Genomic DNA, 457,430 nt, shown 5'->3' on the forward strand with positions numbered 1-457,430 from the left:
ACGGCCAGCAAAAGCTGGTGGACATCGCCATGGCTTTCATGGCCGAACCGGATCTGGTGCTGCTTGATGAGCCGTGTGCCGGCGTCAATCCCAGCCTGGTGGGCGGCATTTCGTCGCTGCTCCGGGATCTGAACCAAAACCCCAAATTTGGCCGCAAGGCGTCGTTTGTGGTGATCGAGCACAACATGGATTTTGTGATGGGCCTGTGCCACCGCATCATGGTGATGGTCGAAGGCAAGGTGCTGGCCATTGGAACGCCGGCGGAAATTCGGGCCAATAAAGAGGTATTGGACGCATATCTTGGTAATTAGAGCCCCCTGTCTCGGCTCACTTTGTGTAGCCGGAATCCCCCTCAGGGGGACAACCGCTGCGGCCCGGCGGAGCCGGTTCCGCGCCGTTGCTTGGAAAGAGGTCAACTGAGGCTTCATGGAGATTGATATGACAAGTGACATCTGTATTGAATTTGACGATGTGGTGGCGGGTTACAAGGACTTCATGATCCTGAACAACCTGTCATTCAAGGTGCGTACGGGTTCCATCACGCTGCTGTTGGGCCCCAATGGTGCGGGCAAGTCCACGGTTTTGAAAGCGCTGTTTGGCCTGCTCAAACCGCGCCAGGGCCGCATCCTGTTGAACGGCGAGGACATTTCGGGCGTCAGCCAGAAAGAATTGCTGGCCAAAGGAATCGTGTTTGTGCCCCAGGGGCGCAACCTGTTTGGCCAGCTCACCGTGTGGCAGAACCTGGAGCTGGGCGGCATCACGTTGGGTACGAAAACCACACACGAGCGTATTCCCGAGGTGCTGGAGTTTTTCCCGCGCGTCAAGGAACGCCTGCATTCCCAGGCGTCAGCGCTTTCGGGTGGTGAACAGAAGCAACTTGAAATCGGCCGGGCTTTGCTGCTGCGCCCCAAGGTTATCCTGATTGACGAACCCTCGATCGGGCTATCACCCATGGTGGTGCAGGACGTGTTCAAGCTGTTGCAGAAGCTGGCGGCGCAGGGCACCACGGTATTGATGGTTGAGCAAAACGTCAAAAGTGCGCTGAAAATTTCCGATGACGCCATCGCGCTTGAGTCGGGGCAACTGGTGCTGCACAAGCCGGCGGCCGAGCTGCTGGCAGACCCCAACATCGAACGCCTTTTCCTCGGCGGCGGCCATGTGCCGGGCGCAACCGTGGCGCCCGCCATGGCAACTTCCTGAATCTGCTGCAACCTCTCACCGGAGACACACCATGAGCACCTTTGCACAGGCACCAACCGCAGACCGGGAAGCCATTCCCGAAGTTGCCAACCCCCTGGGGCTGGACGGCATTGAGTTCATTGAATACACCACTGCCAAGCCGCAGGCGTTGGGACAGGTGCTGGAAACGATGGGTTTCCGTCCGGTTGCCCGCCACCGCTCGCGCGAGGTATTGCTGTACCGGCAAGGCAGCATGAACGTGATTGTCAATGCCCACATTCCCGCCATGCCGGATGGCGCCGCGCCGACCGACAAGCCGGTGATTGCCGCTGTGGCCTTGCGCGTGCGGGACGCGGCAGACGCTTACCACCGTGCGCTGGAGCGGGGCGCCTGGGCCGTGCCGTCGCGCGTCGAGGTGATGGAGCTGAACATCCCGGCCATCCATGGCGTGGGAAAGAGCCGCATTTATTTTGTAGACCGTTACGACAAGTTTTCGATCTATGACGTTGACTTTGTCCCCATTCCCACGGTGGAGCAGCATCCGCCGGCGGTGGCGGGACTGCATTTCTTTGGTGTCGTGCAATACATCGGCAATGACCGTACTGAAGACTGGGCCGAGTTTTACCGCGAGCTGTTTGGCTTTACCGACCTGCCCGACGAACAGCGCTTCGGCATCCTGCCCAAGGGACGCATCCTTCGCAGCCCGTGCCCGCCTTCGTCGCGCTTTTACCTTCAGCTGATCGAACCTGAAGCCAGCGTGCTCGACGTGGAAGGGGATGAAAGCCTGCAGCGCATTGGCCTGGGCAGCGCAGACGTGCTGGTCACCGTTGCCGAGCTGCGCAAGCGCGGCGTGGAATTCCTCGAGTCACCCGGGGTCCATACCGAGGACCGCGGCGCGCTGACCAAGAGCTGGATGGGCAGCGTGAGTTTTGAGCTGGTCCATGACGTACGCTAAACAGGCGCCAGGCATGAGCCACTACAGCGGCAACATCGACGATTTCGGGATGGACACCATCTCGCTGGCAGGTCCGCTGGAAGCCAAGCTCAAAGCCGTGCGCGAGGCTGGCTTTACGCAGATCATGCTCGCGGCCAAAGACCTGGTAGGCCACCCAGACGGCATGGAAGCCGCCGTCGCTGCGGTGCGTGCAAGCGGTTTGCGCGTCACCGGGTTCCAGGTGTTGCGTGATTTTGAGGGGCTGTCCGGGCACCTGCACGACTACAAGATGGACATCGCCAAATCGATGCTGGAAATGTGCCATGCGCTGGGCTGCCGCCTGCTGCTGATCTGTTCGTCAACCTCGGTGCACGCCACGGGTGAAACCCAGGCGCTGGTCAGGGACTTGCGCAAGCTGGCCATGCTGGCGATTCCGATGAATATCAAGATCGCCTACGAAGCCTTGTCGTGGGGCCGCACCGTCAATGAGTTCCCGCAGGCCTGGGACATTATTTGTGAAGCCGACATGCCCAACCTGGGTTTGGGCTTTGACTCCTTTCATATGTTTGCGACAAAGACCTCGCTGGATGAGCTGGACATACTGGATCCGGACAAAATTTTTCTGGTGCAGCTGGCCGACTTCATGTGGACGGAAATCAAGTCGGTCGAGGAACGTATTGCCACCGCCCGGCATTTCCGCGTGTTTCCAGGTGAGGGTGTGCACAGCGAAGCGCTGGCCACACTGGTCACCAAGCTGCATGGCCTGGGCTACCGTGGCGATTACAGCTTTGAAGTGTTCAACGACGACTACCAGCAAATGCCTTTGCCCACAGTAGCCCAGCGCGCATGGCGCTCTGCACTGTGGCTGGGGGAGGATGTGCTGCGTCGTTCCGTGCCGCTGCCTAACCAGATCCGCTTGAGAAAATGAAGCTCCCACGCTCGTCACTTCGTGCCTGCGGTGCGCTGCCCCATTCTTCCGCGTATGGGGCGCATTTCCCCTTGGCGCGGCCCGGTGGAAAAACATCAGCCATTGTTTTTTGAGAGTTCACGGCATGAGCAGTATTTTTGAAGGTTTTTTGTCCACGCCGGAAATTCTGGAGGCCTTCAGCGAGCGTAACTTCCTGGATGCCATGTTGCGCTTTGAGGCTTCGCTGGCACAGGCGCAGGCCGAGGCCGGTCTGATTCCCGAGGCGGCGGCCCGTTCCATCGCCGGCACCTGCAAGGTCGAGCTGTTTGATGTGGCCAAGATCGTTCGCGAAAGCGGGCGCGCCGGCAGCATCGCCATTCCACTGGTCAAAGCCCTCAAGGAAACCGTAGGACTCTTCAACAAGGAGGCTGCCGGTTTTGTCCATTTCGGCTCGACCTCCCAGGACGTGATCGACACCGCGCTGGCGCTGGTGACCCGCAATGCGTTGGACCTGATTGAGGCCGACATCCGCAAGGCAGTGGCGGCGTTGCTGGTGCTGGCCCGCCGCCATGCCGCAGCCCCTGTGCTGGCCCGCACGCTGATGCAGCCGGCATCGGTCACCAGCTTTGGTTTCAAATGCGCGGGTTGGGCCGCGCCGCTGGCGCGCAGCCTGCAGCGCCTGCAGGTGGCCCGCCACAATGCGCTGGCCGTGCAGCTGGGCGGGGCCGTGGGAACACTGGCGCAGATGAACGGCAAGGGCCCGCAAATCATGGCGCATATGGCGGCCGACCTGAAGCTCAAGCCCGCTGCATTTGCCTGGCACACCCAGCGCGATGAGTGGGTGGCGCTGGGCTGCGAGCTGGGCCTGCTGGTAGGCAGCCTCGGGAAGATCGCCAAAGATATCTCGCTGATGGGCCAGTACGAAGTGGGCGAACTGGCGGAGCCGACCGAGCCGGGCCGCGGCGGTTCATCCGCCATGCCGCACAAGCGCAATCCGGTCGCCTGCATGGTGGGACTGGCTGCAGCGCAGCGCGCGCCGCAGCGCGTGGCCGCCCTGTTGGCGGCCATGGCGCAGGAGCATGAGCGCGCCCTGGGGAACTGGCAGGCCGAATTGGCCGAATGGCCGGGGCTTCTGATGTCGGCGCACGGATCCGTCCGCGCCATGGCCCAGGCCCTGCCGGGCCTGCAGGTGGACACCCAGCGCATGAGTGCCAACCTGGAGGCGCTGCGTTCCGTGCTGCCCGCTGATGCCGCCGACGAGTGGTTTAACCCGGCGCTGGTGCGGCATGCGTCAACACTCGCGCATGCCCAAGCCGACGCTGTTGAAGCACTGGTGGGGCAAACGCACACTGACAGCCATCGCACCAAGACCGCAAAAAGGTAAAACATGAACGACCATGACAAGGGAATGATCAACCGCAGGCGCGTGCTCGGTGATGCCTGGGTGGACCGTTCCATCGCCAAAAGCAATGCCTTCAACGGCGAGTTCCAGGACCTGATCACGCGTTATGCGTGGAATGAAGTCTGGGGCCGGCCGGCGTTCGGCGACAAGACGCGCCGCCTGATGGTCCTGTCGACCATGATTGCGCTCAAGGCGTACGAAGAATTTGCCATGCATGTACGCGCCGCACTCGACGGCCCGCCGGAGTCGCGGCTCACGCCGGACGATATCAAGGAAGTGATTCTGCAGGCCGCCATTTACTGCGGTGTTCCCGCCGCCAACCATGCGTTCTCTGTGGCGGGTGACATCCTTCGCGAAAAAGGCCTGCTCGCCGACTGACAGGGCACGCATCTGCGGCTCCCAAGCAATACATCATTGAAAGACGCATGAAAGAACCTCATCTGCACTGGATCAGTGAAGGCCAGGGGCCTGTCGTCGTGCTCAGCCATGCATTGGGCTGTGACCTCACGATGTGGGACGGCGTGACGGCCATCCTGAAGAATCGTTACACCGTGCTGCGCTATGACCACCGCGGCCACGGCCAATCGGAAGCGGTACCAGGCCCTTACACACTCGACCTGCTGGCCGATGATGTGGTGGGCCTTATTAATGGGCAGGGCGGTGGCCCGGTGCATTTTGTCGGGCTCAGCATGGGCGGCATGACGGCGCAGGCGCTGGCAGCGCGGCATCCGCAGCTGCTCAAAAGCATCGTCATTGCCAACGCCGCCATGTTTTACGACGACGCGGCGCGTGCCATGTGGCAGGCGCGCGTTCACACCGTACAGGCCCAGGGCGTGGCGGCGATATCAGACGGTGCGATGCAGCGCTGGTTTACGCCGGAATTCAGGGCGGACGAGGCGGGCGGCGGTGCGCGCAAGGTAGCCGCGCTACGCAAGGTGCTTGAAACCACCGATGCCACCGCTTATGCGGCCAGCTGCGAGGCGGTTTCCCGCATCGACTTCCGAATCAGTAACGGCGCGATCCAGTGCCCGGCCCTGGTGATTGCCGGCACGCGCGACGAGGCAACGCCCGTGGCCATGTCTGAAGCGATTTGCGCCAGCATCAAGGGCGCGCAATTGCGCACCTTGCCAGCGGCTCATTTGAGCGCGGTGGAGCAACCAGATGCATTTGCCGACTTGCTGGAACGCTTTTTCGAAAGCCTGCGCTAGGGCGCTGCCGGCGGCCTGATCGGGCAGGTGCGGGAGCGGGGGGGCAGGGTGCTTCGGTGATGGGGCGGCGGCGTCGATAATCGGCCCAGGCTAATAGCCAAGCCCCACCCACCCGAACATCCGGAAAGCCCCGCTTCATGAAAACAATCCTTGTCCTGAATGGCCCCAACCTCAACTTGCTGGGAACGCGTGAGCCGGCCGTGTACGGCTCTCAGACCCTGGCCGATGTGGAAGCGCTGTGCACCAAGGCCTGCGCAACCCACGGTTTCAGGCTCGACTTTCGCCAAAGCAACCACGAAGGCGTGATGATTGACGCCATCCATGAAGCCGGGCGCGCCCAGGCGGCTGGCACGCTGGCAGGCATCGTGCTGAATGCCGGTGCTTACACCCACACCAGCGTGGCCCTGCACGATGCCATCAAGGGCGCGGGCGTCACGGTGATCGAGCTGCACATCAGCAATGTGCATGCACGCGAGGCTTTCCGGCATCACTCTTATATTTCACCGGCTGCCAAGGCGGTGATGGCCGGCTTCGGCGTCAAGGGCTACGCCCTGGCCATCGCGGGCCTGGCCGAGCTGGCGGCCTGATCCGGTTGCGGCTGACCCATGGCTGCGCCACCGAAATTTCCCGTTGACGAACGTGAGGTGGAGTTCAGTGCCATCCGCGCTCAGGGTGCGGGCGGGCAAAACGTCAACAAGGTCTCCAGCGCGATTCACCTGCGCTTTGACATTGCGGCCTCGTCACTGCCTGATGCCGTCAAGGAGCGGCTGCTGGCAACCAGTGACAATCGCATCACGCAGGAGGGCGTGCTGGTGCTCAAGGCCCAGCAGCACCGCACCCAGGAAATGAACCGCAGCGATGCCATGGCGCGCCTGCAGGAGATTGTTGACAGCGTCTCCACACCGCCCCGGGCGCGGCGCGCGACGAAACCCACCTACGGCTCGAAGCAGCGCCGGCTGGCCGGCAAAAGCCAGCGCTCGGAAATCAAGTCGTCGCGGGGCAAGGTGGGCGGCGACTGAGTCCTGCCGGCAGTCCACCAGGTACCGTTCAGGTCACCATATAGCGCCCGGGTTTGTGGTTGACCCAGAGGAAAAGGCTCATCAGTACGGCGGCCATGACGGAATACGCCACGCGCTCAGGGGGCACGACTGCCAGCGCCATCAACACCACGGCCGAATCAATGGCCATCTGTATCTTGCCGGCGCGCCAGCCGTGCTTTTCCTGAAGATAGAGGGTCACGATGGTGGCGCCGCCCAGGCTGGCCCGGTGCCGGGCCAGGAAGAGGCAGCCGGTCCCCAGCAGCAGGCCGCCCACCAGCGCGGCGTACAGCGGGTGGATGTCTGCGATGTCGAGCACTCGGGGCGACCAGTCCGCCAGCAGCGACAGCAATGCAATGGACAGGAAGGTCTTGATGGTGAACTCGCGGCCCATGCGGCTCCAGGAGAACCAGTAAAAGGGCAGATTGACCAGAAAGAACAGCTTGCCGAAACTCATGCCCGTGGCGTAGTGCAGCACAAAGGCCACGCCGGCCGTACCGCCCGTCAACAGGCCTGCCTGGTTGAAGATCACCATCGCCAGCGACACAAACAGCGTGCCCGTGAAGATGCCTTGCGCATCGTCAAAAAGGGTGTGGCGCTCGGGGGGAGGAAATGGGGCCATGGGGACGCTGGGATATTTGGCTGCGGGCAGGTTGCAGCAGCTGTGCATGATTTGTGCCAGTGCTGGCGGCACGCTCGTCCGCGCAAAAGGCGATGCGCCCGTGTTCCCCGCAAGCCAGGATTGCGCTTTCCAGGCGCTAAATATGCATGATTTAGGGCTCCAGGCCAATAGGAGTATGCGCGAGCAGCTATCAAAACAGTAGCGCTATGCGCGGCGCTGGTTTCCTTGCTGCAGCCTGTCTCGCACCTGCGCGGTGATTTCCAGGGAGTGCCGGGCGATGGCGGGGTCGTAAATGTGAGTGGTCACCATCAGTTCATCGGCCCGGGTGTCCTCGATGAAGCGCTGAAGCTGGTTTTCAACCGTTGCCGCCGAACCTGCGACGGCATAGCGCAGCATACGCTGCGCGCCGGCTTTCTCGGCCGGTGACCAGTAGCTTTCGATGTTGTCGATAGGCGGCGGCATCGGCCCCGGCGTGCCGCGCAACAGGTTGGTCATGGCCTGCTGCACGGAGGTGAGCTGGTAGTGTGCCGCTTCGTCCGTTTCGGCCGCGACGACATTGGCCACCACCATGGCATAAGGTTTGGCGAGCTGCGCGGAAGGCCTGAAGCCGCTGCGGTACAGGTCCAGCGCCTGCATAAGCATGTCGGGTGCGAAATGCGATGCGAAGGCAAAGGGCAGACCCAGCATGGCAGCGAGCTGGGCACCGAAGAGGCTGGAGCCCAGCAGCCACAGTGGTACCTTGAGGCCCGCGCCCGGCACGGCGCGGATTTTCTGGCCGGGCTCTAGCGGTTCAAAATAGGCCTGCAGTTCCTCGACGTCCTGCGCAAAGGTGTCGGCGTTGTTCTGGTTGTCACGCCGCAGCGCGCGTGCGGTGAGCTGGTCGGTGCCCGGTGCGCGTCCCAGCCCGAGGTCGATACGGCCAGGGTACAGCGAAGCCAGCGTGCCGAACTGCTCGGCGATCACCAGCGGCGAATGGTTGGGCAGCATCACCCCGCCGGATCCCACGCGGATGGTTTGCGTGCCGCCCGCCACGTGGCCGATGACCACCGCGGTGGCGGCGCTGGCGATGCCGGGGTTGTTGTGATGCTCGGCCAGCCAGAAGCGCTTGAAACCCAGTTGTTCGGCATGCCGGGCCAGGGCCAGGGTGTTGCGAAAGGCATCGGCGGCAGTGGCGCCCGTGACGATGGGGGATAGATCGAGGACTGAAAAGGGGATCATGTTTTTGCGCCCTCTCCCCGAAGGAGTGGGAGTGAAGAGGAAGCGAGCCAGCCTGAATTCATGGATGTTGTTGTAAGGGTGCCGGGCCAGTTTAGGAGCTTGGCGATGGCCGCATGAGGGGCAGGGTATAAGAACCTGTTTACGGTCTAAACGAGGCCGCGCAAGCCCCTTCTCGGGATGGGATGCAAGGCGCGGTGCGACACCCATAGCACAGCTATGGGTTAGCATCGCAACGCCGCAGACTGCCCGAGAAGGGGCTTGCCCTTCGGGTTGGGGTGACGCAAACGCGGTCGCGTTTGCATCCCCATTGGGGCAGCTGCACGACGCCCAGCCGGCCGGCTGGGCGGTCGGGCGATTGAGCCACCCAGGCCCTTGCATGGGCATTAGCCCATGCGGCGGTCCCGGTCGGCCCACTCATCCCGATTGCACCCCAACGCGGCTCCGTTTAGACCGTAAATAGGTTCTATCTCCCATGACAGATTCGGCAAACATTGAGCTGCCCTCCGAAGCGCTTGCGATGCTGCGCACGGCCAGCCGTTTTGAAACCCCTTGCGGCGACGGCACCATGGTCTGGCACACGTGGGGCCAGGCCACGCGCCGGCCCGGGCTCGCGCCCCTGGTGCTGCTGCACGGCGGCAGCGGCAGCTGGATGCACTGGCTGCGCAACATCCCCGCGCTGGCCGCGTCGGGCCGCTGGGTGCTGGTGCCCGACCTTCCCGGTTTTGGCGATTCGGCCGCGCCTTTACGGGGCACCGATGCCGACGTGCTGCCCGAACCGGTCGAGCAAGGGCTGGCCCTGCTGGCGGGCGAGGCGGCCTGCGACCTCGTGGGATTTTCCTTTGGCGGCATGGTGGCCGGCTTTGTGGCGGAGCGCTTCCCCGCCCGGGCGGCGCGTGTGGTGCTGGTGGGTGCGCCCGGCCTGGGTGTCGCGCCCGAAAAAGCCATACGCCTGCGCGCATGGCGGCATATCACCGATGCGGGCCAGCGCGACGAGATCCATCGCCACAACCTCGCGGCGCTGATGCTGTACCGCGCGGACGCGATCAACGAACTGGCCTTGCGCCTGCACATCGCCAACGTGCTGCGCGACCGCATGAAGGGCCGCAGCCTGGCGCGCACCGGCGCGCTGGCTCAGTCACTGGCGCGGCTGCGCTGCCCGGTGTGGGCGATTTACGGGGAAGAGGATGCGCTGTACCGCGGCAAGCTTGATGGGCTGCGGGCAGCCCTGGAGCGAGCTGCGGACTTCAGGGGCCTGGCCCTGGTCGAAGGCGCCGGCCACTGGCTGCAGTTCGAGCGCGCGGAGGCCTTCGACAAAGCCCTCCTCACGACGCTCGAAGCGCCTCTTTAGCTTTTACTTTTCAATCGCGAGCAGTTCGATGTCGAAGGTCAGCGTGGCATTGGGTGGCACCACGCCGCCGGCGCCGCGGTCGCCATAGGCCGTGGCGGGTGGACAGGTCAGTGTGGCCTTGCCGCCGACCTTGATCTTCTGCACGCCTTCGGTCCAGCATGGCACCACGCGGTTCAGCGGGAAGGTGGCGGGCGCGCCGCGCTTGTAAGAGCTGTCAAATTCCTTGCCGTCGGCCAGCGTGCCGCGGTAGTGCACCTTGACGGTGTCCGTCGCTTTGGGCTGCGCGCCGGTGCCGTCGGTGCTGTGCACGATCTTCACGCCGCTGGGCAGGGTCTCGGCCGGGGCGGCGGCAAGGGCGGTGCTGGACAGGGCAATGGAGGCCAGGGCGATGAGCGCGGCGGTCAATGTCTTCATGGAGGTCATGCTTTCGTGGCTATGGGGTAATCGGAGAGGGTGACCTGGATTATCGTCCTGGCTCTCGCCTTGCCTCAGTGGTGCCGGCTCGCCTATCTCAGGTTGTCAGGTCGCTGAGCTGGATCCTGAGGGGGCGGAAGGTATGAGTGGTACTCCAGCCAATCAAAATTGGCTCAAATTGGTAACGTCAGCGTGAAAAATTTTGCATTGGCCTTACCAGTTCGAACCATAACCCCATAGCAAAAACCGCCGTCGCATAAACTGCACTTCACGCGGAGGATTCATGCTGGACCAACTCAAACAGGTCGACAACCGTCGGCTCTACCAACAAATTGCCGAGCAGATTCGCGCCTTCATTGACAAGGGCAACTACACCGCGGGTGCGCGGTTGCCGCCGGAGCGCGATCTGGCCCTGCAGCTGGGCGTCTCACGCCCCTCGGTGCGCGAGGCACTGATTGCACTGGAAATTGAGGGCAGCGTGGAAGTGCGCATGGGCGCTGGCGTGTACGTCTGCAGCGCGGCCCAGCGCAAGCCGCAGTCCCTGGCCACCATGGGCGAAAGTCCGATCGAGCTGATGCAGGCACGCGCCGCCATCGAGGGCACCATCGTGCTGCAGGCCTGCGCCAAAGCCACGCCCGAAGCACTGTTGGCGCTGCGACAGATTCTGGACAACATGCTGTCCGCCATGGCGCAAAACCGTTCGCCCCTGGCCTTTGACCGGCAGTTTCACCAGACGATTGCAGCCATGACAGGCAACTCCGTGCTGGAGCGGCTGGTGGGCGAGCTGTTTGACGAGCGCCATAGCCCGATTGCCGCGCGCCTGAGCGCGCACTCCGAATCCGGCCAAAGCTGGGCCGTTGCGCTACAGGAGCATGAGGCCATCCTGCGCGCCCTGGAGAACCGGGACGTACTGGCCGCGCAGAACGCCATGCGCATGCATCTGCAAGCCTCCGAACAGCGCTGGGTCGAGAACCGCCGCGAATGGTCATGAGCCCAAGCTCTGCACCTCGTGGCCAGGCCTGTGCAATTGCGCAGATTTTGTTTCGTTTTTTCACACAGATTTTGACGCTGGATCACGGGTAAGCACCAATACCCACGCGCTTCCTGGTAAGGCCAAATACGGCAGATTGTGTCAGGTGGCCTTACCAATTTGCAAAACATGCAAATTGGTCCCTCCCGGTTCCCTGACCCGCCAAAGAGGAGTTCGCATTGCTGTCATCCGTGTCCGATCCCGTCTGTCCCGACGCGCCCAGCCCCGTTGAGGCTGGCGTACTGTTGCGCCTGGAAGGGATTACCAAACGCTTCCCGGGAGTGCTGGCACTGGATGGTGTGAGCTTTGAGGTGCGAAGTGGGGAGGTACACGCGGTGTGCGGCGAAAACGGCGCGGGCAAATCGACGCTGATGAAGGTGATCAGCGGCCAGTACCAGCCCGATGCGGGGGCCCTGTACTACCGCGGCGAAGCCTGCCAGTTCCAATCCACCGCCGACTCCGAGGCTGTCGGCATTGCCATCATTCACCAGGAGCTGAACCTGGCTCCACACCTCACGGTGGCCGAAAACATTTACCTGGCCCGCGAGCCACGCAAAGGCTGGCTGATCGACCGGGCAGCACTGCGCCGCCAGGCAAAGCAATGCCTGGACCGGTTGGGGCAGGACATCTCACCGGACGCTCTGGTCAAAACCCTCTCGGTAGCCCAGCAGCAGATGGTGGAAATTGCCAAGGCGCTGTCGCTCAACGCCCAGGTGCTCATCATGGACGAACCCACCTCGTCCCTCACGGAGTCGGAGACCGAGAAGCTGTTTGCCATCATCCACGAGCTCAAGCGTACGGGGGTGGGTATTGTCTACATCTCCCACCGCCTCGACGAACTGGCCCTCATCGTGGACCGGGTCACCGTCTTGCGCGACGGACGCTACGTGTCCACCGAACGCCTGGCCGACACCAGTGTGGAAGGGATCGTGGCCAAAATGGTGGGGCGCTCGCTGGACGATGTATTCCCAAAGAGAACGTCCGTGCCCACGACCGACGTGTTGTTGCGCGTGCAGGGCCTGACACGCCAGGGTGTGTTTCACGACGTAAACTTTGAGCTGCGCCGTGGCGAAATTCTGGGCTTTGCAGGGCTCATGGGGGCCGGCCGAACCGAAGTGGCTCGCGCCGTTTTTGGTGCCGATCCCATCGACGCGGGCGAGGTGTTTCTGGCCGGGCAGCGTCTCACCATTCACTCGCCGCGGGATGCCGTGCGCCAGGGGCTGGCCTACCTGTCAGAGGACCGCAAGCACGACGGACTGGCATTGAAGATGAATGTGGCACAGAACATCACGCTGGCCAACATGGAAGCCGTGTCCAACCGTGCGGGCATGATCCAGTTTGCGAAGGAGCAGGATGCCGCACGCCATTACATCGGCGCTCTCGACATTCGCACGCCCAGCAGCAGCCAGATCGTGCGCCTGCTCTCGGGGGGCAACCAGCAGAAGCTCGTGATCAGCAAATGGCTGTTCCGTCAATCACGCGTGCTGTTCTTTGACGAGCCCACACGCGGCATTGATGTGGGCGCCAAGTACGCGATCTACCAGTTGCTGGACCAGCTCGCAGGCCAGGGTATTGGCGTCGTGATGATCAGCTCCGAGCTGCCCGAAATCATGGGGATGACCGACCGTGTCGCGATCTTCCATGAAGGCCGCCTGGTCACCATCCTCCCCACCCGCGAGACCCACCAGGAGGAGGTCATGCACTACGCCTCCGGCCGCAGCGTGCCGCCCCTGCAAGCCGACCAGCTGACCCACTGAACCCTCCAGGACTTCTTTCCCGAACCACACCATGACCGAACAACAACAAGACCTGTTTCAGAAATTTGCCGCGCTGGCCAGCCTGCTGGGACTCATCGCCATCTTCTCGTTCACCAGCAACGCCTTCTTCAGCGTGGGCAATGGCATGACCGTGGCGCTGCAGGTGACATCCATTGCCTACCTCGGCATCGCAGCAACCTGCGTGATCATCACGGGGGGTATTGATCTCTCGGTAGGTGCCATCCTGGCACTGTCCGGCGTCGTGGCCGCCATGCTGGTCAAGGCGGGCGCGCCCGTGCCGCTGGGCATGTTTGCCGGCCTGCTGGTCGGTGCCCTGTGCGGGCTGATCAACGGCCTGTGTGTGACGGTGCTCAAACTGCCGCCCTTTATTGCCACCCTGGGAATGATGCTGGTGGCACGCGGCGTGGCCTTGCAGCTGACCGATGCCCGCGCCATCAGCGGCCTGGGCGACAGCTTTGCGGAACTGGGCAACGGAGCCTTGTTCCGCATCGTCAATATCGGTGCGGACGGCTTCCCCGATGTGGTGTTCGTCGGCATTCCCTATCCCGTGGTGCTCATGATCGTGCTGGCGCTGGCCGTCTCCGTCCTGCTTAACCGTGCCACGCTGGGCCGCCATCTGTACGCCATCGGCTCCAACCTGGAAGCCGCCCGGCTCTCGGGCGTGAACGTCAACGGCGTGACGCTGTTTGCCTATGTGCTTTCCGGTTTGCTGGCCGGGCTGACCGGTTGCGTGCTGATGTCACGCCTGGTCACGGCCCAGCCCAGCGAGGGCCTGATGTACGAACTTGATGCCATTGCCGCCGCGGTGATAGGCGGGACCTCGCTCACGGGTGGTGTGGGCACGGTGTCGGGCACCGTCATTGGTGCGTTCGTGATTGGCATCCTGCGCAACGGTTTGAACATGAGCGGCGTGTCCGCTTTCACTCAACAAATTCTGATTGGCGTCGTCATCCTGCTGGCCGTATGGATCGACCAGATGCGCCATCGCAAGTGATCCCTACCGGTAGGGCTTACCGGGACTTCGAGAGACAACCTCCACAACCACTACCCATGAGGAAAGAAATGAAAAAATTTGTCCACACACTGATCGCAGCCGCCCTGGTCGCTGCGTCGTCGATGGCTATGGCCGCCGACAAGGAAATTGCCGTCATCGTGAAGACCGCCAACTCGGACTTCTGGCAAAACGTGAAGAAGGGCGCCAACGCTGCCGTGGGAAATCTCAAGGGCTACACCGCCACCTTCCAGGGCGCAGCATCCGACACCGACCTGGCCGGGCAGGTGGCCCTGGTGGAAAACGCCGTGAACCGCAAGGTCGCCGGCATCGTGCTGGCCCCGTCGGATCCGGATGCCTTGATCCCCGCCATGAAAAAAGCCTGGGAAGCCAAGATTCCTGTGGTGTTGATTGACTCCGCCGCATCGGATTCCGGCAAGGCTTACTACCAGTCCTTCCTGGCCACCGACAACAAGACTGCCGGAGAAATGTCCGCCAAGACGCTGATCGAGAAAGTCGGTACCACCGGCAAAATTGCCGTCATGTCCTACACCGCGGGCTCGGGCTCCGAAATCGGCCGCGTGGGAGGTTTCACCGACTACATCAAGAAGCATTCCAAGCTGCAGATCGTGGGCCCCTTCTACTCCAACTCGCAGATGGGTACCGCACTGAACCAGACCACCGACGTGCTGGCCGCCAACCCCGACCTCAAGGGCATCTTCGGCGCCAACGAACCCACCGCTATCGGCATGGGCCGCGCACTGGTTCAGTCGGGCAAAGCCGGCAAGGTGGTCGCCATTGGCTTTGACGGAAACTCCGACCTGCAAGGCTTTGTGAAAGACGGCACCATCGAGGCGATTGCCGTGCAAAGCGCCTTTGAGATGGGCAACCTCGGCGTAAAGACGGTGGCGGAAATCGTGGCAGGCAAGAAAGTGCCCGCCTTCCGCGATACCGGTGTGTTGATGGTGACCAAGAAAAACATCGACACGCCCGCAGCCAAGAACGTTCTCTACTAAACCGTTCCAACCCAAGGACCCTCCGGCACCGGCTGCCGGAGGATGGGCATATGCACACCACGGATCTGAAACTCCTTCCCCGCGTGGACCTGCGGCTGACAGCCCTGGGCCTGGGCTGTTCGCAAATGGGGGGCCTGTACCGTGCCACCAGCGCCCGCGAGGTAGAGGAGGTCTTTGCGAACGCCTGGGCGGCCGGCGTGCGCTATTTCGACACGGCACCCTACTACGGCTACACCCGCTCCGAGCACCGCCTGGGCGCCCAGCTGGCCGACTGCCCCCGGCACGAATATGTAGTCAGCACCAAAGTGGGCCGCCTGCTGCGTCCTGATGCCAGTGTGACTGCTGGCGATGGCGGATGGGCCAACCCCTACCCGTTTCGCCCGCAGTATGACTACAGCTACAGCGGCGTGATGCGCTCATTCGAGGACAGCCAGCAACGGTTGGGTCTGGCCCACATCGACATCCTGTACGTACACGACATCGGCCGCGACACCCACGGCGAACAGCATGCGCATTACTGGCAACAATTGACCACGGGGGGCGGCTTCCGCGCGCTGGACGAATTGCGCGCAAGCGGTGCCACCAAGGCAGTGGGCCTGGGCGTGAACGAATGGCAGGTGGTGATGGACAGCATGCAGGAGTTCGACCTGGACTGCACCATGCTGGCCGGGCGCTACACCCTGCTGGAGCAGGACTGCATCACCCCCTTTCTGGGCGACTGCATGCGCCGCGGCAACGCCATCGTGGTGGCCGCGCCGTTCAACTCCGGCGTCCTGGCGGGCAACACCAAATTCAATTATGCGGAAGCCCCGCCCGCCGTGGTGGCGCGCGTGCAAGCCTTGGCGCTGGCTTGCGAGGAATTCGGCGTGCCCCTGCAGGCCGCCGCACTGCAGTTTCCACTGGCGCACCCTGCGGTGGTGAGCTGCGTCACCGGCACCCGCACCGCAACCCAGCTGCAACAGAACGTCGCCTGGCTGGAGACGCCCATTCCCGCCACGCTGTGGCAGGCCCTGCGCAGCCGCGGCCTGCTGCATCCCGATGCGCCGGTACCAGTCTGAGGAAGCCCCATGCTGATCGACGCGCACCCGCATTTCTGGAATCTGGCAAACCGCACTGGCCACTGGCCGTCATCTTTGGCGGCAATGCGCGCCGCCTGTACCACCTTGGCCAACATATAGACGGAAATTGACATGCAACGAATGGGATGGGTCATTGGTATCGACCCCCGGCACATCGCCGAGTACAAGCGGCTGCACGCGGCCGTCTGGCCCGCTGTGCTGCAGCGCATTCACCAATCGCAGGTGCGCAACTACAGCATTTTTCTGCGAGAGCCGGAAAACCTGCTGTTCGGCTACTGGGAATACCACGGCCGGGACTTTGACGCGGACATGGCCGCTATCGCCGCTGATGCTGAGACGCAGCGTTGGTGGACCCTCTGCGGCCCCTGCCAACGCCCCCTTCAAACCCGCGGCCCAGGCGAGCACTGGGCCGCCATGGAATCCGTATTCCACATTGACTAACCACTTCCACCCAAGGACATCTATGCTGACAGTCATTTGCGAAACTCCCGGCGTGCTGCGCACGGTCGAAGGGGCCATGCCCATCCGCAATGAAGGCGATGTGCTGCTGCGCATCCGCCGCGTGGGGGTGTGCGGCACAGATCTGCACATCTTCACCGGCAAGCAACCCTTCCTGGCCTATCCACGCGTCATGGGCCACGAGATCGCGGGTACCGTAGAGGAAGCTCCAGCGGACGGCCCCCTTCAGGCCGGCGACAGCGTCTTCGTCATGCCTTACCTGTCGTGCGGCCGGTGTGTAGCCTGCCGCCAGGGCAAGACCAACTGCTGCGTCCACATCCAGGTGCTGGGCGTGCACCGCGACGGCGCCTTCACAGAGTATCTCAACGTACCCGCGCAGTTTGTGCGCAAGGCAGAGGGTGTCTCACTGGACCAGGCCGCCATGCTGGAATTTCTGGCTATTGGTGCCCACGCTGTACGTCGCGCCGACGTGCAGCCCGGCCAGCGTGTACTGGTGGTAGGGACGGGCCCCATCGGCATGGCTGCCTTGCTATTCGCCGGCCTGCGTGGTGGTCAGGTCACAGCGCTGGACACGCGAAAGGAGCGGGTGGAATTCTGCAAACAACACCTGGGGGCGCATGCGGGTGTTGTGATAGGTGACAACGACCTGGACGAGCTGCGCGCACTGACCGATGGAGATTTTTACGATGTCGTTTTTGACGCCACGGGCAACGCAAGGGCCATGGAGCGCGGCTTCCAGTTCATTGCCCATGGCGGCAAGTATGTGTTGGTGTCGATAGTGCTGGACAATATTACGTTCGCCGATCCGGAGTTTCATAAACGCGAAGCGACGCTGCTGGGCAGCCGCAATGCCACCATGGAAGACTTCGAAACGGTGCTTGAGGCGATGCGGGGCGGCAAAATCCCCACCGCAGCACTCAACACTCATCGCATGGCCCTGGCCGATGTACCCGCCCAGTTCGCCACCCTGCTGGACCCCACGCAGGGCGTCGTCAAGGCGCTGATCGAATGCTGACCGGAGTCTCCACGTGAGCACGCCCATCCTCCAGTTTGGCACCGGGCGCTTTCTGCAGGCGCATGCGGACCTGTTTGTGTCCGAGGCCCTGGCCCAGGGCCAGGCGCTGGGCGGCATAACCGTGGTGCAGAGCACAGACAGCCCGCAGAGCAGCGCGCGCGCCGCGGCACTGGCACATGGCTACCGCGTCGAATTGCGCGGCATGCAACATGGCCGGCGTATCGAGGAAACCGTGCAAGTGAACGCAGTACAGGCCGTCTGGCATGCCCGCCGCGACTGGACACTGTTGCGCGATGCCATGGCTACCACCGTGCAGGTCATCATCTCCAACACCGCGGACATGGGCTATGCACTGGACGACTCCGACACCGCGGCGCTGCTGCGTAGCCCGACGACGACGCCGCCGCCGCGCAGCTACCCGGCCAAGCTGGTGGCGCTTCTGCACCACCGCTGGCAGCAGCAGCCGGAGGCTCCCCTGACGCTGTACCCCTGCGAACTGGTCAACCGCAACGGGGACACGCTGCGCAACCTGGTATCCACGCTGGCACAGAGCTGGGGCGTTACGCCCGCCTTCCTTCGCTATGTGCGGGAGCACTGCGTGTGGGTCAATTCACTGGTGGACCGCATCGTGTCGTCTCCGCTGGAACCCGCCGGTGCAGTGGCCGAGCCCTATGCGCTGTGGGCCATCGAACGCCAGCCGCGCATGGTGCTTCCTTGCAGCCACCCGGCCATGGTGGTGACGGATGCACTGGCCCCCTTCGAGCAACGCAAGCTCTGGCTGCTGAACCTGGGCCACACGATATTGGCCGAACGCTGGCAGCTGCTGGGCGGTGCTGCTGACATGACCGTGATGCAGGCCATGCACACCCCGGCGCTGCGCACCCCGCTGGAGGCCGTGTGGGCCGACGAGGTGCTGCCGGTATTTGACGCCGAGGGCACAGGCCCCGAGGCCCACGCCTACCTGGTGGAATTGCGCGACCGCCTGCTCAACCCGTTTCTGGAACACCGTCTGGCCGACATTGCCAAGGACCACGCGCAGAAGAAGCTGCGCCGCCTGGCACCCGTGCTAGAGCGCGCCGTGGCGCTGCAACTGCCCATCGCACAGACCCAGCTGCGCAATGCGTTAGCTGAAACCGGAAGCACCCTGGGCACTGGTGCCTGAACCACCGGCTGGTCACCTGCGTTTGATGACATGCTGCGGCGCAACATCCGACGCCGCGAGCCCTCATGCCAGGGGCCAGTCCCTCAGCGCCCGGGCGTGGAACGGAAATTCGCCGCAATTGCGCCTCCGGGGTTACGATGCGTAAACCATTCACTCCGTCGGTGGTTCCATGGTGGCACTTGCCGCACAATTCGATTCGCCCCGCCGGCTGCATCAAAGAGCCAGCGACCGGCCGCAGGACTGGCTTGGCACAACGCCCCTGCTGGACCTGGACGACACCAAGCTGCGCCTGAAGGCTCGCTCGATTGTCCAGCTGTGCCGCACCGACCGGGACAAGGCACTGGCTATCTATCGCTTCGTCAAGCGCCTGCCTTATACCAAGCGGATCAAGCTGCAGTACCCGACCGCCCGCGACGTACTTGAGGCGCGCGGAGGCGACGGTGACGACAAGGTGACGCTGCTGATCGCGCTGATGCGCTCCGCCGGCATCCCGGCCCGTGTGCGCTACATGGAGATGCGCGGCGAGATGCTTCGCGGCCTGATCCCGCGGGCCACGCCGGCGGCGCGGCCGCTGGCGGAGTTCTGGCTGGGCCGTTGGGTGCGCACCGACACCTACATCTTCGATGCCGAATACGTGGCTGCGGCGCTCGAACGCCTGAAAGCGAACGGCTGGGAGTGCGGCTGGGGTATCCACATCAATGCCCAGCTTCTGTGGGACGGAAAGAACGACGCCTTCCTCGGCGGTGTGCCTACCGAGCAGGACCCCATGCTCACGCGGCTTCTGTGCGTGGTGAGCGATCCTCTGGAACTGGTGTCGGCATCCCTCGGGGGCAGCGGGCTGCGTTACCGTCGATCACTGCGGGCCTTGCAATGGAATGCGCTGGCTCCGACCATGATTCGGGCCATTCGTGAGCTGCGGGCCGGCTCGCGTTTTTATTGAAATGACAGGCCCTAGCCCATCCGCCGCAGCAACTCCGGCACGGATGACACCAGCATCGCCACGCCGGAGCAGGTCAGCAGGCTCAGCACCAGTCTGCGAAAGGCCAGGTCGCTGATGCCCGTGTAAACACGCCCGCCCAGCCAGGCGCAAATGAGCGCAGCAGGCGCCACGATGGCCAGCATGGGCAGCGTTTCGCGCGTGACCAGGCCGGCGGCAACATAGCTGGCCATGGTGACGGTCAGCACGGCCAGATTGAAGTTCTGGATGACGGCGCGCTGGGCACTCTTTTCGTAGCCGCGCAGGGTGCACCACAGTGTCGGAATCACACCGCTGAAACCACCCAAGGCCCCCATGAAACCACCGGCAACGCCAATCGTGCCGTCGGCGACGCGGCCCCCATGGTGAATGCGCGGGAGCTTGCCCGAAAAAAGCATGGCCGGGCACCATAGCGCCAGCAGCATGCCGAGAAACAGCTTGAAGAGCTGGACGTCAAGTTGCGGCAACAACAGCAAACCCAGCGGGAGCCCCAGCAGGCCGCCGGCCAGAAACGGCAGCAGGCGCTTCCAGTCAGTTGTGCGGCTGACCGTAAAGGCCGCCATGACCTGGCCCGTCAGGCCGCCGAACACCGCCATGACAGCCGCCAGCTTCGGGTCTATAGCCCAGGCCCAGAAAGACATGGCGACAAGGCTGAAGCCAAAACCCGACAGGCCCTGGACAAACCCCGCTGCCGCCGCCCCCGCGACGATCAGGATGATGTGAGCGTCCAACTCAGGCGTAATCACTCACGGGCACGCAGCTGCAAAAAAGGTTGCGGTCGCCGTAAACGTTGTCGACGCGGCCCACCGGCGGCCAGTATTTGACCTGCTTGAGCGAGGCCAATGGGAAGGCGCCGGTTTCGCGGGAGTAAGGGCGGTCCCAGTCAGCGCCCATCAGGCTGGCCGCGGTGTGCGGCGCATGCTTGAGCGGGTTGTTGTCTTGCGGCCATTGGCCAGCTTCGATTTTTCGGATCTCTTCGCGGATGGCGATCATCGCGTCGATGAAACGGTCCAGCTCGGCCAGGGTTTCGCTTTCGGTCGGCTCGACCATCAGGGTGCCGGGCACAGGGAAGCTCAATGTGGGCGCGTGAAAGCCGTAGTCCATCAGGCGCTTGGCCACGTCTTCGGCGGTGACGCCGCTGGTTTCCTTGAGCGGGCGCAGATCGAGAATGCATTCATGCGCGACATGGCCATTCTCGCTGGCGTATAGCGTGGGGTAGTGGTCCTTGAGGCGCGAGCTGATGTAGTTGGCGCTCAGGATGGCGACTTCAGTCGCCTGCGTCAACCCTTCTGGTCCCATCATGCGGCAGTACATCCAGCTGATGGGCAACACCGCTGCGTTACCCAGGGGGGCCGCAGAAACCGCCCCCACGCCGTTGACGGGAATGCCGGCCGTGGCATGGCCGGGCAGGTAAGGCACCAGGTCAGCCACCACGCACACCGGGCCAACGCCCGGGCCGCCGCCGCCGTGCGGGATGCAAAAGGTTTTGTGCAGGTTCAGGTGGCTCACGTCGCCGCCGAACTCGCCCGGCGCGGCCACGCCCACCAGTGCGTTCATGTTGGCGCCGTCCACGTAAACGCGTCCGCCGTGGCTGTGCACCATGGCGCAGAGCTCTTTTACCTGGGTTTCGAACACGCCATGCGTGCTGGGGTAGGTGATCATCACGCAGGCGAGGTTGGCGCTGTGCTGTTCGCACTTGGCCTTGAGGTCGGCCATGTCGACATTGCCCAGCGCGTCGCAGGCGGTCACGACGACGGTCATGCCCACCATCTGGGCGCTGGCCGGGTTGGTGCCGTGAGCCGACGAAGGGATCAGGCAGATGTTGCGATGACCCTGGCCTTTGGCTTCATGAAAGGCCTTGATGACCAGCAGGCCCGCGTACTCGCCTTGCGAGCCGGCGTTAGGCTGCAGGCTGATGCCTGCATAACCCGTGGCTTGGCACAGCCAGTCGCGCAACTGCTTGTCGAGTTCCGCATAGCCCTGCAGCTGGTCTGCGGGTGCGAAGGGGTGAATGTTGGCGAACTCCGGCCAGGTGATGGGAATCATCTCGCTGGTGGCATTGAGCTTCATGGTGCAGCTGCCCAGCGGAATCATGCTGCGATCCAGTGCGAGATCTTTGTCGCTCAGCATGCGGATGTAGCGCAGCATGCCGGTTTCGGAGTGGTGGGTGTTGAACACCGGGTGCGACAGGAAGGCGCTGGTGCGGCGCAGGCCGGCGGGGATCAGCGACTCGATGCCCTTTTCGAAAGCGCTGACCACGGGTACGGTCTGGCCGGGCCTGGCGAAGAAGGACCAGAGCAGTTCGATGTCCTTGCGGCTGGTGGTCTCGTCCAGCGACACGCCCAGGTGATTATTCAAGCGAAAACGCAGGTTGGCGCCCGCCGAACGTGCGCGGTCAGCTATCAAATTGGTAGCGTCACCCGTCTTCACCGTGACGGAATCGAAGGCGCCTGTGTTGGTGATTTCATAGCCCAGCTCTTTGAGACCCTGCACGAAGATGGCCGTATAGGCCGCCACACGCTCGGCGATGCGCTTGAGGCCTTGCGGGCCGTGGTAGACCGCGTACATGCTGGCGATGACGGCTGGCAGCACCTGCGCGGTGCAGATGTTGGAGGTGGCTTTCTCGCGGCGGATGTGTTGCTCACGGGTTTGCAGCGCCAGGCGGTAGGTCGGGTTGCCGTGGCTGTCGATGGTCACGCCGACCAGGCGGCCGGGCAGCGAGCGCTTGAATTCGTCGCGGCAGGCAAGGTAAGCCGCGTGCGGCCCCCCGTTGCCCATGGGCATGCCGAAGCGCTGGGTGTTGCCGAGCACGATGTCGGCATCCCATTCACCGGGCGGGGCCAGCAGCGTGAGCGCCAGCAGGTCGGCCGCAACGCAGAGGGCTGCGCCATCGACATGCGCCTGGCCGGCCAGCGGGCGCAGGTCATGGATGCTACCTGTGGTGGCGGGGTATTGCGCCAGCACGCCGAAGTAATTGCCTTCGGCCATCAGTTGCGGCACCGTGACGGCTGCCGTGCTGACCTTCACCTCGATGCCCAAGGGCTTTGCGCGGGTCTGGATCACCTCAATTGTTTGCGGGTGGCAGTCGCCTGCGACGATGAAGACATTGCTTTTGCTTTTCACGCTGCGCTTGGCCAGGGTCATGGCTTCGGCGGCGGCGGTGGCTTCGTCGAGCATGGAGGCGTTGGCGATCGGCATGCCGGTCAGGTCGCAGACCATGGTCTGGAAGTTGATCAGCGCTTCCATGCGGCCCTGCGAAATCTCAGCCTGGTAGGGCGTGTAGGCCGTGTACCAGGCGGGGTTCTCGAGGATGTTGCGCAGGATCACGCCCGGCGTGTAGGTGCCGTAGTAGCCTTGGCCAATGAAGTTCTTGAACACCTGGTTCTTGGCCGCGATGGCTTTGAGCTGCTTGAGCGCGGCCGCCTCCGTGACGGGGGCCGGGATGGCCATGGCGGTGCTGCGTGCAATCGAGCGTGGAACAATGCCTTCCACCAGCGCGCGGCGCGAGGCCGAGCCCACGATGCTGAGCATGTGGACTTCGTCGGCGTCATCGATGCCGATGTGGCGGGCGATGAATTCGGCAGGGTTTTCAAGATCGCCCAAGGGCTTGGCGGATTGCATCAACATGTCGGGTCCCGTGTCAGGCTTGGCAGCCAGGAGTCAGAAAAAAGAATCGGTCAGAAAATCAGGCAGCGAAGGCGGTGTAGCGGGTTTCGTCCATCAGCGCGTCAAGCTGCGTTGGGTCGGACAGCTTGACTTTGAAAAACCAGCCGGCGCCCATCGGGTCGCTGTTAGCGAGAGATGGGTCGTCTCTTAGGGCTTCGTTGATTTCGGTGACTTCGCCACTCAAGGGCATATACACGTCGGCCGCGGCCTTGACGGATTCGACAACACCGGCGGTTTCTTTCTGGGCGAAGGTGGTGCCGACAGCCGGCAGGTCCACAAACACCACATCGCCCAGCGCATCCTGCGCATGCACGGTGATGCCGACGGTGGCGACGTTGCCTTCAATCTTGACCCATTCGTGGTCTTCGGTGTATTTGACGGTCATGAGGTTCTCCAGGGGTTGAGTGGGGTGAATAAAACGGGGAGCTTGATCTGGTGCTTAACCGCGGTAGTAGCGGGCGGGAACGAAAGGCATGGCGGCCACTTCCATGGGCACCGGCTTGCCGCGCACGATGGCGTTCACGCGTGTGCCCAGCGCAGCGAACTCAGGTTTGATGTAACCCATGGCGACGGGCTGGTTGATGGTGGGGCCCAACAAACCGCTGGTGACTTCGCCGATAGCCATGCCGTCGGTGCTTTGCAGTTCGGTGTGGTCGCGTACAGGGACGCGCTCCAGCGCCACCAGGCCGATACGCTTGCGGGTGAGTAGGGCGGGGTCTGCCAGTTGGGCCAGGATTTTGTCCGCACCCGGAAAGCCGCCGGCACGTGCGCCGCCGGTGCGGCGGATCTTTTGCATGGCCCAGTTGAGGTTGGCCTCCACCGGCGTGGTGGTGGTGTCAATGTCGTTGCCATAGAGGCACAGGCCCGCTTCCAGCCGCAGCGAATTGCGCGCGCCCAGGCCGATGGGTTTGACTTCAGGTTGCGCGAGCAGCGCGCGTGCGAGTGCGTCAGCTTGCGAAGCAGGCACCGAGACTTCAAAGCCATCTTCACCGGTGTAGCCGCTGCGGGTGATGAAGCAGTCGCAGCCGGCCACGCTGAAGCGGCCGCCGGTCATGAATACGAGTTTTTCGACACCGGGCGCCAGGCGCTGCAAGGCAGTGACGGCCTGTGGGCCCTGCAGCGCCATCAGCGCCATTTCCGGCATGGGGATGACTTCGCAGCGCGAGCCGATCTTTGCCTGGATGTGTGCAATGTCGCCGACCTTGCAGGCGCCGTTGACGATGACAAAGAGGTCGCCGCCGTTGGCGTAGTCGCGGTTGAAGAACATCAGGTCGTCGATGATGCCGCCGTCGTCGTTCAACAGCAGGCCGTAGCGCTGCTTGCCGGCGGGCAGGTCGATCACATCAACGGGTATCAGGGATTCCAGCGCGACTGCGGCATCAGCACCCACCAGGCGTAGCTGGCCCATGTGGGACACGTCAAAAAGGCCGGCAGCCTGGCGTGTGTGGTGGTGTTCCGCCATCAGGCCCGCGGGGTACTGCACCGGCATCGAATAGCCCGCAAAAGGCACCATGCGCGCGCCAAGCTCCACATGCAGGTCATGCAGGGGCGTTTTCAACAAGGTTTCGGGGGCGGCGGAAGAGGTGGACGAATCGGACAAGGCATTCTCCAGGGGGCAAACACGGTCATGGCAAGAACTTGTTCTCAATCCATGGGCTGCCCCTGCTGTCCACTTTACCTGAGAGATTCACCCGGCGATGCAGGCTTGCTCCTTCGGTGGGCTGCCCGTGAAAGGCGGCCTCTCTCCAGTAGGGAACGCCTTGCCGCGTGGTGCGCCGCAGGGCGGTTGCCAGTCCTTTTGCCTGAGCGTTCAGTGCTACTCAAGGGGGGTGCCCCCAGGGTGCTCGTGCGCCTTCGGCGGTTTTCGCGAGGAAAACTCTCTCCTGACACCGCTGAGTGTAACGGAAGCCGCTGTCGGCTCGATCAGGCGGCCTGGTGCTGCGGCAGCAGCATGGCGATGCGCTCGCTGATGGAGTCGGCGCGCTCGTGGCCCGCGATTTTTTCGATTTCCTCGATCATTTCGCGCGAGGCGCCGAGCATTGTCTCGCGGTCTTTGGCATTGCGCAGCGCTTCGCGAAAGCGCTCGGCCATCTCCGGGTTGCGCCGGGCGAACATGCGTTCGCAGATGTCGAACAGGAACATCCGGGTTGTGGCAAGCGAGCGCTTGCCTTCAAATTGATCGGCAGAGACCTGAATGGCCTGGGTGGTTTCGGGGCTGGGAAAGTTCTGTAGCTGCGCCGGCGTGAGTGTGTGGGCGGGTGCAGGCGCGGGGTTTTTTGCCGGTGCGGACGTCTTGCCGGGATGGGCTTCCAGAAAGCCGTCGCGCAAAAGACGCAGGGCAATCGCTTCGCCGTCGCCCTCAAACAGCGGGCGGAAGTCCTGGGCCGACTTGCTGCCGTCGGCCATCAGCAGCAGGGTGCGCTCGCGCTGGCCTAGCGTTCTCACGCCGGGCTTGAGCTCGGCACGGGCGCGGTCGGTTTTGTGGAGCTGCATGGATTTCATCCTGAAATGAAACCCCGAGCATGGCTGCTGAAAATGACAGCCTCGTGAATCCCGTCCGAAAAGCTATTTTGCGTAGACGAGATCCCGCAGAGCCAGCGACAGCTGCGGGACGTAAGTGACCACCATCAGGCAAGCCAGGATGACGAGCACAAAGGGGATCAGGTGGGTCACGATGCGGTCCAGCGATATCCTGGCGACGGTGCAGGCCGCGAACAGGTTCACGCCGAAAGGCGGTGTGATCATGCCCAGGGCAAGATTGACCACCATCACCAGCCCGAAGTGCACCGGATCGATGCCGAAATGCACAGCCACTGGCGCCAGGATGGGTGCCAGAACAATGATGGCGGCGCTGGTTTCAATGAACATGCCGATGATGAACAGCGCCGCGTTAACGCCGAGCAGGAAGAGGGCGGGCGATTGCAGCACTGCTTCCAGCCAATGGCCTATGGCGTCCGGCACGCCGGCCCGGGTGATCAGAAAGGCGAACAGCCCGGCATTGGCGATGATGAACATGATCACGGCGCTGGAGAGCACCGATTTGCGCAGGATGACGTACAGGTCGGCCGGCTTGATTTCGCGGTAGATCACGGTGCCGACGACCAGCGCATAAAACACCGCCACCGCCGACGCCTCGGTCGGCGTGAAAATCCCGCCGTAAATGCCGCCCAGAATAATCACCGGCATCAGCAGCGCCCAGCCGGCCTGCCAGGTCGCCTTGCCAAAGCTCAGGCGGCCGTCGCCGTCGTGCTTGCCCCAGCCCTTCCAGCGGCAGTACAGGTGCACGAACAGCATCAGCGCGCAGCCGATCAAAAGCCCCGGGCCGAAGCCGGCGATGAAGAGTTCTCCGATCGAGACCTCGGCGCTCACGCCGTAAAGAATCATGGGGATGGATGGCGGAATGATCACGCCCAGTTCTGCGCTGGTGGCCTGCAGGGCTGCGGCGTAGGCGGTGGGGTAGCCGTGCTTGATGAGCGCCGGGATCAGGATGGCGCCTATGGCGAAAGTAGTGGCCACAGAAGAGCCCGACACGGCCGCAAAAATCATGCAGGTCAGCACGCAGGTCATGGGCAGGCCGCCCTGGACGCCGCCCACAATGCTTTTGGCGAACTCGACCAGGCGGCGCGAGATGCCGCCGGTTTCCATCAGGTTGCCGGCCAGGATGAAGAAGGGGATCGCGGCCAGCGGAAACTTGTTGATCGAGGAGAACATCTCCTTGACTGAAATCAGCATGTTGGCGTTGGACGCCTGGATACCGAAGATGGACGCCAGGCCGATGGAAACGGCCACGGAAACGGTGAGTGCAAAGCACAGCACCATGGTGGAAATCATTACCGCGGTCATACTTGGCCCCCACGCTTTTCACTTCGTGTAATGCGCGAGGCCTTGCAGGCCGCGGCTCGCGAGACGCTTCGCCTCTGTCGCCCGTCCAAGCCTGCGCAGGCAGGCTTGGAGCCGCGGGCTCCAGCCCCTCTGGGGCCGCGCCTGCGGCCCGGCAAAGCCGGTTCCGCGGCCCCTGCTTGAAGGTGAAATCCAGTTTTTGTTCTCATTGTGCGGTTTCCAATTCATTCCGCTGTGGGTCGATCAGGTTGCCGATGATGCCGATCACGCAGAACATGCCGCCGACAGGCATGGCCACATAGCCCCAAAACATGGAAATGGATTCAAGGCCGGCCATGGACTGCACACGCCCGCGAAGGGAATAGTCCCAGCCCCACCAGACGATGACTGCGACGAGGAACAGGGCGGCGAGGCAGACCAGCCAGTCCAGCACCCGCCGGATGCGAGGTGGGTTCCAGCGATAGAGCACATCCACGCTGACCATGGCGCCCTGGCGGAAAGCCGTGGGAATTCCCATAAAGACCATCCAGATCAGGCTGAGGCGGATCAGAATTTCACTCCACTCTGCAGGCTGCTCGAAGACAAAACGCGTCAGGATCTGGAACACGCCGAGCCCCGATGCGATGACCAGCATCACGCAGGCCACCAGCATGGAGAAGCCGGTGGTCCACCGTTCAAGTTGGAGAAATACTTGTTTCATGGATGCGCCGATACATGAGGAGAATTGAAAATTTCAATGAAAACGCCCGCAGACCAATGGTGGCGGGCGCAAGTAGCTACAAAAAAAGTAGCAAAATAGCTGCGGTACGGTTTACTTGTAGTTCCTGATCGCGTCGATGTTGGCTTTGCCGAACTGCTTTTCAAATTCGGCGTTGACTGGCGCCAGCGTTGCCACGAACTTCGCCTTGTCGACGTTTTCGATCACGGTCATGCCTTTGCTGCGCAGCTCGGCTACACCGTTGGCATCGTCCTGGTCCACGCGGGCCCGGTTCGCCTTGGTCGCTTCCTTGGCAGCGTCAATGAATGCCGTCTTGTCGCCAGCACTGAGCTTGTCGAAAGCTGCCTTGTTCATGACAAAAATACAGGGTGAATAAACGTGACCGGTCAGTGAAAGGTGCTTTTGCACCTGGTCGAACTTGGCGGACATGATCACAGACAGGGGATTTTCCTGGCCGTCGACCGTGCCTTGCTGCAGCGCCGTGAACACTTCGGGAAAGGCCATGGGCGTGGTGATGATGCCAAGGCCTTTGTAGGCGGCGATGTGCACCGGATTTTCCATGGTGCGCATCTTCAGTCCCTTCAGGTCCTCCGGAACTTTCACATCCCGCTTGCTGTTGGTCATGTGGCGAAAGCCGTTCTCGGCCCAGGCCAGCGCCTTAAAGCCCTTGGCATCGAATTTGGTCAGGAGATTCTGGCCGATGGGGCCGTCCAGCACGGCGCGTGCGTGCGCCTTGTCCCGGAACAGGAAGGGAACGTCGAGGATCTTGGTCTCGGGGACAAAGTTGGGTACGGGGCCGGTGGAGGAGAGGGCCAGCTCCTGGGTGCCCAGCTGCACGGCCTCGATGGATTCGCGTTCGCCGCCCAGGGCTCCGTTGTAGAAGGTCTGGACTCTGTAGCGGCCTGCTGTGCGTTTCTCGACTTCTTTGGCAAAGGTGTCGATGGCAATGCCCTGATGCGAATTCTGGGCCGTGGAAATGCTGATCTTCATGGTGGTCTGTGCATTTGCAGACGCCATGAATCCCGCTGCGAGCGTCATACCGATAATCAGTTTTGAAAGCTTCATGTTGTTTGTCTCCGTTGGGTGATCGGGCCGGGAATCCTGTGGACGACTGGGGCCGGTCCCGCATCAGGATTTTCCGACCATAAGCACACGCATTATTGCCGCGATGCACCAGCGGTTGTGCTCGGGTTTTCGCTTAAGTACGCCGCGATGATGCTTTCAAAATCACTGTCAGGCACCAGGCCCAGCGACCGCGCGCGTGCTGCGTCGATATTGGCCGGCCAGTTGCCCACGATTCCTGCGATGACGGGGTCGTACACCCAGTCGATCAAATCCGCCACGTTCTTTCCTGCCACCCGTGCCAGGGCTTGCGCCATTTCGCCGACCGTGGTCTTGAGGGCCGGCAGATTGACGGCTGTGCGGGCACCCCATTCGGTGTCGCTGGCTTGCGCAGCGCGAATCAATCCCTCAACCGTACGGCCGGGTGACGCAAGAGCCACGGCCGTTTCGGGCGGCACAGGGCACTGCGCCCTGATCCCCGCCAGGGGTTCCCGGATCATGCCGCTGAGAAAGCTCGATGCCGCACCGTTGGGTTTTCCGGGCCGTACGCTCACGGTCATCAGGCGTACGTTGCGCCCGCGTATGAAACCCTTGCGCGCGTAATCAGCCACCAGTTGCTCGCCGATAAATTTCTGGATGCCGTAGCTGTTCTGTGGTGTGGGCAGCGTTCTGTCATCGATGACCGCCGGGAGTGGTTGCTCGGGTGAATTGCCAAACACTGCAAGCGAACTGGCGAATACGACGGTGGGCGATGTATTCAGGGCACGGCACGCCTGCAGCAGCGCACGCGTGGCGTCGACATTGCTGCGCATCCCAAGGTCGAAATCCGCTTCGCATTCACCGCTGACCGCCGCCGCCAGATGGAATATCAGCGTGTCTTTTTCTGTCACCACGAGTGCTTGCGGATGACCGTCTTCCAGCAGCCGGTTCAGATCGCCGGTGATGGTTCGAATGCGGTTGTCCGCGGCCAGCGCGGCCGGGGGCGCCACCCTGTCAACCAGTGTCACTGTCCGGATGGTTTGCGGTGCGCTGCCCGCAAGAGCCAATTGCCCCGCGTCCAGAAGTTGCCGGGCCAGCCTGGCCCCGAGAAATCCGGCGCCACCGGTGATGACGATATTCATGGGTATGTTGTCTCCATTTTTTGTAGGTTACTCGCCTGCATGCCCGCACCGATCCGGTTGCCTGCGGTATGTCAGGCAGTTTAGTTCGAAGGAGGAGTCGTTCCATGCAGCCGACAGATGGTGCCGGTTTGGATGGTGCTTGGAGAAAAAGACATCGTGCAACTCCCGGGGGGGCACGGCTCCTGCTCCGACATTCGAGCCGTTCAGGATTCGCCGCGGCGGCACAGTCACTGATTGGGGCGCCAGGACGCCGCCAGTGATGAGCGGCTTGGCGCCAGAATGAAATGGGCCGCTGGCTCGAGCCCCGATCCTTCAGGCTGCTACCACGGGCTTCGGATTGGTTTTCGGCTTGCCCGGCACAGTTCCCAGCAGCCACAGATTCAGGCCTGCGTGCCGGCTGATGAGCAGCGCGGATACGACAGGACCAGCAATCCCGGCGACGAGTCCCAGCGTCATCAGGACATAGGTGTCCGTGATACCCAGTTTCCTGAAGGCGATACGGCTCGCTGCCGTAAAAAAAACATGCAGCAGGTAAATCGCAAATGAGAAAGATCCAATGTAGGCCAGGGGCGCGAAACTCCAGCCACTCCGCAAAAGAAGAAAGGCACTTGAGACACCGAGCGCCAGTGCGGCGACAGAACTTCCTTGCTCGGAAAATTGCGGAAAAAGCATGGCCCCGGTAGCGGCGCAAATAAATACTGCCGCTGCCACAAGCCGGGCCTTTGGCGTTCCGATGTCAAATCGTTTGCAGGCAAGCCCGGCCAGGAAAAAAGGCAGAAGGTAAACAGCGCCGCGGGCGGCGAAATAGTTGGGGGGGCTGAAGTAGTCAAACAGCACCGCGCTGAGCGCCCAGGCGACCGCAAATCCGGCCGCAGTAGAAAGTGCGTTGAGGTGTTCCAGCAGCAGAACGACCAGGAAGACAATAAAAAGCGCTTCAAGAAACCAGAAGTGCCCCACGGGCTCAATGTGCAACAGCCACCACTGGTTGACCGATGAGTTGGCGCCTGGCGTGAAGGCCTGCACGACGGCAAAAATAGTTCCCACCGTAATCAGGGGGAGCAGCAGCCGCCGGACCTTGCCTTTAATGAATTCAGCAGCATTGCCTTCATAGGGGCGAAATGCATACACATAGCCTGAGATGAAAGAGAAGAGCGGCATGCGGATATAGGCCAGCCCTTCATTGAACATCTGCAACCAGTGCCCCTCCGGAACCTTCAGGCCCACTGAGGGCGTATCCCCTACTACATGAAACAGAACCAGCAAGATGCAGGCGATGCCTCTTACCGTATCCACTTCCATGCTGCGCTTCATTTTCTTGCCGGTCATCAGCCTTGCGTTCCTCTTCTTGTTTCTTTGCTGTCTTGCTCACTGCAACTGCGTGCACAAATTATGTGCGCAGCGTAGCCAATAGCTGCCACGGCTGTGCGCCAAAAGAAAGCAAACTGTTGCAAGCCGTATCGTTTTGCGAAGCAACTGCCATCAAGCGCACAGCTGTTACGTAGTTGCAACCAATACGCGCGGGGTCTGACACCTCAATTGCATGCCTGCCACCCTACACTGAGTCGTCTTGTTCCTACATCAACTGTGCCGTCTTTGGTATTGCGACTTATACCAAGCTAGACGATTCTCAGTGGGCCCCTTCTGCCACGCCTGCACACGCAGGCAGGGGGCAGAACAAAACACAGGAAGTGATATCAAGGCATGAAATCTCACGCTCCGCTTTTTAGCGAAGATCCTGCGCACTATACGGCGCTGATAACGCAGGCTACGGCCATCACCCGGCACGCCGACCTGCTCGAATGGTTGCGCGGTGACGTCCAGTATTCCCTTCCACATGACATCCTGATGGTGGGCTGGGGCGACTTTCAGGAAGGTGCTATCCAGCACGACATTCTTTCTGAATTGCCTGGCGTACGTTCTTATGCAGACGGTACAGACGGCGTGCCCTTTTTGCTTGGCCGGCTTCATGACCACTGGGTGGCGGCCGGTGGGCAGCCCTGCCTCCTCAATTTCAGCCAGTTCGAATATTTGCTCGGCAATGCGAGCTTGCCGGGCTCCTTCACCCGTACCCTGGCGGGGATGCGCTCGGTGCTCGTTCACGCGATGCATGACGAAAGGGCGCACCAGGACTGTCTGTATGCGTTTTTCCGTGCATATGAGATTCCCAGGGAGTCTGGGCTGAAGGCCATGAGGATGCTGATGCCTGCCATTGATAACGCGCTGCGGCAGATGGCGCTGTTGCCACAGCAGCACCCGCAAGCTGTCGTTACGGTGCGCAACGGAGCCGACGACGCGTCCGGCCTGAGCGAACGTGAAACGCAAATCATGGCCTGGGTCGCCATGGGAAAAACCAATGCCGAGATTGGAACCATCCTCAACATCAGTGGCTATACGGTGAAGAATCACATGCAGCGCATATTCCAGAAGCTCAACGTATTTAACCGGGCCCAGGCTGTCTCCAGGATTACGCGGGTGAGCTTGCATGGATGATGTCAACCCGCTCAATTCAGCCTCGGCATGGCTTAACCGGCGCGAACCCCGCTCCATGGGGTTGGGTCGAAGTCATCTTTTCACCGCAGTGGAGGCCGCGCTGGACCCTCTGGTTCTGGTGTTCTCGCTCTGGGGACTGGCTTTGTTCTTTGAAGGGTCGGTGCGTCCTGCCTATCTAATTTTGTCGGTCATCGTGTTTTCGCTGACGTTTCCCGGTACCTCCCAATTGCGTTTGCCCGTGTGGAAGGTGTTCTCGAAGATTGCATTTCACTGGATATGGATTGCCGGCTTGTTGTTGCTGACGGGTTTTGCCACCGAATATTTCTATAAATTTTCCATGACGGTATTGGTTAACTGGCTATGGGTCGCGCCGGTTGCCCAGGCGGGTGCGCATGTGGCTCTGCGTGCTGCCGCTCCGCAGTTGCTGAAATTGCAGGGGGCGGTTCGGGGTGCTGTCATCGTCGGTATGAACGAGCAAGGCGTTTCTCTGGCCCGGCACATCACAGGCTCGGCGTATTCGGGCATTGATTTGAAGGGTTTTTTCGACGACCGCGGGGAGGACCGCAGGGAGTCACAGGATGACTACCAACTGGTGGGAAAAATTGACGACCTTCCGGCTTACGTCAAGCAGCACCGTATCCAGTTTATTTATCTGTCCTTGCCCATGGCATCGCGGCCGCGCATCCTGCAGGTGCTTGATGGCCTGAAGGACACCACAGCGTCGATTTATTTTGTCCCCGACATGTTCATTACCGACCTGATACAGGGCCGCAGCGATTCGGTCTGCGGGGTCACGGTGATATCTGTCTGTGATACGCCGTTCCGGGGTGTCAGCGGCGTACTGAAGCGGGCCAGCGACGTCGCGCTGTCACTGCTGATCCTGTTCCTGATTTTTCCGGTCATGCTGGTGATCGGGATCATGGTCAAGCTTGACTCTCCCGGGCCGGTTATTTTCAAGCAGCGGCGCTATGGCCTGGACGGTGAGCAGATTCTGGTCTACAAGTTCCGGTCCATGGCTGTTACCGAAGACGGTGGCACGATTCAACAGGCTCGCAAGAATGACATGCGGATCACCCGCCTGGGCGCTTTCCTGCGCAAAACCTCACTCGACGAATTACCGCAATTCATCAACGTATTGCAAGGGCGCATGAGCATCGTCGGGCCGCGCCCGCACGCCGTGGCACACAACGAAATGTATCGCTCTCTCATCAAGGGCTACATGGTTCGCCACAAGGTCAGGCCCGGCATTACCGGCTGGGCTCAGGTGAATGGGCAGCGCGGCGAAACCGACACGCTCGACAAGATGCAGTCGCGTATCGATTGCGACCTGGATTACCTGCGCAACTGGTCGCTGCAGCTCGATTTTTTCATCATTCTGAAAACGATCCGCCTGGTCTTCAAGGACAGTGCGGCTTACTAAAAGCAAAAAAAGGACAGCTGATGCCTCACCGCGACCTCCTTCCCATTCCGCTCTTGTTGCTGAGCCTGATTCCCCTGGCGGTGCGTGCCGATGAGCTTGACACCCTTCAGTTCAAGGCTGGGCAGTCCGTCACGCACGACAGCAATGTCTTCCGGTTGTCCGATACAGCGAATGCCCAGGCATTGATAGGAACCACGGACCGCGCGGACACAGTTTCGGTGACGACAGCAGGTTTTAAGATAAACAAGCCTTTCGGGCTTCAGAGATTTGAGCTCGACGCTGGGGTCGAAGACCATCATTACAGCCGCTTTTCCAATCTTGATTTCACCGCGGTGAACTATGCGGCCGCCTGGCGCTGGAGTTTTACGCCGGCCTTGCATGGCAACCTGACCTCCGATCGGCGGGAATTTGTCGACAACACGGCCGACGTCCAGAATTCAGGTCAACTCAATCGCCGGACCAACCGCTCGACCGTGTTTGATGCGGAATACGAGCTCGATGGTGCGTGGCGGCTGGTTGGCGGACTTTTCGAACGCACCAGCACCAGCAGCCAGCCCTTCACCTTTGAAGGCGACTCACGAATTCGGGGAGCCGAGGGCGGCGTACGCTATGTCTTCCCCTCGAACACTTCCATGGCTTATCGCTATAAGCGGGGCAACGGCGACTATCCGGGCCGGGTGCCGTCGCCAACGTTTGCGGGGAGCTTTACGGATACTGAGCACGAGGTTCGGCTGGACTGGGCGCCGACCGGAAAAACCACCCTGCGGGCACGCTTGTCCCACCTCGACCGCGAGCACGACGGATTGGCTGCGCGGGATTTTTCGGGTTTTACCGGCCAGCTTGATGCGACCTGGAACATCACGGCAAAGACAAGTCTTGCCGGAGGCCTGGTGCGGGAACTGGGCAGCTATCAGACTTCTACAGCCAGCTATTACGAAGGCTATCGCTTCTTTATCGCGCCGACCTGGAAGCCCAGCGAGAAGACGGCAGTTCGCCTGCGCTACGACCACGGCGCACGCGACTTCCGGGGGCCTTTGCCGGGCTTTGCCGCAACGGATCGCCACGACACCAGCAATCTGGTTTCCCTGGCACTTGAGTGGCAGGCGCTGCGTGCCCTCAAGTTGATAGCTTCAGTGCAGCGCGACAGGCGCAAATCCACTGAGCCGGGTTTTGACTACACCAGCAATGCCTTTGGTCTTTCAGCACAAGCGAGCTTTTGATGGAATCCTTCAACCAACCCCGCTTTCAGGCGCCGGCGTGGCCCCAGCCTGCGGCGTCCTTTACAGACATTTTGCTTTCCGAAAAGGCGACAACAAGATGAAATTCATGATTCGTAACTTTCCTCCGGTCTTATTGGCCTTGCTTCTGGCGATGACGGTTCCCGCGTTCGCCCAGCCGGCCGCACCAAGTCAGTCTGCTGCAGTGACGGCTCCGGTTGCGCCTGTTGCACCGGCTGCTGCCGGTGCTGCGGCTGTGCCGACCAACCAGGACTATCGCCTGGGCGCCGGCGATTCCATTGGCGTGCAGGTGTACCAGAGTCCGGATCTCTCGGTCGACGCACGGGTATCTGAAAGCGGCGTGATCAGCTATCCCCTGATTGGCAGCGTTCAGCTGGGTGGCCTGACGATTGGAGAGGCCGAGAAGAAAATTGCAGATGCCTTGCGCACCGGCGGTTTCGTCAAGGTACCGCAGGTCAACATCGTCCTGCGGCAGGTACGGGGCAATCAGGTCGCCGTGCTGGGGCAGGTAAGCCGCCCAGGCCGTTTCCCCCTGGAAACATTCAACACCCGTGTCAGCGACATGCTGGCTGCTGCCGGCGGTGTGACCCCTACGGGTGACGATGTACTGATCCTGACCGGCCAGCGTGAAGGCAAGCCGTTTCGGAAAGTGATTGATATCCCGGCACTCTTTCTGAACGAGAAATCAGATGAAGATATTGTGCTGGCGGGCGGAGACACGCTGTATGTCAACAAGGCGCCGATGTTTTATATCTACGGCGAGGCACAGCGCCCCGGACCGTATCGCATTGAGCGGGGCATGACCGTGATGCAAGCGCTTGCCCAGGGCGGCGGACCCACGGTGCGCGGCAGCGAAAACCGGCTGCGCCTGCATCGCCGCGACGCGGCGGGGAAGGTCGTGGAAACAACCCCCCGGCTCACCGACCCCGTTCGCGCCGAGGATGTGATCTATGTTCGTGAAAGCCTCTTTTAAATCATGACACTCCATCAATTCCTGCTGATCCTGCGGGCCCGTTATCGGGTTGTTGTGCTCGTCATGCTGGTGGCCATATTGGCCGCGCTGGCCGTCAGCCTCGCGCTTCCCCGCAAGTACACCGCCCAGGCCGCCGTACTGGTTGACGTGCGCTCACCTGATCCGGTTGCCGGCGGCGCGGCCTTGCCCGGCCTGGTCGCACCCAGCTATATGGCGACCCAGGTGGACATCATCGGTGGTGACCGTGTGGCCCAGCGCGTGGTGAAAATGCTCAAGCTGGATGAAGACCCACGCACCAAAGCCCGTTGGCTTGAGGCCACCGACGGACGCGGGTCGCTTGAGAGCTGGCTGGCCGAGTCCCTGCAGAAGGGCCTGGATGTGCGGCCCGCGCGCGAAAGCAACGTGATCAACATCACCTACAAGGGCAGCGATCCGGATGTCGCCGCCACTACGGCCAATACTTTTGCCCAGGCCTATCTCGATACCAACCTGTCGCTAAAGACGGAACCTGCCAAGATCTACGCCGAATGGTTTGATGACCAGACCAAGGCATCTCGCGCGAAGCTCGAAGAGGCCCAGGCGCGCCTGTCGGAGTACCAGCAGAAGGCCGGTATTGTCAGCAGCGACGAGCGTGTGGACTACGAGACCGCGAAGCTTGGGGAAATTTCCTCCCAGCTGACGACTGTGCAGGGCGAGACTACCGACAGCCAGAGCAAACGCAGCTCCCGTGGAGATACCGTCGCTGAAGTCATGCAGAGTCCGCTGATCAATGGCCTGAAGGCCGATCTTTCGCGGCTGGAGGCCAAGGTACAGGAAATCAGCGTGCGCCTCGGGGCTAACCACCCTGAGCGGCAACGCGCTGAATCCGAACTGGCCGCCGTGAAAAGCCGGCTGGCAACCGAGACAGCGCGCATCACGGCGTCTATCGAAACAACCTACCGTGTGGGCAAAGACCGGGAGCGTGAACTGCAGGCCGCGGTGGGCGCACAGAAAGCGCGTGTCCTCGAACTGAACAAGCAGCGGGATGAGCTTAATGTGTATCGCCGTGATGTGGAGTCAGCGCAACGTGCTTTTGAGGCCGTCAGCCAAAGTGCATCGCAGACACGCCTCCAGAGCCTGAGCAATCAGACCAATGTTGTGCGGCTGAACATGGCAACGCCTCCCGTCAATCCTTCGAGCCCGAAACTGTTGGTGAATCTGCTGGTCGCTGCTTTTGGCGGGACTTTGTTCGGCATTGCATGCGGATTGCTGCTGGAACTGGCCAACCGCCGGGTACGCTCTGCCGAAGACCTGGTGCAGATATTGGGCCTGCCTGTGCTGGCAAGCATTTCTTCGGATGGAGGAAGCGGCAGGCTTCCCGGTTCGCGTCGCCTGATGCTAGGCAATGGAGGGACAGCATGAATAGAAACAACGCTCCGACGATACGATCGGTTCCCCTGACAGTTCCCAGCAAACCGGCCACGGGTGCCGGCCGCTCCATGGGGACAATCCTGGTGGACGCAGGTCGGCTGTCGCCGCCGGATGCCGAACGTATTCTCCATTTTCAGCGGGACCGTGGCTTGCGCTTTGGCGATTCCGGCAAAGCCTTGGGCCTGTTGAATGACGACGATGTGCGTTTTGCCCTCTCGGTCCAGTTTGATTACCCCTACCTTGCCAATGAAACCAAGCTCAGCCGGGAGCTTGTGGCGGCTTACCAGCCGGGTAGCCAGCCGGTTGAACAGTTGCGTGCGCTGCGCAGCCAGTTGATGCTGCGCTGGTTTGACACCGGGGCCGAGCGCCGGGGATTGGCGATTGTCAGCGCCGGAGCGAAAGAAGGACGCAGCTATATCGCGGCTAACCTGGCTATCGTGTTTTCACAGCTGGGGGAACGTACTTTGCTGGTCGACGCGGACATGCGGACGCCACGGCAGCACCAGCTTTTTAACCTTGGGGCGACTGCGGGCCTGTCTGACATGCTCGCTGGCCGCGCCGGGCCGGAAGCGGTCATCAGCATACCGGCCCTGCAGGATCTGTCGGTGCTGCCTGCGGGGGTCATTCCGCCTAATCCACAGGAGCTGCTCGGGCGGCAGGAGTTTTCCAAACTGTTGCAATCATTGGGCGAAGACTTTGACGTCATCATCATCGATACACCGCCGGCCAGCGAATGCGCCGATGCGCATACGGTGGCCGTACGCGCAGGAGCTGCTCTGGTTGTGGCGAGGCAGAACATGAGTTCCATGCCGCAAATGACCCGCTTCACCCACAGCCTGCGGGAGTTCGGGGTGGCTTTGGTAGGCTCCGTGCTTAACGATGCTTGAAGAATCGGCCAGCCCCCAGCCTGTAGGCGGCCTCATGTGCGGCGGCTCCCAGAAGCCCGCCTGCGGCGTCTGCTGCCAGGTCAGACCAGCTGGCTGTCCGGCCCGGCAGGAAAGCCTGATGCAACTCATCCATGGCACCTACCATGATGGCGCTGGCTACGCAGCAAAGCGCCATGCGCCAGCCGCGCGTGCCGCTTGCAATACCGGCAGCCACGCCCACCATGCCAAAGACAAGCAGATGCGCCAGTTTGTCCCAAGGCGAAGGGAACAGCCCAACGGCAACGGGCTGTGCGCCAAGAATGTAAAGCGCTGTGGCCGTCAGGACGACGGTAATGCCCGCCAGGATGCGAAGGGTACGCAGGGGACTGCCGGTGGTTACGGTGTTCAACATGACCACGATTTTGTCATGCCGCAGGCTGAATGGGTGAGGCCGTGCTGAGTTCTTCCTTTGACGGCCCCGCTGACTGGCGCCAGCGCTGGTCGCTGCTGGTGGAAAAGATTGAGCGGGTGCAAAGCCCTGTCGACAGCCAGGTGCTGCTGGCATCCCTTAGCCATCCTGCCAGGCCGCTGGTACTGGCTTTTGCCAATGCTCATGCGATGAATTCCATGGTGGCATCGGTTCCTTTTTTTGAGGCAATGCGGTCGGCCGACCTGGTGCTCAGGGACGGCTCCGGCATGGCAACGCTGTTTAAATTGCTACGGATGCAGCCCGGTCTCAATCTCAATGGGACGGACTTCATTCCGCAATTGATCCGGGCGTTTGACGGCCGCCGCATTGCGTTGTTCGGGACACGTGATCCCTATCTGGCCAAGGGCCGGCTGCGTGTGCAGCAAGAACTGGCTCCCCACAGCCAGCTCATTGCCGCCGATGGTTTCCTGGATGTAGAGGCATACGCGCTGCTGGCAGTTCAGCATCAACCGGCGCTGATCGTGCTCGGCATGGGTATGCCCCGGCAGGAGGAAGTGGCGGCCAGGCTGCGCGCTTTGCTGGATTTCCCCTGCCTTATCGTTTGCGGCGGAGCCATCATTGACTTTCTGGGTGGAAAAACACCGCGCGCACCGATGTGGATGCAAAGGGCCGGTCTGGAGTGGTTGTTTCGCCTGGCGCTGGAGCCGCGCCGGTTGTTTCAGCGCTACGTGATAGGCAATCCGCTATTCTTAACGCGGGCCTTGCGCCTGGCCTCGCTGAACCGACGCTGATGCGGCATTCACTGCGAGCGATTGACGTTGCGGCCGCAAGTGCTGGCTTTCTTCGTCTACGGCTACCGGTGCGTAACGGTTGTCTACATCCGGTGTGCAGTTGGCTTTAACAATCTGACCGGGGTTGCCCATCACTACGCTGTAGGGGGGAACGTTCTCAAAGACATACGCTCCGCCGGCAATCCTGCTGCCTTTCCCCACGGTCACACCGCCCACCACAATCGCGTGCGGACCGATCCACACATCGTCTTCAATGACCGGGTAAACGGTGTTCCGCCGGCCCTCACTGTCAATGTAATCCCGCTGCCCGATCGTTACGCCATGAAACAGCGTGACGTTGCTGCCGATACGTGCGTTCGCATTGACGACGATGCCGCGGCCATGGGTGAGTGCAAGCCCGGGCGCAATGGCGGTTCGCCAGGGTATTTCGATTCCTGCCAGCTGGCTCGTCAGGCGGTACAGCAGTTTTGCGGGAATCATCGCGAGCCAGCGCCATGCAGGCGGAAGTTGCTGGGCTGTCTGGCAAAGACGCAAGGTGACCACCACACGAAATGCCGGATCCAGAAGGGCGCCTTTCAATGCCAGATGCCTGTCGGATCGTCCAAATTTCCGGTGAATATCGGCTTTCAGGGAAGGCATGCTATTTTTTCCATGGTTTGGCTGCTGGTTGATGCCCCGGTACAGAACCACCGGGCCGAGTCATGCACGCCGGTGCGATAAGGTGTCCACGCCAATCCCAATTGTTCCGTTGCTGCCTGCGAGTCGAGTTGAATGTGCTGTGACCACAGACGGAGTAATCCCGGTGGCAACGCATCGGGTAGCCGCCAGCCGGTGATGCCAAGCAATTTCAAAGCCCGCTCAGCTGCCTTGAGTGGCGGGCCACCTACCCAGGAGTCCACGCTCAGCTGGCGCCCGCCGATGCGTTTCACCGGCGTTGCCCTGATTTCGATAGCCAGGTCGACAAAGTAGTCGTTCCAGCGAGGACTGTCCGGCGCAGCCAGATTGAAAGCCGGCAACTCGCCTGGAGCCACCGGCAGCTGCAGTGCAACCAGCAGAGCCTGGCAAACGTCGTCCACGTGGACAAGATTGGACCAACCATCGCCTGCGATGCCAAGGTCGCCAAGACGCCCGGACTGAAGCCATCGGCCGATGCGTCCGACCCAGAGTTCACTGCCAGGACCAAAAACACAGCCTGGCCGCAGCATCACGGCTGTACCGCCGCGACGAGCAAATTCCTCCAGACTGGTTTCCGCTTCGCACTTGGCACGGCCGTACCAACCCAGGCTGGGATCACGTGGCGCACCCTCACGGATAAGGCCTTCTGCAGGGCCATAAATCGACATGGTGCTCAAATGAACAATGCGCGGACAGTTTGCCTTGAGCGCGGCGTCGACCAGGACGTGCATGCCTTCAGAAATCGACGCTGCATCGCCCGCCACGCAGTTAACAACCGCATCGAAGTTTTTTAGTGCCACCGCAAGTTGCCCGGCGTCTCGGGTATCTAGTTCCAGCCATTCGGCCCGCAACTTTTCCGTGCCGTTCGAAAGATTCTTCTGTCTGGACGCGCCCGTGGGGATCGCCCACGAAGTGCTGTGCAGCATTTCCAGCAGGCGCCTGCCGATGTGGCCTGACCCTCCCAATACCAGTACCTTCATGCGGCCTCCTTCAACTGGATCGGTGCCCGCTCTGCACGCAAGCGATGCGACAGCGTGTCGCCCAGCCGGAGCGACATGGCAATCAGGGTCAAAGTCGGATTGGCCTGGCTTGACGTAGGGAAAACGGCGCTTCCGGCTACAAACAGGTTGTGCACCGAGTGAACCTGGCAGTCGGCATTGACCACGCTGGTGCGCACGTCATTGCCCATTCGTGCGGTGCCGATGTGGTGTCCCCCGTAGGCACCGAAGCGCACGAGGTCGTCCTCAAGGGTCTGGCGGTTGTAGTCGAAGTGGGCCTTTCCGCTGCGCGCGAATTCTTCAGCCATCACGTCCAGGGTTTTGCGGACGGAGTCGATATCAGCCTGGCTGTAGCGCCAATCCACCTTCAGGCGAGGCATGCCCAGCGCATCGACAGCGCCGGCAAGTGTGACGCGGCTGTGGGCCTGGGGTATTTGCTCACCATGAACTTCAAGGCTGAAGCGGTTGGTGCGGTTGCGCAGAATCACTGACGGGAATTTGCGTTCAGCGAAGGAGCGCCTGGCCAACCAATGGGCCAGGAAAGCCGTGGTGTCCAGAGGGTCGGCCACCACATTGAGGAGATGGCGGGCGTAAGTCCCTGCCGTGGGGGCATGGCCATCGTTGAGCCGCTTTCCGTATTCGTAGCTGATCAGCTTGCGGGCCAGGAACAGCCCCGACAACACCCCGTTGCGATGCACCGGATCGGTGATGCGCGGGAAATGCAGGCGGGCGACTGCGTTGGCAAGGCCCAGGCGCCTTTGCTCGTGGGCGGCCACAGACAGCCTGCGCCTGCAATAGATGCCTTCCGGGGAAATTTCATAGCCGTGCCGCACATTGCTGACGGGCCCATGAACGGTCAGGGTGCCGACATTCCCGGCGATGTGGCACATGTAGTAGCGTCCCACCACATCATGCTGGTTGCCGACGCCTTGCGGAACGACATCCCGCGACGCCAGTAACAAACGCGCCGTTTCGAGCCCGCCCATGGCCAGTACCGTGGTATTCGGAGTCACCCAAAAGTGTGTTCCTGCCAGGGTGCGTACCTCGAGTTCCCGGATGGCCCTTCCGTCGGCGTGCAGCCGCACTGCGGTGCAGTTGGCTCCCAGCAGCACCTGGATATTGGGCGCCAGCTCAAGCCGCCGTGCATAGCGATTGCCGAAATGCGTGGGACAGGAAAACCGCTCCAGCCCATTGGTCAGCACGCGCGAACTGTCGAACCCTGCAATCATCGGACCGATTTCCGGCTCCAGGGCTTCACCCGCGTCATAAATGAACCGCCCGGCTTCCGCGAGGGCATTGGCACGCGGGTAGTAGGGCAGCAGGTCTTCGTAAGACAGTGGCCAACCGCTGTGCGGAATGTAGCTGCGGGTCTCGAAGTCAATGGGATCGAAGGGCATGCAGCGTCCGCCCCAGATCGCGGTGGATCCCCCCAGGCGCCGCTGGCGATATTTGCCGGGTGGGCTGTGCAGCCGCTCATCCGCGACTTCTCCCTCGCAGAGCGACTGGGTGGGAGCGTGCGCCTGCAGCTGCCCCGACTCCAGCAGAAGCACGGAATGCCCTTGCTCCGACAAGGTGAGCGCCAATGCAATGCCCGCAGGGCCGCCACCCACTACGCAGACGTCCGCCTGAAGGCGGCTGCCGGCCTGAATGTCATTGGCCTGCGTGATCATAGGTGGGTGTCCGGGACAGATTTGGCGGTGGTGCGCAGCGGTTGGGCTGCTACGCCGAAATTGCGCTGGTGGATGCGCGCAACGCTGGCAAAGAAACGGGCAAGGGAAAAGTTCTGTTCGTAAAGTGCCCGGCCGTTGCGCTCCAGTGAAGTCCTCAGCGCAGGCTCGTTCAGCACCCGCTGCAGGCCCCTGGCAATACCGGCTGCGTCGCCAGCCTGCACAAAGCACGCATTGACCCCATCGGTCAACACGGAAGGTATTTCGCCTACCGGGCTGCAGACCACCGCAACGCCGTTGGCCATGGCCTCCAGGATGACCAGTGGCAGGCCCTCGTCGTAAGAAGGCAATACCAGGACATCGGCGCGAGCCATCAGGCGTGCGACCTGCTGCTGGTCGGACCAGCCGGCAAAATCAAGCAGTGCTTCGATGCCCAGTTGCTTTGCCTTTATCCGGTAGGCTTCGATATCGCCGCCGCCGGCCAGAATCACTTCGGTTCGTGAGGCATCAAATCCCGGGAGCGCCAGCGCCTGCAAAAGATCCGATACCCCCTTGCGCTCCGACAGGTTTCCCAAAAAGAGCACGCGCTGCACGATTTGTTCCGAGGCTATGCGCCGTGCATGGGTAGGTTCGGGAACACCGTTGATAACGATCTCCACGCGATTGGCCGGCACGCCGAGTTCTTCGACCACAAAACGCCGTGCGGATGATCCCAGCACCACACAACTGGCCGGCAGCGAAAATACCCAGCGCGTCAGCATCTGCAGCGGACGGGGCAACGACCGGTAGAAATGATGCAGCTGCGCAGCGTGCAAATGAAGCACCACCGGAATACCGAGGGCGCGGCAGACAATGATGATCACGCTCTTGCGAAAGAGGCTCAACCGCTCGGCCATGTTCACATGGACACCCGCCAGCCGGCCGTTGAGTTTTCCGCGCACTATTCTGGCCATGGCAGTTGCCAGCACCCAAAGTGAATACAGCGCGTTGGCGCCGCCGCGGGTGTCAAGCGGACGGAGTTCCGCCGCATCGGCAGGGGCGGAAAACGCCTGGGCCTGAATCAGGTAGTCCGCGACCTTGAACATGCCGCCGCCTTTGGGCGTCCAGGGACACGCAAGGTAGATATAGCGCCCTTCGCGTTCTCGTGCGGCCGAATGCGGCAGCGATTCACTTCTCATAATTACTTTCCTGTACCTTGATAAGAAAGACCGGGCTTTCTAAAGAGTGCGCGCTTGAAGAAGGTGGTCATGGGACGCTCCAGCCACACGTACGAGATGCAGCCTGCAACCACCACGGCCGTGCCCACAGCAAGCACGATGGCCAGGCTGTCCTGCACGCCCAGTTTTTTCAGCGCCAGCACACCGGCCGGTACCACGAAGGTGTGCGAGAGATAGATGGAATAGGAAGCGTCACCCAGGAAAGACAGGCGGGAAGCCAGTGGCGCACGCAAGGTCCATGGCTCGAGCCAGATTGACCCGAGGACGACCAGCGCAGCACCGCAGCCCCATGTGGCGAAACGGTCGGCCGAGTGCCCCCAGTCAGGGATAAACATGAACATCACGCCAGCGGCGATGACGATTAGGCCGACTCCTGGCGATGCATGCCGGAAATGCAAAAAGGCATAGGCAATGCAGACCCCAAGAATGAACTCAAAAACAATGCTCTGGGCGTAGAAACCCAGCACCAGCGAGTCCGGTACATACCGCCCAGCCGTGAAAATCAGCAGAAAAACCAGCAAACAAAACCGGATGCGTGGTGCGCCCAGCGCAATGGCTGCCGCAAAAACCGCATAAAAAAGCATTTCAAAATTCAATGTCCAGCCGACGGGCAGCGCGGGCAATACGAGGCCCCACGGGCTCACGGCAGGGATGAACAAAAGGGAGGCGGCCAGATGCCCGGGCTCGACGGACGCGCGGGACGCGAGGGTCGGCAAAGCCAGCAAGAGGACGACCTTCAACAAGGTATAGAACCAGTAGAGCGGCGCGATCCTCAGCAAGCGCCTTCGCATGAACACCCAGGCGGCATTGACCCGGGACGCAGCGTCGGAAGGCAATGCCGACGTTGACATGGCCATGACAAAACCGCTGATGACGAAGAAGATGTCCACTCCTGCGGAGCCGTCTGCCCAATAGTGGGTTGGCCCGGTTCCGCCGATGTGGATGGAGATCGCCTGGGTAATGTGCATGACCACGACAAGCATGGCCGCGGCAAATCTCAGAATCTGTATGCCCGTGAATTGCTGCGTCGCCCGTTGCTTCTGCAGGCTTCCATCTGGGCCGCTCAATGCGCGCTCCCCTGAATTACCTGGCGAGGCGCCATTGAGAAGTCCTTGAGTACCCGGCTCGCGATGGCCTCGCCAGCCGGGCGTTGCCGGCGAAGCAGGCCGCGTATGAGGCCTGCGGCATTGAAGCACCATGAGATCACCGAATACAGCGCCTTGGTGACAGACCGTTTTCGCCAGGTCATCAGCAACACCGGCGCCGTGACGATGATGCAAAAGAATGCCATGCGCAGGGGAGCCGACACCGGCCAGAATACCAGGCTGGCCATGACCGCCCACCAGCCCAGGACGGCCAGGTACAGGCGCAGTTCCCGCAGGCCCTGCAGCGCCAGATGCAGTCGGGGCTGGCCGGCGGCAGCGCGGACCAGTTCGCCCAGCCCGCAGATATAGCGGGTGCTCCAGCGCCGCATCAACAAGCGATAGGGTGGTGCATCGTGGCCAAAGTGATTGGCGGCATCCACCGGCAGGCGCCACAGGTGCCAGCCGAGAGCGCGCAGCCTGATGGCCAGGTCAAACTCTTCATAGCTGTGCAGGTTACGGTCGGAAAGATAGCCCGCGGCCTCAATGGCTGTGCGACGGTAAAGGCCTCCGCCGTCGAGCCGGTCGACCTTGCCAGGCAGCAGGTGCGGCGAGGCGCGTTCTCCACGCGACAGGTATTCCAGGCTCTCGGTGTTTTGCTCCACCACGCGTCCGCCGACGCCTGCGACGTCCTCATGGGCATCCAGAAAATCGAGTGCTTTCTCAAGAAAGCCTTCCTGCATCTGCATGTCGCCATCGAGGATATAAATAAAGTCGCCATGCGAATGCTGGTAGCCCAGTTGCGGGCCCACGCCGCAGCAGCGCTCGTTGGGATTGGCCAGCTGGACGATACGGATGGGGTAAGTACATGCCAGTTCCACTGTGCTGTCGGTCGAGCAGGAGTCCGCAAGAATGACCTCTCCGCCCACGGCGGAAACAGCGCGCAGCGCACTCTCGATGGTCGCCCGGATGCGTTTTTCCTCATTCAGTGCCTTGATGACCACGGAGACCCGGCAGGAATGCCAGAGAGGGATGATTTTGCGGGGTGATTTGGGGTTCATTTTTTATCCTGCTTCGGCCGGACTGCCGGTGTGAACCGTCCGGCGCGTGCGCCAAAGCTGCCAGTTTTTTACCACCTGGCCCGGCATGAAAAGCATGGCCGCCGTCAGCCACCACCGTCTTCCGGTAGCCGCGCGGTGGGCGCGCACCAGCCAGTCGAAGCCCTCACGGCGGCTTCCGGATGCCAGTGCCTGCCGTGCCAGCGTCAACTCGTGTTGCGCCACAAGCCACAGTGCAGACCGGCGTTGCATGATGGTCATGGTCCCTGAAAGTGCACGTTCCCGCATGCGTTCCAGAAACGGTGGCATGGCCAGGTCGGGGTGATATGTTGTCAGGCCGCCTTCCACCGCCAGCCGATACGCCATCAAGGGCGACCGGACTAGCGCAACGGGGGTCTTCTCAGCCAGACGGAACCATAGATCCAGGTCTTCGCCGTGCGACTCTCCCGAAGGAAAGCATGGCTGCATTTGCCGCAAGCGCGTGCTTCGCACGGACACCGCGCTGGTGCACAGCGACGGCGCGCTCATCCAGCGCCGCGGCAGATCGGTGATGAGTTCCACTTCCGGTTGATCTGCCAGCACTGGCCAGTTCGGCGGCCACATGGTGTGGGTATCGGGAACCGGCAGGAAGTCGGTGGCCACCGTGTCGACCTGCGGGTAACGCGCCTGCGTCCACAGAAGGGTTTCCAGGTACTGGGGATGGTGCCAGTCATCGGCGTCGAGAAAGGAAACCCATTCGCCTTTTGCCAGCGAAATTCCCAGGTTCCGGGCGGCGGAAACACCGGCATTGGCCTGGCGCACCAGGCGCAACCGCGGGTCAGGTATGAACGTTACCAGTTCCGCACCGCCGTCGGTGGAACCGTCGTCCACCACAATGACCTCAAAATCCGAGAAGGTTTGTGCCAGCACCGACGCGATGGTGTCGTTGATGTACGGTGCCTTGTTGTAAAGCGGAATGACAATCGAAAATTTCATGGTCGGGCTCGAGAGGTAGCCGGGGACGGATGGAAGTTCCCGGCGAAGCGGGGCATGGCGCCTTCCGGCAAGCTTGCCGGCTGCGCTCTGCGGGCATGGGCTTCGCGCGCTGCAGCGGCCAGTGTCATCAGCAAAAGCACGTGGGTAGTGAGCTCGGGGCCGTAACCGAAGAGCAGCAGCGGCACTTCACTGATGGCGCGCAGTGCCAGCGCCACGAACAACGCCAGTGAAAGGCCGCCGCTGGCACGTGCATAGCGGATGGACAGGACCAGCAGCACCAGTGCGTACAACACCAATGCAGCGGCACCCACCGTGCCGGAGCGCGATAACGTGTCCATAAACTGGTTGTGCGCGTGGGTCGCATTGGGCATACCGATGCTTTCACGGAAACTGACATCCCACAGGGTGGGTCCGTAGCCGAACGCAGGGTTGCGCTGCCATTCGTCGTAGGCAATTGCCCAGATCTGATCACGGCCGGTCATGGACGCGAGTTGCGCGCCCTGGGCGCTGTCAAAGAAGCTGGACAGACGCGCATCGATATCGCCAAACATCAGCACCAACGTGACGCCGGCCACCGCAACCATGAACCCCACCAACGAGACGATGCCGAATTCCGGCCGCACCGGGTCAGTGGCGCGGCGCAGAAACGCGGGCCCCTGGCGTACAGCAAGAATGCAGGCGGAGCACAGGGTAAAAGAAATCCAGGCTGTTTTGGATTGAGCGAGAAAAAGGACAAGGAGCCCCATTCCCCACGCCAGGCGATTCAGCCAGACGCTCTGCAGAGGACGCGCGAGAAGACACAGCAAGCCCAGCTGAGCCAGCATGCCGAGTGACACGGCATGTGCAGCCAGCCCTGCCAGCCGCGGTACACCAGGCAGCAAGCCCTGTGTATAGGAGAGGTCCAGCACCAGCGTTGGCTTGAAAGGGATCAGCAGCAAGCCCGCTGCCATAAAGAGCAGCAGGGCGTTGCGAGCCGCCTTGAATGCGAGGTCTCTTTCCATGCTGGTGGCAAGCACTGCCGCGATGCCGATGAGCAGCGGGTACACGTAATCGTGTGACACATGCGGATGCAGGCCCAGAAGAGCCGGTGAGGCCACCGTGCCTGCCCAGAAAAGAACAAAGGTGATCAACATCACCGGGGGGGCCTGCACCGTCTTGTCGCGTTGAAGCCAGTGCGTGATGATGCGTTCCCCCGCCAGCGTGAGCAGCAAGAGGGAAACCAGCGGCTGCGCCAAAGCCACCAGCGGGTGGCGCACCACCACCGCAACTTCGTCCAATTTAAACGCACTGCTGGAGAGGTCGCGCCCCGAGAGGAAATTGTTCAGGGCCACCATTGCCAGGATGGCGTAGAAAATGACATGCATGTACCCGTGCGCACGGCGTGACGTGACATGAACTGCACCCGCCATGCCCAGCGTCGCCAAAAGCGCCGCCAAAATGGCACCGGCAACCAGAACCGAAATAACGATGGGTTGATCCAGGATAGCTCCTTAGAGTGGCTGCTCAAGGGAATTGGAAAGATCGGTACGTGGTGCCGAAACACCGCGGCGCAAAAACTTCGCCAGTCCGGGGACAAACCGGATGACCATTTCGGATGTTTCCCGCCCCAGCATTTGCGGCCTCAGGGCAAGCAGCAATGCCGGCAGGACTACTGCGGACAGGCTTCCGGCAAGCAGCGAGAGCAGGGGAATATCAAACCGTGCCACCGCGTGCTGACCTGCCATCACACCTAAAACGCAAGCGGCACAAAGAAGAAACCCGCGCAGGGCATCCGGTAGCAGGGACATCCAGCCAAGCTCCAGTGCACGGAATGCAGCCGTAGCCGTAACGGCTGCGCGCAGTACCAGCAACAGACCCGCCACGACTGCAGCCATGTGGATTCCCTGGCCTGCAAACAGGTAAAAACCGAGGATGCCCAAAACGATCAGCGGGAGCTGCAGCGCAAATTCGTAGTACTTGCGTCCGGTGTTCCACAGCACGGGTGTCGACAGTCCCCAGATGACGTACGCCGGCATGCAGAGGAACAAAATTCCCAGCACCCAGGCTGCCCCACTCCATGCGGGCCCATAAAGCACACGCACGATGTCGGGCGACAGAAAGGCAAGCGTCGCAAAGGCGGGGAGTCCCAACACCACAATGGTGGCCAGCATCTGCAGATAAGCGCGGCCCAGTCGTGGCCGGTCGTTTTGCAGGCGTGCGCCCGCCGCCAGGAACGCGGGCTGAAGTGCGCCCAGCAGCAAGGTGTTGGGCATCGTGGCCAGGTTGTAAGCCACGTTATAGAGACCCAGCGATTGCGCGTTGAGCAACCGGCCTATCAACACCCGATCAAGGTTGTTGAGCACCCAGTTGACGATATTGGTCAAAAAGACCGTGTGCCCCGTGCCGACAGCGGACTTTGCATCGGCATACCAGAACAGCGGGCGAAGCGCATGCGGCTTGAGGGCATAACTTGCAACAAACACGACAGCCGCCTGAACCAGCCAGGCCGCTACCAGCGAAGCCTCACCCTGGCCAAGCAGTGCCATCGGCACCCCAACAGCCACATACCCAGCGGCATAGCTGCCGACCTGAATCAGTCCCACTGCTCGGAAATTCAAGTCACGCTGCAGCAGGTAGGTAGCCGGTGCTGCCGCAGCACCCAGCAGGCACGCCACCGATAACCATTCAATGACGAATTGCGAGCGCGGCTCCCGAAAATAAGCCGACAGCAGCGGCGCCAGAAAATACAGGGCAAGCATGGTGGCAATACCCACGATCAGTTGCCATGTCCAGGCAAACCGGACATCTTCGTCACTCAGTGTGGTGCGTTGCAACAGGCTCCAGCTGAAGCCAAAACCGGAGACAAATGTGGCGAATGTCAGTACCACCATGCCGATGGCAAAAACGCCAAAAATCTCCGGCCCCAGGGTGCGGGCCAGAATCACCTGGGCCACCAGCTGCAGCCCAAAGCGTGCCGCTGTGGAAACGGCGCTCCATTTGACCGCTGCAACACCCGGACGGCCGAGGCCACTCATCCTCAAGACCTCTCTGCTTTATGGCGGCGAACGGCAATCACGCCCATCAACGCCAATGTGGCCAGCAGCGTGCCGTAAGGGTGCCATCCGGATTCGTCCGTATCTGCCTCGCCCGCCGCCGTGACACCCAGGCCGGATTGGCCACTGCGCACCGCGTCCACACTGTGGACTGTGTTGACCTTGACGGGCTCAGTGCCGGGCTGCAGTTTCATACGTGTCGCTTTGGCGGTAGCTCCCGTTGGCGTCACCGCTGCGGGCGCTGCAGGCGGGTTGGTAGACGCCGTTGCTGAAGCAATCCAGGTGGCCAAAATGGCGGTAAACAGGGTTCGAAACATAGGGTTTTCCTTCTGTCAAAGCAGGAAAAGAGTTTGTTGTGCAGTGCAGCAATTGACAATAGTCCGAATGGCTCATGGCGCGCTTTATGCTATTTATTGAGTTCAAAAAAGCGTGGCGCATTCTTGGGGCAAGACTTGAATTGCTCACATGCTGACTGCCGGCTGGATGAGTCCGTTCGGGCTATTGCGCATGGGCTCAGATGCAGATATGTCCATATCGGTTTCAGAGGTGTTCCTGTAGCCTTCGGGATTGCGCTGCTGCCAGTGCCAGGAGTCGCGGCACATGTCATCGATCGTGCATGTGGCACGCCAGCCCAGCAGGCTGCCGGCCAGGGAAACATCTGCAAAGTACTGTGCGACATCCCCGGCTCGTCGAGGTGCAAATTCATAAGGAATCGGCCGTCCGCTTGCCCGCTCAAACGCCTGGACCACACCGAGAACACTGGTGCCCTCGCCGGTGCCCAGATTGACCGTAAAGCTCTTGCCGTTTGCCAGCAAAGCATCGACTGCGGCGACATGGCCTGCTGCAAGGTCGGTGACGTGCAGGTAGTCGCGCACCCCGGTGCCGTCGGGTGTGGGGTAGTCATTGCCGAACACATTGAGCGTGGCCCGTTTGCCCACGGCCACCTGGGTGACGTAGGGCATCAGGTTGTTGGGGATTCCGTTGGGGTCTTCGCCGATCAGTCCACTGGGGTGCGCGCCCACCGGGTTGAAGTAGCGCAGCACCCCGACCCGCCACGCCGCATCTGAAATACGCAGCGATGCCAGGATGTTTTCACACATCAGTTTGGTGTGGGCATACGGGCTCTCCGGCATGCATGGAAACTGCTCGTTGATGGGCACGGTGGCGGGGTCCCCATAGACCGTGGCGCTTGAAGAGAAGACTACGGCCCGGCAGTCCGTCGTTTCCATCGCCCGCAACAAACTCAGGAGGCCGCCAACATTGTTCTGGTAGTACATGAGAGGGCGTTGCACGCTTTCCCCTACGGCCTTGAACCCGGCAAAGTGGACGGCCGCAACGCAGTGGTAGCGTTGCAGGACTCCGGCCACAAAATCGGTGTCCAGTACGTTGCCGCGTTCGCAGGGTACGGGCTGACCCGTCAGCTGCTGCAGCCGGTGCAGCACGGCAGGATGGCTGTTGGAAAAGTCGTCGAGGATGACAGGCTGGTAGCCGGCATTCACCAGCGCCACAAAAGTATGGCTTCCGATGTATCCGGCCCCACCGGTTAATAGCACACTGGGTTTGTTCAGGGTCATTGCAAAAGGCTGCATGGCAGCGGGTTGATTTGATACGGGTCACGGCGCCGGCGTAACACTGCTGAAACATGTTCGCGTGAGGGATTGCATGGACAGGCAGCATCCAGACATCACCAGACCATTCCCTTTCAGGGGCTAGGTACGAGTGTCTTTGACGCGTGGAGAAAGGATGTCAGCGTAAGCCGCATATGTGCGTGGGAAGCTGTCACGCTGGCCTCAAAGCGTTTCGAATCGTTCGGTAAGCACTTGTGAATGACGGTTGCAAATCGCCAGCTGGCGGGCAGCTGAACTGTTCGTGAGCAGTTGGCATCCCAACGGCAAACGACAAAAAGTCACAAAGATCAGGGGCTGCTGCGACTGCTCGCACAGTGCGCTGAATTCCCGGGAATTAACCCGGCGTAGCAAATCGCATGAAAAAAGCCCGGGGGAGGCCGGGCTTTTGTTGATGGAGATGCTTTGCTTACATGCCGCTGTAGTTGGGTCCGCCACCGCCTTCGGGCGTGACCCACACGATGTTTTGTGTTGGGTCTTTGATGTCACAGGTTTTGCAGTGCACGCAGTTCTGCGCGTTGATCTGCAGGCGGTCGGTATTGTCGGGGTTCTTTACGAACTCGTAGACACCGGCCGGGCAGTAGCGGCTTTCGGGGCCGGCGTACTTGGCCAGGTTGATGCTCACCGGCACGCTCGCGTCCTTGAGCGTCAGGTGCGCGGGCTGGTGCTCTTCGTGGTTGGTGTTGGAGACGAAAACCGAACTAAGGCGGTCGAAGGTGATCTTGTTGTCGGGCTTGGGATACACGATGGGCGTGCACTCGGCCGCCGGCTTGAGCTTGGCGTAGTCCGGAATGCTGTTGTGGATGGTCCAGGGCGGCGACTTGAAGCCCAGCTTGGGCAGCAGCCAGTGCTCGATGCCGGTCATGAAGGCGCCGACGTAGAGGCCCTTCTTGAACCAGGACTTGAAATTGCGCGACTGGTTGAGCTCCTGCGCGAGCCAGCTCTTGGCATAGGCTTCAGGGTAAGCGGCCAGTTCATCGTGCTGGCGGCCGGCGGTGACCGCTTCATAGGCGGCCTCAGCGGCCAGCATACCGCTCTTGATGGCCGCGTGGCTGCCCTTGATGCGGGCGGCATTGAGGTAGCCGGCTTCGCAGCCGATCAGCGCGCCACCGGGGAACACGGTTTTGGGCAGGCTCAATGCGCCGCCTGCGGTGATGGCACGCGCGCCGTAGCTGATGCGCTTAGCGCCTTCGAGATACTGCTTGATGCTGGGATGGGTCTTCCAGCGCTGCATCTCTTCAAACGGGCTGAGGTAAGGGTTGGTGTAGTCCAGGCCGGTGACCATGCCCAGCGTGACCTTGTTGTCTTCCAGGTGGTACATGAAGCCGCCGCCGTAGGTCTGGCTGTCCATGGGCCAGCCGGCGGTGTGAATCACGAGGCCCGGCTTGTGTTTGGCCGGGTCGATTTCCCAGAGCTCTTTCACACCCAGTGCGTAGCCTTGCGGGTCGCGGCCTTCGTCGAGTTTGAAGCGGTTGATCAGCTGGCGGCCCAGGTGGCCGCGCGCGCCTTCGGCAAATACGGTGTACTTGCCGTGCAGTTCCATGCCGAGCTGGAAGTTGTCGGTCGGCTGGCCATCCTTGCCGATTCCGAGGTTGCCGGTGGCCACGCCCTTGACGGAGCCGTCGTCGTTGTAGAGCACTTCGGCCGCCGCGAAGCCCGGGAAGATTTCAACGCCCAGGCCTTCGGCCTGCTGCGCCAGCCAGCGCACCACATTGCCCAGGCTGATGACGTAGTTGCCTTCGTTGTGAAAGCAGTCGGGCACAAAAAAGGCGGGCGTCCTGATCGCGCTTTTCTCGCTGAGAAAAAGAACCTCGTCGGCGGTGACAGGCTGGTTCAATGGCGCGCCTTGCGCTTTCCAGTCCGGAATCAGTTCGGTCAATGCCTTGGGGTCCATCACCGCACCCGAAAGAATGTGGGCACCGGGTTCGGAACCCTTTTCGAGAACCACCACGGAGATGTCCGTGCCTTTTTCTGCGGCCAGTTGTTTCAGGCGAATGGCGGTAGCAAGCCCGCCGGGTCCGCCGCCCACCACGACCACGTCATATTCCATTGCTTCGCGCGGGCCGAACTGGGCCAGAATTTCTTGGGTATTCATCGGGGACTCGCTGATAATGATTTTCAGGAAGGATTGTCGGTCTCGCGTTGGATTTTATGTCGCGAATGCGGCGATGCGAACGGTCGTTCTCTTTTGTACGGTTTAAATTGAGAGAGGAGCCTCTAATGGCTTACAGCATTGATCTGTCGGGGCGTGTCGCTCTCGTGACCGGTGCATCCGGCGGGCTGGGTGCGCAGTTCGCCAAAACACTGAGCCGTGCCGGCGCGGCCGTGGTGCTGGCCAGCCGCAGGCTCGACAAGCTCAAGGACCTGCGCGCGCAGATTGAGGCTGCGGGTGGCGATGCGCATGTGGTTGAGCTCGACGTGACCGACCACGCCAGCATCAAGGCCGGCGTGGCCCATGCTGAAACGGAAGTCGGGCCCATCGACATTCTGGTCAACAACTCCGGCGTGAGCACCACACAGCGCATCCAGGACGTCGGCGAGGAAGACTACGACTTCATCTTCAACACCAATGTGAAGGGCGCCTTCTTCGTGGCGCAGGAAGTCGGCAAGCGCATGCTGGCCCGTTCGCGCGGTGCCGGGCCCGGCAACTATGCCGGCGGCCGCATCATCAACATCGCCTCCATGGCCGGCTTGCGCGTACTGCCGCAGATCGGCGTGTACTGCATGAGCAAGGCCGCCGTGGTGCAGATGACCAAAGCCATGGCGCTGGAGTGGGGCAAGTTCGGCATCAACGTCAACGCCATCTGCCCCGGCTATATTGACACCGAGATCAACCACCACCATTGGGAAACCGAGCAGGGCAAGAGGCTGGTGCAGATGTTGCCGCGCAAGCGCATCGGCAAACCGCAAGACCTGGATGCACTGCTGGTGATGCTGGCCAGTGGCGAGAGCCATTTCGTCAATGGTGCAGTGATTGCAGCCGACGACGGGTTTGGCGTTTGATCGATCGGCATAACAAAGATTAATTTTCGGAGAAGAACATGATGGATTCCGTAGTGCCCTACCTCGGCCCGATAGGCCTGATCCTCCTGGCCTTGCTGGCGGGCGTGGTCAGCCCGGGCCCCAGTTTTGTGCAGGTTGCGCGCATCGCGGTTTCGCGTTCACGCGCTGACGGCCTGGCTGCCGCGGTGGGTATGGGCCTGGGGGCGCTGGTGTTTGCCGCGTTGGCGCTGGCCGGGCTGCAGGCCCTGCTGGCCGCCTTGCCTGGTGTCTACATGGCGCTCAAGGTCGTGGGCGGCCTGTACCTGATGTGGATCGCCTTTAATATCTGGCGCGGCGCGCGCCAGCCGCTGGAAATGGGCGGCGGTGACACGGGCGCTTCGCGCCGCACGGTGCTGCAATCGTTTCGCCAGGGGCTGGTGACGCAGCTGAGCAACCCGAAGATCGTGGTGGTTTACAGCAGCGTGTTCGCGGCACTGTTGCCCGCACAGTTTCCCTTGCCCGCAGCCCTGCTGGTGCTTGTGGGCGTGCTCGTGATGGAAACCGGCTGGTATGCCGTGGTGGCGGTGGTTTTGTCTTCCGCTGTACCGCGCGCAGCCTACCTGCGCAGCAAGGCTGCGGTAGACCGCACCGCCGCCGGTGCGATGGGGCTGCTAGGTTTGCGCCTGGTAGCCACTGCGCACACTGTCTGACGGATGCTGACGGGCATTCTGGCCGGGCTCGCGGCGGGCGCGCTGTGGGGCCTGGTGTTTGTGGCGCCGCGCATGCTCGACATGGGTGCGGGTGGCTATTCGTCCATTGACCTGACGGCCGGGCGCTTTGCGGTATACGGCGTGGTGGCTGTGCTGGTGATGCTGGCGGGATGGCGCACTCGCCGCCTGCCCACGGTGCGGCAGGCGTGGGCCGCTCTGGTCATGAGCATTCTCGGGTTCAGCGGCTACTACCTGCTGTTGGTGCTGGCCATACGCGACGCCGGCACCGAAGTGCCTTCGCTGGTAATCGGCACCATTCCCATTTGGGTCATGTTGCTGGGCAAGCCGCAAGGCCTGCGTTGGGCTTCCCTGCTGCCCGGCCTGGCGCTCACCCTGGCGGGGCTGGCGCTCATGATGGGTTCCACCCACGAGGCCGGTCAGGGAACCGCCACGAATTTCTGGCGTGGCATGCTGTTTGTGTCGGCCTCACTGGTGTGCTGGACGGCGTTTGCGATCCTGAATTCTGCCTGGCTCAAGCGGCATCCTGAAGTCAATGCCACCGACTGGGCCAACTGGCTGGGTGTGGCGACTGGCCTCGGGGCATTGCTGATGTGGCTGCTTGCGGGTTCGGACGCAAGCGTGCTGGCCGGCCGCGAAGACCGCGGTGTGTTCGTGTTGCTCTGCGTGCTGGCCGGTCTGGGCTCCACCTGGCTGGCGACGATTTTGTGGAACATGGCCAGCCAGCGGCTCAGTGCCAGCCTGTGCGGGCAGCTCATCGTGAGCGAAACCATTTTTGCGCTGCTGTATTCGTTTGCCTGGGATGGCCACTGGCCCACACTGGTACAACTGTCTGCGTGCGTGTTGTTCACGCTGGGAATTCTGGCCTCCATCAGGGCCCATCGATAGAGGCAATTGGCATCATGAAAATTGAAATTCCCGAAAAGAAAAAGCTGGTCCACGAGATGCATATCCCCATCCGCTGGGGTGACATGGACGCGATGGGCCACCTCAACAACGGCACTTACTTCCGTTATCTCGAAACTATCCGCATTGACTGGATGTATGGCATTGGCTGCAAGCCCGATCCGTCGGGCGAAGGCCCGGTCATCGTCAACGCTTTTTGCAATTTCTACAAGCAGCTGGAATACCCGGGCGACGTGCTGATGAAGATGTACGTGAGCGACCCGGGGCGCACCACGTTTGAAAGCTGGGCCACGATGGAGCGCGCGGATACGCCGGGCGTGATCTGCGCCGCGGGCGGCGCCACCACCATCTGGGTGGACTTCCCGGCGCAAAAGGCCAAAGCCCTGCCCGAGTGGATGCGCAAGCTGGTTGAAGCGTAATCCTGAAAGAAAAAGCCCGCAGGCCTAATCAGGCCGTGCGCAAGCAGCTATCAATAAAGTAGCAATACTGGTGGCGTATGGGTGCTGCGGTATCGCAGAAAAGCTTCAGCGAACTGTGCGAAAGCTGTCCGCGTGTTCTTTCAACCAGCGCTGGGCAATGGCGCGGGTTTGCTGGCCGGGTTCGGCAACAGTTTCCTGGTCGGGGTGGAAGTCCCGCCTGAAGTAGGCCAGCAACGGGGCCGTGCAGCGCCACACAACGCCATTTTTTCCCCAGAAAAATTTCATCGCACTCCACCATGTGCCTGGTTTGAACAGCGTGCCGTCATGCCAGAGGTTCAGCACCGTTTGACGGCCCGAGTCCCACGAAAACAGCAGCAGCGCGTAGACATACCAGCGCACGCGCCATGCGTGGTTTCCGCCAAGCGCTTGGTACAGGTCATAGGCTACCGCGCGATGCTCGGTCTCTTCGGCTGCATGCCAGCGCCAGAGGGTCTGCATCTTCGGGTCTGCCTGATCCAGCGCGTCGCCGTGGCGAAGCATGTAGTCGGCCAGCACGGCCGTGAGGTGTTCGTAGGCTGCCGTGACCGCAAGGAAGTGGTGGGGCGCCACACCGCGTTTTTTGGCAAAATCAATGCGGGCCGTGGCCCAGTGTTGCCAGCGGTTAACCAGGCCCTGCCTCTCCAACTGTGCGTTGTACAGACCATGGATGTGGCGGTGGGTAGCCTCCTGGCCGATGAACTGCGCAGTGGCTTCATGCAGCAGCGCGTGCTCTGGCGTGCGAGGCAGCAATTTGGCGCAGTCGCGCACGGCCTCGATGAACGACTGCTCTCCGACCGGAAAACTCATCGACAAGGCGTTGTGGTACTGGCTCAGGAAGGCATCGCCGCCAAACCAGTGGCGGTCAAAGCCATCGCTCAGGTCGATCTCCAGCTTGCGCACGGTCAGGCCGTAAGCGCCGGCTGATGGGGTAGAAGATGTCGAGGCGGTGGATGTGGCGTCTGGTGCCATGGTTTTAAGTCTTGTGAGAAGGCTGATTCATGAGCATAGCGGGTGCGCAGGGTTCTGGGCGTGATTCGCGCCTGAGCGGTTTCAGGCGGCCTTGGACGGCTTGGGCACACGGCCCATCAGGTAAAACTCGGGGTTGGGCTGCATGTTGCTGAAGCTCGCCATGCGGTTGGAGAGGCCAAAAAAAGCCGTGATGGCCGCGATATCCCAAGCGTCTTCATCGTCAAAGCCGTGGCCGTACAGCGCTTCAAAGTCTCTGTCTTCAATCTGGTCCGCTTGCAGGCATACCTTCATCGCGAAGTCGAGCATGGCGCGCTGGCGTGGTGTGATGTCGGCCTTGCGGTGGTTCACCGCCACCTGGTCGGCCACCAGGGGTTTCTTTTCATAAATGCGCAGGATGGCGCCGTGCGCCACCACGCAATACAGGCATTTGTTGGCGGCGCTCGTCGTGGTGACGATCATCTCGCGCTCGCCCTTGGTCAGGCTGCCGTTGGGGTTGGAGCCCTCTTCCTTGAGCATCAGCGCATCGTGATAAGCGAAGAAGGCACGCCATTCGGCAGGGCGGCGCGCGAGGGCCAGGAATACGTTGGGCACGAAGCCGGCTTTTTCCTGCACCTCCAGGACTTTGGCTTTGATGTCTTCCGGCAGGTCCTTCAGTTCGGGAGCAGGGTACCGGGGTGCTGTGCCGGCGGTTTTGGGGCTGGTCATGAGGGTTCCTTCAAAGGCTTTATAAGTGACTCGATAAGTGACTCGGACCCAAGCGTAACTGCAAGATTACCCGTCAGGTCGCGCTGGGGAATTGAAGCCAAAACAGATGCAATTGATAAAAACTATTAGGTAAATATCTTTAATTGCCTTTGATTATTTTGCAGGGAAACCTAGACTGTGCTTCACAGGCCATCACCTGGCAAGCCCGTCAAAGGAGACCCCATTAGCAGCCCCACCCACACGGCCTTGACCAAAGCGTCCCGGCTGTCCCGCAGTGCAATTCCATGCCGTCATTCGGCACCACTTAATCATCAAAGGTAACTCATCATGGCTGATCACAACACGCAAAGCGAAGGCGGCTGCCCATTCTCGGGTGGCGCCCGCAAACATGCTCTGGCTGGTGCCGCAACGAACGCCGATTGGTGGCCCAACCAGCTGAACCTCAAGATCCTTCACCAGAACTCGTCGCTGTCCGATCCCATGGGCGAGGCGTTCAACTATGCCGAGGAATTCAAGACCCTGGACCTGCATGCCGTGGTGAAAGACCTCCATGAGCTCATGACGGATTCGCAGGAGTGGTGGCCTGCGGACTACGGCCACTATGGCCCATTCTTCGTTCGCATGGCGTGGCACAGCGCAGGCACCTACCGGATCGCCGACGGGCGCGGCGGCGCCGGCTCCGGCACACAGCGATTCGCACCGCTCAACAGCTGGCCGGACAACGGAAACCTCGACAAGGCACGCCGCCTGTTGTGGCCGATCAAGCAGAAATACGGCCGAAAAATCTCCTGGGCCGACCTGATGGTTCTGGCCGGCACCGTGGCCATGGACTCCATGGGATTCAAGACCTTCGGCTTTGCCGGCGGGCGTCCGGACGTCTGGGAGCCGGAAGAGATTTACTGGGGCCCTGAAGCCGAGTGGATGGGCGACAAGCGCTACACCGGCGACCGCGAACTCGAAAACCCGCTCGGTGCTGTGCAGATGGGGCTGATCTATGTGAACCCCGAGGGCCCGAACGGCAAACCGGACCCGCTGGGTTCGGCGCGGGACATCCGCGAGACCTTCGCCCGCATGGCGATGAACGACGAAGAAACTGTTGCGCTCACCGCCGGCGGGCACACCTTCGGCAAGGCCCACGGCGCAGCCGATCCGGGCCAGTACGTGGGGCCCGAGCCTGAGGGCGGCACCATTGAAGACCAGGGGTTTGGCTGGATCAACAGGTTCGGCGGCGGCCACGGCGTGCACACCGTCACCAGCGGTATCGAAGGTGCCTGGACCAAGAACCCCACCAAGTGGGACAACGGCTACTTCGAAAACCTGTTCGGCTACGAGTGGGAATTGACCAAGAGCCCCGCCGGTGCCCACCAGTGGAAGCCCAAAGACCCTGCCGCGTCGACCACCGTGCCGGATGCCCATGACTCCGCGCTGCGCCATGCCCCGATGATGACGACCGCCGACATGGCCATGCGCATGGATCCGGCTTACGAAAAAATCTCGCGGCGCTTCATGGCGAACCCGCAGGAGTTTGCCGACGCCTTCGCCCGGGCCTGGTACAAGCTGACGCACCGTGACATGGGCCCGGCTGCGCGCTACCTCGGCCCGCTGGTGCCGAAGGAGGCACTGATCTGGCAGGACCCGGTTCCCGCCGTCGATCATCCGCTGGTCAATGAGCAGGATACTGAGGGCCTCAAGGCCAAGGTCCTCGCGTCCGGGCTCTCCATCTCCCAGCTCGTCACAACGGCCTGGGCGTCTGCTTCCACCTTCCGTGGTAGCGACAAGCGCGGCGGCGCAAACGGTGCGCGCATACGCCTGGCACCGCAAAAGGATTGGGAAGTCAATCAACCGGCCGAGCTGGCGAAAGTCCTGAAAGTGCTGGAGGCCATCCAGGGCGAGTTCAATGGCGCGCAGTCTGGCCGCAAGAAGATTTCGCTGGCTGACCTGATCGTTCTCGGTGGCTGCGCGGCCGTCGAGGCAGCTGCCAGGAAGGCTGGCCACGACGTGAAGGTGCCTTTTTCACCGGGCCGTACGGACGCTTCGCAAGCGCAAACCGATGTGGCGTCGTTTGCCGTGCTGGAACCGGCCGCAGACGGTTTCCGAAACTACACCCGCAAGGGGCAGGCGCAGCGGGCAGCCGAGCAGCTGGTGGATCGCGCGAACCTGATGACGCTGAGCGCTCCCGAGATGACGGTTCTGGTCGGCGGCATGCGCGCCCTGAATGCCAATGTCGGGCAGGCACAGCATGGCGTTTTCACCAAGCGGCCCGGAACCTTGAGCAACGACTTCTTTGTGAACCTGCTCGAGATGCGCACGAAGTGGCAGAAATCTGCCGACGCTGAAGGTGTGCTGGAGGGCCGCGACCGCACGACGGGCGAACTCAAATGGACGGGTACGGTGATAGACCTCGTCTTCGGTTCGAACTCGCAGCTGCGGGCCATTGCGGAGGTCTATGCGTGCAGCGATTCGCAGCAGGTCTTCGTGCGTGACTTTGTGGCGGCCTGGAACAAGGTGATGAACCTGGACCGCTACGACCTTGCCTGATTGAGCAGACCCTCATAGGCGCTGATTGAGGCCAAGCCCGCCCTGGTGAAGACCGGAGCGGGCTTTTTTGCTTTCCATTACGCTTCGTCTTTTAGGAGCCTTCATGACGCAGCCCGCAGACAAGGATTTCGACAAAGGCCTCGCCACCCGCAAGCAGGTGATGGGCGAGGATTTTGTGGCCAATGCTTTCGACAAGGCCACCGATTTTTCCCTGCCGATCCAGCATTTCATTACCCGCAACGCCTGGGGCGATGTATGGCAGCGGCCGGGGCTGGATCTCAAGACGCGTAGCCTGATCACGGTGGCCATGCTGACGGCCCTCGGCAAACAGCATGAACTCAAGGGTCATGTGCGTGCCGCACTCAACAACGGCGTGACGCCGGAGCAGCTTCAGGAAGTGCTGCTGCACGCGAGCATTTATTGCGGCCTGCCCGCCGCGGTCGAGGCATTTCGCACGGCGGCCGAGGTTGTTGATGCGCCTCCAAAGGCTTGAGGTCTGTAAGCGATTTGAGGTTGCAGCCCTTCCAATACATGGATGTATGGCTACTAAAAAGATAGCAAATAACTTTTATCCTTATCCGCCATGAATGAACCCAAGCCCTTGATCCGCCGCTGCACCGAGGCCGACTGGCCCGCCGTTTGGCCGCTGCTGCGCGCCACCTTTGAAGCAGGCGACACCTATGCCTTTTCGCCCCACAGCACAGAAGCTGAAATACACGCGGTGTGGATGGACGCGCCCCGGGCGACGTATGTAGTGCGTGAGGGGAACAGCGACGACGGCCGAGTGCTAGGCACCTACTTCATCAAACCCAACCAGCCGGGGCTGGGTGCGCATGTCTGCAACTGCGGCTATGTGGTCGCGCCCGAAGCGCAGGGCAAAGGCCTGGCGTCGGCGATGTGCGAGCACTCCCAGCAGGAAGCGCTGGCCATGGGTTTTCTGGCGATGCAGTTCAACCTGGTGGTGTCGACGAATGAGCGTGCTGTTCGGTTATGGCAAAGATTGGGGTTTGAGATTGTGGGGACCTTGCCGGGGGCTTTTCGGCATGTGAGGTTGGGGTTGGTGGATGCGTTTGTGATGTTCAAGACTTTGCGGCGTTGAGGCCGGGACAAGCCCCGGCCTCAACAAGAAAAACTCAAACCCATCCTTCAAGCACAACCTTCCCCCGCGCCTTCCCAGACTCCACCAACTCATGCGCCCGCCGCAAATTGGCGGCATTGATCGAACCAAACGTTTCCGTCAGCGTCGTGCGGATCAAGCCGGAATCGACAAGTTGGGCGACCTCATTGAGCAGGCGGTGCTGCGCCACCATGTCGGGTGTGCCGAAGAGGGGGCGTGTGAACATCAGTTCCCAGTGGATGGATGCGCTCTTGCGTTTGAACAGCGTGATGTCGAACTTCACCGGGTCGTCAATCAGGCCGAACTTGCCTTGTGGTGCGATGGCTTCGGCGATTTGTGCCAGGTGGCTGTCGGTTTGCGTGAGGCCCACGATGTAGTCCACCGCGGGGATGCCGATACGCTTGAGCTCTTCGGCAATCGGCCGGCTGTGGTCGATGACATGATGGGCGCCGAGTTCCTTCACCCAGGCTTGGGTTTCGGGCCGTGACGCGGTGCCTATCACGGTGAGCGAGGTCAGGCGCGTGGCCAGCTGCGTCATGATCGAGCCCACGCCGCCCGAGGCGCCGATGATGAGCAGTGTTTTGTTGTTGGGTGTTTTGCCCGGCACGATGCCGAGACGGTCGAACAGCATTTCCCAGGCGGTGATGCTGGTCAGCGGCAGGGCGGCCGCTTCGGCAAACCCCAGCGTTTGCGGCATGCGGCCGACGATGCGTTCATCGACCAGGTGGAGTTCGCTGTTGGTCCCGGGCCGGGCGATGGACCCCGCATACCAGACCTTGTCACCGGCCTTGAACAGTGTGACCTCGGGGCCGACGGCGCGCACGATGCCGCTGGCGTCATAGCCCAACACCTTGTAATCCGAGCCAGCGCTGCGCGCCGCGCTGGCGCGTACTTTGGTGTCCACCGGGTTCACTGAAACGGCTTTCACCTCGACCAGCAGGTCGTGGCCGGTGGGCGTCGGGTCGGGCAGGGTGATGTCGGTCAACCCGGTTTGGCCGGTCTGGTTGAGTGCGTGGGCTTGTGTGTAGCCGATGGCTTTCATGGTGATTTCCTTTGCGTGTGATGTTGCGTGGCGTTGTGTTCAGCAGTGCTCAAAACTGATTCTTGAACTGTATTGGATTTGAAAATGAAGATAAACAAGCTTTCAATTGAAGCTATTTACAAATAAAATTTGTAAATGAAAGCCCTGCAAGACCTGGAAATCTTTATTCGCACTGTCGACACCGGCAGCCTGTCGGCCACGGCCCGCAGCCTGGACCTGACGCCGGCGGCCGCCAGCGCGGCACTCAAACGGCTGGAGGCAGAATTGCAGGCGCCGCTTTTTGTACGTTCCACCCGCAGCCTGCGGTTGACGCGCGAAGGTGAGGTTTTCCTCGCACACTGCCGGCCCGCGCTGGCCGCCCTGCGCGATGCGCAGCTGGAACTTGCCAGCGGCCGGCAGCAGGTGCGCGGTGTGCTGCAGCTGGCCGCGCCATCAGATTTTGGCCGCAATGTGCTGCTGCCCTGGCTGGAAGCGTTTCAGCTGTTGCATCCCGGCATTCAATACCGGCTGCACCTGTCGGATCGCGTGACCAATGTCTACAGCGACCTGGTGGATGCGGCTTTTCGGCAAGGCGAGCCGCCCGATTCCAGCATGCTGGCGTTGCCGGTGGATTTGACGAATCGGCGCGTGCTGTGTGCGTCACCTGCCTACCTCGCGTCGCACGGCACGCCTGACACGCCGCAGGCACTGACAAAGCATATTTGCCTGTGCTTCATGCTGGGTGAAGACGTGTATGACCGTTGGAAGTTCTGGAGAAATGGCGAAGAGCTCACGGTGCGTGCCACTGGCGGCAATGTTGCCAACGATGGCGACGCGGTTCGCCGATGGGCCCTGGCCGGCCGCGGCATCACTTACAAGTCGCGGCTGGATGTGGCGGGCGACCTGGCTGCGGGGCGGCTGGTCGCTCTGTGCACAGAATGGCAAACCGAGGCTGTGCCGCTGTACATGGTGTTACCAGGGCGGCGGCAACTGACGCCCGGCCTGCGCCTGCTCAGGGAATTTATCGGCGCACGCTGCCTGGCGCTTTCCGAAGCCCGGTGAAGCACTCGCCACATGAGGAAACCGTAGGTCCGTGTGCGGTGTGGAAAACCACCCTTACTTCAGGGTGGGGATCAGGACTACACGCTCGCGGTCGTGCGGGGCGCACAATGAATTTTCCAGTTGCCTCCCTGGTAGCTGCGAGACAGCCCGGCCGGCAGGCCTCTTCGCTGCAACCGTCCTGAAAGGAAAACAATACCCATGCAAGTCCAAGTCAATTCCAATCACACCATGCACACCGGCGAATCGTTCGAGCGCTGGGCCAGCACCGAACTCAACACCTCACTGAGCCGCTTCAAGGGTGACATCACGCGCATTGAGGTTCATATGAGCGATGAAAACAGCGACAAGATCAGCCCCGACCAGAAACGCTGCGTGATGGAGGCGCGGCTGGCGCATCATGAGCCACTGGCCGTCAACCACCACGCGCCCAGCCAGGACGAAGCCTTTCGCGGCGCAAGCGACAAGCTCAAACGGGTGCTTGACCACACGCTGGGAAAATTGCGCGACCACCACCGCACGCGTGAGACCATCCGGCACGAGCCGGACGCCATCTGAACCGTTGACTAACCCTGGTCGCCCAGGGGGACGGTTTTGGCCATCGCAAAGCGGCGGAGCATGGCCCCGCGCCGTTCAACGCATTGCTCTTCCCTCACCGCGAATCCCTGGCGCTCGAAAAATGGCCGGCTCACCAGGCTGGCCTCGGTAAAAAGCTCCACGATGCCGAGACCGCGCAGCGCAGTTTCGGCATGGCCATAAAGCTTCGAAGCCACACCGCGGCGCGCGGCAGCGGGCGACGTAAACAGGAGGTCAATATGGCCATTTTTTTCGTAGGCAATAAAGCCCAGCAGACCGCCGCCTTCCGCGTCTTGCGCCAGCAAAATTTGTAATGGCCTGAGCCGCGCTTTCCATGGGCCCAGATCGGGTGGGCGGGGCGCCCAGGCCTCGCGCTGCGCGGCGTTGTAGTGGCTTCCCGCCAGGCCATGAACCGCATCGGTGAACAGCTGGGCGACTGCGGCGAGGTCTGAATCCTGGTAAGGGCGGATATGCATGATGGGATCAACAGCGATAAAGCAGGCGATGATAAAGGTGATTTTGGCCTGCAGCCCAGTCAGGGCGGGCGCAAGCAGCTATTAATTCAGTAGCATGCCAATGGCCGCCATCTTGGTCATTGGCGCATGGCAGTTGCGCTGACGCGGATAAAAACAGCCACGGCCTCTTCCTTTTACGGCAAACTGTAATGTCCTGCTCCCGAATGACAGGACATCAGCTGCCTGGGATTGGCTGCTGTGAAATAAAACTGCGCCTCACCTTATGAAAATAGCCCTGCTGTCCGATGTGCATGCCAACCTGCGTGCGCTGGAGGCCTGCCTTGCCCACGCTGCAGAGCAGGGCGCCGGCCGTCTGGCCATACTGGGAGACCTGGTGGGCTATGGCGCGCAGCCGGCCGAGGTGGTGCAACGGATTCGCGACCTGGCTGGGGAGGGCGCCGTCGTGCTCAGGGGCAACCATGACCAGCACACCGTGACACCGCCCGTACAGGCCCGCTCGCTCGACCAGAGCGGCGCAGCCTGGACGCACGAACGGCTGGACAAGGATGCGCTGGACTTCCTGGAGAGACTGCCACTGACGGCCACCATTGGCACCGCGCTGCTGGTACACGCCAGTGCCGACTCGCCGGGGCGCTGGCACTATGTGGACAACGAACGCCGCGCGGAGGCCAGCCTTGATGCTGCATCGCTCGATCCGGACGTGCGCTATGTGTTTTGCGGTCACGTACACCAGCAGACGCTGTATTTCCACGGTGCGGGGCAGGGGCTGATGCGCTTTCAGCCTACCCCGGGCGTGCTCATTCCGGTGCCGGCGCACCGTTACTGGCTCGCCACCGTGGGTTCGGTGGGCCAGCCGCGCGACGGCAATACCAAAGCCATGTATGCACTGTTTGACCCGGAGCTGGCCGAGCTGACTTTCCACCGCGTGGCTTATGACCACCTGGCTGCCGCAGCCGATGTGCGCGCTGCCGGCCTGCCCGCATACTTTGCGCAGCGGCTGGAGGCGGGCCTGTGAGGTTGATGGCACCCGGCACCGTGGTAGATGGATTTGTGGTTGGCGAATGCCTGCATGCCGGCGGCATGGCGCACATCTACCAGGTGGGGTATGCCGACGCAACGCACGCCGTACCTTTTCCGTTGGTGATGAAGGTGCCGCGCATGACGCCCGGCGACGGCGCGGAAAACATTGTGGGTTTTGAGGTCGAGCTGCAGCTGCTTTCCGTGCTGACCGGGCCGCATGTGCCGCGGCTGGTGGCTGCGGGAGACCTCGAAAAACTGCCCTACCTGGTGATGGAATACATCCCCGGCCGCACCCTGCAACAACTGCTGGACGAGGCCGCAGCGCCGCTGCCCGCGGAAGAAATTGCCCGGCTGGGTGTGGCAGTGGCCCAGGCGGTGCACAGCCTGCATCTGCAGGATGCCTGCCACCTGGACCTGAAACCGGCGAACGTGCTGATACGCCCCGGTGGCAATGCCGTGCTGCTCGACTTCGGTTTATCCTGCCATGCGCATTACCCGGACCTGCTGGCCGAAGAGCTGCGCCCCGCCGTTGGTTCCCCCACCTGGATGGCGCCCGAACAGGTGGTGGGCGTGCGTGGCGATCCGCGCAGCGACATCTTTGCCATCGGCGTGATGTTGTACGAACTGGCCACACGGGCGCTGCCTTTTGGCGGCCCGCAGACCCGCGGCGGCCTGCGGCAGCGCCTGTGGATGGACCCGGTGCCGCCGCGCACGCTGCGGCCCGACCTGCCCGAATGGCTGCAGGAAGTGATCCTGCACTGCCTGCAGAACGAAGCTGACCGGCGTTATGCGTCGGCTGCACACCTGGCGCTGGATCTCTCTGACCCAGCGCAGATCGCCGTGACGAGGCTGGGCCAGCGCCTGCAACCCACGGGCTTCTGGATGCATTTCAAGCGGTGGTTGCGCGCAGCGGGCAAAGATTACCAACCCAGCCCGCTGCCTTCCCGGCAAATTGATGCGGCGCCCATCATCCTGGTGGCCGTGCCTTGCCTGGACGTGAGCGACGCCACGCTGTATTCATTGCGGCGCGCCGTGATGCGGGTGCTGGGCACGACACCACGCGCACGGCTGGCCTGCGTGACGGTGATTGATCCTGCGGCAACCCCGGGCCACGACACTCAGACGAGTGAAACCACCGTGCACCGGCGCTACCTGGGCATGCTTCGCCAGTGGGCTCAGCCTTTGCACCTGAGCAGCCAGACGGTGTCTTTCCACGTCATCGAATCGGGCGATGTTGCGCAGGCACTGCTGCACTATGCCCAGGGCAATCATGTCAGCATGATCGTGATGGGCGCTGCGACGCATGGCCTGCAGATGCAGCGCCTGCTGGCGACGGTGCCGATCAAGGTCGCCATGGCGGCGCCCTGTACGGTGATTCTGGTGAAGCAGGAGTTGCCGTTTGACCAGCTGGGGAATGAGGCGGATCCACCGACGCTCGCCGGCATCAACACGCCAATGGTTTAAGCGGAAAGCCACCCCATCCCTTTGTGGACGAGCGCAAGGCGCTATATAAAACGTAGCAAATTAAAAAATTGAAAATGGTCCGTTCACGAGCCGGCCATGAGCCGGTGTACCAGGTCGGCCGTGGTGGACGCCTTGTACTTTCGCATCAGGCGGGCGCGGTAAATTTCGACGGTGCGGTGGCTGATCACCAGCGCGCGGCCGATTTCCTTGGAGGTCATGCCGTCCATCAGGTGCGCGGCCACTTCACGTTCACGCGCGGTGAGCTCGGCCGTGACGGGGCGGCGCGAACTCAGGTCCTCGAAAGTCCAGATGCCGGCTTCGTGCGGTGCGCTGCGGTTGAGTGCCCGCCCCGTGACGTGGCACCAGAAGGTTTCACCTTTGTTGCGGCCGTCCACGCGCTTCATGATGCGGTCGTCGGAATACAGGCCCTTGGCGTTCAGGATGGGAATCATGCGTGCGCCTATGCGCTCGTACTCGTCCGCACTGGGATAAAGAATCATGAATGACTGGCCGGCGAGCTGTTCGCGCGTGGCGCCAAACATCTCGCACAAATGCTGGTTGCAGTCCACAATGGAGCGGTTGCGGGACAGCACCAGTCCCACCGGTGCCAGATCGAATGCGAGTTGGTAATCGACTTCCACAGTACTTACCTTTACGGAAAACTACCTAACTTGATAAGTAGTATCGTAATGGATTGCTGATGGCACCTGCCAGCGTCACGACACAAGGAGATTATTTGTGAAAAAACTTTTCCCTTCCGCCGCAGAAGCCCTCAAGGGCGTCGTCAAGGACGGCCAGCTGATGGCCGTTGGCGGTTTCGGCCTGTGCGGTATCCCCGAGGCGCTGATCGAAGCCCTGCGCGACAGCCAGGTGAAGAACCTCACCGTGATTTCCAACAACGCCGGTGTTGACGGCTTCGGCCTGGGCAAGCTGCTGGAAACGCGGCAGATCAAAAAAATGATTTCGAGCTACGTCGGCGAGAACAAGGAGTTTGAGCGCCAGTACCTGGCGGGCGAGCTGGAGCTGGACTTCACGCCGCAAGGCACGCTGGCAGAAAAGCTGCGCGCAGGCGGTGCCGGCATTCCGGCCTTCTTCACCAAGACCGGCGTGGGCACGCAAGTGGCAGACGGCAAGGAGCTGCGCGAGTTTGACGGCGAGACCTATGTGATGGAACGTTCACTGGTGCCTGATGTGTCGCTGGTCAAGGCGCACACGGCCGACAAGTCCGGCAACCTGCGCTTTAACCTCACGGCCCGCAATTTCAACCCGGCCGCCGCAATGGCCGGCAAGATTTGCATTGTCGAGGTGGAGAAGATCGTTGAGGTCGGCGAGCTGGCGCCGGACGACATCCATCTGCCCGGTATTTATGTGCATCGCATTGTGCTCAATGCGAACCCCGAAAAGCGCATCGAAAAGCGAACCATCACCGAGAAAGCGGGAGTTTGATATGCCCTGGACCCAAGACCAAATGGCGGCACGCGCCGCCCAGGAACTCGAAGACGGTTTCTATGTGAACCTCGGCATCGGCATCCCGACGCTGGTGGCCAACTTCACGGGTGACAAGGAAGTGTGGCTGCAGTCGGAAAACGGCATGCTGGGCATTGGCCCGTTTCCGACCGAAGACCAGGTGGACGCCGACCTGATCAACGCCGGCAAACAGACCGTGACGACGATCAAGGGCTCATCCATCTTTGGCAGCCATGAAAGCTTCGCGATGATTCGCGGCGGCAAGATCAATTTGTCGATTCTGGGCGCCATGCAGGTCAGCGAAAAAGGCGACCTTGCCAACTGGATGATCCCGGGCAAGATGGTCAAGGGCATGGGCGGCGCGATGGACCTGGTGGCCGGCGTCAAGCGCGTGATCGTCCTGATGGAGCACGTTGCCAAAAAGAAAGACGGCACCGAAGACATGAAGATACTGCCGAAATGCACGCTGCCGTTGACGGGCGTGGGCGTGGTGGACCGCATCATCACAGACCTCGCCGTGATGGACGTGGTGCCCGAAGGCCTCAAGCTGGTGGAGCTTGCACCCGGCGTCACCCGCGAGGTCTTGCAGGCCAAGACGGGTGTCCAGCTGATTTGATCTGCAGCCGGGCGGTGGTTTTGCACTGCCGCCCGGCAACTTTCAGCGTGCGGCTAACGGCTGCACAGGGTTGCGGAAGACCTGCACCAGGCCCAGCAGGATCGCCAGCATGCCCGCCAGGCTCCAGGGCGCCAGGCGGTTGCCCAGCACCAGGTAGTCGAGGGCAGCCGTGCCTGCAGGCACCAGATAGAACAGGCTGGTGACGTTGACCAGATTGCTCGCGTGAATCAGGCGGTACAGCAGCAGTGTGGCTACCACCGACATGACAACCCCCATCCACACCAGTGCCACCCAGAAGCCGGTGCCCAGATCAACAGACATCGGCTGAAACGGCGCAAAGAGCAGGCACAGCAACAGGCTGCAGGCCAGCTGCAGCGGCAGCACTTCGCGCGGCGCTTGCCTGACTGACTTTTGCAGGATGGCGCCCACTGTCATGCAAGCCAAAGCGCCAAAAGCAAACAGCATCCCGGTGGTGGTGAAGTGCGCACGCGCAATGCTTTCATACACCACCAGCACCAGTCCGCCCAGGGCCAGGCCAAGGCCTGCCAGCCGCCGCCGCGAAAAGGCCTGGCGCTCCGTCAGTGCCAGCGTCAGGATGGGCTGCACGCCCAGCACGGTGGCCAGTACGCCGGGCGTGAGGCCGTGGTCCAGCGCCAGCAAATGGCAGATGGAATAGCTGCCGATCATCAAAAGCCCCGTCAGCGCGACGCGCAGGCGCGTGCCGGGCGCCGGCAGCCAACGCCGTCTGGCCAACCCGAGTGCCAGCAGAATGCTGAGCGCAAGGGCAAACCGTAAACCCAGAAAGGCGAAAGGGCTGGCGTGCTGCAGCCCGAGTTTGGAGAAAAGCGCGCCGCTGCTCCAGATCAGGACGAAAAGGGAAGTCGGGCCGAAGGTGGCCCAGGCCGTGTTTTTTGAAATCATGAAATTACCTGCCGAAAAGAGGACAAGCTCCAGCGAGCGCACGTGGCGCGGCTGCGCCAGTGGCTGAATCAAACGAGGCTGGAGAGCTGGACCGGCTGGAACTCAGCCGGGAACGCGCGCGGCCGGCGGGTAAGCGCCGGAAGCGACCACGTTGCGCGGAGGTGCGGCAGGTGGGGGAGCGGTAAAGCCGCCTGTCAGGCGCATGTCATCGGCCAGCAGGGCTGGCGCAGTGGCATGGCTTGAAAAAGGCGTGTACATGGGCAGACTATACCCGGCGAAACGGGTGCGGGAGCGATGGCTTCATGAAGGGACGCCGCGCGGGGTTCAGGACGCGGCTTTTTTACCACGCTTGCTGCGCGTGGCCGAGGGTGACTGGGTGGCCTGGGCGGCCGGTTTTGCGGCAGCTTTGCGCTTCGTTGCGGGTGGTGTTTGCAGCAGCTCGTCTTTTGCGAGGTTTTCAATCATCGCCAGCAGCACCGCGCGCGTGGTTTTGATGTCTTCGGGTGCAATGCCTTCGATGCTGACGTTGTTGGTTTCTTCGGCCAAAGGCACCAGCAGCTTCTTGAGCGCCCGGCCTTTGTCGCTCAGGTGCACGTACATATTTTTCTTGTTGGTGGGCAGCTGCTTGCGCACGATGTAGCCCAGCGACTCCATGGCCTTCATCGCAATGAACGTGGTGGGTTCCATCACGCCTGCGCGCGCGCTGAGCTCCTTTTGCGTCAGCCCGTCCGACTCCCAGAGAATGCGCAGGAAGGTCCAGTGACCAAAGGGAACACCATGCTCTGCCAGCCGCACCTGCAGCGCGCGGTGAAAGGCCCGTGAGGCATCACGGATCAGGTGCGCGAGGCGGTCATTGGGAACGGCTTCACGCCAGTGCCGGATGATGTTTTGGGTGTCGTTGGTCATGAACCGGCATTGTGACGCACTTGATACCCCGGCTGGCAATCCCGCCCGGTGCGGGCAGACTCCAGCAGCGCCAGGCACACCGCCGTGGTGGCCCGGGCCCATTCACCGCTGTGAACCGGTGAGTCGCCGTTCACCACTGCGGCAAAGAGCTCGTCGATCACCTCCTGGCGCGGAACCGGCGGGGCTGGAAGGGGTTCGAAGGTTTTTTCGCCGTCAGCGTAGATGGCGATGCCTGCCGGACCGGGGCGAAGATCCGCTTTTTCGCAGCTGACAATGAACTGGCCGAAGTGCTGGTGCTGCAGGCCTTGCGGCAGGGCGGTGCCGGCCATGTACAGGCTGCCGCCGTAGTTGCGCGCCGCTTTCAGCGCGGCTTCTTCAGCGGGGGTGGACGCAACCTGCAGCCGTTTGCGGGCGGCGCCATAGTCATTCGGGTTTTTGGCCTGGCCCATTTCGCCGATGTTGCCCAGCAGCTCATCCGAGTCATAGTGACCATAGCCACTGTAGGTGGCAGAGGCGAACGCACCGCCTTCAAATTCGATCAATGCGCTGTAGGCGCCTTCAGTGGGGCGAGCGGTATCCCAGGCGCCGCTGTGGGCCCGCACGCTGCGCACCAGCCCGCCGCCCAGCAACCGGACGATGTCCATCTGGTGCGTGGCCTGGCTGTGGATCACGCCACCACCGGCTGCCGTGTCGAGTTCCTCCGGCCTGCGCGGCCGGTAGAGGAAGTCGGTGTAGTTCATGGCGTGAATCATCTTCACCGCGCCGCAGCGGCCGCTGTCGATGAGTTCGCGCGTGCGCCGTATCGGCGTGTTGAAGCTGTGACTGTGGCCGACGATGAGGTGAACGCCTGCGCTGCGGGCCGCTTCAATCATGCTGGTGCATTCGTCAACCGTCAGGGCCATCGGCTTTTCCACCAGCACATGTTTACCGAAGGAGGCGGCGAGGCGCACGTGCTCCGCATGGAACTGGTGGGGCGATGCGATGTAGAGCACTTCCACGGCCGGATTGGCGCACAGCGCTTCGATGGATTCGTAGCTGGGCGCGCCGAAATCTTTTTCAAACTGCGCCCGGGCCTGGGCAATCGGGTCGGTCGCGCCCACCAGCGTGACGCGGCTGTCATGCACAAAGGTGGGCAGCATGAGCGTGAACGCCCGTCCCAGGCCCACCACGCCCATCTTCAGTGTGCGGTTTGTCATAAGTCCAGTACCAGTTCAGGCGATTTTGCCCGCGAGACGCAGACCATGATGTGGTCAGCCTTTTCCTCGTCGGTCAGCACCATGTCGCGGTGCTCGGCCTCGCCTGCCAGCAGGCGGGTCTTGCAGGTGCCGCAGGTGCCGCTTTCGCAAGAGCTGGCCACGCGCAGGCCCGTGGCGCGCAAGGCCTCCAGAATGGTTTGTTCTGCACTAACCTCGACGCTCTTCCCGCTCTTTTGAAGCCGCACGGTAAAGGGCGTGTTATCGGCATACACCGTGGCGTCGACGCCGAAGCTTTCAAAATGCACCGAACCCGAAGGCCAGTGGCCCGACATGTCGGCCACGCTGTCCATCAGGCCTTTGGGGCCGCAGCAGTAAATGTGCGCGGCGGTGGGCTTTTCAAACACCGGCCACAGGTCCAGCGCCTGGTCGATGTCGCCGTTGTCGTGGTGAATCTGCACCTGGCCAGCAAACTCGGATTGCAGCTCGTGGATGAACGCCGTGCTGCCCGCATCGCGCGTGCAGTAGTAGAGCTTGAAGCTGGTGTTCGTGCGCTTGAGGTAGCGCATCATCGATAGCACCGGCGTGATGCCGATACCGCCCGCCACGAAGATCGACTCAGCGGCGTGGCTTGCCAGTTCGAAGTTATTGCGCGGCGCGCTGACTGGCAGCAACTGCCCCGCTTGCACGTCGTCCGCCATGCTGATGGATCCGCCACGGCCGCGCTCATCACGCTTGACAGCGATCTGCCAGGAGCCGTTGTCAGCCGGGTCGCTGCACAGGGAATAGTTGCGCCGCACGCCGCTCGGCACTTCAACCGTCAGGTGCGAGCCGGGCGTGAAGGCGGGCAGGGGCGCGCCGTCCGGGTGACGCAACTCGAACAGGTAAATGCCTTGTGCAACCGCTTCCTTCCGGACCACCCGCAGATTAAAAAAATCCGGCTCAATGGCGGCCGCGGCAGGGCTGCCTGCTGCGACGCTAGGGTTAACGCTCATCGTTGTCTCCGCATGGTTATTGACAAATATCAAAAGCCCGATATTCTTAGTGTGCTAAGAATAATCGGCTTGCCCCGGATTTGCAAGCTGCTTTTGATGTCGTTGCCAGGCACCGTGCTTGCAACTGAATGAAGGAATATTTGCGATGTTGACTGCTGAAGAAAATGATCTGTTGTGCCGCGTGGAGGGCCAGGCTCCCATGGGCCAGTTGATGCGCCGCCACTGGACGCCGGTATGCCTGATCGAAGAAGTCAGTGAGCCCGACGGCACGCCCGTCAAGGCACGGGTGCTGGGTGAAGACCTGGTGGTGTTTCGCGACACCAAGGGCCGGGTCGGTGTGATGGACGAATACTGCCCGCACCGTCGTGTGTCGTTGGTGTTTGGCCGCAACGAAGATTGCGGCCTGCGCTGCCTCTATCACGGCTGGAAGATGGACGTGGAGGGCAATGTCCTGGAGATGGTCTCCGAGCCCGCCGCTAGCGGCATGGCGCAAAAGGTCAAGCATCTGGCCTACCCGGTGAAGGAGTGGGGCGGTTTTGTCTGGGCCTACATGGGCCCGAAAGAAACCCAGCCCGAGTTCGAGCCACCGGCCTGGGCACCCACCGCCGACACGAGGGTGACGATTGCCAAGGCACTGATTCCCTGCAACTGGGCACAAATCCTGGAAGGCGCGATCGACTCGGCCCACAGCTCCAGCCTGCATTCTTCAGACATGGTGCCGGCGCGCGTGGAAGGCGCGGAGGCCACGGATACCAACTGGCTGCGGCCCTCTACCGACAAGGCGCCGCGCATGCAGGTGGAGCGCGGTGCTTACGGTTTCCGTTATGCGGCCATACGCCGCCCCATCAAGAACGCGGCAACCAACGACTACATTCGCTCGACGGTGTTTGTGGCGCCCGCCACCGCACTGATCCCGCCCAACAACCTGTACAACGTCGCCAACATCAACGTGCCGATGGACGACACCAACACCGCGTTCTATTTCATTGCCTGGGGCCATCCGTCGCAGACGCCCGACACCGGCACCTGGCGCAAATTCCTTGGCCAGCAGCTGGGCGCCGACCTGGACGACAAATACCAGCCACTGCGCAATCGTGCCAACCACTTCTGGCAGAACCGCGAAGCCATGAAAGCCGGTAACTTCACCGGTATCACCGGTTTCCCCAATCAGGACATCGCCATGTGGGTGACCATGGGCCCGATTGCCGACAGAACGCATGAACGTCTGGGCGCCAGCGACATGGCGGTGGTGGAGTTTCGCAGGCAGATGCTGGAGGCGGTGAGCGCGTTCCAGGCGGGGGAAGCCGCCATCGGCACAGGCGAGCTCCGTATTCCGCCCAGTGTGGTCGCTTTTCAGGCTATTGTTCCGAAAACGACGGACTGGCGTGCCTACCAGGCGTCCTATGTGTGGGATTCCCGCGAGCCAGCGCTGGAACCGTCCTATTCCACCTAGGGCGCCACATAGGGCATTTTTTCTGCCTCTGTGCTTCTTTTCCGCCATGACACTTTAAAAAATCATCAGGAGACATTTCATGAAACAGCGCCGTCATCTTCTTCATCTTCTAGGGGCCAGCGCCATCCTGGCAGCCGGCACCCTGCTGCCGATGTTTGCCGCCGCCCAGGGTGCCTACCCCAATCGCCCCATCAAGTTCGTGGTGCCCTACGCGGCCGGCGGCCTGCCCGACACCGTGGCCCGCATTTTTGCGCAGCGGCTGGGCGACAAGCTCGGCCAGTCGGTGGTGGTCGACAACCGGCCGGGCGCCAACGGGGTGGTGGCCGCGCAGGCGCTGGCCACCGCCCCGAAAGACGGCTACACCTTCCTGGTGACGGACGGCTCGATGTTCTCCATCAACCCCGCCATCTACAAAAGCCTGGGTTACGACTTCAAACGTGACTTCATGCCCGTGTCGCTCGCGGCTCGCGCGCCGCTGTACCTGGCGGTTCATCCCAAAGTACAGGTCAATACATTTCAGGAGTTCATCGCGCTCGCCAAGGCCAAACCGGGAACCTTGAACTACGGCTCTTCGGGCATTGGCAGCACGCACCATCTGACCATGGAGGCGCTGAAGGCATCGCTCGGCCTGCAAATCACGCATGTGCCGTTCAAGGGCACGGGCCAGTCGGTTCCGGCGCTGATCGGTGGACAGGTCGACGTGTTGTTCTCGGCGCTGCCGTCCCTGGCCGGTTTTGTGAAAGGCGGGCAGGTCAAGCTGCTGGCCAACAATGCGGCCCAGCGCTCCAGCCAGGAGCCCAATGTGCCGGCGATTGCGGAAACCATTCCTGGGTTTGACTTCGCGCCCATCGTGGGCGTGCTGGCCGCTACGGGCACGCCGGCGAGTGCGATAGAGCGCATCAGCGCCGAGATGGCCCAGATCGCCAGGATGCCGGAAGTCATCACCACGCTGAACAACGCCGGCATCGAGCCCATCGGCAGCAGCCCTGCCGAATACAACAAGGCCATCCTCGGTGAAAACGAACGCCTGGCCAAGGCCATCGTGGCCTCCGGCATCAAGCCGGAATAAGGAGCCGCCCACAAAACCCTCCTGGCGTTGTTGCGCCGCCTTGCCGTGCTGTAGCACTGTCTGCGGCGACGCGCCTAGCCAGGACCGCTCCGCTGGGTTTTGTGAACGTCTCTAAACCTTCAATCCATCAAATCTCTCAAGGAACACACTGCGACATGTCAAAACTGAAACTGACTTTCGGCTGCTGGAACTATGACCGCACCCGCGCCTTGATGGACGGGAGCGTGCAGCCCGACGGCATCGACCTGAACTATCTCAACATGCCGGTGGAGGAAACCTTCTTTCGCATGCTCAGGCACAAGGAATTTGATGCGGCTGAAATGTCGCTCTCGTCGTACACCGTGTCCCTGTTCAACGAGTCGCGGCCGTTTGTGGCGATTCCGGTGTTTCCCTCGCGATTTTTCCGCCATTCCTGCATCTACGTGAATGCCAGGTCCGGCATTCGCGAGGCGAAGGACTTGATAGGCAAGCGCGTCGGCAACCCCGAGTACCAGATGACAGCACCGGTGTGGATACGCGGCATCCTGTCCGACCACTATGGCGTCCCTGTCGACAGCGTGACCTACTTCACCGGCGGCGAGGAAGAGCCCGGCCGCTCTGAAAAGATCAAGCTGGATTTGCCGCCCAACATCAAGGTCGAGCGCATTGGCCCCGGGCAGACATTGGCGCAGATGCTGCTTGACGGCGAGATCGACGCGCTTTACACCGCGCGCATGCCTTCGAGTTTTCTGAAGGGGGGCGGCAAGGTCAAGCGCCTTTTTGAAGACTACGAACAGGTCGAACGCAATTACTTCAAGGAAACGAAAATATTCCCCATCATGCATACGGTGGCGATTCGCCGCGACGTGTACGAAGCCAACCGCTGGGTGGCGCGCGCGCTGATGAAAGCGCTGGAGGAGTCCCAGCGGCGCACGTATGAAGACCTGTACGAAACAGCGGCGCTTAAGGTCATGCTGCCCTGGCTGACTTCGCACGTCGAGCAGGTCAAGCGTGAGATGGGTGAAGACTTCTGGCCTTACGGATTCGAAAAGAACGAAGCCACGCTGCAGACCTTCTTGCGGTACTCGTTTGAGCAGGGCCTTTCAAAGCGGTTGCTCACGCCGCAGGAGCTTTTTGCCCCCGAGTCACTGGAAGCTTTCAAGATCTGACATGGTGATGAATGCTCCTGTTTTGATAGCTGCTTGCGCCCGTCTTATAAGGGCTTGATGCCGATTTGATGCTTGATCTGGATGTCTGATACCTTTTTCGGTTACCTGCTGGCCAGCGTTGCGCTGCTGCTTTTCACGGTCTCCATTCTGGTCACCAAGGTGGCATCCAGCCGCCTGGAGCTTGGCCTGGGCTTTCTCATCGCAGCTTCCTCCAACGTGGCGTTTTCTGCGTTGGCCACGCTGGTGCAGATGGGCCTGCGCACGGATGGCTTGCATTGGAATGCGCAGGCGTTCTGGCTTTTTGCCGCTGCCGGTGCGTTTGCCACCTACCTGGGGCGCTGGTTTTTTTACGAGTCCGTGGTGCGTTTCGGACCGGCCAAAGCCAGCGTTTTCCAGATCAGCAGCCCGCTGTTCACCGCACTGATGGCCTGGCTGCTGCTGGGAGAGCGTCTGAGCATGCTGGTGGCGCTGGGCATGGTCATGACGATAGGCGGCCTGATGCTGGTCAGCTACAAGCCCGGTTTTTTTTCGCGCCGCGCTTCCACGGCAGCACTGGCGCCCGACGGAGGCCCCGCACCTGCGCCTGTGCAATCCACCGCGCTTCAGCGGGCGCTGCAATCCGCTTTTTTGCTGGGTATGGGCAGCTCGCTGGCGTATGCGATCGGCAATGTGCTCAGGGGATCGGCGGTGCGCAGCTGGAATGAACCCGTCGTGGGCGCGCTGATAGGCGCCGCCAGCGGCCTGGCGCTGCTCCTGGTTTTCAGCGCCGACAAGGGTGCGATGGCGGCCCGCCTGCGCTCAGCCAGCCGCAGTGGCATGGCGCTGTACGCCCTGATCGGCGTGACCACCATTTCAGCGCAGATGTGCGTGATCGGCGCCATGCGCTACATCCCGCTGTCCGTTGCCACACTGGTCACGCTGTGTACGCCGGTGTTGGTTTTTCCGCTGAGCCATCTGCTGTTCAAGGACCAGGACGCCATCAAGGCCACCACGCTGGCGGGCAGTGGCTTGACTTTGCTGGGTATCTTCATCATCGTGATGCGTTGACGCACCGACCCTGACCCGGAAACTCAATACCGCAGTGCCAAAAGGGCACGCAGCCGGCACAGCCCCGATGGTTGGGGTACGCGGTTACGAAGGAACTCAAGGCACAGATATCCTGGAAGGCTCCGAAGCAGTTATGCCGGTCCCTAAGGTCGGCCCCCTGTGCGCCGGCAATCAGCGGGCTTCAAGGCCTTCAAAGCACGTGCTCAGCACCAGGGCGACAATTTCATCGTCAGTGTACAGCTCTCCCATTTTCAAAAATTCCAGCACGGGATCGCAGGCGCGGGCATACAGGGTATACAGCACCGCAATGGGCGGGAGCTTGGGGTTGAGGGCGCCTTGTGCCTGCGCCGCCTCAATCCAGGCTCCCAGCCGGTCACTCACGTCCATAAGCCCGTCCATGTAGTCCTTGTTGGCTATCAGCGCGGTGCGCAGGCTGGAGTTCTGGCTGGGTAGCGAGGGCATTTCACCCGCCAGCTTCAGGCCCATGGTCCAAGCCACTACTTTGCGCAGCTTGTCCACGGCGGACAACTCGGGCTGCAAGTCGTCCAGAAAGGCCTGCGCCCGGCGCATGACGGACACCATGGCCGCCGCGGCGAGGTCTTCCTTGCTGGGGAAGTGCTTGTAAAGGCTGGCTTTGGCAATGCCCACGTCGGCCGCCACTTCGTCCACCGTCATGGCTTCAAACCCTTTTTCAGCCAGCAAACGGTTCACCGACTGGATGATGGCGTCTTCACGCGCCAGCAGCATTTGTGCCTTGAAGGAGGCCTTGGGGGGGAGGGGGCTCGTCATGCTGTGATTTTAGCCAGTTTAGTTTGAAAAAAGAATTATGAGGAAATATTAATACTGAATAGTTTTAATAAATACTGAGTAGTATAGAATTGACCTGAGCAATTCAAGGAGTGCGGGTGTCAATCAAAGTAGCCATCGTCGGTTCGGGTATTTCAGGCTTGGCGGCCGCCCACGCCCTCAGGGGCAAGGCAGACATCACGCTGCTGGAGGCGGGCGCCTGGTTTGGCGGGCATACCCACACCGTCGACGTGACGCTTCCCACACCGCGCGGTGAGGTCACCCATGGGGTGGATACAGGATTTCTGGTCCTTAACGAGCGCACTTACCCGCAACTGATCAAGCTCCTGGCGGAGCTGGACGTGGCAAGCGTCAAGTCAGAGATGTCGTTTTCGGTGCAGACCGACGATTTTGCCAACGGCCGCACCATGGAATGGAGCGGCTCCAGCCTGAACACCGTGTTTGCGCAACGCGGCAATCTGGCCAACCCGCGCTTTTGGGGCATGCTACGCGACCTGCTGCGCTTTAACGCCCTGACCAGTCGCATGGCCCAAAGCGGAACCGATGCGCAACTGGGCCAACCCCTCGGAAAGTTCCTGGACGAGCACGGCTTCGGTGCCGCGTTTTGCGACTGGTACTTCCTGCCCATGATGGCCTGCATCTGGAGCTGCCCCACCGCGCAGATGCTGCAGTTCCCGGTGTCGACCATGGTGCGCTTTTGCCACAACCACGGCTTGCTGCAAATCACCAACCGCCCCCAGTGGTGGACCGTGCAGGGCGGTGCCAGGCGCTATGTCGAAAAAATCATCGAGGGCATTGCGGACAAGCGGCTGAACACCCCGGTGCGCCGTATCGAACACGTTGGCAACACGCCGGACGGCAAAGCCAGCGTGCGCATCCACACCGACGCGGGCGCCGAGCTGTTTGACAAGGTCATCATCGCCACTCATTCCGACCAGGCCCTGCGCATGCTGACCGCGCCGACGGCGCAGGAGCGTGAAACCCTGGGAGCCATTCACTACCAGTCCAACAAGGCCGTGCTGCACACGGATGCCTCCGCCCTGCCGACGCGCAGGGCCGCATGGGCGGCCTGGAACTACGAGCGCGCGGGCGGAGCCGGGCAGGAGGGCGCGCGGGTGTGCCTGCACTACCTGATCAACCGCCTGCAGCCTCTGCCCTGGGAGCAGCCGGTGGTCGTATCCCTGAACCCGGTACGCCCCATCGCACAGGAAAAAATCATCGGCGAGTACGACTACACCCACCCGGTTTTCGATCTGGCCGCCGTGGCGGCGCAAACCCGCATGCCGGCGCTGCAGGGCAAAAACCATCGCTACTTTGCGGGCGCGTGGATGGGCTACGGCTTTCATGAAGACGGCCTCAAGGCCGGGCTGGCTGCCGCCGCGCAGCTGTTGGCGGACGCATGAGCCAGCCCGTGCCGCTCATCGGTTTCGGCCAGGTGCGCCACACCCGCCTGCGCCCGCGGCGCCACGCGTTTGTTTACCCCACGTACTTCCTGATGCTGCCGCTGCGCAGCCTGCAAAAGCAGGCGCCGCAACCGGGCCAGTGGCGCATCAATCGCGGGGGCGCGCTGAGCTTTTTCGAGGCCGACCACGGCGACGGGCGCGCGCCGGAGCAGGGCGGCGCCATCGCCTGGCTGGACGAAGTGTTGCGGCGCGAGGGCATCCATGACGCGACCGGCGAGGCCTGGCTGCACACCTATCCGCGCGTGCTGGGCTACACCTTCAAGCCGGTGAGCTTCTGGTATTGCCACCGCGCGGCGGGCGACCACGAGGGCGGTCTGCGCGCCATCGTGGTGGAAGTCAACAACACCTTCGGCGAGCGTCACTGCTATGTGCTGGACGCCCCGCGCTATGGCGTGGAGCAGCGCGCGGACAAGGTGTTTCACGTCTCCCCCTTCAACCCGGTGCAGGGCCACTACCGCTTTCGCTTCATGCGCAGCGAACACGGCGAACAGGACGGACAGGCGCGTACGGTGGCCCGCGTGGATTTCTACGACGAAGTCGTCGCCGACGCCGCCGTGCTGCAGACCAGCGTGAGCGGCACGCTGCAGGCCATCACGCCCGCCGTCCTGCGCGGCGCCTTGTGGCGCTATCCCGCGATGACGCTGGGCGTGGTGCTGCACATCCACGTCCAGGCGTTGCGCCTGTGGCTGAAAAAAGTGCCTTTCTTTCGCAAACCCTCGCCGCCGCAAAGCCTTGTCTCGCGCTAGAGGCGCACGCGCAATGCATAAGCCCCATTCCAGGAGTCCGACATGAACGCCGTTACCCGCACCGTCCAAGGCCTTGCGTTTCCAAATGATGCGCCGGCCGCCGCCCGAAGCGCGCTGCGCCTGCTGCAAAACCTGCGCCACGGCGCGCTGACCCTGCACCTGCCCGACGGCTCGCAGCGCCGCTTTGGCGAGCACCCGCAGCAGCACGACATGCATATGCCCGGACACCCCAGCGCCAGCATCACCTTGCACAACTGGAAGGTGTTCGGCGCCGCGCTCAAGTCCGGCGACATTGGCTTTGCCGAGAGCTACATCGCCGGGGACTGGAGTACGCCCGACCTGACCCAACTGCTCAAGCTGTTCTCCGCCAACCGCCGGGAGGTCGACGCCATGATCTTCGGCACATGGTTCGGGCTGCTGCTGTACCGCGTCAAGCACCTGCTGCACCACAACAGCCGCGCCAACAGCCGCAAGAACATCCATGCCCACTACGATCTGGGCAACCCGTTTTACCGCCTGTGGCTGGACGAGACCATGAACTACTCCGGCGCCTGGTTTGACGGCGACCTGTCCCGCTCCTTGCCCGAGGCGCAGAACGCCAAGGTGCGCCGCGCGCTGGAAATGGCCAATGTGAAGTCCGGCGACCGCGTGCTGGAAATCGGCTGCGGCTGGGGCGCGCTTGCCGAGCAGGCCGCCGTCGAACGCGGCGCGGCCGTGGTGGGCGTGACGCTGAGCACCGAGCAACTGGCCTATGCCAATGCCCGCATGCAGCGCCTGGACGTCGGCACCGGCGCGGGCGGGCGGGCCGACCTGCGCCTGCAGGACTACCGCGACATCCAGGATGCGCCGTTCGACGCGATCTGCTCCATCGAGATGGTGGAAGCCGTGGGCCAGGCCTATTGGCCCACCTACTTCGCCACCGTGAGCCGCCTGCTCAAACCCGGCGGGCGGGCCTGCGTGCAAAGCATCGTCATCAACGACGCACTGTTCGACCGCTATGTCGGTTCGACCGACTTCATCCAGCAGTACATCTTTCCCGGCGGCTGCCTGCCTTGCCCGCGGGAGTTCCGCTGCCAGGCCCAGGCCGCGGGGCTGGAGGTGGTGGACGAATTCGCCTTCGGCGCGGACTACGCCGAGACGCTGCGCCGCTGGCGCGACGCCTTCATCGCCCGCAAGGCCGAGGTGGCGGCGCTCGGCTTTGACGAACGGTTTATGCGCATCTGGGAGTTTTACCTGGGCTACTGCGAGGCTGCCTTTGACACGGGTGATATCAACCTGATGCAGTACACCTTGCGCAAACCTGAAGCGCTTTCGATATGAAAAACGCATCTGCTTGCGCGATATTGGCGGTCATTGGGTGCTTGTCTTGCTTGCAAGTTCAGGCTCTGCCCCTGCCGCAAGAGCTGCGCTCCGCCTTGCCCGCGGCCAGCCTGTCGGGTCAGGCTAATTTGAAATTCTGGGGCCTTGAGGTTTACCGGGCGACCCTCTGGGTCGCACCAGGATTCGACGGGCCAGCCTATGAAAAAAGCCCGTTTGCGCTGGAGCTGGCTTACCTGCGTGACTTCAAAGGGGCCGACATTGCCCGGCGATCCATTGCGGAGATGCGCCGCCAGGCGCCCGTCACCCCCATGACCCCGGCGCAGGAAGTTGCCTGGGAAAACCAGATGCGCGCGCTGTTCCCGGATGTCAAAACCGGCGATCGCATCACCGGGGTGCACCAGCCCGCCACGGGCGCGGTATTCTGGAGCAACGGCCGCCTGCTCGGTGAAGTGCGCGACCCGCTGTTTGCCAAACTCTTCTTCGGTATCTGGCTGTCACCGCAAACCTCCGAGCCGCAAATGCGCCGCGCGCTGCTGGCGCAGGAGAAATCCCCGGCCCCGGTGGGTGCCGCACCATGAATTCCTCTATGGCCGCGCGCATCGAAGCGGAGCCCCGGGTTCTGGGTCTGAGCGGCGGGGCGCGCTACGGCCTGCTGGGGTTGCCCCTGGCGTTTTGCGCCTTGCCGCTGTATGTATTAATGCCCAATCTGTACACGCGCCATTGGGGCGTCTCGCTCGCGGCGTTGGGCGCCGTGCTCCTGGGGGCGCGCCTGCTTGATGCGGTCATTGATCCGTTGTTGGGCCGCTTGTGCGATCGACTCTATGTCGTCTCGCTTCGCGCCGTGCTGGTGATGGGCGCATTGGCGGGAGCCGTTCTCGCCGTGGGATTTTCTTTTTTGTTTGTGCCGTTGGTGAGTGATCCCACCGCACTGCTCTGGTGGGCGGGGTTCTGGCTGGTCGTGACCTATGCAGCCTATAGCGCTTTGTCTATTGCGCACCAGTCCTGGGGCGCCATGCTGGGCGGCGACGCGCTGTATCGCAGCCGCGTCGTGGCCTGGCGCGAGGGGCTGGGCCTGGTGGGCGTGCTGCTCGCGTCGGTCACGCCCGCGCTGCTGGGCGTGACCGTCATGCTGGCCCTGCTGGTCGCCGGCCTGGCAGGCGGCTGGTGGACCTGGCGCGCGGCGCCCCGGCCCGAGCGCGGCCATGCGGCGGCAAGCGCCGCGGACAGCACCGCCGGCGCGCTCCGGCACCCGTGGCGCAACCCCGACTTTCGCCGCCTCCTGGGCGTCTACCTGCTCAACGGCATCGCCAGCGCCATCCCTGCCACGCTGGTGCTGTTTTTCCTGCAAGACCGTTTGTTGGCCAGCGAGGCCATGCAGTCCGCCGCGCTGGCCGTGTACTTTGTGTGCGGCGCGCTGTCCATGCCGCTGTGGCTGCGCGGGGTCAAGCGCTGGGGGCTGGCGCACAGCTGGCGCTTTGGCATGCTGCTGTCCATCGCGGTTTTTCTGGGCGCGAGCCGGCTGGGCGCGGGCGACGCGCCCTGGTTTTTGCTGGTGTGCGCCTTGTCCGGCGCGGCCCTGGGCAGCGACCTGGTCCTGCCCGGCGCGCTGCTGGCCGGCGTCATTGCCAGGGCCGGTGACCGCGGTCGCGCCGAAGGGGCTTACTTCGGCTGGTGGAACTTCGCCACCAAGCTCAACCTCGCGCTGGCCGCCGGCCTGGCCCTGCCTTTGCTCGGCTGGCTCGGTTATGTGCCCGGCGTGCGGGACGCCAACGCCTCCGCCCTGCTCACCGCCGCTTACTGCCTCCTGCCCTGCGCGCTCAAAGCCCTGGCGGCCGGCGCGCTCCATTTTTTCATCCTCCCAACCACGGCCCAGCCGCACACCCCATGACACAACGCACTTTTTTCCACCGCTCACGCCTTCTCGCCGTCGTCGTGTGCGCTGCCTTGCTGGGCGCATGCAGCACGCCGCAAGTGCAGGACTACGCCAGGGAAACCCCGGTGCTGGAACTGCGCGACTACTTCAACGGCACGCTCGACGCCTACGGCATCTTCACCGACCGCTCCGGCAAGGTCGTCAAGCGCTTTAGCGTGGTGATGACCTGCACCTGGAAGGGAGACGCCGGCGTGCTCGACGAAGCCTTCAGCTATTCCGACGGCACGACCCAGCGGCGCATCTGGCGCCTGACGCGCCATGCCGACGGCCACTACACCGGCCAGGCCGACGACGTGGTGGGCACCGCCGAGGGCCGGCAAAGCGGCAACGCCTTCAACTGGGCCTACACCCTGGCCTTGCCGGTGGACGGCCGGGTCATCAACGTGCAGTTTGACGACTGGATGTACCTCATGAACGACAAAGTCATGCTCAACAAGGCCGCCATGCGCAAGTGGGGTGTGGGCCTGGGCGAAGTGACGCTGTCCTTCACCAAGCGATAGACAGCCATGGCACTGAACTCTCGCATCGCGGACTGGCGCGGCCGCACGGTCTGGCTGGTGGGCTCCTCCACCGGCATAGGCCGAGCCACCGCATCAGCGCTGCACGCCCGGGGCGCGAAGGTGGTGGTGTCGGCCCGCGGCGCGGATGCGCTCAACGCCTTCGTCGACGCACACCCCGGCGCCCTTGCCCTGCCGCTGGACGTGACCGACGCGTGCGCGGTCAAGGCCGCGGCATCGGCCCTGGCCGCCCAGGATGCGTTGGACTGCGTCGTGTACTGCGCGGGCCACTATCACGCCATGGACGCCGCCCACATGGACCTGGCCGACCTGCTGCGCCACAACGAAGTCAATTACCTCGGCGCGCTCTACATGCTGGACGCCGTGGTGCCGCAGCTGCTGGCGCGACAGCCGGATACGCGCACCGGCCAGCGCGGCCACATCAGCCTCATGGGCAGCGTGGCCGGCTACCGGGGCCTGCCCAACAGCCTGGCCTACGGCCCCACCAAGGCCGCGCTCATCAACCTCGCCGAGACCCTGTACCTGGACCTGCACGCCCAGGGTGTCGGTGTCTCGCTGATCAACCCCGGCTTTGTCAACACACCGCTGACGCAACAGAACCAGTTCAAAATGCCCGCCTTGATCAGCCCCGAACAGGCGGCGAGCGAAATACTGCGGGGCTGGGCACGCGGAGAATTTGAAATCCACTTCCCCAAACGCTTTACCCTCTGGATGAAAGCCTTGCGGCTTTTGCCTTACCCCTTGTTTTTCGCGGCGACCCGCCGCCTCAGGCAGGCCTAGAAATTCATGAACTTCGCCAACTACGCTGTCGACCGCATTGCAGACACCTTCCAGACCCTCACCCCCGCGGGCGTGGAAACGCTGGGCGCCATCTACGCTCCCGATGCACGTTTTAAAGATCCGTTCAACGATGTGCATGGCTTGCCCGCGATCCAGCAGATCTACAGCCACATGTATGAGACCCTGGAGAACCCGCGCTTCGTCATCACCGGGCGCATCGTGCAAGGCACGCAATGCTTTCTGACCTGGGAGTTCCACTTTGCCTTCAAACGTTTTCAGCGGGGAAGGGCGCAGTGCATCCTGGGCGGCTCGCACCTGGTGCTGGACGGCGAAGGCCGCATCACGCTGCACCGCGACTACTGGGACGCGGCTGAAGAACTCTATGAAAAGCTGCCCGTGGTCGGCAGCCTGATGAGGTGGTTGAAGCGGCGCGGGAATCCGTAAGACGGGCTGGCCCGCAGCGGCCTGACCTTGCCGGGCATATTCATCATCGTGATGCGCTGGCCGCTGCCAACGGCAATCACGGCTTGACATCCAAGGTCTGCGATCAGTATCGTCATAGCCATGAAAACAATGAAGCTGGTTGAAGTTCCTGGCGCTTTGCTGGCTGTGGAATACGAGGCAAACCACGGCGCAACTGGCACGCCGGTTGTCTTGCTGCACGCCAACGTCGCAGACCGGCGAATGTGGCAAGGCCAATGGAACTGGCTGGCAACAGCTCACCCTGTAATCAGCTACGACCGCCGCGGCTTTGGAGCGTCGCGCACAGTGAGTCCAACGCCGTATTCAAATGTGGCCGACCTTTGGGATGTGATGGATTCTTTGGGATATGACCGTGCGGTGTTGGTAGGCTGTTCCATGGGAGGCCGCGTCGCCATCGACGCCGCATTGGCGCGGCCAGACCGGGTGAGCGGTTTGGTGGTTGTTGCGCCCGGGGTGAGCGGTGCACCGGCGCCGCAATACGGGGATCCGGTCAAAGCACTGATGGATGCGATCAGCGCCGCTGCGGCGCAGGGCGACCTGGATGCAAAGAATGAGCTTCAGGCTCGTCTCTGGCTGGACGGCCCCTTGAGTCCGCCGGAGCGAGTAGGAGGTGAGATTCGCCAGCTCTTCCTCTCGATGAACGGTAGCGCTTTACGGGCCGCCAACCCTGGCCCGGCATCCGAAGAACCTTCAGCATGGGAACAGCTGGAAGCGATCAAAGCGCCTACGCTCGTGATGTGGGGCGATCTTGACCTCCCGCACTTGCAGGAAAGATGCGCGCTTGTTGCGCGGCGCATACCCGGGGCCCAAAGCTTGGTACTTCAGGGCGCGGCGCATCTGCCGGCACTGGAAGCCCCCCAGGAATTCAACCTGGCTCTCGGGCGATATTTTGAAAGTTTGCTGCGGCGATAGAGATAGCCAGCCTTTGCCATGAACATCCTTTGCAGGACCTTGGCGCAACAGTTGAGGTCGGATGCTAAATCTTCAAAGAACTTAAAGACCTTGTTCGAAATCTGGAGCGGGTGAAGGGAATCGAACCCTCGTATGAAGCTTGGGAAGCTGCCGTTCTGCCATTGAACTACACCCGCGTTTGGGTGGCTGCTGATGAACCACTTGGCGCTGAGCCGCGCCGGTAGCGGGCTTGCGGCGAATTTTACACTGCGGTGCCAGCTTCAAAGGCATGGGCAAGCGGCGCCTGCCTGTAATCACAAAGGTGTATCCATAGGTTACTATCGCTCGACCGTGCTTCAAGCCGGCCGCCCCAGTGTCAAAGCCGCCTTTCGGGATGCAAGAAGAATTGTTTTGAACGAAACCAATTTATTCAGTCCGAGCGAATACACCGCCGCTTTGCTGCTTTACCTGCGCAAGCACCCGGGGCGTGTGCATGCGGCCCGGGCGCTGGAGATGGGGCCGGGCAGCGGCGTGATCATGGCGATGCTGCTGGCACTGGGCGCGCAAAGCGCGCTGGGCGTCGAGCTCGAGGCGCTGGCCGTGCAGGCCACGCAAAAACTGCTGGACCAGGAAGGGCTGCAGGCCAATGCCAGCCTGCTGCAGGGCGACATGTGGAGCGTGTGCGGCGACGCGCGCTTTGACCTGGTGGTGACCAACCTGCCGCAGTTCGCGGCCGAGCACATCGAGGGCGATGGACGGCTGCCGAGTTGGAGCGCCGGCGGTATCGACGGCCGCCGCAGTGTCGACCCCTTCCTGCAGGGCCTGGCCCGCCACCTGGCGCCCGGCGGCCTGGCCGTCATGACCCACAACGTGTTCCTCGATTTCAGCAAGACACAGGCGATGGTCGAGGCCCTGGGCCTGCAGGCGCGCATCGCCTACTGTGCTTCGGTGCCTTTGCCCGCGCACAAGCAGGTCAGCCTGAGCCCGCAGGTGCTGTCGCGTTTCTTGGGGGAGGGCATCCACAGGATGGGCTCCTACTGGTTTGTCGACTTCGACCTGGTTGAAATCAGCTGGAAGCACGAGGAAGCTTGATGCGAATCCGCGGCGTGGTTGAAAGCCGCTTTGCCATGCGCCGCGTGCTGGCCCTCAGCCTGGCACTGCTGTGTTTCACCGCGGCCGCCCAGGACGGCCGGCCGCCGCAACAGCCGCCGCCCGCGGCCCAGGCCGGCGCGCCGCAAGGCCGGAATTGCGACCAGGCGGTGGATGTGTTGTCGCGCGTGCTGTGCACCAAGACCCTGAGGGTGGGCGTGCGCACCGGCTATCCGCCGTTTGCCTTCGAGGACGCGGCGGGCGCGCTGCAGGGCTTTGAAATCGACCTGGCGCACCAGCTGGCGGGCTCGCTCGGCGTTGAGCCGGCGTTTGTGGTGGTCACGCCCGCCAACCGCCTGGCGCTGCTCGGCGAAGGGCGGGTCGACATGGTCATCGCCACCATGGGCCACACCTTGCAGCGGGACCGTGAAGCCCTGTTCGTGAGGCCGCACTACTACCAGTCGCAGACCATTGTGCTGGGGCGCAAAGAGCTGGAGATCGGGGGGCTGGTCAAGTTGCGCGGCAACACGGTCTGCGTGACGGTGGGCAACAGTACCAATGCCGAGCTGTCGGTCAATGGCGCGCGCCTGAAGTTGTTTGACAAGGCCTCCAGCCTGGTCGATGAGCTTCGCCTGGGCGGTTGCTCGCTGGTCGCGCAGGACGACAGCTTTTTTGCGTCTTACCTGCAGCAGCCCGCGTTTGCCGCGGCCTACGACACCAAGTTCGGCTTCGCCCCGCTGCCCTGGGGCGCGGCCGTGTCACGCAACGGCGGCGCGCGCCTGGCGGACGTGCTGGCGCTGTCGATGCAGCAGCTGCACATCTCGGGCGCCCTGCAGGCGCTGGCCAAAAAGCACGGGGCGGACTCGCCCTTCCTGGCGCAGCAGCGCCGGCTCTGGTCCGGCAGCAACTGCGCGCAGATCAGCGCCCTGAACGATCCGGCCTGCGTGATGGCGCCGCTGGACAACCAGCTGCAGCCCACCTCCTTCGCGCCCCTGGTCGACCGGCTTGAGAACTTCATCTACCACACCACCGGCACGCGGGTCACGCTGGCCATGTTCAAGATCTGGGTGGCGCTGGACCTTCTGCTGGAAGGGGTCTGGTTCTCCGTGCTGCTGGTGGTGGGCGCCGTGCTGGCGACCTGGGCTTTCGCGCTGGCCTTTGGCGCGGGCCTCACGTCCCGCATGCGCTGGCTGCGCTGGTCCATGCGCTGCGTGCTGTGGCCCATGCAATCGACGCCGCTGATTTTGCTGATGATCCTGGCCGGCGTGGTGGTCGGTGCCATGGGCGCCACCTCGCCGCTGGTCGCGCTGGCCGCTGCGGTTCTGGTGCTGGGCCTGTTCAACGGCAGCAACGCCGGGCAGGCCGTCGCGGAGGCCATGCTCACGCTGCGCGAGGAGCGCGCACAGGCCCGGCCCGCCCTGAGCGCGGCGGTCTACCGGGCCCGCGCGCAAATGGTGGCTTTCATGGTGAACGCCACCCGGGGCAGCCCGGCCGCGTCGGTGATGGGCGTGCCCGAGCTGCTGGCCGCGCTGACCGACGTGGCGTCGTTTTCCAGCGAACGCATCAACACCTACACTTTCCTGCTGATCTTCTACATGCTGCTGGTCGCGGTGGTGCACAAGCTGGCCGACGTTTGGCAGTCGCGGCTGGCCTTGAGCAGGGCTTCCTATGCTTGAGCTGCTGCCGCGCTTTATCCCGGAATTCCTGGCCGCCCTGGTCGTCAATTTCCAGATCGCCATTTGCGCGCTGCTGGGCGGCATGCTGCTGGGCGCGCCGCTGGCTTTTGCGCGCTTTCGCAACGGCCTGGCTGCCACGCCGGCTGCCTGGCTGGTCGCGCTGATGCGCACCGTGCCCACCTTTGTGGTGATGTTTTTCCTGGTCAACGTCGTGCCGGCCATAGGTTCCCCGCACCGGCAGTTCACCATGACGCCGTGGCTGGCCGTGGTGCTGTCGCTCACGCTGTATGCGGCGGCCTATGTGTCGGATCACGCGGTCGAGGCCATGCGGCAGTTGAGAAGCGGCTCGCCCGTGGCCGCCATGCTGTTTGTGATGGGCCTGGTGCGCGCGTTTTTTGTGATGGTGCTGTCTTCGGGTTTCGGCGCGGCGGTCGGCGTGGTCGAGGCCACAACGATCACGCTGCGCGCCATCGAAACCCTGCCCAAGGCCGGCGACCGGGTGCTGCTGATAGGCCTGGTGATTGTGATCTTTACCGTCTGCTTCCAGCTGATTTACCACCTCATCAACCATTGGCGCGGCAAGCTCAACCAGCGTTTTCACCGGCCTGTGCAGGCGGCGCGGCTGGAAGGGGCGGAACAGCCTTGAGGGTTCGTCCCCCCCGGCTCACGGCCGCAGGTACGCCCAGCCTTCGTGCTGCTTCTTCATGATTTCCGTGACGCCGGCGGGCACATAGCTGATGCCGGCCAGCATGTCGTCCTTGGTCAGCTTCTGGCCGCGCATGGTGTTTTCGCAGGCGGTGACTTTGATGCCGGCCTTGGCGGCGTCGGCGATGCGGAAGCCGGTGGGGGATTCAAGCTTGAGCATGCCGATGCCCGGGCCGTAGGCGACGATTTCAATGTCGACGTTGGCGGCGCCCACGTCGTCCTGCAGGTTTTTGGCGTTGTTCAGCGCCAGGTTCCATTTGGCGGGGTCGTTGTCGCTGACCTGGATCACGATTCCATGACGTTTTGTGCCTGCAGCCCCCGCTGGTTGTGCGCGAGCAGCTATCAAAAAAGGAGCAAAAAGGGCCAGCGAGCCGACGGCCCCGGCCTGGATGAAGAGTCTGCGGTTCATGTTGGCGTGTCTCCTGAAGGGGAAGCTCATTTCAACACAACGGCCGCATGAAACAAGCCCCCAAGCTCGTGAGAGGCTTGGGGGCTTTCAGGGGCGGGGAGAATCGGCGGGCTCTACTGCTTTTGCCTCACGTTGACCTCATTTACCACCGGTTGCGGGTAGCGGCACGGCGGGCGCATTGCCGTCCGAGTGGATGTGATGGTCGGGCGCCTTGATCAGCTTCCGGACAAACACCACGACCTGCCACACGACCAGAGTTCCGATCATGGCCAGCAAGGTCCCGCTGATGGGTCGGTTGACGAACACGCTGAAGCTGCCCCGGCTGAGAAGCATGGCGCGGCGGAAATTTTCCTCCAGCATGGGGCCCAGAATAAAACCCAGCAGGAGTGGCGCGGCCTCCATCTCCAGGCGCAAAAACAAATAGCCCACCAGGCCGAACACGGCTGTGATGTAGATGTCGTCCAGGCTGTTGTTGATGCTGAAGGTGCCGATGCAGCAGAAAAAGAGAATCGCCGGAAACAGCACCGTGTAGGGAATCTTGAAGACCGACAGCCAGTAGCGCACCAGGGGCACGTTGAGGATGACCAGAAAGCAATTGCCCACCCACATACTGGCTACCAGACCCCAGAATAAATCGGGGTGGCTGGCGATCATGTTGGGGCCGGGCTGGATCCCCTTGATGACGAAGGCGGCCATCATCAGGGCCATGACGGCATTTTCGGGAATGCCGATGGCCATCAGCGGGATAAAGCTGGTGCGTGCGGCGGCCTCGTCGGCGGCGGCCTGCCCGGCCACGCCTTCGATGCATCCGGTGCCGATCTCGTGCTTGTATTTGCTGAACTTCTTGTCGGCGGCGTAGGCGGCGAACTGGGCAATCGTGGGGCCGCCGCCGGGCAGTATGCCCAGGACCGAGCCGATGATGCTGCCGCGCAGGGCGCTGGGGATGATGCGCTTGAACTCGGGCCAGGTCGGCATGAGCTTGATTTCGCCGTTGAACGGCGTGAGAACATTTTTGTTGTCGAGATTTTTCACCACCTCGGCAATGCCGAAGCAGCCCAGGGCGATGCTGATCAGGCCAATCCCGTCCATCAGGAACGGCAGGTCCATGGTGTAGCGCGCAGTGCCGCTGTTCACATCGGTACCGACCATCCCGAGCAGGACGCCGACCATGGCCATGGCCAGGCCGTTGAGCAGGCTGCCGCTGCTGACAAAGCTCACGCAGAAAAAACCCAGCAGCATGAGGGCGCAGTAGTCAGCCGGCCCAAACAGGAAGCCCACTTCACCCAATGGTTGAGCCAGGGTCGAAAGCACCACAATGGCCACGGTGCCGCCAATGAAGCTGGAAATGCCCGCGGTGAACAGGGCCAGGCCGGTCTTTCCCTTGAGCGTCATCTGGTAGCCGTCTATACAGGCGACGATGCTGCTGGCATGCGGGATCTTCATCGTGATGGCGCTCACGCTGTCGCCATATTGGGCCCCGTAGTAAATGCCAGCCAGCATGATGAGTGCGCCGCCGGTGGGAATGGAATAAGTCAGGGGCAGCAGCAGGCTGATGGTCGACAAAGGGCCCAGTCCCGGCAGCAGCCCGATGAGTGTGCCCACCGTGCAGCCAAGAGCGCAATAAAGAAGGTTTTGCCAGGTCAGCGCGTGCTCGAAACCCAGCGAGAGGTTATGCAGGATGTCCATCAGTAGAGGGGCAGGCTAAGGCCGAGAAAGTTTTTGAAGGCAAAGGCAACCAGGATCAGGCCTACCGAGATCTTGATGTTGCGCACCACGGAATACGACGTACCTGCAAGCGTGGAACAAAACACCAGAAATATGATGGCAAGGATCATGTTGATGTAGTGGGAGATCACTGCAAACCCGACGAGGCTCAGCAGAATGAGGGCGATATTTTTGACGCCGTAGTCCAGGGGGACGGGGTCATAGAAGTGCGAGCGCACCACTGTGAGCACGCCAATCACAAACAGCAGGGAGCTCACGATCAGGGGAAACATGCCGGGTCCGGAGCGGCTTAATTCGCCTACTGTGTAATTCAGCGACACCCCGCCAAAGAGCAGGGCGATCGCCATGAGGCAGAGGCCCCGCACGAAGTTACGGTTCTTCATGTTCATAGCGGTTTTCTCCATGGCTGCGCCGCTGCGGGCGTTATCACAAACGGGGGGTGATTCATCCGTGTCTCCTTGATGGTGGCCCTGCCTTTGGCTGGTGCACAAGTTGCAACCGGCTGGGGCGTTTGGGATGGAGCGGATGTTAGGAAGCGAGGCTTCCAATCGGCTTTCGTTTTACGCAGCCGAACTCAAAATACGTGTTATCACTAACAGGGCCGGTGGCGCCTGCGGCACCGCCGGCCACGGCTCAACCGTGTGCGTCAGCCCTGGGGGTCGGACGCCAGCGGCAGCCGCAGGATGGCGCGCAAGCCGGAGCCGAAGCCAGCATCGGCCAACTCAATGTCACCACCGTTGCGTCTGGCATAGGCGCGTGCGATGGCCATACCGAGCCCGGCGCCGCGCGCGCCTTTTTCCGTCGGGCCGGCCGAATGAAAGCGTTCAAACACTTCCGCGTGCCGCGCTTTGGCTATGCCCGGGCCGTCGTCGCGCACCTCGGCGAGCGCCGCGCCATCGCCGGCGCTCACCTTCACGGTGATGTGCCCACCCGGCGGGGTGTAGACAATGGCGTTGTGCACCAGGTTGGACAGCGCCTCGTGCAGTTCGGCGCCGCGAGCCAGTACCGGGACTGCAGGGTTTTTTTGCAGTGGGTCGGGCACCGGTGCATCTTCAGCCGCGTCCAGGCCCAGGTCCTGATTTTTCTCATGGGCCAGCGCCAGGTGCTGCAGCACCACGTCCCGCGCGATGCTGTTGAGGTCCACGACGGCAGGCGCGTCTTCGGATGGCGCACCGTCGCTCGCATGGGCCAGCGACAGCAGTTGCTCGCACAGACGCCGGCTGCGCGAGATCTGCACGACCATGGCGCGCAAGGTCGTGTGAAGCTGCTCAGGGTCTTTTTCGCGCAGCGCGACGCCGGCCTGCGTCAGCATGATGGCCAGCGGTGTGCGCAGCTGGTGCGATGCGTCGGCCAGGAACTGCGATTGTTGCTCAAGCAAATCGCGGTAGCTGGCCAGGTGCTGGTTGACGGCGTCGACCAGCGGTGCCACTTCATGCGGCACGTTGGTGGTGTCCAGCGGCTTGAGGTCGCGGCCTTTGTTTTCCAACACGGTTTTGCGCAGGCGCTCCAGCGGCCGCAGGGACCAGGTCACACCCAGCCAGACCAGCAGGATCATCACCAGCACCATGCGGGTGTCGCGTATCAACTCCTGCCGCAGCGTGGCCGCCTGCGCCCGGTCGCGTGGTTCGGTGCTTTCGGCCACCTGGATCAGCAGGTCAAAGGCCTGGCCACGCTCGTCAAGCACTTTGCTTTGAAGCGCCACCACACGCACTGGATGGTCCCGGTAGTCGCTGTCGTACCAGACCACGGGGGAGGCGATGGAAGAGGGCGAGGGGGCCTGCTGCGGCGGTGCAGGCAGGTCGGTTGCGCCTAGCAAGGTCACCTCACTTGCTGAGCCCACCCCTTGCGGCGTCAATCCGATATGCAGGTACTTTTGCAGCGGGCCGGCGGCATCAACCACCGCCTGTACCGCAAGTGGCGCGTTCAGGTGCAGCAAACCGTCCGGACCCATCGACAGACTGCCGCGCAGCACATGGACGGATTCGAGCATGGCCTGGTCGTAGGCGTCCTGCACCTGGCCGCGTAGTGCGCGGTAGTCGTTCCAGCTGTCCAGGGCCAGCAAGCCCAGGATGGCCGGGAGCAGCAGCGTCAGCAGTCGCGCGCGTATGCCGAAGCGGTCGGGGTCAGTCCGCAGTATCTGCATGTGTGAGGCTTAGAGTCGCGTCAAGTATGAGCTGTCGGATTTGCGCAAAGTCATCGGTGCGCAGCGCAAGGCGCAGGCCGCCGCCCATGCTGAAGCATGGGTAAGGACTGCAACGCGGCGATGTGCGGCGAGGACGAGTGCAAAACGACAGATCATGCTTGATGCGACTCCAGCATGTAGCCCAGGCCGCGCACGGTGACGATGCGCACGTCGCCGCCGTCGAGCTTGCGGCGCAGCCGGTGGAGCACCAGTTCGATGGCGTCAGGGCCGGCATTGCTGTCGGCCGGAAAGACTTTGGCCGAGAGCTGCGACTTTTCTACCGGCGAGCCGCTGCGCGCCAGCAGCACCGACAACGCGGCGCTTTCGCGCGGCGTGAGTTGCAGCAGCGTGCCGGCCAATGTGAAGGCGCGGCTGTCGTGGGCGCATGAGAGCGAACCGCACTGCAGCGGCGCGTGTGAGCGCCCCCGGCTACGTCGAACCAGCGCGGCGATGCGGGCCTCGAGTTCTTCAATCGCAAAGGGTTTGGTCAGGAAGTCGTCGGCTCCGACGTTCAGGCCTTTTACCCGGTCTTGAAGCGAGCCCTGTGCGGTCAGCACCAGCACGGGCGTGCGGTTGCCGGCCTTGCGAATATCGGCCAGCAGGTTCAGCCCGTGTTTGTCGGGCAGCCGCAGGTCGAGCACGATCGCGTCGTAGTCATTGCCGGCCAGCAGTGACTCGGCGGTGCCGGCGTCCTGCGCATGGTCGGGCACAAAGCCACTTTGCTTGAATGCGCGCACCAGCCACGAGGCCATCTCGGCTTCGTCTTCCACAAGCAGCAGGCGCATGTTGGTTCGATTCGCTGTTTGCTGTGAGTGAATCGATTCAGCGCTGGATGTCCCCAAGGCACAGGTACTTCATCTCCAGGTATTCCTCCATGCCATGGCGGGAACCCTCGCGGCCCAGGCCGGACTGCTTGACGCCGCCAAAAGGCACATGTTCAGTGGCGATCACGCCGGCATTGATGCCGACCATGCCGTATTCCAGCGCCTCGGCCACGCGGTAAATGCGGCCGATGTCGCGGCTGTAAAAATAGCTGGCCAGGCCGAACTCGGTGTTGTTGGCGGCGTCAATTGCCTCCTGCTCTTTCTGGAAGCGGAACACCGGTGCGAAGGGGCCAAAGGTTTCTTCGCGGGCGCAGAGCATGTCGGCGGTGGCTTCGGAGATCACGGTCGGCTCAAAAAACTGGCCCTTGATCTTGTGGCCGCCCGCGAGCAGCTTGCCGCCCTTGGCCATCGCGTCATCCACATGGCGCTGCACCTTGTCGACAGCGGCGTCCTCAATCAGCGGGCCCTGCACCACGCCGTCCTCAAAGCCGTTGCCGACTTTCAGCAGCTTGACCTTGGCGGCGAATTTCTCGACAAACTGGTCGTACACCCCATCCTGCACATAAATGCGGTTGGCGCAGACGCAGGTCTGTCCCGCATTGCGGTATTTGCTGGCCATGGCCCCATCAACGGCCGAGTCCACATCGGCGTCGTCGAACACGATGAAGGGGGCATTGCCGCCCAGTTCCAGCGCCAGTTTCTTGATGGAGGGCGCGCTTTGCGCCATCAGGATGCGGCCAACTTCGGTGGAGCCGGTGAAGCTGATGTGGCGCACCACGTCGCTGGCGCAGAACACCTTGCCCACGGCAATGCTATTGGCGCTGTCGGCTGTCAGCACGTTGAGCACGCCGGCCGGGATGCCGGCGCGGATGGCCAGCTCGGCGGCGGCCAGGGCCGTCAGCGGTGTGAGCTCGGCCGGTTTGATGACCACCGGGCAGCCGGCTGCCAGGGCAGGGGCGACCTTGCGCGTGATCATGGCCAGCGGGAAGTTCCAGGGCGTGATGGCCGCGCACACGCCGATCGGCTGCTTGATGACCATCAGGCGGCGGTTGTTGTCGAACTGGGGCAGGGTCTCGCCGTTGACGCGCTTGGCTTCTTCGGCAAACCACTCGACAAAACTCGCGCCGTAGGCGATTTCGCCCTTGGCCTCGGCAAAGGGTTTGCCCTGCTCGGCCGTCATGATGCGGCCCAGGTCTTCCTGGTTGGCCATCAGCAGCTGGTACCACTTGAGCAGGATGGCGTGGCGCTCCTTGCCGGTCTTGCTGCGCCATGCGGGCCAGGCCGCGTTGGCCGCGGCAATGGCGGCTTCGGCATCCTGGGCGCCCAGGTTGGCCACATCGGCCAGCTTCAGGCCGGTGGCCGGGTCATTGACATCAAAGCGGGATGGACCGGCTACCCACTGGCCATTGATCAGGGCGTCGGTCTTGAAAATGCTGGGGTCTTTGAGAAGGGAGATGGGGGAGGTTTTCATGTCCATGTGCTGGTGTCCTAAAAACGGGGGGCGTGATGGAAAGCCCGGAACTGCTTTTATTCTGACAGTTTTCGGGTTTCCGGATGAAAGGAGGGAAATGCAGGTGTGGGGACCGGTCAGCCAGTGTGGCTCGGCGGCTCTTGCCGGCCGGCAGGCTATTTCATGCGTTGGGCGAACTGCTTTTCCAGCTCGGCCCCGCTACCGCGTGTCCAGAAAGCGGGGTCAAAGGCGAGCGACCGGCGCATGTTGCCGGGCGCCGACGGCAAGTCGCTATTCGCCATGGACAGGTCCGTGACCGGTGCGCTGGCGGCAGTGCGGCTGCGGCCGGTGTCGTAGCGCAGGATGGCGTTGAAGTGGGTGGGGCCGTAGGGTATTTCACGCGAAAAGGCCAGCTGCGCTTCTTCCGAAGTGGCGAAACTGACGAAGGCGCGTGCCAGCTCGCGCCTCGGCGAGCCCTTGATGATGACCCAATAGTCCAGTTCATACACGGCGTCCTGCCATGAGATGGCCAGCGGGGTGAGCCGCTCGCGGTTGGCCGCGGCGATGCGGCCGTTGAAGGCGGTTGAGAGTGTGGTTTCGCCGGAGGCCAGGCGCTGGGGTGGCTGGGAGCCCGATTCCCACCAGACGATATGGGGCTTGAGTTGCTCGAGCTTGGCGAGAGCGCGCTTGACGCCCGCCTCGGTAGCGAGTGTGGTGTACACGTCGCGGCGATGGACCCCGTCGGCCATCAGTGCGATTTCCATGTTGTAGCGCGCACCCTTGCGCAGGCCCCGCTTGCCGGGAAAGCGCTGCACATTCCAGAAATCCTGCCAGTTGCGCGGTGTCTCCTTGAACCGGCCTGGGTCGTAGGCCATCACGGTGGACCAGACAAAAGCGTCGACGCCGCAATCCTGCACGGTACCAGGCAGCAACATGCCGGCATGGGGAATGCTGGCGCGGTCGATGCGCTCGAACAGGCCGGCATCACATCCCGCCTTCAGGTCCGCGGACTCCACTTCAACCACGTCCCATTCGCTCTTGCGTTCGGTCACCATGGTCCGGACGGCCGAGAGCTCTCCTGAGTACTCGACCCCTCGTGCATCGGTTTTGTAGGCTGCCTTGAAAGGCTGGATGAAAGCCACATCCTGGGCTTTGCCGTTGGCTCCGCCGAAGTTGGCGACGGTCAATCCCTGCATCGGCGCTTGAACAGGCGTCTGGGCTTGTACGGAGAGCGCCAGGCCGAGTGTTATCACGAGTGTCAGTGTGTGGGGTGTTTTCATTGAGGCAGCGCTCCGGGTGCTTGAGGGCAAGGGTGTAAGTTTGTAGAGTCCACCCGGGCTTGTCAGGCCCTGCGGCCGCGTAGCCATTCGAGCAGCAGTAAAAGGGTGGTGGTGAACAGGATGAGCAAGGTGGCCACTGCCGCGATGGTGGGCGAGATGTTTTCCCGGATGCCGGTAAACATTTGCCTCGGCAGGGTGGCCTGGTCCGCGCCTGCCAGAAACAGCGTGACCACCACTTCGTCAAACGAGGTGGCAAATGCAAACAGCGCGCCCGAGATGACACCCGGCGCTATGACCGGCAGGGTGATCCTGAAAAACGTCCGCAACGGGGTCTCGCCAAGGCTGAGCGACGCGCGCACCAGGTTGTGGTTAAAGCCGGCAAGCGTTGCGAGCACGGTGGTCAGCACAAAAGGCGCACCCAGCGCGGCATGCACCACGATCAGCCCGAAGTAGCTGTCGGCAAGACCCAGCGGAGCGAAATACAGGTAGGTGGCCACCCCGACGACAACGATGGGGACCACCATGGGCGCGATGAGGATGCCCATGAGCAGGCTCTTGAACCGGAAGTTGGTTCTGGACAGGCCGACAGCCGCCAAAGTGCCCAGTGCGGTGGCGATCAGTGTTGCGGCGGGGGCCACGATGAAACTGTTTTTGGCGGCCCTGGCCCATTCAGGTGAATCCAGCAGGTTGCGGTACCACTTCAGCGACCAGCCCGGGATTGGGTAGCTCAGAAAAGAGCTGTCGGAGAAAGACAGCGGCACCATGACCAGGATGGGCGCCAGCAAAAAAACCAGAATGGCAACGCAGGCGGCGCGCACCAGCCACCAGCCGGCCTTGTCTGCCAGGGTGGCATAGCGGGGAAAGGCGGGCCCTTTGATTTTGAGCATGATGAATTGGCGTCTGCGTCTGTAAAAGAAAAAGGGATGTCAACCGATGCTGAGTTCGGCCTTGCCGATGCGCCGGTAAACGCTGTAAAGAACCATGGTGGCCGTCAGCAAAACTGCACCCAGCGCACAGGCCATGCCCCAATTGACTTCGACGTTGGTATAGCGGGCGATGTAGTAGCTCAGCATCTGGTCATCCGCACCACCGAGCAGGGCGGGGGTGACGTAATAGCCGATCGACAGGATGAACACCAGCAGCGCGCCTGCGCTGATGCCGGGATAGGTCTGCGGCACATACACCCGAAAGAAGGCAGACAGGGGTGCGCTGCCAAGCGACACGGCGGCCCGCACGTAGGTTGCCGGCACATTCTTCATCACGCTGTAAAGCGGCAGGATCATGAAGGGCAGCAGGATGTGCACCATGGCAATTACCACGCCTGCGCGGTTGAACAGCAGCGCCAGGGGGCTGTCTATGAGGCCGATACCCATCAGCCCCCGGTTGACCAGGCCTTCTGATTGCAGCAGGACGATCCAGGCCGCCACGCGCACCAGAATGGATGTCCAGAAGGGCACCAGCACCAGAATCATCAAAAGGTTCGCCTTGCGCGCCGGCAATGAGGCCAGCCACCAGGCCAGGGGGTAGCCCAGCGCAAGGCAAAAGACGGTGACCAGAAAACTGATCTGAAAAGTTCGCAGCAAAATGGCGCCAAACGCGCGCTGGTCCGGCGGCATGCGTTCCACCTCGCCCTTGCTGTCTCGCCGCAAGTCCACCGATGCCAGCAGATAGTCGGGCGTCCAGCGGGAACTGTTTTTGGCAATCGCTTGCCAGAAGAGGGGTTCCGCCCAGCGTGGGTCGAGCTGGAGCAGCCTGGCCTGTATTTCTTCAGGCGAGCCTGTGACAGGCAGCGCGCGATAGGTCCCCATGACAAGGGAGCGCGCACCCGGCACTTCGGAGTTGAGGCGACGTGCCAGTGCACCGGCATCTGAACTGTCAGAAAGATGGCCCAGGTCTTCCACCAGTGCTGCGTAACTTGCAGGGCCGGGTGGCGTCTGGGCGTTCCAGTCCTTGAGGCTTTTCGCCGTCCGGGGCAGCGCCCTCGCCACCTCCGGATTTTCAACGGCGCGTTGCAACAGGGCCGCAATCGGCACCAGCAAGGTCAGCAGCAAAAACACCAGCAAGGGCACTGTGAGTGCAAAGGCGCGCCATTTTCGACGAGCGTCTGCGCGCGACAGCGCCTGACGCAATGTGACGGCGTCATTGCCCTGAGGGGCGCCCTGGCTGGTGATGCTGCTCATGGGGTGGTTGCTCCGCCGGCTTATTGCGTAGCCCAGGCAGCAAAGCGTTTTTCAAGCGCCTCGCCCTGGTCGGCCCAGAAACCAACATTCATCTGGATCGCCTCTTTGGCATTGGCCGGCGACGTTGGCAGATCGTCCAGCACCTTCTTGTCGAGCTTGGCCAAAGCCTGGTTGTTGACGGGGCCGTAGGCAATGTTCTGCGCATAGACGGCCTGGGTGGCGGGCTGGCTGGCAAAGGCGATGAATTTCATCGACGCATCCTTGTTGGGCGCGCCTTTGGGAATGACCCAATAGTCCAGGTCATAAATGCCGCCGGGCCAGTAGATCTTCAGGTTGCGGCCTTCGCGGTTGGCGGCGTCGATGCGGCCGTTGTAAACGGTGCTGAGGGCGACGTCGCCTGCCACGAGGAACTGGGCGGGCTGGGCGCCGGCTTCCCACCACTGGATGCTGGGCTTGAGTTCTGTCAGCTTGCGAAATGCGCGGTCGGCTCCGTCCTTGGTGGCCAGGACCTTGTAGACGTCGGCGGGTTTGACGCCGTCAGCCATCAGTGCGAACTCGAGGTTGTAGCGGGCGCCCTTGCGCATGCCGCGCTTGCCCGGGATCTTCTTGACATCCCAGAAGTCAGCCCAGCTGGTGGGCGCAGTCTTGACTTTGTCGGCATTCCAGGCCATCACGGTGGACCACACAAAAACGCCTACACCGCATTCCTTGACCGCTGCGGGCAAGAAGTCTGCCTTGGGGCCGATTTTGCTGAAGTCGATTTTCTCGAACAAACCTTCATCGCAACCGCGCTGCACATCAGGTGCTTCGACTTCCACCACATCCCAGGTGACTTTTTTCGTCTCGACCATGGCTTTGATCTTGGCTTGCTCGCCGTTGTATTCCACGGCAACGACTTTGGTGCCTGCTTTCTCGAAGGGCTCGTAGTAGGCCTTTTTCTGCGCATTGGCATTGGCGCCGCCGAAGTTCACGACAGTGATCTGCTGCTGCGCGAACGCGGGTACGGCCAGGCACGAAGCCATGGCAAGGGCAATGATGTTTTTCTTCATGGTGCTATTTCCTCGGTGGTTGATAAAGGCAGAAGGGAACGTTGAAAATGGTGAAAAGAGAAAGCGGTTACACCGCATAAATCCGCGTAAATGCGGGCGGAAATTCGAGGTGCACCGCTTCGCCCGGTTGCGGCGGCGGCTGGCCGTTCAACAGGGTGAGCGGCAGCTTGACTGTCGCTTCCGCCTGGCCGGCACCGACCTCACACAGCAGCCGCAGGTGGTCGCCGAAATAGATGATGCGGGCCACGTGCGCGGGCAAAGCACTGGCAGGCGATGCAGGCACCTGGCGATGCAACACAATGCGCTCCGGCCGGATGTAGGCTTCGACCTGCGCGTCAGCAACTGCCTGATTCACGTTGGTGCCGCCCAGAACGCGGCCATCCGGCAATTCGATGCCTGTGGCATTTCCCTTGCCTTTGAGCACCGTGCTGTCTCCGACGAAACCGGCAACAAAACGGTTGGAGGGCGTTTCATACAGCGCCTCTACCGGCGCCAGCTGCTGGATCGCGCCGTCGTTGAAAACCGCCACCCGGTCGCTCATCGTCAAGGCTTCCCCCTGGTCATGCGTGACATAGACAAACGTGACGCCCAGCTGCTTGTGCAGTTCCTTCAGTTCGATCTGCATGTGCTCGCGCAGCTGCTTGTCGAGTGCGCCCAGCGGTTCGTCCATCAGCACCAGTTGGGGCTCGAACACCAGGGCCCGCGCCAGGGCAACGCGCTGCTGCTGGCCACCCGACAGCTGCCCGGGCAGGCGGTCCGACATGCCCGACAGGCGAACCATGTCGAGCGCACGCTTGACGCGGCTGGTCTGGTCGCTTTTTGATACCTTGCGCACCGTGAGCGGATAGGCCACGTTCTGGCCCACCGTGAGATGCGGAAACAGCGCATAGTTCTGAAACACCATGCCGAAGTTGCGTTTGTGCGGCGGTGTGCCGGTGATCTGCGAACCGTTGAGGAAAATTTCCCCGGCAGTCGGCGATTCAAAACCGGCCAGCATCATCAGCGTGGTGGTCTTCCCCGAGCCGGACGGCCCCAGCAGGCTCAGGAATTCCCCGCGATGAATGTCGAGGTCGAGCTGTTGCACGACCAGCTGCTCGCCGTCATAGGTTTTCTGCACGCCAGAAAAGCGCACAAGCACATCGTTATCAGTCATCGTTTTTCCTGAACGGGGCCACGTAGGTCAACGTGATGCGGTGAAGCTGTCTGCCAGGATTTGCAGGCCTTCGTCCAGCAAGGCGTCTTCGGCCGTGAGGGGAACCAGAATCCTGATCACGTTACCGTAGGTGCCGCATGAGAGCAATATCAATCCACGCCGGGCGGCTTCGGTCACCACGCGTTTGGTCAGTGCTGCATCAGGGCGGGCAGGGTCGCCGTTTTCAAAAAGCTCTATGGCCACCATGGCACCCAGGCCTCGCACGTCGCCGATAGAGGTTTCTTTTTTCGCAATCGCGTGCAGGCCTTTGACCAGATGGGCGCCCAGCGTCTTGCTGCGCTCCAGGAGTTTTTCTTTCTCAAAGGCCTTGAGCACTGCCAGCGCTGCCGCGCACCCAATCGGGCTGCCGGCGTAGGTGCCGCCCAGGCCGCCGGGGCCGGGTGCATCCATGACCTCGGCGCGGCCGACCAGGCCCGAGATCGGGAAGCCACCCGCCATGGACTTGGCGATGGCAATCAGGTCGGGCGCCACCGGCCACTGTTCGCTGGCATACCAGGTGCCCGTGCGCCCGGCGCCGGTCTGGACTTCGTCGGCGATGAGCAGGATGCCGTGCCGGTCGGCAAGCGCCTTCAGGCGGCTGATGAACTCCGGCGGAGCAATGTAGAAGCCTCCTTCACCTTGCACCGGTTCAATGATGAACGCCGCCACGCGCTCGGGTTCCACATCGTTTTTGAGAATCTGTTCAACCGAGTGCAACGCCTGGTCGATGCTCACGCCGTGCAGCGCGTTGGGGTATTCGGCATGGAACACTTCGCCGGGAAAGGGGCCGAACCCCAGCTTGTAGGGTGCCACCTTGCCAGTCATGCCCAGTGTCATGTTGGTCCGGCCGTGGTAGCCGCCGGTAAAGGCGATGATGCCGGGGCGCTTGGTGTAAGACCGGGCCACCTTGACCGCGTTCTCGACCGCTTCGGCGCCGGTGGTCAGCAGCAGGGTCTTTTTGGCGAAGTTGCCGGGCGCCAGGGCATTGAGCTTTTCTGCCAGTTCAACGTAGGGCTCATAGGCGACCACCTGGAAGCAGGTGTGCGTGTAGAGGTCGAGCTGGGCCTTGACTGCGGCAATGACTTCGGTATGCAGGTGGCCGGTGTTGAGCACGGCGATGCCGCCGGCGAAGTCGATATAGCGGCGGCCTTCAACGTCCCACAGTTCGGCGTTTTTGGCCCGGCTGACAAAAATCTCGTGGGCCTGGCCTACGCCGCGTGTCACGGCGGCTTGGCGGCGCGCCATCAGGGCGGCGTTGCTGGAAGTCTGGTTTGGCTGCATGGTGAAGGTGATTTCCGGAAGTTCTGGGTTGACTGGGTGGAGGAAGGAGATGAGCGGACTTTAGAAGCCGGCGCCAGCCCCGTCCATGTACACCGCCGCGCTGTTTTCGACATACTGTGCGGGTCTAGAATCCTGTACATGGATTCCCCAACCCGGTGCATGGGCATTGCGATGCACAATCTGCCCTTTTTRGTTTTTTGATGCTCACACTTCGCCCGGAACTGCAGACCCCCCTTGTGAGCCAGATCGTCGACGGCCTGCGGGGCATGATTGCCGGGCAGGCGCTGAAACCGGGCGTCAAGCTGCCGTCCATCCGCGGTTTTGCCGCCATGCACGGCGTCAGCGTCTTTACGGTGGTGGAGGCGTACGACCGCCTTGTGGCCCAAGGATGGCTTGTTTCCCGGGCCAATGCCGGGTTTTTCGTCAAGCGCAGGGGCGATGATGGTGCATCGGGTGTGCCGTACGCGCAGCCCCCGCAACCTAAATTTGACGCCCGCTGGTACCTCAAGCAGATTTTTGAAAACCGCAACCTGCCGATGAAGCCCGGTTGTGGCTGGTTGCCGCACGATTTCCTGTTCGGGGACGCGCTCCGCCGCAGCATGCGGCACCTGTCGGTGGACGGTTCCTCTCTTGAGGGTTACGGCCTGCCTTATGGGCATATGGCCCTGCGTATGGTCATTGCGGAGGCGCTGGCTGAAAACCAGATATCGGTCGAGGTGGACCAGGTGCTGCTGACGCAAGGCTCCAGCCAGGCGCTGGACCTGGTGGCCCGGCAACTGGTCAAACCGGGAGACACCGTGCTGGTCGATAGCCCCGGTTATCCCAACCTGATGTTCATGCTGCGTTTTCTGGGCGCCAACCTTGTGGGGGTGCCGCGCACCCCTACCGGGTACGACCTGGCCGCGCTGGAGGCGCTGCTGGCCGAGCACAAGCCCAAGGCCTTCTTCACCCAACCCCGTTTGCAAAGCCCGACGTGTTCGATTGCGTCCGCGGCCCATCTGCACCGCTTGCTGCAACTGGCCGAGGCGCACGGCTTCACGCTGGTGGAAAACGATATTTACGCCGACATGGACCCGGTCTCGCGGTCCACGCTGGCAAGCCTGGACCAGCTGCAGCGCGTGGTCTATATCGGCAGCTATTCCAAAACAATTTCTCCCAATCTGCGCGTGGGCTACCTGCTGGCGCGAGGCGAGCTGATCGAGGACCTGGCCCAGCTCAAGATGATTTCGGGCCTTACCTCGTCCGATATCGCCGAACGGCTGACTTTCGGGGTGGTCACAGACGGCCGCTGGCGCAAGCACCTCAAGTCGCTTCGCGAGAAGCTGGCTGCAGCGCATCGCAAGACCGAAAAGAACCTGACCAGCCTGGGTTTTGAGCTTTTCCATGAGCCAGGGGCCGGCATGTACCTGTGGGCCCGGCACCCGGACCTTCCCGATGGCGCCGTCCTGTCCAAAGAGGCTACGCCCGAGGGCATCATGCTCGGCCCGGGACAATTGTTTCTGCTGGAGCCCCATCCGACGGGTTGGCTCCGCTTTAACGTGGCTTTCAGCGACGATGAGCGCATATGGCGCTTTTTGTCCCACCGCATTGATCTGGGCCGGCAAGCTGCCCAATAAGCGGGGGCATCCCCCTCAAACCTATAATCAAAGGCTTAGCCCAAGCGGGTGAGCCCGAGGGCGCCGCCTTGCCAAAACCACTATTGCAGACCATGAGCCATCCCACTTCCATGTCAGCCCCCACGTCAGCTTCAACGCCCGTATTCACCGTCTCGGACATTCGCAAGACATTTCTCGATTTCTTTGCGTCCAAGGGCCACACCGTGGTGCCATCCAGCTCGTTGGTGCCGGGCAACGACCCGACGCTGATGTTTACCAACTCCGGCATGGTGCAGTTCAAGGACGTTTTCCTCGGCACCGACAAGCGCCCCTACGTGCGCGCGGCCTCGGTACAGGCCTGCCTGCGCGCCGGCGGCAAACACAACGACCTGGAGAACGTGGGCTACACCGCGCGCCACCACACATTCTTTGAAATGCTGGGCAACTGGAGCTTCGGCGACTACTTCAAGCGCGAATCGCTCAAGTGGGCCTGGGAATTGTTGACCGAGGTCTACAAGCTGCCGCCCGAGCGCCTGCTGGCCACCGTCTATGAAGAGGACGACGAGGCCTACGACATCTGGACCAAGGAAATCGGCCTGCCGCCCGAGCGCGTGATCCGCATCGGCGACAACAAGGGCGGCCGCTACAAGTCCGACAACTTCTGGATGATGGCCGACACCGGCCCCTGCGGCCCGTGCAGCGAAATCTTTTACGACCACGGCGACCACATCCCCGGCGGCCCACCCGGCAGCCCCGATGAAGACGGCGACCGCTTCATCGAAATCTGGAACAACGTGTTCATGCAGTTCGACATGGCCGCTGATGGCAGCGTCACCAAATTGCCAGCGCCTTGCGTCGACACCGGCATGGGCCTGGAGCGCCTGGCCGCCATCTTGCAGCACGTGCACAGCAATTATGAAATCGACATCTTTGCCGAGCTGATCAAGGCGGCGTCGCGCGAGACTGGCGAAAAAGACCTGGGCAACAAGAGCCTGTTTGTCATTGCCGACCACATCCGTGCCACCGCTTTTTTGGTGAGCGACGGCGTCAATCCGTCCAACGAAGGCCGGGGTTATGTGCAGCGCCGCATCATCCGCCGCGCGATCCGCCACGGCTACAAACTGGGCAAGAAGACACCGTTCTTCCACAAGCTGGTGGCTGACCTGGCCCGCCTGATGGGTGATGCCTATCCCAAGCTCAAGGCCGACGAAGCCCGCATCACGTCCGTGCTGAAAGCCGAAGAAGAGCGCTTCTTCGAAACGCTGGAAATCGGCATGACCATCCTGGACACCGCCCTGGCGGGTGGCGCCAAGGTGCTGCCGGGCGACGTGGCCTTCAAGCTGCACGACACCTACGGCTTCCCGCTGGACTTGTCGGCCGACGTGTGCCGTGAGCGCGGTGTGGAAGTGGATGAAGCCGGCTTCAAGGCCGCGATGGACAAGCAGAAGAACCAGGCGCGCGCCGCCGGCAAATTCAAGATGGATCGTGCGCTGGAGTACAGCGGCGAAGGCCATGCGTTCACCGGCTACGAATTGCTGGAAGAGCCCGCCAAAGTCGTCGCGCTGTATGCCGACGGTGTGGCCGTGCAGGCACTCAATGCAGGCCAAAGCGGCGTGGTGGTGCTGAGCACGACACCGTTCTACGCCGAAAGCGGCGGCCAGGTTGGTGACCAGGGCCGGCTCACGGCCGCCGGTTCCACCTTCACGGTGGACGATACGCTCAAGATCAAGGCTGATGTGTTCGGCCACCACGGCACTCAGGAAGAGGGCGCGCTGAAAGTCGGCGACACCGTGACCGCGCAGGTCAACACCGCGCTGCGCGCCGCCACCGTGCGCAACCACAGCGCCACCCACCTGATGCACAAGGCCTTGCGTGAAGTGCTGGGCGACCACGTGCAGCAAAAGGGTTCACTCGTGAACGCTGAACGCACACGCTTTGACTTTGCGCACAACGCGCCGGTTACCGACGCGCAGATCCGTGAGATCGAAGCGCGTGTGAATGCCGAAATTCTGTCCAACGTGGCCACCGATGCCAGCGTGATGGCCATGGAAGATGCGCAGAAATCCGGCGCGATGATGCTCTTCGGCGAAAAGTACGGTGAGACCGTGCGCGTGCTGACGATCGGCTCCAGCAAGGAGCTCTGCGGTGGCGTTCACGTCAAACGTACCGGTGATATTGGCCTGTTCAAGATCGTGGCTGAAAGCGGTGTGGCCGCAGGTGTGCGGCGCGTGGAAGCCGTCACCGGCGAAAACGCGCTGGCCTACTTGCAGACGCTCGAATCCACGGTGGAAGCCGCGGCCGGCTCGCTCAAGGCCAGCCCGTCCGAGTTGCAGGGCCGCATCAGCCAGGTGCTGGACCAGGTCAAATCGCTGGAGAAAGAAATCGCCGCGCTCAAGGGCAAACTGGCTTCTTCACAAGGCGACGAGCTGGTCACGCAGGCTGTTGACGTCAAGGGCCTCAAGGTGCTGGCCGCGAAGCTCGAAGGCGCCGACGCCAAGACGTTGCGTGACACCATGGACAAGCTGAAAGACAAACTCAAAACCGCTGTTATCGTGCTGGCGGCGGTCGATGGCGACAAGGTGCAGATCGCCGCGGGCGTGACTGCCGACAGCGTGGGCAAGGTCAAGGCCGGTGAACTGGTGAACTTTGTGGCCCAGCAGGTGGGCGGCAAGGGCGGCGGCAAGGCCGACATGGCCATGGCCGGCGGCACCGATGCGTCCAAGCTCGGTGATGCACTGAAGTCTGTGCAGGCCTGGGTGACCGAGCGCGCCTGAGGCGGTCCGTCAAAGCGCTATTAATTTGATAGCTGCTCGCGCAAGCTAGTAAAGGGCTGGAGGCCAATTTCGTTCAAGAAATTGGCCTTTTTTCATTGTTTTTTCACTCAACGGCGGCCCAGAACACCGCAAACCAGCTTTGCGGGTCGGACCAGTAGCGAACCTGCCCGAATCCGGCCTGCCGCAACAGCGCCGTCATGCTTTCCACGGTGTACTTGTAAGAGCACTCGGTGTGGATGCGTTCGCCGGCGCCAAAGCGCCGCGCATGCCCAGGCCAGCGCACCGTAAGGTCCGACAAGGCTTCCAGGTGCATTTCGATGCGCGACTCCGCGGTATTGAAGAGCGCCACGTGGCGCCACTGGCGAACATCAAAATCCGCCTGCAGGAGCTCGTTGACGTTGAGCAGCACGTTTTTGTTGAAAGCAGCCGTCACGCCCAGCGCATCGTCGTAAGCTGCCTCCAGCCGTGCGGTGTCCTTCACCAGGTCAATGCCCAGCAGCAGGCCGCGCGCCTTGCCTTGTGCCGGGTCGGCGATGTGCTGCAAGAACCGCAGGGCCTCTGCCGGATGAAAGTTGCCCAGGCTGGAGCCGGGGTAGAAAAACACCCGCTCCTGGCTTTGCACTTCGCGTGGCAACACCAGGCCGGACGAAAAATCCATGCCCAGGCCGACGATGTCGAGCGCGGGGAAGCTGTTTTGCACCTGCGCGGCGGCATCGCGCAAAAATTCCACCGAGATGTCGACCGGCACATATTGCCGCGGCTGAAGATGCGGAATGAGCGCTGCAGCCTTGGCGCAGTTGCCGGCACCCAGGTCGATCAGGCAGGCGTTGTGAACGCCACTCGCGCTCAGCGTGGCGGCGATCTGCGGGTAGGACGCCGCAAAAATGGCGGCCTCGGTGCGGGTTGGGTAGTACTCCTCAAGGCCTGTAATGGCCTCGAAAAGTTTCGAGCCCAGCTCGTTGTAAAAGAATTTGGGGCTGATGGTGGCTGTGGGCTCAAGCAAACCCTCTTCCAGCTCCTGTGCCACATTTTGGGTCTGGCCCGGCTGCGACGCGCTGTAGAGGTTGATGAACTGCGGCGATGCCGTTGGCAGGGCCTCAGCCAAGCCGGGAAATTTGAGGGGCAGGTTCACGTTGGATCAGCCAGTTAAGTGATATCGACAGATTTAAAAGCAGATAGCGAAACGCCTTTGTAGGACTGAACCGCTTTGGGCGCAAGCGGTGCCGGCCAAATGCTGTCCTATATAGGGTTCTTTTTGGACCGCCCGCTGGGCTGAGCGCGGTCAATCGCCGACATCTGTACTTCCTGTGTCACTTGGTCGCTGAATGCTGCCATTTCTTACAAAAAGCCGGTTCCGCACTCATATTGCGCGAGCGGCTCAGGGCGTTGGCCGAACCTGGCCTGTGTCCCCCCGCGCGAAGTGCTGCAGGGTTTCACCGGCCATGCGGTAGCGCACCCATTCAGCTTGCGGCCTGGCGCCCAGCGACTGGTAAAACTGGATGGCCGGTTCGTTCCAGTCCAGCACGCTCCATTCGAGCCGCCCGCAGCCGCTGTCAAAAGCCAGCCGGGCCAGGTGGCGCAACAGCCGCTTGCCGGCGCCGCTACCCCGGTGTTGGGGCGATACGTACAAATCCTCCAGGTACATGCCTTTGCGTCCCAGCCAGGTGGAGTAGCTGAGGAAATACACCGCAAAGCCCACAGGCTGGCCGTCTATCTCGCAGATGATGGCCCGCGCAGGCGTTCCGGCCTCAAAGAGGCTGCGCTCGATGTCGGCGACGCTCGCAACGACCTCGTGCTCCGCTTTTTCATAAATGGCCAGTTCAACGATGAAGGCGTGAATCGCTGCGGCGTCGCCGGCTTGCGCATTCCGGATATGGATGTTCATGAAGGTTCCTGTGATTTGTGTGAAGGCGCCGGCTGGCGCATGCAGCGGATGCTATACGGTCCCTAAAATGCAGGCAGTGCATGTTCTTGCAGCGATAGAAGTTGTCCACCCCATTTACCCCTCAACCTGCGTACCAACACCAGGCCCATGCCGACCCCGTTTATTTCCCGCCGCCATTTCCTGCTGCAGACAGTCACCGCCGGCTCAGGGGCGGCCGTGCTTCCAGCGATGTCGCAGGTGGTGACCGGCCCGGCCTACGAGGTGGCTCCCTGGGCCGGTCCATTGACAGCGTTCTCGCTGGTGGACACAACCGGCAAGACCTGGCGCCCGGCCGATTTGCGCGGCCGTGCCGTGCTGCTGAATTTCTGGGCCAGCTGGTGCGAGCCCTGCCGCGCTGAAATGCCGACGCTGCAGCAGATTGCCGACCTCTACGGCGACGACAAACTGCTGGTGCTGGCCGTCAACTTCAAGGAGCCGGCAGCCCGTGCGCTGCAGTTTGCCAAAACCACCGGGGTGACACTGCCGGTGCTGCTGGACCTGGATGGAAAAGTCGGCCGGGGCTGGGGCGTGAAGGTTTTCCCGACCACCTTGATGATCGACCGCACCGGCCGGCCGCGCCAACGCGTCACCGGCGAGGTCGACTGGACCAGCCCGGCAGCAGAAAAGCTGATTGCCGGCTTGCTCAAGCCCTGAATCTGTCTCGGCACGGCACCGGCGATAATCCGGGGCCAGCCCTTGCGCTGCCTTTGCGGGCGGTGTGGGCTGCCAGACATCCCGGAGCATCTTCACCTGCCCCGGTGCACGTCGCACTCACACCCACCCGGAGATACTTTTTCATGTCGACCGTACGCCGCACTTTCCTGAAGAACACCGCAGCAGCCGCCGTGGCCGCTGCATTGCCCACCATCAACTTTGCCCAGACGCCCGCTGCCGCGCCCAGCCGCAGCAATTTCGCGCCCCAAAGCGGCGCCTGGCGCACCTTTGATGTGACCACGCGCGTTGACATCCTCAAACCGCAAGGCGTGACCAAGGTGTGGCTGCCGATTCCCTCGGTCAACAGCGACTACCAGCACTCGCTGGAAAATGGTTTCTCCAGCAACGGCACCGCCAAGCTGATGCAGGACGGCCAGGACGGCGCGAAGATGCTGTATGTGGAATTTGCGGCCGCTGAAGCAAAGCCCTATGTGGAGCTGACCAGCCGTGTGCAGACACAAGGCCGCGCGATGGACTGGTCGCAGAAAACCGCCCCCGCCGAAAGCGCCGACACGCTGCGGTACTTCACGCGTCCCACGGCGCTGATCCCGACCGACGGCATTGTGCGCAAGACCGCGCTCGCCGCCACCCAGGGCGCAAAAACCGATGTCGAAAAGGCGCAAAAACTCTACGACTGGATTGTGGCCAACACCTACCGCGAACCCAAGGTGCGCGGCTGCGGCGAAGGCGACATCAAGACCATGCTGGAAACCAGCAACCTGGGTGGCAAGTGCGCCGACCTGAATGCGCTGTTCGTGGGCCTGTGCCGCTCAGTGGGCCTGCCGGCACGTGACGTGTACGGCATTCGCCTGGTGCCTTCAGCATTCGGCTACAAGGAACTCTCGGGCAACCCCGCCAGCCTGAAGGGCGCGCAGCATTGCCGCTCGGAGGTTTACCTCAAGGGCTACGGCTGGGTGGCGATGGACCCGGCCGATGTGGCCAAGGTCATGCGCCTCGAAACGGCGGAATGGATCAAGACCACGGCCAACCCGGTGGTGGCGCCTGTGAACAAGGCACTGTTTGGTGGCTGGGAAGGCAACTGGATGGCCTACAACACAGCGCATGATGTCGCGCTGCCCAAGGCCAGCGGCGAGAAGCTCGGCTTCTTCATGTACCCCGTGGCTGAAAACGCGGCCGGCCGTTTTGATTCCTACGCACCGGACGATTTCAAGTATCAAATCACGGCAAAAGAGGTCAAGGCTTAAGCATGCTTGCGGGCGTGCAGCCTAAAAGGGCTGGTGATGCAGGAAGCAGCGGCGCAGCGATTGGAGCCGGAATTTTTAAAGACGGCTTGCTGCGGGGCGCTTCATCGTTTTGGCTTGCGTCATCAACTTGCTCAATGCAAAAAGCTGTGTGAAACTGGGCTGGAAATTTGCGGGGTTTCACGGAATTTTTATAACTGTATAAATTCACCATGTATGGGCTTGAAACCCAGCATGCAAGCGGCTTACAGGGGTTTTAGATGTCCAGATTAGATTGCAAGCGCCAGGTTATACCGCAGGCTTTGCGGCATACATTACGTTAGACCTCATGGCCCGATCTCAATCAAACGCTAGCGGGCCCGTCCCTGCGCGAGAGTTTCCCACCACGCAATTTCTTTGGGCATCAATAAGATGACTGTTCGACGACTAGAAGGCGAGTGCAACCACCCATACGATGCCACTGAGCGCATTCATTATGTTTGTACCTACCAGTTCAAAGCCATCGGCATCGTTTATGAAGTAAATGACTTGTTCGAAGGCAAGCTCACGCGCCTTGAGACCGGAGTCCTGACATGGGGAATCCATTCCTTTCCGCCACGTAGGCGACTTCATAAAATCATCCAGGAATGCATGGAAATTGTCAGCATGGAAAAGCTCTGGCTTGCCCGTCGTGAGGTCTAACATGCCAATCGACGCGGACACACAACATCACGTGGCGGCTTCGCCGCGAAGTGTTGTGCGCCGGTCATCTTCACGTTAGGCCGCACACACGCGGCATGGAGATTCATCATCGTTACCAAGATTCACTGTTCCTGTGGCTCAGTTCACGTGCAGTTGCAGGGCGCTCCGCTGGCGCAGTTCGTTTGCCACTGCGACGCTTGCCAAGCGGTTCATGGCAATGCCTACTTGAGTGCCCTTTATCCAAGTGCAGCAGTGTCGGTGACTCGAGGTGAAACTGATGTGCTTTCTCTTCGAACCACACCTCGAACCAAATGCGCCTCCTGCGGCACATTCCTCTTTGCGGAAGTGCCTGGCCTTGGCGTGCGCGGAGTCAACGGTAGCCTGTTCCAGGCAGGCACGTTTCGTCCGCAGTTTCATGTCCAGTGCACCTATGCCCTGGCACCTATCGAAGACGAGCTACCTCACTTCGCGGGCCTGCCAGCCCGGTTTGGGGGCTCTGACGAACTTGTTCAGTGGTAGGGCAGAAAGTGCGGCCTAACCATTCCTTCAAGCGGACCCGCCTACGGCGGTCCGCTTAAGTCAAACGTTAGAAGGCGAATTCATGCTCCGCTCCACCACCGTACTGTTCATCGCAGAACTCGCGACTGCGATTGCGCCGGTACATGCGGCCACGCGATTTCCAGTAGGCACCTATGTCCGCTTCACTCAATCGCCATCCTTTCCTTTGGACGGCCGAGAGACCGGAACTCTACGCATTGTCGAAGCGTCGAGAAACGTTGTGAGATTTCAGCTTGAGGCGGCTGTGAATCCTCGATCCGACAACGACGAATCACTTTCGCGCAATGGCGTCATCGAGAATGGCGAGTTCCACATCAAGGGTAGGTCTGCCACCTACCGCTCTACGAATCCCGAAGACAAGGAACTCGGCACATGCGTCCTAAATCTGCAACGCTCGGGCCAAGTCATCGTGGTGGCACAGTCTGGCAAGTGCTGGTGGTTTGGAGAAGGGGTCAACGCTAGCGGTGAGTATCGACCCGCTAGAGAAGGCGAAGTACATGTCGTTCGCTAGATCGCCTTCTAACCCTTCCTTCAAGCGGACTGGCCTACGGCCAGCCGCTTAAGTCAAACGTTAAAACTCTACAAAGACAATGGTGCGGCGAAGATCTCTGAAGGGAGTTGCGTGTGGTCTCGCGACATCTTTTGCAAGCAGAAATAACGATGCTGATGGCTATTGGGCCATGGGGAAGCTCCTTAGGCACGCAAATGTGTCAGGTGCGACGCAGCTCCTAATTGATTTACTGGCGCCAAGCGATCAACCTCTCCCCGAAAATACAGTTGGACTCGTAGCGGATCGATACAGAAAGCAATTGGGTAAGCAATTGGCAACGCAACAACTTTCGCCGTCGTGGGTTGTTGCAGCAAGGGTTCATATTGACTTCTCAGTATCGGAGGACGACTTGAAGCGGCATATGATCTTTGGAAGAGGGCAACCTTTCGGTTGTGTCGTTGAGATCGTCGATGACAATGCTCGTATGTATTCCGCCAAAGCGTATGGACGGGTCACAGAACATGATCCAAGAAAAGAGTCTCGCAGTGTCAGGTGCGACGAGTTTTAACAGGTTGTTCGTCACGGACATGCAACAGCAAAATTCCGCTGCGCGGCGTATTGCCCGCCGTGCAACGTCGACGTTAGGCGTCATGAACCCACGCACTGCACTTCTTCTCGTTGGAATAGCCCTTACTGCCGTTGCAACGCATGCCGCACCCGAAAGCGCTTTGCCGCCCGACGTCGTCCAAGTTCGAACTGCGGGGTACTGGAAGAACGGATCGCGTGAAGGGGCGTACCGTGCCGTGGTTGTTCAGGAAGGATGGGAACATGTTTGGTCAAGGCTTCGAGTTGAATGGGTCGCAGCGCCGTCCTCGCGCGGAGGCAACTTTGAGATTGTTTCCACCGCAACGCCCTTGTTACCCGTAGCGGAAGGAACCACCTTGCTCGACGTAACGCTCAAGCCGAAGCCGGGCAAAGGAGTCGTTCTCACGGTTGTGGCTACGGAGAACATGCCGCCTTTTCGGAAGTCGTCGTATCAGTTTCTTGCTACGACGCCTGGAAGAGTCGAGCGAGTTGGCCGCCAGAAATGACGACTAACCCTTTCATCGAATGGGCAGTCACAAGCTGGTTTGGTCCGCTTGTGGCTGCAGCTTATGTCGAACGTCAGGTCGCATAAGAACAGCCGCCCATGTCCAAAGCCATTCATTTCATTGGCGCACTCTTCGCGATGGGGCTCGTCTGGTTTTTTGCCCCCGTGGGCTTGGTCGAGTGGCTAGCGCCGGGCATCGTGTCGGGTTATGGCTTTGTCGCAATACTCGCCACTTGCCTGTTACTTGCCGTATACCCCGCATGGAGGCTCTTTGTCCAGCGACGTCCTTAGCAGGGTTTCACGGTCTAACAGGTCGCTCGATACGGAAACGCCGCGGCCCGTTGCCACTGCGTGACAGCCAATTCCAATGTCCGGTTTAATTAAATTTTTAAACGCTATGCCCCACGACATGATCCACTTAACTCGAACAACTATCGCGCTATTCCTTATCTCGATTCTTCCATTGCAACTATGTGCAGCTGAGACGAGTTTGACTCCCGGTGAAAAAGTTATCGCCGTAGCCTCCATTCAGCCGGTAGAGAAGTTTTCAATTGAAAATGCGCCAAACGGCCTGGATATTATCTTTCCCGGCCCGGCCTTCTTCGTGAAGAAGGGGGTTGAAAAGAATCGAATCAACGAATTTAAGGCGGCGCTGGCAAAGCAGGGCTTCAACGTACAAGAGGAACTTGCATCTGCCACCTTGAATGCTTTGAAGGAGGCCAGCCAAAGCGCCATACCGGGAGATGGAATCAAATATGAAAAGGACGACCCAACGTCGATTGACTACAAAAATAGCGCAATCGCCGCGGACAGCATACTGACAGTGACCATATCGAATATGGGTCTTTATTCCAGTCGACTAAAGACGACGTTCGCACCCAGGTTGAATGTCTCGTTTGAACTCGTAGACATAAAGACAGAAAATTCGATCTATTCGCAATCCATCAGTTATGGCGCAGACGCCAACAAGAATTCGGATGACGAGATCACCGCCAACGCGAATTACACGTTCGCATCGTTCGAGGATGCCCTCAATAGAGCGACGGAGCTGGTTGAGGCGTATCGAGATGGAATCAAGAGGACGGCGCAACTCGCTGCTCAGCAAATAAAAAAGGCGCATTAGGCGGTACGACCGGCGGATGTAAGTCAATTGCGCTTTTCGCACGCCCATGAAAAACCTACCCCATCATTCCAGCGGACTGCCTGCGGTGGCCGCTGAATTCAAACATCAGGCGTCGCCAAGCCAATGAGAAGCGAGTACGGTAGGGTCTTGAGACTTTCAATCGAGCGGGGCCTTGAACGCTCCCCCTTTGGATGGCAGGCACAGAAAATCAAGTCACCTTATGTCTTCCCTGGTGAGCGCGTTTTTAGCAAGCCCGGAACTGATCGCCTCGTCTGGTGCGCCCTCGTCGTACACGAGCGCTTTGAGAAATTCACTTTTGAGGTTGGGTGGTCGCTGCATGGCCGCTTCCCCGAGCTGCGCATCCGGCCTTCTCTCCAATCTCCTGTCGAGTCCCATCACCTGCCGGAGTACATGGTCCGCCTGGGGCAACTGATAGACGGCACAGATAAATGGTGGGAAATCGAAACGTTTGTGGGCGCGTCAACCTTGCAAGACCTCATGAAGTCAACTCAGGCAATAACGCCGGAGGTTGCCCGAGCCAAGGTAGAGCCAATTGCAGCGAGTGCGTTGGCAGCCCTGGAAGCGCATGCAATGCCTTTCCTGGAGGCAGTATGCAAGGTGCACCGATAATGCCCCATCCTTCAATCGAGAGGGCGTTTTCCGGCAAGCCGCGTCACGTCTCTCATCTCAAACGTTAAGGTTGCAATTGGCACGCCTTCGATTTTCCGTCAGTGACGTTCTCTCGGCGGCACTCGCGTCCGTAATTCTCGGCGCGCTCTTGGGGGGCGCGGTGTGCCTTGCAATCATGGGGTTCGGCTGGTGGGCCGGTGTTCCTTTGCAGGGCCGGTGGCAGTGGGCCTTTCTGCCTTCGCTGATTGCTGGAGGTTGCATGTCCCTCTACATGATTTGGCTCTTCATCTCAGGCAAGCTTTTACCAGTGGAAATATGGCAACGAATCGGGGGGTTCTTTGAGGGAATCAACGATGGGCCGGTCTAAGGTGCGCGCCGATCACGCGGGACTTCAACCTAACTTGCCAGTCAATACGGACGGCCACTGGCGTGTAATTCCTTCGGTCGCACCATTTCGTGGTCGCCGGTTACGTTCACGTTAGGAGCCGAGAAACACATGCTCCACGACCCGTGGCTTAGCCGATGGCTTCCGATGCTCCAGGAGTCAGCCGACTCACTGCCGGTGCTTGAGATCGGCTGTGGAACAGGCGCAGACACGTCCACCTTGGTCGGTGCAGGCCTTTCCGTTCTCGCCTTCGATCTTTCCGCCACTTCTGTCGCCGCTGCGAGGCTCCGGGCGCCTCAGGCACGCATCTCATGCCAGGACATCAGAGATCCGTTTCCCCTTCTCCCTGGCGAAGCTGGTGCTGTTGTGGCAAGCCTCACCCTGCACTACTTTCCATGGCATGAAACCCTGGGACTTGTGAGCCGGATCAGGCAGACGCTCAAGCCGGGTGGGCTGCTCTTGTGCCGGCTGAACTCGGTCGAGGACAAGAACTTTGGAGCCACTGGGCATCCTGCCATTGAGCCGAACTACTACCTTGTTGACGGCCAGGCCAAGAGGTTCTTTGATGAGCAGGGCGTCGACGAACTGTTCGCAACCGGATGGCAGGTCTTGTCCAGGGAACACCAGACGACTAACAAGTACGTTCGCAAGAAAGCGCTGTGGGAGGTCGTGGTTCAACGCGGCACCTGACCCATCGTTCCAGCGGACCGCCTTCGGCTTGGCGCTGGGGCGATATATTCCAAGGCCTGATCAAGGCCGCAGATCCTGCAGCGCCAGCCGGCTTTCAAAGCGCCGTTGCTCGCCCGTTACCGGGTCCATGAACGCGATGGATTTGGCCAGCAACTGCAGCGGGTAACGGTAATCGTCGTCGGGTGTTACTTCCACCGGCGGGTACATGCGGTCATTCAGCAGCGGCAGGCCAAGCGCATTCATGTGCACGCGCAGCTGGTGCTTCTTGCCCGTTACGGGGCTGAGGGCATACAGCGCTTTGTCGTCCTTCACGTCGAGCACATCGATCAGCGTTTCGCTGTTGGGCTGGCCCTCTATTTCACGCTGCCGGAAAAAAGGCTCGTCTTCGACGATGCGGCTTTTGCGCGTGAGAGGAAAGCCGATGTCGGCGCGCCATGGCGCCACGGCTTCGTAGTGCTTGGTGACCTCATGCCGGCGAAACAATGACTGGTAGGCATCGCGCTCGGCCGGGTTGACCGAGAACAGCACCAGGCCCGCGGTTTCGCGGTCAATGCGGTGGATGGGCACCAGGCCGTCGATGCCGAGCCGGTTCTTCAGGCGCACCAGCAGCGTCTCCTGCAGGTAGTGGCCTGAGGGTGTGACGGGCAAAAAATGCGGCTTGTCGGCCACCACCAGGTGGTCGTCCTGGAACAGCACGGTCTCTTCAAACGGAATGCGGGGTTCTTCGTCCAGTGCGCGGTAGTAGTAGACGCGGATGTGGCCACGGTAGGGACGTTCGGCGGTGACGGCTTCGCCGAATTCATCGACCACCAGTCCGTCTTGCATGCGTTGCAGCCATACTTCGCGCGATATCGCCGGAAAGCGTTCCACCAGGAAATCAGTGATGCTCGGCCAGTTGCCGGCCGGCAGGCCGACGCAGCTGGGGCTGATACCTGCCCGCGTGGTCAAGCCATGCAGCCCGAGCTTGGGTGTTTTACTCACACCTGCGCAGCCGCAAGATCACGCACGCACAAAAACGACGTCCCAGACGCCGTGCCCCAGCTTGATACCGCGGTTTTCAAATTTGGTCAGTGGGCGATAGGCCGGTTTGGGGGCGTAGCCGCCGGTGCTGTTGTCCGCAGTGTTTTTCAGCAGTGGCTCTGCGCTCAGCACTTCCAGGATCTGCTCGGCATAAGGTTGCCAGTCAGTGGCGCAATGCAGATAGCCGCCGGGCTTGAGGCGCGCTGCGAGCTTGGTGATCAGCGGTGGCTGGATCAGCCGGCGCTTGTTGTGCTTTTTCTTGTGCCAGGGGTCTGGGAAGAAGATGTGCGCGCCGTCAAGGCTGGCGCGGGGGAGCATGTCGTCAATCACTTCGACCGCGTCGTGCTGCAGGATGCGGATGTTGGACAGGTTTTGTTCGTCAATGCGTTTGAGCAGGGCGCCCACGCCGGGCGTATGCACTTCGCAGCAAATGAAGTTCTTCTCGGGCATCAGCGCGGCAATGTGCGCCGTGGCCTCGCCCATGCCAAACCCTATTTCGAGGATGGTGGAGGCGCTACGCCCAAAGGCTTTTTCAAAATCCAGCGCTGCATCGGCATACGGCAGCAAAAACTTCGGGCCCACATCGGCAAAGGCCTTGGCCTGGCCCGCCGTGGTGCGGCCGGTGCGGCGCACAAAGCTGCGGATGTTGTGGGGCGGGTGGGTGTCGGCGGGCGCGCCTTCGGGCGAGGCAGGCGGCACGGGGGGAAGGGTTTCAATCACTTGCCGATTTTAGTCGCCCAGAGTGGCGCGGCCAGTTGCAGCCAGGCGGCGGGTGTCGCGGCGTTGGCTATTCGCTCGACTTCCAGCCCCAGCGTTTGGCCCGCCTGGGCCAGCAGCGTCAGCGGTTGGGAGGTGTCCAGCGGCTGGGCACCGTTCTGCTTGGACAGCTTTTCGCCATTGGCGCCCAGCACCAGCGGCGTGTGCAGGTAGCGCGGCAGCGGCAAGCCGAGTGCGCGCTGCAGCAGGATTTGCCGCGCGGTATTGTCGGCAAGGTCTTCACCGCGGACGATGTCGGTGATGCCCTGGGCTGCATCGTCCACCACCACGGCCAGCTGGTAGGCCCAGAGGCCGTCCGCCCGTTTCAGGACAAAGTCGCCGACATCGCGGCCGACGTCTTGCATCTGTGTGCCCAGGCGGCGGTCGTCCCAGCGGACTTCGGCTTGTGCGGTAGCCAGCGGCGTGGCATCAGTTGCTATTAAATTAATAGCTGCTCGCGCAATACCTGATTGGGCCAGGGCGCTATTTGGCACATAATTTGGCGTCAAAAACCGCCATGCACGTGCAGCACGGCCATGCAGCCCGTTGCGGCAGGTGCCGGGGTACACCAGTTCGCCATGGCGTTCGCGTGGCTGCCCGGACGCGGCCAGCGCCCGCGCAATGTCCTGCCGTGTGCAGGCACAGGGGTAGGCCAGGCCGCGGGTGACCAGTGAATCCAGGGCGTTCTGGTACAGGGCGCCGCGTTGTGACTGGTAAACCGGTGCTTCATCGGGTACCAGGGCACAACAGGCGAGCTGTTCAAGAATGACGCGGTCTGCGCCCGGCACACAGCGCGGGGTATCGACATCTTCGATGCGTACCAGCCAGCGGCCGTGGTGCGCCCGGGCATCCAGCCAGCTGGCCAGGGCCGCCACCAGCGAGCCCGCGTGGAGCGGGCCTGTGGGAGAAGGCGCAAACCTACCTTTGTAGCCCGAGGCCATAAGCAGAAGAAACTATGAGAAAGCTAACCTGGCGGCCGCCGCGCCGGGCCGCCCCAAGCAAGGCCAGCCCCCTCGGGGGGCAGCGCAGTACGCGAAGCGACAAGCGTGGGGGCTAACAAACTTCGAGGGCCATCTCAAGGCCCGAGACAAAGCCATCTTCGACGCGGTGGCCGAGGCACCAGTCGCCGCACGCGCCAATGCGCGATTTGGCGTCCCAGGCGTGGGTTTTGCCCAGGGGTTGTTGCGTCTGGGCGTGGCGCCAGCGGTGCACCGCCGCATGCGGCGGCTGGGCGCGGATGCCGGTCACTTCTGTGAAGGCCTTCAGCAGCTTGGCCTTGACACGCTCGGCATCGTCTTCCAGGTGGCGTTCCGACCATTCCGGGCTGGCCTGCACGGTCCAGCGTTCGATCGGGCTGCGCCCAGGCTTGGACGATTCCCGCGCCAGCCAGGCAATGCGGTGGTGCGTGCTGCGCGCTGCATTCCAATGGGGCCCCAGGTGCGCCATGGTGGGCTGCATCGCTTGCGGAAAAGCCAGCATCAGTGTCCAGCAGGGCGCAACGCTGACCTCTGACAACTCGGCCACCAGGGGCTTGGCCTGTTGCGAGCTGAGCAACAGGGCCTGCGCCTGCGAAGACGGCACCGCCAGAATGACGGTGTCAAAGCCCGAATGCACGCGGCTGTCTGCGCCGGGCCCTTCGGTTTGCAATTGCCACTGGCTGGCGTGCAGCTTGTCGGGTTCGATCCGCATGACTTCGGTTTCCAGCGCGAGCTGGCCGGCGGCATCGAGGGGCTGGGCCCACAGCCGCACCAGTGCGTTCATGCCGGGTGAGGCGACCCAGTGGGCTTCCTTGGGCGGCAGCGCCGAGGCCACGACACGGCCCAGTTCATCGAGGATGCGCACGGTGTTGGCGCTCCAGGGCCGGACCAGCCCGGTAGCGGTGGCCAGGGCCTTTTCAAAGCGCGCGTCCCGCACGGTGAAATATTGCGTGCCGTGGTCAAAACCGCCGAATTCGCTTTCGCGTGTGGCCATCCGGCCGCCGGCGCCCCGGCTTTTTTCAAACACGGTGACGCGGTGCCCGGCCTGCACCAGGGTACGGGCGCAGGCAATGCCCGCAATGCCTGCGCCTATGACGGCAATGCGGCGCGGAGCCGCGGATTCAGGGGAGCGGATGGATTTTTTTGTCATGTCTTTGTACTTTGTGCGGTTTGACGAATGGGGTGCTGCGGATCGTTCAAGTGATTTGCGGCGTCCCGGCGTATGTCATCACATCTCAACCATAAACGAAAACTTCAGGAAGCTGTTCTACGCACACACTCTACACGCAGCCGCAGCGCATGCGCAGTTATTGCGTGCCACTACGGGTTTTCATGCAGACTGGTCGCGCTCCAGCAGGGCTTTTCGTGTGGCGGAATTTTCCAGTTGCTTGAGCCACCACTGCAGTGCCCGCCCGCCATGGCCGTCCACGGCGCGCAACCACGCATAACTCATGGGCACGAGGCGCGGGGCTCGCTGCATTTTTTTCTCGACCAGCCTGCCGGTGGCGACATGCGGACGCGCAAGGTATTCAGGCAGGAAGCCGCCGCCCAGGCCGCGCAGCTGGGCTTGCAGTTTTTCCTGCATGCCGGGCACCGTAAAAATGTCCTGGCCGCCGAGCAGGCCCACAGTGATGCCGCTGCCACGCTGCACGGAATCTGCCACGGCCACGGCCCGGTGGGGCATCAGCATCGCATCCGTTATCGGTTCAGCAGCTTTTGCCAGTGGGTGATGGGGCGCCACTGCGTAGATGAAATGAATGCTGCCCAGCGTCTTGTGCTGCACCGATGTATTGACGGACGGTTCCATGGCCACCCCGATGGCCAGGTCTGCCTGGCCTGAGGTAAGCGCTTCCAGCGTGCCTGAGAGCGCTTCTTCGCGGATCCGCAGGCGTGTGGGTGGGTTCAGGGCAAAAAAAGCCTCGCACAGCTCCATCACGGTGGTGCGCGAGATCACGCTGTCCACGGCCAGCGTAAGCTGCGGCTCCCAGCCGGTGGCGACGCGTTTGACGCGATTGGCCACGGCGTCGAGTTCGGCCAGCAATCGGTTGCCTTCACGCAGCAGTTCCTTGCCGGCCTCGGTCAGCTTGGCCTGGCGCGAAGAGCGGTCAAACAGCAGCACGTCCAGGGCGTCTTCCACCTGGCGGATGCGGTAGGTGAGAGCACTGGGAACGAGGCCCAGCTCGCGTGCCGCCGCTGCCATGCTGCCGGCCCGGTGCACGGCGCCAATCAGGCTGATGCTCTCGGGGGTCAGGGCATCGCGAATCCGGTTATTTGTCATTGGGTTAAAAATCATTCAAATAATTTGAATGATGCCATCAAAACGCAGCAATGAAAAGCGGGCTGCCGGCGCCTACATTGGAGTCATTGCAACGCAGTTCAACGCACCTTGAAAGGAGCACCTCAATGATGACTTTAAGAACGTCCGGCGAACGCGGTTACGCCGACCACGGCTGGCTCAAATCTTTTCATTCCTTTTCGTTCGCCGGCTATTACGACCCGGCCCACATGGGTTTTGGCAACCTGCGCGTCATCAACGAAGACCGCATTGCCGCCGGCCGCGGCTTCGGCACCCATGGCCACAAAGACATGGAAATCATCAGCTATGTGCTGAGCGGTGAGCTGGCGCACAAGGACAGCATCGGCAACATCAAGGGCATCCCGCCCGGTGATGTGCAGCGCATGAGCGCGGGCACCGGCGTGCAGCACAGCGAGTTCAACCACGCAGACGGCCAGACCACGCATTTCCTGCAGATCTGGATCGAGCCCAATGTGACCGGCATTCCTCCAAGCTACGAGCAAAAAACATTTGCCGATGCCGAAAAGCGCGGCACGTTGCGGCTGGTGGCTTCGCCCGACGGCAGCCAGGGCTCGGTGCTGATCCATGCCGATGCCAGGCTCTATGCAGGCCTCTTCAACGGCGCGGAAACCGCCACGCTGCCGCTCGACGCGAAGCGCAAGACCTATGTGTTCCTGATTCGCGGACAGCTTGAAGTCAACGGCCAGGTGCTGAAGGCCGGCGATGCCGCTGCGCTGCAGGCAGAAGGCACACTGCAACTGGGCCACGGCCAGGACGCCGAGGTGCTGGTGTTTGACCTGGCACCGTAACGCCCGGTCACATGCTGTAACCCATCACCCAGGTCAGGTGCCGAATGCGTACAGGCGCATGGCGCTTGCCCAGAGTGTTTTTTTCCTCCATCATTTCCCCGTTTACTTTATTTATAAGGACTCGTCATGCTCAATTCCCTGCAAAACCCTCTCTCCCTGATCGGCCGCTTGCTGCTGGCCCTGCTGTTTGTGCCTGCCGGCTTCAGCAAGATCGCCGGCTTTGCCGGAACGGTTGGCTACATCGCCTCCAAAGGCGTGCCGCTGCCTGAAGTCGCTGCCGCCATTGCCATCGTGGTAGAGCTCGGCCTGGGCATCCTTTTGGCCGTGGGCTTCCAGACGCGCTGGGCCGCGCTGGCCATTGGCGTCTTCACCGTCGTCATCACCTGCGTCTTTCACGCGTTCTGGGTTGATCCTGCGCAACAGATGGCGTTCTTCAAGAACATGGCCATCGTCGGCGGCCTGTTCACCGTCGCAGCTTTTGGCGGCGGCGCCTGGAGCGTAGACGGCAAGACCAAAGGCTGATCCATCAACGGGGCTGCAGCTTTGGGCATGAAGCCCTGCTGCAGCCTTTTTGTTTGCCTGCTTTAGATTTCAACTCTCTGCCGCGAAAGACACCGAATGTCCAAAGTTGTCGTGATTTACCACTCCGGCTATGGCCACACCCAACGCATGGCGCAGTCAATCGCCGAAGGCGCAGGCGCTGAACTGGTGGCCATCGATGCCGACGGCAACCTGCCCGAAGGCGGCTGGGAAACGCTCAATGCCGCCACGGCCATCATCATGGGATCACCCACCTACATGGGCAGCGTCAGCTGGCAGTTCAAGAAGTTTGCCGATGCTTCTTCCAAACCCTGGTACACCCAGGCCTGGAAAGACAAGCTTTTTGCCGGCTTTACCAATAGTGCAGCCATGAGCGGTGACAAGATGTCGACGCTGAATTACCTCTTTACTTTGGCCATGCAGCATGGCGGCATCTGGGTCAGCCAGGGCGTGTTGCCCAGCAACAGCAAGGCGGCGGTGCGCAGCGACACCAACTACCTTGGCTCTTACAGTGGCGCTGTCGCACAATCGCCATCGGATGCAGGTGCCGGCGAAATGAATGCAGGCGACCTGGAAAACGCCCGCAACTTCGGGCAGCGCGTGGCCGGTATCGCCGCGAGATTCGCTCCCTGAATCAGCTTTCTAAACCAGCTTTCTTTTTACAGGAATTGTCATGACCGTTGAACTCAGGCACAACCCTCCGGCGGAGCTGGCCCAGCATCTGCAAATCCGCAGCCACGAGCTGATTACCGACGCTACGCTGGCAGAAGGCGGTGATGATGCCGGCCCCTCACCCCATGACCTGTATGACGCGGCACTCGGCGCCTGCAAGGCCGTGACGGTGATGTGGTACGCCCGCAAGAAGGGCATTCCTGTCGACGAAATAAAAACGCGGGTTGAACGGGACGACTCCCAGGAGCGCGCCGGCGTCTACAGGCTTGCCACCAAACTCCAGATCAAGGGTGCCTTGACGGACGCCCAGTTGCAGGAATTGCACACCGTGGCCCAGAAATGCCCGGTGCACAAACTCATGAGCACGGTCACGACGGAAATCACGACGGATGTGGAGCGGCTGGCATGAGCGTTGCGCTGAAACTGACAGGACATCACAAAGACCTGGGCGGCGGCTTCATGGTGCGCCGCCTGCTGCCTTCCGCGCAGCAGCAGTCGGTTGGTCCTTTCATTTTCTTTGACCACTTTGGCCCGGTGACCGAACAACCCGGTACCAACCATGACGTACGGCCGCATCCGCACATCGGCCTGGCCACTGTGACCTATCTGTTCGAAGGCGCCATGATGCACCGCGACAGCATCGGCTCTGCCCAGCGCATAGAACCCGGTGCCATCAACTGGATGACGGCAGGGCGGGGCATTGTGCATTCAGAGCGCGCGCCCGACGACCTGCGTGACATCCCATATGTGAACCATGGCTTGCAGCTGTGGGCTGCCTTGCCCGCAGAGTTTGAAGAAACAGCGCCGGGTTTTTCACACACGCCGGCGGACAGCATCCCAGAGGTATCCGTGGACGGTGCGGTGGTGCGTGTGCTGGTCGGTGAGGCATTCGGAAAAGTCTCGCCCGTCAAGACCTTCTCCAAAACTCTTTACCTGGATGTGGCGCTGGCGGCGGGCACGCCTTTCACGTTGCCGCCGCTGGCAGCGCAGATGGCGCTGTATGCGGTGGACGCCGACCTGCTGCTGGACGGCGAGCCGCTGGCAATGCACACGCTGGCGACCCTCTCGCCCGGCACAGCAGTACAGCTCAGCGCAAACACCCCGACGCGGCTGGTGGTGATTGGCGGCGATGCACTGGATGCACATCGCTTCATGTGGTGGAACTTTGTTTCCAGCCGCAAGGAACGCATCGTGCAGGCCGGCGAGGACTGGGCCGCCCAGGCCATGGGGCAGGTGCCCGGGGAGACTGAATTCATCCCGTTGCCTGAACGGAAATTCACTGCGGGCTGAGGCGCGGTCAAAGCCTTTTCAGGGAAAGCGCAGCGTTTAAGATCACGCGATGCAAATTTTCAGCCTGCTTCCCTGGTCCGACTGGATGGCCATTGTCTGGTTCTTTGGCGGCTGGATGGGCTATGCATGGTTCGCCCGGCACTATGGGGTCAAACGGCCTTCGCTGCTGCGTACCACCAACCGTTACCGGCACCATTGGCTGATACAGGCCACGTCGCGCGACCCGCGCGTGATCGACGGCATCATCACGCAGAATCTTTCCAGCACACCGGCTTTTTTCTCTTCAACCACGATCATCATCATCGGTGGGCTGTTCGCGCTGCTGGGCACCACCGACAAGGCGGCCGAGCTGGTGCGCGAAATCCCGTTTGCCGTGCGCACCTCGGTGCTGATTTTTGACCTCAAGGTACTGCTGATGGTGGCGGTGTTTGTCTACGCATTTTTCCGCTTCAGCTGGTCCATGCGCCAATACACCTTTGTCGCCCTGCTGATTGGCTCCATGCCGTCGCCGCAGGAGTTTGAGGTGGGGAAGTTCGACCGTGAAGCGTTTGCCACGCGCGCCAGTCGCATGGTGAGCCTGGCGGCTGAAACCTTTAACGACGGGCTCCGGGCCTACTACTTCAGCTTCGGCATCATGGCCTGGTTTTTTTCCACCTTTGCGTTTGCGCTGGCCACTGCCGTGGTGGTGCTGATTTTGTACAACCGCGAATTCAACTCGGATGTGCTGGACGTGTTGCGCGAATAGCCTGACAGTGCTTCTCAGGGCCGGCCGTCGGGCAGGTCACGCGCCAGGCGCAGGCCGCTGAATTGCCAGCGGGCATCGGGCGGAAAAAAGTTGCGGTAGCTGGCACGTATGTGGCTTTGCGGCGTGGCGCAGGAGCCTCCGCGCAGCACAAACTGGTTGCACATGAACTTGCCGTTGTACTCACCCACCAGGCCTTCCCAGGGCCTGTAACCGGGGTAGGGGTTGTAGTTCGACTGTGTCCATTCCCAGACGTCGCCGTACATTTGGGCCGGCAGGCCGTGGCTTTCCTCCTGCTGCGGCAGGGGGTGGTATGCCGATTTTTCTACAAAATTGCCTTGCGGCACAGGGCTGGCCGCCACACTGCGTGCTGCCAGTTCCCACTCAAACTCTGTCGGCAGGCGTGCACCGGACCAGCGCGCAAAGGCATCGGCTTCGAAGTAGCTGAGATGGCAGGCCGGCGTGTTCGGGTCTACATCAATCAGCCCTTGCAGCGTGAAGTGCTGGTAACTCCCTTCGCTGCCCTGCCAGTAAAAGGGCAGGCTAACGCCGTTCTCAGTCACCCAATCCCAGCCCATGGAAAGCCAGAACTCCGGGCGCTGATAGCCCCTGTCGGTGATGAAGGCCATGAACTCGCCGTTGGTGGCGGGCCGGCTGGCCAGCTCGAAGGCCGCCACATACACCTTGTGGCGGGGCGTTTCGTTGTCGAAGGCAAACCCACCGTCGCGTCCCGCGTCAAAGCCGTGTTCCACCAGACCCGCATCGTGGCGCAGCCAGTCCACCGGTTGCGGATGTATGCCGGCAAGCGGCCAGCGGCTGGCATAGGCGGGACGTGCCGGATTGAAAGACAGCGCGTGTTTGATGTCTGTCAGCAGCAACTCCTGGTGCTGTTGCTCGTGGTGCAGGCCCAGGGTGACCAGGCTGGCCAGCTCTTTTTTTTGCGCGGTGTTGGCGTCGGCCTCTACCTGCGCAATCACCTCTAGCATGCGCAGGTCGACCTGGGCACGGTAGGCCAGCACTTCGTCGAGGGAAGGCCGGCTGATCAGTCCGCGTTTGGGCCGCGGGTACTTGTCGCCTACGCCGTTGTAGTAGCTGTTGAACAGCACCCTGAAGCCTGGATCAAACGGCTTGAAGTCCGGTTCAAACCGCTCGAGGATGAAAGTCTCGAAGAACCAGGTCAGGTGAGCCAGGTGCCATTTGGCAGGGCTGGCGTCCGGCATGGACTGGAGCTGGCAGTCCTCGGGGCTCAGGGGCGCGATCAGGGTTTCGGTCTGCGCCCTGATGGCCATAAAGCGCACGGCCAGCGGAGACTGACGCGGCTGGAGGGTGTGGGAGCGGGAGGGTGATGGTTCTGTAGGCATGATGGCTACCGTATGGATGGGCGCGACAGAGGGCGGACCCATGACCTGCACAAAAGGGAAGCTGTCGGTGTGATAGCAATGAGCGGCTTAAAAGCTTTGCACGGCACCCGGCCTTCAGCTGTCAGACAAGGCCTCGAATGCAGTGGGGATGGCCGGGGGAGCGGACCTCGAAAGCGGCTTGGCCACAGGATTGACCTGGGGTTTCAGTTCAGGGTCCAGGGCGCGCCGCTCGTCAAACACAAAACATTCGCCGTCAAAATGCGTGCGCCCGCTTTCCTCAAAATACTTGAGGATGCCGCCATCGAGCTGCCAGACGTTTTCGATACCGGCTTCGCGCATGAAGATGGCGGCTTTTTCGCAGCGGATGCCGCCGGTGCAAAAGCTCACGACGGTCTTGCCCGCGAGTTCTTGCCGGTGTGCCAGCAGGGCCTGGGGAAATTCGGTGAACTTGCTGATGCGCCAGTCGATGGCGTTTTTGAAAGTGCCGACATCGGCCTCAAAGTCATTGCGGGTGTCCAGCGTCACCACCGAGCGGCCCGTGTCGTCGCAGCCCGCGTCAAGCCAGCGCTTGAGCGTGGCGGCGTCCACCGCCGGCGCGCGCCCGGCGGCTGGCTGGATGGCGGGGTGGTTCATGCGGATGATTTCCGGCTTGACTTTGACCAGCAGCTTGCGAAACGGCTGGGCAGCTGACCAGCTTTCCTTGGTTTCAAGATCGCTAAAACGGTCATCCTGCTTTAACCATGCCAAAAAATCATGAATATCCTGCGCCGGGCCTGCAAGGAACAGGTTGATTCCTTCTTCTGCCAGCAGTACCGTGCCTTTGATCGCGCGCTGTTGCAGCGCCTGTTCGATGCTGCCCTGCAGCATCGCGGGCTGCGCCAGCAAGACGAATTTATAGGCTGCAATGTTCAGGATTTGCATGATGCGGTCGATTGTAGGCAGGCACGCAGGGCCTTGCACTGCGTCACGGCGCCTCAGCGGACAGCCTCGGCCCTAAAATGACCTTTATGTTTGTTCATTTGCGCCTTCACACCGAATTTTCAGTCGTCGACGGCACCAACCGCATCGATGAAGTCGTCGCTGCCGCCGCTGCGGACCACCAGCCAGCCCTGGCCATCACGGACCTCAGCAATCTGTTCGGAACCGTCAAGTTTTACAAGGAAACCCGGGGTGCTGGTGTCAAACCCCTGATTGGGGCCGATGTGTGGGTGCAGGTGCCGGGCAAGGACGCCGGGGCGCCCGCCGCGCGCCTGCTGCTGCTGGTGCAAAACCGTCAGGGCTACCTGAACCTGTCCGAAATCCTCACGCGGGCCTGGACCAAAAACGTGGTGCGCGACCAGGCGGTGGTCAAGCTCGAGTGGCTGCAAGAACTCAATGAAGGCCTGATTGCGCTGTCGGGCGCGCAGGGCGGGGCCGTGGGCCAGGCGCTGCTGCAGGGCGACAGCGCGCGCGCCGTGGAATGTGCGCTGTACTTCGCGGGCCTCTTCCCGCACCGTTTTTACCTCGAACTGCAACGCGCCCAGCGCCCCGATGACGAACGCCATGTGGCGGCCGCCGTCCAGCTGGCGGCACGGCTCAAGCTGCCGGTGGTGGCGACCCATCCGGTGCAGTTCCTGACCTACGACGATTACGAGGCGCATGAGGCCCGTGTGTGTATTTCGGAAGGCGAAATCCTGGGCAATACGCGCCGCGTGCGCAAGTTCACGCGGGAGCAGTACTTCAAGTCGGCCGCGCAGATGGCGGCGCTTTTTGCCGATGTGCCCACCGCGCTGGCCAACACCGTGGAAATTGCCCGGCGCTGCAACCTCACGCTGGAGCTGGGAAAACCCATGCTGCCCGACTATCCCACGCCGGAAGTCAATGGCGTGCGCATGCCGATCAACGAATACTTCCGCCACGCGTCGTTTGAAGGGCTGGAAGAGCGCCTGACTCACCTGTACCGCGACGTGGCCGTGCGCGACCAGAAGCGGCCCGAGTATGTGAAGCGCCTCGAGTTCGAGATCAACACCATCCTCAAGATGGGTTTTCCCGGTTACTTCCTGATTGTGGGTGACTTCATCAACTGGGCCAAGAACAACGGTTGCCCGGTGGGGCCGGGCCGGGGCTCCGGCGCCGGTTCGCTGGTGGCGTATTCGCTCAAGATCACCGACCTGGACCCGCTGCAGTACAACCTGCTGTTCGAGCGCTTCCTGAATCCGGAACGGGTTTCCATGCCCGACTTCGACATCGACTTTTGCCAGAGCAACCGCGACCGCGTGATCGATTACGTGAAAGACAAATACGGCAAGGAAGCCGTGAGCCAGATCGTGACCTTCGGCACCATGGCCGCGCGCGCCGCCATCCGCGACGTGGGCCGCGTGCTCGACTTCCCGTATGGCTTTTGCGACGGCATTTCCAAGCTGATTCCGAACAAACCGGGCCAGCACATCACGATTGAACAAGCCAAGGAGCAGGAGCCCATCCTGGCCGAGCGCGAGCGCAAGGAAGAGGACGTACAAACATTGCTGGCGCTCGCGCAAAAGCTCGAAGGCCTGACCCGTAACGTCGGCATGCATGCCGGGGGCGTGCTGATCGCGCCCAGCAAGCTGACCGATTTCTGCCCGCTCTATGCGCAGCCTGGCAGCGATTCCGCCGTGAGCCAGTTCGACAAGGACGACGTGGAAGCGATCGGCCTGGTCAAGTTCGACTTTTTGGGCCTGGCCACGCTTACCATCCTGGAAATCGCCCGGGAGTTCATCATCGCGCGCCACCCGGCGCAAAAAGACTTCAAGTTTGAAGACCTGCCACTCAACGACCGAAAGGTTTACGAGTTGTTCGGCCGGGGCCAGACCGAAGCCGTGTTCCAGTTTGAAAGTATCGGCATGCAGCGCATGCTGAAAGACGCGAAGCCGGACCGCCTCGAAGACCTGATTGCGATGAACGCGCTCTACCGGCCAGGGCCGATGGAGCTGATCCCGACCTACATCGCGCGCAAGCAGGGCAAGGAAGTGCCCGAATACCCGGACCCGCGCGTCAAGGCCATTCTCGAAGAGACCTACGGCATCATGGTCTACCAGGAGCAGGTGATGCAGACCGCGCAGATCCTGGGCGGCTATTCGCTAGGCGGCGCCGACTTGCTGCGCCGCGCCATGGGCAAGAAGAAAAAAGAAGAGATGGACGCCCAGCGCGAGATCTTCCGCAAGGGTGCGGGCGAGGGCGGCCTGAGCGAGGAGAAAGCCGACGAGGTTTTCGACCTGATGGAAAAATTCGCGGGCTACGGCTTCAACAAGTCGCACTCCGCCGCCTATGCGCTGCTGGCCTACCACACAGCCTGGCTGAAGGTGCACTACACCGCTGAATTCTTCGCCGCCAACATGACGGTGGAAATGGACGACACCGACAAGCTCAAGATCCTGTTCGGTGACGCGCAGAAGATGGGCATCCAGTTCGAGTCGCCCGACATCAACCGCGGCGACTACCGCTTCGAGCCGATCAGCGCCACATCGGTGCGTTACGGCCTGGGCGCCGTCAAGGGCACGGGCCAGCAGGCGATTGCCGCCATCGTGGCGGCGCGCAAGGAAGGCGGCCCGTTCACCTCGCTCTACGATTTTTGCGTACGTGTGGACCGCAGCCGGCTCAACAAGCGCACGGTCGAGGCCCTCATCAAGGGCGGAGCTTTTGACAACCTGCAACTCAACCGTGCGTCGCTGCTGGCGTCGGTGGACCGCGCCTTTGAGTTTGCCGCTGCGACCGAAGCCAATGCCAACCAGGGCGGGCTGTTCGACATGTCCGACTCGCACGCGGCCAGCACCCAGGAGCCGGCGCTGGTCGAGGCCATGCCTTTCGGTGTGAAGGCGCGGCTGGTACTGGAAAAAACGGCGATCGGGTTTTACCTCTCGGGCCACCTCTTTGACGAGGTGGAGACCGAAGTGCGCCAGTTTGCCAAGCGCAAGATTGAGGACCTGATCGATTCGCGCGAACCTCAGCTTCTGGCTGCCATTCTGAGCGACCTGCGCGTCATCAACGGCAACCGCGGCAAGCTGATCATTTTCAAGCTCGACGACAAGACCGACGTGCTTGAAGCCTCGGTGGACGAAACGACCTTCAACGCCAACCGCAACCTGCTCAAGGACGACGAACTGGTGATCGTGCAAGGTACGCTGCAGGGTGCGTCGGAGCGCTTCGGCCGCCGCTTCAAGGTCACGCAGGTCTGGGACCTGGAAACTGCCCGCTGCAAATTCGGCAAGTACCTGCGGGTGGCGGTCAACGGTACCGCACCGGATATCTCCCGGCTGGTCAGGGACTTCCCGCCACGCCGCGAGATGTCAGACCAGGGAGAACTGAGCCGCGGTTTGCCGGTACGGTTGAGCCTCAGGCGCCAAGGCGAGGCCGGCGGCGTGACAGCGGAGCTTCATCTGGGGGAAGCGGCCAAATTCTTCCCCACCGATGCCGCGCTGGCCAGCTGGATGGCGCAGGCCGACAAAGGGCTGGTGCAGATTGTTTATGAGTGAAAAAGGCCTCTGAGCCATTAGGGACGAGCGCAAGCAGCTATAAAAAATGTAGCGCTTGGCTTAGTCCTTGGGTCCGAATTCAACGGGGAAGTCTGTAATCACTTTGCCGTTTTCATCTGGAGGAATGCGTTCTGCCTTCTCTACAGCCCGGAGAACGGCCTCGTCCCAAGCTTGCACCCCACTGGATTTGCTCAGCTTTGAACTCATGATAAGTCCTGTGGAAGAGACTTTCACCTGGACGATAGCTTTCGGGTTTCCCTGAATGCTTTCAGGATTTGCAAAGGTGATGTTGCGCTTGAACAAAGCGGCCAATCGTCCTTTGTAATTTGCCGATGGACCGCTGGCCTTTTGAGCCGTACCAGTGGCGTCGGCGCCGCCGGTGGCACCGGCCTGGCCCATCATTCGCTTGAGGTTTTCGTCGCGCAGCTTCTTCGCAGCAGCATCGGCCAGTTTTTGCTTCTCGTCGTCTTTCGCGTCCTGCTTCTTCGCTTCGGCCTTTTTGGCGTCTTCGGCAGCCTTGCGTTTGGCCTGCTCTTCTTTGGCCTTCAGTTCTTTTTCTTTTTTCGCGAGCTGTTCGGCCTTGAGCTTTTCCTGCTTCTGGTTCTCGGCCTCTTTTTGCTGCTGCAACAGCTTGCGCTTTTTCTCCTGCTCCAGGGCGATATCGACATTGGATGCCGGCGGCGGCGTCTTCACTTCCGGCGTGGGGCGCGCGGGTGGGGGCGGCGGTGGGGTAGGGGCTTCCACCAGTTTGGGCGCTGCCGCCTGCGGCACACTGGACCAGATTTCTGCATCAAACGACACGGCCTTGTCGCTGTGTTTCCAGTTGATGCCCCAGGTCAGCGCGGCCATCAGCAGGATGTGGGCGAACAAGGCCAGCCCGAACGCGCGCAACGACCCGCTGTCGCGGGGCGGTCCGAATTCGAGGCGATCTGCGGCGCTGGGCATGGCGGGTTACGGGCGGCTACTTGTTGCCGGTTTGTACCGAAAGGCCCACGCGTGACACCCCGGCTTTTTGCAGGTTGTCCATGACCTGGACCACGGTTTCGTACTTGATCGATTTGTCGGCGCTGATGACCACGGGCACCGCTTCGGCGCCGGCAGCTTTCACGGCCGGCTCCAGCCGTGCGATGTCGCCTGCGACGTTGCGCACGTTGCTGGGCACGCTGTCGGTCTTGATCTTGATCTGCACGGTTTCATCCTTGCTGATCAGGATCTGCACCGGGTTCTGCGGCTGGCTGGGTGCCTTGCCGACCTTGGGCAGCGCGATCATGCTGGGCGTGATGAGCGGCGCCGTCACCATGAAGATGATGAGCAACACCAGCATGACGTCGATGAACGGCACCATGTTGATTTCGCTGATGGTGCGCCGGTTGCGGCCGCGGCGGGAATTGACTGCTGGCATGGCGGTCTCCTTACAGCTCTAGTGTCCCGAAGGAGATTGGGCGCCCAGGTTGCGCTGCAGGATGTTGGAAAACTCTTCGATGAAGGTTTCGAGCCGGTTGGCAACGCGGTCAATGTCGTGCGAGAAACGGTTGTAGGCCACCACAGCCGGAATGGCGGCGAACAGGCCGATGGCGGTGGCTACCAGCGCCTCGGCAATGCCCGGTGCTACTGTGGCCAGCGTGACCTGTTCCAGGGCGGCCAGGCCGGTGAAGGCGTGCATGATGCCCCAGACCGTGCCGAAGAGGCCGACGTAAGGCGAGACGGAGCCAACGGTGGCAAGGAAGGAGAGATTGGCTTCGATCGCGTCCACCTCACGCTGGTAGCTTGCGCGCATGGCGCGGCGCGCGCCGTCCAGCAGGGTACCGGCGTCGGTGATGCGGCGCTCGCGCAGCTTCTGGTATTCACGCATGCCGCTGGCAAAAATGCGTTCCATGGGGCCGGAGTGCTTGGCGTTTTGCGCAGCACCGGCGAACAGGTCGTTGAGGCTCGTACCCGACCAGAATTCGCGGTCGAATTCATCATTGAGCTTTTGCACTTTTTTCAGGGCAATGATTTTCCTGAAGATGGCGGCCCAACTGGCAATGGACACGCCCACCAGCAGCGCCACCACGGCCTGAACGACCCAGCTGGCATTGAGGATGAGGCTGACGATGGAGAGGTCTTGATTCATGTTGAAGCTTTGCTCAAGTTTTTAGGCTGTCAAGAATGGCAGCAGGAATCCGCCTGGGCTGCAGGCTGGCGGCGTCGACCCAGCCAATCCGTATCGTGCCTTCACAGAGTAGTGCCCCCACGCTTGTCGCTTCGCGTACTGCGCTGCCCCCCGAGGGGGCTAATTTTCCTAAGGGCGGCCCGTCGGAAAATTGCTTGTCGCTCAGGCTTTTGCTTGGAAGGTCAACTTGCTCTGTTTTTAATAGCACCTGCTGCCCGATTATCATGGACGCGCGGCCTGCTTCGACCAGGCTTGCCGTAACAATGAGTTCATCGTCCAGGCGGGCAGAGCGATGGTAGCGGATGCTGGTTTCTGCCACCACAAATATGCCACCAGTACTTTCCCTCAGGCGCTGTTGTTCAACACCGAGTGATCTGAGCCACTCGGTGCGCGAACGTTCAAAAAATTTCAGGTAGTTCGCGTAAAAAACAATGCCACCGGCGTCGGTGTCTTCCCAGTAGACCCGCACGGGCCAACTGAAAACGGGCGCGGCCGGTTTCATGCCAGCACCGCCTTGAGCCGGGCCACAGCTTCCTTCAATTGGTCCATGGAGTTGGCTGTGGAAAACCTTACGAATTGTTCAGGCGCCGCATGCCCGAAGTCACGCCCCGGCGTGACGGCCAGGTGGGCGCGCTTCATGAGCTCGAAGGCGAAGTCCCAGCTGCCGCTGACACCCAGGCGGGCAGCCGCGGCAGTGCAATCGGCGTAGGCGTAAAACGCGCCGTCCGGCATCACCGGAACCGTGAGCCCCAGGCGGTTGAGCTCGGGGATGAAGTAGTCGCGGCGCGCCTTGAATTCGGCGCGGCGGCGTTCGTACTCTTGCAGGCTCTCCGGCTCGAAGCAGGCGAGGGCGGCATGCTGGGCCACGGTGCTGGCGCAGATAAAGAGGTTTTGTGCGATGCGCTCGATCACGGGCGCCAGCGCCTCGGGCACCACCAGCCAGCCCAGGCGCCAGCCGGTCATGTTGAAGTATTTGCTGAAGCTGTTGATGCTGATCACGCTTTGGCTCAGCTCGCCGGGCATGGCCAGCGCCGAATGGCCGAAGTGCTCTTCGTAGCTCAGGCCGAGGTAGATTTCATCGATCAGCGTGATGCCGCCGCGGCTGTGCACGAATTCGTGGATGCGCTGCAGCTCTTCCGGTGCAATCGAGGTGCCCGTGGGATTGGACGGGGAAGCCAGCAGCACGCCGCGTGTTTTGGAGTTCCATGCCGCTTCCACCTTTTCGCGGGTCAGCTGAAAGCGTTCTTCGGCGGTGGTGGGGACCAGCACCGCATTGCCTTCTGCCGCACTGACGAAATGCCGGTTGCAGGGGTAGCTCGGGTCGGGCATCAGGATTTCGTCCCCCGCCTCAATCAGGGCCAGGCAGGCCAGTTGCAAGGCAGCGGAGGCGCCCGCGGTGATGATGATGCGGTTGGGCGCCACCTGCGCCCCGAAGCGGGAGGCATACCAGCCGCTGATGCGTTCTCGCAGGGCCGGCAAGCCGGTGGCCTGGGTGTATTGCGTGGTGCCGCGCTCGATGGCGCGGGCTGCGGCCTGTTGCACCAAAGGCGGCGCCGTGAAGTCGGGCTCGCCGATGTTCAGGAAGATCATGGGCGATGCGCTGTGCGCAAATTCCTGCGCCAGCGCAGAGGCCGCTTTGGCAACCTCCATGACATAGAAGGGCTCAATCCGCTGAGCCCGCTGGGCGATTTTCAAGGCTGGCCTTTCACGGGGCGAGCCCCTATCGGGATTTGTCGGCAGCGACTTCAGCGGCGCGCAGCGAGGGCGCCATTTTGTTCAGGACCCCGTTGACGTACTTGTGGCCGTCGGTGCCGCCAAAGGCTTTGGCAAGCTCGATGCACTCGTTGATCACGACACGCCAGGGTACATCGAGGCAGTGGGTGAACTCATAGGCGCCTATCCACAGCACAGCATGCTCCACCGGCGATATTTCGGCCATGGGCCGGTCCAGCAGGGGCGTGATGTTTGCATCGAGCGTTGCCGCGCCTTCGATGCAGCCATGCAAAAGCGCATCGTAGTGGGCGGAGTCGGCTTTGTGAAAACCCACGAGGTCTCGGGTAAACGCGTCAATCGAATCCGCTTCGTTTCGGCCTACCAGGTGCTGGTAGAGCGCCTGCAGTGCGAACTCGCGTGCGCGCGTGCGGGCGGATTTGTCCGCCGCCTTTTTGACGCCGGTGTCGGTCAGGCCGGTGCGGGTTTGGGGCGGGCGTTTGGGTTTGGTGATGGGGTCTGCCATGAAGTGCCAGTCAGGTTAAGGGATGCAGGAGCAGGCGCTCAGGCAATTTCATTGATCAGGTTGGCCATTTCGACGGCAACGCGGGCGGCGTCGCGCCCTTTGTCGACCTGCCGGGCTTCAGCCTGTGCGACGTTTTCCGTCGTGAGTATGGCATTGGCAATAGGCAACTGGTAGTCAAGCGCCAGGCGCGTGACGGCGGCGCCGCTCTCATTGGCCACCAGTTCGAAATGGTAGGTCTCACCGCGAATGATGCAACCGAGGGCGATCAACGCGTCGTATTTGTTGCTTTCGGCCAAGGCCTGCAATGCAACAGGGACTTCCAGTGCGCCGGGCACCTTGACGTGTTTGATGTTGTCCTCTTGCACACCCAGCGCGGACAGCTCGTGTTTGCAGGCTTCTGCGAGCGCATTGGTAATGCTTTCATTGAAGCGCGCCTGCACGATGCCAATGGAAAGTTTTTTGCCGTCAAGCTTGTCGCCTGAACCTTTTTCTGCTCCAAACACGGTGTATCCCTTTGATTGATTTTTGTGGAACGAAGTGACTAGTCTTTGGTGGTATAGCCCACGATCTCAAGGCCGTAACCCGTCATGCTCGGCATGCGGCGCGGGTTACCCATGAGGTTCATCCGGTGCACGCCGCATTCACGCAAAATCTGTGCGCCCACACCGTAGGTTCGCAAGTCCATGCGGCCGCGTTCGGGTGCCTGGCTGGCGCGCGCGGTGCCTTCAAACTGGGCGAGCAATTGCGCCGCGCTTTCACCGCAATTGAGCAGCACGGCAACGCCCCTGCCTTGTTCTGCGATGTGTTTGAGGCTCTGGTCGAGACTCCACGAATGCATGGAGCGGCCCGTTTCAAGAACATCCAGCACCGACAGAGGCTCATGTACCCGCGCGGACACGACATCGTCGGCAGACCACGCACCCTTGACCAGGGCCAGGTGCAGGCTTTGGCTGGGTTTGTCCCGGAAGGCATGGGCGGTGAATTCGCCAAAGGCGGTCTGCAGTGTGCGGCTGCCGATTTTTTCCACCAGCGAATCGTTGCGGCTGCGGTGTTCGATCAGGTCGGCGATGGTACCGATTTTCAGGCCATGCTGCGCCGCAAACAGCAACAGATCCGGCAGCCGGGCCATGGTGCCGTCGTCTTTCATGATTTCGCAAATGACGGCGGCCGGTGAGCAGCCGGCCATGCCGGCCAGATCGCAACCGGCTTCGGTATGGCCGGCGCGCATCAGCACACCGCCGTCGACAGCCTGCAGCGGGAAGATGTGGCCGGGCTGGACCAGGTCGGTGACCCTGGCGTCTTTGGCCACGGCGGCCTGCACGGTGCGTGCACGGTCGGCGGCCGAAATGCCGGTGGTCACGCCTTCGGCGGCTTCAATCGACACGGTGAAGGCGGTGGAGTGCTTGGTGCCGTTGCGTGTGGCCATGGGCGGCAGTTGCAGCAGCTCGCAGCGCTCACGGGTCAAGGTCAGGCAGATCAGCCCGCGGCCGAAGCGCGCCATGAAGTTGATGGCTTCAGCAGTGACGTGGTCCGCCGCCAGCACCAGGTCACCTTCGTTTTCACGGTCTTCCTCGTCGATCAGGATGACCATGCGGCCGGCACGCATGTCGGCAACGATGTCTTCAACAGGGGAAATGGCAGTGGTCATGGTTCAGGGATTTTTTGGGATGTTGTTATGGGTGTCGCCCAGCATGCGCTCGACGTAGCGTGCGATCAGGTCGATCTCGAGGTTGACGTCGGAGCCTGCAGCCAACCGGCCCAGCGCGGTGTTCTGCACGGTGTGGGGAATGAGGTTGATGCTGATTTCCGTGCCGCCCGCATCGTCGGCCAGGTCGGTGACGCGGTTGACGGTCAGGCTCACGCCGTTGACGGTGATGGAGCCCTTGTAGGCCAGGTACTTGCCCAGCTCGCGCGGGGTGCGAATGCGCAGTTCCCAGCTTTCGCCCACCTGGGCGAAATGCGTCACGCTGCCAATGCCGTCAACATGGCCCGAAACGATGTGGCCGCCGAGGCGATCGTGCGCACGAAGGGCTTTTTCGAGGTTGATGGGGCCGGTTTCTGCCAGGCCGGTGGTCTTGGCCAGGGATTCGGCGGAAATGTCGATGGTGAAGCGATTGAGGGGAAGGTCCAGCGTTGTGGCCGTCATGCAGGCGCCGTTGAGGGCGATGCTGTCGCCCAGGCCCACGTCATCAAGGTAACCCGCAGGCGCCTCGATGGTGAGGCGCTTGCCGTGGTCTGAAGAGCTGCCCAGGCTTTGGATGGCGACGATGCGCCCCAAGCCGGTAATGATTCCGGTAAACATGGTGCCATTTTCGCAGGGATTCCGGGTGCGGAGGCGCGGACGGCGCCAAAGGCCCGGAAAAGAGGGCGTTCAGCCGTGATTCACAGGGCTTGCGCGGGATTCGCGGGCCGGTTTAGCCGTCTTTATTCAAAGGAAAATGGCTGTAGCCCAATATTGACGAGCGCAAGCAGCTATTATTTTTATAGCGGCCGGGCGATGTTTCGTCTGCGTTCACCGGGCAGGCCGGTGCCCACCATCGCGCTAAAAAGCGTCCCGACCCGCCACACGGGCGACGATACGCAGGTCGGGCCCAATCCTTTCGGCAGACACAAACTGCAGTTCTAGCCCGTTGGCGAGTGTTTGCAAGGGTTCCAGGGCAGCCATGCCCTGGCCCGGCCCCAGCAGCCTGGGCGCCAGGTAAACCAGGAATTCATCCACCAGCCCGCTGCGGATCAGGGATGCATTGAGCTTGCTGCCGGCTTCGACGTGCAGTTCGTTGATTTCGCGCTGCGCCAGGTCTTTCATCATGGCCGCCAGATCCACTTTTCCCCGGGCGTCGGGCAGGCAGATGACCGTCGCGCCCTTGGCGACCAGCGCGGCTTCCTGGGGTGAGCTCCGGGTGGCGGTATAAATCCACACCGGGCCGCCCGACCGGAATATTTTGGCGCCAGGCGGTGTTTGCAGCAGGCTGTCGACAATCACGCGGCAGGGTTGCACCGGCGTTTCCACCAGCCGGACGTCCAGCTGCGGGTCGTCTTCAAGCAGGGTCCCGATGCCCGTCAGCACTGCGGAGGCCCGGGCCCGCCACGCATGGCCATCGGTCCGCGCCTCAGGCGAGGTGATCCACTGGCTCTGGCCGTTGGCCAGCGCTGTGGTGCCGTCCAGTGAGGCGGCAACTTTCAGGCGGACCCAGGGGGTTTTGCGGACCATCCGGCTAAAAAAGCCGATATTCAGTTCCCTGGACTCCCCGGCGCCCGGCCCGACCTCCACTTCGACGCCAGCGGCCCGCAGGCGCTCAAATCCCTGGCCGGCCACCAGAGGATTGGGGTCCGCTATCGATGCAACCACCTTTTTGATACCAGCAGCGACCAGCGCATCGCAGCAGGGGCCTGTTCGCCCGTGGTGAGAGCAGGGCTCGAGGGTGACATAGGCGGTGGCGCCTTTGACCGAGTGGCCTTTATTCGCTGCATCGCGCAGGGCCATGATTTCGGCGTGGGGGCCGCCTGCCTGCTGGGTATGTCCCGTTCCCAGAATATTGTTCCCACTTGAATCTGCCAAGATGCAACCAACGCGAGGGTTTGGAGCGCTGAGGTACAGGGCTTCTTTGGACACCCGCAAGGTCTGCAGCATCAAAAGGTTCATGGATTTTCTAACGGCTCAGATTTTGGGAGGGGAACTGGAGGATCAGGGGTTTGACTCGGAGGCAAAGCCCATCTCGAGAACCCTTCGACTGGCGACTATATTCCCTTGTCTTGTCGCGGGGTTCATTTTCGTTTGCATAAGGGACTCTATGATCTGGGCCTGCTGGCTCCGGCTGATTTCCGGTCTCGAAGAAATGATGTTCATATCCAGCAAACGGCCATCTTCTGCAATCCATATTTCTATGACCAGACGACGCAGTTTCAGGCTTGCTGCAATTTTCTCAGGGAAATTCCAGTCGAGCATCGGAAGGGCAGGTTGATCTACCTCTTCAATGTCAAAAAAGCGAAGGTCAGACATACCCGGTTTTCTCGGGCTCGTGGAGGAAAGCACCTGGCTGGGCGTGACCACACCTTCAACAGGCGATGGTTTGCTTGTTGCGGCGGAGTTCTCGGGTGTGGGTTCGGTCGGCTCCGCCTGAACAGCGTTGCCGGGCCCGGATATCACCCGGGCGACCATGTTTCGCTTAACCGGGCTTATCGCTGCCGAGGTTTTTCTGGGCTTTTCGATAGATTGCGATACCAATAACAGCAAGCCACCGTGCATGAGCAGTGAAACGATGGCCGCAAGAACCCAGCACGTCCGTTGAGATAGGCCTCTTCCCGTCTTATGTTTCACCGGTTGGCATGGCTGGGCGCATCATTTCCAGCAAGAAGTGGCGGCATCCAGAGCAGATGAATACCCTGAATAATTAACGTTGCTTTTCACCCCCGTATTCGTAATCTGGAAGTCGCCGCATTTATCGGCAGACATCGGACCGGGTGAGCTGCGTGTCGCGGTGACGGTATAAGTTCTTGCCGCCGCGGCAGATACAGCGATGGTGTAGGCACCGCCGCCATCACGAGGTGATTGCTTCAAATTTCCCGGAAACAAATCGGCCACGAGGGTACCTGCGGTATTGCTGTCGTATTTCATGTTTTCCGTGTAGTGGCGCTCCATCCATTGCGATGCTTCAAGGAGCACAGTCCGGACTTCAGCCCTGCGTCCTCTTGCCACGTATTCCTTGTAGCTCGGAAGTGCGACAGCGCTCAAGAGGCCAATGATGGCGACCACGATCATCAGCTCAATCAGCGTGAAGCCTCTGCTTCGATGGGCAATGCCGAACAATCGATTTTCCCTTGTAGTTTCGTGAGAAAGAATTTTCATAGGATTTACCTGGTCTTGAAGGAGGGGATCTCGCGCCAGTAAATTCGCGCATTTGTATTGTTTGAGCTACCGCCTTCATCGGTAGTGTCACCAATAATACGTGTGCAATTGAGCTGGCCCGACGCGCACTGGGAAGTGGTTGCATCCCCGGATACAGTGACTCGCTGATCGGTGATTTTGATGGATGCGGTGTTATAGGTGACTCCACCAATCGTGATGGTGCCAAAGAGTCCCGTGTTCAACAGGCCGGTGATGGGGTCTACAAAGGTAATGTAGGCAGCCGGTCCACTAAAGCAGATGTTGCTGCTCGTGGCCGCCGGGGCGATAGACACAGTAGCCAGCAGGCCCTGGCTCATGGTCGGGTTACTCACCACCATTTCCGAGGTGTCCGGCAAATTGATGTACCAGCCCTTGTTGTTTGTCCAGTCCATGGCTGCGCCAGTCACATAACCTTGGCCCAGAATGCCATTGGTGGGGTCCGCGTCATCCACAGTAATGCGTACGAATGTGCGGGCTGCCAGCTGCGTCCGCAGGCGGGGAAGGCCGGTCGTCGTGTTGTCGAGCAATGTAGGGTCGGCAATGTAGGCAGCGCTGGAATAGAGGGGTTTGTCCCAGATGCCAAAAATCCCGTGAACTCGACCGCTACCGTCGGGGAAGTCGGAGCTGACGACGGATTTTCCGGTGGCGAAGTTCACCACCACACCGCCCAATGGATGGAACCGATACTCTGGGGCAGACGTGATGGGCAGGCGGTCAATCGATGCGTCCGTGGGTTTGGCGATGAACAGCGGCCGTTTGTTGGTGCCATCCGTATTGGCATAAGCAACCTTCCAGAGCGCTGGATTAGGGCTCGAAACGTCGAACTTCCACAGGTTGCCCTTGAGGTCGCCCGCATAGATGACGTCCGCGACTCCGTCATTGTTCGTGTCCACCCAGGTGGCTTGCGACAATCCATTGCTGGGCCCCGCGGCAGCCACCAGCTTGACGTAATTCACGCCGGGCGTCCAGACACCGCTATACGGGCCATTTGCAAACAGGATATAGAGCGCCGCCGATCCGTTCGTGCTGTTGATGCCGTTCGGAACAATCGTGGCAAATTTGCCATTGTTCATTTTGGCAACAGCGCCGGCTTGTTCACTTGAACGATTCGTGGTGCCCATTTGCGCCAGGTTGTACCCGAGGTCGCCGCTGCTGTCGTCTGCTTCAGAGAACTGCCATTTGAATACGTTCGCTGCATTCGTTTCCGTCAATGTAGTGGGATCCGTGACATCAAGCGCAAAGATGCCTTTCGCGCCGCGCCCCAAAGATGCAAACAGATAGGTCTTCCACGCAGCCGCAGGGGCCAGTGCGTCATAGCCCGGCGCTGTCGCATTGGTGATCGTGGATCCCAGCAATACATCTGCGGAGTAGGGCGTTCCATCCATAAATGACTGGACTTTTTCGCCGGCAGGGTCCACCCAATCTTGCAGGCGGGAATGAATAAGTTGTGGCACGTACGAAATGATGGGTGTACCGCCTACTGATGCAACAGTGGAAGCGTCGAAACCGTGCAACATGCCGTCACCTGCGCCAAGCCAGACAATGTTTTTGCGGTCTTTTTGCGCCGTGACAAACGTACCGTAGCCCGGAAAGACAGTGCCGAAGTAGTCTGCATTGGGCTTGGACGTCACCACGGGGTTGGAGTTGACGACGGGGCCCATGATGGAATTGGCGTTGCGTTTGCGGAACCTGAGACCTGTCGGGGCTTCGTCAACCCGGCTGCCCCGCAGCCAGTTGAGCTTGGCTTGGGCCGTTGCATCGGTACCGCCCACTGCGGTGGTTTTGACGGCATTCGACAGTGCAGCCCAGGTAAACGGCATGCCGGTTGAGTTCCCGACATTGGTAATGACCTGGCGAGTGGTGGATGCCGTCAATTTGGTATGGCCGTCCCAGTAATAGTACGTCCGGTCCAGTGTGCCGTCACTCTTGAGGCGAATATCAAAGTCACCGTCCGGCTTGACGATGAATGTCAGCAATTCTCCATGACCATCATCGCCGTCAAAGCTGGCCAGGTATTTCAGGCTACCGGTCTGGATCTGTGCAGAAGCGACAGCGGGCGCAGTATTGGACGCTCCCACGATGGCACTGAAGGCGGCGCGCAATGCTTTTTCCAGCTCGCTTGGGCGAATCGCCAGGAAATAGTTGTCGGGGAAGCCATCTGCGCCAGACGTGCCATCCAGCTTCTTCACATCCCAGTTGGCCTTGTCGGTGGTGGGTTTTTCGAAGTAAATTTTCGGGACTGATGGCGGTACGGTAACGTTTTCATTTTTACTGAATCCGCCCCATTTCGCGGCAAGCCAGAGCGGATCTTGCAACTGTGCTGCCGTCGCTGTTCCAAAATCGTATTCAGCCCGGCTTTCTTCCTGGTTCACTTCGCAGTTGTTGCAGCCGCCCGATGTATTGATGTTGGGGTGCACGGTACCATCCGCCTTCTTCACTGTCAGCGTGGTGCTGTCTGTGAAGTTGTAGGTATAGATGCCGGAATGGAAGTGCGCGCCGTCTTTGGTGCTGCCCGATATGGTGTATCCAAACCCCTGGGGGTTCAGTGACGCAGCATTAAAAACCCTGGTGTAGACGTAGACCTTGTTGCCCACGACTTCGTAGCGCAGGATGCCGGACGCATCGCTGTCGTAGTCACCACCCTGCTCGGAGTCTTCCCAGATGATCAGGAACTTTCCGGACGTAGCTGTGGGGGTACCGACCACCCGGAAGTCCACCAGGGTGCCACCGCCAACAGCGCCACCCACAAGCAATTGATAGGACGGTTGGATGATGATTTTGCGACCCGCAATGGTGGGATGCGGAATTTCAATGCGGGGTTTTCCGGGCGACAGCGCGACCGAGAAGCTTTTGACCTTGAATGCATCCGGATTGGCAACCAGCTGCGCGGCAGTCGGTGTTCGCACGGCGTTGGTTCTGGCCCAATAGGCCGCACCAGACAGCGCATACGAGCCTGCATACGTTGGGGCGTCAGGACACAGACCGTCTACTGCTGCCAGCGTGGAAATTGTCTTGCCGGTACAGGTTCCATCGTTTGTGGTGCCATTGTTCCCGATGAAAAACTTGTTGCCATGAATCCCTTCATCCGTACCAATCACATTGATCATGTTGACCAGGCTTGGGCTGCCCGGCAATGTGGCGAAAGGACTCCACTGGGTGCTCGTGTTGTTGTCATAAGACGTCACGCTGGCATTGAAGTTGATGGCATTGATGGCGCGGCACTGGCCCTGGCCGAAAATGGCATCGGCAGCTGTCTTGGCGGCGGCGTTGGCCCGGTTCACCGGGTCAATCCAGGCAGGCTTTGGCAGCCCCATGGCGGCATCTTTTGAGCCTGTTTGTGTGTAGTCATAAGTACCGCTTGCCGACAATCCACCAAGATAGCGAAGCGCTTCGGTGAACATCTCACCCATGGGATTGCCCCAGCTGGTGCACTGGTTGTCCGTCAGTGATGTCAGCTGGAAAGTACAGTTGCCGTCCCCTATATAGGTACCGTCGCTATAGCGATACCCATAAACGCGCAACTTGTTGATGGTGTAAACAATGCCCTGCGTGGCGGTGTACGTGCCATCGGTGGTGTAGTTCACTTCATTGCGAAATGTCTGCAAATTACTTCGAAGGACACCGCCGCTGATATTTTTGGCAAAGGAGCCGGTCATCAGTCCGAATTCGGCAAGGTTGCCTTCACCGTACTCATGCAGCAAGCCGATTGGCTTGAAATTGGCGGACGGATATTGCCTGCAATTTTCGGTACCCAGCAGCGCCGATGCGCAAACCTCGACCCGCACGATAAAGTCAGGGCCAGTGGTGCCAATGATGACTCCCGCCGTGCTCTTTGTGGGATTGCTGGAGCCGGATCCCAATCCGGTGACGCCTACGTTGTTACCGTTGGAGGCACTTTTTTCTCCACTCCAATGGCACTGCCACCGCTCATTGGCATTCCAGAGCTGGTAGTCGCCCTTGGCGATCCGCATCAAGGGCGGGTTGGCATTGGTGTGGGAATCGCCGTTGCCTGCCGTGTTGGTATTGAACGGCGAGTTGGCGGTCAGGTTGTCACCCAGCGTGGTATTGCAGATGGTGGCAGAAGTCTGGGTCAGGTTCTGGATGGTCCATTGCTTGATGGTCAGCGTAGGTGTTCCAGCGGTCGCACCGACATAACCCGTTGGCGTGATCACCATGGTGATCCAGGCAGGGTCTACGGCCACCGCGACACCTTCCATGTATTGGGCTGGCGTGGTCGTGTACACCGCCCTGATCTGGTCGCCGACCTCGACATTGAATGTGGTGGCCTGGGCGACGGAATGCGTCACACAGTTGTACTGAGGGGGGGCATTGGTTGCACCGCCATAGTAAGTTTCAACAAGAGTTTGGCAAGTGGTGGCAATGGCTGCCGCTGGCGCGGTGCCGGGACCGTTCTTGTGAGCCTTATTGGAATTGAACGCAAACTCGATAAGGCGCCGCGCGTTATTGGTGTTGTCGTTGCTGATGACGCTCGAAGCCGCAAGCTGGCTGGCCGTAAAAGGCGTAAGCTGATCCAGGTCGTCGCCCTTGTAATACTTGGCGAATGAATGGGCATCTGTAGGCAGGCTGGTACGCTCCAGAATGGTCAGTGCATTGGTGTCGGTGGAACGCAAGCCGCCGTACAGCACCTTGCGCACCACGTCCATGCGGGTCATGGTGGCCCAGTTCAGGAAGTTGCCGCTCCAGTTGCCCGTGCAATATTTGTCCGTGTTGGTGCTGACGGGCGCAAAGCGGTTTGTCGTGCCGCTGTAGCTATAGCATTTATAGGAGTCGAAATACCCGTAGTAATTGAAGCTGTGCTTGTAGGTGGTTTCGGGGATTCCGTCGCCGTCAAGATCCGAGAACTCGTCATACGCCCGGTAAAAAAGCTGATGGTCTTTCGACATGTTCAGCATGATCATGGGCCTCGGGGTCGAGGTCACGATGTTTGGCGGGATGGCCGGAGTCAGTGCCTGCGCGAATGCCACGCCTTGCGAAGTGAGCGCTGCAAGTAAAAATCCGGCAATAGTAATGATTTTTTTCATGGATTTTCTCACTTCATGTAGGGGCGAAAATAAGTCTGCATCACAACTTCAGTATTGAGATCTGCACCGAAGCCACGGGCCGTAATGCGCATGACTTTGTCGTTGCCTGCGGCGAGGTACTCAATCAGGTATTCAGGCTGCCGTGCGACGCCGGCGAATCTCGGGACCCCGGTAAAGGTGCCCAGAGGTACTGCGCCGGTAAAGGTGCAATTGGTGCCGACACCTAACGCATCGCTCGGTTTGGCACTGGGCGAAGCAGGTGGCCCCTCCCAGAGTCCTTTTTTCCCGTTGATGGTCGGCCACCAGGGTTCAGGGTTGGTGACGGTGGTGTAGTTGCTCGTGTCGTAATACGTCCGTTCGAACCGGCATTGCCCTCTGGGGCAGGTATTGTCGAAGTTCGGCGCCCTGGTTGCTCCGCCTACGGGCCTGTCGTCGTTGCGCGCGCACAGGGCATTGGGGAGTACCGTGGGTACAAGCGAACGCAAGTCCCGTTCTGCGTCGCGCAGTGCGGCCTCTGTTGCCTGGCGGGCGACTTCATAGTCGAGTTGATTTCTCGAGAGCGTTTCACCGGTGGTTGCGCGCCGCATGCCGATGGTGCTGAGAATCGTGATGACCAGCAGGAACATCAAGACCACAGGCAGGGACACTCCTCTTTCGAGGCGTGGGGCGGTGATTGGTATGCCGGCTCGCATTAGTAGATACCTGTCAAGTTGTTGCGAATGGCAAACACGCGCTCGTACTTTTTGTAGATAGTGCGGTCCGAGGCCGTATAGGTGACGTTGGCACCCCGGCAATTGGCATAGCTGCGCAAGGAGCCGGCCTTGTCCTGGGTGCGTGAATTTTCCTGCGTGCGGGTCAGCAAACACACCCTGACCGCAGTGACGCGTTGCCACGAGGTCAAATCTCCGACCTTGGGCAATGCGGTCACTTCGGCAGCGGTATGGTAGGTCTCAGGAGACAGGCTGGTTACCCCGGCAGCCACGCCATACCGGATCACCATGTCTTCAATGCCTTCAAAAATCGGTTGATAAACAGTGTCTTCCGGGTTTTTCCCATTGCCGTTGCATCCCAGGCTTTTGGTATTCACTGTTCGGGTGGTGCTGCCGACCCCTTGGGCCGTATAGCTGGTGGCGACCAGGCCAAAGCGGTTGGACACGTAGCGCGGCAGTCCTGCGGTGATCTGGCCTGCATTGTTCGGGTCAAGTGAAACTGCTTGCCTGAGGCAGTCAAACCCATTTCCAAAAGTGCTCGCGTCCAGCTCGGGCATGGCGAAATAGTTGATAACGACCGAGTCTGGTGCGTTGGCTACGGTGGTACCGCAAGTCCTGGTGGTCGGGTTGAATACCGCGCCATCACATCCAAACAACCCTTGCTCGTAGGCTGGGGCCGTTGAGTTTTTGGTGTTGCTGAACTTGCCCAACAAGTTGGGCGCCGCGGAGGTGGTGGCCATGATCGCGGGATAGAAGCCCGCCATCTGAAGGTCCCGGCCAACCATGTCCAGCGCAAGCTTGCCGGTCTCGTTCAGCATCGCCATATTGGCGGAAGCAGTGGCGGTTGCGCGAGTCCCCAGGTAGGCCGCCGCTGCCGCGAGGGCGAGCACCAGGCTGATGACCAGACTGACCAGCAGTTCGATCAGTGTCAAACCGCGCTGGCGGTAGCGCGCTTGCGCCCTTCCGGTGTGAAGTGTTTTCATGGAATCATCTCTAGATTGGCGCATTGCACGCCGGCCAGGGCGGTAGAGGTGCCCAGCGCTGCGGGGCAGCAGTTTCGCGACGCGATGCCTGTTGTAGTGGCTGTGCACGAATCGGGGGAACGCAGAGTCGTGCCATCCAGGTTGTCCTTGCTATACCAGGCCACTGTCACCAGAAAGCGCAGGTTGGTGCCCTTGGTTCCGGTCGACGTCACGATGCCCACCGCGCCCGGCAGCTGGCTGTTCAGGTCAAGACGCCAGACAGCGAGGTCATAGGCCGCCAGCTCGGTCGGGGTACAGGTTGCAGTGTTGCAATCTTTGGCCGGGTTCAGGTAGGTCGGGGTTCCATCAATGGATGCACGTTCGGCGGCATAGGTCCGGGAGAAGCTGTAATCAGTCTCGACCGCACTGGCATTTGCCCTGATGCGGTCCGCAAAGCCGCTGATGCTGGACGACAGTGCCGACCGCACCCATCCGGTTTGTTCAAATTTGAGAGAGGCTGTCTGCATGCCAACCATGCCCAGCACACCGATGGAAAGGATAAGCATGGCGATCAAGGCCTCGATCAGGCCTGCACCTCGCTGGCGACTTATGGACATGCACTGACTCCCGCATATTGTTTAACGCTCACTCGACCTGCAGAACTGATACAAATAGACCGGTAGTGCGGACTGCTGGTGTTTTCCAGGATATAGGCAAGCGTGAAGTTGGATTGAATACCCGCAGCGAGCCCTCGCGAGTCAAAGGTCATGCGCCGATCCGATCCGCTAGAGGCCAGCTCAAAGCTTTCGTTGCCGGTCTGGCGCACGGAAATCAGGCTTGAACCGACTGTTGTCGGGTTGTTTTGGGTAGCACTACAGCTGGGGTTGGAAAAAACTATCCAGCCAGTCTGCCAGTTGCTCCCTGCGGTTGCACACGTGGGGGTGCCGCCGGTCAATGCGTTTGACGTATTGGTTGACATGCAGATGGTGACGCAGTTATTTCTGCTGATCGCCTCAACCCGCGCACGCGATATGTCATTGGTAAATTCGGCTGCGATGGCGCCAGCCTGGTTTCGCACCACAAACTGCCTCAAATTAGGCAGCCCTATGGCCAAAATCATGGCTAAAACAGCAACTGTCACCATGATTTCGATGATGGTGAAGCCTGCGTTGCAAGCGCGCGGGGCCGCTTTGGCTGGGCGGCGTAAGGATGTTGAGCACACGGTCATTCGCATGTCGTGAGTATAGGAACCGGGTTTGTCGCGCGAGGCTCCGGCTGTCGGACTCTGGCTACCACTAATCTGGTAGCGGACAGGACGCTTTTCTGCGCCGCGAGCGATTTCTACCGCCGGACCTCGTCCACCAGCGTCTTGAACTCGTCAATATCCTCAAAGCTGCGGTAGACGCTCGCAAAGCGGACATAGGCGACCTTGTCGAGCTTGCGGAGTTCACGCATGACGAGCTCGCCGATACGGTTGGACGGCACTTCCCGCAGCCCCAGGCTCAGGAGCTTTTCCTCGATACGTTCAACCGCGGAGTCGACCTGCTCGGTGCTGACGGGCCGCTTGCGCAGCGCCAGGTTCAGGGACGCCAGGACTTTGCTGCGCTTGTACTCGATGCGCCTGCCGTCCTTCTTGACGATGGACGGGAAGGTGACATCGGGCCGCTCATAGGTTGTGAAGCGCTTTTCACACGCGCCGCACTGGCGGCGGCGGCGTATGAATTCGGCGTCTTCGCCCACCCGCGTTTCCACGACCTGGGTTTCAAGGTGGCCGCAAAAAGGGCATTTCATGAGAGGTAGCCCGAATTTGAAGGCATAAATCGGCCTCCAGCCCAATCAGGACATGCGCGGGCAGCTATCAAAATCATAGTGTCCGCGCTGCCTGTCATGATTAGCGGTAGACCGGGAAACGGCTGGTCAGGGCGTGGACCTTGGCTCGCACCGCTTCAATGTTGGCCGCGTCGCGCGGGTTGTCGAGCACGTCGGCGATCAGGTTGGCCGTGGCGCGGGCTTCTTCGTCCTTGAAGCCGCGGGTCGTCAGGGCCGGGGTGCCGATGCGCACGCCGCTGGTGACCATCGGCTTTTCAGGGTCGTTCGGGATGGCGTTCTTGTTGATCGTCATGTGGGCGCTGCCCAGCACGGCTTCGGCTTCCTTGCCGGTGATGCCCTTGGCGCGCAGGTCAACCAGCATGACGTGGCTTTCAGTACGGCCGCTGACGATACGCAGGCCGCGCTGCGTCAGGGTGTCGGCCACGATCTGCGCGTTTTTCACGACCTGCTGCTGGTAAGCCTTGAACTCGGGCGCCATGGCTTCCTTGAAGGCCACCGCCTTGGCTGCGATCACGTGCATCAGCGGGCCGCCCTGCAGGCCGGGGAAGATGGCGCTGTTGATGGCTTTTTCGTGCTCGGCCTTCATCAGGATGATGCCGCCGCGCGGGCCGCGCAGGCTCTTGTGTGTGGTCGACGTCACGATGTCGGCATGCGGCACCGGGTTGGGATACACGCCTGCGGCCACCAGGCCGGCGTAGTGGGCGATGTCGACCATGAAGATCGCGCCGACGGCCTTGGCCACCTTGGCGAAGCGCTCGAAGTCGATGCGCAGGCTGTAAGCCGACGCGCCCGCGATGATCAGCTTGGGCTTGGTCTCGTGAGCCTTGCGCTCCATTGCGTCGTAGTCGATCTCTTCCTTGTCGTTGAGGCCGTAAGAGACGACGTTGAACCACTTGCCGCTCATATTCAGGGCCATGCCGTGCGTCAGGTGGCCGCCTTCGGCCAGGCTCATGCCCATGATGGTGTCGCCGGGCTTGAGGAAAGCCAGAAACACGGCCTCATTGGCTGAAGCACCGCAATGCGGCTGCACGTTGGCGGCCTCGGCGCCGAAGATGGTTTTGATGCGGTCGATTGCCAGCTGCTCCGCCACGTCAACGTGCTCGCAGCCGCCGTAGTAGCGGCGGCCGGGGTAGCCTTCGGCGTATTTGTTGGTGAGCTGCGAGCCCTGCGCGGCCATGACGGCGGGCGAGGCGTAGTTTTCGCTGGCAATCAGCTCGATGTGGTGCTCTTGCCGGGCATTTTCAGCCTGGATGGCGGCGAAGATTTCGGGATCGGTTTGTTCGACCAGGATGTTGCGGTGGTACATGGCAGTCCTTAAAGACGTGGTCCCTGCTATTGAAACAAGGGCTGCCCAGGCGAACGGCTGAACGCTTCGGCCCAACGGCTTTCAGCGGTGCGCTTCCCAGTGGTGTCCCACGTCAGCTCCAATGGTTGCGAAAACCTTGAGCCTATCGCCAGTCGCGCACCTCGCTAGTGTAACTGAGCGCGCCCAAAACCTGCCGCCTCCGGGGTTCTTCACCTGCAGCCCGAAAAGCAAAAAGCCGGGGCGCTGGCAGCGGCCCGGCTTTTTGGCAGTGCATGGGGTGAAAAGGCCCCCACAATGCGGCCGAATCAGGACTGGTTCAGCAGCGCCACCTTGTCAGGCGTCTTGCCTTCAGCGTCGGGTGTGGCCGGCAGGGAGGCCGGTACCGGGCGCGACGTGCCACCGGGTGTGGTGAAGAAAGGCGAGGGCGCACCGCGCTTGGAGGCAGACGCCACCACGGCCAGCAGGCGGGCATGTTCGCCCATCACCTTGCCGGCGTACCCGCCGTCGTCGTCCATGTTGGCTGCGCCCACATAGTATTTGAGGCCGCCCTCGACAGAGCCGGCGCGGGCGATGCATTCCTGCAGCACCTTGACGCCTACGCGCAGGTTGGTCACCGGGTCAAACGCCGCCAGCTTGCCGCCGAAGTTGTCGTACTTGTCGTGGTGCACCTTGGTCATGACCTGCATCAGGCCCTGGGCGCCGACCGGGCTTTGCGCAAACGGGTTGAAACCGGACTCGATCGCCATGATGGCCAGGATCAGGGTGGGGTCGAGCTTGGCTTTCTGGCCGATCTCGAAGGCCTCGGCCACCAGCACACTCAGCGGCTCGGGCGCGACGCCGTACTTCTTGCTCAGCCAATAGGCCACTGCCGCCTGTTGGGCGGGCAGGTCTTTCGGGTTGGACGCCGTGGCGCGCTCAATGGCGGCCGGCTCGGTAAAACCGATGGCAGCCTCCTGGCGCTGCTGCAGCCAGGTCATGAGCTTGAATTCACCGGCCTGACGCAAGTCGGGCCGGGCTGTCAGGGTGATCACCGCAAACACGACCGCCAGGCCCAGAAGGGCGAAGCTGTTGTGGGTAATCTCGAAAAAGCCTTGGGAGATGTCATCAACAATGTTTGAAACACTGCTTCGCACATTCTTGATGTGTGCGTTGACATTCAGGTTAAGGCCGAATTGTCCTAGCGCTGTCATAGCACTCCTTTCTACGCTTGCAGGCCCTTTGGGGGCCAGGCAGGCTTTGATTGGGTCGCCATCAAACCAAGGCAAGCCTTGTGGGTGTTGACCCTTGTTTGACGTTGCCGGCTTCTTTGAGGAATAGGGCAGCGGGTTCGGGTTGTCCCTAGGATTCGTGGGACTGGCGGGATTCTATGGGGTTGGTTAATAACCTGTCAATAATAACAAATCAATTCTTTATATCAAAAAGTCAAATAAAAACCTTGATTTCCGGCAAAACCGGCCTGAATCAAGGTGTTTACGGGCTTTATTTGAGATGGAGCTCTAAGTTAAGTTTTGCCTCTAAAAAGCGCGATCAGCCTTTCGCGGCTGCGGTTGTAGGCCGTTTTCCATGTTGCATGTAGTCGCCGGATCGGCGCCTGCGGCCGGCCTGGGTTGCCTGGGAGCACACAAAAAGGCAGCGGCAATCACATCCTGCGCTGTGATTGAAAAGATGGTCTTGCTTGCGGGACGGCAGGGGTTTAACCTGCAATTGCGTGTTCACTCACGCATCAACCGGGTAACCAACCCCGGAAAATCTGGAAGCAATCACTTGCTTTCATCGCACTGGAGACGATAACTCTCTTCTTTGCGGAACCCCGACGGCATGAGCATAAACGCCCGCCGTCAACCCCGGTCGGTCTAACTGCCCGGGGTTTTTTCTTTTGAGGCGCCGCTTTTCACAGGCTTCAATGCCCTTCGATTGACCGTCTTTTTCAAATAAATCATTGACCTGGCGGCCCCGGCGCTAAAAACTCGACGGCTATGGCAATCAAAGATTTGAAGAAAAAATGGCAGGAATTCAACTGGCGCGAGACCAATTGGCGGGAAATCGGCAAAACCCTGCCGGCACGGGCGGCCGCTGTGGGCCGGTCGCCGCTCTGGCAGCGTCGCGCGGCCTGGGCGGTGGGCAGCTTGGTGGTGTTGTGGGTGGTGGCCTATGCGGCCGTGCCGCCCATCCTCAAATCGCAACTGGAGAAGATCGCCTCTGAAAAGCTGGGCCGCCAGGTCACCGTGGGCGAGGTCGACTTCAAGCCCTGGTCGCTCGAACTGACTCTTCGCGACCTGGCCGTCGCCCGTGCCGGCCCTGTGGGTGGCGCTTCGGCAGCTTCTCCCCAGGCAACGCCCCAGTTTTCCGTCAAGCGCCTATATATAGATGCAGAGCTGGAGTCCCTGCTTCGCCTCGCCCCAGTGGCCGACGCTGTTCAGGTGGACGAACCCATCGCGTTTCTTACCCATCAAGGTGAGGGCCGTTACGACATCGACGACATCCTGGAGCGCTTCAAAACACCCGCAGATGCCCCTGCCGGCGACCCGCCGAAGTTCGCGGTCTACAACATCGTCGTCAGCGGCGGGCGCATGGACTTCACCGACCAGTCCGTCGGCAAGACCCATGAACTGCGGGAGCTGGGCCTGTCGGTGCCTTTCCTGAGCAACCTCAAATCCCAGCGAGAGGTCAAAACCTCGCCGCACCTGGCCTTCAAGCTCAATGGCAGCAGCTTTGACACCGCAGCCGAAGGCACGCCCTTTGCCCAGACCCACAAAACCGACGCCACCTTCACGCTGCGCGGTTTTGACCTGAACCCTTACCTGGCGTACTGGCCGGCGAGCCTGCCCGTCAGGCTGCAAAGCGCGGTGCTGCATGCCGACGCCAAAGTCGCGTTTGAGCAGACACCCGCCACGGTGGTGCGGATTTCCGGAACCGTGACGGCGGAAAAGGTTCGTGTGCTGGCTGCGCAAACGGTCGGGCAGTCGCCGGCTGTGGCGCCGGCGCGGGCTGCAAAACCCGGTGCATCCGGCAAGCGCGCTGCAGGCGGCGAAGCCCAGCCACCGGCCCGCGCCGACTTGCTGGCCTTTGAGCGCCTGCAGATCACGATGGACGACGTGCGCCCGCTGGAGCAGTTCGTCAAACTGTCTGCGGTGGAGCTCACGGCCCCCACGTTGTCCCTCGCCCGGGACCGGGCAGGGCGGCTGAATCTGCTGCCGCCTGGTGCGCCAGATGCTATTAAAAGAGGAGCTGGTGGCGCACAGCCAGAAAGGGCTACAGGCCAAAACTCTTCCGATATTCAAGCCCAGGCACCTGCCGGTGCGGCTTCGGCTGGCGCCCCGGCGTCTGCGGCGTCTGCACCTTCAACTAAAACCACGCCTTCGTCCGCCCCCTGGAAAGTGCAGATCGCCCGCGTGGCGGTGCGTGCCGGCCGTGTGAACTGGCTGGACGAATCACTGGCCTCACCCGCTGACATCCGCTTGGCTGGGCTGACGCTCGATGCCTCCGGCATCGCCATGCCTTTTGCGGCTAACGCGCCCCTGCGGTTCAATGGTTCGCTGGGACTGGAGCCAGCAGCCATAGCGCCGGCACCCGCGCCGGCAAAAACCGGCGCCAAACAACCGGCCAAAACATCGGCCTCATCTGCGGCATCCACTGCGCAAGCGATTGCAACACCGGCGCTGCTCACCTTTAGCGGCACAGCCACTGACCAGGCCGCCCAGGCTACGGCCACCGTGGCCGCCTGGCCCCTGGGCATGGCCGCCAAATACGTCGGCCAGTTCCTGCTGCCGGCGCTGAACGGGCAACTGGACGCCCAGCTCGGCGTGAACTGGCAGGCGCCCAGCGGTGACAAGCCGCAGCAGTTGCAGGTCACCGCCCCGCAACTGGCTGTCAGCGACATCCTGCTGGCGCAGGGCAAGGTGTCGCTGGTGTCCGTCAGGCGTGTCGAACTCGCGCAGGTTGACATCGACGTGACAGGCCAGTCCTTCAAGGCCGCCAAAATGCAGCTGGACCAGCCCAAAGCCAAAGTCGACCGCGACACCGACAAGCGCTGGATGTACCAGCGCTGGATGGCGAGCCCGGGCACCGCAACGCCGGCGCCGCCCCCTACCGACGCGGCAACACGCGCGGCGGCGCCTTCATGGGCCGTGGCCATTGCCGATGTGCAGCTGGACGGCGGCGCCATGTCGTTTTCCGACCAGTCGGGTAACAAGCCGGTGGCGTTTGAAGTGACCGCCGCCAAAGCCCAGCTGGGCGGACTGGTGCTGGACGACAGGCCGGACGCCAAAGCGCAAGCCGCCAAACCCATGCCGCTGACCGCCTCCCTGCGCCTGGCCACCGGCCGGTTTGAACCCGGCAAGGTCGACTTCAACGGCAATCTCGGCTTGAGTCCGGTGCAGGCGCAGGGCCGGCTGGTGGTCGACAGGCTGCCGGTGCAGGCCTTCGAGCCCTACCTTGCCGATGTGCTCAACATCGAACTGCTGCGCGCAGATGCCAGCTTCAAGGGGCGTGTGGCTTACCGGCAGACACCGGCCGGCCCGCAGGCGCAGGTGGCCGGTGATGTGTCGCTGGAGGAATTCAGGGCCAACACGCTGGCGCCCAGCGAAGACCTGCTGGCGTGGAAGGCCCTGAACCTGCGCGGCCTGAATGTGGCGCTGGACCCGGCCAAAGCCACCCGGGTGGACGTGCGGGAAACCGTGCTCACCGACTTCTTTGCACGCGTGATCATCCTGCCCGATGGCCGCATCAATTTGCAGAACCTGGTGAAGCCCGGCAAAGACGCCGTGGCCGCCAGTGCGGAAGGCGGAACGGCCACCCTGGCCCTTTCGCCATCATCGGCGTCATCTTCACCACAAGCTTCATCTGCTACTGAAACGATAGCTGCTGGCGCACAGCCATTGACGTCTGGCGGCCAAAAAGGCTCAAAATTCGTGTCAACAGCGCCGGTCAGCCCGACGGCCTCCGCCGCGGCGGCTGGCGGCTCACCACCGCCCATCGTTAACTTCGGACCGATCAGCCTGATCAACGGCAAGGTGTTGTTCTCCGACCGTTTCGTCAAGCCCAACTACTCGGCCGACCTGAGCGACCTGACCGGCAAGCTCAGTGCTTTTTCATCGGTGGCGCCCACCGTGCCGGGTACCACGGCCACCGTGCCCAACATGGCCGACCTCGAGCTGCGCGGGCGCGCCGAAGGCACGGCTTCGCTGGAAATCCTCGGCAAGCTCAACCCGCTGGCCAAGCCGCTGGCGCTCGACATCAAGGGCAAGGTGCGCGACCTTGAGCTGCCGCCGCTGTCGCCGTACTCGGTCAAGTACTCGGGTTACGGCATCAACCGCGGCAAGCTCAGCGTGGACGTGGGCTATGTGGTGCAACCCGACGGGCGGCTTACCGCCACCAACAAGGTCATCCTGAACCAGCTCAGCTTTGGCGACAAGGTGGAGGGCTCCACGGCCAGCCTGCCGGTCAAGCTGGCCGTGGCATTGCTGGCCGACCGCAACGGCGTGATCGACATCGACCTGCCCATCAGCGGTTCGCTCAATGACCCGCAGTTCAGCCTCGGGCCCATCATCGTCAAGGTCATCCTCAACGTGATCGTGAAAGCCATCACCGCGCCTTTCAGCCTGCTGGCGAATGCGCTGGGCGGCGGCGGGGAAGAACTCAGCACCGTGGGCTTTGCCGCCGGCAGCGCCGAGCTGGGCCCGGAGGCTAAAGCCGGCCTCGACAAGGTGGCCAAGGCGCTGGTTGACCGGCCATCGCTGCGGCTCACCGTGGTGGGCACCAGCAGTGTCGACGCCGAGCGCGACGGTTTCAAACGCGAGCGGCTCGACGCCCTGGTGCGCGCCGAAAAGCGCCGTGCCACAGCCAAAGAGGGTGGCACCGCGACGGCGGCGGTCAGCATCAGCCCGGCCGAATATCCGGCCTTGCTCAAGGAAGTCTACAAACGCGCCGACATGCCCAAGCCCCGCAACCTGGTCGGCCTGGCCAAAGACCTGCCCGTGCCCGAGATGGAAAAGCTGCTGCTGGCCGACATTAAAGTGAATGACGACGCCATGCGCGAGCTCGCCGTGCAGCGCGGCGTGGCGGTGAAAGACTACCTGGCTTCGCGCGATTTACCGCCTGAAAGGCTCTTTCTGGGGGCCGCCAAAGCCGTGCCGCCGGAGGCCAAATGGACACCGCGCGCGGAGCTGAATTTGGCGATGCCTTAGAGCCTGTTCATGATCTATTTGAGGCCACGTTGGGGTGCAATCGGGATGAGTTGGTGGCCCGGATCCCGCCGCATGGGCTACTGCCCATGCAAGGGAACGGGGCGCCAAATCGCCCGATTTCACCCCAACCCGAAGGGCAGGCATTTTTTCGGGCGGTCTGCGGCGTTGCGCTGCTCGCCAATAGCGGGGCTATTGGCAGCGCACCGCGCCTTGCATCCCATCCCGAAAAAATGCCTGCGTGGCCCCAAATAGATCATGAACAGGCTCTTAAAACAGCGAAAATAGCGTCAGTGCTTTATTGATAAAGCTTTTATGGGGCCTTTGGGCCTGGGCGCGCAACACGGGTTGCGGCGCCGGCCCCCCATCCAATCCAACACCCGCTGCCGCCCGCAAAGTCCTCCATTCCCCGGGGAGCCTTGCGGCTGGTGGCACTTATTTTTTGACCTTGCGTTCCCATGTTTAAATCTTCCAAACCTGAAACCCCCGCCGTGAAAACGCCCACCACCAAGCAGGCTGAAGCCCATCCGCTGGACGGCCTGACCGGCGGCGCTTTCTCTGCGCCCACATCCGGTGAACGCACAGCGCGCATCCGCACCTGGCTGGCGACTGAGCCGTCGGCAGAGCAGATGGCCGAGGTCTATAAAGACCTGGCCAACCGCGACAAGGGCGCCGCCAAGCCGCTGAAAGAAAAGCTCGACGAGCTCAAGCGCAGCAAGGGCCAGGAGGCCGTGGCCGCCGAGTGGGCCGAAAAAGCCCAGGCGCTGCTGGCCGTGCCCAAGCTCAACCTGGCCGACGCCCTGGCCTGGCAGCGCGACGCCGCCAAGGCCGGCGCGCCGCTGTCCAAAGAGCCGCTGGCCGGTTTGAAAGTGCAGCTGGCCGACCGTGTCAAGACCATTGAAGACCTGCAGCACCGCACCCAGGTGCAGCGCGAAGCCGCCGTGCTGCTGGCCCAGCGCACCGAAGTGCTGTCGCTCAAGCCCTGGCGTGATGCCGAAGCGGCTCTCGAATCCCTGCGCGGTGACGTCACGCACTGGCAGTCGCAGGCCGATGACATCACGCATGACGCCAACTGGGCCAGTGTGGACGCCAAGTTCCCGCCGCTGCTCGACGCATCGCGCGCGCAGCTGCTCGCCGTGTGGGAAGCCTTTCAAGGCGCGCTCGCGCAGGCCCAGAAGGCTGCTGAAGATACGGCAGCGCCGCTGCCCGCAGTGCCGGTGTGGGCCGACGAGCTGCGCGCCGCGCGTGGCCTGCCCCCTGCAGCGGGTGAGCAGCCTGCACGTGCGCCCAAGGCCAAGATCGACCCGGCCGTGCTCAAAGACATGCGCGAAAAATCGTCGGCCATCGTGCAGGAAGCGCTGGCACGGCTTGAGCACGAAGTCACCGAAGGCCATGGCAAGTCCACCCCCAAGGTAGCGGCCGACCTGCGCCATGCGCTCAAGGAACATATCCGCAACATCGACAGCAAGCTCGAAGCCGCCGCGCACGCCGCATTGACGGCTGCCGGCGAACTCGAAGGCTGGCAGCGCTGGCGCGCCGACCAGATCCGCGAAGAGTTGGTCGTGAAAGCCGAGGCCCTGGTGGCCAAGCCGCTGGGCGGACGCAAGCAACAGGAAGCCCTGCGCGCCATGCGCGAGCAGTGGAAGACCAGCGACCAGGGCGGCACGCCCAACCACGCGCTGTGGAAGCGTTTTGACGATGCCTGCAACGAAGCGCACAAGGTTGTTGAGGCCTGGCTGGAGAAGGTCAAAGAACAAAGCGAAACCGTCAAGGCCGAGCGCAAGCTGCTGATCGACGAAGTGCTGGCTTGGGCCGAAGCCAACAAGGGCAACACCGACTGGAAGCACCACATCCGCAGCCTCAATGGCTTTGTCGAAAAATGGCGTGAAGCCGGTCATCTGGGTGAAAAGGCGTTTGCCGAAATCCAGCCGCAATGGAAAGCCGCGATGGACGCCGCAGACGCTCCGCTGACCGCTGCGCGCCACGACAGCATTGCACGCCGCAAGGCCATGATTGAAGAAGCCAATGTGCTGGGCGCCGAGCCGATGTTGCGCATCGACGCCGTCAAGTCGCTGCAACAGCGTTGGCAGCATGAAGCGCAGGCCGTGCCGGTCGAGCGCAAACAAGAGCAAAAGATGTGGGACGCCTTCCGCAAACCCATCGACGATGCCTTCCAGCGCAAGACTGCCGAACGCGAAAAAGCCGCTGCGGCGCTGGGCGAATACGACCGCATGGTGCTGGACGCATCCAAGGCCGTTGAAGCCGCCACCGCCAGCGGTGATGTGCAGAAGATCCACGCGGCTGCCAAGGCACTGGAAGCGATTGTGCGCGGGCAAGTGCCTGTGCCCGCACCGGCTGCGGTACCTGCTGCTGCCCCAGCGGCGCCGTCGGTCGAAGCCGCATTGGCTGATGCGAACGCTGTCCCGGTTTTGAAAGAAAATGAGGCTGTAGCGCCCGTGGAACCTGCGCAAGCAGCTACAGAAAACGTAGCAGATGCACCTGCTGCCACGGAAGCCGCCAGCGAAGCGGCGGCCACCGAATTTGCCGAATCCAGCGAGCCGGCGAGTGCGCCTGCCGAACCGGCACCCGCGCCCAAGCCCGCACCCAAACCCGTGGTGGCACGGCGCGGGGACGACCGCCCGGGCATGAAGAAACCTGAGCCCGCAGCGGCCGGACGCGGCGGCAAGTTTGGCGACCGCAAGGATTCGCGCCCGGGCAGCAAGCCCGGCGGCCCGCGCCAAAGCACCGACAACAAGTTTGAGCCTTACCGGGAAGGCCGCGATGACCGCGGCCCGCGCGGTCATGATCGGGGAGACCGTGGCGACCGCAATGCACGCCCTGCATTCGAAGAGCGCGGCCCACGCCTGGGCGATGCCGCCTTCCGCGCCCAGCGCGAAGCCTTTGAGGCCGCCAACCAGGCGCTCAAGAAACTCGCGATGCAGGCGCATGGCGAAGTGCTGACGCACTTGCTCACCGCCTGGGAAAAGCGCGACCCCACTCAACTGCCGAGCGCGCAGGACCTCGGCAAAGCCGTGGCGCCGGCCGTGCGCAACCGCTGGGTGCAGGCCGTCAGCACGCCCTCGGGCAAGGACGCTTCCGAAGCGCTGCTGCGCCTGGAAATCGCCGCCGAGCTGCCCACGCCCGCCGAGCACATCAGCGCGCGCCGCATGCTGCAGTTGCAACTGCTGACCAAACGCAATGCGCCCGCACCGGCCGAGACCTGGGGTGAAGACACCGCCCAGGTGCTGGCCGCCGACTTTGACGCCGGCAACGCCAGGCGTGTGCAGAACGTGCTGAAGGCATTGCTCAAGCGATGACCGATTCGGCAGGCCCTGACGTAGCTGACGCAGTATTGCGGACGCAGCGCAGGGCCGCCCCAAGCAAGTCCAGCCCCCTCGGGGGGCAGCGCATTACACGAAGTGAAAAGCGTGGGGGCCAGGAAGACCGGCAACAGACGCTGGGTGAGGAAATCGCCAACAGCGTGAGCCACGGTCTCGCGCTGCTCGCCGCGCTGGTGTCGGCGCCTTTCCTGGTCATCGCCAGCGCGCGCGACGGTGACGCGCTTGATGTGGCGGCAGTCTGCGTTTTTGCCGCCACCATGGTGGTGCTGTATTTCACCTCGATGCTGTACCACGCCTTGCCTGCCATCCGGGCGATGCGTGCCAAGCGGGTGTTCCAGGTGTTGGACCACGGCGCCATTTACCTGCTGATTGCCGGCACCTACACGCCCTTCACGCTGGGCGTGCTGCGCGGGCCCTGGGGCTGGACGCTGTTCGGCCTGGTCTGGGCCATGGCGCTGGCTGGTGTGGCCGTCAAAGCCTTCGCGGGCGTGCGCTGGCCACGGCTGTCCACCATCCTCTACCTCGCCATGGGATGGATCGCCGTGATCGCCATCAAGCCGATGCTGGAGCTGATTCCAGGCTGGGGGCTTTTCTGGCTGGTGGCCGGCGGGCTTTTTTACACGCTCGGTGTCGGCTTCTTTGCCACCGATTCACGGTTGCGCTACGGCCACTTTGTGTGGCACCTGTTTGTCGCGGCCGGTACGGTGTGCCATTTTGTGGCGGTGCTGTATTACGCCGGTTGAAATTTCCGGCCTGCAGCTGCTATTAAAAATATAGCTGCTTGCGCTTACCTCTATTGGTTTAGAGGCCGATTTTCATATAAACCGCGAGCGCAATGCGGCTCTTGCGCTCAGGAAGCCGCTTCAATCAGGTGGGCAATCCCGTCAAAGCCCAGCCGCCGCGCATGCTGCAGGGCGTTAAGCCCTTCCTGATCCACCAGCGCCGGGTTGGCCCCGGCTGCCAGCAGGCGCTGAACCACGGCGGTGTGGCCTTGCATGACGGCCAGGATCAGCGGCGTGCGGCCTGCCGTATCGGCTGCATTGACGGGTGCACCTTGCTGGAGCAGGCGTTCCAGCAGCGCCAGGCGCCCTGCGCGCGCCGCGTCCTGCAGTGCACCTGCCAGACGGTTGGGCCCGGCACCTGGTTCCGCACGTGGTGCGAACTGCAGGGCGCTTTCCTGCTTTTGTAGAGGCGCTACGGCGCGTGCTGCAGGCGCGGCGGGCGCTGCTGCGGCAGGCGCCGCAGGTGCGGGGCGTACAGCCGGCGCTGCTGCGGCCATATCAGCCTGCGCTGGTGGCGCCGACAGCGATCCGGCCGCGGCGCCGGCCATGCGTGGCACGATCGAGGGCTGCGCATTTTCCTGGACGGCGGCGGCAGGCGCGGGCGCGGCAACGGGCGCTGGTGCGGGAGGCGGCGCGGCTGGAGGGGCTGCGGCAGCCAGTGCTGGCGCGGCTTCAGCTTCTCTTTGCCGGACAACAGGTTCAGTCACCGGGGGCGAGGCCACTGCTTTGTCCTGCGCCGCAGGAGCCGGTGATTTCGAAACCGGCTTTGCAATGTCGGCAGATCGTTTTTTGGCGTCGGCCTCGGTGGCGGGTGGTTGCGGTGCCACCAGAGCGGGAACTGGAGCCTTCGATGGCGAAGCTGCCGGCGGTGAAGCTGGCGACGATGACGATGACGATGACGATGACGATGAAGGTGTTGTGGCGCTGGGCTGGCCAAACGCCAGTTCTTTTTCCTCGTCGGTGCCGCGGTCAAATTGCAGCACCAGCAACCCGGTCAGGCCAGCCAGCGCAAAGCCCGCCAGCGCGGAGATTTTCCAGCGCGACTGGTTGGCTGCCGGGCGTTGCGCTGCATCGATGGTGGCCCCGGCTTGTGGTGCGCCTGCCTGCTTGCCGGCTTCGATCACCATCTGCGCGTGGGCGCGCACGGCGTCGCGCACATGCGCGCCGGGGCGGCGTGTGTCGTCTGCGCTGGCCTCACGGTAGCGCTGCAACAGCTCGTCGCTGTGCGGGCTGTGATCAGGCTCTGTCATGCAAACTCCTGTAGCTGCTGGCGCAGGCTGTTCCGGGCATAGCGCAGGCGGCTCTTGGCGGTTTCAAAGCTGACGCCGGTCGCGGTGGCGATGTCTTCCACGCTCATGCCGGCTTCGGCCTGCAGCAGGAAGGCTTCGCGCTGTTCCCGGGGCAAGCGTTCGACCGCGGCAATCAGCGCGGCCGCCTGCTCGCTGGACTCCAAACGGCGCACCGGGCCGAAGCCCGAGTCGGCTGCCAGCGTATCGCCAAGGCCCAGGCCTTCTTCATCGTCGCCGCGTCCATCGATGCTGACGTGCTGCTTTGCCGTGCGGAAGTAATCAACCATCCGGTTGTGCGCCATGGTGAACAGCCACGTTTTGAACTTCGCTGTCACCGTATAGGTGGCGGCACTGCGGGCCACGGCAAACCAGACATCCTGCAGCAGGTCGTCGGCCACCGCCTGCACCCGCACACTGCGAAACACATAGCGCCACACGCCCAGTTCATGCCGCGCATACAGCGCATCAAAAGCCGCCATGTCCCCGGCCGCATAACGCAGCATCAGCGATTCGTCGCTGTCTTCGGCTGCATCGTTGGTCGGCGTGGCGCTGGGCATGTACCAGATTATCACGGCGCAACGCGCGATCTTTCTCACGACAACAGACCACCGCGCAGGGGCTCTCCAGACCAGCAGGGGCCGCGGAACCGGCTTTGCCGGGCCGCAGGCGCAGCGCCCCCTCGGGGGGCAGAGAGTTACACGAAGTGAACGAACGTGGGGGCTCAATACCGTGGAGGGTCAGGCACATAAGACGGGTTTCCTGACTGCGGGAACGGATCAGGGATGGGGTTGCGCGCGACGGGTTCGCGGATCACACCGCTGGCGATGAGGTTCTCGCGGCTGTCGTAGCGGATGCGGATGACCTCGTTGGGCTGTGTTTGCAGGCGCGCGAAGGTGGTGTGCGATACCAGTGAGTTTTCCCGTGCGCCGTGGCCCGTGCCCAGTTTGGGGGCTGGCAGGGGGGCGGAAGGCAGCCTTCTGACCCGGCCTTCGGACAGGGCAGAAGCTTCCGCGCTGCCGCTGGCGCGGTCGGCCAGCGCGGATTTTCCGGCGTTGGATGATTCCGCTAAAGGTGCCGGTGGAGCTGATGAAGGCGAGGGGGCGTTTCGCAGGCCCAGTGATGCGTCGGCCTCGCGCTCGTTGCGGCCGGAATAGGCGGGCGCCTGGGCGACCGGCTCGGGAGCTTGCTCCCTGAAGAGCGCCACACCGATCACGCCGACGTTGCCGGGCCTGCCGGTGCGGCCGGCGTAAGAATCCCCAAGCGCAGAAAATTCAAATGCCGCGACCTCGCTGCTGCTTTTGCGCCAGCCGGTGACCTGGTACTGCTGCCAGGGCGAAAACACATAACCGGTCTGGTCCCAGGCGGCGGTTTCGCCGCTCAGCACGTTCACGCCGTCGACGGCGGTCACGGCCAGCACCCGTTCACCGAGCTTGTTGCGCACGGCGATGGCGTATTTGGCGCCGTATTGGCCGGCCACCCAGTATTCGCCGCGGTGGTGGTACAGCGGCAGCGTGGCGCCGGTGTTGCGGTCAATCACGGTCACATCGGCCAGCCGGCCGACGGCCTGCGCGGGCAGGGCGGCCATGGTGAGGATGGCCAGCAGGATCGAAGAGGCAAGAAGGGGGGTTTTCACGTGAGCTCCAGAAAGTGGTGGAGCCCATTGAAACGAAGGGGCGGGGAAAATGGGGTTAAGCCGGCCTGAAAAGAGGCAAACCGGGTCGGCCTGTTGCTATGTATTTGATAGCTGCTTGCGCCCGTTCAGATTGGGTTAAGGGGCGATTTGTCTCTCCGAAATTGTCAGCGTGGCGCCGGAAAGCCGCCGGGCGCTTATTTCGGCATAAAAAACTTGTCGAACAGCACCGTCAGGGGCGCGAAGTCCTGTGTGAACCGTGTGCGGTTCACAAAATAGGCTTCGCACGCCACGGCAAAAAATTCGGCCGGTGACCTGGCGCCATAGCTGTCCAGCCATGGCGGCTCGGCGCCGAAGCGTGTGGCCATGGCGACTTTTTCGCAGAACCCGTCGTAAGCCGGCTGCATGACCGCATGCCACGAGGTGAGGGCACTGCGCGTGGGCAAGGGCGGGCAGCCGTCGGCGGCGCCATCGCGCATGTCGATCTTGTGGATGAATTCGTGAATTACCACGTTGTGGCCGTGCTCGGCCGAGTCGCCCGCGCCCGCCACGTCCTGCCAGCTCAGTGTGACGGGGCCGCCCTGCATGGCTTCGCCCAGCAGCTCTTCGCTGTAGTGGTGCACCACGCCGGCCTGGTCGGTGACCTGGCGGCGCGCCAGCATGGCGCCGGGGTGAACCACGATGCCCTTGAAGTCGTCGTACCAGCGCAGGCCCAGGTGCAACACCGGCAGGCAGGCTTGTGCGGCAATCGCGACCGCCATTTCATCGGTGACCTTCAGGCCGTGTGCGCCGGTGAATTCCTTTTGCTTCAGGAATTTGTCGGTCAGTGCGTTCAGCTCTTGCAGCTCGGTGACCGGCCGCCGGGCCAGAAAAGGGAACTGCAGCAGGGTGTCCATCCACAGGGTTTCCGGGATGGTTTTGGCAGGGGCTTTGGAGCCGCCAAGTGTTCGTAACCAGTTCAGCATGGGATGAAGGTTGTGGTTAAGCGAAATGAAACAAGGGTCAGCACAGCGCAATCCTTTGCAGCCCGCCTGCGGACAGGCGCAGCACTTCCGCGCGCGGCGCCGGGGCGCCCAGGTCCCAGTCGCTGAGCACCACGCGCGACAGGCCGCCACCCAGGTCATGCACGGCAGGCTTGTGCGTGTGGCCGTGAATCAGCGTGCGGGAATTGGCCGCCTGCAGCCACTGGCGCGCAGCCCGGGTGTCGACGTCGGCATATTGTGCGCCGGACTTCTTGCGCGCTTCGCTTTGCTCGCGCAGCCCGCGCGCAATCGCCTGGCGTTCGGCCAGCGGCCTGGCGAGGAAGGTGCGTTGCCATTCGGGGCTGCGGACCTGGCTGCGAAAGTTCATGTAGTCGACATCGTCCAGGCACAAGGCGTCACCATGCGACAGCAGCCAGCGCCGCCCGGTGCCGGCGGGAAAAACCAGCACGGTCGGGTCTGCCAGCAGAGTGGCGTTGCACAGGTCCATCAGGGCCTGGCCCACCAGGAAGTCACGGTTGCCGTGCATGAAAAACAGGGCCAGCCGGCCTGCAGCATTGCCCATGGCCTGCACGCAGCGCGCGTCAAAGCCGGCGGCAGGGTCCAGCAGGTCGCCTTCCACGGCGTCATCGCCGACCCAGACTTCAAAGAGGTCGCCCAGGATGAAGACCGCATCGGCCGGCGTGGTTTCAAGGTAGTGCTGCCAGGCCGCGAAGGTAGCGGGCTCCGAGGCCTGCAAATGCAGGTCGGAAATGAAATCGACCGTGCGCCACACGGGCGGAGCCGGCAGCTCCGCTATGGGGGGCACGGCCTGGGGGGTGTTCACCGGCTGGATTTCGGCAAGCGCGGCCCGAAAGGGCACTCAGGCCACTGCAACGGCTTTTTGGATGATCACGTCTTCCATCGGAACGTCGTCGTGGAAGCCCTTGCGGCCGGTCTTGACGGCCTTGATCTTGTCGACGACGTCGGTGCCGGCCACTACCTTGCCGAACACGGCATAACCCCAGCCCGATGCGTTCGGTGCGGTGTGGTTCAGGAAGCCGTTGTCGGCCACGTTGATGAAGAATTGCGAGCTGGCCGAGTGCGGTGCGTTGGTACGCGCCATGGCTACGGTGTAGTTGTTGTTCTTCAGGCCGTTGTTGGCTTCGTTCTCGATTTCGCCGTCGGTAGGCTTTTGTTTCATGCCTGGCTCAAAGCCGCCGCCCTGCACCATGAAGCCCGGGATGACGCGGTGAAACACCGTGTTGGCGTAATGGCCCTTGTTGACGTAGTTCAGGAAGTTGGCAACGGTCTTGGGTGCCTTGGCGGCGTCGAGCTCCAGCGTGATGACGCCGTATTCGGCGATGTGGAGGTCTACTTTGGGATTGCTCATGATGGTGTCCTGTAGGGCTGTGTCAATTAATTGACGAGGGTTGCTGATTTGATGAGAACGGGCGTCTTGGGAACGTCCGTCGGGAAGGGGCCGCCGGCGCCGGTGGGCACGGCCTTGATCCTGTTCACGACGTCCATGCCGCTGACGACCTTGCCGAAAACGGTGTAGCCAAAGAGCTGGGGTGCGTTGACGAGCTGGGCGCGCGGGGTGTTTTCATAGACGCGGCCCTGGTATTCAAACTTCGGAACCGGGTCTCCGGGGGGAATCACCGTGGGGTTCAGGAAATCGTTGTCCTTCACGTTGATGAAGAACTGCGACGAGGCGGAGTTGGGGTCGTTGGTGCGCGCCATGGCCAGGGTGCCGACCACGTTTTTGGGGCCGCCCTTGGCGAGCGCCTCACGGCCTTCATGCGGCACCGGCGGGCGGGTTTTCTTCTCGGCGTAGGTGGCGTCGTAGCCGCCGCCCTGCACCATGAAGTTGCTGATCACGCGGTGGAAAATCGTGCCGTCGTAGTGTTTGTCCTTGACGTACTGCAGGAAATTTTCAACGGTCTTGGGCGCCTTGTCGGGATAGACCTCGACCACGAAGTCGCCTTCGCTGGTGACGAACTTGACCTTGGGTGCGCTTTGCGCGAGCGCCGGACCGGCCAGGAGGGCCACGCCCGCCGCCGCTACTGCTGCGAGTGTGGCGCGGCGCAAGGGAGAAAACACCGCGAGCGCGGCAAACGTCCTGTGAACTGCCATCAAATGGTTCCTTCGAAAAAAATCTTCCACTGGTTTCCCTGGCGGATCCAGTACTGGCGTTTGGTGCGGCCGGTTTTGGCGCCCTTGATCAGTTCGCCAAAGGTTACCACCATCGTATCGGTGCTGTCGGTCCAGCGCAGGTAAGAAACGTCCTTGAGCAGGATGTCGCGCCCACCGAGTTGCTTGAGCTCGCTTTGCAGCAGCGGCGTCCATTCGGCCAGCGTCTTGCCGTAGCTTGTGAAGTCGGGTGTGTACCAGGTTGTAAGTTTGGCCATGTCGCCGCTGGACTTGGCATGGTGCCAGCTTTGCAGCGCGGTTTCGAACGACCGGGTGTCGGCCGCCAGTGATTGCGGCGCCACCCATTTGAGGCTGTGGGCAATCACGACGGGCGTGCTGCGCACCTCGACGGTGCGGATGATGCGCTCCAGGTCGGGGTTGGCCAGCACGACGCATCCGTCGGTGGACAGCGGTGCCCGGGAAAACTGCGCCGGTGGTGTCCCGTGCAGCCAGATGCCGCCGCCGGTCTTGCCGCGCTTGACATCGAGCTGGTTGGGGTAGTTGATGGGCAGCGCGCCCGAGCCGTAAAAGTCGCGCAGCGATTTGGGGTTCAGGTTGCTGGTGATGTAGTAGACGCCGACCGGCGTGCGCAGGTCGCCTTCGACGGATTTTTCAATACCGGATTTTCCAACCGAGATGTAATAGTCCGCCACGAGTTTGAGGCCCGCGCTGGTGTTTTCAAACAGGTAAAGGCGTGACCTGGACGCATCGACGGCAATGGCGTGTTTGTTACGCGATGAAAGCACCAGGAATTGCGACGGCACCAGGCCGGGGGCGGGCCTCTCGCGCAGCGCGCGCAGGCGCAGCAGCGACTCCTGCCGCAACTCGGCCAGCAGGGCTGCCGCGGCCTTGGCAGCAGCGTCTGGAACATCGCCGGGCGTGCGCACAGGGCGTGTAAAGCCGGCCAGCAAGTCGCCGTAAACCAGTTGGGCCAGCTGGAAGTTGGGGTGGTCCTTCACGAGGCCTTCGGCCTTGCGCAGGGCTTCGCGTGAATTTGCCTGGCCGATCAGTTTGTAGATTTCAATCAACCGGGCTTCCGCTTCGCCGCCGCGCGCCTCATGCGGGGCGGAGGCTTTTGCCGGGGCGGGCCGCTTGGTTGTGTGCGCGCGGGTTTCGGCCCGCGCAGGCGAAAAGGCCAGCACCAGGGACGGTGCGATGAAGAGAAGCATTGCGGCCGCTTTTTTCATGCGGGCTTCCACGAAAGTTTGCCGGCCAACACAGACGGACAGGAACAGGCTGAACAATGCACTTGGGTCAGGCCGGCCGCCAGCGATCAGCCGCCTGTGGATTCCTTGACGATGACCCAGCGATCACCGGCCTTGGCCATCTCCAGCGTCTTGCGGCTGGAAATATTGATGGAGTCGGCGCTGTAGTCCTGCTTGAACCTGGCCGTGGCCTTGGCGCCCTGTACGGCGATGGCCAGGTCGGAGAGCTTCACGCTGATGCGTGACTTGCCGACGATGCGCGCGCGGCGGTCTTCTTCCCAGGCCTTGCGTGCCTGCTTGCCGGGAGGTGCAAAGTTCTGGCCGTAGCTGCTGAGGTAGCCGTTCATGTCCTTGTCGGACCAGGCCTGAGCCCAGCTGCGCACGGCTGCTTCGACTTCTTTTTCGGTGCCTGCGGCGGCAGCCGGTGCTACGGGTGTTGCCGGTGGCGCGGCAGGAGCAGGCGCTGCGGCCACCGGGGCTGCCGGCGCTGGCTTGGCAGCCGCTGCGGGAGCCGCAGGGGCCGTTGTGGCCGGGCCAGACGTCGGTGCGCCGGCAGCCGGCTTGGTCGGGCTTTTTGATTCGGCGGAGAACAGGGTGCGGATCAGTGCCAGCTTGGGCGGAACGGCAGCGTTGCCGCCGTCGAGTTGCAGGGCCTTGCTGTAGGCCTGGCTGGCGAGCCTGGCGTAGACGTCGCCCAGGTTTTCATGTGCGGTGGCGTAGCTGGGGTTGGTCCGGATCGCCATTTCAAGCGCCGCCCGGGCCTTGTCGAACTGGCTCTGGCCGGCATACAGCACGGCCATGTTGTTGTAGGGCTCAGGCAGCTCGGGGTAGTCTTCGGTGATTTTGGTGAAGGTCGCGATCGCGTCGCTGGTCTTGCCGGTTTCGGTCTGGATCACGCCCTTGAAGAAACGCATTTGCGGGTCGCGCGGCTTGCTGGCGAGGTACTGGTCAACCTTGGCCTGCGCCTCGGCATACTGGCCGGCACGCATCAGGCGGCTGACGTCGGCGTAGTCGTCGGCATGGGCAACGGACACCGACAGGGTGACCGCCACGGCCAGCATGCGCAGGGCGGCGGACAGCGGATTGCGTGTAAGGAAGTTTGGCGTGGGCATGGCACTCTCGCGATTTGTTTTAAAGCCCCCGGTGCTGTTTTGGCAGCCGTTGGGCGGAAAGTCAACATAAACAGCCAGGCTTTTCAGGGCGCTCCGGGAGCCGCTGAACGTTGTCCGACGGGCTGGATATACTGGGCGATTGTAACTGAGGGGGGTATAGTTCATGGCCCCCAGAATCCCGTACTTTCCGTTTTTATCGCACGTTTTCGCGTGTACGCCGAATGGCCCTTGCCCGCCCGCGGCGTCCGTGAGATAAAGCTTCTTTCCTTTGCCTGACCACCGGCTGCTTCCGGCCGATGCCAGGCTTCGCAGCATAATTTTCATGAGCCTTCGCATTTACAACACGCTGTCGCGTGCCGTGGAAGAATTTTCCCCGCTTGATCCCGGCCATGTGCGCATGTATGTGTGCGGAATGACGATTTACGATCTCTGTCACATCGGCCATGCGCGCATGATGATGGCGTTCGACGTGGTGCAACGCTGGCTCAAGGCAAGCGGCCTGAAGGTTACGTATGTGCGCAACATCACCGACATCGACGACAAGATCATCAAGCGGGCGGTTGAGCGCGGCATCACCATCCGCCAGCTGACCGACGAGATGATCGCGGCCATGCACCAGGACATCGGCGCGCTGGGCATAGAGCCTCCATCGCTGGAACCCCGTGCGACTGAGTACGTGCCGCAGATGCTGGGCATGATCGCCACGCTGGAGGAAAAAGGCCTGGCCTACAAGGGCTCCACCGGTGACATGAATTACGCGGTGCGCAAGTTTCCCGGCTACGGCAAGCTCTCGGGCAAGTCACTCGACGAGCTGCGCGCCGGCGAGCGCGTCGCTGTGCTCGACGGCAAGGAAGACCCGCTGGACTTTGTGCTCTGGAAAAGCGCCAAACCCACCGAGCCCGACGACGCCAGGTGGGACAGCGCCTATGGCCCCGGCCGTCCAGGCTGGCACATCGAGTGCTCGGCCATGTGCCGCGGCACGCTGGGCGAGACCTTCGACATTCACGGCGGCGGCGCGGACCTGCAGTTTCCGCACCACGAAAACGAGATCGCCCAGAGCGAGGCGGCCAACGGTAAGCCGCTGGCCCGCTTCTGGGTGCACAACGGTTTTGTGCGCGTCGACAACGAAAAAATGTCCAAGTCGCTGGGCAACTTCTTCACCATCCGCGAAGTACTGGCCAAATACGATGCCGAAACCGTGCGGTTCTTCATCGTTCGCGCCCACTATCGCAGCGCCCTGAATTACAGCGACGCCCACCTGGACGATGCGCGCAACTCGCTCAAGCGGCTTTATACGTCGCTGGATCTCGTCAAGCCGGCAGCGCTGCCGACCGACTGGGCGCACCCGTTTGCGCAGCGCTTTAAGGCGGCCATGGACGAAGACTTCGGAACGCCGGAGGCCGTGGCAGTGTTGTTTGAGCTGGCGGGTGAAGTCAACCGGACGGGCTCTGCCGAACTCGCAGGGCTGTTGAAAAACCTGGGCGGCTGCCTGGGCCTGCTGCAGGGCGCGCCTGGGGCCTACCTTCAGGCAGGCGCCGGCCTTGACGACGCCAGCGTCCAGCAGCTGATCGCGCAGCGGGCAGCTGCGAAGCTGGCAAAAGATTTCGCCGAAGCCGACCGTATCCGCAAGGACCTGCTGGCCAAAGGCATTGTGTTGAAGGATTCGCCCGCCGGCACCACCTGGGAGGTGCAATCGTGAGGTTCCGGGTTGTTTTTTCACCCTGTTTTTCAAGCCATTTCGGCCTCCAGACCAATAAGGACCGGCGCAAGCAGCTATGAAAAAGATAGTGAAAAGCGGCCCGGGCAGCGCCGAGCTGGCCGACGTTCCCGAGCCGGCCACCACGGTGCCCGAGTATTGGGCCGATGCCTGCAAACACCTGGTGAAAAAAGACCGCGTGATGAAGCGGCTGATTCCCTTGTTCGGCGACGCCTGCCTGCAAACCCGCGGCGATGCCTTTGGCACCCTGGCGCGCAGCATCGTGGGCCAGCAAATTTCGGTCAAGGCGGCGCAAAGTGTCTGGGCCAAATTTTCGGCGTTGCCGAAAAAAGTGACGCCTGCCAATGTGCTGCGCCTTAAAGTTGACGACATGCGCGCGGCCGGGCTGAGCGCCCGCAAGGTCGAATACCTGGTGGACCTGGCGATCCACTTTGACGCCGGCACCGTCCACGTCAAGGACTGGGCGGCGATGGACGATGAGGCCATCATCGAAGAATTGGTGGCCATTCGCGGCATCGGCCGCTGGACGGCCGAGATGTTTTTGATTTTTTACCTGATGCGACCGAATGTCCTGCCGCTGGACGATGTGGGGCTGATCACCGGCATCAGCCAGAATTACTTTTCGGGTGAATCCGTCAGCCGAAGCGACGCGCGAGAGGTGGCCGCCGCCTGGTCGCCTTACTGCAGCGTGGCAACTTGGTATATTTGGCGCTCTCTGGACCCATTACCGGTTCTGGGTACCCCCACGGGTACCGAGCAAATTTAAGTTTCATGAAGCCCTGAGGAGCAGCACATGGCGAAGAAGACCTTCCTCGATTTCGAGCAACCGATTGCGGAGCTTGAAGGAAAAATTGAAGAACTGCGCTACGTACAGACCGAGTCGGCTGTCGATATCTCTGAAGAAATCGACCAGCTGGCCAAAAAGAGCCAACAGCTCACCAAAGACATCTACAGCGACCTCACGCCCTGGCAGATCACCAAGATCGCCCGCCACGCGGAACGTCCCTACACCCTGGATTACGTCAACGAAATCTTCACGGATTTTGTTGAGTTGCACGGCGACCGGCATTTTGCCGACGACCTGTCCATCGTGGGCGGCCTGGCGCGCTTCAACGGCACCGCCTGCATGGTGCTGGGCCACCAGAAGGGCCGCGACACCAAGGAACGCGGCCTGCGCAACTTCGGCATGAGCAAGCCCGAGGGCTACCGCAAGGCCCTGCGCCTGATGAAAACTGCCGAGAAGTTCAAGCTGCCGGTGTTCACCTTTGTCGACACGCCCGGCGCTTACCCCGGCATTGACGCCGAAGAGCGCGGCCAGTCCGAGGCCATCGGCCGCAACATCTTTGAGATGGCGCAGCTCGAAGTGCCCATCATCACCACCATCATCGGCGAAGGCGGCTCCGGCGGCGCGCTGGCCATCTCGGTGGCCGACCAGGTGGTCATGCTGCAGTATTCAATCTACTCTGTCATCAGCCCTGAAGGCTGCGCGTCCATCCTCTGGAAAACCTCCGACAAGGCGCAGGAAGCCGCCGAGGCGCTGGGCATCACGGCGCACCGGCTCAAGGCCCTGGGCGTGATCGACAAGATCGTGAACGAACCCGTGGGCGGCGCCCACCGCGACCACAAGCAAATGGCCGCTTTCCTGAAACGTGCGCTCAACGACGCCTTCCGCCAGGTCAGTGACCTGAAGGTCAAGGAGCTGCTCGACCGCCGCTACGAGCGCCTGCAAAGCTACGGCCGCTTCACCGACACCAAGGCCGACGCCGGCAAGTAAGGCGCCCCGGCACAAGCTGGAGCGACAAGACCATGGTGCGCCCCCGTATCGGTCCTTACAGTGCCGAGGAAGAGCAAGCCCTGGCGAAGTTGCGCCGGCGATTTTGGTTGACCTCTGCCGCGCTCTATGCGATTTTTCTGTCGGTCATGTTCGGTTTCGTTCCACGCGAGCTTGCCGCCGAGCCGCTGGCGGTTTCCTTTATGGACTCGATGGCCCATGTCGTGCCCATGCTGGACCAGTTGCCTAAGACTCCTGGTTATGACCCTTTTCTGCGCTTTTACTACGCGGTGCTCTGGCTGATTTCGCCTGTTGCCGGCCTTGTGGGCTTGTGGGCTGGGCTGGACTATCTAGTCAAGCATGACCGCTACGCGCGAATCAAGAGCCCGAACCGTATGTTGGTCTGGAGCCTGCTGTTCTGGTGTTTCCTGCTGGTTTTTGCTGCCATCTGGCCTGTTGCGGACGGTGGGGTGCCCTCCTGGCGGGACCATGGTTTGGTCTCGAGTATTTTTGGCATAGCGCTACGCGGCGTCTACCTCCTGTGGTGCTGGTTCGCCATCGGTGGCACGCTCGGGGTGCTATGGGTGCGTGCCAGGATTGACCGGGAAAGATTCGCCGAAGCCAAGCCATGAATGACAGCGCCGTGATCGCCGCTGCGATTTCCCAATTTCAACCTGCTTTGCCGCTGGCCGTTGCGCTCAGCGGCGGCGCCGATTCTGTCGCCTTGCTGGTAGCCTGCGCCGAGAAATGGCCGGGGCAGGTTCACGCCATTCATATTCATCACGGCTTGCAGGCGGCGGCCGACGACTTTGAGCAGCACTGCGTTGCCCTCTGCGCGCAGCTCAATGTGCCGCTAATCGTCCAGCGTGTGGACGCCCGTCATGCTTCTGGCGAGAGTCCGGAAGACGCGGCGCGCAAGGCACGTTATGCGGCGTTTAAGGCTGCAGCCCAGGAAGGATATGCGCAAGCAGCTATTAAAAACATAGCAATTGCCCAGCACGCCGATGACCAGGTGGAAACCATGCTGTTGGCGTTATCACGCGGCGCGGGGCTGCCCGGGCTGGCCGCCATGCCGGCGAGATGGGAGCGTGACGGCATGACCTATTACCGTCCGCTGCTGACGGTGCCCGGGGCATTGCTGCGCGATTGGCTGGTGACGCGCGGCATCACCTGGGTGGAAGACCCGACCAACACCGACGAGCAGTTCACACGCAACCGCATCCGGGCCCGCCTGCTGCCCGCGTTGGCGCAAACCTTTCCGCAGTTTCGCGAAACCTTTGCACGCAGCGCGCGTCACGCGGCCCAGGCGCACGGGTTATTGGTCGAGGTGGCACAGCAAGACCTGGTTGTCGTGGGAACCCCCCCGGTGATCAAATCCCTGCAATCCCTGTCACAGCCGCGGCAGGCCAATGTGCTGCGTTATTGGCTGACGCTGCAACAAGCCACTCCCAGCGCAGCACAGCTCGACCAACTGCTCCTGCAAATCGCCGCCTGCACCACGCGCGGGCACCAGATCCACCTCAAGGTGGCGACCGGGCATGTCACGCGCACTGGCCAGGTGCTGAACTATGCGGCTGCAGGGGATAAGGCGAGCTAACCAGGTAGTAGTCCCTAGGTATAATTGAAGGCTTTGCTGGCGCGAAATCGCCGTTAAAAGCCCTCAAACGGGCGCTTTTACACAGGTTCCCGGCAAAAAATCCGCAACAACTCCTGATTGACATCCTGCAATGGCATTGATCGTTCATAAATACGGCGGCACGTCGATGGGCTCCACCGAGCGCATCCGCAATGTCGCCAAACGCGTGGCCAAATGGGCGCGGGCCGGCCACCAGATGGTGGTCGTTCCCAGTGCCATGAGCGGCGAAACCAACCGTTTGCTCGGCCTGGCCAAAGAGCTGGCGCCCGCCAGGACAAGCGATGCTTATGGCCGCGAGCTTGATGCGCTGGCTGCTACCGGCGAGCAGGCTTCCAGCGCATTGCTGGCCATTGCGCTGCAGGCCGAAGGCATGCAGGCCGTGAGCTACGCCGGCTGGCAGGTCACCATCAAGACCAACAATGCCTACACCAAGGCCCGCATCGAGTCCATCGACGGTGAGCGCGTACGCGCCGACCTGGACGCCGGCAAGGTCGTCATCATCACCGGCTTCCAGGGAGTGGACGAGGCCGGCAACGTCACCACACTCGGCCGCGGCGGCTCCGACACTTCGGCCGTGGCCATTGCCGCGGCGCTCAAGGCGCACGAATGCCTGATTTACACCGACGTCGACGGCGTTTACACCACCGACCCGCGCGTGGTGCCTGAGGCGCGCCGCCTGCACACCGTGAGCTTTGAAGAGATGCTGGAGATGGCCTCCATGGGCTCCAAGGTGCTGCAGATCCGCTCGGTGGAATTTGCCGGCAAATACAAGGTGCCGCTGCGTGTGCTGTCCAGCTTCACCGAATGGGACATCGACATCAACGAAGAAGCCAAGTCAGGCACTTTGATCAGCTTTGAGGAAGACGAAAACATGGAACAAGCCATCGTATCGGGCATCGCTTTCAACCGCGATGAAGCCAAAATTTCCGTGCTCGGCGTACCCGACACCCCGGGTATCGCGTACCAGATCCTGGGCGCCGTGGCCGATGCCAACATCGAAGTCGACGTGATCATCCAGAACGTCAGCAAGGACGGCAAGACCGACTTCAGCTTTACGGTTCACCGCAACGATTACTCCAAAGCCATCGACCTGCTGAAAACCCAGGTGGTGCCCAAGCTGGGCGCGCAGGAAGTCACCGGCGACGCCAAGATCTGCAAGGTCAGCATCGTCGGCATCGGCATGCGCAGCCACGTGGGCATCGCCAGCAAGATGTTCCGCGTGTTGAGCGAAGAGGGCATCAACATCCAGATGATTTCCACCAGCGAAATCAAGACCTCGGTCGTCATCGACGAGAAATACATGGAGCTCGCCGTGCGGGCCCTGCACAAGGCTTTTGACCTGGACCAGCCCGCCACCTGAAAATGGCTGAGAAGTCGTGAGATAATCGATTTATTGGAAACGTGACCGAGTGGCCGAAGGTGCTCCCCTGCTAAGGGAGTATGGGGTGTAGAGCCTCATCGAGGGTTCGAATCCCTCCGTTTCCGCCAAGACTACCGACTCTCTCCCGCATGGGGCAGAGTCGGTTTTTTTGCGCCGGATTTCTGCGATTGTTTCAAGAATGGGTAACCTTGCTTTCAACGCGAAGCGTCCGTCGCGCTGTTACCTTGCCACGCTCTTGGACTCAAGCTTTTCCAGGTCAGATACCGGCACGGGCATGAAAATCAATCAACGACCACGCAAATATGGCCGTCCATTTTTCTTTGCTACGGCACGGGAGGACTGCTGTCCGCCAGCTCGACTTCCACGTCATAGATTTCAGTGATTTTCCAGTGCGAACCGTCATGGCTTGCCTGGCCGAGTACTTTTACAAGGAATGAACTGCGCTGCTTCTCCGTCTGCAGTGTGATTTCGCAGATGAAGTCGAGCTTTTCGGGACCGTCGGGAAGCGCCCCAAGGAGTTGATAACCAGCCCGGCTGAACCTGCCCTCTTTTCTTCGCTGCCGTAATTTTTCAATCTCAGGCGTGTGAAGAACGAGGGCAGTGAGGTGGTCGATAAGTTCATCGATCACTACCTGCGGGTTTATTTTCATGTTGTATGTGAGCTCTTCTAGGAATCTCCTGATTATCGATCTTTAGTATTACATTTTTCTATCTCTGTTGTAACCAATCTCTAGTTAATACGGTATTTCGTTTTCAATAATTTCATCAATTGCAATAGAAAATTCGTCGGAACCAACGTTTTTGTTAAGCGCCAAACCCCGGCAATAGACTGCAGGCTCTCATGCCCGACCTCTTTACCTTGGTGACAGCGTTGCCGTTTGAGAATGTATTTCCCCGCAACGCAAAAAAGTCGCCCGGAGGCGGCCAACTATGTTGTCTCGTGTTCTCAAGCTGGCGTGGCCAAAGAAGCCGCCAATTGACCGGCCTTTGCCACGATGGCTTCGCGTTCCTCCAGGGGCTTTGGGCTCCCGGTCAAATACACCGTGATCACCACAGGCGCGCATCCCGCAGGCCACAAAACGCCGATGTCGTTGGTGGTGCCATGGGCGCCTGTACCCGTCTTGTCGCCAACCAGGCAGTCCCGCGGCAGCAGGGCGCGCAATCGCCGGTCGGATGTCTTGCTGGCGATCAGCCACTGGCGCATCTGCTGGCGCGAGGTGTCTGACAGCGCATTGCCCAGCACGATTTTTTGCACGGTGCCCAGCATGGCGGCAGGCGTAGTGGTGTCGCGTGGATCGCCGGGCGTGGCTTCATTCAGCGCGGTTTCAATGCGATCCAGTCGTGTCATGCGGTCACCGAGCGAGCGCGCGTAGTCGGTCAGGCCCTTGGGCCCGCCGAAGCTGGCCAGCATCAGGTTGGCGGCCGTGTTGTCGCTGACGGTGATAGTGGCTTCGCACAACTCCGCGAGCGACAGGCTGCCACCGGCTCTTGGCCCGGTGACCGGTGAATGGGAAACCAGTGCCGCGCCGTCAACAGGCAGCAGGCGGTCCAGCCGTTCCTTTCCGGTGTCTACCCGGTGCAGCACCAGCGCAGCGGCCAGCAGCTTGAAGGTGCTGCACAGGGGGAAGCGTTCCGCCGCGCGGTGTCCATGCTGCACGCCGGTACCGGTGTTGAGGATGGCAACACCGAGCCGGCCGCCGCTTTCCCGTTCAAGGGCTTTGAGCCGCCCGATGACCGAACTTGAATCAGCGGCTTGCGGTGCGCCGCTCATACCCCATAAATTCTGGGCATGAGCTGAAACCATGCCCGCCGCCATGAAGCTTCCCAGTGCGCCGGTAAATTGTCGTCTCTGCATCATTTTTACTCTCGGGTTGGTATGAAAACGGTAACGATATTGAAGGGCTGCAATTCCGGCAAACGGGAATAATCGAGGCAACTCATAAGTAAATCTTGGGCTTGAACAGATGCATCTTCCTTTGAACGCCTTGCGCGCCTTTGAGGTGTCCGCGCGCCACCTGAGCTTTACACGGGCCGCAGACGAGCTGAACGTCACGCAAACCGCGATCAGCCAGCACGTTAAAAACCTGGAGGAACGCATGGGCGTTCCCCTGTTTCGGCGGCTTCCGCGCGGCCTTGCCCTGACCGACGAGGGCCAGGCACTGTTGCCCGCGCTGTCGGAATCGTTCGGCCGCATCGGCGCGTTGCTGGAGCAATTCCGCGATGGCCGCTTTAGGGAGGTACTGAGCGTCGGGGCTGTCGGGACTTTTGCCGTGGGCTGGCTGATCCCCCGTCTGGCGGCGTTCCAGCAGGTCCACCCTTTTGTTGATTTCAGGTTGTTCACCAACAACAACCGCGTGGACCTGGCCGGCGAGGGCCTGGACTACGCCATACGCTTTGGCGACGGCGCATGGCACGGCACCGAAGCCGACCTGCTTTTTCCCTCGCCGCTGTCACCCGTTTGCTCTCCTGTAACGGCTTCCCGTCTGCGAGAACCTGCTGATCTGGCCGGTGAGGTGCTGTTGCGCTCTTACCGGTCCGATGAATGGGTGAGCTGGTTTGCCCTGGCCGGTGTGGACTGCCCGGTGGTCAGGGGGGCGGTGTTTGATTCGTCCCTGACCATGGCGGAAGCTGCCGCGCAGGGCGCCGGCGTTGCCTTGCTCCCGGTGAATCTGTTTACGCGAGAGCTGCACGAAGGGCGCCTGGCAAGGCCGTTTCCACTGGAAATTGAAAACGGCAGTTACTGGCTGACCCGGCTCAAATCCCGGCGCGTGACCGGGGCCATGGGCGTTTTTCGTGACTGGATCACCCGCACATGCTGCGCACGATAATTGCTGTGCCGAGCCTGCACCATCCCGCCTGAACACGCACCACGGAATCACCCATGCGCCTGCRCCACATCGAAGTCTTCAACGCGGTCATGCTCACCGGCAGCGTCAGCGGGGCGGCCCGCCTGATCAATGTCACCCAGCCCGCCGTCAGCCGCATCCTGCAGCATGCCGAGCTGCAGCTGGGTTTTGCCCTCTTCCAGCGCAGCAAGGGCCGGCTGACGCCGACCTCCGAAGCGTTGACGCTGTACCCGCACATCGAGCGGCTGTTTGCCCAGCTCGATGAAGTGCAGCGCCTGGCGGCCAACTTGAAAACCGGCGAAAGCGCCAGGGAACTCCGCATCCTGACGGTGCTGGCGCTCAGCTACGAAATCCTGCCCCACGCGATCAAGCTCTTTCGGGTCAAACATGCTGATGTGGCCATTACCGTGCGGGCGTTGCATTCACCGCAAATTATTTCGGCACTGGCGTTGCAGGAGGGGGATGTCGGTTTCCTTTTCAGCCCGGCAGCGCATTCGGCGCTGGCACAGGAACACCTGGCCGACGGCCGCATGGTGTGCGTGGCGCCCAAGGGCATGCTGCCTGCGCGCCTGGTCAAGCGTGGCAGTGTCACGCTTGAGGACCTCACCAAGGTACCGGTCGTCGGGCTTGATGTGATGGACCCGGTGGGCCGCAGCCTCAACCAGGCCTGCCGCGAGGCAGGGGTGGGCCTCGAATTCCATATCACCGTGCAGACCTACCACTCGGCGCTGGCGCTGGCCCACCACGGGCTGGGCATTGCGGTGATTGACACGTGCACAGCGGCGTCCGCCGATCTGACGCGTGTGGACCTGCTGGAACTGGAACCCTTGATCCCGGTGCCGATCAATGCGCTGTTGCCCGCAGGCAAACCTGGCTCGGTCATCGTGCGGTCATTTGTGAAGTGTTTTCAGCAAGCCCTGACGCAGCGCGCTTCAACTCCCGCGTTGCGCAAAGCCTGAAGGTCAGCGCTCCAGCATGCGGCTGATGCGCTGCGCAGAGCCGAACGCCAGGGTGAAACCCAGGGCGCCATGCCCGGTGTTGAACAACAGGTTGGCCGGGCCTTTGGCATGCGTGCCAATGACCGGCAGCCCGGTGGGAGTAGCAGGGCGCATGCCGGCCCAGGGGTTCAGGGTTTCAAAGTGGCTGCAATCCGGAAACACTGTCTGCGTCGACGCTTTCAGCGAAGCAATCTGTGCCGGGTCGACGGCGGTGTCGTAGCCCGAAAGCTCGGCCATGCCTGCCACGCGCAGGCGCGAACCGATGCGGGCAAATACCACCTTGCGGGCGCTGTCGGTCACGCTCACCTGCGGTGCTGCGCCATCGCCAGGTGCGACGTCCACCGTGATGCTGTAACCCTTCAGCGGGTAGACCGGAAGGTGCACACCCAGCGCGCGTGCCATGCGCGCAGACCCGGCGCCCATCGCCATCACATAGCGGTCGGCTTCGAGATGGCCTTGCGGCGTCGCGACAGCTGCAACCAGGTTGCCGCGCACAACCAGTTGCTCGACGGGTGTGTCCAGCAGGAAGCGCACGCCTTCCCGGCGCAGCACCGCGAACAAGCCATCGCAGGTCTTCTGGCAGTCGGCCGCACACTCGCCTGGTGTGTAGATGGCGCCGGCGATTTGTCCGTGGCGGTTTTTGAGCGCGGGCTCGATCTCCACGCAGCGGTCGGCGCTGACCGCCTCCTGGGTACTGCCCAGTTCACGTTGCAGCAACATCTGCCGGCGCGCTGCAGCGAACGCGGCATCGCTGGCGTACAGCACCAGCTTGCCCGTGGCCGAGAAATCGCAATCCAGTTTTTCTTCGGCCATCATCGCGTCGAAAGACTGGCGGCTGAGCGCCGCCAGCGACAGCAAATGGCTGGTGGTGTTGCGTGAGGTCTTGCTGTTGCAGGCCGCCAGAAACTGCGCGCCCCACAACCACTGGCGCACATCCAGGCGAGGCCGTAGTTTTAACGGGGAAGAGGGCGACAGCAGCAGCTTGGGAAGCTGCCGCCAGATAGCGGGATCTGCCAGCGGCTGCACGTAGGAGTAGCTCAGTTGTGCGCCGTTGCCGCCGCTGGCGCCGCTGCCGGGGCTGGCGCGGTCCACCACTGTCACCTCGTGGCCGGCCCGCCGCAAGCTGTAGGCGGTTGCCAGTCCCACGATTCCTGCACCGAGCACACACACATGCATAGAAGCCTCTTTGTTCCCTGAAAGAGCGCCACTTTACGCAGCCACTGCCGGTTTGAACAATGCTGAATGCGCGAGGGTTATGACGTGTGGTTATGCCCTCCTGCGAAGGGTGGCAGAAGGGGTTCTGGGTAAACCATGAGTTTTGGTCATGGGTTTGCCGCGAAAATGAATGACACGCCAGACGCTGCTGTTCCTACACTAGCGATGCCAGCTTCCCGAAACTACCAACCCACCGCCCCCCCCCCGAAAGGACAAGCATGAAATTCACTATCCTCATGACCGCCGTGCTGCTGACAGCCGGCCTGGCCACCACTGCCGGCGCGCAAACGGTGCCGACCCTGAAAAAGATCGCCGACAGCAACAAGATCACCGTGTCCTATCGCGAAGCTTCGGTGCCTTTCAGCTACCTGATCGGGTCCAAAACCTCGGTGGGTTTTTCGGCAGAACTGACAGAAGCCATCATTGACGACATTCGCAAGAAGGTGAAAAAACCCAATCTCGAAGTCGCCTACATGCCCGTGACCTCGCAAAACCGCATCCCCTTGCTGGTCAACGGCACCTACGACCTCGAGTGCGGCTCGACCACCAACAACAGCGCGCGTGGCAAGGACGTGGCATTTGCCATCAACCACTTCTATACCGGCACCCGCCTGCTGGTCAAAAAATCATCCGGCATCAAGAACTACGCCGACCTGGCCAAAAAGACGGTGGCCAGCACGACCGGCACCACCAACGCGCAAGTGATCCGCAAGTACAGCGCCGACAAAAAACTCGACATGCAGCTCATCCTGGGCAAAGACCACGACGATTCGCTGCTGCTGGTCGAGAGCGATCGCGCCCTGGCTTTTGCCATGGACGACATCCTGTTGTTCGGCCTGATGGCCAACTCCAAGAATCCGGCGTCGCTGGAAGTGGTGGGTGATTCGCTGCAGGTGGAGCCCTATGCCTGCATGCTGCGCAAGGACGACCCTGAGTTCAAGAAGCTGGTGGACGGCACGATCATCCGCCTGATCAAGTCCGGCGACTTTGCCAAGATGTACGCCAAGTGGTTCACCTCACCCATCCCGCCAAAGGGCGTGAACCTGAACCTGCCGATGAGCGAAGAGCTGAAGGCCAACCTCAAGGCGCTGAGCGACAAGCCGGCCATGTAAGCACCAGACGGGGAGCGCCTGCGCGCCGCTCCCCGTCCTGCTTTCACAGCTGCCGCGCCCGATCGGGTCCGCAGCTTCTCCTCCCCCAGAAATCCCCAACCCGGAGCCTTTGGCGCCAGTGGGTGGGTGCGCGCCTTGAATTTTGTTTTGGAGTTTGAGCCATGAGCAGCACTGAAAGACAGGCCCTGCACAGAGCCCATGTGGTCGGCATCCTGGGCGGCATGGGCCCGGCGGCCGGCGCGGACTTTGCGCGGCTGTTTGTCCAGGCGTGCGCGGATCACATGCGGTCGCTGCAGATTCCCGTGTCTGACCAGGCATTTCCCGAGCACTGGCTGGCCCAGGTGCCGGTGCCGGACCGCAGCAACGCGCTGGGTTCACCGGGGCCGGGCGGCCATCAGCCCCTGGATCCCATGTTGCAAGCAATGGGGAAACTCGCCGCGTTAGGTGCCACCACTGTCGCGGTGGCGTGCAACACGGCCCATGCGTGGCACGCCGAATTGCAGGAGCGCTTTCCCCAGCTTGAAGTGCTGCACGTGGCGCGTGAGGTCGCGCAAAACCTGGCCGGCCGCGGGGTAGGGCAAGTAGGTTTGCTGGCGACCGAGGGTACGTACCGGGCGGGCCTCTACGACCAGGCCTTGCGCCAGGCGGGGCTGCAATGCCACATTCCTTCCGTTGAAGAGCGTGAACGCCTGATGCGCGGCATCTATGAGGGCGTGAAAGCCGGCAACATGGCTTTGGCGCGTGAATGTTTTGCAGGCGTGGCCAGCGCGCTTGCAGGGCGGCACGGTCTTTCAGTGCTGGTTCTGGGCTGCACCGAGATTCCGCTGGCACTCAGCGCGGTGCCTGGCATGGATTCACTTGAACTGGTGGATCCGGCGGCCCTGCTGGCGCGGGCGCTGGCGCAGCGAGCGTATGCCTGAGCGTTCATCACCATCCTGCATGGCTCAGAACAGCCAATTTTTGAATCAAATAGGCCTCTAGTCCAATGGGAACGTGCGCGAGTAGCTATAAAAATGATAGCGAAAACGGGGCAGTTTCCCAGTCTCTCAATCGGCTGATGCGCTCCAGCGGTTGTCCCAGGCCTTGTCGAGCGTGCGCCGGTCGCGTTTGGTGGGGCGTCCATGTTCCTGGCTGCCGGCCGGATCGGCTGCCACCCGGCGCTGCTCGGCGGCCTCGGCTTTGAGGCGCAGGCTTTCTTCGGTTTCTTCGTAGAGCTGCTGGGCCACCGGCGCTGCGCCTCGCAGCTTGCTGATGCCGCGCACCATCAGGGTACGGGTGTAGGGGCCCTGCCGCAGTGTCACGGTGTCGCCGGATTTGACTTCACGCGCGGGCTTGGCTTCGATGCCGTTGATGCGTACGCGGCCCTTGTCAATTTCTTCCACTGCCAGGGCGCGGGTCTTGTAGAAGCGGGCGGCCCACAGCCACTTGTCGATTCGCAATTTGTCCATTGGGGCCTATTCTGTACCAAGGCATGGGGCGCTGTGTAGGATCGCGCCGCGTTTGGATCGTGAACAGGTTCTCACGTCGTGGGCAGGCGTACCGTGGCGTCCAGGCCCGTCACACGGCCGTGCACGACGCGGTTTTCCAGCGTAATGCTGCCATGCATGGTTTCGGTGATCTCGCGGCAAATGGCCAGGCCCAGCCCGGAGCCGTGGCGCACGTTGCCTGCGGAAAAAGGCTGGTAGAGCCGCGCCGACAACTCTGCCGACACCCCCGGCCCGCTGTCGCTGATGGTCATGGCGACAACGCTTGCATCGCGCACAATGCGCACCGTCAGCGTGCCGCCGGCCGGCGTATGCTTGATGGCGTTGTGCAGCAGGTTGCGCGTGAGTTCGCCCAGCATCCATTCATGCGATGTGACGCGCGCCGGCACGGTTTCTATCTCGAAATCGATGTCTTTCTCGGCAATCAGGGGCGAGAGGTCCAGCGCCACAGAGCGCACCACCTGCGCCAGGTCGATGGCCTGCAGGTCAGCCTGCTGGCGCAATTGCTCCACCTTGGCCAGCGCCAGCATCTGGTTGGCCAGGACGGTGGCGCGGTCCACCGTCTGGTTGATTTCCGCCAGCGCGTCACGGGCATCCATGTCGCCGCGCAGTGCGGATTGCACCTGTACCTTGAGCACCGCCAGCGGTGTGCGCAGCTGGTGGGCCGCATCCCGGACAAAGCGCTTCTGGTTGTCCAGCAGGTGCTGCAGCCGGCCCATGACCTCGTTGGTGGCATCCACCAGCGGCAGAAGTTCGCGGGGCGCATCGGGCGCGGTAATTGCCGTCAGGTCGCCTTCGGGACGGGCCTGCAGCTCGGCGCTGAGGCGCCGTACGGGCCGGGTGGCGCGCTGCACCACGACGATCGCCACCAAGGCGATCACCGCCAGCAGCAGGGCCTGGCGCCACAACGTGTCGAACAGGATTTTGCGGGCCAGTGTTTTGCGCAGTTCCAGGGTTTCGGCCACCTGGATTACCGCCATGGCGCGGCCTTTTGCACTGGACACGGGCTGGAGCAGAACCGCGACCCGCACATCGTCGCCCATGAAGACGTCGTCATAAAAATCCACCAGCGCCGAATAGGGGGGCCGTGCCGGGATGCGCCCGTGCCAGAACGGCAACTCCGAAAAACCGGACACCATGCTGCCGCCGAGGCTGGAGACCCGGTAAAAAAGCCGGCTCTGGTTGTCAGCTTCAAAAGCTTCCAGCGCCGCGTAGGGCACTGTGACGCGCAGCTCGGACTGCTCGTCGTAGCCCGTAACATCGAGCTGCTCGCCGATGGATTTGGCAGAAGCCAGCAGCGTACGGTCATAAGCCGTGTTCACCGCGCCCAATGCCTGCTGGTACAGGCTGAAGGTGTTGGCCACTACCAGCAGGCCCACCGGCAAAAGAATGCCGATGAGCAGGTATCTGCGCAGGGAGATGGCGCTTGCGCCGGGTTTTGTTTCGGGTGCTGCGGGGGGAACTGCCTGAACGTCCTGTCGCGGCTGCGGGGAGCTCATGCATCCACTTTCAACAAATAGCCCAGGCCGCGCAGCGTGACCAGCGTGACGCCGGTTTGCGCCAGTTTCTTGCGCAGGCGGTACACCACCACTTCCACCGCCTCGTATTGCACGTCCGCCTCGCCGGGAAACACCAGCTCGAACAAGCGCTCTTTTGACACTGCATGGCCGGGTTTGGCGATCAGTGCCTGCAACAGCGCCAGTTCACGGGGCGTCAGCTCCAGCACCTGGTCGCGGTGGTAGATGGCCCCGCTGTCTTTTTCATAGCGCAACTCGCCCACGATCTGTGCGCCGGCGTCGTTTTCCATGGGAAGGGCGGTTGCCGCACGCCGGCGGCTCAGGGCACGCAGGCGTGCTTCCAGTTCGTCCAGGTCGAAGGGTTTGGGCAGGTAGTCGTCGGCCCCGGTGTTCAGGCCCATGATGCGGTCACCTACCGTGCCGCGTGCGGTCAAAATCAGCACCGGTGTGGCCAGCCCCTTGAGGCGCGCCTGTTCCAGCACCTGCAAGCCGTCCATCCCGGGAAGGCTGAGGTCCAGCACCACCACATCGGGCTGGGTGTCCGTCCATTGCGCCAGCGCCAGGCGGCCGTCGGTGCAGCTGAAAACCTCCATGCCGCGGCGGCCCAGTGCTCGCTGCAGCGCGGCCTGCATCGAGGCATCGTCTTCGATCAGTAACAATTTCATGGGGGGCAACATGTTAGGGCCTGTTAACACTATGTTTGCAAGATGCGTTGCGAGTCAAAAAGGCCTTGAGCAAGGCGCAAAACGCAGGCGGGGTGGACCCCGTCAAGGCTTTGCAACGCCGCGCAAGGCTTTTTTGATCGCAACCCGGAGGGAATGGGGTGAGAAAGCCGCCACTCGGCGTTGCGCTCCTAGCCCAGACGAAGGTCTGGGCGTCGTCACGCGCCTTGATTGGCGGCTTTCTCACCCCATTCGCATTTGCAAACATAGTGTTAACAGGCCCTAGACATTAGCACTTTCCCCAATGCTTCCGGACAGCCGTTTGACAGAAACGAAGCGCATGATAAGCCCGTGATCGGCTGGATGCCTTCGCCAGCCCGGCAAGCTCAACAATTTCACAATCCTATTTTCAAGGAGACATTCATGCGTCGCGATACCTTTCTCAAATCCCTGGCAGCCATGGCGGCTGCGGGCGCCTTGCCCCTGCCGGCTTTTGCCGCGGCCAACGTCAAGATGATGATTCCCGCCAATCCCGGCGGCGGATGGGACACCACGGGCCGTGCCCTGGGCAAGGCCCTGACGGACTCCAAGGCCGCCGATACCGTGACCTATGACAACAAGGGCGGCGCCGCCGGCGCACTGGGCCTGGCCCAGTTCGTCAACGGCTCCAAGGGCGACCCCAACGCACTGATGGTGATGGGCGCCGTCATGCTGGGTGGCCTGATCACCGGCAAACCGCCGGTCAGCCTGTCGCAAGCCACCCCGATTGCACGCCTGTCCAGCGAATACAACGTGTTTGTGCTGCCTGCCAACTCGCCATTCAAGTCCATGAAGGACGTGGTCGAGCAGCTCAAGAAAGACCCCGGCAGTGTGAAGTGGGGCGGCGGTTCGCGCGGCTCCACCGAGCACATCGCAGCGGCCATGATCGCGCAGAAGGTCGGTGCCGATCCCTCGAAGATCAACTATGTGGCTTTCCGCGGCGGCGGCGAAGCCACGGCTGCCATCCTGGGCGGCAACGTCACAGTGGGCGGCAGCGGCTACAGCGAATTTGCCGAGTACATCAAGGCCGGCAAGATGAAGGCCATTGCCGTGACCTCGGGCAAGCGCCTGCCCGGTGTGGATGTGCCGACGCTCAAGGAGCAGGGCATTGACGTCGAAATCGGCAACTGGCGCGGGGTCTACGGTGCGCCTGGCATCACGGACGCACAGCGCAAGGCCCTGACCGACATGGTGCTGGCCGCGCTCAAGTCGCCGGCCTGGGCCGAAGCCGTCAAGAAGAACGACTGGACTCCCGCAGTCCTGACGGGCGAGGCATTTGCCAAGTTCGTGGATGACGACTTTGCGGCGCTGCGCGCCACGATGGTCAAGTCCGGCATGGTCTGATCTTCGGCGTTTTTACGCCCCCCACGCTTTCGCGTATCAGCGGCACGCGGCGCCGTCAAATTTGATGAAAATTTGACGAAAGGCCCGCGTGCCCCCAGACTGCTCATGTCTGGCCAACCTTCCCCGCCTTTCGGGAACTATAACGATGACAACTTCAGATCCCTCGGCCGTCTGGCCGCAAACTCTGGTCGGTGCCGGTGTGCTGCTGACCGGCCTGGCGCTGGCCTTTGGTGCGATCAGCATTTCTTCCGAGGCAGGTTATGGCGGTGTAGGCCCCAATTTCCTGCCCTGGGTGGTGTCGGTGGGCCTCGCCATTTGTGGCGCCTTCATCATCTGGGAGGCGCGCAGTGGCGGCTTTCGGGACCTGGACCTGCCTTCGGGTGCGGCGCAGGCCTACTGGCCGGGTTTTGTATGGGTCTCGGCGGGCTTGTTGCTTAATGCCGCCCTCATCACCACCATCGGTTTTATTCTGAGCTGCACGCTGTGTTATTTGCTGGCTGTGCAAGGCCTGCGCCGTGCGGGTGGCCAGGCAAGCGTCAATGCGCCGCTTACCTGGGTCACCGATTTTGGGGTGGGTTTCGCGATTTCTGCGCCGGTGTTCTGGATGTTCACGAAATTCCTGGCGATTAATCTGCCGGGCCTGACCAGCACGGGGTGGATCTGATGGATATTTTCAATGCCCTGATGGCGGGTTTCGCGACAGCGATCACGCCGGTTAATTTGCTCTGGTGTCTGGTGGGTTGTGCTCTCGGCACGGCGGTGGGTGTGCTGCCCGGCATCGGCCCGGCGGTGGCGGTGGCGATGCTGCTGCCCATTACCGGCAAGGTCGATATCACGGCCTCGATGATCTTCTTCTCAGGCATTTACTACGGCGCGATGTATGGCGGATCGACCACGTCCATCCTGCTGAACACGCCTGGCGAAACCGCCAGCATGGTGACGGCCATGGAGGGTAACAAGATGGCCAAGAGCGGGCGCGCGGGCGCGGCACTGGCCACGGCTGCTATCGGCTCGTTTGTGGCAGGCACCATTGCCACCGTCATCGTCACGCTGTTTGCGCCTTTTGTGGCCGAGTTCGCAGTCAAGCTGGGTCCACCGGAATACTTCCTCTTGATGCTGCTGGCCTTCACCACGGTGAGTGCGGTGTTGGGCAAAAGCACCTTGCGCGGAATGACGGCGCTGCTGGTCGGCCTGGCCGCAGGCTGCGTGGGACTCGACCAGATCTCCGGCCAGGGGCGCTATACCGGCGGCATCCCGGAACTGCTGGACGGCATTGAAATCGTGTTGGTGGCGGTGGGCCTCTTTGCGGTTGCCGAAGTGCTCTATGGGGTGCTGTATGAAGGCCGCATGGTGGAAGAGCAGAACAAGCTCAGCCGCGTGCACATGACCAAGGCGGACTGGAAGCGGTCGATCCCCGCCTGGTTGCGTGGCACGGCCATCGGCACGCCCTTCGGGTGCATCCCGGCGGGCGGCACCGAGATCCCGACCTTCCTGAGCTATGCAACGGAAAAGAAGCTGGCCCAAAACCAGCCGCACAGTGCGGAGTTCGGCACCAAAGGCGCCATCGAAGGCGTGGCCGGCCCCGAGGCTGCCAACAATGCGACCGTGACGGCTGCGCTGATCCCGCTGCTCACATTGGGCATACCGACCTCCAACACCACGGCGATCTTGCTGGGCGCGTTCCAGAACTACGGCATCCAGCCCGGTCCGCAACTGTTCACCACGTCAGCCGCCCTGGTGTGGGCGCTGATTGCTTCGCTTTACATCGGCAACGTGATGCTGCTGGTGCTGAACCTGCCCATGGTGGGCCTGTGGGTCAAACTGCTGAAAATTCCCAAACCGCAGCTGTACGCGGGTATCCTGATTTTTGCGACGGTGGGCGCATACGGCATGCGGCAAAGTGCATTCGACCTCTTTTTGCTGTACGCCATCGGCCTGCTCGGTGTGCTGATGCGACGCTTTGACTTTCCGACCGCCCCTGTGGTGGTGGGCATGATCCTTGGCCCGCTGGCTGAGGCTCAATTGCGCAATGCCATGTCGATTGGCGAAGGCAGCCCCGCCGTGTTTTTCCAGCGCCCCATGTCGATCACGCTGGTCGTGATTGTGGTTGCGGTGCTGGTGCTTCCGCGTATGGCTAAATACTGGAAGGCGAAAAAACCTGCAAGTTGAGTTTTATTACTAAAAGGAGATGACATGCTGAACATCAAACGACGCACCGCATTGGGTGGGCTCGCCGGGTTGGGCCTGACCACATTGGGCAGTACATTCCCTGCATTGGCGCAATCCGCCAAGGCAGCGGCAGCTGTCGCTTCTCCAAAAGGTAAGGCCGCCAAACTAACTTCGAAACTGCGCATTGTGATACCGGCCAACGCCGGCGGGGGCTGGGACCAGACCGGCCGTGCGCTGGGTACGGCCTTGCTGGGTGTCGGCGCCGCTGACGAGATTGAATACGAAAACAAGGGCGGCAAGGGCGGCACCATCGGCCTAGCTTATTACGCCGAAAAATACGGCAACGATCCCAACACCCTGTTGATGGGCGGTATGGTCATGGTGGGCGCGGTTGCCTTGCAAAAACCCGCGGTCGACATGACTCGCATCCAGCCGATAGCCCGCCTGACCAGTGACTACCTCGTGGTGGTGGTGGCTGCCAGCTCGCCGATCCGTACCGTTGCCGATCTTGCCAGCCGGCTGCGCACCAACCCCAAAGACGTGCCGATCGCCGGCGGGTCGGCCGGTGGTGTGGACCACGTGTTTGCAGGGGTGTTGACCCGAGCCTCCCAAAGCAAACCGGAAGAACTGGTGTATTTGCCTTTCGCCGGCGGTGCCGAGGTGGTGCAGGCTGTGCTGGGTGGCAAGGCAGTGGCCGGCATATCGGGCTACAGCGAGTTCAGCGATGAACTCGCCAGCGGAAAATTGCGTGCCATTGGCGTGTCGTCCAAGCGCACGGTTTTTGGCATTCCCTCGATTCGCGAGCAGGGGCTCGATGTGGACATGGCCAACTGGCGTGGCGTGTTTACCGGCCAAAACGTGCCACCCGCCCGCCAGGCCGAAATGGTCGAAGCGGTGAAAGCCGCCGCAGGGTATGAGTCCTGGCAAAAAACACTGAAGCAGAACCACTGGGACTCTTCGCTGCTCTCGGGGCCCGGTTTTGCCAGCTTCATTGACTTTGACCTGACGACCTCGCGAGTCATGGTGCACCTGCTCAAGCTCAAAGCCTGACACTCTGCGGCAGGGTTTTCGGAAGGGGCGACCGCGTGGGTCACCCCTTTTCTTTCTCCGGCATCCATCTGATGGATGGCATGGAAAGTGCTGTACCTGCTGGGGAAGCCGGCAAATGCCGGCCTGTTGCCTGATACATGCCACCACCGCTGGAGAATCTCATGCCGACTGTTCGACGACGTATTTTTCTCGGTGGGCTCTCTTGCCTGGGCGCAGCTGCCGCCGGCGTTGTCCCTGCACCCTTGTGGGCACAGGCTGCCGTGAAGGGCAAGCTTGCGCCCAGGTTGCGCATCGTCATACCAGCCGCCTCGCGCAGCACGCTGGACGAAGCGGGCCGTGCCCTCGGCGATGCCTTGGTCGGTCTGGGCCTGAGCGACGAGATTGAATACGAAAACAAGGAGGGCAACGGCGGCACCACGGGGCTGGCCTGGTATGCCGGCAAGTACGGCTCCGATCCCAATGCGCTTTTCATGGGCGACAGCAACCTGGTCGGCGCAGTGGCTTTGCAAAAACCAGCCGTGGACCTGACCCGGCTCCGCCCGGTGGCCCGCCTGACCAGTGACTACCTGGTGGTGGTGGTCGCTGGCAACTCGCCCATCAAGACCGTCAACGAACTGGCTGAGCGCCTGCGCACCAGCCCCAGGCTGACGCCCATGGCGATTGGTTCTGTTGGGGGTGTGGACCACGTGTTCGCCGGCCTGCTGGCCAAGTCGGCCGGTAGCCGCCCTGAAGACCCGGTGTACCTGCCCTTTGCCCGCAATTTTGAGCTGGTGGATGCGGTATTGACCGGCAAGGCGATGGCCGGCGTTTCCGGATACGGAACTTTCAGCGCAGAACTGGCCAGCGGCAAGCTGCGCGCGGTGGGTGTGTCATCCAAGAAGACAAGCTACGGTGTGCGGTCCGTGCGTGAGCAGGGGCTGGATCTGGACATGGCGAACTGGCGGGCTGTCTTCACCGGCCAGGGCGTCACGCCCGCGCGCCAGTCGGAGATGGTTGAAGGCGTCAAGGCGTCGCTGGCCTATGAGCTCTGGAAAAAAACGCTCAAGGAAAGTTATTGGGAGCAGTCCTGGCTGTCCGGGGCTGACCTCACCAACTTTATCGACTTTGATACCAAGACCACACAGCTGATGATGCAGCTGCTCAAGCTCAAGGCTTGATAGCCACCGCAAGGAATATGGCTTATTGGGTGGCGCCCAGGGCCCGCGCGCGCTGGCGTGTGCTGGCCAATTCCGCGGTGTCTGCACCGGCTGCCGGCCAGCCTGAAAGATGCTGCTGCGCCAGCTCGGCAAGCCCCGCAATCCATTCATGGCTGTCGTTCAGGCAGGGGATGTAGCTGAACTCCTTGCCGCCCGCGTGCAGGAAAGCCTCGCGGGCTTCCATGTTGATTTCCTCCAGCGTTTCGAGGCAGTCGCCGGTAAAGCCGGGACAGATTACATCGACGCGCCCGACACCTGCCTTTGCCAGGGCCACCAGTGTGGGCTCGGTGTACGGCTCAAGCCATTTGGCCTTGCCAAAGCGCGACTGGAAGGTCACCTTGTACTGCGCAGGCTGCAGGTTCAGTTGGGTGGCCAGCAGCCGGGCGGTTTTATGGCATTCGCAGTGATACGGGTCGCCCAGCTTCAGGGTGCGTTCGGGTACGCCGTGAAAACTCATCACCAGTTGTTCGCCGCGGCCGGCGGTGCGCCAGTGTTCGCGCACGCGTGCCGCCAGCGCGCTGATATAACCGGGATGATCGTGGTAGTGGTTGACAAAGCGGAACTCGGGGATGCGGCGTATGCGCGCCGCCCAGGTGTAGACCGCATCAAAGACGCTGGCGGTGGTGGTGCCGCTGTATTGCGGATAGGCCGGCAGGATGAGGATGCGCATGACGCCGTCGGCCTTGAGCTGGTCAAGCTGCGAGGCGATGGATGGATGGCCGTAACGCATGGCGTAACGCACCTCGACGGGCAGTCCGCGCACTGCCAGGTAACCGCGCAGCAAGACAGCCTGCTTTTGCGTCCACACCCGCAGCGGCGAGCCTTCCTTCATCCAGATGCTGGCGTACTTGGCCGCGGACTTTTTGGGCCGCACGCGCAGGATGATTCCGTGCAGGATCAGCCACCAGAGCGCTCTGGGGATCTCCACCACGCGCGGGTCGCTTAAAAACTCCGCGAGGTAGCGGCGCAATGCCGGTGCCGTCGCCTCATCGGGCGTACCCAGGTTGCAGAGCAGGACGGCCGTGCCGCAGGCCGTGGGCGTGGCCGGCGCTGCACCGTGCGTGAAGGGGGGCTCAGGGTTGAAAGGTGTGAGGATGCGCGAGCGAAAAGACATGGGTTATTCTCGCCTATCCCATTGACGCTGCCTATGCTTGACCTGTCCACCATAAAAGCCATCACACTTGACCTCGATGACACCCTGTGGCCCATCTGGCCTGCCATTGAAAGGGCCGAGAAAGCACTGGACGACTGGCTCAGCCAGCATGCACCGATGACCGCGGCGCTGTTCTCCAATCCGGCGGCGCGCCATGAGATCCGGGAGCACGTCACACGCTCGCGCCCGGAGCTCAAATACAACCTGAGCGCGATACGCCGGGAGGCGATACGGGTGGCGCTGTACCGCTCCGGCGAAGACCCGTTGCTGGCGGAAGCCGCGTTCAACGTCTTCTTTGAAGAGCGCAACCGGGTCACCTTGTTTGAAGACGCGGTGCTGGCGCTGGAATTCCTGTCCGGGCGTTACCCGCTGGTGGCGGTTTCCAACGGCAACGCGGACGTCGAACGAATCGGTATAGGCCGCTATTTCCGGGCGGCCATCAGCGCCCAGCAGTTCGGTGTGGGCAAGCCCGACCCGCGCATTTTTCATGCGGCAGCTGGGGCCGTGGAGGTGCAGCCCCAGGAAGTATTGCATGTGGGTGACGACGCCACGCTGGACGTGCTGGGCGCGCTTAATTGCGGCATGCAGACGGTGTGGGTGAATCGCTCCGACCAGATGTGGGCACACCCCGCGGTGCCGCACGAAACAGTGACCACGCTGACCGAGCTGTGCGATTTGTTCCCGCGCTGAACGGGTTGACTTTCAGGAGGCGCTTTCCATGACACTCAAAATCTACGGCACAGCTGCCTCACGCGCAGCGCGCCCCCTGTGGGCAGCGCAGGAAATGGGCCTGACCTATGAGCACGTTGCGTTGCCGTATGTGGGTGGCGCCACGCGCACGCCGGAATTTCTCGCCATCAACCCGAACGGCCGCATCCCGGTAGTGGACGACGATGGGGTTCTGGTCTGGGAGTCCATGGCCTGCGTGCTTTACCTGGCCGAGCGATTCAAAAAAAACGATGCGCCAGGCCTTGCCGCACAGAACCCTGCGGAGCAGGCAGACATCCTGCGCTGGAGCTTCTGGGTGGTGACCGAGTGCGAAAAAGACGCCCTGGCGTTCCTGATGCATCGCATCATGATGCCGGCAGAGCGCCGCAAGCCCCAGTTGGCCGAGGACGCCGAGCGGCATCTGCTGGGCCCACTGCGGGTGCTTGAGCAGCATTTGCAGTCGCGCAGCTACCTGGCGGGTGAACGCTTTACGACGGCCGATATCTGCGTGGCTTCCGTGCTGGCGTGGATTCAGGGTGCTGCCGGTCTGATGGCGCAATGCCCGGCAGTGGACGAGTGGCTCAAGCGCTGTCTTGCGCGTCCGGCGTACCGTGCAGTGAGGTTGATGGCGAAAAGTGCCTGAAACCCTTTGTGGCTTTGCGCAAACAGCTATTTAATTGATAGCAATACGGGTGACGTGGCCGCAATGACCGCGGAGCGCGGATGTGCCGGGGCAGATCAATGCAGGCGCTGTGCCGCTTCCAGCCCCGAGCGCACGGCGCCCTCCAGCGTGGCCGGATAAGGCCCGGCGATGTAGTCGCCACAGGCATAAAGACCTGGTGCTACGTCGATTGCCGGTCGCAGCAGGCCCGGCGTGCAGGCAAAAGTCGCGCGCTTTTCCACGATGGTTTGCACCACCTGCAGGGTGTCCAGGCCCAGCTGCTGGGCCGCCTGTGCCAGCACCTGTGCAGCCAGCGTCGCGCCGTCGCCGGTGCTGGCGCTGATCACAAAAGCCAGCAGACCGGTGGGACCGCCGAGTTGCCCGCGGTCGAACACAAATTGCGCGGGTGCGGTCGCATCGGCGCGTAAGGACAGCATGGGCTGCTCAAGGCGCACGCCTGCCGCCCAGGCGTAGACCGTGGTCAGCGCTTCGTGTTGAAGGCCTTTCACTTGTGCCAGCCAGTCGCCTGGTTGCAGGCCGCTGCTTTCCACAAGCCGCGCCGCTTCATGGGGCGGGCAGGCCAGCACCACGCAGTCGAATGCCGCGCCGATGTCCGTACTGACCACCCAGCTCGAACCAAGAGGCGCAATGGATTGCACGCGGGCGCCCAGCCGCACGGTGCTGCCCTGGGCCGCCAGCCAGCGCAGGGCGGCGTCGGGCAGCAGCGCGCTGAGGTCGGCGCGCGGCAGCAAGAGGTTGGAGCCGCCGCTTTCCGAGAATAGCGAGTCGTGCATTACGCGCAGGAAAACCTGGCCGCTGGCCCGCTCAGCGGGCGTGTTCAGCGCCGAGACGCAGAGGGGCTCGATCAATGAGGCCATGGCACCGGATGACAGGCCGCGGCACAGGTCGGCCACCGACACGCCGGGATCGCACTTGAATTTCGCGAGCTGCCAGCCGACGGCGACCTTGAGCATCGAGAGTTTGTCGGCCCAGGACCAGCCGCGCGCCAGGACGATGCCGGCCAGCGCATCGAAGGGCGCCGGCAGCTGCGGAAGCCTCAGGCCGCTGCCGTCCGGAAACCGCAATGTCAGCGGCAGCCGTAGCAAGGAAGTTTCTGCGTCGACACCCAGGTCCTTCATCAGGCGCAGCGTTTCGGCATATGCGCCAATCAGGATGTGCTGGCCGTTGTCGAGCACGACCGGCTTGCCTGCCACAGTGCCGCCAACGCGGCGCGCCCGTCCGCCGGCGACGCGGGTGGCCTCAAACAACGTGACCTGATAACCCAGGCGCGTGGCCTCGACAGCCGCAGTGCAGCCGGCCCAGCCGGCGCCGATCACGGCGACTCTCATGACGGGCACGCTTGCAGGCCGGGGGTTGCGCGAGTTCCATACCAGCCGGGGCCGCGGGACTGGCTTTGCCAGACCGCAGGCGCAGCGCCCCCGCGGGGGGCAGCGAACCACACGAAGTGGGGAGCGTGGGGGCTCATTGGATCTTGCCGAAGGCCTGGGTCTTCCACGCTAACCAGAATTTGCGCAGCGGTGTGAGGCTGACGCGCTGGTGCAGCACCTGGTAGCCGTCGGCGGCGATTTCGCGCAGCAGGGTGCGGTAGATGCTGGCCATCATGAGGCCGGGTTTCTGGGCGCGGCGGTCGGCTTCGGGCAGCATGGCCAGCGCTTCGTCGTAAAGTGCCAGCGCGCGGTCGGTCTGGAATTTCATCAGCGCGCTGAAGCGGTCGGAGTACTGGCGCTTGAGGACCTCATGCGCCTTCACGTCAAATTGCTGCAGCTCGTTGACGGGCAGGTAGATGCGGCCGCGCATCGCGTCTTCGCCGACGTCCCGGATGATATTGGTGAGCTGGAACGCCAGGCCGAGCTTGTGCGCGTAGGCGGTGGTGGCTTCGTCGGTCTGGCCGAAGATGCGCGCCGCCACTTCGCCCACGATGCCGGCCACCAGGTGGCAATACTGCCGCAGGCCGGGAAAATCCAGGTAGCGGTTCTGCTCCAGGTCCATCTGGCAGCCGTCGATGACAGCCTGCAGGTGGCGCGCTTCGATGCGGTAAGTTGGGGCGTGCGGCATCAGCGCTTTCATCACCGGATGCGTCGGGTTGCCGGCATAGGCGTTTAGCACCTCGCCTTGCCACCAGGCGAGCTTGGTGCGCGCTACACCGGGGTCGGTGATTTCGTCGACGACGTCGTCGATTTCGCGGCAAAAGGCGTAGAACGCGGTGATGGCGGCGCGCCGTTCCTTGGGTAAAAACAGGAAGGCGTAATAGAAACTGCTGCCGGATGCGGCGGCTTTTTGCTGGACATATTGCTCAGGCGTCATACGGTAATTGTCACATGGGACTTGTTGGCCGGATGGGTATCAGGATGCTTTGGGGGCAGTGCGTTCGGCGACGTAAAGCTTCAGCGCAAGCACCAAGGCAATCAGGACGACCCAGACGATCAATACATCGCCGAATTGCCAGAAGAGCCAGAGCGGAGAGCCTAATTGACCCAGCAAGGGCAGCAGGAACGGCTGCAGCCGCGGTGTCCAGAAACCAGGCCTGGACATGCAGGCCGATACCAGGGGATCGAAGCTGCCCGGATTGCATCCGAGGGCCTGCAGTATTTCGCGCGATACATACGTGCTCAGGAAGGGCGTGCCGAAGGCGATGCAAAACGCAATCAACCCCAGCAGCAGAATCCAGAAGCTGGATTGCAGAAAACGGTGCAAGGCCCGCCGGAAGGAAATTGCTGCCGGGACAGGCGCACGCGAAGTGGTCACGGGCTTGCGGGGGTTCTGGGCGGCATGGCGGCTCCAGCCGATGGCAACCAGCCAGGCCAGGATGAGCCCCCAGAAACTGCGCAGCAGCATGAAGGGGTAGTCCAGCGGCGTCTCTGCAGACAAAAAGGGTGTGAGCCTTGAGGCCAACGCGTTCTGGAGGAAGGAACACGTTCCGGCTCGCGGGTCTGCATGGAATTGGCAATTGAGGGCGGCCAGGGCCTGCTCTGCAATGACGCCGCCGATCAGCGCGAAGCTGGTGCAAAAGAGAAAGAGGCCCCACACCAGCGCGCGATAGAGGCCCGAGGGCGGCAGTTTTACCGGTGGCGTTGCCATGTGGCTTCCTGTGGGTTTGTTGATGGATCTGTCCGTCCTGGTGAGATCCGGTTGTTTGCCTACATGAATAGCGCACGCCAGCCCATCACCAGCACATCCCGGGGGCCGAGCTTGGGGCGCCGCTGCAGGGTATTGAATCCCTGGGACTCGATCTTCTCAAGGATGCGTAGCCCGCCTTGCACCACCAGGCGCAGCTCCCAGCCGCCGCGGCCCGGTATTTTTTTTGTGAGTGGCAAGCCTTTTAGCATCGTGGCCCTTGCAGAGCGTGCGCAAGCAGCTATCAAATTGATAGTAGAGGGGTTGGCATCCAGCGCCAGCAGCTGCGCTTCGTCAACGCCGTGGCGAGTCCAGGCATCGGCCGGCAGGTAAATACGCCCGCGCGGAATGTCCACGCTGAGGTCTTGCCAGAAGTTGATGAGCTGCAGGGCGGTGCAAATGCAGTCGCTCATGTGCAGCGAGGCGGCGTCATGGATGCCGTACAGGTGCAGCAGCAGCCGGCCCACGGGATTGGCCGAGCGGTTGCAGTAATGGGCCAGTTCGGCCTCATCGGCATAACGCTGCTTGACGACGTCCTGCTCAAAAGCGCTGAGTAAGTCAGCCAGCAGGTTTACCGGCAGCTGGAATTCCGCCATCATGGGCGCCAGCTGTGCAAACACCGGCGCCCAGCGAGACGAGGGCGCCAGGCCTGTGGAGGTGGCCACCAGGTCGGCGCGGTAGGCCGCCAGGTCATCCAGGCGTGCTTGCGGCGGGGCATCGCCTTCATCGGCGATGTCATCCGCCGTGCGGGCAAACCAGTAAATCGCCGCGATGGGCGGGCGCAGGCGCGGTGGGCACAGCAGCGAAGCCACCGGGAAGTTTTCATAGTGCGCCACACCCTGCAGAGACGGCGTCAGGGTGGCTGGCGATTGGGAGCCTTGGGTCATGCGGGCGATTGTCGCTTGACAAGCCCTGGCAATTACCCTAGATTACTAACCGGTCAGTCAGTAGCAGCTTCCTGACTCTTTTCCAGGCTCATTTTTTACCCTGCCATCCAAGCGGGTTTCATCCCGATCAGATCATGAACAAAACCGTTTTCTCCCTGGTGGGCGCCGCCGTCCTGCTGGCAGCCTGTTCCAAACCCGCCCCGCCAGAAGAGCCGGTTCGCGCCGTCAAGGTGATCACTGTCGGGACCAACGCCTTTTCATCGAGCCACGAATATGCTGGCGAGGTCCGCGCCCAGGTGGAATCGAGGCTCGGCTTTCGGGTTGCGGGGAAGATCATCAAGCGGCAGGCTGAATTGGGCCAGCGCGTCAAGGCCGGGCAAGTGCTTGCCAACCTCGATCCCCAGGATTACAAGCTCGCGGCCGATGCAGCCCGTGCGCAGGTGGCAGCTGCGGCCACCAACCGCGACCTTGCTGCTGCCGATTTCAAGCGCTACAGGGAGCTGAAAGAGCAGAACTTCATCAGCGGTGCCGAGCTTGAGCGCCGTGAAACCACGCTGAAGGCGGCCCAGGCGCAACTGGAGCAAGCCCAGTCCCAGCTGGCAGTGCAGGGCAACCAGGCAAACTACGCGGCGCTGGTCGCCGACGTGTCAGGTGTCGTCACCGCCATCGAGGCCGAGCCGGGCCAGGTCGTGACGGCCGGCGCGCCGGTGGTGCGGATTGCAGCGGATGGTGTGCGTGATGTGGTGTTCTCTGTGCCCGAAGACAAGGTGGCGGCGATCAAGGTCGGCTCGCCGGTCAGTATCCGCGTGTGGTCCCAGACCGCCGAATTGACCGGAAAAGTGCGCGAAGTGGCGGCCAGCAACGACCCCGTCACGCGGACCTACACCGTCAAGGTTTCTGTTGACGCGAAAGAACCGCCGCCGCTGGGCGCCACGGTGTATGTGGTGCCGCAGGCCGGCAGCGTGGTGGGTGCGCCGGTCATCAAGCTGCCGACAACGGCGCTGCGCCAGGAAGGCAAGGCCACGGCGGTATGGGTGGTTGACAAGGCCACCATGACCGTCAAGCCGCAACTCATTCAGGTTGCCACGGCAGACGGCAACGACGTGGTGGTGGCTTCCGGGCTGCAGCCCGGGATGATGGTGGTCAGCGCCGGCGTGCATGTGCTCTCACCGGGCCAGAAAGTCAGTATTTACCAGCCGAGTGTGGCTGTAGCCGGTGCCAGTCCTGCGCAAACAGCTATTAATTCCGTAGCAACACCTGTGGTGCCCGCGGCCCCTGTCACGGCGCCGGCTGCCGTTTCCGCAGCTTCTGCTGCGAAGTGAGGGCGGCATGACGCAACCCCACCCAGACAGCAGCAGCGCTGCCGGCGAACTGGCTTCGCCCTCGACCCGGTTCAACCTTTCCAAATGGGCGCTGGACCATCCGGCGCTCACCCGTTACCTCCTGCTGGTGCTGATGATTCTGGGCTTTGCCGCCTACTTTCAGCTCGGACAGGACGAAGACCCACCGTTTACCTTCCGCGCCATGGTGGTGCGCACCTACTGGCCGGGGGCCACGGCGCAGCAGGTGGCCGAGCAGGTGACCGACAAGCTGGAGCGCACGCTGCAGGAAGCGCCCTTCGCCGACAAGATACGCAGCTACTCCAAGCCGGGCGAGTCGCAGATCATTTTCCAGATCAAGGATTCGTCCAAGCCCGCGGACGTGCCCAACGTCTGGTATTCGGTACGCAAGAAGGTCGCAGACATGCGCGGCACCCTGCCCGGCGGTATCCAGGGGCCGTTCTTCAACGACGATTTCGGCGACGTTTATGGCGTGATCTACGCGCTGGAGGCCGACGGTTTTAATTACGCCGAACTCAAGACCTTTGCCGACGATGTGCGCCAGCAACTGCTGCGCGTACCCGACGTGAGCAAGGTTGAACTTTTCGGCGTGCAAGATGAAAAAGTTTTCATCGAAATCTCGCAAAAGCGCCTGGCGCAACTGGGGCTGGACCTGAACCAAGTGCTGGCGCAGCTGGGCCAGCAAAACGCGATTGAGTCGGCCGGGGCGGTTCAGACGCCGCTGGATGTCGTGCAGGTGCGCGTGGCGGGCCAGTTCGAAGTGATTGAGCAGCTGCGGGTGATGCCGATCCGGGGCAGTTCGGGCAACCAGCTACAACTGGGTGACATTGCCGAGATCAAGCGCGGCTATGTGGATCCGCCTTCCGTGAAGGTGCACCACCAGGGCAAGGAAGTGATTGCATTGGGCGTGTCCATGGGTAAGGGCGGGGACATCATCGCTTTGGGCAAGTCGCTCACCGCGCTCTCAGCCCGCATCGAGAAAACCCTGCCCGCCGGTATCAAACTGGTGAACGTGCAGAACCAGCCCAAGGCGGTGGCGACCTCGGTGAATGAATTCGTGCGCGTGCTGATTGAGGCCGTGGTGATCGTGCTGGCGGTCAGTTTCATCGCCCTGGGCTTTCACAAGCGGCCACACAACGGCCCCGGTCAGTTGCCGTTGTGGAAGCGCTATTACATCGACATGCGGCCCGGCCTGGTGGTGGGCATCACCATTCCCCTGGTGCTGAGCCTGACCTTTCTGGCCATGTGGTACTACGGTATCGGGCTGCACAAGATTTCGCTGGGCTCGCTGATCATCGCGCTGGGCCTGCTGGTGGATGATGCCATCATCGCTGTCGAAATGATGGTGCGCAAGATGGAGGAGGGCTACGACAAGGTGCGCGCCGCCACCTTCGCCTATGAGATCACCGCCATGCCCATGCTGACGGGTACCTTGATTACCGCCGCGGGCTTTTTGCCTATCGGCCTGGCCAAGTCCACCACCGGTGAATACACCTTCGCGATTTTTGCGGTGACCGTGATCGCGCTGGTGCTCAGCTGGATCGTTTCCGTGTATTTCGTGCCTTACCTGGGCACGCTGCTGCTCAAGGTGCCGCCGCATGTGCAGGAAGTGGCCGCGGGCCAGGACAGCCCGCACGAAATGTTCGACAGCCCGTTCTACAGCAATTTCCGCAAAACGGTGAACTGGTGCGTGCAGCACCGCTGGATCACGATCGGATCCACCGTGCTGATCTTCGCGTTGGGCATCGTGGGGATGGGCAAGGTGCAGCAGCAGTTCTTCCCCGACTCCAGCCGCCCTGAAATCATGGTCGACATCTGGTTCCCGGAAGGGACTTCCTTCGCCGCCAACGAGGCTACGGCCAAACGGGTTGAGGCGCGCCTGATGAAGGAAGAGGGCGTGAGCACGGTGAGCACCTGGATAGGCTCGGGCGTGCCGCGCTTTTATTTGCCGCTGGACCAGGTCTTTCCGCAGACCAACGTGTCGCAGATGATTGTGGTGCCTCAGGATTTGAAGGTGCGCGAATCATTGCGCATCAAGCTGCCGGCGCTGCTGGCCACCGAATTTCCCGAGGTGCGGGGCCGCGTCAAGCTGCTGCCCAACGGCCCGCCGGTGCCTTACCCGGTTCAGTTCCGTGTCGTGGGCATTGACCCGCTGGTGCTGCGCGAGCGCGCCGATGAAGTCAAGGCGGTGATGCGCGAAAGCGGCAACACGCGCGGCGTCAACGACAACTGGAATGAATCGGTGAAAGTGCTGCGGCTGGAAGTGGATCAGGCCAAGGCGCGCACGCTGGGCGTGACCAGCCAGTCGATTGCACAGGCTTCGCGCACCATCCTGGCAGGCACGCAGGTGGGCCAATTCCGTGAGGGCGACAAGCTGATTGACATCGTGCTGCGCCAGCCGCTGGACGAGCGCAACGCCATCACCGACATCGGCAACGCCTATCTGCCCACGGCGTCGGGCAAAGCGATTCCGCTGACGCAGATTGCCAAGCCGGTATTTACCTGGGAGCCGGGTGTGATGTGGCGCGAGAACCGCGACTACGCCATCACGGTGCAGAGCGACATCGTTGAAGGTCTGCAAGGCGCCACGGTGACGCAGGAGTTGATGCCCAAGCTCAAGGCGCTGGAAGCCAAATGGCAGGGCAATGGCATGACGGGCTACCGCATCCAGGTGGCTGGCGCGGTGGAAGAAAGCAGCAAGGGTTCGGTTTCCATTGTTGCTGGATTGCCGGTGGCGCTGTTTATCATCCTCACGCTGTTGATGCTGCAACTGCACAGTTTCAGCCGTTCGATCCTCGCCTTTCTGACGGGCTTCATGGGCATCGCAGGCGTGGCCGGAGCACTGCTACTGCTGAACCGGCCGTTTGGTTTCGTCGCGCTGCTGGGCGTGATTGCACTGTTCGGCATGATCATCCGCAACTCCGTCATCCTGATCGACCAGATCGAGCAGGACCGTGCCCGAGGCGTGCCCACCTGGGACGCCATCGTCGAATCCGCCGTGCGCCGGTTGAGGCCTATCGTGCTGACGGCTGCCGCCGCGGTGCTGGCGATGATCCCGCTGTCGCGCAGCGTGTTCTGGGGGCCTATGGCGGTCGCCATTATGGGCGGCCTGGTGGTGGCGACGGTGCTGACCTTGCTGGCTCTGCCTGCCATGTATGCAGCGTGGTTCCGTGTCAAACGGGAAGACGGGCAGGACATCAAGCCACAAGACAGCGCCAAGCCACTGCCGGCGTGATTCTCTCTGGCCGCCGGTTGCGGACGGAAAACCGGGCCCGATAACGGCTAAAATAGAGAGTTGACCGATTTCAAGCGGGGATTCGGAGGTTTTTCGGATTCCCGTTTTTGTTTCCGGCGCGCGGGTGGCGAAATTGGTAGACGCACCAGGTTTAGGTCCTGACGCCAGCAATGGTGTGGGGGTTCGAGTCCCCCCCCGCGCACCACCCTGAGACCTGTGGGCACCTGTTGCCCCGTGCGCTCAGCCGTTGCGGAAATCCCGCAACATGCCAGGTGAAAACCTGTTTTGACTATTTTTGATCTTAGGAACCATCATGGCCGTGACTGTTGAAACCCTTGAAAAGCTCGAGCGCAAAATGACGCTCACGCTGCCCGTCAACACCATCCAGTCGGAAGTTGACACCCGTCTGAAGAAGCTGGCCCGCACGGTCAAGATGGACGGTTTCCGTCCGGGCAAAGTCCCCATGAACGTGGTGGCCCAGCGTTATGGCTATTCGGTGCATTACGAAGTCATGAACGACAAGGTCGGCGAGGCTTTTGCCGTGGCCGCCAACGAAGCCAAGCTGCGCGTTGCCGGCCAGCCGCGCATCAGCGAAAAAGAAGGTGCGCCTGAGGGCGAACTGGTGTTTGACGCGGTGTTTGAGGTTTACCCTGAAGTCAAGATCGCCGACCTGTCGGGCGCCGAAGTCGAAAAGGTCAGCGCTGAAGTCAGCGACGCCGCCATCGACAAGACGCTGGATATCCTGCGCAAGCAGCGCCGTACCTTTGCCCAGCGCGCAGCCGATGCGCCGGCGCAAGACGGTGACCGCGCCACCATCGACTTCGAAGGCAAGATCGACGGCGAGCCTTTCGCAGGCGGCAAGGCCGAGGACTACCAGTTCCTGATCGGCGACGGGCAGATGCTCAAGGAATTCGAAGACGCCGTGCGCGGCATGAAAAGCGGCGAAAGCAAGACTTTCCCCCTGAACTTCCCCGCCGACTACCACGGTAAAGATGTGGCCGGAAAACAGGCCGATTTCCTCGTGACGGTCAAAAAGATCGAAGCAGCTCACCTGCCCGAAGTCAATGAAGCACTGGCCAAGTCCCTGGGCATCGCTGACTCCACGGTCGAAGGCTTGCGCGCCGACATCAAGAAAAACCTCGAGCGCGAAGTCAAGTTCCGCCTGTTGGCCCGTAACAAGAACGCAGTGATGGACGCGCTGGTGGCCAACGCCGAACTCGACCTGCCCAAGTCCAGCGTCCAGGCCGAACTGGACCGCATGATCGAAGGCGCCCGCGCCGACTTGAAGCAGCGCGGCATCAAGGACGCCGACAAGGCGCCGATTCCCGAAGAAATCTTCCGTCCCCAAGCCGAAAAGCGCGTGCGCCTGGGCCTGGTGGTGGCCGAGTTGGTGCGCAGCAATGACCTGCAGGCCAAGCCTGAGCAGCTCAAGGCGCACATCGAAGAGCTGGCCGCCAGCTACGAGAAGCCGCAAGACGTGGTGCGCTGGTACCTGAGCGACAACCGCCGCATGGCCGAAGTCGAGGCTGTTGTGATTGAAAACAACGTGACCGACTTCGTGCTGGGCAAGGCCAAAGTCAGCGAAAAAACCATCTCCTTCGACGAGCTGATGGGCCAGAACTGATTCTTCAGCGCTATTGCTGACATTGGGGCTTGTGCTTTGCGGCACAGGCCCCAATTTCTTTGAGCTACGGCACAACGGCTCGCGAGTCTGTTGTCAGCCATCGCCGAAACTCCCTGGGGGAGTTTTTGGGTACAGTACAAACATCTCTGGAGAAAACATGATGGTCCGAAACAGTATTTACGGCGGCAGCTATACCGGCCCGCAAGCAGGCGCTCAGGATGCGCAAGGCCTGGGCATGGTGCCCATGGTCATCGAGCAGTCCGGCCGCGGCGAGCGCTCTTACGACATTTACTCGCGCCTGCTCAAGGAGCGCGTGATTTTCCTGGTGGGTCCGGTGAATGACCAGACGGCCAACCTGGTGGTGGCCCAGCTCCTCTTCCTGGAAAGCGAAAACCCGGACAAGGACATTTCCTTCTACATCAACTCCCCCGGCGGTTCCGTGACGGCCGGCATGGCGATTTACGACACCATGCAATTCATCAAGCCCGACGTTTCCACCCTGTGCGTGGGCATGGCGGCCAGCATGGGTGCTTTCCTGCTGTCGGCCGGCACCAAAGGCAAGCGCTTTTCGCTGCCCAACTCGCGCGTCATGATTCACCAACCATCCGGTGGTGCGCAAGGCCAGGCGTCGGACATTGAAATCCATGCCCGAGACATTCTCAAGACGCGGGATCAGCTCAATCGCATCCTGGCGGCCAATACCGGCCAGCCTATCGAAAAGATCGAGCGCGACACCGAACGTGACTATTTCATGTTTGCGGAAGACGCCAAAGAGTACGGGCTGGTCGACCAGGTCATTTCCAAGCGGCCCTGAGCGTCGAAAGTTCTTCAGTTGCACTGCAACAACGGCGTTTTCTGTAACAGAAACGCCGTTTTTTTATTGGTTATCATTAGGTAACAGTTCCCCCTTCAGGCTCCTTAAAGGCATCCCCCCAATGGCCGAGAAAAAAGGCTCCTCCAGCGAAAAGACTTTGCACTGCTCCTTCTGCGGTAAAAGTCAGCACGAAGTCAAAAAACTGATCGCTGGCCCTTCGGTTTTTATCTGTGACGAGTGCATCGATCTTTGCAACGAGATCATTCGCGACGAACTTCCCGCTGGTGACGACGTTCGTGAGACGCGCACCGACCTGCCCACGCCCTCAGAGATCAAGGGAACACTGGACGGCTATGTTATTGGCCAGGAACCGGCCAAGCGCACCCTTGCAGTGGCGGTGTACAACCATTACAAACGCCTGCGCCATAAGGAAAAAGCCAAAAAAGACGATGTGGAGCTGACCAAAAGCAATATTTTGCTGATCGGCCCCACCGGTTCCGGCAAGACCCTGCTGGCCCAAACGCTCGCGCGTACGCTCAACGTTCCCTTTGTGATGGCCGACGCTACTACGCTGACCGAAGCCGGTTATGTCGGTGAGGACGTCGAAAACATCATCCAAAAGCTGCTGCAGAGCTGCAATTACGAAGTTGAACGTGCCCAGCAGGGAATCGTCTACATTGACGAAATTGACAAGATTTCGCGCAAGTCCGATAACCCGTCCATCACGCGTGACGTGTCAGGCGAGGGTGTGCAGCAGGCGCTGCTCAAGCTGATTGAAGGAACGATGGCGTCGGTGCCGCCACAGGGCGGCCGCAAGCACCCCAACCAGGACTTCTTGCAGGTGGACACCACGAATATCCTGTTTATCTGCGGCGGTGCATTCTCAGGTCTGGAAAAGGTCATCGAGAACCGGACCGAAGCTTCCGGGATCGGTTTTGGCGCCGCCGTCAAGAGCAAGAAGGCCCGCAGCCTGACCGAAGCCTTCAAGGATGTCGAGCCTGAAGACCTGATCAAGTTCGGGCTGATTCCTGAGCTGGTCGGCCGGATGCCGGTCGTGGCGACGCTGGCCGAGCTCACAGAAGACGCACTCGTGCAAATCCTGACAGAACCCAAAAATGCCGTGGTCAAACAATTCAGCAAGTTGCTGGCCATGGAAGGGGTTGATCTGGAAATCCGGCCCTCCGCACTCAAAGCCATTGCCCGCAGGGCGCTGGCCCGTAAAACCGGTGCGCGCGGCTTGCGTTCCATCCTGGAGCAGTCGCTGATCGACACCATGTTCGACCTGCCGAATGCCAGCAATGTGGATAAAGTGGTGGTGGACGAGTCCACAATCGAAGAAAACAAAGCTCCCTTGCTTGTGTACCGTGAAGCGGCCAAGAAAGCCTGAACACCCCAAAAGGCTGGCCGGAATGCTTGAAAAGCGCCTCCTGCGCCCCATGTCTGGGTTGATTGTGTTTCGCCGGGCCATGCAACTGGCTGCCACGGCCAACGTTTAAGGTTTATATGTCCGGACAAACTTCATTGCCTTCCACCCCCATTGACCTTCCTCTCCTGCCTCTGCGGGATGTGGTGGTCTTTCCGCACATGGTGATCCCGCTGTTCGTGGGTCGCCCCAAGAGCATCAAGGCGCTGGAGTCGGCCATGGAAGCCGAGCGCCGCATCATGCTGGTGGCACAAAAAGCCGCTGCCAAGGATGAGCCTTCGGTGGAAGATATGTTCCAGGTGGGCTGTGTTGCCACGATCCTGCAACTGCTCAAATTGCCTGACGGTACCGTCAAGGTTTTGGTGGAAGGACAGCAGCGCGCCAGTGTTAACAAGATCGAAGAGGGCGAGCAGCATTTCACGGCCAATGTCACACCTGTTGAGCCGGTGGTGGTGATCGCCGGTGACAAGACCAGTGAGATTGAAGCTCTGCGCCGTGCCGTGATGCAGCAGTTTGACCACTACGTCAAACTGAACAAGAAAATTCCGCCCGAGATACTGACCTCGATTTCCAGCATCGACGATGCGGGACGCCTGGCCGACACGATCGCCGCGCACCTTCCCCTCAAGCTGGATGCGAAGCAGGTGATCCTGGATCTTGACAATGTCAAGGCCCGGCTAGAGAACCTGTACGAACAGCTTGAGCGTGAGGTCGACATCCTCAACGTCGACAAAAAAATCCGTGGGCGTGTGAAGCGTCAGATGGAAAAGAACCAGCGCGATTTCTACCTCAACGAGCAGGTCAAGGCCATCCAGAAGGAACTAGGCGAAGGCGAAGAGGGGGCGGACATCGAAGAGATCGAGAAAAAGATCAAGACCGCCAAGATGCCGCAGGAAGCCCGTAAAAAGGCCGAGAGCGAGCTCAAAAAACTCAAGCTCATGTCGCCCATGTCCGCCGAGGCGACCGTGGTGCGCACCTATATCGATGTGTTGACCGGCCTGCCGTGGAGCAAAAAGACCAAGATCAAGCACGACCTGGGCAACGCCGAGAACGTTCTTAACGAAGACCACTACGGTCTTGAAAAAGTCAAAGACCGTATTGTTGAGTATCTTGCGGTGCAGCAGCGCGTGGACAAGCTCAAGGCTCCGATCCTGTGTCTGGTTGGGCCTCCGGGGGTTGGTAAAACCTCCCTGGGCCAGTCGATCGCCAAAGCTACGGGCCGCAAGTACGTGCGTATGGCTTTGGGCGGCATGCGCGATGAGGCTGAAATTCGCGGCCATCGCCGCACCTATATCGGCGCCTTGCCGGGCAAGGTTCTGCAGAGCCTGACCAAGGCCGGCACGCGCAATCCGCTGTTCCTGCTGGATGAGATTGACAAGCTGGGCACCGACTTCCGTGGTGACCCCTCCAGCGCGCTGCTGGAGGTGCTCGACCCTGAGCAGAATCACACCTTCGGTGACCACTATGTCGAGGTGGACTTCGACCTGAGCGATGTGATGTTCGTGGCAACCTCGAACTCGATGAATATTCCGCCGGCCTTGCTGGACCGCATGGAGGTTATTCGCCTGTCCGGTTACACCGAAGACGAAAAGACCAGCATCGCGATGCGCTATCTGTTGCCCAAGCAGGTCAAGAACAACGGCGTGAAGGAAGAAGAGCTTGAAGTGCAGGAGCAGGCCGTGCGCGACATCGTGCGTTACTACACACGTGAAGCCGGCGTGCGCTCGCTTGAACGCGAACTCTCCAAGATCTGCCGCAAGGTGGTCAAGGGAATCCAGCTCAAAAAGATGGCACCCAAGGTCGTCGTGACACCCGATAACCTCAACGATTTTCTGGGGGTGCGCAAGTTCAACTATGGCCGTGCCGAACAACAAAACCAGGTCGGCCAGGTGGTGGGGCTGGCCTGGACGGAAGTCGGCGGCGACTTGCTGACGATTGAGGCTGCCATGATGCCCGGCAAGGGCGTGATCACACGTACGGGATCGCTGGGCGATGTCATGAAGGAATCCGTCGAAGCCGCACGCACGGTGGTGCGCAGCCGCTCCAAGGTTCTCGGCATCAAGGACGAGATGTTCGAAAAGCGCGATATCCATATCCACGTACCGGACGGTGCGACGCCCAAGGACGGTCCAAGCGCGGGCGCCGCGATGACCACTGCTTTTGTTTCCGCGATGACGGGTATCCCTGTGCGTGGTGATGTGGCCATGACGGGTGAGATCACCCTGCGCGGCGAGGTCACGGCCATCGGCGGGCTCAAGGAAAAGCTGCTCGCCGCCTTGAGGGGTGGCATCAAGACCGTGCTGATCCCCGAGGAAAATGCCAAGGACCTGCAGGAGATTCCAGACAACGTCAAGAGCGGCCTGGAGATCGTGCCGGTGAAATGGATCGACCAGGTGTTGCAGGTTGCACTCGAGCGCCAGCCTGTTCCGCTGACCGACGAAGAAGCCGCTGTTGTTGCGCCGGCTGCTGTGGTTCCGCCTGCGGAAGCAGCCGGTACGGTGAAGCATTAATGAGGCCTTTCGCAAAGTTTTTTGCGGCTTTTGGAAAAGCTCAAAAAACTACGCTATAATTTGAGGCTGTAATCGCGGGAGTAGCTCAGTTGGTAGAGCGCAACCTTGCCAAGGTTGAGGTCGAGAGTTCGAGACTCTTCTCCCGCTCCAATTCAAAGGGCAGCACTTTAAAAATGCTGTCCTTTTTCATTGGGGGTTTCGTTGGATTATTGGGTAAAGCCGTCGGGCTTTATCAAGCAGACAGAATACGGCGCGGTAACAAAGCGGTTATGTACCGGATTGCAAATCCGAGTAGGTCGGTTCGACTCCGGCCCGCGCCTCCATCACAGCTTCCTGCAACCAGCCCCAGTTATGGGGCTTTTTTGTTTGACAATACGCTGCCGGCCGTTTGAAAACGGCGTTTGAGCCTGAGTGGTGAAATAGGTAGACACAGCGGACTTAAAATCCGCCGCTTCGTGAATAACGGGCGTACCGGTTCGATTCCGGTCTCAGGCACCACGATTGGGCGGCTCACCCACGCGCCGGGCGCGCTTTCGAAAACTGGGTAAGATAAATTCCATCATGTCCCGCTACAACACACCTTTTGAGATCCACGTCCACGGCGAAGTGCCATTGCGCGCGGACGTTAATTTTGAACAGCTGCAGGAGGCTCTCAAGCCACTGTGGAAATACACCGGCTCCAAGTCCCTGGCGGCCGGTGCTGCCAGCGCTTATGAGGAAGAGCCGGGCATCCGGTTCGACGCGCAAAAACATTTGCTTCAAATGTGCTGGACAGTCCCTGGCGACGAAGACTTTCGCCAGGCGCTCGACGAAATGTGCATGGGCCTGAACGACCTCGCTGAAGCGGGCGCTCCCATCGAAGTGACCTTCTACGACTCCGACTTTGACGAAGATGAAGGCGCAGACGAAGAGGAAGCCCGTGATGATTTCGCGATGTATTTTGTAGGTCCCACGCCGGCAGCGATCATGCAGGTGCAGCGCGATCTCCTGGTCCAGGACATGATCGGCCTGATGGAGCGCCACTTTGACGGATCAGAGCTCGGTGAGGTCGTTGCGGCCGTCGACAAGCTGTTCGAGCAGCGCTTTGATGCACTGGTGAACTCCATGCAACTCGGTAAACCGCCGCGCGGCCTGGGCGGACCCCAAGGTGGCTCCGGCCATGGCGGCGGTGGCCGCAAGCCCCGGCATTTGCACTAAGCCGGCTTGGGTGAGTCTGAGGCTGCGGGCGAGCCAGGAAAGCCGAGTCCCCGCAGGTAAACGTCTATCGCATGCTGGCCGACTTCCAGCAGGTCAAAAGCCCCCGGATCCAGCAGCCAGTTCTGTATCAGGCCATCGATCAGCGCATGCAGCCCCTGCGCCGCCGCTGAAGCCGGTGCAGGCAACTGGAGGCGCATTTGTGCAGCTGCCGCCTCTATGCTTTGCTGGATGCCGGATAAAAAACCACCGCGCACTGCCAGGTGACGCAGGCGAACCGCCTGGAGTTCTTCCACATATTCGACCTTCTGGGTCGCGACTTCAAAGACGCGCCGCGTTTGCGCGTCGGTCACAATTTGTCGCAGCGCGTTGGCAGTGGAGCGTCGTATCCTGTCCATCGGATTGAGGAAGTCCTCGCCCGGATGTTGCTGCGGGTCTATTTCCTGGTTGAACGAGTTCTCCATGGGCAGGGTAACCCGCTCCATCATGGCGTTGAACAGGTCTGCCTTGTCCTTGAAATGCCAGTAGACCGCACCGCGTGTGGCGCCTGCGCGGCGTGCAATGTCCTGCAAGCTCGTGCGTGAGACACCTTGAGCCTGAAATAGATGTTCAGCCGCATCCAGCAGCTTGTGCCGGGTCGCCATGGCTTCTTCTTTTGTCCGACGGGCCAATCCATGTCTCCTGCAAGTCAATTTAGCGGGTTGTCGTATACATTCACAAATGTATGTAAACTATATCACTCGTAAAAACCCTTATTCTTTTTGTTTTCGGCAAAACGATGACTTGCATCAAACGCCGCTCACATATTCCGCTTTCCGCTTTTTTCCCAAATTTTGAGGATCAGCATGCCCAAGTCTCGCATTGTCCATTCGCCTTTATTCTCCTCTTTTGCGCCATACCAGCCTCTCGTCCTGGTTGCTGCACTCACATTGTTCCTGGCCGGATGCGGCAAGGGTGCCGGTGCTCCCGGCGGGGCACCGCCTCCTGCGGAAGTGGGTGTGGTGACAGTTACCCAGGGTGACGTCGGTCTGGTGACCGAGTTGCCGGGCCGCCTGGAGGCTTCACGCGTGGCACAGGTCAGGGCCCGCGCGGCCGGTATCCTGCAAAAACGGCTGTTCCGTGAAGGCAGCGACGTAAAAGAAGGGCAGGCGCTGTTCACGATTGATCCCGCACCATATGCCGCCGCCGCCGCCAGCGCGAAAGCGGGCCAGGCGCGCGCTGAGGCCAACCTGGCGCAGGCCGCCGCATTGGCCGAGCGTTACAAGCCGCTGGTAGAGGCCAACGCCATCAGCAAGCAGGAATATGCCAACGCCGTTGCAGCGCAAAAGCAGGCGGAGGCCGACGTTGCTGTGGGCAAGGCGAATGTGCAGACAGCCAGCATCAACCTGAGCTACGCCGCAGTGACAGCCCCAATCTCGGGCCGCATTGGCCGTGCGCTGGTCACCGAAGGCGCTTTGGTCGGCCAAGGCGAGGCCACCCAGCTGGCTGTCGTCCAGCAGATCAACCCGATGTATGTGAACTTCACGCAATCCGCCCCTGAAATCATGAAGCTGCGTGCTGCCATGGAAAGTGGTCAGTTCAAACGTGCCACGGGCGCCGAAGCGGCCAGCGTGCGCATCGTGCTCGAAGATGGCACCGAATACGCCCGTCCCGGCCGCCTGCTGTTTTCCGACCTGACGGTCGACTCCACGACGGGGCAGGTGACCCTGAGGGCTGAAGTGCCCAATCCCGGGGGCCAGCTGCTTCCCGGCCTTTATGTGCGCGTACGCCTGGAGCAGGCGCAGGCCAGCAACGCCATCACCTTGCCCCAGCAAGCTGTCACGCGCACCGCGCAGGGCGACACTGTCATGGTGGTGGGCGACGATGGAAAAGTCAGCCCGCGTCCCATCAAGATCGGCTCCGCCAAGGGCAACCAGTGGGTGGTGCTCGACGGCTTAAAGACCGGCGAAAAAGTCATGGTGGACGGGTTCCAGAAACTGCAGCCGGGCGCACCGGTGAAGCCCGTGCCGTGGCAACCGGCCGGTGCGAAGCCGGCCGATGCGGCTTCCGCCCCCGCATCCGCCGCCTCCGGTGCGCAAGCTGCTGCGCCTGCTGCCTCCGCTGCTTCTGCAGCAGCGAAGTAAGGAGCCAACTACATGGCCAAGTTTTTTATTGATCGGCCGATCTTTGCCTGGGTGATCGCACTGTTCATCCTGGTGGTTGGCGGCGTGGCGATCACGCAGCTGCCGATAGCCCAGTACCCGCCGGTCGCGCCGCCTTCGATTGTCGTCAACACCGCCTATCCCGGCGCTTCTGCCCAGACGCTCGAAGACAGCGTGCTGTCGGTGATCGAGCGAGAGATGAACGGTTCACCCGGCCTGATCTACATGGAGTCGGTGGCGCAGGCCGACGGCTCCGGCAGCATCACGCTGAGCTTCGAGCCCGGCACCAACCCAGACCTGGCACAGGTGGATGTGCAGAACCGCCTGTCGCGCGCCTCACCGCGGCTGCCCGCCGCCGTCACGCAGCAAGGCGTTCGCGTCGACAAATCACGCTCCAACTTCCTGCTGTTCATTATGCTGTCGTCCGACAATCCCGCGCACGACCCCGTCGCGCTCGGTGATTACGCTTCGCGCAACATCGTGCCCGAGATCCAGCGTGTCAAAGGAATCGGCCAGGCCCAGCTCTTCGGCAGTGAGCGCGCCATGCGCATCTGGCTGGATCCGGCCAAGCTCACGGGCTTCAGCCTGTCGGCAAATGACGTTAACAACGCCATCCGCGCGCAAAACGCCCAGGTGTCGGCCGGCAGTATCGGCGACCGCCCCAATGTGGCGGGACAAGGCATTGCTGCCACCGTGGTAGTCACCGGCCAGCTTGCCAATGTCGAGCAGTTCGGCAACATTGTCCTTCGCGCCAATACCGACGGGTCGTCGGTGCGCCTTAAAGACGTGGCCCGCATCGAACTGGGTGGCCAGACGTATGCCACGTCGGCTCGCCTGAACGGCAAGACGGCGATCGGTATCGGTGTTCAGCTGGCACCCAGCGGCAACGCGCTTGCCGCTGCCAAGGCCGTTCGAACCAAGATGACCGAGCTCGAGCGCTATTTTCCGCAAGGCATGAAGTGGAGCATCCCCTACGACAGCTCGCGCTTTGTCAAGATTTCGATCTCCCAGGTTGCTGAAACATTGTTCGAGGCCGTAGCCCTGGTGTTCCTGGTCATGTTCCTGTTCCTGCAGAACTGGCGCTACACCATCATCCCGACCATCGTGGTGCCGATTGCACTGCTGGGTACTTTTGCCACCTTGCTGGCGCTCGGTTTCTCCATCAACGTGCTGACCATGTTCGGCATGGTGCTGGTGATCGGTATCGTCGTTGACGATGCGATCGTGGTCGTCGAAAACGTCGAACGCATCATGACCGAAGAGGGCTTGCCGCCGCTGGAGGCCACCCGCAAGGCGATGGGCCAGATTTCGGGCGCCATCATTGGCGTCACCGTGGTGCTGATTTCCGTGTTTGTGCCTTTGGCATTTTTCGCGGGCTCGACCGGCAACATCTACCGCCAGTTCTCCGCCGTGATGGTTTCGTCCATCGGCTTTTCCGCCTTCCTGGCCCTGTCCCTCACGCCGGCACTTTGCGCCACGCTGCTCAAGCCGGTTGAGGCTGGGCACCATCACGAGAAAAAGGGTTTTTTCGGCTGGTTCAACCGGGGGTTCTCGCGCACCGCAAAAAGCTATGAAAGCATGGTCGCGCGTATTCTCAAACGCGCCGCACGTTACCTGGTGATCTATGTGGCCATCATTGCCGCTGTGGCGGTGGTATACCTGCGTTTGCCCACATCCTTCCTGCCCAATGAAGACCAGGGCAACCTGCTGGTGAACGTGCAGTTGCCGCCGGGCGCAACTTACGAGCGCACGCTTTCGGTGATGGAAAAAGTCGAGGGTTTCATGCTCAAGCAGCCGGAAGTCGAAAGCATGGTCGGCGTGCTTGGCTTCAGCTTTTCCGGCCAGGGCCAGAATGCCGCGCTGGCGTTCGTGACGCTCAAGGACTGGAACGAGCGCGACGGCGAAGCGCATTCGGCCTCAGCGATAGCAGGACGGGCTTTCGGCGCCCTCATGGGTGTGCGTGATGCCTTCATCTTTCCGCTCAGCCCCCCACCCATTCCCGAACTGGGCACGGCCTCGGGCTTCAGCTTCCGCCTGCAGGACCGCGGCGGTGCGGGACATGATGCGCTTATCAACGCACGCAACCAGCTTTTGGGCATGGTTGCCAAGAGTCCGGTGCTCACACAAGTACGGCCCGATGGCCTGGAAGATGCGCCGCAGCTGCAGCTCGACATTGACCGCGACAAAGCCAATGCGCTGGGCGTGCCGTTTGACGCGATCAACGCGGTCCTGTCCACCTCGCTGGGTTCCAGCTATGTGAACGACTTCCCCAACCAGGGACGCCTGCAGCGCGTGGTGGTCCAGGCCGACGCGCCTTCGCGCATGCAGCCCGACGACCTGCTCCGGCTCAACGCCATCAACAGCCGCGGCCTGCCGGTTCCGTTGTCGTCGTTTGCCAGCACGCGGTGGATCAAGGGTGCCATGCAAACGGTGCGTTACAACGGCTACCCGGCCGTGCGTATCAGCGGCAGCGCTGCGCCAGGCTACAGCTCGGGCGCAGCGATGGCCGAGATGGAAAAACTCGCAGCGCAACTGCCGCAGGGCTTCGGTTTCGAATGGACGGGCCAGTCGCGCGAGGAAAAACTCGCAGGCGCGCAGGCCATGCTGCTCTACGGCTTTGCCATCCTCGCGGTGTTCCTGTGCCTTGCCGCCCTGTACGAAAGCTGGAGCATTCCGCTCGCGGTGATCCTGGTGGTGCCGCTAGGCGTGATCGGTGTGTTGCTGGCAACGCTGCTGCGCAGTTATTCGAATGACGTGTACTTCCAGGTGGGGCTGATCACCATCATCGGCCTGTCGGCGAAGAACGCGATTCTGATCATCGAGTTCGCCAAGGACCTGCAGGCGCAGGGTAAAGGTGTCATCGAGTCGGCGCTGGCCGCCGCGCATCTACGGTTCCGTCCCATCGTCATGACGTCGCTGGCCTTCGGCCTGGGCGTGCTGCCGCTGGTACTGGCTTCCGGCGCCGGCTCCGCGAGCCAGCGCGCCATCGGCACCGGCGTGATCGGCGGCATGATCACCGGCACGATCCTGGCGGTGATTTTCGTTCCGGTGTTCTTTGTGGTCGTGCGCGGCCTCTTCAAGGGCAGCGAGCGGCAAAACAGGATGTATTCGGAGCATGCCAAAGCAGCAGGCATCACCGGAGAAGAAGGAAGTGAGGGTAAAGCCCATGAATAAATCCAGCATGAAACCCAGGTTTCCGCAGCTTTTGGCGGTTGGTGCTGCGGCACTGCTGGCCGGCTGCTCGATGATCCCGAAGTATGAGCGCCCGGCTGCGCCTGTTGCAGACCAGTGGCCGGCTGTTTCCGGTTTCACCACCGGTTCCGCGAAGGCGCAGCCTGCTGCTACCGCACCGGCTCCGACTGTCGCTGCGGCCGACATCGAGTGGCAGGCTTTTTTCAGCGACCCCAAACTGCGGCAGCTGATCGAGGCCTCGCTGCGCAACAACCGCGACCTGCGCATTGCCGTGCTCAATATTGAGCAAGCCAGGGCCCAGTACCGGATCCAGCGTGCCGACCAGTTCCCCACGATCAATGCCGGCATCACCGGTTCGCGCCAGCCCAATGCCAACGGTAACGGCAGCATCACGAGCTCCTACACCGGCGGTTTGTTGATGCCGTCCTATGAGCTCGACTTTTTCGGCCGGGTCTCCAGCCTGAAGGAAGCGGCATTGGCGCAGTACCTGGCTACGGAAGAAGGTCGCAAGACGGCACAGATCAGCCTGATTGCGTCGGTGGCCAACACCTACCTCAGCCTGCTGGCCGACGAAGAACTGCTGGCCATCACGCAGCAGACGCTGGCTACACGGGAAGAGTCCTTCAAGCTCAGCAAGCTGCGCTTTGACAACGGCGTTGCTTCCGAGCTGGATTTCCGCCAGGCCGAGTCATTGACCGAAGCCGCCCGTGCATCGCTGGCCCAACTGGTGCGCCAGCGTGCGCTGGACCAGAACGCCCTGACCCTGCTGATCGGCCAGCCGCTCAGCGGTGACCTGGCGGTGGCCTTGCCTGCCGGCAAAGGTCTGGCCGACGCACCCATGATGGTGGACGTGCCGGCGGGGTTGCCGTCTGATTTGCTGGAACGCCGCCCTGACATCCGCCAGGCTGAGCAACAGCTGCTGTCTGCCAACGCCGACATCGGCGCTGCCCGTGCGGCTTTTTTCCCGCGCATCTCGCTCACGGCTTCTGCCGGCAGCGCCAGCTCGCACCTGTCGGGCCTGTTCAAGAGCGGATCCTACGGCTGGACGCTGGCGCCGCAGCTGATCCTTCCGCTTTTTGATGCAGGCCGTAACCGTGCCGGGCTGGATTCGGCCAACGCCGGGCGTGACATTGCCATCGCCCAGTACGAAAAGTCCATCCAGACAGCTTTCCGTGAAGTCGCCGATGCGCTGGCGGGCCGCGACACCCTGGGCGAGCAACTGCGTGCCCAGCAGGCGCAGGCCAATGCCGAGGCGACGCGTTTCAAGCTGGCTGATCTGCGCTACCAGAACGGTGTGGCCAGCTACCTGGACCAGCTCGATGCGCAGCGTTCGCTGTTCGCCGCACGTCAGGCGGTGGTGCAAACCCGGCTGGCCCAGCTGCAAAGCCAGGTCACGCTGTACAAGACCCTGGGTGGCGGCTGGAAAGAGCCGCCTGAGGAAGCCTTGAGCCTGAAGGCGTCCACCCAGCTCAGCCGCTGAGCGGGTGCGCGGCGCCTGAGGGTGTCCGCAGGGACCGGACACCCGTGTTACAAAATTGATAGCTGCTTGCGCCCATGGTTATTGGGCTGGCAGCTATTTTTGTATGAATTCTCACAAAAAGCAGGACAGCCGATTTTCTTCCGGTACCCAAAATTCAGGTGACTTGTGCCTGCAAGCCAATCATCATGGGCGCAAGCAGCTATCAAAACAATAGCAACCCTGCGGACACTCGCCATGGCGTCAGAAGGCGCCGCCGCTTCGCCGCCGGAATTGCGTGAAGGCTTGAGCCAGGCAGTGGCTCCAGCCGTGCCGCGATGCACGGCTTGAATCGCGGTACCTGCCCGTGCCCGGTGGCTGCCGCATCCTGTCGCCTCGCTCGTTCAATTGTGAGCAAGTGTTCCCTATGTATCCCCCTGACTTCCGCGCCACCCATGGCTTCGTGAAGGCACGTTAATTGCTGAAGGGTTACTCCCTACGGGGCCGCGTCTGGCGCGGCGGTATATTCGCGCCGACTGACAGGCAAACGGGGGCTCCTCTCACGAGAGGGCCCCGTTCCATCAACCATGGCGGGCCACAAGCCCGCCAATTTTCTATTCGGGAGTGCAACAGGCATGAACTCAAACTGGACGATGAAGGCGCTGACAAGCGCCGTGCTGCTGGCCTTGGCCGGCCTGGCGGTTGCGGCCACGGTGCCCGCGGGCGTGAAGCTGCACGAGACGCAGGAGCTGGTCCGCAACAATGGCTCCGAGCCTGAAACCCTGGATGCGGCACTGGCGACGGGCGTTCCGGCCAACAACGTGATCCGCGACATGTTCGAAGGGCTGGCTGCTGCCGACCAAAACGGCAAGATCGTCCCTGCCGTAGCGGAGAGCTGGAAGCAGGTCGACCCTCTGACCTGGGTCTTCAAGCTGCGCAAGAACGCCAAATGGTCCAACGGCGACCCGGTGACGGCTGAAGATTTCATCTACAGCATGCGCCGCTTCGTCGATCCGGCGACCGCCTCCAAATACGCTTCCACCTACGGCGTCTTCCTGCTCAATGCCAAAGAAATCATTGAAGGCAAGAAGCCCGTCACCGAACTCGGCGTCAAGGCCATCGATCCCTATACCCTGGAGATCAAGACGCCTTTCCCGGTCGGTTTTCTGCCCGAGGTCGTCTCCAATCCCCAGCTCGCGCCCTTGCATAAAGCCACGATCGAGAAATTCGGCAAAGACTGGACCCGGCCCGCCAACATGGTGAACAACGGCGCCTTCTCGCTGAAAGACTGGCAGGTCAACAGCAAGATCATCCTGGTCAAGAACCCGTCGTACTGGGACGCGAAGAATGTCCAGCTCACCAAACTCACCTATCTCTCTGTCGAAGACGGCAATGCCGATGTGAAGCTCTATGAGTCGGGCGAGAACGACTGGGTCTACCAGCTCCCGCCCGGCACCTTCGACAAGTACAAGGCGCAATACCCCAAGGAAATCCGCAACACCGACATGCTGGGCCTGCGCTATTACTCGCTCAACAATGCAGACCCGGCACTCAAGGACATCCGTGTGCGCAAGGCGCTGTCGATGGCGCTGGACCGCGACATCCTCGCGCAGCGCGTGACGGCCGACGGCCAGACCCCTGCTTACGGCGTGATCGTCAAAGGCACCTCGGGCGCCGACGTCACCTCTTACGATTGGGCCAAATGGCCCGCCGACAAGCGCATCGCCGAAGCCAAAAAGCTGCTGAAGGAGGCCAACCTTCCGGCCGGCACCAAGCTGAAGTTCTCCTACAACACCAGCGACTATCACAAGAAAATGGCCATCTTCGCGGCCTCGGAGTGGAAAACCAAGCTGGGCCTGGACGTTGAACTCGAAGCGATGGAGTTCAAGGTGCTCATCAAAAAGCGCACCGACAAGGATTACCAGATCGCCCGCAACGGCTGGATCGCCGACTACAACGACGCCACCACCTGGCTCACGCTGGTGCAGTGCGATTCTGACCAGAACTACCACAACAGCTGCAACCGCAAGGCCTCTGCGCTGATCGATGAAGGCAACCAGTCGATGGACCCGGCCAAGCGCAAGGTGCTGCTGACGCAAGCCGCAAAGATGATCATGGAAGACTATCCCATCATCCCTTTGCTGCAATACACCGTACCGCGGCTGGTCAAGCCTTATGTGGGTGGTTACTCGACCACCAACGCGCTGGACCGCTACCGTGGCAAGGACCTGTACATCATCAAGCATTGATGTCCGTCCGGGCAGGTGCCCTGTGTGCCTGCCTGTCCTTGATCTGCTTTTCACCGCCTTTCAATGTTTTTTCTGATGCCTCGCAGGTCTTTCAGGGCTAAGCTGTGCCTGGCCGACGCGCTCAGGCGCTCACACTGACATAGACCTAGCCCGGAGATATTCCCCATGTGGTCCTACACCTTCAGGCGCATCCTGGCGACGATTCCCACCTTGCTGGCCGTCGTCACCGTCTGCTATCTCCTGCTGCACGGCACGCCCGGCGGGCCTTTCGACGACGAACGCAAGGTGTCCGCTGCGGTGCTGGCCAACCTGCAGGCCAAGTACCACCTCGATCTGCCACTGTGGCAACAATACCTGTATTACCTCAACAGCCTGCTGCACGGCGACCTGGGCGCTTCGTTCCGTTATGCCGACTGGTCTGTCAATGAACTGGTGGCCAACGCGCTGCCGGTGTCCGCGGCGATAGGTGGGGGTGCCATCGTCATCTCCTTCTTTCTGGGTGTGTTCCTGGGCACGGTGGCCGCCGTGCGCCAGAACAGCGCGGTCGACTACCTCGTGATGCTGCTCGGCAACGCCGGGCATGTGTTTCCGTCGTTTGTGATCGGCCCAGTCCTGATTCTGGTGTTCGCCGTCTGGCTGAAGTGGGCGCCGGCCGGGGGCTGGAGCGATTTCGCCCCGCGTTTCATGATCCTGCCCATGCTGCTGCTGATCTTCATCAACGTGGCCACCATCGCGCGCGTCATGCGCGGCAGCCTGATTGAGGTGCTGCACAGCAACTTCATCCGCACTGCGCGCGCCAAGGGCCTGCCCATGCGCACCGTCATCCTGCGCCACGCCCTCAAGCCCGCGCTGTTGCCGGTGGTATCCGTCATGGGCCCTCTGGCGATCTCATCGATCACGTCGGCTATCGTGACCGAGTCGGTGTTCTCCCTGCCGGGCATCGGCAAGCTGATCGTCAATGGCGCCGCCAACCGCGACTACACGCTGGTACTGGGCCTCGTTGTACTGGTGACTGTGATCGCCGTTACGCTGAACCTGCTGGTGGACCTGGCCTACGCCTTGCTCGACCCGAAAATCCGGTACTGAGCAGGGATCTGCATGTTGTTTGAACAAAAAACCAGACAAGACCAGCTCGCCGCGGCTGTTGGCCAGACGCTGGCCGACGCCGAGATCCACGGCCGCAGCCCCTGGGCGGATGCGCGCGTACGCTTCATGCGCAACAAGGCCGCGGTGTTCAGCCTGTACCTGCTGGCATTCATCACGCTGTGTTGCATCGTCGGGCCCTGGCTGCTGCCGCATGCCTTCGATGCGGCCGACTGGGACGCGATGAGCCTGCCGCCCACGCTCAAGAATGCCCATTTTTTCGGCACCGACGAGTCGGGCCGCGACCTGCTGGTGCGCAGCCTGGTGGGCGGCCGCGTCTCGCTGCTGGTGGGTTTCCTGGCGACGCTGTCGGCCGTGACGCTGGGCATTGTGTGGGGTGCGACGGCGGGCTTCATAGGCGGCAGGGTAGATGCCTTCATGATGCGTGTCGTCGACATGATGTATGCCGTGCCTTACCTGCTGATCGCCATCCTGATGGTGACCATATTGGGGCGGGCCTTTTACCTGGTGGTGATCACCATCACGGTATTTTCCTGGATGAACATGGCACGCGTGGTGCGCGGCCAGACGCTGTCGCTGCGTTCCAAGGAGTTCATTGAAGCGGCCCGCGCGCTGGGTGTGCCCACGCGGCGCATCATCTTCCAGCACATTGTTCCCAATCTTCTGGGCATCGTCGCGATCTACACCACGGTCACCGTGCCGGCCGTGATCCTGGTCGAGTCCGTGCTGTCATTCCTGGGGCTGGGCATCCAGGAGCCCATGACAAGCTGGGGCGTGCTGATCCACGACGGTGCATCCGTCATGGAGGTCTCGCCCTGGATGCTGCTGTTTCCGGCGGGGATGCTCTCGCTGACGCTGTACTGCTTCAATTACATCGGGGACGGCCTGCGTGATGCGCTCGACCCCAAAGACCGCTGAGCCGCACCATGAGCCTGATTGAAGTCAATAACCTCGGGGTTCAGTTCCAGACCCAGGACGGGCTGATCTACGCCGTCAACGGCATCAACTTTTCGCTGGAGCGCGGCCAGACCCTGGGCATCGTCGGCGAGAGCGGTTCTGGCAAGAGTCAGAGCGTGCTGGCCATGATGGGGCTGCTCGCGGGCAATGGCAAAGCCACCGGCCAGGCCTTGTACAAGGGCCAGGATCTGCTGGCCATGAAGCCGGCCGAGCTCAACAAGATACGCGGCAACCGCGTCGCGATGATCTTCCAGGACCCGATGACTTCGCTGAACCCTTACCTGACGGTAGAGCGGCAGATGACTGAAGTGCTGCAGTTCCACAAGGGCCTGGACCGGAAGTCCGCCCGCGCCAGGTCGGTGCAACTGCTCGATGCGGTCAAGATCCCGGAAGCTGCCCGCCGTATCACCATGTACCCGCACGAGTTTTCGGGCGGCATGCGCCAGCGCGTGATGATCGCCATGGCCTTGCTCTGTGAGCCCGAAGTGCTGATCGCCGACGAGCCCACCACGGCGCTGGACGTGACGGTGCAGGCGCAGATCATCGCCTTGCTGCGCGACCTGCAGCGCGACTTTGGCACCGCAATTGTCATGATCACGCACGACCTGGGCGTGGTGGCCGGTCTGTGCGATGAAGTCATGGTGCTGTACGGTGGGCGGGTGATGGAGCAGGGCAGTGCCGACAGCATTTTTTATGGTGCCTCCCATCCGTATACCGTGGGCCTTCTGGGCGCCATACCGCGCCTGGACGCGGATGAGGAAGCGCTTGTGGCCATCCCCGGTGCACCGCCCAACATGGCGCGGCTTCCCAAGGGCTGCCCGTTCAGCGAACGCTGTACGCTGGCCAGTGACCAATGCCGTGACGTGATGCCCGCGTTGCTGCCGGCCACGCACAACCCGGCGGTGCTGAGGGCTTGCCACAAATCCAGCGAGGCTGTGTCTGAACTTGCGGCCAAGGGAGTCGTCCATGCGTGATGCATCTCAACCCATTTTGTCGGTGCGCGACCTGAAAGTGCACTTCAGGATCAAAAGCGGCGCCTGGCCCTGGTCGCCCGCCCGCACCCTGAAGGCCGTGGACGGCATTTCCTTCGACATCCATGCAGGCGAAACGCTGGGCGTGGTGGGTGAGTCGGGCTGCGGAAAATCCACCTTGGCGCGTGCCGTGCTGAACCTGATTCCTGCCACCGCCGGCAACATTGTGTGGATGGGGCAGGAAATGACCGGCGCCTCCCCCCGGGCCTGGCTGGGCGTCAGGTCAGACATCCAGATGATCTTCCAGGACCCGCTGGCTTCGCTGGACCCGCGCATGACCATCGCGCAAATCATTGCCGAACCTTTGCGCACGCATCGGCCGCGCATGCCCGAGGCCGAAGTGATGCAGCGCGTTAAAACCATGATGAGCCGCGTCGGCCTGATGCCGCAGCAGATCAACCGCTACCCGCATGAATTTTCAGGCGGCCAGTGCCAGCGCATCGGCATCGCCCGGGCGCTGATCCTGGAGCCCAAGCTCATCATCTGCGACGAGCCGGTGTCGGCGCTGGATGTCTCGATCCAGGCGCAGATCATCAACCTGCTCAAGGCCCTGCAAAAGTCCATGGGCCTGGCGCTGATCTTCATCGCGCATGACCTGGCGGTTGTCAAACACATCAGCGACCGCATCCTGGTGATGTACCTGGGGCATGAAATGGAAGTGGCGAAAAAGAAAGCGTTGTATGCCGCGCCGCGCCATCCCTACACGCAGGCGTTGCTCTCGGCGATCCCGATTCCCGATCCGGCGCTGGAGCGAAAGAAGGTGATTCAGTTGCTGCAAGGCGACCTGCCGTCGCCCATGTCGCCGCCCTCGGGATGCGTGTTTCGAACGCGCTGCCCGCAGGCCATCGCGCGTTGCGCCGAAGAGGTGCCCGAGCTTCGCCGCCTGGACGACCAGACTGAAGCGGCTTGCCTGCTGGCTTGAGGGATTTTATGGCTGCGACCTAATCAGGGCGGGCGCGAGCAGCTATCAAAACTATAGCGATCTGGTTCAGGCCCGAAGAACGCAGAGGTAGGCGGCGAACACCGCGGCGAGCCACACGGTTTCTACCAGCATCAACGCCATGGGCCGCCAGCCCAGCCGCACCAGTTCCTCGAACGAGGTTTTAATGCCCAGCGCTGAAATGGCAATCACCAGGCAGACCCGGGAGACATGACCCAGTGCGTCTGTGAGTTGCTGCCTGACCAGGCCCGCACTGTTGAGCAGCACCAGCACCATGAAGCCCACCAGGAAAAAAGGCAGCAGAGGTGCGCGCTGTCCTGCACCGCCTGGCGTGCTGGCCTGCTTCCGCCAGTAGTACGCCAGCACTGCCACCACCGGCACCAGCAGCGTGACACGGAACAGCTTGACGATCACCGCCACATCGCCGGCATCATGGGAAATCATCAGGCCTGCACCCACCACTTGCGCCACGTCATGGATCGTGCCGCCCAGAAAGATGCCGGCGCTGGTTTCGTCCAGGCCCAGCACCTTGACCAGCAAGGGGTAGACCACCATTGCCAGCGTCGACAAGCCTGTTACGCCGACCACGGTGAGTAGCGTGTGGCGCTCGTTCTCCTCGGTTTTCGGCATGACGGCCGCAACCGCCAGTGCCGCCGACGCGCCGCAGATGGACACGGCTGCACCGCAGAGCAGGCCGAAGTCGGTGGCAAGGCCCAGGCGCCGCGCCAGCCAGGCGCCCAGTGCAATGGTGCTGGCAACCCCCAGCAGGGCGGTGGCCAGCGGACCGATGCCGAGCTGGCCGATTTGCGCCAGCGTGATGCGCGCGCCCAGCAGGGCTACACCGATGCGCAGCAGGGTTTTGGCGCAGAACTCAATGCCGGGTCGGCAGCGTTCGTCCTGGTGCAGGAAGTGAAAGGCCAGACCGAACAGCAGGGCGTACAGCAGTTGTGGGCCGCCGTAATGTTCAGAGACAAAGGTAGCGGCCAGCATGATGAGCAGCGGCGAGGCGATGCCCGGCCAGAGGCTGCGGGTGCGTTGGAGCCAAAGGTATGCGTTGCTGGGCATGGTGATGCAAACCGGAAGGAAAAAGGCAGGCAAGGGCCGCCGCAGAGGGCGGATGAAATCGAATGGGGGAGAGGAAAGGGGCTGGGGGTGATGCGAAGGGCAAGGGCGCAGAGGTAAAACCCTCAGGCCGCCAATGCGGCAAACCCCTGCTGCAAGTCGCTCACCAGGTCGGCCGGGTCTTCCAGCCCGATGTGCAGGCGCACGATCTGGCCGTGGCCCGACCAGTCGGTCACGCTGCGGGCACCGCGCATGTTGGTCAGCGTGACCAGGCTTTCATAGCCGCCCCACGAAGCGCCCAGGCCGAACAGCCGAAGGCCGTCGATCAGCCGCTCGGCGGCGGTCTGGTCGAAGGCGGGCTGAAGCTCGAAGGACAACAGGCCGTTGGTGCCCTTGCAGTCGCGTTGCCAGATGGCGTGGCCTGGATGGCCGGGCAGGGCCGGGCAGAACACGGTCGCCACTTCACTGCGTGTTTGCAGCCAGGCAGCCACCTTCAGGGCACCGCGTTCATGCAGGGCCAGGCGCGCGGCCATGCTGCGTGTGCCGCGCAGCACCAGGTAGGCATCGTCGGGGCTTACCGTCATGCCGAAGGCATCGCTGCGTTCGTTCAGCGCCTGCCAGGCGGCTTGCGTGGTGGCTACGGTGCCCATCATCACGTCGGAGTGGCCCGACAGGTATTTGGTGGCCGCCATGATGGACACGTCGGCGCCCAGCGCCAGCGGCCGGTACTGGTAGCCGGAGCCCCAGGTGTTGTCGGCCACCAGCAGCAGGCCGCGTGCACGGGCGATGCCGGCCAGGCGCGGCAGGTCGCACATTTCATACACCAGCGAACCCGGGCATTCGGCATAAATCATGCGCGTGCCGGCCTCGATTTTTTCTTCCACGTCGCTGCCGTCGGCCGCGAAGAAAGTGCAGCGGATGTTGTAGGGCGTGAGGAAGGACTCCACCAGCTTGCGCGCCGGTTCGTAGACGCTGTCCGACATCAGCAGGTGGTCACCGGGCTTGAGGTAGGACAACAGCGTCATCGCGATGGCGGCCAGGCCTGTGGGAAAGAGCCGGGTGCGCCAGGCGCCTTCCAGCTCGCTGACCATGTCTTCCAGTGCGTAGTTGGTCGGGTTGCCGCGCGCCCCGTAGGTGAACACGCGCTCATCGCCGCGGCGCAGGCGCATCTCGCGCTGGTGCGCTGTGTTGTCAAACAGTACGGTGCTGGCGCGCACCACGGCCGGGTTGACCGGCCGGCCTCCGTCATAGGCCGGCTGCTTGCCGGCGTGGACCAGGCGGGTCAGGGGTGACGCACTGGGTGCGGTGGCCGGTGGTGTTTTTTTGCTCATGTCGGGGCGGTTTGATGAATCCGGGGTCAGTCTAGCTTGGCGCCCGAGAGCTTGACGACGCGCGACCAGCGGGCAATGTCCGCCTTGAGCTGCGCGGCAAAAGCCGCCGACGTGTTGCCCACCACTTCGCTGCCGCCGTCGGTGATCAGCTTGCTGACTTCCGGCGACTTGAGCGAGCGCACGATGCTGTCGTGCAGGTAAGCCACGCGTTCGGGTGGCGTGCCCGCCGGTGCGAAGAAACCGTACCAGTCTTCAAAGGTCGTGTTCTTGTAGCCCAGCTCTTCCAGTGTCGGTACCTTGGTGAACACGCCGATGCGGCGCGGGCTGGTGACGGCCAGGGCGCGCATCTTGCCGTTCTGGATGAAACTGGACACCGAGGCGGTGGAAGTGATGAGCACGTCCACCTGGCCGCCCAGCAGGTCGGTGATGGCCGGCGCCGCGCCCTTGTAGGGCACGTGGGTCATGCTGATGGCGCTGTCTTTTTCCAGAACCACGCCGACGAGGTGCGAGAGTGTGCCATTGCCGGGCGTGGCATAGGTAACTCGACCGCCTGCGACTTTGGTCTGCGCGGCGAGGTCGGCAAAACTTTTCAGGGGCGAGTTGCTGGCCACTACCAGCACCAGCGGTGCGGCATTGATCTGGGTGATGGGCAGGAAGTTTTTCAGCGGATCGAACCCCGGCGAGGCATACAGCGAGGGATTGACGGCCATCAACGAGACCTGGCCCGTGAGCACTGTGTAGCCGTCTGGCTTGGCGTCGGCCACGGCCTTGGCGCCTATGTTGCCGCCGGCGCCGCCGCGATTGTCGACGATGGCGCTCTGTCCGGTGATGTCGGACAGTCGGCTCGTCACGAAGCGCGTCGTGGCGTCATTGCCGCCGCCGGCCGGGAACGGCGACACAAACTTGATGGCCTGGTTCGGGAAGCCGCCGACCTGCGGCATGGGTTGGGCTGAGGCGCCGCCGTGTACGTAGAGGAGGGCGCAGCACAGCGAGGCTGCGGTCAATTTCAGTTTGGCAAGCATGGGGGCTCCTGAATGAATTGGGGCAAAAGATGAATAAAAAAATGAGGCGGCGCGGGGCCAAATCGGTATTACGCGGGGTGGGTGGCCGCGGCATCGGGCAAGTGAAATGCGTTCAGTTCCAGTGCGTCGAGCTGCCCGATCAGGTTCACTTCCCAGGCCAGGTACTGGCGGGCAGCTTCCTTGTTGCCGTCGTGCCGGTCATGCACGAAGAACAGGTAGTCGATGCAGTCGCTGTCGGCGGGAATGTTGTCAGTGGCCTGCAGCGCAAAGCCGGCGGCGCGCCAGGCGTCGAGGCCGCCTTCGAGCAGGCTGGCTTTCAGGCCCAACGCCTGGAGGTCAACGGCCGCGCAGGCGGCCGCAGCGGGCTCGTCGGCAACCAGCACCACCGGGCGGTGTTCACCGGCCAGAGCCTGTGCCAGGCGTGGGCGGATGGACCAGCGTGTACCCGCGATATGGTTTTGGCGAAACTGCATGCTGGGACGCAGGTCGATGGCGACCACGGTGCCATCGGCCAGCCCGGCCGACAGGGCCTGCGCGGTGGTGGCGGGCAGCGCGGGCAGGGCCACGGGCGCCGTGGCGGGCAGCGCCAGGCCACTGGCCAGGCCCTGGTCCAGCACGCTGGCGTCGTGGCCCAGCTGGCGCAGCCAGCTGGCGACCGTCAGCGCGCGTATGCCGTCCGTATCAAACAGCACCAGCCGGGCCTGGCGCACGCCCACATACTGGTCGGTGGCCTGGATCAGCTGGCCGCCCGGCGTGTGCTGCGCGCCGGGCAGGCTGCCGCGTGCAAATTCTTCGGGGCTGCGGACATCGCACAAAAAGAGCGTGCGCTGCGCGTCGCCGGCCCAGCCGCGTACAGTCTGTGCGTTGACGACAGGTACATCGAAACGCTTTGCCAGCGCCTGGGCTGCCGCGCGCATGCCGGCGGGCTCTGTGGGCTGGGCCGAGTCCTTGTAGCGGCGCGTGCCGCCGTGCTCGAGTTTGAAGTCTGCCAGGTACCAGCCCTGGGTACCGTTTTCCAGCGCCGATACGGGGTTGCGCAAGCCGAGGTTGATCAGCGTTTGCGCGCCGATGATACTGCGCGTGCGGCCTGCGCAGTTGATCACGATGTGCGTGCTTTCGCTGGGGACCAGGTCACGGATGCGCAGGGCCAGCTCGCCGTTCGGGCAACTGATCGCCGTCGGGATGTTCATCTTGCGGAACTCCGAAAACGGCCGACCGTCGAGCACCACCACGTCGTCTTGCCGCTCCAGCATGGCTGCAAGTTCAGTCGCACTGACGCGGGGCGTGTGATAGACCTGCTCGGCCAGTTCGCCGAAAGTTTTGGACGGCACGTTGACGCCGGCAAACAACGGGAAGCCAGCGACTTGCCAGCCGGCTGTGCCGCCCTGCAGCACCTGCACATCGCTGTAGCCGAGTGCACTGAAGCGGCGCGCGGCCAAAGGCGCTGCGCCGCTGCCGTCGTCGTCATACACCACCAGCCGCACACTGCGGCGCGGCGCCAGGCGCGGTGCGTCCAGCTCAAGCCGGCTGTAGGGCAGAGGGATGCCGTAAAACAAATGCGACTGGCCGTACTGGCCGTGCTCGCGCACATCAAACAGGGCGATTTCCGCGCCGTCGTGCAGCCAGGCTTTCAGCGTGGCCGCGTCTACAAAACGTGTCATGGGATAGGGGGCGTGTAGGTTCGGAAATTCAGGGAAGGGGGTAAGGGCGCGCGGGTGTTCAGCGGCGCGTCTGCACGCCGATGCCCATGGTTTCGTACGTACCTTTTTCCAGGTCGTAGCCGGTGCGCGTGTTCAGCGTTTCAAGCGCGCGGCCATACATGTGCAAGTGGCGTATCACCTGGCCGGCCGGAATCTCCACCGAATGGATGTCTTCGGGCATCAGGGCGATGCCCGTGCCGGGCTCGACCACGACGGAGTTGACCTCTTTGAGCTGCGCCTTGCCCGGCACTGAGCCATCGTCCTGGCGTTCGTACACGCGGTTGATCTCGGAGCCTTCCACGGCACTGATGCAGGCCCAGGTCGTATGGTTGTGCGGCACGATGCGTTTGCCGGGACGCATCACGTTGAGGTAAAGCGCGAAGCTCTGGTCGGCGTCTTCAGCGATCAGGTAGCGCGCCTGCAGTTCGGGGCTTTCGGGCGCAGCGAAATCCGTAGCGTTCCACAGCTCCTTCTGGCCGGCCAGCTGGTTCAGGACCGCGAGCACTTTGGCCAGCGACTGGCGATTTGCTTCGCCGCTCCCAACAATAATCTTAATGTTTTGAATGGCGGCGCCAACTACCTGGTTGCGCTCGGCTGCTGCGGTCATGGGCATCTTCCTGAGTGAGGTTTTGGGTTTACTTGGCCTAATATAGTCAACTCGTATTTCTGAAACAACTCAGAAATAGAGATAAATACATTAGCATTTGTAATAAGTAGATATTTGCAAAACGCCTGGAAATGAAAACCCTTGATCTGGAATTGCTGCGAGCGCTGGTGGCCATCGACGAGCAGGACAGCTTTGCCAGCGCCGCCGTGCAGCTGGGCAAAACACAGTCGGCGGTGACGCAGCAAATGCAGCGGCTGGAAGACCAGATCGGCCACCCGCTGTTTGAAAAGCATGGGCGCCAGAAGCGCCTGACGCCGCATGGGTTAAAGCTGCTCGGTTATGCGCGCCACCTGCTGGCCATCAATGACGATGCCTTGCGCAGCCTGCAGCAAGGCAACCTGGAGGGTGTACTGCGCATAGGCGCGCCGCACGACGTGGCCGACACCATGCTGCCGACGCTGCTGGCACAGGTGGCGCGTGCTTCGCCGCTGTTGCAGCTAGACATCCATGTGGGGCGCAGCCCTTTCCTGATGGAATCCCTCAAGCGCGGCGAGATCGACATGACTATCTCCAACCGCAACGACCCGGCACTCGACGGCGTGGTGCTGCGTACCTCACCCACGGTATGGTTGTGCTCAGCCAGCTACGTACATGACCGCGCCAAGCCGGTGCCGCTGATCCTGGTGGAGGGCCCCAGCGTATTTCACAGGCTGGCACGCGAGGCGCTGGACGCTGCCGGAATTCCCTGGTCGCCGAGCTATACCGCTTCCAGCCTGATCGGCATCAAGGCTGCACTGCGTGCGGGTTTGGGTGTGACTGCGCGCGGCATCGAGATGGCGGGCAGCGACCTGCGCGTGCTGGGCGAAAACGATGGACTGCCGCGCTTGCCTGAGCTTGATTACTACCTGTTCGTTCGAAAGAATGTCATTAACCCGGTGACACGCAAGGTGTTCGAGATGCTGAAATCCAACCTCGGTTTGATTCGCAGCGCGGCGGACCCGGCTATCCCTGCCGCGCGTGCTGATCGGGAAATTTAAGCAGCGTCGGGAAAAATAAACGGCCAGAATTCCGGCGGAAAACGTATCCACGATGCACTGCAGACTTTTTAATTACTTTGCTAAAAATAATCGCGTGTGAATTTTCGGTGTCGCGAGATCACAAAAAATAAACGCGCGAAAAACGTTGGACGCGAGCCACATGTAGCGGTTGTATCTGCGTGGTAACACGGTGCATGCGTCATCCGCGGTGTACGCTCGCCGGACGCTGACGATGCCCACGAGGAGGTGGGGTTGTCTCGCGTATCCGATCAATGCAAGGAGAGTTCATGTCAGTTTCAACATTCCCCATCAAGCGGCGCACGCTGCTTGCTGGTTCCGCAGCCACCCTGGCGCTTGGCGCTGCGCCCGCATGGGCTGCCTACCCCGACAAGCCCATCAAGATCATCGTTCCCTGGGCAACGGGCGGTAGCACCGATGCCATTACCCGCGTGCTGGCACAGCGGCTGAGCGAAGGGCTGAAGCAACCCGTGATCGTCGACAACAAGCCGGGTGGCGCGGGCCACGTCGGAATTGACCAGGCCGCCAAGTCGGCACCCGATGGCTATACGCTGGCGATCGTGGAGTTGTCGCACGTGTACGCGCCCGCAGTTGTTGCCAACCTGCCTTACGACATGCTGCGCGACTTCACGCCGATCACGCTGGTGGGTACATCGCCCATGGTGCTGTTTACCGGCATGGGTCCCGAAAACAGCGACTTCAAGACTTTCCTGAAAACTTCTTCGACCACCAAGGGTGGGCCCCCTGCCATGGCGAACAGCGGCACAGGGTCTATCAGCCACCTGGTGGGTGAGCTGTTTTCCCAGGAAACCAAAATCAAGTTCAACATGGTGCCTTACCGCGGCGGCGCGCCGGCGATGGTTGACCTGGCTGCCGGCCAGGTGTCCTCTTACTTCGCCACGCTGGCGACCGGCTCCAGTCTCATGGCCGCCGGAAAGGTCAAGGCGCTGGCGGTGACGGGCCGCAAGCGCTCGGACGTCCCCATCCTGCGCTCCTTGCCGACGATGACTGAGCTCGGCTTGAAGAACATGGATGTGGCGCAGTGGTGGGCGCTTGTTGCGCCAGCGACCACGCCGCTTGAAGTCACCGAGCGGCTTCGCCTCGAACTCCTGAGTGCGATGTCGGATTTCAAGGTGGTGGAACGTATGTCTGCTTTGGGCGTGGAAATGAAAGGTACTTCACGCGACCAGTTGCGTGGATTCCTTCGGGCGGAGTCGGAGCGCTGGCGCACCCTGGCGCGTAACGTGGGACTGAAGCCGCAATAACTTCAGTTGCTTCAACGGATTCGGCTCATCACTGAGTCGATGAGTACCAGCGCCGGCGAGTCCAGCCGGCGCTGTGGTGCTATAGCTGCAGGCCCAGCCAGCGTCGTGCGGCTGCGTTCAGCGACTCCTGCAGACCCGTTGTCAGCAAAGTGATGTGGCCGGGTGCGTCGCCTTGCCGCAACTGCCCGGCGGCTTCGAGCAAACGGCGGGTCTGCCGCGCGACCGGCTCGCCGGTCTCGATCAGGCGGACGTCGGTGCCCACCATTTTCTGCAGTGTGTCCCACGCGAAGGCGTAATGCGTGCAGCCCAGCACCAGAGTATCGACCTGCCCGGCTTGGCCGCCGAAGGGTCCGATCGCTTGCGTGTATTCACGGCATAAAGCACTGATCTGCGCAATATCATGGTTCTGGATCGCATCGGCCAGCCCGTCGCACGGCTGCAGGATGAACTCGGCCTGGCCTTTCAGCGAATCGTGCAGCGCGCGCAGCTTGGCGCTTGCCACCGTGCCGCGCGTCGCCATCACGCCGATGCGGCGTGTCTTGCTCAACGCGACGGCCGGCTTGAGTGCCGGTTCGACGCCGACCAGCGGCAGGTCAGGGTGCTCGGTTCGTACGAGGTGAACGGCGGCCGCCGTCGCGGTATTGCACGCGATCACCAGTGCCTTGATCGCATGCTCTTCGCGCAATTTGCGCACGACGGCACGCGTGCGCTCAATGACAAAAGCGTCGCCGCGCTCGCCATAAGGCGCGAAGCCCGCGTCGGCCAGGTAGACGAAGGACTCCACGGGCAATTCGGCCCGCAATGCCTTGAAGACGCTAAGGCCACCCACGCCGCTGTCGAACACGCCGACCGGCCGGTCGGCGCCGGCATGGCCTCCGCTCACGCGGCTGCGACGGGAATGTTTTTGAACTCGCCGGTGGCGATTTTCTTTTGCCACTCGGCTGGGCCGGTGATGTGCGCGCTGGTGCCGCCCGCATCCACCGCCACGGTCACCGGCATGTCGACCACGTCGAATTCGTAGATCGCTTCCATGCCCAGATCGGCAAAGCCCACGACCTTGGCGGTCTTGATGGCCTTGCTGACCAGGTAGGCAGCGCCGCCGACAGCCATCAGGTAGGCGCTCTTGTGCTTCTTGATGGCTTCGATGGCAACCGGGCCGCGCTCGGACTTGCCGATCATCGAGATCAGGCCGGTCTCAGCCAGCATCATTTCAGTGAAACCGTCCATGCGGGTGGCGGTGGTCGGGCCGGCAGGTCCTACGGCTTCATCACGCACCGGATCAACCGGGCCGACGTAATAGATGACGCGGTTGGTGAAATCAACCGGCAGCTTTTCGCCCTTGCCCAGCATGTCCTGGATACGCTTGTGCGCTGCGTCACGGCCGGTTAGCATCTTGCCGTTGAGCAGCAGGGTCTGGCCGGGCTTCCAGCTGGCAACTTCTTCTTTGGTCAGCGTATTGAGATCGACCTTCTTGCTCTTCTTGTAGTCGGGCGTCCAGTTCACGTTGGGCCAGAGGTCCAGTGAAGGCGGGTCCAGATAGACCGGGCCGCTGCCGTCCATCACGAAGTGCGCGTGGCGTGTGGCAGCGCAGTTGGGAATCATCGCGACGGGCTTGCTGGCGGCGTGCGTCGGGTACATCTTGATCTTGATGTCCAGCACGGTGGTCAGGCCGCCCAGGCCCTGCGCGCCTATGCCCAGCGCGTTGACCTTCTCAAACAGTTCAAGGCGCAGCTCTTCGGTCTTGGTCATCTTGGCGCCCGAAGACGATTTGGCTTGCAGCTCATACATGTCCAGGTCGTCCATCAGGCTTTCCTTGGCCATCAGCACGGCTTTTTCGGCGGTGCCGCCAATGCCGATGCCCAGCATGCCGGGCGGGCACCAGCCGGCGCCCATGGTGGGCACGGTTTTGAGCACCCAGTCGACCACCGAATCGCCGGGGTTGAGCATGACCATCTTGCTTTTGTTTTCGCTGCCGCCGCCTTTGGCCGCCACGGTCAGGTCGATCTTGTTGCCGGGCACCAGCTCGGTGAAGATCACGGCCGGTGTGTTGTCCTTGGTGTTCTTGCGGTCGAACTGCGGGTCGGCCACCACCGAGGCGCGCAGGGTGTTGTCAGGGTGGTTGTAGCCGCGCCGCACGCCTTCGTTGATGGCGTCGTCCAGGCTGCCGGTAAAGCCTTCCCAGCGAACGTCCATGCCGACTTTAAGGAACACGTTGACGATGCCGGTGTCCTGGCAGATCGGGCGCTGGCCGGTCGCGCTCATCTTGCTGTTGGTGAGGATCTGTGCAATCGCATCCCTGGCGGCCGGGCTTTGCTCGCGCTCATAGGCTCGCGCCAGGTGGGCGATGTAGTCGGTGGGGTGGTAGTAGCTGATGTACTGCAGGGCAGCGGCTACGGATTCGATGAGGTCGGCTTGCTTGATCGTGGTCATGGTGGGTCGTCGTTATGAGGGCGTTTCGGGGAAATTTCGGGCAAACCCCGCAATTATCCGCCCTTGGCGGGCAACTCGGGCATGTCGGGCGAGAGGATCCAAAACCCTTCAGATGAGAATCTTTCTCGTCTGCAGTCATACTAGGACTCTTAACCATCTTTTTTGACGCGCAGGATATTTCCATGACGACAAGCAGCACGCGCACGGAGCGCGATACCTTTGGCCCTATCGAGGTGCCGGCCAACAAACTCTGGGGTGCGCAGACGCAGCGCTCGTTGCAGAATTTCGACATCTCGGGCGAGCAGCAGCCACGTGAAATCATCAAGGCGCTGGCGCAGGTCAAGCGCTCATCGGCCAGGGTCAACCATGCGTTGGGCCTTCAGGACGAGAAAAAAACCAAAGCCATCGTGGCCGCAGCCGACGAGGTGATCGCGGGCGGGCATGCGGACGAATTCCCCCTGGTGGTATGGCAGACGGGCTCCGGCACGCAGACCAACATGAATGTCAATGAAGTGCTGGCCAACCGCGCCAGCGAAATTCTGGGCGGCGAGCGCGGCGAGGGCCGCCTGGTGCACCCCAATGACGATGTCAACCGCAGCCAGTCGTCCAACGATGTGTTTCCTACCGCCATGCATGTTGCCGCTGTAGAGGCCATGACCCACAAGCTCCTGCCAGCGATTGCGAAGTTGCGCGCGACGCTGGCGCAAAAAGCCAAAGACTTCGACAGCATCGTGAAGATTGGACGTACCCATCTGCAGGATGCGACACCACTCACCCTGGGCCAGGAGTTCTCGGGTTATGTCGCGCAGCTTGACCACGGCGAAAAGCATGTGCGTGCCGCCTTGCCGCACCTGTATGAACTGGCGCTCGGCGGTACTGCCGTTGGTACGGGGCTGAATGCACCGAAGGGGTATGCGGAGCAAGTGGCGGCCGAACTGGCCACGCTGACAGGCCTGCCTTTTGTGACCGCACCCAACAAGTTCGAAGCGCTGGCCTCGGTCGACGGCCTGGTGCATGCGCACGGCGCCCTCAAAACACTGGCAGCCAGCATGATGAAGATTGCCAACGACGTGCGCTGGCTGGCCAGCGGCCCGCGCAGCGGCATCGGCGAGCTCAGCATTCCCGAGAACGAACCTGGCTCGTCCATCATGCCGGGCAAGGTCAACCCGACGCAGAGCGAAGCCGTGACCATGTTGGCGGCGCAGGTGTTCGGCAACGACGTGGCCATCAACTTCGGCGGTGCCTCGGGCAACTTCGAGCTCAATGTGTTCCGGCCCATGGTGGCGCACAACTTTTTGCAAAGCGTGCGCCTGCTGGCCGATGGCATGGTGAGCTTTAACGACCACTGCGCCGTCGGCATTGAGCCGAATCGCGAACGCATCGCCGAGCTGGTTGACCGCTCGCTGATGCTGGTGACGGCACTGAACACGCACATCGGCTATGACAAGGCCGCCTTCATCGCCAAAAAGGCGCACAAGGAAGGCAGCAGCCTGCGCGATGCGGCACTGGCCTCGGGCCATGTCACGGGCGAGCAGTTTGATGCCTGGGTGCGGCCTCAAAACATGGTGGGCTGACGCCGGCCGCAACCCGGTTCGGCGGTGGTTGGCTGATGGTTTGAAGAGGCCAAGGGTTTACCCTATGATTGCTTCTGTAGATGCTCACGCAACAAAGGAAACTCATGACCGCTTTCGCCCTGTATCTGAAAATTGCCCAACCCGCCGTCAGGGCGCGCGCACGCCTTGTGCTGCGTGAGTTGCTTGCTGCTACGCCTCTGCATATTTTTATCAGCGCGCTGCGGCCCCGCTAATTGTTGCCGGGCGGTTTGCGCCGCCATCGATAGACCGCGTGACGCGGTTGCTTTTCTCTCTCTCGTTTTTTTTTCAGTGCCTCCCAGGCCCGATGCAACGCCGGGCGTTTGCTGACCCTCGAATTGCGTGTTCAGGCTCAGCTCGGCCATTACCCGCACACCCTCGTCTTGTGAATTGAATCCGTCGCAGAAACCGGGGGGTAACGCTGCATGATTCTTTCAATCAGCTTTCGTTTTTTTCGCGTTGCGTAAAGTTTTTTCCAAACTTGATCGCGATCAAGCGGGCTTCGAAATGCGCGCTCTCACAATCCGCCCACAACAACAGCATCAGCGATTGCAAACGCAATTTCCACGGCATACAACGACAGGAGACTTTCATGACACACGCCAATACGGCCACCCCCGCGCCATCGAACGCTCATCGCTGGATACAGCTTCTCTTGGGCATCGTCTGCATGGCGATGATTGCCAACCTGCAATATGGCTGGACCCTTTTTGTCAATCCGATTGCCGACAAGTACGGCTGGAGCAAGGCCGCCATCCAGGTTGCTTTCACGATTTTTGTGTTGACTGAAACCTGGCTCGTGCCGATTGAAGGCTATCTCGTCGACCGTTTCGGGCCACGTCCGGTGGTCATGGTCGGCGGCATTCTTTGCGGCGTGGGCTGGGTTATTAATTCCTTTGCCGATTCACTGATGCTGCTCTACATCGCTGCTGCGATCAGTGGCGTTGGCGCGGGTGCGGTGTACGGTACCTGTGTCGGCAATGCCTTGAAGTGGTTTCCGGATCGCCGAGGCCTGGCTGCGGGTCTCACGGCTGCAGGTTTTGGCGCGGGCTCCGCGCTCACTATTCTTCCGATCTCGGCCATGATCAAGGGCAGCGGCTACCAGTCTGCCTTCCTGTACTTCGGGATCATTCAGGGCGTGATCGTATTTGTCGTGTCGTTCCTGTTGACGCGGGCACCGGCGAACCTGGCCAAGAGCGGCTCGATCTCCACGATCAATGTGCAGCAGAGCCGGCGCGACTACACACCGTCCGAAGTCCTGCGTTCACCGGTGTTCTGGGTGATGTACGTCATGTTCGTGATGGTGGCGGCCGGCGGGCTGATGGCTACGGCCCAGCTCGGACCTATCGCCAAGGATTTCAACGTCGGCGACGTGCCCGTCAGCATCATGGGTCTGGCGCTGCCGGCGCTCACATTTGCCCTGGCCATTGACCGCGTGCTTAACGGGCTCACCCGTCCGTTCTTTGGTTGGGTGTCGGACCAGATCGGCCGTGAAAAAACGATGCTGATCGCCTTTGGCATCGAGTCGGTGGGCATCCTGGCTCTCTACCAGTTTGGCCACAACCCGGTTGCCTTCGTGGTACTGACGGGCATGGTGTTCTTCGCCTGGGGCGAGATCTACAGCCTCTTTCCATCAACCTGCGCCGATACCTTTGGCTCCAAGTACGCCGCATCCAACGCCGGCCTGCTGTACACCGCCAAGGGCACGGCGTCGCTGCTGGTTCCGCTGTCCAGCGTGCTCACGGCGATGACGGGCAACTGGCACGCCGTGTTCATTGTCGGCAGCGTCATGAACGCGATTGCTGCCCTGATGGCGTGGTATGTGCTGCGCCCGATGCGGCGCGCCGAGATGGAAAAGGCTGTGCTGCCGGCGGCCGCCTCCGGCAAGGCTGCCAGCTTCGGTCATCTTCCGCAGTCCGCGCAATAAATAGAGTAGAGGTCAGGGCTTGCGGTCCGATGCATTCAGTGGCGCTTGGCCGCAATGGCTGACATCACGGCTGAGCCATGAGCTGCGGCCTCCGCTGTGTGGGAGTACCTGCCTGCCAGGCTGCGTCTCTGGGACAATGGCGGCATGCTCAAGTTTGTCTACCGCACACTGAACCAGTTCATCAATTCGCAGTCGCTTTCGGGCGTGGTGCTGGCGCTGGCCGCTGTGGCGGCGCTGGTACTGAGCAACTCGCCATGGAGTGAGACTTACAACCGGTTTGTGCAACTGCCAGGCGAACTGCGGGTGGGCGGTGATCTGCTGGTGCTTTCCAAGTCGCTACTGCATTGGGTCAATGACCTGTGGATGGCGGTGTTTTTCTTTCTGGTGGGCCTGGAGATCAAGCGCGAATTGATCGAGGGCGAGCTGGCCTCGCGTGCACAGGCGCTGTTGCCGGCGGGCGCTGCGTTGGGCGGCATGGTGGCGCCGGCGCTCATCTACATGGCGATCAATGCCGGCGACCCGGTCGCGATGCGCGGCTGGGCGATTCCGGCCGCCACCGACATTGCCTTTGCGCTGGGCATCCTGGTGCTGCTGGGCAGCCGCGTGCCGGCATCGCTCAAGGTGTTTTTGACGGCTGTCGCCATCATTGATGACCTGGGCGCCATCCTGATCATTGCGTTTTTCTACACCGAGGGTTTGTCGGTGATGGCGTTGGTGGCCGCCGCGATCGGTGGGTTGCTCTTGCTGGCCTTTAACCGGGCGAAGGTGATGGTTGTAGGGCCCTACGTGGCAGTGGGCCTGGTGATCTGGCTTTTCGTCTACAAGTCGGGCATTCATGCAACGCTGGCGGGCGTCATTACCGCGCTGGCGATTCCCCTTTCAGACGGCAAAGGCGGCTCGCCGTTGAAAACCGCTGAGCACGCGCTGCACCCCTGGGTGGCTTTTGCGGTGTTACCGATGTTTGCGTTCGCCAATGCTGGAGTGTCGCTTCAGGGGGTGACCGTCGGAACGCTTCTTCAGAGCGTGCCCTTGGGTATCACGGCAGGCCTGCTGGTGGGCAAGGCGGTCGGCGTGTTTGGGGCTTCCTGGCTGCTGATTCGCTTTGTCGGTGCACGCCTGCCCGCCGGCGCTGGCTGGAGCCAGTTTTTTGGTGTCTGCCTGCTGTGCGGCGTGGGCTTTACCATGAGCCTTTTCATCGGTGCGCTCGCATTTGCCGGCCAGGATGCGGCATACGAGACGCAACTAAAGCTGGGTGTGCTGTGCGGTTCGTTGTTGTCAGGGGTGCTGGGTGCGGTGATGCTGATGCGCGCCAGCACCCCAAAAAAGGCGCCGGACTAGCTGTCCGGCGTGGCTCGCTTAGTGCTTTTGCGCGGCGATGGCGGACATGATCTTGTCGGTGTAGGCGATCGCAATCGCCGACAACAGGAAGGTGATGTGGATCACCGTTTGCGCAATCAGGACCCTGTCGGTGTAATTGTCGGCGTTAATGAAGGTCTTCAGCAAGTGGATGGAGCTGATGCCGATGATGGCCGTTGCGAGCTTCACTTTCAATACCGAGGCGTTCACGTGGCTCAACCATTCGGGCTGGTCCCGATGGCCTTCGAGGTTCATGCGGCTCACAAAGGTTTCGTAGCCGCCCACGATCACCATGATCAGCAGGTTCGAGATCATGACCACGTCGATCAGCGCCAGCACTACCAGCATGATGACCGTCTCGTTGAGCGACACGATGGGCGTGGAGGTCTTGTAGCCGATGCTGGTGATCAGCGACTGCAGTGCGGTCTGGCTGCCGAAGGCGGCTTCAATCAGGTGCCACAACTCCACCAGAAAGTGCAGCACGTACACGGCCTGAGCGGCGATCAACCCGAGGTACAGCGGCAATTGCAGCCAGCGGCTGGCAAAAATCAGGTTGGGCAAGGGGCGCAGGGGCGAAATTTTGGCGGGGGTGGGGGATTGGGTGGATTCAGTCATGATGGCGTAAGCTGGGGGTTTGCGGCATTGTAGGGGGAGCGCAGGTACCCCCTGAATTGCAGAAGTTGTAAGGTTCAAGCCAGTCAGTGGCTTGTAAGTGCGGCAGAAGACAGTACCACGCATTCAGTGACAAACAGGAGACAAAACCAATGAGCGCCCCTTCATCCGCGATCGAATCCACCCTGGTTGAAAATCGCATCTTTCCGCCGACACCAGCCACCGTAAAGGCCGCGCGTATTTCGGGTATGCCGGCTTACCAGGCGCTGTGCACCGAAGCCGAGAAGGACTTTGAAGGGTTTTGGGCTCGCCTGGCGCGCGAAAACCTGAGCTGGAAGAAGCCATTCACCCAGACACTGGATGAGTCCAATGCTCCGTTCTACAAGTGGTTTGCCGATGGTGAACTCAACGCTTCCTACAACTGTCTGGACCGCCATCTGGGCACACCGGTCGAAAACAAAAAAGCCATCATCTTTGAAAGCGACGACGGCAAGGTCACCAACGTCACTTACAAAGAATTGCATGCCAGGGTCAGTCAGTTTGCGAGCGCGCTGAAAGGCGCCGGCATCAAAAAGGGCGACCGCGTCATCATCTACATGCCAATGACGGTCGAAGGCGTGGTGGCCATGCAGGCTTGCGCGCGCATAGGCGCCACGCATTCGGTGGTTTTCGGCGGCTTCTCGGCCAAGAGCCTTCAGGAGCGTATTCAGGACGCCGGCGCCGTGGCCGTTATTACCGCCAATTACCAGTTGCGTGGCGGCAAAGAGCTGCCGCTCAAAGCCATCGTCGATGAAGGCATCGCCATGGGCGGCTGCGAGTCGATCAAGAACGTGATCGTCTACCAGCGCACCGCCACTGCCTGCAACATGGTGGCCGGCCGCGACAGCCTGATGCACGAGATCACCGCCAAGGCGGCACCGGTGTGTGAGCCCGAGTTCGTCGGCGCAGAGCACCCGCTTTTTATCCTTTACACCTCGGGCTCGACCGGCAAGCCCAAGGGCGTGCAGCACAGTACCGGCGGCTACCTGCTGTGGGCCAAACTCACCATGGACTGGACCTTCGACATCCAGCCCGCCGACGTGTTCTGGTGCACCGCCGACATCGGCTGGATCACCGGCCACACCTACGTGGCCTACGGCCCGCTGGCTGCCGGCGCAACGCAGATCATCTTTGAAGGCATACCGACCTTCCCGAATGCGGGCCGCTTCTGGCAGATGATCGAAAAACACAAGGTCACGATTTTCTACACGGCGCCTACGGCCATCCGTTCATTGATCAAGGCCGCCGAGGCTGACGAGAAGGTGCATCCGGCCCGCTCAGACTTGAGCAGCCTGCGCATCCTGGGCTCTGTTGGCGAGCCGATCAATCCCGAAGCCTGGATGTGGTACTACAAGAACGTGGGTGGCGAGCGTTGCCCCATCGTCGATACCTTCTGGCAAACCGAAACCGGTGGCCACATGATCACGCCGCTGCCCGGCGCTACGCCGCTGGTGCCCGGCAGCTGCACGCTGCCATTGCCCGGCATCATGACCGCCATCGTCGACGAAACCGGCAAGGATCTCCCTAATGGCGCAGGCGGCATGCTGGTCGTCAAGCGGCCCTGGCCCTCCATGATCCGCACGATCTGGAACGATCCGGACCGTTTCAAGAAAAGCTATTTCCCCGAAGAAATGGGCGGCACGATTTACCTGGCCGGCGACGGGGCAGTGCGCAATGTCGACAACGGCTACTTCCGCATCACCGGCCGCATCGATGACGTGCTGAATGTGTCGGGCCATCGCATGGGCACCATGGAAATCGAATCGGCACTGGTAGCGCACTCTACGCTGGTGGCCGAGGCCGCCGTGGTGGGGCGGCCCGATGACTTGACGGGCGAAGCCATTGTGGCCTTTGTAGTGCTCAAGCGTTCACGCCCGACGGGTGAGGAAGCCAAGGCGATTGCCAAGGAGCTGCGCGACTGGGTGGGCAAAGAAATCGGCCCGATCGCCAAGCCCAAGGACATCCGCTTTGGCGACAACCTGCCCAAGACCCGAAGCGGCAAGATCATGCGCCGCCTGCTGCGCGGCATCGCCAAGGGCGAGACCATCACCCAGGACACCTCGACGCTTGAAAACCCTGCCATTCTCGATCAGCTGTCTGAAAAGCAGTGATCGAGAACGTGGCGTAGCCGCGTCAGCGAAGCTGGGGCAGGGTTGGGGGACACTCATATCGCGAAGCGATGTGACGTGGCCACAAAACCCTGCCATTCTCGATCAGCTGTCTGAAAAGCAGTGATTTGAAGCGGCATAAAAAAAGCCCGTCAATGACGGGCTTTTTTTGGGCCAGAAGCCCTCGGTTATTTCTGGGTCAGGATCCAGGCAACCAGCTTTTTGGCTTCGTCTGGGCTTACCTGGGCGTTGGCTGGCATGGGCACCGGGCCCCAGACGCCTGAACCACCCTTGATGACTTTGGCGGCCAGCTTGTCTGCTGCGTCTTTTTGCCCTGCATATTTGGCTGCGACATCCTTGTAGGAGGGTCCAACCAGTTTTTTGTCAACGGCGTGGCAAGCCATGCAGTTTTTTGCGGTTGCCAGTTGCAGATCCGCCAGTGCAGGGGTTGATACTGCAAAAACTGCAGCCATGGAAGCGATGACCGAAAGAATGCGTTTCATGGATTGTCCTCGTGGGGAGTTGTGGATTCGGTTACAGTCAATTAACGTCATTGTAGTGGTGCCGGTTGACCCGGGTTTCAAGGGTTGACCCGGCCAAACCACCACACATTCAGAGGAGTTACAGATGTTTTTTCTATTGGTTGGAATTGCTGCATTGGCACTGAAGTATCTCGAAATCGGTCCCGTTGCTACATTGAGCTGGTGGATTGTGCTTTCTCCATTCGCGCTTGCAGCCCTCTGGTGGTGGTGGGCGGATGCATCGGGCTATACCAAGCGTAAGGAAGTGGACAAGATGGACAAACGCAGGCAAGACCGCATCGACAAGCAGCGTGAAGCCATGGGCATGCTTTCGGCGAAGAAAAAGAAATAGCTGATACAGCGCAACTAGCTAAGACGCCAGTCAAGTTACCCGGTTTTCGCAACTGGCAGCTGGCCCCAAAGCAAAGAGCCCGTGAAGTCTGTAACTTCACGGGCTCTTTGCGTTTCAGCGGATCAAATCAATAGTCGTCCAGCACCGCACCCTTGCTGGCACTTGATGCATTGAAAGCGAACTTGGCCTGGACGCCCCGGGTATAGCGTGGCGCAGGGGCTTTCCAGCCGACCTTGCGTTTAGCCAATTCGGCGTCACTGATATTCAGTTGCAACAGGAGTTGCTTCGAATCAATGGTGATCGAATCGCCTTCATTAATGAAGGCGATATTGCCGCCAGCCGCAGCTTCAGGCGCCACGTGGCCGACCACCATGCCCCAGGTGCCGCCCGAGAAGCGGCCGTCTGTGATCAGGCCCACGCTTTCGCCGAGGCCGGCACCGATCAGCGCGCCGGTGGGGGCCAGCATTTCAGGCATGCCGGGGCCTCCTTTGGGCCCGAGGTAACGCAGCACCATGACATCGCCGGCCTTGATCTTGCCGGCCAGGATGGCTGCCAGCGCGGACTGTTCGTCATCAAACACCCGGGCCGGGCCGGTCATGACGGGGTTCTTCAGGCCGGTGATTTTGGCTACGCAGCCTTCGGGCGAGAGATTGCCCTTCAGGATGGCCAGGTGGCCCTGCGCATACATCGGATTGTTGATGGGGCGGATCACGTCCTGGTCGGCGCGCGGCACCTCGGGTACATCCTTGAGCGTCTCTGCGATGGTCTGGCCGGAGATCGTCAGGCAGTCGCCATGCAGCAGGCCGGCGGCCAGCAGCGTTTTCATCACTTGTGGAATGCCGCCGGCGCGATGCAGGTCCACGGCAAGGTATTTGCCCGACGGCTTCAGGTCGCACAGCACTGGCGTACGCTGGCGTACGCGTTCGAAGTCATCAATGGTCCATTCGACGCCGGCTGTGTGGGCGATGGCCAGGAAATGCAGCACGGCATTGGTGGAGCCACCGGTGGCCATGATCACGGCTACGGCATTTTCAATCGCCTTTTTTGTGACGATGTCGCGCGGCTTGATGTCCTTCTTGATGGCTTCGACGAGCACTTTGGCCGACTCTTTGGCCGAATTCATTTTTTCGTCATGCGGGTTGGCCATGGTGCTGGAGTAGGGCAGTGAGATGCCCAGGGCCTCGAAAGCGCTGGACATGGTGTTGGCCGTGTACATGCCGCCGCAGCTGCCGGTGCCCGGAATGGCGCGGCGCTCGATTTGCAGCAGGTCTTCGTCGCTCATGCGCCCGGCGGCGTTTTCGCCCACGGCTTCAAAGACGCTGACGATGTTGAGGTCTTTGCCCTTGTAGGTGCCCGGCAGGATGGTGCCGCCATAGACGTAGATCGCCGGCACGTTGGCGCGCAGCATGCCCATCAGGCCGCCCGGCATGTTCTTGTCGCAGCCACCAACCACCAGCACGCCGTCCATCCACTGGCCCTGCACGCAGGTCTCGATGCAGTCGGAGATCACTTCGCGGCTCACGAGGGAGTACTTCATGCCCTCGGTGCCCATGGCCATGCCGTCGGAAATCGTGGGTGTGCCGAATACCTGCGCGTTGCCGCCAGCTTCCTCGATACCGGCAATTGCCGCGTCGGCCAGTTTTTGCAGGCCGCTGTTGCAGGGCGTGATCGTGCTGTGCCCATTGGCCACGCCGATCATGGGTTTTTTGAAATCGTCGGCCTCGTAGCCCATGGCGTAGTACATGGAGCGGTTCGGCGCGCGCGATTTACCCTCGGTGATGTTCCTGCTGCGTGGGTTGGCAACGATGTTGACGGTTTTGGTTTCCATGGGTGTCTCGTGGTGTTGGCTACTGTGGCTTGCCCGCGTTTGACCTTGGGCATTCATCGGGAGAAACAGAGTATGCGTGCTTTGATTGATTCTTTCCAATCCATTATTAATCATCTATTAATATGTATGGCATATGAAAGATATTCTCGGCACCACGGGCATGGCTTCCCGTAAACCGCCCTTGATCGAGCTTCGCCTGTGGCGTCAGTTTCTGGCAGTGGCCGAGGAACTTCATTTCGGCCGCGCTGCCAAAAGCCTCAACATGACCCAGCCGCCGCTCACGCAGGCCATTGCGCAGCTGGAGGCGCATTTGGGCCTCAGATTGTTCGACCGCACCAAGCGTAGCGTGCAGCTCACGACGGCAGGTGCTGCCTTGGTGCCCGAAGCGCGTGACCTGCTGACACGTGCCTTGGCTCTTCCGGCATATGCGCGCGCCAGCGCGGACGGCGAGGCCGGGCGCTTGCGGCTGGCTTTTGTGTCTACGGTCGGTTTTGAGTTGTTGCCGCGTTGGGTGCAGGCCTTTCGCGAGCAATACCCCAAGGTGCAGCTGGAATTGATAGAGGCGACCGGCGACGTGCAGCTGCAGGCTTTTGAGCGCGGAGAGATCGACGCGGGCTTCATGTTGCATTCCCCTGGTTTCGCGCCGCCAGGCCTGGCCTGCCGGCACATCAGCCAGGACCCGTTGGTGGTGGCGCTACCCGGGCAGCACTCGCTGGCAAGCAAGGCGACGCTAGCGCTCCCTGATCTGCTGGGCGAGCCTTTAGTGATCTTTCCGCGGCGAATCGTTCCGTCACTTTACGACGCGATTTTTGCGATGTATCACGCCGCAGGGCAATTGCCGCAGGTTGCCCAGGAAGCCATCCAGATGCAGACCATCGTGAACCTGGTATCCGCCGGGCTCGGCGTGGCCTGGGTTCCCGAGAGCGTGCGGCAGTTTCAGCGCCCTGGCGTGGTGTATCGCAGCCTGCCTGGTGGCAGGCCTTCCATGCGTAGTGGTGCACGGGGTGCTTCGGCCGTGGTGCCTGGCTGTGAGACCAGTCTGGTCTGGCCGCGGGCCAGCGCCAACCCGGCGCTTGCCCGCTTTATCACCTTTATCGGCGCATAGACCGCTCGAAGGCTTCTTCCCGTTCGCGTTGCCGGCGCGCCGCCACCGCACTTTGCTGCTGCTGCTTTTCCGCTGGGGTGAGTTCGCGCTGCTCCATTCTTCGTTGGGCTATTTCGCCGGCACTGCTGCAGCGGGCGCCGTGGGTGGCTTCGCAATTGGCAATGATCTGTTTGTCGGAGGCTTGCGCCTGGGTTTGGGCACCGCCTTTGCGCAGGCCGCCCAGTGCCGAGGGCATGGCCTGGCGCGATCCGCCGCTGGATCGGTCAGCAGCAGCCGCCCGCGCATTCGCTGCAGCGTTTTCCGCCGCCCAATCCTTGGGGGCTGCGGCGGCTCCTCCATTGCCATAAAGCACGCCGGGCACGCCTGTTACAGGTGTGCCGTCAGTGGATGCTGGTGCCGCGGCAGGGGCGGGTGCGCGGACAATGAGCTTTTCATTGCCACCGCCGCCGGTCGCACAGGGCGTTTGTGAAAACACCTTTTTGCCGGCTGAATCAAGGCATTGGTAGACCTGTGCCGCAGCGGGTTGGATGCACAACAAACCCAAGCCTGAAACAACGGTAAAACAGAATAAATGACGCATGGTGTGATCCTGTACGGCGTTGCTCCCAGTTTAAGCGAGCGGGCTCACTGTAAGCCCTTTCCTACGAGCCTCGCATGCAAAAATACGGCCCATGCTTATTCATCCGCAAATCAATCCGGTTGCCCTGCAGTTGGGTCCCCTGGCCATCCATTGGTATGGCCTGACATATCTGGCGGCTTTTGGCCTCTTCTTCTTCCTGGCTACGCGGCGCCTTCGCCACGAGCCCTATGCGTCCATCACCGGCCCCGGCGCCTGGTCGCGCAGGGACATTGAGGACATCCTGTTCCTGGGTGTCATGGGTGTGGTGGTCGGTGGGCGGCTCGGCTACTGCCTTTTTTACAAGCCCGGTTACTACCTGTCGCACCCGCTTGAAATCTTTTTTGTGTGGCAGGGCGGCATGAGCTTTCACGGCGGGATGCTGGGTGTGCTGGCCTCGCAATGGTGGTTTGCCCGTTCGCGCCAGCGGCCTTGGCTGCAGGTCATGGACTTCGTCGCGCCTTGCGTACCGACCGGGTTGGCGGCGGGGCGCGTTGGCAACTTCATTAACGGTGAGCTCTGGGGACGCTTCAGCGACCCTGCTTTGCCCTGGGGCATGGTATTTCCGGGCAGCGGCGCCATGCAGCCGCGTCACCCCTCACAAATCTATCAATTCCTGATGGAGGGCTTGTTGCTGTTCGTGCTGCTCTGGTTGTACGCGCGCAAGCCGCGTAAGGTGGGGCAGGTCTCCGGGGCCTTCCTGGTCGGCTACGGCGTGTTTCGTTTCATCGCCGAGTTTTTCCGTGAGCCAGACGACTTCCTCGGCATCCTCGCCCTGGGCATGAGCATGGGCCAATGGCTTTGCGTGCCCATGATCGCAGCGGGTGCCTGGCTCTGGGTGTGGGCTTCCCGGCAGGGTCAACCCCAAAAATCCATCGCAGGCAGCTATTGACTTGTGGCGATAGCTCCGGGCGTCAGGACTGTCTGGTGCCCTGAGCCTCTCGCTTCGGGGCGCTAGGGTTTCTCCCTGTCGTTTTCAGGCACAACTCACTTGTCTGACTGCTTTTTAACTCTCATAATTATGTGTAATTACTTGAAATTACCGCTGGAATTCTGAAAACTCCAGACGCTGCCGGGGCAGTTGTATGGAAGCAGGTGGATTTTTCGGGACGTGCCGGGCCACCGCAGTTGCCGGGTTCGGTGGATGTGTCGTGTATTTGGGTTCATTGCGTCAGCCGGTCAAAAGGGGTCTGTCATGCGTCTGGTCCAGAGTTCATTGCATCAGGAGGTCGCCAATACCCTGCGCGAGCAGATTTTTGCCGGCCAGCTGGCGCCCGGGAGTTTTCTGGACGAGGTGGCGCTATGCGAACGGCTGGAAATCTCCCGCACGCCACTGCGCGAGGCGCTCAAGGTACTGACCTCGGAAGGGCTTCTGCGCCACGAACCCCGGCGTGGTTGCTTTGTCAATGAGGTGACCGAGCAAGACCTGGACGACATTTTCCCGGTCATCGCCTTGCTGGAGGGGCGCTGCGCCTATGAGGCGGCACGCAATGCCACCGACGCCGATCTGGCTGCGCTCACTACTTTGCATGAGCGGCTTAACAGTCACGCCAAAGCCGGCCGGATCAATGACTATTACGCGACCAATTTCGCCATTCACGAGGCCATCATCCTGTTGGCCAACAACCGCTGGCTCGCGCAGGCGATTGCGGACCTGCGAAAAATATTGAAGCTTGCCCGGCTCCAGCAGTTGCACGCGCCGGGCCGGCTGGCGCAAAGTCTTTCAGAGCACATGACGGTGTTTGCGGCCCTCAAAAGCCGTGACAGCGAAGGTGCCGATGCCGCCATGCGCACGCACCTGACGCGCCAGCGCGAAGCGCTGCGTGACCTTTCCCGCAGCCAGCGCTCCAGGGTGGCCTCATGAGCGCCGCAGACTGGCTCAGCCGCAATGTTTCGCGGCTCACGGCAGGCGAAAAAGGCCTTACAGAAAAAACGGCCGCAGGGCAAACAGACCGTGCGCAAGCAGCTACAAAAAAGATAGCGGCTAGCGTCGAATTGCCCGCACGAAGCACGCATGAACGGCTTCTGGCAACTTTGAGCCATAAGGACGAAGCGCTGTCGCCGCGTGTACTTCGCCGCACCTTGCAGGAGTTGCAGGCCATCATTGATCCCCGCGTCAGTGAGGTGGAAGGCGGCCGGCGCGCCATGGCCATCGCGGCCTGGTACCAGGGCGCCACCCCGGCTCGCCGGCGCGACCTGTGGATGCTGATGAGTGAGCAGTTCGTCGCCAATCCGCAGAAGGTCAAGGCCGCGCAGGCGCAGTTTGCGGCTGCCGTGGGTACACCCGAAGAGGCCGTGGCCGAGGTGCGTTACCGCCGTGCCACAGTTTCGCCGCGCCGGCGTCTGCTGCAGCGCTTCAGCGTCTATCCGGGCGGCATCCAGTTCCTGGTCGAGATGCGTGCCGACATGCAGCCCAGCCTCAAGGCCGACAAGCGTCTGCTGGCGCTGGATGTCGAAATGGAATACATGTTCTCGACATGGTTCGATGTCGGTTTCCTTGACCTGCGCCGCATCACCTGGGATTCACCGGCGTCACTGATTGAAAAGCTGATCAAGTACGAAGCGGTCCATGACATCAAGGGATGGGCCGACGTCAAAAACCGGCTTGACAGTGACCGTCGCTGCTATGGCTTCTTCCACCCGCGTCTTCCAGAAGTGCCGCTGATTTTTGTCGAGGTCGCGATGGTCGAGACGATTGCGGGCGACATCATGCCTTTGCTTGATGAGCTGGCAGCGCCCTCGGACCTGAGCCGTGCGACCACTGCGATTTTTTACTCAATCAGCAATACGCAGGCCGGCCTGCGCGGCGTGAGCTTTGGCGATTCACTGATCAAGCGCGTGGTGGAGACCCTGAAAGAGGAGTTTCCCAAGCTCAAGACCTTTGCCACCCTTTCACCGATTCCGGGGTTTCGCAGCTGGCTGGGCAAGAACGCGGCGGCCATGCTGGAAACGCTGGGAGACAAGGAGCTTGCCGCCCTGGGCCGGGCGGTGGGGTTTGAGCCGCCCACTGCGGGGCACCTGCTGACCGCCGCAGAGAATCCGCTGGCTCTCAACGAAAAGTCGCCGGTGCGAAAGATGCTGCTGCACTGCGCCGCCCATTACCTGGGCCGGGCCCTGGAAGAGGGCAAGCCGCTGGATCCGGTGGCACGCTTTCATCTGGGCAACGGGGCGCGCGTAGAGCGCATCAACTGGGCAGGCGACCCGACGCCCAAAGGGCTCAGGCAATCGTACGGCCTGATGGTGAATTACCTCTATGACCTCAAGCGCCTGGACAAGCACCGCGCCTTGCTGGCCCAAGGAAAGGTGGCTGTGTCCGGCGCTATTGAATCGCTTTTGTAGTTTTTTGCAGTTGCAGACGAGCAGTAGACAGATGTAGACAGATAAAAACGAAGGAGACAGACATGAGACCCGTTCACCTGATGGGAAGGTTGGCGCTTGCGTCGCTGGCCGCCGTGTTTTTGCTGGGACATTCCGCCCAGGCCCGCGTCACGCGGATCGTGATTGACGAAACCGTTCCCCTGGCGGCAGACCTGTCAGGTGGTGTTGCCTTTGAACAGGTTGCCGGCCGCGCGTTCGGCGAGCTGGACCCCAAGGCGCCTGGCAATGCCATCATCCAGGACATTGAACTGGGCAAAGAGGCCGATGGCAAGGTGCGTTACGTGGCCACCTTTGTGTTGACCAAGCCGGTTGATTCGTCCAGGGCCAGCGGCCTGATGTGGCATGAGGTGCCCAACCGTGGTTTGCGCCGGCCCAATGTGGTGCAGGAGCGTGCGCTGGGTGACATCGACCTCACCAGCGCCTGGCAGGGCGACAACGCCGGCGCCACCATGGTGCGGGCCACTGCTGCGGTCGAGCTTCCCCACTGGCTCAAGGTGCCGGTGGCAAGAAACGCCGATGGCTCACCCGTCACCGGTGAGGTGTTTGGCCGCATCGTCAATCGCACCGGCCCGGGTTCGCAGCCGCTGATCGTGCAAACAAATCCTGTTCCGTACAAGCCAGTGAGCCTGGACACGCGCCAGTCGCGCCTGGTGTCGCGCACGGCTGAATCCACCCGTGGCGATGTGACCGGCGAGACAGTGATTCCTTCCACCGACTGGGCCTGGGCCAAATGCGATGCGGCCAATCCTTTTCCCGGCATACCTGATGCCACGCAGATTTGCCTGAAGAACGGCTTCGATGCCAGCAAGCTTTACCAGGTAGTGTTCAAGGCCGCCGACCCCTACCTGCTGGGCGTGGGCTTTGCCGCCTGGCGCGATATGGGGGTGTTCTTCAAGACGGCCAGGGCCGATGACGCCGGCACACCGAACCCGGTGGCTGGGGTGGTGACCCACAGCATTGGCCGGGGCGTCTCGCAGTCCGGTAACTTTCTGCGCGGCTGGCTGCACCTGGGCTTTAACCGGGACGAAGCCGGGCGCCAGGTGCATGACGGCCTCTGGCCCATCATTGCGGGCCGGCGCATCGCGCTGAACTTCCGCTGGGCCCAGCCCGATGGCGTGCTGGAGCTGTACCAGGCCGGCAGTGAAGGGCCGCAGTGGTGGGCACGCGCGGCCGACCCGGTGCGCGGTGGGCCGCCTGCCGGTATTCTTGATCGTTGCGAAGCCAGCAAGACCTGCCCGAAAATCGTTGAGCACTTTGGCTCGGCCGAGGTTTGGGCCCTGAAACTTACGCCGGAATGGGTGGGTACCGATGCCAGGGCCGACCTGCCTCTGCCTGCCAACGTGCGGCGCTATTACATTGCCAGCTCCAGCCACGGCGGCGGGGCAGGGGGCTTTGACACCAGCCTGCCGGGCGTGGGCCTTCCAACGGCAGGCGCCAGTTGTCCGGGCAACAATTTCGGCATGGGTGTGTTACCCGCCAACCCGGTGCCGCATACCGAAACCGTGAACGCGCTGCGCGCGCACTTTCGCAACTGGGTGATGCGTGGCGCCGAGCCACCGCCCAGCCGCTGGCCTACCCTAGCGCCGCGTGCCGGCGAGCCGCGCGGCTCGCTGGCGCTGGCCACCAAGGAAGGCATCGGCTTTCCCACGCTGCCGCAGTTGCGCCCCACCGTGCCCGAGCCGGACTTCATCATGCCGGTGCTTGACTATGACTGGGGCCCCGCGTTCAACCCTGCCGATGGCTCGGGCGTGGCATCCAATGCGCCGCCGCCCATCCGCCGGGTGCTGCCCATGCTGGCGCCGCGTGTGGACGCCGACGGCAATGAGCTGGGCGGCGTGCCGGTAGTGCTGCTCGAAGCGCCGCTGGGCACCTACCTGGGCTGGAACATCACGACGGGCGGCGCCCGGCCGTTCCATCAGGGACAAATCTGCAATTACGTGGGCGGCATGGTGCCCTTTGCCCGCACGGCGCAGGAGCGCAGTGCCAACGGCGACCCGCGCCTGTCGCTGCAGGAGCGCTACGGTTCGCACGAGGGCTATGTGGTCGCCGTGCGCAAGGCCGCCGACAAAGCCCAGGCCCAGGGTTTCCTGCTGGCCGAAGACGCGGTGCGCTTAATCAAGGCTGCCGAAGCCAGCGCGGTGCTGCGTTGAAGGCGATTTTTAACGAATATCATCCCGTAGTAAAACTTATCAAAGGAGACAAACCATGATTTCATTTAACCGGCGCGACGTCCTGCGCATCGCTGCGGCCAGCGCTGCAACCGCATCACCCCTGCTGCATGCGCAGTCAGCCTGGCCCACCAAGCCGGTGACGATGATCGTGCCGTTTCCAGCCGGCGGCGGTACCGATGCGTTCGCACGGCCGCTGTCGGCGCAGTTCGCCAAACTCACAGGCAAGCAGCTCATCATCGACAACCGCGGCGGAGCCGGCGGCACCTTGGGCGCGAGCATCGCCGCCAAGGCGCAGCCCGACGGCTATACGCTGTTCATGGGTGCCGTGCATCACACGATTGCGCCGTCGATGTATCCCAAGCTGGACTACGACATCGAGAAAGATTTTGTGCCGCTGGCCCTGATGGCCAATGTGCCGCAGGTGCTGGTGGTCAATCCCCGCAACATGCCGTTCGCAGACTTCAAGGCTTACATCGCGGCCGTGCGCAAGGCACCCGGCAGATACAACTACGGCTCCGCCGGTGCGGGTACTTCGCACCATCTGGCCGGGGAGCTCTTCAAGCAGCAAACCAAGACCTTCATCACGCACATCCCTTATCGCGGCGCGGGCCCTGCGCTGCAGGACTTGATTGGCGGCAACGTCGACATGATGTTTGACGGCCTGGGCTCTTCCGCCAACCACATCAAGGGCGGCCGCATCAAGGCGCTGATGGTGTCGGGCACGAAACGCAACCCGGCCTTCCCGGACGTGCCCTGCGCCGGCGAACTCGGCCTGCCCGACTACACCGTGACCACCTGGTACGGCATCTGGTCGCCCAAGGGCACACCAGCCGACGTGCAGGCACGCATCGTGGAAGACCTGCGCAAGGCCGCCACCAGCGACGAGCTCAAAGCCATCTGGGCCAACAACGGCGCGGACTTCGGCAACCTCACGCCCCAGCAGTTCGGCACGTTTGTGAGCAACGAGGTCAAACGCTGGTCGGCGGTGGTGAAAGCCTCCGGCGCCAAACTCGACTGACCCCTTGATGACCGGTGTCGTTTTACTGGAAGTGAAAGGCCCCGTTGCCTTTGTGACGCTGTCCCATCCCGGCAAGCTCAACGCCATGTCTCGCGCCATGTGGCGCGAGTTGCGCGCGGCGTTTGAGCGCATCCAGCAAAGCGCAGCGTTGTGTTGCGTGCTGGTGCGGGGAGAGGGCGGGCAGTTTTGCGCGGGCGGCGACATCTCCGAATACGCCGGCTTTCGCTTTGAAGAAGCGGGCCTGCGCGCGTTTCATGAAGACGATGTATGGGGCGGCTTGCAGGCCATGCTGGACTGCGACGTCCCCATCGTCGCGCAGATCGAAGGCAACTGCATGGGCGCCGGCGTTGAGATCGCCAGCTGCTGCGATATCCGCATTGCCGGCGATACGGCAAAGTTCGGTGCGCCCATCGCGAAGCTCGGCTTCCCGATGGCGCCGCGCGAGGCTGCGCTGGTGATGCGTGCCGCCGGAGAGCTGACCGCTCGGGAGATGTTGCTTTCGGCTGCCGTTCTGGGGGCCGCCGAGATGAAGCAGCGCGGCTTTCTCAACCAGGTTGCGCCAGGCCAGGACGTCGAGGCCCTGGTCATGGCGTGCGTGGATCGCACCTGTGCCCTTGCGCCTGGCGCCGCGCGCCTGAATAAACAGGCATTCAGGGCTCTGGCGCCCACTGGATCAGCGCAACCAGCTACTGATTTGATAGCAACAGCCTACCGTTATGCCCCTTCTGCCGAGCACCGCGAAGGTATTGCCGCTTTCACTGAAAAACGCCTGCCCCGGTTTGATCGCCGGGCGGCCGACATTCCAACCATAGCCAGCCTGACCCATGAAAAACCATAACCTGTTTGCAGCGCTTCGAGCCGCATTTCCTTCTTCGCTCAATGAAGTCGCCGTCGAAACTGACAACGGCCTCTGCTATTCGTGGCGCGACCTCGAACGCGGCACTGCGATGATGGCCAACCTGCTGGCCTCGCTGGGGTTACCTGAAGGGGCCAGGGTGGCGGTGCAGGTCGAGAAGTCGGTGGAAGCCATGATGCTTTACCTGGCGACGCTGCGCGCCGGCTATGTGTTTTTGCCGCTCAACACTGCCTACCAAAGCGCCGAGATCGAATACTTCATCGACAACGCGGAGCCGTCCGTGATGGTCTGCAGCAGCAAGAATTTTGGCTGGGTCAGCAAGATCGCCTTCAAGGCCGGCACGCAGAACGTGTTCACACTGGACGATGACCGCACAGGCTCGCTGCTGGACCGTGCGGCGCATTGCAGCGACCAGCATGAAGTGGTGACACGGCGGGCGGACGACCTGGCCGCCATCCTCTACACCAGTGGTACCACCGGCCGCAGCAAGGGCGCCATGCTTTCGCACGGAAACATGTTGAGCAATGCGCTGGTGCTCAAAGATGCCTGGGGCTGGAAAAAAGGCGATGTGCTGATCCATGCCCTGCCGATTTTTCATGTGCACGGACTCTTTGTTGCCATTCACGGTGCGCTCATCAACGGCAGCAAGATGATCTGGCTGGCCAAATTCGACCCCAAGCTGGTGGTGAAAAGGCTGCCCCAAGCCACGGTGTTCATGGGCGTTCCCACGCTGTATGTGCGCCTGCTGGCCGAGCCGGGGCTGACCCGCGAAGCCTGCCGCAACATGCGGCTCTTTGTGGCGGGGTCGGCGCCTTTGCTGATCGAGACCTTCAACGAGTGGAAAGAGCGCACCGGCCACACCATTCTGGAACGCTACGGCATGTCGGAAACCGTGATGCTCACGTCCAACCCTTACAAGGGTGCCGAGCGGCGCGGCGGTACGGTGGGCTTTGCGTTACCCGGTGTCAGCCTGCGAGTGCAGGACGAAGGCGGCGAGTCATTGCCGGCCGGTGAGATCGGCGGCATCCAGGTCAAGGGCCCGAATATTTTCAAGGGCTATTGGCGCATGCCGGAGAAGACAAAAGAAGAGTTCACCGCAGACGGCTACTTCAAGACCGGCGACGTGGGCAAGATCGACGAGCGCGGCTACATCGTCATCGTGGGCCGCAGCAAAGACCTCATCATCAGCGGCGGTTACAACGTCTATCCCGCCGAAATTGAAGGCTACATCAACGACATGCCCGGCGTGGCCGAAAGCGCGCTGGTCGGTGTGCCGCACCCGGATTTCGGCGAGGTCGGCGTGGCCGTCGTGATCGCCAAGCCGGGCGTCGTGCTTGAGGGAAGCAGGATTGTGAGCGAACTGAAATCGAAGCTGGCCAACTTCAAGATTCCCAAGCACTGCTTTGTGGTCAACGAGTTGCCGCGCAACACCATGGGCAAGGTACAGAAGAATTTGCTGCGTGAGCAGTACAAGGGATTGTTTACCCGGGCCGCGGCTTAAGAACAGGTTTTAAGGCGCAAAGTCGTCGACCTGGATCACCTTGTCGGCGGCGCGCAAATAAGCCAACGCCAGGTTCGGGCGGCTTGAGGCTTGCGCGGCGTGCTCCATGGACTGATTGCTGCGCACGGCCTTGTTCAGCGCCACGGTTTCTTCGCCGAGCTGCGTTGCCAGATCGAGCGCATCCATCAGGTCGCGCAGCCCGCCGCTGGTAGGCGTTGCCAAGTCAGGGCACAAGCGTTTCACCACGACGGGGTGGGTTCGCAGAAGTTTGGCCAGCTCCAGCAACTGAACATCCCGAAGCGGTGCCAGGCGTGTGCTGCGGTTCAGCACCAGCGCACCCACTACACGCCTTAGCGGCGAAGGAAAGTTGGCGTAGAGGGCCTCCAGCGTATTGCCGGCTTCATCGAGCTGCACGCGAATGGCCGCCTGCGCGACCTGCAGCATGGTCGTATCTTTGTCGAAGGCATAGCGCCAAAGGCAGGCGCTGGCCATGTAGAGATGGGCCAGCACATCGCCCAGCCTTGCCGACAGCAACTCCATGCGTTTGAGCTTGCCGCCCAGCAAGCCCATGGCCAGGTCGCAGGTCAATGCGTACTGGCTGCTCAAGCGGGCGATGAGTCGGGCTTCTTTTTCCAGGCCCGCGGGGGGCGAGCCTCGCAAGGGTGCGCCGGCGATGCTGTGCCAGAAGTTACGCAGCACGTGTCCGCCATGGCCGATCAGCGCTTCGCCCAGCGCCTGCGCATCGTTGCCCTGCACGGCTTGCATTTCCTTCATCACGTAGGGGTGGCAGCGCACCGCGCCTTGTCCAAAAATGATCAGCGAGCGGGTCAGGATGTTGGCGCCTTCCACGGTGATGGCAATAGGCGCGCCGCGGTAAGCCACCGACAGCAGGTTGGACGGGCCCTGGATGATGCCTTTCCCGCCCAGAATGTCCATGCCGTGGCTGACGGCGCGCCGCCCAGCTTCGGTCAGGTGCACTTTCAGGATGGCGCTGGCCACGCTGGGCTGCTCTCCTTTGTCGAGCACGGCAGCGGTGTAGCGGCGTGCGGCGTCCGTCGCATAGAGCTCGCAGGCCATCTCCGCAATCACGCCGGCAATGGCGTCGAAGCGGCCGATGGGAAGCCCGAACTGCTCCCGCACCTGGCCGTAACCGTTGGCGACGAAAAGAGCCGTTTGCTGCATGGCCGAGCCCAGCGCAGGCAATGAGATGGCGCGTCCTGCGGCCAGGCATTCCATCAGCATGCGCCAGCCCTGGCCGACCTGCTGCTCGCCGCCGATGATCCAGTCCATGGGGATGAAGACTTCACGGCCTTCGATGGGGCCATTCATGAAGGCGGCGTCCATCGGCCGGTGCCGCCTGCCGATCTGCATGCCCGGTTGCGGCACGGGAATCAGCGCGCAGGTGATGCCCAGGTTGCGCTGGCCTTCGGGCAGGGTTTCGTCCACCGCGTTGAAGGCCAGGCCGACCACGGTGGCGATGGGCGCCAGCGTGATGTAGCGCTTGGAGAAATCCACACTGAAGCCGCGCACCATGACGCCGTCGATCTCGCGCTCGGTGACAACGCCGCGGTCAGGGATGGACGCGGCATCGGAGCCCGCATAAGGCGAGGTCAGTCCGAAGCAGGGCAGGTCGCGGCCATCGGCCAGGCGTGGCAGGTAGTGCTCTTTTTGTGCCGCTGTGCCATAGCGCAGCAGCAGTTCGGCGGGGCCCAGCGAATTGGGCACCATGACGGTCACGGCGGCAGAAATATTGAGTGTGGCGATACGCGTCACTACCGTGGCATGGGCGTAGTGGCTGAACCCGAGGCCACCCCATTCCTCGGGAATGATCATTCCGAAGAAGCGCCTGCCGCGCATGAAAGCCCAGACCTCGGCTGGCAGGTCGCCGGCCTGGTCGATGGCGAAATCGTCCAGCAGTGCGCACAATGCCGTGACCTCGTTGTCCAGGAAGGCCTGCTCTTTGGCGCTCAGTACATTGGGTCCAGCGGCCAGCAGGGCATCAAAATGGGGTGTTCCCGAGAACAGCCGGCCTTCGAACCCGACCGTGCCCGCCTCCAGCGCTGCCCGCTCGGTGTCGCCCATGGCGGGCAGCGCGCGGGCAAAGGGCTTCATGGCGGCTTGGCCTAACCATTGGGTAAGTCCCATGGGTTTCTCCTGAGCTGAAAGTAAGGGAATTGCCCTTAGCGTATGCAGCGCGAGCCATTTGGGCAGCCGTCCTTGGGCGTATCTGGCTGTAGGCGAATTGGCCCAGATGCCGGGCTGCCGTGGAGGCAGGCCCCGGGGAGAAAAAGTTCCCGCGGCTTTAGGGCCTGTCATCATATAAATCGCCCCTGTGTGGCACCCGGAAAAGGTCGCAATCTAGGCGCGAAATGAAGCCGGGGTAGGCCCCCGGTGAGGCTTCGCAACGACGAGTGCGGCCTTTTCCGGGTGCCACCCGTAGGGCTGGGGCTGCAAGGGGCGCCTCGCGTTGTTGCAGCCCTTGACCGGGGGATACCCCGGTCGGCGGCCTGCGCCTAGCGCTGCGCCCCTTGCAGCCCCAGCGCGGGGGCGATTTATATGATGACAGGCTCTAGCCCTCTTATACAATTGCTCCGGTCTGATTTTTGCTTGAGTTTCCTGGTTTTTACTTCCAAGTTTTAAGAGGAGTTACGGACATTATGAAAAAGCATCTTGGCTATCTGGCGATTTCAACCATCCTGGCAGCTATGCTGGCCGGTTGCGGTAAAAAAGAGGAGGCGCCTGTCGCGGCCACTCCGGCTCCCGCAGCCAGCGCACCCGCCGCTGCCCCCGCCGAAGAAAAGGTGCTCAATGTCTACAACTGGCCTGACTATGTCGCCAAGGACATGATCGCCAACTTCGAAAAAGAAACCGGCATCAAGGTCAACTACCAGACCTTCGAGAACAACGAAGCCCTGCATGCCAAGCTGGTGGCAGGCAACACCGGCTACGACATCGTGGTGCCCGGCGCTGTATTCGCCAAGCCGCAAATCGACGGCGGCCTGCTCTCCAAGCTCGACAAGTCCAAGGTCGCCAACTACGGCAACCTCGACCCCGCCATCATGGAAAAGCTGGGCACCATCGACCCGGGTAACGCCTACCTCGTCCCCTGGGCCTGGAGCTTCACCACGGTCGGCATCAACAAGGCCAAGGTGACCAAGGCGCTGGGCTCCACCCCCATGCCTGAAAACGCATGGGACCTGGTGTTCAACCCGGTCTACACCGCCAAGCTCAAATCCTGCGGTATTGCCTACCTCGACTCGCCAACCGAAGTGCTGCCGCCCGCCATGCATTACCTGGGGAAAAACGCCTATTCGAACGACCCGGCCGACCACAAGGCTGCGGCCGAAATGCTGGCCAAGGTGCGTCCGCACATCCGCATGTTCTCCAGCACCATGATTGACGACCTGGCCGGCGGCAAGGCCTGCGTGGCACTGGCCTGGGCCGGCGACATCAACATCGCCCGTGCCCGAGCCCTTGAAAACAAGAGCGGCAATGACGTCGAGGCCCTGTTGCCCAGCACCGGCGGCCTGATCTTCTTTGACACGCTGGCCATTCCGAAGGATGCCAAGCACCCGAACAACGCGCTGGCCTTCATCAACTACTCGCTGCGTCCCGAGGTATCTGCATCTCTGACCAACGAGCTGGGTTACGCCACCGCCAACAAGGCCAGCCTGGCCAACGTCAAGCCAGAGATCGCCAAGGACAAGGCGGTATTTCCCGATGCGGACAATCTGAAGAAAATGGTGTCTCCGGCCAGCTTCAGCAACGAAGCGCGTGAATCCATGAGCAATGTGTTCACGGCCTTCAAAAAAGGCAAGTGACGTTTTACTGATCTCTGGCAAGCGCTGATTTCAGTGTGAATCCGGCTGTGCATGCAATGCTTTGTGTGCGCAGCTTTTTTCTTGGTGAGAACCCCTGTTCATGAATCTACCCCTCCCGGCCGGTGACGGATTTTTGCGGACTGAGCAGCTGGTCAAGCGCTTTGATGGCGTGGCGGCGGTGGACGATGTGTCCCTGTCGATTCACAAGGGCGAAATCTTCGCGCTGCTCGGGAGCTCGGGTTGCGGCAAGTCGACCTTGCTGCGCATGCTGGCGGGTTTTGAAAAACCGACCGAAGGCTCGGTGATCCTGGACGGTGTGGACATCGCCTCTTTTCCGCCTTACGAACGGCCCATCAACATGATGTTCCAGTCGTACGCGCTCTTTCCCCATCTGACGGTGTGGGACAACATTGCCTTCGGACTCAAGCGCGAAGGCATGCCCAAGGGTGAGATCGAGGCGCGTGTGCAGGAGATGCTCAAGCTGGTCCAGCTGGAGACCTTTGCCAAACGCAAGCCGCACCAGCTCTCAGGCGGCCAGCAGCAACGTGTGGCCCTGGCGCGCAGCCTGGCCAAGCGGCCCCAGTTGCTGCTGCTCGATGAGCCGCTGGGCGCGCTCGACAAGAAGCTGCGCGAACGCACCCAGTTCGAACTGGTCAACATTCTTGAATCCGTGGGCGTCACCTGCGTGATGGTGACCCACGACCAGGAAGAGGCCATGGCCATGGCTTCCCGCATTGCCGTCATGAGCCACGGCCGCGTCCTGCAGGTCGGCACGCCAAAGGAAATTTACGAGCACCCCAATTGCCGGTTTGTGGCCGACTTCATCGGCAACGTCAACATGTTTGAAGGCGAGCTCACGCTGGACGAGGCGGACCGCTGTGAAGTCACGACGGAGCAGGGCGTGGTGAACGTGGGCCACGGCATCAGCGGCACGCTGGGGATGTCGGTGGCCATCGCGGTGCGGCCGGAGAAGATTCACATTGCCAAGACCCGTCCTGAGGTGAACGTCAACCTGTTCACCGGCAAGGTGCGGGAGATCGCTTACTTCGGCAGCTACAACACCTTCATTGTGGAAATGCCGGGCGGTCGCAGGGTGAAAATCACCGAGACCAACACCACGCGCCACGAGAGCTCCCTGATCACCTGGGAAGACGCGGTGTTCTTCTGGTGGGACGATTCGGCGCCCGTGGTGCTGACTCAATAAGCTGCTGCTGCGACGCCAAGCTATCTCACTACCGCGATGAAAATTCATTCCTGGCTTCAACTCAACCTGGGGCGGCGCTTCGTGATCGGCGTGCCTTATGTCTGGTTGCTGCTGTTCTTTGTGTTGCCTTTCCTGATCCTGTTGCGGATCAGTGTCACGGACATGGGCAATGGCGTGGATCCCTTCGCGCCGCTGATCGAGACGGTGCAGGGGTCCTGGCACGTCATGCTGCGCTACAACAACTATGCGTCCATCTTCATCGACAAGGCGGCCGATACGGCAGGCGGTTTTGGCAACACCATCTACATGGAGGCTTACAAGACCTCGCTGAAGTACGCCTTGCTCACCACGCTGTCTTGCCTGGTGATCGGCTATCCGTTTGCCTACTTCATCGCGCGCTCGCGGCCGGCGATTCGCCCGGCCTTGCTGATGATGGTCATGTTGCCGTTCTGGACGTCTTTCCTGCTGCGGGTCTATGCGTGGAAGGGCATCCTGGCCGATCAGGGCGTGCTCAATAACCTGCTGCTATCGCTGGGCATCATCCAGGAGCCGATGGTGATGCTCTACACCGACGTTTCCATGCTGGTCGGTATGACCTATGTGTACTGCCCCTTCATGATCCTGCCGCTTTACGCCAACCTGGTGAAGATGGATTTTCGTCTGCTGGAGGCTGCCCATGATCTGGGCGCCAGCGCCTGGAAGGCTTTCTGGCTGATCACTGTTCCACTCAGCAAGTCCGGGATCATCGCCGGTTCGATGCTGGTTTTCATCCCCAGCGTCGGCGAGTTCGTGATTCCGTCGCTGCTTGGGGGCGCTGAAAATATCATGATCGGCCGCGTGGTGTGGGACGAGATGTTCAGCAGCAACAACTGGCCGCGCGCATCCGCGCTGGCTGTCGTGATGATCCTCCTGATCCTGGTGCCGCTGGCGTTTTACTACCGCTCCAGCAGCGACCGCGATGCGCAAGGACGGCATTGACATGAAAAACGTGTTGAGACCAATCCTCCGGTTTTTTGAGAACAACGTCGGCCGGATCTGGATGGGCCTGGTATACCTGTTCCTGTACATTCCGCTCATCTTTCTCATCGTCTTTTCTTTCAACAGTACCCGGCAAGACGGTGTTTTCACCGGCTTTTCAACGCGCTGGTATGAGGCGCTGCTGTCGGACTCCCGGTTGGTGGAAGGATTTTTTCTGTCGCTCAAGGTGGCGCTGATCACCGGCACGCTGTCGGTGGTGCTCGGCAGCTTCGCTGCCTTTGTACTGGTTCGCTATTTGCGCTTTACCGGGCGTACGCTGTTCTACGGGTTGGTCAATGCGCCCCTGGTCATGCCCGAGGTCATCATCGGTCTGGCCCTGCTGCTGCTGATGGTGGCGGTGCAGCGCGCCATCGGCTGGCCGGACCGGGGTTTCATCACCATCGTGACGGGGCACACCTTGCTCGGCATGGCCTACGCCACGGTGGTCATCCAGTCGCGGCTCAGCGAAATGGACCGCACCCTGGAAGAAGCCGCCATGGACCTGGGTTGCCGGCCTGTGCAGGTGTTCTTTCTGGTGACTTTGCCCAGCATTGCGCCGGCGTTGGTATCGGCCTGGCTGCTCACCTTCACACTGTCGTTTGACGACGTCGTGATCTCCGAATTCTTGTCGGGGCCCGGCGTGACGACCTTGCCGCAGGTGATCTTCAGCTACGCCCGCCGCGGTGTGAACCCGTCGATTTACGCAGCGGCCACGATTTTGATCACGGTGGTGTCGTTGGGCATCATTGCCTACAGCATCTCCGTGATGCGCCGGCAAAAACGGCTGGACCGCGAAATCAGTGCGGCGGCTCGACCGGAACAGGCTTTCCCGGACCCCGCCCGGGCAAAGTAGCCAGCACGACGCCGGTCAGCGCGATGGCAAAAGCACCGATCTGGGTGCCATTGAGATTTTCTCCCAGAACAATGACGCCGACCGCTGCGGCGCTGACCGGCAGTAATACGGTGAAAACGCCGGCCTGGTTCGCCGGAATCTTCCTGAGCCCGGTCATCCAGAGCCAGACCGTCCATACGCTGGCCGCGAGCGAATAAAACAGCAGCAACAGCCAGGCGGAGGGCGCCACCTTGCCAAAGTCAAATCCCCAGGCCATCCAGAGGCCGAAAGGGGTGACGAGGGCAAAGCCCCAGAGGTTGATCAGTGCGGTGATGCGTTTGGGGCTGAGTACGCCGGTCAGCTTCTTGCCGATCACGGCGTAGGCCGCCTCGCATAAAACCGCGCCCACCAGCAGCAAATTGCCCAGCCAGGCATTTCTGTGTGCCAAATCGGCCTCCGGGCCAATGCTGACGGGCGCAACCAGCTCATTTTTTGATAGCGAAACAAGGCCAATGCCGACCACTGCGCAGGCTATAGCGCCCCATACGCGCGCACCGATGCGTTCCCGCAGGAAGAGCCAGCTCATCAGCGCAACGGCTGCCGGAATGGACGCCATGATCACACCGGCCGCAACCGCGCTGGTCATGCTCACGCCAAACAGCATGCAGATGGAAAACAGGAAATTGCCCAGAAAGGATTCGAGGAACAGCAGTCGGCCGGTTTGCCGGCTCATGGGGACTTCGCCTGCCGGTTTTTTCAGCCAGTGCAGCATGGCGCTGCCACCGATGCCAAAACGCAGCCAGGCCAGCAAAAAGACGGGGAAGGCGATGACGAGGGGTTTGGAAAGCGCTACGTAGCTGCCAACGAGCGACATGCTGAGCGCCAGGCAGGCGTAAGCCACGATTCGGTTCATTAAACTGGAGACTCCTGTGGTGCGGGCCAGTGCGGGGCCTGCGTTTGTACCGGCCGGGAACGGCCTGGCAGAGGTTGAAATCATGCCTTAATTTCAGTGGGGCATTGCCGGTTACACGCAGCCTGGACAGCCCACAATCCGATGACGACTCTCTGGCGACGACACTCAAACAATGCCTCAATCTCCTGTCCGTTATGTTTTTGTTTACGGCACCCTGCGCAAGGGTGAGCAGCGCGACATCAACCATTTGCAGCCGCCACCCCGCTGGATAGGGCGCGCCAGCGTGGCAGGCGTGATGCACCATCTGGGTAGCTATCCGGGCCTGACGCTGACCGGACCGGGAACCGTGCAGGGAGAGGTGTATGCGGTGGCGCCCGAGCTGGAGCGTGTGCTGGATGAAATCGAGGAGGTCTGGCCGCAGCAGACCGGTGAATACACCAAGCGCGAAGTGGCGGTGCAACTTGAGCCGGTATCCGGGTCTGGTCAACCGGAGCGCGCGCGGGAACTGGTGTGTTTCCTCTATGAGATCGCCCCCGAACGGATTCACGGCAAACCGGTGATTACGCTGGGCGACTGGGTGTTGCATCGAACCGGCGGCGCCAGCTGAGTCGTTCGCAAAGGGCTTCAGGACCCTGAGAGGAGGCAGGGGCTGATGTGCGCGCTGACCACCGATGCAAGCCGCCCTTCACATTTCATCATTCAATAAATTGATTCCGTAATGTGGAATCAACAAATGCTGCAGTGCAAAATTATTTCTCAATATGAGAGATAGAATTTTATATTACGATAAGTTAAATAAATATCGTTGATTTTATTGAATTTTATTTTTGTCTTATATAAGACATAAGAGCTTCATAAGGTCTTGTAGAAGACTTAAAGTTGATCCATCGAATTCGCCATTTCTTTTTTTCAACCTACGGAGCCCACCATGCCGCAAACCCTGACCGAACAATTGAGCCGCGACCAGCAAATTTCCGCCCTGGAAAAAGACTGGGCCACCAACCCGCGCTGGAAAGGCATCAAGCGCGGCTACAGCGCCGCCGACGTGGTGCGCCTGCGCGGATCCTTCCCGATCGAGCACACGCTGGCCCGCCGCGGCGCCGAAAAACTGTGGGATCTGCTGCACAACGAGCCCTACGTCAACTGCCTCGGTGCCCTGACAGGCGGCCAGGCCATGCAGCAGGTCAAGGCCGGCGTCAAAGCCATCTATCTGTCGGGCTGGCAAGTTGCTGCCGACAACAACAGCTACTCCGCCATGTACCCGGACCAGTCCCTGTACCCGGTGGACTCGGTGCCCAAGGTCGTTGAAACCATCAACAACACCTTCCGCCGTGCGGACGAAATCCAGCACTCCAAAGGCATTGATGCCGGCGACAAAGACTACATCGACTACTTCGCACCCATCGTGGCGGATGCCGAAGCCGGTTTCGGCGGTGTTCTGAATGCCTTCGAACTGATGAAGGCCATGATCAAGTCCGGCGCCGGCGGCGTGCACTGGGAAGACCAATTGGCTTCCGTCAAGAAGTGCGGCCACATGGGCGGCAAGGTCTTGCTGCCCACCCGCGAGTCCTGCCAGAAGCTGATTGCCGCGCGTATGGCGGCCGACGTCTGCGGCGTGCCCACGCTGGTGATTGCCCGTACCGATGCCGAAGCCGCCGATTTGCTGACTTCCGACTACGACGAGATCGACAAACCTTTCCTGACGGGTGAGCGTACCGCCGAAGGCTTCTACAAGACGCGCAAGGGTCTGGAGCAGGCTGTCGCCCGCGCTAACGCCTATGCCCACTACGCCGACCTGGTGTGGTGCGAAACCGGCACGCCTGACCTCGACTTCGCAAAGAAATTCGCCGATGCCGTGCACAAGGTTCACCCAGGCAAGATGCTGGCCTACAACTGCTCGCCGTCTTTCAATTGGAAGAAAAACCTCGACGATGCCACCATCGCCAAGTTCCAGCGCGAGCTCGGCGCCATGGGATACAAGTACCAGTTCATCACGTTGGCTGGCATTCACTCCATGTGGTACAACATGTACGACCTGTCGCAAGACTACGTCAAGCGCGGCATGACGGCTTACATCGAGAAGGTGCAGGAGCCCGAATTCGCAGCACGTGACCGCGGCTACACCTTTGTGTCGCACCAGCAGGAAGTTGGCACTGGGTACTTCGATGAAGTGACCACCGCCATTCAGGGCGGCAAATCCAGCGTGACCGCACTGACCGGCTCTACCGAAGAAGAGCAGTTCCACTGATCTCACCTGACCGACGATTACCCAGACGCTTGCGCCCTTGAAGCGCAGCTTTTCAGCCTGGACAGGACCTAGGGCCTGTCCGGGCTTTTTTACGGGCGTTTTTTAGCGTAGAGTGCAGTTTGTTACATAAAACACAAGATGTGCATCATTAACAGGAGGAGGTTGCCGTGTCGGAATTAACCGTGGGTTTCAAGCGTGTTCCCTGTCCCGATTGCAATGGCACCGGCGAACTGCGCATTGAAAGCGAAAACATCAATGAGCATTTTGAAGTCGAAAAACAAACGGTGATTACCGAATGTCCGCGTTGCCTTGGCCTGGGATTTTTGCCGCCGGCTTCGCCTCAATAGGACTTTGTGGCGCGAGGCGAACAGGTGGCCGGCGAGCCATCTGCAAGCTGCCGTAAAATAGCCGCATGCAATCAATCAAGCTGGAAACAGGAAGGATCGTTCGGGTTATGACACCGCGAACTACGCCCTCGTCCGTTTTCTGGAGTCATCCAGGGCGCTAGTCCGCACCCCTTGGTGATTGTTAGCTACTGATTTCATAGCTTAAATCCATATCCCCCTATCAAAGCGCGGCAGGTTCCGCGCTTTTTTGTTTTTTCTGATTTCAGCCTGCTTATAGAAGTTATTCCCATGATTCAAATCACGCTCCCCGATGCTTCCAAGCGCGAATACCCCCAGGCCATTACGGTGGCCGAAGTCGCTGCCTCAATCGGCACCGGCCTGGCCAAAGCGGCCCTAGGCGGCAAAGTTGACGGCAAAGTGGTCGACACCAGCTATCTGATTGATAAGGACAGCTCGGTTTCCATCATCACAGCCAAGGACGCCGATGGACTGGACATGATCCGTCACTCGACAGCCCACTTGCTGGCCTACGCCGTCAAGGAACTGTTCCCGGATGCGCAGGTCACCATAGGCCCGGTGATTGAAAACGGGTTTTTCTACGATTTCTCCTACAAGCGCCCCTTCACGCCGGAAGACCTGGTGGCGATCGAAAAGCGCATGACCGAGCTTGCCGCCAGGGACGAGCCGGTGACCCGCCGTGTGCTGCCACGCGATGAAGCCGTGGCGCATTTCAAGAGCATAGGCGAGCATTACAAGGCGGAAATCATTGCGAGCATTCCCGCCAATGAGGATGTGTCGCTCTACCGCGAAGGTGCTTTTGAAGACCTGTGCCGCGGCCCCCACGTGCCCAGCACGGGCAAGCTGAAGTTCTTCAAGCTCATGAAGGTGGCCGGTGCCTACTGGCGCGGCGATCACCGCAATGAAATGCTGCAGCGCGTTTACGGCACGGCCTGGGCCACGAAGGACGAACTCCAGCAGTACCTCACGATGCTGGAGGAGGCTGAAAAGCGCGACCACCGCAAGCTCGGCAAGGAACTGGACCTGTTTCACATCGACGACCATGCGCCCGGCCTGGTGTTCTGGCACCCCAAAGGCTGGACGGTCTGGCAGGGCGTCGAGCAGTACATGCGCAAGGTCTACCAGGACAACGGCTACCAGGAGGTCAAGGGCCCCCAGATCATCGACAAGACGCTGTGGGAAAAAACCGGCCATTGGGACAAGTACCGTGACAACATGTTCACGACCGAGAGCGAAAAGCGCGAATATGCGCTCAAGCCCATGAACTGCCCCGGCCATATCCTGATCTTCAAGCAGGGCATTAAAAGCTACCGCGACCTGCCGCTGCGCTACGGCGAGTTCGGCCAGTGCCACCGCAACGAGCCTTCGGGCGGGTTGCACGGCATCATGCGCGTGCGCGGCTTCACGCAGGACGACGGCCATATCTTCTGCACCGAAGATCAGATCCTGAAGGAATGCGTGGACTACACGACCTTGCTGCAGAAGGTGTACACAGATTTCGGCTTCAAGAACATCATCTACAAGGTCGCCACGCGCCCCGAGGCTCGCATCGGCTCGGACGAAAGCTGGGACAAGGCTGAGCATGCGCTGATGGAAAGCCTGCGCGCGTCCGGCTGCGAATTTGAAATCGCCCCCGGCGACGGCGCTTTTTACGGCCCGAAGATCGAATACACGCTCAAAGACGCCATCGGCCGCCAGTGGCAATGCGGCACCATGCAGGTCGATTTCTCCATGCCGGAGCGGCTGGATGCCGAATATGTGGGCGAAGACGGTAACCGTCACCGGCCTGTAATGCTGCACCGCGCGATTGTGGGCAGCCTGGAGCGTTTTATCGGGATTTTGATCGAGGAACACGCCGGCGCGCTACCAGTCTGGCTGGCCCCCGAGCAGGTTTCGGTCCTCAATATCACCGATTCCCAGGCTGAATATGCCCGGGAAGTTGCCAAAACACTGCAAAATCAAGGGCTTAGGGTCAATCTGGACCTGCGCAACGAGAAAATTACGTATAAAATACGGGAGCACTCGATGAAAAAGCTGCCGTATATCCTTGTCGTAGGCGACAAGGAGAAAGCGGCAGGTGCCGTTGCAGTGCGCGCCCGGGGTAACAAAGACCTTGGAGTGATGCCTCTTGAAGCCTTCGCTGAAACGATCGCTTCCGACATCGCGAAAAAAGCCTGATTTTTAACAAAATTGTTGATGAATTTGGCCTGTCGTCCTTACAGGACGGGCGCAAGCAGCTATAGCTTTTATAGCAAGAGTTAAAGGATAGAACCATCGCTACTGAATTTCGTGACCGCCGTCACCGTGAAGAACGCAAGCATCGCTTGAACCGTGAAATCATGGCCCCTGAAGTACGTCTGAGCGGGCCAGACAATGAGCCGCTGGGCATTGTCAGCATCACCGAGGCTTTGCGCCTTGCGGGTGAGGCCGATGTGGACCTCGTCGAAATCTCCCCCACAGCGGTTCCACCGGTGTGCCGGTTGATGGATTACGGCAAGTTCAAGTACGCCGAGCAGAAGAAGGCGGCGGAAGCGAAGTCCAAGCAAAAAGTGATCGAGATCAAGGAAATCAAATTCCGGCCCGGCACTGACGATGGGGACTACAACATCAAACTGCGCAATATCAAGCGCTTTTTGGAAGAAGGCGACAAATGCAAGATTACCTTGCGTTTTCGTGGTCGCGAAATCACGCACCAGGAACTGGGCTTGGCCCTGCTGGCGCGTATTCGTGATGAGTTGGCCGATTTGATTGTGGTGGAGCAGTTCCCCAAGCTTGAAGGCAGGCAGATGGTCATGATGATCGCGCCGGGCCGTAAAAAGCCGGGTGCTGCCAAACCGGCAGCCGAGACGGCCCCGGCACCGTCCGCAGCCTGAGGCTGGCGAGCAGAGGGTAAAGATAAGGGGCGCTTTGCGGCGTTCCGGTGAAAGCAGGTGCAAGCCGGCTTTCCAAAAGCAGAAGGGTCAAACCTTTTGCGAGCAGCGGGAAGTCGCAAGATTTCCCGCTTAACAAGTGTCTCGGGGCCATCAAGTCTGCGGAAGGTTCGCAGCGCCTCACGAGCACAAATGAAAAGGAGCATTTACATGCCCAAAATGAAGACCAAGAGCGGCGCTAAAAAGCGTTTCCGCGTTCGTCCGGGTGGTACCGTCAAGCGCGGCCAAGCCTTCAAACGTCACATCCTGACCAAGAAGACCACCAAAAACAAACGCCATCTGCGTGGTGCGGTGACTGTTCATGAGACCAATATGGGTCACATGGCACAGATGCTCCCAGGCCAGGGCATTTAATTAACGACGAACAAGGAGTACACACATGCCTCGCGTCAAACGTGGTGTAACGGCTCGCGCCCGCCACAAAAAAGTTTTAGCCCTTGCAAAAGGTTTCCGCGGCCGCCGCGGCAATGTCTTCCGTATCGCCAAAGAAGCGGTAATGAAGGCTGGGCAATATGCCTACCGTGACCGCCGTACCAAGAAACGCGTGTTCCGCCAGTTGTGGATCGCCCGTATCAACGCTGCAAGCCGTTCCTTCGGCTTGACCTACAGCCAGTTTGCTAACGGCCTGAAGAAAGCCGGTATCGAGATCGACCGCAAGGTTCTGTCCGACATGGCCATTCATGACAGCGCTGCTTTCGGCGCCATCGTTGAACAGGTGAAAGCCAAGCTGGCTGCCTGATTTTCAAGCCGGGCAGTGTTGGTGCTATTAAATCAATAGCTGCTTGCGCACGAAAATAAAGGGCTGGGGCTTGAAAAGGCTCTGGCCCTTTTTCATGGCCCTTACTGCAGTACTCACGGAACAGAAGTGCTGCTGAAAGCGCCTTCGCTGTTTTGTATTTCGAACAAGAGAACGTATGACTCAACCCGATGCCCTCCAAGAACTGGTTAGCAGCGCCCAGGCCAGTTTTACGCAGGCGAACACGCCCGCCGACCTGGAAAACGCCAAGGCGCAGTTCCTGGGAAAAACCGGCCGCGTCACGGAGTTGATGAAAGGCATGGCAGCGCTCAGCGTCGAAGAGAAGAAGTCCCGTGGCGCCGCTATCAACCTCGCCAAACAGGCGATTGAAACCGCGTTGACCGAGCGCCGGCAGGCGCTGGCCGACGCCGAACTGCAAAAGCAGCTCAAGGCGGAAGCGCTCGACGTGAGCCTGCCCGGCCGTCAGCGCACGCAGGGCGGCTTGCATCCGGTGTCACTGACGCTGGAGCGCATTGAAGGTATTTTTGGCTCGATGGGTTTCGATGTGGCCCAAGGCCCTGAAATCGAGACGGACTGGTTCAATTTCACTGCGCTCAATACGCCCGAAGACCATCCAGCGCGTTCGATGCATGACACGTTTTATGTCGAGGGCGGCACCGAGGCCGCGCCCAATCTCCTGCGCACCCACACCAGCCCCATGCAGATCCGCTATGCGGTCCAGCATGTCAAGAAGCACCGCGCGCTCATCGACGCAGGCGGCCGTATGCCCGAGATACGCGTCATCGCACCGGGTCGCACCTACCGTGTCGACAGCGATGCCACGCACTCGCCCATGTTTCACCAGTGCGAAGGCCTGTGGATAGGCGAGAACGTAAGCTTCAAGGATCTCAAATTCGTCTTCACTGATTTCTGCCGTACTTTCTTCGAAAGCGATGACCTGGTGCTGCGCTTTCGCCCCAGCTTTTTCCCGTTCACGGAACCCAGCGCCGAGATCGACATCCAGTTCCAGACCGGCCCGCTCGCCGGCCGCTGGCTGGAAGTGGCCGGCTCTGGCCAGGTGCACCCGAATGTGGTGCGCAACATGGGGCTGGACCCCGAGAAATACATCGGCTTTGCCTTCGGCATGGGCCCTGACCGCCTGACCATGCTGCGCTACGGCGTCAACGACCTGCGTCTCTTCTTCGACGGCGACATCCGCTTCCTCTCCCAGTTTCAGTCCTGAAATAACAAGAACAAGAAAACAAGGTTAGACCATGCAATTCCCAGAATCCTGGTTGCGCGAATTCTGCAACCCGCCTTTGACGACCCAGCAGCTCGCCGACACACTCACCATGGCCGGCCTGGAGGTCGAAGAACTCAAGCCGGTGGCACCTCCGTTCACCAGGATTGTTGTTGGTGAAATCAAGGAAGCCGTCCAACACCCGGATGCCGATCGCCTGCGCGTCTGCCAGGTCGACGTGGGGCAGGGCAGCCTGCTCAACATCGTTTGCGGTGCGCCCAACGCCCGCGTCGGCATCAAGGTGCCATGTGCCCTGGTCGGCGCCGAGTTGCCTCCCGGTGAAGACGGCAAGCCCTTCCTGATCAAGGTCGGCAAACTGCGCGGCGTGGAAAGCCAGGGCATGCTGTGCTCGGCGCGCGAACTCAAGCTCTCTGAAGACCACGGCGGCCTGCTCGAACTGGTGGCCGATGCGCCGCTGGGCCAGGACATCCGCGAGCATTTGAAGCTCGACGACACCCTGTTCACCCTCAAGCTCACGCCCAACCTGGCGCATTGCCTGAGCGTCTACGGTGTTGCGCGCGAAGTCGCTGCGCTCACGGGTGCACCGCTGAAGACGCCGGCCATTCCCGCCGTGGCTGCCGCCGACACCGCGAAACTGCCGGTGAAGATCAGCGCGCCCGATTTGTGCGGCCGCTTTTCCGGCCGCGTGGTGCGCAACGTCAATACGAAAGCTGCCACACCACAATGGATGGTCGATCGCCTGGTGCGCTGCGGCCAGCGCAGCGTGACGGCGCTGGTGGACATCTCCAACTACGTGATGTTCGAGCTGGGCCGTCCCTCGCACATCTTTGACCTCGAAAAAATCCATGGCGGGCTCGATGTCCGCTGGGGCAAGTCCGGCGAGACGCTCAAGCTGCTTAACGGCAATACCGTGACGGTTGACGAAAAGGTCGGCGTGATTGCCGACAACGCGCAGGTGGAGTCGCTGGCCGGCATCATGGGCGGCGATGCGACCGCCGTCTCGGACGACACGAAACATGTCTACGTCGAAGCCGCCTTCTGGTGGCCCAAGGCCATCGCTGGTCGCTCGCGCCGTTATAACTTCTCGACCGACGCAGGCCACCGTTTTGAGCGAGGCGTTGATCCCGGGCAGACCGTCGAGCACATCGAGCGCATCACCCAACTGATCATCGATATCTGCGGCACACCGGAAACGGTGTGCGGCCCCATGGATGACCAGCAGGTTAACGTTCCCAAAGCGGTGCCAGTCACTTTGCGGGTGGCGCGTGCAGCCAAGGTGATCGGCATGCCGCTCACACAGGCTCAATGCCTCGATGCGCTCCAGCGCCTCGGCCTGCCGGTGACGCAGGGCGAGGGCACGTTGACCGTGACACCACCCAGCTACCGCTTTGATCTGCAGATTGAAGAAGATCTCATTGAAGAAGTGGTGCGCATGGTGGGCTACAACCAGCTTCCCGAGACGCCGCCGCTGGCCCCCATCACCGCCAGGTTGCGCGCTGAAGCCGAACGCAGCCCCTTTGGCGTGCGTCGCGCCCTGGCGTCACTGGGTTACCAGGAAACCATTAACTTCAGCTTCGTGGAAGAGCGCTGGGAGCATGAGCTTGCCGGTAATCCCAACCCCATCAAGCTGCTCAATCCCATCGCCAGCCAGATGAGCGTGATGCGTTCCTCGTTGCTGGGCTCGCTCCTGCAGGTGCTCAAGTTCAACCTGGATCGCAAGGCGCCCCGCGTGAACGTGTTTGAACTGGGCCGCGTTTTCCTGCGTGACGCAGATGTCCAGAATACCGATACCACCGTGGCCGGCTTCAACCAGCCCATGCGTGTGGCTGGCTTGGCCTATGGCCCGCGGGCGGCACTGAACTGGAGCCAGCCTGACAAGGGGGTGGATTTTTTCGACATCAAGGGCGACGTGGAGGCTTTGCTCGCGCCGCTTCAGGCTGTCTTTTCGCCTGCGGCGCACCCCGCCATGCACCCCGGCCGCTGCGCGAGCGTGTCTGTAGGCGGCAAGTCGATCGGCTTTGTGGGCGAGCTGCACCCGCAGTGGCGCCAGGGCTACGACCTGGCCCAGGCGCCACTCCTGTTTGAGCTGGAACTGGATGCCGTGCTGCAACGGCCGGTGCCCGAGTTCAAGCCGGTCAGCAAGCTACAGCCGGTAGAGCGTGATATCGCCGTCATCGTGGCGGAGGGTGTCAGCCATGCCGCGCTGATGTCGGCCATCCATGGCGCCAATACGAAAGGCCTGCTCAAGGGGGCAACGCTGTTTGACGTCTATCGGCCGCAGCAGGCAAGCGCGAGCATGCAGCTCGGCGAAAAAAGCCTGGCCGTGCGCTTGGTGCTTTCGAGCGGCGCCGCTACACTGACAGACGAGGAGATTGAGGCGGCCGTTCAGTCGGTGCTCGACAATCTGCAAGGTCAGTTGGGTGCCCGCTTGCGGGCCTGACCTTTCACGAATACCGCTCACAATAAAAGTCGCCAGGAGTACCGTTGCATGGATTTTTCTGTAGAAAGCCTGGAAACCCCGGCGCTGACAAAGGCGCATCTGGCCGAGTTGCTGTTTGAACAGATCGGGCTCAACAAACGCGAATCAAAGGACATGATTGACGCGTTTTTCGACTTGATCTCGGACAGCCTGGTGGACGGAAATGACGTGAAAATTTCCGGATTTGGCAATTTCCAGATTCGCACCAAAGCACCTCGCCCCGGCCGCAACCCCCGCACCGGAGAAGCCATTCCCATCGAGGCTCGCAGGGTGGTGACATTTCATGCCAGCCACAAGCTCAAAGACCAGATCCAGGGCGAAACTGTTGCCGAATAAGTACTAAACCCGGTGGCTTCGTCCGCCGGGTTTACGTATCCGGGTAGGTGTTTGTAATTAAATGTCACCTGTGTGACGGAACAACACATCCCAAAAAACCGGCGCAACTCTTTGCGCTAAGTTTCGACTTAGAGTAGATTTGGAGGTTTCCTCCTTAGCGCATTGATTTAATTGGAGAAAACGCTCCCACCCATTCCCGCGAAACGCTATTTCACCATCGGTGAAGTCAGTGATTTGTGCGGCGTCAAACCTCACGTGCTCCGTTATTGGGAGCAAGAGTTCACGCAACTACGCCCGATGAAAAGGCGTGGCAACCGCCGCTACTACCAGCACCATGAGGTGCTGATGATCCGCCGGATCCGTGATTTGCTCTATGACCAGGGCTTCACCATCAGCGGCGCACGCAACAAGCTTCAGGAAATCGTTCAGACCGAACGCGACAAGCGCCGTAATGGTGAAGTCATGCTTGACGGCGTAGAAGTGCTGGAAGGCGGTGAGTCCCTGCTGGAGGATTTTGAGGATTCCAGTGACCACTCGGACTTCGAAGACAGCGAGCCGGAGGGCGCGGATTTGCCCAGCGGCAGCGCGGCTCAGCAACGACTGCAATTGGTACGGCGCGAGTTGTTTGAAATTCGTGATCTCCTCAGCGCCGGGCACTGAGAAGCATTTTCGGCACGCTATAATAAAAGGCTTGTCGGTGTGTGGCGCAGCCTGGTAGCGCACTTGCATGGGGTGCAAGGGGTCGAAGGTTCGAATCCTTTCACACCGACCATAAAACCAACAGATAGCCGGTTAGCTAACGCTAACCGGCTTTTTTGTTTGGATCGAATATTTGTTGAAGTATCCGGTCGGCTGTCTTTGAGATCGACGTCAGAGGATTGCCCGTCGATTAGCTCGACGCAATTGTGTCTGGGGAAAACGCGATGGCAAGTCGCAAGCGCCTGCGTATCAGGCCGGAACAATGCTGGGGATCTGCGTGGCCGGCGGGGTGTTACGGCTGCGGCCGCAGCGAACCAGGCCGTCAATCATCACCATGCCAACGCCGGGAATATCCCCGCGTTGCACACTGTCCAGCAGGTTGAGCCCCGCTGAGTGCTGGGCTTTGTCCATGAAGACCAGATCAGCATCACGGCCTGTTTCTATCAAACCGCAATTGAGTTTGCGAATGCGCGCGGTGTTACCCGTGGCAAAGCAAAAAACCAGCTCCGCCGGGATATTGCCCAGGCTGGAAAGGAGGGCGATAAGGCGCAGCACACCCAGCGGCTGGACACCGGACCCGGCCGGCCCGTCGGTACCCAGGATGACGCGATGCGGGCACTTGAGCTGCAGCGCCGCCTGCGCGGCTGCAATTGCGACTTTTTCATTGCCGTTATGGACAATTTCAATGGCGCGCGATGATTTCTCACAGAGTTCGCAAACATGTGCTTCCGACAGTGCCGTATGACCGCCATTGATATGGCCGATGACATCGGCGTCTGCTTCCAGTACCACGTCCTTGTCAATCAGGCCTGAGCCGGGAATGGAAGGGCCACCGGTGTGAATGGTGCTCTGGATGCCGTATTTCCTCGCCCAACCCACCATCTCTTTGGCTTCGTAGCCCGCCTTGACTGAACCCAGGCCCACCTCGCCGAGCAAGGTTACGCCGGCGTCGGCAAGGTCCTTGAAATCTTGTTCGGTCATCCCTTTTTCGATGATGGGTGCACCGGCAAGTACCTTGACGCCGCCTGGGCGGAAGTTGTCGAATGCCCGTTGTGCGGTTATGGCCAGCGCCTTGAGGCCCACGATATCCTTGGGGCGCCCTGGCAGGTGAACCTCGCCGGCAGAAATCATGGTGGTGACGCCGCCGTGCATGGTGGAGTCAATCCAGCCGATCTGGTTCTGGCGCGGCGTCCAGTCGCCGAAAACCGGATGCACATGGCTGTCGATCAAACCGGGTGCCACGCAAGTCTGGTGCGCGTCAATCACGGTCTGCGCATGCGCCGTGTCACAGTCCTTGGCCTTTCCGATAGCTACGATGAGACCGTCGTTCACAACGATGGTGTCCGCGTCCAGGATAGGCTGGTCGATGTCTCCGGAGAGCAGCAGGCCAATGTTCCTGATGACGACCTTTCCTGATTTTCCGCTTGATGCCGCTTCTGCCATGGGTGGCCTTTCAAATGCGTGGGGTTGAGCTCAAGGATTCAGCATGACAGTGCGCAGCACGGTGCTGATGATGAAGGCCTGCCATTGCGCCAGCGCCTCAGGTGTTTGCAGGTCTTCGCCGAGGAAGGCTGACAGCGTGTGGCGGTTAGAGATATAGAAGTAGCCGGTGGCGGCAATCAGCAGGTAGACATTGCGGGCGGAGATGTCTGCCCGGAAAATTTTCTTGCGCACACCGCTTTCCAGCAGTTGCCGGATGATGGCGATGGCGGGAGACGAGTAATCCCGGGCGCGTTGCGATTTGGCAATGTGCTTGCCGCGGTGCAGGTTTTCCGTATTGAGCAGCGTGATGAACTCCGGATTTTTGCTGTAGTAGGACACCACGAAGCAAATCACGTCGGTCAGGGATTCCACGGGATGCTCGATGTCCAGCGACAACTCGAGCTCGGCGTCATTCATGCGGCGGTACATGTCTTCCAACACTTCGATGAACAAGCCTTCCTTGCTGCCGAAGTAGTAGTAAATCATGCGGTCGAATGACTTGGCCGACCTGGATATTTTCTCTACGCTCCCGCCGTCATACCCATAGCGCGCGAAGACGCGGGTGGCTGCCCGCAGGATGTTGTCGCGCGTGGTCTGCGCGGCTTGCTCCCGTACGCCGGGCCGCTTGGCAATCGTGCGTTTGGTTGTGGCAGTGCGCGGCTTGATGGTTTTGGCCGTCTTCGCTGTCATGTAGAGGTGTCCAGTCGCGGTTTATGCGTGATCAAGCGAAAAGGTGTGATGGATGGCTTCCCGGGGAAATGCAATGATTTGAAAGCAAGCGCTGGGCCATCTTCATTGTTCGGCAAAGGCGCGTTCGATCACGAAATCTCCCGGCTTGGACGTATTGCCTTCGATGAAGCCTTTGCCTTCGAGCATGTGTTTGAGGTCCTTGAGCATGGCGGGGCTGCCGCAGATCATCACACGGTCATGCGCCGGATCCAGTGCCGGCAACTGCAGGTCGGCCAACATCTTCCCGCTTTCGATCAGGTCGGTGACGCGACCCATGTTGCGGTAAGCCTCCCGCGTAACGGTAGGGTAGTACAGCAACTGCCTGGAGATCAGCTCACCGAGAAACTCATGTTGGGGCAAGTGATCCACAACCAGGTCGTGATAGGCCAGCTCGTCTGCCTGCCGCACGCCATGGACGAGCACTATCTGCTCAAACCGTTCGTAAGTCTCCGGGTCCCGGATGATGCTCATGAATGGCGCCAGGCCCGTGCCGGTCGAGAGCAGGTAAAGCCTTTTGCCCGGCAGCAGGTAATCAATTACCAGTGTGCCGGTTGGCTTGCGTCCAACGATGATTTTGTCGCCGACCTTGATGTGCTGCAGCCGTGACGTCAGGGGACCTTCCGCGACCTTGATGCTGAGGAATTCGAGATGCTCTTCATGATTGGGGCTCACGATGCTGTAGGCGCGCAGCAAAGGCTTGTCGTTGACCCTTAACCCGATCATGGTGAAGTGGCCGTTGCTAAAGCGCAGTGATGTGTCGCGTGTGGTGGTAAAGGTAAACAGGCGGTCAGTCCAGTGATGGACGGACAGCACAGTTTCTTCATTGAAAGCGCTCATGGTGTTATTCGGGAGTGATGGTTATGAATTGGAGAGGCTGCGTTGATGTCTCATGGTTTCATGATCTGCCGGCTTGTGAGCCGATCTTTCCATTGCGCGGTCTCGATAGGTATTTGCATGCCCTGGCCAAACGATGCCGCCACGGAGGCAATGTGCCACATTAATGTAGTGAACGCAACATTTAAATTCAGTGTGTACAACATTTTAAAATAAGTTTAAGACAGCCATGTAAATACTATTGCATGAGAAATCCGCATGCGCTACATTGAATCTCGTATGTAGTGAATGCAACATGTAAATTAAGTGAGCACTACATTGGTGAATTCGCCCCAAGATGGTGAGAGTGGCAGAAGGACGAGCACGATGACTGAACATACAAAGACGGACGGCTTGCCTGGCATGGATGCCTTGACGTTTCCGCTGGTTTTGGAAAAGGCCCGGCCGCGAAACGAGCGAATGAATAGCGAGAAAATCGAGTGCAATGCCTGCCCGGTTCTATGTCAGATATCCGAAGGGCGCAGCGGGGCCTGCGATCGCTATGCCAACCACGGCGGAACGCTTGTTCGGGTCGACCCGGTGTTGTTGTTGCGCCGTACGCTGTCCGTCGGAGGGACGCATATTGTGCCGTTTGCGGGGCGTACAGATGCAAGACTTCCCGCGCCAGAAGATCTGTCCGGTGGCACGGATGGCGCATCAGCGGTTCCATGGAGCGGTGATCTTCTACTGGCTGATGAAGTGTTTGTCACGGGTGTGGGTTCATCAACAACTTATCCCGACTACAAGCCGGCACCATTCATCGTTTCATCGAAAGCGGCCGGTGTTGATCTGGTCACTGTGGTCACGGAAGGAATTTTCAGCTATTGCAGCTTCAAGGTAAAAATTGACACTGACCGCTTCCTGGGTGCCGAGCAGGCCAATGTGCGCTGCAAGGGAGAGGTAATCGGGCATGTGACGACGGCCGAGTATGGCTCGCAGATGCTGTCCCTGGGTGGTGTGCATCACCTGACGGGAGGTAGCAAGAAAGAGGGCCGTGTCACGGTCGAAATGATGAAGGCGCTCGGCAACAAGCAGGCCGTGGAGTTTACGATTGACGGCGGTTCCCAGATACTGATTCAGGCTGGCCGTGCGCCTGTCGTGAATGGCGTTGAGGAAGAACGCATGCGCGTGGGTTGCGGGTCGGCTACGGTCGGAATTTTTGCGAAGCAGTTATTCGGCAAGCTTGACGAGGTGGTGGTGGTCGACGACCACATTACCGGTGTGCTGACCGAGCATCAGGCGGGGCGTTGTCTCGATATGCGCCCGTCAGGTATCCGGATGCGCGGACGAAAGTCCACGCCGGGGCGCTATTTCCAGGTGGCAAATCCTGGAACGGGCTGGGGTGGGACGGATATCGCCGATCCCCTGTCCATCATCGAGGCGTGGGACGGTAATGTCGCCTGGCCGGGCCTGCGCTTGTTGATGACGTCCACCACCGGTGAGCATGCAAGCTGGTATGTGCTCAATGAAGAGCTCGTTCCCGTGGAGCAAGAGATGCCGGCGGAAGTGCGCCATGTCGTTGAGCGTATCGGTGAAAACTGCGAGCCCTCGCTGGCGACGGTGCTCTTTCTTGCGGGAGCCGGTGGCAGCCTGCGGGCCGGTGTCACTGAAAATCCGGTTTTGCTGACGCGCGCCATCAAGAGTTCCCTGGTGAATGTGACCTGTGGCGGGGCTCCTGCCTACGTCTGGCCCGGTGGAGGGATCACCGTGATGGCCGATGTCATGCGCATGCCGGACAACAGTTTCGGAACCGTTCCCACGCCGGCCATCGTGGCTCCCATTGAATTCAGCATGAAGCTTGACGACTATCGCGCGCTGGGCGGGCACATGGACTATGTGCGCACGCTGGAGGATGTGTTGTGTCGCGGTGCCTGGCACAACGAGGGTGCACCTGTAGCTCTGGAATGGGCCAAGCTACCTTCCGCCAACCCCTGGCCTCTGGCGCGTTCTCCGTTATTGGGCTGAGGCACTTGCACATGAACTCTCAACGCTTGCAACTTCCCGACGGGCGCTGGCATTTCCAGCATGGTCCGATGGATATCATCATTGGCGCCCATGGAAGGCCGGCTGCGGTAGAGGACGCTCATGCCAAAGCGTGGGAGCGTTTCAGCGATATCCTCGGCGAGCTGGTCGGGGAACTTCCTCTCCTGCGGCAGCCTGTACGGGATGAGTGCCATCTGGAAGGGGTCATAGCCCGGCGCATGTGGAATGCGTGCCACCCTTACCGGCATGGCTTCATCACCCCGATGGCGGCCGTTGCCGGTGCAGTCGCGCAGGAGCTGGTCGCCTGTTATGCCAATGGCGGGATAGACCGCGCCTGGGTCAACAACGGCGGTGACATTGCCCTGCACTTGGCGCCAGCGCAATCTGTGCGGATCGGCCTGTATGCAGATCTGGCGCGCCTCGATGTGAACGAGGTATTGGCCGGCGTTCATACCGACGGGCAATTCGAGGTTTCCAGCGCGCTTCCTGTTCGCGGCGTCGCTACCAGCGGTTGGCGAGGGCGAAGCTTTTCTCTGGGTATTGCCGACAGCGTGACGGTCCTTGCGCGTACTGCCGCGCAAGCGGATGCTGCAGCCACCATGATTGCGAATGCGGTCGATGTTGCCGACGTGCGAATCAAACGCAGCAGAGCTTGTGACGTGAAGGACGACACCGACCTTGGCGAAATGCTGGTGACAATTGAGGTGCCGTTGCTGGAGGCGGAAACGGTTCGGCGCGCACTGCGCACCGGGCTTGAACGCGCACAGGCTCTGCAGGCGGCGGGATTGATCTGGTCGGCTGCGCTGGTTTGCCAAAACCAGCTGATGACCACCTCTGATAAAACGTCGCAACGATTGCAAAATCACAGTGCTGAAGTGCCGGCTGGTTCGGTATTTGCTTAATGAAATGAATGGACCTCACACCATGATTGAAATTCGGCGTATTTTTACGCACGTGGAGCAGATACGGCATGAATTCGGTCCGATAGCGCCGGTGCCTCTGCTTCGCGGGGCAGTTGGCGCGGTGCTGACCAACCCGTTTGCGGGGCGGTATGAGCCCGACCTCCTGCCGATGATGGACCAGCTTCAGCCCGTGGGTATCCAGATGGCTGAGCGTCTGCGCGCCGCAATGGCGGTGCCGGCCGAACATATTGAGGGTTACGGAAAAGGAGCGATTGTGGGCGCGGCAGGGGAACTGGAGCATGGTGCGCTCTGGCATGTGCCCGGCGGGTACGCGATGCGTGAGCTGCTTGGCTGGAAAGGTGATCGCAACGCTTATGCCCGTGGGCAGGCTGAGGAAAAAACCGGCCAACCCGGTAATGCCTTGTCCATCGTTCCTTCGACAAAAAAAGTGGGTGCGCCGGGTACGGCGCTGGATGTTCCTTTAACGCACGTCAATGCGAGTTATGTCCGTAGCCATTTCGACGCCATTGAGGTGCGTGTGCCAGGGGCTCCCTTGCCAGACGAAATCGTTTTCATCCTGGCCATGAGCACGGGCCCGCGCATTCACGCCCGGGTGGGTGGGCTGGCCGCCAGTGCCATCGCCAAATGGGATGGCTTGCGTTAAACCCGATGCGCCAGATATTTAGCAGTCACCGAGACAAGGAAAAACCATGACAGCCAGGATTCGAAAAATTGTTGTGCAAATCGACGAAACATACATCGAGATGGGAAAGGTCGTCGCTCCTCCGACGCGAAAGGCATTGGCGATGGCCGTGATCGAGAATCCTTTTTCCGGGGTGTACGCGGAAAAACTCGATGCGCTGATTGACATCGGCGAAGAGCTTGGCGGGCTGCTGGGGCAAAAGTGCGTGCAGGCCCTTGGCATTGCGCCGGGCCAGGCCCATAGTTACGGCAAGGCCGCCATCGTGGGTGAGGCAGGCGAGCTCGAGCATGCGGCAGCGATCCTGCATCCCAGACTGGGCGCCCCACTGCGCCTGGCGGTGGAAAAGGGTGCTGCTCTGGTGCCGTCAAGTAAAAAGCGCGGTGGCCTGGGTACTGCCATTGACGTGCCGCTGGGACACAAGGATGCCGCATTCGTGCGCAGCCACTTTGATGCCATGGAGGCGCGCATTGCCGATGCCCCCCGGGCCAACGAAATCGTGGTGGCTGTCGTCGTCACGGACAGCGGCCGCCCCCTGCCGCGCGTGGGGGGGCTTCAAATCCACGAAATCAAGGGGGAGGATGGGTTAAGGTAGCCCCGGCTGCCAACCTACTTATCACCAATGACTCACCATCGCCGTCTATCTGATCCACGACAACCAGGAGTATTTATGAAGCTGCACAACAAAATGCTGAGCACCGTCGCTTTCCTCGGACTGATGACCTCATTCGTGAACGCGCATGCGCAGGGCGTCATCAAGATAGGGGAAATAAACAGCTACAAGGCCCAGCCAGCTTTCCTGGAACCGTACAAGAAAGGCATGGAGCTGGCCGTTGAAGAAATCAATGCTGGTGGCGGCATCAACGGCAAGAAAGTCCAGCTGGTTATCCGCGACGACAACGCAAATCCGGGTGATGCGGTTCGTGCGGCCGAAGAGCTTGTCTCGCGCGAAAAAGTTGACGTGCTGACGGGCTCCTTCCTTTCCAATATCGGTCTGGCGCTGACCGATTTTGCCAAGCAGAAAAAGTTCTTCTTTCTGGCGGCTGAGCCTTTGACAGACAAAATCGTCTGGCAAAACGGCAATCGCTACACATTCCGCTTGCGGACCTCCACCTATATGCAGGTTGCCATGCTGGTCCCTGAAGCCGCCGCGATGAAGAAAAAGCGCTGGGCAGTGGTGTACCCCAATTATGAGTATGGGCAGTCCGCAGCCGCGACGTTCAAGACCTTGCTGAAGGCCGTACAGCCCGATGTGGAGTTCGTGGCCGAGCAGGCGCCTCCGTTGGGCAAAGTCGACTCTGGCAGTGTTGTGCAGGCCATGGCGGACGCCAAGCCGGATGCCATCTTCAATGTTCTTTTTGGTGCCGACCTCTCAAAGTTTGTTCGTGAAGGCAATACCCGCGGCCTGTTTCAGGGGCGTGAAGTCGTCAGCTTGTTGACGGGCGAACCCGAATATCTCGATCCGCTCAAGGAAGAAACGCCTAACGGCTGGGTGGTTACCGGCTATCCGTGGTACGGCATCCAGACTCCCGAACACAAGGCTTTCTTCCTTGCTTATCACAGTAAGTACAAAGACTATCCGCGCCTGGGTTCCGTGGTCGGCTATAGCGCCATCAAATCCCTGGCCGAAGGCATGAAAAAGGCGAAATCAACCGATACGGAAAAGCTGATTACCGCTTTCCGCGGCCTGAATGTGACGACACCTTTCGGCCCCGTGGTTTTTCGACCGGAAGACCACCAGTCCACCATGGGGGCCTATGTGGGCCGCACAAAAAATGAAGGCGGCAAGGGCGTGATGGTCGACTATCGATATATCGACGGTTCAAAAGTCCAGCCCAGCAACGCTGAAGTGAAAAAAATGCGCGCTGCCGACTAGACCGAGGCAAGTGCTGACGGCGGCAGGTGCCGCGCCTCGTGCATGCACCCATCGCGGTTTGCCGGCAGTTCCGGTGCCGCCGTCATGTTAATGGTGTGTCCGCTGTGCGCTGCTTGCCGGCCACGCTATCCCGCAGAAAAAAGGTTTGTTCATGAGCTTCTCAGGCTTTATCGTGCAGTTGCTTAATGGCCTGGCCGGCGCATCGTCGCTGTTTCTCGTGGCAGCTGGTTTGTCGTTGATCTTTGGTGTTACGCGGATTGTCAATTTTGCCCATGGATCTTTTTTCATGGTGGGTATCTACGTTGCCTATTCATTGGTCAGTGCTCTCGGCAATACCTTGGGTTTCTGGCCTGCTCTGTTGATGGCTGCTTTGGCTGTAGGTGTTCTCGGTGGCTTGGTCGAGGTCTTGTTGCTTCGCCGTATATATCGTGCACCGGAGCTATTCCAGCTGCTGGCAACGTTTGCCCTGGGCCTGGTGATCAAGGACGGCGTGCTCTGGTTTTGGGGTGCCGAAGAACTGCTTGGTCCCCGGGCGCCCGGTCTGACGGGCTCCGTGGCGATTCTCGGACGCCAGTTTCCTTCCTATGACATTTTTCTGATCGTCGCGGGACCTGTTGTCCTGGGCCTGCTCTGGCTTTTGCTCACTAAAACCCGATGGGGTACCCTGGTCCGGGCTGCTACCCAGGACCGCGAAATGGTCAGCGCGCTGGGTGTGAACCAGGCGTGGCTGTTCACAGCCGTTTTTGCATTGGGCGCACTTCTGGCGGGCCTTGGGGGCGCGCTTCAGCTACCGCGCGAGCCCGCCAACCTGGAAATGGACCTCAACATCATCGGCGCCGCGTTTGTGGTGGTGGTGGTCGGGGGCATGGGCTCCATCCCGGGTGCCTACGTAGCGGCACTGCTGATTGCCGAACTCAAGGCCATTTGCATCTGGCTGGGGCTGGTCGAAATTGCGGGCATTAGCATCTCTTTTTCCAAGCTGACCCTGGTGGTGGAGTTCGTCGTAATGGCGGTTGTCCTGGTGGCCCGTCCCTGGGGATTGTTCGGCAGGCCCCAGGCGCCCAGCCGGCATACAGGCATGGCTGAAGAACCGCTGCGCAGGCCGCACCGCTTGTATGCCTGGGGTTGTGCGGGCCTGCTGGCGGTACTGGCTTTGATGCCTGTGCTGGCGGCGCAGTCGCCTTACGTGACAGTGCTGCTGATTGATCTGCTGGTTGCCGTCCTGTTCGCTGTCAGCCTGCATTTCATCATGGGACCCGCGGGGATGCACTCGTTCGGGCATGCCGCCTACTTCGGCCTTGGGGCCTATGGTGCCGCGCTGCTGGTGCGCAGCCTGAACATGCCCATGGAGCTGGCGCTGGTCGTTGCACCCCTCGTGGCGGCCCTGGGCGCTTTTGTCTATGGCTGGTTCTGCGTCAGGTTGTCCGGTGTTTACCTCGCCATGCTGACGCTGGCCTTTGCGCAAATTACCTGGGCTATTTGTTATCAATGGGACGTGTTCACCGGCGGCAGCAACGGATTGACCGGCGTATGGCCCTCTGAGTGGCTGGCGGACAAACGTATTTATTACTACCTCACCCTTGTCTTGGTGGCCGGGGGCGTCTTGCTGATGCACCGGATGCTGTATTCGYCGTTTGGCTATGGCATGCGTGCGGCACGCGACTCGGTGCTGCGCTCTGATGCCATCGGCATGAATGTCAAACGTCTGCAATGGGCCGCGTTTGTGATTGCGGGTTCTTTTGCGGGGCTGGCTGGCGCGCTTTATGCCTTTTCAAAAGGCAGCATCTCGCCTGAAAGCCTGCACGTCAGCAAGTCGATCGACGGTCTGGTGATGGTTTTGCTGGGGGGTATCCAGACGCTTTTGGGACCTGTCGTGGGGGCCGTCACGTTCACATGGCTGCACGATACCGTGGCGCGCAATACCGACTATTGGCGCGCCATGCTGGGCGCCATCATCCTGGTTCTTGTGCTGCTGTTTCCCCAGGGGATTGCAGGCTTTGCCAAACAGCTGCTGGCCAGTCGCCGCAGTGCGGGAGAGAAGTCATGAGCTTGCTGAAGGTGTCAGGACTGGGTAAATCGTTCGGTGGTGTCAGGGCTGTCGATGGTGTGAACTTTGAGCTGGCGGCGGGTGAACTGCTGGCTTTGATCGGACCCAATGGTGCCGGGAAGTCAACCACGTTCAATATGGTCAACGGTCAGCTGCGCGCAGATACAGGCTCCATCCAGCTGGACTCGCAGGAGCTGATCGGCCTGGCTCCCCGTGAAATCTGGCGGCGCGGTGTCAGTCGGACATTCCAGATCGCCGAAACCTTTTCTTCACTCACGGTCGTGGAGAACGTCCAGATGACCTTGCTGTCCGCAGACCATCGGCTTTTTTCCATGTGGCGCCGTGCCGCAGATTACAAGCGCGACGAGGCCATGGCGCTGCTTGAGCAGGTCAACATGAAGCCGCAGGCTGACCGCCCTTGCAGCGTGCTGGCATATGGAGATGTCAAGCGTGTGGAATTGGCCATGGCCATGGCCAACAACCCCAAGTTGCTGCTCATGGATGAGCCGACAGCCGGTATGGCTCCCAGGGAGCGAAACGACTTGATGGCGCTGACCAAACAACTGGTCATTGACCGGGGCATGGCGGTGCTTTTTACCGAGCACAGCATGGACGTGGTGTTTGCCTATGCTGACCGCATGATCGTGCTGGCGCGTGGCCGGTTGATTGCGGAAGGCAAGCCGCAGGATATCCGCGACCACCCCAAAGTCCAGGAAGTCTATTTCGGCAGTGGCAAGACCTTCGAGAAAAAAGCCATTGAAAAGGAAACTGCGTGATGGGCAACGGCAACGAGATACTGCTGGAGGCGAAAGACCTGTCGGCCTGGTATGGCGCGGCGCAAATACTGTTTGGCGTCAACCTGGCTGTCAGGCGCGGCGAAGTCGTTGCCCTGATGGGGCGCAATGGCGCCGGCAAATCGACCACCCTGAAGACGCTGATCGGGATGCTCGACAAGCGCCGCGGCAGCGTGGCTTTTCTTGGCAAGGATATCTCCAGCAGTGAACCACACCATGCGGCTCGCATGGGCCTGGGCTTTGTGCCGGAAGACCGGCGAATCTTCACCGACCTGACAGTGACCGAGAACCTGGAAGTAGGGCGGCAGGCGCCGCGCCGCTGGCCCGACGGCAGTGAGGCGCCCTTGTGGACGCCGGAACGCCTCTTCAAGCTGTTTCCCAACCTGGGTGAGATGCCCACGCGTCCCGGCGGCCGCATGAGTGGTGGCGAGCAGCAAATGCTGACAGTGGCCAGGACCTTGATGGGCAATCCCTATCTGGTTCTGCTTGACGAACCCTCCGAAGGCGTAGCGCCCGTCATTGTGGAGCAAATGGCCAACATGATCCTGGAGCTGAAGGCCCACGGTGTCAGCATTCTGCTGTCCGAGCAAAACATGCATTTCGCCGAATTGGTTTCCGACAGGGCGTATGTATTGGAGAAAGGGCAAATCCGCTTTGAAGGATCCATGGCGGATCTGGCTGCCAATGAAGAAGTGCGCCGTGCCTATCTCAGTGTGTAGGCCGTATCTCATCGATGTTGAGAAATCACCACGCGAGCCCGCACCGGTTCGGTAAATATGGGTTTCATCGTCACACTGTCCGTTAACCAGCTGGAGCGTACGCTGCCTGTTGCGGAGCAGGCCAGCCTGCTGACCGTGCTGCGTAACGATTTCGCGCTGAATGGCCCGAAATATGGCTGCGGTTTGGGCGAGTGTGGCGCATGCACCGTGCTGGTCGATGGCGTGGCGGCACGCGCTTGCGTTATTCCGGCATGTGGCGTGGCAGGCCGCGAAATCACCACCCTTGAGGGTTTGGGTACGCCGGCGGCCCTTCACCCGGTCCAACAGGCGTTTATCGAAGAGCAGGCCGCCCAGTGCGGCTACTGCCTGAACGGCATGATCCTGATGACTGTCGCATTGCTGGCGCGAAACCCCGCACCGGGCGAGGACGACATACGTCGCGAGCTGTCCGGCAATCTCTGCCGCTGCGGCACGCACCTGGAGATCGTGAGGGCTGTATTGCGTGCGGCAGAGCTGACGCGCCAAAGCCTTGCCCGGGGTAACTCGCCATGACGCGTCGCGCCGATGCGCCCCTGACACGCGCCGATTTTCATGCGGCCAGCGGCGTCTTGCTGGTGAGCCGCGAGCCGCCGCCGGCGCCTCCACCCGCCCGTGGCCAACCTGCATTGGTCAGCGCCAATCCGCAAGAGGGCGTTGAAATACTGGTTGCCGTGTGGGATGACGGCAGCGTGACGGCCCTGAACGGCCATGTCGATCTAGGCACCGGTATCCGGACGGCCCTGGCGCAGATCGTGGCTGAAGAGCTCGACGTTGCGCTCGGGCAGGTCAACATGGTTCTTGGGGACACGACGCGTGCGCCCAATCAGGGGGCCACGATTGCCAGCGCGTCCATCCAGGTTCATGCCGTCCCTTTGCGGGCCGCGGCGGCGCAGGCACGCGCGTGGCTGGTGATGCGCGCAGCGGGCGTACTGCAGGTGGATCCTTCCCTCCTCGCCGTGCGAGATGGCGTTGTTTCGGTGGCAGGGCAGGAAGATAAATCGGTGACGTATGGCGCGTTGCTGGCCAATGAGCATGTACATCTCTCGCTGGTGCAGGGCACCCCTGTCAAGGATGCTGCCGACTACCGCCTGGTGGGGACCAGCGCGGCACGCCTGGATATCCCGGCCAAGGCCACCGGGGCACTGACATTTGTGCACGACATGCGCGTACCCGGCATGCTGCACGGCCGCGTCGTGCGCCCGCCCTATGCCGGGGCTGACCACGGCGACTTCATCGGCAATACGCTGGAATCGGTGGACGAATCATCGATTTCCCACATTCCGGGCATTCGCGCGGTGGTGGTGATCCGCGACTTTGTCGGCATCGTTGCAGAGCGGGAAGAGCAGGCCGAACAGGCGCTGCGTGAATTGCGTGTCAGCTGGAAGCCGTGGCCCGGTCTCGCCAGTCTGGGCGACCTTGAGCAGGCGATCCGCAACAACCCGGCCACGCAGCGCAGGCTTGTCGACGACGGCAACGTGGACACCGCGATGGCAAGCGCGGCACAAGCCCTGGCGCGCAACTACGTCTGGCCCTATCAAATGCACGGCTCCCTCGGGCCTTCGTGTGCCGTGGCCGATTGGCAGCAGGAGCGCCTGACGGTATGGGCAGGAACCCAAAACCCCCACGTGCTGCGGGCTGACCTGTCGCGCCTGACCGGCCTTGCCGACGTCGCCATCGACGTGATCCGCATGGAGGCGGCGGGCTGCTACGGGCGAAACTGCGCTGACGATGTGGCGGCAGATGCCGCGCTGCTTTCGCGTGCTGTGGGCAGCCCTGTCCGTGTGCAGCTGACGCGTGAGCAGGAACATGCCTGGGAACCCAAAGGCGCAGCCCAGCTCATGCAGGTGAACGGTGGGCTCAATGCCGACGGGTCGGTCGCGGCATATGACTTTCAAACGTCTTATCCTTCGAATGGCGCGCCCACGCTGGCATTGTTGCTCACCCGCACCATCGAACCGGTCGCGCAGTCCTATGAAATGGGCGATCGAACCGCCCGGCCACCCTACGAATACGCCAACATGCGCATCGCCGTCAATGACATGGCGCCGCTATTGCGTGCGTCATGGCTGCGCGGTGTCTCGGCGCTGCCCAATTCATTCGCGCATGAGTCCTACATCGACGAACTGGCAACAGCAGCGGGTGTCGATCCGGTGGAGTTTCGGCTGCGGTACCTGAAGGAGCCGCGCGCCGCCGAGCTGGTGCGTGCCACGGCCGAGCGCGCCGGCTGGATGGCGCATACGACGCCGCAGCAGCAGCCTACAGCGCCTGGTGATCCACAGGACGTCGTGCGCGGCCAGGGCTTTGCGTATGCCCGCTACATGCACAGCAAATGGCCGGGGTTCGGGGCGGCGTGGGCGGCCTGGGTGGCTGACGTCGAAGTGAATCGCAAGACGGGCGAGGTGCATGTCCGGCGCGTCGTGGTAGGGCATGACGCCGGCACGCTGATCAACCCCGCCGGGGTTCAGCACCAGATCCATGGCAACGTGGTGCAGACGACCAGCCGTGCACTCACGGAACAGGTCACGGTGTCACCCCAAACAAATCAGGTGACCAGCCTGGAGTGGGGAAGCTACCCCATCCTCAACTTCAGGGACGTGCCGGTGATTGAGGTCGTGACCATGGCGCGCCCCGGTGAGCCACCGCTTGGCGCCGGAGAGTCGTCTTCGGTGCCGGGTACGGCAGCCATCGCCAACGCCATTTTTGATGCCACCGGCGTGCGCTTTCGCCAGCCGCCTTTTACGCCGGAAGTGGTGCGTGCCGCGCTCAATCCCGGGCTGGCACCCGAGCCGGACATCCCAACAGCTCCAGCTCGGTTGCCCAATCCCGTACCTGAGGGCGCGGCATGGCCGAAAGGCGTGGCCTGGTGGTCACGCGCAGGCGCCTTGCTCGCGGGGGTTGTGGGCATCGTGTGGGCGCTGGCAGGTGGCCGGTCGGTCATCGCTCCGGTGGTGCAAAGCGGCACATCCGTTTACACCGCCGCAACGCTGGAACGCGGCCGGCAGCTCGCGGCCTCGGGCGATTGTGTGGTGTGCCATACAGCACCCGGCGGTATACCCAATGCCGGCGGCAGGGCCATGGATACGCCTTTCGGAAAGATTGTCACCACCAACCTCACACCCGATGCGGACACCGGCATAGGCTTGTGGTCCTTCAGCGCCTTCCAGCGCGCCATGCGTGAAGGAATTTCCCGCGATGGCCGCTATTTGTATCCCGCGTTTCCCTATACCGCGTTCGCCAAAACCAGCGATGAAGACCTGACCGCGCTGTATGCCTACCTGATGGCCCAGCCCCCCGTGCGATCGGAACCACCGGCCACGCGGCTGACCTTCCCGTTCAGCGTGCGGCCGTTGATGGCCGGGTGGAACGCGCTGTTTCATGAGCCGGCGCCTTACCGTGCCGACCCGGCGCAGACTGCCGAATGGAATCGTGGCGCCTACCTGGTCAACGGTCTGGGCCATTGCGGCGCCTGCCATACGCCGCGCAACGCCGCAGGCGCCGAGCGCAGCGGAAAGGCCTTTTTAAGCGGAGCCGTGGTGGATGGCTGGGACGCTCCAGCGCTGACTGCACTCTCGCGTGCGCCCGTACCCTGGAATGCTGCGGAGCTGTACCGCTACCTGCGTAGCGGCTACTCACCGCAGCACGGCATTGCCGCGGGTCCGATGGCACCAGTGATCAAGGAGTTGGCCGCCTTGCCTGAAGAAGATATTCGTGCGATGGCGACTTATCTCGTGTCTTTTAATGAGCCAACTACGGAAGCTGAAAGCGTCCAGCGCACCGGGCAGATCGTCTTGTCCACCCGGCAATCGGCTGTCAGCTTGCCGGGCCCTGGCCAGCGCCTGTTCAGTGGCGCTTGCGCATCGTGCCATCACGACGGCGACGGCCCGCGACTGCTGGGGGTGAACGTGCCGCTGGCCCTTAACAGCAAGCTGCACAGCGAGCGGCCCGACAATCTGGTGCAGGTGATCCTTGAGGGAATTCAGTCACCGGCGAGCAAAGACATCGGGTTCATGCCGGCTTTTCGTCACAGCCTGGATGATGCCCAGGTTGCCGCGCTGGTGGCTTATATGCGCGGACGCTATGCACCCTCGGAACCGGCCTGGCAGGATTTGCCGGCAACCGTTTCACGCCTCCGCGCTACGCCGGGCCAGCACTGAATCTTTTCAATCAGGCGAAGGCCGCACGGCCTGCGTCGCCCTGACAAGCGCCGCGCGCGCCAGCAGGCGTGTGGAGTCCAGAGTCGGCAGGGGCGAGTTTGAATCGCTCATGATCAGGGGGATTTCCGTGCAGCCCAGGACGACTGCGTCGCAGCCGTCGCTTTTCATCCGCTCGATGACTTTCTGGAAATATGCGATCGCTTCGGGCTTGAAGACACCGTACACCAGCTCGTCCATGATGATGCGGTTGATTTCGTCGCGCTCCGCGCTGTCTGGACGCAAGTATTGCAGCCCGCGGGCCGCGAGCTTGTCGGGGTAGACCTCACTGTCGACGAGCCATCGCGTGCCGGTGATGCCGATGCACCGGAACCCGCGCCTGACCGCTTCTTCGGCAACGACTTCCGCAATATGAAGCCAGGGCAAGGGGGATCGCTCCTGCACGTAAGCAAAAGCCTGATGGATGGTGTTGTCCGGGCAGATAAGAAAGTCAGCTCCGGTTTTTGCGAGCTTGTGCGCGGAAGCGAGCATGATGTCGCCCACGCCATTCCAGTCATTGCGGTAAATGCACGCCATGTAATCTGAAAGCGACGGCGTATGCATCGACACTTCAGGATGGGCATGCGGCCCCATGGCCTTGGCGCCTTCCACACAGATGGTTTGATAACAAAGCGCAGCGCCTTCGGCAGAGCAGCCGACGATACCGATGTGTTGGGGCATGACCTGTCTTCCTTATTTGCTACGCGGGCTCTGGTACCGGGTCGGCAGCAGGCGAGGTGGCCGGGTGCGGTGTGACTTCTCCCTCGGCGAGTTCCCCGCCCAACGCCTCCAGCATGTCCGGAATCAGCGAAGACAGCTCGCCGGTGATGATGGCTGCATCGCTGTCAAAGCCGTCGTCGTCCTTTCCGCTTTCCTGAACGCCGTCCAGCACCACATCGAGCAGCTTGAGTTTTTTCAGCTGCGCGGTTTCCGTCAGCACAAAAGACACGCGCTCGTTCCACGTCATCGCCAGCTGCGTCGGCAACTTGCCGGCGGCAATGTGCTGGGCCACTTCCTCGATCTCCAGCGTGTGGCGCGAGTAGCGCACCGTGGATTTCTGGTCGTCCGGCGTCTTGAGCTCGCAGTCGCGGTCTACCGTGAAGTTATATGGCGCTTCGCGCGTCGACAGCCAGTGCGACATGGCGGCAGCGGCCGACATCTGCGTCTGGATGGGGCTGGCCTTCAGGCCGGGCAGGGCGCCCGGCACCTCGCTCAACGCTTCCACGAGATAACTCACGATCTTGTCGGCGCCCGTGAGGTTGCCGGAGTCAACCACCAGGAATTTGTTGACGACGTCGATCCAGAGCGTGGTGGTCGAGCGCTTGGTGAAGGCGCGCGGCAACAGGTCCAGCATGACTTCCTGCTTGAACTCCTTCTTGATCTTGGCGCCCACGCGTTCGCGGCCGGTTTCTTCCTTGTATTTTTCGATGCGTTCTTCCACCGCGGCCTTGATGGCGGACGATGGCACAGGGCGGCGCTCGGTGCAGAGCCGGGCGATCAGCTGGCGGCCCACGCTTTCGAGCAGGACGGTGCTTTTGTTGCCGCGCGGTGGCACCCAGCCACTGGATTCAGGCTCTGTTGCGCCGCAGGGAACGAAACGGTGGGACTGGAAAATTTCTTCAAGCGCTTCCAGCGGAGGAAGCACAAAATCGTCGGCAATGCGGAAAAAGATTGCGGTGTTGAACATGAAATCCGGGGAAGAGGTTAAAAAAAGAGACTGCCGGAAGGCCGATGAGGGGGCGGAAAATCCGCGGTGAGAACCAGCCGGATACAGAGAAATTCTACCGGGCGTCCTGCCTGCAGAATGTAACGGCCGGCACGGGCTTGAAGGCCTTCATTCAATATCAAACGAATGGATGCCGTAGGCACCCTTGCGGCGGTCTTCGAAGTACTGCTCCAGCGTCTGCTTGACCGTCTTGAAGGCAATTTCGTCCCAGGGAATTTCGGCCTCAGTGAACAGTTTGGCCTCCATGGTCTCATGGCCTGGATTGAATTCGGTGCTCAAAAGCCGAGCCCGGTAATACATGTGCACCTGCCCGACGCGCACCACGTTCATGACCGTAAAAAGGCCCAGCATCTCATATTGGGCGCCGGCTTCTTCATCCGTTTCACGGGCTGCGCCCTGCGAGGTGGTTTCGCCCAACTCCATGAAGCCGGCAGGCAATGTCCACTTGCCCCGACGCGGCTCGATATTGCGTTTGCAGAGCAGCACTTGCGCGCCGTCCTCGCCCCAGCTGGGCACGGTGCCAACGACATTGAGCGGGTTTTCGTAATGGACCGTATTGCAGGCCGGGCAGACGGCCCGCTCTTTTGTGTCGCCGTCGTCCGGCAAGCGATAAGCCACGGCGGTGCCGCAGACGCGGCAGTGGTTCAGGGGCGGTCGTTGCATCAGATGAGTGTAGCGGCTTTGCGCCGGCCGAGGCCTGCCGAGGCGCACGGCAGGCTTGCTGCCGTGCTATCAAAAAAGTAGCTACTCGCGCCCGTTTTTATTGGGCTTAACGCGTATTTCGTTTGTTTTCTTATTTCAGCGACGAGTAATTCACCGGTACCCAGGTGTAAGCCTTGCCCGCGCCCTTGCGCACATGGCCAAGGCCGGGGAAGGCAATATGCGCCGCGCCGACCAGGTAACCATTTTTGGCGGCATCGGCGTAGGCCTTGGCGCGTTCCTTGGCGGCCGGTGGGGACTCGGAGTCAAACTTGATGGTGACCTCCGGGTTGTCGAACTGGACTGCCGCCACATGCATCAGGTCGCCCCACAGCATCAGCTTCTCCCCTTTGCTTTCCACCACATACACGCTGTGGCCGGCCGTGTGGCCGTGGGTGGGCTGCGCCTTCACGCCGGGCACGAGCTCGGTGGCGCCTTCAAAGGTCTTGAGCTTGCCGGCCGTTGCGTAGGGCTTGATGGACGCCATGGCACCCTGGAAAAAGCCCTGGGATTCTTTGGGCGCTGCGTTCATTTTGGCTTCATCCAGCCAGAAATCGGCGTCCGCCTTGTCCACACGCACCACGGCATTCGGAAACGCCATGGCGCCGTTCACCACGAGGCCGCCCACGTGGTCGGGGTGCATGTGGGTGATATAGATCTCGTCGATCTGCTCGGGCTGGTAGCCGGCGGCTTTGAGGTTGGCCTGCAGGCTGCCCAGCGTCGGGCCGAAGAGGCCGGACGCACCCGTGTCGATCAGCACCAGCTTGCTGCCGGTGTTGATGAGGTAGGCATTGACTGAAGTCTCGACTGCGTCAGGTAAAAATGAACGCTTCAGTGCCGCGCCGACTTTCGCCGGCGTTGTGTTGGTGAGCAGGTCTTTCACGGGCAGCTTGACAGTGCCGTCCGACAGGGCTGTGACTTCAAAATCGCCCAGTGTGACGCGGTAGTAGCCGGGCGCCTGGGTCTTGACCATGGGGCCGGCCGCAAAAGCGGGCAGGGTGAAAGAAGCGCTCAGGCTTGAGGCCAGGATGGTGGCAGCCAGGGTTTTCAAAATGCGTGACATGAAAGAACTTCCTTGGGGTAAAGGGAATGATGAACCGGGCTCACCCGTCATACGGGGGCCGGGTGGATTCTTATGCAGACGCGCCATGAATGAAGCCGCAGTTGCAGTAACCCGGCTGTCGTGCAGGTTTTGCCTGAGGTGGCGCGCTATCAAATCAGGAGCTGGTTGCGCCCGTATTCATTGGGCTGAAGGCCGAAAAGGCACAAGAACATAGGTGAAGCATAAAAAAACCGGGCATAAGCCCGGTTTCGTGAATGCGCACCTAGCGCGGCCTGTTGATCAAGCCTTGGTCGTCTTGGTGTGCTTTTCAATCAGGGCGCGTGCCGTGTCCAGCAGTTTCTTGCCGTCAAAACCCTTCTTGTTCATGTCTTCCACCCACTCGACTTCCACCGTGCGTGATTTGCGGCGGAATTCCTGGGCTTCGGCCGCACTCACGGTGTAGATCGTGTTGCCGCGGTCACTGGCGGTCTTGCGGCCGGGAACGTCGTTGCCCTGCTGCACCTTGCCCAGCCAGGCCGAGGTGGCCATGCCGGAGTTGTTGTCGATGACCTTCTTGAGGTCGGGCGCGAGCGAGTTGTATTTCGCCTTGTTCATGGCCATCACAAAGGTGGTGGTGTAAAGGCTGCCGCCGGCGGGGTCGAACTCGGCATGGAACTTGGTGAGCTCGTTGACCTTGACCGAAGGCACCACTTCCCACGGAATCACGCAGCCGGTGATGGTGCCTTTGCTCAGCGCATCGGGGATTTGCGGTAGCGGCATGCCGACGGGCGTGGCGCCCAGCACGCCCATGAGCTTGGTGACCTGGCGGGTCGGCGCGCGCAGCTTGAGGCCGCGCATGTCGGCAATCGACTTGACGGGCTTGTCGACCGTGTGGATCACACCGGGGCCGTGCACCTGCAGTGCCAGCACCTGCGTATCCTTGAATTCATCGGGTGCAACGGTTTGCACGTATTCCCAAAACGCCTTGGAAGTCGCTTCGGCGTTGGACATCATGAAGGGCAGCTCAAACACCTCGATTCGCGGGAAGCGGCCGGCCGTGTTGCCAGGCAATGTCCACACCACGTCAACCACGCCGTCCTTGGCCTGGTCGTAGAGCTGCACCGGCGTGCCGCCCAGCTGCATGGCCGGATAGCCTTCAAACTTGATGCGGCCGCCGGATTCTTTTTCGACTTTTTCCATCCAGGGCTTGTGCATGGCCAGCCAGACATTGGACGAGGGCGACATGAAGGTATGGAACTTCAGTGTCACGGCCTGCTGGGCCAGGCCCGACAGCGCCGGTGCGCCCAAGGCTGCGGCGGCGCTGGTTTTGAGAAGGGTTCGTCGTTGAATCATGCATGTCTCCTGTAAACAATATGCCTAACTTAAGGCATGGGAGCGGGTTTGAGAAGCGGTGAAAGCCCTAGCCGCAGGCTTGCTAGCTGATGTATTTCACCAGCCACAGCGATATGCCGGGGAAAAGCAGCAGCAGGGTGGTGCGCAGGGTGTCGCTGATCAGGAAGGGCATGACGCCCTTGTAGCTTTCGCTGATAGGCACGTCTTTGGCCAGGCCATTGACCACATAGACGTTCAGGCCCACCGGCGGCGCCAGCATGCCAAAGCCGACGGTCATCAACACCATGATGCCGAACCAGATCGCGGTGGATTCCTTGGTCATGCCGAAGTCCAGGCCCATCACCATCGGGAAAAAGATAGGAATCGTCAGCAGCAGCATCGACAACTCGTCCATCACTGCCCCCAGCACCACGTAAAACAGCAGGATGGCCGTGACAACCATCAGTGGTGACAGTCCCCAGCCGCCGACCACGCCGGCGAGCTGGTTGGGTACCTGTGTCAGGGCCAGGGCGGAGTTCATCAGGTCGGCGCCTATAAAGATCAGGAAGATCATGGCCGAGCTTTCCGCCGTGGCATAAAAGCACAGCTTGAATTTGGCCCAGGTGATCTCGCGCTTGAGCAAGGCGGCTACGAAAGTGGCGGCGGCACCCACCGCGGCGCCTTCAGTCGGCGTGAACAGGCCGCCGTAAATGCCGCCGAAGACGATGATGAAGATGATGGCGATGGGCAGTATCCCCAGCGCGGAAGCCAGCGTCATCGGCGGCCTGTCGTTGTCTACTTCGGGCGCCTGTCCGGGCACCAGCCGTACATAGATGGCAATGGCCACCATGTAGCCGAACATCGCGATGATGCCCGGCACCATGGCTGCGGCAAACAGCTTGGCGATGTTCTGCTCCGTGAGGATGGCGTAAATCACCAGTGGCACCGAGGGCGGGATCAAAATGCCCAGCGTGCCGCCGGCTGCCAGCGTACCCGTGGCAAGGCGGCCCGAATAGCCGTGGCGCTTCATCTCGGGCAGCGCCACGCCGGTGATGGTGGCGGCCGTGGCCACCGAGGAGCCGCAGATGGCGCCGAAAGCCGCACAAGCCAGGATGGACGCCATGGCCAGACCGCCCTTGAACCGGCCCATCACACCTGCTGCGAACCCGAAGAGGGCGCGGCTGATGCCGCCCTGCGTTGCGAAATGTCCCATCAGGATGAAGAGCGGGATCACCGACAGGTCGTAGCTGGCAAAGCGCGCGAAGGCCTGAGTGTTGAGGAAGCTGGAAAACGGCCCCCAGCCGGTCTGCATCACGTAACCAATGGCGCCCGCGGTAAACATGGCGACCGCGATAGGCACACGCACGGCCATGAAGACCAGCATGATGCCGAAAATGACGAGAGCCAGGGTGATGGAGCTCATACGTGTGCCTCCAGCTCGTCCAGCGGATTGTGCGGCGCATGGGCGTCGCCGAAGCCGAACGCGGATTGGCACACACCGATCACGCAGGTCAGCACAAAAGGCGGGACCATGGCGGCATACACCGTCCATTCGGGAAAGCCCAGGATCTGGGTTTCAGAGTGCGTGTTGTACGAATTGAGGCCGCCCAGCACCGTGCGCCAGGCCAACAGGGCAAACACCAGGCCCAACAGCAACGCACCGAAACGGTCCAGCCTGTCGTTAGAGGTTTCGCCCAGTTTGGCGGTGAAGAAGTCGACGATGATGTTGCCGCGTTTGATCTGACAAAGGGGCATGAACAGCGCGATCGCGGCCCCCGTGACCACGCCGGTGAGTTCGAAGTCGCCGACGAGGGTAGCGCCCAGCAGGTTGCGGCCGATCAGGCTGGCGCAGGTCATGAGCGTGATCACCGTGAGCAGAACGCCCGCCAGCACAGCGCAGAATTTTGCAAGGGACTGCAGGATTTTCAAGAAGGCTCTCCAAAAAGCAGGTCTTGGCATTTGGGAGCTCCCAAAAACCGGGTAAGCCGATTATCAGAATTGAGGAGGCAAGCAGTCAGGCGGGTTACCCCGGGTAAAGCGGGGTATTTGCGCGGTGATTAAAGCAGCTGCGCGGTTATCGCGCAGCTGCCCCGCCGTGACATGCGCTTGCTAACCCCGTGTTCAGATGACTTTGACGGTGAGTGTTTCCAGCCCCGCCACACCGCCGACCATGGTGTCGCCCGAAACCACAGCCGCGACGCCTTCAGGCGTGCCGGTATAAATCAGGTCGCCCGGTTGCAGCTCCCATGCTGCCGACAGGTGTTCAATGGTTTCCGCGATGTTCCAGATCAGCTTGGAGACATGGCTGCGCTGGCGGTCCTTGCCGTTCACCTGGATGTAGAGCTCGGCATTGGCCACGTCGCCGGCTCGGGCCGCGGGTGTGATGGGGCCGATGGGCGCGGAGTGGTCATAGGCTTTGCCAATGCACCAGGGGCGGCCCTGCTTTTTCATCTCGCCCTGCAGGTCGCGACGCGTCATGTCCAGGCCCACGGCATAACCGTAGATGTGCTTTTGCGCATCGGCCGCCTTGATGTTTTTACCGCCGGTGCCAATGGCCACGACCAGCTCGATTTCGTGGTGCAGGTTCTTGGTCAGCGATGGGTAGGGAATGGTGCCCGTGACGCCGGCGTCCACCACGACAGCGGCGTCAGCGGGCTTGAGGAAGAAGAAGGGCGGCTCACGGCCTGTAAAACCCATTTCCTTGGCGTGTTCTTCGTAGTTGCGGCCCACGCAGTAGATGCGGTGCACGGGAAAACGGTCTTTGGTGCCCACAACAGGGACGGACACTGCGGCCGGTGGGGTGATGACAAAACTCATGACAACCTTTCTTCTCTGTGTATGCCCAGGGCCTGATGCACCGGGCGGTCTGAAAAACTGAACAGCACACAACCTTGCGCCGAACGCAATTGCGCAGTGTGCCACGACGGAATCACAAAATGGTCGCAAGGGCCAAACTCAAAAGTCGAGGTTTTGCCATCGCGCTCAATGCTGACGGAACCGGTGCCCTCGACCACGCTGAACACGGCCCCGTCGGTCTGGCGCCATGACTTGCCCTCAAAGCCGGCCGGCAGGCGTTGCATGAAGGTGGCCATGGTCGGCATGGGCGAGCCGCCGGTGGCCGGGTTCACATAGCGCAGCTTGACGCCGTCCCAGGCATCGATGTCGGCATGGGTTTCCAGCTGGTGCAGGGTTTCGCGCGTGCGGTCGTAGGGGTAGCTGAAGATGGGTGAGGTTTCACCGAACGGGGCGTCATACCGCATCGGCAGCATGTTGGCGCCGTAGCGGTGGCTGCTGATGCCTTGGGGCTTGGTGACTTCCTGTTGCTTGGCCGTGCCGTTTTCGGCAAAGCCTGCATCAAAGAAGCGCAGCATCGGGATGTCCAGGCCGTCCAGCCAGACCACCGGTGTATCGGACTCCACGCGGCCTTCGTGGCCGTGGTCATGCCAGGTCCAGCTGGGGGTGATGATGAAGTCGCCGGGTTTCATCTGCGTGCGCTCGCCATCCACGGCGGTGAAGGCGCCATGGCCTTCCACCACGAAGCGCAATGCGCTTTGTGTGTGGCGGTGGCTGGGCGCTATTTCACCCGGCATGATGACCTGCAGACCTGCGTACAGCGACTGCGTGATGCACGACTGCCCACGCAGGCCGGGGTTCTCCAGGATCAGCACGCGGCGTACCGCTTCTTCAGCGGTGATCAGCTCGCCCGACTTCATCAGGAAGGGATGCACGTCGGCGTACTTCCACAGCGCCGGCTGGCAGGGGGTGCTTGGCGATTGCGGCACCAGCGCGTGCAGCACTTCCCACAGCGGCGTCATGCTGTGCGCCGAGATGGCTTCATAAAAGGCCTTGCGTGCAGCGCCGTGGGGTGCTGAGGGCTGGCCTGGGGCGGTAGGGGGCGTCATGTCCATGATGGATGTCCAGTCTCTGGGGTGAAAGATCGCCGCTTAAAGGTCGTTATCGAAATACACGCCGTCCCGCATGAGCAACTGCTGCAGCTGTTTCACGTCGGTATCGGAAAAAGCCTGCCCGGCGCCGGGCATGGCCGCCGCCGTACCCGCTGCCTGGCCCATCACAAAGCAGCCGCCGCTGGCTCGCGCGGCCGATTGGCCTTCGTGCGTCATCGAGGCGCAGCGGCCGGCCACCAGCAGGTTGGCGACGCCCTGAGGCACCAGCATGCGCCAGGGGAGATCGTTGTAGACGCGGCCCTGCGCCTCATCGGTGTTGCGCGGAAATTGCCAGTCGATCCGGCCGTCCGCATGCAGCTCCATTGGCCAGGCATTGACGCCGATGGTGTCGTCAAAGCGGGCCGATGAAAGGATGTCTTCGCCGCTCAAGGCATAGAGGCCCTGAATGCGGCGTGTTTCGCGGATGCCGACCTGCGGCGCGATGTCGACGATGGCGGACTCCGCAAAGCCCGGCACTTCATGCTTCAGGAAGCGGAAGTATTCGGTGATCTGGCGGCGGCCTTCAAGCTCACCTTCGCTGAGCTGCCGCGCGTCGGTGGCATCCATGGCCGTGCCTTGCGCGTTGCGGATCTGCGTGACGTTGGCGCGCCACTCGGTCGGGTTCTTCTGGGGGCGGAGGATGGCACCTTCACGGGGAAACTTGTAGCGGCCTGGCTCGCGCGCCTGGCTCTCGGCCATCAGGGTGTTGATGGCTTTGAATTCGCCCACAGCCGCCAGCGCGCGGGGTGCATCCACGTGGCCGACGCGAAACATGGTGGAGGGAAACAGTGCGCTGCCATGCCCGTCGCCCAGCTCAAACGGCACGCCGGCGAAGTTCGCCACATCGGCGTCGCCCGAGCAGTCGATGAAACGCGCGGCACGGATTGCCTGGCGGCCGGATTTGGTCTCGACCACCAGGGCGCTGACGCGATTGCCTTCCATCACCACCGCAGCAGCCCAGGCATGGAAAAGGATTTGCACACCGGCCGCCACCAGCAACTGGTCGGCTGCGCACTTGTAGGCCGACACGTCATAAGAGCGCACGCGGATGCGGCCCTGCATGCCGTCTTGCGGCGCGTTGAGGCCACCCAGCGCGTCAATGCGCTGCAGCAGGTCGTCGGCCACGCCGCGCACTACCTGCTGCATCTGGCCGTTTTTGCGGCCGTAGAGGCCCGCGAAATTGGTGACGCCGCCGGCTGTGCCCATGCCGCCGAGGAAACCATAGCGCTCCACCAGCAAGGTGCGCGCGCCGTGCCGAGCTGCGCTGACGCTGGCAGCAAGCCCTGCTGGCCCGCCGCCGATTACGACAACGTCAAATTCGCCGTAGACGGGCAGGGAGCGTGCGGGTTCGGTGATCGAATTCAAGTTGCACCCCCGTCCAGGCTCACTGCGTGTAGCCTGTTCCCCCCTCGAGGGGGCGGCGCCAGCGGTCTGGCGAAATTGGCTCGCCCCCGTCCAGGCTCACTACGTGTAGCCTGTTCCCCCCTCAAGGGGGCGGCGCTTGCGGTCTGGCAAAGCCAGTCCCGCGGCGCCCACTGGTTGTGCCCAATGAAACTCCTAACCAAGCATGAGCCGTGGAACCGGCTTTGCTGGGCCACAGGCGTGCGGCCCCCTCGGGGGGCAGAGAGCCACACGCAGTGGGCGAACGTGGGGGCTAAGTCCGAGGCTTTGCCGGGCCGCAGGCGGGCGGCCCCCTCGGGGGGCAAGGAGTTACACGCAGTGAACGACTGTGGGGGCATCATTTATTCAAGCTTGATACCGCGCGACTGGATGATGCCGCCCAAAATGGCGGCTTCGTCTTTGACGCGGCTCCTCAGGCCGTCGGGCGAAGTGCCCACAGCCTGCCATCCCTGGTTAAACAACTTTTGCCGCGTGTCGGCGTCGCGAATGATGCGCGGCACTTCTTGCGCCAGCCGCGCCTGGGCCGCTTTGGAAAGGCTGGCCGGGCCGATCAGGGCCGTCCAGACTTCCAGGTTGACATTCGTCACGCCGGCGTCGGCCAGCGACGGCACTTCCGGCACCAGGGAAGAGCGTCCGCCGGCCAGGCCAATCGCCCGGAGCTTGCCCGACCGCACATGCGGCATGGCCACGCCGGGCGGGATCAGCGCCATCTGGATCTGGCCGCCCAGCATGGCGGTCACCACCTGCGGGTTGCCGGCGAAGGGCACGTGAACCGGTGAGACGCCGGGCATGCGGCTTTTCAGCAGCTCCATGCCCAGGTGCGCCACCGAGCCGTTGCCGACCGAGCCGTAGTTCCACTGGCTGCCGCCCTGACGCGCGGCAGCGAAGAATTCGGCGCCGCCAGGCTGGCCCGCAGGCGCTACCAGCACCAGGGGCGCCGTGGTCAGTAGTGAAATTGGCGCAAAGTCTTTGGCCGGGTCATAGGGCAGCCTGGAGTACAGCAGCTTGGCCGAGGTCAGGTTGCCGTTGATGACGACGCCCAGCGTATGGTCGTCAGTGGCTTTGGCGACCTGGTCGGCCGCGATGTTGCCTGACGCGCCGGGTCTGTTTTCCACAATCACGGGTTGGCCGAGGGCGTGGCCCAGGGGTTCGGCCAGGCTGCGCGCCGCCATGTCGGGCGTAGAGCCGCCCGGAAACCCCACAAGGATGCGCACCGGCCTGGTCGGCCAGGCCGCATCTTTTAAGTCTTTTGGAGCTGCAGCCCAAGAGGGATAAGCGCAAGCAGCTATCAAAAGCGTAGCAATTACCCGGAGAGCAGCGGTGTTGGGAAGAAGAGTCATGACAATCCCTGGGACTTTTGAAACCGTCATTGGAACAGTTTTGACGGCTCGATTCCGTCGTACATCCACTTCAGGCCGGCGAAACCCGCGCTCTCGGTGCCGCTCTGGAACATCTGGTTGCGCAATTCGCGTTGAACACCGGCCGCATGGTAAATATCACCGTAAAAACGGGCAGTCAATTGCACGCGGCCGGTACGCAGGTAGCGCTTTTGCTGGTATTTCTGGAAGGCTTTTGGCACATCGCCGCGGGTAAAGCGCAGCGCTTCACGCAGCACGACAGCGTCTTCAATGGCCTGGCCGGCGCCCTGGGCGAGGTACTGCAGCATCGGGTGGGCGGCGTCGCCCAGCAGGGTCACGCGCCGGTCGGTCCAGTTTTTCACGGGTTCACGGTCGCACAGCACCCACATCTTCCAGGTCTCGATTTTCCCCAGCAGCTCCTTGACTTGCGGGCAGGCATCGGCGAAACGCTCGTTCAGCTCGGCCGTATCGCCAAAGGTGTTCCAGCCCTCGTCGTATTTGTTGCTGTGGAAAACAGCCACCAGGTTGAAGAGTTCGCCGCGGCGCAGTGGGTAGTGAACCAGATGGGTTTTCTCGCCGCCCCAAAGCAGCACATCGTCGCTCCACAGATGGGCCGGCACATCCTCGCGCTTGAGCACGGCGCGGTAGGCGATATGGCCCGACACGCGGGGTTTGCCGTCGCCCACCACGGCTTCACGGATGCGGCTCCAGATGCCGTCTGCGCCTATCAACGCGCTGCCTTCAACGGTTTCGCCGCCTGCAAGGTGTACGGTCACGCCGCTTCCCGATTGGTCAAACGACTCCACCTTGGCGCTGGTGCGCAAGGTGACGTTGGGCTGCGCCCGGCAGGCATTGAGGAACACCTGGTGCAGGTCGGCGCGGTAAATCACGCCATAAGGAAAGCCATAGGTGGCGCGGGCCAGGTCGCCAAGCGGGACACGGACAACTTTCTCGCCCGTGCGCACATCGTTCATGCCAAGACCGGTGGGAAAGAACGCCACACGGTTGACGGCTTCAGTGAGGCCCAGGTAGTCAAACATGCGGAAAATATTGGGGCCGAGCTGGATGCCGGCGCCGATCTCGCCAAAACTCGCCGCCTGCTCCATGAGCGTCACGGCGCGCCCGTCCTGCGCGAGCACCAGGGCCGCGGCCAGCCCGCCAATGCCGCCGCCCGAGATGAGGATGGGGGATGTGTGTGACATGTATGAGAGGGTATCAGGGGGCTTCGACAATGATAAGTATGCTTATCATGTATGTACGCTAGTACATACCCTGAGCGCAAAGCTGAACGGTAAACTCGGTAAATGGCAAAAAGCTTTAACTTCAGCGAGGCCCCCGGGCACTTGATCCGCCGGGCACAACAACTCGCGGTCGCGATCTTCATGGAGGAGACGGCCGGGTTTGATGCGACGCCCGTGCAGTTCGCCATCCTGAATGCGCTGATGGACGACCCGGGCGAAGACCAGATCACTCTGTCGGGCCGCGTTGCCTTTGACCCGGCCACTTTCGGGTCGGTGATCGGGCGGCTGGAGGCCAAAGGCTGGGTCAAGCGGGAGGCTGACCCATCCGACAAGCGCCGCAAACTGCTGTGGACGACGCCCGAAGGGGAAAAAGTTGCACTGCAGATGAAGCGTGCTGTCAGCAAGGCACAGCAGCGCATCGTGAGCCCGCTGGATGATGACGAGCGGGTGCAGCTCGGCCTGTTGCTTGGCAAGCTGATCAGCGGCCACGAAAATGCGGCCAGGTAGCCGGCATCAGAACTGCGCGCAGACAAAAAAACGGGGCCGTCGGCCCCGTTTTTTTTGCCCGCCTGTTTGCCAGGCCCTGGCCCAAGGCTCAGGCTGACTTGGCCACCAGGTCGAAATGCTCCACCGTGGGCGGGCCGGCAAAGAAGGGCCCGACGATGGCACGCCAGTCGGCAAAGGCGGGCGACTGACGAAAGTCGACGGTGTGGTTTTCCAGTGTGTCCCAGAAGATCTGCAGGATGTAGCGTTCGGGGCTTTCAATGCCCTTGTTGACCTTGAAGCCCTGAAAGCCCCTGGCTTTGGAAATGACTTCGCGGATGCCGCGCTGGATGGCTTCGTCAAAGGCTGCTTGCTGGCCCGGGTGAATGCGGATGTCGGCGAGTTCGAGAATCATGAACAACTTTCTGAGGTAATTAATACTGGGTAGAAGGCAACTCTACCGTCAATCCGTCGAGCGCGGGCGTGAGCTTGATCTGGCAACTGAGCCGGCTGTTGGGAAGGCGCGGCGCGGCGGTAAATGCCAGCATGCCGAGCTCTTCGCCATCAGGTGGCGGCAGGGTTTGCGTGTCCGAGGAAAAAGGTTCCTGCACGTGTACATGGCAGGTGGCGCAAGTCAGCAGGCCGCCGCAGTCGGCGGCAATGCCGTCAATGCCTGCGGCCACTGCGGCTTCCATCAGGCTTTTGCCGACTTTGCCTTTTACCGGCGTGGAGCGGCCGCCCGATTCGATGAAATGGATGGTGATCATGGTTATTTTTTATGCGGGCCGCGGCGGTTAGATCCGGCTGAAGTATTCACGTCTTTGCCAGTCGTCCTGGTCCTGGGCCTCGGCATGGCGGGTGATTTCGGCCTGTTTGACCCGCGTGAGGTAAGCGATGAACGCGCTGCCGAATGCCTCCGCCAGCGTCGTGTCGCCTTGCAAGGCTTGCAGCGCCTCTTCGAGGCTGGTGGGCAATCTTTTGGCGGTGTCACCATAAGGCGCGTCGGTGGCTGGGGGGGCTTTCAGGCGGCGCGCGATGCCGTCCAGCCCGGCGTGGATTTGCGAGGCCAGATAGAGATAAGGGTTCGCGGCGGGTTCGCCGAGGCGGTTCTCGATACGTGTGCCGTTGTCGTTGCATTGGCCAACCACGCGCAGCATGGCACCGCGGTTGTCCCGGCCCCACAAAATCGATTGGGGCGCCAGCGCATTCGGCCGAAAGCGGCCGAAACCATTGATGGTGGGCGTGCAGAAGGCCGTCATGCCGCGCGCATGCGCGAGCAACCCGGCGAGGTAGTGTTCGCCGGTTTCGGTCAGCGTGTACTGCGCGTGCGCGGGTGTGCTTCCGTCCGCGGGGCTTTGGCGTTTGAAGGCGTTGGCACCGGTTTTCAGGTGCACCAGTGACTGGTGCAGGTGCCAGCCGCTGGACATGATGTTGGGAAAGGGCGGGCGGCACATGAAGGTGGCGTGGTAACCGGCACGCCGCAAGGCCTGCTTCACCGCACTGCGAAACAGCACCATGTTGTCGGCGGCTGTCAGCGCATCGGTGGCTTCAAATACCGCCTCGACCTGGCTGGGCCCCAGCTCGATTTCCAGCGACAGCAGGGGCAGCCCCAGCGCCTGCGCCGTGCGCTGTACGATGCGAAGCGGCTCCTCGGCCATGTCCACCCATTGCTCTGACAGCAGGTGGTAGCCGGGATGGATCATGGTCACCTCTGGCGGCAAGCCCGGCCAGTCGGCCCGCGTCGGGTCAAGCTGGGGAACGCTGCCACCCTCGGCAATCCGGTAAATGTGGAACTCGATTTCCAGCCCACACTTCATGCCGTAGCCGGCTTCGGCCAGGTTGGCGAGGGCGCTTTGCAGCACGCGGCGAGTGTCGAACTCCACGGGGCTGCCGTCGGGGAACCACGGCTGGCACTGCACCCAGCCGGTCTTCTCCGCCCAGGGCAATTCTTTCAGGCTCGCCGGGTCGGCCAGCAGCATCACATTGCCGCCAAATTCAAAGCCCGGCAGTTCAGCGGCGCCGCCAGCCTCGAACACTTTGTAGGCGGTGCGGTCGGCCGTGTCCTTGAGCAGCAGCGTGCTCACCATGCCCACGCCTTCGGTCATGGCCTGTGCGGCAGTTGCGGCCACCAGTGTCTTGCCGCGCAACATGCCATGCAGGTCGCACCAGGCAAAGCGCACCAGCTCAAGGCCGCCCGCCTCGATGCGCCGCGTGGCATCGGCCAGCGCAGCCTGCCTTGCCGCGTCTTGCACGCCGCATTGCGCCGCAAAGCTGCTCATGGCTGAGTGACGGTGCTGGGTGAGTCGGAGGTGGCTCTGGCGCCCAGCCACGGCGCACTCTCGCGTTTGGTGCGCGCGGCTTGCTGCCACCACTGAGACCATTCGCCCGCCGGCGCAATGCCATCCACCGTGTCCGGGCCGGTGATCGCTGCGGCCAGCGCAGGGTCGGCGATGCCGGGCGCCACGCCGCCGTTTTGCACGGTCTCAATCGCCTTGAGCAGCACGCGCCGGTTGGCCATGATGACCTTGTCGGAGATGCCCAGGTGTTCGCGTGTGCGGTCCTGGATCTCGCCCATGCTTTCCACGGCCCATTGGTCGTGCACATTGATGTCTTCTTCGCCCATGCCCAGGTAGGTGGTGCTCATCTGCTCTTCGGCGTTGAAGCCCCAGTTGTTGTGGCGGCCCGCTTTGGGAATGTAATCGGGCAGGGCAATGAACTGCTGGCGCTGCGCGCGCATGCTCTCGCGGTCCAGCGGGGCGCCAAAGCTGGTGAAGAAGGTGTACCAGTAGGTGTTCGTGTCGTCTACCGGCACATGCATCTGCGTGATGGTCATGGTTTCCGACAGCGGAATCACAAACGTGGCCGGAAAGATGGCGTTGGTCACGCGCACATGCGTGAGCTTGTCGGTCATGGCGCGCAGTGCGGTCAGCTGCATGCCCCAGGGCTTGTTTTCAAAGCTGATGTCGGGCTGGGCGAACTCGCGCATGATGCGCGTCATCGGCCACTGCTCGCCGTCCTTCGTGCCGGCGCTGGCGCTGCGAAACTGCTTGCCGGCCGGGTTTTCGCCGATTTCGTCGAGCGGATCGTCCTGCAAAAAGCGATGCAGGAAAGACGGGTGCGCCGGGTCGATGCCCACTTCAAAAGCCTGCAGCCAGTTGGCGTTCCACAAACCCTTGAAGGCAAAGCTGTGCGTGGCCGGTGCGGTAAAGCAATCAAAAGCGGGAAAGGGCGGCGGTGTGCTGCCCTCGTCGCCCATCCAGGCAAACAGCACGCCGGCTTTTTCAATCACGGGGTAGCTGCGCTGGCGTATGCGTTCACACAACTTGCTGCCCGTGGGCTCGGCCGGTGTTTCCAGGCAGCGGCCGTCGGTGGCGAACTTCCAGCCGTGAAAAGGGCAGCGCAGGCCGCCGCCTTGCGCGGCGCTTTCGCGCCGGCCGAAAGACAAGTCGGCGCCGCGGTGCGCGCAGTCGCGGTCCAGCAGGCCCCATGCGCCGGAGGTGTCCTTGAACAGCACCAGATTCTGGCCGAACAGTTTGAGCGCCTTGACCGGGCGGATCTCCATACGCGGGTCCAGCGCCGGGTTGAACTCATCGACCAGCGCCGCAGGTTGCCAGTACTGGCGCAGCAGCTTGCCGCAGGGCGTGCCCGCGGTGATGCGGGTGAGCAGTTCGTTCTGTTCAGCGTTCATGGAGACCTCAAAACGGTATACCGAAATTAAAATTCAGTGTACATTCTCGGGCATGAACTTGCAAGAAACCGTTTTGATGCAGTTGCGCGACCTGATCTTGCGCGGCGAGTTTGAGCCGGGCCAGCGCCTGGCCGAGCAGCAACTGGCCGAGCGCCTGGGCGCCTCGCGCACACCGGTGCGGGCCGCGCTGGTCACGCTGGAGCAGGAAGGGCTGGTCGAGGCCAATGACACCGGCAAATACCTGGTGCGCCAGTTCACCCCGCGCGAGGTGGCCGATGCCATTGCGGTACGCGGCCATCTGGAGGGCATGGCGGCGCGGCTGGTAGCTGAGCACGGTGTGTCACGCCAGTTGCAACTTGATTTGCAGTCCTGCCTGGACGAAGGCGACCGCGCACTGGCCGCCAACCCGCTGGGCTATGACAACTACGCGGCCTATGCGGCCATGAACGACCGCTTCCACGCGCTTATCCTGGAGGCCAGTGGCAACCGCGCACTGCAACGCGCGATCGAATTGAACGACAAGCTCCCCTTCGCGTCAGCCTCGGCCATGCTGCCCATGCAGTCCACGCTGGAGCAGGACCGCGACTGGATGCACTACGCGCACCGCCAGCACCACATGCTGTTTGCAGCGCTCAAGGCCGGGGAGGGGGCGCGTGCCCAGGCGCTGGCAGTCGAACACACGGAAGTCGCACAGATGAACATGCGCATGGCGCTGCAGCGGCGCGCCGAAACCGAAAGCCTGATGCCTGGTTTGCGCCTTGTGGTGGGCGGCTAGCGCCTGCCCGCGGTCTAGCGCTCTCCCATTAATAACTTCAGGTCGATGGATTCAGCAACCGCCTTATTGCCGGCATCACCCAGGTGCAGGTGGTCGCCCGAGTCATAGGCGGGCAGGATGCGCAGCGGGTTCTGCGGATCGCGCGCCACCGCATCAAAATCCAGCACCGCATCGAATTCGCCGCTGTCGCGTATCCATGCGTTGACGCGCTGGCGCACCGCGTCTTTTGCGGGGCTGTAGTAATTGGCAATCGGTGAGCCCGGCATTGTCAGCGCGCCCTCGAATGGGGTCAGCGTGGCGCCGACGATGCGCACGCCGCGGCTCCTGGCGCGAGCAATCAGCTGCCGGTAGCCGGCGATCAGTGCGTCAGTCTGTGTGGCGGGCTCCTTGGGTTCAAGGGTGCTGCCAGGCCAGCTGATGTCGTTGATGCCCATGAGCAGCACTACGGTGGCAATACCGGGCTGACCCAGCACGTCGCGCTCGAACCGGGCCAGTGCATTCATGCCCATGTGGTTCTTGAGCACCCGTCCGCCCGAAATACCCGCGTTGAGCACGGCCACGTTTTGACTGGCCAGGCGGCGCGCCAGAAAATCCGGCCAGCGCTGGTCGGCGCCCGGCGTGGACGCCGCGCCGTCGGTGATGGAGTCGCCAAAGGCCACCACGCTGCGTGTGCCCGGTGCGGCGTCGACCAACACCGCGCTGAGAAAGAGGCGGCTGTTCACCGTGGCATCTGCCTTGAGGACGCTCGCGTTCACGGCATTGCCTGCCGCAATCTGCGCGGGCTGAAGGCCGTCCCAGTGAATGGTGGTGAGTGGTGTCGTTTGTGGAAAGTAGAGGCTGACCGACAGGTGGGCCAACGGTGCGACGCGCGTCTCGATCGGGTCGCTCATCACGACGGCGCTTGCCGGCACGGTAACGGCCTGTTGCCCCCCAAAGGTCACTGCCTTTCCGGCTTCGCCGGCAGGCGCTATCTGGGCCGCGCCTACCTGCAAGGCTTGTGAGCCATATTCGTTGGACAGCACGATGCGCACGCGTGAGCCGCCCACGCTGGCCCGGACGGTCTGGCGCACGGTCTGGTCGTGAAGCGTGGCGGGAAGGCCCAGCGGCAGCACAAAGTCATTGCTCCAGATGGGTTGGGGGCTTGCCGTCCAGCTTGGCATCCACACGCCGGCACCAGCTGCCTGCGCCTGCGGTAAAGCACTGGCAAACAGCAGCGCGAATGAAAGAACGGCTTGAAATACGCGCCGCTTTGAAAGGAAAAATGTGTTCATGGTGTGGTTCTCTCAGCAAGTGACGGGGATGGCGCGCGGCTCGGCCTTGTCGCGCGACAGGCTGTACAGAGTGACCGCGATGCCGGCCACCGTGATCAGCGCAGCCAGCCAGCTCAAGCCGCCCAGCCCGAAGGAACTGTTGACGACCAGGCCGCCCAGCCACGCGCCCAGCGCATTGCCCACATTGAAGGCACCGATGTTGAGGCTGGCCGCCAGGTTCTGGCCTGCGCCGTGCGCCTGCTGCAGCACGCGCATCTGCAGCGGCGCCACCGTGGCAAAAGAGGCCGCGCCCAGCAGCCCGACAAACACCACCGTGGCCACCGGCGAATGCAGCACAAAGCCCATCACGCCCAGCACCAGCGCGAGCGCGCCCAGTGTGAGCAGTAGCGACATCCGCAGCCCGCGGTCGGCCAGGCGTCCACCCAGCAGATTGCCCACAAAGAAGCCACCGCCAAACACCAGCAGGATGGGCGACACCGCCGCTTCGCTGAAGCCGGTGATCTGCGTGAGGATGGGCTGGATGTAGGTGAAGATCGCAAACAGGCCGGCGAAGCCGAGCACCGTCATCAAGAGGCCCAGCAGTACTTGCGGGCGGGCCAGGCCGGCCAGCTCTTGCCGGATGGTCGAGGTACCGTTTTCAGCCGCGCTGCGCGGCACAAAAATGGCCAGCACCACAAAGGCGAGCAAGCCGATCAGCGTCACCACCCAGAAAGTGGAACGCCAGCCGTAGTGCAGGCCCAGCCAGGCGCCAGCGGGCACGCCGAGCAGGGTGGCCAGCGACAGCCCGCTGAACATGATGGCGATGGCCGAGGCCTTGCGCTCGGGCGCGACCAGGCCGGTGGCCACGATGGAGCCCACGCCGAAGAAGGTGCCGTGCGCCATCGAGGTAATGACGCGGGCGGCCATGAGGCTGCCGTAGTCCGGCGCCAGCGCGCAGGCCAGGTTGCCCAGCGTGAAGATGGCCATGAGGGCCAGCAGCACGGTTTTGCGCGGCAGCTTGCGCGTGGCCAGCGTCAGCACCGGCGCGCCCACCGCCACGCCCAGCGCGTAGCCTGAAATCAGCAACCCCGCCGACGCGATGGTGACGCCCAGGTCGGCTGAGACCTGCAGCAGCAGGCCCATGATGACAAATTCTGTCGTGCCGATGCCAAAGGAGCCCGCGGTGAGGGCCAGCAGGCCTAACGGAAGTGAAGGGAGTGATTTGCGCGCATCCATGAAAGTCGCCTAAAAAGAGGATGTGCTGAGTGTGAAGACTAAGTGCTATCTTGACTAGAATGCCGCAAAGACAATCATTTATGAATTCAATTCACAATAATTCACGCAAAAATACCAGTTCATGCCCCGCATAGACGTCAACCGCTCCGGCGAGATGGAGGCCTTTGTCCAGGTCGTGGACAAGGGCGGTTTTTCGGCTGCCGCCCGGCAGCTGTGCATGACCCCTTCGGCCGTCAGCAAGCTGGTGACCCGTCTGGAGGCGCGGCTGGGTACGCGGCTTGTCAACCGCACTACGCGCAAGTTGCAGCTCACACCCGAAGGCACGACGTTTTACGAGCAGAGCACGCGCGTGCTGGCCGACATGGACGAGGCCGAACGCGGTGCGGCCGCCGGCGCCATGCCGCGCGGGCGCGTCAGCATCAACGCCAGCATGCCCACCGCGCACTGCTTGCTGCTGCCGTTGGTGCCGGCCTTTCACGAGCGCTTTCCGGATATCTTGCTGGACATTACCTTGACCGACCGCGTGGTCGACTTGCTGGATGAGCGCACCGATGTGGCAATCCGCTGGGGTGCACTTGCGTCGTCCCAACTGGTGGCGCGGCGCCTGGGCGATACGGCGCAGGTGATTGTCGGCAGTCCCGGGTACCTCGCCCGGCACGGCACACCGCGCACACTGGAAGAGCTGGAAGTGCACCAGCGCCTGGCCCATACCTTCAAGCGCAATATGCATTACTGGCCGGTACGGGTAGACGGGCAGGTTCAGCAGTTGCCGATCACCGGCTATGCGCGTGCCAGCGACGGCGAGGCGCTGCGCCACCTGGTACTGGCGGGGGCGGGGCTAGCCCGCATGTCGATGTTCCACGTCGGCCGCGACATTGACGCGGGCCGCCTGGTGCCGGTGGCTGAAAGCCTGAACCCGGGCGAGCGCGAACCCATCCATGCAGTATTTGTCGGCCGGGGCGGCCGCTTGCCGGCGCGCGTGCGCGTGCTGCTGGATTTTCTGGTTGAGCAGGTCACGCAGGAGGTTCTTGATGGTGGCGGGCTCGGGCATGACTACCAGCTGCATCAACCCTGACGCCTGAATGCGCCCGCACACAAACAGTGCGTGAGCGCTAAGTACTACCCCCTACATAGGTTCCCTATGGTTGCAGCGAGATAACTTGCCTAGTATTGGTAACAAGTCGTAAGGCTGCAAGGCCGCTCCGGCCATGGAGATTTCTATGCACCGCAATTCTGTTCACACCTTGGGTCTTTCCCTTTTGCTGTTGGCATTGTCCAGCGCAAGTTTTGCGCAGGAGCGTTTCAGCGTATCCGCAGACAACCAGGAAGTCACCGACAGCCGCACCGGCCTGGTCTGGCGGCGTTGCGCGGAGGGCATGGTCTGGAAGGGCAAGACCTGCACCGGGCAACCGGCTTTCCTGAACCATCCCGATGCGGCCGCGCGTGCCAAGGCGGCTTCCGCGCCGGAGGCCCAATGGCGCTTGCCGATTCTCAAAGAACTCTCCAGCATCGTCTCTGCACGAGAGGCTGACGTGGACAAGGCGGCGATAGATCCGAATGCTTTTCCGGGCACGCCCGTGGCGCGCTTCTGGACATCGAGCAGCACCGGCCCGGGCTATTTCACCTTTGTGGGCTTCAGCGACGGCAGTGCCGGTGAAGCCCCGCGTGCCACGGCGGCCGTCGTGCGCCTGGTGCGCAATGCGAAGTAAGCGGCACCCAACGCCGGCAGCAGCCGGCGCATCGGCCCTCAGTCTTTGGCCACCTGCAGCACCAGTTTGCCGAAGTTCTCGCCGTTGAAAAGCTTGAGCAGTGTTTCCGGGAAGGTGTCCAGCCCCACGACGATGTCTTCCTTGCTTTTCATGGTGCCGGCCTTGAGATAGCCGGCCATCTCCGCCACACCGACGTGGTAGCGGTCGGCGTAATCAAATACCACGATGCCTTCCATGCGGGCGCGATTGACCAGCAGCGATAAATAATTGGCGGGGCCCTTCACGGGCGTGGTGTTGTTGTATTGGCTGATGGCGCCGCAGATGATGATGCGGGCACCGCGCGCCAGCCGCGCCAGCACCATGTCCAGGATCTCGCCGCCCACGTTGTCAAAGTAGATGTCGATGCCCTTGGGGCAATGTTCCTTCAATCCGGCACGCACGTCGCCGTTCTTGTAGTCGATGCAGGCGTCAAAGCCCAGTTCCTTGACCACCCAGTCGCACTTGGCCTTGCCCCCGGCAATGCCCACCACCCGGCAACCCTTGAGCTTGGCGATCTGGCCTACTGTCTGGCCCACGGCGCCGGCCGCGCCGGAAACCACGACGGTTTCGCCGGCCTTGGGCAGGCCGACTTCCAGCAGGCCGAAGTAGCCGGTCATGCCGGGCAGGCCCAGCACATTAAGCCAGGATGTGAGGCCCAGGCGCGGGTCGATCTTGAACATGCCGCTGCGCTTGATCTGGTCGGCCGGGATCAGGCAATATTCCTGCACGTCGAGTGCGGCGTTCACGTAGTCGCCCACGGCAAAGGCCGGGTTTTGCGAGGCGATCACTTTGCCCACACCGCCGGCACGCATCACGGCGCCGATTTCCACCGGCGGGATGTAGCTTTTGGCGTCGTTCATCCAGCCGCGCATGGCCGGGTCCAGCGACAGGTACAGGGTTTTGACGAGCACGCCGCCCGGGCCGGGTTCGGCCACGGGCTCGGTGGTGAAGCTCCAGTTGTCGCGTGTGGGCAAGCCGACGGGGCGGCTTGCCAGGCGAATCTGGTGGTTGGCTAAGGTGGCGATGGCGCTCATGGTGGTCTCCGCTGAATTGGGGAAGGTTGTCGCCAGGATGGTAGCGGCGACCGGGCTTTGCACCAGTCGCGCAGGCGATTCGCGCGGCGGGCTGGCAAGGTTTGGGTTTATGCTTTAGAGATGAAACTCCACAACTATTTCCGCTCTTCTTCGTCGTTTCGTGTACGCATTGCGATGGAGCTCAAGGGCCTGAGCTACGACTACATTCCTGTGCACATTGCCAAAGGGGAGCACAAGCAGCCGCCTTACGCCGCCCTGGCCGCCGACACCCTGGTGCCCCTGCTGGAAGTCGATGGGGAAAAGCTGTCGCAGTCGATGGCCATCATCGAATACCTGGATGAAAAACACCCGGAACCGGCCTTGCTGCCGGCGGATGCATTGGGCCGCGCCAAGGTGCGCGCGCTGGCGCAGTCCATTGCCTGCGAAATCCATCCCGTCAACAACCTGCGCGTCCTGAAATACCTGGTCAAGGAACTCAAGCTCGACGAAGCTGCAAAGAACGCCTGGTATGTGCACTGGTGCCGTGAAGGCCTGGAGGCCTTTGAACGCCAGCTGGCCCAATTGCCGGCATCGACCTATTGCTATGGCGATACACCGACACTGGCTGATTGCTGCCTGGTGCCGCAGATATTCAATGCCAAACGCTTTAACGTGAGTTTTGACGGACTGCCGCGCACCATGGCCGCGTTCGACGCCTGTATGGCGCTGCCGGCCTTCCAGAAAGCCCAGCCTTCGGCCTGCCCCGACAACGAAGCCTAAATATGTGGCCCCCACGTTCCCCACTTCGTGTGGTTCACGAGGCCTTGCAGGCCGCGGCTGGCGAGACGCTACGCCTCTGTCGCCTGTCCAAACCTGCTCAAGCAGGTTCGGAGCCGCAGGCTCCAGCCCCTCAGGGGCCAATTTTCCTGGGGGCGGCCCGTCGGAAAATTACCGGTGCCTGTTTTGCATACTGATTGGCTGATTCCCGACTGGCCGGCGCCTGCCGGCGTGCGTGCAGTGTTCACCACACGTGCCGGTGGCGTGTCGCCCGTTCCCTATGACAGCCTGAACCTGGGTGACCACGTCGGCGACCAGCCGGCCCATGTTGCGGCGAACCGCGATGTGCTGCGGCGGGCAACGGGCAGCCACCCGGTGTTCCTTCAGCAGGTGCATGGCAGCGAGGTGCTGGTGTTGAGCGCCGATGCCGCCGACGGCCAGACAGCCGATGCCTGCGTGACGGATCAGGCGGGACTTGCCTGCACCATCATGGTGGCCGATTGCTTGCCGGTGCTGTTCGCGAGCGAAGAGGGCGCTGTGGTGGCCGCAGCGCATGCGGGCTGGCGCGGGCTGGCAGGAAGCCCGACGGGCCCGCACGGTGTACTTGAGGCAGTTTATGAGTCATTTCGGGCTCTGGCCCAACAAAAACAAGCGCAATCAGCTATCAAAATAATAGCATGGCTCGGACCGTGCATCGGGCCTGCAGCGTTCGAAGTCGGCGCTGAAGTCAAGGCCGCATTCGAAACCGTTCAGTCTGACGCCGGCCGCTGCTTTACGCCGTGCGGCAGCGATAAATACTTGGCCGACTTGCCGGCGCTGGCGCGGTTGCGCCTCAAGGCGATGGGGATTACACAGGTGTACGGCAATGATGGCAGCGATGCATGGTGCACCGCGGGCAATCCGTCAAGGTTCTTTTCCCACCGGCGGGATGCCGGCGTCACTGGTAATGGGTTTGGCGCCACGGGGCGCATGGCCGCCTGTATCTGGCGCGTGTGACGGTGAGGGTTTGTCTGGGGCTGCGTCCGCGTCTGCAGTTTGCTGCAGGCGCTCCTCTGCTGCGCGCTTCTTGATCGCCTTGCTGCGGGCAGGTGCACCCATCAGGTAAACCACCAATGCCACAGGACCCAGTCCATAGAGTACAAAGGTGACCAGTGCCCCCAGAAGTGTGCCGTTGCTGTTGGTGGCTTCGGCAACACTCATCATGAGCACAACGTAAATCCAGGCGATGACAATCAAATACATAAATACGTAGAACTCCGCGGCCCTGGTGAGCAATTTGTAATGCAAATCCTACGATACTGTTGGTGTGCTCAAAAGAGTCACCAGGACTCAACATGGATCGGGGAGACAAGATGAATTTTGACGCAAAGCAGGCCGAAGCGGCCCGGCAGATGCAAGACACCTTTGCGGCAGGCCTGCAGCAGGCCATGAGTGTCATGGCAAACGCCGGATCAAGCGCCGGCTTCAATACTGGTGCAAACAACGGATTTGCGCCAATGGGTGCATTCAGCACAGGCCAGACCCCACCGGCACTCCAGTTCGATCCGGCCAGGCTCCAGGAATTGCAGCAGCGCTATATCGCGGACGCCTCAGCCCTGTGGAACCAGGGGTTGCAGGACGGCGCCGATACGCTGGTGTCTTCTGACCGCAGGTTTTCAAGCGCGGCCTGGAAGACCAACCCCGTCTCGAAATTTTCGGCTTCCACCTATCTGCTGAACGCCCGCACCCTCATGGCCCTGGCCGACGCCGTCGAAGGCGACGCAAAGACCCGCGCACGCGTGCGCTTCGCGGTCGAGCAATGGATGGCGGCCACGGCGCCCAGCAATTTCCTGGCGCTCAATGCAGAGGCACAGCAAAAAGCCATCGAGAGCCAGGGCGAAAGCATCGCCCAGGGTCTCACCAATCTGCTGCACGATCTGAAGCAGGGCCACGTATCCATGACCGACGAGCGTGTGTTCGAAGTCGGTAAAAACGTTGCCACCACCGAAGGCGCGGTGGTGTTTGAAAATGAATTCTTTCAACTGCTGGAGTACAAGCCCCTGACGGCAAAGGTGTACGAAAAGCCTTTCCTGCTGATCCCGCCATGCATCAACAAGTTCTACATCCTTGACCTGCAGCCCGAGAACTCGCTGATCCGCTATGCCGTCAGCCAGGGCCACCGCACCTTCGTGGTGAGCTGGCGCAATCCGGACGAGTCGATGGCCCGGAAGACGTGGGACGACTACATCGAGCACGCCGCCATCAAGGCGATCGAGGTAGTGCAGGAGATCACCGGCGCCAAGACCCTGAACGCACTGGGTTTTTGCGTGGGCGGCACCATCCTCGGAACAGCGCTGTCCGTGCTGGCCGCACAGGGTAGAAAGCCGGTGGCCAGTGCCACGTTGCTCACCTCGTTTCTTGATTTCACCGACACCGGCATCCTTGATATCTTCATCGACGAAACCTCGGTCAAGTACCGTGAGGCCGAGATGGGGGAGGGCGGCTTGCTCAAGGGGCAAGACCTGGCTTCCACCTTCAGCTTCCTGCGACCAAACGACCTTGTCTGGAATTACGTGGTCGGCAATTACCTGAAGGGCGAAACACCGCCTCCGTTTGACCTGCTGTACTGGAACAGCGACTCCACCAACCTGCCGGGCCCGTTTTACGCCTGGTACCTGCGCAATACCTATTTTGAGAACAATCTCATCAAGCCGGGCAAGACCGTGGTGTGCGGCCAGAAAGTAGACTTGCGCAAGGTCGACATTCCTGTGTACATCTACGGCTCGCGTGAAGACCACATCGTGCCGATTGGCGGCGCCTATGCCTCCACGCAGCACTTGCCTGGAAAAAAACGTTTTGTCATGGGTGCTTCCGGCCATATTGCGGGTGTGATCAACCCGCCGGCCAAGAAAAAACGAAGCTACTGGACCCGTGACAAGCTGCCACAGGGGAAGTTTCCCGCGACGCAAGCCGGTTGGCTCGAAGGCGCGACAGAACATCCTGGCAGCTGGTGGACGGATTGGTCGGAATGGCTCAAGGGCCATGCTGGCAAGCAAATTGCTGCACCCAAAACCTATGGCAGCCGCAAGTACAAAGCCATCGAGCCTGCGCCGGGCCGCTATGTCAAGGCAAAAGCCTGACACAGCAAGCCGCGCCTCTCAGACCGCATTTATAAACGCATTCATAAACGCATCCTAAAACTTCAAAAGGGACACATCATGGAAGACATCGTTATCGTTGCTGCCGGCCGCACCGGCGTCGGTAAATTCGGCGGCTCGCTCGCCAAAATACCCGCAACCGAGCTCGGCGCAGCCGTCATCAAGGGTGTGCTGGAGCGTTCCGGCCTCAGCGCCGACCAGCTCGGCGAGGTCATCATGGGCCAGGTTCTGACCGCCGGTGTCGGCCAGAACCCGGCACGCCAGTCGGTCATCAAGGCAGGTTTTCCCAACGGCATTCCGGGCCTGACCATCAATGCGGTCTGCGGCTCCGGCCTCAAAGCCGTCATGCTGGCAGCGCAGGCTGTGGCCACGGGTGACAGCGAAATCGTCATTGCCGGCGGCCAGGAAAACATGAGCGCCGCGCCGCACGTACTCAACGGTTCGCGCGACGGCCAGCGCATGGGCGACTGGAAGATGATCGACTCCATGATCGTCGACGGCCTGTGGGATGTCTACAACCAGTACCACATGGGCATTACCGCCGAAAACGTGGCGAAGAAATACGAGATTAGCCGCGAGGCGCAGGACGCCTTGGCCCTGGGCAGCCAGACCAAGGCCGCGGCCGCGCAGGACGCCGGCAAGTTCAAGGATGAAATCATCTCCATCACCATTCCGCAGAAAAAAGGTGATCCGGTGGTATTTGCCGCGGACGAATTCATCAACCGCAAAACCAGCGCCGAAGGCCTGGCGGGCCTGCGCCCAGCGTTTGACAAGGCTGGTGGTGTGACGGCCGGTAATGCCTCGGGCCTGAATGACGGCGCTGCCGCGGTGATGGTCATGACGGCCAAAAAAGCCGCCGCACTGGGCCTCAAGCCATTGGCGCGCATCGCCAGCTACGCAACCACCGGTCTCGACCCGGCCTACATGGGCATGGGCCCGGTACCCGCGTCGACCAAGGCGCTGCAGCGCGCAGGCTGGAAGGCCCAGGACCTCGACCTGCTCGAAATCAACGAAGCCTTTGCTGCCCAGGCCTGCGCGGTGAACAAGGAGATGGGCTGGGACACCAGCAAGGTCAACGTCAACGGCGGCGCCATCGCGATCGGCCACCCGATTGGCGCGTCCGGCTGCCGCATCCTGGTGACGCTGCTGCACGAAATGGCGCGGCGCGATGCGAAAAAAGGGATTGCCAGCCTCTGCATCGGCGGCGGCATGGGGGTTGCCCTCACACTGGAACGCTGAATATAAGGTAAAAGAGGCTGAGACTGGCTTGCACCGTGCGCAAGCAGCTATTAAATCGATAGCGAATCACGGTGGGCCGTTCGGCAGGGAAGTCATCAGGTAAACGGTTTCGAATAATTCACAAAATCAAGGAGAGCGAAATGGCAAAGAAAGTAGCGTATGTCACGGGCGGTATGGGCGGCATTGGAACTGCCATCTGCCAACGGCTGGACAAGGATGGGTTCACGGTGATCGCCGGATGCGGCCCCACGCGCGACTTCACCAAATGGCTCGACGAGCAAAAAGCCCTGGGCCATACTTTTTATGCTTCCGTGGGAAACGTCGGCGACTGGGATTCCACCGTCACGGCCTTTGACAAGGTCAAGGCCGAGCATGGCCCCGTGGCTGTGCTGGTCAACAACGCCGGCATCACGCGCGATGGCCAGTTCCGCAAGATGAGCAAGGCCGATTGGGATGCCGTGATCTCCACCAACCTCAACAGCATGTTCAACGTGACCAAACAGGTCATCGAGGGCATGATTGAAGCGGGTTTCGGGCGCATCATCAACATCTCGTCGGTCAACGGCCAGAAGGGCCAGTTCGGCCAGGTGAACTATTCCACCGCCAAGGCCGGCCTGCACGGCTTCACGATGGCGCTGGCGCAAGAGGTGGCCGCCAAGGGCGTGACGGTCAACACGGTAAGCCCCGGCTATATCGGCACCGACATGGTCAAAGCCATACGCCCTGACGTGCTGGAGAAAATCGTCGCAGGCGTGCCCGCCAAACGGCTCGGCCAGCCCGAGGAGATTGCCTCCATCATTTCCTGGATCGCGTCCGATGAAGGCGGCTACGCCACCGGCGCCGACTTCTCGCTCAATGGCGGCCTGCACATGGGCTGAGCACCGTCGTCCGGGCGGTTGATCAAAACCCGCTTCGGCGGGTTTTTTAATGTCTGACTGTTTGGCGTAAACAACCTGCGAACGCGTGGGGAATTGGCCATGGGCCATTTCAATCGTCTGTAGTAAATTAAAGAGACATGTTCTACGGGGACAGCCCGCATGCCGGGCTGCGTCGCAGGCTTTCCCTTGAGTCTGAACGGGCTCTTGATCGTTTCCAGAAGGAATCCCTTTCGCATGCCCCATAGCGTTTCCCTGATCAGCACGATTGCCGCCGGCTTGGGTCTGGCCCTGATTTTTGGTTTTCTCGCCGTGCGGCTGCGTTTGCCCGCGCTGGTGGGTTACCTGCTCGCGGGTGTGATCATCGGGCCGTTCACGCCCGGCTTTGTGGCGGATGCGGAGATCGCGAGCCAGCTCGCTGAAATCGGGGTGATGCTGCTGATGTTCGGCGTCGGGCTTCATTTCTCGCTGGACGACCTGCTGGCGGTGCGCAAGATCGCGGTGCCTGGCGCCATCGTGCAGATGACGGTTGCCACCGCGCTCGGCATGGGCCTTGCGCACTGGTGGGGCTGGAACCTCGGCGGGGCGCTGGTGTTTGGCCTGTCGCTGTCGGTCGCCAGTACCGTGGTGCTGCTTCGGGCCCTTGAAAGCCGCGGCATCCTCGACTCGGTCAATGGGCGGATTGCCGTGGGTTGGCTGGTCGTGGAGGACCTGGCCATGGTGCTGGTGCTCGTTCTTCTTCCGCCGCTGGGCGGCTGGCTGTCGGGCAAGGTCGATGCCGATGTCAATGCGCTGTGGAAAACACTGGGCATTACGCTGCTGCAGGTGGGCGGTTTTGTGGCGCTGATGCTGGTGGTGGGGCGCCGCTTCTTCCCCTGGGTGCTGTGGCAGGTGCAGCGCACTGGCTCGCGCGAGCTTTTCACGCTGTGCGTGGTGGCCGCCGCCGTGAGCATCGCGTTCGGCGCGACGGCGCTGTTTGGTGTGTCCTTTGCGCTCGGCGCCTTCTTCGCCGGCATGGTGATGCGCGAATCTGAATTCAGCCACCGGGCTGCTGAAGAGTCGCTGCCATTGCGCGACGCTTTCGCCGTGCTGTTTTTCGTGTCGGTGGGCATGTTGTTCGACCCCTGGGTATTGCTGGAGCGGCCACTGCAGGTGCTGGCCGTGGTGGGCATCATCATCGTCGGCAAGACATTGGCGGCCGGCTTGCTGGTGATGGTATTTCGCTATCCCCTGAACACCGCGCTCACCGTCTCGGCCAGTCTCGCGCAGATCGGCGAGTTCTCGTTCATTCTGGTGGGCCTGGGTGCATCGCTGGGTCTGCTGCCCCCCGAAGGGCAAAGCCTGGTGCTGGCGGGTGCGCTGATCTCGATTGCACTCAACCAGCTGGTCTTCAAGGCCGTTGAACCCTTGCAGCAATGGATCCTGGCGAAGTCACCCCTGGCGCGCAAGCTGGAGGCCCGCGATGACCCGACGGCGGAGCTGCCGGTCACGACCGACCAGAAGTATTTGTCGAATCATGTGGTGCTGGTGGGCTATGGACGGGTAGGACGGCGCATCGCCGATGCACTGAAGTCCCATCACATTCCGTTTGTGGTGGCAGAGCAGAATCGCGAGGCAGTGGAACAGCTTCGGGAACAGGGTATCGCGGCCGTGTCTGGCGATGCGGTGGAGGCGGAAGTTCTGGTTCAGGCTCACATCGCGCAGGCGCGCATGCTCGTGATCGCGACGCCCGACACGCTGGACGTCAGACGTATGGTCGCCACTGCGCGTTCACTGAATCCGGCCATTGAAACCGTGGTACGCACCCACAACGAGGCCGAGGCGCGCCTGCTCGACAACGAGAAGGCCGGCAAGGTCTTCCTCGGTGAACAGGAGCTGGCGCAGTCCATGGCGCGCCATGTGCTGGAGCGCGCCGGCACCGCGGGCGCGTCAACCGCAGCGCATTAGGTGCTTGCTTTTGCCCGCAACACGGCGGAGCGCACCAGCGCAAGCCTGTCGTTGCCGAAATACATGTCGTCACCCACAAAGAAGGTGGGTGAACCGAACGCACCGCGCCGGATCGCTTCGTCGGTGTTGGCCTTGAGCTGCTCCTTGATATCGGGTTGTGCAATGCCGGTCAAAAATGCCTCCGCGTTGATGCCGGTCTGTCGGCAGATGGCGGCCAGCACCTCGTCTTGGGAGATGTCTTCCTCACGGGTGAAATACGCCGCGAAGGTGGCTTCGACAAACTCAAGGTAGTGCAGCTCGGCCGTGGCATCCTGTGCAATCCACAGACAGCCGCGCATGGCCTTGACACTGTTGACCGGAAATACCTGGGGTGGAAATGAAATCTTCAGGCCCGCTTGGCGCGCGTTGTCCTGCACGTCCTTGAGCGTATAGCGGTTCTTCGGCGAATTCATGTCTTCCCGCGCGGCATAAATGCCTTTGTTGACGCTGTTGAAGATGCCTCCTACCAGCACCGGCCGCCAGCGAATGGCTTCCCCTAACTCGGCTGCCAGCGGCTGGATGTTGCGAAAAGCGATGTAGGTCCAGGGGCTGGAGCAGTCGAAGAAGAATTCAATCATGGGTATCTCGATTTTTGAGGAAGGAAAAGGGGGTCAGGAAACCTTGTGCGCGCCGTCCCGTACGCTTTGCGCTGTCTGGCCAAACAGGGCCTTGCGTGCCTCATCGGTCAGCGCCGGTGCGCGCAGTTCCTTGCCCAGGTTCAGCCCGCGTTTGACGGCAGGCCTTTCAAACAGGGCGTCGTACCAGCGTTGTACATGGGGAAATTTTTGCAAGTCAACCTGCTGAGCCTTGTGTGTACGCACCCAGGGAAAGATGGCCATGTCGGCGATGGAGTAAGCAGCACCCGCCACATGCACACCGGTTCGTGCCAGTTGCGCATCGAGCACGCCGTAAAGGCGGTCCACTTCCTTGCTGTAGCGCTCGATCGCATAGGGGATTTTGTCCGGCGCATACAAAAGAAAATGCCCGTTTTGCCCCGCCATGGGACCGAGCCCACCCATCTGCCACATCAGCCACTGCATAGCCTGGTAGCGCTCGCGCAATTCGGCAGGCAGAAAGCGGCCGGTCTTTTCAGCCAGGTACACCAGGATGGCGCCGCTCTCAAACACCGCCACAGGCGCCCCGCCGCCGGCAGGCGCGTGGTCGACGATGGCCGGCATGCGGTTGTTGGGGCTGATCGCGAGAAATTCCGGCGTGAACTGCTCACCCTTGCCGATGTTCACCGGGACCAGCCGGTAAGGCAGGCCGCATTCTTCCAGCATGATGGAAATTTTCCAGCCGTTGGGTGTAGGCCAGTAGTGCAGGTCAATCATGGGAAATCCTCGGGGTTTTTGAACTTGTTGAGCGTTAGATCAATGGCGCCAGCTGTGGATGGTCGGCGGCGATTTGCCGGGCTTCGTTGCCGCCCGGCTCCATCATCCGGAAGTCGGAAAAATCAAAGCCCGGACCCACCATGCAGGCCATGAGGGTGTAGCCCATCGCGGCATTCGCCTGTGGCCTGGCTGCCTGCCAAAGGCCGGCCTCTACAACGTGTTGAGGGGTGGTTGCTACGCTGACAGGGCCCAGCGCCGTGCTGCTCAGGCGGTTGTCCTCCGCGTTCCATGTCCAGAGATCGAGTGGTGCGCCCTCCAGATGGACCCACACTTCGTCAGAAAGAACGCGGTGCCAGCGAGAGTGCTGTGTGGCGTCAAGCAGAAAGTAAATAGAGGTCAGTGCGTTGCGCACCGGTCTTCCGTCCTGCGGCGCAACTTGCTGTGTGGAGCGGAACACCTCGCAGTACCAGCCTCCTTCGGGATGCGGTTTCAGCCGCAGCTGTTCAATGAGCTGGCGGGCGCGGGGCGCTGTAGTGAATGGATCTGGCGTGTGGCTGGGCAGGGGCATGAGGCGCAGTGTGCCTTAAACCCGGGCCGGTTTTCAATCTGCCCCGATGGTCCTTGGGCACCTGCGGGACAGGCGTTACTCCAGGTCCTCGATCGCCAGGCTGTGGTACTTCTGCGCATAGGAAAAAGGCACCCTCCGCACGACCTCCATGATGCGCTCCGTGGCGTCTTTGGACGGCACCGGAATCATCAGCGCGTGGTGGCCTTCCCGTGCGAGGTCCACGTACTTGTGAACTGTTGCGCCCTCAGTGCCGACACGCGGCAGGCTCACGTCCGAATGGCCATCCGCCTTGCCGATGTCTTCGAGGATGTCTTCCGGTGTCAGCAGCATGATGCCGTTACTGGCCATTTCCAGTTCATGGGCCACGTGCCTGGCGTCTTCAAGATTCGGGAACATGATGAAGGCGTAGCCGGTGGGGTAAAAGACACCCCCCATACTGAGCATTTTTTTGGTCAGTTCGAAGTTCTTCATGGCGAGTCCTTTCATGCATTGCGTTGGTTCAACGAATCATTAAGGCGCGAAAACTGTAAATTCCCGGTCAGCAATCACATCCTCTTCCTGTCAGACGCAGACGTCAAGTCAGGCCCGAGGCTCACCTCTTATGCCAGCAGGGGCCGCAGGCGCAGCGGCCCCCTCAGGGGGCAGGAAGCTACACGAAGTGAGCGACCGTGGGGGCTACAAGTCCTCTAGCTTGATGGTCGGCTCAGCCATCACACGCACCGTGCTTTGCAGGCCCTGCAGGAGCTGGTTGGCGAAGTAGCTGCTCTGGGTGTCGGGCTCCAGTGCAGCAAACACCAGGTTGCCAAGCGGTTGATTCAGCGGCACGTAGTAGCTGCCGCGAGGCACGTCCACCACGCCGCGTGTCAGGCTGACCTGGACTTTGAGAACGGCCTTGGCGTCGGCGATGGTGCCGCGTACGTCCTGGCGTTCGCCCGAGGTGCTGGAAGTTTCCCGATAGCTGTCGCCGAGCATGGAACCCTGTTCGGCAACGCGCTGTACCTGGACGCCGTGCAGCCGCAGCCGGTCGACGGCCACGGTGGAGGCCGCCGACAGCCAATAGCCGCAGGGGCGTGCGCGAGCTTTAAGGACGCGCAGCGCAAGGGCAGAATCCCAGTCCACGGACACGGTCTTGTCGGCGCCTGTCACGGGGTCGAGCATGAGCAGGTCGTACTGTGCGGAAGTAGGCGCTGCCTCCACGACTGCTTCCTCCTTGCAGGCTTTGGCGCCGACTTCCTTGTCGAGGTAGGGCCGCAGCTGTTGCAGCTCGTTCGCGCGCTGGGCGGTGCTCGCCAGCGCACTGGTGATGGCTGTCACATGGGTGTGAACGCGCCGCTGGATATGCAGGCGGCCAATGCCAACTCCGCGTGTTTCGATCAGCAGGCTGATGGCGTTTTTCAGTCCATAAACATTTCGGCCGGTGTCGGGTTGGGTGCCGCCCATCGAGATTTTTTTGTCGGCCAGGTCGCTTGAGGTGGTGTAGTACCACTCCGTGGTGAGGTTTTGGCCTTTGAGGGCTGCCAGCAGAGGGCGCCGGTACCACTCTTCCGCGGCCTTGGTCAAAAACTCGGGCAGGTTGGCGGTGGCGGCGTACTGGAACAGCGCGTCGAATTTCTGCACGCTGCCGAACTTCTGCAGGAAGCGGCCCACGACCGTGTACTCATGGGCGTCGACTACCACGGTGGGGTGGTAATCGCGGGCGAGCCTGGCAAGCGCCTGGGCTTCCGGCGTGTTGAGCAGCATGTGGTCGCGGTTCATGTCCAGCCCGCCTGTGGTCGCACGTTGCTCATTCGCTGCACCATCAGGATTGGCGCGCGGAACAATCACCACATTGATGCGGTCCAGGGCAGGCTGCAGCAAACCTTGGGCAAGCTCCCGAGCGATGACCAGCAGCGCTTCGCTGCCGGCAGGCTCGTCGCCGTGCTGCTGGCCTACCAGCAGCACCGTGGGCTTGCCTGCTGACTGCATTACCGTGGGGTCCGTGCCGCCGGCGCGGGTCAGGACCAGTGCTTCAAGTGTTTCACCGCGCTGTGACCGGCCAATGGGCAGCACGGCAGCCCTGACCCCGGGCGTGCGGGAAGCTGCGGCGGCCTGCTCGCGCAGCCATGCCTGGATCTCGGCCTGCGTGGTGAACGTGGTGCGGCCGGCTTGAAGCCCTGGCGTGTTGTAAACAACGGAGGGTGCCGGAAAGCGCGCGGCAACCGCGTCGCTATAAGGTGCGGGTTGGCCGACCGTTGCTGTTGGGGGCGCGACGGGCGAGGTCTGGACCGCAGCGGCCACAGGCGCAGGACGTTGCGCGGCGGGCGCTGGGGCTGGTGAGGGCGCAGAAGTCTGCGTGGAGGGTGGCGTCCATGGCGGAAGCGGTACCGAAGTGCAGGCGATTAGCAACGTCAGCGGAAGCAGTGCGACAAGCGGATGTATCCGGAATGTGGGCGGAACGTGTGCGTGTGAGGTGGAGTTGTGCGGCATGGTCGGCGTCATTTGTTCCTGCACTTCAGGGCCTGAACTGTTCGAAGAGGTGTAGCCGCCCATATTACCCGCTTGGCAGCCCGCAGCGCGCGGGTTCGGGCGAATTAGACGGACCTCTGCAGCAAGGCCGCCACGGTTTTCGCTCGGCTCCGCCAGGTTCCTGTATTCCTACAAAAGCGCTCCCGGGTTTCCCACAAATCTCGCGCGAGCGTCGGCCTAAATTGGCTGGGCGATTGGTTTTGCCGGCCGCATTGAATTTCAACCCACAAACAGACTGACCATTAACCCCAAAGAGGATCCCCATGAGCAAAGCACCTCCAAAAAAGCACGATGCTGTAGATCTGCTGGATGCCGACCATATTGCCGTTAAAAAGCTTTTCACCACATTCAGGAAGTTATGCGACAGCCATGCGTCCGGCGAGGAGAAGCGCGAAGTAGCCGACAAGATCTGCCAGGAGCTGACGGTACACGCGCAAATTGAAGAAGAAATCTTCTATCCTCAAGTTCGCGCGGCCATCAACGACGACGCGCTGCTCGACGAGGCGGAAGTGGAGCACGGTACGGCCAAGGACCTGATCGCGCAGATATCGGGAATGGACCCGGAAGACGACCTGTATGACGCCCGCGTGACGGTACTGGGCGAATACATCGACCACCACGTGAAGGAAGAGCGCGAGGAAATGTTCGTCAAAGCCCGCAAGTCCAGGCTGGACCTGGTTGCATTGGCCGACGAGCTGAGCCAGCGCAAAATGGAGCTGATGGACGAATTCAAGACCGCTGAAGTCTGACAGGGTTTCAGCCGGTTGCGCAGGCCAAGACCCTGCGCAGCTGCGGGTGCGTCCTTTCTGGGAAAATGGGGCTATGTCAGCCCTTTTTCCATTTCCCGCTGCGCCTGCATCTGGCGCCTCTGCCGCATTGCCGGGCCATCCCTGGCGGCTGAGCGTGGCGCCGATGATGGACTGGACCGACCGGCATTGCCGCCACTTTCACCGGTTGCTGTCGCGCCACGCCTTGCTTTACACCGAAATGGTGACCACGGGTGCCTTGATCCACGGTGACGTGGAGCGCCACTTGCGCTTCAACGCCGAAGAACATCCTGTGGCGTTACAGCTGGGCGGCAGCGAGCCGGTGGATCTGGCGCGCTGCGCGCAGCTGGGCGAACAATGGGGCTATGACGAAATCAACCTCAACTGCGGGTGTCCCAGCGAGCGCGTGCAGCGCGGGGCTTTCGGTGCCTGCCTGATGGCCGAGCCGCAGCTAGTGGCTGATTGCGTGAAAGCCATGGTCGATGTGGTCGATGTGCCGGTCACGGTGAAGCACCGCATCGGCATCGACAAGGCTGAAAGCTATGAGTTTGTGCGCGACTTTGTGGGTACGGTGAGCGAGGCCGGTTGCAAGGTCTTTATCGTGCATGCGCGCAATGCCTGGCTCAAGGGCCTTTCCCCCAAGGAAAACCGCGAGGTGCCGCCGCTGCGTTATGAGCTCGTGCATCGCCTCAAGCAGGAATTTCCGCACCTTGTCATCTGTATCAATGGTGGCCTGAACACGCTGGAACAGGTGTCACAGCAGCTAAACGTGCTCGACGGCGTGATGATCGGCCGTGAGGCCTATCACAACCCCTGGTGGCTGGCTTCCTGGGACAGCGCCTTCTTCGGCGCTGCCGAATCCCTGCCAACCCGTGAAGCTGTGGAGTCGCAGATGTGTGACTACATGGTGCGCGAGGCTGCCGAGCATGGCACGCCCAAGAGCGCCATTGCGCGCCACATGCTGGGTCTGCGCAACGGCTTGCCTGGTGCGCGGCGTTGGCGCCAGGTCTGGAGCGACCACCGCTTGCGCGACTTGCCGCCGCATGCCGTGATGGCGCTGGCACACGAAATGCCGGCTTTATCGCCATCAGTGCTTGTCGACACCACCACCATGGCCGATGCCTGATTCCGCGCAAAAACAGGCGCGCCAGGCATTGGCCTTGCTCTGGCTGGTACCGGCGCTCTGGACGGTCAACTACATTGTGGCGCGCAAGGCGCCGGGCGTGATAGGCCCCTATCTGCTGGCTTTCGGGCGCTGGGGCCTGGTGGCATTGTTTCTGCTGGTGCTCACGCGGTCCGAGCTGTGGCGCCAGCGCAGCCACATTGCCAAGGTGTGGTGGCAGTACCTGGTGCTGGGCACCCTGGGCATGGTGATTTGTGGCGCTTGGGTCTACCAGGGGGCACGTTCCACTGGTGCGATGAATATCGCGCTTATTTATGCGGCGTCGCCGGTGCTGATAGGTCTGGGGGCGGTGATCTGGCTTGGTGAGCGCCTGGGCCTGCGCCAGGGCTTGGGCGTGGTGCTGGCTATTGCCGGCGTGCTGCATGTGGTGGTCAAAGGCCAGTGGACGGCACTGGCCGGTGTGCAGTTCTCGGCGGGAGACCTGTGGATCGTGGCTGCCACGGTGTCATGGGCGGCCTATGCCTTGCTGCAAAAGCAGTGGCCCAGCCCGCTTGGCGCCACGGCCCGGCTGGCGGCCATCTGCGCAGGCGGTAGCCTGGTGTTGCTTCCCTTGACTGTGTGGGAAATGTCGCGGCCTGATGTCCTGCCGTTAAGCGGCTACGGGCTGTGGCTGATCGTGGTGGCCGCGATTGTGCCGGGACTGGGCGCGTACTGGATTTACGGCTGGGCGCAAAAAATCCTGGGCGCCAGCCGTGTGGCGGTGTCGCTTTACCTGGGCCCCCTCTATGCGGCACTGGCTGCCTGGGTTGTGCTGGGCGAACCGTTGGGCTGGCACCACGCGTTGGGTGCTGCATTGATATTGCCGGGCGTATTTTTTGTAACGGGCGCCGACAAGGGGCTGACTAAAAAACATTCAGGGCCGATACTGACAGAAGGCACTTGAAATTCCTGACACGCATTGGTGACTTCAGCTAGTGGCCTGCTGTTTGTCCATGCAATGCGTGTGTGTGATTTTTGTCTGTTGAATGCGCTCCGGGTTTGAAATGAATCGCGGCCAGCGATTTTGCATTCTTCAACAAAACATTCAAAGCTGCCTGATTGCCTGCGCACTGAGCTATTAAAAAAATAGCAAACTCAACGACCATGAAGACAGACGTGCGATGGTGCCGACATAGTGCACACACGCATACATATCGTCCGCATTCGTTAAAAAATACGCTGTACCTATTCGCGCATTTGGAAAATAATGGAGACGATTGTTCCTTGGAACTTTCCGTTGACGCTGCGATCTATCAATCGCATGGTGTGAGATAACAGTCGATGCATTGCGCGGAATCTGAAGCAGATTTCCATCACGAGTCGGGGTGCTTCGGTTCCCGCGCGCAAAGGAGGCTTTATGGATGTCGTCCGTAATTTTCTGACGCGTTATGAACAGACGCGAGAAGAGGAGCTGTCCATTGAGGACTACCTCGACGCCTGCAAGCGCAGTCCTCTCGTCTACGCCACTGCGGCTGAGCGGATGCTCGCCGCCATTGGCGAGCCTGAACTGCTGGACACCCGGCATGACCAGCGCCTGTCGCGCCTGTTCGGCAACAAGGTCATCAAGATCTACCCGGCGTTCCGCGACTTCTACGGCCTGGAGGATCCCATCGAGCAGGTGGTCTCTTACTTCCGCCATGCCGCGCAGGGCCTGGAAGAGAAAAAGCAAATTCTGTACTTGCTCGGCCCGGTGGGCGGCGGCAAGTCGTCCATCGCCGAGCGGCTCAAACAGCTGATGGAGCAGGTACCTTTTTACGCCTTGAAGGGCTCGCCTGTTAATGAGTCTCCGCTGAGCCTGTTCAATAATGCAGAGGACCTTCCGCTGCTCGAATCCCAGTACGGCATTGCACCGCGTTACCTGCAGCGGGTCATGTCGCCGTGGGCGGTCAAGCGCCTCGAGGAGTACGGTGGCGACATTCGCCGGTTCCGCGTGGTCAAGCGCTTTCCTTCCATCCTGAAGCAGTGCGCCATTTCCAAAACAGAGCCCGGCGACGAGAACAACCAGGACATCTCTTCGCTGGTCGGCAAGATCGACATCCGCAAGCTGGAGACTTACGCCCAGGACGATCCCGACGCATACAGCTATTCCGGCGGCCTGTGCCTGTCCAACCAGGGCCTGCTTGAATTTGTCGAGATGTTCAAGGCGCCCATCAAGGTGCTGCATCCCTTGCTGACCGCCACCCAGGAGGGCAACTTCAAGGGCACGGAGGGCTTTGGCGCCATTCCCTTCGACGGCATTGTGATGGCGCACTCCAACGAAAGCGAGTGGAAGGCTTTCAAGAACAACAGGAACAACGAGGCTTTCCTGGACCGGATCTACATCGTCAAGATTCCGTATTGTCTGCGCGTGTCGGAGGAGGTGAAGATTTATGAAAAGCTGATTCACAACTCCTCGCTGCGCAACGCCATCTGCGCCCCCGGCACCTTGAAGATGATGGCGCAGTTTGCTGTGCTGACGCGCCTGAAGGAGCCCGAGAGCTCCAGCATTTTCAGCAAGCTGCAGGTGTATGACGGTGAAAACCTCAAGGACACCGATCCGAAAGCCAAGAGCTACCAGGAATACCGCGACTATGCGGGCGTCGATGAGGGAATGAATGGGATCTCGACGCGCTTTGCCTTCAAGATTTTGTCCAAGGTGTTCAACTTCGACTCCACCGAAATCGCGGCCAACCCGGTGCATTTGATGTATGTACTGGAGCAGCAGATCGAGCGCGAGCAGTTCCCGCCTGAGACCGAGCAGAAGTACCTGGCCTACATCAAGGAAATCCTGGCCATGCGTTATGCCGAGTTCATCGGCAAGGAAATCCAGACGGCCTACCTGGAGTCCTATTCGGAATATGGGCAGAACATTTTCGACCGTTATGTGACCTACGCCGATTTCTGGATCCAGGACCAGGAATACCGCGATACCGATACCGGTGAAATCTTCGACCGCTCGGCGCTCAATGCCGAGCTCGAGAAAATCGAGAAGCCCGCCGGCATCAGCAACCCGAAAGATTTCCGTAACGAGATTGTCAATTTCGTGTTGCGCGCACGCGCCAACAACGCGGGCAAGAACCCGGTCTGGACCAGCTACGAAAAACTCCGCACCGTGATCGAGAAAAAAATGTTCTCGAACACCGAAGACCTGTTGCCGGTGATTTCGTTCAACGCCAAGGCCAGCGCGGACGAGCAGCAAAAACACGAAGACTTCGTCAACCGCATGGTCGCCAAGGGGTATACCACGCGGCAGGTCCGGTTGCTGTGCGACTGGTACCTGCGGGTACGCAAGAGTTCCTGAGGCCCACGGCGCGCCGTGGCGGCGCGTCCTGTGTCAGGTGTAGTCATGTGTATGTGACCGGAGATCACTGTGCTCCAGCAAGTCATTGACAGGCGGTTGGCGGGAAAGAACAAGTCCATCGGCAACCGCGAGCGCTTCCTGCGCCGATTCCGCGGGCAGATACGTGACGCCGTGCGCCGTGCTGTCGCGGGCCGCAGCATCCATGACATCGAACAGGGCGAAGACGTCACATTGCCGCGGCGCGATGTTTACCAGCCGGTGTTTGGGCACACCGGCGGCACGCGCGAGACCGTGCACCCCGGCAACCGTGAATACGTGCGCGGCGATCACATCGCGCGGCCGCAGGGTGGCAGCGGCGGCGGGTCGGGCGGTGAGGCCAGTCCCGACGGCGCGGGGGAAGACGACTTTGTCTTTCGCATCACACGCGAAGAGTTCATGCAGTACTTCTTTGACGACCTTGCGCTGCCCGATCTCATACGTACCCAGCTTTTGCCCGATGCGCCGGAATGGAAATCCCGCCGTGCCGGCTTCATCTCGGATGGAACGCCAACCAACCTGCACGTGGTGCGTTCGCTGCGGGTCGCGCTCAGCCGGCGCATCGCCATAGGCGGGGAGACGCGGCGGCAGGTGCATGAACTGGAGGCGCAGCTGGCGCTGGCCCTGCGCGACGCGCCGGATTTGCCTGACGAGATTCTTTCCTTGAGGACACAAGTCGACGCGCTTCGCCGGCGCCTCAAGACTATCCCGTTTTTTGATCCCTTCGACCTGCGTTACCGCAACCGGGTCAGAGTGCCGCAGCCCAGTGCCAAGGCGGTCATGTTTTGCCTGATGGATGTATCGGGCTCCATGGACGAAACGCGCAAGGACATCGCCAAACGGTTTTTTATCCTGCTGTACCTGTTCCTCAGGAAGCATTACGAGAAAACCGACGTCATCTTCATTCGCCACCACACCCAGGCCGCCGAGGTGTCCGAAGAGGAGTTCTTCCAGTCCACCGAAACCGGCGGCACCGTGGTGTCCAGCGCACTGGCCTTGATGCACCAGATCATCCAGGAGCGCTACCCTCCCGGCGACTGGAACATCTACGGTGCCCAGGCTTCGGACGGCGATAACTGGCACCAGGACTCGGCCCGCTGCCGCGAGTTGCTGGTCGGCAAGCTGCTGCCGGTGTCGCGGTATTTCGCCTATGTCCAGGTCGGTGAAGAGGACCAGAACCTCTGGGAGGAGTACACCCAGGTGCAAGAGGACAACCGGAATTTCGCGATGCGCAAGGTCGCAGCCGCGGACGAAATTTTCCCGGTGTTCAGGGAGTTGTTCAAAAAAGGCGCCAAGCCATGACAAAGACCGCAAAAAAGCCTGCCGAAGTGGCGGCGCCTGGCTTGTCCGGCACCGGGCGCCGGCATGCCTGCCTGCCCAGCCCATCCGACTGGTCCTTCGAGTTGATCGAGCTCTACCACGGCGAGATTGCGCGAAAGGCAAAGTCCTTCGGCCTGGACACCTACCCGGTTCAACTCGAGGTCATCACGGCCGAGCAGATGATTGATGCCTATGCCTCGGTAGGCATGCCGGTGAACTATCGGCACTGGTCCTTCGGCAAAGAGTTCATCTCGACGGAAAAAAATTACCGACGCGGCCAGATGGGGCTGGCTTACGAAGTCGTGATCAATTCCAACCCCTGCATCGCCTACCTGATGGAAGAAAACACCATGCCCATGCAGGCGCTGGTGATGGCGCATGCCTGCTACGGCCACAACTCCTTCTTCAAGGGCAACTACCTGTTCCAGATGTGGACCGACGCCGGCGCCATCGTCGATTACCTGGTGTACGCACGGGCCTACATTGCCGAGTGCGAAGAGCGCCACGGCTGGGAGGCGGTCGAGCAACTGCTGGATTCCTGCCACGCCCTGATGAGCCACGGCGTGGACCGTTACCAGCGCTCGCAGAAGCTGTCGCTGGCGGAGGAAGAAGCCCGCCGCAAGGACCGCGAGGCTTATCTGCAGCAGCAGCTCAATGACCTGTGGCGCACAGTCCCCAGGTCTGCCGACAAGCCGGCCGAAAAAACCCATCGCCGTTTTCCGCCGGAGCCGCAGGAAAACATCCTGTATTTCATCGAGAAGAACGCGCCCCTGCTGGAGCCATGGCAGCGCGAGGTGATCCGCATCGTGCGCAAGATCGGCCAGTATTTTTACCCACAGCGCCAGACGCAGATCATGAATGAAGGCTGGGCCACCTTCTGGCATTACACGCTGCTCAATTCCCTGTACGACGAGGGCTTGCTGACCGACGGCTTCATGATCGAATGCCTGCGGTCCCACACCAATGTCATTTACCAGCCGCCGGTGACACATCCGGGCTACAACGGCGTCAACCCCTACGCGCTGGGGTTTGCCATGTTCAGCGACCTCAAACGCATTTGCGAGTCTCCCACGGAAGAAGACCGGCAGTGGTTGCCGGACGTTGCCGGCTCCAACTGGCTGGAGACGCTGGACTACGCGATGCGGCATTTCCGCGACGAGAGTTTCATCGGGCAATACCTTTCGCCGCGTCTGATACGCGAATTCCGCCTCTTCTCAGTGGTGGATGACGCGAGCAGGTCCGAGCTTGAAGTGGCGGCCATTCATGACGACGCGGGTTATCGGCATGTACGCGAGGCGCTGTCGCGCCAGCATGACCTGAATTACCGCGAGCCCAACATACAGGTCTGGGACGTTGACGTACGCGGGACCCGCTCCCTGACCTTGCGCCACAGCCGCCACAACGACCGAACGCTCACCGACGATGTCCAGGAGGTGATCAAGCATGTTGCGCGCCTTTGGGGTTTTCCCGTCCTGCTTGAAAGTGTGGACAAACATGGCAAGGTGGTGCAGCACTGGGAGGCGGTGCCGCAGGCCTGATTCCATTCCATTCAGGGGTCGGCCGAAGGCCAGGTTGTCAGGCCGCCGCTTCCAGTCCGTTCCTGAAGTGCTCCCGCATGCGCTGCGCGGTGGCATTCGCGTCGCCTGACGACAGCGCCTGCATGATGGCGCGATGCTCGGCAAGCGACTCTTCAATGCGGCCACTTTTGAGCAGCGAGTTGTGCCGGTTCAGCTTCATCACCTTGCGCAAATCGGCCACCATCTGGTCGCGCCAGCGGTTGTTGGCGATTTCCAGCAGGCGCATGTGAAAGGCTTCGTTGATCTCGAAGAACCGTTCGCGATTGGCAACGGCTTTTTCCAGTTCGTTGTGCAGGCTTTGCAGTTCTTTTAACTGGGCAGGCGTGGCCTGGGTTGCCACAACGCTGGCCGCATCGCTTTCCAGCAGCGCGAGCAAGTGGTACACGTCGGCCAGGTCGCGTTCAGATACTTCGGTCACATAGGCGCCGCGGCGCACTTTCATCGTGACCAGGCCTTCGGTGGCCAGCACTTTCAGGGCTTCGCGCAGCGGCGTTCGGCTGATGCCGTATTCCTCGGCCAGCTTGAGCTCGTCAATCCAGCTGCCCGGCGTCAGCTCGCGGTTGAAGATGCGCTGGCGCAAAAGCTCCGCCACTTCTTCGTAAAGCGCTCGAGGGGTCAGGGACACTGCGGCCATGGGCATAAAGGTGTGTTTTGAATGTGCGAAAGCTTCGAGTGGGCGTTGCTTTCGATCAGCGCTGCACGCGAGTTAGTGGGCATTTTACTTCAAACTGAATTTTGCATCAATAATTATAAATGATGTAAACTTGACCGGATTCATGACTTCCTCTCATGCTGAGCCTATGCTGTTCCCATCGCGACGCCCGGCGTGAAGACCCGTTACGGTAACCCATCCCATGTCCAAGCCCAGCAAAGAACCTGAATTTCCCGCAGCCAGCCTCGAGGTGTGGGCCAGAGCCGCTGCCAAATCAGCGCCCGGCGGCGATGTGGGCGGGTTGAACTGGCAGACGCCTGACGGCATCAGCGTCAAGCCGCTCTACACCGCTGAGGACACCAAAGACCTTCCCCATACCAATACGCTGCCGGGTTTTGAGCCTTTCATTCGGGGGCCGCAGGCCACCATGTATGCGGTGCGTCCCTGGACGATTCGCCAGTACGCCGGCTTTTCCACGGCTGAGGAGTCGAATGCTTTCTATCGCAAGGCGTTGGCCGCGGGAGGGCAGGGCGTGTCGGTGGCGTTCGACCTGGCCACGCACCGCGGTTACGACAGCGACCATCCGCGTGTGACCGGCGACGTGGGCAAGGCCGGTGTGGCGATTGATTCGGTCGAGGACATGAAAATCCTGTTCGACCAGATCCCGCTGGACAAGGTCAGCGTCTCCATGACCATGAACGGTGCGGTGCTGCCGGTTTTAGCCGGCTATGTGGTCGCGGCCGAAGAGCAGGGCGTGAGCCAGGACAAATTGAGCGGAACCATCCAGAACGACATCCTCAAGGAGTTCATGGTCCGCAACACCTACATCTTTCCGCCGCAGCCCAGCATCCGCATCATTGGCGACATCATTGAATACACGGCGCAGAACATGCCGAAGTTCAATTCGATCTCGATCTCGGGTTACCACATGCAGGAAGCCGGTGCCAACCAGGCGCTAGAGCTGGCCTTCACCTTGGCCGATGGAAAAGAGTATGTGAAAACCGCGCTGGGCAAGGGCCTGGACGTGGATGAATTCGCCGGGCGCCTGAGTTTCTTCTGGGCCATCGGCATGAACTTCTACCTTGAAGTCGCCAAGATGCGCGCCGCGCGCCTGCTGTGGTGCCGCATCATGAAAGGCTTCAACGCCAAGAGCCCCAAGAGCCTGATGCTGCGCACGCACTGCCAGACCTCCGGCTGGAGCCTGACCGAGCAGGACCCCTACAACAACGTGGTGCGCACCACCATCGAAGCCATGGCGGCCGTGTTTGGCGGAACGCAAAGCCTGCACACCAATTCGTTTGACGAGGCGATTGCACTGCCCACCGAGTTCAGCGCCCGCATCGCCCGCAACACCCAACTCATCATCCAGGAAGAAACCCATATCCCCCACGTGATCGACCCCTGGGCCGGCAGCTACATGATGGAAAAGCTCACGCAGGACATGGCTGACGCTGCCTGGGCCATCATTGAAGAAGTCGAGGCCATGGGCGGCATGACCAAGGCCGTCGACAGCGGTTGGGCCAAGCTCAAGATCGAAGCGGCTGCCGCTGAAAAGCAGGCGCGCATCGACAGCGGCAAGGACGTCATCGTCGGCGTCAACAAATACAAGCTCAAAACCGAAGACGCCATCGAGTCGCGCGACATCGACAACGTGGCGGTGCGCGACGGGCAGATCACAAGGCTCAAGGCCATCAAGGCCAAGCGGGACAACGCCGCAGTACAGGTTGCGCTGGACGCGCTGACGGCCGCCGCCGAAAATAACAACGGCAATTTGCTGGACCTCAGCATCAAGGCCGTGCGCCTGCGTGCCACGGTGGGTGAGGTCAGCGATGCCCTCGAGAAAGTCTACGGGCGCCACCGCGCCGATACACAAAAGGTGACCGGTGTGTACGCTGCTGCTTATGACTCCGCCGAAGGCTGGGAAACGCTCAAGACCGAAATCAACGCCTTCGCTGAAGAGCAGGGCCGCCGTCCACGCGTGATGATTTCCAAACTCGGCCAGGACGGCCATGACCGCGGCGCCAAGGTGGTGGCCACGGCCTTTGCCGATTTGGGCTTTGACGTGGACATGGGCCCGCTGTTCCAGACGCCCGAAGAATGCGCGCGCCAGGCGATTGAGAACGACGTGCATGCGGTGGGCGTCTCCACGCTGGCGGCCGGCCACAAGACACTGGTGCCGGCCATCATCGCCGAGCTCAAGAAGCAGGGCGCCGATGACATCATCGTGTTTGTCGGCGGCGTGATTCCGCGACAGGATTACGAGATGCTGTACGAGGCCGGCGTGAAAGGCATCTACGGCCCGGGTACGCCGATTCCGGCGAGTGCCAAGGACGTGCTGGAACAGATTCGGGCTGCGTTGAAGTGATTTTCAGGGTGTTTTTGAGGCTCAGTCCCATCATGCTGCTTGCCGGTGCGCTCAATGCGTATGCAAACCCGCCGCAAGAGTGGATCAGGACAAGCAAAGCCGATCCAGCGTTGATTTGTAGCGAATTGCAGTCCTCATTCCCTAAAAAGCTAAGCGAGGCTGTGGCTTTGGGTAAGGTGAAAAGCCAGACGGTCGAGTCTGCTGGGGAGTATTGCGAGCCAGAAAATTCCTGCGAGATAAGGACGCTCGATTTTGTGGGCTTGAACGCCAGGTTGCTGGTAACGAAGAAGTCGCAGGACATCAGCGTTTTGACCTTCAAGGTCAATGAACCCCATTGGCATTTTCTCAGGCAAGTTCAAATTGGCGAGACGCTTTCATCTGTGAGCCAGAAATTCGGGGTGCCGATCAGCGCCACGATGCCCTCCCCGATAAAGCTACTGGGGGAATGTGCCGGTCTGCTGCTGGAGCACAGGAGTGGACGGGTCATGAGTATTGATGTTGACTGCCAAGCCTGCTGGTAAAGCAATGAATACCCTGACCGCCCTGCTAGACGGCGATGCGATGGCCCAGCGCCGCGCCATCGCCAAAGTCGTCATGCTGATGGAGTCCATCCGCGTTGATCCTGGCCGGCACCGCGGATGTGCGGGACCAGATTCAAGCCGTTGTTGCGAAAGGAGTGTGCGGTGACAGACATCAGTTCCCGCTTGTCCTTGCAGCCGGTGCTTGCCGGCGACTTCGAGGACATGCTGGCCTTGCGCGTCGACGCCATGCGCCCCAGCCTGGAGCGTGTCGGGCGCTTTGACCTTGCGCGCTCGCGCGAGCGCCTGTTAGCGGGATTCATTCCGCAGCACATGCAACACATCCTGCTCGATGGCGAGCGTGTGGGTTTTTTCACGCTCAAGCCTGAAGGCGAAGCGGCCCTGCGGCTTGATCACCTGTATTTGCGCAGCAGTGCCAGCGGCCAGGGCATAGGCGCATGGGTACTGCGGCTGGTGCTGGCCCAGGCGCGCGAGGGCGGTCTGGTTGTCAGGCTCACCGCGCTGAAAGAAAGTGATGCCAACCGTTTCTATCTGCGCCACGGTTTTGTGCTGCAAGGCGAAGAGGGCGTGGATCTGCACTATGTATGGTCAGTGACGGAGTTGGCGACGTGATGGCCGCGCCCGATTTCCTCCAGGCCATCATGGGCCCGGACCCAATGGTGCAGCGCCGCGCCATCGCCAAGGCCATCACGCTGCTGGAGTCCACCCGCGCCGACCACCGGGCACAAGGCGACGAGTTGCTGACTGCTTTGCTGCCCAATACCGGCAAAGCCATGCGCCTGGGCATCAGCGGCGTGCCCGGCGTGGGCAAGTCCACCTTCATCGAAGTGCTGGGCCTCTACCTGATCGCGCAGGGCCACCGTGTCGCTGTGCTTACCGTCGATCCTTCCTCTTCAGTCTCGGGTGGCTCCATCCTGGGTGACAAGACCCGCATGGAAAAGCTCTCGGTGCATGAGCGTGCCTACATCCGTCCCAGCCCTTCCGGCGGCAACCTGGGCGGTGTGGCCGAGAAGACGCGAGAGGCCATGTTGGTGTGCGAGGCCGCCGGGTACGACGTGGTGATCGTAGAAACTGTCGGTGTGGGGCAGAGCGAAACCGCCGTCGCCAGTATGACCGACATGTTTGTGCTGATGCAACTACCCAATGCCGGCGACGACCTGCAAGCCATCAAAAAAGGCGTGATGGAGCTGGCCGACCTGGTCATCATCAACAAGGCCGACATCGATGCCGACGCGGCGATGCGGGCCGAGGCGCAGATTACTTCCGCCATGCGCCTGTTCGGCCTGGTCAATAACGCGATGAATAGCACGCAGGCCGCCAGCTTCGACAAGAACTGGCACCCGCAAGTCATCCAGCTCAGCGCCCTTCACAACAAGGGCGTGGACGTGTTCTGGAAAGCCGTGACGCAGTTCAAGGCCCTACAGACCGCCAACGGCCAGCTGGCAGCACGCCGCAAGCAGCAGTCGCTGGCCTGGATGTGGGAACGCATAGACGCCGGCCTCAAGCAGGCTTTCCGCCAGGATCCGCAAGTGCGCGAGCGCCTGCCCGGCCTGCTCGCTGAGGTGGCGCGTGGCGAAGTGGCGGCATCGACAGCTGCGAGGAGCTTGTTGGCCCTGGCATCCAAAGAGGGGAACTCATGAAGAAAATCGCCATTCTTTGCGTACTGCTTCTGCAGGCCTGCCTCGCCTGGGCCGGCGGCATGGTCGCCGGCGAGCCGCAGAGTTTTGTCTTCACCGACAAAGGCTATTTCGCGGACAAGCCCGTCACGGTGCATTACTACAAGGCGCACAGCGCTGGTCCGGATGCGCGGGTGATGATGGTGATCCACGGCGCGGAGCGGCAGGGCTCGCGCATGCGCGACAACTGGATGCCCTTTGCGGAGAAAAATAAACTCATCGTGCTGGCCCCGGAGTTTGACGAGGCGCGGTTTTCTTCCAGGTTGTTCAACATGGGCGGCATTGAAAGCCGTGATCGTGCCCAGTGGTCTTTCCAGATCGTCGAGCATCTTTTTGATTTTGTCCGTGCTGGTGAGGGCCTCGCGGCGAGCGACTACCTGCTGTTCGGCCACTCGGCAGGTGGGCAGTTTGTGCACCGCTTCATGCTGCTGACCGAGGCACCCCGCGTTTCAGTCGCCGTGGCGGCCAATGCCGGCAGTTACACCATGCCCCGCTATCCAGGTCTGATGGAAGACAAATTCCCTTACGCGCTTAACGAAAGCATTGTCAGCCCCGACAAACTCAGGCAGGTTTTTGCCCGCAAGCTGATCGTGCTGCTCGGTGAAACTGACATAAAAACCGATGAGGCCAACCTTCCCAAGGCCAGGCAAGCCACCGCCCAGGGCGTGAACCGCTTTGAGCGCGGCACCCACTTCTTCGAGCAGGCCCAGACGCAGGCGCAGAAGCTGGGCACCCCCCTGGCCTGGGAGCGTGTCACCGTGCCGGGCGTGGGGCATGACTCACGCCGTATGAGCCAGGCCGCCGCGCGCCTTTTGTTTGAACCCGTTAAATAAATTTCACCGTCCCACCATTGCGGAATACACCATGCAAGAAATCCTTGAACAACTCGAAAAGAAACGCGCTGCGGCGCGCCTGGGCGGCGGGCAAAAGCGCATCGATGCGCAACACGGCAAAGGCAAGCTGACGGCGCGCGAGCGGCTGGAACTGCTGCTCGACGAAGGCACGTTTGAAGAATGGGACATGTTTGTCGAGCACCGCTGCATCGACTTCGGCATGGAAAACAACAAGGTTCCCGGCGACGGTGTGGTCACTGGCTACGGCATGATCAACGGCCGTTTGGTGTTTGTCTTCAGCCAGGATTTCACCGTGTTCGGCGGTGCCCTGAGCGAAGCCCATGCCGAGAAAATCTGCAAGGTGATGGACCAGGCCATGAAGGTGGGCGCACCTGTTATTGGCCTCAACGACTCGGGCGGCGCCCGCATCCAGGAGGGCGTGGCTTCGCTGGGCGGTTATGCCGATGTGTTTCAGCGCAACGTGATGGCCAGCGGCGTGATTCCGCAGATCAGCATGATCATGGGGCCGAGCGCCGGCGGCGCCGTGTATTCCCCCGCCATGACCGACTTCATCTTCATGGTCAAGGACAGCTCCTACATGTTTGTCACGGGTCCTGAGGTCGTCAAGACCGTGACCCACGAGGAAGTCACGGCCGAGGAGCTGGGCGGCGCCACCACCCACACCACGCGCAGCGGCGTGGCCGACCTGGCATTCGAGAACGACGTCGAGGCGCTTCTGATGCTGCGTCGCCTGTACAACTACCTGCCGCTGAACAACCGCGAAAAGGCTCCGGTGCGCCCCAGCGCCGACCCGGCTGGCCGCATGGACCTCAGCCTGGACACGCTGGTGCCTGAGAACCCGAACAAGCCGTACGACATGAAGGAACTCATCGTCAAGACGGTGGACGACGGCGATTTCTTCGAGATTCAGCCCGAGTACGCGAAGAACATCATCATTGGTTTTGCTCGCATGGAGGGGCAGACGGTGGGCATCGTCGCCAACCAGCCTTTGGTGCTCGCTGGTTGTCTGGACATCAAGAGCTCCATCAAGGCAGCGCGCTTTGTACGCTTTTGCGATGCCTTCAACATCCCGGTCATTACTTTTGTCGACGTGCCCGGCTTCATGCCCGGCACGTCACAGGAATACGGCGGCATCATCAAGCACGGCGCCAAGCTGCTGTATGCCTATGCCGAATGCACGGTACCGAAGATCACTGTCATCACGCGCAAGGCCTATGGCGGCGCTTATGACGTGATGAGCTCCAAACATCTGCGCGGCGACGTCAACTTCGCCTGGCCTAACGCCGAGATTGCCGTGATGGGCGCCAAGGGCGCGGTGGAAATCATCTTTCGTGAAGACAAGGGCGACCCGGCCAAGCTGGCTGCCAAAGAGGCCGAATACAAGGCTCGCTTTGCCAACCCATTCGTCGCGGGCGCGCGTGGGTTTATCGACGACGTGATCTTGCCGCATGAGACGCGCAAGCGCATCTGCCGTTCGTTGGTGATGTTGCGGGACAAGAAGATTGAGAACCCGTGGCGCAAGCACGGCAACATCCCGCTGTGAACGTAGCATGATCAGCCACTATCCCCGATTCCGCGAAGGCGCGGCACCCGGCCTTGTGCCCAAGCTGGGCGGCTTGCCCTGGGGGCTGCCCGCGCATCTTTGGCCCGTTTGCAAGGAGTGCGGGCGGGCCATGAGCCATCTTGCGCAACTGCCGGCCGCTGTTCCTGAACTTCCGCTCGCGGATGGCGAAGTGCTGTTCCTTTTCAAGTGCGAGTGGGACAGTATCTGCAGCTTCTGGGAGTCTGATGCCGGCGCAAACGCCGCCTTCACGGTGCCGCAAAGCCAACTGGGCACGCTTGCAACCGACCCGCCCGCCGCTGCCAGTGACGGGCTGCCGGCTGTGCTGTCCGAGTTGGGCGTCGTGAGCTGGCGCACTGACGACGATGGCGCGCCGCCCGAGCTCGAAGAGGCCTTTTACGATTACACACGCCACTTTGAGCTGCCGCCGGAGCTTGGACACCCCCACGACTGGGAGAGCCCCTGGTGCACCAAAAGTGGAGGCGTTCCCTATTGGACCGCCAACGGTGCGCAGCGGATGCCGCCCGGCCGGCTGTTTCTGCAGATTGACAACTGGGTAGAACTGGAGAGTGGCAGTGCGGCCGAGGTCGCCAACTTCTGCTCGGACGGCATCGCTTACGTGTTTGTCGATCGCTCACAAAATCCACCGATTTACACGATGTTTATCAACCGCTGAGGCGGTTAACGAAGACAGGCTCAATGATGTTTAAAAAAATACTGATCGCAAATCGAGGTGAGATCGCCTGCCGGGTCATCAAGACAGCCCGCAAGATGGGTATCCAGACCGTTGCCGTCTATTCTGACGCCGACAAGGACGCGCGCCATGTCGAACTGGCGGACGAAGCCGTCAACATCGGCCCCGCGCCCAGCCGTGACAGTTATCTGCAGGCCGACAAGATCATCGCGGCCTGTAAGCAGACCGGCGCGCAGGCGGTGCACCCCGGCTACGGCTTCCTGAGCGAGAACGCGGGCTTTGCCAAGCGGGTCGAGGAAGAGGGCATCATCTTTATCGGTCCCAAGCACTATTCGATTGCCGCCATGGGCGACAAGATCGAATCGAAAAAGCTGGCCGGTGCGGCGGGTGTGAATTGCATTCCCGGCGTGAACGATGCGATTGAAACGGCCGAGAAGGCGGTGGAGATTGCCAAGGGCATCGGTTACCCGGTGATGATCAAGGCCTCGGCCGGCGGCGGGGGCAAGGGCTTGCGGGTGGCCTTTAACGACAAGGAAGCATTCGAAGGTTTCACGAGCTGCCGCAATGAAGCGAGGAACAGCTTTGGCGACGACCGCGTCTTTATCGAGAAATTTGTCGAGGAACCTCGCCATATCGAGATTCAGCTGCTGGGTGACAGCCACGGCAATGTGATTTACCTGAACGAACGCGAGTGCTCCATTCAGCGGCGCCACCAAAAGGTGATTGAAGAGGCGCCGTCGCCTTTCATCAGCGACGCGACGCGCAAGGCCATGGGCGAACAGGCGGTGGCCTTGGCCAAGGCCGTGAAGTACCAGAGCGCTGGCACGGTGGAGTTTGTGGTCGGCAAGGACCAGAGCTTTTACTTCCTCGAAATGAACACCCGCCTGCAGGTGGAGCACCCGGTGACGGAATGCATCACGGGGCTGGACCTGGTGGAGCTGATGATTCGCGTGGCGGCTGGCGAGAAACTACCGATTGCGCAGAAGGATGTGCAGCGTAGCGGCTGGGCGATTGAGTGCCGTATCAACGCCGAAGACCCGTTCCGCAGCTTTTTGCCTTCCACCGGACGGCTGGTGCGCTTTCAGCCGCCCAAGGAGACCATGTTTGCGGCCGACATCTCGCAGCTGTACGGTGTGCGTGTTGACACCGGCGTGCAGGATGGCGGCGAGATCCCGATGTTTTATGACTCGATGATTGCCAAGCTCATCGTGCACGGCAAGGATCGCAAGGAGGCGATTGCCAAGATGCGTGAGGCGCTTAATGGTTTTGTGATCCGCGGCATCTCCAGCAACATTCCTTTCCAGGCGGCCTTGCTGGCGCATCCGAAATTTGTGGCGGGTGACTTCAACACGGGCTTTATTGCCGAGAACTACAGCAAAGGCTTTCATGCCGAAGACGTGCCGCATGACGATCCTTCGTTCCTGCTGGCGTTGGCTGCTTACGTCAATCGCCGCATGCTGGGCCGTGCCGCCGGCATCAGCGGACAGCTGCCGGGCCATGGCGTGACGGTGGGGGAAGAGTTCGTTGTGGTGAGCCTGGGCGCTGCGGGGCAGAACACGCAGCACCCTGTAACGGTGCGAAATTATCAAGCCCAATCGGGCTCCGGCACAGTAGATACGGGCGCCGGTAGCTATGAAATTTGTAGCAACTGGCATCTGGGCGGCGCGCGCATACGCGGCACGGTGAATGGGCAGCCTTTCGCCGCGCAGGTGGAGCGCGGTGTGGGCCGCAACCCGCTGGCCATCCGCATTGCGCACAACGGCACACGGCTGGATGCGCTGGTGCTGTCGCCGCGCGCGGCGCAGCTGCATGCGCTCATGCCCTACAAGGCGCCGCCGGACATGAGCCGCTATGTGCTCTCGCCCATGCCGGGCTTGCTGGTGGATGTGGCCGTGCAGGTGGGTCAGAAAGTGCAGGCCGGTGAGCGCGTGGCCGTGATTGAGGCGATGAAGATGGAGAACGTGCTGTTTGCCGTAGCCGACGGCGTGGTCGGCAAGGTGCTGGCGGCCAAGGGCGAATCGCTCAGCGTGGACCAGCCGATTGTGGAGTTCCAGGCATGAGTGCCACTCGACCCTTCAAAGTGCTGGGCATCCAGCAGATCGCCATCGGTGCCACCAGCAAAGACCGGCTGCGCACGCTGTGGGTCGACATGCTGGGCCTGGAAGTCACCGGCAACTTTGTCAGCGAACGTGAAAACGTCGATGAAGACATCTGCGCGATCGGCAGCGGCCCTTTCAAGGTCGAGGTTGACTTAATGCAGCCACTGGATGTGGACAAGAAACCTGCGGTGCACACCACGCCGCTGAACCATGTGGGCCTGTGGATCGACGACCTGCCCAAAGCCGTTGAGTGGCTGACGGCCAAGGGTGTGCGCTTTGCACCCGGCGGCATTCGCAAGGGCGCAGCGGGTTTTGACATCTGTTTCCTGCACCCCAAGGCTAACGATGAGTTTCCTGTTTCGGGTGAAGGTGTACTGATTGAATTGGTGCAGGCACCGCCCGAGGTGATCAAGGCTTTCTCTGCCCTGGGCTGAGGGGCTGCTCAGTCTTTTTTGCCGCTTTTTTCGCGCTGCACACGGGCCCGGGCCAGGGCGGCCTCAATCACCATGCGCTTGCGGTCCGCCACGGCGGGGTCGCCCTCGGGGCGTGCAGCTGAAGCTGGTAGCGGGGCCTGTGGCGGGTTTTTCGCTTTCCCTGCGCCTTTGTCCTCCGGGCTTGTGCTGTTCCTGTACCGGTTCTGATGGAATTCATAACGGGCTCTGGCGGTGTCGGCCTCTTGCGGAGACCATGCCGTCCAGCCCGTGCGCTCGCCGGTGACGTTTTCCAGGCTGATGCAGTCGACAGGGCAGACCGGTATGCACAGCTCACAGCCTGTGCACCAGGGCTCGATGACGGTGTGCATCATCTTGTTGCTGCCCATGATGGCGTCGGTCGGACAGGCCTTGATGCATAAGGTGCAGCCTATGCACCAGTCTTCATCGATGAAGGCGACAGCACGTGGGCCTTCGGTACCGTTGGCGGGATTGAGCGGCTGAACGGGCTGACCGGTGATGGCCGACAGCCGCTGCACGCCTTCGGCGCCGCCTGGCGGGCATTGGTTGATGGGGGCCTGACCTGTTGCAATGGCCGTGGCATACGCCGCGCAGTCAGGATAGCCGCAGCGGGTGCACTGGGTTTGGGGCAGTGCGGCGTTGATGCGCTCGAAAAGGCTGGAGTCGGGGGGGGAGGTCACCCGCCTATTGTCCTACCAGTCATGGCCCGCTCTGCCTGCGCTCTACCTTCGCGACCCCGGCCTTGCCGCCGCCCTCAAGCCTTCTTGCTGCGTGCTGCTTTTTTTGCCGCCGGCTTTGCTGCGGCCTTCGGGGCGGCTTTGGCGGCAGGCTTTGCTGCTGCGGTGCGCACCGGTTTTGCTATCGTTTTGGTAGCTGCTGGCGCACGCTTGGATTGGGTTGGAGCCCGATTGTTCTCAAGAATGAAGGCCTTGACCTGCGGGTAGACAATCTCGCGCCAGCGGCGGCCGCTGAAAATCCCGTAGTGGCCCGCGCCCTTGACTTCCAGGTGCTTTTGCAGTGCCTTGGGGATGTTGTGGCAAAGACCGTGTGCTGCCTCGGTCTGGCCAGAGCCCGAGATATCGTCCAGCTCGCCTTCGACCGTGAAGTGGGCTGTGGTCTTGATGTCTTCGGGCCGCACACGCTCAATTTGGCCATCCACGCCCTTGACGTCCCAGGTGCCGTTGACCAGCTTGAATTCCTGGAACACCGTCTTGATGGTGTCAAGGTAGTAGTCGGCGTCCATGTCGAGCACGGCGTTGTACTCGTCGTAGAACTTGCGGTGCGCCTCGGCACTGGCGTCATCGCCTTTGAGCAGGTCCTTGAAGTAGTCGTAGTGGCTGCTGGCGTGGCGGTCGGGGTTCATCGCGACGAAGCCGGTGTGCTGCAAAAAGCCGGGGTAGACGCGGCGGCCTGCGCCCGGAAAGTTGCTCGGCACGCGGTAAATCACATTGTTTTCAAACCACTCGTAGCTCTTGTTCATGGCCAGGTTGTTCACGGCCGTAGGCGATTTTCGGGCATCGATCGGGCCGCCCATCATGGTCATGCTCAAGGGGGTCGCTTCACCTCGGGAGGCCATCAGCGACACGGCAGCTAGCACCGGCACAGTGGGCTGGCAAACGCTGATGACGTGGCAATTGCCGTAAATACCCTGGAGGTGGCGAATGAACTCCTGGACGTAGTTGACGTAGTCGTCCAGGTTGAATGAACCTTCAGAAAGCGGCACGGTGCGCGCATTTTTCCAGTCGGTGATGTAGACCTTGTGGTCTTTGAGCATGGTCTTGACCGTGTCCCGGAGCAAGGTTGCATAGTGGCCCGACAGCGGCGCCACGATCAGCACGGCGGGCTCGCCCTTCAGGCCTGTCAGCGTGGCGGGATCGTCGGTGAAGCGCTTGAAGCGGCGCAGCTCGCAAAAGGGCTTATCGATTTCCACGCGTTCGTGGATGCTGACCTCGGTGCCGTTGACATCCACCGTCCGGATGTCGAAAGCCGGTTTTTCGTAGTCTTTGCCCAATCGGTAAATCAGGCTGTAGCCGGCGGCTACGCGTTGTGCAAACGGGTTTTGGCCCATGGGCGACAGGGGATTGCCGTAGAGCTTTGCAGCGGCTTGCGCAAAGTCGACAAAGGGCTCCATCAAGGTGCGTTGGGCTTCATAGACTTGGTACAGCATCGGGGTCGACCTTGGGGTTAGGGTTACTTCGGCAAATCGTAATATGTTGCAGTGCAATATAACAGGGGGTTGCCGCACTGATTTGAGGATAACCACCAATACCGGGCGGTTTTCACACTGTTGACGCCAAAAGCACCACGATGGTGCCAGCCTGGCTTGCGGACCGATAAACCGCTACCACCTGCGGAATTGAAAGAACACTTACCATTCTGCCTGCAGCCGGTGGTTTTTGCCCGCCCTGAAGCTGCAGCCCTTCAACAGGAAAAACAACATGCTTCCCCCGATTGACGCCTCCGCGCTGGACCAGCTGGCCTCCCTGAAGAAATCAGACCGTATGCCGGTGCTTTTTGTGGGCCACGGCAGCCCGATGAACGCCATTGGCGACAACGAGTACCGGCGCAGCTGGCAGGCGCTGGGCGCCGAGTTTGGGTCGAAATTCCCCAGGCCGCAGCTGATTCTGTGCGTTTCCGCCCATTGGCTGACCGAAGGCTGGTGGCTGACGGCGATGGACAAGCCTAAAACCATCCACGACTTTGGCGGCTTTCCGCAGGAGCTCTTCGACCAGCAATACCCCGCGCCCGGCGACACGGCGGCGGCGCAGGTGATCAGCCAATTGGTCAGGCAGCGTGCCTCGGCGCCGCTCGGCCTGGACGAAGGCGAGTGGGGACTGGACCACGGTGCCTGGTCGGTGCTCAAGCCCATGTTTCCGGATGCGGACATCCCGGTCATCCAGCTCAGCATGGATTACAGCCGGGCGCCCGATGAGCACTACGCGCTGGCAAAGCAGCTGAAGGCCTTGCGGGACCGTGGCGTGCTGATCGTGGCCAGCGGCAATATCGTGCACAACCTGCGCCAGATGCAGCGTGGGGCTGCGGGCAACCAGGCCTACGACTGGGCGCTGGAGTTTGACCAGACGATCGGTGGTTATCTGCAGCAGGGCAATCTGGATGCGCTGCAGAATTTCCAGAAGCTGGGCCAGGTGGCGAAGATGGCGCACCCCACCCACGAGCACTACCTTCCGCTGCTGTATACGGCGGGCGCGGTTGACGCGAAGGAGCCAATACGGTTTTTCAACACCAGCTTCCAGGCTGGCTCCATTTCCATGCGGTCAGTAATTTGGGGATGAATCCGTTGGAGCGGAGTGTCAGATAGCTTTTTGTGCTATTGAATTGATAGCTGCTTGCGCTTGTCAGTCATGGTCTGCAGCCGCTTTTTTTTGAAGAGCCTGGCTTTTGCCACTGCCGTGCTGGGGGCCGGTCAGGCCACTTGCGGATGGATAACCTGCAGCCAGCTCCAGCGATCCTGATAAGCCTTCGCCTTTTTCTCGAACAGCGGCAGGTGGTTGCACAGCGGGTTGGGGCTGAGTCTGCCCTGGTACAACTGCGCCAAGCCGTTGGGCGCATAAAGCTCTACATCCGTCCGCTCCGCAGTATTTGCCCTTAAGCCGACACACGTACAGCTCACCAGAAACCGGTCGATGCCATCGCGGGAGCTTTGCAGGGCGGGGTAGGGGAAGCCGAAATACTCCTGATACCAGGTATGGACCCTGGCCTGGTTTTTGGCTTCCACCACAATGCCCCGGCCCGCAAAGCAGGCGCTGACACGTTCATTGACGGCTGCTTCGCCTGCGCCTGAAAGGTCGGCAGGGTCAAAGTAAAACAGGTCGTAGTCTTTGATGTGGGCTTCGGGTGGCTGGCCCGCGTGCAGGTTCCAGATTGTCTGGAAGAGGCATCCCGCCACCAGCCATGCGTCGGGCAGTCCCAGCGCAGGCAGGTGTTCCAGAATGAACCGGTTGTGGCGGTTTTTCAGCGCGTCCCGGATGAATTCATCCGGGAGTACGGCCTCAGACGACCTTGGCAATCGACGCGCAGACGTAGTCGATGTTCTTGCTGTTCAGGGCGGCCACGCACATGCGGCCGGTGTCGGTGCCGTAAACGCCGAATTCATTGCGCAGGCGCACCATCTGGTCCTTGCTGAGGCCCGAGTAGCTGAACATGCCGATCTGGGCGGTGATGAAGCTCATGTCCTGCTTGACGCCGGCGGCCTTCAGGCCGTCCACGAGCTTTTGGCGCATGGCCTTGATGCGCACACGCATTTCGCTCAGCTCTTGCTCCCATTGGGTGCGCAGCGCGGGGGTATTGAGCACCGTGGCCACCACCATGCCGCCATGGATCTGCGGGTTGCTGTAGTTGGTGCGAATGACCAGCTTGAGCTGCGACAGCACGCGGTCGGCTTCGTCCTTGGATTCGCACAGCACCGACAGGGCACCCACGCGTTCGCCGTAGAGGCTGAAGCTCTTGGAAAAGGACGTCGACACGAAAAAGCTCAGGCCGGCAGCCACAAATTTACCGATGACGGCGCCGTCTTCCGCAATGCCGTGGCCAAAGCCCTGGTAGGCCATGTCGAGGAAAGGCGTGAGCTTTCGCGCCTTGACGGCCGCGATCACCTGGTCCCACTGGGCCGCGGTGATGTCGTAGCCCGTCGGGTTGTGGCAGCAGGCGTGCAGCACGACGATGGTGTCTTCGGCGGCTGCATTGAGGGCGGCGAGCATGCCGTCGAAGTTGACGCCGCGCTTGGCTGCGTCATAGTAAGGATAGCTTTCAACCACGAAACCGGCCTGGCTGAAAAGCGCGCGGTGGTTTTCCCAGCTCGGGTCCGAAATCAGGACTTTGGCATTGGGGCTGAGCTTTTTCAGGAAGTCGGCGCCGATCTTCAGGCCGCCTGTGCCGCCAATGCCCTGCGCGGTGGCCACGCGGCCGCTTTTGACAGGTTCGCTGTCGACGCCGAAAACCAGGCCCTTGACGGCCGCATCGTAGGCGGCGATACCGTCAATTGGCAGGTAGCCGCGCGCCTTGGGAGATTCCATCATGAGTTTTTCTGCCGCCTGTACGCATTGCAGCAGGGGGAGCTTGCCGTTGTCGTCGTAGTACACGCCCACGCCCAGGTTGACCTTTGCAGGATTGGTATCGGCATTGAACTGCTCGTTCAGGCCCAGGATGGGGTCACGCGGGGCCATTTCGACAGCGGTAAACAAAGACATGAAATATCCTCAGAGAAGTGAAAAGAAGGCGAAAGCGACGATAGGGGGTTCAGGTCACGGATTTAGGTCACAAGCTGACCGGAAAAAAGGCTACAAGAGGTGTCAAAAGCGATAGCGGGGGCAACTACAAGGCGAATGGGGATTGCAATTTCCATTTTCGGCCGAATGTCGTATTCTGTTTGGTTGCCCTGAATTTTAACGGGGCCTGATCGAGGTTTTATGCCAGAAGCTATGGAAGTCATAACTGATTCAGTCAACACCGACCCCGCTGTGGGCGAGTTCGTGCGTTTCCCGGATTCGCCGTTCGAGCTGTTCCAGCCCTATCCGCCTGCGGGCGACCAGCCCACCGCAATTGACCAGCTGGTCGAGGGCATCAACGACGGCGAGGTGTTCCAGACCCTGCTGGGCGTGACCGGCTCCGGCAAGACTTTTACCATGGCCAATGTGATTGCCCGCCTGGGCCGGCCGGCCATCGTGTTTGCGCCCAACAAGACGCTGGCCGCGCAGCTTTACAGTGAGTTCCGCGAGTTCTTCCCGAAAAACGCGGTCGAGTATTTCGTCAGTTACTACGACTACTACCAGCCTGAAGCCTATGTGCCGCAGCGCGATCTTTTCATCGAGAAAGACTCGGCCATCAACGAGCACATCGAGCAGATGCGCCTGTCGGCCACCAAGAGCGTGCTGGAGCGGCGCGACACCATCATCGTCGGTACGGTCAGCGCTATTTACGGCATAGGTGCGCCTGAGGATTACACACAGATGCGGTTCATTGCGCGCATCGGCGACAAGATGGGCCAGCGCGACGTGATCGCCAGGCTGATCCGCATGCAGTACACGCGCAACGAGCAGGACTTCGCGCGCGGCACGTTCCGGGTGCGCGGGGACGTGATCGACATTTTCCCGGCCGAGCATTCCGAGCTGGCCATACGCATCGAGCTGTTCGACGACGAGATCGAGTCGCTGCAGTTGTTTGACCCACTGACAGGCCGCATACGCCAGAAAATCCCGCGCTTTGTGGTCTACCCCAAGAGCCACTACGTCACGCCGCGCGACAAGGTCATGACGGCGGTGGAGACCATCAAGCTGGAGCTGTCCGAGCGGGTGGCCCAGTTCGTCGCCGACGGCAAACTGGTGGAAGCCCAGCGCATCGAGCAGCGCACCCGGTTCGACCTGGAGATGCTCAGTGAAATCGGCCACTGCAAGGGCATTGAGAACTACACCCGCCACCTGAGCGGTTCGCCGGCGGGATCGCCCCCTTCGACGCTGTGCGATTACCTGCCCAAGGATGCCGTGATGTTTCTCGACGAGAGCCACGTCATGATCGGTCAGCTCAACGCCATGTACAACGGCGACCGCGCACGCAAGACCACGCTGGTGGAATACGGTTTTCGCCTGCCGAGCGCGCTGGACAACCGGCCGCTCAAGTTCGAGGAGTTTGAAGCCAAGATGCGGCAGGCCGTTTTTGTCTCGGCCACGCCGGCGAATTATGAGAAAGAGCACGCAGGCAAGGTGGTGGAGCAGGTGGTCAGGCCCACCGGGCTGGTGGATCCGCAGGTGGAAGTGAGGCCGGCTACCCATCAGGTCGACGACGTGCTGCAGGAAATCCGCATCCGGGTCGAGAAGAATGAACGGGTGCTGATCACCACGCTGACCAAACGCATGGCCGAACAGCTGACGGATTATCTGAGCGACAACGGTGTGAAGGTGCGCTACCTGCACAGCGATGTGGACACGGTCGAGCGGGTAGAAATCCTGCGTGACCTGCGGCTGGGCGCGTTTGACGTGTTGGTGGGTATCAACCTGCTGCGTGAGGGGCTCGATATCCCGGAGGTGTCGCTGGTGGCCATTCTGGACGCCGACAAGGAAGGCTTTTTGCGCGCCGAGCGCAGCCTGATCCAGACGATTGGCCGCGCGGCCCGCAACCTGAACGGCCGTGCGATTTTGTATGCAGACCGCATCACCGACTCCATGAAAAAAGCCATGGATGAAACCGAACGCCGGCGTAACAAGCAGATTGCCTTCAACCTGGAGCACGGCATCACGCCGCGCAGCGTGGTCAAACGCATCAGGGACCTGATCGATGGTGTCTACAGCGAGAAATCCGGCAAGGAAGCCGAAAAGATCGAGATGCAGAAGGCATTGGTGGAAGACATGAGCGAGAAGGACATCGCCCGCGAGATCAAGCGGCTGGAAAAGCAGATGATCGAACACGCCAAGAATCTCGAGTTCGAAAAAGCCGCGCGGGTACGGGACCAGTTGCACATCCTCAAGGAGCAGGCTTTTGGCGCGCCTGGCACCGATAATGTCGTACCGCTAAGCGCCGCAGGCCAAACCCGCGCCTAGGCCGATCGACCCGACCACTCACTTTGTGCACGGATATGGTGCATAAAGTGAGTCGAGCTACGGGTTAGCCCTCATGTTTTGAGCACCCTCAGCGGGAAAAACCCTGCTCGTGTTATACTTGACGAAAACAGTCAAGAACAATATCAGAACAACAAAAAAGCCCCCGCGATACCGGTTGACTGACCTGGGCGGCTGGAGGAAGAGTTCCCTGTAAGTCACAAGCTTTCAGGGTGAAAACGACAGTCAAGCCATTTAAAGGAGCTTGTTATGCGCCTCACGACCAAAGGCCGCTTTGCGGTCACCGCGATGATTGATTTGGGATTGCGTCAGAACAACGGCCCGGTCACGTTGGCCGCCATCAGCCAGCGCCAGCAGATTTCCCTGTCCTACCTCGAACAGCTGTTCGGCAAACTGCGCCGTCACGAACTGGTGGAATCCACCCGTGGTCCCGGCGGCGGTTATACGCTGGGCCGCAAGGCTTCCGAGATCACCGTGGCTGACATCATCGTGTCGGTGGACGAGCCGATCGACGCCACCCAGTGTGGCGGTAAGGAAAACTGCCTGGGCGAAGGCGGCCGCTGCATGACGCACGAGCTGTGGGCTTCACTGAACAGCCGCATGGTGGAGTTCCTGGACTCCGTGACCCTGCAAAAACTGGTGGAAGACCAGCTCGCCAAGGGCGTGGTGATCGAGAATACCCCGCAGGTGAAAAAAGCCATTTTCACAGCGCCGGTTGTCAAGCCGATCCGCGTGAATGCACCGAACTCGGTCTTCGCACTGGGCAATGCATTTTCCAAATCCTGATGGAGCGATGCCGGGCGTCTGCCCGGCACCATCCTTTTGTGAACCGACTGCATTGACTTCATTGATCGCGCTGCCAGCCAGCCTGTGAATTTAAAGAGCTAGCCACATGGACACCCCACACTTTCCCATCTACATGGACTACAGTGCCACGAACCCCTGCGATCCGCGGGTGGTGGACGCCATGATTCCCTGGTTGCGCGAGCACTTCGGCAACCCCGCGTCCCGCAGCCACGCCTGGGGCTGGGAAGCGGAAGCCGCTGTCGAGAAGGCACGCGAACAAATTGCCGACCTGATTGGCGCCGATCCGCGCGAGATCGTCTGGACCAGCGGCGCGACCGAGTCCAACAATTTGGCCCTGAAGGGTGCGGCTCATTTCTACAAGACCAAGGGCAAGCACATCATCACGGTCAAGACCGAGCACAAGGCTGTGCTGGACACCTGCCGCGAACTGGAACGCCAGGGTTTTGAAGTGACCTACATGGACGTGCAAGCCGACGGCCTGCTCGACCTGGAGGCGCTCAAGGCCGCTATCCGCCCCGACACGATTCTGGTCAGCGTCATGTTCGTCAACAACGAAATCGGCGTGATCCAGGACATCCCGGCCATTGGCGCCCTGTGCCGTGAAAAAGGCATCATCTTCCACGTGGATGCCGCGCAGGCAACCGGCCGTGTTGACATCGATCTTGCCACCTTGCCGGTCGACCTGATGAGCCTGACCTCGCACAAGACCTATGGCCCCAAGGGCATTGGCGCCCTGTACGTGCGCCGCAAACCGCGTGTCCGCCTGGAAGCGCAAATGCACGGCGGTGGCCATGAGCGCGGCATGCGTTCGGGTACTTTGCCCACGCACCAGTGCGTCGGCATGGGCGAGGCCTACCGCATTGCCAAGGCCGAGATGCACGAAGAGAACAAGCGCATCCTTGCCTTGCACGAGCGCATGCTCAACGGGCTCAAGGACGTGGAAGAAGTGTTCCTCAATGGCCACGCCGACAAGCGCGTGCCGCACAACCTGAACATGAGCTTCAACTTCGTCGAAGGCGAATCGCTGATCATGGGCATCAAGGGTCTGGCCGTGTCCAGCGGCTCGGCTTGCACATCGGCCAGCCTGGAGCCCAGCTATGTGCTGCGCGCCCTGGGCCGCAGCGACGAACTGGCCCACAGCAGCCTTCGCATGACGATTGGCCGCTGGAGCACCGAGGAAGAAATCGACTACGCGGTCGCCACCATCAAGGAAAACGTGGCCAAACTGCGCGAACTCTCCCCCCTGTGGGAGATGTTCAAGGATGGTGTTGATTTGTCCACCATCCAGTGGGCCGCCCATTAAGGCGAGCCCGCAATCCAAGACAGCTTAAAGAGGTAAACAAAATGGCATACAGCGAAAAAGTGGTAGACCACTATGAAAACCCCCGCAACGTCGGCTCCTTTGAAAAGGGCGACGAAACGGTAGGCACCGGCATGGTCGGCGCGCCTGCTTGCGGCGACGTGATGAAGCTGCAGATCAAGGTCAACCCGGTGACGGGCGTGATTGAAGATGCACGTTTCAAGACCTACGGCTGCGGCTCCGCGATTGCGTCAAGCTCGCTGGTGACCGAGTGGGTCAAGGGCAAGACGCTGGACGAAGCGGCAAGCATCAAGAACAGCGCGATTGCTGAAGAGCTGGCCCTGCCGCCTGTGAAGATTCACTGCTCCATCCTGGCGGAAGACGCCATCAAGGCCGCCGTGAACGATTACAAGCAAAAGCACACGCACTGATCAATCGCATTGCCCGTCACCTGTTTCCTTCGAGTGATTTAAATGTCCGTTACCCTGACTGATGCCGCCGCCCGCCACGTGACCCGCTACATGACCAAACGCGGCAAGGGTGTGGGCGTTCGCCTTGGCGTGAAGACCACCGGCTGCTCCGGCCTGGCTTACAAGCTGGAGTACGCCGACGAGATCGCACCGGAAGATGTCGTGTTTGAAGACAACGGCGTCAAGGTGCTGGTCGACCCTAAAAGCATGGCTTACATCGATGGCACCAAGCTCGACTTTGTGCGCGAAGGCCTGAACGAAGGCTTCAAGTTCATCAACCCCAACGAACGTGACCGTTGCGGCTGTGGCGAAAGCTTCCGGGTTTGACGGGCGAGCGGTCGAACGCGTGCTGCACCCTTATCAAAGCCGCCTCCACTGATTGTGCTGGCGGCTTTTTCTCGGCATGAATCTCCAATCCAACGACTTCGAGCTTTTCGGTGTTCCCCAGCGCTTCGCGCAGGATCGCGCGGCGCTTGACGCGCGCTGGAAGGATTTGCAGCGCGAAGCGCATCCTGACAAATTCGCGGCTCAGGGTACGGCCGCCCAGCGCGTGGCCATGCAGTGGTCGGTGCGCATCAACGAGGCCTACCAGCGGCTGAAAGACCCGCTCAAGCGGGCGAGCTATTTGTGTGAGCTGAACGGTGCGCCCATTAACGCCGAAAACAATACCACGATGCCGCACGACTTCCTGATGCAGCAGATGCAGTGGCGCGAAGCGCTCGACGATGCCGAAACAACTGAAGATTTTGAAGAAATAGCCTCCCAAGCCACAGCTGACGAGCGCAAGCAGCTATCAAAGATAGAGCAACTGCTGGACGTAGACAAGGACTTTCCTGCCGCAGCCCAGCAGGTCAGAAGCCTTATGTTTATTGAGCGCTTTGCCAGTGAGGTTGATGCACGCATCGACCTGCTGGGACAATAAAGCATTACAGAAAAAGTACGACAACCGCGCATGGCACTCCTGCAAATTTCCGAACCCGGCCAGACGCCCGACCCGCACCAGCGACGCATCGCGGTGGGGATTGACCTGGGGACCACACATTCGCTGGTCGCCAGCGTGCGCAGTGGCGTATCCGAATGCCTGCCCGACGAGCAGGGGCGGGTGCTGCTGCCCAGCGTGGTGCGCTACCTTGAGGACGACAAGCGCCAGATCGGCTATGAAGCCCTGGCCGCGCAGGTGGAAGATCCGCGCAACACCATTTCTTCTGTCAAGCGTCTGATGGGCCGCGGCATTGACGACATCGGCAGCCGCGCTCAGTTGCCATACGAGTTGAACGACAAGCCCGGCATGGTCACGCTGCAGACTGTCGCCGGCGAGAAAAGCCCGGTCGAGATCAGCGCGGAGATTCTGGCCACGTTGCGTTACCGCGCCGAAGACACTTTTAATGACGATATTTATGGCGCCGTAATCACGGTGCCGGCCTACTTTGACGACGCCCAGCGTCAGGCCACCAAAGACGCCGCGCAACTGGCTGGCCTCAATGTATTACGCCTGCTCAATGAACCCACAGCGGCTGCCATTGCCTACGGGCTGGACAACGGTAGCGAGGGCGTCTATGCCGTCTATGACCTGGGTGGCGGCACCTTTGACATTTCCATCCTGCGCCTCACGCAAGGTGTCTTCGAAGTCGTGGCGACCGGTGGCGATTCCGCATTGGGCGGTGATGACTACGACCGTGCGCTTGTCGACTGGGTGCTGGCCAAGGCCGGGCTTGCGGCGGACACGCTCACGCCGTCCGATAAGGCGGCCTTGCAGCGTACCGCCCGGAACTGCAAGGAGGCGTTGTCGTCTGCGGACCCCGTGCCTTTTTCGGTGCAACTGGCTAAAGCCCTCGTCAATTTCGAAATGAAAGCGGAAGATTTTGAAACTGCTACCGCCCACCTGACACAGCGCACGCTGGCGGCCGTCCGCAAGGCGTTGCGCGATGCCAAACTGGCCAAAGAAGACATCCAGGGCGCGGTGCTGGTTGGGGGTTCCACCCGCATGCCGCAGGTGCGCAAGGCGGTTGCCAGCTTCTTCGGGCGCGAGCCGCTGGTCAACCTCAACCCCGATGAAGTGGTAGCGCTGGGCGCGGCCATTTCAGCCAACCAACTGGCCGGTAACAACATGGGCGCAGACCTGTTGCTGCTCGACGTGATCCCGCTGTCGCTGGGCATCGAGACCATGGGCGGGCTGGTCGAGCGCATCGTGCCGCGCAACCAGACCATCCCCACGGCCATGGCACAGGACTTCACCACCTACCAGGACGGCCAGACCGCCCTGGCGCTGCATGTGGTGCAGGGCGAACGCGACCTGGTGGCCGACTGCCGCAGCCTGGCCCGCTTCGAGCTGCGCGGCATTCCGCCCATGGTGGCGGGCGCTGCCCGCATCCGCGTGACGTTTACCGTCGATGCCGACGGGCTGCTCAGTGTGAATGCGAAAGAACAGGTCAGCGGCGTTGAGGCACGCATCGACGTGAAGCCTTCCTACGGCCTGTCGGACGACGATATTGCGCGCATGCTGCAAGACAGCTTTTCAACCGCGCAGCAAGACATGCAGGCCCGTGCCCTGGCCGAAGCCCAGGTCGATGCCGACCGCATGATTCTGGCCACACAAAGCGCCCTGGCAGCGGATGCCGACCTGCTGAGTCCCAATGAACGGGCGCAGATCGACAGCCTGATCGTCGGCCTCGCCGACACGCGTGCCCACGGTGATGCGGCCGCAATCGAAGCGGCCACCCAGGCGCTGGCCAAAGGCACCGAAGGCTTTGCCGCCCAGCGCATGAACCGGGGCATCAAGCAAGCCCTCGCCGGTAAAAACATCGAGGCGGTCTGAACCGACTGACAACCATGCCCATCATCAAAATACTGCCTCATCCCGAATACTGCCCACAGGGCGCTGAAATCAGTGCGCCGGCCGGCACCTCGATTTGCGAAGCCCTGCTCGACAACAAGATCAACATCGAGCACGCCTGCGACCTCAGCTGCGCCTGCACAACCTGCCACATCGTTGTGCGCGAAGGTTTCAATTCGCTGAATGAGCTCGACGAGAGCGAAGAAGACCTGCTGGACCGCGCCTGGGGCCTGGAACCCAATTCACGGCTGAGTTGCCAGGCCTTCCTGGCCCAGTCGGATGTGACGGTGGAGATACCCAAATACTCCATCAATCACGCAAAGGAAAATCATTAGCCCCCACGCTTGCCACTGCGTGTGCTGCGCTGCCCCCCGAGGGGGCGCATTTTTCCTAGGGGCGGCCCGGCGGAAAAACATCCACTGACCCAGCACAGCGATAATCCAGCCATGCGCCAAATCGTTCTTGACACCGAAACCACCGGTCTTTCCGCTGAAAACGGCGACCGCATCATCGAAATCGGTTGCGTCGAACTGGTAGCCCGCAAGCTCACCGGCAACAACCGCCACTTCTACCTGAACCCCGAACGCGACAGCCACGAGGACGCGCTCAAGGTTCACGGCATCAGCAACGAGTTCCTGAAAGACAAACCCAAGTTCTCGGCCGTGGCCAATGAACTGCTGGAGTACCTGCAGGACGCCGAGATCATCATCCACAACGCGCCTTTTGACGTGAGCTTCCTCAACAAGGAACTCGAACTCATCGGCAAGCCGCCCATCAAGCATTGCGTGGCCAAGGTCACCGACAGCCTGATGATGGCCAAGGAGCTGTTCCCCGGCAAACGCAACTCGCTGGACGCCTTGTGCGACCGGCTGGAAGTCGACAATTCGGGCCGGACCTTGCACGGCGCCTTGCTGGACGCTGAACTGCTGGCCGATGTCTACATCAATCTGACCCGTGGCCAGAATGCGCTGGTGATGGACGTTGGGGACAGCGCCCGGGAAGGCGATAGTGACGTGCCCCAGATGGATCTCAGCGCCTTTGACCTGCCGCTGCTCGCAGCAAACGACCAGGAGATCGCCGACCATGAAAAGCTGCTGGTGGATATTGACAAGGCCAGCAAGGGTAAAACGGTTTGGCGTGTTTTGGCGGCGTAAACAATAAAGCCATCGAAACAGCATATAATCTTAGGCTGACCAATAGGGCGGTTAGCTCAGGGGTAGAGCACTGCATTCACACTGCAGGGGTCGCAAGTTCGAAACTTGCACCGCCCACCAGAATTTGAAGAACAAAAAAGGCCAAGTCTTGCGACTTGGCCTTTTTTCATTTCGGCGCCGTAAACACCGATAGGCGCCAATAAGCGCCGCTTTTTTGCCGTCGTGCTTAGAGCACTTCGCTGGCGAAATCAGCCAGCCGCGAACGTTCGCCGCGCGCCAGCGTGATGTGTCCGCCGTGCGGCCAGCCCTTGAAGCGGTCGACGGCAAAAGTCATGCCCGATGAGCCTTCAGTCAGGTACGGTGTGTCAATCTGCGCCAGGTTGCCCATGCAGATGATCTTGGTTCCGGGACCGGCCCGCGTGATCAGCGTTTTCATCTGTTTGGGCGTCAGGTTTTGTGCTTCGTCGATGATGACGTACTTGTTCAGGAAGGTGCGGCCGCGCATGAAATTCATGCTTTTCACCTTGATGCGCGAGCGGATCAGCTCGTTGGTGGCAGCGCGGCCCCATTCGCCCGAACCGCTGTCGGTCTTGCCCAACACTTCCAGGTTGTCGTCCAGTGCGCCCATCCAGGGGCCCATTTTTTCCTCTTCGGTACCCGGCAGGAAACCGATGTCTTCGCCAACGCTCACCGTGGCGCGCGTCATGATGATCTCGGTGTAGCGACGGTCATCCAGCACCTGCGTGAGGCCGCTGGCCAGTGCCATCAGCGTCTTGCCAGTGCCTGCCGTGCCGGCTAGCGTGACGAAGTCCACTTCGGGGTCCATCAGCAGGTTCATCGCGAAATTTTGCTCGCGGTTGCGCGTGGTGACGCCCCAGACGGCGTTTTTGAGGTGGTTGTAGTCCTTCAGGGTCTTCAGAACGGCGGTTTTGGCCCGAATTTCCGTCACGCGGGCATACAGCGGGGGTTCGCCGGGGGCTTCAAAAAAAACAAACTGATTGATCAGCAGGCTACCCACGATGGGGCCCGTGATGCGGTAGAAGGTGTGGCTGCCTTGCTGCCAGCTTTCGACGGTTTTGCTCTGGCGCGTCCAGAAGTCAGCCGGCAGGGCCAGCGAGCCCGAATACAGCAGGTCGCCATCTTCCAGGGTTTTGTCGTTCTGGTAGTCGTCTGTGGCCAGGCCCAGGGCGCGGGCCTTGACGCGCATGTTGATGTCCTTGGACACCAGAACCACCTCGCGCGGCGCGTATTCCTTGCGCAAGGCCTCGACCACGCCCAGGATCTGGTTGTCGGCCTTGCCCTGCGGCAGGCTCATGGGCAGGGTGTAATCCAGCGGTTTGGTCTGGAAAAACAGGCAGCCACCAGCTTCAGGGTGGCCGGTGGTGTCCAGTTTCAGGCCTTTGGCAATGTCAGCGCCCTGGGTGCCTGCCAGCGCGTCCAGCGTCCGGCTGGTCTGGCGGGCGTTGCGCGCCACCTCGGTCATGCCCTTTTTGTGGCCGTCGAGCTCTTCAAGCACGATCATGGGCAGGAAGATGTCATGCTCCTCAAACCGGAACAGGCACATTGGGTCGTGCATCAACACATTGGTGTCGAGCACGAACAATTTGGTGGGGCCGGTGCGCTTGGCCTTTTTGGGCTTGGCAGCCGGCTGCGGCAGTGGAATGCTCTCTTTTTTATAGCTGCTTGCGCTCGTCCTTGAAGGGTTGGCAGGCTCTTTTCCTTGAAACGCTGACGGATGCTGGCTGCCATCCCCTGCTGCGCGGCTGTCAAACAGGTCCATCACCGGGGGTTTCTGGGCGGATTCGGCACTTTCCGTCTTGCGTGCTTTGGAGGGCGAGCGGGCGGGCGCGTCAAGCGCGTCGGGGGAGAGCAGGGCGGCACGTTTGGTCGGGGCGGGGGGCAGGGGCATAGTGCTTAAAACTCTCTAAAAAAGAAGGGTTCCAGAAGCGAAAAAGCCGCCTTGAAACCAGGGCGGCTTGTTCTTTTGGCGCAGTTGCGAAGGTCAACAGCATGAGTTCATTATGCACAACTCGCGTGACAGGGCAATCCTTTGCAATTCTTTGTTGCTAACTGGCGTCAGGGCTGTTTCAGGCAGCCTTTTTGAGCGCCTTGACGGCCTTGAGCACGTCGTCCACGTGGCCGGGCACCTTCAGGCCGCGCCACTCTTCTTTCAGCTGACCGTCGGCGCCCACCAGGAAGGTGCTGCGCTCGATGCCCTTGACCTTCTTGCCGTACATGATCTTGTTTTTGACCACACCGAACATGTGGCACATTTTTTCTTCGGTGTCCGCAATCAGTTCGAACGGGAGTTCAAGCTTGGACTTGAACTCGTCGTGGGACTTCATATTGTCGCGGGACACGCCGAACACGGTTGCGCCGGCCTTGACGAAGTCCTTGTAGCGATCACGGAACTGCATGGCTTCCGTGGTGCAACCCGGTGTGTTGTCCTTGGGATAGAAGTACAGCACAACGACTTTGCCGAGGTGGGATGTGTTGGAAACCTTGATGCCGCTTGTGGCGATCGCTTCAAATTCGGGGAGTGGTTTATTGACGACGACTGCCATACTGAGTAGACCCTGACGAAAGTAGTTGTAATTAGCCGCGCCTTTTGGCAACCGGCCCGGGACGTGAGTCCTGGATGTGGTGCCAAGTGCAACCCTAGATTTTACCCTGAAAGAGAGGGCATTTCAGCCTTCTGTTCCTTCTGTTTCAATCAGCAGGGCAGCAATTACCTGCCGGCCTTCTCCCGCGAGGATGTTGTAGGTGCGGCATGCCGCCAATGTGTCCATGGTCTCAATGCCGATGCGGCGCTCCATCAGCGTGCGCAGGAAGGCCGGAGGCGGAAAGCGCAACCGGGAGCCGCTGCCAAAAATCACGAGTTCAGGCTGCGTCGCGGAAAGCAGGGTGAAATGCTCTGCCGTGAGTTGCTCAAAACGCGTGCAGTTCCAGTCAAACTTCTCGCCCCTTGAGCCAATCACGATGCTGTGTTCGATTTTCTCCGCGACACCATTGCTTCCCAGGCCGACCCAGCCTGGACCGTAGCCAAGGATGGACTGAACATCGAGACGGTCTGGCTGAAGTTTCATACGGGATTATTTGGGCGTTTCGATGGTGCGGAGGGCGCCGATGCACGGGGCGGTTTGACGGGTTTTAGAGGCGAAAACCCTCTTTTATGTGGTCAAATTATAGATTCCGCCCGAATTTCCCGCCGCAGTGCTGACGCTTCTTCCCCGTTGCCAGCATGGTGGGCCCCGAGGCCTTGCCCACATACCGATAAAACCGCATGAAACCGATCACCAAATCTGCCAAGCTGGCCAATGTCCTTTATGACATCCGCGGTCCGATCATGGATGCCGCCAAGCAGATGGAAGAAGAAGGCCAAAAGCTCATCAAGCTCAATATTGGCAATCTAGCGGTGTTTGGTTTTGATGCGCCCGAAGAAGTCCAGCAGGACATGATCCGCAACCTGCCTGCCTCGGCCGGTTATTCGGACAGCAAGGGCATTTTCGCGGCGCGCAAGGCCGTGATGCACGAAACCCAGAAGCAGGGCATCAAGGGCGTGACGCTGGACGACATTTACCTCGGTAACGGCGCGAGCGAACTGATCTCGATGGCCACCAACGCATTGCTCGACGACGGCGACGAGCTGCTGCTGCCGGCGCCAGACTACCCGCTGTGGACGGCTTCCACCAGCCTCTCGGGCGGCACGCCGGTGCATTACCGGTGTGATGAAAGCAATGGCTGGATGCCCAATCTGGACGATATCCGCGCCAGGATCACGCCAAAGACCAAGGCCATCGCGGTCATCAATCCCAACAACCCGACGGGCGCGCTGTATTCAGACGACCTCCTCAAGGGCATCGTTGCCATTGCACGCGAGCACGGCCTGGTCATTCTCGCGGACGAGGTTTATGACAAGGTGCTGTACGACGGTGTGAAGCACACGGCCATCGCCAGCCTGTCGACTGACGTGCTCACGGTGACCTTCAATTCGCTTTCCAAGAGCTACCGCTCATGTGGCTACCGCGCCGGCTGGATGGTGGTGTCCGGCCCCAAGAAGCAGGCGCAGGACTACATCGAAGGCCTGAACATGCTGGCCAACATGAAACTGTGCTCCAACGTGCCCGGCCAGTGGGCCATCCAGACTGCGCTGGGCGGCTACCAGAGCATCAACGACCTGACCTGCGAAGGCGGGCGCTTGCGCCGCCAGCGCGACCTGGCCTATGAGCTGATCACCGCCATTCCGGGCGTGAGTTGCGTCAAGCCCAGTGCTGCGCTCTACATGTTTCCCCGTCTCGATCCCAAGGTCTACCCAATCAAGGACGATCGCCAGTTTTTCCTGGAGCTCCTCAAGGAGACCAAGGTCATGCTGGTGCAGGGCACGGGATTTAACTGGCCCGAACCGGACCACTTTCGCATCGTCTTCCTGCCGCATGAGGAAGACCTGCGCGAAGCCATTGGCCGCATTGCGAAGTTCCTCGAGAACTACCGCAACAACCGAACTTGACCCTGCATTCGGCCCCATTCCTCTTCCTCGCTCTTTTGAGGGCAGGACTCCAAATCAACGTAAAGCAAGACCTCAGCGACTATGAAACCGACGAATTTGAGCCCCATCCGCGTAGGCCTTCTGGGTATTGGCACCGTGGGCAGCGGCACCTATAACGTGCTGCAGCGCAACCAGGAGGAAATCCGCCGCCGCGCAGGCCGCGGTATTGAGATCACCATGGTGGCCGACCTCGACGTGGCGCGCGCGAAGGCCGCAGTCGGCCCCGGCGTGCAGGTGGTTGACGATGCCCGCAAGGTCGTGGCCAGCCCCGACGTCGACATCGTGATCGAACTCATAGGCGGCTATGGCATCGCCAAACAGCTGGTGCTTGAAGCCATCGAAGCCGGCAAGCACGTAGTCACCGCCAACAAGGCGCTGCTGGCCGTGCACGGCACCGAAATCTTTGCAGCGGCCCACCGCAAGGGCGTGATGGTCGCGTTTGAAGCGGCAGTGGCCGGCGGTATTCCCATCATCAAGGCCTTGCGCGAAGGCCTCACTGCCAACAGCATCCAGTGGATCGCGGGCATCATCAACGGCACCACCAACTTCATCCTGTCCGAGATGCGCGACAAGGGCCTGGACTTCGACGTCGTGCTGAAAGAAGCGCAGCGCCTGGGTTACGCCGAAGCCGACCCCACCTTCGACATCGAAGGCGTGGACGCCGGCCACAAGGTCACGCTGATGTCGGCGATCGCCTTCGGCATCCCGGTGCAGTTCGACAAGGCTTACGTCGAAGGCATCACTGGCCTGGCCGCACAAGACATTCGCTATGCCGAACAACTCGGTTACCGCATCAAGCTGCTGGGCATCACCAAGCGCGCCGCCAATGGCATCGAGCTGCGTGTGCACCCCAGCCTGGTGCCGGCCAAGCGCCTGATCGCCAATGTTGAAGGCGCGATGAACGCCGTGGTGGTGCAGGGCGACGCCGTCGGCACCACGTTGTACTACGGCAAGGGCGCGGGCAGCGAGCCCACCGCCAGCGCCGTGATCGCCGACCTGGTGGACATCGCCCGTCTGCACACCGCAGATCCCGAGCACCGCGTGCCGCACCTGGCCTTCCAGCCCGATGCGATGAGCGACCTGCCTGTGGTGCTCATGTCCGAAGTCGTCACCAGCTACTACCTGCGCCTCAAAGTCGCAGACCAGGCCGGTGTACTGGCCAAGGTCACCGGCATCCTGGCCGGCACGGGCATCAGCATTGACGCCGTGCTGCAGCGCGAAGCCGATGAAGTGGGCGGCGTGGGTTCCACGCACACCGACCTCATCATCCTCACGCATGAGTGCGTGGAAGCGAAGATGAACGAAGCCCTGGCGCAAATGCAGGCGCTGCCTACGGTGCTGGCGCCCATCACGCGCATCCGCAAGGAGGAGCTGGCCTGATGCTGTACATCTCCACCCGCGGCCACGCCGAACGCAAGCGTTTTTGTGAAATCCTGCTCGAAGGTCTCGCGCCTGATGGCGGCCTCTACTTGCCCGAGCAATATCCGCAGGTGGATGCTGCCACGCTGCAGAAGTGGCGTGGCCTGCCTTACGCTGAACTGGCGTTCGAGGTTCTTTCGCTCTACGTCGACGACATTCCCGCCGTCGACCTCAAGGCTATCTGCAACAAGACCTACACCGAAGAGGTGTTCGGCACAAAAGCCATCGTCCCGCTGAAAAAGCTTGAAGACGGCCTTTACCTCGAAGCCCTCTCCAACGGCCCCACGCTGGCCTTCAAGGACATGGCCATGCAGCTGCTGGGCAACCTGTTCGAATACGAACTGGCACGCCGCGGTGAAGAGCTCAACATCCTGGGCGCCACCAGCGGCGACACCGGCAGCGCGGCCGAATACGCCATGCGCGGCAAAAAGGGCGTGCGCGTCTTCATGACTTCGCCGAACGGCCGCATGAGCCCCTTCCAGCAGGCGCAGATGTTCAGCCTGCAGGACGAGAACATCCACAACATCGCCGTCGACGGTGTGTTTGACGACTGCCAGGACATCGTCAAGGCCGTGTCCAACGACCTGGCCTTCAAGCGCCAGTACAAGATCGGCACGGTCAACTCCATCAACTGGGCGAGGCTGATGGCTCAGGTGGTCTACTACTTTGCAGGCTATTTCCAGGCCACGAGCAACAACACCGAGAAGGTCAACTTCACGGTCCCCTCCGGCAACTTCGGCAATGTCTGCGCCGGCCACGTCGCCCGCATGATGGGCCTGCCCATCGCCAAGCTGGTGGTGGCCACCAACGAAAACGATGTGCTCGACGAGTTCTTCCGCACTGGCGTGTACCGCGTGCGCAGCAGTGCCGACACACACGAAACTTCCAGCCCTTCCATGGACATTTCCAAGGCCTCGAACTTCGAGCGCTTTGTGTTTGACCTGCTGGGCCGTGACGGCGGCAAGACGAAGGCGCTTTTCCATGACCAGCTGGGCAGCCAGGGCTACTTTGACCTGAGCGCGGAGGCAGCCTTCAAGTCGGCCGCGCAGCGCTACGGTTTTGTGAGCGGCAAGAGCACCCATGCCGACCGGCTGGCCACCATCCGCGACACCTACAAGCGCTTTGGCACCATGATCGACACCCACACCGCCGACGGCGTGAAGGTGGCGCGCGAGCAGTTGCAACCCAGTGTGCCCATGATCGTGCTGGAGACTGCGCTTCCCATCAAGTTCGCGGCGACCATTGAAGAAGCCCTGGGCCAATTGCCCACGCGGCCGGCGAAGTTCGAAGGCATTGAGGCCTTGCCGAAACGCGTCAAGGTGCTGCCGGCCGATGCAGCTGTGATCAAACGCTACATTGCCGACAATGTGCATTAAATCGGGCTGTAGCCCATATCTGACTTGCGCAAGCAGCTATATTTTTAATAGCGGCCTGGGCGTCTTTCGGCCTTTCTTTCTGTGAGAGCGACATCATGAACGTGGTCGGATTTGCCGGGTATTCCGGTTCGGGCAAGACGACACTGGTCGAAAAGCTGATCCCGGCACTGAAGGCCAGAGGCCTGCGCGTGTCGGTGGTCAAGCATGCGCACCACAAGTTCGACATTGACCATCCCGGCAAAGACACTTTCCGGCATCGCCAGGCCGGTGCCTTTGAAGTGGTCGTGGCCTCGCCAAACCGGCTTGCGCTGATGCGTGAATTTGAAAAGCCGTCCGAGCTCACCGTTCACCAGCTGATCGCCGAGCTGTATGGCGGCGTGGACTGGGTCCTGGTAGAGGGCTTCAAGAGCAGCGACCTGCTCAAGATCGAAGTCTGGCGTGCGCCTTCGGCCGACTATGCCGGCAAGCCCCCGCTCTACCCGGACGACGACTTCATCGTCGCCGTTGCCACGGATGCACCCGGCAAGCTGCCCCAAGCAACCTTGCGCCCGGTGCTGGATTTGGACGACGCCGACGCCGTGGCGGAGTACCTGGTCAACAATCAGGAACGCTTTGCCTATTCGTTTGAAGACCGTTTCGGTTAAACATTCGCCAAAGCAGGCTTTTTTCGTTCCGTTCATGTTTTTGTTCCGGACACCCCGACCATGAGTTCTGTTTCCTCCGCGCCCGCCGGCCCGGCGCTTGCGCCGCAGCCCGGCCGGGCCCCCTTGAAGCCGCTGGACCAGGCGCTGGCCGAGTTGCTGGGCCGCGCGGCATTGCTGCCCGGTGCCGAGACGGTTTCCACCTTCGATGCCGACGGCCGGGTGCTGGCCCAGGACCTGGTGTCCAGCCTCGATGTGCCGGCACACGACAACAGTTCCATGGACGGCTATGCGGTGCGTGTTGCCGACTGGTCGGCCGATGCGGTGCTGCAGGTCAACCAGCGCATTCCGGCCGGTAGCAGCGGCCACATGCTCGCGCCAGCCTCTGCGGCGCGCATTTTCACCGGCGCCCCCATTCCGCCGGGCGCCGACGCGGTGGTCATGCAGGAAGACTGCGAGACGGTCAACGCCGGCAGCGAAAGCCAGGCCGGCGTGCGCATTCAGACAGCGCCCAGAGCGGGCCAGTGGATTCGCCGTCGGGGCGAAGACGTCGCTGCCGGCGCCGTGGTGCTGCACTGTGGCGAGCGCCTGACGCCGGCCTCGCTTGGTCTTGCCGCCAGCATCGGCTTCGACAGATTGCAGGTGGCGCCCCGGGTGCGCGTCGCCCTGTTTTCCACGGGCGACGAACTTGTCATGCCTGGCGAGGTTGCACCCGCCGACATGAAGCCCGGCGCCATCTACAACTCCAACCGCTTCTTTTTGCGTGCGCTGCTGCTGCGCCTGGGCTGTACGGTCACTGACCTGGGCATCGTGCCCGACCGCCTGGACGCCACCATCGCCGCGCTCAAGGGCGCCAGCGAGCAGCACGACCTGATCCTCACCAGCGGTGGCGTGTCGGTGGGCGAAGAAGACCATATCAAGCCTGCCGTGCAGGCGCTGGGCGAACTGGCGCTCTGGCAGATCGCCATGAAGCCGGGCAAGCCCTTCGCCTACGGCAAGATTGCAGGCTCCCACTTCATCGGCCTGCCTGGCAACCCGGTGTCCAGTTTTGTGACCTTCCTGGTCCTGGTGCGGCCCTTCCTGCTCAAGTTGCAAGGGGCTGTGCAAACCGCCGTCAGCCCGATTGCGGCGCCGGCCCATTTCAATTGGCCCAAAGCCGACAAGCGCCGTGAATTCCTGCGCGTCAGGCGCAACGCGTCCGGCGGGCTGGAACTGTTCACCAACCAGAGTTCCGGCGTGCTGACCTCGGCGGTCTGGGGCGACGGCGTGATCGACAACCCGGCAGGCCAGACCATCGCGCACGGGGACGTGGTGCAGTTCCTTCCGTTTTCAGCCTTGATGTCGTGAGGGCATTCCCGGTAAGACCCCTATGAAAATCACCGTCAAATACTTTGCCTCGATCCGCGAAGCCATAGGGCAGGGCAGCGAGTTGCGCGACACTTCTGCCGCTACGCTGGCCGCGCTGCGCGATGAGTTGCTGGCGGCCACGCCCGCGCACGCTGCAGCGCTTGCGCGCGGCAAATCGGTGCGCATGGCGCTCAACCAGGTCATGAGCGATGAGTCGGCTGTACTCAGCGAGGGCTGCGAAGTCGCCTTCTTTCCCCCCGTCACCGGCGGTTGATTCACTCACTCTCGGCGGCTCAAACCACCAGCGCATCCAGCTTCACAAGCCGCTCCACCAGCGCCGCAGACGCGCGCGTCATCGGGCTGCGCAACTCGTCACTCAGCAAACTCTGTCGCGCCAGCAATGCCTTGAGCGGGCCCGGATTGGGTTCTGCAAACAGGGCTTCAATCAGCGGCGGCAGCGGTCTCCACAAAGCCTCGGCCCCAGCTACGTCACCCGCTCGAAGGCACTGAACAATTTCCGCAAATCGCGACGTATGCAAATGCGCCGCTGCCGCGATAGCGCCCCGGCCGCCTGCTGCCACAGTCGCGAAGATGTTCGCATCCTCACCGGCCAACACCTGCAATTGCCCATCGGCGATCAGTGCCCGCGTTTTTGCCGGGTCACCCCCGCAATCCTTGACGGCCTGTATGCGCGGGTGCGCCGCCAGCGCCCGGATGGTCTCAAGCGCCATCTGGCTGCCCGTGCGGTAGGGGATGTCGTAAAGCACCACCGGCACCGCGCTGGCATCGGCCAGGGTGGTAAACCACTCGACCAGGCCCGCCTGCGAGGGCCGGATATAGCTGGGCGCCGGCAGCAAGATGCCCGCGAGGTTCAGTGGGCTCAAAGCACGAACGCGCGCCACTGTTTTGCCCAGGTGATAGCCCGACAAGCCCATGATCACAGGCAGGTCGGGGGCTTCGGCCATCACGGTTTGCAGCACCTCTAGTTGCTCTTCATCGCTGAGCGCGGCAGCTTCACCCGTAGAGCCGCATACCACCAGCCCGGCGATGCCGCTGGCCTGGTAGTGCGCTACCAGGCGCTTCAAGGCACCGTAGTCGACCTTGTCCTGGTCAAACGGGGTAACGAGCGGGATCCAGAGTCCCGAGAAATCGTGAGTTGCCTGAGTGGCTTGATTTGCCTGCTCGGCATTGAGCACTGTTTGCATGAATACACATCCCAAAAAACTGACCGGCTAAAAAGGCCGTCATCAGAACAAGAGAAGGTGTCCGCAAAAGACTCTGAAAAAGTAACCGGCGGCTCCATCGCTCATTCGACGACGGAACCGCAGCCCCGGTCAAATGAGCAACGGTTTTTTCGATTTGCTGGCGCACGCCTCAAAGCCGCGGGCGCTGTCGTGCGTCCGGTTGGCAAGAAGGTGAATGTGGCCAGTCATGCAGCCATATTACTTGAGGGGCCGGGCTGTGGCACTGTTTCGGCGTTGAATATGCACCGGCCTGGTTGGCCCAGTGGCAAAATTGCCACTATGGCCCAGTCTCCCCCCCGCGTCCTCATCACCACCGACGACTTCAACCTCGCCGATGAAGTTGCCGCGCTGCGCGCAAACGACAAGCGCGTCGGCGCCGTCTGCACCTTCACCGGCACGGTTCGGGACCGCAATATGGCCCCCACGCTCGGCACTGGCGTGTCCTCGCTGCCCCCCGAGGGGGCTGAACTTGCTCGGGGCGGCCCTTCGCTGCGTTCGTCGGCCGGCGCGGGAGAAGTACTTTCCATGGAGCTCGAACACTACCCCGGCATGACCGAAAAAGCCATCGAAGCCATGATCGACGAAGCGATGGCACGCTTTGACATCTTTGGCGCGCGCGTGGTGCACCGCGTGGGCCTGCTGCAGCCGCTGGACCAGGTGGTGATGGTGGCCGTAGTGTCAGCCCATCGCGGCGAAAGCTTTAAGGCCTGCGAATTCCTGATGGACTACCTGAAAACCCAGGCGCCGTTCTGGAAGAAGGAAGAAACGCCGGAAGGCGCCCGCTGGGTGGATGCCCGCGTCACCGACGATGCGGCGCTGGCCAAATGGGGAATTTCGGCCCGAAACGCTTAGCCCCGCAATTTTCTGATTTCTCTGGAAGGTATTTATGTTTCGTTGTTACAGAGTTCTATCGCTGTTTATCTGCTTCATAGGCTTGGCTGGTTGTGCAAGCAATATCACGCGACAAACACCCGATGTGCAGACCAGGCGGGTAAGCAGCGCCGAAGTTGTGTGGGTCAATCCTGGCGCCATACCCATGGCCGTCACCGTTTCCACTTACGGCTATTCCCCTCCGCCTGTCAGCGGCGCATATGTCGTATCTGCCAGGAAAGAGGTCGAAGAGCTGCTGACTGAAATCCGGGGGCAAATGACTGCCCAGATTGAAACAGCGCTAAAAGACGGCGGTGCAACGCGCGGCGATGATGCGCAGATTCGTATCCGGGTCACTGGGACTCACCACACCATAACGGGTCCAGGGGCTGTTCTGGTTGTTTCCGTTCACTTCAAGGAATCACCGCCAGGCACAAAGCCTTGGTCCGTTGAAATCAAGGGAGGTACGCCCATCGGCAGTGACAGCAAAAGCGTGGCGGGCAAATTTGCAAGAACGGCTGTTGCGGAGCTGGCTGCGGCAGGAATTATCAAGGTCAGGGCGCAGTAGTTTGGCGGTTTTCAAGTTCAGGTAGCAGGCCGTTGCGCTTCACGCAAGCAAAAACACCTTGATCTCTGTGACCGGCAGTGGCTCTTTTCCCAAGGGCAGCGAGGCGTCTTTGGCTGGTGGATCCCGAAGCCGCTGGACAAGGTGGTCCGGCAACGCCTGAACCGGGCGGGCTTGACGCACATCAAACGCGGCCCAATGGCTTGCCTTGCTTGCTGCTAGATGACTTGAAAAGGGGCGTAAAAGCCCCAAACTCGGCAATAACCGCTCCTTTGTGAGCCCGGAGCCCCTTTGCGGAGTCAAATTCAATGCGACAAGACAAATTAACCACCAAATTCCAGGAAGCCCTGAGCGATGCGCAGTCCCTCGCGCTGGGCAACGACAACGGCTATATCGAGCCGGTTCACCTGTTGGCAGCCATGCTGCGCCAGGAAGACGGCCCGCGTGCCCTCCTTGAAAAAGCCGGCGTCAACGTGGGCGGCCTCACGCAGGCAGCTGATGCGGCCGTTAAAAAACTGCCGCAGGTGCAGGGCCAGGACCAGATCCAGGTCAGCCCCGACCTCGCCAGGCTGCTGCAGGCCACTGAAAAAGAAGCCATCAAGCGCAACGACCAGTTCATTGCAGGTGAACTCTTTTTGCTGGCTGTGGCCGACAGCAAGAGCGACGTGGGCCGGCTGGCCAAAGAAAACGGCCTGACCCGCAAGGCGCTGGAAGCGGCGATCGACGCCGTGCGCGGCGGGCAGGGCGTGAACAGCGCCGACGCCGAAGGCCAGCGCGAAGCCCTCAAGAAATACTGCACGGACCTGACCGAGCGCGCCCGCCTGGGCAAGCTCGACCCGGTGATCGGCCGCGACGATGAAATCCGCCGCGCGATCCAGGTGCTGCAGCGCCGAACCAAAAACAACCCCGTGTTGATCGGCGAGCCCGGCGTCGGCAAGACCGCCATCGTAGAAGGCCTGGCCCAGCGCATCGTGGCCGGTGAGGTGCCGGATTCGCTCAAGGGCAAGCGTGTGCTGAGCCTGGACATGGCCGCACTGCTGGCCGGCGCCAAGTTCCGCGGTGAGTTTGAAGAGCGCCTGAAAACCGTGCTCAACGAACTCGCCAAGGACGAAGGCCAGACCATCGTCTTCATTGACGAGTTGCACACCATGGTGGGCGCCGGCAAGGCAGAAGGCGCCATGGACGCGGGCAATATGCTCAAACCTGCGCTGGCACGCGGCGAGTTACATTGCGTCGGCGCCACTACGCTCGACGAATACCGCAAGTACATCGAAAAAGACGCCGCACTGGAGCGCCGCTTCCAGAAGATTCTGGTGGGCGAGCCGAGCGTGGAGGCGACGATTGCCATCCTGCGTGGCCTGCAAGAGAAATACGAAGAGCACCACGGCGTGCAGATCACCGACCCGGCCATCGTGGCCGCGGCCGAGCTGAGCCATCGCTACATCACCGACCGTTTCCTGCCCGACAAGGCCATCGACCTGATCGATGAAGCCGCGGCCAAGATCAAGATAGAGATGGACTCCAAGCCCGAGGTCATGGACAAACTCGACCGCCGCCTGATCCAGCTACAGATCGAGCGCGAAGCCGTGCGCCGCGAAAAAGACGAGTCTTCGAAAAAGCGCTTCGACCTGATTGAAGAGGAGATCGCCAAGCTGCAAAAGGAGATATCCGACCTCGATGAAATCTGGCAGGCCGAAAAAGCCCAGGCGCTCGGCTCCAAGGACGTGATGGAAGAAGTCGGCCGCATCCGCTTCCAGATCGAGGAATTCACCCGCAAGGGCGACTTCAACAAAGTCGCCGAGCTGCAATACGGCAAGCTGCCCGAGCTGGAAAAGCGCCTCAAAGAAGCGCAGGCTAGCGAAGCCAGCAAGGGAAAGTCCAGTGCGCCCACCTTGCTGCGCACCCAGGTCGGCGCTGAAGAGATCGCCGAGGTCGTGGCGCGCGCCACCGGCATCCCCGTCAGCAAGCTGATGCAGGGCGAGCGCGACAAGTTGCTGCTCATGGAAGGCAAGCTGCACGAGCGTGTGGTCGGCCAGGACGAAGCCATCGGCGCCGTGGCCAATGCCATCCGCCGCTCGCGTTCGGGTCTTTCCGACCCGAACCGGCCTACGGGATCTTTCCTGTTCCTGGGCCCCACCGGCGTCGGCAAGACCGAGCTGTGCAAGGCGCTGGCGGGTTTCCTGTTCGACAGCGAAGACCACCTGATCCGCATCGACATGAGCGAGTTCATGGAAAAGCATTCCGTGGCCCGCCTGATCGGCGCGCCTCCGGGCTACGTGGGCTACGAGGAGGGTGGCTACCTGACCGAAGCCGTGCGCCGCAAGCCCTACAGCGTGCTGCTGCTCGATGAGGTGGAAAAAGCCCACCCCGATGTCTTCAATGTGCTGCTGCAGGTGCTGGACGATGGCCGCCTGACCGATGGCCAGGGCCGCACTGTGGACTTCAAGAACACCGTGATCGTGATGACCAGCAATATCGGCTCGCCCATCATCCAGTCCATGGTGGGACAGCCGTATGAGGATGTGAAAGAGGCGGTAGAGGGCGAGCTGAAGAACTACTTCCGGCCCGAGTTCCTGAACCGTATCGACGAGACCGTGGTGTTCCATTCGCTCGACGCGAAAAACATCGAGTCCATCGCCCGCATCCAGCTGCGTACCCTGATAGCGCGTCTGCAGAAGATGGACCTCAACATGGAGGTGTCGGAAGCGGCGATTGCCGAGCTCGCCAAGGTCGGGTTCGACCCTGTGTTTGGCGCGCGTCCGCTCAAGCGTGCGATTCAGCAGCGCATTGAAAACCCGCTGTCGAAGTTATTGCTTGAGGGCAAGTTCCCGCCCAAGAGCACCATCCCGGTGGATGTGGACCCGATCCAGAATCCGGGGGTGTTCAGCTTCGAAGCGGCGGCCGGGTGAGGCCGGGCTGAGCGGCGCCTGCAGCTTGCTATCGGATTGATAGCTGCTCGCGCTTACCAGCCGGGGGCTGGTGGCTATTTTTGATGTGAAAAAGACAAAAACCCGTTCCTGCACACGCAGGTAACGGGTTTTTTCTTGCTCGCCGTCTGAAGCGGCTGGCAGAGCGGCTTGCTGACAGGATCCGTTAAAGTCATTCGCAAGACCGTACAAAAACCCGCAGCCATGAAAGCCATCGACTGCATGGCGGCGCCGGCGCTGCAAAGGAGACAAACGCCCATGAGCACCCTGATCTACACCCACGAAGCCTGTTTCGACCATCGTCCCGGCCCGCACCACCCGGAGTCGCCCGAGCGTCTCGAAGCCGTGCTGCGGGCACTGAAGACACCGGAGTTTGCGAAGGCGCTCTGGCGCGATGCGCCGCTGGGCTCCTTCGATCAGGTGCTCCACGTGCACACACCCGGCTATGTGGAGCAAGTGCAGGCTGTGTCGCCGGCCGAGGGTTACCGCGCGCTCGATGCCGGTGACACCATCCTGTCGCCGGGCTCGCTGGAGGCGGTGATGCGTTGCGTGGGTGCGGCCTGTGCCGGCGTGGACGATGTGGTGACAAGGGAGGCGAGCAACGTTTTTTGCGCTACCCGCCCCTGCGGCCACCATGCCGAGGCCGACCAGGCCATGGGTTTTTGCGTGTTCAACCAGGCGGCCATTGCAGCGCTGCATGCCCGCGAGCGGCACGGCATCCAGCGTGTTGCGGTGGTGGACTTCGACGTGCACCACGGCAACGGCACGCAGAACTCGTTCTACGACGACCCGGACCTGTTCTACGGTTCCTGCCACCAGTCCCAGTTTTACCCCGGCACCGGCGCGCGCCATGAAACCGGCGTGGCTGGAAACATCGTGAATGTGCCGTTTCCGCGGGGCACCGGGTCTGCCGCCTTCCGCGCCGCGATGACCGACCAGTTGTTGCCGGCCCTGCGCAAGTTTGCGCCCGGGCTGCTGATCATCTCCGCGGGCTTCGATGCCCATCATCTGGATCCGCTGGGCGGCCTGAAGTTCACGGACGACGATTACCACTGGATCACCCGGGAGTTGATGAAGGTGGCCGATGAAACCGCCGAGGGCCGTGTGGTTTCCGTCCTCGAGGGAGGCTACAGCATGGAAGGCCTGGCCAGCGGCACGGCGGCGCATGTGCGCGCGCTGATGGGCAACTGACCCGGGAAACGCCCGGGGAACGCAAACAGACAGGCCCTAGCTGCCCAGGCCCGCATAAATGGTCTGCACATCGTCATTGGCATCGATGGCGGCCAGGAAGGCTTCGACTTCCTCGAGTTCGGCGGCGCTGAGGGTTGCCGGATCGACCGGGTTTTTCGGCTTGTAGCCCAGCTTGGCCGACAGCACGCTGAAACCCTGGGCCGGCAGTGCGCGGCTCACCAGGTCCAGGTCGACTGCGTCGGTCAGGAACAGGGTGGTGCCTTCTTCTTCGCCCGGCTCAAAGTCCTGGGCGCCCGCTTCAATGGCGGCCAGCTCGGGGTCGGCGCCTGCTGCGGCAGGTTCGGCTTCAATCATGCCCACGTGGTCAAAATCCCAGGACACCGAGCCGGAAGTGCCCAGCTGCCCCTTGCGAAACAGCACACGAACTTCGGATGCGGTGCGGTTCAGGTTGTCGGTCAGGCATTCGACCATGACCGGCACGCGGTGGGGGGCAAAACCTTCGTAGATCACGTGTTCAAAATGAACCGCATCGCCCGTGAGGCCGGCGCCTTTTTTGATGGCGCGCTCCAGCGTGTCTTTGGGCATGGAGACCTTGCGGGCCTGCTCCACCACCAGCCGCAGGCGGGCGTTCAATGACGGGTCGGCACCGCTGCGCGCGGCCACCATGATTTCCTTGGCCAGTTTTCCAAATACCTTGCCCTTGGCATTTGCGGCCAGTTCCTTGCCTTTTGCTTTCCACTGCGCGCCCATGTTTGATCTTCCTTGGTGTGTCGTGGCGCCCGATGCGCCCGGCTTGATGCTTATTGATGTGAGGTGAGCGGCCACGCGCGGGATGAGGAAAAAGCGCGGGACCGGGGGCTCTGGTTATACACCCATGGCCGCGGCGGCCTGCCGGCGGGCCTTGCGGGCGAGCTACACACATTGGCATTCCTGAAATTGCTATCTATTTGATAGCTGCTGGCGCACGGTGTTATTAGGCTGCAGACATTTTTGATGCCTGAAAAGGGGCAGAAACAGCCTTCCTGGCCGCCCAAACGCTCAAACCACCACGCCGGCGGTCTGCAGAAATGCCTGCAGGGCGGTAAAGTCCAGCGGCTTGGTGAGGTGCTCGTCGAACCCGGCGGCCAGCGCGCGGCTTTTGTCTTCGTCCGTGCCGAAGCCGGTGAGGGCCGCGACCGTCACCTGCTCGCCGCCGTGCAGGGCGCGCAGGGCTGCCAGCACCTCGTAGCCGTTCATTCCCGGCATGCCGAGGTCCAGCAAAACGGCCTGGGGTGCCTGCTGGCGAAACATCTCCAGCGCAGCGGGGCCGTCATAGGCCACTTTCACCTGGCAGTCCATCAGCCTGAGAATCTCCGCCAGGCTATTGGCTGCGTCGCGGTTGTCGTCCACCACCAGGATGGCCGCGCCCGGACCGCTTGCGTCATCGGTGCCGTGCACGCCTGTCTGCGCATTGGGCAGGAAAAAAGTGAATGTGCTGCCGCGGCCTGGGCCCTCGCTTTCAGCATGCAGTGCGCCGCCGTGCATTTCCACCAGGGAGCGTGCCAGCGTCAGGCCGATGCCCAGCCCGCTTTCCCGCGCGGCTGTCTGCGCGTCGCCCTGGGAGAACAGCTCGAAGATCTGGCTGAGCGCCTGGGACGACAGACCCAGCCCGTTGTCGCGGACCGAGGTGTAGAGCTGCGTGCCCTCTTGCCAGACTTTCAGCTCGATCAGGCCCGCCTCGGGGGTGTACTTTGCGGCATTGACCAGCAGGTTCTGCAGGACCTGGGCAAGCCGTGTGGCGTCTCCCTGCACCAGCGGCGACGCGGCCGGGATGTCTGCCTTCAGGCGGTGGCGCCGCGCATCAAACAAGGGGCGCACGGCCTCAATGGAGCGGGCCACCACCTGGTTGTAGGAAACCTGCTCCGTCTTGAACCGGATCTTGCCGGTGGTCAGCCGCCCGACATCGAGCAGGTCGTCAACCAGGCGTGTCATGTGCGTGAGCTGCCGGTCAATCATGTCGCGGCTGCTTCGAACCAGCGGGCTGGGGGAGGGTTCCAGTTGCAGGATGGTGATGGCGTTGCGGATGGGGGCCAGCGGGTTGCGCAGCTCGTGCGCCAGCATGGCCAGGAACTCGCTCATGCGCTTGCTGGATTTTTCCAGCTCGTGCAGGCGCCGCCTTTCGGTCATGTCGCGTGTGACTTTGACAAAGCCGCGCAGTTGCCGGCCCGTGTCATACACCGGGGCGATCACCACATTGGCCCAAAACACCGAGCCGTCCCGCCGAACGCGCCAGCCTTCTTCTTCAGCCCGGCCATGCTCCAGGGCCGCCTTCAGTTCGGCTTGGGGTTTGCCGGCCTCAAGGTCTTCAGGACGGTAAAACAGGCTGAAATGTTTGCCGATGACTTCGCTCGGACTGTAGCCCTTGATGAGCTGCGCGCCGCTGTTCCAGCTCTCGATCACGCCGTCGGGGCTGAGCATGAAGATCGCGTAGTCCCGCACCCCTTCGATCATGAACCTGAAGCGTTCCTCGCTCTCGCGCAGCGCTTCCTCGTGAGCCCGGCGTTCCGTGAGGTCGCGTGTGACCTTGCCGAAGCCGGCGAGTTGTCCGTTCTCGTCCCTGAGCGCGGTAATGACGACATTGGCCCAAAAACGGCTGCCGTCCTTGCGGATGCGCCAGCCTTCTTCCTCGAAGCGCCCATCTCTTTCCGCACGGCGCAATTCCTCGGCGGGCCATCCGGCGGCGACGGCCTCAGGGGGGTAAAAGGTGGAGAAATTCCGGCCGATGATCTCGTCGGCCCGGTACTGTTTGATGCGCTGGGCGCCGATATTCCAGGACATCACGTTGCCCGCGGTGTCGAGCATGAAGATGCCGTAGTCCTGCACCGCATCCACCAGCAGGCGAAAGCGGTCCGTTGTAATCTGTTCCGGGCTAGGAGCTGGCTTGGCGGACATGCCCGCCATGATAGCCAATTTGACCATCCCGGCCTGTCCGCCGTGTTCGCGTGGGGGCGTCAGCCGCGCGCGGGTATGCCCAGCCCCTTGACGACCGCAGGGCGCGCCACAAACGCGTCGAGCACGCGCGTCACGTTGGGGAATTTCTGGATCTCCACCAGCTCACCGGCGCCATAAAACCCGATCAGGTTGCGCACCCAGCCGAAGGTGGCAATGTCGGCAATGGTGTAGTCGTCGCCCATGATCCAGCTGCGGCCTTCGAGCCGCTGGTTCAGCACACCGAGCAGGCGGCTGGATTCGGCGACATAGCGGTCACGCGGGCGCTTGTCTTCATAGTCCTTGCCGGCGAACTTGTGGAAAAAGCCGAGCTGGCCAAACATCGGGCCGATGCCGCCCATCTGGAACATCAGCCACTGGATGGTTTCGTAACGGGCAGCTGCGTCCGTTGGCAGGAATTTACCGGTCTTCTCGGCAAGGTAGATCAGGATCGCGCCGGACTCGAATAGGCCCAGCGGTTTACCGCCAGGACCGTTCGGATCGAGGATGGCCGGGATCTTGTTGTTCGGGTTGAGCGACAGAAATGCCGGCGACATCTGGTCGTTGCTGCCAAAGTCGACGAGGTGCGGCTCGTAGGGCAGGCCGCACTCTTCCAGCATGATCGATACCTTGACGCCATTGGGCGTGGGCAGCGAATACAGCTGGATGCGGTCAGGGTGCTGGGCGGGCCATTTCCGGGTGATGGGGAAATCGCTCAGGGAGGTGGCGGTGGTTTGGGTCATGGGTCGGAATTCTGTTGTCAAAAGCGAAAACGCCGATGGCACAGTACGCTAGTCCCGCTGGCCAGCGGGGGTATTCAGACCCGCCAGCCGCGAAGACCGTAGCCGGGCCTTTACTTCACCGGAATCACCGTGCCCGCCGGCACCGGAACCGCTGTCACGCTGTTCTGCGGCGAACCTTCGATCACGCGGTCGGAATAGGTGAGGTAGACGAGGGTGTTGCGTTTGGTGTCCACCATGCGCACCACACGCAGCTTTTTGAAGACCAGCGAAATGCGTTCGCTGAACATTTCTTCCTGCTTCTCGATCGGTTTGCCTCCCGGGAAACTGATCACGCTGGTCTGCCGGCAGGCTATCGAGGCTTCGGCCTTGTCTTCGGCCACGCCGAATGCGCCCTTGATACCGCCCGTCTTGGCGCGCGAGACATAACAGGTGACGCCGCTCACCTTGGGGTCGTCATAGGCTTCCACCACGATCTTGTGGTCCGGCCCGATGAATTTGAAGACCGTGTCGACCGCGCCGATCTCTTCACCGCCGGCGCCTCCGCAGGCGGACAGAAGCAGCACCAGGCTGAGGGCGCAATAGGCGGGGCTGAATCGTTGCAGGGTGAGTTGGCGCATGAACATGTCCTTGGTGCTTGGTATGGGAATCGGAAGGGCGGCGGGAGGGCGTCAGGTAGCTACTGTACAAAGCCCGCCGTCAGGTGCCTGGGCTGCGCGGCCCTGCGACAAGGTAGTATATTGGATTGCTATATATTTGATAGCTGCTTGCGCTTGTCTTTATTGGGCTGTAGCCATTTCAGGTCTTCACCAGGTCAAAATGCCCGCTCGCAAGGCGTTCCCCATTGACCATGATGTCCACCGCGTGCCGCCCGGCATGGTGCACACGGGTGGTGAAGTCGCGCACGACCTGGCTGCGCGACAGCTGCACGCTTTCGCCGGCGGCCAGCGTTAACTCCTTGAGTTTGAATACCTTGGCCGAGCTGCTGCCCGATTTCTTGACGTAGTGCACCGCGTAGTCCACCACCAGCCGCTGGCTTTGGCGCGAGGTGGATTGCAGTGTGAACGACAGTGACATCCGCTCGCCCAGGGTGAGTTTCTTGGGGGTGATGGACAAACCGCTGATGCCGACGTCCGCCTTTTTACCGGCGCCGATCACACCCAGCGCCTGCCTGTCGCCCTGCTTGATCAGTGTGCGCAGCGCGTGCCGGGCAATCCACGCGGTGTGCGGGTTGTCTAGTGGCCAGCTCTTCAGGCGCTCCAGCACCCAGTCGGGGTGCAGCTTGGTGACGTCGTTGAGGTGGTTGGCCACCGACTTGCGTACGTAGAGGCTGCTGTCGGACTTCAGCGATTCCAGGATGGGCGCGGCAAGTTCGGGGTCGGCCATCAGCGCATCCAGCCTGAAAGACCAGGGCAGGCGAGGGCGGCTGCCTTCGCTGGCCAGGCGCCGCACGTGCTCGCTCCCGTCTTTGGCCCAGGCCTTCATCACGGCCAGCGTGCGCGCAGGGTCCTGGCGGATGAATTCACGGATGGCGAACTCCGAGGTCCCGAAGGCGGTGAAAAACTTCAGCGCCTCCATGGAGGTGTCGAAATCATCGCGCCCATACAGGCCCACATAGTCCGGCAGTACCAGCGTGACGAAGCCGCTGTTGATGCGCGGGGCCAGCTTGCGCAGGATGGCGATGGCTTTTGGGAAGTCAGCCGGCAATGTGGCGTGCAGGCACTCGCTGGTGCGCCGCAGGCGCTGCATCAGCGAGAGCTCGTCCAGGCCAGGGAGCGCGAGTGCAAGAAATTTTTTACCGTCAAAACGCGGGTAGACCGCGGTGGTTTCTGCCGCGATGTGGCGATAGCGCACCTTGTCAAAGATGTTTTTCAGGGCCGGCGCGGCTTCGGTGGACATGGCGCGAATTCTCCCACGGTGCTTTGGCAGCGAGCGCCATGATCTGTCCTATATAAAAGATTGCCCGCGCCAGTGGGTCAGTTGTCCTGCAGACGGTGCAGCTGTCGGCGCAGGCTGTCCAGCTCGTCCATCAGTTCCAGTGCCAGCGCCGCACCGGCTGGGTTCACCCCCAGGTCGCGCTGCAGGCGCACGGCCACGGTGGCCCGGTGCAAGTGCACGCCGGTGAAGCGCCAAACCTCAGGAGCCTCTCCCACAGGCGCCAGCAGGCCTTCGTGTACCAGGTCCACGATGAGCTCCGACTGCGCGGAGCAGGCCCGGCAGAGATCGTCAAGGGTGAGTTCATCCTGGTCTTCCAGGATGAAGCCGGCGAGGTAGCGGGTGGGGGTGTTCATGCCTTGGCTCCCGAGGTTTGCAGGGCGGTGCGCGGCCTGAAGGCCTTGAATGCCGCCGCCATGTCTTCGTACGCTTTCTTTGCCGCATCCGTGTCCGCGGCCGGCAAGACCACCTGCAGCACAAAATAAAAATCTCCCGGGGTCTTGCCCGGCAGCCCGCGTCCCTTGAGCCTGAGCTTGCGCCCGCCGGCAGAGCCCGCCGGGATTTTCAGCTCCACCTCGCCGGTGGGCGTGGGCACTTCCACCTCGGCGCCCAGCGCGGCTTCCCATGGCGCGACGGGCAGATTCATGTACACGTCATGGCCCTCGGCACGGTACAGGGCATGCGGCAGAAATTCAACATCCAGGTAAAGGTCGCCCGGGCTGCCCTGACCCATACCGGGAGAGCCCTGGCCCGCCAGGCGAATGTGCTGGCCTGCGCGTATGCCCTTGGGGATGACGAACTCGATGCTGCGGTCCTGCATCGTCACGCCGGCTTCACTCTCCATCGGCATGCGCAACTGCAGCTTGCGCGTGGCGCCGCTGTAGGAGTCGCCGATGTCGATCTGGATTTTGGCGTGCTGGTCCTGGCCATGCATGTCAAAGCTTCGGCTGCCGCGCATATCGTCAAAACCACCCCGGCCTTGCGGCCCTCCGCCCATGCCGCGGAAGATCGCGTCGAAAAAGTCGCTGTGGTCAAAACCTTCGGCTCCGCCAAAATGGGGAGCGCCGGTGGCACCCCTGGAGGCCTGCCCCGGGTTCCAGCCCGGTGGCGGGCGGAAGTCCTGCCCGGCCTGGTAGTTGGCGCCCAGTTGGTCGTAAGCGGTGCGCTTTTCAGGATCGCGCAACACCTCGTAGGCTTCGGCGATTTCCTTGAAGCGTGCCTCGGCGTTTTTTTCCTTGCTGACGTCGGGATGGTATTTGCGTGCCAGCTTGCGGTGTGCCTTTTTGATCTCGTCGGGCGTGGCACTGCGCTCTACGCCCATGACCTTGTAGTAATCCTTGAATTCCATGAAACACTTTCATCAGGGATGGTTTACCTGCCAGCCACCATAGCGGATAAGTGCCGGCGCGGTTGTCAGCCAAATGCCTGAGAACCCGTTTAGACCGTCAACAGGTTCTGCATCAGGTCTGTAAATGGGGTCAAGTGCCTCAGGGTCAACCCGCAGTGCTGCTGGAGTTGCGTCCCTACTGCGCTGCCCCTGTGGCCCCTATCATGGCCGCATGAGTTCCAGCACACCTCCGTCCGTCCTTCGCACATTGTTCGAAGCCCAGCACCAGGCCAGCCGGGCACAGACAGAGGTTCCGCTGGCCTTGCGCCGTGACCGACTGCTGCGTATTCGTGCTTTGCTGGATGAGCACGGCAGCGCGCTGGCACAGGCCGTCAACGCAGACTTTGGCGTGCGGTCGCCCCAGCTCACCGAAATCGCCGACATCTTTGTGCTGCGCTCGCTGCTGTCCAGTACCCTGCGGCATTTGCCAAAGTGGATGAAACCCGTGAAAGTGCGCACGCCGCTGTACCTGCAGCCCGCGCGGGCTTACCTGCAGCGCCAGCCCTTGGGCGTGGTGGGCGTGGTGTCGCCGTGGAACTACCCGGTGCAGCTGTCGCTCGGGCCGGTCATCACCGCGCTGGCGGCCGGCAACCGCGTCATGCTCAAGCCCAGTGAGCTGACGCCGAAAACTTCTGCCTTGCTGGCGGCCCTGATTGAACAATCCTTCGCACCTGATGAACTCTGCGTGGTGCAGGGCGACGGCGTCCTGGCCGCCGAATTTGCCGGGCTGCCGTTTGACCACCTGTTTTTTACCGGCTCCACCGCCGTGGGCCGCAAGGTCGCCGAAGCGGCCGCCGCCAACCTCACGCCCACCACGCTGGAACTGGGCGGCAAGTCACCCTGCATCATCGACGCGTCCTGCGACATCGACAAGGCCGCCATCAAGATCGCCCACGGCAAACTGCTGAACGCCGGCCAGACCTGCATCGCGCCCGACTACGTGCTGCTGCCCAAGGGCAGTGAAGCCGCGTTTGGCGAAGCCTTTGCGCGCGCCGTGGCCACGCTGTTTCCCACCATCGCCGGCAACCCCGATTACGCCGCCATCATCAGCCCGCGCCACCATGAACGCCTGCAGGCGCTACTGGCCCAGGCCGAAGGTGAGGGCGCGCGCCTGCAAACCATCCAGGCCGGTGCGCCCGGCGTGGGCGCGGCGTCGCGCCAGATGGCGCCGGTGCTGGTGTTCGATGTGCCCGCCGGCTCGAAACTGCTCAGCGAGGAAATCTTCGGCCCCATCCTGCCGGTGATTCCCTATGCGTCGATCGATGACGCGATTGGCTATGTCAACGCCCGCCCCAGGCCGCTGGCGCTGTACTGGTTTGGCACCGACGCCGGTGCCCGCGACCACGTGCTGGCGCGCACCGTGAGCGGCGGCGTCACTGTCAACGACACGCTGATGCACATCGCGCACGAGAACCTGCCTTTCGGCGGTGTGGGCGAAAGCGGCTGGGGCAGCTACCACGGCGAAACCGGTTTCCTGCGGCTGACGCAGCAAAAGCCGGTGATGGTGCAGTCAAAGTGGGCGAGGGGCGACCTGTTTTATCCGCCTTATGGCAAACGCTTTGACCAGGTGATGGGCTTGCTCAAGCGCTTGATCTGAGGTTTGACCTGAAGGGCTGGCGTTCTGGTGATGGCGCCGTTCAAATTTCTTTGAGGAAACCCGAATCCTTTTGCTGAATGTGGGCCTCTTTGCCGGTATCAACCACCGACAAGGAGCTCCTGATGTTTTTTCCGCAACGAAATCTTCCTGATTGTGCGCCGGGCGGCACCATGGGTGGCACCGCATCCACCGGAGGTGCCCATGTTCTGTAGCACTTCGGTCACCCAGCATGTGCTGCGCGGGATAGGCGCGCTGGCCCTGCTTGCATGTGCCGCCCTGGTTTTCCAGGTGCATCCCCTGTGGGCGCTGCTTCCTCTCGCGGGCGCGCTGGTGTTGATGCGTGGCTGCCCGATGTGCTGGCTTGTGGGCCTGTTTGAAACCATCGCGCGGCGCCGCAGGTCAGCAGACAGCAAAGGCCAGCCATGAGCGCCGGTTACCAGTCACCCCAAGACCTGCAACTGGCGCCAGCCTTCGTGCGGCTGGCGCCTGTGGAGGCCCAGGCTTTCCTCGCGTTTGACCATGCGGCCAAGCGCGAAGGCGGCCGTCTTGAGCCCCGTGTGCGGGAGCTTGTTTGCCTGGCGGTGGCACTCACCACCCAGTGCGGCTATTGCCTGGACGTGCACACCCGTGCGGCCAGGCGGCTGGGCGTGACGCGCGAGGAGCTGGCGGAAGTGGTTCTGGTTGCGGCTGCCGTGCGCGCAGGCGCCAGTGTGGGGCACGGCTTGCTCGCCTTGCGCCTGTTTGACGAAAGTGGGAACGAAGAGGCGCTTCCCGCCGGCAATTGAAAGGTTGATGCGTCCTTCACCATCCCTTTAGAATCCCCCCAAAATAACTGGAGGGATGGGCCATGCCTTTTGTCGGATTGGGACTTCATTTCATTGTGGCGGTGTTCTTTGCCGTTCATGCCTTGCGTAGCGGCCAGCAGATGTACTGGCTGATCATCCTGTTTTCGTTTCCCATGCTGGGCAGCCTCGTCTACTTCCTGGCGGTCTACCTGCCGGATTCGCGGCTGGAGCGCGGCGCGCGCAAGGTCGTGGCCGCAGCCGCAAAAACACTGGACCCGACGCGCGAGCTGCGGGAAGCGCACGCCGCGTTTGACTACACGCCCACCGCGCAGAACCAGATGCGGCTGGCCTCCGCGCTGCTCGAAGCCGGCCAGGCGCTGGAGGCAGCGCAGAGTTACGACGCATGCCTCAAGGGCCCGTTCGCTTCCGACCTGGAGATCAGGCTGGGCGCCTCCCGGGCCTATTTCGCCTGCGAGCGTTATGCCGAGGCCATCACCCACCTTGAATTCATCCGCAAGACCGATCCCGCCTTTCGCGCGGAGCTGGTGTCGCTGCTGCTTGCCCAGGCGCTGGGCGGCGCCGGCAGGGGTGTGGACGCGAAAGCGGAGTTTGAATCCGCCGTGGAGCGTTTCGGCAGCTTTGAAAGCCGCGCTGAATACGCCATCTGGGCCGCGATGAACGGGGATACCGCCACCAGCGCGCGCCTGCAGATTGAGCTGCAGCGGTCCATGGAACGCTGGAACAGGCACACACGCGAGCTGAACAAGCCCTTGCTGCGCCGCCTCAACGCGGCGTTTGAAAAACACTGACAGCAGGGCGCCCCGGGCAAGGTGACTTACCGCTGCGCCCCGAACACCTGTACCCAGTAAATACCGGCGCTGCTTTGGGTGTTGACCGCAAAGGCCGTGCCCATCTCGGTATACGCCGGCGCCATGATGTTGGCGCAATGGCCGGGGCTGTTCAACCAGCCCTGCACGGCGGTGTCGGCCTGCATCTGCCCCGCGGCGATGTTCTCGCCGATGGCCTTCCAGCCGTAGCCTGCGCGTGCGGCGCGGCTGGCCACATCGCTACCGTCGCGCCCGGTGTGGCTGAAGTAGCTGTAACGCGCCATGTCTGCGGCATGCAACCCGGCAACGCTGTACAGCATGGGGCTGTATTGCAGCGGCCCTGCGGCCGCGAAGGACTGCGCACCGCAGCGGCGCGGGCTGGCGCGTGCTTCATTGACCAAAGCCAGCACCCGCGCTTGCACATCGCCGGCCTGGGCCGCCGCGGGAGGCGAGAAGGGGGCGGCCAGAATGACCCAGGTTTGTGCCCCGCGCTGGTAGAAACCGGCTTCAGCGAGCTCGGCATGCATGACTGCGCTGCATGATTTGCCCAGGGTCCTGCGCGCCAGCGCTGAGGGGCCGGTCGCGCCGCGCACGGCAATCTGTGCGGTCCGCACGGCGCGGTAGTCGACAGCTTTCAACGCCTCGTCCATCGTGCGGCCGCCGGCCATGAGCTGTGCCGCCCGCGACAGGGCGCTGTTTTCACGCAGCAGGGAAACCTTGGCGCCGCGCCCGTCACAACCGTCCTCCCGTACCCGGTTCAGCTCGCGCAGCAGGGTTGGGTGGTTTGAGGGGGCTGGCTGTGCGTGTACCTGGCTGGCCGCGGCCAGCCAGGCGGTCAGTGCCACGCATGCTGCGGCACGCCACCGTCGGCTTTGCTGGGTATTCTTTGTCGCGGGGAGTTGCATCAAGCCATGATAGCCAGCGAAGGGTATTTCACCAGTGGGGGCCGAGGGTCCGGCTTTGCCGGCCCCAGGCACCGCCCCCTTGAGGGGGGAACGGGCTACACGAAGTGAGCCCGGACGGGGGTAGGTCTATTTACTCTGAAAATGACTGGGTGGCTGGCCCATGGCGGCCTTGAACATCGCGGTGAAGGCGCTGTCGCTGGCATAACCGCTGGCCGCCGCCACGGTGCTGACCGATTGCCCGCGCGTGAGCAGGGGCAGGGCGTGGGCCAGGATGGCTTGCTGGCGCCATTGCTGGTAGCTCAGGCCCAGTTCGTCGCGAAAAAGCCTGGCCACCGTGCGTTCGCTGGCGCCGGTGCCGGCAGCCCATTCGGCCAGCGTGGCCCGCTCTGATGGTGCGCGCAACACGGCTTCGCAGAGCGCGCGCAGCCGTTTGTCCCCGGTTTGCGGATGTGGCATGGGCACGCCGAGCGCCTGGGTGTCGGCGCGCGCAAGTTCGTCCAGCACAAGGCCGGAAAGGAGTTGTTCCCGGGCTGTCGGCAGCGGGTGCTCTGGGGTGGCCGCATCGAGCGCATGGATGGACTCGCGCAGCAACGGTGACACCACCATCACGCGGCAACCAGTCCAGCCCTTTGGGGTGGCGCTGGCGTCGAGGTACAGCGTGCGGAATTCGGCCGCTTCCAGCACGGTGACATGGTGTTGCGCCCCCGGCGCGATCCACACGGCGCGGGAGGGCGGCACGATGTAGGTGACTTCGCCGCCGGCATGGCCCGCCTTTTCGGCGGTGACCTGCAAGACACCCGTAGAGCAGTAAGCCAGTTGCGCCCAGGCATGGGAATGGGGCTTGAAATGGGTATCGGCTTCCAGCGTCCGCGCCCGCACGCGCACCGGCCGCTGGCGGCTGGGTGTGAAGTTGTCGGTGTCGCCCACCGGCACGAAATGGAGCGGGGCTTTACGTTGGGGCATGGTTGGAGATTCTGTTCACCTGAATCTGGATGTGATCGTGGGGCGAATGCCATCAAAGCGGTTTGTCTGAAATTCGCCGAAACATGGCTTTATGTCGCATTTCAGAAGGCTTGGCCAATACTACGATAGCGCCATGAATACTTCAAGTACGACCCTGAACGCGCCCGCTGCAGTCCCTTTTCGTGCCGACGCCAGCGTGATCGGCCTGGTGGGCCTCGCACACATGATCAGCCATTTCAGTCAGCTGCTGCTGGCGCCGCTGTTTCCCTGGCTCAAGGAAGAGTTCAGCGTCAGCTATGCGGAGCTGGGCTTCTTGATGACGATCTTTTTTGTGGTGTCATGCGCGGTGCAGGCGCTCTCGGGTTTTGTGGTCGACCGCTTCGGGCCGCGCCCCATTCTGTTTGCCGGGCTGAGCCTGCTCGGTGTGGCGGCTTTTGGGTATTCCGTCAGCACCAGCTACTGGATGCTGGCCGGCTTTGCCGTGATTGCCGGTGTCGGCAACGGTGTGTTTCATCCGGTGGACTACACGCTGCTGAACCGCAAAGTCAGCGCGCCGCGCCTGGGCCACGCCTACAGCGTGCACGGCATCACCGGCAGTCTGGGCTGGGCACTGGCCCCCGCAGTGGTGGTGACGCTGACGTTTGCCTATTCGTGGCGCGTGGCATTGGCGGCGGCCGGTGTGCTGGCTTTTGCGGTGCTGGCGGTGCTGGTGATGAACCGCGACAAGCTCACCCTCACGATGGCGGCACCGGTCAAGGGCGCGCCCGCGGCCGACAGCAGTCTGGGTTTTCTGAAGATACCGGCCGTCTGGATGTGTTTTTCTTTCTTCTTCTGGTATGCCATTGTCCTCAGCGTGGTCCAGGCCTTTGCACCTGAAGCCGCGCGCCACTTGCACAACGTGCCGCTCGCGCTGGTGGCCATTTGCCTGACGGTCTATATGGTGTGCAGCGCGGGCGGCATGGTTTTTGGCGGCTTCCTGGCGTCGGATCCCGCACGCTGCGAGCGCATTGTGGGCATCGGGTTTGGTGCGGCGGCTGCCGTGGCGGTGCTGCTGGCCGCGGGCAGCTACCCCGCATGGGTCGTGCCTGTGCTGTTCGGCATCATGGGCTTCGCCACCGGCATCGCCGGGCCGTCGCGTGACCTGCTGGTCAAGCGCTCAACCCCCGAAAACGCCTCGGGCCGGGTTTACGGCGTGGTGTATGCAGGCCTGGACATCGGCCAGGCCGTGTCGCCGCTGATCTTCGGCGCGATGATGGACCATGGCTACTACCGCGGCGTGCTGCTGGGCCTGGCGCTGATGCAGGCGGTGTTGATCGCCAGCGCCTTCAATGTGCGCCGGGTGCGCCGCACAGTACTCGCCACGGCCTGAGCGTTCCGGGGCTTGAGTGTCGCGGCCCCGCGACGCGCCTGCAGGACGGGTGCGCAGTTTTTCCTGCCCGGTCCTATACTGGATCGCATCATCTCCGGAAAGAAGGCATGCGATGAAACGTCTTACCCGGGCTTCTTCTCCTGTACCTCAGGGTGTTCGGTTTTTGCCGTCCGCTGTGATCTTCACCGGCTTGGTGTTTACGGGCATCGCGCAGGCACAACCCACCCCGCTCAAATACCAGCTGACGGGCGACATCGGCGGCGCCGTGTATGGCACGCAAAGCGTGATCCGCAGCAAGAGCAACGACACCGCCTTGCTGCCCTATGCCTATGCGGACTATGGCCGCTTCTTTGCGCGTGTCGACACGCTGGGCATCAAAACCGCAAGAATGGGCTACGGCTACCTGGAATTTTCCGGCCGCATCAGCCAGGACGGCTGGCGTGCCGATACCGCCGCGCTGTCGGGACTCAAGGACCGCAAGCGGCCGATTCCGCTGGGCATAGGGACCTTTCAGGAAACACCTTACGGCGGGTTTTTCGTGAACGCGTTTGTGGACACCAACAAGTCGCACGGTGCATTGCTGGAAGCCACTTACGCGGCGGAGTTCAAGGTCGGCAGCTGGTCGTTCTTTCCGCAGGTGGGGCTGGAACACACCAGCGCCAAATACAACAACTACCTCTACGGTGTGACCCCGGCCGAGTCAGCCGCCAGCGGGTTTACAACCTACAACGCCGGCGCCTCGACAGCGCCCACGCTGGGCCTGGGGGTCGATGTGCCGCTGGGTGACCCCTGGGTGCTGACGATGCAGCTGCGCCGCAAGTGGCTGGGGTCTTCGGTTCAGGGCAGTCCCCTGGTCAGCCGCCGGACGCAGGACACCGGGTTTATCGCCGTGTCGTACCGCTTCCGCTAGCCTGCTGTCGTTGGGAAGGCCGGCGGCCGGCTGCATTCAGCCGCAGACCTGAAACGCTGGCGCTCCTTTACGTGTGGACTACGCGATAAGCCGGTCATGCAGTCCGCATATCCTGTTTGAGTGGGCGGGTGCACGTTTTTTTTGCGCTTTACGCCCCAGCTTTCACCGAGCTTTCACCAGGTGTCGGCGTTTCCTCGGTGGTTTAACCGTCTGTCCTCCAGCATGATTCGTTTCATGAACATCCTGCTGGTTGAAGACGACCTGAATCTTGTGGACGCCCTGAGCCGCATGCTGGTTGCCCGCGGGTTCCATGTCGTTTGCTGCGCCGACGGGAAGGAGGCGCTCGTGATGGCACGGCATCGCCCGTTTGATGCGGCCCTGCTCGACCTGAGCCTGCCCGGCATGGATGGCCTGGATTTGCTGCAGCACCTGAGGGACGAAGGTTCCCGGCTTCCCGTACTGGTCATGACGGCGCGTACTGCGGTCGAAGACCGGGTGCTGGGATTGAACTCCGGCGCGGACGACTACCTGATCAAGCCTTTTGATGTGGAGGAGCTGGTGGCCCGCCTGAAGGCGCTCGTGCGCCGCAGCCTGGGCGTGGAAGATTTCCGCTGCGGCACCTTGCGCCTGGACCTGGACAACGGACAGGTATTTCGCGGCGCACTGCCGCTTGAAATGTCGGGGCGTGAACTGGCCCTTCTCAAGGCGCTGATGATGCATCCCGGCAAGGCTGTGGCCAAGGATGACTTGCTCCAGGCCGTCTTTGGTGACGAAGGCTCGGCCGGTGCGGATGCCATTGAGGTGCTGGTGCACCGGTTACGCAAACGCATCCTGGGGTCCGGAGCCAGTCTTGTCACCCTGCGGGGCGTTGGCTACTACCTCATGGATGATGCCCTGGCTGAAAGGCAGGATCAACCGTGAAAACAGTGAGCCTGTTGCGGGGAAAGCCATGGACGGCTTGGCGCCCATGGCGGGCCGGGCGATCAATGCGGTTGTTTGTCTGGGCCTGGTCGCTGGGGCTGCTGTTGGCCTGGTGCCTTCTGGACTGGGTGGGCGCGGCATACCCCCAGACACTCTTTGGGTTGCCTGCAGGACTTTGGTGGCTGTTCAAGGTATTGGCGTTTGCCACCGCCTTGTGGTGGGTTTTGCGCCAGGCCTTTAAACCCGTTGTGGAGTTGGGGCAAGAGCTCGACAGCCGCCGCACGGAAGACTTGCGGCCGGTCACGAACCGGCAGCCGGTTGAGCTGCGGCAATTGGCCAGGACGGTCAATTGGCTGATGCAGCAGCAGCAGGAATCGCTGGATCAGCAAAAGAAGTTTCTGGCCGATGCCTCTCACCAGTTGCGTACGCCCTTTGCGGTGCTGCGCACCCAGCTGCAGGGCGCCATGTCCGGGCAGCTGGACGTGCGGGAAACGCTGCCCAAGATGCTCAATACCGTGGACCGTTCCAGTGAGCTGGTTCGCCAGTTGCTGTCTGTCGCCAAGATGGAGCAATTGGTACGCCGGGCCAACTGGGTTGAAGTGGACCTGGCGACTACCGCACGTGACGTGGTCATGGAATTTGCGCCCTTGCTGGCCCGCAAGAAACTTGACTTCTCGATGCAGGCCATTCCGGTGCGCCTGATCACCGATCCCTGGTTGTTGGGAGAGTTGATCCGTAACCTGATGTCCAACGCTATCCAGCACACGCCCAAGGGCGGCGCTCTGGGCTTGGTGATTCGGGCTTTGCCCAGCGAAACCGAACTGCTGATCTGGGACAACGGTGGCGGCATGGATGAAGCTGTCCAGGCCCGCCTGTTCGAGCCTTTCCAGTCATCGTCGGGAACCTCTGGTGTCGGCCTGGGGTTGTCAATTTGCCGCCAGATTGCACTGTCGATGAACGCCGCAGTGGATCTGTTCAACCGTGTGCAAGACAACCATGTGGTGGGGGTGGATGCCGTCGTCCGGTGGCCCCAGGAAGTGCCCCATGAGTAGCGCCGTCCAGTTCCAGTCCATCAGCAAGAGCTTTCCCAATGGGGTCCGTGCCCTGTGCAATATCCACTTGCGCATACCGTCCAGGCAACTGACGACCTTGCTGGGGCCGTCCGGTTGTGGCAAGACCACCTTGCTGCGGATGGTGGCGGGACTGGCCCGGCCCACCTCGGGCCGGGTCCTGCTCGACGGAGTGGATGTGACCGACATGGGCGTCGAACAACGTCCCATCAGCATGGTGTTCCAGAGCTACGCCCTGTTTCCGCATCTCAACGTACTGGACAACGTGCGTTACGGCTTGCGCATGCTGGGACTGCGTCCGCGCGAGCGTGACGAGCGTGCGCGGCTCGCACTGGGCATGGTGGGGCTGCAGAGCAGTGCAGGGAGCAGCACCGCTGTGTTGTCCGGGGGGCAGCAGCAGCGTGTGGCCCTGGCCCGGGCGCTTGCGTTGCAGCCGAGGGTGTTGCTGCTGGATGAGCCGCTGTCCAATCTGGATGCGGGTTTGCGGCGCCAGATTCGGGAGGACATACGCGCCCTTCAGCAAAACCTGGGGCTGACCGTGCTGTATGTGACGCATGACCACGGCGAAGCCATGGCGGTCAGCGACACCGTGGTGGTGATGCATGAAGGACAGGTCATGCAGGTGGGAACGCCGCAGGAAGTCTATGAGACGCCGCACAGCGAATTCGTTGCGGCCTTCATGGGAGATGCCGTGATGTTTGACGCCCAGGTTGACGTATCGGGTGCGATTCAGCTGGGGCCCTTGCGCATCGCGCCCGGACTGACGCGGCGGCAGGGAAAAGTCCGCCTCGTGGTGCGCCCGCATGCGTGGCAGCTGGCACCTGCCAGCGGAGAAGGGCTGCCTGGAAAAGTCCTCTCACACGCCTACCTGGGGCGCAACACCGAGTACCACGTGCTGACCGCGCTGGGGACCTTGATGGTCCTGGTGCAAAGCGAGGCACAGGCCCGCCAGGTGGGCTCCCCGGTCAGCGTGCATCTGGGGGCCCAGGGCGTGAGCGTGGTCATGCCATTTGACTGAACACATCAATAAATCGAACGTATTCAATCGGGCCTCGTCGCCCATCCTTCAGGAGACTAACGTGAAAAAAACAGCACTCTTTGCAGCCCCCTTGCTGCTGGCACTCGGACTGCCGGCTTTTGCCCAGGAGGGGGAAGTCAATATCATCTGCTCCGCCCAGGCGGACTGGTGCAACCTGATGCAAACCACCTTTGGCAAGACCAGCGGCATCAAGGTCAACATGACGCTGAAGGGGTCGGGGGAGGCGCTGGCGCAGGTCACCGCCGAACGCGCCAACCCCAAGACCGACCTCTGGTTTGGTGGCACGGGTGACCCGCATCTGCTGGCCGCGGAACAGAACCTGACGCTCGAATACAAGTCTCCGTCATTGCCCCAATTGCATGCCTGGGCGCAAAAGCAGGCGGAGCAGTCGGGCTTCAAGGCCGTGGGCGTGTATTCCGGGCCACTGGGCTTTGGCTACAACACCGAACTGCTGGCCAAAAGAAAGCTGCCAATTCCCAAGGTCTGGGCAGACCTGCTCAAGCCGGAATACAAGGGGGAGATCCTGGTCGCGGACCCGCGTGCCAGCGGCACGGCATACACCATGATCGCCACGTTGGTGCAAATGATGGGCGAAGAAAAGGCGTTCGATTACCTGTCGGCATTGCATAAAAACGTGAGCACCTATCCACGCTCCGGCGTGGGGCCCATCAAAGCGGTTGCCCGCGGCGAGGCGTCTGTCTCCATCAGTTTTGTACATGATGTCACCGGTGAAAAAGCGCAAGGTTTCCCGGTTGATGCCATCACGCCCGTGGATGGCACCGGTGCAGAAGTGGGCTCCATGTCCATTATTAAAGGTGCACGCAATCTGGCGAACGCCAGGAAATTTTACGAATGGGCCCTCACGCCGGGCGCGCAGCAATTTGGTGCCGCAGTCAAGCAGTTCCAGTTGCCCTCCAACAAGGCAACTGCCCTGGATTCCCGTATTCCTGATTTCAAAAAAATCAAGCTGATTGATTACGACTACGCCAAATATGGGCAAACGGCGATTCGCCGCCAGCTGATCCTCAACTGGGAACGCAAGGTTTTCAACCAGCCCAAGTAAGTTCGGGCGGCGCCCTGCGCAGCAGGGTGGCGCTGACAACCTTCAACCCCAAGAGCTGCCGATCCAGCTCGACCCTTCGCTACTCCTATGCCAGTCCAAATCACTGAACGAACCCAGCGGGCGATATACGTCTGGGTGCTCATCGGCCTTGCCGCTTACCTGGCGCTGCCGTGGTACTACCTGCAAAGTGGCTCGCTGCTCTTTGCCATGCCCAGGCTCCTTACCGACCCCGTGACGGCCAATGGCCTGACGCACGCTGCTCTGCTTGGTCGAAGCTGGCTGTGGATGGGTGTGGCCGGCTTGCTGGTTGCGGGGGTCGGCGCCTGGATGCCGGCCAGCAGGCGTCAAGGCGGCGTGCTGATTGCGGGGGCCGTGATCGGCCTGCTGGGGTTGGGCGTGAGCGGATTCGTGATCGGGGCCACGGGGTGGTCTTACGAGTGGCTCAATGCCGCGGTGGGTACGCTCCCGCAAGGCCAATCCGGCATTGGTTGGGGTGGCTTTGTGGTCCTGGTCTGTCTGGTCATGTTGCTGGGTTCGGGTATCGCCCGTCTGGGCTATTTCCGTGGTGACGTGTTTGTAGCCGCCACGGTCGTGGGGTGCGGTGCGCTGCTGTCGCTGTTTGTGGTGTTTCCGGTCGCCAAATCCTTGTCTGCTGCTTTCTATGCGGAAGACGGAGGTTTCACCCTGGGGGCTGTGTGGGAGCGAGTCGGCACGGCGCGCGTGTGGGGTGTCGGATGCCTGGGAGGCGGGACCAATTGCGGCGTGGCGTGGAATACCCTGTACCTGGCGTTGCTGACCGCGGCCGGCACCACCGTGCTGGGCACGATGATTGCGCTCATCGCGGAGCGTAGCGCCAGCAGGCGCCTGCAGAAACCGCTTAACGCCCTGGCCATGCTGCCCATCATCACGCCACCGTTTGTCGTGGGCCTGGGTTTGATCCTGCTGTTCGGCCGGGCCGGCATCGTCAACCAGTTGATGGAATGGTCTTTCGGCATCACGCCCACCCGCTGGTTCTACGGTGTATTTGGCGTCTGGCTGGCGCAGCTGTTCGCCTTCACACCCATTGCCTTCATGATCATGCGCGGCGTGGTGCAGGGCATCAGCCCATCCCTGGAAGAGGCCGCGCAGACCCTGCGTGCCAGCCGGATGAAAACCTTCGTGACCGTGACGCTGCCGCTTCTTGCTCCTGGCCTGGCTAACGCGTTTCTGGTGGGGTTTATCGAAAGCATTTCCGATTTTGGCAACCCCATCATTCTGGGTAGCGGCTATGCAGTCCTCTCAACGGAAATCTTCTTTGCCATTGTCGGTGCCTCTTTGGACCAGGGTATGGCTGCGGCACTGGCCCTGGTGCTGACGGCGTTTGCGTTGACGGTCTTCTTCGTGCAGCGGCGCATCCTGGGTAAAACCAGCTTCACAACCGTTTCCGGTAAAGGCGACGCTGGCGTGCCCATGGCACTGCCGACAGGGGTGCGCCGCCTGTGCACCTGGGTTGCAGGCCCCTGGCTGGTCTTCACGATGGTTGTCTATTTCTTCGCGTTCGCGGGTGGTTTTGTCAAAATCTGGGGACGCGATTACACCTTGACCTTGATGCATTTCAAGACTGCGTTCGACATGCAGTGGGGTGCGCATGGTCTGGTCTGGGCCGGAACCGCCTGGGGTTCGTTGTTCAACACCATCACGCTTTCGGCCATTGCTGCGCCTGTTTGCGCCAGCATCGGCCTTTTGATTGCCTGGTTGCTGGCACGGACCGAATTCAGGGGCAAGGCCGTGTTTGAGTTCTCCGCCTTGCTGACGTTTGCCATTCCCGGTACGGTGCTGGGTGTCAGCTACATCCTGGCTTTCAACGTGCCGCCGGTAGAACTGACGGGTACCGGCCTGGTCATTGTTCTGTGCTTTGTGTTTCGCAATCTGCCTGTCGGGGTTCGGGCCGGAACAGCATCGTTCAAGCAGTTGGACCGGTCCCTCGACGAAGCCTCTGTCATGCTTCGAGCCAGCAGCCTGACCACCTTGCGCCGTGTGGTGTTACCTTTGCTCAAGCCCGCCCTGGTGGCCGCGCTGGTCTACAGCTTCGTGCGCTCGATGACCACGGTCTCTGCCGTCATTTTTCTTGTGACAGCCGAATACGAGCTGGCCACCACTTACATCATTGGCAGGGTAGGGACTGGCGACTATGGCGTGGCGCTGGCGTACTGCACTGTACTGATCGTCCTGATGTCTATGGTCACGGCATTGATCCAGTTCCTTGTTGGCGAACGCAAGCTGGGGCGGCGCACGGTAGGTGCCAACCAGTAGTCCACCGTCAATGACATCCCAGGCCAACTCCTTTTACGTACAACAAGGATATTTACCAATGACTCAGGCAGGCGCTGATTTCAAAAGCATGGCCAGGCGTTGTGGCGGATCCATCGGTTCATTGGTCAAAGCGTCTTTGAAACAGGAGTAACTGATGATCCAACAAGCCCGGCTCGGTGCATCTGGAACTGACGCACTGATCTTTGACATGGATGGAACCATGATCGACTCCATGCCGTGGCATGCCAGGTCGTGGAGTGAGTTCGCACGGCGTCACGGTGTCCAGATGGCGCTGGCTGACATCCTCAGGCGCACCACCGGGCGCACTGGCACTGAGTCCATGAATCAGTTGTTTCAGCGTGACATTGAAATTTCTGAGGCGCGGTTGCTGGTTGCGGAAAAGGAAGCCATCTACCGCGAGCTGTTCGCACCTGTGTTTGCCGAAGTGGCGGGCTTCAAGGCCTTTGCCGGGTTGGCCACGGCGCAAGGGCTGAAAGTGGGTGTGGGAACCGCCGGTGACCAGCACAACATCGCGTTTGCGATGGCCGGGCTTGCCATGGTGTCCCCGCCTCATGCTGTAGTGGGTGGCGACGAAGGCCTGGCAGGGAAACCCGAGCCCGCCATATTCCTGGAGGCTGCGCGCCGCATGGGGGTTGCGGCGGCCGGCTGCATCGTGTTTGAAGATGCGCCCTTTGGCATAGAAGCCGCGCGGCGCGCCGGCATGCGGGCTGTGGCAATCTGCACCAGCCATGGCGCCGAAGAGCTTTCTGGGCCGCACGTGATTGCCAGCGTGCGCGATTACAACGAACTCATCGATAGCAATTTTTTGGGAAAACTCCATGCGGCCGCTGCGTGACGGGCGCAGACCCGCAATGGAAAAACTTCCCGACGGTACCGCTTCTTCTTCGCCTCCTTTCCGTTCTTTCATACAAACAAAGAAAGTCTGCTCATGAGCCAACTCGGCATTGAATTCAAGAACGTGCAAAAACGTTATGGCAGCGACCCGTCGCCCCTGGTGGTCAAAGGAATCAGTTTTACCGTTCCCAAGGGCACGTTGACGACGATACTGGGGCCTTCAGGCTGCGGAAAGACCACGACGCTGCGCATGATCGCCGGGCTGGAGACGCCCAGTGCGGGCCAGATCCTGATCGACGGCCGTGACGTGACCCATCTCGGACCCGCCGAACGCAACGTCAGCATGGTGTTCCAGAGCTATGCCTTGTTCCCGCATATGAGCGTGCTGGAGAACGTGGGTTATGGCTTGAGCGTCAGCGGTGTCCATGCCAAAGAGCTGCTTGAGCGCGCGCAGGTCGCCATGTCGGCGGTCGGTTTGTCCGGCTATGACGACCGGTTGCCCAGTGAGCTGTCCGGCGGGCAGCAGCAGCGTGTAGCCGTCGCCCGTGCCTTGGTGCTGGAGCCGTCAGTGTTGCTGTTTGACGAGCCGCTCTCGAATCTGGATGCGCGGCTGAGGCGGTCCATGCGTGAAGAAATCCGCGGGCTGCAGCAGCGCCTGGGACTGACCGTTGCTTATGTCACGCACGACCAAAGCGAGGCCCTCGCCGTCAGTGACCAGATCATTGTCATGGACCAGGGGGTGATTGCCCAGGCAGGATCCCCTTCGGAACTTTACGAGCGACCCAACAGCGAATTTGTTGCCGGATTCATGGGCGAGGCCATGCTGTTTCCAGGGGAGGCGTTTGCGGACGGCCGGATTCAGCTGGGGGCGTTGCGCGTGAAAGCCCTGCATCCCGTCGAGCCCGGTCTGGTGAAAGCGGCCATTCGTCCTGAAGCCTGGACGATTGCACCGCCCGGAGATGAAGGTTTGCCCGGTGTGGTTTCCAAGAAAGCCTATTTGGGCAGTGTCCGCGAGTTCACCGTCGACACCAGCTTGGGCTCCATCTTTGTCGTGTCTTCGGACGCGGCATCCGACTGGTTCCAGGGTGATGCCGTAACCCTTCACCTGCCCGAACGGGGTGTTTCTGTTGTTTCAGCCTGATGGAGAAAATGATATGAGCCTTCAACGTCGAATTGTCCTCCATGGTCTTGCCGGGCTGTGCGCCGGGCCACTGCTTCCTTCACCAGTGATGGCGCAGCCTGCTGCAGAGCCAATGCTGGTATTTGGTTTGATATCGCCCAGGGCGGCTGCGGAGACCCGCGCGAGCTGGGAGCCCTTCGTCAAACTCCTGGGCGCGGCCATCCGCCGTCCGATTGATCTGCGTGTCTATGAGTCGCAGGGCGCGCTGGTAACCGCCTTCATTGGTGGAGAAATAGATCTGGCCTGGATGGGCAATGTTCCTGCTCTGGATGTGGTGGCCTCGGGCGCCGGTGGCGTTTTTGCGCAGATGGTCACGGGGGATGGCAGCGTAGGCTACAAGTCCATCCTGGTGACCCATCGCAGTTCGCAAATCGAGGCGCTCAAGCCCTTGATCGAAAAGGCCGCCGGCCTGCGCTTTGGCGATGGCGATCCCAAGAGTACGTCGGGGCATCTGGTGCCGCTGTATTTTGCTTTCACCAAGAATGGCGTGAGCAGGCCCGCGGAAATTTTCAAGTCAGTGGAGACAGGGAGCCACCAGCAAAACCTGCTGAAGGTATCGAAAAAGCAAATTGATGTGGCGACGGCCAACAATGAAGAGCTTGCGTTCTTTCAGCGCGACTTTGCGGACCTTGCCAGGGAGGTAAAAGTCATCTGGGAATCACCCCTCATACCGCAATCCCCACTGCTCTGGAAGGCAACGCTGCCTGACCCGTTGAAGGCGTCCATCCGGAAGTTCGTCGTCGGGTTTGCAGAGAGCGATCCTGCCGAAAAGCGCATCCTCCTGGCTGTTAACGGCTTGTCCCGGTTCCGGTCTTCCAGTAACCGGCAGCTGATCCCCATTGCCGACCTGGAAATGTTCAAGACCCGCCAGGCCATCAACGATGACAAAACACTTTCTGCGACTGAACGGCAGACCCGGATTGCGCAGGCTATAGAGCGAGGTTCGCGTCTGGAGCTCCGCCTCAAGATGGTCATCTAGCAGCCCATCTGCCGGCAGGATGAAGAGGACTCTTTACACCGCGCTGCGATGCCGGGCAATGCAGGTATCCAGCACCTCGCCGGTGTCTCTCTGCCACCAGTTGCCGGTGGAAAAAATCTCCACCTCGCTGTAACCCGCGAACCCTTGCGTTTCCATCCAGCCGCGGATTTTCGGGATGTCAATCACACCGTCTCCCATCATGCCGCGGTCGTTCAGCAAATCGGCCGTGGGTGTCAGCCAGTCACAGGCGTGGAAGGCGAGCAGGCGTTCCTTGCCGGCCCGTTCGATTTGCCGCTGCAGTTTCGGGTCCCACCACACGTGGTACACGTCTACCGCCACACCGAGCGCGCCACTTCTTGAGGGGTCAAGGGCATCGCAGACGTCGAGCGCGTGCTCCATGGTGTTGATGCAGGCGCGGTCTGCCGCATACATGGGGTGCAGCGGCTCGATGGCCAGCGGCATGTTGCAGCTTGTGGCGTATTCGAGCAATTGGGCAATGCCGTCGGTGACCTGGCTGCGCGACAGCGCCAGGTCTTTGTGCGCCGCCTTGCCGGCCAGCGCGCCGGGCAAACCGCCCACCACCAACACCAGGCAAGCGGCCTTGAGTTCGCAGGCTTCATCGACGGCGCGGCGGTTGTCGTCGTGGGCAGCCTGCAGGCCGGCGGCGTCGGCTGCGGGGAACATGCCGCCGCGGCAGTAGCCTGAGAGTTCAAGCCCGTGAGTTTTGACGAGTTTCGAAACAGCGGGCAGGCCGGCGGCCGCGACCTGGTCGCGCCACGGCGAGATCGCCTTGATGCCGCGCTGCACGCAGGCTTCGATGATGCCGGTCAGCGGCTGCTCGACGCCGCGGCTTTTGCGCACGGTCGCGGTGTTGATGGAGAGCCAGCGGTGATCCTGGGAAAAATTGCGCATGAGATGGGTTAGGTGGTGGATGTCAGTGAAGTCAATTGGAAGGGCGCGCGGTTTTCTGCCGGCGCAGTTCGCGGATGATGGCCGCGTTGTCGAGCTCGCCGTCGCCGGCAGCAATGGCTGCACGCATCAGCGCTGCATGGGCTTCGGACAATGGCAGTTTCTGGCCTTCGGCCGCGGCACTGTCAATCATCAGCTTGACGTCCTTGAGATGCTGGTGGATGCGCGACTGCGGCGCAAAGTTTTCCTCCACCATCATCCGGCCCTTGGCCTCGGCCGCGCCTGATGTGGCCGGGCTGGCCAGCACCAGCGCCAGGAATTGCTCGGGAGGAATACCCATGTTTTCGGCAAAGACCATGCCTTCGGCCAGCGCCGCCCGGTTCAGGCCCAGCACCAGATTGGTGGCCAGCTTGGCTTTGGCGCCCATGCCGGCGCCGCCGACGTGGATGCGTTGGTCTGAAATGGCGGCCAGAACGGATTCGCATGCTTGCAATGCCCCGGCCTCGCCGCCCAGCAGCAGGGTGGCTTCACCGGCGGCTATCTGCTGGCTGGAGCCCGAGAGCGGCGCTTCGATGAAGTTGACGCCGCGTGCTGCGAGCCGCGCGGCCAGGGCCGCGAGTTCGTGAGGTGTGCCGGTGGAGCAGTCGATGATGCTGCGAACGCCGAAGACGGACAGCAGGCCGCCCGGCCCTTCGACCACCTTGAGCACGTCGTCGGTATTGAAGACCGCCAACACCATGCAGGAAGCCGCATTGGCAACTTCGGCCGGGGAGCCGGCAGCGCGGCCGCCCTGGGCGGTGAGAGCGGCCCGGGCTTCTTCGCGCAGGTCGAAGCCGGTGACCTGGAAGCCAGCGGCCATCAGGCGCTGTGCCAATGCGGTACCGACCAGGCCCAGGCCGACAATGCCGATAGCGTTTGCAGCTGGAGCCATGCCTTCACGCCGCAAGCGACGCGCCTCCGCAGATCTGGATCTCCTGGCCGGTGATGGCCGCGGCGTCGGGTGAGAGCAGGAAGGTGACCAGCGCGGCAATCTCCCGCGGCTGGATCAACCGGCCCAGCGGCGGCAGCTTCGGCGGGACCGTCGTTCGCGCAGGGTCGGCAAGCATGGCTGTTTCGGTGGCGGCCGGCGACACCACATTGACAGTGACGCCCGAAGCCACGGTTTCGGCAGCCCAGCTGCGTGCCAGGGCCACCAGCGCGGCCTTGGTTGCGGCGTACTGGCTGCGGCCGGCCATGCCGCGCGCCACGCGGCTGCCGACCAGCACCACGCGGCCTGTGCCCGCTTGTGCCATGGCCGGTACCACCAGGTTGGCGATGCGCGTGACGGCATCCACGTGGAGCTGCCACATCAGCGCTGAATCTTCGTTGCGCAGCGCACCAAGCTGGCCGACGCGCAGCACGCCGGCGGCGTGGATGAGCGCCTGCACCCCGCCAGCCGCACGCACGGCGCGCTCCGTGGTTTCGGTATTGCACAGATTGACTTCGGTGGACGAAAACGCCGGATGCACGATGCGCGCAGGCGCCAGGTCCAGGCCGACCACGTCCCAACCCTGGTCCAGCAGCGTTTGCGCAATGGCCAGGCCGATGCCTGAGCTGCTGCCCGTGACCAGGGCGCGTTTCACATCTTCAGTGGCCATGGTTGTGCATGTTATTCGACACGGATGTTGCCGTCCGTGATGATCTTCTGCGAGCGTGCCATGTCACTGCTCTGGAACTTCGCGAAGTCTTCGGGCGTGCCGGGTGTCAGCACCAGGCCTTGCTGGAGGAGCTTTTCACGCATGTCGCTGGCGAGCGCCTTGTTGGTTTCGGCGTTGAGTTTCTGCGTGATGTCTGCCGGCAATTTTGCCGGGCCCCACAGGCCGTACCAGCTGTAAAACTCATAGCCGGGAATTGTCTCGGCCACGGTCGGCACATCGGGCAGATTGGGCACGCGCTTGTCGCCGGTGATGGCAACGACGCGCAACAGGCCGCTCTTGTGGTACTGCAGCGAGCCGAGGATGGGGTCGATAAAACCGTCGATCTGGCCGCCAATCAAATCCTGGAAAGCCGGCGCCGTTCCCTTGTAGGGCACCACGGTGTATTCGATACCGCCGGCGCGCTTGAGAAGCTCGGTCGACAGGTGGCCGGCCGAACCGATGGAGCCGACCGCAAACGTCATCTTGCCGGGGTTGGCCTTGGCGTGGGCAATCAGTGACTTCACGTCGGTGATCGGCAGGTTCTTGTTGATGGCAATCGACAAGGGCGCCTTGGCGACGAGCGAGACGGGCGTGAAGTCTTTCACCACACCGTAGGGCACCGACTTCATCGTCATCGGTGCAGTGGTGAAAGTGGAAGCATTGAAGAGCAGGGTGTAGCCGTCTGCAGGCGCCTGCGCGACCACATGCGCACCGATGGTGCCGTTGCCGCCCGCGCGGTTTTCCACCACGAAGGGCTGGCCCATCTGCTCACTGAGTTTCTGCGCCAGCTGCCGGCCCACCGCGTCCAGCGTGCCGCCGGGCGGGAAGGGAATGATGACCTTGACCGGGCGGGAGGGGTAAGCCTGCGCTGCGGCGCCGAAGGCGGCGGCTGCGAGGCCGGCGGCCAGGCTGGCCTTGAGGAAAGTGCGTGTCTTCATGGTTGTCTCCAGGTGAATTTATTTATGAACGATCTGACAGGAATATCGCGACGGTTTTTTCAAGCAGGCGCCGCGGAACCGGCTTTGCCGGGCCGCCAGCGCCGCCCCCTTGAGGGGGGAGGCCGCTACACGCAGTGAGTCGGCAACGGGGGGGAACCATTACATGCCGTGCAGCGCCAGTAGCGTCTTCATGCGCTGGGTTGCCAAGTCCGGTTGTTCAAGCAGGTTGGCGGCATCGGCCAAGCGGAACAGCTCGGCGAAGTGCTGCAGCGAACGCGTGCTCTGTTGCCCGCCCACCATCGTGAAATGCTTCTGGTGGCCATTGAGCCAGGCCATGAAGACCACGCCGGTTTTGTAGAAACGTGTGGGTGCGGCAAAAATGTGGCGCGACAGCGGCACGGTGGGGCCGAGGATGGCGTGAAATTTCTCGACATTGCCTTGCGCGAGTTCGCCTAGTGCGGCGCTGGCGGCCGGTGCGATGGCGTCGAAGATGCCCAGCAGCGCATCACTCTGGCCGTGCATCGCTTCCTTGCCGAAACCGTCGCCGGCAATCAGCTCGGCGTAGTTGAAGTCGTCGCCGGTGTACATGCGTACGCCCGAAGGCAGGCGCCGGCGCATCGTGATTTCCTTGTCCTTGTCGAGCAGAGAGATCTTGATGCCGTCGACCTTGTCGGGGTGGGCGTTGATGATGCCGAGCGCCGTGTTCATGGCTTTCTCAACATCGCTGCTGCCCCAGTAACCCGCCAGCGCCGGGTCGAACATGTCGCCCAGCCAGTGCAGCACCACGGGTTGCCTGGCCTGGCTCAGGATACGGCCGTAGACGCGTTCATAGTCTGCGGGGCTTTTGGCGACGCGGGCGAGCGCGCGGCTGGCCATCACGATGAGCTTGCCGCCGAGTTTTTCAATCGCGGCCATCTGCTCTTCGTAGCCGGCGATGACTTCATCGACGCTCTTGACGTTTTCCAGCACCAGGTGGTCGGTGCCGCAACCGGAAGCGACCAGCGCGCCCGGCACTTCCTTGGCGGCGTCGAGTGAACGGCGGATCAGTTCCAGAGAAGTGGGCCAGTCCAGGCCCATGCCGCGCTGCGCCGTGTCCATGGCTTCGGCCACACCCAGGCCCAGCGACCACAGGTGACGGCGGTAGGCAATAGTCGTGTCCCAGTCGATCGCGCAGTTGACCCAGGGATCGATCGTGGCCAGCGGGTTGGCGACCACGTGGGCGGCCGAATAGGCGATGCGGTTGAACTTCAGGCCACTGGCCGGTTTAATCGGAGTGGTGCCTCGGAGCGTGTAGGGCTGCAGGCCGCCCGCAGCAACGGGCAGGGTGATGGTTAACGCCATGGAATCTACCTTTTCATATACAAAATATGCCTCTGGCGCTTGTCTGGAAAGCGCGAGCAGCTATCAAACTTGTAGCGCCGGAACGTCCACCCAGCGGCGTTCCTTCCAGCTTTCGAGTGCGGCTTCGACCAGCTGAACGCCTTTGGCGCCTTCGGGCAGCGTCCATTTGTAGGGCTCGTTTTCCACCACGTGGCGGATGAAGTGCTCCCACTGGATCTTGAAGCCGTTGTCGTAGACCTGGGTGTCCGGCACGTCCTGCCACTGGTCAGAGAAATTCATCGTCTGCTTTTCGTCCGGGTTCCAGACGGGGCGCGGCGTGTTGACACGCGACTGGGCCTTGCACGAGCTCAGACCGGCGACGGCCGAACCGTGGGTGCCGTCGACGTGGAAGGTGACCAGGTCCTCGCGGTTGACGCGGGTGGCCCAGGACATGTTCATCTGAGCGATGACGGGCTCGCCGTTGTGGCCGATCAGCTCTGCCGTGGCGTAGGCAGCGTCGTCAGCGGTGGCCTTGTAGGGCTTGCCGGCTTCGTCCCAGCGCTCCGGGATGTGCGTGGCGCCTATGCAGGAGATGGACTTGACTTCGCCGAACAGGTTGTCCAGCACGTAACGCCAGTGGCACATCATGTCCAGGATCATGCCGCCGCCGTCTTCGGTGCGGTAGTTCCAGCTCGGGCGCTGGATAGGCTGCAGGTCGCCTTCAAAGACCCAGTAGCCGAACTCGAGCCGCACCGACAGCATCTTGCCGAAGAAGCCGGCGCGGCGCAGCATGTCAAGCTTGCGCAGGCCGGGCAGGAAGAGCTTGTCTTGTACGGCGCCGTGTTTCAGGCCGGACTTTTCGGCCAGGCGGGCGATCTCGACGGCCTCGTTGAGGTTGGTGGCGATCGGCTTTTCGCAGTAGACATGTTTGCCGGCGCGGATGGCCTTGGCCAGCAGGGTGGGGCGCATCTGCGTGGTGCCGGCGTCGAAGAAGATGGTGTCGTCCTTGTTCTTCAGTGCCTCGTCGAGGTCGGTGCCCCAACGCGCGAGGCCATGGGCTTTGGCCAGGGCTTCAATTTTTTCGGCGTTGCGGCCGATCAGGATCGGGTCGGGCATCACCTTGTCACCGTTGGAGAGCGTGACGCCGCCCTGTTTGCGGATCGCGACGATGGAGCGGATCAGATGCTGGTTCATGCCCATGCGTCCGGTGACGCCGTGCATGATGATTCCTAGTCGTTGAGTAGCCATGGGGTCCTTTGAGGAGGTGAAAAATGCGGCGGCCCTACCTGGTCCGGCCCAGGGGTGTTGGAGGGACGGGACGCTGCGGGGAAACTGACCGGGTGTTACTGGGTGGGCTGCAGGCCAGCGGCCTTGACCAGCACGGCATTGCTCTTGATCTCGTCCTTGATATAGGTGTCGAACTGCTCGGGCGAGAGTGTCCAGGTGTCGGCGCCCAGGGCGGCGAAGCGTTCCTTGACTTCGGGCGTGTTCAGGGCCTTGATCACTTCGTCGTGCAGGCGGTTGACGATGTCGCGCGGTGTTTTCGCGGGGGCCATCATGCCGATCCAGAAGTTGAACTCTGAACCAGGAACGCCGGCTTCTGCCGTGGTGGGAACCTGGGGCAGGGCGCTGGCGCGTTTGGGCGAGCCGACCGCGAGAGCCACGAGCTGGCCGTTCTTGATCTGGCCGATGACGGGTGCGATCGGCGAGAAGTAGTAGTCGACGCGGCCGGCCATGACTTCTGTCACGGCTTCACCGGAGCCCTTGAAGGGAATGTTGGTGGCTTCGATTTTGGCGGCGAGCTTGAATTTCTCGGCGTTCAAGTGGGTGGCGCTGCCCTGGCCGGCCGAGGCGAAGTTCATGCTGCCGGGCTTGGCGCGAGCCGCGGCCAGCAGCTCCTGCAGGGTCTTGATGTTTTTGGCCGGCGACATGACCAGCACATTGGGCGTGCTGGAGATCGGCGTCACACCCGTGAAGTCGCCCAAGGTGTCGAACGGTAGCTTGGCGAATGTCGAGGGGCTGACCGTGTGCGAGGACGAGTGGATCATGATGGTATAGCCGTCCGGCGCGGCCGTGGCCACGGCCTGCTGGCCGATGGTGCCGCTGGCGCCGCCGCGGTTGTCGATCACCAGTGTCTGGCCCATGCTTTGGCTCATCTTGTCGGTGATGGCGCGGGCAATGATGTCGGTGGTGCTGCCCGCGGCAAAAGGCACGATGACCCGGATGGGCTTGTTGGGGTAGGCGCCCTGGGCGCTGGCCACCAGGGGTGACAGTGCCGCCAGGCAGGTGAGGCTGGCCACTGCGGCACGACGTGTGAATTTCATGTGCTTTGTCTCCTGAAAGGGGTCATTGAAGGACTGCGAAAGACCTGTGCATGCCGCCGGTGTTGTTTGGTACCGGAATGCAGTTTACTCGTAATTCACCATTAAGTGAATTACGAATTGTAAAAATGGCCTCGTCGCTGCGTCAATGACCGCTCAGGATCAGTTTCTAAGGACATACCCTAGGATGACCTCGCACATATGCGAGAGCCGCTCATGGCGGGCTTTGGGCGTCATGAGATCGCGCCCGAAGATGGCCGACAGCGTGTGGTTGTTCGACAGGTAGAAATACGACATTCCGGCGATGGATACGTAAAGCTGGATCGGGTCGATACCGCCGCGAAACAGCCCGTCTGCGCGCCCGCGCTCCAGGATTTCCGCCAGCGTCTGGACCAGGGGCGAGTTCATTTCCTGTACGCGGCTGGACATGGCCAGATGCCGCCCCTGGTGCAGGTTTTCACTGTTGAGAAGCGTCAAAAACTCCGGATGGGCAATGTAGTATTCCCAAGTGAACTCCGTGAGGCGGCGGATGGCTTGCGCCGGATCCATGTCGCGCAGATGTAGTTCTGTTTCCGCCTCGCGGATGTCGGCATAGGCGTTTTCCAGCACCGCCAGGAAGAGCTCGTCCTTGCTCTTGAAGTAGTAGTAGATCAGGCGTTTATTGACGTCGGCGCGCTCGGCAATCCGGTCTACCCGCGCACCGCCCAGGCCGTGTTGTGCGAACTCGTCGCGGGCTGCCAGCAGGATGGCCAGCTGGGAGCGGTCGGCATCGCGCGAGCGGGGTTCGGCGGGCTTGGTTTTAGGGGTCGGCATGGCAAGAATTTAACTGTTTGGTGAATTAAAGCAAGAACACTCGAGAGTCATCGTTATTGGATGACAGACAGCGGCCAAGGGTACCTCCATAATGAAGCAGGTACCGGCCGTCCGCGCCGGCGCCCCTGAGGCAAAGGAGATGGTCATGAACAATTCAGACACGCCGAAAGACGGCGACTTCGCGAACTGGGTAGACCAGAAAGCCGAGGCGCTCAAATTTGAACTGGGCGAAAAATTCCCGGTGCCGCCGTCCGAACTGCATTCTCCCTCGGTGCATGTAGAGACCGGCCGGCAGAAGCTGGAAGAAGTACTGCTCGAACACGAGGAGCCGACGCAGGAGTTCCTCGACGAACTGGCCGCCCTCGAATCGGCCCCGCCGCTGAGCGACGAAGAGCTGGCGCGCCAGGCCCTCGCCGCCGGCGGTGGTGACGGCGACGCGGCTACGCCCGAATAATTGTTCCACCCCCGTCCAGGCTCACTGCGTGTAGCCTGTTCCCCCCTCAAGGGGGCGGCGCCTGCGGCCCGGCAAAGCCGAAAAATTGAGCCACCCCTATCGGGCTCACTTCGTGTAGCCCTTTTCCCCTTGCAGGGGACGGCGACTGCGGCCCGGCAAAGCCGGTTCCGCGGCACCCGCTTGGTTGAAGAGTCGCCGCTAGGTCGCTGCGCCTGTGCACATTCCAGCGGCACAATAGGCTCATGACCACCCCTCAACTCGCCGGCCACCTTCTCGTCGATTGCCTTCTGGCCCAGGGCGTTACCCATGCGTTTGGCGTTCCCGGCGAAAGCTACCTGGCTGTGCTGGACGGCCTGCATGCGCGCCAGGACAAGATCCAGTTCGTCACTTGCCGGCAAGAGGGCGGCGCGGCCTTCATGGCCGAGGCGCACGGCAAGCTGACAGGGCGGCCGGGCGTGTGCATGGTCACGCGCGGGCCGGGCGCCACCAATGCGTCCATCGGCGTGCACACGGCCTTCCAGGATTCAACCCCCATGGTGCTGCTGGTGGGGGACGTGGCCAGCGACTGCCGCGACCGTGAAGCCTTCCAGGAGGTGGACTACGCCAGTTTCTTCGGGCCCAGCACCAAGGGTTTTGCCAAGAGGGTGGAGCGCATCGATGAGGCCGACCGCATCCCCGAATATGTGGCGCGTGCCTTCGCTACCGCCATGAACGGCCGGCCCGGTCCCGTGGTGCTGGTCTTGCCTGAAGACATGCTGACGCGCATGACGGCCGCGCAGCCGCTGCCGCGTGTTGAGGCGGTGCAGGCCTGGAGCGACCCGGGCTCGCTGCGTACGCTGCGCGAGATGCTGCTCAAGTCCGAGCGCCCGCTCGTCATCGCCGGCGGCGGCGGCTGGACGCCGCAGTCGGCGCAGGCGTTGCAGCGCTTTGCCGAAAACTGGAAGCTGCCGGTGGGCAATGCCTTTCGCTTCCAGGACACCTTTGACAACCACCATCCGCTCTACGCGGGCGACGTGGGTATCGGCCTGAACCCGAAGCTGGCCGCACGCGTGAAGGCAAGCGACCTGATCATCGCCATAGGCCCGCGTCTGGGTGAGATGACGACCGGTACTTACACGCTGCTGGAGGCGCCCCGGCCCAAGCAAAAGCTGGTGCATATCCATTCGAGCGCCGAGGAGCTCAACCGCGTCTACCAGGCCGATCTGGCCATCAACGCCACCATGAACGCGGCTGCGCGATCGCTGGAGGTACTCACGGCGCCGGTGTCTGTGGCCTGGGAAGCCTGGACCACATCCGCGAACGAGGACTATCTGGAAAACCTCAAGCCGACACCTTCCGCGAACCTGCCGGGTGATATCGACATGCCCGCCATCGTCGGCATGCTGCAAAAGCACCTGCCGGCGGATGCAGTGCTGACCAACGGCGCCGGCAACTTTGCCAGCTGGGTGCATCGTTTCTTTCAGCATCACGGTCTCGTCAAAGGCCACAAGACGCAGCTGGCCCCCACCGTGGGCGCGATGGGTTATGGCGTGCCGGCCGGTATTGCTGCGGCCATCACGACAGGACGGGTGGCTTTCACCATCGCGGGTGATGGCGACTTTTTGATGAACGGCCAGGAGCTGGCCACTGCCGTGCAGCACGGCGCCAAAAGCATCATCGTGCTGCTCAACAACGGCATGTACGGGACGATCCGCATGCACCAGGAGCGGGAGTATCCAACACACCAAAGTGGTTCAAGCCTGAACAACCCGGATTTTGCGGCGCTGGCGCGCGCCTACGGTTACGCCGGCGTGCGCATCACGCGCACCGCGGATTTTGAGGCGGAATTGCTTGCGGCGCTGGCTCGCAAGGAGGGCACGGTGATTGAGGTCACGCTGGATCCGGAAGTCATCACCACGCGTGGCACCTTGTCGGCGATTACGCAAAACGCTCTGGCCAAGGCGCCGTAACCATTGCAGCAATGCGGGCCGCTACCGGATAGCTACTGGCCTGCGTACTGGTCCGCGGCGACGATTTTGGGGTCGAACTTCAAGCCGGCCAGTTCCTCGATCTCCGCGATGGCGGCCTGGTTGCGTTCGAAGGCCGGCATGTCTATCGACTCATAGGTGTCGCCGAACTGCCTGATCGGTTTTTCCTGACTGAAGACGAAACCATAGGCCAACAGCTTCGCGCCGCGTTTTTGCGATTCGGGCACGACCACAACCTTCCAGAATTTTTTGGGGATTTTGACCTTGCCGGTTCCCCAGTTTTTGGACTCGAAGAATTCGGTGAGCACCGGCCCCGCGAACAGCACGGCGCGCCCGCCCGACTCCTGAACCTGGTCGGTGAGCAGGCGCTCAAACTGGCCCCAGATACCGACCACTCCGCCTTCATAGACGCGCTGGCCGCTGCGGTCATTGGGGTTCTCCTGGTTGAATGCCTCATGCTGCGGCGTGCAGTTGGGCCAGTGGTAGCTGTCGGCGTTCGCGAATTCGGTTTCGTCCGCGTCGGCGCCCCAGCAGTTGTCTTCGCGGCGGACAATGTGCCCGCGGTCAATCCGTTTGGCCGGGCCGTAGACGTCCTTGTTGAGCAACTGGTATTCCAGCGGCAGCCGCGGGTCTTCTCGCCAGTTTTCCCCTCCGAAATCCGCCCGCTTCCGCGGGTCGGTGCGTGATTTGGGGCGGTAGTCGTAGTTCGAGGCGGTCCACAGGCACATGCGTGTCGGCTTGTGCATCACGAGGGAAAAGTGGTGGTAGTCAAGCGGTAGCGGATCGGTCGGCGCCAGGTGGCTTGTCTTCACTGCGGGCACGTCGTCCACACCGGCATTGAATTCCTCATAATCGGCAACCGAATAGAGGGCACCATCCCATCGCGATTGGGCCACAGGGGCTGGAACCTCCTGGCCGAGGAATTTCGGGTTGTATCCCTTGCGGCCCGCGTAGTCCTCGTCGAAAACCAGGGACTTTTCCTGAAAGGCGGTGAAGAGGCCATCCGCCGAAGGCGCACCGGAACCATCAGGCAAACGAACTTGCGCGGCCGCCGCCGGTGCAGGCACCGACACGGGCGCAGCGGCGGCAGGCACGCCGGGCTGAAGCGCCTGCCCGCCATAGACGTGCAGGGTTACAGGCCCCGAGAAATTGAAGGTGTTGCCGCCGCCGGGCCGTGAGGCGAGAGGTAAGAGGGATGACGAGGGGGGGCCGGCCGGCACGCTCTCTGTGCCGGTGAGCGGGTCTGCCGTGGTCGCCAGCAATTGCCGGGCGATCATGCGCATGGATTCTGGAATCGACATGGATTTAAGCCTTTCAACGATGAAACTGACGCGCGCGCCCTCATTGGCGATCCACTGGATGTCGTCGTCGCTTTGCGACTCCGGGTCCCAGGGCGCGCCCCGTTTGTCCAGGATCCGGCCGTCCCGCATCGCCGGCACGCCGCAGTGGTGCAGCGCCACCAGTTCCCAGTCGGTGTTGTAGACCGGGGAGCCGGAGGAGCCCGGCCGCGTGTCCGTCTCATAGTGAAGAAAGCCGGTGGGCAGGATGTCCATTAACTTGTTGTCGCTGATGGCGAAGGCCCGCGGCCCGCCGGCGGGGTGCTGGATGATATTGACCGGAGCGCCCGTCAACACCTTGCCCGTTGCCTCGATCAGCCGCGTCCAGCCGCATGAGGCAATCTGGTCGCTCTCGCGGCTGCGGGGCTGCACCGCCACGATCGTGAAGTCGAGGTCCGGGTCGGTAACAAAGAAACGGTCTGGATCGAAGTCGTAGTATTTGCCGTTGTTGATGCCGTACTCATCGCGCACGTAGAAAAAATTCGCCGCGTGGCCGTCGACGTCGATCTTCGAAGGAAACACGTGATGATTCGTCAGTAGCAGGTCGAACCCGATCAGCAGGCCCGTGGCCACGCCGATGGGCGTATGGCCGGCGCTGCGCTGCTGGACGATGCGGGCCACGGGTTTCGCGGCGTCCGAGGCCTGGACGCTGGGCGCGTATTCCACGGGATTCCACGTACCAATGGCACGCTCGGGGAAAAGGGGAAAGCCGCCCGCGGCCCTGGTTAATTGACGGGCTGTCCATTCCGCTTGGCGCTTGGGTGTGTCGGCGGCGCCCGGGCCTTGGTTCCGGATTTTTTCAAGGCCGGTTTCGCGCTGCTTCATGCGCTCTTCCCAACGCCGGGCCGCATCCGTCAGGATGCCCTGTTGCCTCGTCTTGACCGCTCCGAGTGTCTGTCCCATTTCTTGTTCCTTCGCCGGCCTTCGGCCTGCAGAATTCGGGGAAATGGATATTCCTCCATTCCACGGGAAAATGCACCCTCCAGTCGGAGGAGGCTTCACAAGCAGGGTTAGTGCAGACCTGTAAAGACGTACAGCGGCTCGCGAAAAACAAGGCGCCACAATGAAAAAACCCTCCTTGAAGAAGGAGGGTTTTGAATGGAGGCGGCTTTATGACAAAGCCGCTTCAAGCCATGAAGGATTATTCCTTGATGTCGACAGCGTAGAAGTTGTGGCGGCCGAACGGGCTGTTCTTGTAGCCGATCACGCTTTTGCGGATGGGCTTGAGCTGCACCGCGTGGGCGATGGTGAACCAGGGAGCCTGTTCCTTGAAGATGACCTGGGCCTGCTGGTAGAGCTTGATGCGCTCGGCAGGATTGGTCACCGTCTTGGCTTTCAGGACCAGGTCTTCATAAGGCTGGTAGCAGAACTTGGCGATGTTGGAACCGCTGGCGGACTGGGCTGAAGCGCAGCCGAGCAGGGTGTACATGAAGTTGTCAGGATCGCCGTTGTCGCCGGTCCAGCCCAGCATGCCCATCTGGTGTTCGCCAGCCTGCAAACGCTTGCGGTACTCGCCCCATTCGAAGCTCTTGATCTCGGCGGTCACACCGACCTTGACCAGGTCAGCCTGCATCAACTCGGCAATGCGCTTGGCGTTCGGGTTGTACGGGCGCTGCACGGGCATGGCCCACAGGTCGGTGGTGAAACCGTTGGGGAAGCCGGCCTGGGCCAGCAATTTCTTGGCGGCTTCGGGGTTGTACTCGTCGTCCTTGATGGCGTTGTTGTATGCGGCCATGGTTGGCGGGATCGGGTTCTTGGCGGCAACACCGGTGCTCAGGTACACACCGTCAACAATGGCTTTCTTGTTGATGGCCATGTTGATGGCCTTGCGCACGCGCACGTCGTCAAACGGCTTCTTGGTCGTGTTGTAGGCGAGGTAGCCCACGTTCAGGCCGGCCTGCTCGACGATCGTCACGTTCGCGTCCTTGCGGATCGCGTCGAGGTCGGCGGGATTGGGGTAGGGCATGACGTGGCATTCGTTCTTCTGCAGCTTGGCCCAGCGGACCGAAGCGTCAGGCGTGATCGAGTACACGAGGTCGTCGATCTTGGCTTTGCCGCCCCAGTATTGCGGGAAGGCCTTGTAGCGGATGACCGCGTCTTTTTGGTACTGAACCAGGTAGAAGGGGCCGGTGCCGACCGGGTCCTGGTCGATTTTTTCCGGCGTGCCGGCTTTCAGCATGGCGTCGGCGTATTCCTTGGACTGCAAGGCCGCGTAAGGCATGGCCAGGTTGGCGAGGAACGGTGCTTCAGGCTTGTCCAGCGTGATCTTGACGGTGTAGTCGTTGACCTTTTCCACCGATTTCAGCAGCTTGGGCATGCCCATGTCGCTGAAGTAGGAGTGGTTGGGGCTGGTGACCTTGAAGAAAGCGTTGTCTTCTTTCCACTGGCGTTCGAACATGAACAGCACGTCGTCTGCGTTGAAGTCGCGCGTTGGTTTGAAGGCCTTATTGCTGGCATGCCACTTCACGCCCTTGCGCAGGTGGAAGGTGTATTCCTTGCCGTCGGCGGAAATGTCCCATTTTTCGGCCAGGCCGGGAACGACCTTGGTGCCGCCGTATTCGAATTCCACGAGGCGGTTGTAGACGGGTTCGTTGGCATCAAACGACGTACCCGTGGTGTTGACGCCAGGGTAGAAGTTTTCGGGGCTGCCTTCAGAGCAGAACACCAGCGTCTTCGCGGAGACGGGTGAAAGTGCCAGCAGCGCTGGCAGGGCAACAGCGCACAGCAATGCGCGCTGGACCGGACGCAGCCGGCTTGCACTTGGTTTGGTCTGAATCATTTGACGATCCCTTTGGAGGTTAATGCTGCTTCTTGCAGCGGGGCTTGCGGCCAGATTGCACAACATTTGTGACGTTGTGCGCCCTGGTCATTGAAAAACGTGGCCTGAAACCGGTGCTTGAGCGCATGGTTTCAGGTCACGCAGTGAGAAAGTTTTCAGCATAGTGGCACGCAACCTGCCGCTCTGCAACTTCACGCAGCTGCGGCCTTTCGGCGCGGCAACGGTCGGTGACGTGGGGGCAGCGGGTGGAAAACACGCAACCGGTGGGCGGGTTCAGCGGCGAGGGCAGCTCGCCCTTGAGCACGATGCGCTGTTTGACGCCGGTGCCGGCCAAGCCGGGTGTGGAGGCCAGCAGGGCCTGGGTGTAGGGGTGCAGGGGTCGGTTGAACAGGGCATTTTTCTCGCCTTGTTCAACGGCATGGCCCAAGTACATCACCAGCACGTCGTGGGCGATGTGGCGCACCACACCCAGATCGTGCGAGATGAACAGGTAAGCCAGGCCCATGGACTGCTGCAGGTCGGCCAGCAGGTTGAGCACCTGGGCCTGGATGGAGACGTCAAGAGCCGACACCGGCTCATCGGCCACTACCACGATGGGGTTGAGCATCAGCGCGCGCGCGATGGCGATGCGTTGGCGCTGGCCGCCTGAAAACATGTGGGGATAGCGGTCATAGTGCTCTGGGCGCAGGCCCACCATGGCCAGCATGGCGCGTGCCTTTTCGGCGCGCTCCGCAGCGTTCAGGGTGGTGTTGATTTCAAGCGGCGCTTCAAGGATGGCGCCGATTTTCTTGCGCGGGTTGAGTGAGCCGTAGGGGTTCTGGAACACCAGCTGCACGGCCTTGCGCAGGCCCACGCGCTTTTCGGGGGAGCCGACGGCGTCGATGCCGGTGATGCGCAGTTCGCCGCCCGTGGGCGTTTCGATCAGCGACACCATGCGGGCCAGCGTCGATTTGCCGCAGCCGGATTCGCCCACGACAGCCAGCGTCTTGCCGGCATGGACCGAGAAGGACACGCCGCCGACGGCTTGCAGGTGGTCGGACTTGCGCATGAAACCGCGGCGGATTTCGTAAACCTGTTTGAGGTTTTTGGCCTCGACGACGGGGCCGGTAGGCAGGGTGCCTGGGGTAGTGACGGTGGCGGTGCTCATTGCGCGGCCTCCATCACGGGGGTGTCGCGTTCGATGTTGGCCTCGCGGCTGGGATCACCCAGTGGGTAGTGGCAGCGAACCATGCCGTCCTTCCAGGCGCGCAGCAGCGGGCGCTCGTTGCGGGAATGTTCGGTGGCATAGGCGCAGCGCGGGGCAAACAGGCATCCGGCAGGGCGGTCATAGAGGCCGGGCACCATGCCGGGGATGGTTGCCAGGCGCGCGCTACCGTCGCTGCGCTCGGGCAGGGCCGACAGAAGTGCTTCGGTGTAGGGATGCTGCGGGGTGTTGAAGAGGGCGTGTGCGCTTTGCTCTTCCATGATCTGGCCGGCGTACATCACCGCGATGCGCTGTGCCATTTCGGACACCACGCCCATGTTGTGCGTGATCAGCACCAGGGCCATGCCACGCTCTTTTTGCAGGCTGCGCAGCAGGTCCAGGATTTGGGCCTGGATGGTGACGTCGAGCGCCGTGGTGGGCTCGTCGGCAATCAGCAGGCGCGGGTTGCAGGCAATCGCCATGGCAATCATCACGCGCTGGTTCATGCCGCCCGACAGTTGGTGCGGATAGGCCTTCAGGCGGCTTTCGGGTGAATTGATGCCGACCTGCTCAAGCAGTTCGATAGCCTTGCGTGTGGCCGCCTTTTTATCCATGCCCAGGTGCAGACGCAGGGTTTCGGTGATCTGGAAGCCGACGGTGAAGCAGGGGTTCAGGCTGGTCGTGGGTTCCTGGAAGATCATCGCGACGTCTTTGCCGATGAGCTTGTTGCGCTCGCCTTGCGACAGCTTGAGGAGGTCGTGGCCGGCAAACCGCAGTTTGTCGGCTTTCACGCGGCCGGGGTAGGCCACCAGGCCCATCAAGGCCATCATGGTGACGCTCTTGCCGGAGCCGGATTCGCCCACGATGCCGAGGACTTCGCCTTCTTCCAGCGACAGGCTGATGCCGTCGACGGCGTGCATCACGCCGTTTTGTGAGGGAAATTCAACAGAAAGATTTTCGATTTCAAGAAGGGCCATATTAGTAACTCCCCCTTCTCGGCTCACTTCGTGTAGCCGGATCCCCCCGCAGGGGGCAACAGCTGCGGCCCGGCAAAGCCGGTTCCGCGCTGTTACTTGCGAAGAGGTTCATGAGGGGTGGGTGAATCTTGTTCATCTTTTTAGCTTGGGATCGAATGCATCACGCAGTCCGTCGCCGAGCAAATTGAAGGCCAGCACAGTGATCAAAATTGCGAGGCCGGGGAAGGTGACTACCCACCAGGCGCGCAGGACGAATTCGCGGGCGTCGGCCAGCATGGTGCCCCATTCGGGTGAGGGCGGCTGGGCGCCCAGGCCCAGGAAGCCCAGGGCGGCTGCGTCCAGGATGGCGGTGGACACGCCGAGCGAGGCCTGGACGATCAGCGGCGCCGTGCAGTTGGGCAGGATTTCGCTGAACATGAGGCGGATGCGGCTGGCACCGCTCATGCGTGCGGCGGTTACGTAGTCGCGCGAGGTTTCGGCAATCACCGCGGCGCGTGTGATACGGACGTAATGCGGCAGCACGACGATGGCGACAGCCAGCATCGCGTTCATCAGGCCGGGACCGAGGATGGCCACGATCACGATGGCCAGCAGCAGGCTGGGCAGCGTGAGGATGATGTCCATCAGGCGCATCACCGCGATCTCGAAGATGCCGCGGAAAAAGCCTGCCAGCAGGCCCAGCACCGTGCCGACGACCACCGACAGCGCCACCACAGCCAGGCCGATGACCAGCGACAGGCGGGCGCCGTACATCAACCTGGTCAGGATATCCCGGCCGATCGCGTCTGTGCCCAGGGGGTAAGTCCATGACCCGCCGGTTTGCCAGGCTGGGGGTTTGAGGAACACCGCGTTGTTGGTGATATTGGGCGCATGCGGCGCCAGCAGCGGCGCGAACAGCGCGATCAGCAACACGCCAATGACAATGACCAGGCCGATCACGGCGCCGTTGTTTGCACTGAAGTAGTTCCAGAATTCGCGCAGCGGATGCGGTGGCGCGGGCGCAGTAGCGGGTTTCAAGGTGGCCGTGCTCATCGCTGATGCCTGATGCGTGGGTTAATGATGCCGTAGGTGATGTCCACCAGCAGGTTGACGGCCATGACGATGGCGCCCAGCAGCAGGATGCCGCCCTGCAGCACGGGGTAGTCGCGGCGACTGATGGCTTCGATCAGCCACTTGCCGACGCCCGGCCAGGAAAAAATGGTTTCGGTGAGGATGGCGCCGGTGAACAGCACGCCCACCTGCAGGCCGATCACGGTGACCACCGGGATCAGCGCGTTGCGCAGCGCATGCAGGGCCACCACGCGCAGGTTGGAGAGGCCTTTGGCGCGCGCGGTGCGGATGTAGTCCTCGCCCAGCACTTCCAGCATGGCCGAGCGCGTCATGCGCGCGATCACCGCCAGCGGGTTGGTGCCCAGCACGATCATGGGCAATATCAGGTGCGAGGCGGCCGACCAGAACGCGCCCTTGTCGTCCGACAGCAGCGAGTCGATCAGCAGAAAGCCGGTGGTGGGCTCGATGAAGTACTGCACGGAGAGCCGGCCCGACACGGGTGTCCAGCCGAGCTGCACCGAGAACAGCAGGATCAGCAGCAGCCCCCACCAGAAAATAGGCATGGAATACCCCGTGAGGGACACCCCCATGACGCCATGGTCGAGTATGGAGTTTCGCTTGACCGCCGCCAGAATGCCCGCGGGGATGCCGATCAGCAGTGCAAACAAGATGGCGCACACGGCGAGTTCGATGGTGGCCGGAAACAGCGTGAGGAATTCGCGCAGTACAGGCTCCTGCGTGATCAGGGACTTGCCCAGGTCACCCTTGAGGACCCGGCCGATGTAGATGCCGTACTGCACCATTACGGGTCGGTCCAGGCCATATTCCTTGAGCAATTGCGCGTGGCGCACCGGATCGATGCCGCGCTCGCCCGCCATGGTTTCGATCGGGTCGCCGGGCACCATGCGGATCAGGAAGAAGGCCAGCAGAGTCATCCCCAAAAAGGTGGGAATGATCAGGCTCAGTCGGGTAAAAATAAAGCGCAGCATTATCGCGGGATGCTAAGGCAGGACTTGGCGCGGGGTGTGGGAAAACCGTCGCGCTGGTGACAGGCAGGGCGCGCGAAATTTTCCGCCGCCTCGGTTTTTGAATGCAGTAGCTGCAGTGGCATCGACATGGAGTCTTGTTTTGTTAAGTCTGGTGCGGGCGGTGCCGCGGGGAATTTTTTATCTTAGCAACAATAGCGTCGGTTTTCGACTGTGCCGCTGGTGGCAGGCTACCGAGTAACCCTATGGCATTAGCAGACGTTTCAGGTAGTTTTGGGCGTTAATGGAAGCGGGCGGAAGAGCGCCGGAGTAACGCAGGAAGCGTGCCAGCGGCTGGGCGCTTTGGCATAGGCCCCGCTGCACGCGCGCATAAAAAAAGGCCGGTAGATACCGGCCTTTTGATATCGGCAAGAGCCGATTACTTGACGTGCTTGCCGATCAGGCCAGCCATCTCGAACATCGACACCTGCGCCTTGCCGAAGACGGCACGCAGTTTTTCGTCGGCGTTGATCATGCGCTTGTTGACCTTGTCCTGCAGGCCCTTGGATTTGATGTAAACCCACAGCTTGCTGACGATCTCGGTACGTGGCAGAGGCTTGTCGCCCACCACGGCTGCCAGTGCGGGGCTCAAGGTCAGTGCCTTCATGAACGCTGCATTGGGAGTGCGCTTTTTGGCAGGCGCTTTTTTCGCTGCTGGCTTTTTGGCCGCAACTTTCTTGGCGGGAGCTGCTTTCTTCGCGGCTACCTTCTTTGCAGGCGCTGCCTTTTTCGCAGGAGCCTTCTTCGCAGGAGCTGCTTTCTTCGCAGCTACTTTCTTTGCCGGAGCAGCCTTTTTTGCAGGCGCTTTTTTAGCCGGTGCTTTTTTTGCAGTTGCCATGATTGATTTTCCTTCTAGAAGTTGATAAATCACCACACGGATAACTACTCTTCCTTGTGGCAATGCGGATGCTACTGGAGAAAAACGCAGTTTCCTAGTGCAAACGCACTTTATTTGCGCCTGGATGTTGCAGATTTACCTCTGAAAATCAGGAAAACGCCTATGAGAATCACGCCGCAAGCCGCCCATTCGCCCCCGGTGACGTGCTCTCCGGCGAAAAATGCGCCCAGAAAAATCGCGATCAACGGGTTCACAAAGGCGTAGCTGGTGGCCACTGCAGGTGACGCATTGGCCAGCAAATACAGGTAGGCGCTGAAGGCGATGAGCGAGCCGAACACCACGAGATAGAGCCATGCGAGCAGGGCTTCGGGCTGCGCCGGCCAGTTGGCGGCGGCCTGGTGGTGCTCACCCAATGCAAGAGAAATCACCATCAACACCGCGCCGCCACACAACATTTCGCTGGCAAAACCCGCGGGGCCGTTCGCCAGCGGCAGCCGGGTGGTGGACAGCACCGAGCCAAGTGACCACAGCAAGGTCGCCCCCGCAATGCACGCCATGCCGACGGGAGCAGCGCTAAAGCTGGAGCCTTGCACCAGCATCAGCACACCTGCCAGCCCCACCACCATGCCCAGGAACTCCAGCCTGCTGGGCCGCTGGCCCAGCAGGAGGCCCCAGGCCGACACCATCATGGGAACCACCGCGATGAAGGTGGCGATCAGTCCGGAGCCGATGTGAACTTCAGCCGATGCTGTCAGCCCCATCCCGCCGCCCAGCATCAGGGTGCCGATGACGGCGGCGTTGGCCCACTCGCGCCTGCTGGGCAGCTTGTGCCCGCGTATCAGCACCCAAGCCATCATCAGAAGGCCGGCCGCCAGGAAACGCGTGCCCATCTGGAAGAAAGGCGGAAAGCTGATCAGGGCAAAGCGGATTGCCAGGTAAGTGGAGCCCCACACCAGGTAACAGGCGAGCAGGGCAGGGATCAAAAGCGCCGGCGCTTTGCCGGTGGCGGAGGATGAAATGAGTGCGGAGGTCATGCCCGCATGGTAGGTTGCCAAACGCCCTCAGACTATGCAAAACTAACGGCAAAACTGCAGCTGGCCTTTAAATTTAAAGCTTAAAAAGCGATATGACCGAAACCACCGAATGGGACCATTACGACAGCCGCATCCTCGGCGAACTGCAGCGCGATGCGCGGATCACCATGGCCGAGCTGGGCCGCCGTGTTCACCTGAGCCAGCCGGCAGTCACGGAGCGTGTGCGCAAGCTCGAACTGGGCGGCGTGATCAAAGGTTACCGGGCCGAGGTTGACCTGGCGCGGCTGGGTTACGGCATACGCGCTATCGCGCGGGTAGGGCGGGTCGAGTACGCCCGGGTGGTCAAGCTGATCGAGCAGACGCCCGAAGTGATCAATGCCTACAACGTCACCGGCGAGGACAGCTGGGTGCTGGAAATCGCGGTGATCGACGTGGCGCACCTGGACGCGGTGGTGACCAAGTTCTGCATCCTCACCGAGACCTCGACCTCCATCGTGCTGAATGCCCCCCGCGAGAATGCGGTGGTCTTGCCCGCCCGGCGCGAAGACATCAAACCCGTCATCAAGAAAGTCACCGGAAAATGAGCCAAGACAATCTCGCCTCCTTCGCCACCTGCGATCTCTGCGACCTCCACAAAGGCGACACCTCGGGCCGCTTCAGGGTGCTTCCGCCGGTTTTCAGGAGCTATGGCGGGCATCAGAAGTTCAGCGGGCCTGTGGTCACCGTTCAGTGCTTTGAAGACAACTCGCCAGTCAAGGCGGCGGTGGAGTCGCCCGGCGAGGCGCGCGTGCTGGTGGTGGACGGGGGCGCCTCGCTGCGCCGCGCGCTGCTGGGCGGCAATCTGGGCGCCGCCGCCGCCAAAAACGGCTGGGCAGGGGTGCTGATTGACGGTTGCGTGCGCGACGTGGCGGAGCTGGCGCAATGCCAGACCGGCATCCGCGCCCTGGCAAGCATGCCGCTGCCCACGGAAAGGCGCCAGGCGGGCCTGCGTGACATCGCTGTGCAGATACAGGGCGTCTGGGTGCGGCCGGGCGACTGGCTCTACTCCGACGAGGACGGGGTGGTGGTGATGCCGGCGCCTGCGCAAGCGTAGACGCAGGGCGCTTGCAATCCAGGCGCTCTGCCGCCGGGCGCAGAAGTTTGCAGCGGGGGCGCTGGATGGATTATTGGCAAAATCGGCCTGAAACCCAATAAACAAGGGCGTAAGCGGCTATAAATTTAATAGCACTCACGCGCTGTCTTTACGCAGCAGAGGCGGGCCGCTCATGCCCTGCTTCTCATTGCTGCCAAAAAATACTCAGAACCCCGCAAGAGCGATCGAGTTCTTCAGCGCTTGCCCACCGCCGTAGCTATCCTGCTCGGGTGGCACGCCGCCCAGCGACACGCGGATCGCGCAGTATTTGAACTCCGGGATCTTCGCAAACGGGTCCAGCGCGGCGTTGGTCAGCTTGTTGATGGCTGCCTCGTAGTAACAGAAAGGTACAAAAACCGCGCCGCGTGGCGAGCTTTCGTCGGCGCGGGCATACAGCTCCACCTTGCCGCGGCGTGACTCAATGGTCACCACGTCGCCGGGCTTGCCACCCATGGCGGCAAGGTCGAGCGGGTGTACCAGGGCGACAGGATCGGGCTCGATCGCGTCCAGCACCGTGGCGCGCCGGGTCATGCTGCCGGTGTGCCAATGCTCCAGCTGGCGCCCGGTGATCAGCACCATCGGGTATTCGGTGTCCGGGCGCTCATTGGCCGGGATGATGTCGGCCGGCACGAACTTCGCGCGGCCGCCTTCGCGGGGGAAGTCGTCCACGAATACCACCGATTGGCCGGGATCGCCTTCCTTCATGCAGGGGTAGGTGACCGAATGCTCGCGGTCAAGCCGGTCCCAGGTGATGCCGCCAATGCTCGGCATGGTGTGGCGCATCTCGTCGAAGACTTCGCTGACATGGTTGTAATGCCAGCCGCAGCCCATCCGGTTGGCGATCTGCGTAATGATCCAGAGGTCCTGGCGCGCATCGCCGGGCGGGTTGATCGCCTTGCGGCCCATCTGCACCAGGCGGTCGGTGTTGGTAAAGCTGCCGTCCTTTTCAGGAAAGGCGCTGGCCGGCAGGATCACGTCCGCCAGGTAGGCCGTTTCGGTCAGGAAGATGTCCTGCACCACGAGGTGCTCCAGCGCCGCCAGGGCTTCACGCGCGTGGTTGGCGTCGGGATCGGACATGGCCGGGTTCTCGCCCTGCACGTACATCCCCTTGATGCCGCCCTTTTTGATGGCGTGCATCACTTCGACCACCGTCAGGCCGACCTGGTCGTCCAGGGTGCCGGGGGCCAGCTTCCAGGCCTTCTCGAAACTGGCGCGGACCTCGGGCTTGGACACATGCTGGTAGTCTGGCAGCATCATGGGGATCAGGCCCGCGTCGGACGCGCCCTGCACGTTGTTCTGGCCGCGCAGAGGATGCAGGCCGGTACCGGGACGGCCGATCTGGCCGGTCATCAGCGAAAGGGCGATCAGGCAACGCGCGTTGTCGGTGCCGTGCACGTGCTGCGACACACCCATGCCCCACAGGATCATCGAGCCTTTGGAAGTGGCGAACAGCCGGGCCACATAACGCAGCGTGTCGGCATCGATGCCGCAGATAGGCGCCATCAATTCGGGCGTGTAGCCTTCGACGTTCTTGCGCAATTCTTCGTAGCCGATGGTGCGGCTGTCGATAAAGGCCTGGTCCACCAGGCCCTCGGTCACGATGACGTTCATCATCGCGTTGAGCATGGGCACGTCAGTATCGGGCTTGAACTGCAGGTGACGGTGCGCCACGCGCGTGAGGTCGGAGCGACGCGGATCCATCACGATCAGCTTGGTGCCGTTTTTCACGGCGTTCTTGATCCAGGTGGCGGCCACCGGGTGGTTCACCGTCGGGTTGGCGCCGATGATCACGACCACATCGGCCTTGGTGACATCCATGACGGGGTTAGAGACGGCGCCAGAACCAATGCCTTCCAGCAAGGCGACGACCGACGATGCATGGCACAGGCGCGTGCAGTGGTCCACATTGTTGCTGCCAAAGCCGGTGCGCACCAGCTTCTGGAACAGGTAGGCTTCTTCGTTGCTGCCCTTGGCAGAGCCAAAGCCGGCCAGCGATTTCTTGCCATGCTGGTCGCGGATGGCGGCCAGCTTGCCGCCGGCGAATTCCAGCGCTTCTTCCCAGCTGGCTTCGCGGAACACGTCCATCACGCGGTCCGGATCCATCGTGAAGTCGCCGGTTTTGGGCATGCCTTCGCGGCGGATCAAGGGTTTGGTCAGGCGATGGGGGTGGTGTGCATAGTCAAAGCCGTAGCGGCCCTTGACGCACAGGCGCTCATGGTTGGCGGGGCCGTCGCGCCCTTCAACAAACAGGATCTTGTCGTCCTTGACGTTGTAGGTCAGCTGGCAGCCGACACCGCAATACGGGCAGACCGACTCGACCTGCTTGTCCGGCACGGTGAGTGCAGCTTCACGGGCCGGCATCAACGCACCTGTCGGGCAGGCCTGGACACATTCGCCGCAGGCCACGCAGGTGGACACGCCCATGGGGTCGTCCATGTCGAAAACAATCTTGGCCTGGTCGCCGCGGAAGGCCAGCCCGATCACGTCATTGACCTGTTCGTCACGGCAGGCGCGCAGGCAGCGCGTGCACTGGATGCAGGCGTCAAGGTTCACGGCGATGGCCGGGTGGGACACATCCTGACGCACCTGCGGGCGCGCCTCGAAGCGAGGCTTGCCGACCCCGATTTTGGCCGCCCACTGGTCCACCTCGTTGTTGCGGGTGTATTCCTTCTCGGGCATATCCGACAGCAACAGTTCCAGCACCATCTTTTGCGATGCCACGGCGCGCTCGCTATCGGTGACGACCTTCATGCCGGCGGCCGGTGCCCGGCAGCATGAGGGAGCGAGTACGCGCTCACCGTTGATCTCGACCATGCAGGAGCGGCAGTTGCCGACGGCTTCCAGGCCCTCCTTGAAGCACAGGTGGGGGATCTCCACGCCTTCGCGCTTGGCGACCTGGAGCAAGGATTCAGTGGCGCGGCCCTGGACTTCGCGGCCGTTGAGGCTGAAGCTTACGAGCGGCGAGTCGAGTTCGGCGAGTTCCTGGCGGGTAATTGCATTCATGGGAGATCCTTAAAGTGCACAGCTAGGCCGGCCGCAGCGCCGGGCCGCCCCAAGCAAGGCCAGCCCCCTCGGGGGGCAGCGTAGTACGCAAAGCGACAAGCGTGGGGGCTCATAGTTCATGGGAGAAGTACTTGACGACGCAGTCCATGGGATTGGGCGCTGCCTGACCGAGGCCGCAGATCGATGCGTCGCGCATGACCAGAGACAGGTCTGCCAGCAGAGCGAGATCCCACTTGGGTTGCTCCATGAGATGCGCCGCCTTTGCCGTGCCGACACGGCAGGGCGTGCACTGGCCGCAGGACTCGTGGTGGAAGAATCGCATCATGTTGCGTGCCGCATCGGTGGCTGTGTCCTTGTCGGACAGGATCATCACGGCGGCCGAGCCGATGAAACAGCCGTAAGGCTGCAGCGTGTCGAAGTCCAGCGGGATGGTGTTCATCGTGGCGGGCAGGATGCCGCCTGAAGCACCGCCGGGCAGGTAAGCATAAAGCTTCTGGCCGTCCAGCATGCCGCCGCAGTATTCGTCGATCAGCTCCTGGATGGTGATGCCGGCCGGTGCCAGCTTGACGCCAGGCTCCTTGACCCGCCCGGACACGGAGAACGAGCGCAAGCCTTTGCGGCCATTGCGGCCGTGCGAAGCGAACCACTCACCGCCTTTTTCCAGGATGTCGCGCACCCAATACAGAGTCTCGAAGTTGTGCTCGAGCGTCGGCCGGCCGAACAAGCCCACTTGTGCGACGTAGGGGGGGCGCAGGCGGGGCATGCCGCGTTTGCCTTCGATGGATTCGATCATGGCCGACTCTTCGCCGCAGATGTAGGCGCCCGCGCCGCGGCGCAGTTCGATTTCGGGCATGCCGGTCATCAGGGGGTCCAGCCTCAGCCTGGCCACTTCGGCCTCCAGCATGTTGCGGCAACCGTGGTATTCGTCGCGCAGGTAAACGTAGATTTTTTCGATGCCGACAGCCCAGGCAGCGATCAGCATGCCTTCGAGGAAGCGGTGCGGGTCACGCTCCAGGTAAACGCGGTCCTTGAAGGTGCCGGGTTCGCCTTCGTCGATGTTGACCGCCATCAGGCGCGGGCCTTTTTCGGCACGTACGATGCGCCACTTTCGGCCGGAAGGAAAGCCGGCGCCGCCCAGACCGCGCAGGCCGGAGTCTTCCATGGTCTTGAGAACAGTCTCGATATCCCGCTCGCCCGAAATGCACTGCTTGAGCAGGCTGTAGCCGCCTTTCGCCTGGTAGGCGGGCAGGTCGGTAAAACCTTCGGGAACATGCTGGGTGGCCCTTGCCGCCACGGTTGCGGCGATGGTTTCGCAGCTGGCGTTCGGCACCGGGTTTTGTCCCACCACGGCCGCAGGGGCCTGCTCGCATCGACCAATGCAAGGCGCTGCGATGACGCGGATGTCCCGGCCGAGCAGGGCGGGCAGCCTGTCCAAAAGGTCTTTGGCGCCTGCCATTTCGCAGGCCAAGCCATCGCAGACCCGCACCGTGAGTGCGGCTGGAGCGGCTTCGCCCTCCTTAACCACGTCGAAGTGGTGATAGAAGGTTGCCACCTCATAGACCTCGGTCTGCGCCAGCCTCATCTCCTGAGCCAGTGCGGCCAGATGGGCGGCCGACAGATGACCGAACTTATCCTGAATCTTGTGCAGGTGTTCGATCAGCAGGTCCGGCTGACGCGACTCGGTGCCCAACAGGCTCTGCACTTCGGCCAACGACTGCGGGTCGACGCGGCGCCCCTTGGGTGCTTGACGCTTTCGCTGCTTGGAGGCGTCGATGACGGCGATGGGAATGATGGGGTGGTTCATGAAGCGTGTGGGCTCGCTGTGTGGCTGGCGTTGGTGGCGTGAGAGTTGCCCGACCTAGATGACGCGTTCGGCGCGTAATTCGGCGATGTAATCGGCGCCGTAGCCCAATTGCGTCAATACTTCGTCGGTGTGCTCACCCAGCAGGGGTGAGCGGGTGACCTCGGTGGCGCTGTCGGACATCTTGATCGGGTTGCCCACGGTCAGGTATTTGCCGCGGGTGGGGTGGTCGACTTCAACAATCGTTCCGGTTTCGCGAAGCGCGGGCTCTTCCGCAATTTCCTTCATCGACAGAATGGGGCCGCAGGGGATGTCGTATTTGTTGAGGATTTCCATGGCCTCGAATTTGGTCTTGGTCATGGTCCATTTTTCGATGCGCGCAAAGATCGGCTTCAAGTGCAGCAAGCGGGCGGCCGGCGTCGCGAAGGCTTCGTCGTCGATCCAGCTCTCTTCGCCGATCACCTTGCACACGGCTGGCCATACGGCGCCCTGGGTGATGAAGTAGATGTAGGCATTGGGGTCGGTTTCCCAGCCCTTGCATTTCAGGATGGAGCCGGGCTGGCCACCGCCAGAAGCATTGCCGGCGCGGGGGACCGCTTCGCCGAACTTGCCGTCGGGGTACTGCGGATACTCGTGCATGGTGCCGGTGCGCTCCAGGCGCTGCTGGTCGCGCAGTTTGACCCGGCACAGGTTCAGCACGGCATCCTGCATGGGCGCCAGTACTTTCTGGCCGCGCCCCGTGGTGTTGCGCTGATAGAGGGCTGCGACGATGCCGAGCGCGAGGTGCAGGCCGGTTCCGCTGTCACCAATTTGTGCGCCCGTGACCATGGGCGGGCCGTCGTCAAAGCCGGAAGTGGAGGCCGAGCCGCCGGCACACTGGGCGACGTTCTCGTAAACCTTGCAGTCTTCGTAGGGGCCGGGGCCAAAACCCTTGACCGATGCGACGATCATCCGGGGATTGAGCTTCTGGATGTGTTCCCAGGTGATACCCATGCGGTCCAGCGCGCCTGGCGCGAAATTTTCGACCAGCACATCGCATTCCTTGATCAGGGTGTCCAGGACCTCCTTGCCCTTCGGCTTCTTGGTGTCCAGCGTGATTGAACGCTTGTTGTGGTTCAGCATGGTGAAGTACAGGCTGTCCACGCCGGGAATATCGCGCAACTGTCCGCGAGTCGCGTCGCCTTCGCCGGCGCGCTCGACCTTGATGACGTCTGCGCCGAACCATGCCAGCAACTGGGTGCACGTAGGCCCGGACTGGACGTGGGTGAAGTCAAGGATGCGAACGCCGTCTAACGCTTTGCTCATGAAAGTTCCTGCTGGAGGTTGAAATGGATGCTCGTGTGGCTTGCGCCATGCTGCAGGACACCTGGGTGCCCGGTTCAACCCCTATGTTAATCACTGCACCGGTGATGTGCCTTTGTCTTTTGGGTTACGGTGTTTTGCCTTGAGGGACAAGCTGCATCTCCAGTTCCGTCAGGCGTTTTTTCAGATTGCGTTCTTCGGCAAAGCGGGCGGTTTCATCGCGGATCACCGCGACGATCGCCGACACCTTGTTGTCCGGGGTATGTAACAGCGCGACGGTAAAGGCAATAGACAACCCGTGCCCGTCCTTGTGCACTGCGGGCACACGAAGGACGTCGTTGCCATACCGCGTTTGTCCGGTCGCCATTGTCTTGTGGTAGCCGTCCCAGTGGCGCTGCTGCTGGCGCTGCGGGATGATGATGTCCAGCGATTTACCCAGGGCTTCTTCTTCTGTGAAGCCAAACATCCGCTGGGCCGCAGGGTTCCACAAGACAATTGCACCACCGGCATCGGAAGCCACAATGGCATCGCCAACAGCCTCCACAAGCTGTTTCAGGTCGGTTGTTGTTTGCATATGTCCACTCCTGTTACCGAAAAATAAGCTGACTGAGGCCTTAAAAAAAACGGCGCTCAATCTGAACGCCGTCTTTCTGGGCCATCAAGACCGCTACTTCAAGATTGCGCTCACACCGCTTTTGCAGTGTGCATGGCCGCGATTTGGTCTTTGCTGTAACCGAGTTCGGCCAGAACCTCATCGGTGTGCTCGCCCAGCAGGGGCGATGCCGTTACTTCGGGCTTGGTGTCAGAGAACTTGATCGGACTGCCCACGGTGAAGTAGCTACCGCGCACTTTATGCGGGACTTCAACGATGGAGCCACTGGCACGCAAGGATTTGTCATGCAACAACTCCTTCATCGACAACACGGGCGCGCAAGGAATATCAAATTTTCGGAAGACGTCCACGGCTTCGAACTTGGTCTTGTCGGCGATGAATGCTTCAATCGTGGCGAAGATATCCATGATGTGCGGCTGGCGTGCCTTGGCCGTGGTGTAGGCCGGGTCGGTTTTCCACTCTGGTTTGCCCAGTGCGTCGCAGATCGGCTCCCAGGCGTGCCCCTGGACCGTGAAATAGATATAGGCGTTGGGGTCGGTCTCCCAGCCCTTGCATTTCAAAATCCAGCCGGGTTGTCCGCCACCGCCGGCATTGGCGCCGCGCGGTACCACGCCGTCTTTGAAAGCTTCCATTTCATGCGGGTATTGCGGGTACTCTTCCAGGTAGCCAAGGTTGTCCAGACGCAACTGGTCGCGCATTTTGACGCGGCACAGGTTGAGCACACTGTCCTGCATGGACACGGCGACTTTTTGGCCCTTGCCAGTCTTCTGCCGGCCGATATAGGCCGTCAAAATACCGATGGCCAGGTGCATGCCGGTATTGCTGTCGCCCAAGGCGGCAGACGAAATGGTGGGGCCTGAGTTCTCGCCCTTCCAGTAGCCGGTGGTGGACGCTGCGCCGCCTGCGCACTGGGCCACGTTTTCGTAAACCTTCAAGTCTTCGTAGTGGTGGCCGTCAGAGAAACCCTTGACGGATGCCAGAATCATTTTTGGGTTGAGTGACTGGATGTGTTCCCAGGTGAATCCCATACGGTCCAGCGCACCGGGACCAAAGTTCTCGACCATCACGTCGGATTCCTTGATGAGCCTCTCCAACACTTCCTTGCCTTCGGGCTTTTTGGTGTCCAGCGTCAGGCCGCGCTTGTTGCTGTTGAGCATGGTGAAATACAGCGCGTCAGCGCCTTCGATGTCACGCAACTGGCTTCGGGTAACGTCGCCAGAGCCAGGACGCTCGACCTTGATCACGTCAGCGCCGAACCAGGCCAGCATCTGGGTACAGGCGGGTCCTGCCTGAACGTGGGTGAAGTCGATGATCTTGATGCCGGCGAGTGGTTTGTTGCTCATTTTGATTTCTCCTTAGGATGCTTTGGATTACTTCTTTGCTGCAGCGCTTTGCGGATTCAGACTTGTGATCCGGCCGCTCTCGGTGCCTGCAGTTTCGTCAATGATCGCGTTGATCAGGGTCGGCTTGCCGGACTTGACGGCTTCGTCCAGCGCCTTGGCCAGCTCTGCCGGTGTGTTGGCTAGAACGCCCACGCCGCCGAAAGCCTGCATCATCATTTCGTAGCGTGCATTCTTGACGAAAACGGTGGGTGCCACATCGCCGCCTAGCGGATTGACGTCAGTGCCCTTGTAAATGCCGTTGTTGTTGAAGACGATGACACAAATTGGAAGGTTATAGCGGCAGATGGTTTCTACCTCCATGCCGCTAAAGCCGAAAGCGCTGTCGCCTTCGATGGCAATTACGGGTTTACCCGTAACCACCGCGGCCGCGACGGCAAAGCCCATGCCGATGCCCATGATGCCCCAGGTGCCGACGTCCAGACGCTTGCGGGGCTCATACATGTCGACAATGCTGCGCGCGAAATCCAGGGTGTTCGCGCCTTCGTTCACCACGATGGCGTCGGGACGCGCCTTGACCGCATTGCGGATGACGTTCAGTGCGCTGTGGAAGTTCATCGTGGGCGGATTGAGCGCCAGCGTCGCCGCCATTTTGGACAGGTTCTTGTCCTTGCGTTCGTTGATCCCTTGAGTCCATTCGGCCGGCGGTTTGGCCCAGCTTGAGCCCAGGCCTGCCAGCAGCGCGGAGACGCACGAACCGATGTCGCCGACCAGGGGTGCGGCGATCGGTACGTTGCTGTCCATTTCGGTCGGCGAGATGTCGATCTGGATGAACTGGCGGGTGTCGGCATTCTGGCCGCCCCAGGTCTTGCCTTTACCGTGCGAGAGCAACCAGTTCAAGCGCGCACCGACCAGCATCACCACATCGGCTTCTGCCAGCACGTGAGAGCGGGTGGCCGAAGCCGACTGTGGATGCGTATCCGGCAGCAGGCCTTTGGCCATGGACATCGGCAAATAAGGGATGCCGGTTTTCTCGATCAGGGTGCGGATATCGGCGTCGCACTGCGCATAGGCAGCGCCTTTGCCAAGCACGATCAGCGGGCGTTTGGCGCCCTTGAGCAGGTCCAGTGCGCGTTTGACCGCATCGGGGGCGGGAATCTGGCGCGGTGCGGGATCGACCACCTTGATGAGCGATTTCTTGCCGGCTGCGGCGTCCATCGACTGGCTGAACAGTTTGGCCGGCAGGTCGAGGTAAACGCCGCCGGGACGGCCAGACAGCGCCGAACGGATGGCGCGAGCGATGCCGACACCGATGTCTTCGGCATGGAGGACGCGAAATGCTGCTTTGCACAATGGCTTGGCAATTGCCAGCTGGTCCATTTCCTCGTAGTCGCCTTGCTGAAGATCGACAATCTCGCGCTCGCTGGAGCCGCTGATGAGGATCATCGGGAAGCAATTGGTCGTTGCATTGGCCAGGGCGGTGAGTCCGTTGAGGAAGCCTGGCGCGGATACCGTCAGGCAAATCCCTGGTTTTTGCGTCAGGAAGCCCGCAGCCGCAGCGGCGTTGCCGGCGTGCTGCTCGTGGCGGAAAGAAATCATGCGGATTCCTTCGGCCTGCGCCTTGCGGGTCAGGTCGGTAATGGGAATGCCGGGCAGGGCGAAGATCGTGTCAATGCCGTTGAGCTTGAGGGCATCGATGACGAGGTGAAAACCGTCGATCTGCTCTGTCGTGGAGGTCGCGTTGGTCATAATGAATGTCTCTTCGTGTGACTTCGATAAAGGTTGAGCAAAGCAGTTGGCTGTGTGTCCCGCCCTGGAAAACGTATTGACCTGAATCAGGGTCTTCCGCGGTGGGTCACGTTGCTTCACTTTTTGCACTCAGGCGGGTCATTTGCACCGTCGAGGTATCATAGGAATCGATTCAGATTTGGCCATTGACCACGGTCAATTTTCGGTGGATTCCCCACCCCGAAAAACCCGCCAATCTGCGTCTCGCTCAATCCTTATTGCCTCCATGTCGTCCATACCAAATCATCCCGAGAGAAACGTCATTCGCGTGCAATTGGCGCAGAACATTGTTTTGAAGGGGATGACGGCGGAACAGAGTGCAGAATTGGAGTCGCACCTGGTCATTGTTGACGGCCAGAAAGGTGATTCCCTGCTGGAGCAGGGCGTGCACGAAATGGAGCAATATTTCATTCTTGAGGGCATCCTCAAGCGGGTGGTGACCAACGAGCAGGCCAAGGAGATGATTCTTCGCTTTGCCGACGAGCGGGACATGGAAACCAGCTACGCGGCCTGGCGCCTGGGCACCCCCACGCCATACAGCACGGTCTGCGTTACCAAGGTTCGGGTGGCAAAGCTGCCCTTGCCCGAATGGGTGGCTTTCCTGGAGCGGCATCATGAAATCAAGCAGTCGTTCGAGTATTACGTGATGCGCCTGATGAGTGAAATCATGGCCCATACCATCACGCTGCATTTGCTGGATGCACCGGGGCGCGTCAAGCGCTTTCAGCGCAAACATCCGGAGCTGTTTGACCGCATTCCGAAGAAGGAACTGGCGTCTTACCTGAATCTCTCAGCAGAAACCCTTAGCCGGCTTAAACAACGCGGCAAGATCTGACAGGTTCAGCGAAGCGGAAATAAAAAAGCCGGGTGATGTACCCGGCTTTTTTGTGGCTTTTCGCAGGAGGTCAGTCCACCGGCTGTTCTGCCGCGAATTCGCTCTTCTTGGGTGGGCGAATCTTTGCCATGACGCGAGAAATCAATGGCCAGAACAGCAACACCAGGGCCAGCGTGGTGATGCCGCCGACCAGTGGGTTAGACCACATGATGGACATTTCACCTTGCGACACAAGCATGGCCTGGCGGAATGAATCCTCAGCCTTGTCTCCGAGAACCAGTGCCAGAACCAGCGGCGCCAGCGGATAGTCGAGCTTCTTGAAGAGATAGCCGATGACACCGAACAGCATCATGAACCAGATATCCAGCATGGCGTTGTGCACGGTGTAGGCGCCAATCGCGCAGATCACCACAATCACAGGGGCAATGATGGAGAACGGAATGCGCAGGATGGATGCGAACAACGGGACGGTGGTCAGCACAACGATCAGGCCCACCAGGTTACCCAGGTACATGCTGGCGATCAGCCCCCAGACGAAGTCCTTCTGTTCAACAAACAGCAGCGGTCCGGGCTGCAGGCCCCAGATCAGCAGGCCGCCGAGCAGCACGGCTGCGGTGGGTGAGCCTGGAATGCCCAGTGCCAGCATGGGGAGCAGGGCGCTGGTGCCGGCGGCATGCGCTGCGGTTTCGGGCGCAATCACGCCTTCGATTTCGCCGGTGCCGAATTTCGAGCCGTTCTTTGACATCTTCTTGGCAAGGCCGTAACTCATGAACGAGGCAGGTGTGGCGCCGCCAGGGGTGATGCCCATCCAGATGCCGATCAGCGAGCTGCGAAGGGACGTCATCCAGTATTTCGGCAACTTCTTCCATGTTTCCAGTACGACCTTGGGGTCGATCTTGGCGCTCTTGCCAGAGAAAGCCAGGCCTTCTTCCATGGACAGCAGGATTTCGCCGATACCGAACAGACCGATCACCGCGATCAGGAAATCGAAACCGCGCATAAGGTCCGGGATGCCGAAGGTCAGGCGCAACTGGCCGGTCACGGTGTCCATCCCAACAGACGCCAGCGCAAAGCCGATCGTCATGGACGCGAGGATCTTGAACGGAGACCCTTTTCCCATGCCCACAAAGCTGCAGAAAGTCAGCAGGTAGACCGCGAAAAACTCGGGAGGGCCGAACTTGAGCGCGAACTTGGCGACGAGTGGCGCCAGGAAGGTGATCATCACCACGGCAACGAAAGCGCCGATAAAAGAGGAGGTGAACGCAGCCGTCAGCGCGGCGCCGGCTTTGCCTTGCTGGGCCATCGGGTAGCCGTCAAAGGTGGTGGCCACCGACCAGGGCTCTCCCGGAATATTGAACAAAATGGAGGTGATCGCACCGCCAAAAAGCGCACCCCAATAGATGCAGGACAGCATGATGATGGCCGAAGTGGGCGACATCGTGAAAGTCAGTGGCAGCAAGATAGCCACACCGTTGGCGCCGCCCAGGCCGGGCAGCACGCCGATCAGCACACCCAGAATGATGCCCACGAACATCAGGACGATGTTCATCGGCGTCAGGATGACGCTGAATCCGTGAAAAAGCGAGTTAAGTTCTTCCATTTCGATATCCGGTAAAAGTTCAGTGGGCTCGTTGTGGGTAGAGGGGGCTCAGTAGCCGAGGAAGCTCAGCGGCTCGAACTGGCCCTTGAACAAGGGAACCTTGAACCAGACCTCGAACATGAAGAAGAAAAGTGCGTTCACAAGGAAGGCTGTGATCACGCTTTTGATCGGGGAAAATTTTCCCAGGATGATCATGAACAGTGCGATGTAAACGGCCGATGCAACGTAGAGGCCTAAAAACTGGACCGCCCCCACGTAAACGATGGCAGGAATCAGGACCGATAAAACGCGTTTGAGCTGTTCGCCGTCGACGAATACTTCGGTATTTTTTTCCTTGCCGAACAGGGTTTGATAAAGGGTGCCGGCGCCTGAAATGCACAGGATGATGCCGATATAAAACGGGAAGTAGCCTGAGCCGGGGCCGTCGCTGGTCCAGCCGGACCCGAGGGCCCAGCTGCCCTGGATGACTATGGCGCCCAGGATGACGATACAGGTGGCGACGATTGCTTCAACGACATAGGTCGCGACGCCCGAGCGGACTTCCGCGCCGGATTCTTGGTTTGGCTCCATGAGCAACTCCGTTGGATTGAGTGCCCTGCACCAGGGCGAACTTGATTGATTGTGGGGCTGGCGCGTGGCCAGCCCGCAGGGGAAAACCCGGCGAACGGGGCTTTCTTGATCGTTACTTCGCGATGAAGCCGGCTTCCTTCATCAGCTCGCGATGGCGCTGTTCAGCGCTGCCCAGCCATTTGCCGAACTCGTCGCCGGACATGGAGGTCTGGTTGAACGCGCCTTTTTCCATGTAGTCTTTCCACTCAGGCGTGTCGCGAATCTTCTTGAGCAGCGTGACGTAGAACTCGAGCTGGTCTTTGGACACACCGGGCGCCATGAAAATGCCGCGCAGCATGGTGTAGTCGGTGGGCACACCGGCTTCCTTGCAAGTCGGGATATCGGCCCACGACTGGGTATCGGTGACCTTGGTCTTGTAAGTCATCCGTTTGTCATCGAAGACGCAGAGGGCCCGGAGCTGGTTGGCGCGCCACTGGGCAACTGCCTCGATCGGATTGTTGACGGAAGAGTCAACGTGTTTTCCGACGAGCTGCACAGCGACTTCACCACCGCCCTTGAAGGGGACATAGATGAATTTGGTGCCGGTGGCCTGCTCAATGCCGACGGTGATAATCTGGTCTTCCTGCTTGGAGCCGGTGCCGCCCATCTTGATTTTGCTGGGGCCTGCGGTTTTCACAGCTGCCAGGTAGTCCTTGGCGGTCTTGGCGGGGTTTTCCGCATTCACCCAAAGAACGAACTGGTCCAGCGCCATCATGGACACGGGGGTCATGTCGCGCCAGTTGAAGGGAACACCGGTTGCCAGTGGCGTGGTGAAGAGGTTGGACAGCGTGATGATGATCTTGTGCGGATTGCCCGTGGCCCCTTTCACCTCGAGGAAACCCTCGGCGCCCGCGCCGCCGGACTTGTTGACGACGATCAGCGGCTCTTTCATCAGCTTGTGCTTGATGACGATACCTTGCATCAGGCGAGCCATCTGATCGGCCCCGCCACCGGTACCTGCTGGTACCACGAACTCCACCGGCTTGGTGGGCTCCCAGGCCGCGTGGGCCGGGAAAGCCGTCAGCGCCGCTGCTGCGATGGCGCATGTCCCTGCTGCAGCCACTTTATTCTTGATGCTCGCAAATCTGGTTTTCATCACGTTGTCTCCTGTATTGGGTAACTCTGTTGTTGGCTGGAATTTCTTTACTGATTCCCTAGCCGAGCATATTGCAGACGTATGGTCTTACCAAGTGGGCCAAAAACTCTTGACAGGGGTCAAGTTTGCGGGATTTTCGAGCCGCTCTAGGGTTTCTCCGGAGCCGCTTCGGCGCTGTATGGCGCGCCTAGATAGCGTATGTCCCTAGGAGGAAAGTGTGACAACGCCGTAACATGAATTTCAGCGGGCTAGCTGATGCTCCGCGTCGAGGTGCGTGACTGGAACCTCACACATGCTTTGAAAGGTAAAAACCATGAAAAACGCATTGTTCCTGGCAGTTCTGTTTTCCTGCGGTGTGACCGCCCAAGCGCAGTCGTGCGAAGGCGGGCTTTACCTTAATCCGCAAGTGATCCGGGGCGAGGGAGCCTCGCAAACCGAAAGTGCCCTGAAAGAACTCGTTGACTTTATCCGTCCCACGGGGCTGTCGGTCACGCCGGTGCTCAACATCCGGGAGACGCAGGATGTTTTGACAGCCGTCAAGAAGCCGGCTCCACCATGCTGGGTCTATGGCAACCCCGTGGTCGGTCTTGCCTCGGGCTATAAGCCGGTGGCTGTCAACATGGACCCGATCCAGTCGGCTGTACTGATTCTGGCTGACATCGGAACGGTCAAGGACGGCAAACCGGTCGAGTTGAAGACGCTCCCTCCCGCTGATCAAGCCAAAGTGCTCGCCAAGCTCAAGGCGACCAGTTGCTTTGGCATGAAAAGCGGTGTGACCACATCGCTCGTAAAAGCCGAGAATTTTTGCGGCACGGTGGTCGAAATATTGCCTCAACAAGGGCTGGGGCAAAGCTACTTGCCGACCAAAGCGGCATTTCATTGGCAAGCGGACCGGTGGGCCGGCCTGATTACCCGGCTACAGAGTGCACAGGCTGCCACCATGAAAAGCCACCACGGTACCGATGAACGCATCCATATGGCGCAACTGGTGATTGTGCCGACCGCCAACGCGAGTTGGGGCTACGGGCTGTACGTTCACCCTAGCGCTCCAGCAGATGTGACCAAAAAAGCGGCTACTCTGTTCGACTCCCTCAAGAACGCAAACCCGCTTCTGTTAAAGGCGTTGGACCTTGGGGCCAAGTTCGATTTCGACACTCCTTCGGACGCAGTGGTTGAGGCTATGAAGAAATCGTTGGCCTTTGGACCTTGAGTCGGATCGTTTTTGAGGCTTGCCGCAGGTCGCGGCAACAAGAAAAACCGTTGTGCGCCGCAGCAATTGGATGAGGCCTGATTGGCTGGCACAGTCCTGTCGGTGCCAAGCCCAAAGCCCGGCGTTACCGGGCAATCAGGCCGCGAGCTGAAGGCGCACCTGTCCGCGCTCTTCGTCCATGGTTTTTGCGAGCAGCTTGACCAGGGCATATACCGTGTCGATGTGCGGCGTTGGTGTTTGCGTAAGGCGTCCCAGTTCGACTACTGAACCCACCAGGGCGTCGATTTCCGGGGCTCGACCGGCTTCGATGTCCTGCAGCATGGATGTTTTGTGCTTGCCCACTTTCTCCGCACCGGCGATGCGCTTGTCCAGCGTGACGCGGAACTCGATGCCCAGTTTGTGCGCGACTTCCTGCGCCTCGCGCATCATGCTGGCAGCCAGTTCGCGTGTCAGCGGATATTGGCAAATGTCCACCAGTGTGGAATGGGCCAGGCTGCTGATGGGGTTGAAAGTGAGATTGCCCCAAAGCTTGAGCCAGATCTCCGATCGGATGTTGTCCAAAACGGGCGCCTTGAACCCCGCGTTGCCAAAACATTCTGAAATTCGCGTGACACGTTCGCTGATTGAGCCGTCAAGCTCGCCGACCGGAAAGCGGTCGCCTTCGATATGTTTCACGACACCTGGCGCCACAAGTTCAGAGGCCGGGTAGACGACACAGCCGATGACGCGCTGCGGAGGGATCATTTTTGACAGCGTACCGCTGGGGTCCACGCTATGGACCTGGCTTCCTTCAAACGGGCCACCATGGTTATGGAAGTACCAGTAGGGGATGCCGTTTTGCATGGTGACGACTGTGGTGTCACGCCCAAACAGCTTGGGAAGATCGTTGGCTACAGCCTCTACCTGATGTGCCTTCATGGCCAGGATCACCAGATCCTGCGGGCCGGCTTCTGTGTAGTTGTTGGTCGCCTTGACATTTTCCGCAACGTGTTCGGTGCCATCATGCATGATGAGCTTCATGCCTTTTTTGCGAATAGCATCCAGGTTGGCGCCCCGTACGATGAAGGTTACGTCCTCACCGGCCAAAGCCAATTTCACACCCACATAACCGCCGATGGCTCCGGCCCCAATGATCGCAATCTTCACACCCGTGCTCCTGGTAAAAAACGTTATTCGAACCGGTTACTGAGCCTGCCGATACCGGCAATCTCCACTTCGATCGTGCTTCCCGGTTTCATGGATCCCACGCCGATTGACGTACCGCACAGGATGATATCGCCTGCATAGAGTGTCATGTCCTGGGATATCAAGCTCACCAGCTGCTTCACTGAAAAGCGCATGTCGCTAATGGGATAGTCCTGGCGGATCTCGCCGTTGAGGATGGTTTTAACCACCAGCTTTTCCGGATCAAGGCCTGTGGCAACGACGGGGCCGAAGGGGCAGAAGGTATCCAGCCCTTTGGCGCGTACCCACTGGGCAAACGAGGCATCACGGTTCAGTATGTCGGCGACCGTCACATCGTTGGCGCAGGTGTAGCCGAACACATGATCCATTGCATCGCGCTCGGAAACCTGCTTGCAGGTTTTGCCGATGACGATGCCCAGTTCGCCTTCGAAAACAACCTTGCCATCGCATGGAGGTTTTACGATGATTCCGTTTGGATCCAGGTAGGAGTTCGGCGCCTTGATTAAGTAGAGCGGTTCGGCCGGCACGGCCAGATTGAGCTTTTGACCCAGGGCGTGGAAGTTGTTCCACATCGCGATGACCTTGCTGGGCCGTACCGGCATCAAAAGCTCGACGCTGGCCAGCGGCAACGCCCGGTCTGTGGGTGTCGCACCGGAGAACATGTTGCCCTGGCAAATCCGGATGTTCTCTCCCTCGAGAGTTCCGAAGCCGGTTGAATTGCCTTCCCTGAAACGTAGCCAACGGTTAGACATTCCGGCCCTTCACGTGTACAGCGCACTCGGCGTGAACCGGGGTGCAGGGGTGGTGTTTTTTGGCCGGCTATTGGCTGGCGTGAGTGAATGGCTGGACCAGCCGGCATAAGGAGCCGGGTTTGCCCGGCTGGCGACCATGCTGGCATGGCAGCGGGCCTTGGCCGCTTCGATGGCCTCAACCAGGAAATCTGCTTCGTAGGCTCGCAGCAGATGCGCCTGCTCGGTTTCCAGATAGGTGCGCACGGCATCGCGACCTTGGGCCTGCAATCGGGCATAAGTGGCGGCATCCCAGTGCCAGGTCAAACCGAGCTCTTCGAATGCGGCGTTGTAGGCGTGGCGGGTCTGGTCGGTCCGGTCGGCGGCGGTGTTGTCAAGCGAGGCGTTGAGCATGGAGGTCTCCTTTGATGGGTGGATGCTCTGGGGGCACTTTTCGATGCGCGATGCACCGGGCTTGAGACAACTGTAGAAAGAATAGATGATTAATGATAGTTAAAGTATTTCATATAAATGATTATCTATGAGTTATATATAAATATTGCCTGGCGCGAAGGGTTGTGGTTCACGCAGGTGGGTAAGAGTGCAGTGACTTTCCGGTGCGCCTGCGTGCGGACGCCAATCCCGAGCAAGTGAGGTCAGAAATGGAGGCTGGAGCTTTTTCGGCAGTTCCATCACGGAATGCGATCCGGCCGCACGAGACTTTTTCTTCGGCTGGACCAATAACGGGCCCAATGCCGGCTGCATGAGCGGTGCGACTTTGGGGACGGTTAACTCCCGGTGCAAACGGGCGCAACGCAAAGACGCCGGATCCCCGCTTGTGCCGCGCGTTCCGGCAACGATCACCCGGCTTGCTGGCCGATCTCGAAGTTGGCCAGTTTCTCCAGTGCACGCACCATGGCAGAGTGGTCCCAGGTTTTGCCACCGTGTGCGACGCAGGAATTGAACAGCTCCTGCGCGGTGGCCGTGTTGGGCAGCGAGATGCCGAGCAGGCGCGCGGTGGAGAGCGCCAGGTTCAAGTCCTTCTGGTGCAGCTCGATGCGAAAACCCGGACCAAACGTGCGCTTGACCATGCGTTCACCATGCACCTCCAGAATCTTCGATGACGCGAAGCCGCCCATCAAGGCTTGGCGTACACGCGCCGGGTCGGCACCGGCGCGGGCGGCAAACAGCAGCGCCTCGGCCACCGCTTCGATGTTGAGCGCCACGATGATCTGGTTGGCCACTTTGGCGGTCTGGCCGTCACCATTGTCGCCAACCAGGGTGATGTTCTTTCCCATCAATTCAAACAGCGGCTTGATGCGTTCAAACACGGCTTCCGGGCCGCCGACCATGATGGACAGCGTCGCATTTTTTGCACCGACTTCGCCGCCCGACACCGGTGCGTCGAGGTAGTCGCAGCCCAGTGTGTTGATTTTCTGCGCAAAGGTTTTGGTGGCTATGGGCGAGATGGAGCTCATGTCGACGACAACCTTGCGTTCACCTGCGTCTGCGGACGAGCCCTTCAGACCGGTTGCAACACCGCCGTCGCTAAACAGCGCAGCCTCCACGTCGGGGGTATCAGGCACCATGATGAAGATGATGTCCGCGCGCTCAGCCACGCCGCGGGCATTTACGCATTGCGTGGCGCTGCCACTGGCAATCGCGTCGGGCATCTTGCCGAGGGTATGGACAAACAGCTGGTGCCCGGCCTTGATCAGATGGCCGGCCATGGGCGTGCCCATGATGCCGAGGCCGACGAAGCCGATTTTCAGGGCGTTGGAGGTCATGTAGAAGTATTCCTTGTGAGATGGTGCGGGTCAGCTTGTCAGGCGCTGGCGCCAGCCCAGTCCTGCGTCCGTCGTGCTGGCAGGTTTGTATTCGCAGCCTATCCAGCCGCCATAGCCAAGGCGGTCCAGATGCGTGAACAAAAATGCGTAGTTGATCTCGCCGGTGCCCGGCTCGTTGCGGCCGGGGTTGTCGGCCAGCTGGATGTGAGCGATGCGTGCCAGATGTTTTTGTATCGTCGCCGCCACTTCCCCTTCCATGCGCTGCGCGTGGTAAATGTCGTACTGCACGAAGGCGTTGTTGGCGCCGACCTCGTCCAGAATGTCCAGTGCCTGTGCCGTACGGTTCAGGTAGAAGCCCGGAATGTCAAAGGTGTTGATCGGTTCGATCAGTAATTTGAGGCCGTTTTTTTTCAGTTCGCTGGCTGCATAGTGCAGGTTATCGACAAAAGTCTTGCGCAGAACGGTGTCACTGGCCCCCGCGGGTGTTTTTCCGGCCAGGCAGTTGAGTTGACCTACACCGAGCACTTGGGCATACGCGATGGCTTGGGCCACACCGGCACGGAATTCTTCCACGCGATCGGGGTGACAGGCAATACCGCGTTCGCCGGCTTCCCAATCGCCGGCGGGCAGGTTGTGCAGCACCAGCTGCAAACCATTGCCATTGAGCCTGGCCTTGATGTCAGCGGCGCTGAAGGCATAGGGGAAAAGAAACTCCACGGCCTTGAAGCCAGCTTTGGCGGCCGGTTCAAAGCGGTCGAGGAACGCATGTTCGGTATAAAGCATGCTGAGATTGGCGGAAAATTTAGGCATGGTTTCTCTGCTGGTGGGGCGTTGGGCGTTGCTGGGGGGCTTATTCGAGCAAGCCAGCCAGTTCCAGGCCTTCTCGACCCTTGGGGTGGCGACAGTCGATGTCTTCAAACTCGTTGACCTTGTCGATCTCCGTGCCCATGGCGATGTTGGTGACCTTTTCGAGGATGACTTCCACAACCACCGGCACCCGGTATTTGCGTGCCATCACCTGTGCTTCGACCATGGCGTCATTGATCTTTTCAGGGTCGGTCACGCGCAATGACTTGCAGCCCAGGCCTTGCACTACAGCCTGGTGGTCCACACCGTAACTGCGCAGATCGCCTTCGCCTTCCGGTACGTTCTGGTTTTCAAAAGCCAGCTGGACGCAGTAGTCCATCTCAAAACCTCGCTGGGCCTGGCGGATCAGGCCCAGATAGCTGTTGTTGACCAGCACCTGCACATAGGGCAGATTGAACTGCGCGCCCACGGCCAGCTCTTCCATCAAAAACTGGAAGTCGTAGTCGCCGGACAGCCCGACAACGGTACGTGTCGGATCGGCGGCCACCACACCGAGGGCCGCGGGGATGGTCCAGCCCAGCGGACCCGCCTGGCCGCAGTTGATCCACTGGCGTGGTCCGTACACATTGAGGAACTGCGCCCCGGCAATCTGGCTCAGGCCAATGGTTGTCACGTAAATGGTGTCGCGGGGGAACACCTTGTTCATTTCCTCGTACACACGCATCGGTTTGATGGGTGTCTCGGTAAAGTGAGACTTGCGGTGCATGAGCTTTTTTCGCTCGGCACAACGGGCGGCCCAGCTGTCATAGTCGGGCAGGCTCTTGGCAGCCTTGCGTTCGCGGGCGACTTGCACCAGAAGTTCCAGCGCGGCCTTGGCGTCGCTGACAATGCCAAAGTCGGGATTGAACACCCGGCCGATTTGTGTCGGCTCGATGTCTACGTGCACAAAGGTGCGGCCTTTGCAATACACCTCGGGCGAACCGGTATGGCGATTGGCCCAGCGGTTGCCGATGCCGATGACGAAGTCGCTGGCCAGCATGGTGGCGTTGCCGTAGCGGTGGCTGGTTTGCAGCCCACACATGCCGGCCATCAGGGGATGATCGTCGGGAATGGTGCCCCAGCCCATCAGGGTGGGGATGACCGGCACACCGGTGAGCTCGGCAAACTCGACCAGCAGATCTGAAGCATCGGCGTTGATGATGCCGCCGCCGGCGACGATCAAAGGCTTGCTGGAAGCAGCAAGCATGTCGAGTGCTTTTTCGATTTGTTTGCGGCTGGCAGCCGGCTTGTAGACCGGTAGCGGCTCATAGGTGTCAATGTCGAATTCAATTTCGGCCATCTGCACATCAAAAGGCAGGTCGATCAGCACCGGGCCGGGTCGTCCCGAGCGCATCAGGTGAAAGGCTTGCTGGAAGGAGCGCGGCACCAAAGCCGGTTCGCGCACGGTCACGCTCCACTTGGTGACCGGTTTGGAAATGGACTCGATGTCGACCGCCTGAAAATCTTCCTTGTACAGACGCGCACGCGGCGCCTGGCCGGTGATGCACAAAATGGGGATGCTGTCGGCAATCGCCGAGTACAGCCCGGTGATCATGTCGGTGCCGGCCGGGCCGCTGGTGCCAATGCACACACCGATGTTTCCGGCCTTGGCGCGCGTGTAGCCTTCGGCCATGTGCGACGCGGCCTCGACGTGCCGGGCCAGGATATGCGTGATCGACTGGCGCTCACGCAGTGCGGAGTAAAACGGGTTGATGGCCGCGCCGGGCACACCAAAAGCTTGTGTGATGCCTTCTTTTTCCATCACCAGAACGGCGGCCATGGCGGCCTTCATTTTTGCCATCGAAGTCTCCTAGAGGTTGCTGATCGTTGAGACGGATGGTCGCGGCGTTGGTGGTTGCGGGGAAGCCCCATCCTGTGCATTACGCTTATTCCAAACTGGAATAAATGATTGCCTGGCCGATGTCGCCGTGGTCTACTTGTGGCCATGGACCGCATTCAAGCCATCCGGCTTTTCATTCGCGTGGTGGACCTCGGCTCTTTCAGCAAGGCGGCGGCCGACATGGGTATGGGCCAGCCGTCGGCCACCAAACTGGTGGTGCAACTGGAAAAGCAGTTGGGTTCGCGGCTGCTCCACCGCTCGACCCGCGGCGTGACGCCCACTGAGATAGGCGCGCTGTATTACGCCAAGTGCAAGCTGATTGCACATCATGTCGAAGAGGCCGAGACGGTGGCGGCGCTATTGCAGTCGCAGGTCCAGGGCGGCCTGCGAATCACTACCTCCGTAGCTTTTGGACGGCGTGTGCTGGTGCCGCTGGTCATGCGGTTCATGCAGATGCACCCCAAATTGCAAATCGAGTTGAACTTTGAAGACCGTTATGTCAACCTGGTTGAGCAGGGCATTGACGTGGCGATCCGGATGGGACCGCTCGCTGACTCGACGTTGGGGGCGCGTTACCTGGGTATCAACCCGTGGGTGGTCGTGGCCTCGCCCGAATACATCAAGAAGCGCGGTGCGCCGGCCGATCCTGCGGATCTTGTCACGCACGATGCGCTGATCTACAGCACGGTGCAAGGTGATGCGCGCTGGCATTTCAACGGAGCCGAAGGCCAAGCGTGGCAGGTCTCGGTCAGTGGGCCGCTGCGCTCGAACAATCTCTCGGCGCTGCTGGTGGCAGCGCGTGGCGGTATGGGCGTGGCGGCCTTGCCCCGGTATGTGGCGCATGAGTCAGTGCGCAGCGGCACCCTGGTGCCTCTCCTGAGCGGCTGGGTGCTGCCGTCGCAGGAAATCCATGCTGTCTATCCCTCACCCCAACTGGTGCCGGCCAAGGTCAACGGTTTTGTCGGCTGGCTGCAAGGCCAGTTCGGCGAGTCCTGGTGGGCGGACCAGAAATAGCCACAGGCGAAAGCTTGCCCCCAGGTCGACCGGCCTGCAATGAATGATTATTTATTGCTAATCCATTTGATACCATGAATTACTTGTGAGTTATGGACTAAAGGGGCCGAGATGAAGAATGCGACATTGCGCCAGCTCAAGGTGTTCGAGGCTGTGGCCCGCAACTTGAGTTTTTCACGAGCCGCCGAAGAGCTGCACCTGACGCAGCCAGCAGTGTCCATCCAGGTCAACAAACTGGAAGACCACGCAGGCCTTCCGCTGTTTGAGCAGCTCGGCAAAAAAATTCATCTCACGCCGGCGGGCATTGAGATGCTTCATTCCAGCCGGATCATCATCCAGCAGTTCAAGGAGGTGGAGGAAGCCATGGCGCAGTTCAAGGGCATCTCCGGCGGCAAGCTGAACGTTGCGGTGATCAGCGCCGGCGACTATTTCTTTCCGCGCCTGCTCGTTGAGTTTGCACGGCGCCACTCGGGCGTGACGCTGGACTTCGGCGTCTGCAATCGCGAGGAACTCTTGAGCCAACTGACCGACAACCTGACAGATCTGGCCGTCATGGTGCGCCCGCCACTGGATATGGACACGGTGAGCGAACCTTTCGCCCCGCACCCCTATGTTGTTGTGGCAGCACCCAACCATCCGCTGGCCGCCAAAAAGCGCATTCCGCTATCGCGCCTGGCCAGCGAACCCTTTGTTGTGCGTGAAAAAGGTTCTGATACCTGGAATTCGATGGAGGAGGGTTTCGGCACGCACCTGGCCGACCTCAACATCGCGATGGAGATCAAGAGCACGGAAACCATCAAACAGGCCGTGATCGCGGGCATGGGGGTGAGTTTTCTGTCGGCGCATACCATCAGCCGCGAACTTCAGGTGGGCAGCCTGACCGTGCTCGACGTGCAGGGTTTTCCGTTGATGCTGAATTGGTATGTCGTGCACCGTCGCAACAAGCGGCTGACGCCGGTAGCGCAGGCGTTCAAGACTTTTTTGATGACGGATGGCGGGGCGTTGATCGAGCAGACAATTGGTTTTCGGCCCAAAACGGCACAGCCCCGGCGTGCTGTCACCCGCCGTTAGCACAACAAGGGTTAGCGCAGCAGGAAATAGGCTGCCAGGATATACAGCACGACGGCGAAGACTTTTTTCAGCGGCTGGATGTCCATGCGGTGCGCGGTGCGTGCGCCCAGCGGCGCCGTACAAATGCTGGCAACCGAGATGATGACCAGTCCTGGCAGGTAAAGAAAGCCGATGGAGCCGGGCGGCATTTGAGGTAGGTTCTGGCCAGCCCAGATGTAGCCCAAGGTGCCGGCCAGCGCAATCGGAAAACCAAGCGCTGCCGAGGTTCCCACGGCGTCATGGATTTTCACGTTGCACCAGGTCATGAAGGGCACCGAAACGAAGGCGCCGCCTGCGCCCACCAGCGAAGACAGCATGCCGATGACACCACCCATGCCAAAGGTGCCCAGGCGGCCGGGCAGAGTGCGGCTGGGTTTGGGTTTACGGCCCAGAAACATCTGGGTGGCTGAAAACGCCACAAAAACGGCAAACAGGATGCTGAGGATTTTTCCCGGCAAGGCCACCGCCAGTTGGGCACCAATCAATGACCCCAGCAAAATGCCGGGCGCCAGCAGCCGAACGATGGGCCACAGCACGGCCCCGCGCCGGTGGTGCGCGCGCACTGATGACAACGAGGTGAAGCAGATGGTGGCCAGCGAGGTGGCGACCGCCATTTTCACGGTGTATTCCTGCGGGTAGCCTTTTGCCGTGAGGATGAAGGTGATGAACGGCACCATCAGCATGCCGCCGCCGATGCCCAGCAGGCCTGCGAGAAAACCGGTGCACAGACCCAACAGGAGAAGTTCGGCAATAAGTTGGGGTTCGAGAGACATCAGATCTGCTGTGGCACGGCGGGCTGGGCCCGCAACCGGCTATTGTTTTTGTTCGCGGCCTGGATTCCGTTCGGATCCGGGACAAGAAAAGAAAGGTGTCTGCGAGTGCCACTGGACCGTCATCCTGAACCGGGGTTCAGGTGGGCGAGGGCAGTCAGGTTTCGGGTTCGTCTGACGCGAGACGATCACACCTGCCGGACAATTTACCAAGCCCGTGCTCGAAGAGCATTGGTTCAAGGAAATATAAAGCCCAATGCGCATCGCAGACGTGTTCATTGTAGGCCTTTGCGGCTCCCGCGCGCGAAGTGGGGGAGTGATTTACCGCAGGGGTGCGGGCTTAAAGCAGGCGGCCGTCAACGCCCAAGGCTGTGTCAAGCCGCTGTAGCAAGGCTGTGAGTTGCGGATGCGTTGTTTCGCCAGCACTGGCGGTTGTTTCCGCTGTTGTCGCGGCGGGTGTGGGCGTAGCGTTTGGCGTGCGCTCGGGGAGCTCAAAGGCGAGATTGAGCGCCGCCAGAACGGCAATGCGGTCACGTGCCTTGATTTTCCCGGCATCGCGAATCCTGCACATGGCCATGTCAACACGGTTGACCGCGTCCAGCATTCGGGCGTCGCCATTTTCGGGGCAGCCCAGCAAATAGCTTTGGCCCATGATCTGCACTTCGAGCTGTTTCATGACTCGGTTCCCACGGTGTTTTTGGCGGCATGCCCGTTGGTTTCGGGCAGGCGCTCCAGCAGTGCATCCACACGGGCGCGTGCCGCACCGAGCCGCGATTTGAGGGAGTCGCGTTCGTGCGTCAGAACGCCAACCTGCTCCACCAGGAGCTCGTTGGTACGCTGCAGCTCCTCATAGCGCAGCAGGAGCCGCTCAACGCGTTCGACGATCTGGTCGATTTGGGTTTGGTTCGACATGGCAGCTCCGATTGTAGGGTTTGCGGCCGGACATGGGGAAGGCCCGCGTAGAATCTGCCCTGTTGGTGCCCGCAGTGTGGTTCGCACGCTGCAGTTCAACGGGAAGCAGGAGGGGGTCAAAGCCATGCATCAGGTCAACCTGATTCGCTGGCGCCGAGACCTTTAACCTGCGCTGCCCCCGCAACGGTAATACGGACGAATGGGCTCCTGACGCCAAGTCAGAAGCCCATTCAGCTTTCATCACTAGCCACTGAGCGTTTTGAACACACGCTTGGGAAGGCGATGGAGGCAGTTCCGTCAGCCCGGATACCGGCCAACAAGGTGAACGCGCACGTCCATGAACTGGCATGAGCGTTTGTAACGCTCATGCACTGGCGGGGAAGCCAGTGAGGGTATTTTGTTGATTGTCTGATTCCATGAAAACCTGTGTTTTCCACACACGCCTTGCCGTGCTTCCGCTGGCTGTGGCCGCTGCCTTTCCCGCCTTGTCCCAGACTGCCCCGGCGGCCCAGGCCGGCGCGGCGCCACAACTCAAGGAAATGGTGGTAACCGCTACGCGCAGCGCCCAACCCATCGGCGATGTCATTGCTGATGTCACGGTCATTGACCGTGAAACCATAGAGCGCGCCGGCCCGGTGGGGCTGGCTGATGTTCTGGTTCGCGTGCCGGGCATACAGATCACCCGTAACGGCGGTATCGGCAGCAATACAAGCGTTTTTGTGCGTGGCGGTGAAACCCGCCACACCCCGGTTTTTGTAGACGGCGTGAGGATGGAGTCGCAGACGACGGCTGGAGCCGTCTCCTGGAACAACATTCCACTCTCGCTGATTGATCGCATTGAGATCGTGCGCGGCCCCAGCAGCGCAGTCTATGGCTCCGACGCCGTGGCCGGCGTGATCCAGATATTCACCAAGCGCGGCCAAGGCCCTTTTTCGCCTTCCGTGACGGTGGGTTACGGTTCCTACAATACCAGCCGGGTCGAGCTCGCCGCCAGCGGTTCAGCGGGCGGCTTTGACTATTCTCTGGGCTTGACGCAGGGACAAAGCGATGGCTTCAATGCCCGGACCATCCCGGCTCAAAACCCCGATGCCGACGGCTACAAAAGCCAGAGTGCCAATGCCAAGCTGGGTTTTCAAATCAATCCTGACCACCGCATTGAAGCCAATGTGTTGCAGAGCCATATGGATGCGCAGTACGACGGCGGCCTCACACGCGACTTTCGCCGTATCAGCGACCTGCAGACCCTGGGCCTGCAGTGGGAAGCCAAATGGTCTGGCCAATACAGCACCAAGCTGGCGGTCACGCAGGGTACCGACTCCGGTGAAGAAGGCCTGAATGGCTCGACCCCGCAGATTTCTTACGACAAGAGCACCATCAGCACGTTGTTGCTCCAGAACGAATACCGCATTGGCGCGCATCTCCTGAGCGCTACACTGGAAAGCCGTCGCGATGTGTTCCGCCTGGTCGGCTCTTCGGCCGTGCCGGCTGGCATGAGCACCCTCAACGGGAACCGTTCGCTGGATGGCGTGAGCCTGGGCTACGGCTGGAGCGGCGGCGCGCACACGGTGCAGTTCAACGCCCGCCATGACACGGACAGCGAATTCGGCGGAAAGACCACCGGCTCCGCCGCCTATGCCTTTGCGCTCACGCCACAGTGGAAAGTGTCCGCATCCGCCGGCACCTCCTTTCGGGTCCCCACGCTGTACCAGCGTTTCAGCATTTACGGCACCTCGACCTTGAAGCCCGAATCCGGCCGCAGCGTGGAAATGGCGCTCAAATACAGCCAGGGGACTGCCCAGTACGGTGTCACCGCTTATCGCAACCGCCTGACCAACCTGCTGAGCTTCGTCACGGGCAACGGTCCCTGCATCAATGGCGGCCCGCCGACGGTGCTGAGCAATCGTGGCTGCTATGCCAACACGGCGCAGGCCCAGTACACAGGGCTGACATTCACGGCTGCCGAGACGCTGGGCAATGTTCACATCCACGGCTCGCTGGATCTGCAGAATCCCAAGAACCTGGTTACCAACCGAACCCTGCAGCGCCGCTCCCGCCAATACGGCACGCTGGGCGCCGAGATGCCGGTGGGCGGCTGGCAACTGGCGACGGACCTGGTGATGGCCTCGCACGCACTCGACAGCGACACCAGCAACGTGGTGCTGCCAGGCTACTCGCTCGTGAACCTGAGCGCCACGACGGCGCTGTCGCGCGACTGGAAACTGGTCGCCAAGCTGGACAATGTGACCGACAAGGCCTACCAGACTGCCGGCACTTACGCCAATGGCCGGCGCTCCGTGTACGTCGGCCTGACCTGGGCACCCCAGTAAGCCTCATCCACACCAGCCATGCAAACTTCCGCCCGTTGCCCTGCCATCCTCATCGCCGCCCCGGCTTCCGGCCAGGGCAAGACGACGGTGACCTGCGCGCTGGCGCGCCTGCATGCGCGGCAGGGCCGCCGGGTTCGGGTTTTCAAGTGCGGGCCGGACTTTCTGGACCCGTGCTGGCACGCCCTGGCCAGCGGCACGCCGGTGTACCAGATGGATCTGTGGATGACGGGCGAGGACGATTGCCGCGCGCGCCTGCATGCGGCGGCACTGGAGGCCGACCTTATCATTGTGGAAGGCGTGATGGGCCTGTTTGACGGTGAACCCAGCGCGGCCGACCTGGCACAACGCTTTGGCTTGCCGGTGCTGGCGGTGGTGGATGCATCGGGCATGGTGGCAACCTTCGGCGCGCTGGCCTTTGGCTTGCAGCACTATCGCCCCGACATGCCATGGGCCGGCGTGCTGGCCAACCGCGTGGCCAATGCGCGGCATGCGGGCATGCTGCAGGCCAGTGTGGCACCGGACCAATGGTTGGGGGCAGTGCTGCGCAATCCCGCCATGAGCCTGCCCAAGCGCCACCTGGGGCTGACCGTCGCGACCGAAGTGGCAGATGCCATGGAAAGGCTGGACGCCGCAGCCGATACGCTGGCCACCACGCCGCTGGGTCAGATGACCCTGGACGACTTGCAGCGATGGGCGGTGGACTTCGCGGCGCCGGAAGCCTCTGCGCCCATTGCTCCCATGTTGAAAGGCAAAACCATCGCTGTTGCGCGCGACGCCGCTTTCTGTTTTATCTACGCCGCCAACCTCGATACCCTGCGCGCGCTGGGTGCTGAGCTGGTGTTCTTTTCGCCATTGGCTGACGCGGCTGTACCGGCCTGCGACGCGATGTGGATTCCTGGTGGTTACCCCGAACTGCACGCAGAGACAATTGCGGCAAACACCGCGCTACGCACCAGCCTGGCCGCACACATTTCCGCAGGCAAACCTGTATGGGCCGAGTGCGGCGGCATGATGGCCCTGTTTGAGACGCTGGTCACACTGGATGGCAAACGCCATGTGCAATGGGGTGTGCTACCTGGCGAAGTGACCATGCAAAAGCTGCTGGCCGGCCTGGGCCCGCAGCAGCTGGCCCTGGAAAGCGGCACCTTGCGCGGCCACACTTTCCATTACTCGACCACGGCCACGCCGTTACAGGCCGCGGCACGCACCTCGCGGCCGGGCACCGCGCCCGCGCCGGACGCGGGCGAGGCCGTGTGGCAGCATGGTGCGGTGCGCGCCAGTTACTTTCATGCCTGGTTTCCATCCTGCCCCGAAGCGGTGGCAGCGCTATTCACCACATCTGTAGAGGTGACTGCATGACGGACTTGCTGCACTACCAGCCCGGCCCGCAGCGCATCGTCTGCCTGACCGAGGAAACCACCGAATGGCTCTACCTGCTGGACCAGCAGCAGCGCATTGTGGGCATCTCGGGCTACACCGTGCGGCCCAAACGCGCGCGCGACGAGAAGCCGCGCGTCAGCGCCTTTCTGAGCGCGAAGATCGAGAAGATCATGGAACTGCAGCCCGACTGCGTGCTGGGCTTTTCGGATCTGCAGGCCGACATTGCTTCGGACCTGGTCAAGCGCGGTGTGCAGGTCACCATCTTCAACCAGCGCAGCGTGGCCGAAATTTTCTCCATGCTGTTCCAGCTGGCCGCCATGGTGGGCGAGGCAGAGCAGGGTGCGCAGCGCATTGCACAGATGCAGGCCGATTTGCGTGCCATGCAGGCGGCCGTCGCGGCCAGGGTCGCCAAGGGTGCGCGCCGCCCCAAGGTGTATTTTGAAGAATGGGACAGCCCGCACATCAGCGCGATCCGCTGGGTGTCGGAGCTCATCGGCATCGCGGGAGGTGACGATTGCTTTCCTGAGCTCGCCGCCGAATCGCTGGGCAAGAACCGCATCATTGCCGACGGGGCCGAGATCGTCCGCCGTAACCCGGATCTCATACTGGGCTCCTGGTGCGGCAAGAAATTCCGGCCGGAGAACGTGGTGGCACGCGAGGGTTGGGGTGCGGTGAATGCGGTGCGTCACAACCAGCTGTTTGAAATCAAGTCGCCCGACATACTGCAGCCCGGCCCCGCTGCGCTGACCGACGGCGTGGCCAGGATGCACCAGATCATCCTGCAGTGGATGGACGCTGAACAAGCCGGAGCGTTCCGATCATGAGCGCTATGACGATTGCCAAAAGCGAACTGATTCTGGGCGGCCAGAAAAGTGGCAAGTCACGCCGTGCCGAACTGCTGGCGCGCCAGTGGCTGGACCAGCGACTGGGCCACCGCGCCGTGCTGATTGCCACCGCACAGCCTTGGGACGAGGAGATGCGCCAGCGCATCGCCCGCCACCAGACGGATCGCGCCGAGCGCGTGCCCGGCATGACCACGGTGGAAGAGCCGTTGGCACTGGCGGAGGCGATTCAAAAACACAGCCAGCCCGACACCTTGGTAGTGGTGGACTGTCTGACGCTGTGGCTCACCAACCGGTTGATGCCCGTGGATTTTGAACAAAATAAGCCTCTAGCCCCCATGGACAGTGCGCCAGCCGCTTCTCTTTTGATAGCAATTACCCAGGCCCCTGGCCCGGTGGTGCTGGTGGGCAACGAGATTGGGCTGGGCGTAATTCCCATGGGGCGCGAGGTTCGAGCCTTTGTGGATGCCTTGGGCAAACTGAACCAGGATGTGGCCGCCACCTGCCAGCGCGTGACGCTAATGGCAGCAGGCCTGCCGCTGACGTTGAAGGATTTTTCGTGACGCGGCATCAACTCTGCGCGCTGGGAGGAAGCGAGGGGCCAGGACGTATTGCTCCGTGTCCCCCGCCCGCGTTGCGGGCTCCTCCTTTACCTGCGCAGAACGCTCTGCCACCCCGCGTCTTGGTGATGCTCGTTTTTGCGTTTGCCTTTACCTTTGGTCTGGCGGGTGTCGCTCGTGCCTTGCAGGTCACCGACGATCGGGGCGTCACCGTCACCTTGCCCGCCGCGCCGCAGCGTATTGTCAGCCTGCTACCTTCGCTGACGGAGACCGTGTGCGAGCTGGGCCAATGCCAGCGTCTGGTGGGGGTAGACCGCTATTCCAACTTCCCGGCCAGCGTGCAAAAGCTGCCTCAGGTCGGTGGCGGGCTGGACCCGAATATCGAGATGATTGTTGCCCTCAAGCCTGATGTGGTGCTGATGGCCACTTCGTCCCGCGCCGGGGAACGGCTGCAGGCGCTGGGCATCAAGGTGGTGGCGCTGGAGCCGCGAAGCCATGCCGACGTGCAGCGCGTGATGCTCAAGCTCGGCCAGTTGCTGGAGGTGCGTGATGCCGCACGCATCTGGCGCGCGATTGATGCCGGTGTCTCGGCTGCAGCCCAGTCGTTGCCGACCAGCGTGCGCAATGTGAAGATCTACTTCGAAGTGAACCAGGGGCCGTATGCAGCGGGCGAGTCGTCCTTTATTGGCGAAACGCTCACACGCCTGGGTGCCAAAAACATCGTGCCTGCCAAGCTCGGGCCGTTCCCCAAGCTCAACCCCGAATACATCGTTCGCGCCAACCCTGACCTGATCATGATCGGCCAGCGCAGCGCCGGCGGTTTGACGGTGCGGCCCGGCTGGCAAAGCATCCGCGCACTGCGCGAGCAGCGGGTCTGCATCTTTCCACCCGACGAGGCTGACATGCTGGTACGCCCCGGTCCGCGCATGGCTGAAGGTGCGCGCCTGATGGCCCAATGTCTGCTGAAAAATGCGCCCGCCCCGGGAGCCAAACCATGATGCAAACCCGCGTTTTCTGGCTGGTCTGGGCCGGTGTGCTGGGAGCATTGGCTTTGGTGGCGTTGGGTATCTGTGTCGGCAGCGCCGGACTGGAGAACCTGATTCGTCCGCTGCTCAACCCCGCACAGGACCCGCAGCAAACCGCCATGGCACAGCAAATCATTTGGCAGATCCGCCTGCCGCGCACCTTGGGCGCCTGGGCCGCCGGCGCCTTGCTGGGCCTGGCCGGTGCCGTAGCCCAGGGCCTGTTTCGCAACCCCCTGGCTGACCCGTATTTGCTGGGCAGCGCCTCGGGTGCCTCGCTGGGCGTGGCGCTGGCATTGGCCGCTTTGGGTGGGGGCGCCGGCATGTTGGGCGGCAGCATGATGAGCGGCGGTATGGCCGTCAGTGTGTTCTCCAGCAGCTTGTGGGTGCGTCTGGGGTTGACCGGTGCGGCGTTTCTGGGCGCCGTGTTTGCGGTGATGCTCACGCTGGTGCTGTCGCGCGGTGTGGGCCACACGCTGCGCCTGCTGCTGGCCGGTGTGGTGGTGGGCGTTGTGCTGGGTGCCATGACGCACCTGGTGCTGCTGTTCTCACCCGAATCGTTGCAGGCCATGCAGGCCTTCATGCTGGGCTCCACGGCCTTTGTGGGCTGGACGTCGAGCGTGCTCATGGCCAGTGTCTGGGGCGTGTGCGTGCTGGCGGCATGGCTGCTGGCGCGCGTCCTTGATGGTTTGAGTTTGGGTGACGCTACGGCGATCAGCCTGGGCCTGCCGGTGGCGCCTATGCGCGCGGCGCTGGTGGCGGTACTGGCGCTGGCTACGGGCACCGCGGTGGCTCAAACCGGGTTGATCGCTTTTGTAGGCCTGGCCGCACCGCACCTGGTGCGCTCGGTGGTCAAGACCACGCACGCGCACCTGATGCTGCTCTCCAGCCTTATGGGCGGCGTGTTGCTGATGGCGGCCGACACGTTGGCACGCTGGCTGATCGCGCCGCAGGAGCTGCCCGTGGGCATGCTCACCGCGGTGCTGGGCGGCGGCTATTTGTTGTGGCTGATGCACCGCAGCAGCAGCCTGGGCGGAGGCCGTGCAGCATGAGAAACGCTATGAATTCAATAGCTATCGGCGCAGACTCTATAAGGGCCAGCCTCGGAAATGGCTTGCAAAAGCAACACGTACTGCACGGCATCAGCCTGGACATTGCTGCGGGTCGGTGGACCAGCATCGTCGGCCCCAACGGCGCAGGCAAGTCCACCTTGCTCAGGGCGCTGGCCGGTGTGCTGCCACACAGTGGTAGCGTCTCGTTGTTGGGCCGGCCCATGCAAAACCTGCCGCACCGCGAACGCGCCCGCCAGCTGGCCTGGCTGGGCCAGAACGAAACCTCGGCCGATGACCTGACGGTGTGGGACGTGGCCATGCTGGGCCGCTTGCCGCACCAGGCCTGGCTGGCCCCGCCCAGCGTCGCCGACCGTGCAGCGGTGGAGCAGGCCCTGCGCGCCACCCGTGCCTGGGACTGGCGCGAGCGCGCCTTGGGGCAACTGTCGGGCGGCGAGCGCCAGCGCGTGCTGCTGGCGCGCGCCCTGGCGGTGCAGGCCCAGGTGCTGCTGATGGACGAGCCGCTGGCCAACCTCGACCCGCCGCACCAGGCCGACTGGCTGGACGTGGTGCGTGCGCTGGTGGCCGAAGGAAAAACCGTGGTCAGCGTTCTGCATGAGATCACCATGGCATTGCAAGCCGACACCATGGTCGTGATGGCTGAAGGCCGCATCACCCACCAAGGCGCCTGCGCCGATCTGGCCACACACCGCGCACTGGAAGACGTATTTGACGGACGCCTTGCTGTTCATCCCTTGCAAGGGCAGTGGATTGCGCTGCCCAAAGTCAACCATCCTGCAAAGAGAGCTCCCATGCAAATTGAAACCCCACCCGTCGATTACGAACGTGTCGTTCCCACGGCCGAGCGCCGCGGCCTGATCATGATCAATACCGGCCACGGCAAAGGCAAGAGCACGGCCGCCTTTGGCCTGGCCTTGCGTGCCCATGGCCGGGGCAAGGCTGTCAAGGTCTACCAGTTCATGAAGGTGCCTACGGCGCGCTTTGGTGAGCACCGCTTGTTTGAGCAACTGGGCATTCCCATCGAAGGCCTGGGCGACGGCTTCAGCTGGAAGAGTCGCGACCTGGACCACTCGGCCCAGTTGGCACTCGACGGCTGGGCCAAGGCCGAGGCCACGATACGCGCGGGAGAACACTTCATGGTGGTGCTCGACGAAATCATGTACCCGCTGCGCTACGGCTGGATTCCGCTGGAGACCATCCTCACCTGCCTGCGCGAGCGCCCACCGCATGTGCACGTGGTGTTGACGGGCCGCAATGCGCCGGGCGAGCTGGTGGACCTGGCGGATACGGTGACGGAGATGACTTTGATCAAGCACCACTTTAAAGCCGGCGTTCCCGCCCAACGCGGCATTGAGGACTAGAGTTTTGCGTTTCCTTTTCATTGCTTGTGGATTGGCTTTGTGGCTGTTCTCCAGCCTGGCCGCAGCGCAGGGCGCACAACCCGTCTCGCGCATCGTCACGCTCGCGCCTTCGCTGACCGAGGCGGTGTGTGCGTTGGGCCGCTGCGCGCAGCTGGTGGGCACTGATCGCCACTCCACCTGGCCCGTTTCGGTACTGGCGCTGCCCAAGGTGGGAGGGCTGGAAGACGCGCAGGTCGAGCGCATTGTGACCTTGCGTCCCAATCTGGTCTTGCTGGGTCCGCGCAGCCGCGCGGGGGAACGCCTGCAGGCGCTGGGCGTGCCGGTGATGATGCTGGATGCCCGCACCCATTCGGATCTGAAACGCATGCTGGTGAAGTTGGGCGACACCTTGGGTGAACCGGCCCGCGCCACCGAACTGATAGCCCGTATCGACACCGAACTCGACATCGCCGCGGGCCGCATGCCCGCCGCATTGCGCGGGCGCAGCGTGTATGTGGAAGTGGGGGCAGGTTCATCCGCAGCCAGCGAAAAAAGCTTTATTGGCGAGACGGTGGCCAGGTTGGGCCTGGTCAATGTGGTGAGCGGCGACCTGGGCCTGTTCCCCAGGATCAACCCCGAGCTGCTGCTGCGTCGTCCGCCCGATCTCATCATTGGCCCGCGCGCCACGCTGGCCAACGTGTCAGACCGCCCCGGCTGGAGTGCACTGCCGGCAGTGCGCCAGCAGCAGCTGTGCCTGCTGGATACTGAACGCATGGACCTGCTGTCACGCCCTGGCCCCCGCCTGGGCGAGGCCGCCCAGATGCTGGTGGAGTGCCTCAAGGCCCTGCCTCCCCGTGACGCGCCCCGTTAATTTTCTTTACCCGAGAGACTCTTATGCAAACCCGAAAAATTCCCGCCACCATCGTCACCGGTTTCCTGGGCAGCGGCAAGACCACGCTCTTGCGCCACCTGCTGGCCAACGCGCAGGGCCGCCGCATCGCGGTCATCGTTAATGAGTTTGGCGAACTCGGTATCGATGGCGAATTGCTGCGCGGCTGCGGCATTGGCTGCGACGAGAACGGTGAAGAAAATGGCCAGCTGTATGAGCTGGCCAACGGCTGCCTGTGCTGCACGGTGCAGGAAGAGTTCGCGCCCGTGATGGAGCAGTTGGCCAAGCGCCGCGACCAGATCGACCATCTGATCATCGAAACTTCGGGCCTGGCGCTGC

At 61.6% G+C, this 457,430-nt stretch carries 416 protein-coding genes, 8 tRNA genes, 1 pseudogene and 4 riboswitches (2 of these 429 cut by a window edge); of the genes and pseudogenes, 231 read left to right on the forward strand and 194 right to left on the reverse strand.

All coding sequences use genetic code 11. The annotated features are described in order from the left end of the window. The 9 genes from ACXJKE_RS08290 to arfB form a co-directional block, all read left to right on the forward strand. On the forward strand, nt 1–311 hold the end of the coding sequence (locus ACXJKE_RS08290; RefSeq protein WP_457280113.1) for an ABC transporter ATP-binding protein. Its footprint begins 448 nt before the window's first position; 311 of the gene's 759 nt are visible here — the last part of the coding sequence; its start codon lies beyond the left edge, outside the window; it ends in the stop codon at nt 309–311. A 127-nt stretch (nt 312–438) separates the two neighbouring features. Beyond that, nucleotides 439–1,200, forward strand: coding sequence for an ABC transporter ATP-binding protein (locus tag ACXJKE_RS08295; protein ID WP_457280114.1), 762 nt, complete (start codon nt 439–441; stop codon nt 1,198–1,200). 31 nt (nt 1,201–1,231) lie between these two features. After that, nucleotides 1,232–2,134, forward strand: coding sequence for a VOC family protein (locus ACXJKE_RS08300; protein WP_457280115.1), 903 nt, complete (start codon nt 1,232–1,234; stop codon nt 2,132–2,134). Nucleotides 2,135–2,147: 13 nt separating this feature from the next. Continuing rightward, entirely contained in the window at nt 2,148–3,041 is an 894-nt protein-coding gene (locus tag ACXJKE_RS08305; RefSeq protein WP_457280960.1) for a sugar phosphate isomerase/epimerase family protein, read from the forward strand. A 124-nt stretch (nt 3,042–3,165) separates the two neighbouring features. Continuing rightward, nucleotides 3,166–4,404 (forward strand): 3-carboxy-cis,cis-muconate cycloisomerase, encoded by a 1,239-nt coding sequence (gene pcaB / locus ACXJKE_RS08310; protein WP_457280116.1) that lies wholly within the window; start codon nt 3,166–3,168, stop codon nt 4,402–4,404. A gap of 3 nt (nt 4,405–4,407) precedes the next feature. Then, nucleotides 4,408–4,800: a carboxymuconolactone decarboxylase family protein gene (locus ACXJKE_RS08315; protein ID WP_457280117.1), complete on the forward strand. Its 393-nt coding sequence runs from the start codon at nt 4,408–4,410 to the stop codon at nt 4,798–4,800. A 47-nt stretch (nt 4,801–4,847) separates the two neighbouring features. Continuing rightward, nucleotides 4,848–5,630: an alpha/beta fold hydrolase gene (locus tag ACXJKE_RS08320; protein ID WP_457280118.1), complete on the forward strand. Its 783-nt coding sequence runs from the start codon at nt 4,848–4,850 to the stop codon at nt 5,628–5,630. Nucleotides 5,631–5,767: 137 nt separating this feature from the next. Beyond that, a complete protein-coding gene (gene aroQ, locus ACXJKE_RS08325) occupies nt 5,768–6,217 on the forward strand; it encodes a type II 3-dehydroquinate dehydratase (protein ID WP_457280119.1) in 450 nt (149 codons plus the stop codon). A gap of 18 nt (nt 6,218–6,235) precedes the next feature. Then, on the forward strand, nt 6,236–6,649 hold the full coding sequence (gene arfB, locus ACXJKE_RS08330; RefSeq protein WP_457280120.1) for an alternative ribosome rescue aminoacyl-tRNA hydrolase ArfB: 414 nt from the start codon (nt 6,236–6,238) through the stop codon (nt 6,647–6,649). A gap of 28 nt (nt 6,650–6,677) precedes the next feature. On the opposite strand, the gene ACXJKE_RS08335 is transcribed toward arfB, so the two are convergent. Beyond that, nucleotides 6,678–7,289 carry a YitT family protein gene (locus ACXJKE_RS08335; RefSeq protein ID WP_457280121.1) on the reverse strand — a complete coding sequence of 204 codons (612 nt, stop codon included), beginning with the start codon at nt 7,287–7,289 and terminating at the stop codon, nt 6,678–6,680. A 204-nt stretch (nt 7,290–7,493) separates the two neighbouring features. After that, the gene (locus tag ACXJKE_RS08340) at nt 7,494–8,507 is read right to left on the reverse strand and encodes an LLM class flavin-dependent oxidoreductase (RefSeq protein ID WP_457280122.1); all 1,014 of its coding nucleotides are present in this window, start codon (nt 8,505–8,507) and stop codon (nt 7,494–7,496) included. A 472-nt stretch (nt 8,508–8,979) separates the two neighbouring features. Between ACXJKE_RS08340 and ACXJKE_RS08345 the strand changes: the two genes are divergently transcribed. Next, nucleotides 8,980–9,855, forward strand: coding sequence for an alpha/beta fold hydrolase (locus tag ACXJKE_RS08345; protein ID WP_457280123.1), 876 nt, complete (start codon nt 8,980–8,982; stop codon nt 9,853–9,855). Nucleotides 9,856–9,858: 3 nt separating this feature from the next. Here the strand turns inward: ACXJKE_RS08345 and ACXJKE_RS08350 are convergent, their stop codons facing one another. Further along, the gene (locus ACXJKE_RS08350) at nt 9,859–10,269 is read right to left on the reverse strand and encodes an FKBP-type peptidyl-prolyl cis-trans isomerase (RefSeq protein WP_457280124.1); all 411 of its coding nucleotides are present in this window, start codon (nt 10,267–10,269) and stop codon (nt 9,859–9,861) included. A 283-nt stretch (nt 10,270–10,552) separates the two neighbouring features. Here ACXJKE_RS08350 and ACXJKE_RS08355 point away from each other — a divergent pair, with 283 nt between their 5' ends. The 9 genes from ACXJKE_RS08355 (at nt 10,553) to ACXJKE_RS08395 (ending at nt 19,739) form a co-directional block, all read left to right on the forward strand. Further along, on the forward strand, nt 10,553–11,260 hold the full coding sequence (locus tag ACXJKE_RS08355) for a FadR/GntR family transcriptional regulator (protein WP_457280125.1): 708 nt from the start codon (nt 10,553–10,555) through the stop codon (nt 11,258–11,260). 221 nt (nt 11,261–11,481) lie between these two features. Continuing rightward, on the forward strand, nt 11,482–13,056 hold the full coding sequence (locus ACXJKE_RS08360; protein WP_457280961.1) for a sugar ABC transporter ATP-binding protein: 1,575 nt from the start codon (nt 11,482–11,484) through the stop codon (nt 13,054–13,056). 31 nt (nt 13,057–13,087) lie between these two features. Continuing rightward, nucleotides 13,088–14,071, forward strand: a complete 984-nt coding sequence (locus ACXJKE_RS08365) for an ABC transporter permease (RefSeq protein WP_457280126.1) — start codon at nt 13,088–13,090, stop codon at nt 14,069–14,071. 68 nt (nt 14,072–14,139) lie between these two features. Then, on the forward strand, nt 14,140–15,084 hold the full coding sequence (locus ACXJKE_RS08370) for a substrate-binding domain-containing protein (protein ID WP_457280127.1): 945 nt from the start codon (nt 14,140–14,142) through the stop codon (nt 15,082–15,084). Nucleotides 15,085–15,134: 50 nt separating this feature from the next. Next, nucleotides 15,135–16,142, forward strand: coding sequence for an aldo/keto reductase (locus ACXJKE_RS08375; RefSeq protein WP_457280128.1), 1,008 nt, complete (start codon nt 15,135–15,137; stop codon nt 16,140–16,142). 132 nt (nt 16,143–16,274) lie between these two features. Next, the gene (locus ACXJKE_RS08380) at nt 16,275–16,604 is read left to right on the forward strand and encodes an L-rhamnose mutarotase (protein WP_457280129.1); all 330 of its coding nucleotides are present in this window, start codon (nt 16,275–16,277) and stop codon (nt 16,602–16,604) included. Nucleotides 16,605–16,626: 22 nt separating this feature from the next. Beyond that, nucleotides 16,627–17,637 (forward strand): zinc-binding alcohol dehydrogenase family protein, encoded by a 1,011-nt coding sequence (locus tag ACXJKE_RS08385; RefSeq protein WP_457280130.1) that lies wholly within the window; start codon nt 16,627–16,629, stop codon nt 17,635–17,637. A gap of 13 nt (nt 17,638–17,650) precedes the next feature. Continuing rightward, nucleotides 17,651–18,799, forward strand: coding sequence for a mannitol dehydrogenase family protein (locus ACXJKE_RS08390; RefSeq protein WP_457280131.1), 1,149 nt, complete (start codon nt 17,651–17,653; stop codon nt 18,797–18,799). Between the two features lie 172 nt (nt 18,800–18,971). After that, complete coding sequence (locus ACXJKE_RS08395; RefSeq protein WP_457280132.1) at nt 18,972–19,739, forward strand: transglutaminase-like domain-containing protein; 768 nt, start codon at nt 18,972–18,974, stop codon at nt 19,737–19,739. A gap of 11 nt (nt 19,740–19,750) precedes the next feature. Here ACXJKE_RS08395 and ACXJKE_RS08400 read toward each other — a convergent pair whose 3' ends face one another. From ACXJKE_RS08400 to ACXJKE_RS08445, 10 genes are all read right to left on the reverse strand, one after another. Beyond that, complete coding sequence (locus ACXJKE_RS08400) at nt 19,751–20,506, reverse strand: sulfite exporter TauE/SafE family protein (RefSeq protein WP_457280133.1); 756 nt, start codon at nt 20,504–20,506, stop codon at nt 19,751–19,753. 1 nt (nt 20,507) lies between these two features. Then, a complete protein-coding gene (gene gcvP / locus ACXJKE_RS08405; RefSeq protein WP_457280134.1) occupies nt 20,508–23,402 on the reverse strand; it encodes an aminomethyl-transferring glycine dehydrogenase in 2,895 nt (964 codons plus the stop codon). 58 nt (nt 23,403–23,460) lie between these two features. Then, nucleotides 23,461–23,826, reverse strand: coding sequence for a glycine cleavage system protein GcvH (gcvH, locus tag ACXJKE_RS08410; protein WP_457280135.1), 366 nt, complete (start codon nt 23,824–23,826; stop codon nt 23,461–23,463). A 54-nt stretch (nt 23,827–23,880) separates the two neighbouring features. Beyond that, the gene (gene gcvT, locus ACXJKE_RS08415) at nt 23,881–25,041 is read right to left on the reverse strand and encodes a glycine cleavage system aminomethyltransferase GcvT (protein WP_457280136.1); all 1,161 of its coding nucleotides are present in this window, start codon (nt 25,039–25,041) and stop codon (nt 23,881–23,883) included. A gap of 55 nt (nt 25,042–25,096) precedes the next feature. Then, nucleotides 25,097–25,200: riboswitch (glycine riboswitch) on the reverse strand. A 21-nt stretch (nt 25,201–25,221) separates the two neighbouring features. Beyond that, nucleotides 25,222–25,337: riboswitch (glycine riboswitch) on the reverse strand. A 27-nt stretch (nt 25,338–25,364) separates the two neighbouring features. Beyond that, nucleotides 25,365–25,934 (reverse strand): hypothetical protein, encoded by a 570-nt coding sequence (locus tag ACXJKE_RS08420; protein ID WP_457280137.1) that lies wholly within the window; start codon nt 25,932–25,934, stop codon nt 25,365–25,367. A gap of 72 nt (nt 25,935–26,006) precedes the next feature. Then, nucleotides 26,007–27,284, reverse strand: a complete 1,278-nt coding sequence (locus tag ACXJKE_RS08425; protein WP_457280138.1) for a TRAP transporter large permease — start codon at nt 27,282–27,284, stop codon at nt 26,007–26,009. Nucleotides 27,285–27,486: 202 nt separating this feature from the next. Then, a complete protein-coding gene (locus ACXJKE_RS08430; RefSeq protein ID WP_457280139.1) occupies nt 27,487–27,981 on the reverse strand; it encodes a TRAP transporter small permease in 495 nt (164 codons plus the stop codon). A 111-nt stretch (nt 27,982–28,092) separates the two neighbouring features. After that, a complete protein-coding gene (locus ACXJKE_RS08435) occupies nt 28,093–29,064 on the reverse strand; it encodes a TRAP transporter substrate-binding protein (RefSeq protein WP_457280140.1) in 972 nt (323 codons plus the stop codon). A 92-nt stretch (nt 29,065–29,156) separates the two neighbouring features. Beyond that, complete coding sequence (gene denD, locus ACXJKE_RS08440; protein WP_457280141.1) at nt 29,157–30,182, reverse strand: D-erythronate dehydrogenase; 1,026 nt, start codon at nt 30,180–30,182, stop codon at nt 29,157–29,159. A gap of 312 nt (nt 30,183–30,494) precedes the next feature. After that, nucleotides 30,495–31,508: an acyltransferase family protein gene (locus ACXJKE_RS08445; RefSeq protein ID WP_457280142.1), complete on the reverse strand. Its 1,014-nt coding sequence runs from the start codon at nt 31,506–31,508 to the stop codon at nt 30,495–30,497. 375 nt (nt 31,509–31,883) lie between these two features. Here ACXJKE_RS08445 and epsA point away from each other — a divergent pair, with 375 nt between their 5' ends. The 6 genes from epsA to epsG all read left to right on the forward strand — a co-directional run bounded on the left by epsA (nt 31,884) and on the right by epsG (nt 38,600). Then, on the forward strand, nt 31,884–32,672 hold the full coding sequence (gene epsA / locus ACXJKE_RS08450; RefSeq protein ID WP_457280143.1) for an XrtB/PEP-CTERM-associated transcriptional regulator EpsA: 789 nt from the start codon (nt 31,884–31,886) through the stop codon (nt 32,670–32,672). After that, entirely contained in the window at nt 32,665–34,092 is a 1,428-nt protein-coding gene (locus ACXJKE_RS08455; protein ID WP_457280144.1) for an undecaprenyl-phosphate glucose phosphotransferase, read from the forward strand. Before epsA ends, ACXJKE_RS08455 begins: the two co-directional genes overlap by 8 nt. A 20-nt stretch (nt 34,093–34,112) precedes the next feature. Continuing rightward, nucleotides 34,113–35,312 carry an XrtB/PEP-CTERM-associated polysaccharide biosynthesis outer membrane protein EpsL gene (gene epsL, locus ACXJKE_RS08460; protein WP_457280145.1) on the forward strand — a complete coding sequence of 400 codons (1,200 nt, stop codon included), beginning with the start codon at nt 34,113–34,115 and terminating at the stop codon, nt 35,310–35,312. A 106-nt stretch (nt 35,313–35,418) separates the two neighbouring features. Further along, nucleotides 35,419–36,303 (forward strand): polysaccharide export protein EpsE, encoded by an 885-nt coding sequence (gene epsE, locus ACXJKE_RS08465; protein WP_457280962.1) that lies wholly within the window; start codon nt 35,419–35,421, stop codon nt 36,301–36,303. A gap of 3 nt (nt 36,304–36,306) precedes the next feature. Continuing rightward, entirely contained in the window at nt 36,307–37,704 is a 1,398-nt protein-coding gene (epsF, locus tag ACXJKE_RS08470; protein WP_457280146.1) for a chain length determinant protein EpsF, read from the forward strand. After that, entirely contained in the window at nt 37,701–38,600 is a 900-nt protein-coding gene (gene epsG / locus ACXJKE_RS08475; RefSeq protein ID WP_457280147.1) for a chain length determinant protein tyrosine kinase EpsG, read from the forward strand. The genes epsF and epsG overlap by 4 nt, the downstream gene beginning before the upstream one ends. Here epsG and ACXJKE_RS08480 read toward each other — a convergent pair. Then, a complete protein-coding gene (locus ACXJKE_RS08480; RefSeq protein WP_457280148.1) occupies nt 38,587–38,991 on the reverse strand; it encodes a VanZ family protein in 405 nt (134 codons plus the stop codon). The genes epsG and ACXJKE_RS08480 overlap by 14 nt on opposite strands. Nucleotides 38,992–39,032: 41 nt before the next feature. Between ACXJKE_RS08480 and ACXJKE_RS08485 the strand changes: the two genes are divergently transcribed. Continuing rightward, a complete protein-coding gene (locus tag ACXJKE_RS08485; protein WP_457280149.1) occupies nt 39,033–39,800 on the forward strand; it encodes a WecB/TagA/CpsF family glycosyltransferase in 768 nt (255 codons plus the stop codon). Here the strand turns inward: ACXJKE_RS08485 and ACXJKE_RS08490 are convergent. The 12 genes from ACXJKE_RS08490 to ACXJKE_RS08545 form a co-directional block, all read right to left on the reverse strand. Beyond that, nucleotides 39,759–40,439: a serine acetyltransferase gene (locus tag ACXJKE_RS08490; RefSeq protein WP_457280150.1), complete on the reverse strand. Its 681-nt coding sequence runs from the start codon at nt 40,437–40,439 to the stop codon at nt 39,759–39,761. The genes ACXJKE_RS08485 and ACXJKE_RS08490 overlap by 42 nt on opposite strands. After that, nucleotides 40,427–41,455: an NAD-dependent epimerase/dehydratase family protein gene (locus ACXJKE_RS08495; RefSeq protein ID WP_457280151.1), complete on the reverse strand. Its 1,029-nt coding sequence runs from the start codon at nt 41,453–41,455 to the stop codon at nt 40,427–40,429. Before ACXJKE_RS08495 ends, ACXJKE_RS08490 begins: the two co-directional genes overlap by 13 nt. Beyond that, nucleotides 41,452–43,143, reverse strand: coding sequence for an FAD-dependent oxidoreductase (locus tag ACXJKE_RS08500; RefSeq protein WP_457280152.1), 1,692 nt, complete (start codon nt 43,141–43,143; stop codon nt 41,452–41,454). The genes ACXJKE_RS08495 and ACXJKE_RS08500 overlap by 4 nt, the downstream gene beginning before the upstream one ends. After that, entirely contained in the window at nt 43,140–44,318 is a 1,179-nt protein-coding gene (locus ACXJKE_RS08505) for a glycosyltransferase family 4 protein (RefSeq protein ID WP_457280153.1), read from the reverse strand. The genes ACXJKE_RS08500 and ACXJKE_RS08505 overlap by 4 nt, the downstream gene beginning before the upstream one ends. Nucleotides 44,319–44,320: 2 nt before the next feature. Further along, a complete protein-coding gene (locus ACXJKE_RS08510; RefSeq protein ID WP_457280154.1) occupies nt 44,321–45,424 on the reverse strand; it encodes an acyltransferase family protein in 1,104 nt (367 codons plus the stop codon). Then, nucleotides 45,421–46,500, reverse strand: coding sequence for a glycosyltransferase family 2 protein (locus tag ACXJKE_RS08515; RefSeq protein WP_457280155.1), 1,080 nt, complete (start codon nt 46,498–46,500; stop codon nt 45,421–45,423). Before ACXJKE_RS08515 ends, ACXJKE_RS08510 begins: the two co-directional genes overlap by 4 nt. A 3-nt stretch (nt 46,501–46,503) precedes the next feature. Further along, on the reverse strand, nt 46,504–47,472 hold the full coding sequence (locus tag ACXJKE_RS08520; protein ID WP_457280156.1) for a glycosyltransferase family 2 protein: 969 nt from the start codon (nt 47,470–47,472) through the stop codon (nt 46,504–46,506). Continuing rightward, complete coding sequence (locus tag ACXJKE_RS08525) at nt 47,469–48,836, reverse strand: O-antigen ligase family protein (protein ID WP_457280157.1); 1,368 nt, start codon at nt 48,834–48,836, stop codon at nt 47,469–47,471. Before ACXJKE_RS08525 ends, ACXJKE_RS08520 begins: the two co-directional genes overlap by 4 nt. 126 nt (nt 48,837–48,962) lie before the next feature. Beyond that, the gene (locus ACXJKE_RS08530; protein WP_457280158.1) at nt 48,963–50,486 is read right to left on the reverse strand and encodes a lipopolysaccharide biosynthesis protein; all 1,524 of its coding nucleotides are present in this window, start codon (nt 50,484–50,486) and stop codon (nt 48,963–48,965) included. A 2-nt stretch (nt 50,487–50,488) separates the two neighbouring features. Then, entirely contained in the window at nt 50,489–50,821 is a 333-nt protein-coding gene (locus ACXJKE_RS08535) for a hypothetical protein (RefSeq protein ID WP_457280159.1), read from the reverse strand. Between the two features lie 144 nt (nt 50,822–50,965). Next, nucleotides 50,966–52,093 (reverse strand): UDP-glucose 4-epimerase GalE, encoded by a 1,128-nt coding sequence (gene galE / locus ACXJKE_RS08540; RefSeq protein WP_457280160.1) that lies wholly within the window; start codon nt 52,091–52,093, stop codon nt 50,966–50,968. A gap of 445 nt (nt 52,094–52,538) precedes the next feature. After that, nucleotides 52,539–54,224 carry an electron transfer flavoprotein-ubiquinone oxidoreductase gene (locus ACXJKE_RS08545; RefSeq protein WP_457280161.1) on the reverse strand — a complete coding sequence of 562 codons (1,686 nt, stop codon included), beginning with the start codon at nt 54,222–54,224 and terminating at the stop codon, nt 52,539–52,541. Nucleotides 54,225–54,349: 125 nt separating this feature from the next. Here ACXJKE_RS08545 and ACXJKE_RS08550 point away from each other — a divergent pair, with 125 nt between their 5' ends. The 4 genes from ACXJKE_RS08550 to ACXJKE_RS08565 are packed head-to-tail and all read left to right on the forward strand — an operon-like array spanning nt 54,350 to nt 57,164. Then, nucleotides 54,350–55,132: an SDR family oxidoreductase gene (locus tag ACXJKE_RS08550; RefSeq protein ID WP_457280162.1), complete on the forward strand. Its 783-nt coding sequence runs from the start codon at nt 54,350–54,352 to the stop codon at nt 55,130–55,132. Nucleotides 55,133–55,170: 38 nt separating this feature from the next. Further along, nucleotides 55,171–55,821 (forward strand): LysE family translocator, encoded by a 651-nt coding sequence (locus ACXJKE_RS08555; RefSeq protein ID WP_457280163.1) that lies wholly within the window; start codon nt 55,171–55,173, stop codon nt 55,819–55,821. A 3-nt stretch (nt 55,822–55,824) separates the two neighbouring features. Next, nucleotides 55,825–56,727: a DMT family transporter gene (locus ACXJKE_RS08560; RefSeq protein WP_457280164.1), complete on the forward strand. Its 903-nt coding sequence runs from the start codon at nt 55,825–55,827 to the stop codon at nt 56,725–56,727. A gap of 14 nt (nt 56,728–56,741) precedes the next feature. Continuing rightward, complete coding sequence (locus ACXJKE_RS08565; RefSeq protein ID WP_457280165.1) at nt 56,742–57,164, forward strand: acyl-CoA thioesterase; 423 nt, start codon at nt 56,742–56,744, stop codon at nt 57,162–57,164. 105 nt (nt 57,165–57,269) lie between these two features. Here ACXJKE_RS08565 and ACXJKE_RS08570 read toward each other — a convergent pair whose 3' ends face one another. Next, a complete protein-coding gene (locus ACXJKE_RS08570) occupies nt 57,270–58,172 on the reverse strand; it encodes a metal-dependent hydrolase (protein ID WP_457280166.1) in 903 nt (300 codons plus the stop codon). Nucleotides 58,173–58,253: 81 nt separating this feature from the next. Next, the gene (locus tag ACXJKE_RS08575; RefSeq protein WP_457280167.1) at nt 58,254–58,877 is read right to left on the reverse strand and encodes a peroxidase-related enzyme; all 624 of its coding nucleotides are present in this window, start codon (nt 58,875–58,877) and stop codon (nt 58,254–58,256) included. Nucleotides 58,878–59,204: 327 nt separating this feature from the next. Between ACXJKE_RS08575 and katG the strand changes: the two genes are divergently transcribed. The 3 genes from katG to ACXJKE_RS08590 all read left to right on the forward strand — a co-directional run bounded on the left by katG (nt 59,205) and on the right by ACXJKE_RS08590 (nt 62,514). Beyond that, on the forward strand, nt 59,205–61,415 hold the full coding sequence (katG, locus tag ACXJKE_RS08580) for a catalase/peroxidase HPI (RefSeq protein ID WP_457280168.1): 2,211 nt from the start codon (nt 59,205–59,207) through the stop codon (nt 61,413–61,415). A gap of 103 nt (nt 61,416–61,518) precedes the next feature. After that, nucleotides 61,519–61,908 carry a carboxymuconolactone decarboxylase family protein gene (locus ACXJKE_RS08585; protein ID WP_457280169.1) on the forward strand — a complete coding sequence of 130 codons (390 nt, stop codon included), beginning with the start codon at nt 61,519–61,521 and terminating at the stop codon, nt 61,906–61,908. Between the two features lie 90 nt (nt 61,909–61,998). After that, the gene (locus tag ACXJKE_RS08590) at nt 61,999–62,514 is read left to right on the forward strand and encodes an N-acetyltransferase family protein (RefSeq protein WP_457280170.1); all 516 of its coding nucleotides are present in this window, start codon (nt 61,999–62,001) and stop codon (nt 62,512–62,514) included. A 34-nt stretch (nt 62,515–62,548) separates the two neighbouring features. Here the strand turns inward: ACXJKE_RS08590 and ACXJKE_RS08595 are convergent, their stop codons facing one another. Continuing rightward, nucleotides 62,549–63,574: a zinc-binding alcohol dehydrogenase family protein gene (locus ACXJKE_RS08595; RefSeq protein WP_457280171.1), complete on the reverse strand. Its 1,026-nt coding sequence runs from the start codon at nt 63,572–63,574 to the stop codon at nt 62,549–62,551. 135 nt (nt 63,575–63,709) lie between these two features. Between ACXJKE_RS08595 and ACXJKE_RS08600 the strand changes: the two genes are divergently transcribed. Both ACXJKE_RS08600 and ACXJKE_RS08605 read left to right on the forward strand, forming a co-directional pair. Next, the gene (locus ACXJKE_RS08600) at nt 63,710–64,615 is read left to right on the forward strand and encodes a LysR family transcriptional regulator (protein ID WP_457280172.1); all 906 of its coding nucleotides are present in this window, start codon (nt 63,710–63,712) and stop codon (nt 64,613–64,615) included. A 198-nt stretch (nt 64,616–64,813) separates the two neighbouring features. Further along, entirely contained in the window at nt 64,814–65,170 is a 357-nt protein-coding gene (locus ACXJKE_RS08605; protein ID WP_457280173.1) for an HPF/RaiA family ribosome-associated protein, read from the forward strand. 8 nt (nt 65,171–65,178) lie between these two features. Here the strand turns inward: ACXJKE_RS08605 and ACXJKE_RS08610 are convergent, their stop codons facing one another. Continuing rightward, entirely contained in the window at nt 65,179–65,664 is a 486-nt protein-coding gene (locus ACXJKE_RS08610; RefSeq protein WP_457280174.1) for a GNAT family N-acetyltransferase, read from the reverse strand. A gap of 262 nt (nt 65,665–65,926) precedes the next feature. On the opposite strand from ACXJKE_RS08610, the gene ACXJKE_RS08615 reads away from it, so the two are divergent. Together ACXJKE_RS08615 and ACXJKE_RS08620 are read left to right on the forward strand one after the other, a co-directional pair. Next, the gene (locus ACXJKE_RS08615; protein WP_457280175.1) at nt 65,927–66,679 is read left to right on the forward strand and encodes a metallophosphoesterase family protein; all 753 of its coding nucleotides are present in this window, start codon (nt 65,927–65,929) and stop codon (nt 66,677–66,679) included. After that, on the forward strand, nt 66,676–68,148 hold the full coding sequence (locus tag ACXJKE_RS08620) for a protein kinase domain-containing protein (protein ID WP_457280176.1): 1,473 nt from the start codon (nt 66,676–66,678) through the stop codon (nt 68,146–68,148). Before ACXJKE_RS08615 ends, ACXJKE_RS08620 begins: the two co-directional genes overlap by 4 nt. Before the next feature lie 83 nt (nt 68,149–68,231). On the opposite strand, the gene ACXJKE_RS08625 is transcribed toward ACXJKE_RS08620, so the two are convergent. Next, nucleotides 68,232–68,789 (reverse strand): LuxR C-terminal-related transcriptional regulator, encoded by a 558-nt coding sequence (locus ACXJKE_RS08625; protein ID WP_457280177.1) that lies wholly within the window; start codon nt 68,787–68,789, stop codon nt 68,232–68,234. A gap of 97 nt (nt 68,790–68,886) precedes the next feature. Here ACXJKE_RS08625 and ACXJKE_RS08630 point away from each other — a divergent pair, with 97 nt between their 5' ends. Further along, nucleotides 68,887–69,594, forward strand: a complete 708-nt coding sequence (locus ACXJKE_RS08630) for a CoA transferase subunit A (RefSeq protein ID WP_457280178.1) — start codon at nt 68,887–68,889, stop codon at nt 69,592–69,594. A gap of 1 nt (nt 69,595) precedes the next feature. Further along, a complete protein-coding gene (locus tag ACXJKE_RS08635) occupies nt 69,596–70,231 on the forward strand; it encodes a 3-oxoacid CoA-transferase subunit B (RefSeq protein ID WP_457280179.1) in 636 nt (211 codons plus the stop codon). Between the two features lie 42 nt (nt 70,232–70,273). Here the strand turns inward: ACXJKE_RS08635 and ACXJKE_RS08640 are convergent, their stop codons facing one another. The 5 genes from ACXJKE_RS08640 to ACXJKE_RS08660 form a co-directional block, all read right to left on the reverse strand. Next, on the reverse strand, nt 70,274–71,152 hold the full coding sequence (locus ACXJKE_RS08640; RefSeq protein ID WP_457280180.1) for a DMT family transporter: 879 nt from the start codon (nt 71,150–71,152) through the stop codon (nt 70,274–70,276). 102 nt (nt 71,153–71,254) lie between these two features. After that, nucleotides 71,255–71,410 carry a hypothetical protein gene (locus ACXJKE_RS08645; protein WP_457280181.1) on the reverse strand — a complete coding sequence of 52 codons (156 nt, stop codon included), beginning with the start codon at nt 71,408–71,410 and terminating at the stop codon, nt 71,255–71,257. A 66-nt stretch (nt 71,411–71,476) separates the two neighbouring features. Next, nucleotides 71,477–72,058 carry a MarR family winged helix-turn-helix transcriptional regulator gene (locus ACXJKE_RS08650; RefSeq protein ID WP_457280182.1) on the reverse strand — a complete coding sequence of 194 codons (582 nt, stop codon included), beginning with the start codon at nt 72,056–72,058 and terminating at the stop codon, nt 71,477–71,479. Beyond that, entirely contained in the window at nt 72,055–73,254 is a 1,200-nt protein-coding gene (locus ACXJKE_RS08655; RefSeq protein WP_457280183.1) for a Gfo/Idh/MocA family protein, read from the reverse strand. Before ACXJKE_RS08655 ends, ACXJKE_RS08650 begins: the two co-directional genes overlap by 4 nt. Beyond that, nucleotides 73,251–74,246, reverse strand: a complete 996-nt coding sequence (locus ACXJKE_RS08660) for a PDR/VanB family oxidoreductase (protein WP_457280184.1) — start codon at nt 74,244–74,246, stop codon at nt 73,251–73,253. Before ACXJKE_RS08660 ends, ACXJKE_RS08655 begins: the two co-directional genes overlap by 4 nt. Nucleotides 74,247–74,391: 145 nt before the next feature. Here ACXJKE_RS08660 and ACXJKE_RS08665 point away from each other — a divergent pair, with 145 nt between their 5' ends. The 4 genes from ACXJKE_RS08665 to ACXJKE_RS08680 all read left to right on the forward strand — a co-directional run bounded on the left by ACXJKE_RS08665 (nt 74,392) and on the right by ACXJKE_RS08680 (nt 78,963). Beyond that, the gene (locus tag ACXJKE_RS08665) at nt 74,392–75,699 is read left to right on the forward strand and encodes a Rieske 2Fe-2S domain-containing protein (RefSeq protein WP_457280185.1); all 1,308 of its coding nucleotides are present in this window, start codon (nt 74,392–74,394) and stop codon (nt 75,697–75,699) included. Nucleotides 75,700–75,778: 79 nt separating this feature from the next. Then, a complete protein-coding gene (locus ACXJKE_RS08670) occupies nt 75,779–76,768 on the forward strand; it encodes a Bug family tripartite tricarboxylate transporter substrate binding protein (RefSeq protein ID WP_457280186.1) in 990 nt (329 codons plus the stop codon). A 155-nt stretch (nt 76,769–76,923) separates the two neighbouring features. Continuing rightward, nucleotides 76,924–77,916, forward strand: a complete 993-nt coding sequence (locus ACXJKE_RS08675) for an ABC transporter substrate-binding protein (protein WP_457280187.1) — start codon at nt 76,924–76,926, stop codon at nt 77,914–77,916. Between the two features lie 81 nt (nt 77,917–77,997). Next, nucleotides 77,998–78,963 carry a DMT family transporter gene (locus tag ACXJKE_RS08680; protein WP_457280188.1) on the forward strand — a complete coding sequence of 322 codons (966 nt, stop codon included), beginning with the start codon at nt 77,998–78,000 and terminating at the stop codon, nt 78,961–78,963. A 171-nt stretch (nt 78,964–79,134) separates the two neighbouring features. Here ACXJKE_RS08680 and ACXJKE_RS08685 read toward each other — a convergent pair whose 3' ends face one another. Next, on the reverse strand, nt 79,135–79,752 hold the full coding sequence (locus ACXJKE_RS08685; RefSeq protein ID WP_457280189.1) for a TetR/AcrR family transcriptional regulator: 618 nt from the start codon (nt 79,750–79,752) through the stop codon (nt 79,135–79,137). Between the two features lie 122 nt (nt 79,753–79,874). On the opposite strand from ACXJKE_RS08685, the gene ACXJKE_RS08690 reads away from it, so the two are divergent. The 9 genes from ACXJKE_RS08690 (at nt 79,875) to ACXJKE_RS08730 (ending at nt 87,925) form a co-directional block, all read left to right on the forward strand. Next, nucleotides 79,875–81,173: an NAD(P)/FAD-dependent oxidoreductase gene (locus ACXJKE_RS08690; RefSeq protein ID WP_457280963.1), complete on the forward strand. Its 1,299-nt coding sequence runs from the start codon at nt 79,875–79,877 to the stop codon at nt 81,171–81,173. After that, nucleotides 81,170–81,979: a DUF1365 domain-containing protein gene (locus ACXJKE_RS08695; RefSeq protein WP_457280190.1), complete on the forward strand. Its 810-nt coding sequence runs from the start codon at nt 81,170–81,172 to the stop codon at nt 81,977–81,979. The genes ACXJKE_RS08690 and ACXJKE_RS08695 overlap by 4 nt, the downstream gene beginning before the upstream one ends. A 42-nt stretch (nt 81,980–82,021) precedes the next feature. Beyond that, nucleotides 82,022–83,299, forward strand: coding sequence for a class I SAM-dependent methyltransferase (locus ACXJKE_RS08700; RefSeq protein ID WP_457280191.1), 1,278 nt, complete (start codon nt 82,022–82,024; stop codon nt 83,297–83,299). A gap of 50 nt (nt 83,300–83,349) precedes the next feature. Then, nucleotides 83,350–83,877, forward strand: a complete 528-nt coding sequence (locus ACXJKE_RS08705) for a chalcone isomerase family protein (protein WP_457280192.1) — start codon at nt 83,350–83,352, stop codon at nt 83,875–83,877. Next, the gene (locus tag ACXJKE_RS08710; RefSeq protein ID WP_457280193.1) at nt 83,874–85,187 is read left to right on the forward strand and encodes an MFS transporter; all 1,314 of its coding nucleotides are present in this window, start codon (nt 83,874–83,876) and stop codon (nt 85,185–85,187) included. The genes ACXJKE_RS08705 and ACXJKE_RS08710 overlap by 4 nt, the downstream gene beginning before the upstream one ends. Then, complete coding sequence (locus tag ACXJKE_RS08715; protein WP_457280194.1) at nt 85,184–85,732, forward strand: DUF3833 domain-containing protein; 549 nt, start codon at nt 85,184–85,186, stop codon at nt 85,730–85,732. Before ACXJKE_RS08710 ends, ACXJKE_RS08715 begins: the two co-directional genes overlap by 4 nt. 6 nt (nt 85,733–85,738) lie before the next feature. Beyond that, the gene (locus ACXJKE_RS08720; RefSeq protein WP_457280195.1) at nt 85,739–86,530 is read left to right on the forward strand and encodes an SDR family NAD(P)-dependent oxidoreductase; all 792 of its coding nucleotides are present in this window, start codon (nt 85,739–85,741) and stop codon (nt 86,528–86,530) included. A 6-nt stretch (nt 86,531–86,536) separates the two neighbouring features. Then, nucleotides 86,537–86,974, forward strand: coding sequence for a nuclear transport factor 2 family protein (locus tag ACXJKE_RS08725; RefSeq protein WP_457280196.1), 438 nt, complete (start codon nt 86,537–86,539; stop codon nt 86,972–86,974). A 120-nt stretch (nt 86,975–87,094) separates the two neighbouring features. Beyond that, nucleotides 87,095–87,925 (forward strand): alpha/beta fold hydrolase, encoded by an 831-nt coding sequence (locus ACXJKE_RS08730; RefSeq protein ID WP_457280197.1) that lies wholly within the window; start codon nt 87,095–87,097, stop codon nt 87,923–87,925. A 102-nt stretch (nt 87,926–88,027) separates the two neighbouring features. Here ACXJKE_RS08730 and ACXJKE_RS08735 read toward each other — a convergent pair. After that, nucleotides 88,028–88,101, reverse strand: a tRNA-Gly gene (locus ACXJKE_RS08735). Nucleotides 88,102–88,315: 214 nt separating this feature from the next. Between ACXJKE_RS08735 and ACXJKE_RS08740 the strand changes: the two genes are divergently transcribed. Genes ACXJKE_RS08740 through ACXJKE_RS08750 form a run of 3 tightly spaced genes read left to right on the forward strand, consistent with a single transcriptional unit; the run spans nt 88,316 to nt 91,315 of the window. Further along, nucleotides 88,316–88,996, forward strand: coding sequence for a methyltransferase (locus ACXJKE_RS08740; RefSeq protein ID WP_457280198.1), 681 nt, complete (start codon nt 88,316–88,318; stop codon nt 88,994–88,996). Then, nucleotides 88,996–90,669, forward strand: coding sequence for a transporter substrate-binding domain-containing protein (locus tag ACXJKE_RS08745; RefSeq protein WP_457280199.1), 1,674 nt, complete (start codon nt 88,996–88,998; stop codon nt 90,667–90,669). The genes ACXJKE_RS08740 and ACXJKE_RS08745 overlap by 1 nt, the downstream gene beginning before the upstream one ends. Then, entirely contained in the window at nt 90,662–91,315 is a 654-nt protein-coding gene (locus tag ACXJKE_RS08750; protein ID WP_457280200.1) for an ABC transporter permease subunit, read from the forward strand. The genes ACXJKE_RS08745 and ACXJKE_RS08750 overlap by 8 nt, the downstream gene beginning before the upstream one ends. 18 nt (nt 91,316–91,333) lie before the next feature. Here ACXJKE_RS08750 and ACXJKE_RS08755 read toward each other — a convergent pair whose 3' ends face one another. The 12 genes from ACXJKE_RS08755 to gabT all read right to left on the reverse strand — a co-directional run bounded on the left by ACXJKE_RS08755 (nt 91,334) and on the right by gabT (nt 104,946). Further along, on the reverse strand, nt 91,334–91,783 hold the full coding sequence (locus ACXJKE_RS08755) for a DsrE family protein (protein ID WP_457280201.1): 450 nt from the start codon (nt 91,781–91,783) through the stop codon (nt 91,334–91,336). 138 nt (nt 91,784–91,921) lie between these two features. Then, complete coding sequence (locus tag ACXJKE_RS08760; protein ID WP_457280202.1) at nt 91,922–93,469, reverse strand: tripartite tricarboxylate transporter permease; 1,548 nt, start codon at nt 93,467–93,469, stop codon at nt 91,922–91,924. Then, a complete protein-coding gene (locus ACXJKE_RS08765; RefSeq protein ID WP_457280964.1) occupies nt 93,469–93,891 on the reverse strand; it encodes a tripartite tricarboxylate transporter TctB family protein in 423 nt (140 codons plus the stop codon). The genes ACXJKE_RS08760 and ACXJKE_RS08765 overlap by 1 nt, the downstream gene beginning before the upstream one ends. A 263-nt stretch (nt 93,892–94,154) precedes the next feature. After that, nucleotides 94,155–95,651: a sensor histidine kinase gene (locus ACXJKE_RS08770; RefSeq protein WP_457280203.1), complete on the reverse strand. Its 1,497-nt coding sequence runs from the start codon at nt 95,649–95,651 to the stop codon at nt 94,155–94,157. 152 nt (nt 95,652–95,803) lie between these two features. Further along, nucleotides 95,804–96,475: a response regulator gene (locus tag ACXJKE_RS08775; protein ID WP_457280204.1), complete on the reverse strand. Its 672-nt coding sequence runs from the start codon at nt 96,473–96,475 to the stop codon at nt 95,804–95,806. Between the two features lie 37 nt (nt 96,476–96,512). Further along, nucleotides 96,513–97,991 (reverse strand): NAD-dependent succinate-semialdehyde dehydrogenase, encoded by a 1,479-nt coding sequence (locus ACXJKE_RS08780; RefSeq protein ID WP_457280205.1) that lies wholly within the window; start codon nt 97,989–97,991, stop codon nt 96,513–96,515. Between the two features lie 149 nt (nt 97,992–98,140). Next, nucleotides 98,141–99,244 (reverse strand): ABC transporter substrate-binding protein, encoded by a 1,104-nt coding sequence (locus ACXJKE_RS08785; protein WP_457280206.1) that lies wholly within the window; start codon nt 99,242–99,244, stop codon nt 98,141–98,143. 62 nt (nt 99,245–99,306) lie between these two features. Further along, nucleotides 99,307–100,131 carry an ABC transporter permease gene (locus tag ACXJKE_RS08790; protein ID WP_457280207.1) on the reverse strand — a complete coding sequence of 275 codons (825 nt, stop codon included), beginning with the start codon at nt 100,129–100,131 and terminating at the stop codon, nt 99,307–99,309. Between the two features lie 39 nt (nt 100,132–100,170). Continuing rightward, the gene (locus tag ACXJKE_RS08795; protein WP_457280208.1) at nt 100,171–101,424 is read right to left on the reverse strand and encodes an ABC transporter permease; all 1,254 of its coding nucleotides are present in this window, start codon (nt 101,422–101,424) and stop codon (nt 100,171–100,173) included. Between the two features lie 20 nt (nt 101,425–101,444). Beyond that, nucleotides 101,445–102,473: an ABC transporter substrate-binding protein gene (locus ACXJKE_RS08800; protein WP_457280209.1), complete on the reverse strand. Its 1,029-nt coding sequence runs from the start codon at nt 102,471–102,473 to the stop codon at nt 101,445–101,447. A gap of 67 nt (nt 102,474–102,540) precedes the next feature. Further along, a complete protein-coding gene (locus ACXJKE_RS08805; protein WP_457280210.1) occupies nt 102,541–103,626 on the reverse strand; it encodes an ABC transporter ATP-binding protein in 1,086 nt (361 codons plus the stop codon). A 27-nt stretch (nt 103,627–103,653) separates the two neighbouring features. Then, entirely contained in the window at nt 103,654–104,946 is a 1,293-nt protein-coding gene (gabT, locus tag ACXJKE_RS08810; RefSeq protein WP_457280211.1) for a 4-aminobutyrate--2-oxoglutarate transaminase, read from the reverse strand. A gap of 200 nt (nt 104,947–105,146) precedes the next feature. Between gabT and ACXJKE_RS08815 the strand changes: the two genes are divergently transcribed. Together ACXJKE_RS08815 and alaS are read left to right on the forward strand one after the other, a co-directional pair. Next, a complete protein-coding gene (locus ACXJKE_RS08815) occupies nt 105,147–106,562 on the forward strand; it encodes an aminotransferase-like domain-containing protein (protein ID WP_457280212.1) in 1,416 nt (471 codons plus the stop codon). A 92-nt stretch (nt 106,563–106,654) separates the two neighbouring features. Then, nucleotides 106,655–109,315, forward strand: a complete 2,661-nt coding sequence (gene alaS / locus ACXJKE_RS08820) for an alanine--tRNA ligase (RefSeq protein WP_457280213.1) — start codon at nt 106,655–106,657, stop codon at nt 109,313–109,315. Nucleotides 109,316–109,418: 103 nt separating this feature from the next. On the opposite strand, the gene egtD is transcribed toward alaS, so the two are convergent. Further along, a complete protein-coding gene (egtD, locus tag ACXJKE_RS08825) occupies nt 109,419–110,447 on the reverse strand; it encodes an L-histidine N(alpha)-methyltransferase (RefSeq protein WP_457280214.1) in 1,029 nt (342 codons plus the stop codon). Nucleotides 110,448–110,693: 246 nt separating this feature from the next. Beyond that, nucleotides 110,694–111,200, reverse strand: coding sequence for an N-acetyltransferase family protein (locus tag ACXJKE_RS08830; protein ID WP_457280215.1), 507 nt, complete (start codon nt 111,198–111,200; stop codon nt 110,694–110,696). Nucleotides 111,201–111,347: 147 nt separating this feature from the next. Here ACXJKE_RS08830 and ACXJKE_RS08835 point away from each other — a divergent pair, with 147 nt between their 5' ends. After that, nucleotides 111,348–111,893 (forward strand): TlpA disulfide reductase family protein, encoded by a 546-nt coding sequence (locus tag ACXJKE_RS08835; RefSeq protein ID WP_457280216.1) that lies wholly within the window; start codon nt 111,348–111,350, stop codon nt 111,891–111,893. Between the two features lie 143 nt (nt 111,894–112,036). Then, nucleotides 112,037–113,158 carry a transglutaminase-like domain-containing protein gene (locus tag ACXJKE_RS08840; RefSeq protein ID WP_457280217.1) on the forward strand — a complete coding sequence of 374 codons (1,122 nt, stop codon included), beginning with the start codon at nt 112,037–112,039 and terminating at the stop codon, nt 113,156–113,158. A 423-nt stretch (nt 113,159–113,581) separates the two neighbouring features. On the opposite strand, the gene ACXJKE_RS08845 is transcribed toward ACXJKE_RS08840, so the two are convergent. Further along, the gene (locus ACXJKE_RS08845; protein ID WP_457280218.1) at nt 113,582–113,839 is read right to left on the reverse strand and encodes a hypothetical protein; all 258 of its coding nucleotides are present in this window, start codon (nt 113,837–113,839) and stop codon (nt 113,582–113,584) included. A gap of 117 nt (nt 113,840–113,956) precedes the next feature. Between ACXJKE_RS08845 and ACXJKE_RS08850 the strand changes: the two genes are divergently transcribed. From ACXJKE_RS08850 to ACXJKE_RS08870, 5 genes are all read left to right on the forward strand, one after another. Further along, entirely contained in the window at nt 113,957–114,355 is a 399-nt protein-coding gene (locus tag ACXJKE_RS08850) for a GFA family protein (RefSeq protein ID WP_457280965.1), read from the forward strand. A gap of 82 nt (nt 114,356–114,437) precedes the next feature. Beyond that, on the forward strand, nt 114,438–114,905 hold the full coding sequence (locus ACXJKE_RS08855; protein ID WP_457280219.1) for a hypothetical protein: 468 nt from the start codon (nt 114,438–114,440) through the stop codon (nt 114,903–114,905). A gap of 1,466 nt (nt 114,906–116,371) precedes the next feature. Beyond that, a complete protein-coding gene (locus ACXJKE_RS08860; protein ID WP_457280220.1) occupies nt 116,372–117,097 on the forward strand; it encodes a hypothetical protein in 726 nt (241 codons plus the stop codon). Between the two features lie 147 nt (nt 117,098–117,244). Further along, nucleotides 117,245–117,727, forward strand: a complete 483-nt coding sequence (locus tag ACXJKE_RS08865; RefSeq protein WP_457280221.1) for a hypothetical protein — start codon at nt 117,245–117,247, stop codon at nt 117,725–117,727. Nucleotides 117,728–118,223: 496 nt separating this feature from the next. Further along, on the forward strand, nt 118,224–118,802 hold the full coding sequence (locus ACXJKE_RS08870) for a class I SAM-dependent methyltransferase (protein WP_457280222.1): 579 nt from the start codon (nt 118,224–118,226) through the stop codon (nt 118,800–118,802). Between the two features lie 60 nt (nt 118,803–118,862). On the opposite strand, the gene ACXJKE_RS08875 is transcribed toward ACXJKE_RS08870, so the two are convergent. From ACXJKE_RS08875 to ACXJKE_RS08895, 5 genes are all read right to left on the reverse strand, one after another. Beyond that, the gene (locus tag ACXJKE_RS08875) at nt 118,863–119,783 is read right to left on the reverse strand and encodes an RluA family pseudouridine synthase (protein WP_457280223.1); all 921 of its coding nucleotides are present in this window, start codon (nt 119,781–119,783) and stop codon (nt 118,863–118,865) included. Nucleotides 119,784–119,801: 18 nt separating this feature from the next. Beyond that, the gene (gene trmB / locus ACXJKE_RS08880; RefSeq protein WP_457280224.1) at nt 119,802–120,542 is read right to left on the reverse strand and encodes a tRNA (guanosine(46)-N7)-methyltransferase TrmB; all 741 of its coding nucleotides are present in this window, start codon (nt 120,540–120,542) and stop codon (nt 119,802–119,804) included. Continuing rightward, nucleotides 120,539–121,519, reverse strand: a complete 981-nt coding sequence (gluQRS, locus tag ACXJKE_RS08885; protein ID WP_457280225.1) for a tRNA glutamyl-Q(34) synthetase GluQRS — start codon at nt 121,517–121,519, stop codon at nt 120,539–120,541. The genes trmB and gluQRS overlap by 4 nt, the downstream gene beginning before the upstream one ends. Before the next feature lie 112 nt (nt 121,520–121,631). After that, nucleotides 121,632–122,705: an NAD(P)/FAD-dependent oxidoreductase gene (locus ACXJKE_RS08890; RefSeq protein ID WP_457280226.1), complete on the reverse strand. Its 1,074-nt coding sequence runs from the start codon at nt 122,703–122,705 to the stop codon at nt 121,632–121,634. Nucleotides 122,706–122,885: 180 nt separating this feature from the next. Beyond that, entirely contained in the window at nt 122,886–123,833 is a 948-nt protein-coding gene (locus tag ACXJKE_RS08895) for a LysR family transcriptional regulator (RefSeq protein WP_457280227.1), read from the reverse strand. 125 nt (nt 123,834–123,958) lie between these two features. On the opposite strand from ACXJKE_RS08895, the gene ACXJKE_RS08900 reads away from it, so the two are divergent. From ACXJKE_RS08900 to ACXJKE_RS08925, 6 genes are all read left to right on the forward strand, one after another. Then, nucleotides 123,959–124,660 carry a pirin family protein gene (locus ACXJKE_RS08900; protein ID WP_457280228.1) on the forward strand — a complete coding sequence of 234 codons (702 nt, stop codon included), beginning with the start codon at nt 123,959–123,961 and terminating at the stop codon, nt 124,658–124,660. 126 nt (nt 124,661–124,786) lie between these two features. Then, complete coding sequence (locus ACXJKE_RS08905; protein ID WP_457280229.1) at nt 124,787–125,182, forward strand: DoxX family protein; 396 nt, start codon at nt 124,787–124,789, stop codon at nt 125,180–125,182. 96 nt (nt 125,183–125,278) lie between these two features. Beyond that, nucleotides 125,279–125,833, forward strand: a complete 555-nt coding sequence (locus ACXJKE_RS08910; protein WP_457280230.1) for a flavodoxin family protein — start codon at nt 125,279–125,281, stop codon at nt 125,831–125,833. 40 nt (nt 125,834–125,873) lie between these two features. Then, the gene (locus ACXJKE_RS08915) at nt 125,874–126,281 is read left to right on the forward strand and encodes an OsmC family protein (protein ID WP_457280231.1); all 408 of its coding nucleotides are present in this window, start codon (nt 125,874–125,876) and stop codon (nt 126,279–126,281) included. Then, entirely contained in the window at nt 126,278–127,162 is an 885-nt protein-coding gene (locus tag ACXJKE_RS08920) for a pirin family protein (RefSeq protein ID WP_457280232.1), read from the forward strand. The genes ACXJKE_RS08915 and ACXJKE_RS08920 overlap by 4 nt, the downstream gene beginning before the upstream one ends. Before the next feature lie 49 nt (nt 127,163–127,211). Further along, nucleotides 127,212–127,907, forward strand: coding sequence for a DUF599 domain-containing protein (locus ACXJKE_RS08925; protein ID WP_457280233.1), 696 nt, complete (start codon nt 127,212–127,214; stop codon nt 127,905–127,907). Between the two features lie 14 nt (nt 127,908–127,921). On the opposite strand, the gene egtB is transcribed toward ACXJKE_RS08925, so the two are convergent. Beyond that, nucleotides 127,922–129,265: an ergothioneine biosynthesis protein EgtB gene (egtB, locus tag ACXJKE_RS08930; RefSeq protein ID WP_457280234.1), complete on the reverse strand. Its 1,344-nt coding sequence runs from the start codon at nt 129,263–129,265 to the stop codon at nt 127,922–127,924. A gap of 114 nt (nt 129,266–129,379) precedes the next feature. Next, the gene (locus ACXJKE_RS08935; RefSeq protein WP_457280966.1) at nt 129,380–130,189 is read right to left on the reverse strand and encodes a sulfurtransferase; all 810 of its coding nucleotides are present in this window, start codon (nt 130,187–130,189) and stop codon (nt 129,380–129,382) included. Nucleotides 130,190–130,272: 83 nt separating this feature from the next. On the opposite strand from ACXJKE_RS08935, the gene dnaE reads away from it, so the two are divergent. Next, entirely contained in the window at nt 130,273–133,755 is a 3,483-nt protein-coding gene (gene dnaE, locus ACXJKE_RS08940; protein ID WP_457280235.1) for a DNA polymerase III subunit alpha, read from the forward strand. 60 nt (nt 133,756–133,815) lie between these two features. Here the strand turns inward: dnaE and tolA are convergent, their stop codons facing one another. From tolA to ACXJKE_RS09040, 20 genes are all read right to left on the reverse strand, one after another. After that, the gene (gene tolA, locus ACXJKE_RS08945) at nt 133,816–134,604 is read right to left on the reverse strand and encodes a cell envelope integrity protein TolA (protein WP_457280236.1); all 789 of its coding nucleotides are present in this window, start codon (nt 134,602–134,604) and stop codon (nt 133,816–133,818) included. 112 nt (nt 134,605–134,716) lie between these two features. Then, nucleotides 134,717–135,157 (reverse strand): biopolymer transporter ExbD, encoded by a 441-nt coding sequence (locus ACXJKE_RS08950; protein WP_457280237.1) that lies wholly within the window; start codon nt 135,155–135,157, stop codon nt 134,717–134,719. 18 nt (nt 135,158–135,175) lie between these two features. Continuing rightward, nucleotides 135,176–135,868 carry a protein TolQ gene (gene tolQ, locus ACXJKE_RS08955; RefSeq protein WP_457280238.1) on the reverse strand — a complete coding sequence of 231 codons (693 nt, stop codon included), beginning with the start codon at nt 135,866–135,868 and terminating at the stop codon, nt 135,176–135,178. Between the two features lie 13 nt (nt 135,869–135,881). Next, on the reverse strand, nt 135,882–136,409 hold the full coding sequence (locus tag ACXJKE_RS08960; protein ID WP_457280239.1) for a YbgC/FadM family acyl-CoA thioesterase: 528 nt from the start codon (nt 136,407–136,409) through the stop codon (nt 135,882–135,884). Next, nucleotides 136,406–137,602, reverse strand: a complete 1,197-nt coding sequence (locus ACXJKE_RS08965; protein ID WP_457280240.1) for a pyridoxal phosphate-dependent aminotransferase — start codon at nt 137,600–137,602, stop codon at nt 136,406–136,408. Before ACXJKE_RS08965 ends, ACXJKE_RS08960 begins: the two co-directional genes overlap by 4 nt. A 25-nt stretch (nt 137,603–137,627) precedes the next feature. Continuing rightward, nucleotides 137,628–138,143, reverse strand: coding sequence for a transcription antitermination factor NusB (gene nusB / locus ACXJKE_RS08970; protein WP_457280241.1), 516 nt, complete (start codon nt 138,141–138,143; stop codon nt 137,628–137,630). A 38-nt stretch (nt 138,144–138,181) separates the two neighbouring features. Next, a complete protein-coding gene (ribH, locus tag ACXJKE_RS08975) occupies nt 138,182–138,646 on the reverse strand; it encodes a 6,7-dimethyl-8-ribityllumazine synthase (RefSeq protein WP_457280242.1) in 465 nt (154 codons plus the stop codon). Nucleotides 138,647–138,684: 38 nt separating this feature from the next. Continuing rightward, nucleotides 138,685–139,791: a bifunctional 3,4-dihydroxy-2-butanone-4-phosphate synthase/GTP cyclohydrolase II gene (ribBA, locus tag ACXJKE_RS08980; protein WP_457280243.1), complete on the reverse strand. Its 1,107-nt coding sequence runs from the start codon at nt 139,789–139,791 to the stop codon at nt 138,685–138,687. 3 nt (nt 139,792–139,794) lie between these two features. Beyond that, a complete protein-coding gene (locus tag ACXJKE_RS08985) occupies nt 139,795–140,445 on the reverse strand; it encodes a riboflavin synthase (protein ID WP_457280244.1) in 651 nt (216 codons plus the stop codon). Between the two features lie 240 nt (nt 140,446–140,685). Continuing rightward, nucleotides 140,686–141,786: a bifunctional diaminohydroxyphosphoribosylaminopyrimidine deaminase/5-amino-6-(5-phosphoribosylamino)uracil reductase RibD gene (gene ribD / locus ACXJKE_RS08990; protein ID WP_457280245.1), complete on the reverse strand. Its 1,101-nt coding sequence runs from the start codon at nt 141,784–141,786 to the stop codon at nt 140,686–140,688. A gap of 42 nt (nt 141,787–141,828) precedes the next feature. After that, complete coding sequence (locus ACXJKE_RS08995) at nt 141,829–142,377, reverse strand: hypothetical protein (RefSeq protein WP_457280246.1); 549 nt, start codon at nt 142,375–142,377, stop codon at nt 141,829–141,831. Nucleotides 142,378–142,482: 105 nt separating this feature from the next. Beyond that, nucleotides 142,483–142,989, reverse strand: a complete 507-nt coding sequence (locus ACXJKE_RS09000; protein ID WP_457280247.1) for a type IV pilin protein — start codon at nt 142,987–142,989, stop codon at nt 142,483–142,485. Between the two features lie 5 nt (nt 142,990–142,994). Beyond that, on the reverse strand, nt 142,995–148,070 hold the full coding sequence (locus ACXJKE_RS09005; protein ID WP_457280248.1) for a pilus assembly protein: 5,076 nt from the start codon (nt 148,068–148,070) through the stop codon (nt 142,995–142,997). Between the two features lie 8 nt (nt 148,071–148,078). Further along, the gene (locus ACXJKE_RS09010) at nt 148,079–148,717 is read right to left on the reverse strand and encodes a pilus assembly PilX family protein (RefSeq protein ID WP_457280249.1); all 639 of its coding nucleotides are present in this window, start codon (nt 148,715–148,717) and stop codon (nt 148,079–148,081) included. Nucleotides 148,718–148,761: 44 nt separating this feature from the next. Then, nucleotides 148,762–149,763, reverse strand: a complete 1,002-nt coding sequence (locus ACXJKE_RS09015; RefSeq protein WP_457280250.1) for a PilW family protein — start codon at nt 149,761–149,763, stop codon at nt 148,762–148,764. Continuing rightward, on the reverse strand, nt 149,760–150,359 hold the full coding sequence (gene pilV, locus ACXJKE_RS09020) for a type IV pilus modification protein PilV (RefSeq protein ID WP_457280251.1): 600 nt from the start codon (nt 150,357–150,359) through the stop codon (nt 149,760–149,762). The genes ACXJKE_RS09015 and pilV overlap by 4 nt, the downstream gene beginning before the upstream one ends. After that, a complete protein-coding gene (locus tag ACXJKE_RS09025; RefSeq protein ID WP_457280252.1) occupies nt 150,350–150,976 on the reverse strand; it encodes a GspH/FimT family pseudopilin in 627 nt (208 codons plus the stop codon). The genes pilV and ACXJKE_RS09025 overlap by 10 nt, the downstream gene beginning before the upstream one ends. Nucleotides 150,977–151,083: 107 nt before the next feature. Next, the gene (nrdR, locus tag ACXJKE_RS09030) at nt 151,084–151,533 is read right to left on the reverse strand and encodes a transcriptional regulator NrdR (RefSeq protein ID WP_457280253.1); all 450 of its coding nucleotides are present in this window, start codon (nt 151,531–151,533) and stop codon (nt 151,084–151,086) included. 100 nt (nt 151,534–151,633) lie between these two features. Continuing rightward, nucleotides 151,634–152,878: a serine hydroxymethyltransferase gene (gene glyA / locus ACXJKE_RS09035; RefSeq protein WP_457280254.1), complete on the reverse strand. Its 1,245-nt coding sequence runs from the start codon at nt 152,876–152,878 to the stop codon at nt 151,634–151,636. Between the two features lie 36 nt (nt 152,879–152,914). Next, nucleotides 152,915–153,044, reverse strand: a riboswitch (ZMP/ZTP riboswitch). Between the two features lie 139 nt (nt 153,045–153,183). After that, nucleotides 153,184–154,068, reverse strand: a complete 885-nt coding sequence (locus ACXJKE_RS09040) for a lytic transglycosylase domain-containing protein (protein WP_457280255.1) — start codon at nt 154,066–154,068, stop codon at nt 153,184–153,186. 786 nt (nt 154,069–154,854) lie between these two features. Between ACXJKE_RS09040 and ACXJKE_RS09045 the strand changes: the two genes are divergently transcribed. The 3 genes from ACXJKE_RS09045 (at nt 154,855) to trhA (ending at nt 163,144) form a co-directional block, all read left to right on the forward strand. Next, nucleotides 154,855–159,063, forward strand: coding sequence for a DUF748 domain-containing protein (locus tag ACXJKE_RS09045; protein WP_457280256.1), 4,209 nt, complete (start codon nt 154,855–154,857; stop codon nt 159,061–159,063). 455 nt (nt 159,064–159,518) lie between these two features. Further along, the gene (locus ACXJKE_RS09050) at nt 159,519–162,377 is read left to right on the forward strand and encodes a DUF349 domain-containing protein (protein ID WP_457280257.1); all 2,859 of its coding nucleotides are present in this window, start codon (nt 159,519–159,521) and stop codon (nt 162,375–162,377) included. After that, nucleotides 162,374–163,144: a PAQR family membrane homeostasis protein TrhA gene (gene trhA, locus ACXJKE_RS09055; RefSeq protein ID WP_457280258.1), complete on the forward strand. Its 771-nt coding sequence runs from the start codon at nt 162,374–162,376 to the stop codon at nt 163,142–163,144. Before ACXJKE_RS09050 ends, trhA begins: the two co-directional genes overlap by 4 nt. Nucleotides 163,145–163,251: 107 nt before the next feature. Here trhA and ACXJKE_RS09060 read toward each other — a convergent pair whose 3' ends face one another. The 9 genes from ACXJKE_RS09060 to ACXJKE_RS09100 form a co-directional block, all read right to left on the reverse strand. Continuing rightward, a complete protein-coding gene (locus tag ACXJKE_RS09060) occupies nt 163,252–164,433 on the reverse strand; it encodes an ankyrin repeat domain-containing protein (protein WP_457280259.1) in 1,182 nt (393 codons plus the stop codon). After that, nucleotides 164,430–165,029, reverse strand: a complete 600-nt coding sequence (locus tag ACXJKE_RS09065; RefSeq protein WP_457280260.1) for a sigma-70 family RNA polymerase sigma factor — start codon at nt 165,027–165,029, stop codon at nt 164,430–164,432. Before ACXJKE_RS09065 ends, ACXJKE_RS09060 begins: the two co-directional genes overlap by 4 nt. 164 nt (nt 165,030–165,193) lie before the next feature. Next, nucleotides 165,194–166,105: a hypothetical protein gene (locus tag ACXJKE_RS09070; RefSeq protein WP_457280261.1), complete on the reverse strand. Its 912-nt coding sequence runs from the start codon at nt 166,103–166,105 to the stop codon at nt 165,194–165,196. A 194-nt stretch (nt 166,106–166,299) separates the two neighbouring features. Next, on the reverse strand, nt 166,300–167,067 hold the full coding sequence (locus ACXJKE_RS09075; RefSeq protein WP_457280262.1) for a M90 family metallopeptidase: 768 nt from the start codon (nt 167,065–167,067) through the stop codon (nt 166,300–166,302). A 37-nt stretch (nt 167,068–167,104) separates the two neighbouring features. Then, on the reverse strand, nt 167,105–167,908 hold the full coding sequence (locus ACXJKE_RS09080; RefSeq protein ID WP_457280263.1) for a UDP-2,3-diacylglucosamine diphosphatase: 804 nt from the start codon (nt 167,906–167,908) through the stop codon (nt 167,105–167,107). A gap of 36 nt (nt 167,909–167,944) precedes the next feature. Continuing rightward, nucleotides 167,945–168,454, reverse strand: coding sequence for a peptidylprolyl isomerase (locus ACXJKE_RS09085; RefSeq protein ID WP_457280264.1), 510 nt, complete (start codon nt 168,452–168,454; stop codon nt 167,945–167,947). A 26-nt stretch (nt 168,455–168,480) separates the two neighbouring features. Beyond that, nucleotides 168,481–169,197 (reverse strand): peptidylprolyl isomerase, encoded by a 717-nt coding sequence (locus tag ACXJKE_RS09090; protein ID WP_457280265.1) that lies wholly within the window; start codon nt 169,195–169,197, stop codon nt 168,481–168,483. Beyond that, nucleotides 169,197–170,441 (reverse strand): L,D-transpeptidase family protein, encoded by a 1,245-nt coding sequence (locus ACXJKE_RS09095; RefSeq protein ID WP_457280266.1) that lies wholly within the window; start codon nt 170,439–170,441, stop codon nt 169,197–169,199. Before ACXJKE_RS09095 ends, ACXJKE_RS09090 begins: the two co-directional genes overlap by 1 nt. 86 nt (nt 170,442–170,527) lie before the next feature. Beyond that, on the reverse strand, nt 170,528–171,571 hold the full coding sequence (locus tag ACXJKE_RS09100; RefSeq protein ID WP_457280267.1) for a L,D-transpeptidase Cds6 family protein: 1,044 nt from the start codon (nt 171,569–171,571) through the stop codon (nt 170,528–170,530). Between the two features lie 322 nt (nt 171,572–171,893). Here ACXJKE_RS09100 and cysS point away from each other — a divergent pair, with 322 nt between their 5' ends. From cysS to ACXJKE_RS09135, 7 genes are all read left to right on the forward strand, one after another. Then, on the forward strand, nt 171,894–173,270 hold the full coding sequence (gene cysS / locus ACXJKE_RS09105; protein ID WP_457280268.1) for a cysteine--tRNA ligase: 1,377 nt from the start codon (nt 171,894–171,896) through the stop codon (nt 173,268–173,270). Nucleotides 173,271–173,346: 76 nt separating this feature from the next. Then, on the forward strand, nt 173,347–174,054 hold the full coding sequence (locus ACXJKE_RS09110) for a DNA-3-methyladenine glycosylase family protein (protein ID WP_457280269.1): 708 nt from the start codon (nt 173,347–173,349) through the stop codon (nt 174,052–174,054). 27 nt (nt 174,055–174,081) lie between these two features. Then, nucleotides 174,082–175,062: an acetyl-CoA carboxylase carboxyltransferase subunit alpha gene (locus ACXJKE_RS09115; RefSeq protein WP_092131429.1), complete on the forward strand. Its 981-nt coding sequence runs from the start codon at nt 174,082–174,084 to the stop codon at nt 175,060–175,062. A 32-nt stretch (nt 175,063–175,094) separates the two neighbouring features. Then, nucleotides 175,095–175,691, forward strand: coding sequence for a hypothetical protein (locus ACXJKE_RS09120; RefSeq protein WP_457280270.1), 597 nt, complete (start codon nt 175,095–175,097; stop codon nt 175,689–175,691). Continuing rightward, a complete protein-coding gene (gene tilS / locus ACXJKE_RS09125) occupies nt 175,688–176,656 on the forward strand; it encodes a tRNA lysidine(34) synthetase TilS (RefSeq protein WP_457280271.1) in 969 nt (322 codons plus the stop codon). Before ACXJKE_RS09120 ends, tilS begins: the two co-directional genes overlap by 4 nt. A gap of 130 nt (nt 176,657–176,786) precedes the next feature. Then, complete coding sequence (locus ACXJKE_RS09130; protein WP_457280272.1) at nt 176,787–178,055, forward strand: aspartate kinase; 1,269 nt, start codon at nt 176,787–176,789, stop codon at nt 178,053–178,055. Nucleotides 178,056–178,090: 35 nt separating this feature from the next. Next, nucleotides 178,091–178,183, forward strand: a tRNA-Ser gene (locus ACXJKE_RS09135). A 216-nt stretch (nt 178,184–178,399) separates the two neighbouring features. Here ACXJKE_RS09135 and ACXJKE_RS09140 read toward each other — a convergent pair. Further along, entirely contained in the window at nt 178,400–178,726 is a 327-nt protein-coding gene (locus ACXJKE_RS09140; RefSeq protein ID WP_457280273.1) for a hypothetical protein, read from the reverse strand. A 296-nt stretch (nt 178,727–179,022) separates the two neighbouring features. Then, the gene (bla, locus tag ACXJKE_RS09145) at nt 179,023–179,931 is read right to left on the reverse strand and encodes a class A beta-lactamase (protein WP_457280274.1); all 909 of its coding nucleotides are present in this window, start codon (nt 179,929–179,931) and stop codon (nt 179,023–179,025) included. A 109-nt stretch (nt 179,932–180,040) separates the two neighbouring features. On the opposite strand from bla, the gene ACXJKE_RS09150 reads away from it, so the two are divergent. After that, a complete protein-coding gene (locus ACXJKE_RS09150; protein ID WP_457280275.1) occupies nt 180,041–180,904 on the forward strand; it encodes a LysR substrate-binding domain-containing protein in 864 nt (287 codons plus the stop codon). Between the two features lie 53 nt (nt 180,905–180,957). Then, nucleotides 180,958–181,881, forward strand: a complete 924-nt coding sequence (locus tag ACXJKE_RS09155) for a LysR family transcriptional regulator (protein WP_457280276.1) — start codon at nt 180,958–180,960, stop codon at nt 181,879–181,881. Between the two features lie 3 nt (nt 181,882–181,884). Here the strand turns inward: ACXJKE_RS09155 and ACXJKE_RS09160 are convergent, their stop codons facing one another. Next, on the reverse strand, nt 181,885–183,096 hold the full coding sequence (locus ACXJKE_RS09160; protein WP_457280277.1) for a D-amino acid dehydrogenase: 1,212 nt from the start codon (nt 183,094–183,096) through the stop codon (nt 181,885–181,887). Nucleotides 183,097–183,353: 257 nt separating this feature from the next. Here ACXJKE_RS09160 and ACXJKE_RS09165 point away from each other — a divergent pair, with 257 nt between their 5' ends. Both ACXJKE_RS09165 and ACXJKE_RS09170 read left to right on the forward strand, forming a co-directional pair. Then, complete coding sequence (locus ACXJKE_RS09165; protein ID WP_457280278.1) at nt 183,354–184,247, forward strand: transporter substrate-binding domain-containing protein; 894 nt, start codon at nt 183,354–183,356, stop codon at nt 184,245–184,247. Between the two features lie 161 nt (nt 184,248–184,408). Then, on the forward strand, nt 184,409–185,167 hold the full coding sequence (locus ACXJKE_RS09170) for an aspartate/glutamate racemase family protein (RefSeq protein ID WP_457280279.1): 759 nt from the start codon (nt 184,409–184,411) through the stop codon (nt 185,165–185,167). A gap of 126 nt (nt 185,168–185,293) precedes the next feature. Here ACXJKE_RS09170 and ACXJKE_RS09175 read toward each other — a convergent pair whose 3' ends face one another. From ACXJKE_RS09175 to ACXJKE_RS09185, 3 genes are all read right to left on the reverse strand, one after another. Next, nucleotides 185,294–185,695 (reverse strand): RNA-binding S4 domain-containing protein, encoded by a 402-nt coding sequence (locus ACXJKE_RS09175; protein ID WP_457280280.1) that lies wholly within the window; start codon nt 185,693–185,695, stop codon nt 185,294–185,296. A gap of 71 nt (nt 185,696–185,766) precedes the next feature. Continuing rightward, on the reverse strand, nt 185,767–187,230 hold the full coding sequence (locus ACXJKE_RS09180) for a sensor histidine kinase (RefSeq protein ID WP_457280281.1): 1,464 nt from the start codon (nt 187,228–187,230) through the stop codon (nt 185,767–185,769). After that, on the reverse strand, nt 187,227–187,925 hold the full coding sequence (locus tag ACXJKE_RS09185; RefSeq protein ID WP_457280282.1) for a response regulator: 699 nt from the start codon (nt 187,923–187,925) through the stop codon (nt 187,227–187,229). The genes ACXJKE_RS09180 and ACXJKE_RS09185 overlap by 4 nt, the downstream gene beginning before the upstream one ends. Before the next feature lie 408 nt (nt 187,926–188,333). Between ACXJKE_RS09185 and ACXJKE_RS09190 the strand changes: the two genes are divergently transcribed. The 5 genes from ACXJKE_RS09190 to ACXJKE_RS09210 all read left to right on the forward strand — a co-directional run bounded on the left by ACXJKE_RS09190 (nt 188,334) and on the right by ACXJKE_RS09210 (nt 193,669). Beyond that, entirely contained in the window at nt 188,334–189,293 is a 960-nt protein-coding gene (locus tag ACXJKE_RS09190) for a Bug family tripartite tricarboxylate transporter substrate binding protein (protein WP_457280283.1), read from the forward strand. Nucleotides 189,294–189,438: 145 nt separating this feature from the next. Beyond that, complete coding sequence (locus ACXJKE_RS09195; protein ID WP_457280284.1) at nt 189,439–189,957, forward strand: tripartite tricarboxylate transporter TctB family protein; 519 nt, start codon at nt 189,439–189,441, stop codon at nt 189,955–189,957. After that, on the forward strand, nt 189,957–191,462 hold the full coding sequence (locus ACXJKE_RS09200; RefSeq protein WP_457280285.1) for a tripartite tricarboxylate transporter permease: 1,506 nt from the start codon (nt 189,957–189,959) through the stop codon (nt 191,460–191,462). Before ACXJKE_RS09195 ends, ACXJKE_RS09200 begins: the two co-directional genes overlap by 1 nt. A 24-nt stretch (nt 191,463–191,486) precedes the next feature. Next, complete coding sequence (locus ACXJKE_RS09205) at nt 191,487–192,512, forward strand: Bug family tripartite tricarboxylate transporter substrate binding protein (RefSeq protein ID WP_457280286.1); 1,026 nt, start codon at nt 191,487–191,489, stop codon at nt 192,510–192,512. Between the two features lie 161 nt (nt 192,513–192,673). After that, nucleotides 192,674–193,669, forward strand: coding sequence for a Bug family tripartite tricarboxylate transporter substrate binding protein (locus ACXJKE_RS09210; RefSeq protein WP_457280287.1), 996 nt, complete (start codon nt 192,674–192,676; stop codon nt 193,667–193,669). 22 nt (nt 193,670–193,691) lie between these two features. On the opposite strand, the gene hemH is transcribed toward ACXJKE_RS09210, so the two are convergent. Continuing rightward, nucleotides 193,692–194,822: a ferrochelatase gene (gene hemH / locus ACXJKE_RS09215; protein ID WP_457280288.1), complete on the reverse strand. Its 1,131-nt coding sequence runs from the start codon at nt 194,820–194,822 to the stop codon at nt 193,692–193,694. 33 nt (nt 194,823–194,855) lie between these two features. Between hemH and ACXJKE_RS09220 the strand changes: the two genes are divergently transcribed. Together ACXJKE_RS09220 and ACXJKE_RS09225 are read left to right on the forward strand one after the other, a co-directional pair. Continuing rightward, on the forward strand, nt 194,856–195,551 hold the full coding sequence (locus ACXJKE_RS09220; RefSeq protein ID WP_457280289.1) for an HAD family hydrolase: 696 nt from the start codon (nt 194,856–194,858) through the stop codon (nt 195,549–195,551). Nucleotides 195,552–195,579: 28 nt separating this feature from the next. Then, nucleotides 195,580–196,212: a glutathione S-transferase family protein gene (locus ACXJKE_RS09225; RefSeq protein ID WP_457280290.1), complete on the forward strand. Its 633-nt coding sequence runs from the start codon at nt 195,580–195,582 to the stop codon at nt 196,210–196,212. A 95-nt stretch (nt 196,213–196,307) separates the two neighbouring features. On the opposite strand, the gene hpnE is transcribed toward ACXJKE_RS09225, so the two are convergent. From hpnE to hpnC, 4 genes are all read right to left on the reverse strand, one after another. Further along, nucleotides 196,308–197,579 carry a hydroxysqualene dehydroxylase HpnE gene (gene hpnE, locus ACXJKE_RS09230; protein ID WP_457280291.1) on the reverse strand — a complete coding sequence of 424 codons (1,272 nt, stop codon included), beginning with the start codon at nt 197,577–197,579 and terminating at the stop codon, nt 196,308–196,310. Nucleotides 197,580–197,712: 133 nt separating this feature from the next. Continuing rightward, entirely contained in the window at nt 197,713–198,555 is an 843-nt protein-coding gene (hpnD, locus tag ACXJKE_RS09235) for a presqualene diphosphate synthase HpnD (protein WP_457280292.1), read from the reverse strand. 39 nt (nt 198,556–198,594) lie between these two features. Beyond that, on the reverse strand, nt 198,595–199,329 hold the full coding sequence (locus ACXJKE_RS09240) for a hypothetical protein (RefSeq protein ID WP_457280293.1): 735 nt from the start codon (nt 199,327–199,329) through the stop codon (nt 198,595–198,597). A gap of 59 nt (nt 199,330–199,388) precedes the next feature. Beyond that, nucleotides 199,389–200,252, reverse strand: a complete 864-nt coding sequence (gene hpnC, locus ACXJKE_RS09245) for a squalene synthase HpnC (protein ID WP_457280294.1) — start codon at nt 200,250–200,252, stop codon at nt 199,389–199,391. 134 nt (nt 200,253–200,386) lie between these two features. On the opposite strand from hpnC, the gene ACXJKE_RS09250 reads away from it, so the two are divergent. The 11 genes from ACXJKE_RS09250 (at nt 200,387) to ACXJKE_RS09300 (ending at nt 212,395) form a co-directional block, all read left to right on the forward strand. Next, a complete protein-coding gene (locus ACXJKE_RS09250) occupies nt 200,387–201,574 on the forward strand; it encodes an efflux RND transporter periplasmic adaptor subunit (protein WP_457280295.1) in 1,188 nt (395 codons plus the stop codon). A 7-nt stretch (nt 201,575–201,581) separates the two neighbouring features. Then, a complete protein-coding gene (locus ACXJKE_RS09255) occupies nt 201,582–204,827 on the forward strand; it encodes an efflux RND transporter permease subunit (protein WP_457280296.1) in 3,246 nt (1,081 codons plus the stop codon). A gap of 118 nt (nt 204,828–204,945) precedes the next feature. After that, a tRNA-Leu gene (locus ACXJKE_RS09260) sits at nt 204,946–205,032 on the forward strand. Between the two features lie 108 nt (nt 205,033–205,140). Continuing rightward, the gene (tig, locus tag ACXJKE_RS09265; protein WP_457280297.1) at nt 205,141–206,451 is read left to right on the forward strand and encodes a trigger factor; all 1,311 of its coding nucleotides are present in this window, start codon (nt 205,141–205,143) and stop codon (nt 206,449–206,451) included. A 157-nt stretch (nt 206,452–206,608) separates the two neighbouring features. After that, entirely contained in the window at nt 206,609–207,265 is a 657-nt protein-coding gene (clpP, locus tag ACXJKE_RS09270; RefSeq protein ID WP_457280298.1) for an ATP-dependent Clp endopeptidase proteolytic subunit ClpP, read from the forward strand. Between the two features lie 121 nt (nt 207,266–207,386). Next, complete coding sequence (clpX, locus tag ACXJKE_RS09275) at nt 207,387–208,652, forward strand: ATP-dependent Clp protease ATP-binding subunit ClpX (protein ID WP_457280299.1); 1,266 nt, start codon at nt 207,387–207,389, stop codon at nt 208,650–208,652. A gap of 116 nt (nt 208,653–208,768) precedes the next feature. Further along, nucleotides 208,769–211,198: an endopeptidase La gene (lon, locus tag ACXJKE_RS09280; protein WP_457280300.1), complete on the forward strand. Its 2,430-nt coding sequence runs from the start codon at nt 208,769–208,771 to the stop codon at nt 211,196–211,198. 74 nt (nt 211,199–211,272) lie between these two features. Beyond that, nucleotides 211,273–211,348 (forward strand) — tRNA-Gly (locus ACXJKE_RS09285). A 99-nt stretch (nt 211,349–211,447) separates the two neighbouring features. Further along, nucleotides 211,448–211,521, forward strand: a tRNA-Cys gene (locus ACXJKE_RS09290). 82 nt (nt 211,522–211,603) lie between these two features. Then, a tRNA-Leu gene (locus ACXJKE_RS09295) sits at nt 211,604–211,696 on the forward strand. A gap of 63 nt (nt 211,697–211,759) precedes the next feature. After that, a complete protein-coding gene (locus ACXJKE_RS09300; RefSeq protein ID WP_457280301.1) occupies nt 211,760–212,395 on the forward strand; it encodes a DUF6806 family protein in 636 nt (211 codons plus the stop codon). Here ACXJKE_RS09300 and ACXJKE_RS09305 read toward each other — a convergent pair. Then, nucleotides 212,392–213,063, reverse strand: a complete 672-nt coding sequence (locus tag ACXJKE_RS09305; protein ID WP_457280302.1) for a TetR family transcriptional regulator — start codon at nt 213,061–213,063, stop codon at nt 212,392–212,394. The genes ACXJKE_RS09300 and ACXJKE_RS09305 overlap by 4 nt on opposite strands. A gap of 174 nt (nt 213,064–213,237) precedes the next feature. Here ACXJKE_RS09305 and ACXJKE_RS09310 point away from each other — a divergent pair, with 174 nt between their 5' ends. From ACXJKE_RS09310 to oppF, 8 genes are all read left to right on the forward strand, one after another. Then, on the forward strand, nt 213,238–214,515 hold the full coding sequence (locus ACXJKE_RS09310) for an efflux RND transporter periplasmic adaptor subunit (protein ID WP_457280303.1): 1,278 nt from the start codon (nt 213,238–213,240) through the stop codon (nt 214,513–214,515). Between the two features lie 12 nt (nt 214,516–214,527). Further along, nucleotides 214,528–217,707 (forward strand): efflux RND transporter permease subunit, encoded by a 3,180-nt coding sequence (locus ACXJKE_RS09315; protein ID WP_457280304.1) that lies wholly within the window; start codon nt 214,528–214,530, stop codon nt 217,705–217,707. Then, the gene (locus ACXJKE_RS09320; RefSeq protein ID WP_457280305.1) at nt 217,700–219,205 is read left to right on the forward strand and encodes an efflux transporter outer membrane subunit; all 1,506 of its coding nucleotides are present in this window, start codon (nt 217,700–217,702) and stop codon (nt 219,203–219,205) included. The genes ACXJKE_RS09315 and ACXJKE_RS09320 overlap by 8 nt, the downstream gene beginning before the upstream one ends. Nucleotides 219,206–219,816: 611 nt before the next feature. After that, nucleotides 219,817–221,430, forward strand: a complete 1,614-nt coding sequence (locus ACXJKE_RS09325; protein WP_457280306.1) for a peptide ABC transporter substrate-binding protein — start codon at nt 219,817–219,819, stop codon at nt 221,428–221,430. A 165-nt stretch (nt 221,431–221,595) separates the two neighbouring features. Further along, on the forward strand, nt 221,596–222,516 hold the full coding sequence (oppB, locus tag ACXJKE_RS09330; RefSeq protein WP_457280307.1) for an oligopeptide ABC transporter permease OppB: 921 nt from the start codon (nt 221,596–221,598) through the stop codon (nt 222,514–222,516). A 12-nt stretch (nt 222,517–222,528) separates the two neighbouring features. Next, nucleotides 222,529–223,452, forward strand: a complete 924-nt coding sequence (locus ACXJKE_RS09335; protein WP_457280308.1) for an ABC transporter permease subunit — start codon at nt 222,529–222,531, stop codon at nt 223,450–223,452. A gap of 8 nt (nt 223,453–223,460) precedes the next feature. Further along, the gene (locus ACXJKE_RS09340; protein ID WP_457280309.1) at nt 223,461–224,465 is read left to right on the forward strand and encodes an oligopeptide/dipeptide ABC transporter ATP-binding protein; all 1,005 of its coding nucleotides are present in this window, start codon (nt 223,461–223,463) and stop codon (nt 224,463–224,465) included. Beyond that, a complete protein-coding gene (gene oppF, locus ACXJKE_RS09345; RefSeq protein ID WP_457280310.1) occupies nt 224,458–225,444 on the forward strand; it encodes a murein tripeptide/oligopeptide ABC transporter ATP binding protein OppF in 987 nt (328 codons plus the stop codon). The genes ACXJKE_RS09340 and oppF overlap by 8 nt, the downstream gene beginning before the upstream one ends. A 66-nt stretch (nt 225,445–225,510) precedes the next feature. Here the strand turns inward: oppF and ACXJKE_RS09350 are convergent, their stop codons facing one another. The 5 genes from ACXJKE_RS09350 to ACXJKE_RS09370 form a co-directional block, all read right to left on the reverse strand. Continuing rightward, complete coding sequence (locus tag ACXJKE_RS09350; protein ID WP_457280311.1) at nt 225,511–226,527, reverse strand: YeiH family protein; 1,017 nt, start codon at nt 226,525–226,527, stop codon at nt 225,511–225,513. Nucleotides 226,528–226,649: 122 nt separating this feature from the next. Continuing rightward, a complete protein-coding gene (metC, locus tag ACXJKE_RS09355; protein ID WP_457280312.1) occupies nt 226,650–227,855 on the reverse strand; it encodes a cystathionine beta-lyase in 1,206 nt (401 codons plus the stop codon). A 26-nt stretch (nt 227,856–227,881) separates the two neighbouring features. Beyond that, nucleotides 227,882–228,877, reverse strand: a complete 996-nt coding sequence (locus tag ACXJKE_RS09360) for a Bug family tripartite tricarboxylate transporter substrate binding protein (protein ID WP_457280313.1) — start codon at nt 228,875–228,877, stop codon at nt 227,882–227,884. A 68-nt stretch (nt 228,878–228,945) separates the two neighbouring features. Continuing rightward, a complete protein-coding gene (locus tag ACXJKE_RS09365; RefSeq protein ID WP_457280314.1) occupies nt 228,946–230,538 on the reverse strand; it encodes a rhodanese-like domain-containing protein in 1,593 nt (530 codons plus the stop codon). A gap of 58 nt (nt 230,539–230,596) precedes the next feature. Continuing rightward, complete coding sequence (locus ACXJKE_RS09370; protein ID WP_457280315.1) at nt 230,597–231,184, reverse strand: hypothetical protein; 588 nt, start codon at nt 231,182–231,184, stop codon at nt 230,597–230,599. Nucleotides 231,185–231,315: 131 nt separating this feature from the next. Here ACXJKE_RS09370 and ACXJKE_RS09375 point away from each other — a divergent pair, with 131 nt between their 5' ends. Together ACXJKE_RS09375 and ACXJKE_RS09380 are read left to right on the forward strand one after the other, a co-directional pair. Continuing rightward, nucleotides 231,316–232,221: a LysR substrate-binding domain-containing protein gene (locus ACXJKE_RS09375; protein WP_457280316.1), complete on the forward strand. Its 906-nt coding sequence runs from the start codon at nt 231,316–231,318 to the stop codon at nt 232,219–232,221. A gap of 287 nt (nt 232,222–232,508) precedes the next feature. Further along, entirely contained in the window at nt 232,509–233,504 is a 996-nt protein-coding gene (locus ACXJKE_RS09380; RefSeq protein ID WP_457280317.1) for a Bug family tripartite tricarboxylate transporter substrate binding protein, read from the forward strand. Between the two features lie 79 nt (nt 233,505–233,583). Here ACXJKE_RS09380 and murI read toward each other — a convergent pair whose 3' ends face one another. Both murI and ACXJKE_RS09390 read right to left on the reverse strand, forming a co-directional pair. Further along, entirely contained in the window at nt 233,584–234,387 is an 804-nt protein-coding gene (gene murI / locus ACXJKE_RS09385) for a glutamate racemase (RefSeq protein WP_457280318.1), read from the reverse strand. Next, complete coding sequence (locus tag ACXJKE_RS09390; RefSeq protein WP_457280319.1) at nt 234,384–235,934, reverse strand: fumarate hydratase; 1,551 nt, start codon at nt 235,932–235,934, stop codon at nt 234,384–234,386. The genes murI and ACXJKE_RS09390 overlap by 4 nt, the downstream gene beginning before the upstream one ends. Before the next feature lie 182 nt (nt 235,935–236,116). Here ACXJKE_RS09390 and fumC point away from each other — a divergent pair, with 182 nt between their 5' ends. After that, a complete protein-coding gene (gene fumC, locus ACXJKE_RS09395) occupies nt 236,117–237,508 on the forward strand; it encodes a class II fumarate hydratase (protein WP_457280320.1) in 1,392 nt (463 codons plus the stop codon). A 62-nt stretch (nt 237,509–237,570) separates the two neighbouring features. Here fumC and ACXJKE_RS09400 read toward each other — a convergent pair whose 3' ends face one another. Beyond that, nucleotides 237,571–237,891: a hypothetical protein gene (locus ACXJKE_RS09400; protein ID WP_457280321.1), complete on the reverse strand. Its 321-nt coding sequence runs from the start codon at nt 237,889–237,891 to the stop codon at nt 237,571–237,573. Between the two features lie 227 nt (nt 237,892–238,118). On the opposite strand from ACXJKE_RS09400, the gene oxlT reads away from it, so the two are divergent. After that, nucleotides 238,119–239,453 carry an oxalate/formate MFS antiporter gene (gene oxlT, locus ACXJKE_RS09405; protein WP_457280322.1) on the forward strand — a complete coding sequence of 445 codons (1,335 nt, stop codon included), beginning with the start codon at nt 238,119–238,121 and terminating at the stop codon, nt 239,451–239,453. 144 nt (nt 239,454–239,597) lie between these two features. Beyond that, nucleotides 239,598–240,791, forward strand: coding sequence for a Na+/H+ antiporter NhaA (gene nhaA / locus ACXJKE_RS09410; RefSeq protein WP_457280323.1), 1,194 nt, complete (start codon nt 239,598–239,600; stop codon nt 240,789–240,791). Between the two features lie 18 nt (nt 240,792–240,809). Here the strand turns inward: nhaA and ACXJKE_RS09415 are convergent, their stop codons facing one another. Then, entirely contained in the window at nt 240,810–241,424 is a 615-nt protein-coding gene (locus tag ACXJKE_RS09415) for a YqhA family protein (RefSeq protein ID WP_457280324.1), read from the reverse strand. A 149-nt stretch (nt 241,425–241,573) separates the two neighbouring features. Here ACXJKE_RS09415 and acs point away from each other — a divergent pair, with 149 nt between their 5' ends. Beyond that, nucleotides 241,574–243,571: an acetate--CoA ligase gene (acs, locus tag ACXJKE_RS09420; protein WP_457280325.1), complete on the forward strand. Its 1,998-nt coding sequence runs from the start codon at nt 241,574–241,576 to the stop codon at nt 243,569–243,571. A 185-nt stretch (nt 243,572–243,756) separates the two neighbouring features. On the opposite strand, the gene ACXJKE_RS09425 is transcribed toward acs, so the two are convergent. Continuing rightward, complete coding sequence (locus tag ACXJKE_RS09425; RefSeq protein WP_457280326.1) at nt 243,757–244,071, reverse strand: c-type cytochrome; 315 nt, start codon at nt 244,069–244,071, stop codon at nt 243,757–243,759. Between the two features lie 124 nt (nt 244,072–244,195). Here ACXJKE_RS09425 and ACXJKE_RS09430 point away from each other — a divergent pair, with 124 nt between their 5' ends. After that, complete coding sequence (locus ACXJKE_RS09430; RefSeq protein ID WP_457280327.1) at nt 244,196–244,441, forward strand: TIGR04438 family Trp-rich protein; 246 nt, start codon at nt 244,196–244,198, stop codon at nt 244,439–244,441. Nucleotides 244,442–244,568: 127 nt separating this feature from the next. On the opposite strand, the gene ilvD is transcribed toward ACXJKE_RS09430, so the two are convergent. Beyond that, nucleotides 244,569–246,269 carry a dihydroxy-acid dehydratase gene (gene ilvD, locus ACXJKE_RS09435; protein WP_457280328.1) on the reverse strand — a complete coding sequence of 567 codons (1,701 nt, stop codon included), beginning with the start codon at nt 246,267–246,269 and terminating at the stop codon, nt 244,569–244,571. A gap of 133 nt (nt 246,270–246,402) precedes the next feature. Here ilvD and ACXJKE_RS09440 point away from each other — a divergent pair, with 133 nt between their 5' ends. Beyond that, nucleotides 246,403–247,374, forward strand: coding sequence for a LysR family transcriptional regulator (locus tag ACXJKE_RS09440; RefSeq protein WP_457280329.1), 972 nt, complete (start codon nt 246,403–246,405; stop codon nt 247,372–247,374). On the opposite strand, the gene ACXJKE_RS09445 is transcribed toward ACXJKE_RS09440, so the two are convergent. After that, on the reverse strand, nt 247,361–247,954 hold the full coding sequence (locus ACXJKE_RS09445; RefSeq protein ID WP_457280330.1) for a DUF4124 domain-containing protein: 594 nt from the start codon (nt 247,952–247,954) through the stop codon (nt 247,361–247,363). The two genes, ACXJKE_RS09440 and ACXJKE_RS09445, sit on opposite strands and share 14 nt — an antisense overlap. A 91-nt stretch (nt 247,955–248,045) precedes the next feature. Between ACXJKE_RS09445 and lgt the strand changes: the two genes are divergently transcribed. The 7 genes from lgt (at nt 248,046) to ACXJKE_RS09480 (ending at nt 256,914) form a co-directional block, all read left to right on the forward strand. Further along, nucleotides 248,046–248,882: a prolipoprotein diacylglyceryl transferase gene (gene lgt, locus ACXJKE_RS09450; protein ID WP_457280331.1), complete on the forward strand. Its 837-nt coding sequence runs from the start codon at nt 248,046–248,048 to the stop codon at nt 248,880–248,882. A gap of 303 nt (nt 248,883–249,185) precedes the next feature. Next, nucleotides 249,186–249,854, forward strand: coding sequence for a GntR family transcriptional regulator (locus tag ACXJKE_RS09455; protein WP_457280332.1), 669 nt, complete (start codon nt 249,186–249,188; stop codon nt 249,852–249,854). Further along, a complete protein-coding gene (locus tag ACXJKE_RS09460; protein ID WP_457280333.1) occupies nt 249,851–251,329 on the forward strand; it encodes a malonyl-CoA decarboxylase domain-containing protein in 1,479 nt (492 codons plus the stop codon). The genes ACXJKE_RS09455 and ACXJKE_RS09460 overlap by 4 nt, the downstream gene beginning before the upstream one ends. Before the next feature lie 62 nt (nt 251,330–251,391). After that, the gene (locus tag ACXJKE_RS09465; RefSeq protein WP_457280334.1) at nt 251,392–253,518 is read left to right on the forward strand and encodes an alpha/beta hydrolase domain-containing protein; all 2,127 of its coding nucleotides are present in this window, start codon (nt 251,392–251,394) and stop codon (nt 253,516–253,518) included. 55 nt (nt 253,519–253,573) lie between these two features. Further along, on the forward strand, nt 253,574–254,557 hold the full coding sequence (locus ACXJKE_RS09470; RefSeq protein WP_457280335.1) for a Bug family tripartite tricarboxylate transporter substrate binding protein: 984 nt from the start codon (nt 253,574–253,576) through the stop codon (nt 254,555–254,557). 7 nt (nt 254,558–254,564) lie between these two features. After that, nucleotides 254,565–255,395: an enoyl-CoA hydratase/isomerase family protein gene (locus ACXJKE_RS09475; RefSeq protein WP_457280336.1), complete on the forward strand. Its 831-nt coding sequence runs from the start codon at nt 254,565–254,567 to the stop codon at nt 255,393–255,395. Continuing rightward, nucleotides 255,382–256,914: a malonate--CoA ligase gene (locus tag ACXJKE_RS09480; RefSeq protein ID WP_457280337.1), complete on the forward strand. Its 1,533-nt coding sequence runs from the start codon at nt 255,382–255,384 to the stop codon at nt 256,912–256,914. Before ACXJKE_RS09475 ends, ACXJKE_RS09480 begins: the two co-directional genes overlap by 14 nt. 9 nt (nt 256,915–256,923) lie before the next feature. On the opposite strand, the gene ACXJKE_RS09485 is transcribed toward ACXJKE_RS09480, so the two are convergent. After that, on the reverse strand, nt 256,924–259,059 hold the full coding sequence (locus tag ACXJKE_RS09485; RefSeq protein WP_457280338.1) for an acyl-CoA dehydrogenase: 2,136 nt from the start codon (nt 259,057–259,059) through the stop codon (nt 256,924–256,926). Nucleotides 259,060–259,571: 512 nt separating this feature from the next. Here ACXJKE_RS09485 and ACXJKE_RS09490 point away from each other — a divergent pair. From ACXJKE_RS09490 to ACXJKE_RS09505, 4 genes are all read left to right on the forward strand, one after another. Next, a complete protein-coding gene (locus ACXJKE_RS09490; RefSeq protein WP_457280339.1) occupies nt 259,572–260,735 on the forward strand; it encodes an extracellular solute-binding protein in 1,164 nt (387 codons plus the stop codon). A 100-nt stretch (nt 260,736–260,835) separates the two neighbouring features. Then, nucleotides 260,836–261,939, forward strand: a complete 1,104-nt coding sequence (locus ACXJKE_RS09495; RefSeq protein WP_457280340.1) for an ABC transporter ATP-binding protein — start codon at nt 260,836–260,838, stop codon at nt 261,937–261,939. A gap of 36 nt (nt 261,940–261,975) precedes the next feature. Further along, nucleotides 261,976–262,917, forward strand: a complete 942-nt coding sequence (locus tag ACXJKE_RS09500; protein WP_457280341.1) for an ABC transporter permease — start codon at nt 261,976–261,978, stop codon at nt 262,915–262,917. Nucleotides 262,918–262,978: 61 nt separating this feature from the next. After that, complete coding sequence (locus tag ACXJKE_RS09505) at nt 262,979–263,809, forward strand: ABC transporter permease (protein WP_457280967.1); 831 nt, start codon at nt 262,979–262,981, stop codon at nt 263,807–263,809. Here the strand turns inward: ACXJKE_RS09505 and ACXJKE_RS09510 are convergent. Continuing rightward, on the reverse strand, nt 263,754–264,701 hold the full coding sequence (locus ACXJKE_RS09510; protein ID WP_457280342.1) for a DMT family transporter: 948 nt from the start codon (nt 264,699–264,701) through the stop codon (nt 263,754–263,756). The genes ACXJKE_RS09505 and ACXJKE_RS09510 overlap by 56 nt on opposite strands. A 172-nt stretch (nt 264,702–264,873) precedes the next feature. Between ACXJKE_RS09510 and ACXJKE_RS09515 the strand changes: the two genes are divergently transcribed. From ACXJKE_RS09515 to ACXJKE_RS09570, 12 genes are all read left to right on the forward strand, one after another. Then, nucleotides 264,874–265,308 (forward strand): gamma-glutamylcyclotransferase family protein, encoded by a 435-nt coding sequence (locus ACXJKE_RS09515; RefSeq protein ID WP_457280343.1) that lies wholly within the window; start codon nt 264,874–264,876, stop codon nt 265,306–265,308. Between the two features lie 321 nt (nt 265,309–265,629). After that, nucleotides 265,630–266,949: an isocitrate lyase gene (aceA, locus tag ACXJKE_RS09520; protein ID WP_457280344.1), complete on the forward strand. Its 1,320-nt coding sequence runs from the start codon at nt 265,630–265,632 to the stop codon at nt 266,947–266,949. A gap of 167 nt (nt 266,950–267,116) precedes the next feature. Continuing rightward, nucleotides 267,117–267,296 (forward strand): hypothetical protein, encoded by a 180-nt coding sequence (locus ACXJKE_RS09525; RefSeq protein WP_431095808.1) that lies wholly within the window; start codon nt 267,117–267,119, stop codon nt 267,294–267,296. Between the two features lie 288 nt (nt 267,297–267,584). After that, complete coding sequence (thrS, locus tag ACXJKE_RS09530) at nt 267,585–269,492, forward strand: threonine--tRNA ligase (RefSeq protein ID WP_457280345.1); 1,908 nt, start codon at nt 267,585–267,587, stop codon at nt 269,490–269,492. A 95-nt stretch (nt 269,493–269,587) separates the two neighbouring features. After that, nucleotides 269,588–270,187 carry a translation initiation factor IF-3 gene (gene infC / locus ACXJKE_RS09535; protein WP_457280968.1) on the forward strand — a complete coding sequence of 200 codons (600 nt, stop codon included), beginning with the start codon at nt 269,588–269,590 and terminating at the stop codon, nt 270,185–270,187. 207 nt (nt 270,188–270,394) lie between these two features. Further along, complete coding sequence (gene rpmI / locus ACXJKE_RS09540; protein WP_007870723.1) at nt 270,395–270,598, forward strand: 50S ribosomal protein L35; 204 nt, start codon at nt 270,395–270,397, stop codon at nt 270,596–270,598. Between the two features lie 25 nt (nt 270,599–270,623). Continuing rightward, the gene (gene rplT, locus ACXJKE_RS09545; RefSeq protein ID WP_348046678.1) at nt 270,624–270,983 is read left to right on the forward strand and encodes a 50S ribosomal protein L20; all 360 of its coding nucleotides are present in this window, start codon (nt 270,624–270,626) and stop codon (nt 270,981–270,983) included. A 175-nt stretch (nt 270,984–271,158) separates the two neighbouring features. Continuing rightward, the gene (gene pheS, locus ACXJKE_RS09550) at nt 271,159–272,223 is read left to right on the forward strand and encodes a phenylalanine--tRNA ligase subunit alpha (RefSeq protein ID WP_457280346.1); all 1,065 of its coding nucleotides are present in this window, start codon (nt 271,159–271,161) and stop codon (nt 272,221–272,223) included. A 31-nt stretch (nt 272,224–272,254) separates the two neighbouring features. Continuing rightward, entirely contained in the window at nt 272,255–274,681 is a 2,427-nt protein-coding gene (gene pheT, locus ACXJKE_RS09555; RefSeq protein ID WP_457280347.1) for a phenylalanine--tRNA ligase subunit beta, read from the forward strand. Nucleotides 274,682–274,729: 48 nt separating this feature from the next. Next, entirely contained in the window at nt 274,730–275,056 is a 327-nt protein-coding gene (locus ACXJKE_RS09560) for an integration host factor subunit alpha (protein ID WP_457280348.1), read from the forward strand. A gap of 171 nt (nt 275,057–275,227) precedes the next feature. Continuing rightward, entirely contained in the window at nt 275,228–275,716 is a 489-nt protein-coding gene (locus ACXJKE_RS09565; RefSeq protein WP_457280349.1) for a MerR family transcriptional regulator, read from the forward strand. 35 nt (nt 275,717–275,751) lie between these two features. Next, a tRNA-Pro gene (locus ACXJKE_RS09570) sits at nt 275,752–275,828 on the forward strand. A gap of 176 nt (nt 275,829–276,004) precedes the next feature. On the opposite strand, the gene ACXJKE_RS09575 is transcribed toward ACXJKE_RS09570, so the two are convergent. The 3 genes from ACXJKE_RS09575 to ACXJKE_RS09585 all read right to left on the reverse strand — a co-directional run bounded on the left by ACXJKE_RS09575 (nt 276,005) and on the right by ACXJKE_RS09585 (nt 278,803). Further along, a complete protein-coding gene (locus tag ACXJKE_RS09575; RefSeq protein WP_457280350.1) occupies nt 276,005–277,198 on the reverse strand; it encodes an amidohydrolase family protein in 1,194 nt (397 codons plus the stop codon). Between the two features lie 30 nt (nt 277,199–277,228). Continuing rightward, nucleotides 277,229–277,927, reverse strand: coding sequence for a TetR family transcriptional regulator (locus ACXJKE_RS09580; RefSeq protein WP_457280351.1), 699 nt, complete (start codon nt 277,925–277,927; stop codon nt 277,229–277,231). A gap of 102 nt (nt 277,928–278,029) precedes the next feature. Next, a complete protein-coding gene (locus ACXJKE_RS09585; protein ID WP_457280352.1) occupies nt 278,030–278,803 on the reverse strand; it encodes a ferredoxin--NADP reductase in 774 nt (257 codons plus the stop codon). A 363-nt stretch (nt 278,804–279,166) separates the two neighbouring features. On the opposite strand from ACXJKE_RS09585, the gene ACXJKE_RS09590 reads away from it, so the two are divergent. The 10 genes from ACXJKE_RS09590 (at nt 279,167) to ACXJKE_RS09635 (ending at nt 292,053) form a co-directional block, all read left to right on the forward strand. After that, a complete protein-coding gene (locus ACXJKE_RS09590; RefSeq protein ID WP_457280353.1) occupies nt 279,167–280,804 on the forward strand; it encodes a 6-hydroxynicotinate reductase in 1,638 nt (545 codons plus the stop codon). Nucleotides 280,805–280,815: 11 nt separating this feature from the next. Next, a complete protein-coding gene (locus tag ACXJKE_RS09595) occupies nt 280,816–281,724 on the forward strand; it encodes a UPF0280 family protein (RefSeq protein WP_457280354.1) in 909 nt (302 codons plus the stop codon). A 22-nt stretch (nt 281,725–281,746) separates the two neighbouring features. Further along, nucleotides 281,747–282,388, forward strand: coding sequence for an amino acid synthesis family protein (locus ACXJKE_RS09600; RefSeq protein ID WP_457280355.1), 642 nt, complete (start codon nt 281,747–281,749; stop codon nt 282,386–282,388). A gap of 46 nt (nt 282,389–282,434) precedes the next feature. Next, nucleotides 282,435–283,019: an amino acid synthesis family protein gene (locus ACXJKE_RS09605; RefSeq protein WP_457280356.1), complete on the forward strand. Its 585-nt coding sequence runs from the start codon at nt 282,435–282,437 to the stop codon at nt 283,017–283,019. Between the two features lie 93 nt (nt 283,020–283,112). Next, complete coding sequence (locus tag ACXJKE_RS09610) at nt 283,113–284,300, forward strand: ABC transporter substrate-binding protein (protein ID WP_457280969.1); 1,188 nt, start codon at nt 283,113–283,115, stop codon at nt 284,298–284,300. 151 nt (nt 284,301–284,451) lie between these two features. Beyond that, nucleotides 284,452–286,347, forward strand: a complete 1,896-nt coding sequence (locus ACXJKE_RS09615) for an ABC transporter permease (protein ID WP_457280357.1) — start codon at nt 284,452–284,454, stop codon at nt 286,345–286,347. Beyond that, a complete protein-coding gene (locus ACXJKE_RS09620; protein WP_457280358.1) occupies nt 286,344–287,123 on the forward strand; it encodes an ABC transporter ATP-binding protein in 780 nt (259 codons plus the stop codon). The genes ACXJKE_RS09615 and ACXJKE_RS09620 overlap by 4 nt, the downstream gene beginning before the upstream one ends. After that, entirely contained in the window at nt 287,123–287,860 is a 738-nt protein-coding gene (locus ACXJKE_RS09625; protein WP_457280359.1) for an ABC transporter ATP-binding protein, read from the forward strand. Before ACXJKE_RS09620 ends, ACXJKE_RS09625 begins: the two co-directional genes overlap by 1 nt. Before the next feature lie 57 nt (nt 287,861–287,917). Next, nucleotides 287,918–288,412 carry a (2Fe-2S)-binding protein gene (locus ACXJKE_RS09630; protein WP_457280360.1) on the forward strand — a complete coding sequence of 165 codons (495 nt, stop codon included), beginning with the start codon at nt 287,918–287,920 and terminating at the stop codon, nt 288,410–288,412. Further along, nucleotides 288,409–292,053, forward strand: coding sequence for a molybdopterin cofactor-binding domain-containing protein (locus ACXJKE_RS09635; RefSeq protein WP_457280361.1), 3,645 nt, complete (start codon nt 288,409–288,411; stop codon nt 292,051–292,053). The genes ACXJKE_RS09630 and ACXJKE_RS09635 overlap by 4 nt, the downstream gene beginning before the upstream one ends. Before the next feature lie 6 nt (nt 292,054–292,059). On the opposite strand, the gene ACXJKE_RS09640 is transcribed toward ACXJKE_RS09635, so the two are convergent. The 12 genes from ACXJKE_RS09640 to ACXJKE_RS09695 all read right to left on the reverse strand — a co-directional run bounded on the left by ACXJKE_RS09640 (nt 292,060) and on the right by ACXJKE_RS09695 (nt 304,793). Continuing rightward, a complete protein-coding gene (locus ACXJKE_RS09640) occupies nt 292,060–292,770 on the reverse strand; it encodes an aspartate/glutamate racemase family protein (protein WP_457280362.1) in 711 nt (236 codons plus the stop codon). Between the two features lie 19 nt (nt 292,771–292,789). Beyond that, nucleotides 292,790–293,776 carry a recombination-associated protein RdgC gene (locus ACXJKE_RS09645; RefSeq protein ID WP_457280363.1) on the reverse strand — a complete coding sequence of 329 codons (987 nt, stop codon included), beginning with the start codon at nt 293,774–293,776 and terminating at the stop codon, nt 292,790–292,792. 147 nt (nt 293,777–293,923) lie between these two features. Continuing rightward, the gene (locus tag ACXJKE_RS09650) at nt 293,924–294,478 is read right to left on the reverse strand and encodes an NUDIX hydrolase (RefSeq protein ID WP_457280364.1); all 555 of its coding nucleotides are present in this window, start codon (nt 294,476–294,478) and stop codon (nt 293,924–293,926) included. A 130-nt stretch (nt 294,479–294,608) separates the two neighbouring features. Next, a complete protein-coding gene (locus ACXJKE_RS09655) occupies nt 294,609–295,577 on the reverse strand; it encodes an MBL fold metallo-hydrolase (RefSeq protein WP_457280365.1) in 969 nt (322 codons plus the stop codon). 279 nt (nt 295,578–295,856) lie between these two features. Next, the gene (locus tag ACXJKE_RS09660) at nt 295,857–296,909 is read right to left on the reverse strand and encodes a TRAP transporter substrate-binding protein (protein ID WP_457280366.1); all 1,053 of its coding nucleotides are present in this window, start codon (nt 296,907–296,909) and stop codon (nt 295,857–295,859) included. Between the two features lie 82 nt (nt 296,910–296,991). Then, nucleotides 296,992–298,311 (reverse strand): TRAP transporter large permease, encoded by a 1,320-nt coding sequence (locus ACXJKE_RS09665; protein ID WP_457280367.1) that lies wholly within the window; start codon nt 298,309–298,311, stop codon nt 296,992–296,994. Beyond that, complete coding sequence (locus ACXJKE_RS09670; RefSeq protein ID WP_457280368.1) at nt 298,308–298,817, reverse strand: TRAP transporter small permease; 510 nt, start codon at nt 298,815–298,817, stop codon at nt 298,308–298,310. Before ACXJKE_RS09670 ends, ACXJKE_RS09665 begins: the two co-directional genes overlap by 4 nt. Before the next feature lie 192 nt (nt 298,818–299,009). Next, nucleotides 299,010–299,705, reverse strand: coding sequence for a fumarylacetoacetate hydrolase family protein (locus ACXJKE_RS09675; protein WP_457280369.1), 696 nt, complete (start codon nt 299,703–299,705; stop codon nt 299,010–299,012). After that, a complete protein-coding gene (gene gtdA / locus ACXJKE_RS09680) occupies nt 299,702–300,796 on the reverse strand; it encodes a gentisate 1,2-dioxygenase (RefSeq protein ID WP_457280370.1) in 1,095 nt (364 codons plus the stop codon). Before gtdA ends, ACXJKE_RS09675 begins: the two co-directional genes overlap by 4 nt. Before the next feature lie 36 nt (nt 300,797–300,832). Continuing rightward, nucleotides 300,833–302,197 (reverse strand): FAD-dependent oxidoreductase, encoded by a 1,365-nt coding sequence (locus ACXJKE_RS09685; RefSeq protein WP_457280371.1) that lies wholly within the window; start codon nt 302,195–302,197, stop codon nt 300,833–300,835. A 377-nt stretch (nt 302,198–302,574) separates the two neighbouring features. After that, on the reverse strand, nt 302,575–303,573 hold the full coding sequence (locus ACXJKE_RS09690; protein ID WP_457280372.1) for a Bug family tripartite tricarboxylate transporter substrate binding protein: 999 nt from the start codon (nt 303,571–303,573) through the stop codon (nt 302,575–302,577). Between the two features lie 26 nt (nt 303,574–303,599). Beyond that, nucleotides 303,600–304,793 (reverse strand): 3-hydroxybenzoate 6-monooxygenase, encoded by a 1,194-nt coding sequence (locus ACXJKE_RS09695; RefSeq protein ID WP_457280373.1) that lies wholly within the window; start codon nt 304,791–304,793, stop codon nt 303,600–303,602. A gap of 102 nt (nt 304,794–304,895) precedes the next feature. On the opposite strand from ACXJKE_RS09695, the gene ACXJKE_RS09700 reads away from it, so the two are divergent. Further along, nucleotides 304,896–305,339 carry a MarR family winged helix-turn-helix transcriptional regulator gene (locus tag ACXJKE_RS09700; RefSeq protein ID WP_457280374.1) on the forward strand — a complete coding sequence of 148 codons (444 nt, stop codon included), beginning with the start codon at nt 304,896–304,898 and terminating at the stop codon, nt 305,337–305,339. A gap of 88 nt (nt 305,340–305,427) precedes the next feature. On the opposite strand, the gene ACXJKE_RS09705 is transcribed toward ACXJKE_RS09700, so the two are convergent. Genes ACXJKE_RS09705 through ACXJKE_RS09720 form a run of 4 tightly spaced genes read right to left on the reverse strand, consistent with a single transcriptional unit; the run spans nt 305,428 to nt 309,003 of the window. Continuing rightward, nucleotides 305,428–305,730: an antibiotic biosynthesis monooxygenase family protein gene (locus ACXJKE_RS09705; protein ID WP_457280375.1), complete on the reverse strand. Its 303-nt coding sequence runs from the start codon at nt 305,728–305,730 to the stop codon at nt 305,428–305,430. A 19-nt stretch (nt 305,731–305,749) separates the two neighbouring features. Further along, the gene (locus ACXJKE_RS09710) at nt 305,750–306,082 is read right to left on the reverse strand and encodes a 2Fe-2S iron-sulfur cluster-binding protein (RefSeq protein ID WP_457280376.1); all 333 of its coding nucleotides are present in this window, start codon (nt 306,080–306,082) and stop codon (nt 305,750–305,752) included. 27 nt (nt 306,083–306,109) lie between these two features. Beyond that, on the reverse strand, nt 306,110–307,594 hold the full coding sequence (locus ACXJKE_RS09715) for a glutamine synthetase family protein (RefSeq protein ID WP_457280377.1): 1,485 nt from the start codon (nt 307,592–307,594) through the stop codon (nt 306,110–306,112). Continuing rightward, on the reverse strand, nt 307,591–309,003 hold the full coding sequence (locus tag ACXJKE_RS09720; RefSeq protein ID WP_457280378.1) for a Rieske 2Fe-2S domain-containing protein: 1,413 nt from the start codon (nt 309,001–309,003) through the stop codon (nt 307,591–307,593). Before ACXJKE_RS09720 ends, ACXJKE_RS09715 begins: the two co-directional genes overlap by 4 nt. Before the next feature lie 52 nt (nt 309,004–309,055). On the opposite strand from ACXJKE_RS09720, the gene ACXJKE_RS09725 reads away from it, so the two are divergent. After that, on the forward strand, nt 309,056–309,778 hold the full coding sequence (locus tag ACXJKE_RS09725) for a GntR family transcriptional regulator (protein ID WP_457280379.1): 723 nt from the start codon (nt 309,056–309,058) through the stop codon (nt 309,776–309,778). A 14-nt stretch (nt 309,779–309,792) separates the two neighbouring features. Here ACXJKE_RS09725 and ACXJKE_RS09730 read toward each other — a convergent pair whose 3' ends face one another. Next, nucleotides 309,793–311,049: an SGNH/GDSL hydrolase family protein gene (locus tag ACXJKE_RS09730; protein ID WP_457280380.1), complete on the reverse strand. Its 1,257-nt coding sequence runs from the start codon at nt 311,047–311,049 to the stop codon at nt 309,793–309,795. A 12-nt stretch (nt 311,050–311,061) separates the two neighbouring features. Continuing rightward, on the reverse strand, nt 311,062–312,264 hold the full coding sequence (locus ACXJKE_RS09735) for an MFS transporter (protein ID WP_457280381.1): 1,203 nt from the start codon (nt 312,262–312,264) through the stop codon (nt 311,062–311,064). 121 nt (nt 312,265–312,385) lie between these two features. On the opposite strand from ACXJKE_RS09735, the gene ACXJKE_RS09740 reads away from it, so the two are divergent. Beyond that, nucleotides 312,386–313,339, forward strand: a complete 954-nt coding sequence (locus ACXJKE_RS09740; protein WP_457280382.1) for a LysR family transcriptional regulator — start codon at nt 312,386–312,388, stop codon at nt 313,337–313,339. 169 nt (nt 313,340–313,508) lie between these two features. Then, nucleotides 313,509–313,973 (forward strand): Lcl C-terminal domain-containing protein, encoded by a 465-nt coding sequence (locus ACXJKE_RS09745; RefSeq protein WP_457280383.1) that lies wholly within the window; start codon nt 313,509–313,511, stop codon nt 313,971–313,973. Between the two features lie 38 nt (nt 313,974–314,011). Here ACXJKE_RS09745 and ACXJKE_RS09750 read toward each other — a convergent pair whose 3' ends face one another. After that, nucleotides 314,012–315,046: an NADP-dependent oxidoreductase gene (locus tag ACXJKE_RS09750; RefSeq protein WP_457280384.1), complete on the reverse strand. Its 1,035-nt coding sequence runs from the start codon at nt 315,044–315,046 to the stop codon at nt 314,012–314,014. 120 nt (nt 315,047–315,166) lie between these two features. On the opposite strand from ACXJKE_RS09750, the gene maiA reads away from it, so the two are divergent. The 6 genes from maiA (at nt 315,167) to ybaL (ending at nt 323,000) form a co-directional block, all read left to right on the forward strand. Next, nucleotides 315,167–315,805 (forward strand): maleylacetoacetate isomerase, encoded by a 639-nt coding sequence (gene maiA, locus ACXJKE_RS09755; protein ID WP_457280385.1) that lies wholly within the window; start codon nt 315,167–315,169, stop codon nt 315,803–315,805. 183 nt (nt 315,806–315,988) lie between these two features. Then, complete coding sequence (pgeF, locus tag ACXJKE_RS09760) at nt 315,989–316,798, forward strand: peptidoglycan editing factor PgeF (RefSeq protein ID WP_457280386.1); 810 nt, start codon at nt 315,989–315,991, stop codon at nt 316,796–316,798. Nucleotides 316,799–317,154: 356 nt separating this feature from the next. Beyond that, nucleotides 317,155–318,921: a class I poly(R)-hydroxyalkanoic acid synthase gene (gene phaC / locus ACXJKE_RS09765; protein WP_457280387.1), complete on the forward strand. Its 1,767-nt coding sequence runs from the start codon at nt 317,155–317,157 to the stop codon at nt 318,919–318,921. A gap of 78 nt (nt 318,922–318,999) precedes the next feature. After that, nucleotides 319,000–320,178, forward strand: a complete 1,179-nt coding sequence (locus ACXJKE_RS09770; RefSeq protein WP_457280388.1) for an acetyl-CoA C-acetyltransferase — start codon at nt 319,000–319,002, stop codon at nt 320,176–320,178. 140 nt (nt 320,179–320,318) lie between these two features. Further along, entirely contained in the window at nt 320,319–321,056 is a 738-nt protein-coding gene (gene phbB / locus ACXJKE_RS09775; RefSeq protein WP_457280389.1) for an acetoacetyl-CoA reductase, read from the forward strand. A gap of 234 nt (nt 321,057–321,290) precedes the next feature. Further along, nucleotides 321,291–323,000 carry a YbaL family putative K(+) efflux transporter gene (gene ybaL, locus ACXJKE_RS09780; RefSeq protein ID WP_457280390.1) on the forward strand — a complete coding sequence of 570 codons (1,710 nt, stop codon included), beginning with the start codon at nt 321,291–321,293 and terminating at the stop codon, nt 322,998–323,000. Here the strand turns inward: ybaL and ACXJKE_RS09785 are convergent. The 5 genes from ACXJKE_RS09785 to ACXJKE_RS09805 form a co-directional block, all read right to left on the reverse strand. Beyond that, nucleotides 322,997–323,617, reverse strand: a complete 621-nt coding sequence (locus tag ACXJKE_RS09785) for a DsbA family protein (RefSeq protein WP_457280391.1) — start codon at nt 323,615–323,617, stop codon at nt 322,997–322,999. The genes ybaL and ACXJKE_RS09785 overlap by 4 nt on opposite strands. A gap of 33 nt (nt 323,618–323,650) precedes the next feature. Next, the gene (locus ACXJKE_RS09790) at nt 323,651–324,370 is read right to left on the reverse strand and encodes a glutathione binding-like protein (protein ID WP_457280392.1); all 720 of its coding nucleotides are present in this window, start codon (nt 324,368–324,370) and stop codon (nt 323,651–323,653) included. Nucleotides 324,371–324,404: 34 nt separating this feature from the next. Further along, nucleotides 324,405–324,938, reverse strand: coding sequence for a cupin domain-containing protein (locus tag ACXJKE_RS09795; RefSeq protein ID WP_457280393.1), 534 nt, complete (start codon nt 324,936–324,938; stop codon nt 324,405–324,407). A 75-nt stretch (nt 324,939–325,013) separates the two neighbouring features. Beyond that, complete coding sequence (locus tag ACXJKE_RS09800; RefSeq protein ID WP_457280394.1) at nt 325,014–325,409, reverse strand: RNA-binding protein; 396 nt, start codon at nt 325,407–325,409, stop codon at nt 325,014–325,016. A 204-nt stretch (nt 325,410–325,613) separates the two neighbouring features. Next, a complete protein-coding gene (locus ACXJKE_RS09805) occupies nt 325,614–327,404 on the reverse strand; it encodes a M14 family metallopeptidase (RefSeq protein ID WP_457280970.1) in 1,791 nt (596 codons plus the stop codon). Nucleotides 327,405–327,706: 302 nt separating this feature from the next. Between ACXJKE_RS09805 and ACXJKE_RS09810 the strand changes: the two genes are divergently transcribed. The 6 genes from ACXJKE_RS09810 to ACXJKE_RS09835 all read left to right on the forward strand — a co-directional run bounded on the left by ACXJKE_RS09810 (nt 327,707) and on the right by ACXJKE_RS09835 (nt 335,546). Continuing rightward, the gene (locus tag ACXJKE_RS09810) at nt 327,707–328,192 is read left to right on the forward strand and encodes a hemerythrin domain-containing protein (RefSeq protein ID WP_457280395.1); all 486 of its coding nucleotides are present in this window, start codon (nt 327,707–327,709) and stop codon (nt 328,190–328,192) included. Nucleotides 328,193–328,265: 73 nt separating this feature from the next. Continuing rightward, nucleotides 328,266–329,336 carry a tRNA dihydrouridine(20/20a) synthase DusA gene (dusA, locus tag ACXJKE_RS09815; RefSeq protein ID WP_457280396.1) on the forward strand — a complete coding sequence of 357 codons (1,071 nt, stop codon included), beginning with the start codon at nt 328,266–328,268 and terminating at the stop codon, nt 329,334–329,336. Beyond that, nucleotides 329,329–330,276, forward strand: coding sequence for a DMT family transporter (locus tag ACXJKE_RS09820; RefSeq protein ID WP_457280397.1), 948 nt, complete (start codon nt 329,329–329,331; stop codon nt 330,274–330,276). The genes dusA and ACXJKE_RS09820 overlap by 8 nt, the downstream gene beginning before the upstream one ends. Nucleotides 330,277–330,729: 453 nt before the next feature. Next, complete coding sequence (locus ACXJKE_RS09825; RefSeq protein WP_457280398.1) at nt 330,730–332,652, forward strand: PrkA family serine protein kinase; 1,923 nt, start codon at nt 330,730–330,732, stop codon at nt 332,650–332,652. 63 nt (nt 332,653–332,715) lie between these two features. Further along, on the forward strand, nt 332,716–333,990 hold the full coding sequence (locus tag ACXJKE_RS09830) for a YeaH/YhbH family protein (protein WP_457280971.1): 1,275 nt from the start codon (nt 332,716–332,718) through the stop codon (nt 333,988–333,990). Then, nucleotides 333,987–335,546, forward strand: coding sequence for a SpoVR family protein (locus tag ACXJKE_RS09835; RefSeq protein ID WP_457280399.1), 1,560 nt, complete (start codon nt 333,987–333,989; stop codon nt 335,544–335,546). The genes ACXJKE_RS09830 and ACXJKE_RS09835 overlap by 4 nt, the downstream gene beginning before the upstream one ends. A gap of 37 nt (nt 335,547–335,583) precedes the next feature. Here ACXJKE_RS09835 and ACXJKE_RS09840 read toward each other — a convergent pair whose 3' ends face one another. Next, the gene (locus tag ACXJKE_RS09840) at nt 335,584–336,219 is read right to left on the reverse strand and encodes a GntR family transcriptional regulator (protein ID WP_457280400.1); all 636 of its coding nucleotides are present in this window, start codon (nt 336,217–336,219) and stop codon (nt 335,584–335,586) included. 220 nt (nt 336,220–336,439) lie between these two features. On the opposite strand from ACXJKE_RS09840, the gene scpA reads away from it, so the two are divergent. From scpA to ACXJKE_RS09890, 10 genes are read left to right on the forward strand one after another with little or no spacing between them, the layout of a single operon-like run. Next, a complete protein-coding gene (scpA, locus tag ACXJKE_RS09845; protein ID WP_457280401.1) occupies nt 336,440–338,602 on the forward strand; it encodes a methylmalonyl-CoA mutase in 2,163 nt (720 codons plus the stop codon). A 32-nt stretch (nt 338,603–338,634) separates the two neighbouring features. After that, nucleotides 338,635–339,123 (forward strand): hypothetical protein, encoded by a 489-nt coding sequence (locus ACXJKE_RS09850; protein ID WP_457280402.1) that lies wholly within the window; start codon nt 338,635–338,637, stop codon nt 339,121–339,123. Nucleotides 339,124–339,127: 4 nt separating this feature from the next. Further along, the gene (locus tag ACXJKE_RS09855; RefSeq protein ID WP_457280403.1) at nt 339,128–339,289 is read left to right on the forward strand and encodes a hypothetical protein; all 162 of its coding nucleotides are present in this window, start codon (nt 339,128–339,130) and stop codon (nt 339,287–339,289) included. Next, nucleotides 339,286–339,753: a GNAT family N-acetyltransferase gene (locus tag ACXJKE_RS09860; RefSeq protein ID WP_457280404.1), complete on the forward strand. Its 468-nt coding sequence runs from the start codon at nt 339,286–339,288 to the stop codon at nt 339,751–339,753. The genes ACXJKE_RS09855 and ACXJKE_RS09860 overlap by 4 nt, the downstream gene beginning before the upstream one ends. Next, nucleotides 339,753–340,781 carry a methylmalonyl Co-A mutase-associated GTPase MeaB gene (gene meaB / locus ACXJKE_RS09865; RefSeq protein WP_457280972.1) on the forward strand — a complete coding sequence of 343 codons (1,029 nt, stop codon included), beginning with the start codon at nt 339,753–339,755 and terminating at the stop codon, nt 340,779–340,781. Before ACXJKE_RS09860 ends, meaB begins: the two co-directional genes overlap by 1 nt. Further along, nucleotides 340,778–341,650 (forward strand): hypothetical protein, encoded by an 873-nt coding sequence (locus ACXJKE_RS09870; RefSeq protein ID WP_457280405.1) that lies wholly within the window; start codon nt 340,778–340,780, stop codon nt 341,648–341,650. Before meaB ends, ACXJKE_RS09870 begins: the two co-directional genes overlap by 4 nt. A gap of 31 nt (nt 341,651–341,681) precedes the next feature. Then, nucleotides 341,682–343,214: an acyl-CoA carboxylase subunit beta gene (locus ACXJKE_RS09875; RefSeq protein ID WP_457280406.1), complete on the forward strand. Its 1,533-nt coding sequence runs from the start codon at nt 341,682–341,684 to the stop codon at nt 343,212–343,214. Between the two features lie 7 nt (nt 343,215–343,221). After that, nucleotides 343,222–343,908, forward strand: coding sequence for a hypothetical protein (locus ACXJKE_RS09880; RefSeq protein ID WP_457280407.1), 687 nt, complete (start codon nt 343,222–343,224; stop codon nt 343,906–343,908). 26 nt (nt 343,909–343,934) lie between these two features. Then, entirely contained in the window at nt 343,935–345,986 is a 2,052-nt protein-coding gene (locus ACXJKE_RS09885) for an acetyl-CoA carboxylase biotin carboxylase subunit (protein ID WP_457280408.1), read from the forward strand. Next, the gene (locus ACXJKE_RS09890) at nt 345,983–346,459 is read left to right on the forward strand and encodes a VOC family protein (RefSeq protein WP_457280409.1); all 477 of its coding nucleotides are present in this window, start codon (nt 345,983–345,985) and stop codon (nt 346,457–346,459) included. The genes ACXJKE_RS09885 and ACXJKE_RS09890 overlap by 4 nt, the downstream gene beginning before the upstream one ends. Before the next feature lie 8 nt (nt 346,460–346,467). Here ACXJKE_RS09890 and rsxB read toward each other — a convergent pair whose 3' ends face one another. Then, complete coding sequence (rsxB, locus tag ACXJKE_RS09895) at nt 346,468–347,157, reverse strand: electron transport complex subunit RsxB (RefSeq protein ID WP_457280410.1); 690 nt, start codon at nt 347,155–347,157, stop codon at nt 346,468–346,470. 74 nt (nt 347,158–347,231) lie between these two features. Then, nucleotides 347,232–348,644, reverse strand: coding sequence for a polyhydroxyalkanoate depolymerase (locus ACXJKE_RS09900; protein ID WP_457280411.1), 1,413 nt, complete (start codon nt 348,642–348,644; stop codon nt 347,232–347,234). A gap of 271 nt (nt 348,645–348,915) precedes the next feature. On the opposite strand from ACXJKE_RS09900, the gene ygiD reads away from it, so the two are divergent. Further along, nucleotides 348,916–349,770: a 4,5-DOPA-extradiol-dioxygenase gene (gene ygiD / locus ACXJKE_RS09905; protein ID WP_457280412.1), complete on the forward strand. Its 855-nt coding sequence runs from the start codon at nt 348,916–348,918 to the stop codon at nt 349,768–349,770. A gap of 131 nt (nt 349,771–349,901) precedes the next feature. On the opposite strand, the gene ACXJKE_RS09910 is transcribed toward ygiD, so the two are convergent. Both ACXJKE_RS09910 and ACXJKE_RS09915 read right to left on the reverse strand, forming a co-directional pair. Continuing rightward, a complete protein-coding gene (locus tag ACXJKE_RS09910; protein ID WP_457280413.1) occupies nt 349,902–350,504 on the reverse strand; it encodes a nucleotidyltransferase family protein in 603 nt (200 codons plus the stop codon). After that, a complete protein-coding gene (locus ACXJKE_RS09915; RefSeq protein ID WP_457280414.1) occupies nt 350,488–351,684 on the reverse strand; it encodes an amino acid aminotransferase in 1,197 nt (398 codons plus the stop codon). Before ACXJKE_RS09915 ends, ACXJKE_RS09910 begins: the two co-directional genes overlap by 17 nt. Nucleotides 351,685–351,903: 219 nt before the next feature. Between ACXJKE_RS09915 and uvrB the strand changes: the two genes are divergently transcribed. The 10 genes from uvrB to ACXJKE_RS09965 all read left to right on the forward strand — a co-directional run bounded on the left by uvrB (nt 351,904) and on the right by ACXJKE_RS09965 (nt 360,729). Then, the gene (uvrB, locus tag ACXJKE_RS09920; RefSeq protein WP_457280415.1) at nt 351,904–354,027 is read left to right on the forward strand and encodes an excinuclease ABC subunit UvrB; all 2,124 of its coding nucleotides are present in this window, start codon (nt 351,904–351,906) and stop codon (nt 354,025–354,027) included. 267 nt (nt 354,028–354,294) lie between these two features. Beyond that, nucleotides 354,295–354,831: a Fe-S cluster assembly transcriptional regulator IscR gene (iscR, locus tag ACXJKE_RS09925; RefSeq protein WP_457280416.1), complete on the forward strand. Its 537-nt coding sequence runs from the start codon at nt 354,295–354,297 to the stop codon at nt 354,829–354,831. Nucleotides 354,832–354,937: 106 nt separating this feature from the next. Beyond that, on the forward strand, nt 354,938–356,155 hold the full coding sequence (locus ACXJKE_RS09930; protein ID WP_457280417.1) for an IscS subfamily cysteine desulfurase: 1,218 nt from the start codon (nt 354,938–354,940) through the stop codon (nt 356,153–356,155). A 41-nt stretch (nt 356,156–356,196) separates the two neighbouring features. Next, nucleotides 356,197–356,583 (forward strand): Fe-S cluster assembly scaffold IscU, encoded by a 387-nt coding sequence (gene iscU / locus ACXJKE_RS09935; RefSeq protein ID WP_092128183.1) that lies wholly within the window; start codon nt 356,197–356,199, stop codon nt 356,581–356,583. A 42-nt stretch (nt 356,584–356,625) separates the two neighbouring features. Beyond that, nucleotides 356,626–356,949 (forward strand): iron-sulfur cluster assembly protein IscA, encoded by a 324-nt coding sequence (gene iscA / locus ACXJKE_RS09940; protein ID WP_074575253.1) that lies wholly within the window; start codon nt 356,626–356,628, stop codon nt 356,947–356,949. Nucleotides 356,950–357,025: 76 nt separating this feature from the next. Further along, entirely contained in the window at nt 357,026–357,544 is a 519-nt protein-coding gene (gene hscB, locus ACXJKE_RS09945) for a Fe-S protein assembly co-chaperone HscB (protein WP_457280418.1), read from the forward strand. 30 nt (nt 357,545–357,574) lie between these two features. Next, entirely contained in the window at nt 357,575–359,437 is a 1,863-nt protein-coding gene (gene hscA, locus ACXJKE_RS09950; protein ID WP_457280419.1) for a Fe-S protein assembly chaperone HscA, read from the forward strand. 14 nt (nt 359,438–359,451) lie between these two features. Continuing rightward, on the forward strand, nt 359,452–359,790 hold the full coding sequence (fdx, locus tag ACXJKE_RS09955) for an ISC system 2Fe-2S type ferredoxin (protein WP_457280420.1): 339 nt from the start codon (nt 359,452–359,454) through the stop codon (nt 359,788–359,790). Nucleotides 359,791–359,901: 111 nt separating this feature from the next. Next, nucleotides 359,902–360,609 carry a DNA polymerase III subunit epsilon gene (gene dnaQ / locus ACXJKE_RS09960; protein ID WP_457280421.1) on the forward strand — a complete coding sequence of 236 codons (708 nt, stop codon included), beginning with the start codon at nt 359,902–359,904 and terminating at the stop codon, nt 360,607–360,609. 45 nt (nt 360,610–360,654) lie between these two features. After that, nucleotides 360,655–360,729, forward strand: a tRNA-Val gene (locus ACXJKE_RS09965). 106 nt (nt 360,730–360,835) lie between these two features. On the opposite strand, the gene ACXJKE_RS09970 is transcribed toward ACXJKE_RS09965, so the two are convergent. The 3 genes from ACXJKE_RS09970 to ACXJKE_RS09980 form a co-directional block, all read right to left on the reverse strand. Further along, nucleotides 360,836–362,518 carry a PhoH family protein gene (locus ACXJKE_RS09970; protein WP_457280422.1) on the reverse strand — a complete coding sequence of 561 codons (1,683 nt, stop codon included), beginning with the start codon at nt 362,516–362,518 and terminating at the stop codon, nt 360,836–360,838. Between the two features lie 178 nt (nt 362,519–362,696). Beyond that, on the reverse strand, nt 362,697–363,173 hold the full coding sequence (locus ACXJKE_RS09975; RefSeq protein ID WP_457280423.1) for a peroxiredoxin: 477 nt from the start codon (nt 363,171–363,173) through the stop codon (nt 362,697–362,699). 123 nt (nt 363,174–363,296) lie between these two features. Next, nucleotides 363,297–363,695 (reverse strand): Mth938-like domain-containing protein, encoded by a 399-nt coding sequence (locus ACXJKE_RS09980; RefSeq protein ID WP_457280424.1) that lies wholly within the window; start codon nt 363,693–363,695, stop codon nt 363,297–363,299. 197 nt (nt 363,696–363,892) lie between these two features. Between ACXJKE_RS09980 and ACXJKE_RS09985 the strand changes: the two genes are divergently transcribed. The 6 genes from ACXJKE_RS09985 (at nt 363,893) to moaD (ending at nt 370,212) form a co-directional block, all read left to right on the forward strand. Next, a complete protein-coding gene (locus ACXJKE_RS09985) occupies nt 363,893–365,116 on the forward strand; it encodes a pyridoxal phosphate-dependent aminotransferase (RefSeq protein ID WP_457280425.1) in 1,224 nt (407 codons plus the stop codon). 96 nt (nt 365,117–365,212) lie between these two features. Beyond that, nucleotides 365,213–366,535, forward strand: a complete 1,323-nt coding sequence (locus ACXJKE_RS09990) for a homoserine dehydrogenase (protein WP_457280973.1) — start codon at nt 365,213–365,215, stop codon at nt 366,533–366,535. Continuing rightward, nucleotides 366,535–367,950 (forward strand): threonine synthase, encoded by a 1,416-nt coding sequence (gene thrC, locus ACXJKE_RS09995; protein ID WP_457280426.1) that lies wholly within the window; start codon nt 366,535–366,537, stop codon nt 367,948–367,950. The genes ACXJKE_RS09990 and thrC overlap by 1 nt, the downstream gene beginning before the upstream one ends. A gap of 95 nt (nt 367,951–368,045) precedes the next feature. After that, the gene (mobB, locus tag ACXJKE_RS10000; RefSeq protein ID WP_457280427.1) at nt 368,046–368,594 is read left to right on the forward strand and encodes a molybdopterin-guanine dinucleotide biosynthesis protein B; all 549 of its coding nucleotides are present in this window, start codon (nt 368,046–368,048) and stop codon (nt 368,592–368,594) included. Between the two features lie 60 nt (nt 368,595–368,654). Next, nucleotides 368,655–369,938 carry a molybdopterin molybdotransferase MoeA gene (locus ACXJKE_RS10005; protein ID WP_457280428.1) on the forward strand — a complete coding sequence of 428 codons (1,284 nt, stop codon included), beginning with the start codon at nt 368,655–368,657 and terminating at the stop codon, nt 369,936–369,938. Nucleotides 369,939–369,960: 22 nt separating this feature from the next. Then, nucleotides 369,961–370,212: a molybdopterin converting factor subunit 1 gene (gene moaD, locus ACXJKE_RS10010; RefSeq protein WP_457280429.1), complete on the forward strand. Its 252-nt coding sequence runs from the start codon at nt 369,961–369,963 to the stop codon at nt 370,210–370,212. A 19-nt stretch (nt 370,213–370,231) separates the two neighbouring features. On the opposite strand, the gene dapA is transcribed toward moaD, so the two are convergent. Further along, a complete protein-coding gene (gene dapA, locus ACXJKE_RS10015) occupies nt 370,232–371,143 on the reverse strand; it encodes a 4-hydroxy-tetrahydrodipicolinate synthase (protein WP_457280430.1) in 912 nt (303 codons plus the stop codon). Between the two features lie 318 nt (nt 371,144–371,461). Between dapA and ACXJKE_RS10020 the strand changes: the two genes are divergently transcribed. From ACXJKE_RS10020 to ACXJKE_RS10035, 4 genes are all read left to right on the forward strand, one after another. Further along, nucleotides 371,462–372,034, forward strand: a complete 573-nt coding sequence (locus tag ACXJKE_RS10020; protein WP_457280431.1) for a molybdenum cofactor biosynthesis protein MoaE — start codon at nt 371,462–371,464, stop codon at nt 372,032–372,034. 184 nt (nt 372,035–372,218) lie between these two features. Further along, nucleotides 372,219–372,620 (forward strand): hypothetical protein, encoded by a 402-nt coding sequence (locus ACXJKE_RS10025; RefSeq protein ID WP_457280432.1) that lies wholly within the window; start codon nt 372,219–372,221, stop codon nt 372,618–372,620. Between the two features lie 305 nt (nt 372,621–372,925). Further along, on the forward strand, nt 372,926–375,526 hold the full coding sequence (clpB, locus tag ACXJKE_RS10030) for an ATP-dependent chaperone ClpB (RefSeq protein WP_457280433.1): 2,601 nt from the start codon (nt 372,926–372,928) through the stop codon (nt 375,524–375,526). A gap of 276 nt (nt 375,527–375,802) precedes the next feature. Beyond that, on the forward strand, nt 375,803–376,735 hold the full coding sequence (locus ACXJKE_RS10035; RefSeq protein WP_457280434.1) for a histone deacetylase family protein: 933 nt from the start codon (nt 375,803–375,805) through the stop codon (nt 376,733–376,735). Between the two features lie 36 nt (nt 376,736–376,771). Here the strand turns inward: ACXJKE_RS10035 and ACXJKE_RS10040 are convergent, their stop codons facing one another. The 7 genes from ACXJKE_RS10040 to ACXJKE_RS10070 all read right to left on the reverse strand — a co-directional run bounded on the left by ACXJKE_RS10040 (nt 376,772) and on the right by ACXJKE_RS10070 (nt 383,725). Then, nucleotides 376,772–377,485: a YebC/PmpR family DNA-binding transcriptional regulator gene (locus ACXJKE_RS10040; protein WP_457280435.1), complete on the reverse strand. Its 714-nt coding sequence runs from the start codon at nt 377,483–377,485 to the stop codon at nt 376,772–376,774. A gap of 288 nt (nt 377,486–377,773) precedes the next feature. Further along, complete coding sequence (locus tag ACXJKE_RS10045) at nt 377,774–379,666, reverse strand: hybrid sensor histidine kinase/response regulator (protein ID WP_457280974.1); 1,893 nt, start codon at nt 379,664–379,666, stop codon at nt 377,774–377,776. A 59-nt stretch (nt 379,667–379,725) separates the two neighbouring features. Beyond that, a complete protein-coding gene (locus ACXJKE_RS10050; RefSeq protein WP_457280436.1) occupies nt 379,726–380,445 on the reverse strand; it encodes a glutathione S-transferase N-terminal domain-containing protein in 720 nt (239 codons plus the stop codon). A 110-nt stretch (nt 380,446–380,555) separates the two neighbouring features. After that, entirely contained in the window at nt 380,556–381,062 is a 507-nt protein-coding gene (locus tag ACXJKE_RS10055; RefSeq protein ID WP_457280437.1) for a CreA family protein, read from the reverse strand. A gap of 178 nt (nt 381,063–381,240) precedes the next feature. After that, nucleotides 381,241–382,341, reverse strand: a complete 1,101-nt coding sequence (locus ACXJKE_RS10060; RefSeq protein ID WP_457280438.1) for a DNA alkylation repair protein — start codon at nt 382,339–382,341, stop codon at nt 381,241–381,243. Between the two features lie 77 nt (nt 382,342–382,418). Next, nucleotides 382,419–382,733 carry a chaperone modulator CbpM gene (locus ACXJKE_RS10065; RefSeq protein ID WP_457280439.1) on the reverse strand — a complete coding sequence of 105 codons (315 nt, stop codon included), beginning with the start codon at nt 382,731–382,733 and terminating at the stop codon, nt 382,419–382,421. Then, nucleotides 382,730–383,725, reverse strand: coding sequence for a DnaJ C-terminal domain-containing protein (locus ACXJKE_RS10070; RefSeq protein ID WP_457280440.1), 996 nt, complete (start codon nt 383,723–383,725; stop codon nt 382,730–382,732). Before ACXJKE_RS10070 ends, ACXJKE_RS10065 begins: the two co-directional genes overlap by 4 nt. Before the next feature lie 211 nt (nt 383,726–383,936). On the opposite strand from ACXJKE_RS10070, the gene ACXJKE_RS10075 reads away from it, so the two are divergent. The 4 genes from ACXJKE_RS10075 to ACXJKE_RS10090 all read left to right on the forward strand — a co-directional run bounded on the left by ACXJKE_RS10075 (nt 383,937) and on the right by ACXJKE_RS10090 (nt 386,955). After that, a complete protein-coding gene (locus tag ACXJKE_RS10075; RefSeq protein ID WP_457280441.1) occupies nt 383,937–385,361 on the forward strand; it encodes a coniferyl aldehyde dehydrogenase in 1,425 nt (474 codons plus the stop codon). A 201-nt stretch (nt 385,362–385,562) separates the two neighbouring features. Continuing rightward, a complete protein-coding gene (locus ACXJKE_RS10080; RefSeq protein WP_457280442.1) occupies nt 385,563–385,787 on the forward strand; it encodes a hypothetical protein in 225 nt (74 codons plus the stop codon). After that, nucleotides 385,784–386,146 carry a carboxymuconolactone decarboxylase family protein gene (locus tag ACXJKE_RS10085; protein WP_457280443.1) on the forward strand — a complete coding sequence of 121 codons (363 nt, stop codon included), beginning with the start codon at nt 385,784–385,786 and terminating at the stop codon, nt 386,144–386,146. Before ACXJKE_RS10080 ends, ACXJKE_RS10085 begins: the two co-directional genes overlap by 4 nt. Before the next feature lie 62 nt (nt 386,147–386,208). After that, nucleotides 386,209–386,955 (forward strand): hypothetical protein, encoded by a 747-nt coding sequence (locus tag ACXJKE_RS10090; protein WP_457280444.1) that lies wholly within the window; start codon nt 386,209–386,211, stop codon nt 386,953–386,955. A gap of 26 nt (nt 386,956–386,981) precedes the next feature. On the opposite strand, the gene ACXJKE_RS10095 is transcribed toward ACXJKE_RS10090, so the two are convergent. Together ACXJKE_RS10095 and ACXJKE_RS10100 are read right to left on the reverse strand one after the other, a co-directional pair. After that, a complete protein-coding gene (locus tag ACXJKE_RS10095; protein ID WP_457280445.1) occupies nt 386,982–387,818 on the reverse strand; it encodes a CAP domain-containing protein in 837 nt (278 codons plus the stop codon). A gap of 186 nt (nt 387,819–388,004) precedes the next feature. Then, complete coding sequence (locus ACXJKE_RS10100) at nt 388,005–388,841, reverse strand: AraC family transcriptional regulator (protein WP_457280446.1); 837 nt, start codon at nt 388,839–388,841, stop codon at nt 388,005–388,007. Between the two features lie 133 nt (nt 388,842–388,974). Here ACXJKE_RS10100 and ACXJKE_RS10105 point away from each other — a divergent pair, with 133 nt between their 5' ends. The 10 genes from ACXJKE_RS10105 to phnD all read left to right on the forward strand — a co-directional run bounded on the left by ACXJKE_RS10105 (nt 388,975) and on the right by phnD (nt 400,519). Then, nucleotides 388,975–390,210 carry an MFS transporter gene (locus ACXJKE_RS10105; RefSeq protein ID WP_457280447.1) on the forward strand — a complete coding sequence of 412 codons (1,236 nt, stop codon included), beginning with the start codon at nt 388,975–388,977 and terminating at the stop codon, nt 390,208–390,210. Between the two features lie 112 nt (nt 390,211–390,322). After that, entirely contained in the window at nt 390,323–391,120 is a 798-nt protein-coding gene (locus ACXJKE_RS10110; RefSeq protein ID WP_457280448.1) for a MipA/OmpV family protein, read from the forward strand. Nucleotides 391,121–391,342: 222 nt separating this feature from the next. After that, nucleotides 391,343–392,041, forward strand: a complete 699-nt coding sequence (locus ACXJKE_RS10115; protein WP_457280449.1) for a response regulator transcription factor — start codon at nt 391,343–391,345, stop codon at nt 392,039–392,041. A 65-nt stretch (nt 392,042–392,106) separates the two neighbouring features. Further along, nucleotides 392,107–393,093, forward strand: coding sequence for a sensor histidine kinase (locus tag ACXJKE_RS10120; protein WP_457280450.1), 987 nt, complete (start codon nt 392,107–392,109; stop codon nt 393,091–393,093). After that, entirely contained in the window at nt 393,086–394,129 is a 1,044-nt protein-coding gene (locus ACXJKE_RS10125; RefSeq protein ID WP_457280451.1) for an ABC transporter ATP-binding protein, read from the forward strand. The genes ACXJKE_RS10120 and ACXJKE_RS10125 overlap by 8 nt, the downstream gene beginning before the upstream one ends. A 61-nt stretch (nt 394,130–394,190) precedes the next feature. Next, on the forward strand, nt 394,191–395,213 hold the full coding sequence (locus tag ACXJKE_RS10130) for an ABC transporter substrate-binding protein (protein WP_457280452.1): 1,023 nt from the start codon (nt 394,191–394,193) through the stop codon (nt 395,211–395,213). Nucleotides 395,214–395,300: 87 nt separating this feature from the next. After that, on the forward strand, nt 395,301–397,505 hold the full coding sequence (locus ACXJKE_RS10135) for an ABC transporter permease (protein WP_457280453.1): 2,205 nt from the start codon (nt 395,301–395,303) through the stop codon (nt 397,503–397,505). Between the two features lie 154 nt (nt 397,506–397,659). After that, nucleotides 397,660–398,361 carry an HAD family hydrolase gene (locus ACXJKE_RS10140; protein ID WP_457280454.1) on the forward strand — a complete coding sequence of 234 codons (702 nt, stop codon included), beginning with the start codon at nt 397,660–397,662 and terminating at the stop codon, nt 398,359–398,361. A 93-nt stretch (nt 398,362–398,454) separates the two neighbouring features. After that, a complete protein-coding gene (locus ACXJKE_RS10145; RefSeq protein ID WP_457280455.1) occupies nt 398,455–399,501 on the forward strand; it encodes an ABC transporter ATP-binding protein in 1,047 nt (348 codons plus the stop codon). Beyond that, on the forward strand, nt 399,488–400,519 hold the full coding sequence (phnD, locus tag ACXJKE_RS10150; RefSeq protein ID WP_457280456.1) for a phosphate/phosphite/phosphonate ABC transporter substrate-binding protein: 1,032 nt from the start codon (nt 399,488–399,490) through the stop codon (nt 400,517–400,519). Before ACXJKE_RS10145 ends, phnD begins: the two co-directional genes overlap by 14 nt. A 33-nt stretch (nt 400,520–400,552) precedes the next feature. On the opposite strand, the gene ACXJKE_RS10155 is transcribed toward phnD, so the two are convergent. From ACXJKE_RS10155 to ACXJKE_RS10190, 8 genes are all read right to left on the reverse strand, one after another. Then, on the reverse strand, nt 400,553–401,431 hold the full coding sequence (locus ACXJKE_RS10155; RefSeq protein ID WP_457280457.1) for a sugar phosphate isomerase/epimerase family protein: 879 nt from the start codon (nt 401,429–401,431) through the stop codon (nt 400,553–400,555). A 31-nt stretch (nt 401,432–401,462) separates the two neighbouring features. Beyond that, on the reverse strand, nt 401,463–402,359 hold the full coding sequence (locus tag ACXJKE_RS10160; protein WP_457280458.1) for an NAD(P)-dependent oxidoreductase: 897 nt from the start codon (nt 402,357–402,359) through the stop codon (nt 401,463–401,465). A 4-nt stretch (nt 402,360–402,363) separates the two neighbouring features. Continuing rightward, nucleotides 402,364–403,065, reverse strand: coding sequence for an SDR family NAD(P)-dependent oxidoreductase (locus ACXJKE_RS10165; protein ID WP_457280459.1), 702 nt, complete (start codon nt 403,063–403,065; stop codon nt 402,364–402,366). An 11-nt stretch (nt 403,066–403,076) separates the two neighbouring features. Next, nucleotides 403,077–404,042, reverse strand: coding sequence for a Bug family tripartite tricarboxylate transporter substrate binding protein (locus ACXJKE_RS10170; RefSeq protein ID WP_457280460.1), 966 nt, complete (start codon nt 404,040–404,042; stop codon nt 403,077–403,079). A gap of 159 nt (nt 404,043–404,201) precedes the next feature. Beyond that, complete coding sequence (locus ACXJKE_RS10175) at nt 404,202–405,383, reverse strand: dihydrodipicolinate synthase family protein (RefSeq protein WP_457280461.1); 1,182 nt, start codon at nt 405,381–405,383, stop codon at nt 404,202–404,204. A gap of 63 nt (nt 405,384–405,446) precedes the next feature. Continuing rightward, nucleotides 405,447–406,610, reverse strand: coding sequence for a Gfo/Idh/MocA family protein (locus ACXJKE_RS10180; protein WP_457280462.1), 1,164 nt, complete (start codon nt 406,608–406,610; stop codon nt 405,447–405,449). Between the two features lie 95 nt (nt 406,611–406,705). Next, nucleotides 406,706–407,686, reverse strand: a complete 981-nt coding sequence (locus ACXJKE_RS10185) for a Bug family tripartite tricarboxylate transporter substrate binding protein (RefSeq protein WP_457280463.1) — start codon at nt 407,684–407,686, stop codon at nt 406,706–406,708. A 159-nt stretch (nt 407,687–407,845) separates the two neighbouring features. After that, nucleotides 407,846–408,496, reverse strand: coding sequence for a TetR/AcrR family transcriptional regulator (locus ACXJKE_RS10190; RefSeq protein ID WP_457280464.1), 651 nt, complete (start codon nt 408,494–408,496; stop codon nt 407,846–407,848). A 145-nt stretch (nt 408,497–408,641) separates the two neighbouring features. Here ACXJKE_RS10190 and ACXJKE_RS10195 point away from each other — a divergent pair, with 145 nt between their 5' ends. Together ACXJKE_RS10195 and ACXJKE_RS10200 are read left to right on the forward strand one after the other, a co-directional pair. Continuing rightward, a complete protein-coding gene (locus ACXJKE_RS10195) occupies nt 408,642–408,950 on the forward strand; it encodes a hypothetical protein (RefSeq protein WP_457280465.1) in 309 nt (102 codons plus the stop codon). A gap of 242 nt (nt 408,951–409,192) precedes the next feature. Beyond that, nucleotides 409,193–410,899: a thiamine pyrophosphate-binding protein gene (locus ACXJKE_RS10200; RefSeq protein ID WP_457280466.1), complete on the forward strand. Its 1,707-nt coding sequence runs from the start codon at nt 409,193–409,195 to the stop codon at nt 410,897–410,899. Nucleotides 410,900–410,931: 32 nt separating this feature from the next. Here ACXJKE_RS10200 and ACXJKE_RS10205 read toward each other — a convergent pair whose 3' ends face one another. The 8 genes from ACXJKE_RS10205 to yedA all read right to left on the reverse strand — a co-directional run bounded on the left by ACXJKE_RS10205 (nt 410,932) and on the right by yedA (nt 421,140). Next, on the reverse strand, nt 410,932–413,157 hold the full coding sequence (locus ACXJKE_RS10205) for a DNA/RNA non-specific endonuclease (protein WP_457280467.1): 2,226 nt from the start codon (nt 413,155–413,157) through the stop codon (nt 410,932–410,934). Nucleotides 413,158–413,395: 238 nt separating this feature from the next. Beyond that, nucleotides 413,396–415,033 carry an ABC transporter substrate-binding protein gene (locus ACXJKE_RS10210; RefSeq protein WP_457280468.1) on the reverse strand — a complete coding sequence of 546 codons (1,638 nt, stop codon included), beginning with the start codon at nt 415,031–415,033 and terminating at the stop codon, nt 413,396–413,398. A gap of 136 nt (nt 415,034–415,169) precedes the next feature. Continuing rightward, entirely contained in the window at nt 415,170–416,180 is a 1,011-nt protein-coding gene (locus ACXJKE_RS10215) for a peptide ABC transporter ATP-binding protein (protein ID WP_457280469.1), read from the reverse strand. After that, complete coding sequence (locus ACXJKE_RS10220) at nt 416,177–417,193, reverse strand: ABC transporter ATP-binding protein (protein WP_457280470.1); 1,017 nt, start codon at nt 417,191–417,193, stop codon at nt 416,177–416,179. The genes ACXJKE_RS10215 and ACXJKE_RS10220 overlap by 4 nt, the downstream gene beginning before the upstream one ends. A gap of 132 nt (nt 417,194–417,325) precedes the next feature. After that, a complete protein-coding gene (locus tag ACXJKE_RS10225; protein ID WP_457280471.1) occupies nt 417,326–418,225 on the reverse strand; it encodes an ABC transporter permease subunit in 900 nt (299 codons plus the stop codon). Next, the gene (locus ACXJKE_RS10230; RefSeq protein WP_457280472.1) at nt 418,222–419,232 is read right to left on the reverse strand and encodes an ABC transporter permease subunit; all 1,011 of its coding nucleotides are present in this window, start codon (nt 419,230–419,232) and stop codon (nt 418,222–418,224) included. Before ACXJKE_RS10230 ends, ACXJKE_RS10225 begins: the two co-directional genes overlap by 4 nt. A 415-nt stretch (nt 419,233–419,647) precedes the next feature. Further along, nucleotides 419,648–420,106 (reverse strand): SWIB/MDM2 domain-containing protein, encoded by a 459-nt coding sequence (locus tag ACXJKE_RS10235; RefSeq protein ID WP_122956824.1) that lies wholly within the window; start codon nt 420,104–420,106, stop codon nt 419,648–419,650. A gap of 110 nt (nt 420,107–420,216) precedes the next feature. Beyond that, nucleotides 420,217–421,140, reverse strand: a complete 924-nt coding sequence (gene yedA / locus ACXJKE_RS10240; protein ID WP_457280473.1) for a drug/metabolite exporter YedA — start codon at nt 421,138–421,140, stop codon at nt 420,217–420,219. A gap of 92 nt (nt 421,141–421,232) precedes the next feature. On the opposite strand from yedA, the gene ACXJKE_RS10245 reads away from it, so the two are divergent. Further along, the gene (locus ACXJKE_RS10245) at nt 421,233–421,724 is read left to right on the forward strand and encodes an Lrp/AsnC family transcriptional regulator (RefSeq protein WP_007873193.1); all 492 of its coding nucleotides are present in this window, start codon (nt 421,233–421,235) and stop codon (nt 421,722–421,724) included. Further along, complete coding sequence (rraA, locus tag ACXJKE_RS10250) at nt 421,721–422,233, forward strand: ribonuclease E activity regulator RraA (RefSeq protein ID WP_457280474.1); 513 nt, start codon at nt 421,721–421,723, stop codon at nt 422,231–422,233. The genes ACXJKE_RS10245 and rraA overlap by 4 nt, the downstream gene beginning before the upstream one ends. A 204-nt stretch (nt 422,234–422,437) precedes the next feature. Here rraA and fdhF read toward each other — a convergent pair whose 3' ends face one another. The 6 genes from fdhF to oxc all read right to left on the reverse strand — a co-directional run bounded on the left by fdhF (nt 422,438) and on the right by oxc (nt 432,080). Further along, a complete protein-coding gene (gene fdhF / locus ACXJKE_RS10255; RefSeq protein ID WP_457280475.1) occupies nt 422,438–425,275 on the reverse strand; it encodes a formate dehydrogenase subunit alpha in 2,838 nt (945 codons plus the stop codon). Nucleotides 425,276–425,384: 109 nt separating this feature from the next. Next, entirely contained in the window at nt 425,385–427,079 is a 1,695-nt protein-coding gene (locus ACXJKE_RS10260) for an NAD(P)H-dependent oxidoreductase subunit E (RefSeq protein ID WP_457280476.1), read from the reverse strand. A 54-nt stretch (nt 427,080–427,133) separates the two neighbouring features. Continuing rightward, entirely contained in the window at nt 427,134–428,381 is a 1,248-nt protein-coding gene (gene frc, locus ACXJKE_RS10265; protein WP_457280477.1) for a formyl-CoA transferase, read from the reverse strand. 124 nt (nt 428,382–428,505) lie between these two features. Next, the gene (locus ACXJKE_RS10270; RefSeq protein WP_457280478.1) at nt 428,506–428,952 is read right to left on the reverse strand and encodes a PAS domain-containing protein; all 447 of its coding nucleotides are present in this window, start codon (nt 428,950–428,952) and stop codon (nt 428,506–428,508) included. A gap of 110 nt (nt 428,953–429,062) precedes the next feature. Then, on the reverse strand, nt 429,063–430,334 hold the full coding sequence (frc, locus tag ACXJKE_RS10275) for a formyl-CoA transferase (RefSeq protein WP_457280479.1): 1,272 nt from the start codon (nt 430,332–430,334) through the stop codon (nt 429,063–429,065). Between the two features lie 27 nt (nt 430,335–430,361). Beyond that, the gene (oxc, locus tag ACXJKE_RS10280) at nt 430,362–432,080 is read right to left on the reverse strand and encodes an oxalyl-CoA decarboxylase (RefSeq protein ID WP_457280480.1); all 1,719 of its coding nucleotides are present in this window, start codon (nt 432,078–432,080) and stop codon (nt 430,362–430,364) included. A gap of 265 nt (nt 432,081–432,345) precedes the next feature. Here oxc and ACXJKE_RS10285 point away from each other — a divergent pair, with 265 nt between their 5' ends. After that, the gene (locus ACXJKE_RS10285) at nt 432,346–432,954 is read left to right on the forward strand and encodes a Crp/Fnr family transcriptional regulator (RefSeq protein WP_457280975.1); all 609 of its coding nucleotides are present in this window, start codon (nt 432,346–432,348) and stop codon (nt 432,952–432,954) included. A gap of 70 nt (nt 432,955–433,024) precedes the next feature. Here ACXJKE_RS10285 and ACXJKE_RS10290 read toward each other — a convergent pair whose 3' ends face one another. The 3 genes from ACXJKE_RS10290 to ACXJKE_RS10300 all read right to left on the reverse strand — a co-directional run bounded on the left by ACXJKE_RS10290 (nt 433,025) and on the right by ACXJKE_RS10300 (nt 436,259). Continuing rightward, nucleotides 433,025–434,554 carry a tripartite tricarboxylate transporter permease gene (locus ACXJKE_RS10290; protein ID WP_457280481.1) on the reverse strand — a complete coding sequence of 510 codons (1,530 nt, stop codon included), beginning with the start codon at nt 434,552–434,554 and terminating at the stop codon, nt 433,025–433,027. Between the two features lie 48 nt (nt 434,555–434,602). After that, a complete protein-coding gene (locus tag ACXJKE_RS10295) occupies nt 434,603–435,124 on the reverse strand; it encodes a tripartite tricarboxylate transporter TctB family protein (protein WP_457280482.1) in 522 nt (173 codons plus the stop codon). 112 nt (nt 435,125–435,236) lie between these two features. Then, nucleotides 435,237–436,259, reverse strand: a complete 1,023-nt coding sequence (locus ACXJKE_RS10300) for a Bug family tripartite tricarboxylate transporter substrate binding protein (RefSeq protein ID WP_457280483.1) — start codon at nt 436,257–436,259, stop codon at nt 435,237–435,239. Nucleotides 436,260–436,572: 313 nt separating this feature from the next. Between ACXJKE_RS10300 and ACXJKE_RS10305 the strand changes: the two genes are divergently transcribed. Further along, nucleotides 436,573–437,469, forward strand: coding sequence for a hypothetical protein (locus ACXJKE_RS10305; protein ID WP_457280484.1), 897 nt, complete (start codon nt 436,573–436,575; stop codon nt 437,467–437,469). Between the two features lie 135 nt (nt 437,470–437,604). Here the strand turns inward: ACXJKE_RS10305 and ACXJKE_RS10310 are convergent, their stop codons facing one another. The 6 genes from ACXJKE_RS10310 to gcl form a co-directional block, all read right to left on the reverse strand. Next, nucleotides 437,605–438,615: a 2-dehydropantoate 2-reductase gene (locus ACXJKE_RS10310; protein ID WP_457280485.1), complete on the reverse strand. Its 1,011-nt coding sequence runs from the start codon at nt 438,613–438,615 to the stop codon at nt 437,605–437,607. 23 nt (nt 438,616–438,638) lie between these two features. Beyond that, nucleotides 438,639–439,406: a fumarylacetoacetate hydrolase family protein gene (locus ACXJKE_RS10315; RefSeq protein WP_457280486.1), complete on the reverse strand. Its 768-nt coding sequence runs from the start codon at nt 439,404–439,406 to the stop codon at nt 438,639–438,641. 9 nt (nt 439,407–439,415) lie between these two features. Next, entirely contained in the window at nt 439,416–439,796 is a 381-nt protein-coding gene (locus ACXJKE_RS10320; RefSeq protein ID WP_457280487.1) for a hypothetical protein, read from the reverse strand. Nucleotides 439,797–440,242: 446 nt separating this feature from the next. After that, nucleotides 440,243–441,169 carry a 2-hydroxy-3-oxopropionate reductase gene (glxR, locus tag ACXJKE_RS10325; RefSeq protein WP_457280488.1) on the reverse strand — a complete coding sequence of 309 codons (927 nt, stop codon included), beginning with the start codon at nt 441,167–441,169 and terminating at the stop codon, nt 440,243–440,245. 30 nt (nt 441,170–441,199) lie between these two features. Then, nucleotides 441,200–441,979 carry a hydroxypyruvate isomerase gene (hyi, locus tag ACXJKE_RS10330; protein WP_457280489.1) on the reverse strand — a complete coding sequence of 260 codons (780 nt, stop codon included), beginning with the start codon at nt 441,977–441,979 and terminating at the stop codon, nt 441,200–441,202. Between the two features lie 40 nt (nt 441,980–442,019). Further along, nucleotides 442,020–443,816 carry a glyoxylate carboligase gene (gene gcl, locus ACXJKE_RS10335; protein ID WP_457280490.1) on the reverse strand — a complete coding sequence of 599 codons (1,797 nt, stop codon included), beginning with the start codon at nt 443,814–443,816 and terminating at the stop codon, nt 442,020–442,022. Nucleotides 443,817–443,960: 144 nt separating this feature from the next. Between gcl and ACXJKE_RS10340 the strand changes: the two genes are divergently transcribed. Together ACXJKE_RS10340 and ACXJKE_RS10345 are read left to right on the forward strand one after the other, a co-directional pair. Next, entirely contained in the window at nt 443,961–444,869 is a 909-nt protein-coding gene (locus ACXJKE_RS10340; RefSeq protein ID WP_457280491.1) for a LysR substrate-binding domain-containing protein, read from the forward strand. 111 nt (nt 444,870–444,980) lie between these two features. Next, nucleotides 444,981–445,940: a LysR family transcriptional regulator gene (locus tag ACXJKE_RS10345; RefSeq protein WP_457280492.1), complete on the forward strand. Its 960-nt coding sequence runs from the start codon at nt 444,981–444,983 to the stop codon at nt 445,938–445,940. Nucleotides 445,941–445,951: 11 nt separating this feature from the next. On the opposite strand, the gene ACXJKE_RS10350 is transcribed toward ACXJKE_RS10345, so the two are convergent. The 3 genes from ACXJKE_RS10350 to ACXJKE_RS10360 form a co-directional block, all read right to left on the reverse strand. Beyond that, a complete protein-coding gene (locus tag ACXJKE_RS10350; protein ID WP_457280493.1) occupies nt 445,952–446,752 on the reverse strand; it encodes a sulfite exporter TauE/SafE family protein in 801 nt (266 codons plus the stop codon). Between the two features lie 337 nt (nt 446,753–447,089). After that, nucleotides 447,090–447,425: a cell division protein ZapA gene (locus ACXJKE_RS10355; RefSeq protein WP_457280494.1), complete on the reverse strand. Its 336-nt coding sequence runs from the start codon at nt 447,423–447,425 to the stop codon at nt 447,090–447,092. Further along, complete coding sequence (locus tag ACXJKE_RS10360) at nt 447,422–447,661, reverse strand: DUF904 domain-containing protein (RefSeq protein ID WP_457280495.1); 240 nt, start codon at nt 447,659–447,661, stop codon at nt 447,422–447,424. The genes ACXJKE_RS10355 and ACXJKE_RS10360 overlap by 4 nt, the downstream gene beginning before the upstream one ends. A gap of 46 nt (nt 447,662–447,707) precedes the next feature. Then, a riboswitch (cobalamin riboswitch) is annotated at nt 447,708–447,993 on the forward strand. An 84-nt stretch (nt 447,994–448,077) separates the two neighbouring features. Here ACXJKE_RS10360 and ACXJKE_RS10365 point away from each other — a divergent pair. The 10 genes and pseudogenes from ACXJKE_RS10365 to cobW form a co-directional block, all read left to right on the forward strand. Further along, nucleotides 448,078–449,988 carry a TonB-dependent receptor domain-containing protein gene (locus tag ACXJKE_RS10365; protein ID WP_457280496.1) on the forward strand — a complete coding sequence of 637 codons (1,911 nt, stop codon included), beginning with the start codon at nt 448,078–448,080 and terminating at the stop codon, nt 449,986–449,988. Nucleotides 449,989–450,006: 18 nt separating this feature from the next. Further along, the gene (locus tag ACXJKE_RS10370; protein ID WP_457280497.1) at nt 450,007–451,347 is read left to right on the forward strand and encodes a cobyrinate a,c-diamide synthase; all 1,341 of its coding nucleotides are present in this window, start codon (nt 450,007–450,009) and stop codon (nt 451,345–451,347) included. Further along, on the forward strand, nt 451,344–452,192 hold the full coding sequence (locus tag ACXJKE_RS10375; RefSeq protein WP_457280498.1) for an ABC transporter substrate-binding protein: 849 nt from the start codon (nt 451,344–451,346) through the stop codon (nt 452,190–452,192). Before ACXJKE_RS10370 ends, ACXJKE_RS10375 begins: the two co-directional genes overlap by 4 nt. Further along, the gene (locus ACXJKE_RS10380) at nt 452,189–452,773 is read left to right on the forward strand and encodes a bifunctional adenosylcobinamide kinase/adenosylcobinamide-phosphate guanylyltransferase (protein WP_457280499.1); all 585 of its coding nucleotides are present in this window, start codon (nt 452,189–452,191) and stop codon (nt 452,771–452,773) included. The genes ACXJKE_RS10375 and ACXJKE_RS10380 overlap by 4 nt, the downstream gene beginning before the upstream one ends. Nucleotides 452,774–452,898: 125 nt before the next feature. Then, complete coding sequence (locus ACXJKE_RS10385; RefSeq protein ID WP_457280976.1) at nt 452,899–453,768, forward strand: ABC transporter substrate-binding protein; 870 nt, start codon at nt 452,899–452,901, stop codon at nt 453,766–453,768. Then, entirely contained in the window at nt 453,765–454,844 is a 1,080-nt protein-coding gene (locus tag ACXJKE_RS10390; protein WP_457280500.1) for a FecCD family ABC transporter permease, read from the forward strand. The genes ACXJKE_RS10385 and ACXJKE_RS10390 overlap by 4 nt, the downstream gene beginning before the upstream one ends. Nucleotides 454,845–454,936: 92 nt before the next feature. After that, nucleotides 454,937–455,359: pseudogene (locus ACXJKE_RS10395) on the forward strand (ABC transporter ATP-binding protein); the annotation flags it as partial. A gap of 294 nt (nt 455,360–455,653) precedes the next feature. After that, nucleotides 455,654–456,223 carry a cob(I)yrinic acid a,c-diamide adenosyltransferase gene (cobO, locus tag ACXJKE_RS10400; protein WP_457280977.1) on the forward strand — a complete coding sequence of 190 codons (570 nt, stop codon included), beginning with the start codon at nt 455,654–455,656 and terminating at the stop codon, nt 456,221–456,223. A 4-nt stretch (nt 456,224–456,227) separates the two neighbouring features. After that, a complete protein-coding gene (locus tag ACXJKE_RS10405; protein ID WP_457280501.1) occupies nt 456,228–457,073 on the forward strand; it encodes an ABC transporter substrate-binding protein in 846 nt (281 codons plus the stop codon). Nucleotides 457,074–457,096: 23 nt separating this feature from the next. After that, a protein-coding gene (gene cobW / locus ACXJKE_RS10410; RefSeq protein ID WP_457280502.1) for a cobalamin biosynthesis protein CobW crosses the window boundary here: on the forward strand, nt 457,097–457,430 show its 5' end (the start). Its footprint extends 728 nt past the window's final position; only the first 334 of its 1,062 coding nucleotides appear in the window; the start codon lies at nt 457,097–457,099; the stop codon falls past the right edge of the window.

This window comes from Polaromonas sp. P5_D5, assembly GCF_054049435.1.

Coding starts and splice junctions, on each gene's coding strand:
- ACXJKE_RS08295 (WP_457280114.1), top strand. CDS start 439: ATGACAAGTGACATCTGTATTGAATTTGACGATGTGGTGGCGGGTTAC.
- ACXJKE_RS08300 (WP_457280115.1), top strand. CDS start 1,232: ATGAGCACCTTTGCACAGGCACCAACCGCAGACCGGGAAGCCATTCCC.
- ACXJKE_RS08305 (WP_457280960.1), top strand. CDS start 2,148: ATGAGCCACTACAGCGGCAACATCGACGATTTCGGGATGGACACCATC.
- pcaB (WP_457280116.1), top strand. CDS start 3,166: ATGAGCAGTATTTTTGAAGGTTTTTTGTCCACGCCGGAAATTCTGGAG.
- ACXJKE_RS08315 (WP_457280117.1), top strand. CDS start 4,408: ATGAACGACCATGACAAGGGAATGATCAACCGCAGGCGCGTGCTCGGT.
- ACXJKE_RS08320 (WP_457280118.1), top strand. CDS start 4,848: ATGAAAGAACCTCATCTGCACTGGATCAGTGAAGGCCAGGGGCCTGTC.
- aroQ (WP_457280119.1), top strand. CDS start 5,768: ATGAAAACAATCCTTGTCCTGAATGGCCCCAACCTCAACTTGCTGGGA.
- arfB (WP_457280120.1), top strand. CDS start 6,236: ATGGCTGCGCCACCGAAATTTCCCGTTGACGAACGTGAGGTGGAGTTC.
- ACXJKE_RS08335 (WP_457280121.1), bottom strand. CDS start 7,289: ATGGCCCCATTTCCTCCCCCCGAGCGCCACACCCTTTTTGACGATGCG.
- ACXJKE_RS08340 (WP_457280122.1), bottom strand. CDS start 8,507: ATGATCCCCTTTTCAGTCCTCGATCTATCCCCCATCGTCACGGGCGCC.
- ACXJKE_RS08345 (WP_457280123.1), top strand. CDS start 8,980: ATGACAGATTCGGCAAACATTGAGCTGCCCTCCGAAGCGCTTGCGATG.
- ACXJKE_RS08350 (WP_457280124.1), bottom strand. CDS start 10,269: ATGAAGACATTGACCGCCGCGCTCATCGCCCTGGCCTCCATTGCCCTG.
- ACXJKE_RS08355 (WP_457280125.1), top strand. CDS start 10,553: ATGCTGGACCAACTCAAACAGGTCGACAACCGTCGGCTCTACCAACAA.
- ACXJKE_RS08365 (WP_457280126.1), top strand. CDS start 13,088: ATGACCGAACAACAACAAGACCTGTTTCAGAAATTTGCCGCGCTGGCC.
- ACXJKE_RS08370 (WP_457280127.1), top strand. CDS start 14,140: ATGAAAAAATTTGTCCACACACTGATCGCAGCCGCCCTGGTCGCTGCG.
- ACXJKE_RS08375 (WP_457280128.1), top strand. CDS start 15,135: ATGCACACCACGGATCTGAAACTCCTTCCCCGCGTGGACCTGCGGCTG.
- ACXJKE_RS08380 (WP_457280129.1), top strand. CDS start 16,275: ATGCAACGAATGGGATGGGTCATTGGTATCGACCCCCGGCACATCGCC.
- ACXJKE_RS08385 (WP_457280130.1), top strand. CDS start 16,627: ATGCTGACAGTCATTTGCGAAACTCCCGGCGTGCTGCGCACGGTCGAA.
- gcvP (WP_457280134.1), bottom strand. CDS start 23,402: ATGTTGATGCAATCCGCCAAGCCCTTGGGCGATCTTGAAAACCCTGCC.
- gcvH (WP_457280135.1), bottom strand. CDS start 23,826: ATGACCGTCAAATACACCGAAGACCACGAATGGGTCAAGATTGAAGGC.
- ACXJKE_RS08420 (WP_457280137.1), bottom strand. CDS start 25,934: ATGCAGCTCCACAAAACCGACCGCGCCCGTGCCGAGCTCAAGCCCGGC.
- ACXJKE_RS08425 (WP_457280138.1), bottom strand. CDS start 27,284: ATGACCGCGGTAATGATTTCCACCATGGTGCTGTGCTTTGCACTCACC.
- ACXJKE_RS08430 (WP_457280139.1), bottom strand. CDS start 27,981: ATGAAACAAGTATTTCTCCAACTTGAACGGTGGACCACCGGCTTCTCC.
- ACXJKE_RS08435 (WP_457280140.1), bottom strand. CDS start 29,064: ATGAAGCTTTCAAAACTGATTATCGGTATGACGCTCGCAGCGGGATTC.
- denD (WP_457280141.1), bottom strand. CDS start 30,182: ATGAATATCGTCATCACCGGTGGCGCCGGATTTCTCGGGGCCAGGCTG.
- ACXJKE_RS08445 (WP_457280142.1), bottom strand. CDS start 31,508: ATGACCGGCAAGAAAATGAAGCGCAGCATGGAAGTGGATACGGTAAGA.
- epsA (WP_457280143.1), top strand. CDS start 31,884: ATGAAATCTCACGCTCCGCTTTTTAGCGAAGATCCTGCGCACTATACG.
- ACXJKE_RS08455 (WP_457280144.1), top strand. CDS start 32,665: ATGGATGATGTCAACCCGCTCAATTCAGCCTCGGCATGGCTTAACCGG.
- epsL (WP_457280145.1), top strand. CDS start 34,113: ATGCCTCACCGCGACCTCCTTCCCATTCCGCTCTTGTTGCTGAGCCTG.
- epsE (WP_457280962.1), top strand. CDS start 35,419: ATGATTCGTAACTTTCCTCCGGTCTTATTGGCCTTGCTTCTGGCGATG.
- epsF (WP_457280146.1), top strand. CDS start 36,307: ATGACACTCCATCAATTCCTGCTGATCCTGCGGGCCCGTTATCGGGTT.
- epsG (WP_457280147.1), top strand. CDS start 37,701: ATGAATAGAAACAACGCTCCGACGATACGATCGGTTCCCCTGACAGTT.
- ACXJKE_RS08480 (WP_457280148.1), bottom strand. CDS start 38,991: ATGTTGAACACCGTAACCACCGGCAGTCCCCTGCGTACCCTTCGCATC.
- ACXJKE_RS08490 (WP_457280150.1), bottom strand. CDS start 40,439: ATGCCTTCCCTGAAAGCCGATATTCACCGGAAATTTGGACGATCCGAC.
- ACXJKE_RS08495 (WP_457280151.1), bottom strand. CDS start 41,455: ATGAAGGTACTGGTATTGGGAGGGTCAGGCCACATCGGCAGGCGCCTG.
- ACXJKE_RS08500 (WP_457280152.1), bottom strand. CDS start 43,143: ATGATCACGCAGGCCAATGACATTCAGGCCGGCAGCCGCCTTCAGGCG.
- ACXJKE_RS08505 (WP_457280153.1), bottom strand. CDS start 44,318: ATGAGAAGTGAATCGCTGCCGCATTCGGCCGCACGAGAACGCGAAGGG.
- ACXJKE_RS08515 (WP_457280155.1), bottom strand. CDS start 46,500: ATGAACCCCAAATCACCCCGCAAAATCATCCCTCTCTGGCATTCCTGC.
- ACXJKE_RS08520 (WP_457280156.1), bottom strand. CDS start 47,472: ATGAAATTTTCGATTGTCATTCCGCTTTACAACAAGGCACCGTACATC.
- ACXJKE_RS08525 (WP_457280157.1), bottom strand. CDS start 48,836: ATGCATGTCATTTTCTACGCCATCCTGGCAATGGTGGCCCTGAACAAT.
- ACXJKE_RS08530 (WP_457280158.1), bottom strand. CDS start 50,486: ATGAGTGGCCTCGGCCGTCCGGGTGTTGCAGCGGTCAAATGGAGCGCC.
- ACXJKE_RS08535 (WP_457280159.1), bottom strand. CDS start 50,821: ATGTTTCGAACCCTGTTTACCGCCATTTTGGCCACCTGGATTGCTTCA.
- galE (WP_457280160.1), bottom strand. CDS start 52,093: ATGCAGCCTTTTGCAATGACCCTGAACAAACCCAGTGTGCTATTAACC.
- ACXJKE_RS08545 (WP_457280161.1), bottom strand. CDS start 54,224: ATGAATACCCAAGAAATTCTGGCCCAGTTCGGCCCGCGCGAAGCAATG.
- ACXJKE_RS08550 (WP_457280162.1), top strand. CDS start 54,350: ATGGCTTACAGCATTGATCTGTCGGGGCGTGTCGCTCTCGTGACCGGT.
- ACXJKE_RS08555 (WP_457280163.1), top strand. CDS start 55,171: ATGATGGATTCCGTAGTGCCCTACCTCGGCCCGATAGGCCTGATCCTC.
- ACXJKE_RS08560 (WP_457280164.1), top strand. CDS start 55,825: ATGCTGACGGGCATTCTGGCCGGGCTCGCGGCGGGCGCGCTGTGGGGC.
- ACXJKE_RS08565 (WP_457280165.1), top strand. CDS start 56,742: ATGAAAATTGAAATTCCCGAAAAGAAAAAGCTGGTCCACGAGATGCAT.
- ACXJKE_RS08570 (WP_457280166.1), bottom strand. CDS start 58,172: ATGGCACCAGACGCCACATCCACCGCCTCGACATCTTCTACCCCATCA.
- ACXJKE_RS08575 (WP_457280167.1), bottom strand. CDS start 58,877: ATGACCAGCCCCAAAACCGCCGGCACAGCACCCCGGTACCCTGCTCCC.
- katG (WP_457280168.1), top strand. CDS start 59,205: ATGGCTGATCACAACACGCAAAGCGAAGGCGGCTGCCCATTCTCGGGT.
- ACXJKE_RS08585 (WP_457280169.1), top strand. CDS start 61,519: ATGACGCAGCCCGCAGACAAGGATTTCGACAAAGGCCTCGCCACCCGC.
- ACXJKE_RS08590 (WP_457280170.1), top strand. CDS start 61,999: ATGAATGAACCCAAGCCCTTGATCCGCCGCTGCACCGAGGCCGACTGG.
- ACXJKE_RS08595 (WP_457280171.1), bottom strand. CDS start 63,574: ATGAAAGCCATCGGCTACACACAAGCCCACGCACTCAACCAGACCGGC.
- ACXJKE_RS08600 (WP_457280172.1), top strand. CDS start 63,710: ATGAAAGCCCTGCAAGACCTGGAAATCTTTATTCGCACTGTCGACACC.
- ACXJKE_RS08605 (WP_457280173.1), top strand. CDS start 64,814: ATGCAAGTCCAAGTCAATTCCAATCACACCATGCACACCGGCGAATCG.
- ACXJKE_RS08610 (WP_457280174.1), bottom strand. CDS start 65,664: ATGCATATCCGCCCTTACCAGGATTCAGACCTCGCCGCAGTCGCCCAG.
- ACXJKE_RS08615 (WP_457280175.1), top strand. CDS start 65,927: ATGAAAATAGCCCTGCTGTCCGATGTGCATGCCAACCTGCGTGCGCTG.
- ACXJKE_RS08635 (WP_457280179.1), top strand. CDS start 69,596: ATGCCCTGGACCCAAGACCAAATGGCGGCACGCGCCGCCCAGGAACTC.
- ACXJKE_RS08640 (WP_457280180.1), bottom strand. CDS start 71,152: ATGATTTCAAAAAACACGGCCTGGGCCACCTTCGGCCCGACTTCCCTT.
- ACXJKE_RS08645 (WP_457280181.1), bottom strand. CDS start 71,410: ATGTACACGCCTTTTTCAAGCCATGCCACTGCGCCAGCCCTGCTGGCC.
- ACXJKE_RS08650 (WP_457280182.1), bottom strand. CDS start 72,058: ATGACCAACGACACCCAAAACATCATCCGGCACTGGCGTGAAGCCGTT.
- ACXJKE_RS08655 (WP_457280183.1), bottom strand. CDS start 73,254: ATGACAAACCGCACACTGAAGATGGGCGTGGTGGGCCTGGGACGGGCG.
- ACXJKE_RS08660 (WP_457280184.1), bottom strand. CDS start 74,246: ATGAGCGTTAACCCTAGCGTCGCAGCAGGCAGCCCTGCCGCGGCCGCC.
- ACXJKE_RS08665 (WP_457280185.1), top strand. CDS start 74,392: ATGTTGACTGCTGAAGAAAATGATCTGTTGTGCCGCGTGGAGGGCCAG.
- ACXJKE_RS08670 (WP_457280186.1), top strand. CDS start 75,779: ATGAAACAGCGCCGTCATCTTCTTCATCTTCTAGGGGCCAGCGCCATC.
- ACXJKE_RS08675 (WP_457280187.1), top strand. CDS start 76,924: ATGTCAAAACTGAAACTGACTTTCGGCTGCTGGAACTATGACCGCACC.
- ACXJKE_RS08680 (WP_457280188.1), top strand. CDS start 77,998: ATGTCTGATACCTTTTTCGGTTACCTGCTGGCCAGCGTTGCGCTGCTG.
- ACXJKE_RS08685 (WP_457280189.1), bottom strand. CDS start 79,752: ATGACGAGCCCCCTCCCCCCCAAGGCCTCCTTCAAGGCACAAATGCTG.
- ACXJKE_RS08695 (WP_457280190.1), top strand. CDS start 81,170: ATGAGCCAGCCCGTGCCGCTCATCGGTTTCGGCCAGGTGCGCCACACC.
- ACXJKE_RS08700 (WP_457280191.1), top strand. CDS start 82,022: ATGAACGCCGTTACCCGCACCGTCCAAGGCCTTGCGTTTCCAAATGAT.
- ACXJKE_RS08710 (WP_457280193.1), top strand. CDS start 83,874: ATGAATTCCTCTATGGCCGCGCGCATCGAAGCGGAGCCCCGGGTTCTG.
- ACXJKE_RS08715 (WP_457280194.1), top strand. CDS start 85,184: ATGACACAACGCACTTTTTTCCACCGCTCACGCCTTCTCGCCGTCGTC.
- ACXJKE_RS08720 (WP_457280195.1), top strand. CDS start 85,739: ATGGCACTGAACTCTCGCATCGCGGACTGGCGCGGCCGCACGGTCTGG.
- ACXJKE_RS08725 (WP_457280196.1), top strand. CDS start 86,537: ATGAACTTCGCCAACTACGCTGTCGACCGCATTGCAGACACCTTCCAG.
- ACXJKE_RS08730 (WP_457280197.1), top strand. CDS start 87,095: ATGAAAACAATGAAGCTGGTTGAAGTTCCTGGCGCTTTGCTGGCTGTG.
- ACXJKE_RS08745 (WP_457280199.1), top strand. CDS start 88,996: ATGCGAATCCGCGGCGTGGTTGAAAGCCGCTTTGCCATGCGCCGCGTG.
- ACXJKE_RS08750 (WP_457280200.1), top strand. CDS start 90,662: ATGCTTGAGCTGCTGCCGCGCTTTATCCCGGAATTCCTGGCCGCCCTG.
- ACXJKE_RS08755 (WP_457280201.1), bottom strand. CDS start 91,783: ATGAACCGCAGACTCTTCATCCAGGCCGGGGCCGTCGGCTCGCTGGCC.
- ACXJKE_RS08760 (WP_457280202.1), bottom strand. CDS start 93,469: ATGGACATCCTGCATAACCTCTCGCTGGGTTTCGAGCACGCGCTGACC.
- ACXJKE_RS08765 (WP_457280964.1), bottom strand. CDS start 93,891: ATGAAGAACCGTAACTTCGTGCGGGGCCTCTGCCTCATGGCGATCGCC.
- ACXJKE_RS08770 (WP_457280203.1), bottom strand. CDS start 95,651: ATGCAGATACTGCGGACTGACCCCGACCGCTTCGGCATACGCGCGCGA.
- ACXJKE_RS08775 (WP_457280204.1), bottom strand. CDS start 96,475: ATGCGCCTGCTGCTTGTGGAAGACGAAGCCGAGATGGCCTCGTGGCTG.
- ACXJKE_RS08780 (WP_457280205.1), bottom strand. CDS start 97,991: ATGGACATGAAAACCTCCCCCATCTCCCTTCTCAAAGACCCCAGCATT.
- ACXJKE_RS08785 (WP_457280206.1), bottom strand. CDS start 99,244: ATGAAAACACCCCACACACTGACACTCGTGATAACACTCGGCCTGGCG.
- ACXJKE_RS08790 (WP_457280207.1), bottom strand. CDS start 100,131: ATGCTCAAAATCAAAGGGCCCGCCTTTCCCCGCTATGCCACCCTGGCA.
- ACXJKE_RS08795 (WP_457280208.1), bottom strand. CDS start 101,424: ATGAGCAGCATCACCAGCCAGGGCGCCCCTCAGGGCAATGACGCCGTC.
- ACXJKE_RS08800 (WP_457280209.1), bottom strand. CDS start 102,473: ATGAAGAAAAACATCATTGCCCTTGCCATGGCTTCGTGCCTGGCCGTA.
- ACXJKE_RS08805 (WP_457280210.1), bottom strand. CDS start 103,626: ATGACTGATAACGATGTGCTTGTGCGCTTTTCTGGCGTGCAGAAAACC.
- gabT (WP_457280211.1), bottom strand. CDS start 104,946: ATGCAGCCAAACCAGACTTCCAGCAACGCCGCCCTGATGGCGCGCCGC.
- ACXJKE_RS08815 (WP_457280212.1), top strand. CDS start 105,147: ATGCTCACACTTCGCCCGGAACTGCAGACCCCCCTTGTGAGCCAGATC.
- alaS (WP_457280213.1), top strand. CDS start 106,655: ATGAGCCATCCCACTTCCATGTCAGCCCCCACGTCAGCTTCAACGCCC.
- ACXJKE_RS08830 (WP_457280215.1), bottom strand. CDS start 111,200: ATGAACATCCATATCCGGAATGCGCAAGCCGGCGACGCCGCAGCGATT.
- ACXJKE_RS08835 (WP_457280216.1), top strand. CDS start 111,348: ATGCCGACCCCGTTTATTTCCCGCCGCCATTTCCTGCTGCAGACAGTC.
- ACXJKE_RS08840 (WP_457280217.1), top strand. CDS start 112,037: ATGTCGACCGTACGCCGCACTTTCCTGAAGAACACCGCAGCAGCCGCC.
- ACXJKE_RS08845 (WP_457280218.1), bottom strand. CDS start 113,839: ATGTTAGACCTCACGACGGGCAAGCCAGAGCTTTTCCATGCTGACAAT.
- ACXJKE_RS08855 (WP_457280219.1), top strand. CDS start 114,438: ATGCTCCGCTCCACCACCGTACTGTTCATCGCAGAACTCGCGACTGCG.
- ACXJKE_RS08860 (WP_457280220.1), top strand. CDS start 116,372: ATGCCCCACGACATGATCCACTTAACTCGAACAACTATCGCGCTATTC.
- ACXJKE_RS08870 (WP_457280222.1), top strand. CDS start 118,224: ATGCTCCACGACCCGTGGCTTAGCCGATGGCTTCCGATGCTCCAGGAG.
- gluQRS (WP_457280225.1), bottom strand. CDS start 121,519: ATGGCCTCGGGCTACAAAGGTAGGTTTGCGCCTTCTCCCACAGGCCCG.
- ACXJKE_RS08890 (WP_457280226.1), bottom strand. CDS start 122,705: ATGACAAAAAAATCCATCCGCTCCCCTGAATCCGCGGCTCCGCGCCGC.
- ACXJKE_RS08895 (WP_457280227.1), bottom strand. CDS start 123,833: ATGACAAATAACCGGATTCGCGATGCCCTGACCCCCGAGAGCATCAGC.
- ACXJKE_RS08900 (WP_457280228.1), top strand. CDS start 123,959: ATGATGACTTTAAGAACGTCCGGCGAACGCGGTTACGCCGACCACGGC.
- ACXJKE_RS08905 (WP_457280229.1), top strand. CDS start 124,787: ATGCTCAATTCCCTGCAAAACCCTCTCTCCCTGATCGGCCGCTTGCTG.
- ACXJKE_RS08910 (WP_457280230.1), top strand. CDS start 125,279: ATGTCCAAAGTTGTCGTGATTTACCACTCCGGCTATGGCCACACCCAA.
- ACXJKE_RS08915 (WP_457280231.1), top strand. CDS start 125,874: ATGACCGTTGAACTCAGGCACAACCCTCCGGCGGAGCTGGCCCAGCAT.
- ACXJKE_RS08920 (WP_457280232.1), top strand. CDS start 126,278: ATGAGCGTTGCGCTGAAACTGACAGGACATCACAAAGACCTGGGCGGC.
- ACXJKE_RS08925 (WP_457280233.1), top strand. CDS start 127,212: ATGCAAATTTTCAGCCTGCTTCCCTGGTCCGACTGGATGGCCATTGTC.
- egtB (WP_457280234.1), bottom strand. CDS start 129,265: ATGCCTACAGAACCATCACCCTCCCGCTCCCACACCCTCCAGCCGCGT.
- dnaE (WP_457280235.1), top strand. CDS start 130,273: ATGTTTGTTCATTTGCGCCTTCACACCGAATTTTCAGTCGTCGACGGC.
- tolA (WP_457280236.1), bottom strand. CDS start 134,604: ATGGCCGCGCTGACCTGGGGCATCAACTGGAAACACAGCGACAAGGCC.
- ACXJKE_RS08950 (WP_457280237.1), bottom strand. CDS start 135,157: ATGCCAGCAGTCAATTCCCGCCGCGGCCGCAACCGGCGCACCATCAGC.
- tolQ (WP_457280238.1), bottom strand. CDS start 135,868: ATGAATCAAGACCTCTCCATCGTCAGCCTCATCCTCAATGCCAGCTGG.
- ACXJKE_RS08960 (WP_457280239.1), bottom strand. CDS start 136,409: ATGAAACCGGCCGCGCCCGTTTTCAGTTGGCCCGTGCGGGTCTACTGG.
- nusB (WP_457280241.1), bottom strand. CDS start 138,143: ATGGCAGACCCCATCACCAAACCCAAACGCCCGCCCCAAACCCGCACC.
- ribBA (WP_457280243.1), bottom strand. CDS start 139,791: ATGACCACTGCCATTTCCCCTGTTGAAGACATCGTTGCCGACATGCGT.
- ACXJKE_RS08985 (WP_457280244.1), bottom strand. CDS start 140,445: ATGTTTACCGGAATCATTACCGGCTTGGGGCGCATCGTCGCCATCCAA.
- ribD (WP_457280245.1), bottom strand. CDS start 141,786: ATGAACCTTTTGATGCTGCAGACCTTGCGGGTGTCCAAAGAAGCCCTG.
- ACXJKE_RS09000 (WP_457280247.1), bottom strand. CDS start 142,989: ATGAAAATTCTTTCTCACGAAACTACAAGGGAAAATCGATTGTTCGGC.
- ACXJKE_RS09005 (WP_457280248.1), bottom strand. CDS start 148,070: ATGAAAAAAATCATTACTATTGCCGGATTTTTACTTGCAGCGCTCACT.
- ACXJKE_RS09015 (WP_457280250.1), bottom strand. CDS start 149,763: ATGAAAACACTTCACACCGGAAGGGCGCAAGCGCGCTACCGCCAGCGC.
- pilV (WP_457280251.1), bottom strand. CDS start 150,359: ATGTCCATAAGTCGCCAGCGAGGTGCAGGCCTGATCGAGGCCTTGATC.
- ACXJKE_RS09025 (WP_457280252.1), bottom strand. CDS start 150,976: ATGCGAATGACCGTGTGCTCAACATCCTTACGCCGCCCAGCCAAAGCG.
- nrdR (WP_457280253.1), bottom strand. CDS start 151,533: ATGAAATGCCCTTTTTGCGGCCACCTTGAAACCCAGGTCGTGGAAACG.
- glyA (WP_457280254.1), bottom strand. CDS start 152,878: ATGTACCACCGCAACATCCTGGTCGAACAAACCGATCCCGAAATCTTC.
- ACXJKE_RS09040 (WP_457280255.1), bottom strand. CDS start 154,068: ATGACAGCGCTAGGACAATTCGGCCTTAACCTGAATGTCAACGCACAC.
- ACXJKE_RS09045 (WP_457280256.1), top strand. CDS start 154,855: ATGGCAATCAAAGATTTGAAGAAAAAATGGCAGGAATTCAACTGGCGC.
- ACXJKE_RS09050 (WP_457280257.1), top strand. CDS start 159,519: ATGTTTAAATCTTCCAAACCTGAAACCCCCGCCGTGAAAACGCCCACC.
- trhA (WP_457280258.1), top strand. CDS start 162,374: ATGACCGATTCGGCAGGCCCTGACGTAGCTGACGCAGTATTGCGGACG.
- ACXJKE_RS09060 (WP_457280259.1), bottom strand. CDS start 164,433: ATGACAGAGCCTGATCACAGCCCGCACAGCGACGAGCTGTTGCAGCGC.
- ACXJKE_RS09065 (WP_457280260.1), bottom strand. CDS start 165,029: ATGCCCAGCGCCACGCCGACCAACGATGCAGCCGAAGACAGCGACGAA.
- ACXJKE_RS09075 (WP_457280262.1), bottom strand. CDS start 167,067: ATGCTGAACTGGTTACGAACACTTGGCGGCTCCAAAGCCCCTGCCAAA.
- ACXJKE_RS09085 (WP_457280264.1), bottom strand. CDS start 168,454: ATGAGCAATCCCAAAGTAGACCTCCACATCGCCGAATACGGCGTCATC.
- ACXJKE_RS09090 (WP_457280265.1), bottom strand. CDS start 169,197: ATGGCAGTTCACAGGACGTTTGCCGCGCTCGCGGTGTTTTCTCCCTTG.
- ACXJKE_RS09095 (WP_457280266.1), bottom strand. CDS start 170,441: ATGAAAAAAGCGGCCGCAATGCTTCTCTTCATCGCACCGTCCCTGGTG.
- ACXJKE_RS09100 (WP_457280267.1), bottom strand. CDS start 171,571: ATGCCCACGCCAAACTTCCTTACACGCAATCCGCTGTCCGCCGCCCTG.
- cysS (WP_457280268.1), top strand. CDS start 171,894: ATGAGCCTTCGCATTTACAACACGCTGTCGCGTGCCGTGGAAGAATTT.
- ACXJKE_RS09110 (WP_457280269.1), top strand. CDS start 173,347: ATGAAAAAGATAGTGAAAAGCGGCCCGGGCAGCGCCGAGCTGGCCGAC.
- ACXJKE_RS09115 (WP_092131429.1), top strand. CDS start 174,082: ATGGCGAAGAAGACCTTCCTCGATTTCGAGCAACCGATTGCGGAGCTT.
- ACXJKE_RS09120 (WP_457280270.1), top strand. CDS start 175,095: ATGGTGCGCCCCCGTATCGGTCCTTACAGTGCCGAGGAAGAGCAAGCC.
- tilS (WP_457280271.1), top strand. CDS start 175,688: ATGAATGACAGCGCCGTGATCGCCGCTGCGATTTCCCAATTTCAACCT.
- ACXJKE_RS09130 (WP_457280272.1), top strand. CDS start 176,787: ATGGCATTGATCGTTCATAAATACGGCGGCACGTCGATGGGCTCCACC.
- ACXJKE_RS09140 (WP_457280273.1), bottom strand. CDS start 178,726: ATGAAAATAAACCCGCAGGTAGTGATCGATGAACTTATCGACCACCTC.
- bla (WP_457280274.1), bottom strand. CDS start 179,931: ATGCAGAGACGACAATTTACCGGCGCACTGGGAAGCTTCATGGCGGCG.
- ACXJKE_RS09150 (WP_457280275.1), top strand. CDS start 180,041: ATGCATCTTCCTTTGAACGCCTTGCGCGCCTTTGAGGTGTCCGCGCGC.
- ACXJKE_RS09160 (WP_457280277.1), bottom strand. CDS start 183,096: ATGCATGTGTGTGTGCTCGGTGCAGGAATCGTGGGACTGGCAACCGCC.
- ACXJKE_RS09165 (WP_457280278.1), top strand. CDS start 183,354: ATGAAATTCACTATCCTCATGACCGCCGTGCTGCTGACAGCCGGCCTG.
- ACXJKE_RS09170 (WP_457280279.1), top strand. CDS start 184,409: ATGAGCAGCACTGAAAGACAGGCCCTGCACAGAGCCCATGTGGTCGGC.
- ACXJKE_RS09175 (WP_457280280.1), bottom strand. CDS start 185,695: ATGGACAAATTGCGAATCGACAAGTGGCTGTGGGCCGCCCGCTTCTAC.
- ACXJKE_RS09180 (WP_457280281.1), bottom strand. CDS start 187,230: ATGAGCTCCCCGCAGCCGCGACAGGACGTTCAGGCAGTTCCCCCCGCA.
- ACXJKE_RS09185 (WP_457280282.1), bottom strand. CDS start 187,925: ATGTTGCCCCCCATGAAATTGTTACTGATCGAAGACGATGCCTCGATG.
- ACXJKE_RS09190 (WP_457280283.1), top strand. CDS start 188,334: ATGCGTCGCGATACCTTTCTCAAATCCCTGGCAGCCATGGCGGCTGCG.
- ACXJKE_RS09195 (WP_457280284.1), top strand. CDS start 189,439: ATGACAACTTCAGATCCCTCGGCCGTCTGGCCGCAAACTCTGGTCGGT.
- ACXJKE_RS09200 (WP_457280285.1), top strand. CDS start 189,957: ATGGATATTTTCAATGCCCTGATGGCGGGTTTCGCGACAGCGATCACG.
- ACXJKE_RS09205 (WP_457280286.1), top strand. CDS start 191,487: ATGCTGAACATCAAACGACGCACCGCATTGGGTGGGCTCGCCGGGTTG.
- ACXJKE_RS09210 (WP_457280287.1), top strand. CDS start 192,674: ATGCCGACTGTTCGACGACGTATTTTTCTCGGTGGGCTCTCTTGCCTG.
- hemH (WP_457280288.1), bottom strand. CDS start 194,822: ATGTCTTTTCGCTCGCGCATCCTCACACCTTTCAACCCTGAGCCCCCC.
- ACXJKE_RS09220 (WP_457280289.1), top strand. CDS start 194,856: ATGCTTGACCTGTCCACCATAAAAGCCATCACACTTGACCTCGATGAC.
- ACXJKE_RS09225 (WP_457280290.1), top strand. CDS start 195,580: ATGACACTCAAAATCTACGGCACAGCTGCCTCACGCGCAGCGCGCCCC.
- hpnE (WP_457280291.1), bottom strand. CDS start 197,579: ATGAGAGTCGCCGTGATCGGCGCCGGCTGGGCCGGCTGCACTGCGGCT.
- hpnD (WP_457280292.1), bottom strand. CDS start 198,555: ATGACGCCTGAGCAATATGTCCAGCAAAAAGCCGCCGCATCCGGCAGC.
- ACXJKE_RS09240 (WP_457280293.1), bottom strand. CDS start 199,329: ATGGCAACGCCACCGGTAAAACTGCCGCCCTCGGGCCTCTATCGCGCG.
- hpnC (WP_457280294.1), bottom strand. CDS start 200,252: ATGACCCAAGGCTCCCAATCGCCAGCCACCCTGACGCCGTCTCTGCAG.
- ACXJKE_RS09250 (WP_457280295.1), top strand. CDS start 200,387: ATGAACAAAACCGTTTTCTCCCTGGTGGGCGCCGCCGTCCTGCTGGCA.
- ACXJKE_RS09255 (WP_457280296.1), top strand. CDS start 201,582: ATGACGCAACCCCACCCAGACAGCAGCAGCGCTGCCGGCGAACTGGCT.
- tig (WP_457280297.1), top strand. CDS start 205,141: ATGGCCGTGACTGTTGAAACCCTTGAAAAGCTCGAGCGCAAAATGACG.
- clpP (WP_457280298.1), top strand. CDS start 206,609: ATGATGGTCCGAAACAGTATTTACGGCGGCAGCTATACCGGCCCGCAA.
- clpX (WP_457280299.1), top strand. CDS start 207,387: ATGGCCGAGAAAAAAGGCTCCTCCAGCGAAAAGACTTTGCACTGCTCC.
- lon (WP_457280300.1), top strand. CDS start 208,769: ATGTCCGGACAAACTTCATTGCCTTCCACCCCCATTGACCTTCCTCTC.
- ACXJKE_RS09300 (WP_457280301.1), top strand. CDS start 211,760: ATGTCCCGCTACAACACACCTTTTGAGATCCACGTCCACGGCGAAGTG.
- ACXJKE_RS09310 (WP_457280303.1), top strand. CDS start 213,238: ATGCCCAAGTCTCGCATTGTCCATTCGCCTTTATTCTCCTCTTTTGCG.
- ACXJKE_RS09315 (WP_457280304.1), top strand. CDS start 214,528: ATGGCCAAGTTTTTTATTGATCGGCCGATCTTTGCCTGGGTGATCGCA.
- ACXJKE_RS09320 (WP_457280305.1), top strand. CDS start 217,700: ATGAATAAATCCAGCATGAAACCCAGGTTTCCGCAGCTTTTGGCGGTT.
- ACXJKE_RS09325 (WP_457280306.1), top strand. CDS start 219,817: ATGAACTCAAACTGGACGATGAAGGCGCTGACAAGCGCCGTGCTGCTG.
- oppB (WP_457280307.1), top strand. CDS start 221,596: ATGTGGTCCTACACCTTCAGGCGCATCCTGGCGACGATTCCCACCTTG.
- ACXJKE_RS09335 (WP_457280308.1), top strand. CDS start 222,529: ATGTTGTTTGAACAAAAAACCAGACAAGACCAGCTCGCCGCGGCTGTT.
- ACXJKE_RS09340 (WP_457280309.1), top strand. CDS start 223,461: ATGAGCCTGATTGAAGTCAATAACCTCGGGGTTCAGTTCCAGACCCAG.
- oppF (WP_457280310.1), top strand. CDS start 224,458: ATGCGTGATGCATCTCAACCCATTTTGTCGGTGCGCGACCTGAAAGTG.
- ACXJKE_RS09350 (WP_457280311.1), bottom strand. CDS start 226,527: ATGCCCAGCAACGCATACCTTTGGCTCCAACGCACCCGCAGCCTCTGG.
- metC (WP_457280312.1), bottom strand. CDS start 227,855: ATGAGCAAAAAAACACCACCGGCCACCGCACCCAGTGCGTCACCCCTG.
- ACXJKE_RS09360 (WP_457280313.1), bottom strand. CDS start 228,877: ATGCTTGCCAAACTGAAATTGACCGCAGCCTCGCTGTGCTGCGCCCTC.
- ACXJKE_RS09365 (WP_457280314.1), bottom strand. CDS start 230,538: ATGACACGTTTTGTAGACGCGGCCACGCTGAAAGCCTGGCTGCACGAC.
- ACXJKE_RS09370 (WP_457280315.1), bottom strand. CDS start 231,184: ATGACCGCAGCAGCCGAGCGCAACCAGGTAGTTGGCGCCGCCATTCAA.
- ACXJKE_RS09375 (WP_457280316.1), top strand. CDS start 231,316: ATGAAAACCCTTGATCTGGAATTGCTGCGAGCGCTGGTGGCCATCGAC.
- ACXJKE_RS09380 (WP_457280317.1), top strand. CDS start 232,509: ATGTCAGTTTCAACATTCCCCATCAAGCGGCGCACGCTGCTTGCTGGT.
- ACXJKE_RS09390 (WP_457280319.1), bottom strand. CDS start 235,934: ATGACCACGATCAAGCAAGCCGACCTCATCGAATCCGTAGCCGCTGCC.
- fumC (WP_457280320.1), top strand. CDS start 236,117: ATGACGACAAGCAGCACGCGCACGGAGCGCGATACCTTTGGCCCTATC.
- ACXJKE_RS09400 (WP_457280321.1), bottom strand. CDS start 237,891: ATGGCCGAGCTGAGCCTGAACACGCAATTCGAGGGTCAGCAAACGCCC.
- oxlT (WP_457280322.1), top strand. CDS start 238,119: ATGACACACGCCAATACGGCCACCCCCGCGCCATCGAACGCTCATCGC.
- nhaA (WP_457280323.1), top strand. CDS start 239,598: ATGCTCAAGTTTGTCTACCGCACACTGAACCAGTTCATCAATTCGCAG.
- ACXJKE_RS09415 (WP_457280324.1), bottom strand. CDS start 241,424: ATGACTGAATCCACCCAATCCCCCACCCCCGCCAAAATTTCGCCCCTG.
- acs (WP_457280325.1), top strand. CDS start 241,574: ATGAGCGCCCCTTCATCCGCGATCGAATCCACCCTGGTTGAAAATCGC.
- ACXJKE_RS09425 (WP_457280326.1), bottom strand. CDS start 244,071: ATGAAACGCATTCTTTCGGTCATCGCTTCCATGGCTGCAGTTTTTGCA.
- ACXJKE_RS09430 (WP_457280327.1), top strand. CDS start 244,196: ATGTTTTTTCTATTGGTTGGAATTGCTGCATTGGCACTGAAGTATCTC.
- ilvD (WP_457280328.1), bottom strand. CDS start 246,269: ATGGAAACCAAAACCGTCAACATCGTTGCCAACCCACGCAGCAGGAAC.
- ACXJKE_RS09440 (WP_457280329.1), top strand. CDS start 246,403: ATGAAAGATATTCTCGGCACCACGGGCATGGCTTCCCGTAAACCGCCC.
- ACXJKE_RS09445 (WP_457280330.1), bottom strand. CDS start 247,954: ATGCGTCATTTATTCTGTTTTACCGTTGTTTCAGGCTTGGGTTTGTTG.
- lgt (WP_457280331.1), top strand. CDS start 248,046: ATGCTTATTCATCCGCAAATCAATCCGGTTGCCCTGCAGTTGGGTCCC.
- ACXJKE_RS09455 (WP_457280332.1), top strand. CDS start 249,186: ATGCGTCTGGTCCAGAGTTCATTGCATCAGGAGGTCGCCAATACCCTG.
- ACXJKE_RS09460 (WP_457280333.1), top strand. CDS start 249,851: ATGAGCGCCGCAGACTGGCTCAGCCGCAATGTTTCGCGGCTCACGGCA.
- ACXJKE_RS09465 (WP_457280334.1), top strand. CDS start 251,392: ATGAGACCCGTTCACCTGATGGGAAGGTTGGCGCTTGCGTCGCTGGCC.
- ACXJKE_RS09470 (WP_457280335.1), top strand. CDS start 253,574: ATGATTTCATTTAACCGGCGCGACGTCCTGCGCATCGCTGCGGCCAGC.
- ACXJKE_RS09475 (WP_457280336.1), top strand. CDS start 254,565: ATGACCGGTGTCGTTTTACTGGAAGTGAAAGGCCCCGTTGCCTTTGTG.
- ACXJKE_RS09480 (WP_457280337.1), top strand. CDS start 255,382: ATGAAAAACCATAACCTGTTTGCAGCGCTTCGAGCCGCATTTCCTTCT.
- ACXJKE_RS09485 (WP_457280338.1), bottom strand. CDS start 259,059: ATGGGACTTACCCAATGGTTAGGCCAAGCCGCCATGAAGCCCTTTGCC.
- ACXJKE_RS09490 (WP_457280339.1), top strand. CDS start 259,572: ATGAAAAAGCATCTTGGCTATCTGGCGATTTCAACCATCCTGGCAGCT.
- ACXJKE_RS09495 (WP_457280340.1), top strand. CDS start 260,836: ATGAATCTACCCCTCCCGGCCGGTGACGGATTTTTGCGGACTGAGCAG.
- ACXJKE_RS09500 (WP_457280341.1), top strand. CDS start 261,976: ATGAAAATTCATTCCTGGCTTCAACTCAACCTGGGGCGGCGCTTCGTG.
- ACXJKE_RS09505 (WP_457280967.1), top strand. CDS start 262,979: ATGGGCCTGGTATACCTGTTCCTGTACATTCCGCTCATCTTTCTCATC.
- ACXJKE_RS09510 (WP_457280342.1), bottom strand. CDS start 264,701: ATGAACCGAATCGTGGCTTACGCCTGCCTGGCGCTCAGCATGTCGCTC.
- ACXJKE_RS09515 (WP_457280343.1), top strand. CDS start 264,874: ATGCCTCAATCTCCTGTCCGTTATGTTTTTGTTTACGGCACCCTGCGC.
- aceA (WP_457280344.1), top strand. CDS start 265,630: ATGCCGCAAACCCTGACCGAACAATTGAGCCGCGACCAGCAAATTTCC.
- thrS (WP_457280345.1), top strand. CDS start 267,585: ATGATTCAAATCACGCTCCCCGATGCTTCCAAGCGCGAATACCCCCAG.
- rpmI (WP_007870723.1), top strand. CDS start 270,395: ATGCCCAAAATGAAGACCAAGAGCGGCGCTAAAAAGCGTTTCCGCGTT.
- rplT (WP_348046678.1), top strand. CDS start 270,624: ATGCCTCGCGTCAAACGTGGTGTAACGGCTCGCGCCCGCCACAAAAAA.
- pheS (WP_457280346.1), top strand. CDS start 271,159: ATGACTCAACCCGATGCCCTCCAAGAACTGGTTAGCAGCGCCCAGGCC.
- pheT (WP_457280347.1), top strand. CDS start 272,255: ATGCAATTCCCAGAATCCTGGTTGCGCGAATTCTGCAACCCGCCTTTG.
- ACXJKE_RS09560 (WP_457280348.1), top strand. CDS start 274,730: ATGGATTTTTCTGTAGAAAGCCTGGAAACCCCGGCGCTGACAAAGGCG.
- ACXJKE_RS09575 (WP_457280350.1), bottom strand. CDS start 277,198: ATGGCAGAAGCGGCATCAAGCGGAAAATCAGGAAAGGTCGTCATCAGG.
- ACXJKE_RS09580 (WP_457280351.1), bottom strand. CDS start 277,927: ATGACAGCGAAGACGGCCAAAACCATCAAGCCGCGCACTGCCACAACC.
- ACXJKE_RS09585 (WP_457280352.1), bottom strand. CDS start 278,803: ATGAGCGCTTTCAATGAAGAAACTGTGCTGTCCGTCCATCACTGGACT.
- ACXJKE_RS09590 (WP_457280353.1), top strand. CDS start 279,167: ATGACTGAACATACAAAGACGGACGGCTTGCCTGGCATGGATGCCTTG.
- ACXJKE_RS09595 (WP_457280354.1), top strand. CDS start 280,816: ATGAACTCTCAACGCTTGCAACTTCCCGACGGGCGCTGGCATTTCCAG.
- ACXJKE_RS09600 (WP_457280355.1), top strand. CDS start 281,747: ATGATTGAAATTCGGCGTATTTTTACGCACGTGGAGCAGATACGGCAT.
- ACXJKE_RS09605 (WP_457280356.1), top strand. CDS start 282,435: ATGACAGCCAGGATTCGAAAAATTGTTGTGCAAATCGACGAAACATAC.
- ACXJKE_RS09610 (WP_457280969.1), top strand. CDS start 283,113: ATGCTGAGCACCGTCGCTTTCCTCGGACTGATGACCTCATTCGTGAAC.
- ACXJKE_RS09620 (WP_457280358.1), top strand. CDS start 286,344: ATGAGCTTGCTGAAGGTGTCAGGACTGGGTAAATCGTTCGGTGGTGTC.
- ACXJKE_RS09625 (WP_457280359.1), top strand. CDS start 287,123: ATGGGCAACGGCAACGAGATACTGCTGGAGGCGAAAGACCTGTCGGCC.
- ACXJKE_RS09630 (WP_457280360.1), top strand. CDS start 287,918: ATGGGTTTCATCGTCACACTGTCCGTTAACCAGCTGGAGCGTACGCTG.
- ACXJKE_RS09635 (WP_457280361.1), top strand. CDS start 288,409: ATGACGCGTCGCGCCGATGCGCCCCTGACACGCGCCGATTTTCATGCG.
- ACXJKE_RS09640 (WP_457280362.1), bottom strand. CDS start 292,770: ATGCCCCAACACATCGGTATCGTCGGCTGCTCTGCCGAAGGCGCTGCG.
- ACXJKE_RS09645 (WP_457280363.1), bottom strand. CDS start 293,776: ATGTTCAACACCGCAATCTTTTTCCGCATTGCCGACGATTTTGTGCTT.
- ACXJKE_RS09650 (WP_457280364.1), bottom strand. CDS start 294,478: ATGCAACGACCGCCCCTGAACCACTGCCGCGTCTGCGGCACCGCCGTG.
- ACXJKE_RS09655 (WP_457280365.1), bottom strand. CDS start 295,577: ATGTCACGCATTTTGAAAACCCTGGCTGCCACCATCCTGGCCTCAAGC.
- ACXJKE_RS09660 (WP_457280366.1), bottom strand. CDS start 296,909: ATGATTCAACGACGAACCCTTCTCAAAACCAGCGCCGCCGCAGCCTTG.
- ACXJKE_RS09665 (WP_457280367.1), bottom strand. CDS start 298,311: ATGAGCTCCATCACCCTGGCTCTCGTCATTTTCGGCATCATGCTGGTC.
- ACXJKE_RS09675 (WP_457280369.1), bottom strand. CDS start 299,705: ATGAGTTTTGTCATCACCCCACCGGCCGCAGTGTCCGTCCCTGTTGTG.
- gtdA (WP_457280370.1), bottom strand. CDS start 300,796: ATGGACATGACGCCCCCTACCGCCCCAGGCCAGCCCTCAGCACCCCAC.
- ACXJKE_RS09690 (WP_457280372.1), bottom strand. CDS start 303,573: ATGACTCTTCTTCCCAACACCGCTGCTCTCCGGGTAATTGCTACGCTT.
- ACXJKE_RS09695 (WP_457280373.1), bottom strand. CDS start 304,793: ATGTCACACACATCCCCCATCCTCATCTCGGGCGGCGGCATTGGCGGG.
- ACXJKE_RS09700 (WP_457280374.1), top strand. CDS start 304,896: ATGGCAAAAAGCTTTAACTTCAGCGAGGCCCCCGGGCACTTGATCCGC.
- ACXJKE_RS09705 (WP_457280375.1), bottom strand. CDS start 305,730: ATGATTCTCGAACTCGCCGACATCCGCATTCACCCGGGCCAGCAAGCA.
- ACXJKE_RS09710 (WP_457280376.1), bottom strand. CDS start 306,082: ATGATCACCATCCATTTCATCGAATCGGGCGGCCGCTCCACGCCGGTA.
- ACXJKE_RS09715 (WP_457280377.1), bottom strand. CDS start 307,594: ATGAGCAGCTTTGCGGCGCAATGCGGCGTGCAAGACGCGGCAAGGCAG.
- ACXJKE_RS09720 (WP_457280378.1), bottom strand. CDS start 309,003: ATGAACGCTGAACAGAACGAACTGCTCACCCGCATCACCGCGGGCACG.
- ACXJKE_RS09725 (WP_457280379.1), top strand. CDS start 309,056: ATGAACTTGCAAGAAACCGTTTTGATGCAGTTGCGCGACCTGATCTTG.
- ACXJKE_RS09730 (WP_457280380.1), bottom strand. CDS start 311,049: ATGAACACATTTTTCCTTTCAAAGCGGCGCGTATTTCAAGCCGTTCTT.
- ACXJKE_RS09735 (WP_457280381.1), bottom strand. CDS start 312,264: ATGGATGCGCGCAAATCACTCCCTTCACTTCCGTTAGGCCTGCTGGCC.
- ACXJKE_RS09740 (WP_457280382.1), top strand. CDS start 312,386: ATGCCCCGCATAGACGTCAACCGCTCCGGCGAGATGGAGGCCTTTGTC.
- ACXJKE_RS09750 (WP_457280384.1), bottom strand. CDS start 315,046: ATGAGCGCCATCGCCACCTTAGCCAACCACCAGATTCGCCTGGCAAGC.
- maiA (WP_457280385.1), top strand. CDS start 315,167: ATGAAACTCCACAACTATTTCCGCTCTTCTTCGTCGTTTCGTGTACGC.
- phaC (WP_457280387.1), top strand. CDS start 317,155: ATGAATTTTGACGCAAAGCAGGCCGAAGCGGCCCGGCAGATGCAAGAC.
- ACXJKE_RS09770 (WP_457280388.1), top strand. CDS start 319,000: ATGGAAGACATCGTTATCGTTGCTGCCGGCCGCACCGGCGTCGGTAAA.
- phbB (WP_457280389.1), top strand. CDS start 320,319: ATGGCAAAGAAAGTAGCGTATGTCACGGGCGGTATGGGCGGCATTGGA.
- ybaL (WP_457280390.1), top strand. CDS start 321,291: ATGCCCCATAGCGTTTCCCTGATCAGCACGATTGCCGCCGGCTTGGGT.
- ACXJKE_RS09785 (WP_457280391.1), bottom strand. CDS start 323,617: ATGATTGAATTCTTCTTCGACTGCTCCAGCCCCTGGACCTACATCGCT.
- ACXJKE_RS09790 (WP_457280392.1), bottom strand. CDS start 324,370: ATGATTGACCTGCACTACTGGCCTACACCCAACGGCTGGAAAATTTCC.
- ACXJKE_RS09795 (WP_457280393.1), bottom strand. CDS start 324,938: ATGCCCCTGCCCAGCCACACGCCAGATCCATTCACTACAGCGCCCCGC.
- ACXJKE_RS09800 (WP_457280394.1), bottom strand. CDS start 325,409: ATGAAGAACTTCGAACTGACCAAAAAAATGCTCAGTATGGGGGGTGTC.
- ACXJKE_RS09805 (WP_457280970.1), bottom strand. CDS start 327,404: ATGCCGCACAACTCCACCTCACACGCACACGTTCCGCCCACATTCCGG.
- ACXJKE_RS09810 (WP_457280395.1), top strand. CDS start 327,707: ATGAGCAAAGCACCTCCAAAAAAGCACGATGCTGTAGATCTGCTGGAT.
- dusA (WP_457280396.1), top strand. CDS start 328,266: ATGTCAGCCCTTTTTCCATTTCCCGCTGCGCCTGCATCTGGCGCCTCT.
- ACXJKE_RS09820 (WP_457280397.1), top strand. CDS start 329,329: ATGCCTGATTCCGCGCAAAAACAGGCGCGCCAGGCATTGGCCTTGCTC.
- ACXJKE_RS09825 (WP_457280398.1), top strand. CDS start 330,730: ATGGATGTCGTCCGTAATTTTCTGACGCGTTATGAACAGACGCGAGAA.
- ACXJKE_RS09835 (WP_457280399.1), top strand. CDS start 333,987: ATGACAAAGACCGCAAAAAAGCCTGCCGAAGTGGCGGCGCCTGGCTTG.
- ACXJKE_RS09840 (WP_457280400.1), bottom strand. CDS start 336,219: ATGGCCGCAGTGTCCCTGACCCCTCGAGCGCTTTACGAAGAAGTGGCG.
- scpA (WP_457280401.1), top strand. CDS start 336,440: ATGTCCAAGCCCAGCAAAGAACCTGAATTTCCCGCAGCCAGCCTCGAG.
- ACXJKE_RS09850 (WP_457280402.1), top strand. CDS start 338,635: ATGCTGCTTGCCGGTGCGCTCAATGCGTATGCAAACCCGCCGCAAGAG.
- ACXJKE_RS09855 (WP_457280403.1), top strand. CDS start 339,128: ATGAATACCCTGACCGCCCTGCTAGACGGCGATGCGATGGCCCAGCGC.
- meaB (WP_457280972.1), top strand. CDS start 339,753: ATGGCCGCGCCCGATTTCCTCCAGGCCATCATGGGCCCGGACCCAATG.
- ACXJKE_RS09870 (WP_457280405.1), top strand. CDS start 340,778: ATGAAGAAAATCGCCATTCTTTGCGTACTGCTTCTGCAGGCCTGCCTC.
- ACXJKE_RS09875 (WP_457280406.1), top strand. CDS start 341,682: ATGCAAGAAATCCTTGAACAACTCGAAAAGAAACGCGCTGCGGCGCGC.
- ACXJKE_RS09880 (WP_457280407.1), top strand. CDS start 343,222: ATGATCAGCCACTATCCCCGATTCCGCGAAGGCGCGGCACCCGGCCTT.
- ACXJKE_RS09885 (WP_457280408.1), top strand. CDS start 343,935: ATGTTTAAAAAAATACTGATCGCAAATCGAGGTGAGATCGCCTGCCGG.
- ACXJKE_RS09890 (WP_457280409.1), top strand. CDS start 345,983: ATGAGTGCCACTCGACCCTTCAAAGTGCTGGGCATCCAGCAGATCGCC.
- ACXJKE_RS09900 (WP_457280411.1), bottom strand. CDS start 348,644: ATGCTGTACCAAGTCTATGAAGCCCAACGCACCTTGATGGAGCCCTTT.
- ygiD (WP_457280412.1), top strand. CDS start 348,916: ATGCTTCCCCCGATTGACGCCTCCGCGCTGGACCAGCTGGCCTCCCTG.
- ACXJKE_RS09915 (WP_457280414.1), bottom strand. CDS start 351,684: ATGTCTTTGTTTACCGCTGTCGAAATGGCCCCGCGTGACCCCATCCTG.
- uvrB (WP_457280415.1), top strand. CDS start 351,904: ATGCCAGAAGCTATGGAAGTCATAACTGATTCAGTCAACACCGACCCC.
- iscR (WP_457280416.1), top strand. CDS start 354,295: ATGCGCCTCACGACCAAAGGCCGCTTTGCGGTCACCGCGATGATTGAT.
- ACXJKE_RS09930 (WP_457280417.1), top strand. CDS start 354,938: ATGGACACCCCACACTTTCCCATCTACATGGACTACAGTGCCACGAAC.
- iscU (WP_092128183.1), top strand. CDS start 356,197: ATGGCATACAGCGAAAAAGTGGTAGACCACTATGAAAACCCCCGCAAC.
- iscA (WP_074575253.1), top strand. CDS start 356,626: ATGTCCGTTACCCTGACTGATGCCGCCGCCCGCCACGTGACCCGCTAC.
- hscB (WP_457280418.1), top strand. CDS start 357,026: ATGAATCTCCAATCCAACGACTTCGAGCTTTTCGGTGTTCCCCAGCGC.
- hscA (WP_457280419.1), top strand. CDS start 357,575: ATGGCACTCCTGCAAATTTCCGAACCCGGCCAGACGCCCGACCCGCAC.
- fdx (WP_457280420.1), top strand. CDS start 359,452: ATGCCCATCATCAAAATACTGCCTCATCCCGAATACTGCCCACAGGGC.
- dnaQ (WP_457280421.1), top strand. CDS start 359,902: ATGCGCCAAATCGTTCTTGACACCGAAACCACCGGTCTTTCCGCTGAA.
- ACXJKE_RS09970 (WP_457280422.1), bottom strand. CDS start 362,518: ATGCCCCTGCCCCCCGCCCCGACCAAACGTGCCGCCCTGCTCTCCCCC.
- ACXJKE_RS09975 (WP_457280423.1), bottom strand. CDS start 363,173: ATGGCAGTCGTCGTCAATAAACCACTCCCCGAATTTGAAGCGATCGCC.
- ACXJKE_RS09980 (WP_457280424.1), bottom strand. CDS start 363,695: ATGAAACTTCAGCCAGACCGTCTCGATGTTCAGTCCATCCTTGGCTAC.
- ACXJKE_RS09985 (WP_457280425.1), top strand. CDS start 363,893: ATGAAACCGATCACCAAATCTGCCAAGCTGGCCAATGTCCTTTATGAC.
- thrC (WP_457280426.1), top strand. CDS start 366,535: ATGCTGTACATCTCCACCCGCGGCCACGCCGAACGCAAGCGTTTTTGT.
- mobB (WP_457280427.1), top strand. CDS start 368,046: ATGAACGTGGTCGGATTTGCCGGGTATTCCGGTTCGGGCAAGACGACA.
- ACXJKE_RS10005 (WP_457280428.1), top strand. CDS start 368,655: ATGAGTTCTGTTTCCTCCGCGCCCGCCGGCCCGGCGCTTGCGCCGCAG.
- moaD (WP_457280429.1), top strand. CDS start 369,961: ATGAAAATCACCGTCAAATACTTTGCCTCGATCCGCGAAGCCATAGGG.
- dapA (WP_457280430.1), bottom strand. CDS start 371,143: ATGCAAACAGTGCTCAATGCCGAGCAGGCAAATCAAGCCACTCAGGCA.
- ACXJKE_RS10020 (WP_457280431.1), top strand. CDS start 371,462: ATGGCCCAGTCTCCCCCCCGCGTCCTCATCACCACCGACGACTTCAAC.
- ACXJKE_RS10025 (WP_457280432.1), top strand. CDS start 372,219: ATGGCCGTCACCGTTTCCACTTACGGCTATTCCCCTCCGCCTGTCAGC.
- clpB (WP_457280433.1), top strand. CDS start 372,926: ATGCGACAAGACAAATTAACCACCAAATTCCAGGAAGCCCTGAGCGAT.
- ACXJKE_RS10035 (WP_457280434.1), top strand. CDS start 375,803: ATGAGCACCCTGATCTACACCCACGAAGCCTGTTTCGACCATCGTCCC.
- ACXJKE_RS10040 (WP_457280435.1), bottom strand. CDS start 377,485: ATGGGCGCGCAGTGGAAAGCAAAAGGCAAGGAACTGGCCGCAAATGCC.
- ACXJKE_RS10045 (WP_457280974.1), bottom strand. CDS start 379,666: ATGTCCGCCAAGCCAGCTCCTAGCCCGGAACAGATTACAACGGACCGC.
- ACXJKE_RS10050 (WP_457280436.1), bottom strand. CDS start 380,445: ATGACCCAAACCACCGCCACCTCCCTGAGCGATTTCCCCATCACCCGG.
- ACXJKE_RS10055 (WP_457280437.1), bottom strand. CDS start 381,062: ATGCGCCAACTCACCCTGCAACGATTCAGCCCCGCCTATTGCGCCCTC.
- ACXJKE_RS10060 (WP_457280438.1), bottom strand. CDS start 382,341: ATGTCCACCGAAGCCGCGCCGGCCCTGAAAAACATCTTTGACAAGGTG.
- ACXJKE_RS10065 (WP_457280439.1), bottom strand. CDS start 382,733: ATGAACACCCCCACCCGCTACCTCGCCGGCTTCATCCTGGAAGACCAG.
- ACXJKE_RS10070 (WP_457280440.1), bottom strand. CDS start 383,725: ATGGAATTCAAGGATTACTACAAGGTCATGGGCGTAGAGCGCAGTGCC.
- ACXJKE_RS10075 (WP_457280441.1), top strand. CDS start 383,937: ATGAGTTCCAGCACACCTCCGTCCGTCCTTCGCACATTGTTCGAAGCC.
- ACXJKE_RS10080 (WP_457280442.1), top strand. CDS start 385,563: ATGTTCTGTAGCACTTCGGTCACCCAGCATGTGCTGCGCGGGATAGGC.
- ACXJKE_RS10085 (WP_457280443.1), top strand. CDS start 385,784: ATGAGCGCCGGTTACCAGTCACCCCAAGACCTGCAACTGGCGCCAGCC.
- ACXJKE_RS10090 (WP_457280444.1), top strand. CDS start 386,209: ATGCCTTTTGTCGGATTGGGACTTCATTTCATTGTGGCGGTGTTCTTT.
- ACXJKE_RS10100 (WP_457280446.1), bottom strand. CDS start 388,841: ATGCCCCAACGTAAAGCCCCGCTCCATTTCGTGCCGGTGGGCGACACC.
- ACXJKE_RS10105 (WP_457280447.1), top strand. CDS start 388,975: ATGAATACTTCAAGTACGACCCTGAACGCGCCCGCTGCAGTCCCTTTT.
- ACXJKE_RS10110 (WP_457280448.1), top strand. CDS start 390,323: ATGAAACGTCTTACCCGGGCTTCTTCTCCTGTACCTCAGGGTGTTCGG.
- ACXJKE_RS10115 (WP_457280449.1), top strand. CDS start 391,343: ATGATTCGTTTCATGAACATCCTGCTGGTTGAAGACGACCTGAATCTT.
- ACXJKE_RS10120 (WP_457280450.1), top strand. CDS start 392,107: ATGCGGTTGTTTGTCTGGGCCTGGTCGCTGGGGCTGCTGTTGGCCTGG.
- ACXJKE_RS10125 (WP_457280451.1), top strand. CDS start 393,086: ATGAGTAGCGCCGTCCAGTTCCAGTCCATCAGCAAGAGCTTTCCCAAT.
- ACXJKE_RS10135 (WP_457280453.1), top strand. CDS start 395,301: ATGCCAGTCCAAATCACTGAACGAACCCAGCGGGCGATATACGTCTGG.
- ACXJKE_RS10140 (WP_457280454.1), top strand. CDS start 397,660: ATGATCCAACAAGCCCGGCTCGGTGCATCTGGAACTGACGCACTGATC.
- ACXJKE_RS10145 (WP_457280455.1), top strand. CDS start 398,455: ATGAGCCAACTCGGCATTGAATTCAAGAACGTGCAAAAACGTTATGGC.
- ACXJKE_RS10155 (WP_457280457.1), bottom strand. CDS start 401,431: ATGCGCAATTTTTCCCAGGATCACCGCTGGCTCTCCATCAACACCGCG.
- ACXJKE_RS10160 (WP_457280458.1), bottom strand. CDS start 402,359: ATGGCTCCAGCTGCAAACGCTATCGGCATTGTCGGCCTGGGCCTGGTC.
- ACXJKE_RS10165 (WP_457280459.1), bottom strand. CDS start 403,065: ATGGCCACTGAAGATGTGAAACGCGCCCTGGTCACGGGCAGCAGCTCA.
- ACXJKE_RS10170 (WP_457280460.1), bottom strand. CDS start 404,042: ATGAAGACACGCACTTTCCTCAAGGCCAGCCTGGCCGCCGGCCTCGCA.
- ACXJKE_RS10175 (WP_457280461.1), bottom strand. CDS start 405,383: ATGGCGTTAACCATCACCCTGCCCGTTGCTGCGGGCGGCCTGCAGCCC.
- ACXJKE_RS10180 (WP_457280462.1), bottom strand. CDS start 406,610: ATGGCTACTCAACGACTAGGAATCATCATGCACGGCGTCACCGGACGC.
- ACXJKE_RS10185 (WP_457280463.1), bottom strand. CDS start 407,686: ATGAAATTCACACGTCGTGCCGCAGTGGCCAGCCTCACCTGCCTGGCG.
- ACXJKE_RS10190 (WP_457280464.1), bottom strand. CDS start 408,496: ATGCCGACCCCTAAAACCAAGCCCGCCGAACCCCGCTCGCGCGATGCC.
- ACXJKE_RS10195 (WP_457280465.1), top strand. CDS start 408,642: ATGAACAATTCAGACACGCCGAAAGACGGCGACTTCGCGAACTGGGTA.
- ACXJKE_RS10200 (WP_457280466.1), top strand. CDS start 409,193: ATGACCACCCCTCAACTCGCCGGCCACCTTCTCGTCGATTGCCTTCTG.
- ACXJKE_RS10205 (WP_457280467.1), bottom strand. CDS start 413,157: ATGGGACAGACACTCGGAGCGGTCAAGACGAGGCAACAGGGCATCCTG.
- ACXJKE_RS10210 (WP_457280468.1), bottom strand. CDS start 415,033: ATGATTCAGACCAAACCAAGTGCAAGCCGGCTGCGTCCGGTCCAGCGC.
- ACXJKE_RS10215 (WP_457280469.1), bottom strand. CDS start 416,180: ATGAGCACCGCCACCGTCACTACCCCAGGCACCCTGCCTACCGGCCCC.
- ACXJKE_RS10220 (WP_457280470.1), bottom strand. CDS start 417,193: ATGGCCCTTCTTGAAATCGAAAATCTTTCTGTTGAATTTCCCTCACAA.
- ACXJKE_RS10225 (WP_457280471.1), bottom strand. CDS start 418,225: ATGAGCACGGCCACCTTGAAACCCGCTACTGCGCCCGCGCCACCGCAT.
- ACXJKE_RS10230 (WP_457280472.1), bottom strand. CDS start 419,232: ATGCTGCGCTTTATTTTTACCCGACTGAGCCTGATCATTCCCACCTTT.
- ACXJKE_RS10235 (WP_122956824.1), bottom strand. CDS start 420,106: ATGGCAACTGCAAAAAAAGCACCGGCTAAAAAAGCGCCTGCAAAAAAG.
- yedA (WP_457280473.1), bottom strand. CDS start 421,140: ATGACCTCCGCACTCATTTCATCCTCCGCCACCGGCAAAGCGCCGGCG.
- ACXJKE_RS10245 (WP_007873193.1), top strand. CDS start 421,233: ATGACCGAAACCACCGAATGGGACCATTACGACAGCCGCATCCTCGGC.
- rraA (WP_457280474.1), top strand. CDS start 421,721: ATGAGCCAAGACAATCTCGCCTCCTTCGCCACCTGCGATCTCTGCGAC.
- fdhF (WP_457280475.1), bottom strand. CDS start 425,275: ATGAATGCAATTACCCGCCAGGAACTCGCCGAACTCGACTCGCCGCTC.
- ACXJKE_RS10260 (WP_457280476.1), bottom strand. CDS start 427,079: ATGAACCACCCCATCATTCCCATCGCCGTCATCGACGCCTCCAAGCAG.
- frc (WP_457280477.1), bottom strand. CDS start 428,381: ATGAGCAAAGCGTTAGACGGCGTTCGCATCCTTGACTTCACCCACGTC.
- ACXJKE_RS10270 (WP_457280478.1), bottom strand. CDS start 428,952: ATGCAAACAACAACCGACCTGAAACAGCTTGTGGAGGCTGTTGGCGAT.
- frc (WP_457280479.1), bottom strand. CDS start 430,334: ATGAGCAACAAACCACTCGCCGGCATCAAGATCATCGACTTCACCCAC.
- oxc (WP_457280480.1), bottom strand. CDS start 432,080: ATGACCAACGCGACCTCCACGACAGAGCAGATCGACGGTTTTCACCTC.
- ACXJKE_RS10285 (WP_457280975.1), top strand. CDS start 432,346: ATGTCGTCCATACCAAATCATCCCGAGAGAAACGTCATTCGCGTGCAA.
- ACXJKE_RS10290 (WP_457280481.1), bottom strand. CDS start 434,554: ATGGAAGAACTTAACTCGCTTTTTCACGGATTCAGCGTCATCCTGACG.
- ACXJKE_RS10295 (WP_457280482.1), bottom strand. CDS start 435,124: ATGGAGCCAAACCAAGAATCCGGCGCGGAAGTCCGCTCGGGCGTCGCG.
- ACXJKE_RS10300 (WP_457280483.1), bottom strand. CDS start 436,259: ATGAAAACCAGATTTGCGAGCATCAAGAATAAAGTGGCTGCAGCAGGG.
- ACXJKE_RS10305 (WP_457280484.1), top strand. CDS start 436,573: ATGAAAAACGCATTGTTCCTGGCAGTTCTGTTTTCCTGCGGTGTGACC.
- ACXJKE_RS10315 (WP_457280486.1), bottom strand. CDS start 439,406: ATGTCTAACCGTTGGCTACGTTTCAGGGAAGGCAATTCAACCGGCTTC.
- ACXJKE_RS10320 (WP_457280487.1), bottom strand. CDS start 439,796: ATGCTCAACGCCTCGCTTGACAACACCGCCGCCGACCGGACCGACCAG.
- glxR (WP_457280488.1), bottom strand. CDS start 441,169: ATGACCTCCAACGCCCTGAAAATCGGCTTCGTCGGCCTCGGCATCATG.
- hyi (WP_457280489.1), bottom strand. CDS start 441,979: ATGCCTAAATTTTCCGCCAATCTCAGCATGCTTTATACCGAACATGCG.
- gcl (WP_457280490.1), bottom strand. CDS start 443,816: ATGGCAAAAATGAAGGCCGCCATGGCCGCCGTTCTGGTGATGGAAAAA.
- ACXJKE_RS10340 (WP_457280491.1), top strand. CDS start 443,961: ATGGACCGCATTCAAGCCATCCGGCTTTTCATTCGCGTGGTGGACCTC.
- ACXJKE_RS10345 (WP_457280492.1), top strand. CDS start 444,981: ATGAAGAATGCGACATTGCGCCAGCTCAAGGTGTTCGAGGCTGTGGCC.
- ACXJKE_RS10350 (WP_457280493.1), bottom strand. CDS start 446,752: ATGTCTCTCGAACCCCAACTTATTGCCGAACTTCTCCTGTTGGGTCTG.
- ACXJKE_RS10355 (WP_457280494.1), bottom strand. CDS start 447,425: ATGAAACAGCTCGAAGTGCAGATCATGGGCCAAAGCTATTTGCTGGGC.
- ACXJKE_RS10360 (WP_457280495.1), bottom strand. CDS start 447,661: ATGTCGAACCAAACCCAAATCGACCAGATCGTCGAACGCGTTGAGCGG.
- ACXJKE_RS10365 (WP_457280496.1), top strand. CDS start 448,078: ATGAAAACCTGTGTTTTCCACACACGCCTTGCCGTGCTTCCGCTGGCT.
- ACXJKE_RS10370 (WP_457280497.1), top strand. CDS start 450,007: ATGCAAACTTCCGCCCGTTGCCCTGCCATCCTCATCGCCGCCCCGGCT.
- ACXJKE_RS10375 (WP_457280498.1), top strand. CDS start 451,344: ATGACGGACTTGCTGCACTACCAGCCCGGCCCGCAGCGCATCGTCTGC.
- ACXJKE_RS10380 (WP_457280499.1), top strand. CDS start 452,189: ATGAGCGCTATGACGATTGCCAAAAGCGAACTGATTCTGGGCGGCCAG.
- ACXJKE_RS10385 (WP_457280976.1), top strand. CDS start 452,899: ATGCTCGTTTTTGCGTTTGCCTTTACCTTTGGTCTGGCGGGTGTCGCT.
- ACXJKE_RS10390 (WP_457280500.1), top strand. CDS start 453,765: ATGATGCAAACCCGCGTTTTCTGGCTGGTCTGGGCCGGTGTGCTGGGA.
- cobO (WP_457280977.1), top strand. CDS start 455,654: ATGCAAATTGAAACCCCACCCGTCGATTACGAACGTGTCGTTCCCACG.